We start from the raw sequence: 461,373 nt of genomic DNA, 5'->3' as shown, positions 1-461,373 counted from the left end.
GGATTGTTCCAGCAGGAAACTCTGATATTCGTCCTGCAAATCCGATGAAAGCACGTTACATTACAATCCATGAGACGGCAAATACGGCCGCTGGTGCTAATGCTGAAAATCATGCGAAATATTTGTATAAACAAGCAACAGAGGGGACGTTCCGAACAGCTTCATGGCATTTTACAGTAGACGATAAACAAATCTATCAGCACTTACCAACAAATGAAAACGGTTGGCATGCAGGAGATGGAGATGGATCAGGAAACAGGGAGTCTATCGGTATCGAGATTGCGGTTAACCAAGACGGTGATTACAATAAAGCGTTAGAAAATGCAAAACGACTTGCAGGTTATTTAATGAACAAAGAAGGAATTGGTGCAGATCATATTTACAAGCATCAACAATGGAGCGGGAAAAAATGTCCTGACATTTTAATTTCACGTGGTAATTGGGCTGGTTTCGTACAAGGAATTCAATGGTATGCAAATATAAATGCGCAGATTGATACGCCTTTACAAGATAAAAATGACTCATTTGATCCAAATGAAAATAATCCAGCTGAACCTAGCATGGAACTAGTGGTAAATGGTAGTGGCATCAATGTACGTAGTGATGCGGGTATTGAACATCGTGTTGTACGTAAAGCTTCAAACGGAGATCGTTACAAAGTATTAGCGGTTAAAAATGGTTGGTATAAAGTAGGTAATGGAGAATGGATTTTCTATGACCCAAGTTGGATTAAAATTAACTACAATGTACCAAAGGAAGAAGTACAAAAGCCTAAGGAAGAAGTACAAAAACCAAAAGATGATATTACAGGTGGCTGGTTTGAAGGGCATATTCGTAAATTAAACAGTCTAGGTATTATGCAAGGCGAAGGCAATGGTGTATTTGCGCCATATCGAAATGTAACGAGAGCGGAGTTTGCGAAATTAATCTCGAATGCTCTTAAACTACCAGAGGGAAATAAGTCATTTGTAGATATTAATGAGGCACATCCATCACTTCATGACGGTATTAAACGTTGTGCAAGTGCAGGAATTATTAATGGTCGTGGTGAAGGGATTTTTGATCCTAACTCACCAATTACTCGTGAAGAAGTATCTATTATGATTGACAAAGCATTACGATATAAAGGAATTACAGGTGAGTTAGTAGCATTACCATTTACAGATAAGCATTTAATAACATACAAAGAATCGGTTCAACGATTATACAGTCTAAAGGTAGTTAATGGTATTGGAAATAATGAGTTTGATCCTCGAGGCACAGCAACTCGTGGTCAGGCAGCTGCCTTTATTGTGAAGATGTTAGATTCAATGCAAAAATAAAATGAAACTTTAATCAGTGAGGGTCACTCGCGTTGCAATCGAGCAGTTTATTCACCGAATTTTGAAATGAGAGTTTTACTGCCCGCAAATAGCAGAAGAAATTGTATGTAGAAGCTGACATTGGTAGAAGTAAAAAATAAGAAGAATTTGAAAGGAGCTATCCAAAATAATAATTTGGAATAGCTCCTATTTAGTAGGAAGAACAAATTGTATTTCATAGATTGTAATGCAGAATGCCCTTCCAAGCCCCTCATAAGCCCCTACCAAGTAATAAATCACTCAGAAAAAACAAAAACAAACACAAAAACAACTACAAGAACAAAACAAGCACGAAAAAATGAAACCGGCGTTGTAGTAGTAAAAAAAATTGTAATTCGAATGCCAAAACCATTCCCGCATTCCTATTTTTATAATGAAGGATTAAAATCTTCTTATTTACTAGCAAAGAGTGGAGGGAAACATATGGCGGTATACCGTAATGTGCAGGTGAACTTTTGGCAAGATGAATTCATATTAGATTTAACGCCAGAGGAGCGTTATTTTTACATATATTTGTTAACTGGTACGAAAACGAAGCAATGTGGTATTTACATATTACCGAAGCGTGTGGCAGAGCTTGAAACAGGTTATAGTATGGAGACTGTTGAGAAGTTGCTAAACAGGTTTGTTGAGTATGGAAAGATTTTATATGATACGGAAACGAAAGAGGTATTCATAATAAACTGGTTACACTATAACCCTATTTCAAATACGAATGTGGAGAAGTGCATATTACGTGAGTTAAAGACTATAAAAAGTAATGAGTTCATACATATATTTTTACGTAAATGTCTTGAAAAAGAATACAAGATTCCATTATTATTGCAGCATTTTGGTATGCCAAAAGAAGAGGATAATAGTAGTTCACAAGTAGTTATTGAAGAGAAAGAAGAAGCGGAAGAGATAGAGGTGGAAACCATAGAAGAGGACGTTCCAAATAGTGAAGTTTATAAGTTTTATGAACAAAATATTAGTAGTTTATCCCCATATATTGTGAAGGAATTGAAGAATTGGATACAAAGACTTTCTGGAGAGAAAGTGTTAGAGGCACTTAAAATTGCGTTTGAAAATAATAAGAAAACGTTAGCTTATGTGAAGGGGATTTTGAGGAATTGGTGTAGCAAAAAGTTAAAGGATTTTAGTGGGGAGAAGTCTGTAATGGGAAGTTTAGAGAGAAGGAAATGTATGTTGAGTAGTGTATTTTAATTTACATTAATTTAATATAGAATGTACGTTCGTTTTTTGTGGGTTTTATGCTATACTACCATTAAATAAGGGTATTTTTATAATAGATAAAAAGATGCGGGGGGTACAAAGTTTGACTACTAGTACATCTGAGTTGTTTCAATATATTATTATGACAGAAGAACAGAAACAATTATCACAACGATATTTACAGACAAAAGAAGAAGAGATTTTAAAAAATATTCAACTAACGACAATTCGCGATCAAAAAAGAAGTGATTTTGCGGAGCGATTTATAAACGATTTTAGGAAAGTGCATAAACAAGATCCGGATTTTTTTCGATTATTTTACCATATACTCGAGGAGCAATTATTAAATGTTCTTGTAGTCCGTTTTGCGCATGTCAGTTTTTCTAAAATGAAGATTTATTTAGAAAAAAGTGCACTTCCTTTGGACAAACTTGTAGCAATCGCATGTAAATATTTATCCAGTATTTCAAGTTATGTAAATGAAGCAGATGTTTTTCTTAGAGAGTTAACAAAAGAGAATCCGAACTATATAGAGGGACAATTACATACTTTACCAACTAAGCAGCAAGTAACATTACTTCTCGTAATGTTTGATGTAGATTATGAAAAGTTTCGTACATATAGTTCTTTATTGAATGAGAGGTTAGGAGAACATACAGAATTTATATTGAAACTGCTAGGGGAAAAGGAAAAGGTTGAAGCGGTTAAACGGTATTTAAAAGGTGAAGATGATAGTGAAGTATTTATAGGTGGGAATTTACCGGAACATATTTGGCGGCTATTATTTTGTGTTCATAAACATTCGAATGTTGCGAGGCGATATATTGAAATATTGGCGAAGAAAAATGTTTGGGGTTTTATAAACTATGCAACACGTTATATGTGTCACACTCTTGGTCAGTCTCAAAACCACAAAAAAACTGGTAGTGTAAATAGAGAAACGTATGAAGAAATTCAAAGTTTTTGTACACAGTTTTGGATTTCTAAGGAAAGATTTTTTGCGCATCGTCTAAGGCAACATGATTTGAATAGTGAGGATTTTTGTAAGACGTATGAATATGAATTGCTATGCTTTATGTTGGAGGAAAATCCTGAATTTATTCAACAAACTATGCAATATGTAAGTAAAATGAATTATCTCATCATCGCACGAACGCTAGCCGAAAAAGGATATGAGCTAAATAGAGGGAAAATGCGAGAAGAATTTTTTGTTGCTGCTTTGCAAATTAAATTGTCTACATTGCGGGATACATATTGTGATTATTTACTAGGGAAGTTGTCACTTGAGGATATGAAGCAAATACTTAAAAATCCGAAATATAGAAATATGTATTGGGGTATGCCGGTGTTAGAGGTTGCGCTTCTTTGGGATATAGATGATGTAGCGAAAAGGGAAGCTGTACTTACACTACAGTTTGGAGATAATGATAGTGTTAATTTATACGAACTTCTTTACGAATGTTCTGTCAGAGGAGTAGAGCCGAAACAAGTATTAGAAGATCTGCTTTCGTATGGGTTAAGTAAGGAAAAACTTATCGCTTATGCAGTTGAAGAAGCTGCATGCTACAGTGAAGAGAGAAATAAGGCGAAGGAAGCGCTTGTTTGTGTAATTGTAAAAGAACAAGCATATATAATTGAACGGTTTGATGAGTATTCTGCTATGGCAAAAGCATATATTTTAGAAGAGTTAGCAAAGGATAACATGGTTAAAATGCGTCCGATTTTAATTAAAAGCTTAGGAGATTCATCTAAAAAAATGCGTGAGTCTGTAGTTAAACTGCTTTCAAAAGATGTAGAAGCTGCAGCAGATGTAGCAGTTGAACTTCATAATAAAAAGAAGATTGTTCGTGAAAATGTGATGAAAATACTAATAGAGTATAAGCTTGAAAAATATACGAAACTTGTACAGGAAGCTTTGCAAGAAAGTAAAAATGAATCTTTCGCAGGAAAATTCTCGTTTTTATTTCAAGCGGAGGAAGAAAAGATCGAAGAACTATGTGCACGTATTTTAACGGAACAAACAAGAAATTCACTTCTGCAATTGATTGGGGATGAGCCACAAATCAGTTTACGTGACTCTAATGAAATTGCTGATGCTGCAATTCCGTTAGCCTATTTACAACAGTATATTTCAGATGCTGTTATTGAGAAGAAAGAAACGGCAGAAGTAATTGGTAGAGCTTTAAATGAAGAGGACTTAAAAGAATATGTGCAAACAATATATTAAATATGGATTTCTCAAGACGCAGATGTGAAGAAGCGTGGAATTCTTTCGTTATACGGAATGTATAGTGACGACAAAATGGTCGACATACTTATAAAGCAAATTGATGAATGGGTGCTTCAAATGAGAGGAAAGATAGCAGCGGATGCCGTTCGTGCTTTAGGTTTGTCTTCATCTAAGCTTGCACTTATGTCTATTCATGCAATAGCATTTAAATATAAACATAAGCAAGTACGTAATGCAGCAAAAGAAGCGCTAAGTCTTGCTGCGAAAACACGTGGTATAACAGAGGAAGAGCTGGAAGATCAATTGGTGCCAGACCTTGGCTTTACTATACATGGTGAAAAGATAATTGATTTCGGGAATCGAAGTTTTACTGTCATTTTAACTACAGAGTCAAAAATTGAATTAGAGACAGAGGAAGGAAAACGTATGAAGTCACTTCCAAAGCCGAATGCAAAAGATGATGTAGAAAAGGCTGAAGAGGCTAAAAAAGAATTAGCCTCTTTAAAGAAGGAACTCCGAACTACTCTTTCAATGCAAAAACAACGATTAGAAGCGGCACTTTCGTTAAAGCGTTATTGGTCACATAATGCATGGAAGTCTGTATTTATGGATAATCCAATTATGAAGCAATTTTCTATTTCACTCATTTGGGGTGAGTATAAGGAAGGGAAGTTGCTGAACACATTCCGTTATGCAGAAGGTGGCGTGTTCTGTACAATTGACGGGAAGAGTTATGAACTTTCATTTGGCACTGTTATTGGTTTCGTTCATCCGTTAGAATTGTCTGGGGCGGAGAAGGAATTATGGAAAGAGCAATTAGAAAGTGCGGGAATTGTTCAGCCGTTCCTACAAATTGAGCGTCCAGTGTTTGTAGTAGAAGAGAATGATGAGAGTGCTATTGAGAGATTTGGTGGTATTTTACTAAATGGTCGTTCGTTATTCGGTAAGATGACGAAGCTTGGATGGATCCGTGGATCTGTTCAAGATGGCGGTGTGTATTATACATTTTACAAAGAAGATACTTGTAACGGATTAGGAGCGCAATTGTCATTTAGCGGAGCGCCGATTGGTTATGAAGATGAAGAAGATGTATGTGTATTTGACATTCAATTTTATAAAGCAGGTACGGTAAATCGTGGTTCATATGAATACGATGAAATTGATGATGAAAGACGCATTGTACCAAAAGAAGTAGATAAACGCTTCTTTAGTGAAATGTTATATGATGTGCAAGTAGCGACAGGTGCAAATCTTGGGCATAATGAAAGTTGGCGTAGCAAACGATAAGAAAGACCCCCTTCATTGGTAGGAAAATGAAGGGGGTTTTTTAATGTTTTTAAAAGGTTCATTCTCAAAAAGAAGCGAATAGTGTGAGAAAGGGGTGGTTATATGGAGGTAGTTATAAAGAAGAAACGAAAAAGGGGAAGAAGAATTTTTATTTGGGCTAGTAGTATCGTTCTCTTGTTAGTTATTTCCGCTGCGATTTTTTTGAATATATATACGCTGAAATCTATGCCAAAGATAGATGGAACGATAAAGCTAGAGGATTTACAACAGGCTGTTACGGTGAAGCGTGATAGTAAAGGTGTACCGCATATTAAATCGGAAAATGCACATGATTTATATTTTTCACAAGGATATGTGCAAGCGCAAGATCGTTTGTTTCAAATGGATTTAAGTAGAAGACAAGCTTCTGGTATGTTAAGTGAAGTTGTTGGGGAAGCAGCTGTTGACCGAGATAAATTGTTTCGAACACTCGGTTTACGGCGAGCTGCAGAAGCTTCAGTTAGTCAATATGATGGAGAAGCAAAATATGCCCTGCAGTCATTTGCTGATGGGGTGAACGCTTTTATACGTGAGGCAAAAGTGGAAAGGAAATTGCCGGTTGAGTTTACTATATTAGGTTATGAGCCTTCTGAATGGTCAATCGTGGATTCTTTAACAATTGGAAAGTATATGGCGTTTGACTTAGGAGGACATTGGCATGGACAGGCGTTTCGATATTGGGCGCTGAAAAACCTTCCGAAAGAGCAAGCAAATGAGCTATTTCCTAAATATCCGAAAGATGCTCCTAGATTGCTAGCTGAACTGAAAAATACAAATGTGGACGTAGCGCAAAGTTTTTCAAAAACGATAATTCCCCCGGAGTTTAACGGTAGTAATAACTGGGTTGTGAGCGGTGAGAAGAGTGCGTCAGGTAAGCCGATTTTAGCAGATGACCCTCATTTATCCCTTGCGACACCTTCTATATGGTATCAAACGAGACTTGAAATGAAAGATTTAAATGTGAGTGGCGTTATTTTCGCTGGAGTACCAGGTGTTATATTAGGCCACAATGACAAAATAGCGTGGGGCGTTACGAATACGGGGCCTGATGTGCAAGATTTATATATTGAGAAGAGAAATCTTAATAATGAAAATGAATTTCTGTATAACGATAAATGGGAGAAAGCTACGGTAGTTGATGAATCGATTAAAGTAAAAGGCGGGAAGACAATTCCTTATAACGTTACGATTACGAGGCATGGGCCAGTAATTTCAGAGTTTGCGGATAAGGGGAAGGAGAAAACGAAAACCGTCTTCTCTTTAAAGTGGACTGCTTTAGAACCGTCAGCTGAGCTAAAAGCTGTATTAAATATGAACAAAGCAAAAGACTGGACGGAGTTTGAAACCGCTCTTCAAGATTTCCATACACCAACGCAAAACTTTGTGTTTGCATCAAACGATGGCACGATTGCTTATAAAGCGAATGGAAATATACCAGTGCGTAAAAAAGGCGATGGTAGCTTGCCTGTTCCAGGATGGACAGATGAATATGAATGGGAAGGATATATTCCATTTGATCAGCTGCCGAAAGTTATAAATCCGAAAGAAGGTTTTATTTCAACTGCGAATAATAAAATTGTTGATGATGATTATCCGTACCATATTAGCAATACGTGGGCACAGCCATATAGGCAAATGCGTATTCAAGAATTTTTGCAAGAGAAGGAAAAGTATACGGTGAAAGATTTAGAAGAGTTACAGATGGATCAAAAGAATTTATACGGGAAAGAGTTTACTCCTATATTTTTAAAAGAGTTAAATAAAGCATCTTTAAATGAGGTAGAGAAAGAAGGTGTAAACCAATTAACAAAGTGGAATTTTTACGATAGTAAAGATGAAGCGGCACCATTAATATTCCATTTATTAATGAAAGAGATTTCAAATACGTTATTTTCAAAAGAAATACCGAAAGATGTAATGGAGTTATTTAAAGGGAAGTCACAAGTTGTGGATGAATTAATCCGGAAACAAGTAGCAGGAGAAAATAGTGCATGGTTTTCTAAGTACGGAGGTTTCACAAAAGTTGTGCATACCTCGTACGAGAATGTAATGAAGAAATTGCAGAAGGAATATGGACCGGATGTTGGGGCCTGGAAGTGGGGCGATTATCATCAACTCGCTTTTACACATCCAATTTCGAAATCATCTAGTATGTTAGCGTTACTCGCTTTTAATCGTGAGAAACCAGTTCCAATTGGCGGAAGTCAAGTTACCGTTCAAGCAGCGAGTTACGGCGATAACGGCATTGTAAATCACGGGGCTTCTTGGCGATTTGTTATTGATACGAAAGATATGTCAAACGGTTATCATATCGTAGGGCCAGGACAATCGGGACATTTTAGAAGCGATTGGTATCATGATCAAATAGATGATTGGGTAAGTGGAACGTATCATACGACTACATTGAATACGGAGGGAATAGAGGGGAAGGTGCTAAATTTAGAACCGAAGTGATAGGGTGTTTTTGTTTGTGGAGGGACTAGTAATAATCTTTTTGATAATGAAAGCTTATCATTTAGAACATAACCCAGTTCTTAAATAATTTTAACAGCCAGCCTACTATCATTTAATTTGATAGTAGGCTGTTTCCATCTTCGAAATACGCTGTAGCAACTTCTTCAGGATTACGATTATTTCCACATGCTGCAAGTGCTGTAACAAATAAAGCCATTACAACTATTAACATGATTATTTCAGTTTTGAGGGGAATTAGTTAACAAAGACCAGGTATTATTTGCAACAGAACGGTCCCTCTGTACCCCTTGTTTCGTCATTTTTCTAGGCCATCCAACTTGACAAATGTTTTTTTATCAAACTACAATGAAAATCATTATCAATAATATAGGGAGGATACTTTTGTCAATAAATGAAAAACAATATATTTATAGGTTAATAACCAGATCTTGTTAAGTCGTATGTACTATTTTTAGTTTAGCGTTGCCCAGAATGTACACCAATTAATCTCGCGAATTACAAGAAAACTATTATTGAAATGAGGCGTGCATTGTGAAGTTGGACGTGAATGAGTTAGCAGAGTATCTTGCCAATAATCCTTTCCGAGTAGAAGGAGTATATCGTTATGCTAAAAATCCAGGTGTACCTTGTGCTGAGTCTACAGATTCTTTCCCAGGATTTGTATTTCCACTTACAGGGAAGACGCAATTTCAATTTAATGGTACGCCGTATATCCTTTCCCCAGGAAAAGTTATACATGGGGGTGCAAAAATGACATTAGCCCATAAAATGCTTGGTGAAATAAACTGGGAATATATTCTTGTTTTATATCAGATAAGCAATTCAGAACGAGAAGACTCTGGCTTTACTCATCAGCATTTTGAATTATTAACAGGACAATCTCCTCGTCTTGTCGAATTACTTATGCGTCTTTGGGATGTGTATAATCAGCGTGGAGGCATTTCGATGCTTCAGACCGAAATGCTGTTTCGCGAAGCGTTGAATGAAGCTTTATTAAGTGTTGTCAATAGAGAAAACAACTATGAGTCGCATACTTTATTCGAACGAATATCTAGTTACGTTCGTAAATACTATTATAAAGATATTACAATACATATGCTTGCAGAACAAAATAATGTTAATCGAAATCGTCTTTCTTACGTGTTTAGAAAGCATGCAGGTATGGGGCCGGCAGAATATTTATTGAACTATCGTATAAAGATGGCTCAAAAAATGTTATGTACAAGTGGTGTGCCTGTACAACAAATTGCGCAGGCTGTTGGAATCGCAGACCCTTATTATTTTAGTAGAGTTTTCAAGAAGCGAGTTGGCATTTCGCCTACTAAATATCGCGAGAAGTTCATCAATAATCCATACTAATGTCAACAGGGGTCCATTCTTATTTGAAAATCACTGTTCTATACTTATGGAGAGTTAAAGGAAACATTGGATTGAAAGAACTTTCATTGAAATCACTCCTTTGTACTATCTGAATGAAAAGTTCTGGCCGGAGCATTTTCTTTTTAAGCGTAATGACGACTTTTTTACTTAGATTATTGTAATATAGTGGAAGTTAAAAATGAGGAGGGATTATTATCCATTACCAACCTATTAAACTAAATGACGAGTTATCTAAAATTAACGATTATTGGTATCCACGAGTGATTGGTGAAATGAATGATGATCAAATTCAGCTTTTTAAAGCTAATGGAGATTTTATATGGCATGAGCATCCTAATACGGATAAGCTATTTATTGTGCTTGAAGGGGAGATGTTCATCGATTTCCGTGATGGACAGGTGAAAATTTCTAAGGGCGAGATGTTTATTGTCCCGAGAGGCGTTGAGCATAAACCTTTCACTGAAAAGGAATCCCACATCATGTTGGTAGAGCCTAAAAGGGAAATGGATTGATAATCGTAAAAAGATAAAAAAGGAGCGGAAATCCGTTCCTTTTTTATTTATCTTACTATTTTTAGGAGCTTAGTATGAGTAAGATGTGAATAAAGAATGAATAGCATTTTTATCAATAAAAATTTATTGGATTTTTTGTGGAATATATATGAAACGTTGTATAAAATAATCAAGAAAGCCAAAAATTATAGGGGGAAAGTTGTGAAGAAAAATAAGAGTTTAATAAGTTTTTTAGGAGTGTTTATTATGTTGTTTTCTTTTTGTTTTCAAGGAAATGTACAGGCAGATGTAAATACTGTTCAATCTGGAAAAATCAAATCAGGAAACGTAACAGTATGGGAAGTTGGAAATGTAGCGAAAGTATTAGCGGATGTGGAGCGCTTAAATTTAAATACAGTAAATGTACCGATTCAAGTAGATATCCCAAATGTGACTTCTACTAACATGGTAATTAATCAAGTGCAAAAGCAACAAGCTATAATTTTAATTCAAGAATTATTAAAGCGTAATATTCAAGTTATAGTGGAACCGTTCCCGTATATTCAACAGGGGAATGTTGGAGAGACAGAATGGAACCCAAGTAACATTAATGATTTCTTCTGGAATTGGAAGACGGTTATTCTGCAAGATATTTTTAATTCCATTACAAGTAAATACAATGTGTATGGACTAAAGATTGCTTCTAATTTCGTGAATATGGAGTATGCAGAAGGATACTGGAGCGATACAATTGATTTTGTTCGTAATCAGTATAAAGGAAATGTTTTGTATCAAATGAACTGGTGGTTAACAGCAAGCTGGGACCCTTCTTATGAAGCGAAGTTTGAAGAGAAAATCAATCGCCCGTATTTAAAAAAGGTGGATATTGTTAGCATAGACAGTTGGTTTGAAGTTTCAGGAAAAAGAAATCCAACATATGAAGAAGTGAAGCAAAGTTTATTTGCGACAACAGTATATAATCGTGGGCAAAATGTTGTTCAGCAATTGGAACAATTACATAATGCAACAGGAAAGCCAGTTTACTTCGGTGGATTTAACGTTCCAGCACGTGAACTTGGATTACAAAATCCATGGAATCCAGATGTTTCAAATGTGTTTTCGAAGGATGTGCAATTAAATGGATGGCGTGCTTACCGCGATGTATTAGAACCGAAACCATATTTTAAAGGTTTTTCAATTTGGTTTATTGGCTCAAATGATAGTACACATGCGTATCAAATACATAGTAAAGAAGCAGAGGCAGTTATTAACGGGTGGTACCGAAAATAAATTTTATAAAATAGGTAAGTTTTAAAGTTTACTACATATATTTCTAGTGAAAGGCCTTTCACCATCTTATCACCTAGGGGGCAATCATAATGAAATTTTTGTCTTACCTTACAGTAATTTTGGTGATTCTTGGCGGTTTGAATTGGTTATTTGTAGCGTTAGATTACAATGTAGTTGAGAAATGGTTTGGTTCTATGCCGGCGCTTGTGGACACTATTTATTGGCTCATTGGTCTCTCTGCTATTTATCAAATTTTTGATCGGTTCTTTACGAACGATTAGCTATTATTCTTTCATTATTAGAGTGTTAAGTACGATTATGTACTTAACACTTTTTTATATGTCCATAAAAAAGTCTGCACTTGCAAGCGATTCCATCGCGTCTTGCGCCCTAATAATAGAAAACAAATTGACCACATATTATATTTTAGGTTATAATTCAGAAAGTTTAAAAAATAATCAAATGAGAAATAGGGAGGTTATGAGGGTAATGGAGAGAGTCTATAATTTTTCAGCAGGACCATCAATACTCCCTTTGCCAGTTTTAGAGAAAGTGCAAAAGGAGCTTTTAAATTATAACGGGACAGGCATGTCTATTATGGAAATGAGTCATCGATCTTCTTATTTTCAAAGTATTATAGAGGAAGCGAGTAACTTACTTCGTGAATTAATGAGCATCCCTGATGAGTATGAAGTTTTATTTTTACAAGGCGGTGCGTCATTACAATTCTCTATGATACCGTTGAACTTAATGAATACGTATAAAAAAGCTGGATACGTACTAACTGGCTCATGGTCTAAAAAGGCATTGCAAGAAGCCGAAAAAGTTGGGGAAGTACAAGTGATTGCTTCTTCCGAGCAAGAGAAGTTTACTACGATTCCTAAACTGGACGGTTTATTAAGTGATGAAAAACTAGATTATGTACATATTACAACGAATAATACAATTGAGGGGACAAAATATGTGGACATTCCACATGTAGAAAAAGTGCCGCTCGTTGCGGATATGTCCTCAAATATTTTATCAGAGCGATATGATGTTTCGAAGTTTGGTCTTATATATGCGGGGGCGCAAAAGAATTTAGGACCTGCGGGCTTAACGATTGCTATTATAAAAAGAGATTTAATTGGGGGAGCAGATCGCCCTTGTCCGACAATGTTAAATTATGAAACTTACAGTAAAAATAACTCCTTATATAATACACCGCCGTCCTTTAGTATTTACGTAACGAAACTTGTACTAGAGTGGTTGAAAGAGCAAGGCGGGGTATCTGCGATTGAAGAACAAAATAAAATGAAATCTTCACTTCTTTATAATTTCTTAGATGAATCAAAATTGTTTACTTCACCAGTTGATCCTACGTATCGATCACTTATGAACATTCCGTTTACAACACCGTCAGAAGAACTTAATAATGAGTTTTTACAAAAGGCGAAGGAACGCGGTTTCGTTACGCTAAAAGGGCATCGCTCAGTCGGCGGTATGCGTGCAAGTATTTACAATGCGATGCCAGTGGAAGGTGTAAAACAATTAGTAGATTATATGAAGGAATTTGAGCTTGAGAATAGATAGGGAGATGGGGATATGTTTCGTGTTCAAACGTTAAATCAAATTGCAGAAAAAGGTTTACAAGTTTTTACTGAAGAACGTTATGAAGTAGGGGATAAAATCAATCACCCAGATGGGATTTTGCTTCGTAGCTACTCTTTACATCAAGAAGAGTTTTCAAAAGACTTAAAGGCGATTGCAAGAGCTGGCGCTGGTGTAAATAATATTCCTGTCGAGCGATGTACAGAAAAAGGAATTGTAGTATTTAACACGCCGGGGGCAAATGCAAACGCTGTAAAGGAACTCATTATTGCCAGTCTTATTATGTCTTCACGTAACATTATTAATGGTGTAAGTTGGACGAAAAACTTAGAGGGTGAAGAAGTACCACAGCTTGTTGAATCAGGAAAAAAACAATTTGTTGGATCAGAAATTGCAGGGAAACGTCTAGGTGTTATCGGACTTGGCGCAATTGGTGCTTTAGTTGCGAACGATGCGTTAGCATTAGGGATGGATGTTATCGGATATGATCCTTATATTTCAGTTGAAACAGCTTGGCGTCTTTCTACACATGTGCAAAGAGCATTTAGCCTTGATGAAATTTTTGCAACGTGTGATTATATTACACTGCATATTCCTCTTACGAATCAAACGAAGGGGATTATTGGGGAACACGCTGTAGAGAAGATGAAAAGAGGGATGCGTCTATTTAATTTCTCTAGAGGAGAACTTGTAGATGAAAAGGTTCTTCAAAAAGCATTAGAAGAAGATATTATTACACATTACGTAACGGACTTCCCGAATGAAAATGTAATAAAGATGAAAAATGTAACAGCGACGCCTCACCTTGGTGCATCTACGTCTGAATCAGAAGAAAATTGTGCAGTAATGGCAGCACGTCAATTACGTGAATATTTAGAGACAGGAAATATTCGTAATTCAGTAAACTATCCAAACGTAGAGCTACCGTATATCGGAAAGAAACGAATTACAATTATGCATCAAAACGTTCCGAATATGGTAGGGCAAATTACAGGATGCTTAGCGGAACATCATATTAATATTGCCGATATGATTAATCGTAGTAAACATTCTTGGGCATACACAATGATTGATATCGATAACGGAATTGATGATATAATAAAAGAGAATATTGTAGAAAATATAAGCAAAATTACAGGTGTTGTAGCCGTTCGAATGATTGTGTAAAGGAGAGAGGAATGTGGCAAAAATACGACCGTTTCGGGCCATTCGTCCAGTAGAGGAAAAAGCGGCACAAGTGGCAGCTTTACCGTATGACGTATTAAATAGTGAAGAGGCAAGGGAAGTTGTAAAAGGGAATCCATATTCTTTCTTGCATGTTGATAAAGCAGAAATTGATTTAGATCCTGAACTGTCACCGTATGATGATCGCGTGTATGAAAAAGCGGGCGACAATTTAAAGCAATTTATACGAGAAGAAGTGTTCATACAAGATGAAGAGCCAGCGCTATATATTTATGAACTGACGATGCAAGGAAGAACGCAGTCAGGCCTTGTCGTTTGTACATCTATTGATGAGTATGAAGATGATACAATTAAAAAACATGAAAGAACACGTCATGAAAAAGAGCTAGATCGTATTCGCCACGTAGATGTGTGTGACGCAAATACAGGTCCGATTTTTTTAACGTACCGTACAAAAGATGAAGTAAAGCATTTAATTAGGAGCTGGAAAGAAGAACATACGCCAATTTATACATTTACAGCAGAAGACGGTGTTAAGCATGTTGTGTGGAAGATTGTAGATGAAGATGTAATTACGACTTTAGTAAACGCATTTGAAGATATTCCTAATCTTTATATTGCAGACGGGCATCACCGTTCTGCATCAGCTGCAAAAGTAGGACTTATGCGAAGAGAACAATATCCAAATTACACAGGAGAAGAGGAATTTAATTTCTTCTTATCGGTTCTATTCCCTCATGATGAATTATCGATTTGGGATTATAACCGAGTTGTGAAAGATTTAAATGGCTTATCAGAGGAACAGTTTTTAAATCAAATTACGCAGTACTTTTATGTAGAAGAAGCAACTGTTTCTCCGTATAAACCAAATGAGCCCAAATCATTTGGTATGTATGTAAATAAGAAGTGGTATAAGCTTACTGTGAAAGAGGAAACGTTTGATGCGAATGATCTTGTTAGAGGTTTAGATGTATCTATCCTGCAAGATCACTTATTAAGCCAAGTGCTTGAAATACATGATCCGCGATCTGATTCACGCATCGACTTTGTCGGAGGAATCCGTGGATTAGAAGAACTAGAACGTCTTGTAAATAGCGGTGAATATAAAGTGGCGTTTTCACTATATCCGACATCAATGGAAGCTTTATTAGCAATCGCAGACGCTGGAGAAGTTATGCCGCCAAAATCAACGTGGTTTGAACCGAAACTGCGTAGTGGGTTGTTTGTTCATTCTTTAAAGTAAATAGACTTCTTTAGTTAGAAAAACCGAAATGATTTTTAGTTTCGGTTTTTCATATTTTACAAGTGTTTTTGAGGAGGGGGATTAATGAAATTGCAAGTAGGCGCAAAAATCACCTTTGAACGAACTTTTACGAAAGAGGATGTTGCGTTATTTACAGAAGTATCGAAAGATGAAGGTGTTCATCATGTTAAACCAGATGAGCAGGGAAGATTTGTTGTACAAGGGCTGTTAACATCAACATTGCCTACAAAAATTGGCGGTGATTATAACGTACTAGCTCGCAAAATGGATTTTGAATTTTTACGTCCTGTTTTTAGCGGTGATACGATTCGTTGTGACGTAACTATTGAACAATTTGAGCCTGATGAAAAAAATCGTACAAAAATTATTGCGACGTTTATATGTAGGAATCAACTTGAAAAGGAAGTTATGAAGGGGAATTTTTCGGGGATTATTCTTTAATTAGTAAGAAAAGAAATGAATAGGTGGGGGCATGATGTCTCTAGGGCGTAGATTTTTAATTCCCCCATGAAGAAAATTTTATGCATTGCTGAATACTGATAATATACTCTGTTCATTTTTAACTTGAATAAACTCGTCAACAAAAAGGACATTCCTAGTATTACAAGAAATGTCCTTTCCACTAAATTATAAGGTATTTTGCTGAAATTCAAACTCTAAAATTAGTTTACTAGTTTGACCTGTAAACTGATAATTATAGGATCCTCTCAGGTTTTCTAAGTTACCGGTAGCTTTAATAATTGTTCCTGGGGAATCTAAATTTCCTTTATCAAATATTCCTTGCTCTAGAGCTGTAAATGTCCCTTGTTGCCCCTTATAAATCCCTTCAAAGTGTAAAAATCCAGAAATTTTAGCAGTAGCTAAGTGACCATCATTTATATTTGAGTCTAAATAATATAATAAGTATTCAACAAAAGCCTTTCCTTTTAATTCCCCATCAATATCATATTCGACATGAGCAATATTAATAGGGAAATCTTTTTTATTATCATCGATTGGTTTTTCATCCCACTTACTTACTGTAAATGTTACTTCCATACACGTAATCTCCCTCCAATTATATACTTTAAAAAGTACCAATTCACAGACATATCTCATAGGAGTGTTTTTATTCATTCCACGCCACTGTCCAAAATAGAGAAAGATCCATTTTCACAATTAATTTCTGCCATTGCACCGTAAGGTAAAATAAACTTCGGTTCAGTATGGCCAAAATTTAAATTATAAAGAATCGGCAAATCTTCTAAGTTATGTTCCTTCATAACCTGTAATATTTCCTGTTTATATTCTTCATAGTATTGTTCATCTTTCGGTTTACCAAAAATGATTCCTTTTGCTTTTTGCAGAATACCTTGTGCTGCATAATTTCGTAACCAATATTTTATATAACTTGGTTCTGGATGATCTTCAGAAGTTTCAAAGAAGAGAATACTATTCTCCCAATGTTTTTTCTCAGGCCAAAGTTCCGTTCCTTTTGCAAATTCCAATACTTCAATACAACCACCAATTAAGCGCCCCTGTACAGTGGTAGAGCCTTGAAGTAGCTCATATCCATTGTTTTGCTGCATCGTACGTCTTGTATCCTTATTTATTTCAATCCATTCTAAATGCTCACTTGTCCATTCATGAGCTGGTTGAATCTCTCCAATCGTTTCATTTGAAAAGAGAGTACGATTTACCATTTCAATTGTATATGGATCCATCTCTACATTTTCGGCAAAGTCGGTCAAAATTGCTGGACCGTATAAAGAGGAAAGCCCTGCTTTATGGCAAAATAAATGTGAAATAGTAACGTCAGAGTACCCCATAAAAATTTTCGGGTTTTCGCGTATCACATTAAAATCTATATAGGGAAGTAACCGGATGCTATCTTCACCGCCAATATTCGCGATAATTGCTTTCACGCGTGTATCTTTAAATGCTGTCATTATATCTTCCGCACGATCCTCTGGATTGTTATAAAGGTATTCGCTACCTTTTAAGCTATTTGGCATTGGGATAACCGTAAGACTAAAAACTTCTTCTAATCTTTTTACTCCTTGTTCATATCGCCATCTTATTTCAGAATCACCTGCACCGCCCCATGAAGGACTTACTGTTGCTACGATATCTCCTGGCTGTAATCTCTTTGGCTTTATTAACATATGAATCCCGCTCCTATATAATTTAATGAACTACGGTTATACAAACCGTAGAGTTGAAGAACATTGTACATGACATTAGTTTCTCCGCCTTCAATAAGTTCACCTGCTGTAATTTGAGAATTTAGTATTAGTGCTGAATATAGGAATAATCTACAAATATTTTTTGCTAAAATTTATATTTGAAAATCACAGTATGCATCATTGCATGAGGAAAACGGTTGTTATTTTTATAACCTGTAACTATAATGATTACAGGTTGGTCGATACCAATCAAAAAAATAAAATCATCATGAATGGAGATGTTACATATGGGTATGAAAAAAATAATTTTAGCAGGTGCTTTAGGGATCGCAGCATTATCAGGAACAAATGTACCAGGATTAGAACTAACAAAAGCGAGTGCAGCTTCTATTGAATCGAATTTCTCGACGTTAGAAGGACGAGTAGTAGAAGTAGATAACGGTGTGATTGTTGTAAAATCTAAGCAATATGAGGAACCTGTTAGTGTGTATATTGATTCACTTTCAAACGTGAAAGTAGGAGATGAAGTAAAAGCTACTGGATCTATGATGCGTAATTTTACAGAATACATGGTTGCAACTGCAGTTGAAAATACAACAAACAAGTTAGGTATGCACATGAAAGAAGATGGCTCACCTAATTATGTAATTGGAGAAGTATCAAAAGTAGGAACGATGGAAGATGAGGGAGACGGTGCTACTAAATATGTTGTAGTTGAGTATCCATCGCTAAATGGGAAGAAAGATATTATTGATGTTTTCTTAACAAAGGGACAAGTATTTAATGTGGGTGAGAAAGTGAAAATTGATATGAAGTATGTAGGGTGGGGCGGAAGTTCTATTAACTGGAACACAGTTGACCATATTGAAAAAGTTCATGAAGCAAAGACGAACGCTGAAAATAATGATGATGTATGGATTTGGTCTTAATAAGGCGAGTATAAGTCGTTATTTGCAATTTTCTCCAAACAATACATGTAAAAACTAAATGTATCATGCAGTACCCATCAAATTATTATGTGTATAACAATTTGATGGGTACTTTTTGTTTTGTGTTTTTTTGAGAATAACGGATTTCCAATAAGAATATGATGTTAACACTAGAGCGAAGGTGAAAAAATACAATATTGAAAGAGGTGTTTAAGGGTGGAACAAGATGAGGTTTATTTACGAGCTAAAAAAAGGGTAGAGAATTTAAAAGCTTTTTACATTCATTTAACGGTTTATATACTAGTGAACTTAATGCTTTTTATTATAAATATCAGTTCTGATTCAAGTAAATTATGGTTTTTATATCCACTTGCAGGCTGGGGGATAGGTATCGTTATACACGGTTTGACAACTTTTCCAGTTGGGATATTCGGGAAAGAGTGGGAAGAACGAAAGATTAAAGAATATATGGAGAAAGATAAGTGAATTTATTTCTGAAACGTATGAATATAAAATCCCATATGAATTTCTATGATCACACACTTGATGCGAAGTCTATTCTATAGCTTCGCTTATTTGCTTTGTATTTGAAGTTTGTGCGAGTGAGAGTGTTTATATTCATTTTTAGGCTGAATTGCATGTGAAATCAAAACTTTAGTTGTAGTACATAATAAATACAGTTATTTTACTTTCTTAATTACAAGTGGATATAGGATAAAGTTGATTTATCATCCTATATTAAAATAAAAATAAACCACTGTTCGATTTGAATATTCCACGATATAATGGTGAGAGTTTATGACAGAATAAATATTTACATAAGAAGTGAGGTACTGTATGAAAAAAAGAACGACAGACATTATTTTTATTATTATCGGTGCATTTCTTTTTGCATTAGGTGTCAATTTGTTTGTTATCCCGAATGAGTTTGGTGAGGGCGGGGTAACAGGTATCACGATTATTACGTACTATTTATTTGAATGGTCACCGGGTTTAGTTAACTTAATTTTAAATGCAATTTTGTTAATAGCCGGTTATAAATTTTTAAATAAGATCACAACAATTTATACGATTATCGCTGTAGTTACGAACTCACTATTTCTTCATTTAACAGAAGGTTGGACGATCGCTTCGGATGAAATGCTCGTAAATGCCATTTTCGGAGGTATATTTATTGGATGCGGGATTGGTCTTATTATTCGCGTTGGCGGAACAACTGCAGGTACTACCATCTTAGCAAGGATGACACATAAATATTTAGGATGGAGCGTTAGCTACGGTCTACTGTTCTTCGATTTAATCGTTGCGTTTTCATCGTATTTCATCATTGGTGCAGAAAAACTGATGATAACAATTATTATGTTATATGTAGCAACGAAAGTGATGGAGTTTGTAATTGAAGGTTTAAATCCGAAGAAAGCCATTACGATTATTTCTGATAATCCGAATGAAATAGCCGGGAAGGTAACTACCTTAATGGGCAGAGGGGTTACTGTGTACTCAGGTCATGGCTATTACACGAAAACTCCGAAGGAAATTCTTTATGTTGTTATTAATAAGCAAGAAGTAGTGAAGCTAAAACGGATTGTTCAAACTACAGATCCGGCTGCGTTCATCGCTATACACGATGTTCGTGATGTGTTTGGAGAAGGATTTGTTGATATTTCGAAGGCTTAGAAATTATTTTTGATTAAAATAATCTTAATACTAAAACGTGAGAATCTATTTTGAATAATCTTTTTTCAAAATAGATTCTTTTCTAATGGATCTATATTTATAATTAACCCCCATGCACTTTAAGCTCAATCTTTTACGTTCTAAAGAAAACTGCCGATAAAGCGCTCCAGTCTGTTCTTTAATTTTGAAATGTGAGAGTTGAATTACAATGGATTATATGTGATTGTTTAATCTACTCCCCATGAGTTTTGCCATTTGTTTCGCATCTGGATTTCCTTCATCGTACAATTTATCAATAATATTACTGTAATCTCTCTCATTCCGATTTTGACTTAATTTATATGCAGCCTGGATGTCTCCTACTTTAATTTTAAACCCAACTATCCCTTTCAGTTCATTTTCTAAGAGAGTGGGGGAAAGTTTATCCCATAATATTGGATTTTCACGATGTTCTTCATATTTTTTCAACATTGTTGTTAATTCATCTATTAATTCCTCTTTATCTAAAATACTTGCTTTACCATATATATGGACAGCTTGATAATTCCATGTTGGAACTTCTTCATGTTCATACCAAGAAGAAGAGATGTAAGAGTGTGGTCCTTGAAATATTACAAGAACATCTTCACAAGTTTCAAATGTTCTCCACTGAGGATTCCCATAAGCCATATGTCCAGTAATAAAATAGTCATCACCTTGTTTAGTTAATCCAAAGGGCAAATGAGTTGCGATTGGTTTCTCTTTTTTAGTTGTGACGATTGTTCCAAAAGAGTTTTTTTGAACAAAATCCCAAATTTCATCAACATTTGTGACTTTAAAATACTTTGGAATATACATAATAGCCCACCTTTCAAAAAAAGTTATATGAGTGTTTTAATCATTATAAGGTCAACTTGTTCGTCATCGCCCATATAAAAGGAATGAGAGCCAGCTTGTACAAAACCTAATTTCTTATAAAAAGCAATAGCATTTTCATTTTTCTCCCATACGCCTAGCCAAATATTCTTTTTATTATGTTCTATTGCAATTTCAATAGCATTATTTAGTAGATATTTACCAAGACCATGTTTTTGAAAGGAGCTCTTTATATAAATTCTCTCTACTTCAAGTGATTCATTTCCCATTTCTTCAGACTGAGCATCATCAATATTGACCTTTAAATATCCAGCAATTTCATCGTTAAAGTAGACAAAAAAGAATTGAGAAGAGATATTGGATAATTCTTTTTCTAATTGTTTTAAGTTAAATGCCTTTTCCAAATAGTGATTCATACTTTCGGGTGAATTCTGATGTTTAAAAGTCTCATTAAATGTTTCATAACTAATATCTTGAAGTCTGTGTATATCTTCAAGGGTGCACTTTTCTATATGTGTAGTCATTTGAATAGTTCGCTCCTTTATATAATCAATAATTTCTCTTATTTCCCTTTTTTACAAATTCCCAATCTTTTTCTATATTTTTTCTTACTCTTTGAAGAAGATTAGAAATAGTTTCCGCTTCTGTTTCCGAAAATCCCTCTAATGCAACAGCATTTGAATAATCGTTTTCTCTTTTAATAAAAGGATAGACATTTTTCCCTTTTTCTGTTGGGAAAAGTTTTTTGATTTTCTTGTTAGATTCATCTTCTTTCTTTTCGATAAATCCATTGATTTCAAGCTTTTTGATAGCACGGGCTGCGGTTGTACGATCTACTTTTATCATTTCAGATAGCTTTTCTTGAATGATTCCTGGGTTTTCACATATTCGCACAAGGTACAAATACTGACCTTTTGTAAGCTCATATTCCTTAAATTCTATATTACTAATAGAATCTAATGCTCTTGCAATCATGCCAATTTCACGAAGAATTTCTTTCATAATGAACTCCTTATCTTTTATTTTTATTGCAAATGCAACAATTTGAAGTTACATTTAATATAAAATATTTTTATTGTAAATGCAACAAAAATGACGATGAAGAGGTTGATTAAAATGAAGTATGTTTTTTATGTATTAGGAATTTTAATATTAACCCTTGGTATTTCTGTCACAATACAATCAGATTTTGGCACTTCACCTTTTGATGCACTTTTAGTAGGACTTTCTTTAAATGTGGGGCTTACTGTGGGAAGCTGGGAAATAGTAATAGCTTTATTATTAATATGTTGTAATTCGAAATTAAAAAGACAAAGACCAGAGGTACTAGGGTTGTTAACAGCATTCATAACGGGTATTGGTATTGATGTGTGGCTATTTTTATTACGCGATTTAATTACACCTGAAATATGGTACAGTAAAATGATTTATTTTGGAATCGGATTAGTTATTACAGGATTAGGAACTGCAATATATTTACAAACAAATTTTGCTCCCATTCCAATTGACCGATTAACTTTAATCATACAAGAATTAACTAGAACGAATATTTTTATAGCACGAACATTTATTTACCTTATATTCTTAATAATGGCAACGATTTTACATGGACCAATTGGTGTTGGAACTATATTAACTGTTTGTTTAGGTGGGTTATTACTGAATTTCTTTATGCCACTTACTAAAAAAGTAATAGATCACTTATTCGTACACCAGAGTACGTCATCAAGTTATAAGAAAAATAAAGCAGCTGACCATAATGATAACAAAAGTATCTTCTAAGGAATCCTTTTCTTTAAATTACTTATGCATTTGAAGACTGACTGTTTTTGAAACCTTCTTCAATCCACCAAGAACTTATAAATTCTGTTTTTCTTTTTCTTGCAAAAAATCTAATTGTTTCTTAATGTAAAGGTGTAGAAGGATGAACGAGAGAGGGTTTAATGAAGATGATACATATTTTATTAGCTGATGACGATAAACATATTAGAGAGTTGTTGCATTATCATTTACAAAAAGAGGGATTTCAAGTTTTTGAGGCGGAAGATGGAAAGGTAGCGCAAGACGTATTAGAGAAGGAAAATATTCATCTTGCGATCGTAGACATTATGATGCCATTTGTTGATGGCTATACGTTATGTGAAGAAATACGGAAGTATCATGATATTCCTGTTATTTTATTAACTGCGAAAGACCAGTTAGTGGATAAAGAAAAAGGCTTCATTTCTGGTACAGACGATTATATTGTGAAACCATTTGAACCAGCTGAAGTGATTTTCCGTATGAAAGCTTTATTACGTCGTTATCAAATGCTGAGTGCAGATATTATTACGTTGCACGGAACGACAATTGATCGAAAAGGTGTGGAAGTAAAGTGTAACGGTCAAACAATTTTGCTTCCTTTAAAGGAATTTGAGCTATTATCACAACTTGCTAGTTATCCTGGAAGAACATTTTCAAGAGAAGAGCTAATTGAATTAGTATGGGGAATGGATTTTGAAGGGGACGAACGAACGGTTGACGTTCATGTGAAGCGGCTGAGAGATCGTTTCTCAAAACGAACGGATGATTTTCAAATTACGACAGTGCGCGGCCTTGGGTATAAGTTGGAGTTGAAATAAGATGAAATCACTATATTCTAGATTTGTATTTATGACGGTCGGCATTATGCTACTTAGTAGTATTATCGGCTTTTTATTAACGAACGTATATTATCAAGTGAAGTTAAAACCGTATAACAGTGAAAAAATTTTAAAGTATGCTGAAGAAGTTAAATCGTTATATGAAAAGCAAAGTGAAGAAAATCAAGAGGCGTACTTACATTCTATCGCAAAGTTAGGGTATGAAATTTATATTGTCGATGATCAAAAGAATGGAAAGCGTATTGGCAATGCGTTTCGTAAGACGTCTATTAGCGATGCTACTGTTCATAAAGTATTGCAAGGAGAAACGTTTAATGGTGTTTCCACCTATCCAACTCGTCTCTTTATTACAGGGTTTTTCGATAATGAATTAATTAATAGCGTCGGTGTACCAGTGCAACACGGTGATAAACAGTACGCTTTATTTATTCGTCCTGACATTCAGAACCAATTTGGCGAAATGCGAATTTTCTTAGCGGTATTACTTGGGTTTATCGTACTATTAAGTATTATTTTTATAGCGATTGCAGCAGGTTATATCGTTCGCCCAATCCGTAAATTTACGAAGGCTACGCAAAAAATTGCGAGTGGGGAATATAAAATTGAATTAGACGTAAAACGAAAAGATGAAATAGGAACGTTATCTACAAGCTTTCAAAAGATGACGAAAAGTATTAAAGAACTAGATGAAATGAGACAAGAATTCGTTTCAAATGTTTCGCATGAATTTCAATCACCGCTTTCTTCCATACAAGGTTTTTCGAAGACATTGCAAACAGAAAAGATGAGCGTGGAAGAAAGAAACCATTACTTACAAATTATTGAGGGCGAAAGTAAGCGAATGTCTAGTTTATGTAAACAGTTACTTACGCTTGCTTCATTAGATAAGGAGGAAAAGGTTTTACAAATAAAAGACTTTTCCTTACAAAAACAAATTAAAGACGTCATTTTTATGCTTGAATGGAAATGGCGGGAAAAAGATATCGCCGTTGAATTTGATGTGCCGGACATTACAATTCAAGGTGATGAAAACTTACTTCATCAAGTATGGAGTAACATTTTCACGAATAGCATTAAGTTTTCAAACGATGGTGGAACGATTGAGTTTTTCGTGGAAGAGTTAGAGTCTAGCGTTATAATTTCTATATCAGACAACGGAATCGGTATGGAAAAAGAAGAAATGGATCGTATTTTTGACCGTTTTTACAAAGTAGATACAGCAAGGGCAAGAAACGTAGAAGGTAGCGGTTTAGGATTATCAATCGTGCAGAAGATTGTTGAACTGCATAAAGGGACCGTTTCGGTATATAGCACGAAAGGGGAAGGGACGACTGTTCGGGTGGAGCTTCCTAAATAGATAGAAGAGGCTGTTTGGGAACAGCCTCTTCTTTTTTTGTCGCTAGTATACGTGTAAAATGAAAAAATATGAGTCATTTTAATTGCATAATCGGATGAGTTTATGGAGTGGGATTAGGAGGAAGTTTATTTAAAAATGTAGAATCTCTACAGAGTTAGAGGGAGTGTATTAAAACTTGAACTGTGTAGGGAGGAAATTACTTTGAAACGAATTGACTTGTTATTAAACGTACTAGATTCAACATTCGACAAAGAGAGTTGGTATGCACCGTTTAAACATGCTATAGAAGGACTTACAGCTGAACAGGCTATGTGGAAACCAGCTGGAGAGACAACGAATACCATTTGGGAGAATGTTAATCATCTCACTTATTACAAAGAAAGACTTGCTGCAAACTTGGAAGGACGTGAATGGACACATAATCTTGACGGTAATGACACCTTTTATCTTACTAAGCAATCTAATAATGATACGGAATGGAAGGAAGTCGTTGAACGCTCTGAAAATGCTCAGCGTAATTTAAGACAGGTATTAAGTGCAATTTCTGAAAGAGAGCTTGAACAAAATTCACTTGAAGGTAAATTACTGGACATCATGCTTCATGATGCTTATCATACAGGCCAAATTATTCAATTAAGGAAAATGCAGGGGGCATGGCCATCAAAGCGTTAACAGAACCTTTTAGTTGGTGCTATTGTTGAATAAATTTTAGATATTCAAACGACTTTATTGTTATATTTTTAGTGAAGTATTTTACATCCAAAATGAAATAACTATATTTTTAACCCCGTCCCCAATTTAGAACGGGGTTATGTTTGGTTGCTATAAAGCCGCACCTTTCCCGCGTTCTTCCTTAAACCGAAGCCCAAAAGTATCCGCTGTAATTTCATCAGCTTTTGGAAAAGCCCGTAATTTCGGATGAAGTAGCCATACGAGGGAAATGAATAAAATCCCAATGCTAGCAAGCGCGAAAATGAGTTGGCTACTATATACATTCGCAGTGTATCCGCCAATTAAAGAGCCGAGTGGCATAGCAATTGTGCCCATGCTTCGTGTGACTGAATTGATACGCCCAAGATATTGGTTTGGAATTACAATTTGACCAATAGTCGCAAATAATATGTTGGTCGCACCAATTGGTATCCAAGCTAAGCCGAATAAAAAAATGGATAGCCATTGAAACGGTACAACCGTTGAGAGAAACCAAAAGAAAGCGCCAGTCGCAAAGCTAATAATGGAGACACGGCCAACATTATGTTTACCAACCCATGAACTGAATAGTGCTCCAATTAAACAACCGGCGGATATAGCGGCTAAAAAGAAACCATATAATTTTACACCGCCTAAAGAATCAGCGAAAGAAGGGAGTATTGCCATCGTCATACCGATTGAAAAATTAGCGACAACGGAACCAATTAAGAAGACGCCCATTAAGGAACGAAATACGATTGAAAACCCTTCTTTTAAATCAGTAAAATATTGTTTAGTTGAAAGTGTTGTGTCTGCTTCAGTTTGTTTTGGCATTTTTAATGAAAAGAACAAAAGGGCAGTAATCGCGAATGTAAAGGAGTCGATTACATATAAAGTAATGGCGCCAAATAGTGCTACTAATATTCCAGAAAGAGTCGTACAAATTAAATCAATGCCTTGATATGCAAATGAGAAGAGTGAATTTCCTTTTAATAATTGTGTTTTATGCAGTAGAAGTGGTAAAGCTTTTGATTGTGCGGGATAGGCGAATTGTTCGATAAAGGCTACGATGGGCATGATGATGAGTAGTAGTTGGATTGTTAGTAGGTCGAAGTAGTGTGTAATAGGAATGATTAAAATAAGAATGCATTGCAAAACTTGTGTGATGACGAGGGTGTTTTTTATTGACCATCTATCAACGAATGGACCAGTAAGAAATTGTAATGCAGAAGGTAATAACGTAAGGGAACCAGCCAATCCAGAATAAAAAGGATTACCACTTAATTTGTATACGAGCCACATCGCGGCTACATAATACAAACTATCTCCTATGTTTGTAAAAATTCTCCCTAAAAATAATAAGAGGAAATTCCGGTTTTTTAATATGTCCACTTTATCTACTCCTTTATAATAAATTTATTCGGTAAAATAAATTTGACCGTTTATGTAAAAAAAATCGTATTACGATTTTTCTTCTTTTTTAATAAATTGCTGCATTGTTCTCTCAGCGATTTGAAGTGCAGTAGTAGAAATATAATAAGGTTTACTATTCGGATCTTTATCTGCATCTTTTGTGATTTCGTTTAATTCAGCCATTAATTCATAAAACTTTTTTACCCACACTTGAAATTGTTCTGGCGTAGCATCAAATTCCCAGCAGGATGAAACGTAATTCCACTTAGCTGGATCTTCACTTGCATTTCGTAATGTAAAAGCTTCTTCTGGTGCAGCGAGAATTTGGCTTTTCGTTCTTTCTATCATTTGTAAAAAGATTTGGCGACCTGATTCGCTTAATATTTCTAAATGAGGTAATAGATCTGCAGCAGGGGTGAAGCCTTTCGCGACAGATTGATAAAACTTTTGAATAATCCCATTCTTTTCTTCTGTATAAACGATCTCTATAAGACCATTCTTTTCTAATTCTTTTAAATGATAATGAATTTTCGCCCTTGAAATGCCGAATTTCTCAGAGAGTAATTGTCCAGTATAAGGACGTTCGCATAGACGTATCATCATTTCGGCACGTAGTGGATCGCTTAATGCTTTTAGTTGGCTATAAGTAGTTAGTGTTAATACGGGCTTCAACATGATCAACTCCTTGAATTAAATTACTCGGTCAATATTATTTGACTGAATTGTATCAAGGATTCTATTTATTTTCAATACTTTCAGAAAATTTATTTTTTTACTCTGTAATCTTCTGTTCATATTCCGTTCATATTTCTTTTTTATGATTAGTGCATAGAAAGAAAGAGGAAGGAGCGAGCGAAATGTTTTTAGCTCTGCGTGAATTGAAACAATCAAAATTAAGATACGGATTAATCGGACTCATTATGGTGTTACTATCATTTTTAGTCCTTGTTATTTCAGGATTAGCAAATGGATTATCATATGATAATGCTTCATCGATTCAAAATATGGAGGCAAATAAGTTCGTTTTAGCAGATGATGCGGAAAATAAATTACTTCGTTCACAAATTAAGAAAGACGATGTAGATAACGTAGTAAATCAAGTGGGCGAGAAAGAGGCAGTTCCATTTCGGGTGAAAGTTTCAACGTATGAAAAGAAAGATAGTTCGAAAAAGGTTGATATCGCTATTTTCTCAAGTGAACGCGATACATTTTTAGAACCGAACATTGTAAAAGGTGAGAAGTTAGGTACAGCAAACAACGAAATGGTTGCTGATGAATCAATTAAAGAAAAAGGAATCGATATTGGGGATACAATTATCGATCCTGTTTCAAAGAAAGAATTTAAAATCGTCGGATTTACGAAAGATCAAATGTTTAGCCATACACCAGTCGTTTATGTAAATGAAGACGTATGGGGCGCTATTTCACAACCAAACCAAAAAGATTATAGTGCAATCGCACTTAACACAGATAAAGAAATTAAAAATGCTCACGTTATCGATAAAAAAGAAGTACTGCAAAGTATTCCAGGATTTAAAGAAGAGCAAGGAACGTTAACGATGATTATTGCGTTCTTACTTGTAATCGCTGCATTACTAATTGGTGTATTCTTCTACGTCATTACACTGCAAAAAACACAGCAACTAGGTGTATTAAAAGCAATTGGTACGAAGAACTCGTATTTAGCAAATAGCTTAGTCGTACAGGCGTTATTCTTATCAGTCGTTGCGATGGTAATTAGTATCGTTCTTGTACAAGGGTTAGAACAAATTTTACCAGCGGGTATGCCGTTCTTATTAACAACACCGATGATTGCACAATACGCAGCAATCTTTATCGTAATTAGTATTTTAGGAACACTTATTTCGTTATACCAAGTATTAAAAGTTGATGCATTAGAAGCAATTGGAGGCGGGATGTAATGACTTCATTATTAAAATTAGACAAAGTAAGTAAAGTGTACGGAGAAGGAAATACGGAAGTAACAGCCCTTCATCCGATGTCGCTTGATGTGAAAGCTGGAGAATTTATCGGAATCGTTGGTCCTTCTGGATCAGGGAAAAGTACATTATTATCAATCGCGGGTGCTTTATTATCACCGTCAAAAGGAGATATTTACATTCGTGAGCAAAATATTACACAGTTATCGGAAAAGGAAATGACAGACATTCGTTTGAAAAAAATCGGTTTCATCTTCCAGTTTGCAAACCTTGTTCCATATTTAAATGTGAAAGAACAATTGCTTTATATTGCAAAGCTAAAAAAGGAAAGTAAACAAGAATCCGAAAAGCGTGCAGATCATTTATTAGCGGCATTTGGATTAGGAGAAAGAAAAAATCATTATCCAAATCAACTATCTGGTGGGGAAAAACAAAGGGTAGCAATCGCTCGTGCGTTCATGAACAATCCGGATTTAATATTAGCGGATGAGCCAACGGCAAGCTTAGACTCAAAACGTGCGCGTGAAGTTGTAGAAATGATGAAACGTGAAGTGAAAGAGAGCCAAAAAGCAGCAATTATGATTACACATGATGAAAGAATGCTTGATGTATGTGATCGTATATTGACGCTGAGAGATGGACAGTTAATATAAAGAAAAAGGCCAACCGTACATGCGGTTGGCCTTTGTATAATTGTTTTTAATAAGTATAATGGCTTTATTTTGAGAATAAGGTTTTAATTTTATTGCGTGTTACTAATAAAATCCCGCCTAATACAGATAGCATTCCTAGAGCCATATTGTTTGATTGCTCGCTACCAGCGTTAGGAAGTTCTTTAGCGTTATTGTTTTTAGTACCATTATCTGCTTGCGTTTGTTTAGACTGTGATACTTCATTAATCTTGTTATCAACATTTTGCTTCGTTGTATGTAACTCAGCTAATTTGTCGTCAATTTTTTTCTCAGTATGCTTAAAGTCGTTGATTTTAATATCTAAGTCTTGTTTTTTCTTTGATAAATCATCTGAAACAGTTTGTTTCGATTGTTTAATTTCGTTAATTTTATTTAGTAAATCTTCTCTAGCCTTTTGTAATTCAGCTAGTTTGTTTTTTACATCTTGTTTAGCTAGTTCTAAGTTAGCGGAAAGACTGTCTAAATTGCCTTTAATTTTCTTAAGTTCCTCTAACGTGTTACCAGTATTCGGCTTGTTTTCTTTTAGTTCAGCGAGTTTGTCTTCAGCAGTTTGTTTCGCTTTCTTTAACTCAGCTAATTTTTCATCTACTTGTTTTTTAACTTCCTTAAGTTCATTAACCTTTTGATCAATGTTCTCTTTATGTTGCTTCATTTCATTCACTTTTTCATCGACAGTTTGTTTATGTTCTTTAATCTCATTCACTTTGTTATCGATATTTTGCTTATGTTCTTTTACTTCAGCAACTTTATCTTCTACTTGTTTTTTATGCTCTTTAATTTCAGCGATTTTATCTTCGGCGATTTGTTTGTCTTGCTGAAGTTTTGCATCTAGTTCTTGTTTATGCTGTTTAACTTCGTTAATTTTTTCATCAGCAACTTGTTTGCGTTCATGTAGTTCATTCACCTTTGTATCAACATTTTCCTTAACTTTGTTAAGTTCATTTAATGTTTGATCCACGTTTTCTTTGTGTTGCTGTAATTTCGCATCTAACTCTTGTTTATGTTGCTTAATTTCAGCTAATCGATCTCCCGTACTTTGCTGAGGAGTAGCATCATTTACTTCTGCATGAGCAGAGTTTGCGCCAGCAATCATTGCTAAAGCTAGTGTAGACGCAGCGATTGTTTGTTTTGTTTTCATATTTTTGTACCTCTTTTCTTTCATATGCATGAGCTATTTTGTGTAAAAATGAGCATATAGAAGTAGATTCTTCCATCATTATATACCATCTACGCCGTCTAGAGGAAGTATTTGCATAATAATCTATGATTATGTAATTTTTATAATCTCTTATTTCGGACAGGGGAGAACTCTTTAGCAAGATGGACAATTTTTAATATAGTAGAGTTTACATCCTTACTGTTACGAATAACAAACAAATAATCAGCCTCGTTTTCTATAGGATCTACCACATCATCGTGAAGTGATTCAGTTTGTTGTCGATCAAGTACTTCTTTGAAACTAGAATATCCACCTCTAAAAATATTCGTACTTCGCGTGCTTCTAGCCACTCTTTCGTAAAGTACATCATCTGGGATGTCAAAGTGAACTAATATGCGTACATATTCATTCTGTGGAAATAATTCGTTTAGTAAATAGAACCTTCCGTTTTTACTGCGATTGGAGTTACAAATAATAAGGTGTAAATTTGTATGTTCTTTCGCATAATCAACAATGAATTTTGAAAGACTGTGCTTTAGTGTATTTGATCCTTCTGTCGGCTGTAATTTTTCATAATGTGTGTTAATAAATTCAGCTTGGTTGTCTTGGTCCATAATAAAAGAATTAGGTAACTCTTTTTCTAGCTCTTTTGCAAATGTAGTTTTTCCACTGTGTGTTTTTCCTACTGTAATGATGACTAATCTTTTCATGACGCCCTCCATTTGTATTGTTATGAACTGGAATATTCGGTGTAGATCGAAATCTTCCTGCTAGAGATTACACAAATTGTTGGAGCGTAGTAGGCTGAAAACTTGACAAAAAAACTTATTTATGCTATAATTTACCAATATAAAAATAAGGTGTATAATAGGGTTCTCCTGGCCAGGGGAACCCTATTTTTGTTGTGAACATGAAGGAGAGTGTATGTGCGTGAAACAAGGTGAAGCAAGTGTAACGTCGTTAGTATCAGCTTTCGGAAGGGCGTATCATAGTGAATTTGATAATCCTAAAATCTTTGATGATTATGTAGCTAAAGATTTCATTTCACAAAAAGAACGTAACAATATTGAAACGAACATGGTTCAAGGGATTCACTTTTTCAATAAAGAAATTGCAGAGCAGTTTCAAGACAATCCAAAAGAAATATTAAAATGGATTACGCAAGTTCAGTTATCACCAACACCTTTAGCACGTGCCGCATATTGTGAAAGAGTATTACTACATGAAATTACATTAGGAGCGAAACAATACGTCATACTCGGTGCAGGCTTAGATACGTTCAGTTTTAGACACCGAGAATTAGAAAATAAAATAGAAATATTTGAAGTGGATCATCCTTCTACACAGGCGTTTAAGAGGGAAAGAATAAAAGAAGTAGAACTTGAAGTTCCAAATAACCTTCATTTTGTTTCAATGGATTTTACGAAAGGATTTTCCTATGAACAGTTACGCAATGAAGGATTTGAACATAAAAAGACTTTCTTTAGCCTTTTAGGTGTTACGTACTATTTAACGAAAGAGGAACTTGCTAGTTTAATAGAGTGCTTGTTTGAGATGGTTCCAGAAGGGAGTTCTATCGTTTTCGATTATCCCGCTGAAAACTTATTTACGGAAAAAGGGTTGTCTAACCGAGTTGAAAATATGGTAAAAATGGCAGCGGTAGGCGGAGAACCGATGAAGTCATGTTATTCTTATCGCGAAATGGAAGCATTGTTAGAGAATTCAGGTTTACTCATTTATGAGCACTTATCACCAGAGGATATAAATACATTATATTTTGCCGGAAGAAATGATTATTTGAAAGCTTTCGAGACGGTACATTATGTGCATGCGGTGAAGAGGTAGGAAATTAACAGGCATGGAGAGGAATCTCTGTGTCTTTCTTTATAAAAAAGGAAATGAGCTGTAGTGGTGGAAAATATAATTATAAATATATAATATCTATAAATTAATGTTTTGTAGAAACTAAAGGAAAGGGGAAATAGAAGATGTTGAAATTACAAGGGAAATACAATGAAGCAAAAGTGTTTACTACGAATGTAGAAAAAACTGCAGCAGGTCAAATTATTGATCTTTGTAACCAACAATTCGTAAAGGATAGCAAGATCCGTATTATGCCAGATACACATGCGGGTGCAGGTTGTACGATTGGGACAACAATGACAATTCAAGATAAGATTGTTCCTAATTTAGTCGGGGTTAACTAATCGGCTCAGACTTTAAACTACTCACTCAATTGACTGGGAACCCTAACGATAAAAGGCGAGGGCAATCAGCAGCCAGTGGTTATGGTGACATAATCGAATGGTTCAGAGACTTGTACCATGTTAGCAGACTAAGGTACAGAATTATTCCTCATCCATTTTGAATTGAAGAGGAATAATTAATACGGTGAGCCTACAGTAGAGACTGCATATCTCGATGACTGTAGAGAAGGTATAGTCCACTCTTTCAGGAAACTGAGAGGTAAGTACGATATTGGTTGTGGCATGGAAGTTGTTATGATTAATAAGAAAAAAGAGGAAATCAACTTCGATCACTTAGACGAAACGATACGTAAATTTGTCCCAAGTGGTTTTCGTATTCGAGATAAGGAACATAGATTTTCAAAAATGATTGATTTTGATAGTGTAAGAGCCCCGTTTACATTGCAACGTGCTCAAAAAAGTATTGGTACACTTGGCGGGGGCAATCATTTTGTCGAACTGAATGAGGATGATAAAGGAAATGTATACATTATCATTCATAGTGGTTCGCGTAATTTAGGGAAACAGGTAGCAGAGTATTATCAAAACTTTGCTTACGAGCAACTTATAAACGATAAATCTATTAAAGAAGAAATCATTGAACGTTTAACGAAAGAAGGTAGACAACAAGAAATACATGAAGCTTTACGTGAAATTAAGAAACCGGTGATTCGCAAAGAATTAGCTTATTTAGAAGGACAAGGATTTAAAGATTACATGAATGATATGAAAATTGCTCAAAAATATGCGGAGTTAAATCGTAAAGCAATGATTGATGAAATCGTCACTAAAATGGATTGGAAAGTAACAGATCAATTCACTACAATCCATAACTACATCGATATGGACAATATGATTCTAAGAAAAGGTGCTATTTCAGCTCAGAAAGATGAACGAGTAATCATTCCAATTAATATGAGAGACGGTTCTATCATTGCATTTGGTAAAGGAAATCCAGATTGGAACTTTTCTGGCCCTCATGGAGCAGGACGTATTATGAGCCGTAAGAAGGCGAAAGAAGTACTTAACTTAGAGGATTTTCAAAATACAATGACAGAGGTTTGGACTACATCTGTTGCAGAAAGTACTTTAGATGAAGCACCAATGGTATATAAGCCAATGGATGAAATTATTAAGAATACAAAAGAAACAATTGATATTAAACATATTATTAAGCCGATTTATAATTTTAAGGCGAACTAGAAGGGGAGTAACTTTTATTGTAATGAGGTATAGTGCTGGAAAGTATTAAGCATGGTGCTATTGGAAGTAGGGAAATTGTGAAGAATAATTTAAATGTTTATTTAGGTGTAAAAGCAGCTGTACGTATGTTTATCCTTTCAATTATTTTTCTATATTTCAACCCTTATAGCACTCAATTACTTGATAAAGAAGTATATATCACTGTATTGTTTATTTTTGTGCTTCCGTCTTTTATTGCAGGGCTTGTTAGGAAAACTGTGTTGCTGATGCTTTGTGGCGCGTGGTTAGTACCTGGGACTCTGTACTTTAGTATAGCTGCAATGCCAACGTTACGGAATTATTTTTAAGGGTTTATTTTATATCTATTGTTTGGGTGAAAAAGAGAATTGCTTAAAGAGAGTAGTTCTCTTTTTATTTTTTATTAAGCTATTGAAACGGAAATGAAAGGATGAGGGACGTAATGAAGAGGGGATTATCTAAATTAGCAGATATACTAGTCAACCATTCTACTAAAGTGCAACCTGGTGATCATGTGTTAATTCAAAGTGTTACGGAAATAGACCCTATAGTAGTTCGTGAAATTATTAAGTCAGTGGAAAAAGCAGGTGGATATGCACATGTATCAATGCGTGACGTTTCTGTTACGCGGCAATTAATTTTGTCTGGATCTGAAGAACAGTTTAAGTTATTTGCAGATTGGGAGTGTTACCGTTTAAGTAAGATGCAAGTATATATTAATCTCCGTAGTCCTAGAAATGCATACGAACTAGCAGATGTACCAGCAGAAAAAATGAAATTATATCAAAAGGTATTTGGAAAGGCTCATAGTGAAGCAGTGTATAAAACGAGATGGGTGACAACTCGAATTCCGAATGCGGCTTCAGCGCAAGAAGCGAATATGAGTACCGAGGCTTATGAGAAATTTTATTATGATGTTTGTACGTTAGATTACAAAAAAATGTCGAAAGCAATGGATCCGTTAAAAGAATTAATGGAAAAGACAAAACAAGTGAAAATCATTGGGAATGGTACTGATTTGAATTTTTCCATTGAAGGAATCGGTGTTTTAAAGGGAGATGGTACAGATAATATACCTGATGGCGAAATATATACAGCACCTGTCAAAAATTCAGTGAATGGGATAGTAGCGTTCAATACAGTATCTATTCAACAAGGTTATGCGTTTCAAAATATTAAGTTACATATTAAGGATGGGAAAATAATAGAGGCATATGCAAACGATACAGAGCGAATAAATCGAATTCTTGATACGGACGAGGGAGCAAGATATATCGGAGAGTTTGCACTGGCTTTTAACCCTTACATACTACATCCGATGAATAATACGTTATTTGATGAAAAAATAAATGGTAGTTATCATTTAGCAATTGGGGATTCGTTACAAGGTGCAGAAAACGGGAATCAATCAGCGATACATTGGGATTTAGTGAATATTCAAAGATCAGAGTATGGCGGGGGTGAAATTTGGTTTGATGATGTACTGATTAGAAAAGATGGGTGTTTTATTTTACCAGGGCTGTTAGGATTAAATGAAGAGAATTTAAAAAGGTAAAGTGCTTTTTGGAAGTTGTGTAAAGGAGATTAAAACCCTAGGACAGGGCAAGATAGGAGGAAGTTAAAATGAGAAAGAGTGAAATGTTTCAGGATTTTAATTTTAAGTTAGTGGTAATTGAAGCTTTATTAGATAAAGAGCCACTATTTCTAAAAGAATTGAAAGACTTAATAGAAAAGCATACGAATAATTTTGAATGGTATTCAGGAGTTGGGCCAATTGTTGAAATCAAAGCTTTTTTAGAAGCGTTAACTTTGGAAATAAGTGATTTGGAAAAGATTGAGTCCCTTTGCTTTGATGGTGGGAATGAAATTTATCATATTTTAAAGCCTGATTGGGACGGTGAAGACAGTTTATTTGATGTTATATCTGTTGAAGGATTTCAAAATCTAAAAAATTTAAAAACAGTGGAATATATTTCAATGTGTTACCCGAAAGTATTAGAACCATTAAAACAAGCTGGAATAGAAATTGAGGATTAATGAAGAGAATTTAAAATGGTAAAGTACTTTATTGAAATTGTGTAAAGGAAATTAAAACACAACATATTAAACGAAGTGATTTATCGTATAAATTTACATTCAGCTAATATTAGTAGGTTAATAGAAAAATTAGTGTTAATTGTTAAATGGGGCGTGTAAAAACGACAAAATCTCTTAAAAAACACTTAACTTTTAACTCCATCTATCTTTACAATCCCTCCCTATAATGTGAATTGGACAAGCACCTAAGAGAAAGCAGAACATGTCAGTTTGTACATTCTATTATTAGGGGGAGAATTTGTATGAAAAAGACAGTTGCTTCGTTAGCAGTTATGGCGGCATTATTACCGACGTTTTCAGTGCATGCGGAAGGGAAAGAGCAAGCCCGAAAATCAGCTACAACTTTTAATGTTATTAGTGATATTCAAGGTGATTTAGGGGATTTTGATCATGTGCTAAAAGATATGAACAAAGTGACGCCACTTTCTAGAGCGCTTATTATGAATGGGGATATAACGCCGACTGGACAACAGTCACAATATGATGATGTAAAGCGTGTGTTAAATAAAAATAAGCATCCAGAAAATGTATGGTCTACTGTTGGGAATCATGAGTTTTATGCTGGTAAATGGACAGCAGATGGGAAACTCTCTCAAAGTACATGGCCAAATGGTGTAAATGAGGAAACTTTATTTAACCGCTATCTGAAATTTAGTGGACAAGAAAAGGTATATCATAAAAAAGAATTAGATGGCTATCCACTTTTATTTTTAGGAACTGAAAAATATATGAAATACCACGATTCAAAAATGTGGGACGAAGTATATATGAGTGATGAGCAATTAGGTTGGTTAAAACAAAATTTAGAAGAGTACAGTCAAAAAGATAAAAATAAGCCAATCTTTATTTTCTCTCATCACGTTTTACCTGATACAGTATCTGGATCAAGACAATCACCATATTTACAAGATTATTTAAACGTGGATAAATTGTACGATATATTAAAAGACTATCCGCAGGTTGTTTTCTTCACGAGTCATACACATTGGGATTTAAACTTACCTGACTGGGCTGGTAAAAAGAAAATTACAGGCGGAGATGAAAAAGGTTTTACTGTTGTAAATACGGGCGGGATTGAAACAGGCTGGATGTCAGCAGGACCAAATGGAGGAGAGAAAACTGCTCCAGATGGCTATTCATTTAAACAAGGGTTACAAGTGAAAGCATATGGTAACGATGTAATTGTGACAGCTTACGATTACAAACGTGATAAGGATATAAAGAAGTTATTAATTAGTGATTCAAAAATTGCGCAGATGGCACCAAATGTAACGGCAGATGATCGTAAAAATATAATTGTCGGTGCAAATGAATATATGGAGTATTCTATAGAAGGAACGAATGAGTGGCATACGTATAGTCAAGCAAATCCTCCGAAATTTGATGGAGATAAAACTGTATACGTACGTAATAAAGGTGAAATGAATTTAGAGCCGGGATTAACGCAGTTACTTCGTTTTTCGGTAAATAAGTGATTGGAGGGAGTCTGCATTTGAATGTGTGGGCTCTTTTTTTGTTGATGAGAAAGGGGTTGCCTGTCTGTCGTTTTTTGTCGATAGATCGATATATTTGAAAAATCGTTGATATAAATTTCATGTACCGTAATTAAGTTAAAATCATTAATACGATTTTACTTATCAAAATGAAATTCTAATACATTTTTAACCGAGAAAGATGACTTCACCATTTTTACGTGTAATAATAGTAACGTTACATACATTGCGAAAGAAGTACAAAAGGAGCGTTACAATGAATTTAGCTAAATTCCCGAGAAAAAAATATACAGAATCATATACACCAATTGAAAAGTTAAACAATTTTTCTGAAGCACTTGGTGGCCCGACTATTTATTTTAAACGAGATGATTTACTTGGTTTAACAGCCGGTGGTAATAAGACGAGAAAGTTAGAATTTTTAGTTGCGGATGCACAGGAAAAGGGTGCAGATACGTTAATTACAGCTGGTGGTATTCAGTCAAATCATTGCCGCCTGACACTTGCTGCTGCGGTAAAAGAAAAAATGAAATGTATTCTTGTATTAGAGGAAGGGCTTGAGCCAGAAGAGAAGAGAGACTTTAACGGAAACTATTTCTTATATCACTTATTAGGTGCTGAAAACGTCATTGTTGTACCGAACGGAGCAGACCTGATGGAAGAGATGAATAAAGTAGCGAAAGAAGTAAGTGAAAAAGGTAGTGCACCATATGTAATTCCAGTTGGTGGATCAAACCCTACGGGCGCAATGGGATACGTTGCTTGTGCGCAAGAAATTATGGCGCAATCATTTGAGCAAGGAATTGATTTCAGTTCAGTTGTTTGTGTAAGTGGTAGCGGCGGTATGCATGCTGGTTTAATTACTGGTTTTTCTGGAACACAAAGCCATATTCCTGTAATCGGGATTAATGTAAGTAGAGGAAAAGCTGAGCAAGAAGAGAAAGTAGCAAAACTTGTAGATGAAACTTCAGCACACGTTGGTATTCCAAACTTTATCTCGCGCGACGCTGTTACGTGCTTTGATGAATATGTAGGACCAGGCTATGCGTTACCAACGCCGGAAATGGTAGAGGCAGTTCAGTTACTTGCGAAAACAGAAGGTATTTTACTTGATCCAGTGTATACAGGTAAGGCAGTAGCGGGATTAATCGACTTAATTAGAAAAGGTAAATTTAATAAGGAAGACAATATTTTATTCGTACATTCAGGTGGTTCACCAGCTTTATATGCGAATACTTCTTTATTTGCGTAAGTGTAAAAAGCATTGGGGATCCAATGCTTTTTTTGTTATATACTGGAATTACCGAGAGGTAGGAGGATGATATGAATTCAAATTTAAAATGGATTATATATACGGTACTTGGCATTTCTATTCTATTAATCTTATTTGTGGCTTATGGGGTGTATTCTTATTTTACATTTTAAAAGCGTAATGGAAGTGAACTATTATATACACTAAAGGCGGAGAGCGCTATGCAAATTAGAAATTTGTATTTAGTCTTCAGCGTGATTTGTTTATTTGTGGTAACCAGCTGTTCAAATAATATAGGAAATCATAATCAAACAATCGAAGTGAAAAAACATGCTGGTGATAATCATTATGAGGATTTGAAGGCAATTACAGACAAGAATAAAGTATTGCAAGTAAAGAAAATATTAAATGATACTAACTTTGAAAATAAAAAGGTGGAAATGTCTCGTTCAGCTGATTATCAGTTTGTTTTTCAGTTTAAAAATCCGAAAATAGAAGCGAAAGCTGTTTTATATCAAATGTGGATTAGTCCTAATAAGGATAAAGTAGAAATAATGGCGGGGGATAATCAGTACGCTCAATTAGCAGAGAAAGACGCAGCTGCTTTTATGAAGATTGTTACTGGTGAGAAGTTAGCTGAATAAAAGTATATGGTAGATTTTGCTCTCTAATTCCCCACTTATTTTTCGCTTTGAGGGATAATTAGTGAGAAATATCGAATGAGAAGTAATCGTGAAATAGTAAAGAATATATTCACTGCTAAAAGAAGAGTTGTTTAAAAAACTCTCCGCATCGTTATGTAATGTTAATAAGAAGAAGTAGAAGGTAGAAGTAAATCTAAATAAAACCCAAAAGGGATAAATAGGAAAATGTAGAATCTTTATATATAAGATGTTCTGAATTTTTAGATATAAGGTAGAGTGGAGGAAGAAAGATGATTCAATTTCCTATGGAAGATGCTGAACAATTTTTTAGATCCTATAGTATTGGTAGGTTTACAGTTAGTGAAGATGAAGGGAAATTAATTTTTAGTACAAACTTAAATGGTCATTCTAATTTATGGGCGATGGATTTACCCAATTTATCCCCTTATCCCTTAACATATTGTAATCAATCAAGCAATTTTATTAAAATGGATTCTTTAAATCGATTTATTTTAGCTGGATTTGATAAAGATGGGGATGAAAATTATCATATTTATGCATTAAAACCAGAGGGTGGTGGATTGCTTGAATTGATTCCAGCAGGAGAGACAGAAAAGGATTACTTTGTGCATTTAACAGAGGATGGGGAACGATTATACTATGTCACAAGTAAAGATAACCCAATGTTCTTAAACTCTCGTTGTTATAATATACGCACAAAAGAAGATACGCTGTTGTTAACTGGTGTGGAGACACCTACATATGTAGAGGCAGTAAGTCCGAATGAATCAAGTTACATTGTTTTAAAGTCATATAGTAATACGTATAATGTAGGATATGTAAAAAAAGGAGAAGAACTTATTTGTTTAGTACCTTCCAGTGAGAAAGAACATACTATAGGGTCCATTTCTTATATTGATGAAAATACAGTGATTTTCGTTACAAATTATGAAGAAGAGTTTTCCTATGTAGCTTCTTTTGATTTAAATAAACAGGAATTCAAACCAATCTGTAAAATAGAGAAGGAAGATATATCCGATATAAAATGGCATGCTGAAACAAAAAATGGCTACATTGTTTCGTCGAAAGGTGTTACAGATAGGTTATATAAATTTGTATGGGATAAAAAAGAGTTAATTCTATTGAATTCTCCGGTAGATACGATAAGTCAAATTGAAATTACAAAATCGGAAAATTTATATTTACTAGGTGAAAGTGCGACGAAAACAGCAAACATCTATTACAAGAAGAATAGAGATACAGAATGGGCAGCATTAACAAAAAACTATGTTATTGGTCTATCTGAATCTTCTTTTGTTGAACCGGATGTTATAACATATGCCTCTTTTGATGGGTTAAACATAGAAGCATTATTATTCCGGGCGAAAGGAGAAGTACAAAACGGATATACAATATTTTGGCCTCATGGTGGTCCACAAAGTGCTGAGACGAAAGATTTCAGAGCATTATTTCAATATTTATTAAGGCAGGGATATAATATTTTTGCGCCAAACTTTAGAGGTAGTACAAGATATGGTTCAACGTTTACAAAAATGATTGAAGGTGATTGGGGAGAAGCACCGCGTTTAGATTGTGTAGCAGGGATCGAATGGTTATTTGAACAGGGGATATCAACTCCTGATAAATTATTTGTTATGGGCGGTAGTTATGGAGGATATATGACCTTATTGCTTCACGGGCGTCATTCAGAGTATTTCCGTGCAGCCATTGACATTTTTGGACCTAGCAATTTATTTAGTTTTATCGAATCTATGCCTGAAAATTGGAAACCGCTCGCAGTTAATTTAATAGGTGATATTAATAATGATAAAGATAAGCTTATACAAGATTCACCAATTACTTACTTAAATCAAATGAATAAACCACTCCTTATCATCCAAGGGGCAAATGATCCACGAGTTGTAAAGGAAGAATCGGATCAAATTTTTCAAGCGTTGCAAGAACAAGGAGTAGATGTAGAATACCTAGTATTAGACGATGAAGGGCATGGATTTTCAAAAAAAGAAAATGAAATATATGTATATCGTCGCATAACAGAATTTTTAGCAAAGCATAAGTAAAAGAAATGGCATTTTACGGGTTATGATCATATCGCTATCAGGCTAAAAATGCAGAGAAATGACAATGAAATTATTGAATAAATAAGAATGAAACAACTTAATTGTTACGTAACAAAAACGCTATTCTTTCCCTAGAATCATAGGAAGAGATGGCGTTTTTGTTATGAACTTATCGATTTTTTATGAACTGGAATTGTTGTCTAAAGAGTTGCAACAGATTTTTTTATAAATTGAAAGACAAGGAGACGAACTTGGATGGAGTATTGGAAGCACACAATAAATATATTGAGGAGTACATGTTTGAAAACATTAAATCAATGGAAAATGAAATATTTTGTTGGAATGTCTGAGCTGCGGACCAATTCTATCACTTTAATTAACTAAAAGAAGAATTTCCCCATCCCGATTAGACTACTGATCATTCCTATTCCACTCATGGTGCCTTTTCCTGCTGTAAGTAAGTTTCCAAGCATTCCTAGCTGACCGTTACCTCCGTTATTTCCCCATCCCATTGGGGCCCACGGACTACCCCATCCTGGAGGGTTTCCAAAAACACCCGAGTTATTGGTATTGAAATGAAAAGGCTTGGCTGGCGGCGATAGTAAAGCTGCAAGATGACCTTGTGCGAACATCCCTGTATGATTGAATGGTTGCGCCCAGGGGAAGGGAGGTTTTTGAAAATTAAAACCTGCATGACCTGGTAGTGGAGTCCAATTATCGGGATGTCCTTGGGGCATCATCCCTGCATAATTGATTGGCTGCCCCCAAGAGAAGGGAGGAGGTTGGGGATTGAACCTCGTATAATTGGCTGATGAATCCCAACTAACTGGATAGACTCGGTAACTCCAATTCTCAGGAAGCTTCAAATCATTCATTACCTCAGATTTAGTTATTTCGGGCTGTGAATATAATGAAATTTGGTTAGTATATTGTTCCCCGTTTCCCTTTGAATTCAAATACCAATATTGGTCCATACGCTTATTCTCCTCACTTTAAAAATGTAATGTTAGACTTAGCCTATGTAATATTCCTTTTTATGGATGGTTACATAACTAGATCTACAAGCCTGTATTTAAAGGAATGGGTGCGTGGTCTTTTTGATTTTTCTCGCTGCCCGTAAAATACCCATTGATTTAAAGTTTCACTTTATTTTAGAAGGTGATTTTCAGTTGCTTATTTTGTGTATTTCAGCCTAATTTAAATTCCGTTAACAAACGTTTTTATAAAGGTTTCATCAACAAAAAGATTTTAAAATGGTATGTTGAGCAAGTGGAATTGCTAAAAAGAGAATATCCATTCGAAGAGTTTGGCAAAATACTGCAAGGGTAATGTTTTCTTGTGCAAATATGTAAACGATTTAAACGAATCAATGAAATTTATAATGAAGGGGCAATTAAATATATGAGTGAAACATTACATAAAAGAAAACCACCATATGTAATGCTTGTAATCCTTTTTATTGGGGCATTTGTTTCATTTCTAAATAACTCTCTTTTAAATGTAGCCTTGCCATCAATAATGAAAGATTTAAACATTCAAGATTATTCAACGATCCAGTGGCTTTCTACAGGGTATATGCTTGTAAGTGGTATATTAATTCCGGCATCAGCATTTTTAATAACGCGTTTTTCAAATAGGAGCCTATTTATTACATCTATGGTGATTTTTATTCTTGGTACTGCCTTAGCGGCTGTAGCACCGAACTTTGGTTTATTACTTACTGGTCGGATGGTTCAAGCGGCAGGCTCTTCAGTTATGGGACCTTTGTTAATGAATATTATGCTAGTAAGCTTTCCGAGAGAAAAAAGGGGAACAGCAATGGGGATTTTTGGACTAGTTATGATTACAGCTCCAGCAATTGGGCCGACACTATCAGGTTATATTGTAGAGTATTATGACTGGCGCTTGCTTTTTGAAATGATTTTACCGTTAGCAATCATTAGCTTACTGTTAGGGATTTGGAAATCTGAGAATGTCATGAAACAAAATAAAAATGCAAAACTTGATTATCTCTCATTACTATTATCTTCTGTCGGTTTTGGTGGTTTGTTATATGGATTCAGTTCTGCAAGCTCCGATGGCTGGACGAATAAAGTTGTCTTAACAGCCTTAATCATAGGCGCTATTGCCTTAATTGCTTTCATTATCCGTCAATTAAAAATGGATGAGCCGTTATTGGATTTACGTGTTTACAAGTACCCAATGTTTGCACTTGCGTCTGTAATTGCAATTGTCAACGCGGTGGCCATGTTTTCGGGTATGATTTTAACACCAGCTTATGTACAAAACGTCCGTGGTATTTCGCCGCTGAGCTCTGGGCTGATGATGCTTCCAGGTGCGGTTATAATGGGGATTATGTCACCAATTACAGGTAAACTATTTGATAAATATGGTCCTCGGATTCTTGGCATAGTGGGGCTTTCCATTACAGCTGTTTCAACTTATATGTTGGCAAGTCTGCAAATTGACTCTAGTCACACACATATTATTCTTATCTACACACTGCGGATGTTTGGGATGGCGATGGTTATGATGCCACTTATGACAAATGGTCTTAATCAATTACCAACTCGCTTAAATCCGCACGGTACAGCTGTTAATAATACGGCTCAACAAGTGTCCGGTTCGATTGGTACTGCTATTCTTGTTACGATTATGAACTCTGTAACAAAAACAAAAGCTGAAAGTTTAATGTCTCATATAGATCCAACAACCTTTACAGAAACTACGAAGGCAATAGTAACTCAGAAGGCTTTATTATCTGGAATTCAATATTCATTTTATGTAGCGCTTGGCATGAATGTTGTTGCACTACTATTAGTTTTTTTCGTTAAACGTGTAGATACAAGTGCGGAAGCTGTTGAGAAGTTAAATCGGTAGAGAAGAATAAAACGCTTGATAATGATTCCTACAAGTTTTTTACTGCTAAGGCGTCGGTATTTAAAGCTGGAAAAGAACTAAAAGAAGCAGAGAAATAATTATATAGTAAAAGAGGACCTGATGTTCATATCAGGTCCTCTTTCATTAGTAACACGGTATACTTGCTTATCGTATTGGTTTAACTAAACTACTGATTTTTCGAATACTACAATCTTAAGCTCATCAACTTTTCTATTTTGGGGTGTTTTAGAAGAAAATAAATCAAAATAATCGTTTTTATAAACAAATACAAGAGATGAGATCCGTTTGCAATTTCTCATAAATATTACAAGTCTAGATTATCTTTTAACACCAACATTAAAAGGCTCCAATTATATTTATTCGCTTCATTTTAATTTAGTATTTTTCTACAAGTTATAAATTTAATTGCCAAGCTTATACGCAATATCATAATCATGAATAGTTAGGGAAAAGATAAAATAAGGTAATCAATTACATATCTTTATCCCAGGCGATTAGTTGCTATTTCTTCTTTATTAAATGGGATATGTTATCCCGAATTAACGGGCAGTAAGACCCCCACCTCAAAATTTAGCGGAAGCAAAGAAGTTAGGTGGGGGACCAACTGCCCGTAAAAGCCCGATTGGTTCAACTAATAATCAGTGGGGGATGAACAAAACCCCCACTGATTAAAGTTTCACTTTATTTCATGCTTTTTTGAAAGGATGTTTTAAATGGAAAAAAAAGTATCTGCCATTCCTCAGCCGAAAACATATGGACCGCTGGGTAATCTCCCATTAATCGATAAAGATAAACCGACGCTATCCTTTATCAAGATAGCGGAAGAGTATGGTCCCATTTTTCAAATTCAAACTTTAAGTGATACCATCATTGTCGTTTCTGGACATGAATTGGTAGCAGAAGTTTGTGATGAAACACGGTTCGATAAAAGTATAGAGGGTGCTTTAGCAAAAGTTCGTGCCTTTGCTGGGGACGGATTATTTACTAGCGAGACTCACGAGCCTAACTGGAAAAAAGCTCATAATATTTTGATGCCTACATTTAGCCAACGGGCAATGAAAGATTACCATGCCATGATGGTCGATATTGCTGTACAACTCGTTCAAAAATGGGCACGACTTAATCCGAATGAAAACGTAGATGTTCCGGAGGATATGACTCGTCTTACGTTAGATACAATTGGTCTATGTGGTTTTAATTACCGATTCAATAGCTTTTATCGTGAGACCCCTCATCCTTTTATTACTAGCATGACCCGTGCTCTAGATGAAGCGATGCACCAATTACAGAGGCTGGATATAGAAGATAAACTCATGTGGAGAACGAAACGTCAATTTCAGCATGATATTCAATCTATGTTTTCTTTAGTAGATAATATTATTGCTGAACGTAAAAGTAATGGGAATCAGGAAGAAAATGATTTACTTTCCCGTATGTTAAATGTGCCAGATCCGGAAACTGGTGAAAAATTAGATGATGAAAATATTCGTTTCCAAATTATTACCTTTTTAATAGCTGGACATGAGACAACAAGTGGATTGTTATCTTTTGCAATTTACTTTTTATTAAAGAATCCGGATAAGTTGAAAAAAGCCTATGAAGAAGTAGACCGTGTTTTGACAGATCCTACTCCAACATACCAACAAGTTATGAAACTGAAGTATATACGGATGATTTTAAATGAATCGCTACGTCTATGGCCTACCGCTCCAGCATTCAGTCTCTATGCAAAAGAAGATACAGTGATTGGCGGGAAATACCCAATTAAGAAAGGAGAAGATCGTATTTCTGTTCTTATTCCACAGCTACATAGGGATAAAGATGCATGGGGAGACAATGTGGAAGAATTCCAACCTGAACGATTTGAAGAGCTGGATAAGGTTCCTCATCATGCTTATAAGCCATTTGGAAATGGCCAGAGAGCATGTATCGGTATGCAATTTGCACTTCATGAAGCCACTCTTGTAATGGGAATGCTTCTTCAACATTTTGAATTAATCGATTATCAAAACTATGAGCTGGATGTAAAACAAACATTAACGCTAAAGCCCGGTGATTTTAAGATTAGGATTCTACCCCGAAAACAAACTATTAGTCATCCTACTGTTCTTACACCTACAGAGGACAAGCTTAAAAACGATGAAATTAAGCAGCACGTTCAGAAGCCACCTTCTATTATTGGGGCCGATAATCTTTCACTTCTTGTTCTGTACGGCTCGGATACAGGTGTAGCAGAAGGTATTGCAAGAGAATTAGCAGATACAGCTAGTTTAGAAGGGGTTCAAACGGAAGTGGTAGCTCTTAACGATCGAATTGGAAGTTTGCCAAAAGAAGGAGCGGTACTTATTGTGACTTCTTCTTATAATGGAAAACCGCCAAGTAATGCAGGGCAGTTTGTGCAATGGTTGGAGGAACTAAAACCAGATGAGCTAAAAGGTGTTCAATACGCAGTTTTTGGTTGTGGAGATCATAATTGGGCTAGTACCTATCAACGGATTCCAAGATACATTGATGAGCAGATGGCTCAAAAAGGAGCAACAAGATTTTCTAAACGCGGAGAAGCAGATGCAAGTGGTGATTTCGAGGAACAGCTTGAGCAATGGAAACAAAACATGTGGTCTGATGCGATGAAGGCATTTGGATTGGAGCTCAACAAAAATATAGAAAAAGAGCGCAGTACTTTGAGTCTGCAATTTGTTAGTCGTCTTGGAGGATCTCCTCTTGCGCGAACATATGAAGCAGTTTATGCATCTATACTAGAAAATCGTGAACTCCAATCACCCAGCAGTGATAGAAGTACACGACATATCGAGGTATCTTTGCCAGAAGGCGCTACATATAAAGAAGGAGACCACCTTGGAGTGTTGCCAGTTAATAGCGAGAAAAATATCAACCGAATTTTAAAACGTTTTGGATTAAATGGGAAGGATCAAGTTATACTGAGTGCAAGTGGACGAAGTATAAATCACATACCTTTAGACAGTCCTGTTAGTTTATTGGACCTTCTTAGTTATAGTGTTGAAGTTCAAGAAGCTGCCACTCGAGCACAAATACGAGAAATGGTAACATTCACAGCATGTCCTCCTCATAAAAAAGAATTGGAAGCATTATTAGAAGAAGGAGTTTACCATGAACAAATACTAAAGAAACGGATTTCAATGTTGGACCTTCTTGAAAAGTATGAGGCTTGTGAAATCCGATTTGAACGCTTTTTAGAACTTCTTCCTGCGCTCAAACCGCGTTACTATTCTATTTCAAGCTCTCCACTCGTTGCACACAATCGTCTGAGCATTACGGTCGGTGTTGTTAATGCGCCTGCATGGAGTGGGGAAGGGACATATGAAGGAGTCGCTTCTAATTACTTAGCTCAGCGTCATAATAAAGATGAGATTATCTGTTTCATTCGAACGCCACAATCAAACTTTGAATTACCTAAAGATCCAGAAACACCAATTATTATGGTTGGGCCAGGTACTGGAATTGCACCATTCCGTGGATTCTTGCAAGCGCGTCGTGTTCAAAAGCAAAAAGGTATTAACTTAGGACAAGCGCATCTATATTTTGGTTGTCGTCATCCTGAAAAAGATTATCTCTATCGTACAGAATTAGAAAATGATGAAAGAGATGGATTAATCTCTTTACACACAGCTTTTTCTCGTCTAGAGGGACATCCAAAAACATATGTACAGCATTTAATAAAACAAGATAGAATCAATTTAATTTCGTTATTAGATAATGGAGCTCATCTTTATATATGTGGTGATGGAAGTAGAATGGCTCCGGATGTAGAAGATACCCTTTGTCAAGCATATCAAGAAATTCATGAAGTCAGTGAACAAGAAGCAAGAAATTGGTTGGATCGTGTGCAAGATGAAGGGCGATATGGAAAAGATGTTTGGGCTGGTATATGAATGTTTCTTAATTAGTTACGTATTAACTAATAAATTTCACTTTATTAGTATAGTGTATCTAGATGAATAATGATTAACCGGACTATTTAGTATCTACTAAATAAAAAACAGGACCTGATATTCATCTATCAGGTCCTGTTTCACATAGACATTATACATGGATATTTTCCACATATTATCAATGTTTGTAATGTAGTTAGCCTTGTGGGTCAGCAATAAAATCAGATATTATTTTTTCGATATCGAAAGGAGTAATCCCTTTATCCAAAGAAAAAATGCTTTCTGCTTCTTCGATTTCTTGAACGAGTTCACCTCTAGCTTCAATATGTAATCGGAACAAGTCATATAAATTCGGTTTAACTAAATTAGTTAAAGCCTTTCCAACTAGTATCATACCTTTTTGATTAGCCTCGATGGTATTATCATAAGTTAGATCTCTTGTAAGAGACAAATCTGTCCAAATCAATTTTCGTTCCTTTAAGTCTAAAATAACTGGAATAGAGATTTGGGTGTCGGCAGTAATATCCACTTTATCTTGAACAGTAGAAGGTTCAAATACTTCACCTGAACCAGGATATTGACGAACCATCCAACCAGTAAAGCATTCTGGTAAATCTTTATATGGTTGGTCTGTGTAAGAAAGCAAAGTCATAACTACATAGCGTCCACCATATTTCAGCACAGACGGAATATCGAAATCAATGAATTCAGATGCTCCCTTTGGTGCAGAAGTAATATCTCCGCTATGGTAGGCTTTGAAATTTTTTGAACGTAAGTTCGTGAAGGATACATGTTCTTTGTATTGCCAATCTTCGTCGTACATTGCAGCAGACAAATCAATGTCAACACGTCCTGTATGTTGTCCATTCACATAGCCTTCTTTCCACCATAGGAAAAAACGAATCGTATCTCCTTCTGGCAAATCTACTTTACTTCCTCGAGATAATGTGCGAAGCGCTTTGCTGGCTGAACGTTGAGAGAAGGGAACTAAGTGATTTTTTAACTGTTCATCCAAAAATACTTTTCCAAGACTTGGAAGTTCCGTGAAGCGATTTTTTAAAGTATCTTCACACATTTTTACAATCATTAAACAAATATCCTCTGAGATAAATGGAAGTGTATTTTCAATACCTATAGCTTTTGCTACATTTCCCTTTGGAAAAAAGGTACGAAATTCATTTTTATCATTTCGATGCTTAAAATGAGCCGTGAGTTGAAGTAATACAGGAGTAGAAACGTTTCCTATTATACTTAGAAAATCTTCGAGAATATTGAAAACATCTGTTGACTTATTACTACATAAACGGATTAAATGATCCAAGCGTCTGGCAAATTCCCCCGGGCGAGTTTTTAAAAGATTTTTCGCTGTCATGATATCACGATTCAACAAAGCTGCTTCTATTTTTCCATTAAATGTTTCAACTTTAATGTTGTTGCGAAGCATCTCAAATGCTCGGTGGGTTTTTGGGAAACGAGTATGATATTCTGCTGGATGAAGAATTTCACCTAAACGAATCCAACGTTTTTTGTATCGAATCATATCTTCGGTAATGTTTCCGCATTGCTCTAACAATCCTAAAAGGAAGCGTCTTTCTGCTCGGTTAAACTTCTTGAATCGAACGGAGGATGCTAAACTCACATCGCCTTCAGATAAAGCAACTGCAAGGCGAAGAACATCAGTTGCCGTTTTAAAATACTTTGCAGCAGCATCGGCTGATATTTTTCTGTTTATTAATAAAACCCCAATTATAAAAGACATATTTTCCTTATGAGGAATTACATTAGGTAGAAAACAGGAAACATCTTCAGTGTGTGTAATAGCCCATTCTACATCTGTCTTATCAGTTGAGGAAATAGAGCTGTTTGCACTAATCAATTGAGAAATCATTTGATTGAAATCTTCTTCACTTCCTAAGTCAATAACTTTCAAATCAACGCTATCTAAAAGAGGGAGTCGTTCTTCTACTTTTGATACAGGTAGGCGCAACGTCACATAATGAATAACGGCATTGATGTATAAATCAGCGTCACTTAAATCCATCATTTGTTGCGGAAAGTTGGGATACATAGGAGTAAACTGAATATGTGCACCAACCATTTCTTTTAAATGTTTTACCAACTCTGTGTAAAACGATGTGAATGCATCAACCGAAAGTGTTTGCAACTCTTCTATTAAAGGCTCGGAAAAAGTAAATCCTAAACTTTCCAAGTTTTTTAAAACAGTGGCTAAATACATGTTCGGTAGTTTATTTTCTTCTCTTTTTATAATTACTTTCAAACTTCTTCTTATGTAAATAGAATTTTTCATGAGAACGCCAGCTATTCACTCCTTATAAAAGAGGGGAATAGTCTGACTGTCCTCCTTTCAGTGGTAGATTTTTATTTTTACATGCATAAACACACTAATTGTAGAAAAATGCACTGAGGGTATAAAGCTATTTTTTAGTGAAAAATTAGGGGTATAACATTTAGTTGTTAAGTGGTAATTTGTTAATTAAGAAAAGAAAACCTCTACATCAATGGTTGATAAACTAAAGTTTATTCAAACCCAAAGAAGAAAGAGGTTTTATAGTCTAATTATTTTCATAGGAAATTGACAACTCTAAAAAAAATTGAAATTTCTACAAAGAAGGAAGAATTGTCATAGCCTATGTGTTTAGCAGGAAAGTAACATCCCTATTTCGCCAAAGAAGTTAGAAGGAAGGAACGTCATAGCCTGCTTTATTAGTATATTCTCTTGCGGAGAGCAATTCAAGTATACTGTCTGATTTTTTAAAGTTTTCCTAAATGGGAATTTTCATGTTTATCCCGTATTAAAGGAGGATTTTTATTTTTGATATATTATGGAATGGAGTTGAATGAGTATTATAAATACAAAAGGTGAAATTAAAAAAACAAAAAGAAAAGTATTACTAACTATACTTACTATGTTAGTAATTATAATTGGATTTGGATATTGGAAACTTTTTAGTTTGCAAGGTGTTCCAAAAGGGGAATTAATTCGAACAGTGAAATCTCCAGATGGAAAATATCTCATCAAGACTTATTTTCATAATGCAGGATCATTAAGTGCGGATGCTGTTAGGGGTGAATTAGTTAACCTTGATACAGATTCAGAGAAAAATATATATTGGAATTATCCAGATACCGATCCATATATTGAATGGGTAAATAAGAATATTGTTAGAATTGGAGATCAAACTTTAGATGTTTCGCAGAAAGAAACCTATGATTGGCGTGATGATGATAAGCACGTTAAAGAAATGCCTAAACAGTTTAGTAGATAAAACAAGAAAATTTAAATGTATTTAATCTTATTTGTTTAACTATAGATAGTATTATATGAGTGAAAGAGTCCATTTAAATCTTCTAAATGGACTCTTTTAGGTTTCTAGATACGACTACTGATAAAAATGGAACAAACTTGTTACTTAGGTTGTCTATTAAGTATACGTATAAAACAGGTGTTCATGATAGTTCAATCATTTTATGAAAAGTGAGATGCAAGAAGAGTGATATCCGATACACTCTTTAATTGTATCGATATGTATAACACCTAGAAAAACTATATATTCTTGAAAGAGGTTGAAAATATATGATAGTCTTAAACAAGTTTTTTAACATTTTACATTACAAAAAGATGGTACCTGTAGTATTTCTTTCGTGTGCAACGCTTATAGGCTGTTCCGATGGCAATACTCAGTCTGAATTACCTAAACAAACAAAACAAACGAAACAAACAAATCAAACCAAACAAGAAACTACTGGTAATGATTCTTTTGCTAAACTTGAAAAAGAATTTGATGCTAAACTCGGTATTTATGCATTGGACACTGATACGAATCAAACCGTTACGTATCAATCAGATAAACGGTTTGCATACGCATCTACCCACAAAGCTTTAGCTGTGGGAGTACTTTTACAAAAGAAATCAATAGAAGATCTAAATCAAAGAGTTTTGTATACTCGTGAAGATCTTGTTAATTACAATCCAATTACAGAAAAGTATGTTGATAGGGGTATGACTCTGAAAGAGCTTGCAGATGCTTCCCTTCGATATAGTGATAATACTGCCCAAAATCTTATTCTTAAACAATTAGGTGGACCTAGTGAATTCAAAAAATCACTGAGAGAAATAGGAGATACCGTTACAAATCCTGAACGTTTTGAACCAGAGTTAAACGAAGTGCATCCAGGAGACGTACATGATACTAGTACCCCAAAGGCATTAGCTACTAGTCTTCAGGCTTTTGCGCTAGGAGATGTACTTTCAACTGAGAAACGGGATTTATTAATAGATTGGATGAAAAGGAATACTACGGGAGACAACTTAATTCGTGCTGGAGTTCCAGGAGGATGGGAAGTAGCTGATAAGACTGGATCAGGATCTTATGGAACCAGAAATGATATCGCAATTATTTGGCCACCAAATAAAAAGCCAATTGTTCTTGCGATACTTTCTAATCATGATAAAGAGGATGCTAAATACGATGATAAGCTTATTGCAGAAGCAACCAAAATAGCGCTGGGTGTCTTAAAAGCTAAAAATAAATAATAATAGTATTAGTTATTGAAATTTTCTTGTTTTTTAGTCACAATACTGTGACGGTCTTTTTGTGTATTTTACAAAAGATCGTCTTAAGTAAAGAAAGAAGATAGAAACCATCTCTATTAAGTTTATTAACTAAGTAACAACAAATATATGCTTTATTGGATACTTATTGCATTTAATGTGGAGGAATAATATGGAGTCAAAAATTCTTATTGTTGATGATGATAAAGAGATTAGAAATCTTATCTCTGTATATCTGGAAAATGAAGGCCTAAAAACTCAAAAGGTAGAAGATGCTATACAAGCTTTACAACTGTTAGAAGAAAAGGAATTTGATTTGATTATTTTAGATATTATGATGCCGAATATGGATGGCATTGAAGCATGTATGAAAATTAGGGAAGATCGCAATATGCCTATCATTATGCTATCTGCAAAATCTGAGGATATAGACAAAATTCAGGGCCTAGCCTCTGGTGCAGACGATTATTTATCAAAACCGTTTAACCCACTAGAATTAATTGCTAGGGTAAAATCCCAATTAAGAAGGTTTAAAAAATACAATGCGTCCATAGAACATAATAAAAGTATTCTAGAAATTGGTGACTTAACCGTAAATACAGATACACGTCAAGTATGGGTAAGGGGAAAAGAAACAAGGTTAACTCCAAAAGAGTTTGCTATTCTCGAACTACTCGCCCGCAACAAAGGGATTGTCCTGAGTGTAGCAAAAATATATGAAGCAGTTTGGAAAGAGGTTTTTTATAAATCAGATAATACCGTCATGGTGCATATTACAAAAATAAGAGACAAAATTGAAGAAGATTCTAAACATCCCATTTATATTAAAACTGTTTGGGGAATTGGGTATAAAATATGAAGAATGTTAGTTTCAGAAATAAGATTATTATAAAACTTCTTGGTGCTGTTGCAATTAGTTTTTTTATTTCATTTGGTTTAACAATTCTCATTGTGCAATACGTCATAGATCCATTTTTTATAAAACACGAAGATTTTGGCATGTTTGAAGTGAGACTCGCAATGTTGTTCTTATTTACGTTCGCAATCTTAAACTTTATAGTAATCTTTTTGCTATTGGTTCGAAAGAAAATAGTATATTTGAAGCTCATTTCGGAAAATGTGAATGATATTGCAAATGGAAAACTGGGTTTAACAATTGGGATTAAGGGGAAGGACGAATTGACCCAACTTGCTCAAAATATCAACTATATGTCCAAGGAATTGGAGAATACATTTGAACAAGAAAGACAATTAGAACGTACAAAAAATGAACTTATCACCAATGTATCTCATGATTTACGCACACCTTTAACATCTATTATTGGCTATATAGATTTATTAAAAAGAGGGCAATACAACAGTAACATACAATTACAGGAATACCTTGAAACCACGTATTCAAAGTCACAGAGACTGAAATATTTAATTGATGAGCTGTTTGAGTATACTCGTTTATCAGGTATAGATGCTAAGTTAAACCTTAATGAAGTTGATTTATCAGGTTTGTTGGAACAAATAGTTGGAGAATACATACCTATATTTGAAAAGGAAAGTTTAATCGTTCAAAAATCAATTACGCAAGAAACAATACCTATCTTCATAGATGTAGAAAAAATGGTACGTGTTTATGAAAATCTTTTTATGAATGCGATAAAGTACAGCATGAAACCATCCGAATTATCTATATGTCTTGAACTAATAGGTAACAAGGCAATGTTGAAAGTATCAAATAAAGTCGAGAAACCGCCTGTTAGCGATCCAAATAAATTGTTTGAAAGGTTTTTCAGTGGGGACAAGGCAAGAAAAGATGACCAGGGAAATGGACTGGGACTTGCTATTTCAAAAAGAATTGTTGAACTTCATCATGGTAATATACATGCAGAATATAAAGATGGTTGGATGTCTTTTATTGTTGAACATTCAATTAGATAGAAAGCTTATGGAACTACAGGTTCCATAAGCTTTTTTTAAAACTTAAGAAATCTTAAGGATTTTACGGGGTGTTTCCTAATTTTCATAGTTTATCATGGGTGTATTCAAAGTGATGAGGTGAGCAAAGAAGATAAAAGGAAAGATTTCATTGTAGCTTAAGTGTGGAGGTAACATGTCTATTTTGTTAGTAGTAAACAAATTTAGTAGCTTATTGTAATGAAATAAAAAAATGTAGGAGGATATAAATGATAAAGCCAGTTGTAGATGTAAAAAACATTCAAAAATTGTACGGTAAAAAAGGTGAGAATCAATCAAACGCATTAAAAGGTGTATCATTCTCAATTCAAGAGGGAGAGTTTGTTGGTATTATGGGGCCTTCTGGTTCTGGTAAAACAACATTATTAAATGTAATTTCAACGTTAGATAAAGCGACAGGCGGCGTTGTTGAAATTGCAGGAACGGATATTACGAGGATGAAGCAGGGTGAACTTTCTGATTTTCGTTCACAAAAGTTAGGATTCATTTTCCAAGACTTTAACTTATTGGAGAATTTATCCATCTATGAAAATATCGCACTCTCACTTTCACTTCAAGGTGTTTCATCTCGTAATATTGGAAAGAAAGTAGAAAAAGTAGCTGATATGTTAGGCATTACAGCTATACTTCAAAAATATCCTTCTGAAGTATCTGGTGGACAAAAGCAACGTTCCGCAGCAGCACGTGCGTTAGTTCATGAACCAGCAATTATTTTGGGAGATGAGCCGACTGGAGCTCTAGATTCTAAAAATGCAACGAGTTTACTTAATGCCATGACAAGCTTAAATAAAGAGCAAGGTGTATCCATTATGATGGTTACGCATGATCCTTACAGCGCAAGTTACTGTCAACGTATTTTATTCATTCAAGATGGTGAGTTATATAAAGAAATTCATCGCGGTAGTACCCGTGAAGAATTCTATAAAGAAATTTTAGATGTGCTTGCAAACTTAGGCACACAAAAAGCGTAAGGAAGGAAGTTCAATCATGTTATTTAAGCTTTCTATGTCAGGCCTAAAAAGTAAGTTGCAAGATTACATTGTTTTACTTGTTGGTCTTATTGTCTCTATTTCAACTTTTTATATGTTTCAAACGCTAGCATCCAATAAAACGTTCCTTGAATCTAACTCTTCTATTAGGGATATTGTGGCTGTCTTTAAAATTGGTTCCGTTTTGTTAGCGATTATCACATTTTTCTATATTTTATATGCAAACTCTTTCTTATCAGCTCTTCGTCAAAAAGAATTTGGTATGTATATGATGTTAGGAGCAAAAAAGCATAAAGTTACCTTACTTATGTTCATTGAAACAATCATATTAGGTGCCACCTCTCTTTTGATTGGAATTACAATTGGTGTAGGACTTGCAGAAGGTATCGGTCAGCTATTAATGAAACAACTCGAGTTTGCTGGCGAAGGTTATAAAGCATTTTATCTGCCATCTATAGCTATTACTTGCATCTTTTTCTTTGCACTCTTTGTATTATCTGCAATTATGAATAGTATTAAATTATCTCGTATTTCTGTACTGCAACTTGTACATGCTGATGAACAAACAGAACGTGTTGCCATAAAAGGAAAAATGACAGTTGTAGTTGCATTCCTTGGTATTCTTTTATTGGGTATTGGTTATGCATCACTTATTTATATATCATATGCAAATTCGCTAATTGTTTTGGGATTAATGGCTGTTGGATTAATCTCAGCAACTGTTGGTACTTACCTTATATTTGGATCACTTCTTCCAGTTATGATTAACAAGCTAAAGAGTAATAAAAAACGTAGTGAAAAAGGCCTCAATGCTTTTACTTTTGCACAATTAAATTTCCGCATTAATAGTCTAACAAATGTGCTTGCAACAGTAGCAATTTTAGTGGCTCTTGGTGCTGGTGGAATTGCTTGTGGTATGGCATTTAAAAACAACATCCTAAAAATTACAGATCAAATACAAATTTACGATTCAGTCATTCATAATCCAACAGTGGAAGAAAAGACAATTTTGGGTAGTATCTTATTTCAAGAAAAACTTGAATATCATTACAAAGTTGATGATAAATATGTTTATTATCTTAAAGAAGATGTAGAGAAAAATCGCCCTTTCTTGCAAGGTATGAAAATAGAGAAAGCTTCAGAGGAAATACCAATTGGTGCATTTTCAATAAAACGGGCTGAAGGAGAGACAGACACAAAACAATGGATTCAGGTTTTCAGAACGATCCAGCCCAATTATTTATATCCTGATTATGAAATAAAAATTGTAGATTATAACATATACAATGGATTGAAGGGGAAAGAAAGTATTGTGTTTATGGGGAAAACAGATGATTTTGGATCATACATAAAAGAATGGAAAAAACTTGATGAATTACAGATAGCAAAATATAAAAATGTGAAAGCGGAAGAATTGGGTAGTAAGTATCAAACATATATTATGAGTCATGATTTTGCCAGCGGACTAATGTTTATGGGTTTCTTCGTTGGAATTGCATTTTTAGCAATGATGGCAAGCTGCTTAATGTTTAAAGTTCTGTCGGGAGCATCAAAAGATGTAACACGTTATCAAATGCTTCATAAAATTGGTGTTCGCCGAGAGTTATTAACAAAATCGATTTATAAAGAGTTATTCTTCATATTCTTATTCCCAGCAATTGTAGGGATTACTCATATATTAGTTGGTATGAACATGTTTAGCCCTCTTGTAATCGATCCGTACTCTCGCATTTGGTTACCACTTGTTATTTTTGTAGTAATTTACTCGATGTATTACTGGATTACTGTTCAATTATTTAAAGGAATTGTACTCCCTAAAAAAGATTAATGTAATGATGTTGTTTATCTCGCATTAACGGGCAGCACGATTGGTGAGGGCTCATAATCAGTGGGGGATGAACAAACCCCACTGATTAAAGTTTCACTTTATCTTCTACTGTACCTTGTAACTACATTTTACCTTGCTGTAGAGAAACAAAAAAACATTTTTCTTATTCAATAATTCCAATTTCTAGAGCCTTTTGAACAGCTTCTTCTTTGTTACGGACTCCCAGCTTTGTATAAGCTGTGGAAGCATAATTTCTGACCGTACCATTCGATAAATATAACCTTGATGCTATGGTAGTGTATCGAAGTCCCTTTGCTACTAGCTGCAATATTTCTATCTCCCTAGCTGTTAGCTCATAAGCGGTTGCTTTTGATTGTGGTGTCTCTTTTTGCTCATCAAATTTCTCAAATATTTTGTGAGACATTCCTTGATCAATCAGTGTCCCACCTTTGTGAATAAGTCGGATCGTATTAGCTAGCTCCAATGTTTCAATAGATTTGAGTAAAAAACCATCCGCACCGTTGCGAAGCGATTCCAACGCCTGTTCGGTATCCTGAAAAGTGGTAAAAATCAATATGCGGATATGTGGCCATTGTTGCTTAATCTTTTTGGTTGCTTCGACTCCATCCATGTGTTGCATATCTAAATCCATAAGTATAACATGAGGCTGAAGGCGCCCACACAAATCGATGGCTTCATTGCCATCCTCGGCCAAACCGACTACATTTAAATCTTCATATCTATCGAGTAGTGTCCTCAAACTTTCCCGAACAAACGGCTGGTCGTCTACAATTAACAAACGAATAAGTCCATCTTTTATTTCAGTTTGTCGCGGTATGGTACATGTAACAAGCATTCCTTCATCTGGCTTTGTATATACAGACAATTGACCTTGCAAATTCATTGCTCGTTCTTTCATTGCATTCAGACCGAAGCCTTCCTGCCATTCTACATTTCCTTTTCCATTATCTTGAACTTCTAATCTCGTATATTGTTGTTCAAACTGCAATGAAACTATAATTTCAGTTCCCTGACCATGACGTACTGCATTCGTAAGGGACTCTTGTAAGCAACGAATGAACGCTATCTTCGCTTGCCGAGACAATTCATATTCCTCTCCGTATGCCCGAAAACTTACATTAACCTGAGCGTGCTCCTGAAATTCGGCTCCAAGATTTTGGAGAGATTGAATTAAGGAAGGCGATTGACAAGGAGACTCCATTTGATGTAGGTAACCTCTCACGTCCTCGATGCTTTTACGTCCCATTTCAAGCAGAGAATCTAGCCTCTGTATACCCATTTCAGTAGCAAGTTCGGTGCGCAACGTTTCCATCCCCATAATAATAGAAGTATAAGCGTGACCAACTGTATCATGAAGCTCACTCGACAGTCTGTTTCGTTCTTCCGCCAGTGTAATGCGTTCAATCTGAGACATATATTGCTCAAGTACTGCGTTTTGTTTACGAATTGATTCATTTTGTTTATGATTGACGATTAATAAATGAAAAGCGAATCCCATTACATATGCGAATCCATAATAGGTGACCATAATCCAATAGCTATTACTTGGCGAGACCGCATAGAAAATTCCAGTTGTTATAAAAACCGTTATTGGAGCTGTCCAATAATAGGACAAATGCTTACTATTCGCAGCAATTAGAAACACTGATATAAGAAATGTGTTGTAAGCCCCTGGAAATAATGAGGTTAAATATATACATAGTCCACCATACAGCAGTATTTCTGTGAACAAATAATATTTATAATTGAATAGTAAGGCTACCCATGGAACAGAGAAGGCAATAATTTCCCAAAGAATAATAATCCAAAGTGGTAATGTTAAACCATCCTGAAAATTTAATGTAGCTAGAATGATAGACACACTAGCAAGTAGGCGTACCCCTAACATAATCCAATCATACCAAAACCAATACTTAACCATATCTAACAAGTCCTTTACCCCCTAAATAGCCTACCATTTTACTTCCTATATTATAATTTAATCCTTCCTGCCTTATTATACTTTTTAATTTAAAACTACGATACTACTCACAAACTGCAAACTTCTATTGATTTAGTTGCCGAATCATACTACGTGTATAGCCCCCAATTTTCTTTGTCAAACCATCGACTATTCTAATACTTATGGCGGTAAATACTATACCCATAAACATTACAAAGAGTGACTTGGCAAAAGTATCTATTTGTATAAATATAATATTCATATCGATGTATCGATACAGTAGTGGTGTCAACAGGAACATAAGTGGCATTACGTAAAAAATGATTGCACTAATGAGACTGAAAATGCCAATCGTAAATTTCTGCATTAGCCAATAGACAGCACACCAAGTGCGACGATCTGTTAGCACTAATTTCACCTGAGACCAGTTCGATGTATCCATTGTTATACTTCTATCGTAAGAGTCTGTTGAAATATCTGTATAAATTTTCGTCTGTATGCGCTCGAATTGGATAAAGGGTGTGGTAGTCTGTAGTACGCGTATAACTAGTGGAATCCCAACAACAGTAAATGAAAGGGTTAAACTAAATAGCAGAGCTATTAGGTAAAAACAAAAATAAAACAATCCTGTACCGAAAGTTAGCAATAAAAAATAACCATTCTGGATGAATCTTGATTTCATAAAGTTCATCGCTCCTATCTATGTAATAACCGAATCATACTGCTTTTTTTGTCATTCTCACTAGTGTAAAAGTGTCATATGACAGTTCTAAATGATGTTAAAAAGGGGAGAGCAGCTTACTTCTGGTTAAAAAAGATGCTTTTATCCCGCTATTTACTGGGCAGTAAGACTCCCACCTCAAAATTCAGCGTTAGGTGGGGGCGGGCTGCCGGTAAACGCACGATTGGTGAAGGCTAATAATCAGTGGGGGATGAACAAAAACCTGCTGATTAAAGTTTCACTTTATTAATCCTCACAAAACAATCCCGTTCTTACATCTGCAAGAACGGGATTGTTTTGTACTTTTATTTAATATGAGATGGACTTGTTTTTCGAATATGAAAAATAATATCAAATTGCTCAAACAATGAAGTATCAAAATACACCGAACTGTTCGGGAGGATTTGTCCCCCTATACTTAGTAATGGTCTTTTTGCTTTAACCCATTTTTCTGCTTGTCCTTTAAGGTGACGGTTATCCAATAAAAACATTTTATATGGCACTTTTCCGAGAGTATAATTGAAACTTTTTACATCTTGTGGAATAGTGTCGGTTGTAATCTTACCTCCAGTGGAAGGATCATATTCGCTGTATAAGGTAAAATTCCCCTCCGTAGTTGTACTACCAATTGTGACATAATTATTGTCTAAACGTTCCTTCAAAAACTGCCCCGCAACATAAGGGTATAATTTCTCATCGATAATTCCTTTAGCTATATGAATATTGTGTGCCCATACCATCGTTTTACCACCAAATGTCTCTTGTGCCCACATTGCATGATCGGCCAAGTATTGTTCATGTAGTTTTATTATACTTGGATAGTCGTTAGGAAGTAGCATTGTGGTAAATTTCTCTATTGCACTTGCCGTTGCTTTCGCCCAGATGTACTCGGATGGAATTATTTCTGTGTTGGCTTGCTCATTCTCATCTTTTAGTAATCGGGCTACTCTCTCAGCGTTTGCTTTAAACTTCTCTTTTCTTTCAGGAGCAAGTTTCATATATTCCTGTATACTTCCAGTAAAAGAAGACAATTCTTTATAATTTTCTTCTACTTCTGCCAGCAAATCTGGTCGATGCAGCCTTACATAATCAATTACTTTATTAAAGCTACCTTGGTCCAATGCCTTTAAGTCGAGCCCAATAAATTGGATCTTTTTTTTATTGGATGGATCAGCATTATAATCTTTCATCCACTCAATCATGGCTATAATTTCATCAGTAGGATATAACAATTTTAAAAATTCCCTAGGGTTTCCTTTTCCTGTTTGGATATATTCATTTAGTTTTAAGCCGTTTCCCCAATCTTCTTCCATTGCAAAATTCGTAAAACCCATTTCAGTAACCAAATATTTCACAAGGCGAAACTTCATAGTAAAAATTTCAGAGCTTCCATGAGTATTCTCTCCTAATCCTACATATTGCGCGTTCCCAATCATTTTCTTAAGTGGTTTTAAATCTTCAAATGGTTTTGACGGCTCTATCGTTTTTAATGGGTTAGCCTGTGATTGTATTGATTTAACTATATTTTTTTGGACTGATTGACCTGAATTTTCGACTGCTACAGTTTGAGCGTTTCCTACTTCCGCGCATCCTGTGACTAATAAAGCTGTACTAACCATTGCAATCATTCTTTTCTTATTCATTTTTGCCCACCTCAATTGAATTATTTTCAAAAGCAAGATTGATTCATGTACTTGCACGAATCAATTGCCTTAATTTAATTGTTATTTATTCCATATCATATTTTCTAGTTACATATTGTCATAAGATTAATTGACACAAGTCATAGGTTAATCATTACACTTTTGTACTATCGGCTATGACAGTTTATAAATAATAATTAAATTGTTGAATCGCAAGTAAGACTAGATTATGAATTTGGGAGGGATTTTAAAGATGAATGATCTGTATGTCAAAATATTTTTATTCTAAGTTGTAGCTGTTGAAATGACAGGAAGTAAATTTGATAAACAAATGAATAAAAGGGGAAGGGCGGATTACAATGTTATTACACGGAGAAGCATTCCACAATAAAGATAAAATCCATCGTGCTAAAATAGGACTTCAACTTTTTCTAAGTATCTTAACCATTACTTCTATTATTCTAAATGTAGTAGTAATGATTACTAAAAGTATGCCGCTTATTGTGGTATATATGTTTACCCCAGCATTTTCTTCTATTTTGACTCGCATAATATTGAAAGAAGGGTTTAAAGATGTATCTTTTAGTCTCGGTAACTTAAAGATATGGAAGGGGATTGGTTTTGCTCTGTTAATACCTATGATTATATGTGGAATTACTTATTCTATCGCCTGGTTGAGCGGAATTGCGAAGTTTCAGCCCCCGCAAGGTGGTATGCTAGAACCTATTTACAATATACTTGGATTTCAATATCTACCGATACCATTAAGTTTCATTTTTATAGTAGTACTGAGCGGAGTTTTAGGAAGTTTGCTTAACTTAATCCCAGTTATGGGGGAAGAAATGGGTTGGCGAGGTTATATGCTCACAAGGCTAATCGATGCAGAGTTTTCACGCCCGATCCTTATTAGCGGATTGATTTGGGCAACGTGGCATGTTCCAATTGTTATTGCTGGTCTATATGTAGAGGGAACATCCGCCCTACTTTCAGTACTTGGCATCTATTTTTGTATTGTGCCATTCAGTTATATTACAGCTTATTTACGACTTATCACAGGTAGCGTTTGGCCTTCGATTATCATTCATACTACTTGGAATGCCATTATTCAAGGACCTTTCGCACGTGCAAGTACAGGAGATCAAACTGAGATTTGGATTGGAGAATCTGGTTTGATAACCGCTATTATTATCTTGGCTACTGCAATAATTATGTCTCGAATCCGTAAATTTTACTAAATAGCATACGGATTTGTTTTAAATTTAATTAGTGTAATATTAAGATGTTGAAATAAGATGCTCCTAAAAATATTAGAAAAAATCTAGTTGAACGGACTCTTACTTAATCTTAGGCTGCTGGATATATGGAAGGCATCAAGCTAAGGGTTTAATTTATAAAAATAAACTTGATTGTCATAAAAAAATAATGTTTTTCATTTAAAGGCTATGAGATGAAATTTCATCATCTTCATCACATTAGACCTTCAGGAAATAAAAAGTTAAACGATTATACAAATACTCTAACTGAAAAAACGATAGTCCTTTTATCAAAAATGTAGAAGGACTATCGTTTATTTTTTTGACAAAATTAGGGATTGATGTTCATAAAAATGGATAATATAATTCGTATTTTACGTAAAGAGAAAAATTTTCCCCTAGAATATTAAGCTAAATCTCTTGGTGTGACGGTTAATTTAAGTTTCACTTTATGACTTGTAAAGGGCTGTTCAATGCATCGTACTATTAAAAAATCTAAATTTAATTATTAAATTGCGATAAAATGTGGTCGGAAATAATGAAATTTTAGGAAAAATAAGGTACACTAGTCTATGATTTTAGTTGAAAATCGTTTGACGTTAATGCATACGGGGGAAAGATTGATGAACAACAATACAACAAATGAATCAGTTGAAGAAATTGATCAAAAACGAGTAAGATCAAAAAAACGTTATACAAATTGGAAGTTTATCGCAGCGGGTATTGGTGTAATTGCACTTCTTATTGGGGGAATGAGTTATTATCAGGCAACTCACTTCAATTCGAATGTTACAATTAATGACACAAAAGTTGGTGGTCTGAGCGCTGATCAGGCAATACAAAAATTAAAGACATCTGGACTAGCAAACAAAGTCTATGTTGATCAACAACAAATTTTAGATGAAAAAGATACAAAAACGGAACTTACGGAAAAAGATTTGCCTCAAGTTAAGAAACTATTAAAAAGTCAGTGGACATTTTTCCCTTCCTCAAAGGGAGAAAATTATTCATTGCTACCAGAGAAGGCAGATCAGTATCGTAGTGAAACGATGAAAAAACTTGTAGAAGAAACGCTCATCTCAATGAATGAAAAGTTAAAAGCGCCTCAAGATGCTATGGCGAAGCTAGAACAAGGAAAAATTGTTATTTCGAAAAGTGTTGAAGGAAAACAGTATGACGTTACTAGTCTACTGAAAGATTACGATAAGCAAAAATATAAAAGCGAAATTCATCTGAAGTCTGCATACATAAAACCTATTAAAGAAGACGATCCGATTGTCAAAAAAGAGGAGAAAGCACTACAGAATCTTCTTGGGCAGTCTGTTGAGTATAAAGTGCAGAATGAAGTTTATCCTTTAAAAGCGAAAGATTTAATTCAAAATGCTTCTATGTCAAAGGATATGAAAGTTACAATTGACGCGAGCGACATTAAGAATAAAATTACTGAAATTAATAATGCCAAATCAACATTAAATAAAGATTTCTCATTTAAAACGCATTCTGGTTCAGTCATATCAGTAAAAGGGCAAGGCTACGGCTGGGCACTAGATGTTGAAAAAGAAACTAAACAAGTTCAACAAGCCTTTGAGAAAGGCGAAAAGTCGCTTTCTGCTTCTAACATTCACGGAAATGGTTGGGAGAAGGAAGGTATCGGTTATAAAACAACAGCGAATAATGGCATCGGAGACACGTATGCGGAAGTTTCAATTGCAGAGCAACAAATTTGGATTTATAAAGATGGGAAATTAGTCGTTACAACAAATGTAGTAACGGGTAAACATAGCACGGGTGAAGATACATCACCAGGTGTTTGGTACGTCCTATACAAACGAACACCATACACGCTAAGAGGTAGCGCAGTAGGGAAAGCTGATTATGCAGTTAAAGTAGATTACTGGGTTCCATTCACAAATAGCGGTCAAGGATTCCACGATGCCGGCTGGCGAAAAGACTGGGGAAATAATGCTTATTTAACAGGAGGATCAGGTGGGTGTGTGAACCTTCTTCCTAATGTTGCAAAAACTGTATATGATAGTTTGAACACGTATGATCCAGTAATTGTGTACTAAAAAATAACTACGTATCTAGAAATAAACAAAGTAGGAAATCTTACCTGATGGTATATGAAAAAACACCTCTTGCATTCGCATACTAAGTGTGCAAATGTAATGGAGGTGTTTTTGTTTGAATATAAAAGTGTATTGCTTATAAGAAACAAAGTAGAAAGAGATTAAGAATAAGTATTCAAATAATCAATAAAATTGACAATGAATATCATTTTCACTTAATATAGAATCGTCGCATTTAATTAGACATGAATTTTTTGTTAATATAATAGATTTCTATTAAGTTGTCATATTTACGAACTATCATTAAATATTTTAAGAATTTAAACGTAGGAAAGGGTAATATAAAATGAACTGGAAAAAAGGCGGGTTATGGGTTATTATTTTTTTCGTTGTAAAAGGCACGATTTCTACACTTTTAATCGTTACAGGTGCTAAATATTTTGATTTATCATTTATGCAACTTATCTTATTAATTCTGACCTTATTAGTGATTTCTCTAATAAGTCGAAAGTTACTGTATAGACATAAACAAAACAAAAAGCAAAAAGAGCTAAATATATAATGAAGCCCCAGAGACCATTGGATTTCTGGGGTTTTATTTTGATAGTTTTTTCGCATCCACATTAATTTAACAGAATAGGTTGTCCAAAATGATAAAATTGATGATGTTTAAAATGCTTCAGTTATTTTTACATAAGGATTGTAGAGAGCCTTTGAATCAATCTTTATTCTGAAGCGACAGACACGTATAAATTATGCTCTTTTTTCAATTGGTAGTTTAAATGTAAAAGTACTGCCTTCTCCTAATTCACTTTCAACTGTAATTTCTCCTCCGTGTAGTTCGACAATCCATTTTACCATCGACAATCCTAAACCTGTGTTTCCGATGTTTGAAGATGTGCGTGCTGCATCAACTCGATAGAAGCGGTCCCATATTTTAGTAATATGTTGCTCGCTGATGCCTATGCCATTATCGGAGACTTTACCTATTATGTTGGTTTCATCACGGAATAGTTGCATATTCACAGTTCCGCTCGCTTTACTATAAGCAATCGCATTCGTTAGTAAATTCATTAATAAACGCATCATCAATGTTTGATCTGCTTTAATAAATAGGTCTTCCTCTATATTAGTTGTTATATCAATCGAAGCTTCTTGAACCATTAATGAAAGCTCTTCTACAACGATTTCCGTTAATTCACTCATATTGATACATTCAAATTGAAAAGTATTATGGTTTCCTTGGTCAGCTCGTGCTAATAATAAGAGTTGTGAGATTAGAGCGGACATTTTACGTGATTGCTTTAAAATTACTTCTAACGATTCTTCCATTTCTTTCGGGTTATCCCTCTGCGATAAAGCGTATTCGCATTGTGAAATAATAACAGATGTTGGTGTTCTTAATTCATGAGATGCGTCAGATGTAAATTGTTTTTCACTTTCAAATGATGTCTCCAATCGCTCAAACATTTTGTCAAAGGTTTGTGCTAAATGATACATTTCGTCTTTCGGTGAACCTTGTAAATTAATTCTCTTCGAAAGGTCTTTACCATCACCAATTTTACTAGCTGAATCACTCATTTGTTGCACAGGTCGAAACGCCCTTTGCGTAATAAAATATCCTCCGAATGCCGCAATAAGAATAAGTAATGGGAATGAGATGATTGTTACCACGATAAGCGTATTCATCGTTGAGGATAATTGGTTCATAGTCATTATTCCACGAACCCAGACTTGCTCATCGCCGCCTGCATTATGGAGAAAATCATATACTATCCATTCTTTATTGCCGTCTTTAATGGTTTGTATTTCATCGGATTTAAGCGATATTTTTTTATTAAAGCTTGTTGGACTATGTCCTACCAACAGCTCACCTTGTTTACTATAAATACTAAGATTTACTCCATCTTCTAAGGTTTCAAAATCATCGTCAATCTTTAACTGCCCATGCTTATATTCGATATCTTCCATGCTTTCTTTTACTGTGCTCTTTAATTGATCTTTCATATTAAAAAGCAAAACTTTATCTGAAGAAGTTAAAATAAAAGCTAACACGAGTGCCATAATAATTACAATTAGCCCCGTATACCACAGGGTCACTCTCATTTTTATTGATAGTCTTTTCATGATTCTACTCGCAATACGTAACCAGTTCCGCGCACTGTATGAATTAACTTCGTTTCAAACTGGCTATCAATTTTTTTACGAAGATAGCGGACGTAAACATCAATAATATTCGATCCGCCTTCATAGTCGTAATTCCACACATGTTGCTCAATTTTATCTCGTGTCAGCACAACTTCTTTATTACGAATCATATATTCTAAAATAGCAAATTCTTTACTGGAAAGAGTGATAACTTGGTCTCCTCTTGTTACTTTATGCATATTGCAATCTACCACTAGGTCAGCGATTTCAAATACATTAGATGTATTTCCTGTTTTTCTTCGCATTAACACTCGAATTCTTGCTAACAGTTCATCAAAAGCAAACGGCTTTACTAAATAATCATCCGCACCTAAGTCGAGTCCTGTTACACGATCATCAATTGTATCTTTAGCTGTAAGAAGCAAGACAGGAGTTGCATTATTGTCCGCGCGTAATCTTTGTAATACGCGTAAACCATCTATTCCGGGAATCATAATGTCAAGGACAATCAAATCGTAGGTAGCCATGTTTATATAATCCAGGGCATCTTCTCCATTCCCACATGCATCGACACTATAATGTTCTGCATTTAATCGTTTCACCAATATATTTTGTAAGTCTTGTTCATCTTCGACAATAAGAACTCGCATTAACATTCTCCTTTTCTTCTTATTAATATGTATCACTATAATTCCAAAACATTAAAGAAAGATTAGAAACTAGTTAATTATATCATTTTATCCCGCATTAACGGGCAGTAAGACTACTCCCTCAAAATTCGGTGAATGCGAGGGAGTTAGGTAGGGATTAACTGCCTGTAAAAGCCTTCACTTTATTTTTTTGTACATTAATCTTCCTTTAATGTTTGTTCGGTAATATAAAGGCAAGGATAAGGTGCACATGTAAAGGGAGGAAAACAGAATGGGAAAATGGATGCTGATTGGAGCAATGTCCTGTTTATTGTTATCAGCTTGTTCTACTCAAGCTGATAACAATACAGAAGTACAACAACTGAAAGTGGAAAATGATAAATTGCAAAAAGAAGTCGCTCAACTACAACAAGAACCAAACAAAACACAAGCTGCTACAAATGATAAGAAGCAAATACAAGATTTCAAAAACGAAGTCACATCTATTGTAGAAAAGGCAAATAAAACAAAACCAGTTGGAGCAAAAGAAGAAAACTTAAATACGTACTTAGCAGCAAAAAAAGAAATTGACCAATTGGATGACAAGATAGATCTATCTGATAATCAGCTAGAAGCAGATTATCGCGCTGGAACGATAACTGTTGAACAATATCAAACGCAAGAAAAAGAACACGATATACTAGAAGATCAATTAGAGCAAGCAGAAAATGAACTTGAAGCAAGATTTGGAATAGATGATTAATCATTAAGGAGTGGATGAAAATGTTAAAACATAAAAAGAAAATAATTATAAGTGTAATTGCTATTTTAGTAAGTGGTATTGCTATTGTTGGTGGATATTATGGTATGGGTTACAATTATGCAAAAAAGAATGAAAACTACACAGAGAAACAAGTTCGTGAAATTTCTTTAGCTCATACAAATGGAGAAATTATTAATGTGAAAAAAGAATTCGAATTAGAAGATGACAACTTAGCACAATCAAAATTTGAATATGAAGTGGAAATCAAGACACCTGATAATCTGTTAAATATTTTAAAAGTTAGTGCTAGAACAGGTACAATAGAACTCAATAATGAAGATTAAATAAATATCGCGTATTTGAAAAAACTCCGAACAAAATTTGTTAGGAGTTTTTTCATGTTTATACTTTACTATTTTAAAATGTGGAAAATCTCCATACTTCTACAATCTATATAAATGACTCAAGCTTCGCATCTTTTGAATGCCCTGAAGTGCTAAACCTAAGCAAAATAATGAACTATCCTATGGAAGAAAGTTGAGGGAGCTAATCGCATATGTTTTATTGAAAGGATGTGATTGAATTATGGAACGGCCGAATTGGGGAATTGGAGGATTAGTATTCGTTGGCTGTATGTTTCTTGGTGGAGGAGTGGGATCTATGTTAGGTAATGCCCAAACTGGATGGCTAATAGGAATGGGCATTGGATTTCTTGGGATGGCTTTAACGAGACTGTTCAGAAAATAATGTAACTGAGATTCTTCTTCTGGTAAATAAGGAAATATGTAAGTAATTCATGGCATAAGAGTTCTATAAATTATAGTTAGAATCTTCTCTTTTGTATTTGTCTTTTCTAAATTTCTCCATACATAGATACGATTCTTAAGTCGGAGGATAGCACCTTAGGGTGTCTTTTTTATGCTTTTTAAAAATGTCTTACCATATAATAGCTGAGTTTTGCTTTCAGTCTCCGATGCCCATTAAACATAAAATGAAAATTCTGCACCATTTAAACTCTGCTAACAATTCATACGATCAAGAATAATTGAGTTAATAGCTTTCGGTAGATTGTCATCATTTTTTTATAATACATTAGATTCATTACCGTTTCAGACCTATGTATTCATTCATAACCTAACAGTAAAAGGGGGGATGATTAAAGGTATGGCGTTTAATGATGAATTAATTTGTCAACAGTTTGCAAGAATCATAGGTGGACAAGAAGGATTCGCCGGTGGGAAATGCGTGGCAACAATAAACAGGGATGAAATACGAGCAACAATCTTAGGAAAACGTTTTAGAGTAACAACTTCCTTTTCATTCGAATCACGAGACAATAAAACTGGACGGGCATTATGCCTAGGCCGAGTAGCACTCTTACAAAAAGAAGTCACTGAATTTGTGGCGACAATTATTAAACAAGGAATAATCGTTTCGTCTATACACAATGAGTGGTTATGTGATGATCCAAATTTGATTTACGTTAATATCGAAGACGTTGATGATCCACTAAATTTTGCAAGAAAAGTGAGAAGAGCGTTATGCATGTAATCAATTTCTTTAGTTAAACGAGTGATTATATTAAATTGAAAAGTTCAGCGTGTTGGATGGTTTTATAAAACGAAAGAGGGTGTTTCATATTTGGAATGCCTTTTCTTTATGTTTTCGTTGCTAATGTGGGTGGTTAACGGATTATATGCTGTTTATCTTGTAACAGCAAGAACTGGACGAGGTATCTTTAAAGGTGTTTGACTATTTGTCGATACCATATTTTATCAAATGTTATTAGAATATCATAAAACGACAGGGGAGAAATCGTCAGAGAGATACGTCAAATTAGTCATTCCTTCTATAATCTAAGGAGGCGATTTTGTTTTTGAAAAATAATAGGTAAATAATCATTTGACAATTAAAATAATCTACTTTAATATATGTGCCATAGCATATATATGTTGAAACAAATACATTCATTGTGAATGATTGACTGGTATGCTATATCCTTTTATATCTTAATTTATAGAGGTGATATATGAACTTACATGATTTAATAGGCTATCTTGTTCATCGTACTGATGTGAAAATGACCAATTATTTTACGAAGAAATTAAAGCCTTATGGAGTTACGCCAGAGCAGTGGGGGATCATTAGTGTTCTTTGTAGCCAAAGGAGCACTACTCAAAAAGAGTTGGCGGAAGCTATTGATAAAGATCAAACTACTGTTGTTAGAATGATACAGTCAATGGAGAGAAAAGGGATTGTAAGGAAGGCTTTGAATGACCAAGATAGGCGTTCACATAACCTTTTTTTAACTGAAAAAGGTGACGAATTAAAGAAAACAATCTTGCCTGTAGTGAAAGACGCTCACCATTTTGTTACGAGTAATTTGAGCGAGGAAGAAATTAAAGTATTACAATCGTTATTAAACAAATTGTATGATACACACTATTAATATTTGTTCCTTATTGATGCTATGCTATTCATAAGGAACAAACTTTGTTTTAGATATTATATATGCTACAGCATATAATTTCTGTTTGTTTGGACGAAGGGAAGATAACTTTATTTTGTATCATATTTGATTCAGGTTCACTTTTTTGCCTAGTACCAGTCAAATTTCCGTATTATATATGCTATAGCATGTAATTTTTAGCCCTTTAATATGGAAAAGGGTAATGTAAATGGAAGCGACTTCCATGCGGGTAATCTCAGGAAATAGGGTAAAGGTAGTGACTACTACCTGAACAATACTGATTTTTTATCAAATAATAAGAAAGGTGTGATTACTATTTTAATTTTCATCAATATTGTAAAAGTAGTGTTGTTTCTGTTCTTTTTAATGACAGGAACGAAAATTATATCCGGGAAAATGGCAGATGAGTTCAAACGATTTGGTTTACCTTCGTTTTTTAATTTCTTAACTGGAGCTTTTGAGATTGTAGGAGCGATTGGAATGTTGATAGGAATCTGGATTCCAACAGTAGCTTTATGGGCAGGATTGTTATTAGGCGGTACGATGCTTGCAGCCGCATTAACTCTAATTGTATTAGCGAGAGATCCTTTTAAGAAAGCAATACCTGCGCTTGTTTTGTTTGTCCTTAGTTTAGGGGTAAGTTTGTATCATATTTTTTTAACATAACTGAAAACTATTAAACTTTCACTTTATGCGTTCAAGTTACTATCGTTTTGTGATTATGTTACAAATAGGGGGATTCTCCAATTAGTGCTTGAATAATAATAGCAATACGAATTTAGACATTACGATCATTCGGATCATAATCAGTAAAAGAATGGCAAGAATTTTATATTAAAAATAGGAGTGAGTGAAAATGGCATATTTATTACAAGTTGATTTTCCGTTTGAAGGTCCTTTTGGTGAAGAAATGGAAAAAGGATTTTGGGATTTAGCAAATAGTATTAACGAAGAAGAAGGATTCCACTGGAAAATATGGACTGAGAATGAAGAAACAAAAGAAGCTGGAGGCATTTATGTATTTGAAGAAAAACAAGATGCTGAAAAATATGCGGAAATGCACAAGAGCAGACTTGAAGCAGCTGGTGTTAAAGATATTAGAGTAAGAATTTTTAACATCAATGAAAAGTTAACTAAGTTGAATCGTGGTTATATTAAATAATTCCGACAGTCGGAGCAAGCGTAAAAAGGAGGGGGATAATCCCCTCTTTTTTAATTCTTAAATTGATGGTGAGGGGGCTCGCATAAAAAACAATCAATTATAAAAGTGATTTTGAACGTAAGGAATTTGTAAGGAAGAGGTAAGAAAAAAGAGATTTTCATTGTGTAAGATGAAAATGTAAAGAAGAGTGAGAGGAGAAAAATACTATATATTTCTATAAAAAACAAATCAATTAATAAGACTTGTTTGGAGGAAAAGAGACATTACAAATTCAATGTCGTCCTTTTGCAGTGGGTTAAGAAGAAAGCTGTGTGATTAGTTCCAAACAGCAAATAACCATTTATACAATATGAATAGGGGAGAGGATTATTTTGATGAAAAAGCATAGTCAAATTACATGTACAGGCTTAGCTCTATTAATAATTGGAGGTTCCCTGTTTTATACACCTCTAACCTCAAGTGTAAAAGCGGAGTCCATTCAAAATGTATCTAACTCGTTACAAACAAGCACTCAAAGAGACCGTAATTCCGTCAAAGAGGCAATGCGGGATACATTGAAACTAGGATATCCAGGGATACTTGCTAAAACTTCTGAGGGTGGAAAAACATGGAGTTATGCGGCTGGTGTAGCTGATCTGAGTAACAAGAAAGCAATGAAAACAGATTTTCGTTTTCGGATTGGCAGCGTGACAAAGACGTTCACTGCAACAGTTATACTTCAATTAGCAGGAGAAAACCGCTTAAATCTAGACGATTCTATTGAAAAATGGATACCTGGTGTCATTCAAGGGAATGGATATGATGATAAACAGATTACTATCCGCCAATTATTGAACCACACAAGTGGTATCGCTAATTACACAAGGTCAAAGGATTTTAATATGATGGATACAAAAAAATCTTATACTGCTGAAGGATTAGTAAAGATGGGAATATCCATGCCTCCAGATTTTGCTCCAGGAAAGAGCTGGTCGTATTCAAATACAGGATATGTATTACTAGGAATTCTTATTGAAAAAGTAACTGGGAACAGCTATGCGGAAGAGATTGAAAATCGAATTATTGAACCACTTGAATTAGCGAATACATTCTTACCTGGAAATTCAAGCGTCATTCCAGGAACCAAGCATGCCCGTGGATATATCCAATTAGACGGAGCAAGTGAGCCGAAAGATGTTACTTATTATAACCCAAGTATGGGGAGCTCGGCCGGAGATATGATTTCTACAGCTGATGATTTAAACAAATTCTTTTCTTATTTACTTGGGGGCAAATTATTGAAAGAACAGCAACTAAAGCAAATGCTTACAACAGTCCCTACAGGAACAGATGAACTTGGCGATTCCGGGCTTGGAATTTTCAAAATGAAGCTTTCAAACGGTGAATCGATATGGGGGCATGGAGGAACCATTCCTGGCTTTTTAACTTTTGCTGGAGGCACACTTGGAGGCAAGCATACATTGGCAGTCAATTTGAACAGCCTTAAAGCTGATACTCCTGATCCTTTTAAAAATATTTTACTTGCTGAATTTAGCAAGTAGTCTAAAAGTAAAAACGGGTAAAATTTATCATAGTTTCATAGTTAAACAAATTAATGATGAAAACGATCCATTATTTAAGGAGGTATCCGTGATGAAAAATAAGCTAACTGGTGTGTTAGCCACTGCATTAGTGGTAACTATGATTCTACCAACAGGAGCGAAAGCATTTTCTGAAAGTAAGACTACTGTTGTAACTGGTGAAGAAGTAGCTAGTCAGGAACTGAAGAAGATTGCAGCAGAAAAGGCGGAGCTACTTACGAAGTCCCATGGGGCAGCTAGCGTGCAGTATGCACTAATTGATAATGGAAAACTTATTTTGTCGGGTCAGGCTGGCAAGAACGATATGGAAGGGGAAAAGCCGCTAACCAAAGATACTTTATACGGGATTGGTTCAGTTAGTAAAATGTATGCAACAGCGGCTGTAATGAAATTGGTCGATGAAGGAAAAGTCGATTTGGATGCTCCTGTTGTCCGCTATGTTCCTGATTTTAAGATGAAAGACGGTCGATACAAACGTATTACACCGCGTATGTTATTGAATCACTCCTCTGGATTGCAAGGTTCTACGTTAGGTAATGCATTTTTATTTAACGATAATGATACCTATGCCCATGATACTTTGTTACAGCAATTGTCAAATCAAAACTTGAAGGCGGATCCTGGTGCTTTCTCGGTATACTGTAACGATGGTTTTACGCTGGCCGAAATTTTGGTGGAAAGAGTTAGTGGTATGAGCTTTACTGAATTTCTACATCAAAACTTTACAGGGCCTTTAAAAATGAATCATACGAAAACGCCGCAGGACAAATGGAGGGATGAAAATCGGGCTGGACTATATTACCCGGCGTACCAAGGGCAACTTCCAATTGAATCGGTGAATGTTATTGGTACGGGAGGTATATCTTCCACGGCAGAAGATATGGTGCGATTCTCACAACTATTTATGGGACAGGGAAAAGGAATCCTCTCTGATAAGGTAGTTAAGGCAATGGAGCAAGAGGAATATAAAAAAGGAATGTGGCCGGGGGCTGGCGAGAATATTTTTAACTATGGTCTTGGCTGGGATAGTGTAAAACTATACCCATTTAGTGAGTATGGGATCAAAGCTTTGGCTAAGGGCGGTGATACGGCATTGCAACATGCTATATTAGTCGTGCTTCCGGAACAGAAAATAGCAGCGGCTGTATTGACATCTGATGGACGGAGCTCTACAAATCAGCTAATGGCAACTGAATTGCTGCTCGCTACGCTTAAAGAAAAAGGTACTATTAAGGAAATCAAGCCGAACAAATCCTTTGGTAAGCCGGTCAAAGTCAAAATGCCTCAAGGCGTAGCAAAGAAAGCAGGATTTTATGGCAATAGCGAAACTCATTTCAAAATTGAAATTACGAAGAACGGTGAACTATTCTTACCATCTAATTCAGAAGAAAAATATGTATATACTGCTGATGGAAGCTTTATTAATGAGGGGGGTACTTCCAAGCTCAACTTCGTAACCGAGAAGAATGGAAGAACTTATTTGAAGGAGAGCGCATATAAATCTCATCCAGGTTTAGGGCAAAGTGTGATGACCCACTATTTAGCTGAGAAACTAGAAGACAACGTGCTTTCGAAGAAAACCGCTGCTGCATGGGCAAAGAGGGAAGGTGTCAAGTATTATCGTGTAAACGAGAAATTTAGTTCTATTCAATATCTTGTTCAATCGAAACATCTTAGTACTCAAATTACTCGCAAGGAAGGCTCAGCAGGCTATTGGGATGGCAAAAAAATTACAGGTCCGAACACCGCGGTGCATCAGATCCAAGTACCCGTGATGAATGGTCGTGATACGACGGAAACGCATTTCTATACAGAAGGCGGCAATGAATATATGGAGATGGCTGGATTGTTATACGTAAGTGAATCTAATGTAAAACCAATTGATGTAGGCCAATCATCCAAAGTTACGTTGGATGCAAATGGGCATGCGAAATGGTTTACAATTCCACAAGCGGCAACAGACAAAAGGATGACCGTGACGCTGCCATCAAATGGTTCATTTGCGGTGTATGATGAGAAGGGAGTTTGCGTCAACTTCACCATTGTGAGTGGCAATAACAAGGTGGAACTTCCGAAGAATGGAACAATCGTATTCGCTGGGGCACCGAAATCGGAATTTGCAATCTCGGTGAACTAGCTATAATTTAAGATGATCTTAAACAAAACCAGTACGGTACAGAAAAGATGTATTACTGGTTTTGTTTGTATTTATGCATTCTCAATGAAAAAGCTTGAATAATATCACTCTCAAGCACTATAAAAACATCAAAACTAGAAAATTAGTATCTCTAGAAGATGTACAGTTTTTTGGGAGTTGAATAATTTTAACAGCGTAGAGAGATAAAATTTCTACTCTTTTTCTTCTTAATTGGGGTACGACCTCAATTAAGAAGGTTTCTTCAATTAATAGAAATGTATGTACATACACATTGTATTTTTATTCCATAACTTTTAAAATTTTGTTCACGATAGTTTGATATTGTAAAAAAAGAAAATATGTGGCACGACATCACTTTGTTTTTTATACAGCTTTGTAATTAAACTATAGTATTGTATTTTTTTTCATTATTGAAATTAGTAATAATAAAATGTATTATTGAAAAGCACAATTTATAATTCAAGTAATCAAGCATATGTACCCATAATAATTTGAACATTCAGAAATTATAATATTGTCTAAAAACGAGGTGAGATTCATAGAAACAGTACATATTAAGTGGTATGGCATGTATAGTATAAATGACTTTTATAATAGGGAAGAAGCTTCTAAGAAGGGGATATTTGCAATCTCTAGAGTATTTGCTAAGAATGTAACATTGCTCTATATAGGACAAACCAAAAGAAGCTTTATACAAAAGATAAGAGAACTTAATAAAGAGTGGACTTTTGATGAGAGCGAATTAAAGATTACATTAGGAATAATAGAATTTCCTAGTGGTGAAATTTACTCTGAAAAGAAGGTAAAAGAGATAAAATCTCTTTTGATTTTACGACATACCCCATTAGAAAACGAAACATCTTTATTATACTATAGAGGGAAATTTAATTTAAAAATTATAAATAAGGGAAGAAGAGGCTTAATTGTTAAAAAGCTTTCTACAGGAGATCTAATGTGGACGTAATTGGAATCACCTTTGAATAAAATTGAAGGTTTCTTAAGTGCAGAAGCTTATCAATTTTTAATGTATTAAACTATTTTGAATAACATATGTCAGATACTTGAAAAAACACAAATTATATTATGATATGAAATCCTGTATGGAAAGTGTAGTTTATTTCTATTGTTTAATAAAAATATTAAGAATTTTAGGGATAATACATAAAGAGTAGAGGAGAAAGTAAAAACGGAGGTTTGAAGAATGGGACAAGTAAGCAGATTTCAAGAAAAACAACAGAATCGTCGTCAAAAGGCAATTTTTAATATTGCATTTACTTTGGTATTAGTGACAGTTGGTATAGTGACATACCAGTTGTTTACCCCTTCTAATACATCAAAGAAAGCAATTGCTCAAGAAAAGAAAGTAACAAAGATAGAAGAGAAGAAAACTAAAGATAAAGAAACAGCAAAGATAGAAGAGAAGAAAACTGAAGATAAAGAAACAGCAAAGATAAAAGAGAAGAAAACTGAAGATAAAGAAACAGCAAAGATAGAAGAGAAGAAAACTGAAGATAAAGAAATAGCAAAGATAGAAGAGAAGAAAACTGAAGATAAAGAAGCAGCACAGTTAGAAGGGAAACAAAAATTAGAAAAATCGGTAAAAACGAACGGAACTGAAAATAAAGAGGAAGAAAAAACGGTATCTCAAGAAAAGGATCCTCAAACTAATCCTTCATGGAAGCCAATTGGTACAGAGCAAGGAGCAAAACCTGATATGAAATTTAAAGAAGGAACAGTAGATTGGAGTGAGATGAAAAAAGCAATCTCTTATGCTGTTGATGTTCCAGAGAGCCAATTGATTTTCGATTTTATTGGAAATAATGGTAATAATAAAGCCTACGGTAATGTACGAGATAAACAAAGTAATAAAAAATATAAGGTTAATATTGATTGGGTAGAGAATCAGGGGTGGAAACCAGCATCTGTACAAGTGGTAAAATAAATAGTAGAAATGTAATTATATGTTTAAAAGTTTACTCTTGTAAAACTCATAAAAGAGTTTGTTTCAATCAGGACTCTTTTGCTATGTTGACAGGATTAATTACTCAGGCTCAATTGTGAGATCCTGATGCAGACAAAGTTCGAAGTTTATTAAAATCTATCTAATTTAGTGCTTCGAAAGGTTCAAAATTGCATTTTTAAAGCATTAAATAATTAATGGTACCTTTTGAAATATTTTTGGTCTCATTTCATTAGAAACAATTCCGTCTATATAACTAAAAAATGTATTATGATATCTATTGAACATATGAATAGGATAACAATTACCTGCTGTTAGCAAGTTGCAGTTTATCTAATAAAAAGATCACTTGTTTCTAAGACAAGTGATCTTTTTATATACATTTCCTTTACTATTTTTAAAATTGAATAGATATTTCAATCTGTGTAATTACAATAGACTTGATTAAAATTAAAACTGCAACAAGGATAATACCGTCCATATTTGTAGTAAGAAATATATATATAATATCTTAATGCAAGGTTGGCCTATGTTCTATGAAGATACTAAAGAATTATAGGAAACATTGAGAAACGGGAATTATTTTTATTACAATATTTATGCATCTTTAGGCCTAAATAGCTGGGTATTAGCTAAGAAACTTGAGATATTAGACTCCTATTAAGTTAAAAATGACCTTAAGTGTACTTCCCATAAAGAAAATTGTGTAAATAAGCTGTCCATATGGGCAGCTTATTGTATTTTTTGGCTTAGCTTGTTTTTTTCGAAGTGCTGGCGGTTCCTCTACAAGTATTCTTGCATTTAAATTATTTTTAATATATTATATTTATATGGTTATATAAAGATTGATGTATACAAAAAAGACTCAAATCTATTAATAAGATTTAAGTCCTTTTCAAAGATAAAAAGATTGTACCGAAATGGAATACAACTTATACTTTTCTTTTTAATATGTATCTAGTAAAAATACATTTTTTATCAATAAAATTGTATTTTCAATATAAATGGAAGTTCATTTATATTCAATGATAGGAAATAGTGGGTCTAGAACATAGAGGAACAAAGAACCATACAGAGAAATCTGAAGAACCTGAAAGCTATTGTATGTAGTTTGTTCATCTCAAGTACAATAAAAGAGTCTTACCTCTGTAGGCAAGACTCCACTAGTATCGTTGTATAATATTTACATATCAACTAAAAAACAAAAACCATATAACACCAAGTAGCAGAATCCTAATATTCCTCCTACAGCTAATACTTGTTTAAACCAACTTTTAAATTTTATATTACTGTAAATACCTTGAACTTTTTCCATATTTCCTCCTATTAAGGAGAACCCTTAAAGACTCTCACTTCGTTATGGTACCATTAAAGAATGACTAATAGAGGTTAAATATTGTCAAAATGTATAAATATGCAATATTGCATACAGAAATGTATTGTTACAAATGTAAGCGTTTACTATAATAAAGGTATAAAGTTTAATTACATCCTAGTACTAACAAAAGAGGAGGAAATAATATGGAAATCGCAATGGCAGTTTTAAAATTTATAGGTGGAGCAATCCCATTAGTTCAAGAGCTTCTAAAAGCATTTATGTAAATTCACTATTTAGCAATTATTTATAAAAATTATCATTCGTATGAGTAAAGCCCCTTTAACAATATTAGGGGGCTTTTTAAATTTCTAAATATTTAAGGTTACGTCACATTAACATCAAGTTAAAAGTAAATTTTAAGAATAAATCTATAGAGGATATTTTATAGTGAATCAAGATCCTTTTACAAAGTTGTAGGCATTAAACTCCTACGGCTTTTATTATACTTTATTGAAGTAAAAAGTCTCTTCAGAAAATCTAAAAGGACCTTTTTAGATTTTTAAATACATGACCTACTGATAACTGGGGAGTGTAGAGAATATATATTTGATTTTTAAACAAATATGACAAATTACATGTGTAAGTTAGGTCGATCTTTATCGTAGATTAAAGGGACTTGAATAAAGTTCTTTTTTATTTGTAATCAAATCCCAGAGTGGCCCCTAACCTAATACCGGGAATCGTCTCCTATCCCCTTATACGCTAAGATATTTTTGGAAGTAAAAAACCAAACTTAGACCCCGAATTTGCTTTAACGTGAGGAGAGTCTAATGTCGACTGTCAGAAACGTGCGACAAAAGTCTTAAAAGAATTATTAAACACCTATCGAGGACAGAAAATAGTATTAGGCACTCATGGAGCTGTAATGACTTTGATGTTGTATGAGCTTAGCTTGATAGCGATGGGGTATCGCCAACAAGACTCGAATTTTGCACGCTAAGCAAAAAAACAATAAGCTGTCCATATGGACAGCTTATTTACATAATTCTTGTTATTGGAAGTCGTTTTGAAATTCTATATGTTTACTTTTTTCTTGTTCTTACGAATAAACCACAACATCACAGTTAAAAATAATAAAAAGCTCAGTAAAAAGAGCGGTATTTTTTGAATAAAGAAAAATCCTTTCCAAAAATCTAACCTAGTACTATCAGGAGAATCTGTTGCCATCCCACCTATAAAAAAAGACAACGGAATAGTAAGTATATTTATCCCTAAACCGATTATTACGAATGATAGATTTTTACTCCAGATTTTTGGTAATGCAGCCATAATAAATAAAACTAATGCAGTACCAATTATAAGAAACAGTACTCCAAAATAAAACGCAAAATATAAAATAATTCCCATAATCCCCCTCCAAGACTTTAATTGTACCATCAATAAGGGCAATTTTGGATGAATATGAAATTCGTATATAGTTAACACAACGCCCCATTATCGGTAGCAAATAATTTCATAGAATCCTTGTATGTACAGGGGTTCTTGTTTTTTGTCTATGTATCTCTTATATAGGATTTTATACATCATTGATATAGCGGGGATATGAGGGATCCTCGCTTTTCTTTTTTTTATAAAATTTTGTATGAAAACAGTTGAGTTATAATGCTTTATGCTGAAAAATAAAAACTTTTCTTTGAATTTGAAAAGAAGGTGTTACTTTGTCAAGTGTTGAAGAAAATGAGATAGCAACTTTTGCTACAGATAGTGTAGCGGATACAGAACACGAACTTCATCACATGAGGGTCATCCGAAATCGGTACTTGAGTTAATCGTCAGCTGAGATCTTTGGAATTGAATTGACGGGTAACTTTAACAAAATAAGGAGTACAATTAAACAGCCTAAAATATGCAAGTTTTTATGCGGAACTGCTTGCGTATTTTGGCTATTTTTGCATTCGTAAAAGATACTGCTATAAGTAAACAGCATTTTTGAATTGCAAAATATCCCCATGACATCAATAGTATAAGTACCAAAAAACGATAATAAAAACTGTATTCATCAGTTTCTACTCCTTATGTGGATCATAAAGTTATTATCCCGCTTATTGTGGGCTGACTAAAGTTTCACTCTATCTCTCCGTCTCAAAAAACTCAATCCACTCCCCATCAGGACCAGCGAAGAATATGTAACGTGTTCCATCTGGTAATGTTTCGATTTCTTCTCCTAGTAAAAAGGTTACGCCGTGTTTTTGTATTCTTTCAATTTCATCCTCTAATGAATCTACCTTAAAGCAAATGTGATGTACTTTTCCTTCTGCTGGCAAGGAAGAATTGTAGCCTTCAATGAGTTCGAGTATCGTTTCTTTCGATTCTTCCACACCTAAAAAAGCGAGTTTTAAATCTGGATTCGGGTGCCCCATACGTTTAAGGAGCTGTAAGCCGACTACTTCTTCATAAAATGAGATAGATGCTTCTAAGTTTGCAACCATAAGTCCTACGTGTTCAATTCTTCTAACTGGCATGTAGATTCCTTCTTTCTGAAAATTATATACAATATATTATTGAAAATTAAGAAAATAAGCAAGATAAAAACCTTACAAATTTTAGCGTGTTGTATGGTATAGTGAGAAAGTATGTTTGGGGAGAAGGAAGGAGATTATACGATGAATACAACTACTCAAACTCCTTCATTATCAGAAACGATGAAAGAGTGGCATTATGCATTAGCATATGAAATTAAACATTGGAAAACGATAGGTGGTAGTAAAATTTCTATCATGAACGGTCGTTTTTTATATACAGATTATGAGAATACAGTGTATGTATTTCAGCTTATTTCGGAAGTAAGCTTACCTGAAGGATCACCAATTCGAATTGAGTTCGATGGTGAGGAAGCGACAGGAGAAGTATTATCTGTACATGGATTAGAAATAGAATTGAAATTAAATGATTATATACAAGGTGAAATAAGAGAAGCGGTTTTATACAGTGAACCGTGGCAACTTTTAGAGCAACTGCAAGAGCGATTGAAAGAAGCACGTAAAGACAAGCTAAAACGTAATCGTATAAAGCGTCTTGTTGATGGGACGAGCAGTCCGAAACATATGGAGAAGATGAAAAATCCGAAAAATGAACTGGCATATCGCGCGTTTTACAATCCGACAACGTACGTATGGGGACCACCTGGAACAGGGAAGTCTTACAATTTATCACGTATTATTTCGGCTCATTATCAAAAAGGAAAATCGGTACTTGTGTTAGCTCATAGTAACGCGGCAGTAGACGTATTAATGAGTGAAGTAACGAAGCAAATTGAAAAGAAAAAGAAATGGACGCCTGGCGAAATTGTTCGTTACGGTTATAGTCAACATGAACATATACGAAATCATGAAACGTTACTTGCATCTAAGTTAGTTGAAACGACGAACGGATCTTGGGGTGAGGAAAGACTCTATTTAGAAGAGACACGACAAGATCTTCGTGAAAAAATCTTATCGTATAAAGCAACATCTGCTGATAAGAAGCGTATACAAGAGATTGAAAGTGATCTTCGAAAGCAAAAGGCTAAAATTAAAGAAGTAGAAAAAGAGTATATTGAAAATGCGAAAGTAATTGGTGCAACTTTATCGAAATGTGCCATTGATTCACTTATTTATGAGCGTACATTCGATTTAGTTGTCGTAGATGAAGTGAGTATGGCGTTCGTTCCGCAAATCGCATTAGCTGCTTCACTTGGAAAACGTATCGTTGTTTGCGGTGATTTTTTACAATTACCTCCAATTGCGATGGCAAACCATGAACTCGTTCGCAAATGGCTTGGGGAAGATATGTTTTACCACGCTGGGATTGTTGATTCTGTAAATAAATCAGAAGCGCATCCGAACCTATTTATGTTGCAGGAACAAAGACGTATGCATGCGGATATATCGAAGTTTACGAATTCATTTATTTATAAAAATAGAGTATACGATCATCCGTCTGTTTCAGAGCGTAAAGAACTTGCGCAATTGCAACCGTTCGCAAATGAAGCGAGTGTTTTATTTGATACGAGCCAAATGGGAGCTTTTTCGTTAAAAGATGCTGCTTCTGGTTCCCGTTTTAACATTATGTCTGGTTTAGTAGCGATGCAAATGATGTTAATCGGATTGTTAGACGGTATTCAATCAATTGGTGTTGTGACACCTTACAGGGCGCAGTCACGCTTTTTATCGACGTGTATTAGAGAAATGTTGCAGAGAACGAAATATCAACACATACCAGTTTTAGCGGCGACAGTTCATAAGTTCCAAGGTTCTGAAAGAGATATGATGATCTTTGATACGGTTGACAGTTATCCGCAAGAACGACCTGGCGTATTATTCTTTGACCATAAAAACCATCGCCTCGTCAATGTAGCAGTGACAAGAGCGAGAGGGAAGTTCATTCAATTATCAGATTGCCATTATATGCGTAAAAATCTTTCAAGAAAACAAGCGTTGTCACAATTAACAGCTCATATAGAACGTCACGGAGATGTGTATGATCGCACGACATCAAGACAATTGTGGGAACGAAAAATATCGAAACGTTTACGCTGGTTTATGGAAATGAATCTTGAAGAGCCGAAAGGGCTATTAAAAGATATTTTAGCCGCAAAACGAAAAATTATTATTTCACTTCCAAGTACAAAACAAGTGGATAAGCGAGTATGGCAAGCGTTAATGCGTACAAATGCACAGATAATAGTTTATAGTGATGGACCAGTTCCACTGAAAAATGTAAAGTTACAAAGACAAAATAAAGCATTCCCGTTTATCGTAATTGATGATGAAATCTTCTGGGCAGGCGCACCGCTCACATCTCAAATGATATTTGAAGGTAGCACGGAATTTCCGTACGTATGTGCAAGACTGCAAGCACCAGAAACAATTGGTGTATTAAAAGGATTTTTAGATATTCGGTAAATTCGGATAGGAATTCCTTGACTTTTACTTGGAATGAACTTAGAATAAAAAATAATTTAATATAATTTTATGAAAATTCTTATCACGAGAGGTGGAGGGACTGGCCCTATGATACCTCGGCAGCGGATTCGTTATGAATACTGTGCCAATTCCAGCAAGGTAACTTGAAAGATAAGAAAGAAGCTCATTTTGACTGTATATACAGAAGCCTCTTTCTATCTTTTAGAAAGAGGCTTTTTTACGTGAAAATAAAAGGAGGAAGAACAATGGGAGCGACAGGAGTAACGTCACAAAGAAAAACAATTGAAGAGAGTATCGAAAGAAATAAGGAAAAGTACATAGAAACAAGTCATGATATTCATGCGAATCCAGAGATTGGTAACCAAGAGTTTTATGCATCTAGAACGTTAAGTTTATTGCTAGGCAGTGCAGGATTTCAGTTGCAGCACAATATAGCTGGACATGAAACGGGATTTATCGCGCGAAAAAGCTCTGGAAAACAAGGACCAGCAATCGCATTTTTAGCGGAGTACGACGCTTTACCAGGACTAGGCCATGCGTGTGGTCACAATTTAATCGGCACAATTAGTGTTGCAGCAGCAATTGCATTATCAGAAACGCTTGAAGAAATTGGCGGGGAAGTTGTTGTGTTTGGTACGCCAGCAGAAGAAGGCGGGCCAAATGGTAGCGCGAAATCAAGTTATGTAAAGGCAGGTTTATTTAAAGACATTGATGCGGCGCTTATGATTCATCCGAGCGGAAAAACAGCGACAACGAGTCCTTCACTAGCAGTCGATCCACTTGATTTTCATTTTTACGGAAAAACAGCTCACGCTGCAGCTTCGCCAGAAGAAGGGATTAATGCATTAGATGCGGTTATTCAGCTCTATAACGGTATTAACGCACTTCGCCAACAACTTCCGTCAGACGTGAGAATTCATGGCGTCATTACAGAGGGCGGAAAAGCACCTAATATTATTCCTGACTATGCCGCAGCAAGATTCTTCATCCGCGCAGCAACGAGAAAAAGATGCGCGGAAGTAACAGGAAAAGTAAGAAACATTGCTGAGGGAGCAGCGTTAGCAACAGGTGCAAAAGTAAAAATTCATCAATTCCAAAATGAAATCGATGAATTACTCGTAACAAAAACATATAACGATATTGTAGCGGAAGAACTAGAACTATTAGGTGAAGATGTAAATGGTAAAGAAAGAGTAGGAATCGGTTCAACCGACGCAGGAAACGTAAGTCAAGTCGTACCGACAATTCATCCGTACATTAAAATCGGACCAGATGATTTAATTGCACATACGAATGAATTTAGAGAAGCAGCACGTTCAGAACTTGGAGATAAAGCATTAATTACATCGGCAAAAGCATTAGCAAATACGGCGTATCGATTAATTACGGAAGAAGGGTTGTTAGAGAAGGTGAAGGAGGAGTTTAGAGAGGCGCAGAGGAATCAAGGGTAAGGGGATTAAAGTGCTCTTTTCAAAGAGTAATCTAATTAATAAGTAGAGATACAAAAAGAACATTGAAATATCAATGTTCTTTTTTGTTTACTAGTCATTGATTTTGTTGGTTTTTCTCAAGAAAGAGAAACTTTTACTGTTAGTGAGGATAATACGTATCCCTTTATCAAAACGACAATTTCTCCTCAAATTCACTCTTTAATACTATTAAAGGAGATGACAAGCCAAATTGCATTAAGGAGTCTAAAAATGCAGCGAGGGAATCCATCGAATCGCTCATGACCTTCATCATATAATTAAATTCCCCACTAATTCGAAATAAATCTGTTACTTCAGGAGCTGCATTACAATACTGGATAAAATCAGAGCATTGGCTCGTTTTAAACATGATGAATGCTTGAATGTTTTTATTAATTTTTGCAGGCTCAAATTTCGTTCGATAAGCCGCTATCACTCCTTGATCTTCAAGCTTGTTAATACGTTCTTTTACAGCAGGTTGCGTCATGGATATAATTCGTCCTATTTCTGAAACAGAAATTCTCGCATTTTCATACAACAAGTTCATAATTTTATGATCGATTTCATCCAGTTTTACGGCGTTTTGCATTGTGTAGCCTCCTTTTTTGTTTTCTAAAGTAAATTACGAATTATAACTATAATATCATAAGCGAATGGACTAAATTACCTATAAATCTATATTTAAAATGATTGGTGTTTACATGAAAATATAAGTATAGGTTTTTATCAAACGGAAATTTAGGAAGGATGGAAAAAATGAAGAATCTTGATGGAAAAGTAGCGTTAGTAACAGGAGCGAGTCGCGGAATTGGCCGTGCGATTGCGATGAGATTGGCGAAAGATGGAGCATTAGTTGCGATTCACTACGGCCGAAATAAAACAGCTGCAGATGAAACAATTAGTGAGATTGAATCTAATGGAGGAAAAGCGTTCTTAATTGAAGCTGAACTCAATTCAATTGATGGTGTCAAAAAGCTAGTAAAACAGTTAAAGAATGAATTACAAATAAAAGTTGGTACATCAGAGATTGATATTTTAGTAAACAATGCAGGGATAGGTACACAAGGAACGATTGAAAATACGACAGAAGAAGTTTTTGATGAAATTATGTCTGTGAATATTAAAGCACCATTCTTTTTAATTCAGCAAACATTACCATTAATACGAGCAGAGGGCCGTGTGATTAACATTTCATCAGCTGAAGTACGACTTGGTTTTACAGGCTCAATTGCATACGGCTTAAGTAAAGGTGCATTAAATACGATGACACTGCCTCTAGCTAAACATCTTGGAGAAAGAGGTATAACAGTGAATACAATTATGCCTGGATATACGAAGACAGATATCAATGCAAAATTGCTAGATGATCCGGAAATACGAAATTTTGCTACGAATTCATCTGTGTTCGGACGAATAGGGCAAGTTGAAGATATTGCAGATGCAGTAGCATTCCTTGCTTCTTCTGATAGCCGCTGGGTAACGGGGCAGGTTTTAGATGTTTCTGGTGGGTTTTGTTTATAGGGGCACTACTCCATACCCATCAAGATAATCAAGTAAATTACTAGTTATGAAACGATCCTTGTTTCATAACTAGTAATTTATAGAAAGGTAGGGATGATAAAGAAGTCTATTAAAACGTGATTTTTTCGCTAGGCAATTTGAATAAGGGGGCTATTTTTCATTATTCGTAATCTAAAATAATCAAATTTTATTTTACAGTAACAATAAAATAAATTATTGACCGTGTGGTACAAAAAGGGGTATTCTATTAATGTTATCTTTAAAATGGGAGGGGGATACGATTGAATAAACGTGGCAGACCTCGAGAGTTTGATTATTCCTCAATTGTAGATGTTGCAATGAAAACATTTTGGTTAAGAGGATATGAAGGGTGTTCTACACAAGATTTATGCAGTGATACAGGACTTGGAAAAGGAAGTTTATACAATACTTTCGGTAGTAAACATGAACTGTATAAACAAGTATTAGAACGCTACCATGAAATTGGGATTAGGGAACAAAGGAAATTGTTACATACTTCAATTCCAGTTAAAGAACGATTAAGTAATTTTTTTGAATGGGCATTGAAAGAAGACTTTGAGAATATTGATCAAAAAGGATGTTTATTAATTAATGCCAGTATAGAACGTGCTAAAAACGATTTAATGGTACAAGAAATTTTCTCGAAGCATGTTGAACTTCTTAAACAAGCTATTGAAACAGTGATGGAGGAAGGATTGCAAACAGGTGAAATTTCAAAGAAGCAATCAGCTGAGGAATTAGCTAGTCTGCTTTTAAGCAGTTATTACGGATTCCGTGTTCTTAATGTATCGATGCAAAATCGGATGTTGTCTGAACAAGTTATCAAAGGAACAATAGAGTCTATTTGTGGCGCTTAGTGCGCTCTTTTTTCGCACTATTTTTGTACCGATCATTACAATAATGAATAAGGAGTGTTTTTATGCCATCGATTATTTATTTATTAGCTTTAGCAATCTTTTGTATGACTACATCAGAATTTATGGTTGCAGGTATGATGAATGAACTTGCTCTTGCATTCCAGGTTCCTGTATCATCTATTGGGTATTTAATTTCAGCTTATGCAGGAGCAATGGTAATAGGAGGCCCCATTTTAACTGCAATCCTCTTACGAATGCGCAGCAAACAAGCATTATTGTTTTTAATGTTCATATTTTTAATTGGTCAATCGCTCGGAGCTATCGCTTGGAACTATGATATTATGATGATTTCACGTATTATAACTGGTATTGCTTCAGCTTCAGCTTTTGGAGTTGCGATTTCCTTTTCTGCGACATTGGTTCACTCTGATTCAAGGGGAAAAGCTGCATCAATTGTACTTGCAGGTTTAATGTTCGCAACTGTATTAGGTTTACCTATAACGACCGTTATTTCGCAATATTTTGGCTGGCGTATTAGTTTTGGGGCTGTTTCTGTTCTTGTGCTAGTATCAGGGATTATGATTCAACGGTTGTTACCATCCTCTTCAAATAAAGAGCAATTAAATTGGAAAGACGAACTTCTGCGATTTAAGAATATTCATCTTTGGGCAGCGTATATAACAAGTATGTTCATTATTGGTGGTACGTTTGCAGCATTTAGTTATTTCACTCCTATCTTTACAAATGTTACAGGGTTTTCAAGTGCAAGTATTCCATATTTACTTGCTCTCTATGGTAGTGCGACGGTAATTGGGAATATAATAATTGGCAAGTTCGCTGATAAATTTACAATGAAAATACTTACGGGTGGATTAATTATATTAATCATAGCGTTGTCTTTATTTGCTTTAAGTGCAGAGAATAAATACATTGCAGTGATTTCTACGATTTTTATTGGTTTAACTGGTGTAGCATTGAATCCAGCTATGGTTGCGAGGGTGATGAAGACAGCTAGTAATGGCATAATGATAAATACCGTTCATAGTTCTTTTATTACGCTAGGTATTGTTATTGGTTCGTCACTAGGTGGTATTGGGATCAGTAAAGGATATGGTTTTGTATCTCCGCTATGGATTGGAGCTTGTTTAGCTATCCTTGGGGTAATTTCGTTATTCCCATATTTACATAAAGGAAAGGCAGATTAAGATGTTTAAAATTTCTTTATATGAGGTACCGCCACATCGCTATCAAGCTAAGCTTATGCAAAGTCCATTTTAGGCGAAATTGTTTCTTTTTCTAAAGGGCAAGTGTAGGTGATTGAAAGATTTGCATACGAAATAAACCTTAACGGGTTTCACTTTTTTGAATTAAGCGGCTTGATTATCAGACATGGTACAATTGTAAACGACACCTAATATATCAAAGACCGTTTTTTTCTCATATCGATAAGATTTCCGCCCGTTTTGCTGTAGGAGGTTGAACAGGAGAATGAGAATCTTTGATAATTCTTGGGTGTCTTTCTGTATGGCTTGATAAATAAGAAAAAAATAATCTCTAATCATATATATGGCCTTATATTCACTCAGCTCTCGTTTCTTTTTCATAAGAAGTAATTGACGCATTTGAAACATAGTAGAAGAACAGAGGAGAATGGCGATCAGTTGCCCATACAAATGGCATTCTAATCTTTCTCGTTTTATCTTTTTACAATGGTGAATATAAAAGAATGATTTCCATGTTTTAAATAAAATCTCGATTTGCCAACGTAAAGAGTACAAATCATGTACTTGTCCCATCGAGACAATATCTGTAGAGGCGTTTGTCATATATACATTGATACCACTAAGTCGTTTGATACGAGGAGAATACGTCATTCCTTTCTTTTTTTCTCGTATAGCTTGATCACGTAATCGTTTTTGTTGTTGTTCTTTTGTTAGCCGATGAACAATCACACGAGTTGGGACTTTATCAGTCATTCCTACATAAGCGTCGGATATTTCATATGTTTGTCCTGGTTGAAGAGAGCTCATTAAAACCTCCATATCTATCTGGATATACTCTGTACCTTTCTTGATTCTGCTATCTTGAAAATAATCAGGGTTAGGATTTTTTTGATAAATACGTGTATTCGATTTAATACGTGAGATAGAATAAGCTTTTTTATCTTGTATATGTTAAAGATGTTTCAAATAAAAGAATGGGGCATTTAATGTAGAAGCATTTGATAAAAAAATCGCATAAATGAATTCAAAAAATAGAAATACATTTAATAAAACATATATGGACTTTTCTTTAATATCATAGCTTCAGTTTAACGATAGATAATTACCATGTAATTAGCCGTGCTAAAAAATACATATGATATTTCTATCTCCAGAGTTATATAATAGTGAGCTGTTGTACGTTAATACCACGAAATTTCTTCAATTTCTTTTTTATACTCTTTTTCATCATCTTTGTTTAACTTTTTATTATTAATGTAAACATAGTGCCATTCATAATTTTGTTTTTCTAAATATACATAGAAAACTATTTGTACATGTTCTTTTTCACTATTATCATAACCTGTAAATTCAACTACATAATGTTTTCCTTCTTTTTTTATATACTTCCATTTCGAGTTAGTGGTAAAGGATTCTAATGTCTCTCCTTCTTCACTCCAACGTACAACATTTTTCACATTTGTTTGGGTTGGTAAATATGCTAACTTTATGTCCATAATGTAAAGAAATGATAATAAAAATAGATTGAGGCATAGCATAATTTCAATGTGAGTGCCACCTTTTGCTCGTAAATACAGGTCTTGTTGAGTTTGAGGTAAACTCTTCACTTTTCCTAGAATTTGTATAGCGTGCTTAAAATACCAACGATTACCGTTCCACCCTACAACAAAACAAAATTCTAAATATAAGACTATGTCTACCCACAATGGGATATCTATTAGATGGAAAATAATAAACCATGGAATTTGTAGTAGTCCTAAGAGAAAGAAAAGTTTATACATTTTTCGATATGCTATCCAAAATAACGTGAAGAAGAAGGCTATCCAATTCCAAGTATTTTCTTTTGCTGGATCTTTAACTTCTCCCCATTTAAAGTCATAATAAGATTTCTTATTTTGAACGATTTTAAGTAGTGCTGGAAATGATGTAGCTTCTCCATCTAAATTAGTTATTTTCATCAAAAATTCCTCTCAGTACTGTTTGCATATAATTAGAAAGTGAAGGTAAATCGACAGTTTCGTTTTTCATACTTCTTCAATATGTTATGTATTTTTATAAATTTAATTTTGGTATTTATCATTTTTCTCTAAAGTGTTTTGATGAAAATAATTCTTCATTCATCAGACCAAAGTTCACTCATCAAATATATGAAATTGCAAATTATGGAGTTATCTCATGAAGTGAGACAACATTTACAGATTATTTCTGAAATGAGTGAAATGATAAATAGGAACATAGATCTCATTTCACTCCAACGTAGACACTACGATATATTAATTGGAAAGAGGAGTGAAATAAGTGTCATAACGCAAAGATTACAAATCGATATTAATGATATGGATGAACATTTTAATTCTTATATAAAAGAGTACAAATGAGTGATTTTCAAATAGTAGGTTCTCCATCTGCCATTTTCTATGATGAAGAGTATATTCCGAACCACAATGATATTGAATTAAGAATTCCAATTATATATGATAACACTGGAAATGTATCGCGGGATTGGGAGATAAAAAGCTAGATCAGCATCAAATTGTTACTACCTTACATCATGGGAGTTATGACGATATAGGTTACGATTATATGGCACTAGAAGAATGGATCAAGAATAATAGATATTCTGATAGTTGCTCCACTATATGAAGTCTATTTAAAGGGTCCCGAATGTGATTGTCCAGTGGAGGATTATGCGACGCAAATTTGATATTCGGTTATTAAAAAATAACAACAATAATGATTTGACCTTGACAATATGTTAACGTTTATTCTATTTTCAAAAGTAATTTATCTTAATAAAATAGGTAGAATCTAATTATTTAGTTCACATTTTAATCCAAGGGGTACAAATTTGATGCGACGTGAAAAGGATTTGTTGAAACAATGGAAGGCGGATTTGCAAGCTATTCAAGAAGAGAAGAGACTGAAGAAGAAGAAGGCTAAGAAAAAGAATAAGAAATATAGCATTCCGGGTAATACAGTTGACTTCATGGATGGCAAGAATACTTATCGTAAAGAGAATGGGGTATGGAAACAAAGGAATAAATAAAGTGAGGATAAATGATTTTGATTAAGTGTATGGAAATTACTGTAGGTGCTGACATAATCTAGCTAGCGTCTTATTTGTTGTTAAGGAAAGATACTGAAGCAAAAACAGAGTTTGTTAACAAATACACTAAAATTGCGAAAACTAAATTTGAAAACAAATACTATAGTAAATATGAATGGACCATACAGCGGGATAGTAAATGAAGAGATTCAATTTCATAGTGATGGTACAAAAAGTGAAAATGAAAAAGTTATTTCTTATCTATGGAACTTTGGAGATGATACAACAAGTACAGGAGCAAATCCTACCCATGTATATGGAGAAAAAGGAACATACACTGTGGAACTAACAGTAAAAGATAGTAGGGGAAAAGAAAGCAAAGAACAAACAAAGTTACTGTAAAACAAGATCCGCAAACAGGTGAATCCCATGAAGAGGAGAAGGTACTCCCGTTTAATACGCTTGTAAAAGGAAATCTGATTACTCCTGATCAAACAGATGTTTATACGTTTAATGTTACAGATCCAAAAGAAGTAGATATTTCTGTGGTAAATGAACAAAATATTGGGATGACATGGGTACTTTATCATGAATCAGACATGCAAAATTATGTAGCTTGTGGTGAAAATGAAGGAAATGTTATAAAGGGGAAATTCACAGCGAAACCAGGTAAATATTATTTAAATGTATATAAATTCGATGATAAAAACGGTGAATATTCATTATTAGTAAAATGAATTTATTTCTAACATGTATAGAATGATTGTTTTAAGGAGGAGTCTGTTAGGATAGGCTCCTCCTACTTTTTATTTACATATTAGAACCATTAAGAATAGAAAAAAATCGTGTTTGAAAAAAGTTTAATTATTTCCTATCTGCATTACTATAATATCAGACTCTTTTCTTTAATAAGTCTAAAAGTTAATGTACAAAATTCAAGTGCTTATAAGGAATACTTAGCTAACTGTTCACCCCAAGATGATAATTCAGTTTCAATAAATCCTGCTTTTTTATATACAAATTTAGCTGTAAGGTTTTCAGGAGCATATCCAATCATTATTTTAGAAATGTTTGGGTTATTATTGCTTCTTATCTTATCAATTACCAGAGGTATAGCTTGTTTACCTATACCTTGCCCTTGAAATTTTTTATCAATCATAAGTCTATAAATCCAATAATTATTATCATCAGGATCTATCCCAAACATAGTAAATCCTATCATTTTTTCATCAAGATAAATACCGTTTGCATAGAAATTATCTAGAAATTGAACTTCTGCGATAGAATAAAGGTTGGATGCAATAAATGTTTGTTGTTCTTCTGTAACAGAAAGTGTAATTGCTTCTTCCCAATTACTTTTGTCAATAGCCTTTAAATAAATCTTATTCAATCTGAAACTCTCCTTCCAATATTGAAGAGGAAGCACATAGTTTATGGGCTAGTGATACGTTATCCTCTTGTTTTTTTGCCCAATCAAATAGAAATATTTTCTCATCGACAACGCCTCCTTAAAGTTACAATTCAAAAAACATTATTATAATCAATATCAATATCAATATAAATATATTTTATCCACTATAAATTATTTTCCTGTTGAAAAGATTCTATTTTTCTGTCTAATTTATCCAAGGTATATGATACCAAGTATCGGGAGAATCTCTTTGCAAACAATTATATTTCACTTTGAATAAAGAATAATGTTTTTTGTTTTGGAGAAGAATATGATTGTTAACTTGATAGCAGTGTGGCGGTACACTATTGTCATCAACCTATTATTCTATGATTTTTGTTTCTATTTACTTATATTTTCATTGTTACTGAACTCTACTTCATTAAAAGTTTGTTTATACCCCAGATTACCTCGTGTGAAAATAAGAATAAGTAAAGCGACAAATCCCAATCCTATCACTACAAATATATCCGTATTCTTTATAACAGGGTTGGTGGAATGAGTTTGTGCTAAACTAAACGTATTTATACTCGCATGAATTAGTATGACAATAAATAAATTACCGTGATTGCAGTTATAGCTCCAAGTAAGAATGATTGAGATCGGCAAACATAGTAAAATAAAAATTGGCAAATGGATATATAGGAGAGAAAGGTCAGAACCCGGGCCACCCTTTTGTGCAGCCGTTAAGAAATGTGGAAGATGCCAGAAAGTCCACAAAACACTAAGTAGTAAAGTAGCTTTTAACGGTCCAAATTTCGATTGTAATCGAGGCAGAGCGAAACCACGCCATCCGATTTCCTCGGGTAAAGGCCCACCGAGAAAGAAAATTGCTATAAAAGAGAAGAGATAGGTTATAAAAAATTCAAAATTAAGGTCACGGAAAGTAGGTATCTCTCCATTTACTATTACCATACCCAGAAACATTGCAGCGGGGATAACGATGAGGGTAAAAAAGTACCACTTCAAACCGACCTTAGTAGTTAGAATGCTGTTTCTAATTTTTTTCCATGACTCTTTGCCTTCAAGAATTCGGATCATGATACATGCTGCTAGCATAGGACCTACAAATGCATTGGCATAAAAGAAAAGATTAAACATTTTTGTTTTCGGGAAAATACCCCATTGTGACAAGATAAATGGAATTAATACAACCCACGAGAAAACATATGCCATAAAAAAAATGAAGTTAACGGATAGAATTCCAAATACCTTCTCAAACCTGTTGATGAATTTTTTGATTTTGTTAAATAATCCAACACAATCACCTCTTCATTTATATAAACCTGCATCCGTGCTAATTCTACATGTTTTGATAAAGAACCTTTTTGATGTAATAATGTTCACTAAAATTTATTTGGTTTGCCGGCTCCAAATAAGAGAAAAAAACTTGCAGAATATTTCTGTAAGGTTTTTTCTTTAAAAGTATGAGCTATCAGTACTAAAAACCTACAGTACCATATCTAATCTTGTTTCATTAGTTAATTCAATAGTATTAGTAACATCAGTTGGAGAGTTATTTTTAGTTTAGTTTGATTCCTTCTCCTTATCAGCACGGAACTTGTTTAGCATCTCCATAATAATCCATAAGGGGACACCTTTATCTCTTAATATTTTCCATAAATCCATTTCAGTAAATTTGACACTAGATTGTTTTTCTTCTTTTTCTGATGACCGAATATCAAATTTGATAGCTAAATCATTAGTAGCTTCTTTTCCCTGAGTAGAAGGGAAGCCTTGAGTATTTTTTTCTGTACCCACAGTTGAATATATTGTAGATTGATTTACATTATGTGCATGTAACCCAAATTCCATTTCTTGCATCTATTTTATATTAATTTAATATATAAATGTAATTGTTTTAAAGGTGCTTTGTAAAAATAGCTCATTTTTTCGTTTTGGGGGCATTTCTTTTTCTTAAGTTAATGGACATGTATGGTGACCTCTATTAGACGATAGTGAATGAACAATTTCGGGGTTCAGTTCAACTTTATTCAAAATAAGATTTTTTTGCAGTAAAATTAATGTTAGTGGAACTTTTTTAATCAAACTTTTTTAAAAATTAACATAAATACTTGCAATATTTAAATTAGTACTATATAGTTCTAGTTATGACAAAGATAAAATTAATGAATCAAAAACGTGTGATTGAAGTAGCTGCAACATTATTTTTAGAAAAAGGGTTTGCTTATACAAGTATGGATGAATTAGTACGTGTAAGCAAAGTTTCAAAGTCTAATGTGTATTATCACTTTTCTAATAAGGAAGTATTATTAGAAGGGGTCGTTGATTATTGGATTGAAATGTATCAATCTGCAATTGATGACATACTTTCTCAGAACCAATTTTTAGTTGAAGATCGTATCCAACTGTTTTTAAAGCAATTATCACAAGGAGTTCAGTCGAGAGAGTATAAGGGGAGCTGTCCATTTATTACTCTTTATATTCAAAGTCCTAAACAGGCCACGCAAATAAAAGAAAAAATAGGTCTTTTTTTTACAGGATTACAAAAGAAAGTTTCTCTATTACTTAAACAAGGGGTAGAGAATGGAGAATTTAGAAATACGATTAATATTGATGAGGTTGCATCACTTTTTATTACAAATCTTGAAGGAGCGTTATTTATTTCAGAAACATTGAAGGATGCAACTGTAATCACGAAAACAGCAGATTATTTTTTAAAATTGCTTCGATAAAAGAAGCATTTTTTTTACATCAAATTAGTACTGATTAGTACTAAAAAGGAGATCTTATATGAGAACACTATTTTTAATTGGTGGAACAGGCTTTATTGGAAAGCAATTAGTAAAAGAATTAGCCAAAGAGGATGTTAAAATTCTTCTTTTAGTGAGGTCGAAAAATAAAGCAACACGCCTTTTTCAAGAAAGAGGCATCTTAAAAAAGGAAGTTATGCACTTTATTGAAGGTGATTTGACGAAAATAGATTTAGGTCTAAGTGCTGAAGATAAGGAGAGGGTATTGAAAACGGATGTGATTATTCACGCAGGAGGCCCCATGGATATTCAAGCGACAAGTAAAGAGGCAGCTTCCGTATTTTTAAATGGCGCCAAATATATTAGTGAATTAGCTAAAAGTATTCATCAATTGAAGGGTTTGCAACAATTTATTCATGTTGTAGGTTATATGAGTCCTTTTGATGATAAAAATAGCAAGATTGCAATTGATGTGTTTAAAGAAGGAAACAATTATTTGAAAATAAAAAATCCATATGAGAGAACAAAATTTTTAGCAGATCTTTATATCCGTCAGCAGGCATCAGCAGTAGGTTATCCGCTTTCTGTAATTAATCCGCCAACTGTAGTCGGTAGTAGTAAAACAGGGAGTACAGAGCAGATAGCAGGATTAGGTTTGCTTGTGATGAGTATGCGAAGAGGGCTCATGCCAGTGATTCCTGGAGGTAAGGGATATAGGTTACCACTTATTTCAAACGATGAGCTTGTGAAGTTTATTGTGCAGGTTTTCAGATTGGAGCAACCGACTATTCAAACATATACACTTGTTGAAGACAAACAGCACGATCAGAACATTACTGAATTATTAAGTATTATGTCGGAAAGTATGAATATGAGGGCACCAAAAATCTCTGTCCCAATGCCACTTATGAAAGCAATTATGAATAGTGGAGGAAGTAAAATAACAAAAATTCCTTCTGATGGACTGAATTTTATTACAAAACGAAAATTTTCAAATGTTTCAGCGAAGAAAATTATGGGAGGAGATTGGTTTAAGGAGACGAATGTAATGAAATTTTTCCCTGCCGTAGTAGCTGATCTGGATTATCGAATGATGTATCAAAATGGCCAACATAATCAATTATTTAAACGAACATTATGCGATAACACTACCCTTTACCAATTACAAGGAGAGGGTAAACCGTTTATATTATTACATGGTTTATTGAGTGATGGAGAGGATTTATTTCCTTTAGCACAAGAGCTTCATGAAAAAACTGGTCAACCTGTATGGATCTTGGATCTTCCAGGTTTGGGACGCTCTCCTTTTAAACTGGAGAAAAATCTTCTAGATATCTATTTGAATGTAGTGAAAAAATTATTGGAGAAAGCTACGAATGGTGCACATCTAATTGGCCATTCATTCGGTGCGTTTATTCTTCTGGAAGCATTGGTACAAGAGTACATAGATAAGAAGTATTCAATCACTTTACTTCAGCCACCTGTTGTTAAAAAAAATGCTAAATTGTTAAATGTTCCTCAATTTATGAACAAATGGACATTAAAATTGGCAACTACTAATTTGATAGGGCGTTATTTATTAAGTAATGGTTTGTTTGAAAGTATCGAGAGTATCCCTGAACATTATATTGAAAAAATAAGAAACAGTTTTACTTCTCCTAGAATTTTAAATACTACGGTTCAGCTTAACAGTTTACTACTGAAAAACAATCAAGGTGATTTCAATGAAGTAACAAAGTATAACCTTCACATTATTTGGGGGGATTATGACAGAGGCTATTCTGCTCCATCGCATCTTGGTAAGGTTGATTTTGTTCCATATGGCCATCATTTTCCTCTTAGCCATCCGAGTGAAACGGCAACATTAGTAATAAAAAATAGTAATATTAGCAGATGAGAGTGTGGGATAAATAAAAAGTGTGTAGTAAGATCGTTGTGTCTTTGAAATAAAATCTTACTGTTTGGGGTCCCGCCACATAGCTATCAAGTTAATATTTTAAATTACCCCCATAACGAAAATTTTATATCACTACAACAGTCATTTATGAGAAGTTAGGCCATTTTATTTATTGCTATGCTGTTTTCTTGTGACACAGAGTACAATTATAGGCAACATCTAAAATATTAAAGACTTTCTTTTTTTCATAACAGTGGAACTTTCGCCGTTTTTCTGTAGGAGGATAAACAGGCGAAGCAGGATTACTTGAGTTGAAAGCTCTTGATACAATCCGATATAAGCTTCGTAAATTTCGTGGGTTTGTCCTGGTTATAGCTGGAATAAATTTGACAATTGTTACAGAAAAAAGAACTGACATTCTTACAAATCTGGAAAATTGATAATGGCTGTTTATGAAACTTTCAATATTTATAATTAAAGTTGGTGCTACTTCTTTATTGCATTAGATAGCAATGTAATTTATAATACGTTTAAATGATTAAATTATTAAACGGAAGGTAATGTTAGCGAAATGAACTGTAATGATAAAGTAATGCATATTTTAGAAAATTTAAGACCATGTTTCCAAGGGTTGGGAGATCCAACTCGTCAGCAAATTGTATCGCTTTTAATTGATAAAGATAGCTTGAATGTGACACAAATTGCGGAGCATATTCCCATGTCAAGACCTACTGTATCTCATCATTTGAAAATATTGAAACAATCAGGGTTACTTCGAGTTCAGAAAAAAGGCACTGAAATGTATTATTGTCTTGAATTTTATGAAACAATAAATCTTTTAAAAGAACTTGTTTCTTTAGTTGAAGATGAATGTAAGAATTAGGTACTCATTTATAGTTTAGGGACAGCTTTTGTCCCTTTTTTTAGCGACATTATGTTAAAAGGTTTAAGTTTTTAATCATTTAAACATATGATCTCACACTAATTAAAATGGAGGTTTCAGATGAATAAGAAAACAGTATTAATTGTTGGTGGGTATGGTGTTGTTGGTAGTCAAATTGCTCAAATTTTACATGATCGACATCCTGATTTGGAAATTAGATTAGGAGGAAGAACTTTAGGGAAAGCGTTACCTTTTGAATCAGATAGAGTAAAAATAGTCACTGTAGACAACACATTAGATGATCCGTTAAGAAATTTGGATGATAATTTCACATTAGTTGTTAATGCGGTTAATGACCCGCAAGATAGACTACTTCTATCTGCAGTTCAAAAAAAAATTCCATTGGTTGACATTACTCGTTGGACTGAACGTTTTAAGAGTTCTATTGATCGATTAAAAAATGTTGAGGTCCAATCCCCTGTTGTATTAGCTTCAGGGTGGATGGGAGGGACAGCAGCTCTTTTTGCTAAAATGTATTCAAAAGAACTTCAAGAGGTTACGGTTGATATCAACGCACTATATTCTCTTCAAGACAAAGCGGGACCAAATTCAACAGCATATATGGACCGGTTAACGATTCCATTTGAAGTCAAAGCTCGAGAGGGAATGCGACAGGCTTATCCAATGACTGATCCAATCAAAGTCCGCTTTCCCAACGGTTATATAACCAAATGTTATCGTTTGGATACTCCTGATCACGTAACCCTGCCAGAATCAATTCATGCTGTTTCGGCTAACTTCCGGATTGCTTTTGATAGTAAAATATCTACATATGGACTGGTTTCTCTGGTGAATACAGGAATTTGGAAACTGATCAGTGGAGAAAAATTTAATGACTTACGAAAAAATATTCTTTATAAACCCGGAAGTGGAAGTGCACATAACATAGTTATTCACCTTAAAGGTTATGATGCTAATGGTGTATTGCATAGACGATGTGTGAACATATCAGATCCGTTAGGACAGACACATCTTACTGCTTTAGGAGCAGCTGTCCAAGCAGAGAATATTTTACAAACATCTGATATTGTGGTTCCGGATGCTAAAATTTACTTTCCGGAAAATTTATTAGATTTGGGTATGAATGCATCTGTAATTTTAGATTTTTATAGGGAATATGGGGTTAATATTACGAAAGAAAATATATAAAAGGTATCGTTCTATTCGTGGTAGTACACATATGGCTATCAAGCAAAGAAGAGCAAATACCCCGAATAACTTAATGGCAGTTTAGTTTAATAAGAACCAATGGTAAAATGATGAGAATTAATTATGCTATGGGGCTGGTCAGTTGTAATTTTATAAAGGAGTTGTGAAAAGTTGAAATATCGCAAAGCAAATATCGATGATATTGATAAATTGGTCGAGTTAAGAAAAAAGCAATTAGTTGATTAGTTGATGAAGTTAAGATTTCAGGTATCTCACAAATATGGCTTGGGGCTTCAAAAATGGGTAGATCAGTGTATAAAAAGTTTGGTTTTATGGAAACTGATGAATTTCTAGAATTAGGGTGTTTGTGCCCATCCACCGAAAAAGGGGAATAAGATAAGATATTCCAATGTGGAAAAGTAACTCTAAAATCAACCTTTATTGTATATTTTGGAGTTACTTGACGTTTACTTTTCTACGGAAAGTTGACACTTTTATCCTATGCCTAAAGGCGGATTGAATTCCTGCATAGGCTTTCCAGTATCACTGAATTTGTAAAGAAAAGTTGTGAACAATTGAAAAAATAATGGTTGAAATAATGAAAGGTGAGAAGGAGTTTATTTCTAATAAGCGAAATATTATATTGTAATGTTTTATCCTAAATTATTTGTAAAGGTGGATACATAATGACAGTAAAGAAGCTTTATTTCCTCCCAGCAGGTCGTTGTATGTTGGATCATTCTTCAGTTAATGGTACACTTACACCGGGTAAACTACTAAACTTACCTGTTTGGTGCTATCTTTTGGACACAGAAGAGGGACTTATTTTAGTAGATACAGGTATGCCAGAAAGTGCTCTTAATAATGAGAATCTTTTTAAAGGTACATTTGTTGAAGGACAAGTTTTACCTAAAATGAATGAGAACGATAGGATCATAAATATTTTAAAGCGTGCCGGATATGAGCCAGATGATCTTCTTTATATCATTAGTTCTCACTTGCATTTTGATCATGCAGGAGGAAATGGCGTTTTTACAAATACACCAATTATTGTACAGCGTGCTGAATATGAGGTAGCACTCCACAGAGAGGAATATTTGAAAGAATGTATATTGCCGAATTTAAACTATAAAATCATTGAAGGGGATTATGAAGTAGTGCCAGGTGTGCAATTAATATATACACCGGGACATACGCCAGGGCATCAGTCATTATTAATTGAGACGGAAAAATCAGGTCCAGTGTTGCTAACTATTGATGCATCATATACGAAAGAAAACTTTGAAAATGAAGTACCGTTTGCTGGATTTGATTCGGATTTAGCTTTATCTTCAATAAAACGTTTAAAAGATGTTGTTAAGAAAGAAAATCCGATTATTTTCTTTGGACATGATATGGAGCAAGAAAAGGTCTGTAAAGTATTCCCAGATTATTTGTGATATAGCATATAAAAAGTCATGGGCTCGTTTGAGGTGCCCCCTGAAAGTTAGCTCATGACTTTTTGTTTTGGGTTGTTATAAAATTCTTAAGTTGATGGGCATGGGGTCCCGCCACATTGCTATCAAGCTAAGCTCATACAACATCAATTATAGTAGAGGCTGTTTCTTTTTGCTGAAGGCTATGCGTAGGAATTTTAAAGATTTGCATACAAAATAAACCCTAAAGGGTTTCCTTTTTTGAATTTAAGCCGCTTGATTATCAGACATAGTACAATTATAAACGATACCTAATATATCAAAGACTGTTTTTTTCTCGTATCGATGAGATTTTCGCCCATTTTGCTGTAGGAGGTTGAACAGGCGAATGAGAATCTTTGATAATTCTTGGGTGTCTTTTTGTATGGCTTGATAAATAAGAAGAAAATAATCTTTGATCATATATATGGCCTTATATTCACTCAGCTCTCGTTTCTTTTTCATAAGAAGTAATTGACGCATTTGAAACATAGTAGACGAACAGAGTAGAATGGCGATCAGTTGCCCATACAAATGGCATTCTAATCTTTCACGTTTTATCTTTTTACAATGGTGAATATGAAAGAATGACTTCCATGTTTTAAATAAAATCTCGATTTGCCAACGTAAAGAATACCAATCATGTACTTGTCCCATCGGGACAATATTTGTAGAGGCGTTTGTCATATATACATTGATACCACTAAGTCGTTTGCTACGAGGAGAATACTTCATTCCTTTCTTTTTTTCTCGTATAGCTTGATCACGTAATCGTTTTTTTTGTTGTTCATCTGTAAGTCGATGAACGATTACACGGGTTGGTACTTTATCGTTCATACCTACATAGGCATCGGATATTTCATATGTTTGTCCTGGTTGGAGAGAGCTCATTAATACCTCCATATCTAGCTGTATATACTCTGTACCTTTCTTTATTCTTCCATCCTGAAAATAATCAGGTTTGCAATTTTTTTGATAAATACGTGTATTAGATTTAATACGAGAGATATAGTAAGCCTTTTTATCTTGTATATGTTGAAGATCTTTTAAATGAAAATACCCTAAATCACGGATACATAAATCATTTGGTTCCACAGTTGGAACACACAGAGAACCATAGGTTCGATCATGCTGTTTACCGGGACCTGTATGAATATGTAGGAACTTTCCACTTAATAAATCATACTCAAGCTGAATCTTTACTCCCGCTGTATGGCTGCATCCTCCTGCACCTGGATAAACCGATGAAAATACATCCGGGAGTTGAAATGCAGTTGAATCTAAAATACGAATACGCTTGAAAACAGAAGTATATGGAGAAGAAAGTGGCATAGATGAGGTTAATTTATGGTTTAGTAGTTCAGCTAATACATGTTGTAAAAGTTGAACGGCCGCTTTATTAAATCGTTGATTCAGTCCCTCGGGACTGATGAGTACTTCTGTTGATGCTTCTAAACAGCTAGATAACTGAGTTAAAGAAGTTGTAGCGACATTTTGGCTCATCCATACGCATAAAGCGACTAAATCTTTTGCTTGGTATTTACTGGTCCGTTGTACAAAACCGACATCTCTAGCAAAATCTAGTAAGATATTTGGAGATAAAAATCTTTGAATCTCCTGAGCAAATAGTTGTAATTCATCAGATACAGAAATAGACATACAAAAACGCCATCCTTTCCTATGATTCTATAGAAAGAATAGCGTATTTTTAAATTTCGGGGGGATTTTTTTGCTAATTTAATATCGATGCAGCAGCCTCGTATAGAAGGACACTTTAAATGTTATTCTTATTTTTTAGTAACATATTTAATTCTTTAGCATCTTTTTTTGTATTTAAAAATGATATTAACCAAGAAAATGCATATATCAAAACTATACTCTCAAGAAAATCAGCAGTTGGGAATATTTCTATCCAATGGTTATATGTAGATATAAGAAAGACAACTATAATCATCATGAAAAAATGGATTACCAAGGCGAACAAATAGCTGATTCTTTCAATATCAAAAATGAATGTAAAAATGCCTGCACAAGCTGAGATTATAAGAACACTTATTATCTCAGCTTGTGTAATAGATATATTATTGTTTCTTGATAGCAAAACTATCATGTATATAAATGAACCAGTTCCTAAACCTGTATACAGTCGATTTTTTAGTTTCAATAAAGTCTTTCCCTTCTTTTTTTATGATTTTAAGATAAGTTTATTTAATTTTGATTGTATATAAAATGTGTAGAATATTCCTCCAAAAAATAACCCTACAGATAGTCCACTTATGGCAGAATAAATTATATTAAACGAAATATTATTATAAAATGATGAATAAATTCCTAAAGTTACATTTAAGACATATTTTACAAAGAAATTAATCAATATAATTATTAATGGAAGGTAACATTTCTTCCTGAAAGTAACCGTCTCTTGCTTGAAAAAAATTTGATATTTTGCATATAACAAATATCCAATCAAAATGCCTGGAAGAATGAAAATTGTATAACTTATTAAACAATATCCTAAGTAAGAAAATTTAGTGATAATTTTATCTAACCCCCATATCATAAAAATCATGGGAACAAGGAACATTTTAGATAAATTAATTGGTCTTTCTTGAGAAATAGCAATACCCCTTTTTATTAAAATGAATAATAATATCCATACCCATAATGGAGTTCTTATAAATACTTCTTTAATCATAGTATACATTGTATATCCTCCTTTGTTTTTATTAATATTTACATCAAAGGAGATATAAAGAAATACTTTTAAACATAAATGGTAAAAATCAATACATAAGTGGTTATTGGGAATGTTTTTTTAGCTGTTTTTTTAATGAAGAAACATATTTTCTTGACACAATTACTTTTTCTCTGTTTGAAAGCAATGCTTCCAAATTTCCGTTTGCTTTAGCGGAGAATTTGTTTAAAAAATGAATATTGATAATTATAGTTTTTGAAATTCTAATGAAGTTATATGGAAGTTCAGATTGTAATTTATATAAAGGACTTTTTATCTCAAATATATTTTCTTTTGTATAAACAAAAATTTTCCTTTCAAGATATTCCAAATAAATAACAGTTGAGCAAGAAATTTTTTCTTGTTCACCTTTGTGAGTAGAATTAACTATTAAATAGTTATCAGAACTATTCTCTAGTGTTGATACCATATCTAGAATAAAAGATGTTACTTTGTGAATGTAGAAGGTACAAGATTCTTCTTTAAGCTTTTCAATAATTTTAATGTTTGCTTTCATTTTCTACCATATTTCCCTTTCTTTAAAATAAATTTTAATGTTTGTTTGAAACAAAGTTTAATCTAAGTCAAAATAGTATTTTATATGAATATTATTAAAAAATCTATTAACATATTTCTTCGCATATTTTTTATAAACATCGTAACATTATTTTTACCCCTCCATAATTGCCATCAATTTGAGAAATGTATTCTTCTCAAAAATGAAAATCACCCTAAGATCCTATGGACAACTATGAAAGGATGAAATTTTCGTTTTGGGGATATTTCAGAAGTTTAGCTTGATAGCGATGGGGTACCGCCACATCGCTATCAAGCTAAGCTCATACAACGTCAATTATAGTAGAGAGTGTTTCTTTTTTCTAAAGGTTATGTGTAAGGAATTTGAAGATTTGCATACGAAATAAACCCTAACGGGTTTCATTTTTTTGAATTAAGCCGCTTGATTATCAGACATGGTACAATTGTAAACGACACCTAATATATCAAAGACTGTTTTCTTCTCATATCGATGAGATTTTCTCCCGTTTTGCTGTAGGAGGTTGAACAGGCGAATTAGAATCTTTGATAGCTCTTGGGTGTCTTTCTGTATAGCTTGGAAAAGAAGAAGAAAGTAATCTTTAATCATATATATGGCCTTATATTCACTCAGTTCTCGTTTCTTTTTCATAAGAAGTAATTGCCGCATTTGAAACATGGTAGAAGAACAGAGTAGAATGGCAATCAGTTTTCCATACAAATGGCATTCCAATCGTTCTCGTTTTATCTTTTTACAATGATGAATATGAAAGAATGATTTCCACGTTTTAAATAAAATCTCGATTTGCCAACGTAAAGAATACCAATCATGCACCTGCCCCATCGGGACAATATCTGTAGGGGTATTTGTCATATATACATTGATACCGCTAAGTCGTTTACTACGAGCAGAATACTTCATTCCTTTCTTTTTTTCTCTTACCGTTTGATCTTGTAATCGTTTTTGTTGTTGTTCTTTTGTTAGTCGATGAATAATCACACGAGTTGGGACTTTATCCGTCATTCCTACATAAGCGTTGGATATTTCATATGTTTGTCCTGGTTGAAGAGAGTTCATTACAACCTCCATATCTATTTGGATATACTCTGTACCTTTCTTGATTCTGCCATCTTGAAAATAATCAGGATTGGGATTTTTTTGATAAATACGTGTATTCGATTTGATACGAGAGATATAGTAAGCCTTTTGATCTTGTATATATTGAAGATCTTTCAAATGAAAATACCCTAAATCTCGGATACATAGATCATTCGCTGCCACAGTTGGGACACACAAAGAACCGTAGGTTCGATCATGTTGTTTACCTGGACCTGTATGAATATGAAGGAATTGTCCACTTAATAAATCATACTCAAGCTGTATCTTTACTCCCGCTGTATGGCTGCATTCTCCTGCACCTGGATAAACAAAAGAAAAAAGATCTGGAAGTTGAAATGCAGTTGAATCTAAAATACGAATACGCTTGAAAACAGAGGTGTATGGAGAAGAAATTCGCATAGATGAAGTTAGTTTTTTATTTAGAAGGTTAGTCAATATGTGTTGTAAAAATTGAACGGCTGATCTATTAAACCTTTGATTCAGTCCTTCCGGACTGATGAGTACTTCTGTTGATGCTTCTAAACAGCTAGATAACTGAGCTAAAGAGGTTGTAGCGATATTTTGACTCATCCATATACATAAAGCGACTAAATCTTTTGCTCGGTACTTACTGGTTCGTTGTACAAAGCCACCATCTCTAGCAAGATTTCGTAAGGCATTTGGAGATAGGGCACTTTGAATCTCTTGAGCAAATAGTTGTAATTCGTTAGACACAGAAACAGACATAAAAAACGCCATCCTTTCCTATGATTCTACAGAAAGAATAGCGTATTTTTTCATTATTTTATAGTAAAATAGGTCTCATGGTATGAATGTACAATTTAGATATTTGCCCAATGAACCATATGCTTTTAGAACTGAGAAAGACCTTGAAACAAATAAGTTATATATTTAAGACAGTAATGTTCCAAGCAGTATAGATGGGAACGTCAAGAACTTAAATGATTTAAGATTCACACTATATAAAAGTTCAAGTATACGACTAAGGAAAGAGTGCTTTGCAGTGTGCTGCATATTCAATAATTAACCTTACGTAGGGAGTGCTTATATGAAAAGCATGAAAAATGTAATATTGCTAGTAGTATGTTTCATATTTTTAAGTGGTTGTAATCAAGTTAATGAAGATGAGGTACAAAAATATATAAAAGAAAAACACGGAATCGATGTTGTTGTAACACATATGAGCCCTTTAAATGAAAATAATATGGGACATGCATACCATACTGTGCAAGTAAAGAATAATAAAAATATTCAATTTCGAGTAGAGGTAGATGGTCTCTTCTATTCATCCATAAAAAGTGATGAATACAAATATGGAAAAAAAACATATGAGGCATATCAGAAATTCCAACCAACTCTAGAAGAAATAAAAAAGTTAGGGTACGTGGAAACTAAAACTGATAACACTCTTCAATATTTGTCAGAGGATAGAAGGTCAGATGAAGGAAAACCAACTAATGAATTATTACTAACTTTGCAAATGAGTAACGAGATTGACTTTAGCCAATTTGAATCAGTAGAATTAGATCGTTTATATACTCTATTTCAACTCATCCAGAAAAATAATAAAAAGATAACAGAACTTGAAATTAAGGATTATAATGGAAAATCTTTAGGTGGACCTTTTAAAAATGTGCAAAAAATGATAACAAAAGAAGAGCTGTTATTAACAATGAAAAAAACGATGAACAATACGATAGACATTTATTTGGAAAATTGGATTAAAAATCATACAAAAATAGAAGAGAGATTAATTGCAATTCAAAACAATCGTTTTGAATTACAAGGTGTTACTTATGCGAATTTGGAATATATGGATGTTAGAGGATATAAGGTGAATTTAATTATTAATACCGGTAGTAATGAATTTGAAAATAATCCCCTTGTAATTAAAGATTTAATCAAGATAACCACAATCCTTAAAGAAGAACTATATAATAAAAAATTTCAGATATACTTACAAACTAAGAATGGAACAAGATATACACCTTGGTTATCATCAGAAGAAATTAAAAAAGCTATTAACATCGAAGAACTTGTAAAAGAGCGATATCCTAAGAATTAAATTTAAAGTACTGTTGCTGTTTGTTATTTGATGGGAAAGCATGATATTTCGATTTGTTCCGCCAGCTTGCAAATTAGGGTTCTGTTGTAAAGTTTATTAACAGGTAGAAAGTTAGAATAAGTATAGTCGGATCTGATTTAAGAGGAAGTACGACATCATCTTAAATTAGGGGCACAGACACATGCCCATCAACCCAAAGTTTTATTACACCCCCAGAACGAAATTTTTAGGATTTCTTGTAACGAAAAAGCTTATTTATCGTTTTGGGGGTGAACTGTTTTCTTAGGTTGATGGCAATGTGACTTTACCCCATCACCATCAAGCTAAGATTTTAAAGTACTCCCAAAATAAAATTGTTATTTCTCTACAGTTATTTATGTGAATTTAGCTCGTTTTTTCTTTTTTACTATTCTCCTTTTGCATTGAGCATAGACGTGTTCCCATGCTTTTCAAGATGACATTCTCCCCAAGTACATAAAGAGTCTAGTCTAGTATTTAGAGAACAGCCATACTCAGTTAAAGAATATTCTACTTTAGGAGGTACTTGGTCATATACTTTTCTTTGAATTACACCATCTTCTTCTAGCTCACGTAACTGTTGCGTGAGCATTTTTTGTGTAATACCAGGCATTAAACGTTTTAATTCACTCGTTCTTTTTTTGTCTTTTTTTAAATGACAAAGTATAACAACTTACCATTTCCCACCGATAACTTCTAAAGTTGCCTCCACAGGAATAATGTATTTTTTCATATAAAATCTCCTTACATAATTTTATTTTTGAGCTAAACTAGTTGAAATATACAATTGTTACTTATTAGTATCTATATCACTTTAAAGTACGTACTTTTTATTGTTTTAAACATGTTCCATAATAACATATGTAAGAGGCAAACGAGTAGTACGATACTAAAAAGTTACTATGATACTTTTTAGTGTCTATAATACTTTAAAGTGCGTACTTTTCATTATGTTAAATACACATCATAATAGCATGTGTAAGGAGCAATTGAGAAATACAGTATTAAAAAGTATCTATTCTATTTTTTATAACTGTCGTACTTTGAAGTGCATGCTTCTGTGACTGTTCAAACCTTTTATAGTGCTTTTGATCGGTCATGCCTTTTCACATTAATTTATATTCATTAATCATTTTTTAATATATTTTAGGAGGAGATTTTAAATGAAAGATTTATTAAAAGGTACACTTGGTTTTGGTACGGCACCACTAGGTAATATGTATCGTAATATTCCGGAAGAAGAAGCAATGGCAACAGTAGATGCAGCTTGGGAAAGTGGCGTTCGTTACTTTGATACAGCTCCATTTTATGGTGCAGGATTATCGGAGATTCGTCTTGGTGAGGCACTGTCAAAAAGAAATCGTGATGATTACTTCTTAAGTACAAAAGTAGGTCGAATTATTTCGGATGAACTGGAAGATCCAGCTGCACGTGATTTAGGAGAAAAAGGTGGATTATTCGAGTTTGGTCGTAAGAATAAAATCATCCCTGACTATAGCGCAGATGGAGCTCTTCGTTCTATTGAAGACAGTTTGAAACGTCTACAAACAGATCGTTTAGACTTTGTTTTTATTCATGATATAGCGCAAGATTTTTATGGTGATGAGTGGCTTACACATTTTGAAACTGCTAGAACAGGAGCATTCCGTGCGCTTACTCGTTTACGTGAAGAAGGCGTAATTAAGGGTTGGGGACTTGGAGTAAACCGAGTAGAACCAATTGAACTTATGCTGGACTTAGAAGAAGCGAAACCAGATGTATCTTTACTAGCTGGTCGTTATTCATTATTAGATCATGAGCGTGCACTGCAACGAGTAATGCCTGCAGCTGTAAAACACAATATGGATATTGTTGCTGGTGGCCCATATAGTTCAGGTGTTCTTGCTGGAGGTACTCACTTCGAATATCAAAAAGCATCACCAGAAATGATTGCAAAAGTTAATAAAATTAAAGGTATTGCAGATCGTCATGGAATTAGTGTTAAAGCTGCTGCTTTACAATTTGCATTAGCTAACCCAGCAGTTGCAGCTGTTATTCCTGGTGCAACTAAACCGGAACGAATTGCAGAAGATCAAGCTGCATTGAAAACAGTAATTCCAGCAGCATTCTGGGAAGAAATGCGCGAACAAAAATTAGTAGCACCTAACGCACCACTACCAACTAACGTTAAATAAAAAGGAGAGTAATGAAAATGGCAAGTACTATTACATCTATTGAAATTCCTGCTTCACCAGAACAAGTATGGCAATTAATTGGAGGTTTTGATGCACTTCCAGATTGGTTACCTTATATTCCAAGTAGTAAAGTAACTGAGGGCGGACGTGTACGTCATTTAGCTAATCCTGATGGCGATACAATCGTAGAGCGTTTAGAAGCATTTAATGAGAAAGAGCGCAATTACACATATTCAATTATGCAAGCGCCATTCCCTGTAACTAATTATTTATCTACAATCCATGTTAAAGAAGGGAAAGATGCTAACACATCATTAGTTGAATGGTCTGGTAGCTTCACTCCTGTAGAGGTTACTGATGAAGAGGCAATTAATCTATTCCATGGAATTTATAAAGATGGTCTAGAGGCATTGCAAAAAGCATATCTAGGTTAATTAGAGGATAGATTAAAAAATGGATTAAACATTTGAAAGGCTGCAGTATAACAACTGCAGTCTTTTTATGATTATGAGCGTTGATGTATGTCAGGGACTAAACTTTAACTGTAGAGGATTTTTGTAAAGTAATTTTGCTCATGAAACGAATACATCTGGATAAAAAGGCTATCAGGGATCACCATACATGCCCATCAACTTAAGAGTTCAGAATTACCCCAAAACGAAAAAATGAGATTTTTTGCTACAAGTTAGCACAAAATCTCGTTCTGGGGGCATTTACCTTTCTTAGCTTGATAGCGATGGGGTCCCGCCAACAAGACGCGAATTTTGCACGCTAAGCAAAAAAACAATAAGCTGTCTACATGGACAGCTTATTTACATTATTCTCGTTATTGGAAGTTATTTTTAACTTTTCCTGATTTGAAAGAGTCAATCTTTTTTTATATAATTTATCAATAATTATTCTTTTTTCTCCGGCTGATAGGAAAGAATAACGACACCTGAATTGGTCGTTATTGTTTCTATAAGTTTTAATGCTTTTGTATTACTCTGGTCTTTAAAGAGACGCTTTCCGCTCCCTACGATAACGGGATTGATTATAAAGTGATATTCATCAATGAGGTCATGTTGCATCAATGTTTGTATAAGTTCACCACTACCATAAATTAAAAGGTTCTGACCGGGCTGTTCCTTCAGTTTCGATATTTCTTCTACAATATTACCCTTGATAAGATTTGCATTCCATTCGGTTTTTTCCAAAGTTGTTGAAGCAACAAATTTAGGTATGCTGTTCATCTTATCAGCAAAACCCTCTTCATCAGTCATAGAAGGCCAGGCAGCTGCAAAACCTTGATAGGTTACTCGTCCTAGTAGAAGCGCTTCACTTTCAAACAGTAAATCGGATTGAAACTTTGCTACTTCTTCATTGAAGTATGGAGCAGTCCAAGCTGGTTCCTCCATGACACCATCTAGTGAGAGGTACATCGATACAATTATTTGTCCCATTTTGTTCTCCTTTAATTTTAAATTGAGATTTTTACATATTGGTAACACAATTATTAATTCTCCAGCTAGAGAAATTCTCCCTTTTTAATAGTTTCGACAAAATGTATTTATATATATTTCGGAATAATCTAATATATGTTAATAACTTTGAAATATTGTATAACTTCTAATTTTTATGCATTATTGATTAGCATTGCTTATTGTGCTAACGAATCAGGATAGTGTGGCGACTGACTAAATAGTTGCTTATCCTCAATTATTAGAAGGGAAGTTCTATTATTTCGCGAATTTATTAGACATAGACGAGTGCTATAATTTTCTATATCTACATAAAGAGGTGACTACGCATGAATCAAAGACCGTTAGAAGTAGAAAATGCCGGGAGCTCCGGCGAATATATCCGTTTGGTGCCGGACGGTAACATCATCGATATTCTGCTCGCCCAGGAAAAGCAAATGACCGAGCTCCTGGCATCGTTGACCGAAAGCCAGGCCGCATATCGGTATGCGGAAGGGAAATGGACGCTGAAAGAAGTCGTGGGCCACATTGCAGACGCGGAACGCGTCATGACCTACCGCCTGCTCCGGTTCGCAAGAGGGGACCAGACACCTCTGACTGGTTTCGATCAGGAATTGTTCATACCTCCTTTCGGAAGCTGGACAACCGCGCAATTGGCCGAAGACTACCGGGCCATACGGCAATCAACGATTACATTGCTGCGCGGGCTACCGGCGGAGGCGTGGACCCGCAAGGGCACAGCCAACAACCTAAGCATTACGGTGCGCGCCCTCGCGTATGGCATCGCAGGACACGAACTTCATCACATGGGGGTCATCCGAAATCGGTATTTGAGTTAATCGCCGGCTGAGGCCATTGGAATGGAACTAACACCTCTCATACAATCTTAGATAACGTTCTTATGGGGGTCCCGTCCCACAACCATCTTAGACTATTTTTGAAATTAAAAGCACGTTACTATTCTCTTATGTTAATGAGAAAGGGTGACGTGCTTTTTATGAATATGTACCAAAAACAAGAGTTATCTTTATTTGCGAAAGAGTTATATCGATTTTTCTCATTTTGGGGTATTTGTTTTTCTTAGATTGAGGGTGAGGGGGCACTACTCTATAATGATCAAATTAAAATTTAAAATAGTTATAGAGACTCCATTTCTCGGAAATATTGTAACTATTAAGTTGTAAAAAGAACCGTAGTTTTTCATTTTTGAAAAGGTTATGGTCTTTTTTAATTGTAACAAAGATATGATGCGAGGAAGTTTTTTAGATAAATCAAAAAAACTTGATTAATAAGTTGCATATAGAACTCATCTACGTATATACTATAAATATCAAAAAAAGTTGATGAAGGGAAGTGAACTACAGTGGCACAAAATTTTCAGCTCTATGAGAAAAAGTTTAAAGCGTTGGCGGATCAGAAACGTTTAGAAATCATGTATGAACTTTGCCAGCGAGGACAGACGTGTGTATGTGATTTAACAGAAGTTTTTGAAATGACGCAATCTAAATTATCATATCATTTAAAAATTTTATTAGATGCAGGTTTGATTGTAAAAGAAACAAAAGGTACGTGGAGTTATTATGATTTAAATGATGCGGAAGTGGATAATTTATTATCAGAAGAATTGTGCTGTATCTTTAGAAAAACAGGGAAAGGTAGTTGTTGTTAAAATTTTGTAATATTAATCAAAAAAACTTGATTAATGACATGTAAAGAGGAGGAATAAGGTATGAGATATGTTCACGTCGGTATAAACGTTACGGATTTAGAGAAGTCTATTGAATTTTATGAAAAAGTATTTGGTGTATTACCAGTTAAAGTGAAAACAGATTATGCAAAATTTTTATTAGAGACGCCAGGACTTAATTTCACGCTGAACGTGCGAGATGAAGTGAAGGGAAATCAAGTAAATCACTTTGGTTTCCAAGTGGATACAGCTGAAGAAATTACATTACATAAAGAACGATTAGAAAAAGAAGGTTTCTTTGCGCGTGATGAGATGGATACGACTTGTTGCTATGCAGTACAAGATAAGTTTTGGGTAACGGATCCCGATGGTAATGAGTGGGAGTTCTTTTATACAAAAGCAGATAGTGATGTTCATAAAATAGAAGATCCATCTTGTTGCACGACTTCAAATGAGATAGTTAAAAATTCTTGCTGTTAATAGGAGATGGAAAATAAAATGAAACGTTTATCTTTTCTAGACCGATATTTAACACTATGGATCTTTCTAGCGATGGCTGTTGGGATTGGTTTAGGGTTTGTGTTCCCTAGTGTAGTAGACGGACTGAATACATTACAGGTTGGAACGACGTCTATTCCGCTTGCTGTTGGATTAATTATAATGATGTATCCACCGTTAGCGAAAGTTCGCTATGAGGAAATGGGCCGAGTATTTAAAGATGTAAAAGTGTTAGTGCTATCTTTAGTACAAAATTGGATTATTGGTCCGGTACTTATGTTTGTGTTAGCAATTATTTTTCTTCCTGATAAACCAGAATACATGGTTGGTCTCATTATGATTGGGTTAGCACGTTGTATTGCAATGGTAATTGTTTGGAACGATCTTGCTGATGGGGATAAAGAGTATGCGGCAGGTTTAGTTGCTTTTAATTCGGTATTTCAAATGCTCTTTTTCTCAGTTTATGCATACGTATTTGTAACTGTAATTCCAGAATGGTTAGGGATTGAAGGTGCTATTGTCGATATTACAATGATAGAAGTAGCAAAATCAGTATTTATCTATTTGGGAATTCCTTTTATAGCAGGTATGTTGACACGCTTTGTACTAGTTAAGTTAAAAGGAAGACAGTGGTATGAAAAGGTGTTTATACCTAAAATTAGTCCACTTACATTACTTGCATTGCTATTTACGATCATCGTTATGTTCTCTTTAAAAGGAGAGATGATTGTTAGCGTGCCACTAGATGTGGTAAGAATAGCGATTCCGTTATTAATCTATTTTATTGTAATGTTTTTTGTTTCTTTCTTTATGGGAAGAAAAATTGGTGCAAACTATCCGGTAACAACAACGTTAGCATTTACAGCAGGTAGTAATAACTTTGAGTTAGCGATTGCTGTAGCGGTTGGTGTGTTTGGTATTCATTCGGGCGCAGCATTCGCTGCTGTTATCGGTCCTTTAGTTGAAGTACCTGTAATGATTGCACTTGTAAACGTCGCTTTTTGGTTTAAGCGTAAATATTTTAAAGATCAACTAATATAATTTAAAAACAAAGGCGGAAAACAACATGGAAAACAAAAAAACAATCTATTTCTTATGTACAGGAAATTCATGCCGAAGCCAAATGGCAGAAGCGTGGGGTAAACAATATTTAGGAGATAAGTGGAATATATATTCTGCAGGAATCGCGGCACACGGAGTAAATCCAAATGCTATTAAAGCAATGAACGAAGTAAATATCGACATAACAAATCAAACATCAGATATAATTGATGCAAACATTTTAAATAGTGCTGATTTAGTCGTTACACTTTGTAGTCATGCAGATGCTGTCTGTCCATCTACTCCGCCGCATGTGAATCGTGTTCACTGGGAATTTGATGATCCAGCAGGAAAAGAGTGGTCTGAATTTCAACGTGTTCGTGATGAAATCGGTGAACGTATAAAGCGATTTTCTGAAACAGGGGAATAAATAAAGGTAAGAGCCAATCTTCTATTGTGTTGGAGATTGGCTCTTTTTTATTATGTATTTCATTTACTTATCGCATCGCTTTAAAACCACTCTTAGGAGTAATACAGAATATTATGTGAAGATGGTAAAGTTTCATTTTATAAATTTTACTTTATTAAAAGTTGATTTGTTAGAAAGGATAATCATTTATTGCTATAATGAATGGATGCGTGGCAGGAAATAGATAGAAAGATACTGCTAGTAATTTATACTTCAAATGTAGGGAGATTGAACAGAGTTATGGGGAATGAAAAGGAAATTAGTTCCGCTAAATTAATATGGAAGATGACGCGCCCGCATACATTAACGGCGACGTTTTCTCCTGTAATTTTAGGGACAGTGGCATCACTTTATGTTGCCAAAATTGATTGGCTTTTATTTATTGCGATGATGCTTGCATGTTTAGCGCTGCAAATAGCAACGAACTTATTTAATGAGTACTATGATTTCAAACGTGGATTAGACACTGCTGAATCTGTTGGCATCGGTGGCGGAATTGTCCGTCATGGATTGAAGCCAAAAAATGTGTTAACAGTTGCGCTTTTATTATATGTCGTAGCAGCAATTATTGGAGTTTATATTTGTATGAATAGCAGCTGGTGGTTAGTCGTCATCGGTTTAATTGGAATGGCAGTTGGCTATTTATATACAGGCGGTCCATTACCAATTGCGTACACCCCGTTTGGAGAATTAGTTTCTGGGTTGTTAATGGGGACATGTTTTGTACTCATTGCTTTCTTTATTCAAACGAATACTGTAACGATTGAAAGTGTATTGATTTCCATTCCAATTGGAATTTTAGTAGGTGCAATCAATATGTCAAATAACATCCGAGATATCGAAGAAGATATTAAAGGTGGAAGAAAGACATTAGTAATCCTCCTTGGGAGAGAAAAAGCTGTGGTAACACTAGCGGTAGCCTTTTTCATTGCGTATTTATGGATTGCCGTAATTGTATTAATGGGTTATATAAGCCCTTGGGCATTAGTTATGTTCTTAGGTTTGCGAAAGCCAATTTCTGCGATTCGAAGTTTCCAAAAAGGGGCAAAGGATCCTGGATATATGCGCATCGCAATGAAATCAACAGCGATGACAAATACGATTTTCGGCTTCTTGTTGTCAGCAGGATTATTAATTAGTTATTTGTTTTAAATAACTTAACCCCAATTTCTCGATTTTAATATAGAGAAATTGGGGTTTTATTTTGAGTTTTTTACGTTATAAACTATTATCATTTGAAATGTATATACCAATAAATTGCAACTTCATCACTTGTCTTATCCAAACCTTTATAAACAAGAAAATCAAACCCACCAATTACAAATCCACATTTTTCATAAAATTTACATGCTGCAACATTATTATTTTGCGTTTCAAGCATGATACCTGGCATATTTCCTTCTTTTGCCCACTGCTTTGCTTGATCAACTAATTTTTTGCCAACTCCGATTGTACGATATTTTTTATCTACCGTTATATCCTCTATGTAAGCATAGTGGTTCCAATTCTTTTTCAATACCATTAATCCAATGATTTGGTTATGTAACAGAGCTATGTAAATGACTTGATTAGGTTTATTTATATATTCATTGTAAGCCAGTTCTTCATTATCATCTTGATTTTGTAAATAACTTTTTTCATAACTTGGAACGTCTTCTACTGTATATTCTATGCGTCTATTTCCTTTGGAAAGAGAAAGAATTAACCGAGCATTCACTATAAAACTGTCATCAATCTCTGGGAGATTATCTAAATCATTTGTTTCTAACTCTCTAATTACAAGGTTCATCGGAGTACCTCCACATAATAATATTTCTTCTAGTTCTTCATTTGGTTCAAATGAATTCCAATTACAAAATTATAATAGAATTTCAATAGTACGGCCATCTCTGTATTTTATCTTTATACCGGTATGCTATTATCTTGATGTGAAAATGTTATTTAGAAAGAGTAGTATTTTTTATTTTGGATGTATATCCAGTTTTCAAATTTAACTGTAGTAGAGAAACAAATATTTTTTTAAAGAGTGGATGTAATAGGCTATTCTTTAACTAATTTCGACATTATCTGCATTTTATCTTCACCTTCCTCTATTAATCTATTTATTGTAAATATCAGCTGAAGTTAATGTTTAGCTGCATAAATAATGAATATGAAAATGAGTAGGGAAAGGATCGAAACATAATGAAAGAATCACAAAATAAGAAAAAAACAAGTGTAGTAACTAAGGCAATACTATCTCTAGGAATTGTTTTAGCAACGACCTTTTTCACGTTCTTTTTAATAGGGAAATGGAACTCTATCCCAGCGAAAGGGGTAGCTAATGAAAGTATTAAGCTAGCTAATACGCAACAACAAGGAAAGAAAGAGGACACATCGCTGGCAAAACAGAAAAGAGCTGATGGAAAACCAGTAGGAAAGGTTGTTTATTTAACATTTGATGACGGTCCTAGCGAATTAACTGGCAAATTTTTAGATGTACTAAAAGAGCAACATGTTGCTTCGACATTTTTTATGCAAGGTAGCAATTTACAGAATACTGGTTTTCAGGAAAATGTAAAACGAGCAGTAAAAGAAGGACATTATATTGGTGCACATAGTATGACACATAATAGTGATAAGCTATACAAAAAAGGACAATTTGTAACGGAGATGAAAGAAACGTTAGCTCTTATTCATAATATTACAGGTACAACTCCTAAACTAGTCCGTCCCCCATACGGATCTGCACCAGGATTAAAGGGGCAGGACATTCGTAACAAAATTGTAGAAGCAGGAATAAAAGTTTGGGATTGGACGATAGATTCAAATGATTGGAAATTAAAAGGTAACCCACAGCAAATTATAGAAAATGTAAAGCGTACAACAACAGAAGATGTGGAAGTAGTTCTAATGCATGAAAAACCACAGACATTACAAGCGCTTCCGGAAATTATTAAATTTTATAAGGAAAAAGGATATGAATTCGGGGTATACAATGAAGCGGATCATTTTCAACTAAACTTCCAGAAAGATCAACGTCTATAGTATAAACATAATTATTTTAAAAAGGTGTTTTCCATTACTAAATCCATAACTAAGCCAAAAGTCGATTTCTTATTTTATAAAGAAATCGGCTTTTTCGTTTGTATATTACGTTACAAGAGTTTCCTTATTTTCTCCGGAATGTCCTTTTTAGAAATGTATGCAACAGAGTCTTTATAGTAAGAGTATTTTGTTTGGGATAGTAAAAAAACGTATATTACAATATGAAAATTCACTTTAATATTAAAGGATACATGACAACGATTCCTATAAATTCTTCTCAATAATTGAAAATAAAATCAATCCAGATTATTATATTGTTATTGTAATTATAAATGTAATTACATTTTATTGAAGGAGGATACAAAGATGAAAAACTCAAAAGGCTCTATTGAATCAGAGATAAGCAAAGCAATTACTCACTGGGAAAAGGACTACCTAGGACGCGGGTCTATATCCGTTAAGACAGATATATTAAGGGATATGATTATCGTAAATCTACAAGGTATTTTAACGCCGGCTGAATATACGGTTTGCGAAACAAAAGACGGTATGCTAACGATAAAGAAAAATCGTTCGGAGCTAGTTGAATCTGGAATTGAAGATTTGAAAGAGATTATACTAGAATTAACTGAAGAAAAAGTGAAAAGCTTTCATACGGATATAAGCTCCCGCACTGGTGAACGAGTAATGATTTTTAAATTGTTTAATAATCTTGAGGAAAAATTTTAAAAATTAAAACCATCGTAGGGTTAGTGGGAGATAATTAAGAAACCTAAAAGTTTTGCACTTTATTTAAATTTATTAACATAATAATAATTAAAAACTTGAAATTATTTACGTATACTGAATTTTAATTGGAATAACGTTCAAAAAAACTGATAAATAAATTGACAAACTGCTTAATATAGTTTATCTTATAATTGTTTTAAAAAATTAATAGATGCTTATTTTAACTGTTTGCTATAATTAAGGCTTTAGCATTTTTTTAATATGTAATATTGACTAAATGAAAAAGTTTCTTAATTGAAAGATAGCGCATAACATAAATTGATATATTGATTGCATAATCTAGGAGATCAGAGATATACTGTTATTTTTAATAGGAGTAATACATACATTACTATCCTCTATAAAATGGGAGCTCTTCAAAAAACTTTATTGAAGTTAGTTGAAGTGAAACCGACAATCTCCATAATTCAATGATGATATAAAATCATTGAATTATGGAAGTTGTCGGTTTTTTTTTATGGGAAAAAACGATGCACTAAAAAGAGTGAATGAAAATTGAAATCTAAAAAACTATCGTAATTAAAAGGAATTTTTATAGGCTATTTTCGCTTAGAAGGGAGTATTTAACATGTTAATTTCGCTGAGTTCATCAACACTGTTAACTTTATTTTTTATGGCGCTTAGTGCTTCTTGGCTAAGTGGATTATTGTTTTTACATGCAAGGGTACCTTTACGTTTTGTTCATATCCATATTGGTATCGCTGCTTTACCTTCATTGGTTTCTTTACTCGCACTTGTTAATAACAATGGAGATAGAGTTGTGGGGCCTTGGCATCTAGATACTTTAGCTTGGTTAATGGCTTTCTTTGTTCTTACAATTGGTTTAATCATTCAGCGTTTCTCTGTACGTTACTTAATGGGGGATCACTCATATCGAAAATACTTTGCACTTTTTACATTTACTACAGGTGTATCTTCGGTTGCATGGTTAAGTGATGATCTTCGTTTAATGCTCATTTGTTGGGGAGCAACGCTTATAGGATTGGTTCTACTCATAGGGCTAAATAAAGGTTGGAAAGTAGTTAGTGAAGCAACTAAAATCTCTGGCTATTTATTTACAATAAGTTGGATTGCCTTACTATCAGCTATCATTTGGCTTTTTCAAGTAACAGGACAGTGGCAGTTAACATCAGTTTTAACGAATGAAAATGTAGCGCTACATGGAACATTGGAGAGAACAGGAATTAACTTATTAATTATATTAGCTGTGATGATTCCAGCAGCACAATGGCCTTTTCAAAGATGGTTAATTGAGTCTGCTGTTGCTCCAACTCCTGTTTCTGCTATTATGCATGCGGGTTTAGTAAATGCTGGCGGTATCATGTTAACTAGATTTTCACCTCTTTTTCATGATGATATTGCACAAATAATTTTACTAATTTTCTCTAGTATTTCTGTCTTAATAGGTACAGGAATTAGTTTAGTCCAAGTTGATTATAAACGTCAGCTAGTAGGTTCAACTATTGCACAAATGGGATTTATGCTTATTCAATGTGCATTAGGCGCCTATTTAGCAGCTGTTATTCATTTAATTTTACATGGTTTGTTTAAAGCTACACTATTTTTACAAGCTGGTTCTTCAGTGCAACGTTTTGGGGTAGTGAATCAGTCTAATGAAAAGATGTCCAATTTGTGGAGTATAGTTGGACGTGTTTTAGGATTATTTATAGCAATTACTTTCTGGTTTATGACTTCTGGAGAGGGGTATCAACTAGTTAGTGCGTTAATCTTAGGATGGTCACTATACTTTTCATGGAAACAGCTTGTTGTTTTTGGAGAGGGAAGAATGGGACGAATTGCTGGCTTAATTGTTTTGATTGGATTTTCTCTCATTTACTTTACTGTTCATAATTCTCTTTATAAATGGTTGCATACTGATATTTATCAAAGTGTTCAACCTTCAGCTCCAGCCGTTATCTTTGTTATATGTATTTTACTATTTAGTAGTGTTATTAGTACTTTCGTTACTCGTCATCAATCTTCTGCTTTATTCGCTGTACTTTATCTTTGGTTAGTTCGAGTAGGTGAGGCGAGAAGAAAGTCAGTAGAAAGTCACCCAAGCTATCTGAAACATTATGTATCAAAGGGAGGTAATTCGTGATGAGCATACCGTCAATATTAAAGAAAGATACAAACATTGATATGCAAGAAAATAATATAAATGATTTCGTTGCATCTGCTAGCCGAGTTATTGCACCACTTTGGCCTATCTCGACGTTTGCAGCTCACCACCCTTGGATGGGACTTGAAAAGCAATCATTTGAACAAGTCGCAAATTGGTTAAAAGAAGCTCGTAATGTGGATATTTATCCTAGTGCTTCCATGATTCATTCGGCAAAAGCAAAAGGTGAGATTGAGGAATCATTTTTACAAATGAGTTTGTCTCGTTGGCTGGATTCACAATCTTTTCATATTCCGCGAGAGAAAGCAGAGCGATTTTGCCAAGCAGCTTTAAAGTTAGAAAAATTACCTTCTAGTCTATTATCATCGCCAGAAGTAAATAAATTGGCAGAAGAAATGAGTTATATAAATACAGCAAGTATGAAAGCGTCTGTTATGCAGCCAATAAGTTCGCTTATAGAGAATCAAAATAGTGAAAACCTATCTGATGTTCTTAATTATCATATCATTAAATGGTGTAAATTATATCTTGATGACTCCGGATCAAGTTGGACGATGCCAAATCGAGAGAAAGGTTTTTATCGTGCATGGCAACACCTTATTAAATTTGATCCAGCGCTCAGTAAAAATGAGCGTAAAGTTTTAAAAGATTGGCCACAAGATGCCGAAGTAGCTTTAGCGAGAGCATTATCTGAACTAGGAATTTCTGAATCTAACATACAATCTTACCTTGAAGGGCACTTGCTTTCTTTGCCTGGGTGGGCAGGAATGATACGATGGCGCTCACAACAATCAATTCAGGAACAGGAACTTCTCATAGAATATTTAGCAGTTCGAATTTCTATGGAGCTGGCTATTGCAAAACCTTATTTACTTTTAAAACATCAAAAGGTTGAGAAAAAAGTTTCGATTGTCCCACTTATAGCTTCTTGGATCTATTGGGGGAATATTTCAACACGGGAATGGTTACAAATGCCTGCTGCTGAACAAAGTGAATTATTAGTATTCGCTTATCGTTTTGATGAAAATATTCGCAGAAAACTTTGGCTGGAAGCTTGGGAACAAACGCATGCAGAGCAATTAAGGGAGAAGATTGCTTCTAAACAACGTGCAACCGATGATAAAAAGCGTGTATTAGCTCAATTGGCATTCTGTATTGATGTACGGTCAGAACCGTTTCGTCGCCACCTTGAAAAATTAGGTCCGTTTGAAACATTTGGAATAGCTGGTTTCTTTGGATTACCAATTGCAACTAGTGAACTAGGTAGTAATAACAACCATCCTTCTTTGCCAGTTATACTCAAACCGAAACATCAAATAAAAGAGCTCACAAATGAAAATGAACTTAAATCTTATGAGCAACGTAAGAGGGTAGGCAGTTCGGTACGTTATACATTTAAAACGATGAAACAGAACGTACTGACAAGTATGGCGCTACCTGAGTTAAGTGGTCCTTTACTTGGTCTACAGATGGTGACAAGAAGTTTTGTCCCAAGAGGAGTTGGTGGTTTCATTCGTAACCTTCGTAAAACTATGTTACAAAAACCTGATACAACATTCTCGCTTAATCATGTTCATGACACAAAGGGTGAGATACCTATCGGTTTTACTAAAGAAGAAAAAGTGAACTATGTGCGTCAAGCTTTAAAAATGGTGGGATTAACAGAAGGTTTCGCTCCTTTAGTTGTCATGTGCGGCCACAGTAGTCAAAGTACGAACAATCCTTATGCTGCAGCGCTTGAGTGTGGTGCGTGTGGCGGAGCAGCGGGAGGGTTTAATGCAAGAGTTTTCGCTACTTTATGTAATCTTCCAGAAGTGAGAGAGGCGTTGTCTGCTGAAGGTATTAAAATTCCTGAGGACACCATTTTTGCAGCAGCTGAACATAAAACAACAGTGGATGAATTGGAATGGATTTACGTCCCAGAACTTTCGGAAACTGCGCAAGAAGCATTTGATTGTATCGAGTCGATTATGCCGAATGTGAGCCAACATGCAAATAGAGAGCGTTTAACGCAATTACCAAATTTTAAAACGAAAATAAAAAATGCGAGTAAAGAGGCACATCGATTTGCAGAAGATTGGAGTGAAATACGTCCAGAATGGGGATTAGCTCGTAATGCATCTTTTATTATCGGGCAACGAGAATTAACTCAGGATTGTGACTTAGACGGTAGGGCTTTCCTCCATAATTATGATTGGAAACAGGATGAAAGTGGCGATATATTAGCTAACATTATTGCAGGACCAGGAACAGTAGCTCAGTGGATAAATCTACAATATTACGCTTCAACTGTAGCTCCTCATTATTATGGTAGTGGAAACAAAACAACCCAAACCGTAACGGCGGGTCTCGGTGTTATGCAGGGAAATGCAAGTGATTTGTTGCCGGGCTTACCTTGGCAATCCGTTATGCAGTCAGATAGTGAGACGTATCATTCACCACTTCGTTTACTAATTGTAATTCAAGCGCCTAGTCAATATATAGAACGTTTGCTAAATAATGATTTCACATTTCGAGAAAAAGTTCAAAATGGATGGGTTAGACTTGCAAGTGTTGATCCAGAGGGACGCTGGAAAAACTGGTAACAATCATGCAATGCATAATCAACTATTGTTACTAGCTTAAAAATTTCATAAATACAATAATGAAGAAGGAGTGCTCCATATGAATTCAAAGAATAAAAAAGTTTTATTGTTAACAGACATTGAACATGGAATAGAGCCTATTATCCAACAAGTAACTAACATTCAACAAGAAAACATATTGACTATACACAGCTACGATTCTGTAATTGTACATCCTTATGGAGATATAATGAGATCTATTATTATTGCTATTTATCAAGAAAATGTTGAAGAAATTATTGTTGTAGGAATAGAGGATAAAGAAAGTGATGTAGTTAATCTACAAATTCAACGTGATTCCATAAAAAATAACAGGGAACTAGATTATCTCTTTGAAAATTGCATGCCTGAATTTTCAAGTGGTAGCCTTGATGAATGGCTAAGTGGAAAAGAAAATGTTAGTGAAAATATTGAGAAGAGTATAGATATGATTTGTCATCATCCACTAGTACCGTCTGATGTTAAAGTTTATGGTTTCAAGATTGATAGAACAAGGGAAAAAGAAACGGTTGTTAAAGTTTCTGTTAATAAAGTAGTGAAACAAATGCATTCTTATGTGTAAGTTATCGATAGATAAGTAATTTTTATTTGGTAGATACTGTAATATGTTAAATATTTGGAGTTGTTTCCTTTAAAAAGAGTAAAAGAAATCTTCTATAAATGGAGATCTTTTGCTCTTTTTATAATAAAAATAAAAAATTATTTGACGTTTTTTCGAAAAATGTTCTTAAGACAAGGCTTTTAGTTTTATAAGAACCTTTATTCATGATAGCAAGATAATTTTGATAAGAAGTATATAGTAAGAATGATTTGGAGATACCGATGGGGATATAACTATTTTATTTAGGACGGTGCAATTAAAATGGATTTACAGAAAGGGAAATTATATTGGAACACGACTTTTTCTAATACACCTTCTTATCCTCGTTTGGACGAAGATATAAAATGTGACGTACTAATAATAGGAGCAGGAAGTTCGGGTGCTCAATCAGCATACTATTTGAGTGAATCAGATTTAAATATTGTTATCGTTGATAAAAGAAAGGTAGGACATGGAAGTAACCTTACAAATACAGCACTTATTCAATATTTAGGTGATAAGATGTTTTTTGAACTTGTAAATACATTTGGGGAAGAGTATGCAGTTAAGCATATGAAATTATGTGAACAAGCTATTAATGATATTGAATATGCTGATCAAAACTTGCCTTATTGCTCTGACTTTAAACGACGTGACAGCTTATATTATGCAAGTTATGAAGAGGATATAAAGAAATTAGAAAAGGAACTGTATTATTTACATAAGCATGATTTTAAAGCGGCTTGGTTATCAGAAAAACAAATTGGACAGAGATATCCATTTAAAAAACGTGCAGCTATTTATACGTATAATGATGGTGAAATAAATCCTTATAAATTTACACATAGTTTATTAGAACAAGCCTCTAATAAAGGAGTTCACATTTATGAAGATACAGAGATTGTTGGCAAAAAGTTAGAGAAAGAATGTGCTATCTTTTATACAAAGGAGGGCAATTCTATTACTGCCAATAAAGTAATTGTGGCTGCAGGATATGAAGGATTGGAATTTAAAAAGGAAAAGAACGCTACACTGATTAGCTCATATGCAATTGTTACTAATCCTGTGGAAGATTTATCTTCTTGGTATAAACGCACTCTCATTTGGGAAACTGCGAGACCATATATTTATATGAGAACTACTGCAGATAATAGGATTATTATAGGTGGATTAGATGAAGATACAAACATTGCTCAAGAAAGAGATTCAAAATTAATCCATAAAAAAGAGAAATTAGTGAATGAATTTAATAAGCTCTTTCCCAATATAACAGTTGAACCTGAATTTTATTTAAGTGCTTTTTATGGTGGTACTCATGATGGTTTACCTATAATTGGAATGTATGAAGAGTTTCCAAATTGTCACTTTATCTATGCGTATGGAGATAATGGATTAGTTTATAGTATGGTACTTTCTAAAATTGTTCGAGATATAATTATTAACGGTTCAAGTCCAGATTTGAATTTATATTTACAAACTAGACCAAAACTAAATGAGTAAACTGCATGTATACAAAATCATAGTAGTAAGGAGCTTATTTAGGGTTCCATTATAAAAAAACGCTATTTTAAATGTATTAGTTTCATGTGACTATTTGTTAAATCCATTCATTTTACTAAGTTCAGTTATTTGTATAATCCATTCTTTTTTTAGGTAGGGTAGAGTTGCTTGGATATGATGATATTCCCATTCTTCCTCAATGGTAGGGTAAAGATTAAATAAGTATTTTTCTTCATCATTTGTTACACTTGCTTTAGGATTTCCAGTAAGTTTAAAATAAATGTCGCACCATCCGCTATAGTTTGTTAACATGAATAAAAAATTAGGACATGTGAATTCGATGAGGTATATTTCTTTCTCTAATTGAATATCTGATAGTAATTCTCTTGCAGTCTCATAAGTAGGCTTCTTTTGGTAACCATTGCATGAATGCCATGCCCAAATGGGTAAATCTATAATAAAGTCAATACCTTTCTGTTTCATGTGTCTTACAATGTATTTATATGCTGTGCAATCTTCTTTACTAACAAAAATAGGATCGGCTATAAGCTTACCTTCATTCAAAAGTGTATTTATGGCATTTTGGTTTTGAAAAGTCCATAGGATTGTTGAATCAATAAATGTATTTAAGTTTGACTGTTTATCAAATTGTTTTCCCATATTTCTCTCCAGTTTCTTTTTATTTTGCAGAATTAAGAATAAATATGACTAATCGGACAATAAAAAAGACCTATGCTAGATACAATTGTAAATGCTTATTTAAAGTAACAGCAAGAAATAATCTTTGTATATAGAGTGTACAATACATGCAAAACAGGATTAAAGAAGATTTTAAATATAATATGAAATAGTACAAAATAAGAATTTGATATATCTTTTATAAAAAAACTGTTAATTGAAGTTTGTAATTATACATTATAGTTAGTATACTAACTATATAATTAGTGTGCTAACTATTTTGGAGGTTATATGAATAATTTAGGCTATTTATTACACAAGGTAAGTATAATGACAAAAACAGAATTATCAAATCAATTAAAAGAATATAAAATAACAGCTCAGCAATGGTCTGTGTTAAAGGATATATCTCTTTATCCAAATGGAACCACTCCGGCTATGATTGCTGAAAGGCTCTTAGCAGACCGTCCAACAGTAACCGGAATTATACAAAGATTATTGCAAAAAGAATGGATTCTTATAAAACATAATCCTAAAGATAAACGGTCACATTTAATATTTTTAACAGATGAAACTAAGGCATTAATACAGGAGATAGAAAATGTAAGCGATGAAGTTATAAAAAATGCTACAGCTAGTATTCCTAAAGAGGAAGTAGAAAATACAGTTCGAGTTTTGCAAGGTATGATTCAAAATTTACAAAAAAATAAAGGGTGATTACAATGATTTTAGTAACAGGTGCTACAGGGAATGTAGGAAAAGAGGTTGTAAAATGCCTAATAAAAAGAAATGCTACTTTCAAAGTCACAACGCGCAGTAGAGAAACCGAAGGAGTTTATTTTGATTTTGAAAACCCCTTATCTGTAAAGGCGGCTTTAAAAGGTGTTACTAAAGTCTTTCTAATAAGACCGCCACATCTAGCTGATGCAAAAAAGTATTTCCAGCCTGTTGTAGATGCCGCAAAAGAAATAGGTATAAAACACATTGTATTTTTATCTTTATTAGGTGTAGAAAAAAATCCGATAGTACCTCATGCTAAAATTGAAGCTATGATAAAGGCTTCTGGGATCCCTTACACATTCCTAAGACCGAGCTTTTTTATGCAAAATTTATTATCACAACATGGTGATGAATTAAGAAATGAAAAAATAATTGAAGTACCTGCTGGTAAAGGGGAAACAAGTTTTATAGATGTACGGGATATTGGAGAAGTTGCTGCTAAGATATTAACCGAAGAGGGACATGAATTTAAAGCTTATTCTTTAACGGGAAATGAGGCATTAACATACTATGAAGTTGCTGCTATTATTTCAAAAATAATAAATAAAGATATTACTTATACAAATCCAAGTATATTTAAATTTAGAAAAAGAATGATTCAAAAGGGACTTAACAGTGACTTTATTTGGGTTATGATTGGAATATATACAACTGCAAAATTAGGATTAGCTAAAAAAGTCACATCAGATTTATCGAATTTACTAGATAGAAGTCCAATAACTATAGAAACGTTTGTTTATGATTACAAAGAATTATTAATATAATAATGCAAAAGTAAAAGAGATGAGTATTCACATAAAGAATCTATTATGTTTTAAGAGTAAGAAAGGATAGCCATGCAAAATAAAATTATTGTTATGTTTCAAAAAGATTTTCGTTTATATGATAACCCAGCTCTATTTGAGGCTGTTCAGGCTGGTGAGGTTCTTCCTGTATATATACAAGATGAAACTTTTTCAATAGGAAGTGCGTCAAAGTGGTGGTTGCACCATGCTGTAATAGATGTAAAGAAGCAACTTGAGGCATTGGGCTCTACTTTAATAATTCGTAAAGGACGTACGGAGGAAGAAATACTTTCTCTCATAGAGCAATTAGATATAACGGCTGTATATTGGAATATTTGTTATGATCTGGACAGATTACAATCTAATCAAAAAATGAAAATGATGTTAGAGGATAAAGGTATTATCTGTAAAGAATTTAATTCGCATTTATTATTAGAACCGTGGGTTATTAAAAAGAAAGATAACACTGAATATAAGGTGTTTACGCCTTTTTACAATGCATTTCAAAAGCAGGTAATACCTAAACCTATTAGCAGAGTGCAGAGTATAAAGTGGGGAAACTCTTTACCAGCAAGCTTATCTGTTTCAGAATTACACTTGTTGCCGACTATACCGTGGACATCTCATATGGAAGTAATATGGGATCCGACAGAAGAAGGGGCATATAAAACATTCAAGAAATTTTTCTCTAGCAAATTAGTCTCTTATAGTGAAGGAAGAGATTTTCCAGATCAAAATGTCCATTCGATGTTGGCACCGTATCTTTCATTTGGTCAAATATCAGTAAAGCTAATGTTTCATTACTTAATAAATAAAAGTACCGAAAGACAATGTAGTCTTTTTGAAAAACAAGTTAATAGCTTTATACGTCAATTAATTTGGCGAGAGTTTTCTTATTATTTACTATATCATTATCCATTTACAGTATATAGACCTCTTAATAAGAGCTTTGAAAATTTCCCGTGGGATAAGGAAGAGGAGTTATTAAGAGTATGGCAAAAGGGGAAAACGGGTTATCCGTTTATTGATGCGGGAATGCGAGAACTATGGCAAACAGGTTTTATGCATAACCGGGCAAGAATGGCTGTAGCCTCTTTTCTTGTAAAGCATTTGTTAATTCCGTGGCAAGAAGGAGCAAAATGGTTTATGGATACACTACTAGATGCTGATATTGCAAATAATACAATGGGATGGCAATGGGTTGCTGGAAGCGGAGCAGATGCATCACCGTACTTTCGTATTTTTAACCCCATCACACAAGGAGAAAAGTTTGATAAAAATGGAGAGTATATAAGAAGATGGGTACCAGAACTAAGATATATCCCAAACAAATATATACATAAACCTTGGGAAGCACCTGAGCATATTTTACAAAAATCCAATATAAAACTTGGGGATACATATCCTTATCCGATTGTTGATCATAAGGCAGCACGAGAGAGAGCCCTTTGTGCATATAAAAGTATGAAAGAATTTGTATGAAATAGGTTAAACAATATGTATTTGGAATTTAAATATTAGAATTTTATTCATTACAAGGACATACTAATCATATAAAGTTTCTATAATCTTCTAGTAAAAAGGAGAATGTTTATGAAAAAATCTAGTATTATAGTATTTTTACTAACATATGGTTTGTTTTATGTTTCTAGTGTTTTATTCCCTATTGATCGTACTTGGTATGATGCGTTAGAAAAGCCGTCTTGGACACCTCCTGGTATGACAATCGGAATGATATGGGCTGTATTATTTGGACTTATTGCATTATCAGTTGCAATTATTTACAACAACTATGGATTCAAGCCAAAAACATTTTGGTTTTTATTCCTTTTAAATTATATATTCAATCAAGCGTTCAGCTACTTTCAATTTAGCCAAAAGAATTTGTTTTTAGCAACAGTAGATTGTTTACTAGTCGCTATTACTACGTTACTTCTCATTATGTTTTCTTCCAATTTATCTAAAGTATCGGCATGGTTGCTAATCCCATATTTTTTATGGGCTACATTTGCTACATATTTATCTTGGACAATTTATAGTATAAATTAAAGACGTAAATGAAAACTTGAGCACAATGAAAATGCTCGAGTTTTTATGTTTATTAATGATAATCTAAAGTATAGAATATACACATCTTAGGGAGGTCATATATGTGAAGAAATGGATAAAAATTGTTCTGTACTCTTTACTAGGTATTTTACTCATCGGAAGTATTACTTTTTTAACTTGGTCTCAGTTTACTTACAAACCAACGAAAGAGGCTTTGTCTTTAGTAGATGATAAAAAAGATGAAAATTATATAGTTTTTGGAGAGAAAGATGCAAAAATAGGAGTTATTTTTTATCAAGGAGCTAAAGTAGAAGCGGAGGCTTATAGTTACTTAGGAGAAGCACTTGCAAAAGATGGGCATTTTGTAGTAATGCCTAAGTTACCATTAAACTTAGCGATATTTGGAATAAATGAGGTAGATAGTGTAATTGAACAGTATCCTGAAGTTCAAAAATGGTATGTTGCTGGGCATTCAATGGGTGGAGCTATGATTTCTAGGTATGCCTTTCAACATGAAGAAAAGGTAGACGGGATTATTTTCTTAGGTTCGTATCCTGCAGATGACTTCTCTACTAAGTCGATTCCAATGTTATCAATTTACGGGGAAGTAGATGCTTTAGCAACTGTAGAAAAAATAGAGAACAATAAAAAGTTTATGTCAAAAAATACAACTATGCACATGATAAAAGGGGGCAATCATGCTCATTTTGGCATGTATGGTGAGCAAAAAGGTGATAATGCGAGTTTAATTACGCCAAAAGCACAACGAGATGAAACAGTGAAAGTAATTGAAGAATGGTTATTGAAACAATGATAACGAATTTAATAAATCTACCGAAAGAATTCTCTCAGCGGTAGATGGAAGAGAGAATAAAGAGCCAACTCGTATGAATTGGCTCTTTTATTTATTTGCTATCTCCAATTGTCCCCTTATTTTCTCCGGAATATCCTCTTTAGAAATAATATCGTAAGAATACACATACTTTCCCTTTACATGAATTTTTAAGTAAGTTTTTCTTATAAAATCATTAGGCGTGTTCGTTCCAACATTATATTCTTTTTCATTGCTTAATTCATCAACAGCTTTTAGTGAGTACATAGCTTTTCCTTTATGATGATAATCCGGAACACCATATCCTTTCGCAACGGCATATACATTTTTTTCTTCAGCAATCGGATTAAATCTGTCTAAATCCCCGCGTAATATGAAAGGTAGTAAGTATATAGGAAGGCCTATTCCTAATATGCAAATTACAAATTTTCTCATTATCGTTTCTCCTCTTGTTCATTTACATGCTTCAGTATAGAAAAAATTTCTTATGAATAAAGGGAGATTTTCTTAAGTTTTTCTTAAAAAGAGTTTAAAGGTTATTTTAACCAAACATTATGTTACTAGAGTATATAGAAGAGAAAAGAAAAAATATCACCAACATGTTAAACATGTATCTTTATAGGGTAGCGAGTATTGGGGAATTTACACAATTTAGACTCTGAAATTTTACGATTAGTAGTTGTTAGGGAAGAGAGAGGGTTTAGAGTTTCAGATGTGTGTCAGTTACAATTGAAAAGTTACATCAACAACAAAAAGGAATACATGAGTAAAAAAGACAGCAAGAAATGTATCTAATGTCTTAAAAGTGTAATTGTAGGAACTATTAGGATATTTTTCCTTAATATATGCATACTAAACATACTATAAAAGGTACATAGAAAGTGAGGGAATCATGGCTAAATTTTTGAGGCGTTTAAAATATAGAGACAACCCTAAGTCATGTTCAATGCGAAACAATACTCATTTTCAGGAAAAAAATATTGAAGACTCCCTCTTAGACGCTGATTTATCCAAAAACATAGCTCATATTCAGAATATATTTCGTCAAGCGCCTGATTTAGTAATTCGACAGTTTCAAATAACAGTAGGTGGATTAGAAGCAGCCTTAGTATACTTATCTGGATTAACAGATAAAGAATTGATTCAAAATCATGTTCTCAGTCCTTTGATGAATATTGATTTTGATACTAATAGAGAACTTCCAATTCCGTTAGGACAAATTAAGATTATTAATACATTAAGTCAGATTGAAAATGCTATTTTTGTGGGAGATAGTGTTTTATTAATTCACAGTCGAACAACAGCACATCAATTGGATACAAAAGGGTGGCCACAAAGAAGTGTTGAGGACGCACATAACGAAATAGCTCTAAAAGGAGCACATCAAGCTTTCATAGAAACTGGAAGTCAAAATATCGCAATGATTCGAAGATATATTCCTCATCGTGAATTAGCGATAAAAGAAATAATAATTGGTGTACGGAGCAAAACCAAAATTTCTATTTTATATTTGAAAGATGTAGCTTCTGAAGATGTGCTGAAGGAATTAGAAACACGAATTCAAAATATTACAATCGACGCTGTTGCTAGTAATGGCGAACTTATAGAATTCATTGAAGATCACCCTTACTCACCGTTTCCACAATTTATATTAACTGAAAGACCTGATTTGGCTGTATCTCACATTCTACAGGGTAGATTTGTAACTGTAATGGATCATTCACCTAATGTGTTAATTACTCCAACAAATTTTATTTCCTTTTTTCAAGGAGTCGATGACTACGGTACAAGGTGGTTAGTTGCTTCGTCTATTCGGTTGCTTCGTTTTGTCGCCTTTATGGTTGCTTTATTTCTGCCTGCGAGTTATGTTGCGTTTATTTCCTTTAATTTTGAAGTTATTCCTGTAGAGCTATATTTATCTATTGCTGAATCAAGAACGCGCGTACCCTTTTCTCCAGTTATGGAAGCGTTACTTATGGAAATAACATTGGAAACGATGAGAGAAGGGGCTTTACGGATACCTACTCCGATTGGTCAGACAGTTGGAATTGTAGGTGGTATTGTCATCGGCCAGGCGGCTGTTCAGGCGGGAATTGTAAGCAATATTATGATTATTGTTGTTGCTGTTACCGCCATCTCTTCTTTTGTTATCCCTAACTATGATATGGGAGCGGCAGTAAGACTTTTACGCTTTCCAATGATGCTAGCAGCTGCCTTATTTGGAATTGTAGGACTTGTTATCGGGTGGATGACTTTAATTGGGCATCTAAGTAGTCTTAAATCGCTAGGTACTTCTTACGGAACACCATTAGCACCCTTTCGTTTTGCAGATATGAAAGATGTTTTTGTACGCTTTCCTTTATGGACAATAAGAAGGCGTCCTAAGGGGAATGGAACCGATCAAACTATTCGACAAGGAAAGAATCGTAATAAAAGGTGAAATTATGAAAAAGTATGCCTATAATGAAATCACTCTTATGCAGTATATTATTTTAATTAATGGAGTGCAGGTGGGCACTGGCGTTTTATCGCTTCCACGTGTGCTTGCAGAAAAGGCTGGAACAGATGGATGGATAGCTATATTGATTGGTTGGATTTTCTCCACAATATCAGGTGTGTTTATAGTGAAAACAGCTGCAAGATATCCTCAGGATACGATTTATGATATTCTTATACGATTGTTTGGAAAAATAGTAGGGAAAGCATTCGTTGTTATTTACATGATGTACTTCGCTTTTTATTCTTGTATCGTTCTTATAAACGCTATGCTTTACCTTAAGGGATGGCTTCTCCCGAAAACGCCTGACTTTATCGTTATCTTTTTGTTTTCGATTCCTACCTATTTTGTTGCACGTAACGGTCCTAGTATTTTAGGACGATACGCCGAACTTTTTTTTATATGGCGCTTTGGATTCCGATATTTTTTTTAATCCCTCTTATAGGGAATGGAAGCTGGATGCCTTTCTTTCCGCTTTTAAAAGAAGGGTGGAAACCGATATTAACCGCTGTACCAAGCACTGTTTATGCTTATTTAGGGTTTGATATTGCTTTCTTTTTATATCCATTTTTACAAAAAAAACAGTATGCAGTCCATGGAATGGTTATAGCAAACACCTTAACGATGTTATTTTATTTATTTGCTACTATTGTTTGCTTTGCCTATTTTAGCCCTGATAGCATTACGCAATATAATCAACCGGTAATAAATTTACTGAAAGTAATTGAATTTCGTTTTTTAGAACGTTTTGACATGATTTTATTGGCTGTTTACTTAACCATTGTTTCCACATCATGGATCCCTGCCCTATACTGTTCTGTATTTTGTTCAAGCCAATTACTTGGAAAACAAGATCACAGCTCTCATGTAGTTGTTCTCTTATTGCTTATTATCGGATTCACATTTTGGACTCATCCTAGTTGGAATGAATCTGAAATTTGGCAACAGGTATTATCGAATACTGGATTAGGAGTAACATATATATTACCTATTATTTTATGGCTGTATTGCTGTCTATATGAGAAGTTTCGCCGGAGGAGAATACATTGAAAAGAAAAGTACTATGTTGTATTTTGTTATTGGTGTTCTTGATGACTGGATGCTTCGATCAAAGAAATGTTGAAGATGTTTCTCTTACTCTTATTCTTGGTATCGATTTAGATCCTAATGATAATTTATTAGTGTATATATCAAGCCCTGTTTTCAATAAAGAAGCAAAAATAAAAGAAGAAACTACTGGTGTGAAATCTGCTACGGTTCGAAAAGCAAGAGACAAATTTGATGCTACGGTTATGGCACTTACCGCCGGAAGTAAAACACAGGTTATTTTAGTTGGAAAAAGGCTACTGAAACAAAAAAACTGGGAAATTTACCTTGATCCATTTTACCGTGATCCCAAAAATACAGTTACCGCAAGGGTTGTCGCTGTAGATGGACCTGTTTCAGACGTCATCTTCTATAGTCCAAAAGATAAACCAAGGCTTCCTATATATTTAACAAAACTAGTTGATACCGCTTTTTTAAGAAATATCACGGTGAAAACAACACTTCAAGAATTATATGAACAAAGAGCAGACAAAGGGCTAACAGCAAATATTACTGAACTGAAAAAAAAGAATAAAATATGGGTGACAGGTACAGCCTTATTGGATGAAAAAGGAAAGTATAAATTAACACTGAAACCTGATGAAAACAAACTCTTACGCATTTTGCAACAAGGAACTGCAGGGGAGTTACCATTTACAGTTCCAATTAAGCTAAATTCAGATAGTCAAGATAAAGATTTGATAAGTTTTACTGCCTATGGTATTAAAGTAAAGACAAAGGCAAGATATGATGATCATTTTATATTTAATGTAGATGTAAAGATGAGAATCGGTATTACAGAACGACTTTTTTCGTTTAACACTAGAAAGGACGCAGCAAAATTACAAAAGGCGATTGAAACTAAGCTAGAAGCTGATTTCAAGCAATTAATACAAAAAATACAAACCGCCAAAATTGATCCTATTGGGCTTGGAGGATATGCAAGAACATACACATATCCGAAATGGAAAAAAATACAAAATAATTGGGGTAACGAATTAGCAAAAGGCGATGTAAACGTCAAGGTTAAGATTAAAATTGGTGGAATGGGTACGATTAAGTAACATGAATTCAACTGTGATTCGTACTAAGATTGCAAGTACTGTCTGTTTTAGAAGGAGAAATGCCTTTAATAATAGTGCAGCCACATCGCTATCTGGGCTTTTCCGTTATAGGTAACATTTTTCAATACGTAAATAAGAAGGTTCTAGTGTAAAAACTTCAGAGTAATTGCGCCAGAATCACTATTGGATCAGTTTAGATCCATAATAAAAAAAGATTCGATATTCTGAAGTTAAAAGTAAAAAATGAAATTATGAAAGGTAAATTTCAAATAATGCTAATGTTTTATAAAGACATTGTATACGAAGGGATGTACCATTTATGATTGACGAGAAAACAATACAAATTGTGCAGTCAACGGCTCCAGTATTAAAAGAACACAGTATAGAAAAGGAATTGATTCATTATGAATCATTTAGCCCATTTGCAATTTTAGGTGAGTAACTAATACCGGATAGGGTTATAGTCATAATAATGTAAGTAAATAGTTTTTTTGCGATACTTCAATAGTGAAGTATCGTTTTCTTTGTATAACTAAAGCCCAACTATGGATTCTGATGTAATGTTGAAAAAGGATCACAAGTAATGATTGGTCTGTTCTAATACTAAGTAACTATGATGAAATTGAATCTAAAAAGTATTATGCTAATAAAATAGCGAAAAAATTTTGGAAAAGCAAAAAATAATAGAGCTTAGATTTGCAATAATAAATGTTTTTTTCATTAGATAATTACTTTACCAATAATCGGGATGTTTGCGGATACATTTATTTTTGGGATACATAATTATATTTAGAGAATACCCAGTTACAGTATTTGAATTTTTAATAAGAAGGGATGCGAAGGAATGAACTCACAGAGACAAGGCTATGCAGGCTGGTGGCAAGGCGGACACGGTGGTTGGCCGGGTGGACACGGTGGTTGGCAAGGCGGTTGGCAAGGTGGACACGGTGGTTGGCAAGGTGGACACGGTGGTTGGCAAGGTGGACACGGTGGTTGGCCGGGCGGACACGGTGGTTGGCAAGGTGGACACGGTGGTTGGCAAGGTGGACACGGTGGTTGGCAAGGCGGACACGGTGGTTGGCAAGGCGGACATGGAGGCTGGCAAGGCGGACATGGTGGTTGGCAAGGTGGACATGGTGGTTGGCCGGGCGGACATGGTGGTTGGCAAGGCGGACATGGATATTAAAAAGATACTATAAAATCATTTTTTTATGCAAAGTTTGTATATTTAGTATCGTTGTATATTTTCATTTGTATAGTAAGGATATAGTGAAAACAGCAAAAAAATCCTGTGAAGTAAGGGTTCTATCCATAAAATTAAAGCAGTGGAAATGTCAAAAGAACAAAAGACACCGCTTTTTATTATTCAAGGAGAACGAGACTATCAAGTTCAATCAAAAATTGAAATTCCTCTTTGGAAAGAACAATTAAAAGAACGAGATAATGTAGATTATCGACTATATCCAAAGTTAAATCATTTCTTTACAGAGGGGGATGGGGGAATAAGTAAGCCAGATGAATATTATAGTCCTGCTAATATCCCTGAGTATGTTTTAAATGATATTGTTACTTGGATGCAAGGCAAATCGCAATTAAATTAGCAACCATATGTTTTAATAAAGACTTTCTTTCCGTAATCAAAATAGAAATATTTTTATTAGGTTATATGTTTTTTAAAAGCACTCTTTGAAAAGGAGTGCTTTTTTATTTTTCTATGATTTCTATAAAACAATGGGCTTGCCTTCCAAACAAATCGTTATTTGTAGCGCTTTATCAAAGCAAAGTTCTTGTGACATTTCTTTGATATTAAAAACATGAATAACCTATTGTGTGAAATTTTTTGAAAATTTAGGTTTAACATCTTTAAAATAGGTGTATTACATATTACATAACAACTAAATAAAAAATAAAAAATCTAAAGGAGGAAAGATACCATGCATACGAATGAAAGAAAAACGGTAGTTTATGAATATCAAAATGAACAGGAAGTAGTTATGAAAGTAAAAGAGCTAGAATTGCAAGGGGTTCGCCACGATGACATTTATGTTTTAGCACATGAAAAACATATAACAAAAAGGATTGCGGATGATACAAACACAAATACGATTGGAGTAAAAGAACAAGGATTGGGAACAAGTATTATCAACTTTTTCTCCAAAAAAGGGGACGAACTTCGAAATCAAATGGAAGAAATGGGGTTGTCGAAGGAGGAAGCTAACTTATATGAAGAAAAACTAGATCAAGGGAAGATTTTACTCCTAGTAACAGCTGAAGTACCAATGGCGAATGATAGGCAGCCGCAAAACTATCATTCTCTGTAATAGATTGCAACATCTGATAAATAGGTAAGGTAATTATTTTAGGTTGTAGCATTGAAGAAAATAAAAATAGAAAAGGATGAGAAAAATGAAACATACAATATTTAAATATACTGTGATTGGAATTACGACCGGAGTCATAGTCTCCCTATTAAAAAAAGAAAATCGGAAAGCTATACAAACAAAAGGAAAAAGCGTAAAAGAAAAACTACAAGAAGGAAACATAAAGGAAACATTGGAGAAGGTAACTGAGACAAGTAAACAATTTTCTGTAACTGCAGCTAATGTTGCAAAACAAACATTACCACAACTGCTTACAGCCACACCAGTTGTCATTTCTACCATTAAAGACTTAACAGAAAACGAAAATAATAAAAAGAAAACAGGTGAAAAGGATTACGAAATAAATGAAAATAGTAAGAACTTAGACGGGGGAAAAACGAAAAATGAAAAGAAATATGTGAAAGAAGGGAAAGAAGAGAGTGCCTAGATTTAACTCTAAAAATAGAAAGTGAGGAAAAAAGTATGAAATCTCTGTATGCAATTGATGTAGGAATTGGCTTTACCAAAAGGGCATATCGACAGGCTGTAGATTCTGAGATGACAATCAAGAGTGAAGCTTCCACACTAGCCCCTGTACCTAATCATGCTGAAAGTGAAGATTTAACAAAGGTAAGTTTTATAGACTTAGACTTTGCATACTACATGGGAAATGAAGCACATCAATCTGACGCTTCATTTCTTCCTCCATTTGACGATGAAATAGAAAATTATTATGAAAGCGAACGATTTAAACAACAAATATTTGGTTGCATTGCAAAGGATTATAAAGAAAATGTCGTGTTATCTCTAGTTGTTACCGGGCTTCCCATCACTTGTTTTGGTAGTCAGCATGAGCAATTACAACGTGCACTAAAAAAAGAAACTTCCGTGCAAATTGATGGGAAATTTATTCATATTACGGTGGAAAATGCTTTGATTCTTCAGCAACCGGTCGCTTTACATGCCTATTTCTTAAAAGAGGGAATCATTCAGGAACGAGATCGCATCTTAATTATTGATGGTGGATTTCGTACATTAGAAATGACAGATATGAAACAGAATCTCATTTTAAATCATTATGAGACGGAACTAGGATGTAGCAAGCCTTTGAAAAATATTAAGAATATCGTGCAGAATTATGAGGGTGAAAGTAATCAATTGCATATTAACGACATGCCAAACATATTAGAAAAAGGATATGAATGTCGAGAAGAAAATCATGAGACAAGTCAGGTTCATACTTTGATTCAAAAAGAGTTGGATGCACACTTCCAAGACGTCATACGTGTATTACAAGAACAATTTACGTTAGAACAGTATGATACTATTATTTGGACAGGAGGAATAGTAGAACTCCACAAAAAACGAATTGAAAAAATGCAAAGTGAAATTTCTTCTTTCCGTATGGTAGACGCTTCGAAAGAGGCTGCACTTCATGGATACTACATTATTGGGAGTCAAGTATTTGACGACATCACCAATCAATCTGCATATGAATCCAAATTATAATAACGACTGAAATGGAGTTCGTTGAATAGACGTGCCAAATTATGTAGCTTCTTTTCCACATATAATAAATTCTTTATAAGAAAAGATAAAAAGTGATTGTATAGAGGAAATGTTTAAAATTGAGAATAAAAATAAGTAATATATAGGGGGTCTTCCTTTTAAAAGAATAAGGCCTCCTATGTCATTTATTTTGTAATTTAGATGATCTAAAAACTTTTCCTCCAAGACATGAATACCTACATACAAATGTCATATTACGGTTATGATTCGATTAAACATAAAACTATTTAGAAAGGAAGAATAATATGGAATGCATAAAAATGACGAAATGGAGTTGGTATCATGTGAAAACTAGTGAGCTTGAAAAATTTTCTTCTATAATCCCTCGTGATGTAACATCTTATTTCGCTCAATTTGTAAAGAAAATAAGTTCTCCTTGTGAAAATGGATTATATGTTTATACGTTATCACCAAGTCAAACTTGTGTATATGGTTCGTTTTTATATGATCAAGATAAAAAGGACGCCAAAATTCAAAAATTTCTTCATTATTTCGTAGCTCATGGAATACTGATAACAGTTCAGGAAAAGGAGGAAGAGGATTTCCAAAAATTAATACATAATATCCCTATGGGTACAAAAAATTGTAATAGTTCTGCTGAAGGATTATGTGCTATCTTATCAATGTTTATATCTCACTATTTGCGAAAGGTTGACTACTTTGAAAACAATTTCAGAAATGTATTATGGGATTTTTATCATCATAATAACATAGCAGTTTTAGAAAGGATTTATCATATTCGTCATGAATTATTTATGAACACACATGTGTTTCGCTTAATACAAGAAGTGTTACAAGGCCTAAAAGAAGCTTGGTTAGAAAAACTAACAAACACCCTTTGTTATAAACAAACACACGTAAAATTAGAGCGTGGATTACAACTTGTTAAAGAGTACCAAGAAGAATTAGACACGATGATTCATTTACAAGAAGTTGTTTCTTCTCATCGTGGGAATGAAATTATGAAAGCTCTTACTGTATTAACTGCTGTGAGTACGCCTTTGACAGCCTTAGGAGCATTATGGGGTATGAATTTTAAATACATGCCTGAACTAGAATGGAAATATAGCTATTTAATCGCTCTCTTATTTATTATTTTCACAACAGCGGGTATGTATATGTATATGCGATTCAAAGGATGGACAGGTGACTTATTACGAGTAAAGAAAAAGAAATCTTTTTTTAAATCTAATTAATCCTGTTTATAAAAAATATGATAGATATATGGTTTGTAATATTTGTTAATTGAGATAGCACCATATCCCCATCAAGTTAAAGTTTTGATGTCCTCGCAATGATAAAAATGGTGAATATTTATATGAAAGATTAGAGCCCTCCTTCTTGTAGGAGGGCTCTAATCTTTGTTAAAAAAACTATATCATATACTTGGGGGGGCAGACTCATCATCTGAAATTTGTCCGAATTCAATTTAGAATATGGCAAAAGAGAACTTGTGATTAAAAACAAGTTCTCTTTAAAAGAAATAACGTAATTGAGATACTTATATATTAACAATTGTCTTCTTCTAATTCCATATGTCATATGTTGAGAAATAAATTATAAATGGATTGATAAAGCTAAAATGAATGATTGACATAATATTTTGACGATAATATAATGAATCTCGAATTCAAGATAACTTGTAAAGGATTGGTAATTATGAGCGTGATTAACGATGAGAGCTTATCTTTAAAGTTATTTGTTATATTATCTAGGGCAATACAGTCAATTACTAAGCGTATTGAAGAGGATATAAAAAGTTATGGACTTAATCCAACAGAATTTGCAGTGCTTGAGCTACTGTATAGTAAAGGCGATCAGCCTATACAAAAAATTGGAGACAAAATATTACTTGCAAGTAGTAGTATCACGTATGTAGTGGATAAGTTGGAAAAGAAGAGGTTCTTAATACGAAAACCATGTCCTAAAGACCGCCGTGTCACGTATGCGTCAATTACTTCAGAAGGTATTGAACTAATGGATATTATTTTTCCTCAGCATAAAGAGGCGATTCAGCAAATATTTGGTGGTTTGGACTATATTGAGAAAAAAATGATAATCGAAAAGTTGAAAAAATTAGGGTATTATGCACTAGAACTATAAATCTTTAGAAATATATCTCGAATTAGTAATGTCCTAATTAAATATAATTTAAATAAATAGGAGGAAAAATTAATAAATGGTAGTAAATTTATTATAATACAAAATGAATAAAGCTTGTAATTTCAATCGGTATAATATGAAATAAAGTTGTTATGTTAACGTATACATATCGTCCTTTAAATTATAAATCTTTCATAAAGCGGAGAGTGGGTATCAAGAATGGAATTACGTCATTTAGAGTATTTTATTCAAGTTTGTAATAATAATAGTTTCACTAAAGCTGCGGAAGTTCTAGGTATTTCACAGCCGACTTTAAGTCAACAAATACGAGTTTTAGAAGGTGAACTTGATACACCCTTGTTTCATCGAGTTGGAAGAGGTATCAAAATGACAGAAGCGGGTAAGCTGCTATTTGATAAAGGAAAATTTATCATGCAACAATTTGATGACGTTTATAATGAAATTTTTGAATTAAAGGGTGTAAAAAGAGGTGTGATTACTATAGGAGGTCTATTAGAGGATCTCACTTATTTAACACCTTATATTATGAAGTTTCAACAACATTATCCCAACATTGTAGTAAAGATTATAGAATCCGAAGTTGCTGTAAATCAAATCGTTGACAAAAATATTGATTTCGGGATTACACGTAGTGCTCAAATTCCAGACACATTAACAAACACCCTTTTGTATAGTGAAGAGCTCGTCCTTGTAATTCCAAAAAATCATCCTTTGAATGATAAATCATTTGTTTCTTTTCGAGAATTAGTGGGGCTCAGTAGAGTAATGGTTTCATGTAGTTGTCGTGAATCTATTAAGATATATTGTGAGAGTTTAGGGTTATCTTTATCTGAAGCAAATATAGAAACAAAATCTTCTATTTCTCTATTGAGCCTTGTATACAATGGACATGGGGTTGCCATAATACCTCTTTCACTGGTTAACTTTGTTAATAATGATACTTTGAGCATAGTTCGTATTACTGATCCAACACCAAGTCAAGATATTAATCTTATACACTTTGATGATAAATTTTTAAGTTTTGCAGCACGCATCTTTATGCAGAAGTTAAATGATTCTCAAAAAGTATCAGTGTAATAGAAATAATAATGATTCTAGTGTAACAATTGAAAAAATTAAAATCTATATTAAAGTCAAAGGACAGTGGGGTTATATGTGTGGTGTAGTCGATCAAAAAGGGGGATACCATTGACTTTTAATTAAGGAAAAAAGACAGAGTTTGCAAGGAGAGAAGGCTATCAAAAACAAGTTAAGTTAATCAATCAATTCTTTGGTCTTATCGCATAGTAACAGATTCCATGTAGGGATATACACTGCTATTTCTTTCTACATATCCTTATTGTAGAAAGAAAACCACCGGCATTATACCGGTGGTTTTGATTTAGAAAGCAAAGCAAGTACAACCAATCCCCCATTTAGTTCCATCTTTTCCTATTACGGTATGAGTGTGTTGATGGAGAGGGTTACTACAACTATGTAACTTGTTATCATGGGAATCGTGAGAAAGTATAGTGTTGGCTAGGTTAGCACCACCATAACCATAAACGCCCGTCGGTGACCAATCAGGTGATGCTGGCGGCAATTCAGGTGATAAGTTTTTAAATTCATCATTTCCATAAACAACCTGCCCACCCATAATGGTGAGTAATGATTCAAGGTCTTTGATTTCTTCTTCTGGCACAGTAAAGTAGTCAGCAGATAATACAGCAATATCAGCAAACTGACCTACTGCCAGGGTTCCCTTTTTACCTTCATCACCAGAGAACCACGCACTTCCTTTTGAATATAATTCCAGGGCTACTTTTCTATCAAGTTTATTTTTTTCATCGTATATGGAAAGCCCACCAATGGTTTTTCCGGCAACCATCCAGTAAAGAGCGACCCAAGGGTTATAGCTGGAAACCCTTGTTGCATCACTACCGGCGCCAACAGGTATACCAAGATCTAACATACGATAAATCGGAGGAGTATGCTTTGCAGCTTCCTTTCCGTATAAGTCAACAAAGTATTCACCTTGAAAAGCCATGCGGTCTTGGATGGCAATACCGCCATTTAAAGCCTTAACACGTTCCATACTACGATCTGAGATTGTTTCTGCATGATCAAACCACCAGCGTAGCCCATTAAAAGGAATTTCTCTGTTAACTTCCTCAAATACATTTAAGAAACGTGTGATTGACTCGTCATAAGTTGCATGTAAACGGAATGGCCAACGGTTTTCCACCAATAGAGAAATTACTTTCTTTAAGTCGGCTTCCATTACTGTAGCTAGTTCGGGCCGTGGCATTTGAAATTTTTCAAAATCGGCTGCCGAGAATACTAACATTTCTCCGGCACCATTCATTTTATACTTATCATTTCCTTGACCAGGAGAAACAATTTTTGCCCATGAAGCAAAGTCTTCATATTCATGATTAGGATTTTGCGTAAATAGATTATAAGCAATACGCAAAGTTAATTGTTCCTTCTCGGCTAAATGTTCAACAACTTTGTAGTCATCAGGGTAATTTTGGAAACCACCACCTGCGTCGATGGCGCTTGTAATACCTAATCTATTTAATTCACGCATAAAATGGCGAGTTGAGTTAATCTGGTCGTCAAGATTAAGTACTGGAGCTTTACCCAAACTTGAATAAAGAATAGAAGCGTTAGGGTTAGCAATTAAAAGGCCCGTTGGATTACCTCTTTTATCCCGCTGAATTAAACAGCCTGGAGGGTCTGGGGTATCTTTCGTGTATCCCAGTGCACGTAGCCCTGCACGATTTACAAGTGCTCTATCGTAAAGATGTAGCACAAAGACAGGCGTGTCTTCAGAAACAGCATTAATCTCTTCTAATGTTGGCATCCGTCTCTCTTTAAATTGAAATTCAGACCAACCTCCAACTACTCTTACCCACTGAGGAGCAGGTGTACGCCTTGCCTGTTCTTTGAGCATTTCTAGAGCAATAAAAAGTGATGGCACGCCTTCCCAACGTAATTCCATATTATAATGCAGACCACCACGAATAACGTGTATATGAGAGTCATTCAGGCCTGGAATAGCTCTCTTTCTTTTTAGGTCTATTTTTTTTGTTTTTTCCGTGGCACTATTAAGAATCTCATCTCCACCTACTGCAGTGACTAAACCATCAGTTATGGCGATAGCAGATACCTCAGGCTGAGAAGGGTCAAGGGTAGTAATTTTTCCGTTATATAAGATCATATCCGGTAAATTCATGTTCACACCTCGTCTACTTTCTATTATTTTGTAACCATGGATGAAATAATTTACCGAAAATTGGCATGACTACCCATGATAGCAAGGACACTATACATACAGAAACAAAAAAAGCTGACATAATAGGATTCATATGTTTTATAATAGGTCCTATCACTTTAGGAACTAACATGCTAAGAGGCCATACACCCAGAAGGGTAACGATAGACATTTTCCATTTTGGAGGTGGAACTGGCGTTTTCGGAGTAACAAACCAATAAGCCAAACTGCTTTCAGTTTTGTAAGTTGGATTAGTGGCTTGAAATTGCTCGGCCGTTTTTAACAAATCCCGGCGAACATCTGATTCTTGCCAAGCACGTAGATGCTCATACGTATCAAAGCGAAAAATAACAGTGTACTCTCTGGATTCGTTACTTGGGACTATTAGATTTACACCTAAATGTCCTGGGAATTTAGTAGCCGCAGCCTCAATTTCATGTCTCCATGTTTCAAACTGTTTTTCTCTACCTTCTTGAATTTCCCATGTAACAATCGTTGTTACTGGATTGCCAGCATCCATCGTGTTCCCTGTATAAGTCTCTTCGACAGCTACTCCTTCTTGTTTCATATTTTCCTGCTTGGAAGCGCGCCATGCACCATAGTATATGCGTATTCTACACCTTGACCATAAGCACCAGTGTGTTCCTTTACAATCTCCATTACAGCATCATAAGTGTCCTTGTGTGCCCAGTCACGTTGGTATTCAAGTAAAACTTGAATTGCTGTCACTGGAATTGCACCAGCTTGTTCTACACGACGCATAGCAGCGTTATGTGCTGTCAAACTAGTACCACCTGAAGCATCATCAACTGCATATACCTCATAGCCAGCTTTAATTGCTTCAAGCACAGGGAATGCAAGGCAAACTTCAGTCCAAAGTGCTGCAAATATTAATTTCTTTCTACCGGTTGCTTTAACTGCCTCAACAAATTTCGGATCTTCCCAAGAGTTCATTGAACTACGTTCTATAATTTCATGGTTTGAGAATATATCAAGAATTTGTGGCCAAAAATAACCAGAAAAGCTGCGTGTTTCAACTGTAGTAAGAATAGTAGGTACGTTAAAAGTTTTTGCTGATTTAGCAAGCAGCATAACGTTATTAATCAATGTTTGTCTATCAATACTTGCAACTCCAAAAGTCATTTGAGGTTGAAAATCAATTAAAATTAATGCACTGTTCTCCGGATTTAACAATTCTAAATTACTCATAATAAACAGCTCCTTTTTTAATTGTTTAAAATTAATATTATTGAAAAAATATATTTTCTGTTAATTAAACCTGTAATCGTAAAAATAAAATATTTGCTATACCTTTTAATTTAAAAGAGAGTGCTGATTTAATCAGCACTAAATGTATACTATCTAGTTTTTTGAAAGAAAAGCTATTATGCATTTTGTTTACTAAGATCTCGCTGCGCGCCCATATAGCTTCCAATTATATTTTGATAGCCTGGAAGATTGCTAGCAAGCAAATTGCCAAAACCTTCGACATCGTTGCGCCAATCGCGTTGTAATTCGCAAGCTACGCTAAACCAGTTCATAAGTTGCACACCACTATGTGCCATACGTGTATTGGCAGCATCTGCAACTTGTTTACTGAAAGTTCCTGAAGCATCAGTAACAGCAAATACTTCATATCCAGCTTTTATAGCGGAAAGTGCCGGGAAAGCAACACAAACGTCCGTAACTACGCCTGCGATGATAAGTTGTTTTTTTCCAGTTTCTTCGATTGCTTTTACAAAATCATCATTATCCCATGCGTTAATTTGTCCAGGTCGAGCTATTTTTGGTGCATGAGGAAAGAGATCAACCAATTCTTGCATTAAAGGCCCGTTGGGCCCGTTTTCAAAACTTGTTGTTAAAATAACTGGTAAATTAAAAAACTTAGCAGTATGAGCAAGAGCTAAAACATTGTTCTTGAATTCATCAACACCATAGTCACGTACTAGTCCGGACATAAGACCAGTTTGATGATCTACTAAAAGCACAACAGCATCATCTTTGTTAATACGAGAATAGAGATCAGTCATTATGTATTCCTCCTAAAAATTAAGTAATCGAAGAAAGTTTAAATAGTCGGATACTATCATAAGTTTCTTCGTTTATAACTAAGCTGACCAATAATATTGGTTATAGCAGCATTCACAGAACATGAAGTGCTATACAAATTTATAGTATTTGAAAACTGATTCGTTAATCAATTCTAAATTATCTATAATTCGTATAGGTCGTAACTATAGTTGTTTTCACTATAAAATAGATTGGTTTTACCTATACATCCTATAGATAGAACGATATTGATAGTCACCTATTTTTGTTATTACAATTGAATAGGAGTAATGTTCAGTAATTATTTTATGATGCAAAAGGTATTAGAGGGGGGATTGTTCCAAAAGGAGAAAATGAATGCATTGGAACAATAGAGTTTCATACTTAGAGTTCACAACATAAACGTGCATGAATAGATTGTGAGATTCATCCGGATTATTGAAGAAAAGGATACATATTAGAATACTTTTTGGAGGTAGAAGCATGGCTAAAATTACTGTGGGAACCGAAAATCAAGCACCAATTGAGATATATTATGAGGATCAGGGCACAGGAAAACCAGTTGTACTAATTCATGGTTGGCCGTTAAGCGGTCGATCTTGGGAATACCAAGTTCCAGCTCTTGTTGAGGCTGGATACAGAGTTATAACGTATGATCGTCGAGGGTTTGGAAAATCATCTCAGCCGTGGGAAGGGTATGAATATGATACCTTTACTTCTGATTTACATCAACTATTAGAACATTTAGAGCTTCAAAATGTCACACTTGTTGGTTTTTCTATGGGTGGAGGCGAGGTAGCCCGGTATATTAGTACGTATGGAACAGATCGTATTGAAAAGGCTGTTTTTGCTGGAGCGGTACCTCCATATTTATACAAATCAGAGGATCATCCTGAAGGGGCATTAGATGATGCTACAATTGAAGCATTCAAAAGTGGTGTGATAAATGACCGCCTCGCATTTCTTGATGAATTTACTAAGGGATTTTTCGCGGCTGGTAATCGAACAGATTTAGTTAGTGAGCCATTCCGTTTATATAATTGGGATATTGCAGCCAGTGCATCACCTAAAGGAACACTTGATTGTATTACCGCCTTTAGTAAGACAGATTTTAGAAAAGACTTGGAGAAGTTTAATATACCTACTCTTATTATTCACGGTGATTCAGATGCAACTGTACCATATGAATATAGTGGGAAATTAACACATGAAGCAATTCCTAATTCTAAAGTAGCCTTAATAAAAGGCGGTCCTCATGGGTTAAACGCAACTCATGCTAAAGAATTTAATGAAGCACTCCTATTATTTTTAAATGACTGATTACAACTATATAATTGTTAATTGATAAATTATAAACAAGTAAAAAATAAAGCTTTATAAAAGATGCTCTTGGATAAATCCAGGAGCATCTTTTTAAATGGTGATATTGAGATGTTAGGTTGATAAATCCCTATTAATTTTGGATTGAATACTCTTCTTAACAGCTAAAATATATTGATTAGAGTTTTTTAGATTTCTTAGAAGTATTGTTATATTACTAGCAAGATAATGTTTTGAATAATCCTCAAAACAAAGAAATGTACATTTTTTTGAGGAAGAAATATCTTGTCAGAAAACAATAAAATCTTATTAATTTTTATAATTGGTAGAATTTTTATGGAAATAATTCTCTTAATATATTAAAATAACATCGTATTATGTCAGATTTTAATTAGGGGAGAGAAATTTTATGTTGAAAAAAATCATTCCAGTTGCTTTAGCATTAAGTACAGTTACTTTTACTAGTGTATTTGCTGCGCCTTCAATCCAAGCGAGTACAGAACAAAACCGCTACATAGATGTACAAATGCTCGGTATTAACGATTTTCATGGGCAACTAGACACTGTAAAAAAAATTAACAATAAAGATGCAGGGGGAATTGAGTACTTAGGGGCTTATTTACGTGATCGTGAAAAACAAAATCCAAATACATTAAAGGTACATGCTGGAGATGTTGTTGGAGCAAGTACTCCTGTTTCAGCATTATTACAAGACGAACCTACAATTGAATTTCTAAATGATTTGAAATTCGATGTTGGAACGATAGGAAATCATGAATTTGATGAAGGTGTTGAGGAAATGCATCGTCTTATTTATGGTGGATACCATGAGAAAACAGGTAATTTTAAAGGAGCAAAATTCCCATATGTTGCTGCGAATTTCTATAATAAATCCACCGGTCGTTTATTTTTACCACCATTCACTATAAAAAAGGTACAAGGAGTTCCAGTTGGCTTTATTGGAGTCGTGACAACAGATGTTCCTAACCTTGTTATGCCTACTATGCTAAAGAATGTAGAAATTACAGATGAAGTTGAAGCTATTAACAAATCCGTAAAGCAATTAAAAAAACTAGGCGTTAAATCTATCGTTGTTCTTGCGCATAACGGAGGTATAACAGATGGGAACGGCGTAACAAATGGTGATATCGTCCGATTAGCAAATGAGACTGATCCGGAAGTCGATGTTATTTTTGGTGGGCATAGCCACACTTATGTAAATGGAACTGTTAATAATAAACTTGTCGTACAAGCAAATTCATATGGTATGGCTTTTGCTGATGTTGATGTAAAGATTGATCGTAAGACACAAGATATTGTTGAGAAAAAAGCAGAAATTGTTACAACTTACCATGAAGGCATGGAGCCTGATAAAAAAATAAAGAAGAAGATGGAGAAATATCAAGCAAAAATTGCACCTCTTGTTAATGAAGTTGTAGGTAAGTCTATTGCTCCACTAGATCGCAAACTCAATACGGCTGGTGAATCTACTCTGGGAAATTTGGTTGCTGATGCCCAGCGTGCAACAATGCAATCCCAAATCGCACTTATGAATCCTGGTGGTATTCGTAATGACTTAGATGCTGGTGATATTACATGGGGAGAGATATATGGTATTCAACCATTCGGAAATCAATTAATAAAAGTAAATTTAACAGGTCAAGACATTCGTGATATTTTAAATCAACAATGGCAAAAAGATATAACAAGAATGCTTCAAATTTCAGGGATCCAATACACTTGGGATGCGAACAAGCCTAATGGAGAAAAAGTAACAAGTATTCGCTTAACAAATGGAGAAGAAATTACTCCATCTAAAACTTACAGCGTCGTTGCTAACGCATTTCTAGCTTCAGGTGGAGATGGATTTGTATCCTTTAAAAACGGTAAAGATGCTGAAACAGGACCAACTGATTTTGAAGCATTAGTAGATTATATAAAAAAATCAAAAGAACCAATTCAGTCTATTATTGATGGAAGAATTCAAAAAATAAATTAGTCTTTTATTAATCTCAAAAACAACTAGATTATCTGTGCGCTATACTTTTTAGTGTACAGGTAATCTATTTTTTTGATTTGAAATAGTCTAACTGTGGCCAATGCGTATACTGTCTAGATACAGAGTGCCGAAAAAAATGAAGTGAACAAAAAATAACCCCTAAATTAACTCTATGATAAAGAGACTACAAACAATCAAAATTTGGAACTTCATATTAACCATATATTAACTACGTTAATAATACATACTGAAATTGAATACTTTAGATAACATCATTTATAACGAATATCTATACATTATGATGTTATGAAATGAGGAGTTTACACTACAATGGATTGAAGCTTATGTAGTTTTATATTCGTATAAGTGAATTAAGAATTTCTTAAGAACCTATTAAGAAATAAGTGAGCTTTAGGAACTAGAATAAATGTATCTGAACAGTAATAAGAAAATGAATGTTTTAAATGGAAGTTGGCAGAGTATGTCAAAAAGCTATAAGTAAATATTTCAGGAGGTTTTTTATGAAAAAGAAAATAATTATTGCAATTGTTGCTTCTGCTATAACAATGACTCATTTTGTAGGAAATACTTATGCAGATTCGAAAACAAAGGTTTCTGTTACAGCTCCCTACAATACAAATCAAATAGCAAAATGGTTAGAGGCACATGCAAAGCCTTTAAAAACAACTAATCCAACTGCACCTCTTAATGATTTGAAACCACTTAAGAATATGGTAGGTTCAGCTTCAATTGTAGGTCTAGGTGAAGCTACGCATGGGGCTCATGAAGTTTTTACGATGAAACACCGTATTGTTAATTATTTAGTATCTGAAAAGGGCTTTACCAATCTAGTTTTAGAAGAGGGATGGGACAGGGCCTTGGAACTTGATCGATATGTTCTTACTGGTAAGGGAAACCCAAGCCAACATCTAACACCTGTATTTAAGACGAAAGAAATGCTAGATTTACTTGATTGGATTCGGCAATATAATGCTAATCCAAAACATAAATCTAAAGTACGTATCATCGGGATGGACATTCAATCAGTAAACGAGAATGTTTATAATAATATAATAGAATATATTAAAGCGAACAATTCAAAACTATTGCCTAGAGTAGAAGAGCAGATAAAAGGTCTTATTCCTGTAACAAAGGATATGAATGCTTTTGAAAGCCTTACGAAAGAAGAAAAAGAAAAGTATATTTCAGATGCTAAACAAATTAGTGCTTTATTAGAAGAAAATAAAAGTTATTTAAATGGAAAATCTAAAGAGTTTGCATGGATAAAACAAAATGCTCGTATTATTGAACAGTTTACTACAATGTTAGCGTCACCTCCTGATAAACCATCGGATTTTTATTTGAAACATGATATTGCAATGTATGAAAATGCGAAGTGGACCGAAGAACATTTAGGAAAAACCATTGTATGGGGACATAATGGACACGTTTCGAAAACAAATATGCTTTCTTTTATATACCCTAAAGTAGCTGGGCAGCATTTAGCAGAATATTACGGAAAACGGTACGTATCTATTGGAACGTCAGTTTATGAAGGACAATACAATGTCAAGAATAGCAATGGTGAATTCGGCCCATACGGAACATTAAAATCGGATGATCCAAACAGTTATAACTACATTTTTGGACAGGTGAAAAAAGATCAATTTTTTATTGATTTACGTAAGGCGAACGGCGTGACAAAAACTTGGTTAAACGAACAACATCCAATTTTCGCTGGAATAACTACCGAAGGGCCTGATATACCAAAAACTATTGATATATCATTAGGTAAAGCGTTTGATATACTCGTTCAAATTCAAAAAGTGAGTCCATCTCAACTACATTAATAAATTTAGAATAATGTGCCTTAATGACAACTTGAGAAGTGTTTCATATAATACTATGAAATTTGTTTTATATAGTAAGAAGAATAATCGTATTAGAAAAAATCAGCAATTTAGCCTGTTAAGAGTAAAATGAATCTTCAATATGTAAAGCGCAAAAAACACTGAAGCGAAAAGCATCGGTGTTTTTTGCGCTTTCGGGCACAGATGCTACTTCAACCCTAGTGTACAAGTGATTTTGAATGTAAGGAATTTGTAAGGAATAGGTAAGAAAAAAGAGATTTTCATTGTGTAGGATAAAAATATAAGGAGGCGTGAAGGGGGGAACAATTACGGCCTACATATAAAACAAACAATCAGTAACAAGAGTGTTTTGTGAAAATAATGAGTACAATGATTGCAAATGCATTGTTGCCTTTTCATCATTTGGAGAATGGATAGCTGTGTGGTTCGTATATGACACTTCTATCAACTATCTATACAATTTTAATAGAAGAGAGGAATTCTTTATGAAAACACGCAGTAAAATTACATGTGCAAGTCTAGCACTTTTAATAGGTGGAAGTTCCCTGTTATACATAACACCAACATCAGTTGTAAAAGCAGAACCTACGCAAAATGTATCTAGTTCGTTACAAACAAGTACGCAAAGCGATCGTACTTCCGTTAAGAAAGCAATACGAGATGAACTGCAACTTGGATACCCGGGAATACTCGCTCAAATTTCTAAGGGTGGTAAAACTTGGAGTTATACCGCTGGGATAGCGGATCTGAGAACTAAGAAACCAATGAAAGCAGATTTTCGCTTTCGCATTGGCAGTGTGACGAAAACGTTCATTGCAACAGTTCTACTTCAATTATCTGGAGAGAACCGTTTGAATCTAGACGACTCCATTGAAAAATGGTTACCTGGCGTTATTCAAGGAAACGGATATGATGGTAACCAGATTACTATCCGTCAAATATTGAATCATACAAGTGGTATTGCTGATTATATAAATTCAAAAGACTTCGATATTATGGATACAAAAAAATCGTATACGGCTGAAGAATTCGTCAAAATGGGGATTTCTCTTCCCCCAGATTTTGCACCAGGAAAGGGTTGGTCTTATTCAAACACAGGTTACGTATTACTGGGGATTCTTATTGAAAAAGTAACTGGCAACAGTTATGCGGAAGAGGTTGAAAACCGAATTATTGAACCGCTTGATTTGTCAAATACATTTCTACCTGGTAATTCAAGTGTGATTCCAGGCACCAAGCATGCCCGTGGCTATTTGCAACTAGACGGAGCGAGTGAGCTAAAAGACGTTACTTATATTAACCCAGGTAGCTCGGATGGAGATATGATTTCTACTGCTGACGATTTAAACAAATTCTTCTCTTACTTACTAGGTGGTAAATTACTGAAGGAACAGCAGTTAAAACAAATGCTTACTACAGTTCCTACAAATAGAGAGGGAACCGGATATGGTCTTGGAATCCTTGAAATTAAGCTTCCGAATGGTGTCTCGGTATGGGGACACAGAGGTGGCGTTCTAGGGTTTTCCACTTTTGCTGGTGGAACACTTGGAGGCAAACATACATTGGCCGTCAATTCGAACAGTTTTAAGATTAATAATCCAGAGTCTTTTAAAAACGTTTTAATTGCTGAATTTAGCAAGTAGGCAAAAAGGAAAACTGGATACATTTATCATTTGTAATTTTAATCGGAATAGATTACCGATTAAAATTAGTATAGAGGGAATTAAGTATCTAGAAACAATCAATCCGATAATGAGAGATGGCTAAGTAAAAGGATTGGTTTATATATTGTATTCTCTCCAGCCGATTAAAGAAGTAACAGATATAATGAGTGATTATTATGTATATATTATTGTAGTCGTGTTTGTATCGTCACTGATTATAAATTTGTATAAGGTGCGAAGTCTAATTTAAGACTTCGCACCTTTGCTGTTTAACAGCTTTTATTACTAAGCTATTAATAATAGCAAAAAGGAGAATGTAACTAGTTATGCAGATGAATCTTGGCACAGGTGCTATAGGAGATTTTGCTGAAAATAAATTTAGAAGAATATATGAATTAGAGACATGAAAGCTGAAATGAATTTTAGTATTTTTTATGTTCATCAGTTACTTGAAATTCTAGCTGTTTTGTATACAGAGTTTTTCCAACCGTGATTGATAGCGCGTAAATATCATTCTTAATTATATGTAGTATGCATTGAGTGAGATTTTTTAGAACTAAATACAGTGTCATCTCCTAATGGTGAAAACAGTATTTGAATATTGTAGGGCTCTTAAGTGTTTTTAGATTTTTAAAGCCCGGTCATTTTAACCAAAATTTTCATAGAAATACCTTTTAAAAGAACGTAAGTTCGTATATAATAAGAACAAACGTTCTTCCGTTAGGAGTGATAACCTTGTATGATTATTCTCTTTTACCGAATCGTATTATTCTTTGTGTAGACCTTCGTAGCTTTTATGCAAGCGTATCATGTATTAAAAAAGGACTTGATCCAAGATATACAAAATTGGCTGTCGTAGGGGATGTGAATCAGAGCGGATCAATTGTATTAGCAGCAACACCGCCATTAAAAGCGTTAGGAATAAAGAAGATGACTCGTTTTTACGAAATACCGAAGCGACCAGATATTATTATTGTGAATCCAATTATGCATACGTATATGAAGTGTTCAACTTTCATAACGGGTTTGGCTTTGCAATATGTCGCACCGGAAGATTTTCATCAATATAGTATCGATGAATTTTTTATGGATATGACTGCAAGTATTCATTTGTTTGCCAGTAATCCGCGCGAATTCGCATTAAAGTTTAAGCGAGAAATATATGAACGTACAAGGATTGAAAGTACGATTGGTATTGGGCCGAATTTATTATTAAGTAAAGTAGCGATGGATGTGGAAGCGAAAAAGAATAGGGATGGAATAGCGCAGTGGACGTATGACGATATACCCGAGAAGTTATGGAGTATTAGACCGCTCAGTAAATTTTGGGGTATATCGTATAAAACAGAAATGAAATTGAATCGAAAAGGTATACATACCATTGGAGAATTAGCTCAGTATCCTTTGAAATATTTAAAGCAATCATTCGGTGTAATAGGAGAAGAATTACATCTACATAGTAACGGAATTGATTTTAGTAGAATAGCAGAAAAATATGTTCCAGCGACAACATCTATAGCGAAAAGCCAAATATTATTGCGTGATTATTCGGTAGAAGAGTTCATAGTTATTTTATTAGAGCATATAGAAGAAGTTTGTTATAGATTGAGACGAGAAAAGAAATGCGCGCAAACAATTCATTTTTCAGTTGGATATAGCAGGGAATACGGTGGGGGAATAAAAAAGGCACATACGTTAAATAGAGCAACAAACTTAACGATGGATATTTATAATGTTTGTACATATTTTTTATATGAGCGCCATACAGGAGAGCCGATTCGATCAGTAAGTGTTTCATTAACAAACCTTATTAATGAAGGGGAAGAGCAAATTTCGCTTTTCGATAACATTATACAAAGAGAAAAAGAAATACGATTAACGAAAGTTATGGACGAAATTCGAACACGATTTGGTAAGAACAGTATTTTACGTGGGATTTCTTACACAAGCGTCGCAACAGCAAGATATAGAAACACATTATTAGGAGGGCACAAATCGTGAAGAATGCTAATATGCCAAAAGGAAGAGGTATGGTAAAGTGGCAACCGTTTGCCAGTATGCCGGAGCAGTTCGCAGTTATTAAAGAAATGATAAAGGAGCAAACGAAAGCCTCGCGTCCAATTGTAACGCAAGATGCAAAAGAAATGATTGAAAATAAGCTATTAACTTCTTTTTTAGGTGAGGAAGAGGTTTTACTTACATATTATAAAGATGGTTATTTATATAAAAATTACATAACAGTAGTGGATATTAATCCATTAATGGAGACGATTACTTGTACGGATGCTTGTTGTAATAAGCGTACTTTTAAGTTTTTTGATGTAATTGAGATTGATTAAAGTATGTTTCTATGCAGCAGACGTATTTTTTTAGCCTACTGCATAGAAAGGTCAGTTATAGTATTATGCTTATACTAAAAATAAGATACTCTTTATTACCATTGACGATAGTTGCATTTCAGATGAAAGAATGTGGGGAAACACCCCCGTTAACAATAGAATTAGCATTAACAGCAGTTATAGGATTTCTTAAAATTATGAATATCAGTTGTTAGATGGTGCGATATTTATTTAGAAAAAGCCGTTTTAGATACTAATAGATATAAGTAAGACAAGACTTAATGACTAAAGAAAATAAGCATTTTACACTTCAATTATAATAGGGAGGATCATTGGTTTTCTTTTTGTATGTGAGTATATAAAGTGACCAAGTGATTCTCGTATTTCTCTTTTTAGAACATTCCATTGATTAATATGTGCTTTTTGTAATCTGTTGACAGTTTCTACAACTAATTGATTAATTTTATTTAAGAAATCTTCAGAGTCCCGAACATATACAAACCCACGAGAAATTGTATCAGGGCCAGAAATTATTTTCTCTTCTGTTTTACTCAAGGTTATAACTATTACAAGCATACCATCTTCAGAAAGTTGTTTGCGATCGCGCAATAAGGCGTTTCCAACATCTCCAATACCTAATCCATCTACATATATATTACCCGCAGTTATACGTCTTGTTTGAATAGCAGTTTGATTTTTAATATCAACAACATCTCCATTGCCGATAACATAAATATTATCTTTCTTGACACCAACAGACTCTGCCAATTGACGGTGATGATGTAACATTCTAAATTCACCGTGTATGGGAATGAAGTATTTAGGCTTCATTAAAGTAAGCATCAATTTTAATTCCTCTTGATATGCGTGTCCAGAAACGTGCATTCCTGTTGAACTTCCAGATCCATAAATAACATTTGCTCCTAATAGAAATAAGTTATCTATAATACGTGAAACATTACGCTCATTTCCTGGTATGGGGGATGCAGACAAAATGACTGTGTCACCTGGTAAAATATCAACTTGTCGATAGTTGCCACTAGACAATCGAGACAGGGCAGCCATAGGTTCACCTTGACTACCAGTGCAAAGTATAGCGACTTTTTCGGGTTCCATTTGATTAATCTCATTCGCTTCGATTAACATTCCTTCAGGTATATTCAAATAGCCTTGTTCTAAAGCGACAGAAACTACGTTCACCATACTTCTTCCGAGGAGGGCAAGCTTTCTATTTGTTTTTAAAGCGGCATCTACTATTTGCTGTACACGATTCACATTAGAAGCAAAGGTAGATATAATAACTTTTCTGTGAGCCTTTACAAAGGCTTCTTCAATTTTTTCGCCTACTAACCGTTCTGATGGAGTAAATCCAGAACGTTCGGCATTCGTACTTTCTGAGAGGAGAGCTAAAACCCCGTTACTTCCGATATTAGCCATTTTGTGAATGTCTGGATATTGATTGTTTATGGGAGTCAAATCAAATTTAAAATCACCTGTATGGACTACTGTACCTTCTGGTGTATGAAAAGCAATCCCGAGGCAATCGGGAATACTATGATTTGTTTTGAAAAAAGATAGGTTGATCTGTCCAAACTCAATTAAAGAATCAGAGTCAATAACAATTAACTGTGTCGAATCTTGAAGTTTATGTTCTTTTAATTTAATGCCGATTAAGCCTAAGGTTAATTTTGTTGCGTAAATTGGTACATTCAATTGTTTTAAAAAATACGGAATACCTCCAATGTGATCTTCGTGTCCATGTGTAACAATTAAACCTCGAATTTTATCTTTATTTTCTTGTAAATATGTAACATCAGGTATTATTAAATCTATGCCTAATAAACTCTCATCGGGAAACTTAGAACCACAATCAATGATTACAATGTCATCTGAATATTGTATGACATACATATTTTTACCAATTTCATTAACACCACCTAAAGCAAAAATAGATAGTTTATCATTTATTGTACTCAAATGAATATCCTCCTCTTAAAATCAAATTTACTTGAATCTATGTAAAGGTTTGTAACCAACTATTAATAAATAGTTGGTTACAATTATCTCAAAGACCCATATCTTTTAATCCAGGACTATGCTCATTTGGCATTTCAGGAAGTTCTGGTACAGGAAAACCTTTTGGCGGGTCAGTTACTGCTAATGTTCCTTTGTTTCTACTTGGTGATTCACCTTGGAATATTTCTCCGATTCTTGTTGGATCTAAGCTAAAATTAAATTGTGCGTTATGGAATCCCATGTCTACATACTTTCTGCACTCTGGATATTTATTAATATCATAGTTCGGCACAGGGAAGAGTTTCCCCCATTCAACACCCAATGTCTCTAAAGCTTTTGCGAAAGCATTTTGATGTGCATTATCACGTACAATTAAGAATGCAAGTGTTTCTCTAAACGTTTGATTGGAACTCATTTCATAAATTCTAGTTTTTTGAAGTACACCTGTAGATTCAAGTACTACGTTATCTAATAAATCGCTAATTAAATTCCCATGACTATATACCCAAGATCCATTCCATGGGTTGCCAGCTGCATCAACAGGCAATGAACTTTGAGCACCTACAATAAAGTGGTGAGGATTTGCATGTTTAACCGCTTCATCAAGTGGTGCGTTGTCAACACCAGCATTTCCTGGCGTAGGTTCACCAGATCCAGTTAATAGTTGATTAATTGTATGTTGTACAAGTTCTACATGGCTGATTTCCTCTAAAAAAACACCTCGAAGTAAATCACGATATTGCTTCTCTTTACCTCTAAAATTTGAGCTTTGGAAGAAGTATTGCATCATTGTACGCATTTCGCCATAATGCCCACCTAATATTTCTTGTAAAACTTTTGCGGCAGCTGGATCTGGCTTGTCCGGCTTGATAATATTAATCAGTTCTTCTTTATAATAAAACATGAAGTACACCTCTTTTAAGTTAGTTAACATTGTTATCGTGTCCGTTAGTTGGTTACTTAATACTGTAATTCATTTTTTTACCAATAAAGTATTACCTCAAAATAAAAAGTTTTTTGGAAATAACTATTTTCGATGTAAGATGAAAATGGGGGATAGATACTTAGCATTTAATAAAAAAAGATAAGATTACGAAATGTAATCTTATCTTTTCATTAAGAATCATGAATTGTAGCTTCAAGGCTTCAGAATGACTTTAATACAATCATCTTCACGATTATTAAAAATTTGATAACCGTAGCTCGCTTCTTCAAGGGGGATTTTGTGTGTAATAATCTCTTTTGGATCAAATTCTTTATTTGTTATTTTTTCAAATAGTTCCGGCATAAAATGAATGACAGGTGCTTGTCCCATTTTAAGATTAATATTTCTAACCCAAAATGCCCCGAGTGGAAAGGCGTTATAATTGCCACCATAAACGCCGGTCATTTGAACCGTTCCATATTTTCTTACGGCTTTCGTAGCGATTTGAATAGGACCGAGAGTTCCACCTTGTAATTTCAATTTTTGTTCCAGAAATTCTAGAGGCGATTTTTTTCCATCCATCCCCACACAATCAATAACTACATCAGCACCGCCATGTGTAATTTCCTTTAAATGTTCTCCCATATCAGGGAATTTTGTAAACTCAAATACCTCAACATTGTTAATCTTTTTTGCATAATTCATCCGATAATCTAAGTAATCCACTGCAATTACACGTTTAGCACCTTGCATCCAAGCGAATTTTTGTGTCATTAATCCAACAGGTCCACAACCAAGGACGATAACAGTATCACCTGGCTTAACGCCTGCGTTTATTACACTCCAATAGGCTGTTGGTAAAACATCTGATAAAAATAGTAGGGATTCATCTTCAAGTTCGCATGATTCCGGTATAACAAATGGAGTGAAATTACCAAATGGAACTTTTAAATATTCTGCTTGTCCTCCTGGATGATTACCAAATTTCTCTGTATAACCAAAGTATCCACCAGAATCGTAATGAGGGTTTGAGTTATCACATTGACTTTCCATTTCATGTTGGCAATAGAAACAATGTCCACAAGAAACGTTGAAGGGGATGACAACACGATCGCCTTTTTTCACTCTAGTGACATCTGGCCCGACTTCTTCAACGATTCCCATTGGTTCATGGCCGATAATGTATCCTTGAGGTAAGGGCATGTTGCCTTGATATAAATGTAAATCAGAACCACAAATAGCGGTTGAAGTAATTCTTACAATAATATCATCTTTTTTTTCTAATTTTGCATCATCCACTTGTTTAACCTGTACTTGGTTTGGTCCTTGATAGGTTACAGCTTTCATCTCATATCTCCTTTTGAATTATGTCTCAAAACATAATTTTATTTAATCTCTTGGTGAAATAGAAATCTTTCTTTTATTTACTGAAGGGAATTAGAAAGTATACATAGTGTTGTTATGAAAGTATGTTATATCAGTTATTCTTTCTTATATGTTTTGCCCTACTTTAAGAAAAAAATCAATTTTTATCCATAATACAATTACCATAAAAAGGATAATTGTTTTTTCATAATTTGTAGCATATTAACAACATCGGAGGTGAAACAATATGGCAAACAATAATAGTGGAAGTCGTAATGAATTATTAGTTCGAGGCGCTGAACAAGCTCTTGATCAAATGAAATATGAAATTGCACAAGAGTTTGGTGTACAACTTGGTGCAGATACAACAGCTCGTTCAAACGGATCTGTTGGTGGTGAAATTACAAAACGTTTAGTAGCAATGGCAGAACAACAACTTGGTGGTAGAGCTAACCGCTAAGTAAATTGGCATAAAATATAGCAAATATGTAAATCAATTTCTTTTGTGTATTCATAAAAATAAAAACCCTTATATTAAACAGATTCTCACTCAAAGATTATTGATAATCTTCTTTCATAATCTTTGAGTATTTAATTTGTAAACTACTTTCCTAAACAATAAACACGCAGTGTTGGAAAGGTGTTTTCCATGCATAGTAGAAAATCTTTTGCAGGAAAAAGCATACTTAAAAATTTGATTTCAATATTGAAATCAATATTTATTATCATATTTTCGAAAGGTAGGAATTTAAAAATGGGTATATTAAGTGGAAATCCTCAAAATGAACCTTTACATTACGGAGAAGTATTTGACATTTGGAGTTATCTTCTTGCTGCACAGGGTGCAATTGCCAGTCATCAAGTATTTATGAATCATACAGGTGACGAAGATTTGAAGAAGTTTTTAGAAAACTTAATTGAAAATGATATGAATTCGGAAATAGAAGAGTTAAAAACTCTTTTAAAGGTGAATGGCGTAGCTTTACCGCCTGCTCCTCCAGAACGACCAGTTGCATCTATCGAAGACATTCCTCCTGGAGCACGTATTAATGATGCTGAAATTGCTGCTGCTGTTTCTACAGGATTAGCAGCTGGACTTGTGACATGTAGTCAAGTAATGGGAAAATGTCTTCGAGAAGATGTAGGCATGTTATTTGGACAATTTCATATGAAAAAAGCACAGGCAGGTGTAACTCTGCTACGTTTAAGTAAGAAAAAGGGATGGGTAGTTCCACCTCCATTACATGTAAGAAATTCTGATCAAGCGTAATAAACAAAAATAAAAAAGTGGCGTTGGTCACTTTTTTATTTTTTAGATGTATCATCAAGCTTGGATCTATTTATTTTAGAAGAATCTATATATTCATCTGACATTTCCATAGCATATTTATCATGGCGAATATGATTGTGATTTTTTAAATTATCATCGTTATGCAGTACTAGCCTCTTCATATAAATGTGGAAGAAAACTTCTGTTCCACCAATAATTAAAGCAGCTATAAATGAAGAAACTCCAATATTACGAGTAGCATCTAAATCAGTAAACAAGGATATTAGTAACCAAATTCCAAAAAAGCTTAAGCCTAAATCTGCTATTGTAGCAATCATATTTCCGTATTTAGGTAAAATGAAGAGATCTCCAATTAAATAGGCAGCTCCTGTAAGGAAAAGAGAAATTAGTAATACTTTAGGAATTGAAATGCCTTTAAAGATACTAAGTATGATTAGTAATACTGCAGTTATCGCTGTATATTTAATTAATAAAGCAACAATATGTTTCATCATTTTCCTCCATTGTTTAAACGTATATGGAATAAAATATTTCATTAAAAACGGATTATGCTTTTATATAGCGTAACCCGTTTTAATCACCCTTTAATGGTAAGAAGTACAACCTGGGTAAGAAGCAGGCCTATACTATGGATAGTATTGGCGGAATATCGAGCTTTATTCACAAAGGGTAGTTCCATTCTTATAATAGAGAGGTTGCCTAAGTACAGTTTTTTTCATATTAAACTTAATATCTTTTGGTGTTTTGATTTTGTATCATATTCTGATTCAGTAATATAAAAATAAACAAAGTATTTTCGCGTTTAATGCATCTTTTTATCTATATATTTTCCGTAATCAGGTACAGCAATTTTATCAAATTCTTGAACGAGTGTTTTGAGGCTTGTTGATAGCAATTCACCTGACATTGGTATTCCATGTCCAGTAACAGTGACTAGAGGCTTTAATTTTTCTAATTTAATGACGGATTCTTTAGCAGCTTTCCAGTCTGTTGTTAAGTAACGAGGTGGACCGCTTATTTCCTGTTCTTGAGTTATTACTTTATACAGATACTCCTGTTTTACTGTAACAAAAGCGTCCCCAGCAATTAAAGTTCGGTCTTTTTCTCGGAATAATGAAATATGCCCTGGAGTATGTCCTGGTGTATGAATCCATCTAAACTCTGGCATATGGGGAACAGTTCCATCGGTAGGTAGCGCTTTTACATTATTTTCTAAGTCAATTGGTTCGTTTGGGAACAGAGGAGACATTTTCGCTACCATACCACCTTCAACTGTAGGGTCTGGTTCTGGATAGCTTTGTTGTCCAGTCAGGAACGGTATCTCCATTTGATGGGCATAGACCGGAACATCCCAATATTTGATGAGTTCAATTATTCCCCCAACATGATCAAAATGCCCGTGAGTTAAAATAATTGCTTTTGGGCGACTATTGGAACCAAATCGATCTTTAGCGATAGAGATAATTTCATTTGCACATTTAGGCATTCCAGCATCAACTAAAACAAAATCATTGGTCTTAGGATTTCCAACAAAGCATATATTGACGATTTGAATCGTGTAACAAAATAAATCACGTAATACTTCGATGCCGTGACCACTCTCAATTGAAGTTGCTGGAATAAACTTGTAATCACTTCCATAATTCATTTCATTGTCCAATTTTTCTCCCCCTTAATATATTTTAATACGACATTATAGTTCCCTAATCTTGAAAATTCATTTTGACGAATTTTAGAAAAGAATTAATATGGGATTAAAAAACAATAATTTAGTCCTAGAATTAAGAGGGATTCATATCAATTTATATAAAGTGCAAACAAAAATATTGCTTTTAAAGTCACAGATTCTACTATTTTTTGAGGCGAATTTATGGCTTAATAAAAGATTTATAAAGATATTACAATATGGATTTATATAAAAAATACATAACAAATGTCGATAGAAATCCATTATGTCTAATGATTGCTTTTCATAATCAAAGAATGTTTAAGTTTGGTGATGTAATTGAAGTGAATTAGAGGGGAAATAGAAGTGATAATCTCTTCCTAACTTAATTATATCATGTAATTTACGTTCGAAATAGACTGTTTCTTCTCATTTACTACTGTTACAATCAAGAACACATGAATAGTAAGGAGAGGTGCCAAATGAGTTCTTTCGTTCTCGATTTTCAGGAAATAGAAAAAACGCAGCTTTTTCTCGTTGGTGGAAAAGGATTGAATTTAGGGGAGTTATCCAATATTCAAGGGATACAAGTGCCAGAAGGATTTTGTGTTACAACGGTAGGGTATGAACAGGCCATCGGAAAAAATGGAGCGTTTCAAACTTTATTGAATCAATTAGCAATGCTAAAAATTGAGGAACGAGATCAAATTGGTGAAATTAGTAAGAAGATTAGAGAAGTCATTATGGCGGTGGAAATTCCAGTTGATGTAGTGGAATCAGTAGCTCATTATCTCTCGCACTTTGGCGATGAACATGCATATGCTGTGCGTTCGAGTGCTACTGCTGAAGATTTACCGTATGCCTCGTTTGCTGGTCAACAAGATACGTATTTAAATGTTATTGGAAAAGAAAACATTTTGCAGCATATTAAAAAATGCTGGGCTTCTTTATTTACAGATCGAGCGGTTATATACCGAATGCAAAACGGTTTTGATCATAATCAAGTTTCTATATGTGTTGTCGTTCAAAAAATGGTTTTCCCTGAGGCTTCAGGGATTTTATTTACTGCGGATCCGATTACTTCGAATAGGAAGGTGTTATCAATCGATGCCAGCTTTGGACTTGGCGAGGCGCTAGTATCTGGATTGGTTTCTGCCGATAATTATAAGGTAAAAGAAGACGAAATCGTCGAAAAGGTCATCGCAACGAAAAAATTAGCCATCTATGGACGAAAAGAAGGCGGAACAGTGACAAAGAAAATTGCTCCTAATCACCAAAAAGTTCAAACACTTACTGAACAACAGATTTTACAACTAGCACGCATCGGAAGACAAATCGAAGCTTATTTTGGTTGTCCGCAAGATATTGAATGGTGCTTAGTTGATGATGCAATTTATATAGTCCAAAGTAGGCCGATTACGACTTTATATCCAATTCCAGAAGTAAATGATGGGGAAAATCACGTGTATGTATCGGTTGGTCACCAGCAAATGATGACTGATCCTTTGAAGCCATTAGGAATGTCTTTATTTCAATTAACATCTTTCGGACCAAGGTTTCAAGCTGGGGGAAGGCTGTTTGTTGATGTTGCACAAAGATTGGCTTCACCTGCAAGTAGGGAGTTTTTATTAAATACAATAGGTGAGTCGGAGCCGCTTATTAAAGATGCATTAATGACTGTAATAGAGCGAGATAATTTTATCAAATTGTTACCGGATGATGAAAAAGAAAATAGTAAGAGAATGCCGCCTGCAGGCTCACAACCACAAATCGAAAATGATCCAGCAATCGTTACGGATTTAATAAAGAATAGTGAAGCATCGATCGAAGAGTTAAAACAAAACATTCAAATGAAATCAGGATCAGATGTACTTAGTTTTATTTTAGAAGATATCCAGCAATTAAAGAAAATATTATTTCATCCGCAAAGTATGGCTGTAATTATGGCAGGTATGAATGCTTTATCATGGATCAATGAAAAAATAGAACAATGGCTAGGGGAAAAGAATGCAGCAGATGTACTTTCACAATCTGTACAACATAATATTACGTCAGAAATGGGGCTAGCGTTATTGGATGTGGCAGATGTGATCCGGCCGTATCCGGAAGTCATTGCGTATTTACAGCATGTAGAAGATGACAGATTTTTAGATGAATTAATTCAGTTTAAAGGCGGGGAAAAAGTTCGGGATGCAATCGATGCCTTTCTAAATAAATATGGAATGAGATGCAGCGGAGAAATTGACATTACGAAAACTCGCTGGAGTGAACAGCCAGCTACAATTATACCGATGATTTTAAATCATATAAGGGACTTTGAATATGGTGCTAGTAAACGGAAGTTTGAAGAAGGGCTGCAGGAAGCTTTGAAAAAAGAAGCAGAGCTGTTAGAGCGATTGCAGCACTTGCCGGATGGGGAACAAAAAGTAGAAGAGACGAAGAGAATGATTCGTAACCTCCGCAATTCCATCGGTTATCGTGAATATCCGAAATACGGCATGATTCATCGTTATTTCATATATAAGCAGGCATTACTGAAAGAAGCAGAGAAACTTGTGAAAAATAATGTTCTGGATGAAATAGAAGATATATACTATCTAACTTTTGAAGAACTTCACGAAGTCGTCCGCACAAATAAACTAGATTACAAGATTATTCATAAACAAAAAAATGCGTACAAATTATATGAAAAACTAACACCTCCGCGTGTTATCACGTCTGATGGAGAAATCATTACAGGTAAGTACAAACGTGAAAATCTCCCGGCTGAAGCAATTGTAGGTTTGCCTGTTTCTTCTGGAGTGGTTGAGGGGAGAGCACGCGTTATTTTAAACATGGAAGACGCGAATTTGGAAGATGGAGATATATTAGTTACGGCATTTACTGATCCTGGCTGGACGCCTTTGTTTGTTTCTATAAAAGGGTTAGTCACTGAAGTCGGCGGGCTTATGACGCACGGAGCAGTGATTGCTCGTGAGTATGGCCTGCCAGCAGTTGTTGGAGTAGAGAACGCTACGAAATTAATAAAAGATGGGCAACGAATTCGGGTACATGGAACAGAAGGGTATATTGAAGTGCTGTAGTTGTATTTTAGATAAATAAAGAAATCGTCCACTAAATATAGTGGACGATTTCTTTATGATTTTAATAGTTTTATCAACTTTCATCAATATTTTCTGAAATATTGATGAATCAGAATGTATGTTCATCTAAAATAAAGGATTTTTTCAAAAATATTACAAATCAAGACAATGAATTGATTGTTATCTGAATTTTCTGTAATATATAAACGTTGTATCGTATTTAATATTAGGGAGGAATGGGGATGAAGAAAAAGCCTTTTAAAGTGCTGTCTACGTTTGCGGCGGCAGCTGTGCTTAGTTGCACATTTGGGTATGGGGGTCAATCTGTTTATGCGGCAACGCCGTCTAATGGAGGAACTTTAAGTCCGATTGATGAAAATTTAATTCAAGAGGAGCGTTTAGCAGATGCGCTCAAGAAACGCGGTGTAATTAATGAATCTACGTCGAAAGAAGACACATTAAAAGCTGTTGAAAAATACGTAGAGAAGAAAAAAGGAGAAAATGCGGGAAAAGAACCAGCAGCGGGGGATAGTGTTACGAGAGAAGCTGCTGACTTTTTGAAAAAAGTTAAAGATGCAAAAGCAGATGAGAAAGAAAAAGTAGATCAACCCGCTAGTGGTCTAGTAGTGGGACAAGAGCCGATTAAAGGGGGATTAAACGGCAAAGTACCAACTACTTCAGCGAAGCAAAAACAATATAACGGTGATGTTCGTAAAGATAAAGTTCTCGTATTGCTAGTAGAGTTTGCTGACTTTAAGCATAACGATATTGATCAAGTACCAGGTTATATGTATTCAAATGATTTTAATCCAGAACATTATCAAAAAATGTTATTTGGTAATGAGCCATTTACACTCTTTGACGGTTCAAAAGTACCAACATTTAAACAATATTATGAAGAGCAATCTGGTGGTAGTTATACAGTAGATGGCACAGTAACAAAGTGGTTGACAGTTCCTGGTAATGCGGCAGATTATGGCGCAGATGCAGGAGATGGCGGTCATGATAATATGGGACCAAAAGGACCTCGTGATTTTGTAAAAGAGGCATTAAATGCGGCTGTAGAAAGTGGTATTGATTTATCTGAATTTGACGAATACGATCAATATGACAATAATGGTGATGGCAATAAAAATGAACCAGATGGTCTGATTGATCACTTAATGGTCATTCACGCTGGAGTTGGGCAAGATGGGGGCGGTGGTAGACTAGGTGATGATGCAATTTGGTCACATCGTTGGCACCTTGGAACACCATATCCAATTGAAGGAACAAAAGCAAAAGTTGATAACTGGGGCGGTAAGATGGCAGCATACGACTACACAATTGAGCCAGAAGACGGAGCAGTTGGTGTATTCGCACATGAATTTGGTCATGATTTAGGTCTTCCAGATGAGTATGATACGAAGTACACAGGAGCAGGTGAGCCAATTAACTCCTGGTCTGTTATGAGTGGCGGTAGCTGGGCTGGTAAGATTGCAGGAACAACGCCACCGAGTTTCTCTCCGCAAAACAAAGAGTTCTTTCAAAAGAACATAGGTGGAAACTGGGCCAATATTGTAGAGGTTGACTATAATAAATTAAATCGTGGTATTGGCTATGCGACGTATTTAGATCAAAGTGTAACGAAATCAAATCGTCCTGGTCTGATTCGTGTTAACTTACCAGATAAAGAGGTGAAAGGTATTCAGCCTGCATTCGGTAAGAAGTACTACTATAGTACAAAAGGTGATAACCTTCATACAACATTAGAAACGCCAGTGTTTGATTTAACAAATGCAACAAATGCGAAGTTTGATTACAAATCAATGTATGAAATCGAAACGGATTATGACTTCCTTGAAGTACATGCAGTGAAAGAAGATGGTACAAAAACGTTAGTGGATCGAATTGGTGAAAAGAATGTAAAAAATGGTCTAGACACAACAGATGGTAAATGGGTAGATAAGTCTTATGACTTAAGCAAATTCAAAGGCCAAAAAGTAAAATTAGTATTTGAATATATTACAGATGGTGGTTTAGCACCGACTGGTTTTACTTTTGATAATGCTACATTAACTGTAAATGGAAATGTTGTGTTCTCTGATGATGCAGAAGGAGAAACGAAATTTAAATTAAATGGTTTCGTTGTATCAGACGGTTTTGATAAAAAGAAGCATAACTACTATTTAGAGTGGAGAAACTATGCTGGTGCTGATCAAGCGTTAAAATATAGCAGTGGTGTACCGTATAATACAGGTCTTCTAGTATGGTATGCAGACTCTAGCTTTACAGATAATTGGGTTGGTTTACATCCAGGTGAAGGTTTCTTAGGAGTTGTTGACTCTCACCCAGAGGCAATTGTTGGAACGCTAAACGGAAAACCAACTGTTAAAAATAGTACACGATTCCAAATCGCAGATGCTGCGTTCTCCCTTAACCAAACGCCAGCATGGAAAGTCGTATCTCCAACACGTGGAACATATGATTACAAAGGATTACCAGGTGTAACGAAGTTTGATGATTCTAAATTGTATATAAATGATTTAATCCCAGATGCAGGACGAAAATTACCGAAATTTGGATTGAGATTTGAAGTAGTTGGACAAGCAGATGATAATTCTGCAGGTGCAGTTCGTTTATATCGTTAATAATGTAGAAGCTGTTGAAGGGGAGTCCTTTCAACAGCTTTTTTTTACAGAAATATAAATTTCAAGTTATTAATAAAATAATAGAAATTACTAAGCAAGCTGGCTTATTTCTTTAAGCCAGCTGCATAAAAAGGTCCATGAACTGCAATAGTTGATAAAAAGCGAGCAATTTCCTCAGGTGTTTCTTTTTGTCCATTATTTAACCATTGCTGGATGACACCTATATGTGCAGATGCCATATAAGAAGTTAAGTATTCGCTTGGAACAAGTAAATTCTCCTTATTAATGAGAGGACCATTCGTATCTTCAAATAATGTTTTCCACATAAAGTCTTTCAGTTTTGTTTGGAAAGATAAATCGCCTTTCGGACTTAGTACAGCTTTCATAAAATCACTATTTTCATTTAGAAATTCAAGAATAGAAGTGATAAGTATAAATGGCATTGTTGGAGAAGGATTTGATCCAAGGTCAGCAATAACTTCCGGGAATTTCTGTTTAGCAATGTTAGAAAACTCGTACATAATGTCTTCTTGGCATTTTGTCATTAAATCAAATTTATCTTGATAGTGCGCATAAAAAGTACCGCGATTAATATTTGCTTTCGTTGTAATATCTTTTACTGTAATGGCGTCAAAACCTTTTACCTCAATTAATTCCACCAATGCATTTCGTATGGCAGTTTTCGTACGAATGACGCGTAAATCTAAATTACTATCGCGCAACGCATGTCCCTCCTTAATTTTACTCAACACATTTAGAAAATGTGTCTTATAACCGACACATTCACGATTTTTGATTATTGTATAAGGTTCAACTCGAACATATAATTCAAAATATAAATAAACAACACGTTGTTGATTATTATAAATCAAATTAAAGGAGGAGAAAAGAAGATGTTTAAAAATAAACTTTTATTGTTATCACCAGTTATTGCACTACTTGTTGTTTTTATTTTTTCATTAACGTTATTTCCAACTGTTCAACCGCAGTCGAAAAACTTGCCAATTGCAATTGTAAATGAGGATCAAGGTGTAGAAATTCCAAATCAACCGAAAATGAATATGGGGCAAACGATCGTTGATAACATGAAAAAAACAGCGAAATCAGAGGAAGAACCCGCAGTGAAGTGGGTAGAAGTAAAAAATAAAGAAGCCGTTCAAAAGGGATTAAACAATAAAGAGTATTACGCGGCATTAGTCATCCCGAAAGAATTTAGTGCAAAACAAGCATCGTTACGCACACCACAGCCATCTTCACCTGAGATAGAAATATATATTAATCAAGGAATGAATACGGCTGCATCAACTATGGCAGGACAAATATTAAATGGCGTGGTTGATAATATGAACAATACTGTTCGTACACAAATATTAGAAGGGTTGAAAACAAAAGGAGCTACTGTAACAACAGATCAAGCTGAGAAATTAGTAACACCTATTGTAAAGAACGTGAAAAATGTGAATGAGGTCGGCAAAAATAGTGCGAACGGTAATTCACCAATATCATTGTTCCAGCCGTTATGGATTGCAAGTTTAGCGAGCGCAGCGATTATTTTTATTGCGATTAGTAAAATACCGGTAAGTTCACGAAAAGAAAACTTTATATTGAAAGTAAAACAAATCGTAACAGGAGCTATTGCGGCACTTGTAATTGGATTTGGTCTTACATGGATTGCAGATGGGATGGTAGGATTAAATATTTCGAACTTCACGGATACAGCTCTATTCTTATCCATTACTTCTTTTAGTTTCTTCTTAATGATATCTGCGGTACTTTCATTAGTTGGGCTAAAAGGAATCGGTTTATTCGCTTTATTACTATTCTTCGGGGCGCCGTTATTATCATTAGCACCTGAGATGTTGTCTCCGTTTTATCAAGACTGGGTTTACTCATGGTTACCAATGAAATTTATGATTGAAGGCCTAAGAGAAATCTTCTTCTTCGGAAAAGGGTTAAGCTGGAATACACCTGTTACTGTACTCGTTTGGATTGGTATAGTAAGTATGATTACTATATTAGCAACTGCATTCAAACGTAGTGTAGTAAAAGGGCATAAAACAGAATTGAACGCTTAAAAAAAAGCCGTTTCACTAAATTAGTGAAACGGCTTTTTTGTGATGAAATCTAAAAGCTGAAGAATGAGTATCTGCTGTTGTCGCCTTAGAATTAAGTCGGAATCTCTAAAGATCGCGTACGTTCCAAACAATTTCACCACGTTCGTCATCCCACGTACTGTGATGCCGCTTAAATCCTATCTTTTCTAGTACCCGGAGGGAAGCGATATTCCAAGCGCCTACAGTCGACCAAAGTCTTTGGCGTCCAGTAGCAATCGCCGCGTCCAGCACAACAGATGCCGCCTCAGTCGCATAACCTTTACCATGAGCGCTGCGGAACAACTCGTATGCAATCTCTGGCTCTTCAAGTGTGGAACGTCCAATAATTAAGCCACAGTATCCGATGAAATCACCTTCATTGCGCCTTCGAATAGTGAGAAGGGAAATGCCATTTTCCTCTGTCTTCTTGCGCATCTCAATGAGCCGGTTACGAACGGAATCAACGGCTGGAATGTCCACACCACGTTCGCCAATTAATTTGCTCAGCCAAACGGAATCGGATTCCTCCCACATACTAAGCTCAAGTCTTTCGGTTTTCAGCTGGAAGGCCATAGGTTTAAATAAAGATGGCATAGTGGTACCTCCTAGTTATATGATTGGATTCATAATAGCTTCGCATCTCAACACCACATCTGGTTGGAAACCTGATTCATTCGCGAATTTATAGCAACAGCGTACAAAAAATAGTGATATTTTATCCGCTATTTGCCGTGTAGTAAAATCCCCACTGATTATAGTTTCACTTTATGAATAAGCAATTCCTTTGCAAAATAGACCCTTTTCTCAAACTTTACTTTCAATCTAAAGTCGTCCCGTTATATACACAGGCTCCTACCATTTCTAAATGCATAAAATGTTAAGCGAAAGTATGGAGGGATACGATGTATAATTCGAATTATTATGATTGGTATAGACAAAATGATAAGTTGATTAGTGATATTGAAAAAGCTATAAACGGAGAGTATAGCGCTATAAGCTGCTATGCAAAATTAGCGAATATGGCTCCAAATCAAGTAGAACAAAAACAAATTCTTGAAATTCGTAATGATGAAATAAAGCATTTCCAAAACTTTGTACAAATTTATACGAACTTAACTGGTAGGCAGCCAAAACCACAAATTACTGAAGACTGCCCAAATACGTATTTACAAGGATTAGAGTTCGCTATACAAGATGAACAAAAAACAGTAGATTTTTATTTGGAAATTTCAGATGAGACATCGGATGCACATTTGAAAGAGTTGCTACGGAGAATAGCTGCGGATGAACAAAATCATGCAGTATGGTTTTTATATTACTTCGTGAAGTCGAAGTGAGCATTAAGAATGAACGACTGATGTGGTGCATATATTAAAAAACATTTTAAAACGTAGCGCAACAATTGAATAAGATATGTAAATATAAGCAGAAGGAAACCGTTTCGCTAGTAGTGGAGCGGTTTTTTTATGATGTACATATGTATCGACAAAATATAGTAATTACATTTGATATATAATGTATGAAACGAAAATGAATAAGTTAGGAGCAAGCATATGAAAAGAGGGATTTTTGTAGATATTCCAAATGAATACAGCAATGTACTTTGGAAAGTGTTAAAGTCTATTGATATTGCTGTATTTGATTGGCGAGTGAGGAATGAAGAGTCCTATTTAATAGCACGTGGTGAATTGGATGAGGCATTATTTCCAGAAGAACCAAGTGTAGTGGAAGGGTTAGCGTTGAAAAAATTAGTTAAAGACAACGTATATTATCTTATTTTTGCAGATTTAAAAGCATATCCTAAAGGAGAAATAGCGATAGATATTGAAACATACGAAGAGTTTAAGGAAAGCAAGTGTGAGGTAGTTGTATTAGCGGTGGATGCTCAATACATACAAATTTATGCGAAAAACCAAGAAGAGATTGAAATGATGTATGAAAACGCAGTGAATCAAGGATTTTATGTAGAATATATTACAGATGAAAATGATGGAAGGACTCGTTTGTCAGTATGGTAGCAATTTGAAAGGGGAAAGGCAATATGGAGAGAAATATAAGTAAAGAATATGCAATTCGAATTGCTACTGAAAATGAAAGTGATAGTATTATCCTTTTATTAAAAGAGGTAGCACAATGGCTACAATATAAAGAAGTGGATCAGTGGCAGTATCTTTTAGGAGAGGAAGCTACGGCTGAAATACTAGAATGTATAAGAGAAAAATGTACATATGTTGTTCTGAAAGAAGCTGAAATAGTTGGTACGGTTACAGTTTCTCCTAAACAAAATGAATGGGATGAGCGTATTTTTGGTAAGGAGGAAGTTTCTAATTCTTTATACATTCATCGATTTGCGGTGAAACGGAAGTATAAGGGAAATGGAATAGGAGAGTGGATTTTACGGTGGGTAGAAGAGAATGTACAACATGACAAAGAGTATTTGAAGTTAGATTGCGTGGTGCATAATCGTACGTTGAATGATTTTTATAAGAAAAATGAGTTTGAATATGTTGGGAGTACGGATGGGCTTAGTAAGTTTCAAAAGAAAAGGAGAATGTGAATGCATCCAATTAACGTAAGTTTAGTTGAAAAGTTAATACAGGAACAGTTTCCTGAATGGGTCCATTTAGAAGTGAAACCTGTAAAGTTTAGTGGTCATGATAATAGAACATTTCATCTAGGGGATGAGATGAGTGTAAGATTGCCAAGTGACGCGGCATATGCACCGCAAGTAGAGAAAGAAAATAAGTGGTTACCACTATTAAGTAAGGGGCTTTCTTTATCGATTTCTACCCCACTTGCGAAAGGAAATCCGTCTGAAGCGTATCCATTGCCTTGGTCTATTAATAAGTGGATAGAGGGAGAAACAGTTACGAAACAAAACGTTCGGGATTTAAATGAATTTGCGGCGGACTTAGGATCTTTTTTAGTAGAATTGCAATCTATTAATGCGAGTAACGGACCTTTAGCTGGAACACATAATTTTTACAGGGGCGGACTTATATCTGTATATGATGAAGAGGCGAGAGTTGCTATTGAAAATAATAAGGATGTTTTTGACGAGGCATTATTAAAGCACCTTTGGAATTTAGCACTTAGTTCAACATGGCATCGTAAGCCAGTTTGGGTTCATGGAGATGTAGCGCCAGGGAATTTACTCGTTAAAGATGGAAAGCTTTGTGCTGTAATTGATTTTGGTATTTTAGGTGTAGGAGATCCTGCTTGTGATGCAGCGATGGCGTGGACGTTTTTTGATGAAAATAGTAGAAATGTATTTAAAGAAGTATTACGCATGGATGAAGAGACGTGGAATAGAGCGAGAGGATGGGCACTTTGGAAGGCGTTAATTACATATGATGCGAATAGGGATAGTAATGAAAAAGTAGCAGAAGAATCGTATCGTATCATTCAAGTGATTGTGGATGATTATGAGAGGTAATAGAAAAGCCTATTTTAAAATAGGCTTTTTCATATGATTAAATAGTAGAAATGGAAGGAATATAACATAATTATACAGAATATTTAGATAATAGGAGGTGTCGAATTTTGAGTGAAATTGAATTAAAGAGTAATGTAATTAAGACAGGGCGAGAGAAGGGGATTATTCTTCGGTTTATACTTGCTAGTCTCGTTGGAGTGTTTATGTTTTTCGTTCCTGTTACGATAAACGGTGCATCGTCTATTATGATTGATCATATCGTATCGTGGATTAGGGCTTCCGTTCCTGGCATAGTACCTTATTATGCATTATTTGTTATGGCAATTGGTGCGATTTATCCATTTTATACGAAGAAATGGAATGCATCTATCGTAGACATTTGTTTTTCTATTTTAAAAGTAGTTGGCGTTGTTTTTGGTATATTATATTGTTTAAAAGTAGGACCAGCTTGGTTCTTTGCGCCAGATGTTGGGCCGTTTTTGTATGAGAAGCTAGTCATATCAGTAAGTTTGCTCGTTCCAATTGGCTCGGCGTTTTTAGCGTTATTAGTCGGATATGGATTGCTTGAATTTATCGGTACATTTTGTCGTCCGATTATGAGGCCATTATGGAATACGCCGGGGAGATCGGCGATTGATGCAGTTGCGTCCTTCGTTGGAAGTTATTCGCTTGCCCTTCTTATTACGAACCGCGTGTATAAAGAAGGAAAGTATACGACAAAAGAAGCGGCGATTATCGCTACAGGATTTTCTACAGTATCCGCTACATTTATGATCATCATCGCAAAAACATTAGATATTATGCATTTATGGAATGTTTATTTTTGGACTACGCTTGTTGTAACATTCATCGTGACTGCTATCACCGTAAGAATCCCACCCCTTAGTAGAAAACCAGATACATATGTAACAGAAGAAGGGTTCCCAGAGCCTGTTTATAAAGAGAAAATGTTAGAACGTGCTTGGGAAGATGCGTTAGAAGTATCAAAATCTGCACCGAGCATTATGAAAAACATTGCAGTGAATTTAAAAGATGGATTTATTATGACGATGGGAATTTTACCATCTATTATGTCAGTAGGATTAATTGGTATCGTCTTAGCGAAGTTCACGCCAATATTTGATTGGATCAGTTATATTTTCTATCCATTTATATGGCTATTACAATTACCGGAAGCAGAATTAGCTGCTAAAGCCGCATCAGTTGGTATTGCAGAAATGTTTTTACCGTCATTATTAGTTGTAAGTGCACCACTTGTGACAAAGTTTGTCATTGCAGTTGTTTCCGTATCATCTATTTTGTTTTTCTCCGCTTCCATTCCTTGTATATTATCAACAGATATTCCGTTAAAAGTATCTGAACTTATTATTCTGTATGTGCAGAGAACGATTTTAACGTTACTTATTATTACGCCGATTGCTTATTTGTTGCTTTGAACTATAATGTAAGTTCTAAATATATGGCGTTTACTAAATTGTGTAAATGAATATTTATCGTAAAATCGTAGGTAGTGCAAAATTATAAGTACGATGCTTGAATAAAGGCATCGCACTTATAATTTTTAGATGTACTATATGTTTATGGTGTGAATTTATTTTTATTTATATATTAATAAAACGATGTTAATGGTATGTTATAGTAACAACAAAGGGGGCTTAAAAATGGAAATTATTCACGAAAGAGCAAAGTTGCGGTTAATGGATAATACTGATGTGGAAACTTTGTTTTCGATTGTAGAAGGAAATCGGGATATTTGGGCGTATTTAATCTCTAAAATGGATAGTGTGCAAGATATGCAACAATACGTTCAAAAAGCGATAAAGGGTTACGGAAGAGGTACTCAAATACCTTTCATAGTCGTAGATCAACAGTCGAATAAGATTGTAGGAAGTACACGTTTATATAATATTTCAGTAGAAGATAAGACAGTTGAGTTAGGGCAAACGTGGTATCATCCGAGTGTGCAACGTACGAGTATAAATACAGAGTGTAAGTATATGCTTCTTCAGTATGCTTTTGAAAAATTGCATATGCTGAGAGTGCAAATTAAGACGGATGCAAGAAATGAAAAAGCACAACGAGCAATTGAAAGGTTAGGCGCAGTAAAAGAGGGTGTGCTTCGAAATGAAAGAAAATTACCGAATGGTTATGTGAGAGATGCGGTGGTGTACAGTATTATCTCGAGTGAATGGCCAGGCGTAAAAGAACAATTGTTAGAAAAATTAGAGTTGTATAAAGAAAAGTTATAATTCGTGTTTTGAAAGGTATATTGTTCGTGAGATATGAAAAATATACCTTTTTTCTTACAAAATGCTACTTTATTTTAATTCCTTTTGTTTCATCGTTCCCTTCTGAGAAAAAATTCGTTACAATGTAGTTGTATGGTAATAAACTTATGAATTTAAAAAATGTAATGAAAACCGCAAATGAAAATGAATTGATAATCCTCAATTTTAAATGAAAACCCTTTTATACATAAATAACAAGTAAAGTTCCTTCTTTTAAATAAACTCAAACAAAACGATTTGATATAAATGTTTTTTATAGAAGTATGGATGATGTACGGAGGCAATTACAAATGAAAGAAAATAAGAAGAGTAAGAAAAGACGAATCTTTCAAGTATTTTTACTAATGATTTGTTCTGCTATTTTATATGTAAGTTATGCAGCTTACGATATTTGGAGTTATCGTTTTAAAGCAAATGATGACGTGAAAACGGATGCTGGTATCGTACTAGGCGCAGCTTCATGGAACGGAAAACCATCTCCTGTATTTAAAGAAAGAATTAATCATGCGATTTCTTTATATAGGAACGGAAATATTAAAAAGATTATTTTTACAGGTGGTACAAAGTTCGAGGCAGAACTTGAAGAAGCACGTACTGCAAGAGTATATGCAATGAAACAAGGTGTAAAAGAGGAAGATATTTTAATTGAAACTAAATCCCTTTTCACTGAAGAAAATTTAAAAAATGCGAAGCAAGTTGGAATAGAGAACGGTATACAAACATACACGATTGTAAGTGATCCACTTCATATGAAACGCGCAATGAGAATCGCAAAACATATTAATATTGAAGCGTATGCTTCACCAACGCCGACATCAGCATATAAAACGTTAGATACAGAAATACCATTCTTCTTTAAAGAATTATTCTCGTATATTGGATATGTAACCTCTTTGCCGTTAAAAGCATTGAAGGGGGACTAATATAAGAAAAGGATCTATCCTTAAATAGGAACTTTTCTTATTAGTCAAAAACATTGTATTTTTATCGGAATAGTGAAACAATAGAGAGGTAGCTTCATATAATCATAATGACAAAATGAACGGTTTATGAATCGAGCATAAAGGAGATTATAGTATGGCACTCTCATTTGTTGAAACAGAAGAACAGTCTTTAATTATTGAGAAAATAAATAAATTGATTCCGAAGTTCATGGAAAGGGAGCATCAGCTAAGTGAATTAGGATCATTTCCGTATGAAAATATAAATGATTTGAAAGATATTGGATATACGAAATTAACGTTACCGAAGGAATTTGGTGGTAGTGCGATTTCTTTATATGACTTCGTTTTATTTCAAGAGAAAATCGCGGAAGGCTGCGGAGCTACTGCATTATCGATTGGCTGGCATCTTGGCATTGTGAAGGAGCTAGCGGAAAATCACTCTTGGAATGATGAGATGTTCAAATGGTTTTGCGAAGAAGTACGTAATGGTGCGCTCTTTAACAGGGCAGCAACAGAACCGAAAACAGGGAGTCCGACGCGTGGCGGCAAACCAGAAACAATAGCGGTTCAACAAGGCGAGAATTGGGTTATAAATGGAAGAAAAACTTTTACAACGATGGCGCCAGTACTTGATTATTTTATTATTTCAGCAAGTATGGAAGGCCAAGAAGAAGTTGGTGAGTTTGTCATTCCAAGAAATACACTCGGTGTATCTATTGAAGAAACGTGGGATAGCGTTGCAATGAGAGGGACTGCTAGCCACGACCTTGTCTTACAAAATGTAGAGATAGAAAGCCGCTTTTTTACGGATGTGAAGGGCGGAAAAGTAAAACAAAAGGGTATTGGCTGGTTGCTACATATACCAGCATGTTATTTAGGAATTGCACAATCAGCAAGAAATTATGCAGTTCAATTTGCGGGATCATACAAGCCAAATAGTTTAAACCATTCTATTAGTTTATTACCGAATGTTAGAAAATTAGTTGGAGAATTAGAACTCGAGCTTATGCAAGCTCGCGTCTTTTTATATCAAATTGCGAAAAAATACGATGAGGCAGAAGATAAACTGTCACTGCAAGCAGAATTAGCGGCAGTGAAATACGCCGTAACAAATGCGGCGATATCCATAGTGGATAAATCAATGCGCATTGTAGGAGCAAAAAGTTTATCAGAAAAAAATCCGCTTCACCGTTATTATTTAAACGTTAGAGCAGGACTACACAATCCACCGATGGATGATGCAACACTATCTATGTTGGCGGATGCGGCGTTTCGGTCGTAGGTTTTTTAGCTTGAATTTTATTGTCTATGTACAATATAGTTGTTTTGAAAGCACGTGTTTGATTAGTAATCGAACGCGTGCTTTTTATGTGCAGGAACGTACCAAGTTGAGATGTAGGTTTTTAATATAAGTGGTTATCATGGTTTTGTGATTGTTTCTTGTTGAAAAATTCTTATCGCAATGCCAGTTTGGAACCTTTGTAAATAATTACTGAATTTAATCCCAAATCAATGGTCTTTCCAAATCAACCATTCGTAAATATTGTAAAAATTGACCTGCATGGACCGCATCATGATAGGCAATTCGTAATAGCATATCGCCTAAATATCGTTGATAGCCAACATCGCTTCGATCAATAAGGGTTGAATCTAGCTCGGCTATGCTTATTGATTGTACATGTTCTATGAAGTCAGTAAAGTATACTTGTGCCAATTCAATTTCTTTTTTTACACAAGTAATTGGCTCGTCATCATACGGGGTACGTATGTCGTTTATTGAACCGTTGTTTTTTATAATCATATGATAGTAAAAAGTTGAGCTCCATACGTGACGAATCATTTCACCAAAGGACATAGCCTCAGGATCAGGCTTCCAATTAAGAAAATTATCGGGAAGAGAATTCCATAATTTTTCTGAGCGCCTTCTCGTTTCTTTTAAATTTAATATACTAAGATCAATTGCATTCATAATACATTCTCCTTTACTATTAAACTTAAAATAATTGTATCAATTTAATAGTTAGGGTATCATCGAAATATGAATGTATATCCGAATATCTCATATATAGCTAAACTAATTGCTGAACCTACAAGAGCAATCATCTTAGATTGTCTAATGAATAATCAGGCACTACCTGCTAGTGAATTGGCTTATATGGCAAAAGTGTCACATCCAACAATTAGTTCGCATCTTTCTAAATTAGTAGAAGGGAATTTACTTACAGTTGAACAACATGGTAGACATCGTTACTATCGACTTGCTAATCAAGAAGTTGCAGAAGTGCTTGAAAAGTTAGGGACAATTGCACCAACAGTTCAAGTTCGCTCTTTAAAACAATCAAGCCAACTAAAACAAATTCGTTATGCTCGAACTTGTTATGATCATCTTGCAGGCAAACTCGGTGTAGAGATAACTGAAAAATTACTAGATAGGCAATTTATAATTTTAGAGGATGGAGAATACATTGTAACGGAACAAGGTAAGAAATGGTTTCTGAATTTTGGAATAAATGTTGATGAGGCAGATACAAAAAGTAGGGTATTTGCAAAACCTTGCCTTGATTGGAGTGAACGGCGTTACCATATTTCTGGTTGGTTAGGGTCTGCAATTGCAAAACTGCTTTTTGAACAGGGATGGATTACGAAAACGGATAAGAACCGAGCTGTCCATCTTACAAAGAAAGGTGTAAATTTATTGGAAGATCAATTAGGCATTGATATGAAAACTGAGGAAAGAAAAGCTTGAAATTAGAAAAGTCCGTCAAAATGAAGGGCTTTTTTCATTATGGTAGGAGTGTACATGAATAATAGGATGTTACCAATAATCGTTGCCAATAAAAAATCTTTCTTTTTATTCTTCTTTTTTAAGTTTTAAAGGAGAAAGCTAGGCTTCTTATTTTTACTAATGTTATAATAAGAAAAAAGCACGAAAAGAGGTCATCTCATGCTAGAGGTTATTGCAACATGTTTAGAAGATGTAAAACGAATTGAAAGCGCTGGCGGGAAGCGGATTGAATTAATTTCATCTTATACAGAAGGTGGTTTAACACCGAGTTATGCTTTTATAAAAAAAGCGGTAGAAGCGGTAAGTATACCAATTCATGTTATGATTCGTCCGCATGCGAAGTCTTTTACATATACGGAAGAAGAAATTGAAATGATGAAAGAAGATATTATAGTTGCGCAGAAGTTAGGAGCAGCTGGTGTAGTATTAGGCGTATTAAACGAACGAAATGAAGTGGATGAAGAGAAATTAGCGGACTTACTATCTGTTGTAGATGGAATAAATGTAACGTACCACCGTGCGATAGATGATATAGAAAATCCAGTAGAAGCAATGAACACTTTAAAGAAGTTTCATAAAGTGACTCACGTTCTAACTTCAGGTGGACAAGGAAATATAGTAGAGAATATTCCGGTGCTTACAGAAATGCAAAAGGTAAGCGATGGTCAAATTCAGCTTGTAGCTGGAGCTGGCGTGACGAAAGAAAATATAAAGCGATTGCTAGATGAAACTGGAATTTCGCAAGCTCATGTCGGTACAGCGGTAAGAGAAGGAAAATCATGTTTTTCTGAAATAGACCCTAATTTAGTACAAGAATTAGTTAAAATCATAAAATAAGTGCTTAAGAAAGAGGAGAAATGATGAAGGAAAATACGAAGAAAGAATTATTCTCTTGGGCTAAAACGATAGGTTTTACCCTTGTATTAATTGCTATTATTCGCGGTGTTTTATTTACACCTTCTTTAGTGCAAGGTGAATCAATGATGCCCACTTTAAAAAATAACGAACGAGTTCTAGTGAATAAGATTGGTTATAGTATAAGTGGATTAGATCGCTTTGATATTATCGTCTTCCACGGAAAAGAAGGATACGATTTAGTAAAACGAGTAATTGGTTTGCCAGGAGATACAGTTGAGTATAAAAATGATGTTTTATATGTAAACGGAAAAGCGATGGAAGAACCATATTTAAAAAAGTTTAAAGAAAAAGCAGTAGGCCGTGTATTAACTCCAGACTTTACGTTAGAACAAATCACTGGGAAAACGAAAGTGCCAGAAGGCCAAGTATTTGTTTTAGGGGATAATCGTGAAGTTTCTAAGGATGGTCGCATGTTTGGCTTTATTTCAGAAGATGAAATTGTCGGAAAAGGACAAGCTGTTTTCTGGCCGTTGGAACAAGTAAGAGCGTTATAAAGAAAAAGTATGGGAGAAATATTCTTCCGGTGGATTTAAATTACATTTTTTTGTAAAACCGAATGTTCAATTAAGAAAGACAGAGGTCATTTTGATTATTACTTTTCAAAATGGCCTCTGTTTATTTGAAGATAGTATTGCAAGGAGGGAATTTAAATGATAAAGAAAGAATCAGAAATTATCTTAAACAGGAAAGGAGCCAGGAAAGTAAACGAAATTCCTAAAGAGGTCTTACAATTACTACAGCAAGGGAAAGTAGAAAGTGTTAATCTAACAGAATGGCTAGCTATAAATCATATTGAACTACTTAAAAATGTCTTACCTTCAATAGGACTCAAGAATAGTTTGGAATGTATAGTAGCTGAATTAGAAAAACAGAACGTTGAAACAGGAATGAAAGTCATACGAATAACAGGGACTTTATTGGATGAAATTATACTCAAAGAGAATGATAGAAATAAGGAAGACGTACTGTTAAAATTATCTAATCATATTTCAGATAGTGTACGATGTTGGGCAGCGTTTATGAATAAAAAATCAAATGATACATTAAAAGATACATTAACATACATTCGACCTTTTGCGGCGGATCATCATTTTGGTGTTCGAGAAATTGCTTGGATGTCTATTAGAGAAGAACTTTCACAAAATATAGAAGAAAGTGTGGAATTGTTAGTAGAATGGGCAAAAAGTGAAGATGAGAATATTCGCAGGTTCTCTGTAGAATCTATTCGTCCTCGAGGTGTATGGAGTAAACATATTGAAATATTAAAACAAGAACCTGAAAAAGCACTTCCTATTCTTAATTTACTTAAATCAGATCCATCAAAATATGTACAAGATTCGGTTGGAAACTGGTTAAATGATGCAAGTAAAACTAAACCGGATTGGGTAATGAACCTGTGTAAAGAATGGGAAAAGGATGCTGACATAAAATCAACTAGTAGAATTATTAAAAAAGCTAAAAGAACGATTTTGAAAAATAAGTAATATACAACTAATAGACTCAGTAGTTGTACGAAGGGACATTCAATCATGTTAAAAAAGAATAATTTGAATAACTATGAGAAGAGCATGTATTGATCAATACATGCTCTTTATATTTACTTTTTTATTGCAGCTTTTATTCTAATAGGTTTGTAGCAATGTGAACGTTAGAAATTGAACCGTCGTGATTTCTAGGGTTAATTTTATATTCACTGTCAGGAAGCGAATCACTCCAATATAAATTACATTCACTAATAGTTCATTCTTCACGTGTTAAAGTTTTTTCAATCATCCAAGAGCCTTTCATTTTATATAAATCACATATTATTTTTTTTTTAATAGCGGACAAAATATATCGGATTATGTACGTGAAAAAAATATTGATAGAATTGAAAGAATATTTTATAATTTTAAATTATATGTTTGTTTCGAAAAACGGAATTTAAGTTCCGTAATTCGGAACGAAAGGGAGATAGAATGAGTATAAATAAAACGGCAGTTAAGACAATGGATATTTTAGAGTTGTTTTATGAGCATGAAGAGCTAAGTTTAACTGAGATGGTTCAGCTTACAAATATGCCGAAAACATCTGTTTATCGTTTAATTGGCTCGTTAGAAGAGATGGAGTTTTTACAAAAAAACGAAAAGGGGAAATATCGTTTAGGGATCGTATTTTTACGGTTCGGTCAACTTGTTTCACAACGATTATCAGTAAGGAATATAGCAATTCCTTATATGAAAGAACTTAGAGATAGTTTAGGACAGGCAGTTAATTTAATAATTCAAGATGGTAATGACGCAATTTATGTTGAAAAGATGGAAGGTGTTCAGCCAGTACGCGTGTATACGGCGGTTGGAAGAAGAGCACCGCTTTATGCTGGTGCATGTCCGAGAATTTTACTATCGTATTTTTCTGAGGAAGAGAAACGGAGATACATAGAGGAAGTGGATTTAAAACAGTTTGCAGATGGAACAATTGTGGATAAGGAACAATTGCTAGAAGTGTTGCAAATGGCAAAAAAGGAAGGCTACACAATTAGTTATTCTGAGTTAGAAAATCATACAGCCGCAATAGCAGCGCCCATTTACGCAAGTGATGGAACGGTTGTAGCAGGTATGAGTATTTCGGGATTAGCAATTGAGTACAGCGAAAGTAACATTTCATATTTTATCGCTAAGGTGAAAGAAACAGCACATCGCATTTCGAAAGAACTCGGCTTTTTGGCATAGAAAGAGGGAGTAGGATGAAATTTTCTGCGTTAGGGGATCAAGCAATTATTGTTACATTTGGTGAAGAAATTAAGATGGATATATATGAGAAAGTACAGCGGTTATTTCAAGCACTGCAGCAACATCCGTTTGCAGGAATGATTGAGTGCGTTCCGTCGTTTACTTCATTAGCTGTTTACTACAATGTATACGAAGTATGGAAGAGAAATAAGAGAAGTGAAAGGTCATATGATTACGTTCGCCAGTATATAAAGGAGCTGTGTGATTCTTATAAAGAAGAAGTAAAACAGGATGTGAAACATATTTCTATACCAGTGTGCTACGGGGGAGAATATGGACCTGATTTAGAAGAGGTTGCACATTATAAAGGTTTACAAGTAGAAGATGTGATTCGAATACATAGTGAAACTACATATTTTGTATATATGTTAGGTTTTACACCAGGGTTCCCGTATTTAGGAGGACTATCAAAAGAATTAGAAACACCTAGAAAAGAAATACCGCGGTTACAAATCTCACCTGGTTCGGTAGGAATCGGCGGAAATCAAACAGGTATTTATCCACTTGAAACACCGGGTGGATGGAATATTATTGGTCGAACACCAATCTCCTTATTTAATCCGGAAGAAGAAACACCAACCTTTATTCAAAGCGGTATGTATTTACGATTTATCCCAATAACGAAGGAAGAGTACGTATCACTTGAGGGGGCTAAAGAATGGATGTAGAGGTTTTGCATGCAGGAATGTTTACAACAGTCCAAGATTTAGGGCGATCTCATTATCAACAATACGGTGTACCAGTTGGCGGGACTATGGATCAAAGTGCACTTCGGATGATCAATATGTTAGTTGGTAATGAGGAGAATGAAGCGGGACTCGAAATGACGATTATGGGACCTAAATTGTTAATAAAGAAAACGACTTTACTTGCGATTGGCGGAGCAGATATGGAACCGTTATTGAATGGAGAACGTATCCCGTTATGGCGTCCCATTTTAGCGGAAGAAGGTAGTATGCTTTGTTTTGGAAAAGTGAAAAGTGGTTGCAGAGCGTATGTAACTTTTGCGGGTGGTATACATATTGAGCGTACAATGGGAAGCAAAAGTACGTACATACGTGCTGCGATTGGTGGTATAGAAGGAAGAATGCTGAAAAAGGGTGACTACTTCCAAATTGGTGCACAACCAGAAATGGCGAATCGTTTCATTCAAGACTTACAAAAAGATGAGTGTATAAAAACGAAGTGGGCAATTAGCAACAGCGTACTACCAAAGTATAAGAAACATCCTAAGCTTCGTGTCATAGCTGACTTTGAATATAATCAATTTACAGAAGAAAGTAGAAAGGCATTTTTTACGAAAGAGTATAAGGTATCTAATTATGCTGACCGTATGGGCTATAGGGTTGAGGGAGAAGTTTTAAATAGGATTGAAGAAAAAGAGATTTTATCGAGTCCTGTTACATTTGGAACCATTCAAGTTCCTAATGGTGGACAGCCGATTATATTAATGGCAGATAGGCAAACGACAGGTGGCTATCCGAGAATGGGAAATATCATTTCAGTAGATTTACCTCTTCTTGCCCAGCTAAAGCCGGGGGACTATGTTTCTTTTGAGAAAATTACGCTTGAAGAAGCGGAACAATTGTACATAGAACAAGAAGTAAATATGAATTTATTAAAGAAATTCATCGCTTTACGAAGCTGAAATTAGGAGGAATACATTATGACTACAATCGATTTAAACTGTGATTTAGGAGAAAGTTTTGGCGCTTATAAAATGGGGAATGATGATGAGATTCTTCCGTTCGTTTCCTCTATAAACGTTGCTTGCGGTTTTCATGCGGGTGATCCGTCTATTATGCGTCAAACTGTTGAAAAAGCTTTGGAGCATAACGTAGCAATAGGGGCGCATCCTGGATTTCCTGATTTAATTGGATTTGGTAGAAGAAACATGAATGTTTCAGCAAGTGAAGTATACGATTATGTTCTATATCAAACAGGCGCATTAGATGCATTTGTGAAAGCGGCAGGCGGGAAAATGCAGCATGTAAAGCCGCACGGTGCCTTATATAATATGGCGGCGTCTAATCCGGAAATTGCAGATGCAATTGCAAAGGCAATTTATCATATAAATCCAAGTCTATTACTTTATGGATTAGCAAATAGCGAGGCGTTTATACAGGCTGCAGAAAAATACAAAGTAACTCTTGTACAAGAGGCTTTTGCGGATCGTACATATAAGCAAGATGGTACATTAACGAGCCGTACAGAAGAAAATGCGCTTATAAAAGATGAAGACGAAGCGATAAAGCAAGTACTTCAAATGGTGAAAGAAGGCCATGTAAATGCGGTCAATGGAGAGAAAGTAGCAGTTCAGGCGCAAACAATTTGTTTACACGGTGATGGGGAAAAAGCAGTGCAATTTGCAGAAAGAATATACAGAACATTCAAACTTAATGGGATTTCTATTTGTGCACCGAAATAAAAAATGAGAGGAAGTGCTAGAAATGATTAAATTAATCGGAATACTACTTGTTGCAGTGGGCTTTTTATTTAGATTAAATACACTTTTAGTAGTTATGGTTGCAGGTATTGTTACAGGGATGGTTTCAGGGTTAAGTTTTTATGATGTGATCAGCATGTTCGGTAAATTTTTCATAGAAAATAGATATATGTCTATGCCAATTATATTAACTTTACCGGTAATCGGAATTTTAGAGCGTTACGGTTTAAAAGAAAGAGCAGAAGCACTTATAACGAAATCAAAAGGAGCAACAACTGGAAGAGTATTAATGTCATATTTTACGATAAGAGAATCATCAGCAGCACTAGGGCTTAATATTGGTGGGCATGCACAAACGGTAAGACCGCTCGTTGCACCGATGGCAGAAGGGGCCGCGCAAGGTAAATACGGTAAACTTCCTGAAAAATTAAGAGAAAAGATTAAAGCAAACGCAGCAGCTGCTGAAAATACAGCTTGGTTTTTCGGAGAAGATATTTTCATCGCAACTGGAGCTATTTTATTAATGAAAGGATTCTTCGATTCAGTAGGTATGCATGTCGGAGTATGGGATATGGCACTTTGGGGCATTCCAACTGCAATATCTGCACTTATTGTAAGCTGGATTAGATTTAGAAGGTTTGATAAATATATAGAGAAAACAATGAAGGCAGAAGGAAAAGAAGAGAAGGAGGCAATTTAATATGAACATCATCACAATGGATACAATCTATTATGTATTAGGGATAATCGTTGCTTTTATCGCTGTTCGTATCGCATTCGATCGTGAACATCCAAACAGATTCGGTTCTAGTTTATTTTGGGCATTGTTTGCAGTTACATTTTTATTCGGAAATGTAATTCCTTCGTTTTACGTTGGCTGTATAGTGCTCGCTATGGTCGTTTTAGCTTCACTAAATAAAGTAACAAAATCAGAGGAAAAAGAAGTTCCAGTACAAGAACGTGTGAAACATGCTGAGAAATTAAAAAATAAAATTTTTATGCCTGCACTATTAATTCCTATTTTTACAATTATCGGTACGTTGACGTTAGGGAAAATTAAATGGGGAAATGTCTCTCTTGTTGATCCAGATAAAGTAACATTAGTTGCATTAGCGCTTGGTGCATTACTCGCATTCGTTGCGGCGATGCGTATTACAAAATCAAAAATAACAACGCCTGTACAAGAAGGAAGCAGACTATTACAAGCTGTCGGCTGGGCTGTTATTTTGCCACAAATGTTAGCAGCACTTGGCGGTATATTCGCGAAGTCTGGCGTTGGACAAGTTGTTTCAGACTTAGTTGGACAAGTGCTACCGACAGAGTATCCGTTCGTTGCTGTTATGGCGTACTGTTTAGGCATGATGCTATTTACAGTCGTAATGGGAAATGCATTCGCAGCGTTTGCTGTTATTACTGGCGGAATTGGCTTACCTTTAATAGTTCAAATGCACGGCGGAAACCCAGCAATTATGGCAGCACTCGGTATGTTTGCTGGATATTGCGGAACGCTGCTTACACCAATGGCAGCAAACTTTAATATCGTACCTGCGATGCTTTTAGAGCTAAAGGATAAAAATGCGGTTATTAAAGCGCAAGTACCAATTGCTCTTTCAATTTTTATCATAAATATGTTTATTATGTACGGCCTTGTATATCGTTTCTAATTAGGAGGATAAAACTATGAAAACAGTATTATTAACAGGGTTTGATCCGTTTGGCGGAGAAAATATCAATCCAGCTTGGGAAGTAGCAAAAGGTTTGCATGAAAAAACAATTGGAGAATACAAGATAATAAGCAAACAAGTACCAACTGTATTTCATAAATCAATAAGCGTATTAAAAGAGTATATAGAAGAACTAGCGCCGGAAATTATTATATGTATCGGACAAGCTGGGGGCAGACCAGATATTACGATAGAACGTGTCGCAATTAATATTGATGATGCAAGAATTGCTGATAATGAAGGCAATCAGCCGGTAGATGTACCAGTTGTAGAAGAAGGAGTGATTGCATATTGGTCTACACTTCCGATGAAAGCAATTGTAAAAAAACTTCAAGAAGAAGGTATACCGGCTTCCGTTTCACAAACAGCAGGTACGTTCGTTTGTAATCATTTATTCTATGGTCTCATGCATGAACTAGAGAAACAGGATCAGAAAATAAAAGGCGGATTTGTTCATATACCGTTTTTACCAGAACAAGCGAGCAAGTATTCAGGTCAACCAAGTATGTCACTTTCTACTATTCGTAAAGGGATAGAATTGGCAATCGAAGTAACGACGACAGTTGAAGTAGATATTGTAGAGGTTGGGGGCGCAACGCATTAAGTAAAATGAATTGTACAACACCTCCTGTAAACAACTGGTATAATAAGAATAGGAAAATACATAGAGGTGATTTTTGTGCAACAATTTGAAGAAGTACGTTCAATTTTAGAAAAAGCGAAGAAAATTACAGTATTAACAGGCGCTGGTGCAAGTACGGAAAGTGGTATTCCAGATTTTCGTTCAGCAAATGGGTTGTATGCTGATGCGAATGTGGAGATGTATTTATCAAGAGGGTATTATAATCGAAGTCCGAAAGAGTTTTGGAAGCATTATAAAGAAATCTTTCAAATTAATACGTTCCATCAATATAAACCAAATCGTGGACATCGCTTTTTAGCTGCGCTAGAAGAACAAGGGAAAGATATTACGATTTTAACGCAAAATATTGACGGTTTACATCAATTAGGTGGCAGTAAGCATGTCATCGATTTACATGGAACACTTCAAACAGCACATTGTCCAAAATGTAAATCAGGCTATGATTTACAGTATATGATTGATCATGAAGTACCGCGTTGTGAGAAGTGTAATTTCATTTTAAATCCAGACGTTGTTTTATACGGAGATACATTGCCGCAATATCAAAATGCTATCAAACGTTTATATGAAACAGATGTGCTTATCGTTATGGGAACGTCACTAAAAGTACAGCCTGTCGCTTCATTCCCGCAAATTGCAAAGAGGGAAGTGGGAGCAACAACTATTTTAGTAAATGAAGAGTTAACAGGACAGGAATATAACTTTGAATTTGTTTTTCAAAATAAGATTGGTGAGTTTGTTGAAGGGTTATCGTCGGTTAAATAAGTTATTATTTTTATGAAAAACTGAGGTGTATAGAGAACACCTCAGTTTTTTGTTTGAATAAAATTCATGTTATGACGTATGAAGGGGAATGGTAATAAATAGGTTATAAAATTAAAAAACTGAAAATTAAATCTTTTATTTCTTTAGTAATTAATATAAAATTCTATATATATCATATAAATAAATTTGATACATAATGATTTTGCGTAGAAATGTTAATAGAATGAAGCGAGGGAGCGAAATGAGACAGAAAAAGGAGCAGAAAAAACAATCGAAAAAGAAAAAGACTCATATTCCATTTCGGTTAAATGTACTATTTTTTATTGTCTTTCTTTTATTTTCAGCTATTATAATTCAATTAGGTAAAGTACAAATCATTGATGGAGAAACGTATAGAAATGAAGTAAACAAAAAGGAAGATGTAACGGTAAGTACTCCCGTTCCTAGAGGGAAAATGTTTGATCGACAAGGTCACGTTATTGTAAATAATAAACCATTACGAACCGTTACATATACGAAAATGAGAGGAGTGGACTCGAAAGAAGTTTTACAAGTAGCAAGAGATTTAGCTAAGCTAATTGAAATGTCGCAAGAGGACATGGATAAGTTAACAGAGACAGATAAAAAAGATTTTTGGATGCAGTTAAATGAAAAGCGGGCAGCAGCGAAAGTAACGAAAGAAGATGAGAGTAAATTTAGAAAGCAAGAAATAGAAGGAAAAGAGTTAGATAAAAAAGTAGAAGAACTGCGCCGGGAAAGAATTACACAAGAAGAATTAAATGAGCTTTCAAAGGAAGATATAGAAGTATTAGTAATTAAAAGCAAAATGAATGCGGGATATAAAATGACGCCGCAAATCGTTAAAAAAGATGTAAGTGAAAATGAATATGCTGTCGTTAGTGAAAGGTTGGCAAGTTTACCGGGAGTGGATACAACAGTAGATTGGGAACGTGAATACCCAAATGATAAAATACTGCGCTCTATACTAGGTAGCGTTTCTAATGAAAATGAAGGGTTGCCAAGAGAACAATTAGATTATTATTTAGTTCGTGATTATAATCGAAACGACCGTATTGGTAAAAGTTACATCGAAAAACAATACGAAGATGCACTACATGGAACGAAAGAACAGTCTAAAAATATTATGGATAAAGCAGGGAAGATTGTTCGAACAGAAAAAGTGACTGAAGGAAAAAGTGGAAATAACTTGATGTTAACAGTCGATATGGATTTACAGAAAAGAGTAGAGGGAAGCCTTGAAAAGAATTTACGAGCCTTTCATGCTGCAGAGCCGATGATGGATCGTGCGTTCGTAGTAATGATGAATCCGAAAAACGGTCAAATTTTATCAATGGCAGGAAAGAAAATTGTAAATAAAGATGGCGGTATGCAAATAGAAGATTATGCATTAGGAACGATGACAAGTTCTTATGAGTTAGGGTCAACTGTAAAAGGGGCTACTTTATTAACTGGATATCAAACAGAAGCGATTAAGCCGTATACACACTTCTTTGATGCGCCAATGTATTTTAAAGGAAGTTCTAAGCCGAAGAAATCGTGGAAAGAATTTGGGGATATTGATGATTTAAGAGCTTTGCAAGTGTCATCGAACGTTTATATGTTTAATACAGCTTTAAAAATGGCAGGCATTAATTATGTTCCAAACAATCCATTAGATATTAAACAAGAAACATTTAATAAAATGCGCTACTATTTTAGACAATTTGGCCTAGGTGTGTCGACTGGTATTGACCTGCCAAATGAATCGATCGGTCAAATAGGTAGAACTGATAACATACCCGGATTTTTACTTGATTACGCGATTGGACAGTATGATACATATACGCCGCTTCAGCTTGCGCAATATATTTCAACCATTGCAAATGGCGGTTACCGAATGAAACCACAAATTGTACAAGAAGTTAGAGAGCAACCGAATAGACCAGAGGATGCAGGAAAAGTCGTTCGGTCGATTGAACCAGTTGTATTAAATAGAGTGGATATGGAAACTTCGTACATTAATCATGTAAAAGAAGGATTTAGAAGAGTTTTTCAAGAAGCTGACGGAACCGGAACCGGAACATTTAAAGGTCTACCATATAAACCAGCGGGAAAAACAGGAACAGCTGAGACAGTATATGGTGGAGAAAGTGATATTGGAAGAGATGAGAACAACAACCGAAAAAAATGTTATAATTTAACTCTTGCCGGTTATGCACCATATGATGCGGATCCTGAAGTAGCTTTTTCAGTTGTTGTACCATGGGTGAATGATGATAAATCAGGAATTAATTCTGCGATTGGTAAAGAGATTTTGGATGCGTATTTTGAATTAAAAACAAATAGATCAAATACAAATTCAATTCCAGTAGAACAACCGAACAAGGCACAGTAAAAATAGTATCACTGCATGGAAACATATTGTGCAGTGATATATTTTTTGAGTTAAAAAGCGCTTTATAAGGTGGGAATGGATATGAAAAAGGAGATTAAGAGAGGCTGGGGAAAGTACATACTATTTATATTGGTGATAGTCATAGGCTACCATTCTTTTACTTTATGTAAGGTGGAAGGGGAATCGATGCAGCCGACTTTATATGAAGAAGACTACGTATTTGTAAATAAAGCGGTAGTACGTCTTTCTAATTTACAACACGGAGAAATTGTCATTATAAAAGAAGAGGATGAATCGAAATATTATGTGAAACGTGTAATAGGGCTTCCTGGTGATGTAATTAACATAACGAATGGAAAGGTATATGTGAACGATAAAAAGCAAGAAGAACCATATACGAACAAAGATTTATTTAACAACACACAAGTGTTTTATAACTTTCAAAAGACAAAAATTCCACCAAATAAGTTATTTGTAATGGGAGATAACCGCGAAGTAAGTAGAGATAGTCGCAATGGCTTAGGATATATTAAAGAAGATAACATAATTGGCAAGGTGGAATTCGTATATTATCCTTTTTCAAAAATGAAAATGATAGAATAAGTGGGGGATGAGCAAAACCCCACTTATTAAAGTTTCACTTTATTTTCTTTAAAAAACCTTTTGGATTAAATGATATGAAAAATTTATGTTTAGACTCGTCGATTATGAAGTTATTGTTTTTAGTTAAAAACTCTTCCACAGCTTCCATTGGGCCAGGACCCCAATCGGGAAGAAGCGGATTTCCGTTAATGGAGGTATCTTCTACAATTATATAACTGCCAGTAGTGACGATAGATTTATATAGCAAGAGTTCTTTGGAAACATGCTCTTTACTATGATCAGAATCTAAAATAACTAAAATCACATCATCAGGTTTGCGCATACTTACTATTGTTTGGATGGCCTGCACAGAAACAGAAGATGCTATTAAATACGTAATCCGATTATGTGATGGCCGATTTGGCTGCGGAGTTATATCGATAGTAAGTACGTGACCTTTTCCAATTAAATCTAACATAGAAGCTAAATACAGTGCACTGCCACCGTGAAAAGTCCCGCATTCAATAATTAAATCGGGCTTTAATTCATAAATGATTTCTTGATACAAAAAGAGATCAGAGGGAAGTTTACAGATTGGAACTCCAAACCATTGTGTATCGTTTAACCACACGAGGCTGTCGTAATATTGTTTTAGAAATTCATTGCTTATAGTATCGATTTTAAATTCTCCTTTCTAAAAAGGATTCTCTCGTTTGACGTAAAGTGTTTACGCATGAAAGTTGTACTATATATTATGTAGTAAGGAATTGTAAGGCGAGTGTTTTTACTTGAAAATAAGCCAAATAACTCATGTGGAAAATGAAAGGAAATGATCGTATGTACAAATACACAATTTGCTTTATTAGAAAAAGCGATAAAATACTGCTATTAAATAGAAATAAAAAGCCGAATATGGGGATGTGGAATGGTGTTGGAGGAAAAATAGAAGAGAATGAAACGCCATACGAAGGAATAATTAGAGAAACGTTTGAGGAAACGGGCATAGAACTTTCAAGTGTAACGTATAAAGGGACTGTTGGTTTTAAAGGTAAAGGTGAGCCCCAGGCTAGTGAAGGAATGTATGTGTTCGTTGCTGATTTGCCAGATGGAATGCAAATGAATACACCATTACGTACGGCTGAAGGCTTATTAGAATGGAAAGAAATTGATTGGATATTAGATGGTGATAATAGAGGAGTAGTTAGCAATTTACCAAAATACTTACCCACAGTATTAACAGAAGAAAATAAGTTAAAACATATATTCACGTACGATAACCGGAATATTATTCATTACACAACTGCATGTTTGAAAGAAGATGATGCGAACAAGCGATATGAAAAACAACTTGTTTCTCAATAGAAGAGGAAAGTGAAAAATCACGTTTTTGCTCTCGTTATATATGCGAGGTGATTATAAGTTTCAGAAATACAATTCATTGGTCATAATTGTAATATGTATGATATAACTTTTCTTATGGTGAAAGAGTAGAGAACATACGTAAACGGAACAAAAAAGGAGGTGGCTTTGCCACCTCTTTTCCGTTAGTCACGAATCGCCTTAATCATAAATCGATGTTGCTTCACATCAAAATATCCTTTTTGCAAGATAATCTCATGTATACGATATAACTCCTCATAGTACCTTTCGACAGTGAAATCAGGAATTTGCCACGGAATTGCTTTTAAATAATAGACGATAGCGCCAATATCATAAAAGCGTTGGAAAGGGAATTCTTCTTTTGCTTCTAAGATAGTAAATCCGTTTTCCTGTAGTTCATTACATGCCGCTTCAAGCGACCAACTTGCAAATTCACTATTTAGTGGTGTGTCAAATTGGTCATTAAGTTCCGCGCAATCGAGACCGCCAACTTGTTGTGTAAGAAATGTTCCATTTGGAGAAAGGATTCTTTTTACTTCAGAAGCAGCATATGATTCATGTTGGTTTAGGATTAGATTAAACTGACCATCTTGAAATGGCAATGAAGTATCATCGTTCACCTCTACAACAGTAACCCCTAAAGGCTCTAATTTCTTTCGAGCAATTGGCACGTTTGGAGCGTAGCCCTCAGTAGCATAAATAGTTGACGGGAACGGTTGTAACATAGATAAAAACTCTCCGCCGCCAGTACCCATATCGAGCATTGATTCTGCATGCTGCATAAGCTGGAAAGCTGTACTGCCATATGACCACGATAAAGGCTCACTCTTCATTCGACCCGTTTCTGAAATGAAAGAAAAATCCCAACCGCTAAAATTTGTATTAGCACTTTCTAATAAAGTTAAAAATAATGGATCACGTTTCATAATTGTATCCTCCTATTTTGTAAGTAAATGATATGGTGAGAAAAGAAAAAAGGAGGACCTCTTATGAAAGGGGAACGGTTTTACGTTTCGTGTTCGAATAGATTCATATAAATTCGCTCCTTGTGAGAATAGTAATTTATATATTCGGGATAATCGAGTGGGAATCCTTTAAAATTATGGGAGAAGGTAGTTGTTTGATGAAAGATTGGATGGAGTGTACAGAAAAAGGGTGCACTCAAACTTTAGAAAAGGTATTTAGTAAACTTAAATTTCCGCCCAGCCCTTTTATGAGATATGTGATATTTCTCACTACTATTAAGTAACAATAAAGTCGTACTGTTTATAAAAGAAGTGACGTTTTTGTATCCCTTTGGATTTACTTATCTATGGGATAAGTAAAGAAGTAGACGTATAAACTGAATATAAAAACGTTTTAATTCTTTGGAAACATTCCATAATTTAGTATTGTTATATATGGAATAATTTATTTGTACGAAAAGAGGAATAAGATGTTTATACAAAAGTATAAGGGTTTGATGCTAGGGATAGTTGGTGCTGTATTAGGAGTAATATCCTTTGTTTATTTTAAAGATTTAGATTATATATAAGACGGGCCTTAAGTTATTATCTGTAACATTAATCATTATAGGTCGGGTTATTGCCTGTGATTCGACCCGTTTCAATAAAAAAGAGAATAATAACGTATAAGATTATTATTATATAAATTTAGCTTGTTGAGCATGGGGAATACTAATCTTACAAAATTGTAAGATTAGAAGTCACATAGTTAGATAGAAGTCATTAACTTATGAAAAAAACTCATCTATAATCCAGATATAAATCATTTACTAAAGGAGTATTCTAATGAAAAAAATTATAAGTTATACAGTTGTTATTGCTATTTTTATAGGAATAGGATTAGGAGTAAAACGTTATGTGCAAGGTCCAGGACAACCAGTCGATGGGATTCTAGTTAGTGGTACTGCAACTGACGTAGAAAAAGTTAAACAAGAGTTTAAAGATGACACTAAACAATCAATAGACTATAAGGTAAAGTACGTCACAACAACAAAAAGGATTCCATTATCAGAAGAAGATAAGAAACAAAATGATACAAATGAAGAATTTGAAATCAACACTACAGAATATGCAGTTATTAATAGTTCTACCGCGGTAAAATTATTTAATAAGGGACTTCTAAGAGCTAGAAAAAATCCAAATTTAGCATCTATTATTTCTGAGAGGGTGAAAGATAAAAATAAAGTATCTAGTGATCAGAATCTATTATTTTCTTATGCGGTTGATAATTCAACGGTTGCTAATTTTGAAAATAACCAGTTGAATTTGAACGGTAAGATGGTATCTGCCCAGTATGTTAAACAGCAAATTTGGATTGGGTATGTTCCAATGAACCTTGTTATTCTAAACGACCAAGACTATAATACAATTTCTGAATCAGAGTCAATAATGAAATTGATTCAATTTCAAAAACGTAATTTTGATTATAAAAACAAACAAGAAGTAGACAAAGTTTTACAACAGATTGATAAGCTCTCTTCGAATAATCAGAATAAAATAAACTTTGTAGAGGTACAAGACTAAATTAAAATGAAAATAAGGTGATATAAATGGAAATCGTAAGAATAGAAAATGTAGTCAAAAGTTATGGTGAAGGAAATAGTAGGGTAGATGCTTTGAAGGGCATAAATCTTTCTATACAGCAAGGGGAATTTGTTTCAATCGTAGGAGCTTCTGGCTCAGGTAAAAGTACATTGTTGCATATTTTGGGAGGATTGGACCGTCCGAGTTCAGGACAAGTATTTATTGGAGAGAACAATATTTATAATTATTCAGATAATGAACTTTCGATATTTAGAAGAAGAAAAGTTGGTTTTATATTTCAGTTCTTTAATTTAATTCCTGTATTGAATGTGCAAGAGAATATAGCTTTGCCCACTTTACTAGATAATGAACCTGTAGATAATCCTTATATGGACGAAATTATTGAAATTCTGGGACTTCATGAAAGACGAAATCATTTACCATCTGAATTATCAGGAGGTCAGCAACAACGGGTTTCGATTGGGAGGGCACTTATAAATCGCCCACATTTAATCTTAGCTGATGAACCTACAGGAAATCTGGATACTCAAAACACAAAAGAAGTCATGGATTTATTAAGATTGACAGCAAAAAAATATAATCAAACTATTGTATTGATTACTCACGATTTAAAAATTGCATCAACTTCTGACCGTATTATTACAATTGAAGATGGCCAAATCATTTCCGATCAGTGGCTATCCACGAATAAGCCTAAGACGGGAGGAAACTAATCTTGATTGGTAATTATAAACAATTAAGCAGGAGATACTTAAAGGGAAATAAGAAACGAACAATTTTAACTTTGATAGGAATCGTACTCTCTGTATCGTTAATTTCTACAATCGGCCTATTTATGAACGGTACTCAGATTTCTCAAATCGAGAATACGAAAAAGAGGCAAGGGTATTCTTTTCATGCCGTTGTATTAAATTACGATGAATCGATATTGAAAAAAATTAAATATAACCCGCAAATTGAATCATTTGGTTTAATGTCACAGGGAGAAACAGTCCAAGTTGGAGAGGCTGCTGTAAAAATGAATTTTGCTGATGATAACGCCTTGGAATTTTTAAAATACAGTATTATTAAGGGCAGATTGCCATCTAATGATCAAGAAGTTGCTGTTGATCCCTGGGTATTACCTTATATAAAAGAAAATATTCAAATAGGTGATTCATTCGAATTAAATGAAAAAAAATACAAATTGGTTGGTTTTCTAAGTGATAGTACATATACACAGGAAAATAAGGTGGGACGGTTACTAACCTATAAGAGTAAGTTTAGCGCTGGTGAAGGAAAAATATTAGTTGGAATTAGCTCAAAAGCAAACTTTAATGAGGTTTTAGAGGGACTCAAGACCATTTCCGGAGAAAATAATATTAATATAAGTAATGAATTAATTCAATTAGAGAAACCAGGTTACAATAATTCGATTATGGCTACGCTAATTATTACAATCAGCATTGTTGTGATAGCGACAATTGTTGTGATTTACAACGCTTTTCAAATCAGTGTCGTAGAACGAACGAGGCAGTTTGGCTTGTTGAGAAGCATTGGTGCAACACGAAAGCAAATTAGACAAATCGTTCTGAGAGAAGCTACTTTTCTGGCTGTTATCGCTATACCAATTGGAATTATATGTAGCCTAATAGCACTTGCCTCTCTGCAGTTCACTTTTTCACTTTTAATGGAAAATAGTAAAGCGGTCTCGATATTTTATGTTGATTGGAATATTTTACTGGTAAGTTCGATTATTACCTTGCTTTCTGTAATAGCGTCAAGTTTGTACCCAGCTTATTTTGCAGGGAAAATCTCCCCTTTGTTGGCAATTAGTAGCAGGTTGTCAATTAAAAAGGAACAAATCAAAAAACAAAAGAATTCCATGGTGAAAAAACCTTTATCTATTCCTTTGAGCATGGCTATGAAAAATGTTAAGCGAAATAAAAATCGCTATACCATTACAATCTTATCAATTATTATAAGTAGTGTGTTATTTATTACTTTCTCGTATTTAATGAGTGTTGCATTTGCATCTAAATCTTTTGATAAGTTATCTGTTAAATCGGATATTACAATTAAGATAGTGGATAATAATCCAGATCATTTAGCTGAAAGTGAACAAGTTTTGCATCAATTGAAATCACTTGAAAATATATCTAAAGTATACGAAAAAAAGCAGAATAGCTTTGAAACTAAATTAAAGGATGTAACTCAATCTTCCGCGACAGTAAAGGAAATAGAAAACACGATTGGAAAAAGCTATACCATTACAATCGTAAATAATTATCAAGAAAATAAAACAAAAAAAGAAGAAAAACTTACTTTACAAGTGCTTGCATATGGTTTCATCACAGTCATTTCTTTAATTAGTAGCGTTAATATCCTCAATACTATAACTATAAGTATCATGACTAGACGAAAAGAATTGGCCGCTTTGAAATCCATTGGTATGTCACAAAAGGATTTGAAAAAAATGATTACCTATGAAGCTTTGATTTACGGTTTTTCTGGAAGTTTACAAGGAATCTTTTTTGGCTGTATATTGTCTTATATTATATATTTAGCTATATCTGATATGTTGAAAATGACATGGACGATTCCCTATGAGGCTTGTATCATTACGTTTGTTTCAGCTTTAATAATTAGTTATTTATCAGTCTTAAATCCATTGAAAAAAATTCAACAAGATAATATTATTGATAATATCAGAGAACAATAATATTATAAGCCTGGCTAGATTATAGCCAGGCTATTGTAATTGGAGTATAAGCTAGGGGAAAAAAGGAGAGGGCATACTTGAATAAAAAAATATTACTAGTTGAAGATGATGAAGCTCTTGGCATAGCCATCGAATTTTCATTGAGAAATGAAGGTTATGAGGTGATTAGAGCGTCCAGTGTAAAAGAAGCTAAACACCAGTTTGTTCACAATACATTTGATTTGTCCATCCTTGATATCGGCCTACCAGATGGTAATGGTTATGACTTATGTTTGTATTTTAAAAAGAAAAACGAGAATTCGATTATTATTTTCTTAACTGCACTAGATGAAGAAGCAAATGTGGTAATGGGGCTGGATATAGGCGGTGATGATTATATAACCAAACCTTTTCGGGTTAGGGAACTCATGGCCAGAGTGAAAGTACAATTGCGTAAACAAGCGTCGCTAGAAACGCCATCTCAAATTTTAAGATCTGAGAATATAAGAATCGATACGAACCTAGTCAAGGTTTATAAAAATTGTGAAAGTATTACATTGACGAATTTAGAATACAAGCTGCTATTGAATTTCATGAAGAATTCTCACAAAGCATTAAAAAGAGATGAACTCCTACAACAAATAACAGAAGGAGAAAATGTTTTTTTTGATGAAAACACGTTATCTGTATACATAAAGCGTTTAAGAGCTAAAGTTGAAGACAATCCTCAAAAACCACAGTTTATCGTTACCGAAAGAGGATATGGTTATCGTTGGAGCAAGGACGTGATTGGGTGAGCAAGATAATGAAAAATACCGAGTTAAAAAGCTATATGACGATACTAGCCGTCCTTTTATCTATATTTGTGATTTACCAATTTATTATTCAACAATTATTTTATGATCATTTGAAAAGAGACTCTATTGCAACATGGGGGGAAATTACAGCTAGGTTGGTAGAGCAGAATCCAGAAAATGAAGCGGAAATTATGAAAGTCTTATCAAGTCATTCGTCTCACTCAAGTAAATATCAGGAAAAAGGGACAGAGATCCTAAAGCAATATGGATTATATGAAGACTTGGATTCAAAATTTTTTCCTCACTTAAATAATCTAATTATTAATCACAATCAATTTATGATGTGGGGATTGATTGCTTTTGGATTTTTACTTTTTGTTGCAAACTACATGCAACAAAAAATTATTTTCAATAAGATTAGCCAGCTTACTAGAGCTGCAAAAAAGATAATCGAGGGAGATTACTCGGTTGTCATCAATGAAAATAAAGAGGGGGATTTCGCGAAACTGGCGATTTCATTTCGTTCAATGAGGGATATCATTAGAAAAAATATGCATGATTTGCTTGAAGAGAAACGGTTTTTAGGAGAAATGTTGCAGGATATATCTCATCAGTTAAAAACGCCGCTTTCAACTATTTCTATCTATAATGAAATGTTGTTAAATGAGAAACTATCCCGAGAGCAACAAGCTCAATTACTACAAAATAATGATATTCAGATTTCTAGAATGAATGTCTTAATTCAGAATTTGTTAAAAGTAGCAAAAATTGATGCAAAAGCGATTTCGTTTGATAAAGAGCCAGGGAATTTAGTAGATACGACTGAGGAAGTACTAAATCGCTTGCAAAGCATGATAAGTGATAAAAATATTTTGATTGATTGGAATGCACCAAGAGAAATAGTCGTTATTCACGACAAATTATGGATGCAGGAAGCTTTGTTAAACCTGTTGAAGAATGCAATCGAACATTCTAAACCCGGTGGTAAAATAATGATTCAGGCCAAAAATTCTCCAATCTATACAGAACTAGTAATCCAAGACTTTGGAGAGGGAATTTCAGCTGAAGAATTACCTCATATTTTTGAACGATTCTATAAATCAAGTAGTTCTAAAAAGCACGGATCGACCGGAATTGGATTGGCACTTGTCAAAGCTATTATAGAGGCACATCACGCCTTAATTACAGTTGAAAGTGAAAAAAATACTTATACAAAATTTACAATTATTTTTATGAAATTTTAATAACAGTTTGGTATATATTTTAATCTTTTTAATATAAAGGGTTTTTTTTATGTTTAATAGATTGAAGTGTTTTCTTTTATCTGAGAAAGAAATAGTTGATACTGTGAAAAAATACAAGGAGGAAAAAATACACGTTTCCATAATAAAAGATTTTTTAGGGGATTTAATCTTAATAAGAACTTTTACATTTTTAATGTTTGTTCCAGTATCAACTTTTATTTTTTCAGTTATAATTTATGGAGCTGTTTTCTTTTTATCAGGCATTAAGATTACTGTTTGGGGCATCACTATAATGTTATTAGTTCCAATAACATTACTTTTCTATATGAATATAACTAATACATCAATTATTATTACTGATTTAGTGAGAAAATTTTTATTAACCATAAAATATCTAAATCCATTTTACTCAATCATAAATAAACCTTGGCTCTTTATTTTTGAATTATTAATTGGTTTTTTATATGTATTTCTGCTATCTTTATTTTCTATTTGGATAGTATTACATTCATTAGAAATAGATTTTTCTGAATTTAGTTCGGAGGACAATCGAAGTTTTCAATTTTCAATTATTATTTTACATACAGCAATTTATTTGTTTATAAGAGTTCATGGCCAGTATTGTAAGACAACTAAGCAAAAAATTAAAAAGCTGAAAATGAAGTTTTATTTATGGTTTTGTTCTATGATTGCAAGTATTGTATATATATTTGAATCACTCTTTAATTATATGAATGGAATCCAAGCAATTTATTTTATTTTTGTTTTAATGATTGCTTTAGAAAGAACAGTGACACATTATAAGAAATTTATAGATTTTTTAGAATGTGAAAATTTGTATGAAAAATATTTTTAGAGAGAAAAGTCTTTTGAAATATAAAAAGTTATACCTACTAAATACTGGACGAGTAAAAAAACGCTATTCTTTTTCTAGAATCATAGGAAAAGATAGCGTTTTTGTTTAATATACTCAAAAACAAAAATCTTTTGGTAAAGTACCATTTTTAATAACTGTTCTTAACCCATGTTTTATAATCCAAGGATTAATAGGATGCTGTTTATCACGTAATTGCTGTAACCATTGAAAAACGAGTTCTTTATCTTCTTTCGTAATATCGTTAATATGATTGGCTACAGATTTTTGAACATATTTAGAAGGGTCATTCATTAATGGTTCAAGAAGTTGTAAATTGTACTTAAAATCACCTTTTAGAGCTCCTATTTTTTTAGCCCAAGGAAGCCTTGGTCTTGTACCTTCAGAAACTAATCTCCTAATGTGGCTGTTTTCGTCATGAATCCACTGTTGTAATATGTTTAGTGTATCTTCATGGTATGTTTCAAGAAAGGGCCGAATGGCATATTCAGCAGTATTCCTTTTCGTTATTTCATACATTGCATTAAACGAGATTTTAAAATCGTTAAGCCCATATTTTTCAACGTATTTTGCAACAGGCATGTACATATATCCATTTGTAAATGTGCCTACTTCTGTTGTATTTTCTGGTCCTAATGTTTTCAGTAATATATGTATTGCGGCATTAAAATCTTTTTGTAAAGCATTGTGTAATTCATCTGCAATTACTTCAATACGCTGTTTTAACTCTAAATTTTCAACTTTACAAGCTACAGAATCTACAAAGATGCTTTTAGAGAAACAAGGATCGTGTTTACAAATAGAATCAGCTATTTTTTCTGCTAATTCTTCATTAAATAAAAATTTTAACGGAACATATTTACCCATTTTTTCACCTCGGTGGTCAAATGAAAACAATTTTTATTTTTTAATCGACAATCCATAAACCAAAGTCTCACTCGGAGTCGTAATACTAAAACCTGTCGTCTTATAATCAAGTTTCACCGTATCACCAGTGTAGTCTTTCGTGAATGAATCCATTTGTACGATAAGCTCTGCATCTTCATATACAACATCATCTGCGTTATATGTATCCCAAATTAAATCGACATCAACGAAAATACTACAAGAGTTCGTCATTGTTCCTCTAATGCGAACGATCTTTTTATCTTCAAGTTCTAATCTATGTATAGCTGCTTTCGCTTCATCAGTAATGCGAATGTTCATTGTATCCCAACCTTTATTTATATTTCCTTTATTATTGCAAAAACAGGAGCAATAGGGAAGTAAAGAGGTTTGCAACAAAAAACGAGCAAACAAATTTGTTTGCTCGTTTCACTTTATTTTAGTTCACATTTATCAAGTGGAATCACTTTTGTTTTTTTCGTAAATTTATAACCTAACCATAGTACTAAGAAGAGTGGTAAACCGATGTAAGAAACGAGTACACCGTTCCAATCAATTGCTTCACCCATAAATGCGCCGTAGTTTTGTCCTAAAATTACGATGATACAAAGTGTAAATGCGAAGATTGGACCGAATGGGAACCATTTTGCTCTATATGGTAAGTCATTTAAATCTTTTCCTTGTGCGATATATGCTTTACGGAAACGGTAATGACTAATTGCAATTCCAACCCATGCGATAAAACCAGACATTCCGGATGCGTTTAATAACCAAATGTATACAACACCATCACCGAATAAAGAAGCAATGAAAGCAATACTACCAACAATTGACGTTACGATTAACGCGTTAACAGGTACACCGCGGCTATCTAATTTACCAAGAAACTTTGGTGCTTTTCCTTGGCGTGCTAAATCCCAAAGCATACGAGTTGATGCATACATACCAGAGTTACCAGCAGATAGTACAGCAGTTAAAATAACAGCGTTCATAACAGAAGCAGCAAAGGCAACGCCCGCTTTTTCAAAAATAAGTGTAAACGGACTTACTGTAACATCACTTGCAGCAAGGCTTTCAGTTGTATAAGGAATTAATAAACCGATAACGAGAATCGCAAGGATATAGAATAAAAGAATACGCCAAAAGATTGAACGAATTGCTTTTGGGATATTACGTTCTGGATCAGACGTTTCACCAGCAGCTACTCCTAATAGTTCAGTACCTTGGAATGAGAAACCAGCTGCCATAAACACACCGATAATTGCCATGATACCGCCGTTAAATGGTGCATCTGCAACAGTGAAGTTTTTAAATCCAACCGTTTCACCGCCCATAATTCCAAAAATCATCATGAAACCAACAATTAAAAAGATAATAATCGTAACTACTTTAATAAGTGCGAACCAATATTCAGATTCACCAAACCCTTTAACAGATAAATAGTTTAAAAGGAAAATAATAGCTAAACATAATCCGCTCCAAATAAGAGAAGGGGTATCTGGGAACCAAAATTTCATAATTAATGTTACGGCTGCAAGTTCAGCAGCAATCGTAATTGCCCAGTTATACCAATAGTTCCATCCAAGTGCAAAGCCAAGTGATGGATCAACAAATTTTGTTGCATACGTGCTAAAAGATCCAGTAACAGGCATGTAAGCTGCAAGTTCAGCTAAGCTTGTCATTAAAAAATAAACCATAATTCCAATTGCGGCGTATGCAATTAATGCGCCACCAGGTCCAGCTGTATGGATGACACCACCGCTGGCAAGAAATAGTCCGGTACCAATTGTACCACCGAGAGAAATCATCGTAAGGTGACGAGATTTTAATCCGCGTTTTAATTCACCTTGTCCTTGTGTAGTTTGCGTTTTAGAGGTAGATTGATTTGTTGCGCTATTCATGTTCAACACTCCTTTTCTTGTAGGTTAGGAAGGAGCGGGGGAGAAAAATACAAAAAACCGCCAAAGGAATTTGGCGGAACGTTTCACAAATAACCACCCCATCATACCCTTCCGTTAAGATAGCACCCCACGTTTACACGGTAATTTTGTAAACGTGACAGTTCTGTTCCTTTCGGAGACAGCCCCAGCTCATATTTCCAGAGAAGAAATATAAACTTCGGCAACTTTTCCTTTCAAACGGAGTCAGCTGACATTCTCTGTGTCTCGTCCGTTTTACTATTAAAAGTCGCAACCTCTACCTCATCGGATTGATGAGGATTTATATATTGCTAAGATTTTTAATATATGGCAATTGTAATGACTTTCTGAATATATTGCAAGATATTTTGTTAGGAAAAGTCAAAAAATATCGGTTATTGTATAGGAAACGCTTGCAAAACTCCACCCGAACCTACTATTATGTAGCAATAAACAAAGAAAAAATTGTTATACAAATGTTTCGCAAAAAATATTGAAAAACCCTCTAAATTAAAAGAAAATTCAGAAAAATATAATTCGACATAACTATCAAAAGAGGATTATTCCTTAAATTCGTTTCAAAGAATAAGTATAAATTTAACGAATAGGATGAATATTCTTTTTGTTTTTAGTGAAATTGAGGTATTGTTTAATTGAAAAGGGGAAATCAATATGAAATTAGAAACAGAAAGGCTCTATATAGTGCCGTGTACAGAAGAGAGAATTCAAATTGCTAACGAGCAAGGATACAATAGCGGTCCGCATATTGTAGGGCATGTAAAGAATGTAAAACAAGATGTGGCTTTATTACCATGGGGGGCGTGGTATGTTCTTCGGAAAGAAGATGATAGCGTTTTAGGTGATATTGGATTTAAAGGTGGACCAAACGAGAATCAAACAGTGGAAATTGGCTATGGATTTATTGAGAAATATTGGAATATGGGCTATGCAACAGAAGCTGTAAGAGAACTAATCGATTGGGCTTTCAAAACAGGAGAGGTAGAAACAATAATTGCAGAGACACTTCTAGATAATTATAGTTCGATTCGTGTTTTAGAAAAGTTACATATGAAGAGAGTAAATGCTACAGAAACGATGATTAATTGGAAAATAGAAAAATAAAAAATACCGCTCTAAATTGGGCGGTATTTTTTATAGTTATGGTAGCATTTGCTTCTGATCATTTGGATACTCAGCGGTTGATGCGTTAGGACGATTGGAATGATTTCGAACAGCGATGAAAATAGAAATAATAACGACAAGACCAACTGCAACGTAAGAAAGTGAAATAATAGTTGGATCCACTTTAAATGTAGTAAGCAGTGTACGTATATTCGTAAAGATAATAAGACCGCCAACTAATACCCCAAGTAAATGTGCTGGAACGATACGAACTAACCATGCAGCAATTGGAGCTGCGACAATACCGCCAAGCATTAACGCAAATACCCAAACCCAGCTTACTTGTTCCCAACCAAGTGAGATGAAGAAGCCAATTGTTGCAGCGAGTGAAACAGGAAATTCACTCGTATCTACAGATCCAATAACTTTTCTAGCTTCATTTCCTCTTGCTAGAAGAACAGGCGTCGTAATCGGCCCCCAACCACCGCCACCAGTTGAATCAACGAATCCAGCGAATAAACCAAGCGGCACAAGTTGTTTTGCAGACATACGCTTATTTGAAGTGACAATTTGTTTTTGAATGATGAATCGTAATAAAATATAAACCCCTAAAGTAAATAAAAATACGGAAATGTACGGTTTGATTACATCGCCAGGCAAATTACTTAAAAAACATGCCCCAACAAATGCGCCGATTGCCCCAGGTAATGTAAGCCTGGAAACTGTATATTTATCAACGTTTCCAAATTTGATATGAGATGCGCCAGAAGCTGCAGTTGTAACGACTTCAGCTAAATGAACCGATGCGGAAGCTACAGCCGGTGCAATACCAAACATTAATAATAGTGAAGTAGACGTTACCCCATACGCCATTCCGAGTGCTCCATCGATCAATTGAGCGAAAAATCCAATAATAGCAAAGACAATTAATTTCTGCATAAATATTCCCCCTGTAATAATAAATGAAAAAGACACTTTTCCCGTATGAGAAAAGTGCCTTTGGTTTTTCCAATCAGCAATAATTAAATTTGTTTCATTATAATACATATTAATCGTATAAATCAACTAGGTTTTAAAGTTTTTGAATTGAATGAAAGAAAAATAAAATATACAATAAAAGGATGGAGAGAAAGGGGAGAAAGACATGTTACGATTTGATCATCTCGTTCACACAGTTCATGGTACACCGGAGGAAGCGGCAAAACAAATGCAGGAACTTGGATTTCATACCGCACTAGGCGGAGAGCATACGAATTGGGGTACTTGGAATAGTTTAAGTTATTTTGATTTATCATATATAGAATTTTTAGCAGTTCAACATGAAGAAAAAGCGAAAGAAGCAGAAAATCCATTAGTACAAGAAACAGTGGTGAAACTACAAAATGGAGAAGGAATGCTACAAATCGCAATCCGAACAGATGCAATTGAGGAGCTAGTAGTTAACTTTAAGAAGCACGGCTTACATACGATAGGGCCATTTGAAGGGAAACGCATGAGAAAAGATGGCCGGCTTTTAGAATGGAAAATGTTATTTGTTAAGCAAGAAGAGAACGGACTGAAATTACCTTTCTTTATACAGTGGAATGAAACGGACGAAGAAAGAAGAAACGATTTACGTAACATTGGAACGATTACGGAACATAAAAACAAAGTACAACAAATTGAAACGATCCATTATGCAGTGAAAAACGTTCGAGAAACGGTGCGGAAATGGAAAGAAGTAATGGGACTATCTACAAGCTCAGTTGTGAAAAATGAAAAATGGAATGCTGAGTGTCAAAGTGTAGTGTTTGGAGATATTCATGTACAGTTTTGTGAACCGATTGAAGAAGGGCTAGTGCTAGAACATTTGAATAAGAATGGCGAAAATCCATTTGCAGTAGAGTTTACAGGTGGAAATAAACGAGAGCATGAAGTGCTAGGTAGTTTGTACATATATTAATAGAGGTGAATGTTGTGGAAGAAATGCTTAGAGAGATAGAGAGAAAACTAGAATGGCCTCGTATTGCAAAGTGTACAGCTATTTCAAAAGGTTTTTCACATGAAGAGAAGTATAAAATTGAATTAAAGAATCAAGAAACTTATTTTGTAAAAATATGTGATGCTGTTCATTTTGAACGTAAACAAGAAGAATATACGTATATGCAACAATTAGAGTCATTACATATTCCAACACCCAAGTTAATTCATTTCATAATACTTGAGAAATTAAATAAATGTGTTCAAGTATTTGAATGGACCCGAGGTATAAATGGTGAAGAAGGTTTAACGAAGCTAACGGTGGAAGAACAGTATAATGCAGGAAGAAAAGCAGGGGAAGTATTAAAGAGAATTCACTCAATTGAAAGAGAAAGTGCAAGTAATAAATGGGAAACATCTAGATGGAATAAATACGAAAGATACATAGAGGCACTAGCAGATTACGAGGTGAATTTTCTGGATTTGAAGCCAGTATTAACCTTTGTAGAAAATCATAAAGATTTATTGAAAAATCGTCCAATAAGATTTTTACATGATGACTTCCATCCAGCAAATAGTATGATTCATAATAAGGAGTTTATCGTTATTGATTTTGGTGGATATGATTTTGGCGATCCAATACACGATTTTTATAACGTAGCGATTTTTACTACAAGAATAAGTAAATCATTTGCGGTTGGACAATTTCACGGTTATTGCGGAGGCGAACCATCGCTTCATTTTTGGAAACTGTATACATTGTACGCCGCGATGACATTCCCAGCGGATATAGTTTGGACGAATCGAAGTACGCCGCATTTAGTAGATGAGATGAAGGAAAGATTAAATGGAATTTTAGAAGATCATAATCATTTTTCATCTTATATTCCAAAATGGTATCAATCAAGTGAATTTAATAAATAAAGGAGTAATTTATATGGATAAAATAGCAGTAATTTCAGATATTCACGGTAATATTCAAGCATTAGAATCCGTGTTAAATGATATTAAATTAAGAGGAATCGAGCGCATTATTTGTCTTGGAGATTTAGTAGGAAAAGGACCTCATTCCAGTGAAGCAATTGAAATCATTCGTAAAGAATGTGAAGTAGTCGTAATGGGAAACTGGGATGATTTTATTACAAAGCCGACTGAATTTGAAGCATTAACATGGCATCAAAAACAATTATCGGAAGAACAAAACGACTATTTAAGAAGCTTACCATTTTCAATCGAGTTTTATATGAGTGGAAAACTCATTCGTATGTTCCACGCCTCACCAAGAAGTTTATATGAAAGAATTCAACCACACGCTTCAAGAGAAGAGCGTATTAGTATGTTCGAAAATAGTGATCTGACAGAAAATATAGAAGGAGAAAGAAAACCAGATGTCGTTTGTTACGGTGACGTTCACCAAGCGTTCGTTCAAAATTTCAGAGGGAAAACGTTATGTAATGCCGGTAGCGTAGGAAACCCACTTGAAATAACGCAAGCTTCCTATTTAATATTTGAAGGAACATATAATGAAAAAGAAGCGGCGAGCTTTTCTATTCAACTTGTACGAGTACCGTATGATATTGAATTAGCTATCAGATTAGCAGAAGAACTCGAAATGCCAGAAATTGAAGAGTATAAGCAAGAGTTACGGACGGCCTTATATCGGGGGGTTAAGGGGAAGTAAGCTAATAATATATCAACAATTTTTCAAATATATCTATCATAACTTAAAATATATCAACGATTCGACAAAGGATATCAATTTACCGTCAAATAGTGACATAGATTGTTACTTATAATTATATTATGTAAACTAATTATAAAGGAAGATATCATGAACCGAAAACAACGAATCAAAGAAATTGCAGATCATATTGTAAAGCTAAACTTAACCTATCCAACAAGAGTTGGAGTAAGTGGTATTACAGCATCAGGAAAAACAACATTTGCAAACGAATTAGCGGAAGAAATAAAAAAACGAGGATTACCAGTAACACGCGCAAGCATTGATGATTTTCATAATCCAAGAGTGATTCGCTATGCAAAAGGAAAAGAATCTGCAAGAGGGTATTATGAAGATGCACACGATTATACAGCTTTCAAAGAAAGATTATTAATGCCTTTAGGACCTAACGGGACTTTACAGTATGAAACGATTTCTCATAACTTAATAACGGATATGTCTGTACATAATGAGCCGCTATTGGCCACGCAAAATATGATATTAATAGTAGATGGAACGTTTCTATTGAAAAAAGACGTTGCGTATTTATTTGATTACAAAATCTTTGTAGATACAAATTTTGAGATTGCGAGAAAACGTGGTGCGAAGCGGGAAACTGAAGCTTTTGGAAGTTATGAAGAAGCAGAGAAGATGTTTTTGAACAGATATCATGCGGCCTGTAAGATGTATATAGATGAGCATAATCCGAAAGAACTTGCAGATGTTTTATTTGAAAATAGTAAATTTGATGATCCAGTAGTTCTATTTAAAAGACATTAATACAGTTTATATAGGGGGAATGAACATTTGTTTAGATGGTTTCAAAAAAATAATAAAGTGAATGAAGAGAAGGATGGACAATATTTAGAAATCAAAAATGAACAGATAAATGAACAGTTAAAACAAAAAATAATGGAACTAGAGAGTATAAGTGAAGACATTTGCAGTAAGTATCAAAAAATATATGAAGAACGTTTTGCGCAAAATGGTAAATTAAATTTGAAGCTGTCAATTAAAAGAGATATAGACGGTGATGAATTAGAAGAACTAACATCTAAGAATTGTTTAGAGTATGAATATAGATCAGAAATTAATTTTGAATATGATGCTTCAAAATCATGGGAAGTCTGTACTATTTCGCTTTGGTATTATTACCAAGGATATCGAAAAAGTAGTAGCATAGGAACACTTTATAGCGGAACGATTAATGAATTAGAAGAAGAAGTTAAAGCAACATTGGAAGAACTGTTACATAGTGAAGATAATTAATGATTCCATTTTATATTGCGTTAAGAATGGGTTTAATTTTATGATACTAATAGGGAATAATTTAGGAAGAGAAATTTAAAGGGGATAAAAAAATGACAGAAGTACTAGAACTAAAAGAAGAACTAATACAAATTAAAAATAATAATTATGCTGTACCAGAAGACGTAGATGCATATCCATATGCGCAGTGGATGCTAGATTATATCGGATCACCTGATGCTGAATTACGTGATGATTTAATTTATAGTACGCTTCACACATGGATTACAAATGATGTATTTAGACAAAAAGAGTTAAGAGGATTAATGTTACAAGCAATTAGTCCTGATTATTTATTTTATAAAATTGGTGAAAAGGGAACAGACTCTGTATTTAAACGTGCATTCTCCGTATTAATTCCACCACTTATTTTATCTGTTCATGAAAGAGAACCGTTGTTATCGGAAGAACAATTGTACAGTGTGGCAGAACAAGTGTTGGAATATGTATATTTAGAAGAAGATGTAAGGGGCTACGTAGAAGGAAAAGGCTGGGCACACTCTACTGCACATGCAGCAGATGCGCTCGATGCGTTAGCACGTACAATTCAAAATCGTGAGTTTTCATATGCGATTCTTGCGGCTGTTCGTCAGAAGGTTCGATTGAGTGATTACGTATATGTACACTTTGAGGATGAGAGATTAGTAAAGCCAATTATGTCGTTACATAACCAAAAGCTTTTAACTGAAGAAGAGTGGAGCAATTGGCTACATAGTATAGCAACTGTTGAGGACATCCGACATCCGCAGCATGCTATTTTAGTACAAAATATTAGATCGTTCTTAAGAAGTTTATATTTCAGAGTTTTAGAGACAGAGGGTAGTACAGCCTTTACAGATGATATATTGGAGACTTTGAAGGGTTTGCGTAGATATTAAAATAATCCATAATTAGAAACAAAGAATACATGTTCATTTTGAAAAATTTATTAGAAATTTATTTTTACATTGTACCCTTTTAGTATAGGCTGAAAGGGGTGTCAAATGAAAAAATTATTAAAGTCAGTGAAAATAATATTTTTAATATGTATTAGTATGATTTTCTTTGGAACAGGAGCTGTATTTATATATCATAACTATCAATTAAAAATGGAATCGGAATTAATGAACAATGAAGGCGAACTTGTTAATTTCGATAATAAAAAATTGAATGTTTATAATGAGGGGAGCGGGGAGGATACGTTTGTATTTATGGCCGGATCTGGAATTGCCGCTCCTGTTTATGAATTGAAAGGCTTATATAGTAAATTTTCGAAAGAAAACAAGATTTCTGTAATTGAGAGAGCTGGTTATGGATACAGTGATGTTTTTCAAGATGAGAGAGATATTGATACGATATTAGAACAAACAAGAGAAGCGCTTATTCGAAGTGGAAATAAACCACCATACATCTTAGTACCACACTCTCTATCGGGTATAGAGGCTATTTATTGGGCACAAAAATATCCGGGTGAAGTAAAAGGGATTATTGCATTAGATATTGGTTTACCTAAACAGTACGTAACTCATAAAATAGGCATGGTGGATTCATTAAAAATAAAAGGGATGAATATTTTAACGAAAATTGGTTTTCAGAGATTAGCTCCCTCTATTACTTATAATCCCCAGGTCATTAAGCAATCCTTTTTAAACGAACAAGAAAAAGAAATTTATAAAGCGCTTACATACAAAAGGGCTTTTAATGATGATATGAAGCAAGAACTTTTACAAAGCTATAATAACAGTAAAAAATCAAATTCCTTATCAATCCCAAAAGAAACACCTATTTTATTTATAGATGCAATTGCTAGGCAAAATAAAGATTCAAAGTATACAAAGCAAAAAAATAAAGATTATAGGGAGTTTGCTAGCGAGTTATTAAGAGCTGATGTGAAAATAATTGAAGGCACACATAGTATTTATTTATACGCTCCTGATGAAATATACAAATTTGCTATGAATTTTATTAATAATAAAGTAGTGAAGAACTAAGCTATTGCTATGATAGCAATGAAAGGTCTACATAATGAAAGCATATAACGTATTAATTGTTGAAGACGATTTAATTATAGGAGATTTATTACAAAAAATTTTGCAGCGCGAGAAGTATAATGTGCATTGGGAGAAAGAGGGAAGGAAAGTTCTTGGTGTAATTCATGAAATAGATTTAGTCATAATGGATGTTATGTTACCAGGCGAAGATGGTTATCAAATTACAAAAAAAATAAAAAATCTAGGGTTAAATATTCCGATTATATTTCTATCAGCTCGGAATGATATGGATAGTAAACTAAAAGGTTTGACTATTGGAGAAGAATACATGATAAAACCTTTTGACCCTAGAGAGTTGTTGTTAAGGATTCAAAAAATGTTAGATAATCAATATGGTACCTTCACGCAAATTAACCATTTATTTATAGATGCAGAATATAAAAGAGTTTTTATAAATGGTTTGCGTAATGAAGTTGCTTTTACAGCAATTGAACGTAAAATATTCTTCTATTTATATGAAAATAGAGATAGAATTTTATCGAAAGAACATTTCTATGATTACCTATGGCAACTCGAAGATAGAAATCAAAATATCATGAACGTACATATAAAGAAAATTAGGACCAAAATTGATGATAAAACAGGTGATATCATACAGAACATATATGGAGAAGGTTATAGACTAAATACCTACATAAAGAAATGAACTTAAAGAAAAAATATCAGTTACTACTATTCTCCGCTATTATTAGCGTACCACTGTTATTGTTGTCGATTAGTATCTTTGTATCAGTTATTTATAATGTTGTCTTTAAAACTAAAAATAAGAACATCCCTTTTCACGAATCCTATGCATATCCTACTATGTTAATCATATTTTTATTAACACTATTAGTATTAGCTTTTGTATTTTCAAAGTCGATTAACACTGTATTAAACAAAATTAATATATTAAATCAAACAATTCGAGATTTAGCTAGTGATAAAAAAATCCCTAATATAATAGATGTTAAAAGCGATGATGAAATGGGAGAACTGATTAAATCAGTAAACTTACTTATAGAAAGAACAACTTATCGAGAATTGGAACTACAGCAACAGGAACAAATAAAAAAGGAACTATTAAATAAATTACGGCATGATATTAATACACCCTTAACAGCGGTCAGATTACAATTATATTATTTAGAAGGTGAGTACAAGGAACAAGTACCAGTAATTGAATCACTTTATGATCAGATACAATATATAAGTGATTTAACTAACGAATTTAATATTCAATCTACAGAAATCTTAGAGAATACTTATATTGTGCATGATGAAGTGAATATACACAATTTAATAGAAAATATGATTAAAAAATGGAGCTATTTGTATAGCATTCATAAAATTGAATTAGTATATAATCCACAAGATAAAGAGTTGATATGGAATAGTAATGAGTTATGGATTCAAAGGCTATTTGATAATATTTTTCAAAATGTCCTTAAACATTCAGAAGCTAAAAAACTCAAAATCATTATAGATGAAGATGTTGTTTCTTTTAGAGATAATGGGATTGGGTTTGATATAAATAGTAAAGGAACGGGACTTGGTTTGAAAAATATTGAAGATATATCAAAGATGTTCGATATAAAATACACTTTACAATCAAATAGTGAGGGGACAATGTTTTCATTTGAAAATACTAAAGTTTAGAGCAAATTACATAAAATCAACATCTCCCAACCATACTAATAAAATGTGTTGGAGGTGAGTTTAATGGACAAAAAAGACTTTGAAAAAGTATATAATGATTATTTACATCAAGGGGAAGAGCAAGCTCAATTTGAAATAGCTCAGGAAGTTACTTCAGGAGCAGAACAAATTGTTGCTGTTCGTAAAAATGATGAAGGTGATTTGATTGCTTTTAAAACAAGTAGCGGGAGAGAGTTAGATTATATGACGGCTCTTAATGAAGCGAAATCAGGGAAGTTAGCTCATGTGGACGTATTTCATAAGTATGGCAGAGATATTATACGTAGTGAACCGGATGGAATAAAAGAAAATAACTTAGATAATTTACCTTCATTTTAAACGGGTAAACCTCAAGAAGAGAATGTTCATTACGATATTCTCTTCTTTGTTTTGCGAAGTTTTCCTAGCAAATAGACGATTCATTTTTAAAGTGCGATCATACTTTTAAAGAGCGCTCTAAATTTCTCTTTATCTTCTGCTGTAAATGGTTTCGGTCCCTTTGTACGTTTACCACTTTTTCGAACCATTGCACTTAAATATCGTGTTTGTAACAATTGTTCAATGTTATCATTCGTATACTTATAGCCTTTATGGTGTAGTACGATACAGCCTTTTGCTAAAGCGAGCGAAGCAAGACCGTAATCTTGTGTTACGATTAAATCTTCTTTTTTTGCTAACTGCATAATTCGGTAATCAGCAGCATCTGCTCCGGAATCAACATATATTGTTTCCACACCTTTCGGCTGCTCTGCATTAGAATAATGAGAAAAACTAGTAACGAGTGTAACAGGAATTTCCGCATTCGTAGCTTCAAAAATAATTACATCTTTTACAGGACAAGCATCTGCATCAACGTAAATTTTCATTTTTATCACTCCTATAACTAGGTTCGTGTTGATAATAATGGTAGATTTAGGTTTTGTCAAATGAGTAATATCTTCCTCAATTTAATACGTATGTATTTTTATAAAATAAACGGATATTTCGAACTAAATAACGAATGTACTATAGATTTTAATAAGTGGTTATATGTAGTGATGTGAAAATTTCTTAATACGAAAGTATTAGGAAGTTTTATTTGAATTTCATTCTGCGGATTGATTTTTAATAGTGTTTATTTGGATAAAATAGCAATAGAATATATATAAATAAAATGTATTTTAAATTAGAGGATCATTTCATGTTACTGCTCTATGCAATGGTTTCAAAAGATAAGTAAGTCTGAAATTAATCAGGAGGGCCGAATGAGGAGTTTTGATTTATCACAAACAACTATTAATATATCAAAAAATGATCTTATTTATAAAACGAATGATAATAAGTATTGGGTGTATGAAGTGATTTTTCAATCGCATGAAGGCATACCACCTCATAGCCATCCATTTGGAGAAGATTGTGCGGTTGTGTTGTCAGGTCATTTGGATTATTATATTTCAAATAAAATAATGATTCGTGCATCAAAAGGAGAGATTGTGTTTGGGTGGAAGAACCATATACATGGCTATAAAAATAATGAAACAGAACCCTTGCATCTATTAATTTTCGTTGCGCCGAATAAAATTGGGCTAGAATATTTACCTGATGATGATCCAAAAATTGTGCACGTACCGGAAGAAAAGCGAATAATGAAGCTTTCCGAATATCAAGTAGTACATTCCCCTTTTTCTTCTTTTGAAAGAATAAAAATAGATGGTGAATATTCAGAAGCATATAATGAGAATGGACTTATGGTGTTTATTGATATCGAAAATAAACAAATGTATATATTTGAGGGTGAGAATGTGGAGATAAAAACTTCAAATCCCATAGTATTTATTAAGTATACAGCTAGATTGTGAGAATGGAGAGTTGCTTTTCTGTATTTATAATAGATATGTAGTTAAGGATATTAAAGAGGAATATTTTACAGAAAATAGGGAATGAGTTTTATTATTTAACTTGTAGACAACGAAATAGAAATGACCATTTATTGAGGAGAGCGATATTTATATGCAGTTATATTTTTATAATGAAAACTTCAGAAATATAATAAATCAATATACATTGTCAGAAGAGCAGCTTTGTTATACAGGTTTACCTAAAAAGCTTGTAAAACTATCGAGTGAGGATTCAGATCGGCATTCAATTTTAGCTATGAAAGATAATGAGCTTGTAACGTTTTTTGTTTTACATAAAAATGACGGGGTTAAACCATATACAAATAATGAAAAATCTATTTTAATAAGAGCATTTTCAACAGATTTTCACCATCAAGGGAAAGGATATGCAAAACAAGCTTTAAAGATATTACCTGACTTTGTCCGAAATAACTTCTTAGGTATAAATGAAATTATTTTAGCAGTAAACGTTAAAAATGTAGCTGCACAATCTTTATATGAAAAATGTGGTTTTTGTGATAATGGGGTTAGAAGGATGGGGCGGAAAGGTGAATTAATCATAATGAGTTACAATTTATAAGAATCATTCTTAGAAGTAGGGAAGAAAGATAAAGAAAAACGAAAAATTTCGAAAAGAAAGCCCCTGTATCAATCATCAGGAGCTTTCTTATAATTTAATTTTGGAATGAAGCTTCTTTTCATTATTTTTTGTTTACTTATTATCTGGAGTTAATGAATAAAGAAGTTTTAAATGTATTAAAAAGTTATTTTATTTCCCACAAACCAAAATAGCCTCACGTAAACGAGAAATCCCTTCCTCAATTTGATCAATATTCACTTTTCCATAAGATAAACGAATATAACCATCTTTCGCGCCGAAAATACTCCCTGGCATAAAAGCAATTTCTTGTTTTAAACTTTGCATAATGAGTTGTTTTTCGTTTATAGGTTCTTTTAATTTCCCCCAAATGTATATACCACCAGTAGGGTTTGAAAAAGAGATTTTATCATGAAGTTGCTTGTTTAGGGCACGAACGATAACGTCTCTTTTTTCTGCTAGTTGTTTTCGTAACGGTACGATATGCGACTGAAATGGTACAGTTTCAAAAAATTGTTGCATAAGCCACTGTGGGAAAATGCTCATACCTAATTCCATTTGGTGCCTTGCGTCGGATAACCTTTCTACTACAGACTGCGGGGCAACGAGCCAACCAACTCGTAAGCCTGGTGCAATCATTTTTGATAAAGAATGTACATAAATGACAGTTCCATTTTCATCAATTGATTTCAAAGTAGGGCAAGGTTGTTTCTTTTCTAGCGTAAGTAAACTAGACGGATCATCTTCCACAATCGCAATTCGTAAGTCTGCACAAAGTGATAATAGTTTTTTTCTACGGTTTGGATGAAGCATCGTCCCCGTAGGGTTTTGGAAATTTGGATTTAAAAAAATCATTTTAATACGGTGTTTTCTATATAACTCCTGTACATCATCTGGGTTAATCCCATGTTCATCAACAGGTAATGGGAAAATACGAATACCTGCTGATTGGAATAGAGGCAGGGAATAACAGTGTGAAGGACTTTCGAAAGCAACAGCATCACCTGGATTTAATAAACATTGCACGATAAGGTGAAGTGCTTGCTGTGCGCCAGATGTAATCATAATGGATTGTTCAGTCGCCTCAACTTTTAAATATTCCTTCATATATTTTACGACCGCTTGTCTTAGCGGGAGATAGCCTTGCGGATGATCGTAACTTAATGAATGCGTTAACGGTTGTTCACGTAAAATCGCTTGTAGTTGATCGTGGGGATAAAGATTACAACCGAGCTCTCCGTTTGCAAAATCAATAATATTTTCATTTTGTTGTACTTCTGCCCGAATATGGCGAAGTAGTGGTAAGTTTGGTAAAAAAGTACCACCTTCTACGAAATTTCTCCAGTTCGGCGTTAATGTTGGAGAAACACCCCACATATGTGTACTCACTCGTGTTCCTTTACCAGTCGTACTCTCTACAATTCCCATAGCACGTAGTTCATTATAAGCAGTCGTTACTGTACTTCTGTTTACATTTAACTGCGTAGCTAATTTCCGTTCTGAAGGGAGGAAGCTTCCTGGAGGAAGTTCTCCATATGTAATACGTTTTTCAATAAAGTCAACAACTTGCTGATAAATAGGGATTTTACTGTCACTATCTAGTTTCCATTCCATAAAAAACGCCTCCGTATCTCTTATATACATCAAGTATAGCAAATTGGCTGGGTAAAAAAACAGCCAATTGGACGGTGTTATATCCAGCCAATTTTACTATGCTAAATAGGGAAGGGGAGATTCGGATGAAACGATGGCAAATGGAATGGCTCCTAGTATCAGTTGCATTAGTATGGGGAGCAAATTATACAATAGGAAAGTATGGAGTGGCATTTATGTCATCCATTCAATTTAATAGTTTACGATTTTTAGTAGCATCACCGGTATTATTACTTATCACTTTTATGATGGAACGCTCATTACGTATTGAAAGAAAAGATTGGTTACGATTAGTAGCAGTCGGTATCGTTGGTACAACAATGTATCAAACGATGTTTATGCTATCTGTGAAATATACTTCAGCAACAAACGCCTCATTATTAATTGCAATGTCACCTATTTTTACAGGGATATTAGCAGTATTGCACAAACAAGAACGTTTTTCGATGAAAGTACAAATTGGTTCAATAGTGGCCTTTGTTGGTGCAGCATTCGTTTTATTAACAGGGCATACAGGAGGAGCTACTTACGAATATGCGTGGCTCGGAAACATAATTGGATTAGTCGCAGCGATTGCGTGGGGATGGTACCCAATATTAGCGCAACCTCTTATAACAAAATATTCCGCAATGAGAGTCACATCTTGGTCAACTTTAATTGGAATTGTACCTCTCGTTGTATATTGTTTATTCAACGTAAATACATTAACGTGGCCAGTAGACATGCCAAGCTGGGGGTCTCTAGCATATTCAATCGTCTTCGCGACAATCTTCGGACTTGCAATGTGGTATGTCGGTATTAGTAAAATAGGCTCAACGAAAGTAATGGTTTATATGTATCTTGTACCATTGTTCGCAGTTATCTTCGCGGCAGTAACTATCGGAGAGCAAATCAACATGATGCAACTCGTTGGCGGACTTATAATCTTTATCGGTTTATATGTTGTAAAAAAGGGTGGAATTCAAAAGCCAGCTCTCAATTTGAAAAAAGTAAGTTAACAATAAAAAGGATCTCTTTCATATAGAAGGAGATCCTTTTGGTTTTTGTAATAAAAGCGCTTGTTCAACAGCCCATTTTTGATGATCATGAATGAGAAGCTCTACAGCAAGTAAAGGAGACATCCACCGCAAAACATGATCTTCCTCACAGTTTTCAGTTTGTGTCTGCACCATGTTCGCAATATAAAAGAACCCATCGTTTAAATAATAAGTATCTTCTTTTTCCGAATAAAAATATCGCATTGCATTACCGATATATTGATTAATTTCAATTACCCATCCTAATTCCTCTAGTAGTTCACGATGTAAGCATTCATCTTTTGTTTCGGTACCTTCCATACCGCCACCAGGTAAAAAATAACGGTCTTCTTTTTGGATAATAGCAATGTTTGAAGAAGTTGAGTTAAAAATAATTGCATAACAACTAGGCCGTAATACATATTGCTCAGTAGGCTTTTTATAACCAAAAATAAGTTTAGATATCATAAAACACGTCACCTCTCTATAAAATACACAAAAGGAATAATAAGGTAAAAATAGAATTGTATAAGTATAATCTTACGAGATTGGAGTGATAACAAAATGATAAATCGAAAGTGTTCACGCTGTAAAGAAATTACAGGTACATTGCACGGTGGTAAAAAAATTAAGGAAGAATTTCTATGTGAGGACTGTTTGCAAAAAGGAATTGCGAGTGGAGAAATCGAATTATCACAAGTGGAAGAAAAACAAACTTCGTATCTTTCTATAAAAATATTAAAAATAATGAGTGTGATTTATTTAATAGGATCTATTTTAATGGCTTTTTCAACTGGTCCATTTATACATAACCTGGGGTTTGATGAAATGTCCATTTCAGGATCAGAATTAGGTTTAATAAGTATTGTTATGCTAGGTTCTATATTTCAGTCAGTTCTCGTATTTTGCGGGATATGGGTATTCATCCTATTAGTAGAAACAGTCATTAAAATTTATGAAAAAATGAAGTGAGTGAGAGGGAGAAACATATGCGAGTAAGAAACATCCAAGGGGAAGATTATGTAAAGATTCATTCTGTTTTAAATGATTGGTGGGGCGGGAGAGACATGGCTGCCATGTTGCCAAAATTGTTCTTCATTCACTTTCAAGAAACGAGTTTTATTATTGAAGAAGAGGGAGAAACGTTAGGTTTCTTATGCGGTTTTTTTTCACAAACATATAAAGATGAAGCATACGTTCATTTTATCGGTGTGAATCCGAAGTATAGAAGAAGAGGAATTGCATCGACATTGTATTCTTATTTCTTTGATATCGCTCGTGCAAATAACCGTAAAGTTGTAAAAGCAATCACGTCACCAGTAAATAAAAAATCAATACAGTTTCATAGGGAGATTGGCTTTCAAATTGAGGCTGGGGATGATGAGATAGAGGGTGTATCGGTACATACAAATTATGATGGGAACGGCGGGAGTAGAGTGTTATTTTTGAAAAATGTGTAAAGAGAGGCTAACGTGTTGTTAGTCTTTTTGTGATGAGGAGATAAAAGTATGGAGAATAAACAAAGTAGAAATGAGTATGTAAGACGCATACATACAGTTCAAGATTATATAGAATCAAACATAGACAGTTTACTATCCATTGAAGAGCTAGCGGATATAGCAGGATTTTCAAAGTTTCATTTTCATCGAATTTTTAAAGGAATAGTAGACGAGCCGTTATCACGATATGTAAATCGATTGAAGTTAGAAAGGGCAACAAACCTTCTTACATATCGATTGGATATGACGATTACGGATATCGCTTACCATTTTGGTTTCACAGATTCAGCAGTTTTCTCCCGTACATTTAAAAATTATTACGGAGTAAGTCCGTCTCAATATCGAAATCACAATAGCAAGAATTGCAAAGACGTAAGGGGAATTCCTCAATACAATGAATGTAAGAAGGTTCGAGGAAATGTTGAAATTGTAACAGCGGACGATATAAACGTCGCATACATAAGACATATCGGTACATATGAAGAGTTAACGCTAGCTTTTCCAAACATGATAGAGAAATTATTTCATTACGCAGCAGAGGAAAACTATCATGTATTTGAGGATACGAAAGTATTAACCATTTACCACGATCATCATGAATTTACTGAGGACTATCATTTAAGAACAAGTCTATGTGTAACAATTTCAGATGAATCCACAGTAGAAACGAACGACGTTGGAATAATGGTAATACCTTCTGGAAAATATGCAGTAGGACATTTTGAAATATTCCAAGATGAATATAAAGGAGCATGGGATTTCTTATACGGTGAATGGCTGCCAAATAGCGGATATAAACCGAGAGACTCGTATCCTTTTGAAGTATATAGAAATGATCCAAAGCAGCATCCAAAGCAGCATCCAAAGCATAAACATTTAGTTGATATATATGTACCTATCGAACCTTTTTAATTATTGGTTAAAGGGGAAGGAATAATGAAAACTGCTGAAAAGTTAGATCAGATTATAAAAGAAGAATATGAAAATATGAATGGTATGTTAGTAGTGCAGAAAGGTAATGTTATTTTTGAAAAATATTATAACGGTTACGGTCCAGATGATGCATTTCACATAGCGTCAGTCACAAAAACGATAATCTCTGCGCTAATTGGGATATGTATAGATAAGGGCTATATAAAAAGCGTTGATCAAAGAGTAATAGAATTTTTCCCGGAATATAACGTTAATTCATCTGAAGTAACAGTAAGCCATCTTCTAACGATGACAGCTCCACATCCATTCGTAGACTGGCAGGAACCGTTAGAAGAACTATGTACACAACAAGATTGGATACAATATACGTTAAATAGGATAGGAAGCGGCGGAGAAATTGGATCTTTTAAATATTCATCTGCAGGAGCTCATATACTATCAGCGATCATAACGAACGCAACAGGAAAAAATGCGCGTGAATTTGCGAATGAATACTTATTTCAGCTACTGGGCATAAGAGAAATTCCAAACTATAATATGAAAGCATTTGGATTTGATGACTTATTCGGAAAAGATGTGAAAGGATGGGTTCACGACCCAAATGGTATTTCGACGGGCGGCTGGGGACTAACGTTAACGGTTAGAGATATGGCGAAGTTTGCACAGATTTATTTGAATGAAGGTATTCATAATGGAAAACAAATACTATCAAAATCATGGATAAAAGAATCGACAGAAATGAACCAAAATCAATATGGTTATTTATGGTGGTTACGAGAAGAAGAGGGTGTCTATTCGTATTGTGCAATGGGTGATGGTGGGAATATGATTTGTTGTATTCCGGAGAAGGATTTGGTTATAGTAATTGCTTCTGAAATTATGCCGAATGCACGGGATAGATGGGAATTGATTGTGAAATATATTCTTCCTTGTATACAGTCAAATCAATAATGATAGCAAAAAGATGGTGTGAATTGGAGTTTCATACCATCTTTTTGTTTTATGACGGAAAGTTCAGGGGAATGTAAGAATTGTGTTAATAAATGTAAATATTAAGTTTTATCGATATGTGATTATTTTTTTATGTATAATGAGGACAAGGCCTAAAAATACTTAAATATTTAAGTGAATATTTTAAAAAGGGAGATTAAGGATATATGAAAAGCTTACTTCAAAAAACTTTAGCTGTTACAGGATTAACTGCTTCTTTATTAGGTATGGTTTCTTCCGTTTCATTTGCTTCGATTAGTTGGGATAATAATGCAACGTGGACAGGAAGCGGAGCAAAAGCTAAGGCAACTGCCTATACTGCGAAAAAGAACGAACCTCATTTTTACAAGATGACTGTAAGAGCTAGCTTTGATGATGGGACTTCTAAAGAGTTAGCATTGTATGATGCTAAAATTTCAGATCGTATAAACGTTAGCGTTGCATCCAAAGGACCGGTGACCAGAGGTTATTCGGGTCATGAATGGATAATGGTAGGGGATAGTGCGTACACTTCTAAGGAAATGGTAATTAAATAAAAATCAACAAAACCGTGAAAAAGGATATATACTTTTTTCACGGTTTTTAAAATGAGGAGGATATATGAATCTAGTAATAAAAGAAATAGTGGTGAACAAAGCGATATTCATTATGTTATTTATTACGTTTGTATTGACAATATGGCCGATACTTATCGCAATGTCGACGAAAGATTATTATGATGAAAGATTTTATGATAGTAAAAATGGTTATTTTAATTATTACTATTCCGTTCAACTTACTAATATGGGGGAATTCAATTTCAAACAATTTCAGACGTTAGTAGAATCTGATTTTAAAAACGCTAGCGTTATTACAAATGATATTCGTACTACTATTCCAGGTATCGGCCGAGTAACAATGAATGGTCTCCTTAATAAAAATTGGTCTCCACCATTGCTAAAAGGTTCTCAGATAGAACAACATGAGGAAAATAGTGTAATAGTCGGGAAGAAAATTTATAAAAATACGGAAACAATAAAACTATTTAATAAGGAATATACAGTTAAAGGCGTATCTGGAGTAAGTACCGAATATGAGTATAATATGAAAATTTATGTCTCTCTAAATGACATGCCAGATGAAGTGAAACAAGTGATACAAAATGAAAAGACATTCCAAATGATCGTTCGTTCTAACGAAAACCCTAAAGAAGAGATAGAAACTTTCATACAGCATTTAAAGCAGAACAATACAGATATAAATGCCAAAGTGATTAGTGAAAAAGAGAACTATGAGAAGGAAAAAAACTCTAGTGAAGCCGTAGAAGAGTTACTCAGTTTTCCAAATAGGCTTTTATGTATAGCTTTAATTACCAGTATAATAGTCAGTTATTATTGGATTTATACGAAGAAAAAGAGTTTGTCGTTAAGGAAAGCTTTGGGAGCAAGTAATGTAAATCTTTTTATTTTTATATTTAGTCAATTGTTTTTATGTGCAATCGCTGCATCAGTCTGTGCAATATGCATTCAATGGATTTTTAAAACTTTGAGTGGAAATATTTTAGAGTTTACAAGTTATAGCATTAGTTTACAATCTACTCATATTGTAATGTGTGTATTTCTTTCACTTACTATAGCTTTTATCCTCTCTGTAATACCATTTGTATATGTGATTAAAAGTGAACCTGCTAAAGCATTAAAGGAGTAAACATGATGAGAATAAAAAGTGCGTTCCTAGCATTAAAAAAGAGATTTCTATTTTCGGTACTTCTTCTAATACAGATTACATTTGGATTAGCAACTATAACGAGTTCAATTAATGTATTTTATAATTTACACCATCTGAATGATAAATCCAGCTCGGTATTAAATGCGGATAAAACATATTTAGTTACTTTTGAAATGACGACAGATAAGTTACAAAGCAATAAATTTAATAAAGAGCAAATTCAAGAAGTTTATAAAACGTTTCAACAAAATAAAGATGTGATTTCGTATGGTACATACGAGACGAGAGTTATTGAAATAGAGTCAAGTAATAGACCATTTCAAAATAGTATGATTACTGATTTGAAACATAAAACGTTTCGCGATGACAGACCTACTATTACAACAATTTTTGTAGATGAAAATTACTATAAAATGTTACAGTTACCTTTAAAATCTGAAGAAGGTTTCTTGCATGAAGATTTTCAAAAAAATAGTGAAGAGAAAACAAAGGTTTTAATGGGTTCATACTTTAAGAAATATTTTCAAGTTGGAGATACAATTAATAATCAATATACAATTACAGGCTTTTTGCCGGAGAATAAATTTATCGTAAATAATAATACGACGAACGCATATTCGAAGTTGGATTACGTAATGATAATACCTATGTCATCTAATAGAGTTGAAAAATATGAAGCAATGTTTTTAAGACTACATCAAAGTACAGTTTTATATTTACGAAAAGATGCAGATGTAAAGAAACTAGAAGAATCAATTCAACTTAAAGGAAACGGCGGTACGTTTTATTTAAAAAATTTGGGTGATGAAATAAATGAAGATGTTACTTTTAACAGCTATTCTGAAATACCTCAATTGATAGTCGGAATCTTATTTATTTTATTCTCAATCGTCGGAATTGTAGTAACGACTATTATTTCTATCTTGATGAGAAAGCGGGAATTTGGTATAAAAATAGCTTTTGGCGAAAGTAAATTTGGAATGTTTATTCAAATTGTTCTAGAGAACATTATTGTAGCAATAGTTGGCTTAGGGATGTCACTAGTTTACTTTTCATGGAGATATGGGGTTCTATTACAAATGTCGAAGGATTTAAAGGAATCAACGGTATTAGACTTTAAATTGAATATGCCTATATTATTTTTAGTATTTCTATTCTTATTATTGATCATCGTTGTCTCAAATGTAATTGTCTTCTTATTTATTAGAAAGCTTGAACCAAAAACATTAATAGGTGGGATGGAATAATGAGTTTAATTGTATTGAAAGACATTAAGAAGGTGTATAGTAACAAGAACCATAACACGTTCGCGTTAAACGGTATAAACTTAACGATAAATAAGGGCGAAATTATAGCGATAATGGGTCGGTCAGGCTCAGGGAAAAGTACGCTATTAAATGTTATAGGGTTAATTGATTTGCCAAATGAGGGTGAATATACGTTAAATGAAAAAACATTAACTGAAATTAGAGCAAATAAAGTTCATAAAACAAGAAATGAAATGATCGGATTTATTTTTCAATACTTTGCATTGTTAAAAGAACATACTGTACTGGATAATGTAGCGCTACCACTCACATATAGAAAGCTAAAGCAACGGGAAAGAAAAAATAAGGCGAAGTTCTATTTAGAAAAAGTAGGTTTAAAAGAACATATGCATAAAACACCGGACGAGCTATCAGGTGGACAACAGCAGCGCGTCGCAATTGCTAGAGCGTTAGTAGGTGAACCAGAATTAATATTGGCTGATGAACCGACCGGAAATTTAGATAGAAAAACAGGAGAAGAAATTATGAATTTGCTATTACAACTGAATGAAGAAGGCCGAACGATTATTATTGTAACGCATGATATTGAAGTAGCGAATAAGTGTAATAGAATTATTGAGTTAGTTGATGGGGAAGTTGTGCGGAGTTAGTAATTCAATAATTATATCTAATTTAAGAATCCGTATTGATTAATTTTTCAAAATGGATTCTTTTTATTTGTAGGATTAAAGTAAAATAACAAATCCTCCCGTAACTTTTTATAACAGAAATTCGTTTAACAAAAGAAAGGATTTTTAATGATGAATGGGGGAGAACCATGAAAATTTTAATACTAGGTGGTACACGATTTTTGGGAAGAGCTGTTGTAGAAGAGGCTTTGAACAGAGGGCATGAAGTTACATTATTTAACCGCGGAACAAACAAAGAAATTTTTCCTGAAGTGGAGCAGCTTATCGGTGACAGAAATGGTGATGTATCAAGTTTAGAAAATCGAAAATGGGACGCGGTAGTCGACACGTGTGGATTTTCTCCGCATCACATTAGAAATGTCGGAGAAGTCTTACAAAATAATATAAAGCATTATATATTCATCTCAAGTCTCTCCGTATATAAAGATTGGATTCCGCATGATATTAAAGAAGATTATATATTACAACCCGAACTTACGGGTGATCAAATAAAGGCTGTAGAGAATGGTGAAGTTTCACCTTATGAGTATTATGGTGCACTGAAAGTATTATGTGAAAAAGAAGCAGAGAAGTATTGGCCGGGGCGTGTATTACACGTAAGAGCAGGACTTCTTTCAGGAATGTTCGATTATACAGATCGACTTCCATACTGGATCGGGCGTGTAGCAAAGGGTGGGAAAGTATTAGTACCAGGAAGAAAAATTCGTCCCGTGCAATTAGTTGATATAAAAGATGTCGCGAGATGGGGGCTAAATATGGCAGAACATAATAAAGCAGGAACATTTAATATAACAGGTCCGAATGATGAATTGACGATGGAAGAGCTATTAAATACGTGTAAAAAGGTTACGAATAGCGATGCTGAATTTGTTTGGGTAGACGAATCATTTATGAGTGAACATAATGTGCAGCCTTGGACAGAAATGCCTTTGTGGATTCCAGAAACTTTCCCATTAGATGGTGAGACGAAGCCGTGGAGAGGCGGGTTTTCTATTTGTATCGAAAGTGCGGTTAATGAAGGGCTTACTTTTAGAAGAATAGAAGAGACAGTTACAGATGTGTATGAGTGGATGGAGAGTACGGAAGAATGGGAATTAAAAGCAGGTATTTCAGGGGAAAGAGAAAAGGTGTTATTGGATAAGTGGTATGAAAGAAAGAGAGTTTAAATAAGAATCTTGTGAAAAAAGGACTCTGTTTATTGAATAAACAGAGTCCTAATATAAATCTACCACTCAATTGGTTCTTCTCCGTACATCTCCCATAGCTTAGGAAACATCTTTTTTAAACCTTCTTCATCGTCTTCATCCCAATCTAACTCGATATCAACTTCCTCAAACTCTTCATTTGTTAAGACGTGGTATAGTGTAAAGTATGTATCATCTTCATCCCCAGTCTTCTCCATGTAAACTTCTTGCCCGAAATATAGAGTAAGTTCTTCAATCTCTGGGACGTCATACTCACTCAAGTTTTCTAATACAGGAATTAATCGTTCTGGATTTTCAATACAAGCTTCGTATGTCTCTTTTCCTTGATATAATAACCATCCGCGGAAGTAATCGAAAGTATCATCTGAACAGCCACCCATAATAATATAGGCTGCTGCCCATAAACGGGAGGTATAGGAGTCTTTCAAAAGGCGATGCATATGCGTATCAAAAGCTACAATTTCATGTACTGTACGTTTAGCAAGGTGGGAAGTAAGCCATTCTATTTGTTCTTCTTGGTCCTCACCTTTCGTTTTTGCCCGATGAAGTAGTTCCCAAAATTCTTCTTCGGTTATCGTCTTTTCTTTTATGTAATCTTCCCCTTGAATAGGGTCTATATATCCTTTTTTACGTTTGGAAGCAACTAGTTTATTAGCTTCTTTCATACATTCTTCTTCTGTTTCAAACTCTTTCGCTTTCACACTGCCAGCTGTGCCAATTTTTCCGTAAAACACAACATAGTCTTTTTCTTTCACAACGATTTTCCAAAACTTATTTGATTTCTCAGTTTGCTGGATTAATAACGTTTCCATCCGTACCCCCATAATGTTTTCTAGTGTGCAATATGATTGTAACATATGTATATACACTTGTAATGATGAAAAATAATAGTTTAGAAAATTCGAAAATCATTGAATGAAGTGAATAAATTTAGTAACCTTATTTGTACAGTAATTACATAATTGTTTTGTAATAATTCGATATTTATATGAGGGGGCATTACGGATGGATCTTACGTTTAAAGTTGAGGAAACATGTTTTAATTACCGCGTTGGAGCAATTTGTAAACAGGATAATAAAATACTTATTCTTCAAAACAAAGGGGAAGATTATTGGTATGTACCAGGCGGAAGAGTGAAAATGCTAGAAAATAGTGAAGCTGCGTTAAAACGAGAACTTGCAGAAGAACTAGCTGTTCCTATGAAAGAGAAGAGATTAATATGGACAGTAGAAAATTTCTTTACACTTTCTGAGCGAAAGTTTCATGAGATTAGTTTTTATTATGAAGTAGAGCTACATGAATTACCTGCGAATGGAGCGGATCAATATATTTTGGAAGAAGAGGGTAGAACGTATTTGTTTAAGTGGGTGCCGGTAGAAGAGTTAGATGCATATAACTTACAGCCTGCATTTATAAAAGAGAAAGTAAAGGATATAGCAGTTCATACAGAACATATCGTTTTACAAAATTAAATGTATTCGGAGGGGAAAAGGGTGAAGGGGACTAAAAAAGAAATACATATAGATGATAAAGTAATTCGTTACACACATATCGAAAAAGGTTCTAGTAGGATTTGCTTTATGTTCTCAGGTTCAGGATACAATTACGATAAACCGTTATTTTATTATGCAACGATGTTAATGCTTGAACATAAAATAGATGTTATACATATTCATTATTCCTTTGATGGACAATTAATGAATAAACCAATGGAAGAAGTAACGAAAGTAATGATGGATGATATTCATCCTATAATGAAAGAAGTATTAAAAGATGAGCAATACAACGAGACTTTGTTTTTAGGGAAATCACTCGGAACAATTCCGATTGCAAATGATTTAATGAGGAGAGACGATTTTTTACAGTCAAAAATGATAGTACTTACACCTTTACTAACTTTTGAATCTATTTTTGAATCTATTTTACATAGTAGTCACGAAGGGCTTTTAGTTATTGGGGATAAAGATCACCATTATAATGCAAATCAAATTGATCAGTTATATAAAACGAATTTAACGATCGACGTTGTCAAAAATGCAAATCATTCTGTAAATGTTGGGGAATATGAAACAGAGAATTCAATTGAAGCGATAGCAAATATAATAGAAAAGCTTAAAGAAGTTGTTAGGAAAAAATAACTTATCAATACATGCAAAAAGAGGTGCGAATTGCACCTCTTTTACTTTTAATAAGCCTTCAACACATGAAGCAAATAATCTTTTCGGTTCAGCGGATTATAATCAACACGTTTTCGAGTAGGGAAGGGAGCCATAAGCTTTGTGAAACCAGCTGGCTTCGTTGTAAATATGCCTTCTCCTTCTGTAAATGAATGTAGTATTCGTTTGAAACTCTCTGTTTTCGCAACAGGTAATGATCCTGTTAACTGATAAGAATTGTAATGGAATATAGGCTCTGCAAAAGTTGCTGGAACGGCAGCGAGTTTATACATTGCAGTACTAATTGCGTGCTCCGGTACAGTTAATTCAAACTCATTTACTGGTTCATATACATATGTTTCAGCTTGCTTTAAAGCATCCATTAATACGATCGGTGTCAAATTTCTAAAGTCACTTGCTGTTGTAACAGGACTAGCATAACCAGTATGTGTTAACGTGACGATAATATCTGTAACTTCCCATCCATATAATCCTTGTTTTAACGTTTGAAATACCGTATCTTCAATCGCTTTATGGAATGCTAAAGGTAGTGATCCGAGTTCAACCCCTAAGTGATATGTTACGCCAGAGTTAAGTTCACCACGTTCAACTTTGAATCCGACTGTTGCGTAAAATGGATTCTCTTTTTCACCCATTACTTCAACAGAATTGCCTAAGCCAATTGGTTTCTCGATACATACAACTCGCGTATTTGAAAAAGTAACTTGCAAATTATATTTCTCATAAAGTGTTGTTTCAATTACTTCTCTTTGTACCTCACCGAAAAGGCGAATGTATAGTTCATTATGAACATCATCTTTCCACACTATAATAAGTGGATCTTCTTCACATAGCTCCATAAGTGCAGCGTATAAATCATGAATTCTTTCTTTTGATACTGCATCAATGGAAGCTTCCATTTGTGGTTCGGCAAAGTGAATATCTTTTATATAATCCGTACGTTCACCAATAATATCACCAATTTTTATATCATTCAGTCCCCACACTTTGCAAAATTCTCCGCTAGGAACGATAGTAGATTGAACAGCATTTCCGCTATGAAACATACACATTTTTTTAATCTTTTCTTTATGTGGTAGAGACTCATCGCGCTGTATATCAACATATTTTCTAACATGTAAGCTACCTGAAAAAACTCTTATATAAGCAACCTTTTCTCCAGAAGGTTCACGTTCAATTTTAAAAACAACACCGGATAATGGTTCCTCTTGTGCCGATGTAAGAGCTGGCATTAGGGCCGGAAGTTTGTCAAGTAGTTCTGTTACTCCTATACCTGTCATTGCTGAACCGAAAAAGATTGGATACACACTTGCTTGCTGTATTTGCTGTTCTAGTTTTTCTCTTAATAGTGCGTCCGGTATTATTTCGTTATTTACATATGACTCAAGTAATGATTCATTAAATGGTGCTAACAGTTCCATACAATCGTCATATGATTTATATTCAATGATCCGGGCTTCTTTCGCTCCTTCGTTTAGAACAGAGTAGAAGGGGAATGCTTCATTTGAAAGAACCTCTTTTATTTGTTTCATAACTTTTTCAGTGTTTGCTCCACTACGATCAATTTTATTAACGAATAAAATTGTCGGTATGTTTAGTTTCTGTAATGTTCGCATTAAAATTTTTGTTTGTGCTTGCACACCTTCAACGGCAGAGATAACTAAAATCGCACCGTCTAGAACGCGGAATGATCGCTCCACTTCAGCTATAAAATCAGCGTGTCCAGGTGTATCAATGACATTTATTTTTACATCATCAATAAAGAAAGAAACGACAGATGCTTTAATCGTAATTCCGCGTTGTCTTTCTAATTCCATTGAGTCAGTTTGTGTATTACCACTATCTACTCGGCCAATTTCTTTAATCACATTCGTTTCATAAAGAATACGCTCAGTCAAACTCGTCTTGCCAGCGTCTACGTGCGCGACAATCCCTATATTTATTGTTGTCATATATCAATATCCTCATTTCATTTTCCATTTTCATTTCCTCATTTCTATTTGTGTATTGCCGCATTATCAATCACTCTCCAGTTCTTTAAATTAGTATTATTATAGTGCAATTAACATTATTTGTAACGCTACAAAGCGCCTTAATTTGGAAAAAATAAAATGAAAACAAAATGCTTGCATTCTAAATCGATATAGATTATATTAATTGACATATCAACTATTGATACATCAAATGTTTTCATTTTGATTGTAAAGGAGGGGTAATTTGACAAGTTCATGCTCAAAAGAAGCGATTATTTTATATAAATTACACTTTCTAAATAAAGAAGTAAGTTCGAAATTTGAAGGGTGTACGGGTATGAGCCAGTCTCGATTAGAGCTTATACTTCAGTTATATGAAGTAGGTGAAATTAGTCAAAAAGCACTTCAGCAAGAAGTGAATATTGATAATGCTGCGATAACGAGGCATTTAAAGCAGCTTGAGGCCAATGAGATGATTGTAAGACGTAAAAATCCAGATGATAACAGAATTACGTTAGTTTCTCTTACTGAAGAGGGACGAAATAAAATTCAAGCGTTTCAAGAGGAAAAAGAACGTTTTGCAGCATCTGCATTTAAAGGATTAAGTGAAGAAGAACGCGACAATCTTTTAAATATGTTAAACCACATTCAAGAAAATATAAAAGAATTATAAAAAAGGGAGAATACAACTATGACTAACTCAGTAAAAACAAATGATTTTAACGAAATTTTAACAGGACGTCGTTCAATTCGTAAGTACGACCCTTCAGTGAAAATTAGCAAAGAAGAAATGACAGAAATTCTTACAGAAGCAACACTTGCACCATCTTCAGTAAACATGCAACCATGGAGATTCCTTGTGATTGAAAGTGACGAAGCAAAAGCAACACTTGCACCACTTGCGAAATTCAATCAATCTCAAGTAGAAACATCTTCAGCAATGATCGCTGTATTCGGTGACTTAAACAACTTTGATAACGCAGAAGAAATTTATGGTACAGCAGTAGAGCGCGGACTTATGCCAGCTGAAGTAAAAGAAGATCAAATGAAAAAACTTTCAGCTTATTTCTCAATGGTTACACCAGAAGTAATGAAAGACACAGTACTAATTGACGGTGGTCTTGTAGCAATGCAATTTATGTTAGCAGCTCGTGCTCACGGCTATGACACTTGTCCAATTGGTGGTTTTGAGAAAGATCAAATCGCAGAAGCTTTCGGACTAGATAAAGACCGTCACGTACCAGTTATGTTAATTTCAATCGGAAAAGCTGCTGACAGTGGTTACCAATCAGTACGTCTTCCAATTGAAAAAGTTGCAGAGTGGAAGTAATTTTAAAGAAATAAGTGGAATATGAAAGGGGAAACACCATGATTATTATTCACGCAATATTTCAAGTAGATCCAGCAAAACAACAAGCATTTTTAGAAGAAATTCAGCCACTCATTCACGGTTCAAGAGAAGAAAGTGGAAATGTATCTTATGACTTATATAAAGATACAGAAAAAGAAAGTGTTTATACGATGGTAGAAGTATGGAAAGATGAAGCAGCAGTTGCGAGCCATAATACGAGTGAACACTTCACATCTTTCGTTAGTAAAGCAGCACAATTTTTAACTGCTCCGCTTAATATAAAAGCTTATAATGGAGAGTTAGTAAAATAAGAAGGTAGAAAAAGATGACTTTAGCGTGTGGCTGAGGTCATCTTTTTTATTTCAATTTAAGGTTGAAATGGTTATATTAGTTAATTCTGTTACAATTTTTTAATCAACATTATTATTCTTCTTCTTCATGTATGTAATCACCTTTAAATAAGTGAAGTGAATTAAGTGTAAATTAATTCGTTTTACTTATACTTAATTTTGTGTTAATGTATATTTAATTTTTTAATGTATTTATCCTTGTTTTATTAAAATAGAAAGAAAAAGAAATGTATTAGAGTTAAAAGTTACACGGTCAGCATGTAAATAATAACTTATAATTTATTTTTAAATTTTTTAAGGGTGTGAACTATAATGAAATCGGTATTAAAAAGCATACTTATTTCCTTTGTTTTTTCAGCAGTAGGTATGTGTTGGTTGCTGTTCTTATTATTTCAAGGGGACGGTGATTGGTTATTATCTTGGATAGGCGTATTAATGTCATATTTATCTTTATATACTTTAATAGATTTATACTGTAAAAATACATACGATAAAAAATTAAATAAATGGCTTATAAAAACAGCGGTGACTAGCTTTAGTTTTGCAGTATTAGGAATCTCATTTTGCATCATACATGAGCTATTAACACCATGGAGTCTTAGTTTAATGGTGTGGTATTGGTTGCTAATGTTAGTATTATTTTTAACGACTATAATATCATTAATCAGTTTAGTATTTGTTAATCGTAAAAATCACAATTTCACCGTTGGATATAGAATGCTCATACTTCTAAATGTATTTCTTACATTAGGACCAGTATTATGGCCGTTATTACTTTCTATTATTGGAAATGGTATGAATGCTAGTGCAGGCTGGTAAAAAGGAATTTAGATTAGTTGTGTAAAGAATAGGATGAAAAGCTGATATAGAATTTTAAATGTTTATGAGAACATGTTTACATAAAAAGTGAAAACATGTTCTCTTTTTATTTGCATGCATAACTCTACCTCAGTTTACCCTATTTAAATTTAAACGTAAGTATTTTGTAAGGAATGAATAAGAAAAAAGAGAGGTTTATCGTATAGGATGAAAGTATAGCTCGAATCAATACGATATTAATAGAGGAGAGAAAGCCTTATGAAAACACGTAATCAAATTAAGTTGGCCAGTTTAGCAGTTTTATTAGCGGGTACTACTCTATTTACACCTGGTTTTACTGTGAAAGCAGAGTCTACTCAAAATATTTCTAATTCGTCACAAGAACCTAATCAAAAGAATCGGAATGGATGGAAACAAGTAATGCAGGAAACAATACAAATTGGGGCACCAGGGGTATTAGCTAAGACGTCTAATAAAGGGAAAGTTAATAGTTATACTGTTGGCGTGGCGGATTTAATTACAAAGAAACCGGTGAAATCGGATTTTCGCTTTCGGATTGGTAGTGTGACGAAAACTTTTACCGCCACGACTGTTCTTCAATTAGTAGGAGAAAATCGCGTACAACTTGACGATCCAATTGAAAAGTGGCTGCCGGGTCTCGTGCAAGGAAATGGGTATGATGGAAATCAAATTACGATACGACAACTTTTGAATCATACGAGTGGTATCGCTGAATATTTAAAGTCAAAAGACGCTGACGTAATGAATTCGAAAAAAACGTATACAGCAGAAGAAATAGTGAAAATAGGCCTTTCTCTGCCTCCAGATTTCTCGCCGGGCAAAGACTGGTTGTATTCAAACACAGGATATGTAATATTGGGAATGCTTATTGAAAAAATAACTGGTAATAGTTATGCGGAAGAAATTGAAAAGCGAATTATTGAACCTCTGGACTTGCCAAATACGTTTTTACCAGGGAATTCACCCGTCATCCCAGGAAAGAATCATGCTCGTGGATATGTGAAAATGGAAGAAACAGGCGAGTTGAAAGACATTACGTATTATAATCCGAGTTTAGCTAATGCAGCTGGAGATATGATTTCTAATGCGGATGATTTAAACAAATTTTTTTCATCTTTACTCGGTGGTAAGTTACTGAAGGAACGCGAGCTAAAAGAAATGCTTACTACAGTTCCTGTAGAAGGAAAAGGGGTTGGGGATGGATATGGTCTTGGAATCTATGAGACTAAACTTCCAAATGGTGTCTCAGTATGGGGGCACGGAGGATCAATTCCTGGGTTTATGACTTTTGCTGGTGGAGTAATTGGAGGCAAGCATACATTTGCTGTCAATGTTAATTCTTTAGGTCCGGTTGATATTCTTACACAGTTTGATAAAATGATGCAAGTTGAATTTAATAAATAGATGAAGAAAAAGCGAATAGGTTTCTGCAATAGCTGTAAATAAAAGAGATGCTTTTTAAATTTCACAAATAAGGACAGTATTAACATTCATAATATGGTATTAAGTATATGTAGAACATAAATATGATACAAGTGTATTTCAAAGTGCAATTCAATCTTATAGTTTAGTATAAAAAGGATGTCAGTTGTATGACATCCTTTTTGTTGTGAGACAAAGAGGTGTTGTTTGTTTTGAAAATTGTTATTTTTGAGAGTATTCCATATAATGAGAGGTATAGGGGCTATACAGGGGAGTTATGAATGGATAATACTTTAGTTTGTTAATTATTTTGTTTTAATAAAAAAGTAAATTGATTTGGAGTGAAATACATTGGGACAAAATCAGTTTAGATGGAGTAACAAGCAATTACGAGAACATGTAGAAATAATAGACGGTACAAGAAGTCCACACAAATTATTAAAGAATGCAACATACTTAAATTCCTATATACGTGAATGGATGCAAGCAAATATTTGGATTTATGATGACCGTATTATATATGTAGGAGAAAAGTTGCCAGAGCAACTATATAAATGTGAAGTCATTGATTGTGATGGAAAGTATGTCGTTCCCAGTTACATAGAACCGCATGCACATCCATATCAGTTGTATAACCCAGAGACGCTAGCAAATCATGCGATGCAATTTGGGACAACGACTTTTATTAGTGATAATTTAACTCTATTTTTCACATTAAAACGTGAAGAATCATTTCGTTTATTAGAGGAATTTAAAAAGATTCCAGCTACTATGTATTGGTGGTGCCGTTTTGATGGACAGACTGAATTGCAAAACGGGGAATCTTTGTTTAATAGTAAAGAAATAATAGAATGGCTGAAACAAGAAGCTGTTCTTCAAGGTGGGGAGTTAACAGCATGGCCAAAATTATTACATGGTGATGATGAAATGTTAACTTGGATGCAGGAAACGAAGCGATTGCAGAAGAAAGTAGAAGGCCATTTTCCAGGTGCATCTGAAACGACTTTAGCGAAGTTAAAACTGTTAGGTACAGATTGTGATCATGAAGCGATGACAGGGCAGGAAGCTTTCACTCGTCTTATGCAAGGTTACACCGTTTCTCTTAGAAATTCTTCCATTAGACCGGATTTAGAAGTTTTATTAAAAGAATTGTTGGAATTAGGCGTGAAACAGTTTGATAGATTTATACTTACTACAGACGGCTCACATCCTTCGTTTTATGAAAATGGAATGACAAACGTAATGATTTCTACCGCGATAAAACAAGGAGTGCCAGTAATAGATGCATACCATATGGCAAGTTATAATATTGCTCGCTATTATAATATGGAACATGTACATGGTTCGATTGCGACAGGTAGAATTGCTAATATCAATATTTTAGAAAGTAAAGAAAACCCAGTACCAATTAGTGTCCTTGCAAAGGGGAAATGGGTGAAGCGTGACGGTGTAAATACGCATGAAGCATTACATATAGACTGGAGTAAATATAAAGTAACTCCATTATCATTAGATTGGTCAATAGAAAAAGAGGATATGATTTTCTCTAATAAAACGGGGATACACTTATTAAATAACGTTATTACAAAACCATATACTAGTGAAATCAATATAGACTGTGATGAATTATCCACGGATCATGATGAATGCTTCCTCATGATGATTGCTCGTGATGGTACTTGGCGAGTAAATACAGTTGTAAAAGGTTTTGCGAAAGAATTAGGTGGTCTTGCTAGTTCTTATTCCGGCACAGGTGATATGATTCTCATTGGAAAAAGTAAAGAAGATATGCTTACAGCTTTTCGTAGAGTAAAAGAGCTCGGTGGTGGAATGGTCGTAGCAGAAAACAATGAAGTGTTACACGAAATAGCATTACCATTGCTCGGGATTATGTCTAATTTAAAAATGAGTGAATTAATACAGGAAGAGAAACAGATGGTGAAATTACTACAAGAGCGTGGCTACGCGTATGATGATCCAGCATTTACAATTTTATTCTTTTCTGCGACGCACTTGCCTTTTATACGAGTAACACCTATAGGATTATATGATGTAAAAAGTAGTAAGGTACTGGCTTCACCGGTGAATTTAATAAAGCAATATTAAAAGGAAAGGCCCTATAATAGTCTAAATTATAGGGCCTTTTACATTATTAGTATAAGAATATTGTAAGCCTCAAATGATATAGTATCTAAATCATTTGAGGTGATATGTAAATATGAAAAAAATATTTTACATTTTAAGCATATTTATTCTGTGTGTATCGATACAACACGTTGTACATTCCCAATCAGATGCACCAAGGTTATCTTCGGATTGTCTCGAAGAAAGAAAAGTTCGAGATGAAAAGTATGTGAAGAATATAATACAGGACATTAAATCCACATTTAATTTAAATATTGATGAACATAGTTTTTGGGAAGTAAGTAAAAGAGATCTGGAGGCTGCCCATTTGATGTATGGTGGAAAGGAAAATGATTCTTATTATAATTCGCTAACTAAAATTTATGATAGTGGTGGATTTAGCGAACAGCCCAGCTTATTTGTGAGGGCGCAAGAAGCATTTTTACTTTATAAAGAAAAAGATAATATCAATGTAATGAAACGCCTAAAACTAGACGTTGAAAAAGGGGAATGGCTCGTTATAAAAACGAAAAAGAAGAAAGGGAAAAAAGTGAAATTCAAGCCTTTGCAATGTGAAAAAGATTATATGAAAAAGAGAAATGAATAACAAAATACTTATTCATGCTGTTTTTATTCAACGATATTTTGCTGTTGATTTGAAATAGAAAAAGGTAAACGAACATATTAGCTTTATGGAATATGTTTGTTTACCTTTTTTTGAGAGATTTAAAAATTGGGGATGTTTTTAGTTGGAAATTATGTACTGGCTAATGAACTTATAACATTCAATGAATTTGTTCTTCATAAACATTAGATTTTGTGTCAAATGATTTATACATTGCCGAACCACCTATGTATATTTTATTCTACAGTATTTATAAAAGAATATTGGCCATGCATAAGAAATATGATTGGCACAGTTTTTGCTTGTATTAAATGTAAGGAAGGGAGATTGTATGTAAGGAATCTGTACTCGTAATAGTATAAAACAAGCTACTATTGCATTATTAATCATAGTTGTATTTATAGCGGAACTGTAAATACATACAAATAAGTAGGTTTTCGTTTTAAAAATTCTGAATTTTCTTTTAAATTATTAGGGGGCAATGGTATGGTTAAATATTCGAAAATTTCTAAGTGGATTCTTGGTGTTGGACTAGTGACAATAACATGTAATGGTTTGCAAATTCAAGCAGAGACAAAAGAGAAAAATCTGAAGAACGTATTACAAATGGAGCCGGTAGGAATACAGAAATCTGTTGATGAATTGGCGCACCCTTCAAAAGTACAAGAAAATGCATCTTTTACAAAACGGTTAAAATTAGCGGATTTTTCGCAGCGTCCACTAGCACCAAACGATAATATTAAACCGTTAGCTGAAGAAAAAAAGTATTCAATGGCTGAGTTAAATCAATTAAATAATAAACAATTAACTGATCTTCTTGTGACAATTAAATGGTATCAAATTCCAGAATTATTTCAGTTTAATAGTGATAGTCTTAAATTCTATCAAGATGATAGTCGAATGCAAGCAATTATTAATAAACTAGCAGAACAAGGACAAGCTTATACGAAAGATGATTCAAAAGGGATTGAAACATTAGTAGAAGCTCTACGTGCAGCATTTTATTTAGGTTTTTACCATGATGAATTAAGCAAACTAAATGAGCGTAGCTACCATGATAAATGTTTACCAGCTTTAAAAACAATTGCAAAAAATCCAAATTTCAAACTTGGTACATCAGAACAAAATAAAGTAATTGCATCATATGGAAAATTAATTGGAAATGCATCAGCAGATGTTGAAACGGTTTTATATGCAGGTGAAATTTTTAAACAATATAACGATAATCTTGCAACTTTCATTGAAGACCGAACAAAAGGAGACGCTATATATGAGTTGATGAAGGGAATTGACTTTGATATTCAGACGGATATGTACACGACTGGAAAAGAGCCTAAAGATACGATGTGGTTTCGAAATATTGATAACTTTATTAATGAAGTAAATCGTTTTGCACTACTTGGTACAGTAACAAATAAAAACGGATGGTTAATTAATAATGGAATTTACTATGCTGGCCGATTGGGCAAGCTTCATAGCACGCCGACAAAAGGACAACAAGTTGTTACAGATGCAATGCGAATTTATCCATATTTAGGAGAGCAATACTTTGTTGCGGCAGAACAAATTACTACAAATTATGGAGGAATAGATGCAAACGGAAAAACTGTAAATTTAGATCAAATTCGAGAAGAGGGTAAAAAGAAATATTTACCGAAAACGTATACGTTTGATGATGGAGCAATTGTCTTTAAAGCTGGGGATAAAGTTAGCGAAGAGAAAATTAAACGTCTATACTGGGCGGCAAAAGAAGTGCGTTCTCAATTTTATCGTGCAGTTGGTAGCGATAAACCACTTGAAAGTGGACATGCTGATGATGTGTTAACGATGGTTATTTATAATAGCCCAGATGAGTATCAATTTAATCGTCAACTGTACGGATATGAAACGAATAATGGTGGGATTTATATTGAAGGGACAGGGACTTTCTTTACATATGAACGTACACCAGAGCAAAGTATTTATAGTTTGGAAGAATTATTCCGCCATGAATTTACGCACTACTTACAGGGAAGGTACGAAGTTCAGGGATTATGGGGACAAGGAGAAATGTATCAAAATGAACGTTTAACATGGTTTGAAGAAGGAAACGCAGAGTTCTTTGCAGGTGCAACGCGATTAGATAGTGTAGTACCGCGAAAAAGTATAATTGGTGGGTTATCTAATGATCCTGCAAAACGTTATACAGCATCACAAACATTAAATGCGAAATATGGAACGTGGGATTTTTATAATTATTCGTTTGCGCTGCAATCATATATGTATAATAAGCGCCCTGAAATGTTCGATAAAGTGCATGATTTGATTCGCGCAAATGATGTTTCAAGTTACGATGCATACCGTGCTACATTAAGCAAAGATAATAAGTTAAATGAAGAATATCAATCTTATATGCAAATGCTTATTGATAATCGCGATAAGTATACAATTCCACAAGTATCAGATGAGTATTTAACTCAGCATGATCCAAAATCGCTTTCCGACATTACTTCAGATATTACAAATGAAGCGAAATTAAAAGATGTGAAAGTAACAAAGAATAAATCACAATTCTTTAATACATTTACACTACAGGGGACATATACAGGAAGTGCGGCTAAAGGAGAAGTTGAGGACTGGAAAGTGATGAATGAAGCAACAAATGATATGTTGAAACGTCTTTCAGGAAAAGAGTGGACTGGATATAAAACATTGACTGCTTATTTTGTAAATTACCGTGTAAATAATGCTGGGCAATATGAATATGATGTTGTGTTTAGCGGAGTGAATACGGAAGAAGGTACGGCTGTAGAAAAAGAACCAAATAATTCATTTGAAACAGCAAACCCACTATCTTTGAATATTTTGTTAAGAGGAACCTTGAGCGATCAAGATCAGGGGGATAAATTTGTTATTGATGTAAAGGATCAAAAAGATTTACAAATTTCTGTTACGAACGAACAAAATCTTGGACTGAACTGGGTATTATATTCTGAATCAGATCTAAATAATTATGTAGCTTATGCAACAAAACGTGATGGAAACAAATTGCTTGGAAATTATAATGCAAAGCCAGGGAAATATTACTTAAGTGTATATAAGTATGGTGGTGGAACAGGGAATTATACGGTACAAGTAAAATAGTTTACTATAATTTATTTTGAAAGGAAACTTATTGCATTTTTTAGCAAAATAAAGTATGTAATGTTAAAAATTAAACTATATCAATATATCCCTGTTCTAATTATAGAACAGGGATATATTGGCTTTATATTTTTAAATTAAATAATCTCATTGGATTTTGACAAGAAAATAATTAATATAGATTTGAATTCTCATTCGTAAAGAATACTTTAATCTTCTTAATGCTCTTTCATTTTTGTCTCAATGCTTGTTTTCAAATCAGTTGATACTTGATTGAAATACCCCAAAACGATCTCCCTAATATCATCGGATATAACTTTCAAATCACTAGCTAAGTTCTCAGCGAGATGTTCTTTTTCTATCGGTTCTAACTTCGTATAAAATTCACCAGCCTGCGTAAAGTCATTCTGTTTTGTTATAGAAGTTCTTTCAAGTTTACCTTCAACGTACCTTCCGTCACCGCTTGTAATTTGATTAGCGGGTGTCCAATCTTGCTGTTGGTTAATCGTTAATTTGCGAAATTCGGGACCAATTCTTCTTCTTTGTGAATCACTGTAAATGTTAGCGCGCCCTTGCAGCATTTTATCATCTGATAGTTCTGCACCATCCAGTAAATTAGAAGGGGAGAATGCGACTTTCTCTACTTGTTCCATAAAATTTTCAGGATTTTTATTTAATACCATTTTCCCGACTGGTATGAGAGGATACGCCTGTTCATCCCATACTTTTGTGTCATCTAAAGGATCATAAGATAGGTAAGCTTCATCTTTCGGATCCATGAGCTGGACGTATAAACCATACTCCACTGGTTTACCATTTTCAATAGCATCATATAAATCTTTCCCGCTATAATCAGGATTTTCAGCAGCTAGTTTAATTGCTTCTTTATTAGTAATGTACTGTACACCTTCAAATGGGTACCAATGATACTTTACATACTTTCGATTACCTTCCGCATTTCTCCATACATATGTATTAACACTATGTCCTGGAATGTGGCGAAGACTTTTGGCCGTACCATTATTAGAGTATAAACGGACAACAAAATGAATAGATTCAGGTGCTTTAGCGACAAAATTCCAAAATCTATTAGGGTCTATTAAGTTATTTTTAGGTGAAGGCAATAATGCTTGAATCGTTTCAGGGAAACGCATTGGGTCACGAACAGAAAAAACAGGAATGTGATTACATAAAAGGTCAAAAATTCCTTCTTTTGTATAAAATTTTGTAGAAAAACCGCGTACATTTCTAGCAGTATCCGGTGTTCCTTTCGTACTAACAGCTAACGAAAATCGCACCATAACAGGAACTTTCTCATTAGAATTTTGTAAAAAACTTAATTTAGTATGTTCAGACATCGAATATATCGTTTGAAAATAACCGAACGCACCAAATCCTTTTACATGAACAGGTCTTTCTAAAATTTTTTCATGAATAAATTCTTGTAATGACTCATGCAGTACACTATCTTGCTCTAGTACGGGTCCACGTGAACCAACTGTTTGAGAGTGAAGTTTAGCTTGTTCATTACGTTCGTCATTTTCATTAAAGTCTTTCCCTAGTATAGATTGCCCCTGTTTATCATAGTTTTCATCCATCGATATAGCCTCCAAATCTTTTTTGTCCATTGTTACTAAATATGATTCTATAGCCTTAATTATGTATGACACGCACAGTTCAAAGCAGTAACATACCGCTAGATGAAAAAAACACATATGTAGTGGACCTGTTGAAATAGAAGAAATTATGGAAAAATGAATATCGGGAAGAGAAAGCACACGTTTTACTAAAAATGTGGAAGAAAACCACTATTAAAATTTCAATCTTAAAACTTAATTTATAAACGATTATATAGAGAATGAACGTTAAAAAAGGGAAAATAACTAGGAGGAATTTAACATGTCGGATTGGTTTCAATTAGATAAAGAATATATGATGTCTACATATTGTCGTACAGAGGTTGCAATGGAAAGAGGAGAAGGGTGTAAACTGTATGATGTAGATGGTAAAGAGTATTTAGATTTATTTTCTGGCGTAGGAGTAAATGTATTAGGATACAATCATCCTAAAATTGTACAAATGACAATGGAGCAAGTTACGAAATCGTTGCATTTACCGTTTCATTTTTTAAACCCAGTTGCAATTGAGTATGCAAAGAAATTAGTAGATTGTACTTTAAAAAGCGGAAAAGTCTTTTTTACAAACTCTGGTACGGAAGCGACAGAAACGACATTAAAATTAATTGATAAATATAGATTTATTGCGAATGAAGAGCGTGATGGAGTAGTTGTGTTAAAAGATAGTTTTCACGGGAGGACGTTAGGGGCACTGCATTTTACGAGACAAGAAAAGGTATATCAAAATTTCCCTAAAACATCTATTCCTGTATATGAAGTAGAGCGCGAGAATATAGACCAATTAGAAGAAACCATTATTAAAGAAAATCCAATTGCAATTATGCTAGAGCCTGTTTTAGGTAGCGGGGGGATTTATCCTTTATCAAATGAATATTTACATGGTGTTCAAAATTTATGTGAAAAATATAATGTACTTCTTGTCGTTGATGAAGTTCAAAGTGGTATGGGTCGAACGGGAAAATTATTTGCTTATCAAAATTTTAATATCACACCGGACATTATTCAAATTGGTAAAGGAGCAGGAGGCGGGATACCGCTAGGAGGAATTATTGTAGGTGAAAGGTTATGTGATGTATTTTCACCAGGAGATCACGGGACAACATTTGCTCATTCATCAATGGGAACAGCTTTAGGTTTAACTGTATTAAATACATTACTTGATGATGGGTTAATGCAAGAAGCTTATAAAACGTCACTATATTTGAATGACAAACTGCAAGATATTCAGAAAGAAAATGCTTATTATATTCAGGAAGTACGTCATGCGGGGATGATGTTTGGGATAAGTGTGAATGACACGAAAGAAAATGTGAAGAAATTACAGATTGAGTTAATGAATAAAGGGATGTTAGTCGATGTAACACAAGGGAATATTATTCGATTACTTCCGCCGTATATTATTACGAAAGAGGAAATTGACGCATTCACTTATGAGTTTATTTCCTGTATTCATAACATAGCTGCTACAGCAAGTATTTAAAAAAATATAAAAAAATATAAAAAGCTGAAGAAGGCGCTATTTTAGCGGCTTCTTCAGCTTTTTAAAATAGTAAATTACTTAACCTAGAGAGCATCTCATTGGACAAATAATTAATTATGTGAAACAATAATAACAGATAAGGAGACGTTAATTTTCCTTAAGTGCTTCGAATTAATTTTATTCAATAAGAGAAGGTGTGCTTAAAGAAGTTAAATTAAAAAGGAGCTGTTTTATTATATGCAACAAAATAATGATTTAAATTTTGAACCTCAAGACGTTAATATTGTCAATCCTAAACAAGCCAGGAAAGCAGTAATTGCTACTGGTATAGGAAACGCAATGGAGTGGTTTGACTTCGGATTATACGCGTATTTAGCGGTTATCTTAAGTCAATTATTCTTCTCAGGTGTTGATAATAGTGGATTGCAACTTGTACTTACATTCGGTACATTTGCAGCAGCCTTTCTCGTTCGACCAATCGGAGGTGTATTCTTTGGTAGAATAGGAGATAAGTACGGCCGAAAAATCGTGTTAAGTACTACTATTATTTTAATGGCACTTTCTACATTATTCATCGCATTACTACCAACCTATGAACAAATTGGTGTATGGGCACCAATACTACTTTTAGTTGCCCGAATGATTCAAGGCTTCTCTACAGGCGGCGAATATTCAGGAGCAATGGTTTATATCGCAGAATCTTCTCCAGATAAAAAGCGTGGTATACTCGGTAGTGGTCTTGAAATTGGAACACTCTCAGGTTACATTGCTGCATCGGTAATTGTTACCATTTTGACGTTATTGTTAACAGATGAGCAAATGCTCAGCTGGGGATGGCGTATTCCGTTCTTAGTAGCTGCACCAATTGGCTTGGTCGGTTTATACTTACGCCGTCATCTAGATGAATCTCCAATCTTTGAAGAGATGGAAAAAGCACAAGAGGAATCTGAAGACAATGAACAATTTTCATTTATGGATATTATTAAATATCACAAAAAAGACTTCTTATTAAGCACAGTAATTGTCGCTTTCTTTAATATTACGAATTATATGATTCTTTCGTATATTCCTTCTTATCTAACTCAAGTACTTAAAGTCAAAGAAACAACGGGCTTATTAATTATTTCTATTACGATGGCACTTATGATTCCACTAGCACTATATTTTGGTAAATTAAGTGATAAAATTGGTAATAAACGCGTCGTGCAAATTGGTTTACTTGGTTTAACTGTATTTGCAATTCCAGCATTTTTACTAATAGGTAACGGACATATTGCAGCTATATTTGCAGGTATTTTCGTACTAGGTTTCTTCTTAAGTGTATATGAAGGAACATTACCTTCATTATTACCATCACTCTTTTTCACTGATGTACGTTATCGAGCACTTTCGATTTCATTTAATATTTCTGTATCGATATTCGGTGGAACAACACCGCTCGTATGTTCATACTTAGTTCATGCAACTGGTAACCCGCTTGCGCCAGCATTTTATTTGACGGGTGTAAGTATTATTGGATTAGTTGTATTTAGTGTATTATTTGTTACGACTTCAGGGCGTGCGCTAAAAGGTTCATATCCTACAGTAGAAACGAAAAAAGAAGCACACCTAATCGCTAAAGAAGACCCTGAAGAAACACTTTGGTGGCATGAAGAGTCATTAGAAATTGAAGCAGGGAAGAATGCTTCCATTTAAAAAGCAACGTAGAAGTATAAAAAGACTCCTATGAATATAGGAGTCTTTTTGTTACGTTATTTCTTTCGTTTCTTCAAACTTTTCTGATAGGCATAAAGCTTATGAATCTCTTCCTTAAATTCATGCAGAAGTACAATGCTTTTACCATTTGAATAACGCACCGTATTATAAGCATCTATAATAATATCACTTTGAATATTTACATCTTCTTCATCATTTATTCTTTCTAGCCAAGCCTCAACAGTTTCTCCCCGTTTTCTATTTAAAGGAGGGGTTAACTTACTCTCTAGCTTGAAAATTTCCTTCCGAATTTCGTTATGCGGCGGTTTATTTCGTTTAAAACGATTTTGGTTCGTTCCTTCTTTATTAGTAATGATAGTAGATTCGAAGGCAGGCATATTTGGTAAACTGAATTGTTTTCGTCTTTTTATTATTTTCCAAACAACGTAAATAGCAATGGTTGTACATACTATTATGGTAATGCTATTTATGAGTGTGGGGTCAAAAGCACGCTGTCCAAACACATCCTTAATTTGAGGATCCTTTAAATTCCCTTTATTCGACCAAAAATCATCAGTTTCTTTTAATTCAGCTGCTGAAAATAACGGATTGATAGCGTATCCGAATCCTAATGCAACTGTTTCTATGATATAGGAAAAAATAAGTCGAATGAAAGGAAACACTTGAACAAGTACTATACTCATTACACCAATCGTAATGATAGAAATGAAACGTAATAACTGTTGATTCCGATTTGCCCCAGTTAACCAAAATGTAATCATAATGTGTATAACTAATAGTAACAGCTTCCACAAAGGTGGAAAGGGCGCATAAAATATGGTTGAAATACTAAACCAAACAATACCGCCTAACGATTTTTGAACTGGATATCCTGGTCCGACTACATGTACGATAAAGAAGAAAAGCGGTAACATAATTGTGCCAAATAGAGAGAATGGGAGAAGGAAAGAACAACCAATTATTTGAGTAATGAACAGTATGACAAATCCTGTTGTTTTTTTCTTCATAAATTTATGAAGAAGAAATACGCCTACATAGCCTGTTGCTAAAAATATGGAAATAGCAACAAGGTCATCCCTTTCTGTTAATAATGAAAGGAGGAGAAGCAAAATAAAGTCATTAACGTGATAGAGCCAAGTTTTCAATCGATTCCACCATCCCTTCGCTATTAATGAGGAACGTTGGCTGCGAGAGAAGAGGGAGTTCATTTTTCTGTAAACCAATGTATATCATTGTAGACGAACGTTCTCTCTTTCTCATTACATAATGAAGGAATCCTTGTTTCGGCAGTAACGTACTATCATCTGAAACACGTGCTAATTCTTCTAAAGCTTTTGCATATTGTGTTTGCCCTTCATGTAACGATAAATGTAATGCACCACCTTCTGCTAATACACTAATAAATAATTCAAACGGTATGTGATGCTTCGTTGCATATTGGCAAATGTATGTTGCGAATGAAATTAAATCTTCAACATTATCTTTCCAACCAAATCCACGATCGGCAGCTAAAGAAAGACAAATCGTCCAACTATAATTTTTTACAGGTTCAAATTGCTTCGCTTGTAATTCTTGCATTTTAGCAGATGCCTTCCAATGAATAGAGCGGAAAGACTCACGCTCATATCGCTTTACACCGATAATAGATGTTTCATCATTGTAAAAAGAAAAATTAGTTCGATAAGAACCAGTTAGAAGTTGCTGAAGTTCTTGCAAACCTGCTACTTCTTTAGGAGAAGGATACACAATAATTTCAGTTTTTAACTTATCGAAAACAGGTAAGTGTACATTTAATAAATGAAAAGGATCTTTTAAAACGCATTCGAACTGTTCAATTTGAAACACACCACGTTTCGTTGCGGTTAATGTTAAATCCCATTTTTGCGCCGAATGTGCAGGTTGTGAAAATGGAAAAGAGAATAACGTTTTTGATATTCGTTCAATTCCTTGATCTTTATGCTGTATAAGAGACGAATCTAAATGAAAATAACAAACACCATTAACGAGAGGGATATGTGCACCGTTTTTCAAATGAATAAAAAACTTTCCAGATTCATCAGGGAAAAGCCGAGTTGTTTGTCTCTCGTTTATAACTTCAAATTTTTTCTCTATGTAAGCGACATATTTATAAATGAAAATCGCAAATAAATAATAGGAGAAAAAGAGAAACATTATAATTCGTTGCGGCATAAAAAACGTAAATAGTATAGCGCCTGGCACAGTTAGTTGAATAATATGGAGTTGAAAAAATAAAGGTACAGTTACAACACGCTGTCCATTCATACTTGCTCAATCTCCACAGGTACGTCAACTTCTTTTAAAATACTTTGCATTATATCATTTTTAGTCGTGCGCAGGGCACCTTCCATTGATAAGACAATACGGTGATTCCAAACAGAAGGAGTTAAAAATTGTATATCTTCAGGGGTGCAATATTCTCTCCCGCGTAAGAAGGCTAATGCTTGAACTGCGCGCACTAAAGAAAGTGTGGCACGTGGGCTTACACCGTTAGCGATGTAATCGTGATTTCGAGTAGCTTGTGCAAGTTTAATTATGTAATGTTCTAACGGTTCTGATATGAAAATTTCTTTTATTCGTTTCTGTGATTCTAATATATCTTCTAAAGAGATAACAGGTGTGACACGTTCTAGCGGTATATCATTACGAAAACGTCGCATCATTTGTAACTCATCTTCAGGAGTTGGATAACCGATTGAAATCGTCATTAAAAAGCGATCAAGCTGTGCATCTGGAAGAGGGAAAGTCCCTTGTGATTCAATTGGGTTTTGTGTTGCAATAACAAAGAACGGTTTTGGGAGAGGAGTAGACTGTTTTTCAAGCGTCACTTGTCGCTCTTCCATCGCTTCTAACAAACTAGATTGTGTTCTCGGCATTGCACGGTTAATTTCATCTGCTAGCAAAATGTTTGTCATAACGGGTCCAATTCTTAACTCAAATTCACTTGTTTTTGGGTTAAAGTATTCAATACCTGTTACATCACTTGGAAGTACATCAGGGGTAAATTGAACACGAGAAAAACTACCGCCAATACTTTTTGAAATGGTTTTCGCCAGTAACGTTTTCCCAGTACCAGGCACGTCTTCGAGTAGTACATGTCCATCAGCAAGCAGTGAAACAAGCAGTAGATCAATAACATTTTCTTTACCAACAAACACAGATCCTATGTTTTCTTTCAATTTATTTATCATATGTACCATTCCTTTCAGTATAAAAGAGCTAATATTTCTATATTTTAACAAATTATTCAGAAAATTAGTATGATTTTTTAATTCAAAGAAATAGATATTTAATTATTAAATTAAGCTTGCATATTTTGGAATATGATTATACAATATCGGTATACGATGTATCGTAAGTCGATATATCATAAGACGATGTATCGGAGGTAGTTATAATGAATGCAAAGGCGCAAAAATATATTCCGTTAACTGAGGCGACATACTACATATTATTGTCACTTGTAAAGCCAATGCATGGTTATGGAATTATGCAAATGGTAGAAGAGATGACAAATGGAGAAGTAAAACTCGGTCCTGGTACGTTATACGGGAATACGACGAAATTACTAAAAGAAAAATTAATTGTTGAAGTTGCCTCTACAGATAGAAAGAAGTGCTATGAGTTAACAACGTTTGGGAGAGAAGTGTTAGAGCTCGAGTATAACAGGTTACAGAGATCTGTAAGGAATGGGAATAGTATATTAGGGGAGTGAATGGAATATGGAGACAAAGAAGGTATTCAAACCTTTCGCGATATGGAGCTTGGAAAAAGAAGAAGCTTTTTTAAGAAAAATGCATCAAAAAGGATGGGCTTTACAAAAGTATAATGTAATGTATACGTTTAAGAAAACTGAACCGAAAGATGTAATATATAAAGCGGATTTTAGACTGGATTATAAAGATTCGAAAGAAAAACAACTAGAATATATTGATATATATGAAATGTGTGGCTGGAAACATGTAACGAGTTTTGCGAAATGGAATTATTTCTGTAAAGAAGTAGACGAGGAAAATGAGTTACCTGATATTTATTCAGACAAAGAAACGAAGATACAAAAACTTGTTGAATTGATACAGTTCGTTGCAATTATGTTTGTAACGTTAATTCCAGTGCTTTACTTATGTTTTCTTGGAGTATCAGAATCAGGATTATATAGAGGTATGGTAGGGTTTTTAGTTTGTATATATTCATATGCGTTTATTAATTTATTTAGAAAGCTTAAAAAATTGAAAAAGGAAATATTTTAACAAAGAGTGATATTCTTAGAGAAGATATATTGGGAAATCATCTTCTCTAATCTTTATATATATTTATTTTGTTCATTCTTTTTTACATAATAAAAGACTACCTTTTTAATTCATAGAATTAACAGTTACAAAGATAATACCAGTAACAATACCTAAAAAAATCATAAATGAAGAAGAAATAATTAATAATAAAGAATTAGCAATAAATATCACTTTATTAGATTTTTGATTTTTAAAATGGTAATAAAGTAAAAGACCACAAATAGTAGAAACAATCCATATTGTTAGACCGTAAGGAGTCGTTATTTTTTCAAAATCGAAGATCCAAAAGTAAAAGATGACTATGTGGCAAGTTACTAGTAGAAATGTTGATGGAAGCATTATCTTTTTATTTAAAATCATTTGTTATCCCCCCCTTATGTAAATATTACCAAAAGGGTGTGGATTTTAATATATAATAAGGAAGAAATACATCTTTAATTAACTTATTAAATGGAAAAATCCCTTATAGAAAAAATCTATTTCTAAAAGGGATAGTAATGACATTGTTAGAAAGACTGATTTTGAGCAGGTTTAATAAATTGTTCAGGGTTTTCAACAAGCCCACATACAGCGCATTGGACGCGGTATGTAGGTCCTTGATAGGCCATATGAAAAGCATTCATCGTTTCATTTGTGTATTCTTCTTCTACTTGACCAGTTTGTGGATTTAATTTGACTGGTTTTACTTGTTGTTCAAGAATATTAAAGCGAGTACGGTTCGTTTTACAGCTTGGACATAGCATTGGTTCCATATGTATACACCTCCATTTGTATCATTTCTTAAAATCTTTAATTTTATGCAAGCAAAAAACTTTCTCAATATAAATAGGTGTTTAATGTATTTAAAATTCAGAAAAAATAAAATATAATAAAAGTACGAACTGGTTATGTCCAAACCAAATCTCCTGTTTTATGCCAATAAGCTGGGGGGCCGAGAAATCGGCCTCATTTTTTTTGCTCATTACAACAAAGAACAAGGTTTTTATGAGACTTTTGTCGAAATTTTAGGGATAGATATAAAGGGGGATGTAAAATGGATTTGAAAATGAAGTACATCATTTTATATGTAGAAAAGTTTGAAGAATGTTTAAAATTCTATAAAGATATTTTACAGTTACCTATAAAAGCAGAGCACGGTACATATATTGAATTTAATACTGGAACTACCATTTTAGCGATGAATACGCGGCAAGATGTGAAAGAATTAACAGGACTACCGCTTACAGAAGGTGAATTACAGTCTTCTCATTTTGAATTAGGATTCGTTGTTGAGAATGTACAAAAAACGATTGAGCAATTTAGAGAACAAGGAATCAAGATTTTAGTTGAACCTATTGTAAAACCGTGGGGACAAACAATTGCTTACATTGCTGATCCAGATGGAAATTATATTGAAATTTGCAGTTCATTAGAATAGAGGGAGAAAGAGAGATGGGATTTCCAAAACTAGAAACAGAACGTTTACTCTTAAGAGAACTTACACTATTAGATGCAGAAACGATGTTCCAATATTTTTCGAAAGAATCAGTTATACGTTATTTCGGAATGGATTCTTTTGAAAATATTGAGCAAGCGAAAACAACGATTCAAACGTTTAACAATCGTTATGAAGAGGGCAGTGTATTTCGCTGGGGAATCGAGAAAAAAGGGACGGGCCAATTAATCGGAACGTGCGGATTTCATTTAATTAATAATATTCATAAACGAGCTGAAATTGGTTATGAATTAGATGATACATATTGGGGACAAGGATATGCATCGGAAGCATTACAAGCGATTTTAGCTTACGGATTTGAAATGCTGCAACTGATAAGAATCGCAGCGGTTGTATATGTAGAAAATAAAGCTTCTCAAAAGTTGTTAATAAAAGCAGGATTTCAAGAAGAAGGATTACTTCGAAAACATATGATTCAAAATGGAGTTGCTCATGATACCATTTTATATTCTTTATTAAAAGAAGAGTGGAAGAAGTAATGAGTACAAACGAACTTATAACGATTATGAAGAATCATAGGGAAAATAGATTCATTTTAGGTATAGATGGTTTAAGTCGTTCAGGAAAAACAACATTCGTAGCAAATTTAAAAGAAAATATGAAACAAGAAGGCATTCCGTTTCATATTTTCCATATTGATGATCATATAGTAGAGCGTAATCGACGCTATTATACAAACCATGAAGAATGGTATGAGTATTATTGTTTACAGTGGGATATTACATACTTGAGGCAGAAGTTTTTTCAGAAGTTACAACATGAGACAAAATTAACTTTGCCTTTTTATCAAGAGGAAACAGACTCATGTGAAATGAAAAAAGTGCAGATTCCTATTGTAGGCGTAATTGTTATTGAAGGAGTTTTTCTGCAGCGAAAAGAATGGAGAGATTTCTTTCATTATATGGTCTATTTGGACTGTCCAAGAGAGACAAGGTTTCTACGTGAGAGTGAGGAGACACAGAAAAACCTTTCAAAGTTTGAAAATAGGTATTGGAAAGCAGAGGATTATTACTTAGAAATGGAATCGCCGAGGAATAGGGCGGATTTAGTCATTAAATGATTTGAAGAAAACCTCAGCTTTTTGCTTGAAAAGTTGAGGTTATTCTATGTTATCGTAAATTATTTTGTAAGTATTGGGAAGGAAATTCGTATAACAATTTGAATTATATAGTTATAGATAAATCTATAGATGAAAAGATTTCAATAAAGCGAGTGATAACATGAGTATTTTCATTTTAGAAGATGATGTCATACAAGCGCAGCAAATGAAACAACTAGTTGAGGAGATTTGTGAGAAGTACATATTGCCTTTTGACTTTATCGAAGTAACTAGTAAAAGTGAAAACATAATTAATAACATTTCAAAGGTAACATATGTACCAATTTATTTTTTAGATATAGAGATAAAAAGAGAAGAGCGTAAAGGTTTACAAGTGGCGCAAGAAATACGAAAGTATGATACGCAAGGGATTATTGTGTTTGTAACGACACATTCTGAATTTGCACCTATTTCATATCAATATATGGTATCAGCTTTAACTTTTATTGATAAAGGGTTACCATACGAAGAGCGATATATGGTTTTGGAACAATGTTTACTTCAATATGAAGCACGTAATAAGCAGTTCATTCCATCCGATGATTTTATCGTTGAAAATAGTAATGCGACTGTGCGAGTTCCATTTCAAGAAGTTGAATATGTTATGACCGATGAACCGCATCGTCTAGCATTAGTGACGTTAGATCGAATCGTTTATTTTTACGGGACTTTAAAGGAAATTGAATTAATAGATGAACGTTTATTTCGTTGTCATCAATCATATATCGTGAATACGAAGCAAATGTCTTCTTACGATGTGAAGCAAAAAATGATAGTTTTAAAAAGCGGGAAGCGTATTCCAGTATCACGTCGTTTAGTGAGTAAAGTACGTAATATGTTAAAGGGTGAGATGTAATGTATATTTATGATTTATTTGCAATATTGCTTACTAGTATGAGCCATACATTTTTATACATTCAATTAATCCGGTACAACAGATTGTCAGTTAGAATGTTAATAGCTTTAAGTACGGTATTCATTATTCTACTTGCTATTGTCGTAACAGTAACAAGATACCCAGAGTTGAATAGTACCATTGTGTTATTTCTAATAAGTTTAGGGTTAATGCAACATGAATTGAAATTTAAGCATAATTTATATTTTGCACTAGTTAGTATGGTGATAATAACGTTAGTGAAAATGTTGCTTTTCGATTTAGGAATGAAAATCTTTATGTTAACGCCATTCAATTTATATTTATGGACAGGTAGTATGATTCATCATATTGTATCAATCCTTACTTTTATCGGTATTTTAGTAGCTCGTAAAAGAATACGAAAAATTGCTCAATATATAGTAGGTAGTCCGCTATACTATGTAACTTATATATTATTAATTATCGGATTCGTTATTGAACTAATTTTAACTAGGCCATCTACTGAGTTTTTAGCGCAATTAAATCAACAATACAGTGAAGTAAGTTATATTTCAGCGATTATTGTATTTTTATTATTAATAATCATTGTACTAATAAGCTCACACCTATCGAAAGAAAAATTACGAGAAGAGCATGAAAAACGTTTAGATAAGGAGTTATTAGATTATGTGGAGAAATTAGAGGATATGCATGATGAGCTTGCTAGTTTCCGTCATGATTATATGAATGTATTACTAGCGTTAGAAGAGGGAATACGTACAAAAAATGTGAAGGAAATTGAGCAAGTGTATTATGATGTTATAGCTCCTACATTAAAAACAATAAATGATCATGAACTTGATATTGCGAAATTATCTCGCATACATATTCCTGAAGTGAGAAGTGTATTAAGAGCGAAAGTTGGCACTGCCCAGCAACAAAACCTAAAAGTAATGCTTGATATACCGGAGAAAATTGAAAGTATTTCGATGACGATCATTTCATTTATTCGCATCATCTCGGTTTTAATAGACAATGCAATTGAAGAAGCAGTACATAGCGAGGAAAAGATATTGCAAATCGCATTCTTTGAAATGGATTCAGGGCAGTATTTTATTGTACGTAATAGTTCAAAGAGTGAAGTGATTAATTTGCAAAAAATTTATGAGAAAAACCATTCCAGTAAAGAAGGGGCGAGAGGATACGGGTTATTCTCGTTAAAAAGAATCATGAACAAAACAAATAACGCGACATTAGAAACAACTTATGTAAGTCCTTATTTCACCCAAACATTCATATTAAAAGAGATAAAATGACCATCTATGATGAAAATGAAACCGAATAAGAAATAACTACATACTTCCTTCACTTATTTTTATACACTTCAAGTAAGAGGTGAAGCGAGATGAATGGTCTTATTTTTACAACAATGATTAGCTTTGGTTTACCGCTTGTAGTACTTTTATATGCTTTTTGGAAGAAACGCTATTTTCCATATATGTTAGGTGTATTGGCTTTTGTTGTATCACAAATATTAATTCGCATACCAATACTGAATTATTTAAATGGAACTAGCACAGATTTTCAAATGTTTTCTGCTACGCAGCCTGTACTATTTGTACTTTTGCTTAGTTTATCAGCAGGTATTTTTGAAGAGATAGCTCGTTTTATCGCAATGCGCTATTTTATGAAACAACGAGATTGGCAATCTGGTTTTTTATTTGGAGCAGGGCATGGTGGTATTGAGGCAGTATTGATAGTTGGTATCCCGGTAATATCCTTATTATTGTCACAAACAGTCATCCAAAATGGTGATAGTTATTATTTCGGCGGTATTGAGCGTATCTTTGCGATGGTATTGCATATTGGGCTTTCTTTCATTGTATTGCAAGCTGTAGTCCAAAAGAAATTTCATTATGTTGTTTTCGCTATACTCATTCATGGAGCTGTAAATACATTAGCAGGTATTATACCACTATATGTACCAGGAACAAATGGGATCATTGCTGTAGAAGTTTCAATCGCAATTTCTGCTGTACTTGTTTTTAGCCATAGTTTCATATTAAAAAGAAGGGGTGTATTAAAATGAGAAGAATGTTACTTATTATTATAAGTGCTATCGCGGCGTTCGCGCTCGCAGCTTGTACCGGTAATAAAGTAGATGAAAGTACGTCAAAAAAATTTATTCCGAAGGCGGAAGAAATTGTATCATTATTAAATGAGGCAAAGTATAAAGAAGTGCATGAAAAATTTGATAGTAAAATGAAAGCTGAATTACCAGAAGAAAAAATGAAAGATCTTACACCTGTAATTGAGAAAGCTGGTACGTTCGAAAAAATTGAAAAACAATCGATTGAAGAAAAAAATGGTTTATATACAGTTATTCTTGTAGCGAAATATAGTAAAGAACAACGGACATTTATTATAACTTATAATGAAAAAGAAGAAATAGCAGGGTTATTTATTAAATAAAAAAACAGATACAGTGGAAGTTTCCACTGTATCTGTTTTTTTATTGTAACCAAATTATGGTTATTCATGCTAATATAAACTCATAGCTATATAGAAGGGGTGGGATTAGTATGAAAACAGAAATAGTTCCTAAAAAGAAGTACAGTATAATAAGCTATATATCTTTACTCATCGGCATTTTGTGTTTTCTATTCGTTTTTATAACGCCAACAAGGATAGCGAATGCAGGTAATATAGTTGGAGATTATATTACAATTGCTCTGACAGGTGTAGGTATTATGCTTTCTATAATAACAATGACGAAAAAAACAGAGAAGAAGGGGATTGCTATTCTTTCATTAATACTGTCCTCATCATTTTTTATATTTTGGATCATAGCAATTATCCTATTGTTTACTGGTCAAATTAGTTTTGCGCCGTAATGTGTAATAAAAAGAGTCCTTTTCGTATGATAACGGGTATAGTTACGGGAGTGAAAATATAAAATAACATACAAATTAGGGATGTAAATCACTTATGATTTAGCATCCCTTTTTTTATTGTTATTTCAGTGTTTAAGCGCTTTCATATAGTTAAATAGCGTTCTAAATAATAAGATAAATGGAAAATTTATGTTAAAATAATTATAGAGATTGTGAAAAAATGTTCTTAAACTAGCGTTCAGATTACTTTAAGAAGGTTTTTTCAAAGGAAATGGTAAATATCATATTTTGAAGGGGTGATTGTAGTGGATTAAGTGATTTTTTTAATCTTGGTTAAATACTTTGAAGATAGGGGTTTATAACTATGAATACAAAACTAATAATAGTAGAAGGGTTACCTGGATTTGGAAAATCAACCACTGCAAAGCTAATAAATGAAATTCTAAGCCAAAATAAAATTGAAGTTGAACTATTTTTAGAGGGAAATTTGAACCACCCAGCCGACTATGATGGTGTATCTTGTTTTAATAAATTTGAGTTCAATAGATTATTATCTAACAGTGGAGATTTTAAAGAAGTGCTCCTTAAGAAAGTTCTAAAAAAAGGAAGCAATTATTTATTACCATACAGAAAGATGAAAAATGAGTTTGGTGACCAGTTTTCGGACGAATTATTTAACATTATTTTAAAAAATGATATATACGAATTACCATTCGATAAAAATGTTGAATTAATTGCTGACAAATGGAATGACTTTGCTGAAATCGCTCTAGAAGACAATAAGGTTTATATCTTTGAATGTTGTTTCATACAAAATCCATTAACTATTGGGATGATTAAATATGGTGAACAAAAAGAAAAAATAATAAATTATGTAATGAAAGTTGCAAAAATCATAGAGAATTTAAACCCAATGTTATTGTATGTAGAACAAGATAATCTTGAATTTTCATTTAGGAAGGCGTTAAAAGAAAGAACTCCAGAATGGTCCACAGGAATTATCGACTATTACACTAACCAAGGCTATGGGAAAGAACATCACCATTCAGGTGTAGAAGGAGCGATAAAAGTTCTTGAAGCTAGAAGGAATTTAGAATTAGAAATATTCGATATGTTAAAAATGAAAAAAGAAACAATCAATAATACAAAATATGAAATTGACTCATATAGGTCAATGTTAAAAGATAAGTTAGCCATACAAATGGTGAAATAGCTTTTTACACTAACTGGTGCTTTAGTTGAAGAAGGAAATAAAAAACGCTCAGAATATTTTCTGAGCGTTTTAGTTTGTTATTTCTAATGTTTATTAGCATTTTTCTCTTCCTAAACTGAACCCATTACTCGTATGAAGGACTCTTTTTATTCGGTATCTTCAGGTTGATATTCTAAAATATCCCCCGGTTGGCATTCTAATGCTTTACATATTGCTTCTAAAGTTGAAAAACGGACTGCTTTTGCTTTTCCATTTTTCAAGATAGAAAGGTTAGCCATTGTAATTCCAACCTTCTCCGAAAGTTCTGTTACACTCATTTTTCTTTTTGCTAACATTACATCAATATTAATAATAATTGCCATATTATTCACCTCAGACCGTTAAATCATTTTCTGATTTTATATCTATAGCATCTTTTAATAGTCTTTGGAGAACGGCAGCAAAGACCGCGATTACCATTGAAGCAAAAATCATAATCATTCCGATAATAATAATGCCAGGGGCGTCATCTCTCTCTGCCACGAGATAGAAAAGTGGCATACCTAATACATATAATACACTAATTGCCAATGCACTGTACTTAATATTTTTTAAAGCTTTAACAGATAACTCAGAGAATGCGTTGTTTGTATCAATATAGTTTAAAAGCTTAAATGTTTGGTACAAAGCGAAGTAATAAGGTATTGCTGTTGCGTATAAGTTGATAAATACAAGGTATTTAATATATGCAATATCCGGATATAATTCTGCGGCGAAGTTTCCTATTTTAGGAACTAAAAAAATGCACATAGCAAGAACGGGGATTCCGATCAGAATCACAACGGTCTTTAAAAAGAGTGTGGATCCTTGTTTCATAAAAAGCACCTCATTTATTTAATATCTTATTAATTTAACATGAAATTTATTGTTTAACAATAAAATTTTATTTCTTTTAATCGAGGATTTATTGTTAAACAAGTAATTAATGAAATGAATGCTAAATCTTTTTTATAAGATAGATGACACATACCGATATTTAATTAATGAAAGAAATAGAAAGTAACTATTGTTAGCTTTATGAGAATTGGGAACTAATAAAACATATGTAGATTGTGGAATGAGAAAGGAAATAAGGTGTATTGAAATGAATGCAAAGTTTATGGAGGAACAATCATGTTGAATTATGGTGTGAAGATGAAAAAGTTACTATTAGTGGGAGCTATAATAGTAAGCGTATTAAGTACGGAAAGTATGATGAATTATCATGCGGCCAAAGCTAAGGTGAAAAAAGTAGAACACCAGCCTAAAAATATAATTATGATGGTTATGGACGGAACAAGTTCAACGGCGACAACATTGGCTCGCTGGTATAAAGGGGCACCGCTTACGTTAGATCAAATTGTAACAGGAGGTGTTCGTACATATTCTGCAGAATCAGCTATTACAGACTCAGCGCCAGCAGCAACAGCATTAGCAACTGGAAATAAATCGAATTCAGGATATGTAGGCGTACTACCTTCTATTGTAAATTCACCTAACTTAAAGCAAATAAAAGAAGAGGACAAGTTACGGCCGGTCGCAAACGTATTGGAAGGTGCAAAACGTACTGGTCGTGCAACTGGAATTGTTGCTACATCTGAAATTCAGCATGCTACTCCGGCGGGATTCTCGGCTCACCATGTCAATCGCAAGCAATTTGACGTAATTGCGAAGCAGCAAGTATATCAAAATATAGATGTCGTATTAGGCGGGGGAAAAGCGGCGCTGCTACCTATGAAAAGTAATGGAATCCGAAAAGATGGTGAAAATTTAGTAAAGGTGATTCAAGACAAAGGATACGATTTTGTTGAAACGAAAGATGCGTTATTGAACTCCAAATCTAATAAAATTTGGGGCTCTTTCTCAAATCATGCTCTTGCGTTTGATATAGATCGTATAGCAACAAATCCAGAACAACCAACACTTTCTCAAATGACAGAAAAAGCAATTCAAACATTATCAAAAGACAAAGATGGTTTCTTTTTATTCGTAGAAGGTAGTAAGCCTGATTGGGCAGCTCATGCTAATGATCCAATTGGGATGATTAGTGATGTATTGGCATTTGATGAAGCGGTAGCAAAGGCGTTACAATTTGCGAAGAAAGATGGGGATACGATGCTCATAGCTTTAACTGATCATGGTAACAGCGGTATCTCTATAGGGAATAGAAATACGACAAAAGGATACAATACTACACCGGTTTCTGCATACATTGATTCATTGAAAAAGGCGAAAATGACACTTGAAGGAACTATAAATAAACTGAAATCTGATTTATCAAATGTAGAAGATGTAGCTAAACTATACGGTTTGGATAATCTAACTCATGATGAAAAAGAAAAATTAAAAGCGGCAAAAAAGAAAATGGATGTAGGACGAATTCTTACTACATTATTGGCTAATCGTGCAAATATCGGCTTTACGACAGGAGGACATACAGGTGAGGATGTATTTTTACATTCTTATGGACCTCAAAAACCAGAAGGCTTAATCCAAAATACAGACATTGCGAAGACGATGGCGAAAGCGATGGGCTTTAACTTAGAAGAAGTAACGAATAAAATATTTTTAGAGAGTGAACAAGCCTTTAAGAAAATCGGTGCAACTGTAACAGCCGACAAAACCGAAGGAGCAAACCCGTTACTCGTAGTAAAACATAATAAAGTAGAAGCACAATTATTTGGTAACAAAAATATAATTCGTATCAATGGTAAAGGGTATGAATTAGGAAGTATTATTGTAGAGAGTAATGGAAAGTGCTATGTACCAGAAGAAGCAATTCAACTATTTGTAAAGCATTCTCGTTAAAAAATTGCCAACCAGTTAAGCTAACTGGTGGCAATTTTTTTGTGTTTATTCTAAATATAAGGGTTCGGATTGTTTTGGAAAGTTTTCCAGATGAGACTTGTATAAATGTGAAAGGGGAATTATATTTTTTTCTTACATTAAAAAATTTCGTTTTGTAGAATAGAGAATTTATACATATAGTAAAGTCTAATGTATTATCAATTAATATTTATGAAAAATATATTAATACTTTAGAATTTCTTTAATTTTCGTTATTTTTTATTTAATATTATTCGTTATATTTATAATATGTTTATTTCAATTTATCGTATTGTAGCGCAGTTTCATATAATTATAAAGCAATCATCAAAATAAAATCTTCACTAGAGTAAATTTATTATTTTTTTGCGTCTTTTGTATCCCGCTATTTGCCGGGCAGTAAGACCCCCACCTCAAAATTCAGCGAAAGCAAAGAAGTTAGGTGGGAATCGGGCTGCCTGTAAAAGCCCGATTGGTGAGGGCTGATTAAAGTTTCACTTTATTTACGAAAATTATTATGCAGCTAAGAAAACTGTAGTTCATTGAATTAGAGGTATATTAGAATTTAGTTGAAGAAAGAGAGAGGGAATAAAATGAATATAGTGCACTTACGTCCTAAACAGCGGTCTAAGTATCGCATTATGCTAGGGACGTGGTATTACTCTACAAAGAGATACATTCAGTGGTTAGTAGACGGAAAAACATATGCAAAAAGGCTTCAACAAGAAAAGCTACCTTGTACAGCAATTCAGCACCGAACGATATTACTTCGTAAGCTCAAAGATGTAGATATGTGGTATCAACAGAATAAGGTTGTTAATTTGAAAATTGCTGTTGAAAAACTAAATGGTATCGTCATTAGACCAGGAGAAACATTTTCTTACTGGCGTTTAATAGGTAAGCCTACGAGGAAAAAAGGGTATGTAGAAGGTATGGTATTACACTACGGATCTTTTAAAACAGGTATTGGAGGAGGTCTTTGTCAGCTTTCGAATTTAATATATTGGATGACTTTACATACACCACTGACAGTAACAGAACGATATCGTCATAGCTTTGATGTCTTTCCTGATTCTAGGCGAACTCAACCGTTTGGGAGTGGAGCGACTTGTTCCTATAACTATTTGGATTTACAAATTAAAAATGAAACGGACCAACCGTATCAACTTCACCTTTATATGACAGATGAATATTTAGTTGGTGAATGGAGAACAGTCTATCCGCAACTTTATCAATATGAAGTGTATGAGAAAGAACACTCAATTCAACCTGCATACTGGGGCGGTTATATACGACATAATGTGATTCAACGTAAAGTATATAATCAACAGAAACAGTTAATAGAAGATCAATATGTAACGGAGAATCACGCTATAATGATGTATGAACCACTATTAGCTTGTAATAATGAGAATAGTGAGTAATATGATAATCCATAGATTAAATAGTATAGAAAATATTTAATTCTTATTTTTATTAAAAAAATATAAATCTCAGATTTACTGGATTTTGATTGTAACTAAGAACATATAAAAGTTCACTGTTATTTATTGGAGAGCCTGTTTGTTTTTCTATCTTTTGTATTTCACTCTGCATAAAAAAATATTTCTCAACATTTTATTTGTTGAAAAAGATTGAATATTCGTATTATAACGAATATTATGTTGTTATCGGCAAAAAACGATAATTTGCAGACACTGGGGAGGAAATACATTGAAAAAGAAAAAGAAATTAAAACCATTAGCGGTATTAACAACAGCAGCGGTACTAAGTAGTACGTTTGCTTTTGGAGGTCACGCAGCGTATGCTGAGACACCAACATCATCTCTACCAATAGATGAGCACTTAATACCGGAGGAGCGTTTGGCAGAAGCGCTAAAACAACGGGGGGTAATTGATCAATCTGCATCACAAGCCGAGACGTCAAAAGCTGTCGAAAAATATGTTGAGAAAAAGAAAGGGGAAAACCCTGGGAAAGAAATCTTAACAGGAGATAGTCTTACACAAGAAGCTTCTGATTTTATGAAAAAAGTAAAAGATGCAAAAATGAAGGGAAATGAACAGGCACAGCAGCCTGAAGTAGGCCCAGTAGCTGGACAAGGTGCAGCATTAAATCCAGGGAAATTAAATGGAAAAGTACCTACTACATCAGCGAAGCAAGAAGAATACAATGGAGCTGTTCGAAAAGATAAAGTACTTGTTTTACTTGTAGAATTTAGCGATTTTAAGCATAACAATATTGATCAAGAGCCAGGATACATGTATTCTAAGGACTTTAATCGTGAACATTATCAAAAAATGTTATTTGGTGATGAACCATTCACTTTATTTGATGGATCGAAGATTAACACATTTAAGCAATATTATGAAGAACAATCTGGTGGTAGCTATACAGTTGATGGGACTGTAACAGAATGGCTTACTGTTCCAGGAAAAGCATCAGATTATGGTGCTGATGCGGGTACTGGGCATGATAACAAGGGGCCTTTAGGACCAAAAGATTTTGTGAAAGAAGCATTAAAAGCAGCAGTAGCAAAAGGAATCAATTTAGCAGACTATGACCAATTTGATCAATACGATCAAGATGGTGATGGAAATAAAAATGAGCCAGATGGCATTATTGATCATTTAATGGTTGTACATGCTGGCGTTGGTCAAGAAGCTGGCGGCGGTAAATTGAAAGATGATGCGATTTGGTCACATCGTTCAAAACTAGGTTCAAAACCATATGCAATTGATGGCACGAAATCTTCTGTTTCGAACTGGGGTGGAAAGATGGCTGCATATGATTATACAATCGAGCCTGAAGACGGAGCAGTTGGTGTGTTTGCGCATGAGTATGGTCATGATTTAGGTTTACCAGATGAATATGATACAAAGTACTCAGGACAAGGTGAACCTGTTGAGTCATGGTCTATTATGAGTGGTGGTAGCTGGGCTGGAAAAATTGCAGGAACAGAGCCAACGAGTTTCTCACCACAAAATAAAGAGTTTTTCCAAAAGAATATGAAGGGGAATTGGGCGAATATCCTTGAAGTAGATTATGACAAACTTAGCAAAGGCATCGGTGTTGCGACATATGTAGATCAAAGTACTACAAAATCTAAACGACCTGGAATCGTTCGTGTTAACTTGCCGGACAAAGATATAAAAAATATCGAATCGGCGTTTGGTAAGAAGTTCTATTATAGTACAAAAGGAAATGACATTCATACAACACTTGAGACACCAGTATTTGACTTAACAAATGCAAAGGATGCTAAGTTCGATTATAAGGCATTTTACGAACTTGAAGCGAAGTATGATTTCCTTGACGTATATGCGATTGCAGAAGATGGAACGAAGACACGCATTGATAGAATGGGCGAAAAAGATGTAAAAGGCGGCGCGGATACAACTGATGGTAAATGGGTTGATAAATCATACGATCTAAGCCAATTCAAAGGAAAAAAAGTAAAACTGCAATTTGAGTACTTAACAGATATTGCAGTAGCTTATAAAGGATTTGCGTTAGATAATGCAGCCTTAACTGTAGATGGAAAAGTTGTTTTCTCTGATGATGCGGAAGGTCAGCCAGCAATGACGTTAAAAGGCTTTACTGTGTCTAACGGATTTGAACAGAAAAAACATAATTACTATGTAGAGTGGAGAAATTACGCTGGTTCTGACACTGCGTTACAACATGCACGTGGACCAGTATTTAATACAGGAATGGTTGTATGGTATGCGGATCAAAGCTTTACAGATAACTGGGTAGGCGTTCATCCAGGTGAAGGGTTCTTAGGAGTAGTAGATTCTCATCCAGAGGCAATTGTAGGGACATTAAACGGACAACCTACTGTGAAGAGCAGTACGCGTTATCAAATTGCCGATGCGGCATTCTCATTTGATCAAACGCCAGCATGGAAAGTAAATTCACCAACTCGCGGTATTTTTGATTATAAAGGATTACCAGGAGTGGCGAAATTTGATGATTCTAAGCAATATATCAACAGCATCATTCCTGATGCAGGACGTAAGTTGCCGAAACTAGGACTGAAGTTTGAAGTAGTAGGCCAAGCTGAAGACAAGTCTGCAGGTGCGGTTTGGCTTCATCGATAAAATAAGGTAAAACGAAGAGGAGCTGCCACAAGTCGGTGAAACTGACTTATGACAGCTCTTTTCTTCTTGTGAAAAAACTCTCTGTTTTTTTATGTACTTATTGGAAAAATTCGAAGTTTCTTTGATACATAAAATGCTCCGTCTGTCCAATTATAGAAGCTATTTTGGACGTAAGAAATTTGTAAGTAATGAGTAAGAAAAAAGAGATTTTCATAGTATAAAATATTTATTATAGCTACTTTTAACACCTGATACTAATAGTGTGTTATAATATGAATTAGCAACAAAAAGGAAAGGAATTAGAACAATGACCTTAGAAAATACTAAAAATTTAAAAAAACAAGTTGCTCCTTTTGAAAAATCAACGATTAAAAAAAGTGTTTGGCAACTGATCAACACAATCGTGCCATTTATTATTTTATGGTACCTTGCTTATAAAAGTTTGTCAGTTTCTTATTGGTTAACATTAGTTCCAGCATTGTTAGCCGCTGGATTTATGACAAGGATTTTCATTATTTTTCATGATTGCACCCATTATTCGTTTTTTAAAAGTCGACGTGCAAATAGAATAGTTGGAACGTGTATGGGTGTTTTAACATTATTCCCATTTGATCAGTGGGGGCATGAGCATTCTATTCACCACGCTACGAGTGGTAATTTGGATAAAAGGGGTACAGGAGATATTTGGACGCTTACAGTAGATGAATATGTAGCAGCACCATTTAGACTCCGTTTAGCATATCGTTTATATCGCAATCCATTCGTTATGTTTGGATTAGGTCCGATTTATGTTTTCCTGCTTAAAAATAGATTTAACCGAAAAGGTGCTAGAAAAAAAGAACGTATGAACACTTATTTAACGAATATTTTAATCGTTGCTATTATAGGAATGCTTTGCTGGGCAATTGGATGGCAATCGTTTCTTTTAGTACATGGTTCTATATTTTTAATAGCAGGTTCAATAGGTATTTGGTTGTTTTACGTACAGCACACATTTGAGGATTCTTATTTTGAAGAGGATAAAGATTGGGAATATGTGAAAGCGGCAGTGGAAGGAAGTTCTTTTTATAAGCTTCCTAAAATTTTGCAATTCTTAACTGGTAATATTGGATTCCATCATGTTCACCATTTAAGCCCAAGAGTACCTAACTATAAACTAGAAGAGGCACACAATAATACGCTTCCGTTAAAAAATGTACCAACGATTACGCTTGCTACAAGCTTACAATCACTACGTTTCCGTCTTTGGGATGAGAAAAGTAACAATTTTGTTAGCTTTAAAGATGTCAAAAATATAATTAAAAATAATGTTTCTGTTCGAGTGAAATCTGAACTATAATTGCATCGTATATAAAACTCCCCTTAATCATTTTCGATTTAAGGGGAGTTTTTGTTTAAAGAGTAGATGCCAGATAAGAAGAAAATTTACATAATTCAAATTGTAATTGAAGCAGATTAGGAATTGCTCGTACGTAAGTACAAATATAAGATGACAATAAATACATTATGTTAACAAATGGAGTTATCATGAATTTTCCATTACGAAAACTGTTCATAAATCCGAAGAAAATTAATAGCAAAAGGGGAATCGTACAACATTATATCCAAAAATAAGAAAAGACTTGAACGAAAATTCCATTCATTTTTCTTGGTGTTCCGTATTCCATACACTTAAATAGGATGCATATTCTAGTTCATCTGGATTCTCATGTAACATAGAAATGAATTCTAATTTATTTCCATCACAATCTAGAAAGTATACACTTGCAGCAGGCATCCACCTTTGGACAATTGGCTCTTGATTTCCTTTTCCTTGACTTCCTATCACTGCTATTCCACGTTCCTCTAACCACGCTTTAGAAGTCATTAAAAACTCTAAATTTACACCAAAAGCAAAATGTCTCGGCTCAAAGTCTTCAATGTTATGTACTTCCCATAGTCCAAGCATTTGTTGTTTATTTTCTCCGACCCAAAAGAAAGCCACTCTTCTTTTGGAGAGTTTTCTTGCTAACGTTAATCCTAGCTTGTTTTGATAGAAATTTATTGCGTTTTCTAAATTTCTTACATGTAAATGAGTTTCGTATATGTTCTGTATTATTATGATCATTCCTTTCTTTATTGGTAACTACCAATTAAATAGTGAATGTAATTCTAAAGTTGAAACATGTATAAGCCTAGTAATGTACATCTATATCCGATATACCTATTTACTATTATATTGAAATTGGAATGTGATAAATCCCACTGAAGTAGTAAGTGTTTAAATGAACACTCTACTACTTTTGTAGGAGAGGGGATATATCTATTAAATTCAGATGAAATCATATTTAAATAATGAAAAACGCTATTCTTTTCGTAAGAATAGCGTTTTTTTATGTTTTTAAGTTGGTGGCCATAGGTAGAATTTGAAAAATGAGGATTTACAAAGCTAAGAAGTTTAACTCCAAAAAAAATCGATTTCCTGTGGAGTTAAAGGAATCGACTTTTTTATTTACCTTGATGTATTAACGCAGCTGTTAACTTAATAGTAAATAAGTAGAATCCACTATTTCTCCCAAAGTTCGATCAATCGGCCTTCAGGATCCTTAATCCAAATAAACTGTCCAAATTCACTGATTTCTTCTTTCTTCTCAAGAGGTACACCAATATTCTCAAGATGCTTTATAGTCTCGTTTAGATTATGTACTTCGAAATTTAACATCACTTGTTGTTCTTTTGGAAAATAATTGTCATTCTCTGTAAAGAAAGAAAAGATTGTCTCATTTCCTAACTGGGGTTTAATCACAGTTCCATTCCAATCTTCTATATCAAGTTTCAACACTTCACTGTACCATTTTTTTATAACTTCAAGATTCTTAGTTCTCCAAAATATTCCTCCAAAACCTTTTATCATCGTATCTAACTCCTGTCTGTCTTTAAATATATATTAAATATATCAAAACAAAACAGTAATAGTAAGCAGAATCATCAACTTATGAATAGTAAAAATAGTAATTGTTAGTATTATAGTATTTACTACATTAACACTTTCTACAACATCATTAGCAGAACTTGAAATTTCGGGAAAGGTATAGAAATGCTCATTTTTCAACCCAAAGTTCACCTGAGCAATCCAGAACTTAAAGTGTTATAAATAATTCTTTCAATAGTAGGGGGAAATGAGAGAAGGAACGATAAAAGACCACACATGAAGTGAAACGCCATGTGTGGTCTTTTATGTATCGTCAAATATTACGAAGTCTCGCTAATTTTAGTTTCACTATGAGTGTTAGTAGAATTTCTTTTCTTAACTTTAAAGTGATAGTAAGTGTAGCAAAAGATGATAAATGGGACAGTGCAATAGATTCCAAGTCGTTGTTCTGGGATAAAAATAAGACTGATTAATATAATGCCATACAATCCAAAACCAAGAATTGGTACGAGTGGATAAAGTGGCGTTTTAAATTTTAAGTCTTCTAATTTTCCGCCGTCTGCTAAATAATGTTTGCGGAAAAAGAATTGAGAAACACAAATTGACATCCAAACAATAATGGTAATGACTCCGGAAATTGAAATGAGCCACAAGTAAACAGTTTCAGCAGCTACTACGCTTGTCAAAAGAGAAAAAGCAGAAATAGCTATCGTCATGATTAAAGCGTTGAGAGGAATCCCACGTGATGATAATTTCTTTAAAAAGGCTGGAGCCATTTCGTTTTTTGATAAAGACCAAAGCATTCGAGTAGCAGCGTATAGTCCTGAGTTTGCAACAGAAAGAACAGCAGTAAGAATAACAAAGTTCATAATATCAGCTGCATATGGAATACCGATATTATCAAAAACAGCAACGAATGGGCTCTTTGTTAATCCAGCTTCTTCCCAAGGAATTAAAGCAACAAGAACAAAGATTGCTAAGACGAAGAAAAACATCGTGCGCCATATAATATTTCTAATAGAACGAGGTAAAGTTTTTGCTGGATCTTCACTTTCACCTGCTGCGATTCCGACAAGCTCTGTACCTTGGAAGGAATAATTGACTGTAACCATTGTTAAAAGAATAGCAGCAAGTCCATTTGGGAATAAACCACCATGATTTACGAAATTTGATAATAGCGGAGCGGGTTCGTCACCTTTTAAATCAATAAAACCGAACATAGCGGCGCCGCCAAGAATAATGAAAGCGATAATGGCAGATACTTTTATACTTGAAAACCAAAATTCTGTTTCTGCATAACTACGAGCAGATAATGCATTAATAGTGAAGATTGTAACGCCAAATATTAAACACCAAACCCAAACAGGAATATCAGGAAACCAGCGCTGCATTGTAATGCCGGCAGTTGTAAATTCAAGACCGGTCGTATTCGCCCAGCTTAACCAATACAACCATCCGATTGTAAAGCCAGTTGCAGGATTGATGAACTTAGTGGCATATTCTTGGAAAGAACCTGAAACAGGCATGGCTACAGCAAGTTCACCAAGACATAGCATAACGAAATACATTAATAATCCACCGGCCATAAAGGCAAGTACGGATCCGCCAGGTCCAGCTTGACTTATAATAAAGCCAGATCCGTTAAATAACCCCGTTCCAATCACACCACCGAGTGCAATCATGAATAAGTGTCTACTTTTCATCGTCCGTTTTAATTCATTGTTTGTATTGCTTACTTGCGCCATTGTTTTCCTCACTTTCATAGTTGATAGAATAAATTTTGATGTTTTTCCGTATTATGGAATGTATTCCGTGATGTGAAATCTTGTTATAATTTTCAGATAATTAAAAAGAAAAGTCAATAATTTTTTGTTTGCGTTTTCAATTCTTTGTTAGTGGTACGTTTTTTATTGTTAGAAAATTAAATAAATAGATTGATTTCATTTCGAATGTTTGCTAAATTGATAGTTAATTAAGCATACTAACATATTACGAGTAAAGTTGAGGCGAGTTATGGTACAGTCCATTGATCGAGCGATAAGTATTATTAAATTATTGAATTCTACAAATGAAAAAGAGTATTGGGCTATTTCTGATATAGCTGATGGAACACATCTCCCGGTTAGTACAGTACATAGATTACTTAACTCTTTAATGGAGCATGGGTTAGTTACACAAATTTCAGAGACAAAACAGTACAAAATTGGACCAATGTGGATGGAAATAGGGTTACGTCAATTGGAGAAGGTAGACTACAGATCTGTTGCAAGAGAAGTGATGAAACGTTTAGCTGCTGAAGTGGAGGAAAGTGTCTATTTAAATATTCCAAACGGAACACATTCTATTATCATTGAAAGAATTGATAGTCCTTTAAAAATTCGAGTTATCGATAATCTAGGGGAACAAATTCCACTTTCAATTGGTGCCGCAAATAAAACGATGCTTGCCAATATGAAAACGAATGAAATGGAACATATTGTAGAAAATTTACTTTCTTCATTACCAGAACAAAAGCAAATTCTTCTTAATCAAATAAAGCAAATAAAAAATGAAGGATATGCTGTCAGTTATGGTGAAAAAACAGAAGGGACAGCTTCAGTAGCTGCACCTATTATCGGATTTAATCATAAAGTAGTAGGAGCATTAAGTGTTGGGTTAATTAGTCATCGTATTAATGATGATCGATTATCTTTTCTTATTAGCAAGGTAAAACAAGCGGCTCATGAAATATCAATAAAAATCGGCAGTACATCAGAACTATAATTTTGATAGCTGTCGTCATTTTTTTATTCATATAATGGAATTAGTTTTCATAATGCGGAAAAATAGGGGGATTTATATGTCAAAGTGGCAATCAAAAGAACAATTGATTCAATTATTAAGCGGTCTTGTTGAAATTCCTAGTATTACCGGTTCAGAAGCTGAAGTAATATTGCCAGACTTTGTTGTGGAACAGTTATCTGATTTACAGTACTTCAAAGAAAACCCGCATCATTTACAAAAAAATCCGACAGGGGACGGACGATATTTTGTTACAGCACTAGTAAAGAAAAGCGATAGTACAAAAAATACTGTAATTCTAGTAAGTCACTTTGATGTTGTAGATGTACAAGATTACGGAGTGTGGAAAGAAGATGCATTTAATCCTAAAAAGTTAACATCTATGTTTTATTCTCATAAAGATGAACTTCCAGACCATGTACGTGAAGATATAGAACATGGAGAATGGCTGTTTGGTAGAGGGACAATGGATATGAAATGCGGCCTCGCATTACAAATGGCGATGATTGAACAAGCATGTGAAGGAAGATTCGATGGGAATGTTCTTTTATTGGCTGTACCAGATGAAGAAGTGAATTCTATAGGGATGAGGGCGGCTGTTCCGAGATTGTTAGATTTAGCAAGAGAGCATAACTTAGATTATAAAACGGTCTTAAACTCAGAGCCTATGTTTTCAAGACATCCTGGTGACCAAAATAAGTATATTTACACTGGCTCTATTGGTAAAGTGTTACCTGGTTTTCTTTGCTATGGAAAAGAGACACATGTAGGTGAACCTTTTGCAGGCTTAAATGGGAGTTATATGGCCTCATTAATAACAGCAGAATTAGAGTTAAACACAGACCTTTGTGACATTGTAGAAGGGGAAGCGAGTCCTCCGCCAACTAACTTACTTCAAAGGGACTTAAAAGAGGATTATTCTGTACAAATTCCGCATCGTGCAGTTACATTATTTAATTTGTTTTTATTAGAAAAATCAATGACAGATGTAGTTTCATTGTTACGTCAAAAAGTAACGAAAGTAGCAGAGAAAATAGAAGAGTCGTATGAAAAACATGCATATCGTTTTTCTAAATATAATCCATTTATACCACCTAATCTCAAAGTAAATGTATTAACTTATGAAGAGCTTATCACATATGCAATTGAGCAACATGGACAAGAAAAAATAAATCATATTCAATCTAATATTATAAAAAATAGAGAAGATAAAGATGATCGTGCGGTAACGATTGATTTAGTAGATAAATTAGCGATTTTATGTAAAGAAAAGGCACCGATGATTGTACTTTTCTTCGCTCCGCCGTACTATCCAGCTGTGAGTTCACGCAACAATCCTTTAATAAAAGAGGTAGTTGTAGAAATGGAAAAGTATGCACACTACAATCATAAGATTACATTTGAAAACCAAAATTATTTTGGGGGGATTTCAGATTTAAGCTATGTAGGCTTGCAGTATCCACTGGATTCAATGAGTTCGCTTGTAGACAATATGCCATTATGGGATAAAGGTTATTCAATTCCGCTTCAGGAATTAGAAGAGTTTGATGTTCCAGTATTAAATATGGGGCCGGTAGGAAAAGATGCACATCAATGGACAGAACGTCTAGATGTAAACTACGCATTTGAAACACTAATAGATATGTTACCGAAATGCATTGAAAAATTATTAGTTTCTAATAAAATTACACAATCATAGTAGGGAATAGGTAAGGGATAAAATAGAACCTTTAAAGAAGATTTGAATTAAATTATTTTAATATAATTAAAAAGCGGAACGGCCAAGCTCAATTTTATATGAGTTTGGCCGTTTATCATGTAGTGAATTTTTAATTAAAATTATGTGAATTCATAGCTAACGTAATCTCTTTTATAGTTTTATTTTTTAGTTTGACCAGATAGTTCAACAGACTTTTGCGTACAACGTTGCATAGCTGAAATAATTGCTGTTCGTAATCCTTTTTCCTCTAATGTTGCTACAGCTTCTATTGTCGTTCCACCAGGAGAACAAACCATATCTTTCAATTCACCTGGATGTATTCCTGTTTCTAGTACCATTTTTGCAGAGCCTAACACAGCTTGAGCAGCGAATTTATATGCTTGATTTCTTGGCATACCATCTAGTACAGCAGCATCTGCCATCGCTTCTATAATCATATATACATAAGCTGGTGAAGAACCACTTACGGATGTGACAACATCCATTAATTTTTCACTTACGATCTCTGTTTGACCAAAACTATTGAAAATGTTTAGTACATCTTCTAAATCTTTTTCTGTCACCATTTCATTCGGGCATAATGCAGACATTCCTTCTCCAACAAGAGCAGGAGTATTAGGCATTACCCTTACAACCTTTACTTTTTTATTAAATGCATTTTCAGTACTTTCAATACTTTTCCCAGCAGCGATCGTAACGATGATAGCATCGTTTTTGATTACTTCTTTTATTTCATTAATTATTGACGCGTATAGGTCTGGTTTGATTGATAAAATTAAAATATCAGCATTTTTAGCTACTTCATTGTTGTCGGTAGTTGTAGTTAGCCCATATTTTTCACTAGCATTTTTTAAATTAGCAGTGTTTAAATCTGAACAAATAATTTGATTTGAAGACACTATATTTTTGTTTATCATTCCGCCAATCATAGCCATTCCCATATTTCCGCAACCGATGAATCCAATTTGTTTATCCATAATAACTCAATCTTGCTCCTTTTATAATCAATTATATCGGTTTGATATTATTTTCTTAGAATAAGAATAACATCCCTGTGCAATATAAAGAAACATTCTAAGAGAATATATTCCTTTTTGCAACACTAAAAGATAAAAATTAATTATATTCGACATTATGTAAATATATACACTATAATTTAAGATTTTATGTTTATGAATATGAGTTAAACTTATATCATTTTGTATTTTCATTCAGTAGGGCGATAATTTCATACAAATAACTTGCGGCTCTATTTATTTTTAAAAATACCTCTTGACACCGAATCGAACTATATCGCATAATATAAAAAAATTAGATTGAAAATCGTTGAAGGGAATTAGTACATATGTCTTCTTGCGAAAGAGAGTGGAATTCACCGGCTGAAAGATTCCTCGTATAGAATATATCGAACCTATCCCTGAGTCTTAAATGAAAGTTTAGGCGTTCGCCTGCGTTATAGGCACCAAGTGGATATCTATGTATATCAATTAAGGTGGTACCGCGGAACAATGACCGTTTCGTCCTTTTTATTTTATTAAGGGCGAAGCGGTCATTTTTATTTTGCTCTTAAATACTTCAGTGCAGCATTGATGAGAATAGATATAGTTACAAAGTGAATGAAGTGTAATTTATAAAAAACTTTGATTTTAGACTTGGGGGATAAAAAAGTGAAAAAACAACGAGTTGTTGTAAAGATTGGGAGTAGTTCCTTGGCAGATAGTCACGGAGGCATCTCTACAGAACAGCTTTCAGATCACGTTGCCGCATTGGCTCGGTTGAAAGAAGATGGGCACGAGGTTGTGTTAATTACATCTGGAGCCGTCGCTGCAGGTTTTTCAGCGCTAGGATATCCTAGCAGACCTGTAACGATTAAAGGGAAACAGGCTGCAGCAGCTGTCGGACAAAGTTTGTTAATGCAGGCGTACACGGAGGAATTCCGTAAATATGGCATCGTTACTGCGCAACTTTTGTTGACGAGAAGTGATTTTTCTAGAAAAGAACAGTATAGTAATGCTTACGCTACGTTAGGAGAATTATTAAACCGTTCCGCTCTTCCAATTATTAATGAAAATGATTCCATCTCTTTAGAGGAGCTGACGTTCGGTGATAATGATATGCTGTCAGCTTTAGTAAGCGGGCTTGTTTCGGCGGATATGCTTATGATCTTTACGGATGTGAACGGGTTATATGACAAAAATCCTCAGAAAAATGCGGATGCAAAAAAATATTATTTTCTTCCTGAAGTTACGGAAGAAATTTCTTCTCTTGCAGGAGATGCTGGCTCAAAACTTGGGACTGGCGGTATGAAATCAAAAATCGATGCTGCAAAGACAGCACTCTCTCTTGGTGTGAGTGTATTTATCGGAACAGGACGTGGACAGGAAAAGTTTGTAGATGTTTTGAAGGGTAAGGGGGATGGAACGTATGTCGGTAATGCTCCTCAAAAAGAAATGAAGATGAACAAGCAATGGATTGCCTTGCATTCGCTTGTTAGCGGACAAATTGAAGTAGATGCTGGGGCGGCTACTGCCATCATTCAGCATGGTAAGAGTTTACTTCCAGCTGGTGTTACGAATGTATCAGGATTTTTCCAAGTGGGTGAAGTTGTAGAGGTTGTAACGCAACAAGGGCGCGTAATAGGAAAAGGACAATGCACATATAGTGCAGAGGAATTAAGAGATGTAAAAGGTATGCAAAGCCAAGATATTCAGTCAAGAGGCGAGAGACATAGTTATGAAGTCATCCATAGGGATCATTGGGTTTCACTTTAAAAAGGAGGAAATAAAAATGAATGAAGTGTTGGCAAAGGGGATAAAAGCAAAAGAGGTTGTTAGGGAACTTGTACTAAAATCTACAAATCAAAAAAACGAAGCACTTGCTGCAATTGCAAATCAATTAATAAGTGAAACAGCTTATATTTTAGAGGAAAACAAACGGGATATAGAAGAAGGTAAGGCAAAAGGGTTTTCTGATTCTCTCATTGATCGCCTTATGCTGAATGAACAGCGTATTGTTGATATGACAGAAGGGATTAAGCAGCTAATTGAATTACGTGATCCTGTAGGAGAATGTGTAAGTGCATGGGAAAGGCCAAATGGACTATCTATTCAGGAAATGCGCGTACCACTTGGTGTTGTTGGGATGATTTATGAGGCAAGACCGAATGTAACAGTGGATGCTGCTACAATTTGTTTGAAAACAGGAAACGCAGTCATATTACGTGGTAGTTCTTCTGCTATTCATTCTAATAAAGCGATCGTTGCCGTTATTCACAGGGCGCTCAAACAAACAAGCTTACCTCAAGAAAGCGTCCAGCTTATAGAAGATACAACGCGAGATAGCGCAAAGCAGTTGTTTACAATGAAGGATTATCTAGACGTTCTTATTCCAAGAGGTGGCAAACAATTAATCGATACTGTTGTGAGAGAAGCGTCTGTTCCAGTACTTGAAACAGGTGCGGGAAATTGTCATATTTTCATTGATGAAACAGCGGATAAACAAATGGCATTGGATATTATTGTGAATGCAAAAACGCAGCGTCCATCTGTATGTAATGCGATTGAAACGATTGTTCTTCATGAGAAGTGGGCAGAGAAATATGGTAGCGAGTTGTTTTCTTCTTTGAAGGGTAGAGGCGTGGAGCTACATGGTGATCAAAAAGCATTTGCAATGGATTCTTCAATTGTACTTGCTTCAGAAGAAGACTGGGGGACAGAATTTTTATCTCTTACACTAGCAGTGAAAGTGGTTTCCACTGTTGAAGAAGCGATTCATCATATAAATACGTATGGATCTATGCATTCTGAAGCAATTATTACTGAAAACGAGGAAAACGTCAGCAAGTTTTTTACTTCTGTAGATGCCGCGGCACTTTATCATAATGCATCGACTCGTTTTACAGATGGATCCGAATTTGGATTCGGAGCGGAAATTGGTATCAGTACACAAAAGTTACACGTAAGAGGACCAATGGGGCTTCCAGCATTAACTTCTACAAAATATGTGATTCGTGGAAATGGACAAATTCGAAAATAATAATAAAAGACACTCAATTGGCCTGAGTGTCTTTTATTATAAAAATTATTTACCATACAAATAGCCCAACGAGCATAGCACTTAATAAAGAAACAGCCATCCCGCTAACAAGAAGCTTCCAAACATTTTTACCGATGACTGATGATTTTTCTCCGCCAAATAATGAATTGTAAGTTCCGTAAATCATACCTACTGTACTAAAGTTAGCAAAAGAAGCTAGAAATGTCGTTGCAACCGCAACCGTATGCGGTTGTAGCGACTTTAAGTTTGATTTTAAATCCATCATTGCAACAAATTCATTCGTCGTTATTTTGATCCCCATTAATTCAGCTACGTACATAGCATCACTGCCTGATAAACCGAGTAAAAATGCAAAAGGACTAAAGATAATGGAGAAGATTTTTTGAATTGTTAACCCCGTTACAAAAAAGCCTAAAATCCCATTTAAACATGCTGTTAAAGCTACATATCCAATTACCATGGCTAAAATAACGATAACCATATTCATCCCGACTAACATACTGTTTGAAATAGTAGAAAAGAAATCCTTTTTTTCATGTTTGGAAGGTGTGTAAACAACGTCTTCTTCTTTCGAAACTTCCACAGGATTTAATACATTGGCTAAAATTAATGCGTTAATACAGTTTAATGGGATTGCACTGAAAATATATGTTGCTGGAACCATTGATAAATAAGCACCAAGAATGGATCCGCTAACGCTACTCATACTCATAATTCCAAAAGTTAATAATCGATTTTCTTTTAAAACAGATAATTGATCACGAACAACCGCAAGTGCTTCGGTGTTTCCTAAAAACATCATTTGAATCGAAAAGAAACTTTCTAACTTTGGTAAACGAGAAATCTTTGAAATAACTGCACCTACTTTATCAATAATCCAAGTTAAGATTCCAAAATAAGAAAGAATATCAAAGAACGTGATAACAAAAATGATAGGAAGTAACGCGCTAAAGAAGAAATCAATGTGTGGACTGTCCATAGCGGAAGGAAATGCAAATCGAATTCCTTCATTCGCACATGCCAGTAGCCAACTGAAAAATGACGCAATTTTATTAATGATAATACTGCCTAGCTTTGTGCCCAACATAAACCACGTAATAAAAAGCTCCAATATGATGAGGATTACAATTGGTCTCCATTTTATATGTTTTTTATTAGGCGAACATAAGAAAACGATTAATATGACAACGAAAATCCCTAACATATTTAATATGAAATGCATGTCAACCACTCCTTGAGCTTTATTATTTGTATATAAAAAAGCTCTTATTCTTCTTAATTTAGAATGAATGTGGTTTAATTTATATTTTTGTAAATTCTAAAAGAATAGAAGGTAAAATTCGATAAAAATAGAATTTAATACATAGCAAACAAGGAGGGGATAAAAATGGAGGTCTATCACATAAAGAGTAAAAAGAGGGAAACATACAACGTTCAGGTGAAATATTCGATACTTTTCGAATGTGCACTTGGCATTGCAGCAATTACTCATAAAAGGTTAATTGATACACTTGAAAAGACTGAAAGTGAATGGGAAGGAATTAGACAATCATTAACAAATGAGATGAGAGAACACTTACAGTTTGTAGAAGAACATAATACGTGGAAAGCATTGCTTCAGTTGTTGTATGAAGAGGATTTTCAAGATTTATCGCAGTTTAATTTTAAAATTGATTTACTTTCAGAAGAAGGTTTGAAGTATATATGTTTACCGTTTTTAGGAGAGAAGTACCAAGAAAAAAGAACTTTAGCGGCAAGTGGAAACGTAACTGCAATACATGAACTAATGGAACTGACACAAGAACATCAGTTTTTCTCTACGTATATTCGTTTTATATGTGATGTTGATGTCCAAGTGCTGAAATCTCATTTAATTGCTGTTATGACAGGTTGGTATGAGAGTGTAATTAAGAAAGAGGAAGAAGAAATACTTTCTATATTAAAACGAGATTATGAAGCAAAAAATGAAATGAATAAAAAGATGAAACCGGAAGAGTTTGTCGAGTGGGCAACTGGCGGAGTGAACTATATGCCAGAGCCAAGTGTTCATCACGTACTTCTTATTCCGCAAATGACGTACAGACCGTGGAATATTGAAGCAGATATTGAAGATACGAAAGTATTTCATTATCCAGTTGCGAATGAAAGCATTCATCCTGAAGATTCGTATGAACCGAATTATTTTTTAGTTCAAAAACATAAGGCTCTTGGGGATGAAGCGAGATTGCGAATTGTAAAAATGTTGTTTGAAAAAGAACGTACTTTACAGGAAATAACGGAAAGATTGCAGCTTGGTAAATCGACAGTACACCATCATTTGAAATTGTTACGTGCAGCGAAGTTAGTTGATATACATGACGGAAAATATGTATTAAGGAAGAAAGCAGTACAGTCGTTAGCAAAAGAATTAGAAGCGTTTTTGAATAGATAATATGCAACAAGAATGTACATAAAGGGAGGAATTTAAGAGAAAAGTTGGTGAGCTATAGTGAAGAGTGTATTGAAAAATCGTTCTTTCTTTTTTATGTGGATTGGTAGTGCAATCTCAGAATTAGGAGGGGCTTTCGGAACGTTATGTAATTCAATTCTAGTATATGAATTAACAGGATCGGAAATGGCTTTAAGTAGTATGTGGCTATTATATTTCATCCCATCACTCATATTGCAATTAATAAGTGGCCCATTTATTGATAAATGGAGCCGGAAGTGGATTATGATATTTTCACAATGGATACGAGCGTCTGTATTTTTATTACCTTTGGTGATGCTAGTTACAGGTAGTATAGAAGTTTGGCACATTTATGTTGTTCAAATTGTAGTGGGACTTATTACACCACTTTATACACCTGCAAGTCAAGCAATTACACCGAGCATTGTAGGGAAAGAACAACTTCAAGATGCAAATGCGTACATTGATGGAATGACTCGCCTTATGATGTTTCTTGCGCCAGTATTAGGCGGAGTAGTCATTCATTTGATTGGAACAGAACTTACATTATCTTTCGTATGTATTTGTCTATTTGTTAGTGGTGCTTTCTTATTTTATATAAAAGAAAATAGAACGTCGCAACCTATTCGGAAAACGTGGCTAGAACAATTTCTTCACGGTTTTACATATTTTTTCACAAAACCAATCATCGTTTGGCTCGGTATATTTCTTACTTTCGTGCAATTTGGAGTTGGGGTAACGATGGTCACAAATCTTCCTTATATAAAAGACGAGCTATCAGCGGGATATGCGGAATATGGTTATTTTATGGCCGGATTCCCACTTGGCTATGTAGTTGGATCTATACTAGTCGGAAAAGTAACATATAAAAGCCGGCGTATACTTATGCTCGGAGGATTGTTTATAGGGGGACTCACATACATTTCATTAGGATTCAATCATAGTATTATCATTGCAATAATAATTGAAGTAATAGCAGGGATTTGTATTGCATTTTTCAATGTTCATAACACGACAATATGCCAACAAACCGTCCCAAATAATATGATAGGACAAGTATTTTCAGTGCGTTTATTTTTTATACGATCCGCTATGCCATTAGGTGTGTTAGTAGGGGGAATATTGAGTGAAATGTGGGGAGTAAGAGCGCTATATGTAATCATCGGTGCAATTATATGTGTTACATCTTTAATAGGGATGTTACTTCCATATTTCAAATTTTTAGATGAGGCGATAGAAAAGAAATCAGCATAATTCAAAAAATTAAAACTTTACAATTGAAAATAATTATCATAATCAATTATAATAGAAGAATACTAGTATTCGTATAACAAAGAGGGAGTGGGATATATGTTTATCGAAACGAAAACATTTACAGTAAAAGAAGGTACATCAAATATAGTTGTAGAACGTTTCACTGGAGAAGGTATTATTGAAAAATTTGAAGGCTTCATCGATTTAAGTGTTCTTGTGAAAAAAGTAAGACGCGGCGACGAAGAAGTTGTCGTAATGATTCGCTGGGAATCTGAAGAAGCATGGAAAAACTGGGAAACAAGTGAAGAACACTTAGCTGGACATAGAGCAGGCCGTGGTAAACCAAAACCAGATCATATTATTAATGTGGATCATGCAGTTTATTATGTAAAATCATCGAAAGCGGCTTATCAGCAGTCGTAATATATAAGTAGAGGATACATGTTGTAAAAGCAAACATGTATCCTCTTTTTTTATTACTGGGGGGATGGGAATGATAGAAAATCTTTCATTCATTTAAAAAACGTTCTAGGCTATAGAAAAAAATATTAGACTTATAAAGCATAGTCTTAGATGGAACGCTTGAATATCTTGCCTTACATATTTAAGTGTTATGAAAATGAGTCTATATACCTTCTGTTTAAAAGGAGATGAGTACATGAAGCTGAATCATTTAAATTTATGTGTTGATGACTTATCAGAAGCGAGACATTTCTTTGAAACATTTTTTGATTTCCAATTTTTGGAACAAAAAGGGAAAGCACTTGTAGTTATGAGTGATGAGAGTGGATTTATACTTGTGCTAAGTGATCCAAAAGCATTTAAAGGGAATAAGGAAGTTACGTATCCGGAAGCTTTTCATATTGGTTTTTTAGTGGATACTTCAAATGAAGTTGATCAAGCGTATAATCGTTTAGTAGCAGGCGGCATTGAAATAGATAAGGAACCTTATTCGATGCGAGGTAGTAGTTATGGTTTTTATTTTACAGTATTTAATGGCTTATTAATTGAAGTGTCTTGTCTTGATTATAGAGAAGGTAAGAAAGTTTCAAAGCTTAATAGTAATCACCAAGAGTAATCATTTGAAGGTGTATATTTAGCCCCTTATCCAGTTTGGAAAGGGGCTTGTTTATTTTATTACCTTATTTATCTTACTATTTGTGGATTGATTAAAGTCTCACTTTATTTGTCTATCTGAATTTCAAATTCAAGCACAGCTTGATCTTTCCTAAACGGCATACTGAGTTCTTTAAATCGTAAGCTTATTCCAGACAAATTATCAGGAAGGACAGGAGATATAACGAATTGATGATTCATATGTCCATCGGTGCCGCCACCACCTTCTGACCAGCAATCGTATGTATCATCTATTGATAATTGGAAGAAACTATGAGGCTTATTTTCAATAAAATCTTCATCCGTGGAATCCCAATCGCTATATAAATAAACTACACTAGCATTTGCATATTGCCGAATAAAAGTTACAGTATACATGACGCCATTATGTTCATAAGTTTTAAAAACAGGTACATGTTTTTTGAAGCCAGTTGGTTCAACGCGAGGTTTAAATTCTTCTTCATCCATCATGGAAGAGAATAATGAGTTTAGATAGTCTGGATAGAATTCGTATTGCTTAGCCCATTTATAAATCGCTTCATTATGTGGAAAACCTGGGTCATCACCTGAAAGTTCTTTTCGTTCTTTTAATAGGGCGCAAATTTTTTCATCAATAGAGTATAAGCGTTCATCGTAATGATCGGTAGGACGTTCGAAAGTCATTCTTCGCATAATCATTCCTCCTTTACTTTATTTTAACAAAAAAGACAGACTAATAAATAGTCTGTCTTTTCACATTAATTCTTCACATCATCATAAAGTTCAAGTGCCTCTTTCACATTCAATCCATTTTTCACAATACCATGTATTGCTTGAATCATCGCAGCTGGGTGCTCGGATTGCCATATGTTCCGGCCCATGTCTACTCCGATAGCGCCTTCTTGCAATGCATTGTACGTAATGTTTAATGCGTCTTCAATTGAATCTAGTTTTGGGCCACCCGCGATGACGACTGGGGCAGGGCATGTGCTCGTTATTTTTTCGAATCCTTCGCAGTAATACGTTTTAATAATATCAGCACCCATTTCAACACATACGCGGGAAGCAAGTGCTAGAAAGCGAGCTTCACGTTTTTGTAATTCCTTTGCGACTGCGGTAATGCCGAGTACTGGTAGGCCGTAATCATGAGCTTCAGAAACTACATTTGCGAGATTTGTAACAGTTTGTGTTTCATAGTCTGATCCGACAAAAACAGAAACGCCAACGCCAATTGCGTTTTGCTTCACTGCTTCCTTCACAGGTGTAACAATTGTTTCATTCGCTAAATCTTTACCGACGACAGTAGCGCCGCCAGATACACGCATAACCATCGGTGTGCTGCAGTTTTCAGGAATGCAGGAGCTAAGTACACCGCGCGTTAAAAAGAGGGAGTCTGTATAAGGAAGTAAGTTTTTAACTGTTTCAAGTGGTTGTTCTAGTCCGTGAATTGGTCCTAAGAAATAACCGTGATCTATTGCTAACATAACCGCTCTACCATCAGGTAAAATTGTATTTAATCGATTTTTAAATCCCCAAGTCATTCCAAATCACTCCTTCGTTAATGTTGGATTTTCCGTTTGTACAGTATCTTTATTTGGTAAATGTGGTGACTTAATAAAAACAGCTTTAAAAGGTTTGTCAGAATGGTTAATCAGATAGTGAGATTCATGAGGACGAACTTGCAGGACATCACCTTGTTTAATTGGAACTCTTTCATTATTCACATAGAAATCTATTTCACCTTCTAACGCATAAAAAACTTCTTCACACGTTGTATGGTAATGATTTTGAAATTCTTGCCCAGGCTGAATGACAACAAGACCAAGATCAATATTCGGGCCTTGTATTAAATATTTCGGCCCGTTATCACCGAAGCGATAGGAGAAATCATTTTCATTCGCTTTTAACATACAGTTCACTCCTTTATGTAAATGAGTTACAGTGCACCAGGTGCAATCCACATATGTGTTGTAAGTCCTTTATCAGCTAAAGCGAGCTGACTGCTATACACGGTTTTCCATGTTTCATAGAATTCTTTGTATAGCTCGTGATTTTCAGTGATTGGTTCAAATGTATTTTCCCACTGTACAAATTGTTCGGCAGTCTCTTCCATAGATGAATATATGCCAGCGCCAACTCCAGCAGCAATTGCAGTTCCTAAAGCAGCTGCTTCTTTCACAACTGGTACTTTTACAGGAATGCCGAGTACGTCTGATAGAATTTGTGGCCATAGTTTCCCTTTAGCGGCACCGCCAGCAAAAACAACTTCAGAAGGGAATGTACCAGTAAGATTTTCAATTAGTTTTAAGTTTCCAAGTGTAACGAAGGCCGCATTTTCTTCAATAGCACGGAACATTTCCTTTTTTCCGCATTTGTCAGCGTCTAAACTTAAATTTAAGAATGAAGGTGCGGCATGACGCCAAGAAATGTAGTTCATAACGTTTGAAAAAGTAGGGATAATACCATATGAACCGACAGGTACGTCTTTCGCTTGTTCTTCTAATAATTCATAAGCGTCTACACCGAGTTTTTCAGCGAACTTTTTTTCTTCTTGGCAAAAAGCGTCTCGAAACCAACGCATAACGAGGCCAGGGAAAAAGGCAATCGTTTCATATTGCCAAAGGTTCGGAACGACGTGACAATTTACTCGAATTGTAGCATTTGAATCCGTTGTTGACTCTGTAATATTCACTTCCTGTTGCCAAAAGCTGCCGCCGCATATTAAAGTTTGATTTGGCTTTACGACTCCAGTCCCGAGTGCTGCCATTTGAGCATCACCGCCACCAGCGACGACAGGAATTCCTTCAAGTAAACCAGTTAGTGCTGCACACTCTTTTGTAACATTACCAATCACAGTGCCAGCTTCATTTACTTTTGGTGAAAATGGCAACGTTATACCACATTCTTTAGCGACTTCGTTATCCCAATTTCTATTTTGTAAATCAAAGATTCCGGACGTACAACCGTTGGAAGGATCGATTTGCAGTACGCCGCTTAATTTATACAAAATCCAATCATTTAACATCGAAAAGGATTGAATACTGTTGTAGACGTCTGGTTCATTTTTTTTAATCCAAAGTAGACGTGGTAAAGCACCCAATGAAAAAGTTTGCCCAGATTTTCTGTATAAATCTTCTTCAAGATGTGAGCGGATTTCTTTTAGCTCACTAACTTCAGCGGATGCACGGCCATCAACATTTGCACATGCCCATATTTCTTGCCCATTTTTATCATATAAAACAAAACCTTCTCGCATACTTGTAGCGCTAATAGCTTGAATAGAAGAGGGAAGTATATTACTTTTTTGCAGAACTTCTTTCGTACACTGTTGTACAAATTGCCAGTTTTCTTTTACATCAAAATTCATAGAACCGGGGTAACGAGGATCAGTTTTATGAACCCATTCTTTTTGGCTTACTGCAATTTGATTGCCATGTAAATCAAAGAGAACAGCTCGAATGCTTCCTGTACCAGCATCGAAAGCTAATAAAGTAGACATTAAGAATCACCTTCCTTTCTTAATAAGGAGAGCGCAGTTTCTTCATCAGTAATTAATGTATGAATAAATTTCCCTTTTAAAGCCCCATATATGGCATCTATCTTTTGAGTACCTCCAGCCACACCAATGACATGCTTCATACTGCGAAGAATCGTAAGTGGTGTGCCAATTAGACGATTATGATGCGAGAGCTCTAATAAATCACCATTCGTATTATAAAACTGTCCTAAAATATCGCCCGCCCCGTTTTGACTTCGAATATATGTCATTTCACGTAGCGTTAATTTTTCTTTTTTTACAATCGTAGCGTCTTGAGATAACCCGCCAATACCGACAACTGCCGTATGTGCAAGTGAAGCGACATGAAGCATATCTTTCACACTTGGTTCTGATAAAATACTTTGTGCCATTTCAGTAGAAGATGCTAGAAAAGGAGTAGGAATAATATGAAGATCACCTTGCATGTAGTGTAAATAGTTTTGTTTTCTTGGAAGATAGTGGTTTACTCCGCCTGTTAGCGTTACGAATGAAAGATTAATAGAACTTTCAAAATGAATGTTTTCTAGCATTTTACTTATTGTTTCACCCCAGCCGATGCCGAGTAAATCACCTTGTTGGAGATGAGTCTCTAAATATTGTGCAGCGGCTTTTCCTAGAGAAGTAGCATAATTGTCTATTGGAGTAGGGATAATAAAGGCATCTTTCAAGTGGAACTTTTTCATTAAGTCACGTTCAATGCTCAAGCAATGCAAACCGGTTCCTTTTACATGAAATGTAACGATACCTTCACTGCGTGCCTTATCTAATAACCGGACGACTTTATTTCTTGAAATATGAAGAAGTGAAGCAATCTCTTGTTGTGTTAATTGATCTTTATAATAGTACCAGGCTACTTTAGTTAATAAATTTTCTTCAAAGTTCAGCTGTGACATACTCTTCATCCCTTTCAACAATTGACCAATGCTTAAACATATGTGTCACATATTTTGTTTATTCCAGTTGAAACGATTAATAGTACATTGAAAAAAGTGTTCTAGATATGAAAAAAGGAATATACAATGCTACAAAACAAGTAGAACAAATAATCATTTTCTCAAAAAATGTTCTGGATAAAGGCAGGTGACATCATGTGGAGAATGTGCCCTTATTACAAGTGAAGAAAATGAGTAAGGCGTTTTCGAATCAACTTGTGCTAAAGGAAGTGAACTTACAAGTAGAGCATGGTGATATATACGCTTTAGTTGGTGGCAATGGCGCCGGGAAATCGACATTAATGAAAATATTAACGGGGTTATATTCGTATGATAGTGGAGAAATGTATGTGAAAGGAAAGAGACAGCAGTTTGTAAATCCAAAAGAAGCACACCAAGAAGGGATTTATTTAATACCACAAGAACCGCTCATTTTTCCGCATATGACCATTGAAGAAAATATATGTATCGGGTTAAAAGAAAAGAAAAAGAAACTAAAAGTACAGATTCAGCAATTGATTAGCAGCTTAGGATGGGATATTGACCTTAATAAACTAGGAGGAACATTATCGATTGCGCAACAACAGTTAGTAGAAATCGTTAGAGGATTAATACGAGAAGCCGAGATTCTTATTCTAGATGAGCCAACATCGACATTAACAACTCATGAAATTAAGAGTCTTTTTGTGTTGATGAAAAGTTTACAAGAAAAAGGAATTGGGATGATTTATATTACGCATCGCTTTCCAGAAATCTTTGAAATTGCCAACAAAGTAGCAATACTACGTGATGGAATGATTGTAAGCCAAGGTGATGTATGTGACTATACATATGACATGCTAATGGAGGGACTATTGCCAAAAGGATATAAACAGAAAGAGAAAATAGAAGTAGTTCAAGAGACAGCAAGGACGAAAAAAATATTAGAAGTGGTTGATATAAATGGTCACGCATTCGAAAATATATCATTCACTGTACATGCGGGTGAGGTTGTAGGTGTTGCTGGCATTATAGGATCTGGCAGAACGGAATTAGCGGAAGCGATATTCGGATTGAAAGCTATAAAATCAGGTTCTATTTTATTAGAAGGAAAATCAATTGATACATGTTCTTTGCATAAAAGACTAAGTGAAGGGCTCGTTTATGTGCCGGAAGATAGGGCGAGAAATGGAATTTTCTCAATTGCTTCTGTTAAAGAAAATATTACAGCAGCAAGTTTATATCAAAATAATCGCTTTTTTATAAATCAAGAAAAAGAAAGCGCTTTAGTGAAGTCATTTATAGAAAAGTTCCAAATTGTTGTATCAAGTATGAATGAAGAACTTACATCTTTATCGGGAGGTAATCAGCAAAAAGTCGTACTTGCGAAATATCTCGCGTGTAATCCAAAAATCATTATTCTTGATGAACCAACTCGCGGAATTGATGCAAAAGCGAGGCTTGAAGTGTATGAGACGATAGAAAAAATGAAAAGGGAAGGACTCGCCATATTATTAATTTCTTCAGATGTTGAGGAAATTGTCCAATTAGCTAACCGTGTATACGTCATGCGAAATGGTCAATTTGTTTCTCATTTGGAGAAAGAACAAATAAGTGTAGAAGAAGTTACACGTCTTGCATACGGAGGTGTAATGGAATGAAACGTATGTATAAAGTGCACGAAACGTCTATCATACTGTTACTACTAATTTATATAGCTATTGTCGGGATAATAAATCCTAATTTTGTTCAGTTTAACTCATTATCATTAATGATGAAATCAAGCGTTATTTTAGTCGTTCTAGCAATTGGCCAATCGTTCGTTTTATTTACGAAAAATATAGACGTATCAGTTGGCTCAATTATGGGATTAAGCGCGGCAGTTTGCGGGATGTTGTTAACGAACGGGTATAATGCATTCATGTCAATTCTTGCTGCGATAATGCTTGGTGCTATTATCGGTTTCATAAACGGGATTGGCGTTGCGAAGTTTCGGGTACCAGCCATTATTGTGACATTAGGGATGCTAGGAATTGTTAGAGGTGCAATGTTAATCTTCACAGGCGGGAAGTGGATTGAAGATATTCCAAACGATTTTAAGCAGCTGTCATCTATCATCATTCTTGGTTTACCTATAACTGTATGGTTCGTTTTTATTATTTTACTACTACTATACTTCTTTTTAAGAAAAGTGCCATTGGGAAGATACTTTTATGCGGTAGGTGATAATGAAGATGGCGCGAGGCTTATTGGTATACCTGTTAATAAAGTGAAGATATATGCGTTTATGATTTCAGGCATAAGCGCTGCGCTCGCTGGTTGCATATTTGTTATGAATATCGGGTTCGTCCCAAATCAAACAGGTACAGGATTAGAATTACAAGTAATCGCAGCCGCTGTACTAGGAGGAATTCATTTAAAAGGAGGAACAGGTTCTATATTTGGAGCCGCATTAGGAGCATTGTTTCTAGAAGTGATAAGCAGCTCACTCGTCTTTTTAAAAATACCAGCATTTTGGAATAATGCCATTTCAGGCTTTTTATTATTACTCATCATCATATTAGATAGTGTTATGAAAAAGTGGAAGGCAAAAAAGAGGGTGAATCTATGAAGTATTTATATAGATGGGAAGGGGTTCTAATTGTATTACTTCTTATAGAATTCATCCTTTTTAGTTTTATAAATAGTGATTTCTTAAATATTAGTAATCTCCTTTTTAGCACAAATGATTTCTTATTTATCGCAATTGCGGCGATACCAATGACTTTCGTTATTGTAACAGGAGGAATTGATGTATCGGTCGGATCAATAATGGGGCTCACTTCGATCTTGATTGGTGTACTTTGGATGAACGGAATACCTATTTTGTTTGCTGTCATAATCGCCCTAATAATTAGTTGTTTAGCAGGAGCTTTAAATGGACTCATTATAAAAATGACAGATGTAGAACCACTCGTCGTTACACTCGGAACGATGTTTTTATACGGAGGAATTGCACTCGTCATTTCAGGAGGAGCAGGTGCTTCTGGGTATGAAGGAATAAGCGGTTTACCTGACACATTTGTACAACTGGCAAACGGTAGTTTTATAGGAATACCGAATTTATTATGGCTACTGATCGTATTAACAGTTTTATATACTGTATTATTTCACCGAACTATATACGGGCGCCATGTAAAATTAACAGGTGCGAACGAAAATACAGCAAAATACACCGGGATTAAAACGAAAAAAGTAGTCATTATCGCTTACATACTTTCTGGGTTAGGAGGTGGATTAGGAGGTGCTTTCTTAACTGCATATTTCGGTTCTGCACGTGCTGATATAGGAAGTGAAACAATATTACCAATCATTACAGCAGTCGTATTAGGCGGGACACTTATTACAGGTGGAAAAGGAAGTATTTTCGGTACTGTACTTGCAAGTATTTTTATAGGCCTTATGCAATATGGCCTACAAATGACAGGCTTAACAAATGAACAATCAAATGTCGTAATAGGTATTATCCTTATTCTTTCAGTTATTATGAGACATTTCAAATTACATCAATTTTTAGCGGGGAAAAGACAGAGTTGGCATAAGGGGGAAATGTCATGAAGAGAAAACTGGGGATTGTATTGATTGTATGTATTTGTTTAATAGGTTTAATCGCTTGTTCCAGTCAAACGGCAGATAAGAAAAAAGCGGATGATGTGAAATTTGCATTTATCCCGAAATTAACTGGAGTTGGCTTCTTTACATCGGGCGGTGAAGGAGCAAAGGAGATGGGAGATAAGCTAGGCGTACAAGTGAAATATGATGGGCCGTCTGAAGCGAGTGTATCAGGGCAAGTAAAGTATATAAATAATTTTATTAACCAAAATTATGATGCACTTATGGTTTCCTCTACATCAGTTGATGGTTTATCGCAATCATTGCAACGTGCTAAGAAAAAAGGAATGACTGTCTTAACGTGGGATTCTGATGTGAATCCCAAAGACCGTTCTTTTTATATAAGTCAAGGGACACCAGACCAACTTGCTAACTTATTAATTGAAATGACTTCCAAGCAAATTGGAGATAAAGGGAAAGTAGCGTTCTTTTATTCTAGTCCAACAGTAACGGATCAAAACCAATGGGTAACGAAAGCGAAAGAAATTATTAAAAAGAAATATCCGAACTGGGAAATTGTAACGACGCAGTATGGTGAAAATAATGCACAAAAATCTTTATCCGTAGGGGAGAACATATTAAAAACGTATCCAGATATTAACGCAGTTATTTGTCCAGATGCAACGGCACTTCCGGCAATGGCACAAGCAGCTGAAAATTTAAAAATGGATAAAAAAGTAGTGGTAACTGGATTTTCTACACCGAACGTTATGCGTGATTATGTAAAACGAGGAACAGTACAACAATTCGGATTATGGGATGTCAAACAGCAAGGTGCGTTGGCAACTTATGTAGCAAATGAGATTGTTGTAAAAGGAAAGAAGTTAAAAGTAGGGGATAGCTTTGAAGTAAAAGGAATCGGAAAAGTGAAAGTAGAGCCAAACTCCATTCAAGGATATGATTATGAGGCAGAAGGAAACGGAATTATCGTATTGCCAGAACGAGTTGTATTTACGAAAGATAATATTGATAAGTATAATTTTTAGTAGACAAAAAAAACGTCCGAATATATCGGACGTTTTTTTTATTTCTTCATTAATTATGAACAGTTTCTTTTTCGTTTAATCCAAGTGTACGACCAGTCGAAGTGTGAAGATCTTGGAACAATCTTGGATTTTCAGTTAGTGAAATGCCATATGAAGGAATCATTTCTTTTATTTTTTCTTCCCATTCTACCATGCGGCTTGGGAAACATTTTTCTAATACTTCAAGCATGACGTGAACAGCAGTAGAAGCACCTGGTGATGCACCTAGTAATGCGGCGATTGAGCCGTCAGCTGCACTTACTACTTCTGTACCAAATTGAAGTGTTCCTTTACCGCCAGCATCAGTATCTTTAATTACTTGTACACGTTGTCCAGCAACTACAATATCCCAATCTTCACTTTTCGCGTTCGGAATGAATTCGCGTAATTCTTCCATACGTTTTTCGTGCGATAACATAACTTGCTGAATTAAGTATTTTGTAAGTCCCATTTCTTTTACACCAGCAGCTAACATCGTTAAGACGTTATTCGGTTTTACAGAACCGATTAAGTCAAGGTTTGAGCCAGTTTTTAAGAATTTAGGTGAGAAGCCTGCGAATGGTCCAAACAGTAAAGCTTTTTTATTGTCTATATATCTCGTATCTAGATGAGGTACAGACATTGGCGGAGCGCCAACTTTAGCTTTACCGTATACTTTCGCATGATGTTGCTCTACAACTTTTTGGTTTTTACATACCATAAATAGTCCACTTACCGGGAATCCTCCGATATGCTTTGATTCAGGGATACCCGTCTTTTGAAGTAGAGGTAGACTACCGCCACCACCGCCAATAAAGACGAATTTAGCAGTATGATGCTCAATTTTACCACTATTCATATCGTGTACTTTTACTTCCCACAAACCATTTTTCGTGCGCTTAATATTTTCGACACTATGCTTGTAGTTTAGCTCGACATTTTTTGTTTTTAAGTAATCAAACAACATACGTGTTAATGCACCGAAGTTAACATCTGTTCCAGAGTCAATCTTCGTTGCCGCCATCGGTTCATTAGATGTGCGGCCTTCCATAATGAGTGGAAGCCATTTTTTTAATGTTTCAGGAGCATCAGAAAATTCCATTCCTTGAAACAGTGGATTTTTTGAAAGCGCTTCAAAACGTTTTTTTAGAAACTCAACATTTCTTTCCCCTTGTACTAAACTCATATGAGGTAGTGGCATAATAAAATCTTGTGGATTACGAATTAATTTGCTCTTTACAAGATATGCCCAAAATTGTCTTGAAAGCTGGAATTGCTCATTCACTTTTACAGCCTTACTAATATCTATAGATCCGTTAGATTTTTCGGAAGTATAGTTCAGTTCGCATAGCGCAGAATGCCCTGTACCTGCATTATTCCATTCGTTAGAGCTTTCTTCCCCGGCACTTGCGAGTTTTTCAAAAACTTTAATTTCCCATTCTGGTGCTAATTCTTTTAGTAATGAGCCTAACGTTGCACTCATAATTCCTGCACCAATTAAGATAACGTCTGTTTTTTGCTGCATGTTGCTCATGATAATCTCTCCATCCCCTATATTGGCAAAAAAGTGTAGGTGTTTTCTATGTCTAAGCCGTAAAAGAGAAACACCGCCTAGGCCCCACCTAGGTGTATACCTTTTTTGTCTCAATTATATAACCATCTCATACTCTATTATAATAATTAATAGACTAAAATATCTAGTGTTATCTGATAATTTTAAACTATTTAACGTTTTATTCGCTAAAAATCTTATTTAACAAGCTCTTTTAAGGTGATAAATAGAAAAAAATTACAGTTTGAAATTATCTCGAAAAAGCTTACGTATCCTTAAGTGACTAAATCGAGTACCTTTTTATGGGATTATTCTTTCTGTAATGGTAAGATTATTCTGAAAAATAAAAAGGAGGGACTCTAATGTGTACAAAAGAACAAATTTCAAACTTATTTCGAAACTTTTCAATAAAGGAATGTAAAGGGTCAAGTGATTTATATGAATATTTATCAATGAAAATTGCTGAAGATGAGGAAGTACTTACACTATCGTCCTCTGCTCAGGTAGGTCAACCAGTCCCAAACTTACTATTAGGTGCAGTACATTATTTATTGTTAGCAGGGAAAGAACATCATTTAAAAACGTATTATAGTAGTTTAGTTGAAAATGCCGATACAAATTTAAATAAAGCTTTTGATCATTTTAAAGATTTCTGTAAAGAGTACCGAGAAGAAATCATTACATTGTTACAAACGAAACTCGTTCAAACGAATGAAGTAAGACGGTGTGCATACTTATACCCAAGTTTCTGCTACATATTTAACAAAGTGAAGAAGCCGTTAGCGTTAATTGAAATTGGGACAAGTTCTGGGTTGCAACTGTTCTGGGACCAATATAGTTATTCGTACGGGACGGATGAAATGTACGGAAATATAAATTCAAATGTGCATGTAACTTCTGAAATAAGAGGGGAGAATGTACCGCATTTTCTAAAAGAAAGCCCATCTGTCGTAGAAAGAATCGGACTGGACTTACATGTGAATGATTTACATAATGAGGAAGATTATTTATGGTTACGTGCTTTAATTTGGCCAGAACATAAAGAAAGGCTTGAGATGTTTGATCAAGCTGCATCTTTAGTGAAAAATGAATCTGTCCAATTCATAGAAGGAGACGGTGTAGAGCTATTATCATCTATTATTGAACAAATAAGTGAAGAAGCTGTTATTTGTATTTTCCATACACACGTCGCAAATCAAATACCAGAACAAGTAAAACATAAGTTAGAAAAACAAATACAAGAAATTGGCGCAAAACGTGATGTATTCCACCTTTATAACAACATGTGGGATCGTGACCTTCATATTGATTATTATATTAACGGAAACGAATATCGTGAAACGGTTGGAGAAACAGAAGGGCATGGGAGATGGTTTAGCTGGAAGATTGGAAATGAGACGCTTATTTAGATTAATATGGGTGCTCTCACTTGTAAAAGGTTCAAGCATTAACTAAATGACTAAGGAATAAATTTATTAGTACCATACAAAAAATGCTTGGGAGAAATCCTAAGCGTTTTTTGTATTACATTTAAACCCCATAATGGATCATGTACTTTTGTTCTGCTGTAGCTTGTTCAATTTTTGAAGCTAACTCATTCAGCTCATCAGAATTTATGAAGAACTTTGAAGATGTAACTGCTTCATAAAATATCTTCGGTTCTTCTTCGTGAAGACAGTTTATTTATCGATAAACTCATCGGGAGCCCAAGTGGCGATTTCATTCCCAGGTGCAGCGACTACAAGCCATTGCTCACATAGAACACCAGATTGCCAACATTCATAATAATCATGAAAACCATTTACAAAAATAATTTGTCAACTCTCTAATGTAATAATTAAATGAGGGCTTTCTAAGCCGAGTCGTATATCGGTAACTTTTTGTCTTCTTATCTTAAATATTCTTTCATATTCTTCTTCCTCAGAATAAACTTCAAATTCATCTTCATTTAATGGGTATCTTTTTTGAGGTTTATTAAATAAACACCATTTGGATTCGATATTGATATATAATTGTCCGTCATAATCAACTGAGTCGTGAAAGTTTGTGAAATGAATCTTTATAGCGGCTGGAGAAATACCAAATTGTAATCCATCAACTTGTGATCCGATGAATAGATTTTTCAACACTTTTTCAGCGTAAATTTTATCCTCTTGATTCATTCTTGAAATCCTCCTTTTCTTAAAAATATACCTTATATTTTTATTGTAATAAATAAATTTTCATGTAAAATGTACCTTTTGTGAAAAACGAGCGAATATAGTGTGAAAGATCACGAGAGGGGAACGAAACTTTGGATGAAGTACAATTAAAAGAATGGCTATATAAAAGAAAGTATGTTGCCCAAAAAAGAGTTTGAGAAAGTGTTACTTTGGATTGTTGAATAGATATTTAGCAAAAAAAGTAACTAATAATTATATTATGTAAACTTAGTATATAAAACACCCATTTAAAAAATGGATGTTTTATATTTTGATATATTAGGTGGAATATATAGTTTAAAAAAGCGGAATACTTTGCGGAAAGTTAAAGACATTTTTCGGATCATATTTTGCTTTTACTTCCATTAATCGGTCAAAGTTGCAACTGAAGTATGCATCTGGCCAATTTTTAATGGATAGGTCAGGAGTATTAACATAGACACCTTTTGTAAATGGAAGCATTGCCAAACGGAAGTCTTCAACCCATCGAATACTTCCGCCAGCACCTTCTGGTTGCTCCCAAGTAGCGAATATTGACATGTTTGATAGTGCTTTTCGGTAAAAATAAGCAGTCGCCTCATTTGGCACCTCAGCAACAGCACCGCCTAATCCGTGGAAAAATACAGAGGTAGTGGAAAAGGGAGGTAGATTATTAATAAAGTGATCGATAATGGATAGTCCTTCTTCTGGTAGTAGTTCATACACATATGGACCTACACTTTTAAATGGTAAAGGTGTTGCAGGTTGCTTCTCAGCTATTTTCGCTGCTGCTTCTGCCCATGGTATTTCTTCGATAGTTACTTGCAGTGGTGAACCGGCTTCTAGTAATGGCTGTAGTAGCGACTGCAATTCTTGTACAGAACCGAGAAATACACCTTGCATTAATAATGATGGTTCTAATCCTGCAGACATAAAAAGAGTAGTTGTAAGTCGTTTATTAGCGCAAGGTAGCGTATATTCTTGCCAAGAGGTTAATACAGGTTTTAAATCTGATATCCCCCAGCTTATTTCTGCAAATCCTACCGTATTAATTTTATGTGTTCGAAACTTAAACGAAGTACATATTCCAAAGTTACCACCGCCAGCACCGCGCGAAGCCCAATAGAGATCAGAGTTACACTTGGCGTTAGCGCGTATTATACAACCATTCGCGTCTACCATTTCTAATTCAAGTAAATGATCGAGAGTTAATCCAAACGGACGAGAGAGAATACTATGTCCGCCACCTAAAGTAACACCTGCAATCCCGGGAGTAGGACAAACACCACTCGGTACAACTAACCCTTCAGCTGCAAGTGTTTCAATTAAAGAAATATTTCTCCATCCTGTCCCAATAGTTACAGTTCCATTATTGTGATCTATTTCTAATTGTTTCATTTCACTTACATCAATTACAAGACCAGCATTACTAACGGATAATGCCTCATAATTATGACGTCCAGAGCGCATGCGTATAGGAACGTTATGTAGCCTTGACCAGCGAACGGCGTTTACTACATCCTGTGTATTTTGAGCAAAAACAATGATTAACGGAAATTTGTTGAAGAATGTATTGAATTCTTCACGCGCTGAATTATAATCAGGATCATTAGGTGTAACGATACGACCAGTAAGTTCAATTTTTTGATTATTCATTTCAGTCATCTCTCCTTGACGTGAAATATTTATAATGTGGAAATACAGAACATAAAGAAGAACTGACAATACTTTATAAGTAAATGAATAAAGGAAGAGGATTATTCCAATAAAGAAAAAGGCAGTGCTACATAAGTAGCACTGGCTTTTTGTAATTATATGTATGTGCTCAAAGTTTCCCCAGGTAATCCATCAATCTCACAAACTTTCTCCGATGTAAAACCTACGCTTAGTACAATTTTGCGAGAAGGGATATTATTTGGATCGATCATTGCTTTTAGTACGTTTACATCTGTTTGCCTCGCTATTAAAGCTAGTTGTTAATTTTTGATTATGTACGTACATACAATGTGTAATTAAGTGAATGATTAACATAGTAATTACAGAAAAGGGTGAATGAAGCGTATGAATCAATTTGAGCAAATGATGTACGTTGGTGTCATCATGTCTATTGTACTATCCGTAATGATTTTAGGGTCCTTATATTATAATCCTCGACTTTCATTAACTGATTATCCAAAAGATATTCAAAAAGTAGTTTTTCCAAAATCGATTCATGAAAAAAAGCAAACCATTTACTTTAATATTGTATACAATGCTATTCTTTTCGGTTGTCCTTTCGTTTCTACATATATATTACATAAGCATGAAAAATTAATGTATATGGATGCTTATTTACACACTTTTGGTATTTTAATGATTTTCAATTTAGTAGATTTACTTATAATTGATTGGCTAATTTTTTGCTGGATTACTCCAAGGTTTGTTGTGATTCCTAGTACGGCAGGTATGAAAGGATATAAAGATTATAAGTTTCATTTAAGAGGGGCTATAGTCGCTACTCAAATTTTAGCAATCGTAAGTTTATTTTTGGCGGGAATTGCAACAACTATTTAGTGTGAAGAAGGGCATGAAGCTTTTATAAAAGATAAGGAGATTTATAATATATAGAATTAGAAATAAGAATTTGTTAGTATTGAAGTGAGGAGTTTTAATAACAGTATATTAAGCCGTATTAATATACTGTTGCAAATGTTTTGATATTATGTAAAATTATACAATTTTACAGAGACATTTGATAAAATTCAAAAAAATATAATGGAGGCTAATATGAAAAAAGTAATTGGCGCAGCAACAGCAACTATTTTTGGATTGGGGGCGTTTACCACAACTGCTACCGCAGAAACAATCGTAACAGCAGATGTACTTAACGTACGTGAAAAACCGACTACAGAATCAAAAGTGGTCGAAAAAGTAAAGAATGGGCAAGAGTTAAAAGTCATCAATACCGAAGATGGCTGGTCAAAAATTGAATTGAACGGTAAAGAAGTGTTTGTAAGTTCGGAGTTTACAAAAGATGTGTATCATGTAACGGCGAATTTGTTAAATGTACGTACCGAAGCAAACACAGATTCAGAAATTCTTGGCAGACTAAAAAAAGATGATGTAATTGAATCAACGCATCAAGTAAAAGACGGATGGCTGCAATTTGAGTATAAAGGAAAAACTGCTTATGCAAACGTTTCTTTCCTATCAAGTACAGCACCAACTGAAAAGAAAACCGAAGAGAAAGCAAAGCAAGTAACGAAAGTACAAAAATCAGTTAAAGAAAAGAAAGAAGTAAAGACGCAGAAAGTAGCAAAAGTGAAAGAAACAACGAAAGCACCAGAAATAGTAAAGCCTAAAGAAGAGGCAAAAGTCAAAGAAGAAGTAAAAGTTAAAGAAGAACCGAAAGCGCAAGAAATGGTAAAGCCTAAAGAAGAGGCAAAAGTTAAAGAAGAACCGAAAGCACCAGAAATAGTAAAGCCTAAAGAAGAGGCAAAAGTTAAAGAAGAAGTAAAAGTTAAAGAAGAAGTAAAAGTTAAAGAAGAACCGAAAGTGCAAGAAATAGTAAAGCCTAAAGAAGAGGCGAAAGTATCAGAGAAAGTAAAAGTTAAAGAAGAACCGAAGGCGCAAGAAATAGTAAAGCCTAAAGAAGAGGCAAAAGTTAAAGAAGAAGAAAAAGTGCAAGAAATAGCAAAAGCAAAAGAAGAAGAAGCGCAAGAAATAGCAAAAGCTAAAGAAGAAGAAGCGCAAGAAATAGCAAAAGCTAAAGAAGAAAAAGCGCAAGAAATAGCAAAAGCTAAAGAAGAAAAAGCAAAAGAAATAGCAAAAGCAAAAGCAAAAGAAGAAGAGAAAGCAAGAGAAATAGCAAGAGCTAAAGAAGAAGAGAAAGCAAAAGAAATAGCAAAAGCAAAAGAAGAAGAGAAAGCAAGAGAAATAGCAAAAGAAGAAGAGAGAGCAAGAGAAATAGCAAAAGCTAAAGAAGAAGAAAAAGCAAGAGAAATAGCAAAAGCTAAGGAAGAAGAAAGAGCAAGAGAAATAGCAAAGGCTAAAGAAGAAGAGAGAGCGAAAGAAGTATCACAAAACAATATACAGTCTGCTAAACGTGAATTAACGGTAGTAGCGACAGCGTATACTGCTGATCCAAGTGAAAATGGTACATATGGTGGACGCGTTTTAACTGCGATGGGGCATGATTTAACTGCAAATCCGAATATGAGAATTATCGCAGTTGACCCGAAAGTAATCCCATTAGGATCTAAAGTATGGGTAGAAGGTTATGGAGAAGCTATCGCTGGTGATACTGGAAGCGCAATTAAAGGTAATCGTATTGATGTATTAATGGGGTCAAAAAGTAAAGCTATGAATTGGGGAAGAAAAACTGTTAAAGTAAAAATTTTATAGTAACTATAATGATCCAAATAGAAGTCAGTTCTCTTTATTGAGGCTGGCTTTTATTTTTTTAGTGGAAGTATAATAGGATTTTTAAATGACTTATTAATAAACCTGTAATAAAACATAAAAATTGTCTCATGTTTAGAAAAACTATTAAGAATGTGGTAAGGAAGTAGAACAGAAGGTTATTGAGAAGTAGAGAAGAATAGTATGTTGAAAACGAAGGGTTAACGTATAATGAAATATATAAATCGGATCAAATCGTTTACTAAACACTTTCACTCATAATAGTGTAATTAAGTTCAAAGGATAGGTGTATTTCATGAAAGAAGTAAGAGAATATATTGAAACAAAGAAACAAGGTGTATTGGAGTTGCAAATAAAAGAAACGGAAGAAAAGCTAGGTGTTGCTTTCCCAAATCAATATAGGGATCTTATTAAATTAGTTAATAATGCTGAAATAGGGGAATGGATACTATATCCGATTAAAGATAATAGAAATGTAACGAAAACTTGGGATGATATTGTTAGACAAAACATTGACATGAGAGATGAGTCTATACCAGAAAATCTTATCATAATTGGTGACGATGGTTCAGGGGATAAATTGTGCTTTAAAATAAATAATGGAAAAACGGATGATAAAATATATATTTGGTATCACGCGGATGACGAAATGGAAGAAATATCTCCGAGTTTAAAAGAATTTATTATGGAAACTATTCAGGAAGACGATGTTTTTTAGTCTTAATTATTATCATTTTGTGAATCATTCTTATAAAAGGCGAGGATAGAATATGACAATAGAATTATATGGCGCACATTGTAATGAGCGGAAAGGGTATAGAGTAATTGAAGGAAGAGGTTCATATAATCATTACTTTGGCGGTCAAGATTGTAATTTGCCAGTATGTAAGTTATGCGGTGAGAAGATGCATCAAATTCTCTGTTTTGATTTAAAAGATGGGAGACTTGCTGAACTTAAAAGTAATGAACTAAATATTTTACCATTCGTTTCATGCTTGAACTGCGCGATGGTGTGGGAACCGCAATATTTTCAGTTAAGTGATGGAGGTAAAACAGTTCAAATCATAAAGCAGCAAAATACAGAAGAATGGATAATGGAAGAGGAAGATAAGTTACCAGTTTCATTACCAAAAACAACGGTAAAGCTTATAAATATGAAAAATGAAGATATACCTACAGATGAAGATAGTTACTGGGAAGCTTTTGACTTGTTCGGTTCTGAATATGTATGTAGATTATTAGGGGCACCATTATATGCGGATCTTCCAGAGGATTTGGCGTGTCCAACTTGTTCTAAAGAGATGAAGTATGTTGCTACAATTACACAAGATATCGAGGAACGTGAACTTATTTCAGTAGTTGATTTCCAGTTTGGGGAAATGAATATCTATTTTTATTTATGTAAAGATTGTTCAATTATAAAAACGGAAACACAAAGTACATAACAAGACTAACATATTATATTAGTCTTGTTTTTGTATCGCAACATCGTTAAGAATCGCATCAAATATATCTTTTTGTGTAAAATTATCTGTAAAAATAGTTTCACTAGCAACTTCAATTGTATCGTGCGGATTATACCATTTTTGAAGGGAATATTCACCAAATTCATGTCGTTTGTCCCTTGTGTTATGTCGTCTAATGGTTTCCTCGAGTGATAAATCAAAGTAATATGTATATGCATTTCCATCAAAATAACGAATTAATTCTTTCAACATATCACCGTATCTACGATTGTTTAAAATACCTTCTAAAATAACAAACTTACATTTTCCTTTTCCGTACTTCGTAATTTCAAATAGTAGATCATGAGATAAGTTCCCCATCGTGTCGTGTACTCTTAACATATCTCTACGCACGACGTCTTGAGAGACTAAAAGTGTACCTTGTCCGAAATGTTCTTGTAGTTGCTTTGCAATCGTTGTTTTACCACTTGCGGAGTTTCCTCTAAGAATGATTAAAGTGGATGTAAGTATAGGTTTAGACATAATGTATTCCCCCAACGGTATTAATTATATAGAAAATTTTAACAAATAAAGTGAGGAAAGTGTATAATTAATATGATGAATATTTAAGGAGGGGATTAGATGGGGGATATATTAAAAAATGCACAACCTATATGGAAACGGACTTGGTTTCGTTATCTAGGGGCATTTTTTATTGTTCAGTTACTGTTTATTTTGTGTGAAATAACTGCGTGGGCACCAAACTTTAGGCCAGGCGGAGAGTTTTTTAATAGAATATTAAATTCTCAATTTTTCACTGAATGGTTCACACTCTATACAATCCCGCAATTTAACGTATTTACAGCATTTTTTGCGATTACATTACTACCATATGCATTAGTAGGTGCAATGAAAGATGTAACATCAAGAAAAAATATAAAGGAATAATAGAGGTATAATATGCTTTTTCAAAAAGAAGGTTTATTGATTAGATACGTAATGGAAAATGATGCAGCTATCATTTCTAAATGGTTAACGGACCCAGCAGTCCTGCGGTATTACGAAGGGCGAGATAATCCGCAATCTGTAGAAAAGGTGCTTGATCATTTTATGCATAATCCAAACAGTAATGAAAATAGATGTTTAATAGAATTTGATACCGTTCCGATTGGTTACATACAAATGTACCCAGTTGATTCAGAGTGGAAAGCGATATATGGCTATAAAGAATCACAAAATGTATGGGGAATGGATCAATTTATCGGTGAACCAGTCTATTGGGGAAAAGGAATTGGACAAAAACTCGTTCAGGCAGCAATTACATACATTATGGGTGAAATGGGAGCAGAAGCAATCGCAATGGATCCGAAAGTAAATAATGAACGAGCGATAAAGTGTTATGAAAAATGCGGATTTAAAAAAGTAAAGATTTTAAAGGAACATGAGCTGCATGAGGGGGAACTAGAAGATTGTTGGATGATGGAATACAAACAATTATAATGAATATGCAATGGCTTATATAAACGAAGGGAGCTGTGTGAAATGAAAAAAGCATTAATCGTAATTGATGTGCAAGCCGGTATGTATACAGCTGGAATGCCAGTACATAATGGGGGAAAGTTTTTACAAACATTGCAAGAGCTTATTGGGGAATGTCGTTCAAATGATATTCCAGTTATTTATGTCCAACATAACGGTCCTAAAGACCATCCGTTAGAAAAAGGTACGGATGGATGGCGAATCCATGCAACAATCGCTCCGCAAGAAGGGGATGATATTGTTGAAAAGACGACGCCAGATTCATTCCATAAGACAAACTTAAGCGAAGTGTTACAAGAGAAAGGAATTGAACACGTTATTCTTTCGGGAATGCAAACAGAGTATTGTGTAGATACGACAACGCGCAGAGCATGTAGTGAAGGATATAAAGTAACGTTAGTTAGTGATGCGCATAGTACATTTGATGCAGAAGTGTTACGTGCTGAAGATATTGTGAAACATCATAACGCAGTATTGGGAGCGTTTGCGGATGTTGTTGCATTAAAAGACTTGAAAGTGGCTGCCTCTAAATAAGAGGCAGTTTTTTTATTAGAAAAATAGCGTCAAATATTGTTGGTAAGTCGATATTTTGAAATAATCGTTTATATAATTTCACGTACCATAATAAAAATATACAAAAAAGGAGCACCACATAATTAAAAAGGGTGCTCCTGCATTAAAATGCTACTTTTTCTTGTCTTTATCCAATATATTTTGTTCTTCAGCAAACTCCGTACCATATGCAAAGCGGCGATTAATACGAATGTTATCATTGTTGTGCCTTGTATGAGAGTTAGAGAAGCGATGAACGATTACTTCAGATAAAGTGAAGACGATGGCAGAAAGGATACTGCCCCATGCAATTTGCATATAGTTGTCTAATAAAATATTACCGAAAATCCATACGCTTAAATATGTTAATAAGAAATCCGACATAATGGCACCAGTATTGCCAATTCGATTTAAAATAATTTTATCAACGAACATGTAGGATACGATTGTAACAAAGAGACTGAATGAAATAATTTGAACAAACGTTGCAGGGAAAAATAAAGCAAGCCCAATGCTAAATGCGATAATGCACGATATAAACTTGATAAGCACTACTGTGAAATCATTCAAAATTTACACCTCCGATTTATACATAGTTTTGCAATAAATTCTGGAGTTCATACATTGTAACGGATTTATTTACATAAAACTTTTTCATGTTCGGAATTTAGTCTAAATATTATAAAAATAACGAAAAAATGTTATAGTAAAATGAGAGTGTATGACATTTTTAGGTAAGGGGGAATCCAGGATGTGGATTACTTCAGAAGTAGAAATTCCAGATGAGTTAATTGATCACATTGAGCAAGGAAAGTTAGTGTTATTTGTTGGAGCGGGAGTTTCTATGAAAGGGAAATCAAACTTACCAAATTTTGATGATTTAGTTGATGAAATTGCAAAAACGTTATATGTCGAAAGGCGTGAAATAACAGAACCACATGATTATTATCTTGGTAAAATTGCGAAAACAAAAGATGTACATCAAGTCGCAAGAGATCTTGTTCATATAGAGAAATCAAAACCGAATCCATTACATTATGCAATTCCAAGGTTATTTCCTTTAGATACAGATATCCGCATTGTAACAACAAATTTTGATCAACATTTTACAACTGCAATTAAAGAAATAAATAGAGATATCAATGTTTATTACGCTCCAGCTTTACCGACTGGGAGAGCTTTTAAAGGTCTTGCTTATATACATGGTAATGTAGAACAGGAGAAAGAGGCTTTAATTTTAACAGACGGTGATTTTGGAAGGGCTTACTTAACGGAAGGGTGGGCGAGAAGATTTTTAGTCGATCTATTCTCAAATTACACCGTTTTATTCGTTGGATATAGTCATAATGACCCAGTAATGAAATATTTAGCAACTGGTTTACCACCAAGTACAAGACGATTTGCTTTCGTCGCACAAGGAGAAAATACGTACCACTGGGAACATTTGGGGATAAGACCGATTGTGTATCCGAATAAAGTGAATAATCATCAATCCCTCGTAAAAGCGGTAAAACGCTGGGCGGAATTAATGGGTGATAATTATATTACGAAAAGAATGCGTATTCGGGATATTGTAACGGTTCCCCCGTCAGTAGAACAGGAACAATTATCATACATAAAGCAATCAATTAAAAAAATTGAAACAGTTCGTTACTTTGTGGAATTTGCTCACGATTATGAATGGGTCGAATGGTTAGAAGCAGAAGGTAAATTACAAAATTTGTTTATGCTTACGCCAAACTATAATGAAGTAGATGAATTACTTGCAGAATGGTTAGTGGAACAATTTCTTTTTAGTCATCAGATAGAATTATTTCAATTAATTTATAAAAACTATTCTAAAATATCACCGTTATTATGGAGAACAATTTGTAACTACTTAAACGAAGCGAAGAGTAAGATGGACCCATTGTTGTTTGCCAGGTGGACACTCCTTTTATTAGAAACTGCTGAAAAAGATAGTAGCTCTATAGAAAAGATTTCTAAGTTACTGCAAAAATGTTCTTTTCCTGAGCATAAGGAAATTGCGTTATTGTTACTAACTTTTATTTTAGACGGAAAGCTGAAGTTGAAACGTGTAAGAAAATGGGGAAATGATACGCAAGAATCAATAGAACTCGAGGAATCGAGTCGCTTACCAGTATCTACATTTTCTCATGTGGAGCAAATTTGGAAAGAAAAGATGAGGCCATATATCGCCTATTATGCTGTTCCAATTATGATGATCGGATTAGAAAAATTGAGAATGTTGTCGTTAAGACAAATGGCACTGAAAAAGAGAAATAAGGAAGATGTAGAAAAAGAATTTCATCAAAATGATCTTGCATTTTTAATACAAATTGTAAAAGAGTGTCTAACTTATTTATGTGAAAATAATGAGAAAAAAGCGGATTATTATATTACAGAAATGATAGAAGCGAACAGTGTACTTCAAAAGCGAATTGCAATTGATGCGATGAATAAAAATATTTTTGTTCGTGTAGATGACAAAATGAAATGGTTGTTACAGGAAGGACTTCTTTTAGATTTCACTTATAAACACGAAGTATTCCAACTTTTAAAAAGTCATTATGCACATTGTTTAGAAAAAACAAAAGAAGAAGTCACTCGAACTGTAATAAAGCGTCTTACAGAAGAGAGGGTATTTGATGCATGTCTCGTATTAGACTTATTATTCAAGTGTGATTCAAATAGTCCATCTACGGCAAATGGGTATGAGTTAATGAAGCAAAAGCATCCTCATTTTCATTCTGAACGATACAGTGTACAAAAGAAAGAGGATACAGCGCAAAGTATTACTTGTAATGTAACAGCTGACGGATTATTGCAGCTGAAAGATGTTGAAATTATGAAGCAAGTTCGGCAATTTTCGCAAGACGGTGTTTTTGAACAACGCCATTTTTTAGAGATGTTATCAAAAGCATGTAAATTGAATACAGAGTGGAGTATTTCATTCGCATATCAATTAGTAGGAGTGCAAGAAATAAGTAATGAAGTATGGTTTGTTTGTATTAGAGAATGGCGAAATAACAGAGGATTGACAAATGATCAAATCCAAAAAATTATTCCGTTATTGCAGAAATTTGTTAGAAATACTGCTTTTCATTGGTTAATTAGTAGTTTTCTATATGAAATTAGTAATCGACTAGAAGAGTTAGAAGAGAATAGTATACGTGTTGTAAAACGCTTTGCTTTTTCAGTGTTTCCTCAAGTTATGAAGAGTGATACGGATTTTAAGCTTGGAAAACAAGATTTTTACAATGAATCAATTCAGCATCCTGTTGGAAAAATGACGGCTGTATTATTAAAGTTGTTATCATATGATCATTTATACGATCGTAATGTATATGAATATTTATTTTTATTTGAAGAACAAGTAAGAGTTAATTCAGTACGAACAAACTTTATGTTTGCTCGTTTAATAGCAGATATTACATTTCTATATCATATTGAAAAGCAATGGTGCCGAAAATATTTGTTACCATACTTAGATTTAAAAAAACAAAATGAAATTACGGAATATGCATGGGCTGGTTTATGTTACACGCAAATAAATTTACCTTTATTTACAGAAATGAAGCGTTTTATTAAGTATGCGATAGAACATTTGGAAGTATTACATCCGCATACGAGGGAAGCTTTCTTGAAGTGGCTTAGCTTTGTATTTATTAAATGTGTACTATATTGGGAGCAAAAAACAGATTGGTTATACCCTTTACTCATACTAGAAAATGAAGAAAATAAAATTAAATTTATGCAGTTTTTATGCTATTACGTCAAAACATTAAGTGTAAAAGAACAACAAAAATTTTGGACAGCTTGGCTCAGTGTATTTTTGCGAGAACGACCAAAAATGGGTGAGATAACAGCGAGAGAATATGTAATGCTTTTGCGTATTATTTTATACATGGATGAAATATTAGAAAAAGGATTATGTATTATGTCTCGTGCATTTTCAAGTGTAAATGGTAAATGTACAGGTGAGGAAATGAAGCAGTTATTGATTGAAATGCTTCATAAAAAAGAAAGTATGAAAGCGCATAAAGAAATGTTTGCAAATGTGTTTTTTATTTTACTACAAACATGTCAAGAAGCCGTTTTATTTGAAAAAGAAATCATACAAATAAAAGAATTATTAGTTCAGTATGAAGTAGAGGAATGTGTTTTGCATTTACTGGAAAACGAAATAATTCGCATAGGAATTGTAATGGGTGATTTACAAGAAGAACTATAGGACGAAAGTGGAAAATTAAAAAATATATAAAAAGTTGTTGACAGTGTTTTGAAAAGCGTTCTATAATACGAATCATACTTATTCAATTTCAAAAACATTTGAATAAACAAAGTGCAATGAAGAGATCACAGTAGTGGTTAGTCTTACTGTAACAGAGAGCTGGTGGTTGGTGTGAACCAGTACAGGGATAATCATGAATTACAGTCTTGGAGCATCTTTTTCGTAATAAAGATAGTTTGTCTTTATGAGGAAAAAGCGGTCAATTGATCGTTAACAGTGAAGAGAGGTAGACGGAAAGTTAGTCTACAACTAGGGTGGTACCGCGATAAATATCGTCCCTACTGATTTATTCAGTAGGGACTTTTTGTATTTTAGTGGTCCAACTTGAAAATAAAATAGTCATGCATTGAAAGGAAAAGCAGTAGTTGTTGTTTCCCTGTAACAGAGAGCTGGTGGTTGGTGCGAACCAGTACAAAAACAAGAGCGAATTACAGTCCTGGAGCATCTTTTTCGTAGTAAAGATAGTATTGTCTTTATGAAGGGAAAGACGGTCAGATGATCGTTAACAATGAAGAGAGGTAGACGAAAGAAGTCTACAACTAGGGTGGTACCGCGATAAATATCGTCCCTACTGATTGGATCAGTAGGGCTTTTTTGTACAAAAAAGTGGCTTTTTAACTAGTAGTTCATGTCTTTGTACGAATTATTAGTTTAAAATAAGAAGAGGTATCGATTCCACTATAAATTTGTATAATTAACCAGTTCAGAAAATAGAGAATCTTTTATTCTCTTACTATACTTTTAAAACATTAGAGGAGGATTTCCAAATGGCAAATCATGAATTAGATCAATTACGTAAACAGGTAGATGAAATTAACTTACAACTATTACACCTTTTAAACAAACGTGGTGAAATCGTTCAAAAAATTGGAGAGCAAAAGCAAGTACAAGGTACGAAACGCTTTGATCCAGTACGTGAGCGTGAAGTACTTGATATGATTGCAGAGCATAACGAAGGACCATTCGAAACATCAACAGTTCAACATATTTTCAAAACGATTTTCAAAGCAAGCTTAGAGTTACAAGAAGATGATAACCGTAAAGCGTTACTAGTATCACGTAAAAAGAAACAAGAAAATACAATCGTTGATGTAAAAGGTGAATTGATTGGAAACGGAACACAAACGTTCATCATGGGACCTTGTGCAGTAGAAAGCTTAGAGCAAGTTCGTCAAGTAGGGCAAGCGATGAAAGACCAAGGCTTAAAATTAATGCGAGGTGGTGCATTCAAACCGAGAACATCTCCATACGATTTCCAAGGTTTAGGAGTAGAAGGACTTCAAATTTTACGTCAAGTAGCAGACGAGTTCGACTTAGCGATTATTAGTGAAATTTTAAATCCGAACGATGTTGAAATGGCATTAGACTACGTTGATGTAATTCAAGTTGGCGCACGTAACATGCAAAACTTCGATTTATTACGAGCTGTAGGTAAAGTTAACAAACCAGTATTATTAAAACGTGGATTAGCAGCAACAATTGATGAGTTCATTAACGCAGCGGAATACATCATTGCGCAAGGTAACGATCAAATTATTCTTTGTGAGCGCGGTATCCGCACATACGAAAGAGCAACACGTAACACATTAGACATTTCTGCAGTACCAATTTTAAAGAAAGAAACACATTTACCAGTTATCGTTGATGTAACACATTCAACTGGACGCAGAGATTTATTATTACCAACAGCGAAAGCGGCACTTGCAATTGGCGCAGATGCAGTAATGGCTGAAGTTCATCCAGATCCAGCAGTTGCATTGTCAGATTCTGCACAACAAATGGACATTCCAGAATTCCATAGATTCATGGATGAGTTAAAAGGTTTCAAAAATAAATTATCTTAATTCCATATCATATATGCGTTGAAGAGGAAACAGTAGTGCTTATCTCACTGTTAAAGAGAGCTGATGGCTGGTGTGAATCAGTACAAAGGTAAGCATGAATTACAGCCTTGGAGCATCTTTCTCGACAACTTATGGAGGGGAAGACGGTCAAACGATCGTTAAAGAAGAAGAGAGGTAGACGACAGTTGTCTACAACTAGGGTGGTACCGCGATAAACATCGTCCCTACTGAGCGCTCAGTAGGGACTTTTTTGTACAAAAAAATAGTAAAGGGGCAAGAGAAATGAGATACATTACAGCTGGAGAATCACATGGACCGCAGTTAACAGTTATTTTAGAAGGTGTACCAGCAGGTTTGACACTTACGGCGGAACATATTAATAAAGAATTATTAAGAAGACAAAAAGGTCATGGACGCGGAAGACGCATGCAAATTGAAACAGATACAGTTGAAATTGTAAGTGGTGTTCGTCACGGGATGACACTTGGATCACCGATTACGTTAATCGTAAAAAATGATGATTTCAAACATTGGACGAAAGTAATGGGTGCTGAGCCAATTTCTGAAAAAGAAAGTAAAGACATGAAACGTACAATTACAAAACCACGTCCAGGACATGCGGATTTAAATGGAGCAATTAAATATGGTCATCGTGATATAAGAAACGTATTAGAGCGCTCATCTGCAAGAGAAACGACAGTTCGTGTAGCTGCTGGTGCAGTTGCAAAACAAATTTTAAGCGAATTAGGCGTAAAAATTGCAGGACATGTTCTTGAAATTGGTGGAGTAAAAGCAAAACATATTTCAAACTTACCGATTGAAGAAATTCAAACGATAACTGAAAACTCACCAGTTCGATGTTTAGATAAAGAAGTAGAGCAAGAAATGATGGATGCGATTGACAACGCAAAAAGTACCGGAGATTCAATCGGTGGTATTGTGGAAGTTATTGCAGAAGGTATGCCTATTGGCGTTGGTAGTTACGTTCATTACGATCGTAAATTAGATGCAAAACTTGCTGGTGCAATTATGAGTATAAATGCATTTAAAGGTGCTGAAATTGGCGTAGGTTTTGAAGCGGCAAGACAACCAGGAAGTAAAGTGCATGATGAAATTCTGTGGGATGAAGAAAAAGGATACACGAGAAAAACGAATAATGCCGGCGGTTTAGAAGGCGGTATGACAACAGGTATGCCAATTGTCGTAAGAGGCGTTATGAAGCCAATTCCTACATTATACAAACCGTTAGCAAGCGTTGATATTGATACGAAGGAAGCATTCCAAGCTAGTATTGAAAGATCTGATAGTTGCGCAGTACCAGCAGCGGGTGTAGTAGCTGAATCTGTTGTAGCATGGGAACTTGCAGATGCACTAGTCGAACAATTCGGAAAAGATCGTATGGAATTATTAAAACAAAACATTATGCAACACAATAACTACGCAAAAGAATTTTAATAAAAAGGTGGGTTTAACGTGCAAGTAAAAGATCAACTATCATCATTACAACCATATAAACCAGGTAAATCACCAGAACAAATGAAAGAAGTGTACGGAGATCATTCGTTTGTGAAATTAGCATCGAATGAAAATCCATTCGGTTGTTCACCGAGAGTTTTAGAAGAGTTGCAAAAATCTTGGTTGGAACATGCTTTATATCCTGACGGAGGTGCTACGACGCTCCGTCAAACAATCGCGGATAAGTTGCATGTGCAAATGGAACAAGTACTTTGTGGTAGTGGTTTAGATGAAATCATTCAAATAATAAGCCGCGCCGTATTACGAGCGGGAGATAACATTGTAACAGCAGGTGCAACATTCCCGCAATACCGTCATCATGCGATTATTGAAGGCTGTGAAGTGAAAGAAATTCCTTTAAATAATGGTGTATACGATTTAGACGAAATTTTGTCAGCGGTAAATAATAATACGAAAATCGTATGGATTTGTAATCCGAACAACCCGACGGGCACATATGTGAATGAGCAAAAATTAACTCAATTTATTGAAGGCATTAGTGAAAATACGTTAATTGTCATTGATGAAGCGTACTATGAATACGTAACAGCAAAAGATTTCCCTGAGACATTACCGCTTTTAGAAAAACATAAAAACATTCTTGTACTTAGAACGTTTTCTAAAGCATACGGATTAGCTTCTTTCCGCGTTGGATATGCGATCGGACAGGAAGAGCTAATTGAGAAATTAAATGTCGTACGTTTACCATTTAACGTATCTTCATTAGCGCAAAAAGCAGCTACGATTGCTTTTGGTGATAACGAGTTTATTGAAGAAATAGTTCACGTGAATACAGAAGGATTACAGCAATACGAGAGTTTCTGTAAGGAAAACGAAATACCATTTTATTCGTCACAAACTAATTTCATCTTCTTACCGGTAGAGAATGCTGGAGAGATTTATGAAGCTTGTGCACATGCAGGGTTTATTATTCGTCCATTCCCAAATGGTGTCCGTATTACAGTTGGAACAAGGGAGCAAAATGAAGGAGTGATTTCAGTGTTAAAACAACACTTTGAAAACAAAAAAAGTAAGTCTCGAGATGAGGCAAATGCGTAAAAAGGTAGTATTAATTGGAACAGGTTTAATAGGAGGCTCTCTCGCCTTAGCAATTAAGAAAGAGCACGATGTAACGATAACAGGGTACGATATATTTCAAGAGCAAGTAGAGCGTGCAAAAGAATTACATGTAGTAGATGAAGTAGCAGTTGATTTACAACATGCATGTGAAGAGGCACATTTAATTATTTTTGCTTCTCCAGTTGAAGAAACGAAGAAGCTATTACACAAACTTGCGTCATTCCGTTTACGAGAAGATGTTATAGTGACTGATGTTGGTAGTACAAAAGGGTCTATTATGAACGAAGCGGAAGCTTTATTTTCAAAGGAAGTTTCTTTCATTGGGGGACATCCGATGGCGGGTTCTCATAAAACGGGAGTTGAAAGCGCAAAGGCGCATTTATTTGAAAATGCATTTTACATTTTAACACCGATGAATCATATACCAAATGAACAAGTGGAAGACCTTAAAGTATGGTTAAAAGGAACAGGATCTCATTTTCTTGTTTTAAATACAGAAGAACATGATTATGTAACAGGGATTGTTAGTCATTTCCCGCATCTTATCGCAGCAGGTTTAGTAAAGCAAGTTGAGAAACATGCAGGAGATAATCCGCTCATTCATCAACTCGCTGCGGGAGGTTTCAAAGACATTACACGTATCGCATCTAGTAGTCCGAAAATGTGGAGTGATATTGTAAAGCAAAATCGAGAGCATTTAATGGTATTATTAAAAGAGTGGATCTCTGAAATGGAAGGTTTATATAAGACAGTTTCTACCGGAGATGCAGGCGAGATTCAAAACTATTTTGCAGATGCGAAAGAATACCGTGATTCTTTACCAGTAAGAAAGAGTGGTGCAATTCCTGCCTATCACGACTTATACGTTGATGTATTAGATAAGGTGGGGGCATTGGCTCATATTACGAGTATTTTAGCGCGCGAGGAAATTAGTATTACGAACTTGCAAATATTAGAAGCGCGTGAAGGACTGCTTGGGGTATTACGTATTAGTTTCCAAAGGGAAGAAGATCGTATGAAAGCAAAGCTAGCGCTTGGAGAAGAAGAATACCAAACTTATGAAACAATTTAAATGAGAAGGTGAAAAACGTGAAAGAAAGAACAATACAACCTGTTAATAACGGATTGAATGGCAATATTACAATCCCAGGTGATAAATCCATTTCACACCGTGCTGTTATGTTCGGTTCGATTGCAGAAGGGAAAACAACAATTAAAGGTTTCTTGCCCGGTGCAGACTGTTTAAGTACTATTTCATGTTTTAAAGAAATGGGAGTAGAAATTACGCAAAACGGTGATGAAGTTACTGTAGTTGGTAAAGGATTAGAAGGTTTACAAGAACCGAAAGCTGTATTAGATGTTGGTAATTCTGGTACAACAATTCGATTAATGTCAGGTATATTAGCTAACACACCATTTTTCTCTTGCGTACAAGGTGATGAGTCTATCGCAAAAAGACCGATGAAGCGTGTAACAAACCCATTAAAACAAATGGGTGCAAACATTGACGGCAGAGAAGAAGGAACATTTACACCGCTAACAATACGTGGCGGAGATTTAAAAGCAATTGAATATATTTCTCCTGTTGCAAGTGCACAAGTAAAGTCAGCTATTTTACTTGCAGGTCTTCGTGCAGAAGGTGTAACAGCTGTTACAGAACCACATATTTCACGCGACCATACGGAAAGAATGCTTGAAGCATTTGGTGTTAAAGTAACTCGCGAAGGGAAAACAGTGAAGCTGTCAGGTGGACAAAAATTAACAGCAACAGACATTCAAGTGCCAGGTGACGTATCATCAGCAGCATTTTTCTTAGTAGCAGGTGCAATCATCCCAAATAGTAAACTAGTATTACAAAATGTAGGAATGAATCCAACTCGTACAGGTATTATTGATGTTTTAGAGAAAATGGGTGCTACGTTCACTGTAGATCTAATTAACGAAGGGGCATCAGAACCAGCTGCAAATATTACAATTGAAACATCTTCATTAAAAGGAATTGAAATTGGCGGAGATATTATCCCTAGATTAATCGATGAGATTCCTGTAATCGCATTAGCGGCAACGCAAGCGGAAGGAATTACAGTAATTAAAGATGCACACGAATTAAAAGTAAAAGAAACAAATCGTATTGATACAGTCGTTGCTGAGTTAACGAAACTAGGAGCTCGCATAGAAGCAACTGATGACGGCATGATCATTTACGGAAAATCAGCTCTAAAAGGCAATACAGTAAATAGTTATGGTGATCATCGCATCGGAATGATGCTTGCGATTGCTGGCTGCCTGGCAGAAGGAAAAACAATTATTGAAGATGCAGAAGCAGTAGGTGTATCATATCCTACATTCTTTGATGAACTTCAAAAGTTAGCTAAATAATAAGGATGGAAAGCAGATACGTGATGTATCTGCTTTTTTTGTTAAAACGTCTTTCTAATTTCACTTACCGAACTATAATAGAAAGAATTGTGATACAATTCAAACAGGGAATGGAGGAGAATTATATGAATGTCATACAATTAAAAGAAGATAAGTCCAGAGAAGCATTACGTTTATCAGAATACGCTTTTCAATATAAAGTAGATGAGGAACGATTACAGCAGCAACTTACAAAGATGAAGGAAAGTCATGAAATATACGGCATTATGGAAGGGGAAGACTTAGCAGCAAAACTACATCTTATTCCGTTTCATATTTACATAGGTAAAGAAAAATTTAAAATGGGTGGCGTTGCAGGGGTAGCGACGTATCCTGAGTATAGAAGAAGTGGGTATGTAAAAGAGCTACTTCAACATTCACTTCAAATAATGAAAAAAGATGGCTATACAGTCTCTATGTTACATCCATTTGCGGTTTCATTTTACCGTAAATACGGCTGGGAACTTTGTGCGAATTTAGTCATATGTCATATGACTAAGAGCGATTTAGTGATGAAAAAACAAGTAAATGGCACTGTGAAACGTTTCAATAAAGAAAAGCATCCAGAAGAGGTCGAAAAGCTCTATGAAGTATTTGCAGAACGTTTTTCAGGTATGCTAGTTCGAGAGAAGAACTGGTGGTTACAAGCGGTTTATGATGATTTAACATTAGCGATTTACTATGATGAAAATAAAAAGGCAGCAGGTTACATGTTATACAAAATAGAAAACTATAAAATGACAGTAGAAGAATTTGTACCACTACATAATGAAGCACGAAATGGTCTGTGGAACTTTATTTGCCAGCATGATTCTATGATTAAAGAACTTGAAATGACAGTAAGTGAAAACGAACCGTTGTTATATTCATTGCAAGAGCCACGCGTGAAGACAGAAATAAAACCATATTTTATGGGAAGAATTGTAGATGTAGAGCAGTTCTTAAAACAATATGAGTTGAATTGGAACAATGTACAGCAAGAAGTGATCCTACACATTACAGACGCATTTGCTCCGTGGAATAACGTAACAGTGAGACTTGCAAATCATGAAATAACAATTGTAGAAGAAACAACGGAAAAAGGAATAAAACTGGATATAAATGCACTATCGGCAATAATGTTTGGTTATAAACGCCCATTAGAACTAAATGAACTTGAATTAATTAGTGGAAGTGACGAGGCAATACGGTCAATTGAGAATCTAGTACCAGTGCGTAAGCCATTTATTTATGATTTCTTTTAATTTATATGTATGAAGGTGGGCTATCCTAAGTGGAATTTCGGGATAGCTTCCTCTTATATTGTGAATTTCTTTCGGTAAGTCAATATATCATGAAAATCGCTGATATAATTAGAGTTGTGCCAATATATCCAGAAAGTCGTTCATATAATTTCATTCACAAATAGAGGATAAAAAATCACAGCTATACTTTGTCACGCACTTGACTTTTAATTCATGTAATTTATAATAAAAAAACGGAATGAATTTTCATTCCTGGAAATTGAGGTGGAAAAATGGCTAAAAACAAACAAGAGGATATTTTTGATGCTGCAATACAACTTTTTGCAGAACGAGGTTATGATGGTACAACAATTCCGATGATTGCTGAAAAAGCAAAAGTAGGCGCAGGTACGATCTACCGTTATTTTGAAAATAAAGAAGCGCTTGTTAATTCTTTATTTACGAAAAGTGTTTTACAACTATCAGAATTAATAAAAAATGATTTCCCGGTCGATGCAAATATTCGTGAACAGTTTAGCCATACATACAACCGTTTATTTGAATTTGCGAGACAAAATGCAGATGCTTTTCTTTTTACAAATTCTCACTGTGATAGTTATTTTCTAGATGAACATAGCAATGAAATATTCGAGGACTTCATGGGTTTCTTCATGAACTTGATTGAAGATGGAATCGAAAAAGGTTTGCTTCGTCCATTACCACCAATTGCTTTAATTATTATTGTATATCAACCAATTGAAAAATTAATTAAAGTAATGGAAACAGGGCAGTTAGAATATACAGATGAATTGGTAAAGGAATTGGAAGAAAGTTGTTGGAATGCTATTAGAATCATTTGATTCTATAGCGTTATAAGGATAGGAATGAACATTCATTCCGAGAGAGGTATGAAAAAGAATAACAGGAGATGATAACTCTTTATAACTAAAGGAATGAATATTCATTCCGATTCACCTAGTTTAATAAAGTTAATTAATAAATTAATAGAATGATAGGAATGAACGTTCATTCTGGAAAGTGTTTTCAAAAGATTAGGAATGAATATTCATTCCACATGTGAATTTTATAATGGGAGATGATTCAAATGAGCAAGTTAAAAAGTTGGAGAAGTTTATCTTTTCTATTATGGATAGTTATTACTATTACAATGGTCGTAACGATGCCTAATATGGATAAATTAGTGAAGGAAAAAGGGAAAATTACAATCCCTAATACAGAACAAAGCAGCATTGCTGACAAGATGATTAAAGAGATGGATAAAGAAGGGGTTGAAAAGTATGAAATTATAGCCGTTTTTAATAGTGGCAATAAGGCAGCTTTAACAGATGAACAAAAGAAGGAAATAACAAAAACGATCAACGCCCTGCAAAATGAAAAAGTGCAATTAGGAATTAAGGAAGTTGTTTCGCATTTAGATAATAAAGACTTGGAGAAACAATTAGTTTCTAAAGATAATACGACTATTTTAACGCAAATATCGATAGATAAAAAACATGGTGAAATATCAAGGGTTTCAAATAATCTGCATGAAAAGGTGCAAACGAAAGGAGTAAAAACGTATTTAACAGGAAGTGACTTAATAGCGGGTGATTTTCTTAAATCCTCTCAAGAGGGAGTGAAAAAGACAGAAGTTATTTCAATCATTTTCATTCTTGTAGTATTAATCCTCGTATTTCGTTCACCAGTTGTTCCGATTGTTTCTCTTCTTACAGTCGGTGTGTCGTATTTAGTTTCAATGGGGATTATTGCTCAGCTTGTAGATCAATTTAATTTCCCATTTTCAAACTTTACACAAGTGTTCGTAGTCGTCGTCCTCTTTGGAGTAGGAACAGATTATAATATTTTATTATATACGAGGTTTAAAGAAGAATTAAGTAAACAAGAAAATGCATTTTGGGCCACGAAAGAAACATTTAAATCGGCAGGTAAAACCGTATTATATAGCGGTATAGCGGTGCTAATTGGTTTTGCATCACTTGCGTTAGCAAATTTTAAATTATATCAATCTACTTCAGCGGTAGCAATTGGTGTTTTAGTATTACTACTCGTATTAACGACTTTAAATCCATTTTTCATGGTGCTTTTAGGAAAAGGAATGTTTTATCCAGTTAAAACATTTAAAGGTCATCAGGATAGTCGCTTATGGGGATTCTTTGCGAAAAACTCAGTAGTAAGGCCATTTGTCGCTTTAATCATCGTATTTGTAATATCGATTCCTTTCATATTAAAATACTCTAATACACTAAATTACAATGATTTATTTGAAGTAGATAATAAGTATGAATCAAAGATGGGTATTAACGTAATAGAGGATCATTTTCCGCCTGGTTTCTCTTCACCGAGTACATTAGTCATTCAATCTGATAAAAAGCTGGATGAAGGAACTTCTCTACAAATTTTAGACGAATTAACTGATAAAATTTTGAAAGTTAAAGGTGTATCAGAAGTATATGCACCAACACGTCCAACTGGTGAGAAGATAAAAGAATTATATTTAAATAAGCAAGCGGGAGAATTGAATACAGGATTAGGAGATGCCGATGGTGGCATAAAGGAAATTAATGATGGATTAACGGATGCGAAAAATAAAATGGGAAGTAATGATTCAAATAGTCTTGCGAATGTTCAAAAATTAATTGATGGAACGAACGAGGCGAAAAACGGGGTATCAGCATTAGGAACAGCTTTACATCAATTATCAAATGGCATAAACGACGGTGCACAAGGGGCACAGCAAATTGAGAGTGGCTTAGCTTCAGTAAACGAAAATATAAATGTTCTATCTAATGCAACGTCGCAGCTGCATGCTGGTTATGCACAGTTAGAAAAAGGTTTAAGCTCTTACGATCAATACTTCGGAAGTATTTCTCAAGCAATTGATGGTGCGAAAAAGGGATATGAACAAATTGAAATGTTAATGACCAATTTCGTTCAAACGAAACCAGAACTAGCGAATGATTCAAACATACAACAAACGATAGGGATTGCTAAAGAAGCTCAAAAACAATTAAATATACTTTCAAAAGAATTAAATCAATTAGCAACGCAGCATAAAGCAGCGATGAGTTCATTTAAAGAAGCGAATCAATCGTTACTGAAAGTGGATAACGGCTTAAAAGAAATGAACAATGGAATTAATAAGTTACAAAAGGGAGCAGCGGATCTTAAAAATGGATTAAATGAAGGTTCTGCAGGTTCAAAACAAATTGCGAATAAATCAGCTGAGTTACAATCTGGATTAACGAAAATAAACGATGGGCAAGGGCAACTTTTAACGGGCCTTAAAGACCTGCAGGAAAAGATGGGGCAATTACAATCTGGTTTATCTAAAAGTACAGAAGGGCTTGGAAAAGTAAGCAATGGCCTGCATGACGCGCAGAAATATTTAGGGGAGCTCAATGAATCGAAAAGCTCTGAGAAGTTTTATATTCCAAAAGAAGTGTTAGAGGGAGACGATTTCCAAAAAGCATTGAACACGTACATGTCACAAGATAGAAAGATTGCTAAAATGACCATCATTTTAGATGTAAATCCGTATTCAAAAGAAGCAATGCCGATTATTCAAGAAATCAATAAAACAATCGAGGGCACTGTAAAGGGAACGGAATTAAAGGATGCGAAAACAGCAATTGGCGGAACAACAGCTAGAAACGTTGATTTAAAAGAAGTAACGGGGCAAGATTTCTTACGTACAGCTACGATTATGTTAATTGGAATTGCGATTGTATTACTTGTAATTACACGTTCATTATTAAATACAATATTTATTATTGGCTCATTACTATTAGCGTACTTTGCATCGCTTGGTATAAGCGAACAAATTAGTGCACATGTATTACATGTAGAGTCATTAAGCTGGAATGTTCCATTCTTTAGCTTCATTATGATTGTCGCTTTAGGAGTGGATTATAGTATTTTCGTAATGATGCGCTATAACGAGGTAGAAGGGGATTCGGTAACGAAAATTATAACTGCATCTCGTCATATAGGAGGAGTTGTATTATCAGCGGCGCTAATTTTAGTAGGGACATTTGCAGCATTAATCCCTTCAGGTGTATTAACACTTATACAAGTAGCATCAGTTGTTGGCGTTGCACTATTACTATTAGCTTTAATCGTGATGCCGATATTGTTACCTGCTTTAATGGGATTAACGAGTAAATTGAAGAGTTATAAAGAAAAGATAATAAATACGAAATAAGTGAAGACTGTAGGGGATGATTTCTCTACAGTTTTTCTATATATAAAATTTCGAATGAAAAATGAATCCAATGTATTACAGAATGAGAAGTGAATGGTTATATGAGAAAGAGGTCGATGATATACATACAATAGCTAGGGGAATGGATAAAAACTATCCGATTTCATTATAGAAAGGTAATCAACCGTTGCTATTCATCCAGCTTCTACTATATAATAGCTATAGTCTACAATAATTGAGTCGTAATATGCGATTTTTTAAGACAATCGGTGAGAAAACGCTGAAATAAGCGGTATTAGTAGGAGGACACAAATGATTACAGTAAGTAACGTTAGTTTGCGTTTCGCGGATCGCAAATTATTTGAAGATGTTAACATAAAATTCACGCCAGGTAACTGCTACGGTTTAATCGGAGCAAACGGTGCTGGTAAATCAACATTTCTAAAGATTTTATCTGGAGAAATTGAACCATCAACAGGTGATATACATATTACGCCAGGTGAGCGCCTAGCAGTATTAAAACAGAACCACTTCGAATATGAAGAGTTCCCAGTATTAGAAACAGTAATTATGGGTCACACGCAACTTTACAAAGTAATGCAAGAGAAAAATGCTATTTACATGAAAGAAGACTTTAGTGATGAAGATGGAATGCGTGCTGCAGAACTTGAAGGTGAGTTCGCTGAGCTTAACGGTTGGGAAGCTGAGTCAGAAGCTGCAATCCTTCTAAAAGGTCTTGGTATTGGTGAAGATCTTCATGACAAAAAATTATCAGAATTGACTGGTGCAGAGAAAGTAAAAGTATTACTTGCTCAAGCATTATTCGGTAAACCTGATATTCTATTACTAGATGAGCCTACCAACCACTTGGACTTAAAAGCGATTCAATGGTTAGAAAACTTCTTAATGAACTTTGAAAATACAGTAATCGTTGTATCCCATGACCGTCACTTCTTAAATAAAGTATGTACGCACATGGCTGATCTTGATTTCGGTAAAATTCAACTTTATGTTGGTAACTATGACTTCTGGTATGAGTCAAGCCAATTAGCTTTAAAATTAACACAAGATGCTAATAAGAAAAAAGAAGAGAAAGTAAAAGAGTTACAAAACTTCATTGCACGCTTTAGCTCAAACGCATCTAAAGCGAAACAAGCAACTTCTCGTAAAAAATTATTAGATAAAATTACATTAGATGATATTAGACCATCATCACGTCGTTACCCATTCGTTGGCTTCACACCTGAGCGTGAAATAGGAAATGACTTATTAACTGTTGAAGGCCTTTCTAAAACAATTGATGGCGAAAAAGTGCTAGATAATGTGTACTTCACTTTAAATAAAGGTGATAAAGTTGCATTTATCGGTCGTAACGATATCGCGATGACAACATTATTTAAAATCCTTATGGGTGAAATGGAGCCAGATAGCGGTTCATTCAAATGGGGTGTTACAACATCTCAATCTTACTTCCCAAGAGATAACTCTAAGTACTTTGAGAACAGTGACTATAATTTAGTTGATTGGTTACGCCAATTCTCTCCACAAGATGAGTCAGAAAGCTTCTTACGTGGTTTCTTAGGCCGTATGTTATTCTCAGGTGAAGAAGTTAAGAAGAACGTTTCTGTATTATCTGGAGGCGAAAAAGTTCGTTGTATGTTATCTAAAATGATGTTAAGTGGTGCGAACGTAATCACACTTGACGATCCAACGAACCACTTAGACCTTGAGTCTATCACTGCATTAAACAACGGTTTAATTGCTTTCAAAGGTACAATGTTATTCACATCTCATGACCATCAGTTCGTACAAACAATTGCAAACCGCATTATCGAAGTAACACCAAACGGTGTAATCGATAAAGAGGCAACTTACGATGAGTACTTAGAAAATGAAGAACTTCAAAAACAAGTAGATGCAATGTACAAAGGTCAATAATATATCATGAAAAAACTCGCTCTTTTTAGAGCGAGTTTTTTTGTCGAGAAAACATAACACCACTGCTGGGGTAAATGAATAATTATTCAAATATAATATTAGTGAACATGAGGATTTTTCATGTATGGAAGAGATGTAATGACTTTAAGATTTAGTTGAAGCAGGGGAATGTAAGGTGAGCAATATAATTAAATAACATTATTTTGTCATGTGAAATATGTACCAAAATTGGAGATAGAATAGTTTGCGAATGAGTTTATAAAGGTATATAGTATGGGATGTCATAATTAGTGGATGAATCTTGGGAGCAAACAGGAAATGTTACAAATTTATTTTGTTAAATAGAAACCAAGGTCAAAATGTTTAAAAAGAAATAGTTGAATAAATACTAGCTTCAAATTATAATTACTAATATTCTTCATATAGTTAAATAAAGATAATCTATTTGAAGAAGAAAATTTGAATAGAGAGACAGACTTATAAAAAATAAGCCTTGGATGATTAAAAGAGGTGGAGAAATGAAACAGTTCTTATTAAAGAGCAAAAGTGTGTTAAGCAATCATTTTGGATTCTTTCTGTTTGCCGTTATTTTATTGTGGCTCAAAACGTATGCAGCCTATGTAACGGAATTTAATTTAGGAATTTCAAACACAATCCAAAAATTCTTGCTGTTTTTTAACCCGCTTAGTTCAGCAGTTCTATTTTTAGGACTTGCATTATTTGCAAAAGGGAAACGATCTTATATTTGGCTAATTGTCATCAACTTGTTATTGTCGATTCTTTTATACGCAAACGTAGTATACTATCGCTTTTTCAGTGACTTTATTACGTTCCCGACATTAACACAAACGAATAACTTTGGAGATTTAGGTGGTAGTATTCTTGCGTTGCTACATCTTTATGATCCACTATACTTCTTAGACACGATTATATTAATTGTGTTAGTCGCAACAAAATTTGCAAATCCAAAACCAATTCGTGTTGCGAAGCATAAATTATCTCTAGTATTTGTAGCAGGTATTTTATTATTCAGTGTTAACTTAGGTCTTGCAGAATCCGACCGTCCTGAATTATTAACAAGAACATTCGATAGAAATTATATTGTGAAATATTTAGGGGCATACAACTACACAATTTACGATGGTATTCAAAGTGCGAAAGCATCAACAGAACGAGCATTAGCTGATGGGGATAATATGACAGAAGTAAGAAATTATTTAACATCAACTTATGCAAGTCCAAATCCTGAGTATTTTGGTAAAGGAAAGGGAATGAACGTAATTTATATTCATTTAGAGTCATTCCAAAACTTCTTAATCGATTACAAATTAAATGGTCAAGAAGTTACACCGTTCTTAAACTCATTTACAAAAGATGCGAATACACTATACTTTGATAACTTCTTCCATCAAACAGGACAAGGGAAAACATCTGATGCGGAGTTTATGTTAGAGAATTCAATGTTTGGTTTACCGCAAGGTTCTGTCTTTACAACGAAATCTCATAATACGTATCAATCAGCACCAGCTATTTTAGGACAACAAGGATACACATCAGCAGTATTCCACGGTAACTACAAAACATTCTGGAACCGTGACGATATTTATAAATCATTTGGTTTTAATAAATTCTTTGATGCGTCATACTATGATATGAATGAAAAAGATGTAGTAAACTACGGATTAAAAGATAAACCGTTCTTTAATGAATCTATTCCGTTATTACAAACGTTGAAACAACCGTTCTATACGAAGTTTATTACGTTATCGAACCATTTCCCTTATCCAATCGATAAGGCAGAAGCAACGATTGAACCAGCGACAACAGGCGATTCATCAGTAGATACGTACTTCCAAACAGCACGCTATTTAGATGAATCTGTAAAAGGTTTCATCGATTACTTGAAACAATCTGGTTTATATGATAACTCAATTATCGTTATGTACGGAGACCATTACGGTATTTCAGATAATCATAACGCAGCAATGTCAAAAGTAATGGGTAAAGAAATGAACTCATTTGAAAATGCACAGTTACAACGTGTGCCTTTAATCGTTCGTGTACCAGGAGTGAAAGGTGGCGTACAACATCAATATGGCGGTGAAATTGACGTTCTTCCTACGTTATTACACTTACTAGGTACAGATACGAAAAACTATGTTCAATTCGGTTCAGATTTATTATCACCAGAGCATAAACAAGTCGTTGCGTTCCGTAACGGTAACTACGTAAGCCCAACTGTTACTGCACTAAACGGCAAATACTATGATACAACAACTGGAAAACCTGTAGAATTTACAGATGAAATAAAGAAAAATGAACAAATGGTTCAAAACTCACTAAAATACTCTGACCAAGTCGTAAATGGTGACTTATTACGATTCTACACACCGGAAGGATTCACTCCAGTAGATCGTTCGAAGTATAACTATAACAATCGTGATAAAAACAAAACGAAGGTAAAAACGACTCCGGAAGGGGAAGCTAAATAATAAAAGGCGCTATTCATATGAATAGCGCTTTTTATTTGTAAATATACCATCATTATTAGACAGAACTAGCTGTTGCTTTTTGTTTTGCTTTTCCGAAGAAAACTACACCGACGATGATAATAATGATAAATGCCCATTTAATGAAAGGGTTACTTTCGAAAAATCCAGCAAACCATTTCTCATCTACAATCATTTTTGCAGCAGTATAAGCTAAAACCGCTGCTCCAATCGTAATGATGACAGGAAAACGATCCACCCATTTTAAAATCAATGTACTGCCCCATACGACTACAGGAATAGAAACTAATAGACCAATGATTACTAAAGAAAAGTTACCATGGGCAGCTCCTGCAACAGCGAGTACATTATCAATGCCCATTAACGCATCAGCGATAATAATGGTTTTAATAGCAGACCAAAATCCTTCTTCGGCTTTAATATCATGATTTTTACCCTCAGCAATCAACTTGTAAGCGATCCATATAAGAAGTATACCGCCAATTAGGAGTAAACCAGGTATTTTTAATAACCAAACGACAACTAAGGTAGCGAGGGCTCTAATAGCGATTGCCCCGACAGTACCCCATATAATAACTTTTTTTTGTTGGTCTTTCGGTAATCTTCTTGCTGCTAATCCAATTACGATGGCATTATCTCCGGCTAACACTAAATCGATTACAATGATGGCAAGCAAGGCAGACAAATATTCAGATGAGAGAAACTCCATATACATATCACTCCTTATGGTTAATATGTGCTAAAGTGTTGATAATATAAAAAGGGTTGAAATTTTATATTCAATCCATAATTTCTTACTATATTTTGATAAATCTGTTTTAATTTCGTATAAGTCGCTTTTGCAATCTTTTTTGTTTTTCGATTCTTTTTCTTAATTTTCGATTCATCTTTTTAATACGGTTTTCTTTTCTACTATCCCAGTTATCACTTCTGATTTCATTAATAGATGTATCTTCCTTAGCGCGAAAACGCCTTACTTTTTTTACGAAGGAAAGGGGAATGTTGCCGATAACACCTTGTTTTTCTAACGAATCCTCTTTATCTAGACACCAATCAGGATGAGATAATAAATAATCGAAATCAAATATTATCTCGTATTTTTTATCCATATATGTATACCATTCATCTAAAGTACACTTATTTTTTGTATGTAAATATATTGATCCATCAGTCATAGCACAGCACCAATAGTCAAAATAGCTCCATAGTACCCATTCTTTCGGTACATCTAGTGTTAAAATTACCATTTTTGAATTTGTTCTACCCCAAGCTTTATGATTTCGATTTGGGTAATTATTTGCTTCCCAGACCCAAATAGGATAGTTACCTTCGTAATGAGGCAATCTTGTTTTAGCAACGCGCACCATCCAGTCATATGAATATAAATCGTCTGGATCGATGAATTCTTTATTACCTTCTAAATAACCAAGTTTCTTAAATTGTTTCCAAGCTTCTTCAGTTTGTACTGTATATACGATCATATGGCACCTACTTATTTAAACTAAATTTTAGTATAACATGTGATTTTGAATTTTTATTGATATTAGAGAAGGGGGAATTTGAGTCGAATATACGAAGAGTAATTCCCAAAACGACAAAAAGACTTGATTCCCAGCTAAAGGGAATCAAGTCTTTTCATTACATACGATTATCATGCCAGAAGTTTAATGGGAAATGTTCGTTCTCATTATATGCTTCTAATTCATATCCTTTTTCTTTCAGTCCTTTAATAATTCCAGGTACTGCTTTTACTGATTGTGGATGAATATCATGCATAAGGATAACTTCTGTTGGATTTGTAGCACCATGTAACACGTTCTCTACAATTTTAGCAGATGCAGCATCAACTTGCATTTTGTTGTATTTCCAGTCTAAAGAATCAATTGTCCAATCCCAAACTTTTAAGCCATTTTCTACAACTTTGTTGCGAAGAGCTTCGTTTAATCCTGGCATAGAGCCGTAAGATGGACGAGTTAATACTGGTGATTTACCTAAAACACCAGCGATTAAGCCTTGGTCTTCCTTCATTTCATCTACGTAATGACCTTCTGTGTAAAGTTTCTTGTAGTTATGAGTCATACTGTGCATCCCAACGTAGTGGCCTTCAGCATCTTCGCGTTTTACAAGATCAGGGAAAGCTTTTACGTTTGAACCAATTAGGAAGAATGTTGCTTTTGCATTTTCTTTCTTTAACATATCTAAAAGCTCAGCTGTGTATTTTCCAGGACCATCATCAAATGTTAAATAAGCGACTTTTCTAACTTGCCCGTTATAATGTTTAGGAGCTTCTTTCGGAGCAAGAGATGTTTGAATCTCACTTACAAGTTGAACAGATTTTGCTTCATCCTCTGTACTAGCTAGAGCAGTATGTACTGATCCCAAAGCCGCTTCGTATGTGAATAATACCCCCGCACAAACTAACATAGCCCTTTTTACTAAAGTTGTCATTCGAATTCCATTGTGCATAATTTTCCTTCTCTCTATAAAAGTTCTACTCTACTATATTAGCAATTATAGGTAGGGAAATGCAAAAAAACTTTTTTACAAGTGTAAAAAAGTTTACTCAAAAGTATGCAAGATTTTATATCAATTGCAGTTTTGAAAAATAGGATGAATTTAAACTTTATTATTTAAACTTTCAATCATCAAATTTAAATCTTCTAATAAGGATGCATGCGCTTTTTTAGGAGAACCTGTATCAAAGGGAGGCTGAGGGTCGTATTCTAACATGAGTTGAACTGCTTTGCTTTTTTCATCTCCAAATTCCCAAGCTATTAACTGAAGGGCCATATCAATACCTGCAGATACACCAGCAGCTGTTATAATTTTTTCATGGCGCACGAATCTCTCTTCAGTTGGAATAGCTCCGAGAGAACGAAGTAAGTTAAAACAGCTCCAATGACTAGTAGCATTAACACCATTTAGTAGACCAGTAGCACCTAAGATTAAGGAGCCCGTACATACAGTTGTAGTCCACTTTGTCGTTTTATGTATTTGGAGAATCCAATTAAGAGTTTCTTCATCCTTCATAAGTTGTGTAAAGTTTGGTGGACGACATCCGGGAATAATAAGAATATCTGCTAAAGTAATTTCATTAAAATTGTAATCAGCATGTAAATAGCCCATTTTCGAATCTAATTTTATTAATCCCTTCGTTTTAGCAACAAATTTTATGTTGTTGTTGCTTTCTGCAGCAAATACTTCGTATGGACCAATAGCATCTAATGCAGTAATTCCATCATAGAGCATAATAACGATTTCCATTAAAACCTCTCCTTTATTTGTTACGAATTGAATCTAGTAACGATAAGGAAGATAAAATTATTGAATATTCTTTTATCGTTACTTTAAATATACTATACCTCTAATGTGTATCGCTTAGTGCAACTATGTCAAAGGTGTGACGAAATCTATGAATAGGTTCATTTATTTTGAAAAGATGTATTCACTTATTTAATGGGTAAAAGTTTAATTTACTTGGAATTTCTATTAAAAACGATATGCAACTTTCACAGAAAGAAGAAATGAAAAATATAGTACTTAGGCTAAAGTCTTAAAACGAAAGGAGACTAATCATACTTTCGTATCATTTCATTTTCATTCCAATTATTGATTCGAATATTTTTGCTTTTTATTAAAATATTGGTAAAGAAACAATTACATGAAAAAAGGAGTGGGAATATGGATAATTATATTTGCACTACATGTGGAGTACAGTATCCCGAAAATGAAGAAGCACCTTCTCGCTGTAAAATTTGTAATGAGGAAAGACAATATGTTAATCCAATTGGGCAGTCATGGACAACATTAGAAACGATGCAAGATAGCAATTTATACAAAAACGAAATAATAAAAGAAGAAAGCGGTTTGTATAGCATTACTACTAAACCTAAATTTGCGATTGGACAAACAGCATTTTTAATACAAAGTAAAACTCTAAATGTTATGTGGGATTGCATTAGTTATTTAGATGATAAAACGATACAACGTATATATGATTTAGGTGGTATTCAAGCAATAGCACTTTCTCATCCACATTATTACTCTACACAAGTTAAATGGGCGGAAACATTCAATGTACCTATTTATATTCATGAAGATGATAAAGAGTGGGTGGTTCGTCCGAGTAAGCAAATTAAATTTTGGTCTGGGGAGCATCTGATATTATCGGAAGAACTTACATTGCATCGCTTAGGAGGCCATTTTAAGGGCGGAACTGTTATACATTGGAAAGACGGTAATGAAGGGAAAGGCATTTTGTTATCAGGTGATATTATACAAGTAGTTTCGGATCGAAAATGGGTAAGTTTTATGTATAGTTATCCCAATCTCATTCCATTACCAGCGAATAAAGTTAGAGATATGGCAGAGAAGGTAAAAGATATCCAATTTAGTCGACTATATAATGCATTTCATGGTGTGGTGGAAGATGCGAATAAAGCTGTACAAAGATCTGCTGATCGGTATATAAAGGCCCTGCAAGGAGAACTATTTCATACGTAATAGCTTGTAATTCATCTCTACATTTATATAACTAATTTTATATGAATTTTATACTAAAGTCCTATTGTTTATTAACTAATAGGTCTTTCAACTTAGGAAGTTCACACTAATGAGGGATGTTAAAGGGAATATATGTAACCTATACTAATTACTATAAAGCTTTGGAAAATGAAAAGGAGGAGATTTGCATGAAGAATTGGGTTCAATTTAGAATTGCAAGACCAACAGATAAATTTGAAGAAGTGATAAGTTTTTATGAAACAGGATTAGGTTTAAAACGTATAGGGGAATTTCACAATCATGAAGGATATGATGGGGTTATGTTTGGTTTACCAGATGAAGAGTATCATTTGGAGTTTACTACACATGTTAATGGAAGTCCATGTCCGGCACCGACAAAAGATAATTTACTAGTTTTTTATATGCCTAATAAAGATGAAATTGAAAAGATAGTGAATCGATTAAGTAATATGGGCTATCATGAGGTGGAACCAGAAAACCCGTATTGGATAGAGAAAGGAACCACAATAGAGGATCCAGATGGTTGGAGAATTGTGCTTATGAATGCATCTGAATAAGGAAACTATTTTCATATGAAATAGAGTGTAACAAAATGATTTAGACATAAATCCCTACAGTGTTTGTAGGGATTTTTATATAAGAAGATCTTATTGAGAGAGTTATTAAAATGTAGAAAGTATTTTGGCTGAGAACAAATGTAATAAACATAATTTATGAAGGAGGTATAAAAGTATGATAGTAAACTATTTTGAAGAGTTTTCTAAACATGTTGGAAATACACCTCTCATGAAATTAAAATGCGAAGAAACGAAGGACCTTTCTATCTATGCTAAATGTGAATGGCACAATCCTACAGGATCGATTAAGGATAGGGCAGCACTTGGAATGATTAATAAATATTTACAAGAAGCGGACAAAAAACAAAATATTTTAGAGTATAGTGGTGGAAGCTTAGCGAGGTCAATTGGGTGTATTTGTAATTATTTAGGGATTCAATGCATGTTAGTTTTAAGTTCTGGAACCGGTAAATCTCTATTAAATGAACTTGATCGTTATGGTGCTAACGTAATCTTAGTTGATAAATGTAAAGGGTTCTACGCAGTAATTGAGAAAACAGTAGAGATTAGTAAACAAAATCCAGAATTATACTTTTTATTCCAACATTATAATAATGCAAATCTAGTAAGTCATATAGAAGGTACAGGGCGAGAAATTATTGCACAAATGATTGGAAAACCAATACATGCATGGGTAGCATCTGCTGGTACTGGTGGAACTCTAATGGGAGTCTATACAGCAATAAAGAATTATACAAAAAATGTTGAACTACATTTAGTAATGCCTGCTGAATTGCCTTATGGTTCGGAACAACCACCAAATGATTTAAAGAAATATGCTGGATCAGGTGGGTTCGGCTTAGGAAGGAAACAACATTTCATAGAACAGGAAGAAAATTTGATAGAAAAACAATGGACTTATTCATATGAAGATACCCTGTATGAAATGGCACGTTTTTACAAAGATACTGGTATAAAAATAGGAACTTCTGCGGCAGCGAATTTATTAGCAGCTAAACAAATTGGGAAAGAAAAAGGTGCGAATTTTAATGTAGTTACAGTTTTTCCGGACGCAGGGTCAATAGAAGAGTGGTCAGATGTAAAAAATTTAGTTGAAAAAATAGGTGATTGAGAGGACCATTAAAAGTTCTTTCGTAGTTTATATCTTATTCTACGCAAAATTGATACCATCAAAAAACTGTATGTTTAACATGTACAGTTTTTTAATGGTGTAGCTGTGCAATGTTTAGAAATTTCACATACCGTATTTTAAAAATAAATATAGGAAAACCGAAAAGTAATGTAGAATATATCGTACATACATATATACAGTCAACATAAAAGATAAAGAGGTGGGTATATGTTACTTGAGGAAGTAATGCAGCAACTAGAGGAATATGGAACAGAACAAAATCGTAAAACGTATAAAAACCACGGAGCGAAAGAGCCACTATTCGGAGTTAGTTTTGCAAATTTAAAATTGTTAAAAAAGAAAATAAAAAAAGATCACGATTTAGCAGTTGAATTGTGGGAAACGAAAAATATGGACGCAATGATATTAGCAACTTATATTTTAGACCCGAAGAATATAACAGCAGAACAGCTTAATAGTTGGGTTCAGGATGTTGATTATTACTGTTTAATGGATGTTTTTATGACATCTATATGTACTTCGCCAATTGCAATAGAAAGAATGGAAGAGTGGACAAAGTCTAATGATGAATGGATTGGAAGAGCTGGCTGGTCTTTATTAGCAAATATATCGATTAAAAATAAAGCGTTACATGATGATTTCTTCTCTCCATACTTAGAAGAGATTAAAGAAAATATACATAATGAAAAAAATAGAAAAAAAGAAGCGATGAATAGTGCTTTAATCGCAATAGGAATTCGTAATGAAGACTTAGAGCGACAAGCGATTGAAATTGCACGTGAAATTGGAAAAGTAGAGGTTGATCACGGTGCAACATCATGTAAAACACCAGATGCAGAAAGCTATATAAAAAAAGCGAGAGAAAGAGCTCAAAAAAAGAAAGTGAAATAAGAAAAGAGGAACGGCTATGAAACCAATTGAAGCAGCACAAAGCATAATTACATCACAATTTCCGAATTGTGATGTAGCTTTACTCGGTGGAAGCGTTGCACGAGGAGAAGCGACGAAAACATCTGACCTTGATATTGTAATAGTTGACCAAAGTTTAACTTCTTGTTATAGAGAATCTTTCTATAGTAATGGATGGCCTGTTGAGGTGTTTGTTCATAATTTTACAACATATAAAACCTTTTTCAAAATGGATTGTGATCGAGGGAGACCGTCGTTACCACAATTAGTTTCAGAAGGGGTTGTATTAAAAGGGGAAAAGGAAATTGTTGAGAAATTAAAAAAAGAAGCGAATGATTTACTACATAAAGGACCAGCTAAATGGACCGAAGAAACGATTAAGCAGAAGCGATATTTTATTACGGATACTTTAGATGACTTTATTGGTGCAACAAAAAGAGAAGAAGAATTGTTTATCGCTAATTTATTAGCGGATTTAGTACATGAATATGTATTAAGAGTAAATGGTAGGTGGCTTGGGAGTTCAAAATGGTTTATTAGAGTGCTAAGAAGATATGATGAGCAATATGCAAACAAATTTGTAGCGGCTTTTGATCATTTTTATAAAACGGGAGAGAAAAATGAATGTACCATATGTTCAATTAAGAGAATTGACACTAGATGATGTAGAAGATCGCTATCAATGGTCGTTAGATAGCGATCTAACAAAGCATTTAGTCGTACCAGACCAATATCCTCCGTTCACTCGTGGAGATACGAGAATCTGGATTGAAGCTTGTATAAGCCGAAAAAATGGTTATGAACAAAGGGCGATCGTTACTGAGAAAGGTATACATATTGGATGGGTAGACCTTAAAAATTTTGATAAAACAAATAAAAATGCAGAACTAGGAATTGCGATTGGAAATAAAGACTATTGGGGTAAAGGATTTGGAATGGCAGCTCTAAACAGCATGTTACAAATAGGTTTTTCCCAGTTTGAATTGGAGAAAATTTGGTTACGTGTAGATGAAGATAATACACAAGCTAAAAAGAGTTATGAAAATGCCGGATTTGTATGCGAAGGGTTAATGAGAAATGATCGATTGAGACAGGGAAAGTTCATTCATCGCTATCGTTACAGTATATTAAAAGAAGAGTATGAATCAAAAAATAATAACCTATAAAAATATTATGTCAATTAAAAAGGGGAAGATAAAATGATTCGATTACTTACAAAAGCGGATGCAAAACAATATTGGGAGTTACGTTTACAAGCACTACAAGTAAATCCAGAAGCATTTGTAACGACTTATGAAGAAGCAGTACGTCAAGAAAAGCCTCTTGAACGCGTTGCTAGTAATCTTTCATCCAACAGTAGTTTTACATTTGGTGCTTTTAATAATGAAAATCGTTTAGTTGGGGTTGTTACTTTATTAACAGAAGAAAAGGACGCATATAAGCATAAAGGGCATATCGTTGCAATGTATGTAGATACTGAAAATCGAAGAAGTGGTCTTGCACGTGATTTAATACGTAAAGCAATTGAAAGGGCAAAAGAGATGAAGCTAGAGCAATTGAATTTAGGGGTTGTGTCAACGAACGAACCAGCCAAACGATTATATGAATCAATGGGATTTAAAACGTACGGAATTGAAAAAAGGGCTATAAAAATGAATGGTGTGTATAGTGATGATGAACATATGGTGTTGTTCTTTTAAGAGAGGAAGTTTTGTATGAAAAAGGGGAAAATGCGACTATAAGATGGGGAGTTTGGCATATAGCAGATCATAATCGGTATCATCAAGCACATATAAGTCGATTGAGGAAATTATATAGAGAATATAAACTACATATTCTTTAATTTTTGAATGAACAAACGCCCCTAAATAATAATTAAAGGAGGCGTTTATTTTTATTTGTGTGCTTTTCTTCCCAAGCTATCATTAAATTTTTATGATAACCTTTTGGTTTTTCAATAGAAAACCAGTAAATTGAATGTGCAATAGTTGGTAGCCATCTTTTATGGCGGATTCGTATATTTTCATGGTGAGTATAATGGGTCGAGATTAAGGTAGATTTTGACCCTTGAAAATTTTGGTATGTAATATCCTTGATTTCATACCAATACACTTTATTCCCATGCAAATCTACTACAATTCCTTCATCATCCCAATAGGAACCTATATCGTTTGCACGTGTTTTCCATAAGGTTAGGGCATACTTTAGTAGCCATAAGGAGAAAAATATTGAAATAATTCCTAGTAAATCAAATTCTTCCATTAAAGATAAAACACTTATTAGAAGGAAAACAACTCCGAAAGAAAGTACAAATAAAATAGATTGTATAGAGGCTCTGTATATTTTCAGTGTTATCACATCCATAGAAGTAACTTATTTTTAAAATTATTTCTGTTTAATGTTTTTATATTAAGTATAATAAATGAATGTATTATTATCTTTTTCATTGCAAGTGAATGGAAAGTGAAATGTAAGTTTGAATGTAGATTTTTCATCGCGTATACTAAAATATATGTTATAAAGATTAAAAATTAAATACAAGGGGTTTTACAATGAAAGCAATTGTTATAGGGATACTGGCATCATTTTTCTTTGCCTTTACCTTTGTTTTAAACCGGGCAATGGACTTAGAAGGTGGAAGCTGGATTTGGAGTGCATCATTACGGTATTATTTTATGGTTCCAATGCTATTACTTATTGTTATGTATAGAGGGAACTTAAAGCAACTCTTTCAATATATGAAAAACAATCCGAAAGAATGGTTAGTATGGAGTATCGTTGGATTTGGTCTCTTTTATGCACCGCTTAGTTTTGCTGGAGCGTTCGGACCAGGTTGGCTCGTTGCATCAACATGGCAAATTACAATCGTTGCAGGGATTTTGTTAACACCATTTTTTGCGGTGGATCCACTACATAAAAAACTTCCGATGAAGGAATTAGTTATGTCGGGCATTATTTTATTCGGTGTTGTTCTCATGCAAGTAGAACATGCTTCTTCATTAGGTATTCGTGAAACCGTTTTATGTGTAGTTCCTGTACTTATTGCAGCATTTGCGTATCCTCTTGGAAATCGAAAAATGATGCAAGTTTGTAAAGGGGAATTAGATGTATTTCAGCGAGTACTCGGTATGACATTAGCAAGTTTACCATTTTGGTTTTTATTATCTGGTTACGAAGTATCAACTGGCGGATTACCGTCAAGTAACCAAGTTTTTCAATGTTTTATTGTAGCAGTTAGTTCTGGGTTAATCGCGACAATATTATTTTTCTTTGCAACAGATCTTGTAAAAGATGATCCACAAAAACTAGCAACAGTGGAAGCGACGCAGTCTGGTGAAGTTTTATTTGCGCTAGTAGGAGAGCTGATATGGTTATCTGCACCAATTCCGTCATCTTTATCTTGGGTTGGTATGAGTCTCGTTATTATTGGAATGATACTTCATAGTTATGTGGCTGTCGTTGTAAAAAAAGAAGAAAAAATAACGGCGTAATGAGATTAGCTCTTTTTATTAAGAGTTAGTCTTTTTTCATAGAAAGGGATGAAAATATGAATTTACAGCGTGTTGAACAAATTGAAAAAGATTCAATATTAAATTTGCTACAATATGCCGTCGGTCCAAATGAAATAAGCTTAAAGAAGGCAGTAATATTTTATCAAAGTAATAAAGGGACTTTGTACAGATATGAAGAAAAAGCTTGTATAGGTATTGAAGTAATCGGAGTAACTAAAGCACGAGTATGTCATATAGCAGTGGCTTCAGATTATCGTCAAAAAGGAATTGCACTGCAAATGATTAAAGAAGTGGTAAGGATATATCAATTGACTTATATAGAAGCAGAGACAGACGATGGGGCGGTAGAATTTTATAAAAGAATTGGTTTTCAAGTTAAAGGTTTAGGAGAAAAATATATGGGAATCGAAAGATTTCATTGTTATTTGGAAAAATAGTATAAAAATATGCATATGGAGTATAGCTTGAAAAAATAAGATTTACATTTTTCTTCATTTAATAAAACTCTCGTTTATCATTCTCTACGATTTTAATAGAGTTTTGAGGCTTCAGTACACCCATATACATATTTTTGTAGTAATGAATATGATTAAGTTAAAAATTAAGAAAAATATGATAATATATTTATATAAAAGTTTAAATTTACGTGGCTAGTGAGGGAACCAATATGAAAATGAATGAAATAGTAGCAAGCACACAATTTCCAAATACAATCGAAACAATAACAAAAGATTTAAAAGCATTAGGAATCGAAAAAGGAATGACAATTATCGTTCATTCATCACTAAGTTCTATCGGATGGATATCTGGTGGTGCGGTTGCCGTAGTAGAAGCATTAATGAAAGTTGTTACGGAAGAAGGAACGATAATAATGCCAACGCAATCTTCGGATTTGTCCGATCCGAAACATTGGTCAAGACCACCTGTACCGGAAGACTGGTGGCAAATTATCCGAGATAACGTCCCTGCATTTGATTCACGTATAACCCCAACAAGGGGAATGGGTGAAATAGTTGAATGTTTTCGTACATATCCGAATGTAGTACGTAGTAATCATCCGTTAGGAAGTTTTGCTGCATGGGGAAAACATGCAGTAGAAATAACAATGAACCATTCATTATCAATGAGCTTTGGAGAAGAATCTCCATTAAGAAAAATATACGATTTAGACGGGTACGTATTATTAATTGGTGTTGGATATGATTCAAATACGTCTGTTCATTTATCCGAGGTGCGTACTGGTGCATGTGAGTTAATACAAGTAGGAGCACCTATTATAGAAAACGGTGAAAGAGTGTGGAAAGAGTTTGTTGAAATGGATTACGAATCTGAGAAGTTTGTAGAAATTGGTGTGGAGTTTGAGCGAAAAGGAACTGTAAAAAACGGAAAGATAGGGAATGCAACGTGTCGTCTAATGAAACAGCGTGATATAGTTGACTTTGGAACAGAATGGTTTCGTAAGAAAAATTAGTAAGGGATGGTTACAATGAAGGGGAAAAAGGTATTAATTACGAGCGGTGGTTGTCTAGAAAAATGGGATCAAGTACGTGGGCATACGAATATGGCTAAAGGTACAATCGGAAGGATAATCGCAGAAGAACTTATAGCTAAAGGGGCACATGTTATATATTTGCACGGTTATTTTGCGGAGAAACCTAGCGATGTACATAGAGGGTTAGAATTACATCCATTTGAAGGAATTGTTGATTTACAAGATAAAATGAAAAGTATCGTCACACATGAAAAGGTTGATGCAGTCATTATGGCAGCGGCTGGATCAGATTGGATTGTGGAGAAAATTTGTGATCAAGATGGTAATGTTCTTAATATGGACGGAAAAATTTCAAGTGATATAGCACCGATTATTCACTTTCAAAAGGCTCCAAAAGTATTAAAACAAATAAAAGAATGGGACCCAGAAACAGTACTTGTTGGTTTTAAACTTGAAAGTGATTTAAATGAAGAAGAACTGTTTGAAAGAGCGAAAAATAGAATGAAAGAAGCAAGGGCGAATGTAATGATTGCGAATTCACCACATTCTTTATATTCGCGCGGAGCTGTGCATTATGTAATTGGACAAGATGGTAAAGGGAAGTTTTGTAATGGGAAAGATGAAACAGCGAAAGAAATTGTCAAAAGCTTAGAGGTATTATGTAATCGTGTCACTGCTTTTTAAAATTAAGTTTTTAGATAAGAATGAATCCGCATAGTAATAAGTAAGCGAAACTTTAATTGGTGGGAATTTTACTTTTACACGAATGTGAAGCGTATATCAATCAAGAGCTATACACAGAATAATTGGTGAGGAGTGGATTCTATGGAACATTTATTAAAGCAAGCTATTAAACTTAGAAACGAAAAGAAATATGCGCAGTCTAAAGAGATGCTTATAGGATTAACAAACTTTACAAAGGATGCAGAAGTACTGTATCAGTGTGCGTGGATACATGATGTAATGGGGCTAGAAACAGAAGCAGTTCCGTATTATGAGCAGGCAATCGCAAATGGACTTGATGGCGAATCCCTTTGCGGTGCTTATATTGGTCTAGGAAGTACATATCGTTGTATAGGGGAATATGAAAAGGCAATTACAGTATTAGAAGCTGGGGTGAAAAAATTCCCAGAGAACGATCCGATGAAAGTATTTTTATCATTAGCAAAATATAACGTAAACGATCACGAGTCAGCGATGAAATTATTACTTGAAACTGTCGTGAAAGTAGAGGAAGTAAAAGAATTTGAACGTGCCATTTCATTTTATAAAGACCACTTAAATGAGGTTTTTAAATAAAGGAGTGAACGTATGAATGTTACACTATCGCAAAGGCGAAAAGGTATTTGGATTGGACTCGTCTCTTTAATTATGCTATCAAACTATTTATTGTATGCTCTTCCAATAGTACCAGCTGCGCCGAAAGAAGTTGTACTTGGGTCATTATTAGATTGCATGTTTGTCATTCCAATCATCACGTATTTCTTCATTATTCGAAAAAGGTACTCGTTAACGTATATAGTTCCTGTTGTAATAGCTGGTTATATTTTTGCAAGATTTATTATTCCAAGTGACTATTTACAAGATTTTTCATACGTTTCTTATATTATAGTTGCAGGAGAAATTGCTTTTGTATGTTTAGAGTTATTCCTTCTATATAAAATTGTTAGAAAGCTTCCTACCATAATAAAAAAATATAAAGAATATAAAAGTGAGTACTCTTCATTTTCTTATGCAATTGATGCTGCGTTTGACGCTACTATGAAAAGAAATAAATTAATAGATATCATTGTAACGGAGTGTAAGTTAATCTATTATGCATTTTTATCGTGGCGTGAAAAAGTACCAGAAGGTGAATACGTATACTCATATCACAAAAAGACTGGTGCAATAGGTGTATATATCATGATCATCCATGCGACATTAATAGAAAGTATTGGTTTTCATTATTTGCTACACCAGTGGAATCCAGTAATAGCATGGATTTTACTTATTTTAAATGTATACGCGATGATTTATTTTATAGCTGAAATACAAGCGATGCGTAAAAATCCACTTAACGTAACAGAAGAACAAGTAATCATTCAAATTGGATTAGGAAAGAAAATTGTTATACCATTTACACAAATTGATAATATTACGTTCTACAAGGGTGATGAATTGCTAACGGCAAAAGAAGGGAAACAGGTATTGGATGCAACTGTTATGGAGTTCATAAAAGAACCTGCTACTTTTGAAATAACATTAAAAGAGCCAGTGAAAGTACAGTTGTTATATGGATTTTCTAAAACAGTAAGTCGTGTGCACTTAAATGTTGATGAAGAACGAAAATTTTATGATGCGGTTAAGGAAAAGTTAAAACATGAGTAATAGTGCTGTTAGTTACATAAAAACAAATAAGCTTCCGTTAGAAGTGAAAAAATATGAAACATGGATAGTGAAAAACTCTTTCTAAATAAGAAGGAGTTTTTCTTGTGTACTTGTATAAATCATTATATAAAAAACTATATACTTCTTTATCGTTAGATAAGTGGATATAATTGAGGATAGAACTAGTATAAGGGGAAACAAAATAATGAATAAGTTACTTACATCGAAAAGTGAAATTATAGAAAGAAAAATCCGGTATAACTCAACAATAGTAGATCACAATTGTTTATTACTTGAAAAGCAATCACAAAGTATCGTTTTATTTCACGAGGTGCAGTATTCATTTACAATGACTGCAAAAGATACTAAGTTAACAATCCCAAAAGGAAGTTATACAATCGCATATTATTGGAAAGATCGTCCGTACAATTTATACGTATGGAGAGATATAAAAGGGAAGTATTTAGGTTCCTATTTTAATATCGTAAAAAATACACAAATAAAAGACGAAGTGGTTTCCTTCGAAGATTTAATCATCGATATTATGGTACTTCCTAATGGAGAATACTTCATATTAGATGAGGATGAATTACCAGAATCATTAGGGAATTTCGAAGGTGGTTATGTGAAGAAAGCTCTTTATGGACTGAAAGAAATCATTCAAAAAGAGCTTCCACAAATAGTTTTGGAGACAGCCAGGGTGCAGAAGAACTAAAATTTAATTACATAAATATTTTGAATGGAAATGAGTAGTCTCAAGTTATATGGTCTAACTTTTTTGATAAATCTAAGGTTAGTAGCATATTTCTTGAGATTACTTTTTTTTGGTAGAAATTTTGTTGCTTAGTTATTAAATGGATTTAAAATTTATGAAATAATATTGACTGAAGCAAGTTCAGTCGTTTATGATTGAATCAGATTCAGTCGTGGTGAAAACATTGTAGGAGATGACGTATGAAAAGAATATCAAAAGAACCAGATGTAAGACGCCAAGAGTTAATGGATATTGGTTTTGAACTATATATGAAAAATGGTATGAAAGGATTTGGCATAAAAGATGTTGTGAATCATGCAGGTGTAGCAACGGGTTTATTTTATTATTACTTCAAGTCTAAAGAGAATTTTGTTGATGAAGTTTTAAATGACTTTATTGTGAAAAATATGGAGTTAATTGAAGAAATACTTATTTCAAATGAACGGTCTGTCATACAAAAGATGAAAGATTCACTAGATATATTTTGGACATTTATTGAAAAGTTAGCACCCTATAAAAATGTGAGTTCGTTTCAGACGGAACAACATTTTCAACTGGAACAGAAATTATTCGCACGTATGCAACCGTTAATTAGACAAGTAATTGAAGAGGGAGTGAAAACAGGGATTTTTTATACTGATAACTCATTATTAGCTTCTGGGTTTATTCTATACGGTCTTAGCAGTATTGCTCATTCAGAAGTAAAGTTGAATCTAGATACAAAACAAGAAATGGTTAATTTAGTATTAACTACACTACGATACAATCAAAAGGAAGGAGAGAGTATATGAAGATTATTATCGATGGAAATAATATCTCACAAGAGCAACTTATAAAATGGAAAAGAGAACGGATAAAAAAAGTATTATATATATTAGGACATAAAGAGCCTGAAATAAATGATACAGACGTCATGATAAAACAGCTAACGGAAATAAAGTTGCGATATACATACAATGAAATGTACGAAAAGTTGAAATCAAAACTTAGATTAAGTGCAATAGGTATGCGTATCTGTACTCTTTTATCTGGCGATAGACGAAAATTTTCAAAAACTAGTATTTATTTAGACGGGATTACAGCAGAAGAAGCCATACATGGAATTGATAGTTTGATGCTTGAACAATCACGTGAAAATAACAAAGTGAATTTATCTGCTTGTCCTGATCACTATGTACTAAGGCCCTTTGGGGAAAATGAATTAGAGGTTATCGAAACTACTGGTAATTCTCCGTTTCCAGTTCAATTTTTCATTGTTTTTGGTGACGAAACTGAATTGAAAACACCGAGAGATAAATCTTATCAATACCAATCAACAGGTGTTGCACGTATGAAAGATGGTACTACTATTGGTGGAGTTCGACATCAATTTAAAGATACTGATACAGGGATAGAAGTAAGTCTAGTTGTTGAGTTCCCAGCCCTTTGTCCTAATAGTCTAATTAAATCCCATCAAATGCATTTAGCGTGTGAGTTTTCTTATTGGTTACAGTGGATTAAAGATCAGAAAAAATAGTAAGTAAACGATATCGTTTAAATAAACAAAAGTAAAATGTTCAAACAAATCATATGTATGTTTTAATAAAACCTAGTTGACTTATCGGAAATATTTGTATAATATGTACTTAATTCCATAACGTATTGCTGATTGGAGAAACCAAAGGCATTTTATCAACAGATAAAATGCCTTTGGTTTTTTTATTGCACAAATACTGAATCTGTTCATTTATATGAATCATTTTAAGGAGGGGAAGAAATGACTGTTTCAATTGATGGGGTATCAAAATATTTTTTGAAACAAACTGGTACGGTTCAAGTGCTAGAGAATATTAATTTTCAATTAGAGAAAGGGGATTTTGTTACAGTAATTGGTCCGAGTGGGTGCGGAAAAAGTACATTACTAAAAATTGTTGCAGGTCTAGATAATGATTTTGAAGGTGAAGTTATTATTGACGGGGAGCCTATCTTAAAAACGAGCAAGAAACAAGGTTTTATTTTTCAAGAGCATAGGCTTTTTCCATGGTTAACAGTTGAAGAAAATATAGCGGCAGATTTGTCGTTAAAAGATAAGTATGTGAAAGATAAGGTGAGAGAATGGGTTGAAATCGTTCGGTTAGATGGCTTTGAAAAATCGTATCCGAAAGAAATTTCAGGCGGGATGTCACAACGTGTTGCGATAGCGAGAGCGTTATTAAGAGATCCAAATGTATTATTACTTGATGAACCTTTTGGAGCGCTGGATGCTTTTACTCGAAGTCATTTACAAGAAGTATTGCTAAATATTTGGGAGCAGAAGAAAACAACAATGATATTCGTTACACATGATATAGACGAAGCGATATATCTTTCAAACCGAATCATCATTATGAGTGCAAAACCAGGGAAAATACATAAAGTGATTGAAAATAATTTGCCTTATCCACGAAATAAAACTTCTCAATCGTTCCAACAACTTCGAACGAAAGTATTACAGCAGTTTGAATATGGAGGGTTGATTCAAACAAGTATATAGGAAAAGGGTGATTTTATATGTATAAAAAATTTAAAGTTCTTTCTTTTGCTTTAGCTATATCAGTATGTTTATTAGGATGTGAAAAAAGTACAGCAAGTAGTAAGAAAGAAGATGTAACAATACAAATTGGTATACAGCAAGGGTTAAGCCCGCTATTACTAGCAAAGAAAAAGGGGTGGTTTGAAGAGGAGTTTAAAAAAGAAGGAGTTAAAGTGAAATGGACAGAGTTCCAAAGTGGACCTCCTTATTTTGAAGCAATCGCATCAAACCGATTAGACTTTGGTGAAGTAGGGAATTCTCCAGTCATTTCAGCGCAAGCAGCAGGTATTGGATTTACCGAAATCGCCAATACAAGTTATGCGAGAAAAGGAACTGGAATTCTCGTTCAAAAAGATAGCAAGATTGCGAGTGTAAAAGAGTTAAAAGGTAAAAAAATTGCGGTAGCAAAAGGAAGTAGTGCCTTTAATTTATTGTATCGAGCACTTGATAAAGAAGGGATTGATGCAAAAGAGGTAAATGTCATTCAATTACAACCAGATGAAGCGCAGCCTGCATTCGAATCAGGATCAGTAGATGCATGGGCGATTTGGGACCCTTTCATATCATTACATACGTTAAATAAAGGTGCGAAGGTGATTGCAGACGGTGAAACATTAAATGTCTCTTCACCAGAATTTTTAATTACGAGGACAAAATTTGCGAAAGAACATCCAGAATTAGTTGAGGAATTCCTCAAAGTTTATGAGAAAGCACGTGTATGGCAAGAGGCTAACTTAGATGAAGCAATAAAAGTGTACACTTCTGTAAAAAAGATAGATGCAGAGATTGTAAAAGAAGTGTTTAATCACGACAAACCAATTTTAGTTCCGGTAACGAAGGAAATAATAGCAGAACAACAAAAGACAGCGGATTTTCAATATAAGATCGGTTCTATAAAGAAAGAAATTAAGACGGAAAAAGTTGTAGATAATTCTTTCGTAGAAAAAGCATTGAAAGCGAAGTGAAAAGAGGTTTTGTAAAGTGGAAAATACGAAAGCTGTTATGAAACCAGCGAGTATAACGATTAAGAAAAATGGCATAAAGAAGGTACGAAAGTTAAATGTAAAAGTTTTAGTAAGGGCGATTACTATACCGGTTATTATATTAATAATTTGGCAGTTGGCTGGCGTATTCGGTCTTGTTTCTAAAACAGTTTTACCAACACCATTAGATATTTTTCTAGCTTTCCAAGAGCTTATTAAAACAGGAGAGTTATTCGGCCATTTAAGTATTAGTGTATTCAGGGCTGCGGCTGGTTTCTTTATTGGTGGGGGCTTAGGAATCATTTTAGGAACAATTGTTGGATTTTCAACGAGAAGTGAGCAATATTTAGACCCATCTGTGCAAATGTTAAGAACTGTACCTCATTTAGCTGTTGCACCGCTTTTCGTATTATGGTTCGGTTTTGGTGAAACATCGAAAGTGTTATTAATTGCAGATGGTGCATTTTTTCCTTTATACGTAAACGCATTTTTAGGTATTAGAGGTGTGGATTCAAAGTTATTTGATGTTGCGAGAGTGTTAGAGTTTAGCAAAAGAAAACTAATTACGAAACTAATTTTACCATCTGCATTGCCTAACCTTTTACTAGGAGCAAGGTTATCGTTAGGTGTTGCATGGGTGAGTTTAGTAGTAGCAGAACTTATGGGATCTACAGAAGGTATTGGTTATATGATTATGGATGCAAGGCAATTTTCAAATACAGATATCGTATTTGTCGGCATAATTATCTTTGCATTTGTTGGGAAGTTTTCTGACTCTCTAGTACGTTTACTAGAAGTGAAGTTTTTAAGATGGCGAGATAATTTTAAAGGTGAGACTGGGAATTAACATATAAATTATTAGGGGTAATTTATATAGAATTTGTTAGTATACGTTTCAAAATAAATAAGGGGTGTGTAAAGGTATGGAATTATTATGGTTTATTCCGGCTTATGGAGATGGTCGATATTTAGGAACGACAAAACGAGGAAGAGCAGCTGAATATGGTTATTATAAGCAAGTTGCTGCGGCAGCTGATTATTTAGGATATACGGGTGTTTTACTTCCAACTGGTCAAGGATGTGAAGACCCTTGGGTGTTAGCTTCAGCTCTTGCTGCTGAAACAGAAAAACTAAAATTTTTAGTAGCAGTGAGACCAGGACTAATGTCACCTACAGTTGCAGCGAGGATGGCATCTACATTTGATAGAATTTCAGATGGGAGACTACTTATTAATGTAGTAGCTGGAGGAGATCCAGTTGAACTACAAGGAGATGGATTATATCTTGAGCATGATGAAAGATATGAAGCAGCGGATGAATTTTTAAAGGTTTGGAAATCGACATTGCAAGGTGAAACGATCTCTTTAGAAGGAAAACATATTCAAGTTACAGATAGTAAAGTTGTATTCCCGCCAGTTCAAACACCATATCCTCCTATATATTTCGGAGGATCATCAGCTGCTGGAAAAGAAGTAGCAGCTGAACATAGTGATGTATATTTAACGTGGGGAGAGCCACCAGAGCAAGTGAAAGAGAAAATAGAAGAAGTAAGAAAACTTGCAGAAGAGAAGGGGCGTACAGTACGATTTGGCATTAGATTACACGTAATTGTAAGAGAAACAGAAGAAGAAGCGTGGGAAGAGGCAGAACGTTTAATTCAATATGTGGATAATGAAACAATTGAGCTTGCTCAAAAGACATTTGCAAGATATGATTCGGTTGGTCAAAAGAGGATGACACATTTAAATAAAGGTACGAGAGAGTCGTTAGAGATAAGCCCTAATTTATGGGCTGGAATCGGACTTGTAAGAGGTGGGGCAGGTACTGCACTTGTAGGCAATCCACATACAGTAGCAGAAAGGATAAAAGAATATGAATCGTTAGGAATTGATACGTTTGTTTTATCAGGATATCCGCATTTAGAAGAAGCGTATGAGGTCGCAGAATTGTTATTCCCATTATTGAAAGACGAGAAGAAAGAAGAAAATAAAATTGTTGGTGAAATGATTGCTGATGCATATGCATTAAAAAAATAGTGAGAAATAAAGTTTCACATATTTATTGCTTTATTTTGTTCACTGCCTGTTAATACGGGATAAAAAAACCGCAAGTTATTCGCTTGCGGGTTTTCATCGTAAATTATTAGAAAATATGGTAAAATTAAAGGGTAACTTAAGGTGCGGTTGGTTGTTCAATTATCACTTCTCCGAGTAGGAGGGGGGTGATAATACGTGAGTGAAATAGCGTTGCTACTGCAAGGTGGACTGTTTCTCGTTGCATTGTTAACGTTCGTCGTCGTTTTAATAGACAAGCTCAAAAAATAACAACCCACCTATGCTTATAGAATGTGGGTTGTTTTGTTTGTAAGAAACAAATAGGATAAATGAACAATCCAATCTGCTAAGTTACGTGGACTAGTGTGTAGCCGCACACTAGTCTTTTTTATTTATATACAATTTATAATTGGTTTATGTGATTGTATTGTTCTTTTCATACTCATTATAACACAGTGTCTTTTCATCAAGAAAGGAGACCGTATGTTCTGGTTCCTGTTATATAGTAGGTGCTTTTTCTTTAAACAGCCCATCCATATACTGTTTTAAACTTTGGACATAAAATTTCTGCGTATTCACATTATTTACACCGACAATCGGCGATGGGAGGTCAAATCTTTTTTCTGATAAATGAACGACAACATCAAAGATGTCAAACAAACGAATGAAGCAAAACAGGCCGTCTTTATCGCTAAGTAAAATAAAGTAATGATTTTCACTACTTGTATTTAGCGTATTCCATAAAGAACTTTTGCTTAAATCACGTACAATGCTTTTTTCTTTTAGTTCCACGAAATCTGCATTTGAGAGAATGGTAGAAATATCAATTGCATCTTGATCTTCAAAGTAGCCATCAACTGCTTGTACAGCGAATGTATAAGCCATTTTTAATACACTCATTTTATATTTACGGTTATCTAATAGTAATTCACGTTGAATAGAACTCGCTACTTTCGTTACACGTTCCTCTTTCCAAATTTCATTATGTAAGGAAATATCGTGCTTTTTACATAGTTTCATAATTAATGCATTAGAATAAAGAATCTCGTCGCTTACTTCGACAACATCAGTCTCAGCAGCCGCAAGTTCCTCACCGTGCTCATTCGTATAGAGTGGGGAATCAATTTGTCTTTTCATTTGTTCAATCTTAAATTGACTCAATTTATGCCTAATTAAAGGACGATCAATATTTGTTGTCATTTGTTCATGACAAGTATCACAAATTGAGTTTGTGAAATAATATCCACATAATATTTCTGGAATGACATATTGTTCACTAAGTTCTTTCGTATCTTTTCTGCAAATGATGCATTGTGTCATTTTTATCACCTTTACCTGCAAATTTGTATGTAATCTCATTGTAGTGTATTTATCGGTATTTTGGAATATTGTAAAGGAAAATATTATGTGAAATTCATGCTTATTTTGGTACAATGAATAGAAGTGCTAGTTTAAAGGAGGCCGTTTTTTTGAAATCAAAAGTGCACTTTTGGACATTAGAAGTGCTAATGGTTGTAGGAATCATATTTATTTGCACAAAAATATCATTTTTATTTCAACCGATTGGTATCTTCATATCAACATTGTTTTTCCCAATCTTAATCGCGCTTTTTTTATACTTCATATTTAATCCTGTATTAATCTTTTTGGAGAATAAAAAAGTACCTAGAAATTTAGCGATATTACTGTTATATCTTTTTATCATAACATTAACTGCGGTTGGCGTTGGAGTAGTTGTTCCTACGATTTCACAACAGCTAATGGACTTAGTAAAAAATATGCCAAGCTACATAAAAGAGGGGAAAGTATACATACAAGAATTATCACATCATAGGTTGTTTGAATGGTTATCTACACAAAACTACGTTTCCATTGAAACAATCGAAAAAAATGCGATTGAATACTTAAAAGATATACCAAATACAATTACGTCGAGTGCAACGGCTTTATTTGGTATTATCACGAACGTTGCATTAGTTGTATTTACTGTACCGTTCATTTTATTTTACATGTTTAAAGATGGACATGCCTTTCCGGGAAAAGCGGTAAGTTTATTACCTGAGTCTTACCGTGAAGAGGGGCTTCGTATCATTAAGGAAACGAACGAAACATTATCTGCATATATTCAAGGGCAAGCACTCGTTTGTATATTTGTAGGTGCGTTTACTTTTATCGGTTATTTAATTATCGATTTACCGTACGCTTTCGTTTTAGGAATTATTGCAGCATTTACAAACATCATTCCTAACTTAGGGCCATTTATTGGGGCAGCACCAGCTGTTATTGTAGGACTGTTCGTATCTCCGATGCAAGCCTTATACGTAATTATTATCGTAACAATTGTACAACAGTTTGAAAGTAATATTATTTCACCGCGTATTATGAGCTCGAAATTAAACATTCACCCATTAACAATTATTATCCTAATTTTAGGGGTAGGTAACTTTGCTGGAATCATCGGAATGATTTTAGCAGTACCAGTTTATGCAGTAACAAAAACTGTTGTTTCGAACTTAGTGAGATTGTTTAAGACAAAGAGAAGTAATCGGAAATAGTGAAACCTGAGAAAGATACACCGCTTTTTAAGTGGTGTATCTTTTGTTTATAAATAAATAATTAAAAGCGGGTTGATTTGATTTTATTATATATTTTTTATACATCAAATTCAGTGATAAACTTGTGTGATATAAGCTCTATAAAACTATGTGGAATCCCTCTGAACTATCCAAATCATTTCCTTACAGCGTGCTATCAACATCATAATCGACTCCTTTCAATCTATATAGTTAAACGATTAAAGGTGAGTGTAGTATTTGCTTCTACGATCTCGAATTTCATCAATAACTTGTTTATATTGTCTTTCTTGTTTTAATTCATTTTGAGATATTGTTTCTTTTTGAATTGTAATCGTTAAAAAGAAAAGGTGAAACTTCATATGTGAATTCCTCCTTTCGAATTGGAATTACAGATGACTACAGTAATGACTTTGTCTTTCTTTTACAGAATTCATAGCCTGATTAATTTGACGTTCATGAAGCATTTCAGACTCAGAAAATTTATTTTTTTGAATGGTAATGGTTAAAAAGAATACTTTAAATTTCATAAAATAATTGCCCCTTTATAAGTGATTTAGAAAAAACGAGTGTAATAAGAAATTACAGGTGACTACAGTAATGACTTTGTCTTTCTTTTACAGAATCCATAGCCTGATTAATTTGTCGCTCATGAAGCATTTCAGACTCGGAAAATTTATTTTTTTGAATGGTAATGGTTAAAAAGAATACTTTAAATTTCATAAAATAATTACTCCTTTATAAGTGATTTAGAAAAGACGAGTGTAATAAGAAGATTGGCGCTCTTTTACTTCGTCCATAATGTTTTGAATGTGTTGTTCACGTAAAATCTCTTTCTGTGAAAGCTTACGTTTTTGAATGGTGATTGTTAAAAAGAATGCTTTAAATTTCATGAATATATTACCCCTTTAAAATATATTTTTAATACATTTGAGTGTAGTATGAACTTTTAATGTCAGTTATTTTATCAGTCAGTTGTTTTAACTGTTGTTTACGATTGATTTCAGTTTCAGATAAAGTATGTTTTTGAAGTACAGTCGTAAAAAAGAAAATATGAAAATGAATTCCTCCTTTCGAAAAGGAATTACAGGTGATCACAGTAAAGTGCTTGGCGCTCCTTAACATCATTCATAGCTTTTTCAATTTGCTCATTATGAAGAATTTCATCTTTAGAAATTGTATTTCTTTGAATCGTAATACTTAAAAACAATACGCTAATAGTCATTGAATGTTGCTCCTTTCTTAGAAAAATAATGTAAGAGACTAAAAAATCGCGCAAAAAAACCACAGGAAGATACAGTTCTCCTATGGCTGGGCGTGAAAAAGCCACAGGAAAGTATACGACCTCCTGTGGCGAATTTATGAATTAAATGAAATAAAGTACGATTTTCAATTCTCCATTAGGGTGGTCGAATTCATATTTAATTGTCCAGAAAACACAGGTGCAGTTAACGCTAAAGTTAATGCATGTAATTGTAATTTCATCATTTCCTTCGACCTCCTTTTAGAATTTTTTTCTTACGTTAGTAAGTATATACAATTAATGGATAATTGTAAACATAAAAAATGAAAATTTTTAATTTTGATTAAAATGCGTATATTTAAAAAGGGATTTGAAAGTAAATATTGTAATTAACGAAATATCGATAAAAATGGGGGATGCTAAATGAAATATATGCATCATAACATGATCGTTATGCTAACAATTTTTTTATTCATTGCGGCTTGTTCTAACGGAGAAAGAATAAAAGATATATATGATGTTAGGTCAGATGATTTTAAGAAATATACTGGGACATACGTTGGTAATAATTCAGATGTGGTTGCAATTGTTAATCATTTACCCGGTGGTGGAACAGTTCAAAGTATAAGTTTAGAAAATGAAAATATAAAAGTGAACTATGGCACAAAAGAAAGTGGGGCTCTTACAGAAGAAATGATTGAGACGTATTGGTTTGATGAGAAGGATACGATGAAGAAGAATTTTTTCTTTAATGCTATATATTTAGTGATTTTAGTGCCAAATGCAAAAAGTTATGAGTTTCAGGTAGAGAATAAAAACTTTAAGATAACGAGGGAAGAAATGTTATCAATTTTGCATAGGATATTCGATGATTTTCCAAAAGAAAAAGATATATGGGATAAAAATAAAGTTATAAAGTTCTTTAACGGCAATGAAGAAAAAATTAAAATGCTTGTGGAAGATAAAGATTTTCGGAAATCTTTATTCGCTAAATATCAAGTGAACCAGTTGAAATAATGGAGGGGAGAAGATGGAGTTAGTATACAAAATTTCTTATCATAGAATGCAGGATCATTATTTACCTAAGTTAGTACAGGCAATTAAGCTCGTTAGTGAAGAAGATTTGTGGAAACAAGAGACCTCTGTTAATTCAATTGGTGGAATCGTACTACATATTTGTGAACATTTACAGAGAAATACAAGGCGTTATAAGGATCCAAATATAGTTTTTGAAAATGGAATTGAAGAATATTTTCCAGTGAAACAAATAAGCTCTGAAGCTTTGTTAAAAACTGTTGAAGAAATATTTGATGAGTGGGGCAAAGCATATATACAGGTCTGGGAAGAAAAAAGGCATATTGATCTTCAAAGTCTATTACATTTGGTTGAGCATACAAGCTATCATTTAGGGCAAGTAGTAGATCGTACAAAATGTATTGAGGGACAACAGTTTAATTTTTGTCAAAATGGTATAAATGAAAAGAATTTGAGAACAAGAGTTGAAACTTCGAATTTTTAGAAAGAGAGACATTCTTAATTGAATGACTCTCTTTTTTGTAAAAGAAATTTATGGAAAAAAATAATTCTATGTGATATGGTTAATTACATAAGTAATGAACCTATGAACCTAAGGTGGTGAAAATGTGAAGCCGACTCTAGAACAAAATAAATTAATATACATACAAATTGCAGAAACGATTGAATCTGATATTTTAAAAGACATATTGCTTGAAGAAGAACAAGTTCCATCGACAAATCAATTTGCGAAGATGTTACAAATAAATCCGGCTACCGCAGCTAAAGGGGTGAATGTATTAGTGGATGAGGGGATTTTATATAAAAAGAGAGGGATCGGGATGTTTGTTGCAAAAGGGGCAAAAGAAGTTGTACTAAAAAAAAGACAAAATACTTTTATGACTGAATATTTACCTAAAGTGTGGGAAGAAGCGAAAGTACTAGAAATATCAAAAGATGAATTGATGGATATGATTCAAAAGATTACGAAGGAGGGGAAAGAGGGATGATTGCACTTGAAACGAAAGATGTAACGAAAAAGTATAAAAAGAAAATAGCTGTAAATGAAGTAACGATTTCATTGGAAGAGAATAAAATATATGGTTTGCTTGGAAGGAACGGAGCAGGGAAAACGACTTTATTAAATTTACTAGCAGGACAAATTACTTCAAGTAGTGGAAGTGTATCAATATTTGGTGAAGATGTTTTTGAAAATAGTAAAGCGATGCAAAATATTTGTTTCGTTAGAGTAAAAGAAGAGTCTCATTTAAGTTATAGCGTAAAAGAAATTTTTAAGATATGTAACATGTTTTATAAAAATTGGGATCAGAAGTTTGCTGAAGAACTGGCGGGTAAATTTCAGCTTAATATAACAGAGAAATACCATAAACTATCTCATGGCATGCAAACAGTTGTAGGAATTATTAAAGGGTTAGCAAGCAGAGCGACAATTACTATTTTTGATGAACCAACTACAGGATTAGACGCAGCACATCGTGAGTTATTTTATAGTTTACTACTAGAAGATTACGGGGAGTATCCCAGAACAATTATATTATCAACACATCTGGTAGAAGAAGTAACCCATGTTATTGAAGAAGTAATTATCATAAAAGAAGGTGCACTTGTTGTTCAATCAACAGTGGAAGATTTATTGCAACAAGGTCATATTATTTCAGGGCAAAAAGGTAAAGTGGAGGAGTTCTTGATTAATAAAAAAGTTATAAATAAAGAAATTTATGGGAATAAAGGTATTGCTGTTATATGGGAAGGGCTTTCTAATGAAGATTGTTACTCTCTTGAAAAAGAAGGTTTAGTAATTGATAGAATTACATTACAAAAACTATTTATTCACATGACTGGTGGTGAAGTGGAATGACGATGTTAATGAAACAATTGAGGTTACATATAAATTTTCATTATAAAGCAATTTTAATATTTTGGATTGTAGCTTTATTAATAAAAGGAGCTTTATATGCTGCTCATTTAAATGAAGCGAAAGTTGGTTATTTACCCGAAATTATCAATAATCCTTCAATTGCAATTATGATTTTTATAGTAGGGAGTGTTTTCATTGTTCAAGATGATTTATTTCGTTTAGCAGTTTCATTTGGTATAACGAGAATACAATATTTTATCGGAGCGATTTGCTATATTGTGTTGCAATCCGCATTGTTTTCATTCCTTCAAATACTGTTTTTACAAGATATAAAATATAACTTAGTAAATGTTAACTTTGGAGAGCAATTAATACAACAGTTTATTTTACAATTTTTATTTTATGTTACGATAGCATGTTTCTTTCAAGTAGTAGTAATTTTTAAGCAAAGATTTCAATGGATTGGTCTCATGATTGGTGGGTCGCTTTTCCTTTCAACAAATAGTGTGCTGTATGGAGAAGTAGGGATAAAAGGATTGTTATTTACAAATGATGTATCTTTAATAGATATCCCTTATTTTATTGTTATTTCAATTGGATTAACAATTCTTTATATCATAACTAGTAGTATATTTATTCGTAAAGTATCATTTGAAAAAACAGTTTGAAATATTATTAGATTACTATAGAGAGAAGGATAACAAATGGGAGATACATCTCCACTCATTATAGTCTTTTTATGCATTGCACTACTAATATTTTGGCGTCGTTATCGCTCCATGCATAAGCCAATAAAGGGATCGGGAAAACGTATTTTATGGCCATTACTATTTTTAACACCAGGTATTGTATGGTTTTTAGGTCCCGTACATCCAGCTATATTACAAGTAATTATAGCGGTATTCATTGGTGTATTTTTTGCTGTGCCGCTTATAGTATTAACAAATTATGAACGAAGAGATGATGGGAATATTTATACGAAAAAAAGTGCAGCTTTTTTAATTACTTTTATTGCACTTGTCTTTTTGAGATACGGTTCAAGAAAATATATTGTTGACTTAGATCAGCAAACGATTGGTTTATTATTTTATGTTGTTGCAGTCTCGTATATTTTTCCTTGGAGAATTGCCTGTTATATAAAGTTTAGGAAAGTTTGGCGGGAAAATAATAATCATGCTATATGAAAACTTCTCATTTGAGAAGTTTTTTTATTTTTATAGGTAAGCAAAACAAGTTGTTGAAGGGCAGGCTATCATAGAATATGATACATATTATAATGAGGAAAAGTTGAGGGGATAAAAATGCGTACAATTTTACTTTTTCTAAACAACATGTTCATTAGCGAAATCGAGGACATTAGGCAAAAACATGATCCTTTATTTGGATTAATTCCACCGCATATTACAATTGTATTCCCATTTGAAAGTTCGATTTCAAATGATGAGCTGAAATTACATATTATAAATGTATCAAAACCGATACAGAATATAGAAATTGAATTTAAGAATCAAATTACAAGTGAAAGAGAATATTTGTTTTTACGAGTTGAAAAGGGGAAAGAACAAATAGAGGAACTACATAATATTCTATATACAGGACCTTTATTACAATTTTTGAAAGAAGACATTCCGTACATCCCGCATGTAACAGTCGGAAGAAAAGAAAGTGTCGCGTTAGCTGCTGAAGTAGTGAAGGAGATTCCTAGTTTTCATGGGAAGTTAAATTGTGTGATTGATAGAATAAGCGTGGAGCGAATTGGAGAGAACGGGGAATCAATTATTGAATTTGAAGTGCCATTTCTAAAAAGCTGACAAAAGTCAGCTTTTTATTTCGTAGCATGAAGTAATGCACCAATTGCACCGCTATTACCACCATCTTGTAAAAAGATGGGTGTTTTATTTTGATATTCGGTGTAGCTACTAATAATATGTTGAAGTTGTACGTTATTACATAAAGTCGAACCAATATAAATAATATGTTCAATGTTTTTTGTTTCAGCGAATTGAAGGCTTAATGCAGTAACGACTTCACCGACAAGTCCTTGTACAGTAGCTAGTATATCGGAGCTACTATTATTTGATTCTGTAATGGCTGCTTTTCCGAAGTTACTAGCAGTTAAGTTATTATCGATAGGGGAAAGAATACCACCATAAATATCTCCAACCGTAATATCTAGTTCTTTTCTAGATCCTACTTTTGTTAGAGGGATTACATCTTCAAAATGATCTATATTTGTTAACAATTTTGAAAGTCCCATAATAGTCCCACCGCCAACTCCGGTTCCACCAGCGCGAATATATTGTTCATTATAAACGTAATGGATAGAAGTACCTGTACCGATATTGGTTAAAATAAAATTGCGTATAGCATGTTTTTCTTCTTTTAATATGTATTGGACACCTGCAAGAGTAGCTTCAAATTCGTTTAGCTCTATTATTTTATATGAACCTGTAAGCAGTTGCTGTAATAGTTTCGATTTACCACCCGTAATACATATTTGTTTTATGCCATTGTTGCTTTTAATCCAATCTATTATTTTATGTTGTTCATGCGAATAAAATTTTTCAAAAGTTAATAGCCTTTTTTCGTTAAAATAAGCTATTTTCGTTAATGTGCCTCCAGCATCGATACCGATAGTACGTTCCATTTTCCTGCTCCTAACTACGTAATATGTTTTCCTATTTATTTTTAATTGGTTGAGAATAGATATTCCCAACTGATATAAGGAACAATTTAATCTGCTTGATATATTAATAGTTTTTCTATAGTTACAATAGGCTGGTCGTTTACAGTTGCAATACCTTTACCAAGAACAAAACCTCGGCGATTGCGCGTTAGTTCATAATGTAAATCAAGTTTATCACCGGGATATGCTTTTCCTTGGAATTCAACTCCATCTAAAGAGGAGAGGAATCCTAGTCCTTCAGAATCACTTGTATGTACAAATGCACTAAGCTGAGCAAGTGCTTCTACAATTAACATATGAGGCATATGTTTTTGACTATCGTTTATAAACCATTCGTTATTTGTAATAAGTTTATATCCTGTAACGAATTCATCTTGTTTTACATTTATTACTTTATCAATCATTAAAAATGGATAACGATGGGGAAGTGTGTCTTTAATATGCATATGAAAGTACCTCCAATTAATAATACCCCTGCTAAAGTTAAGCAGGGGAGTGGGAACTAATTTTTAACTAATTCATTTAATTTTTCAAGAGTGAAAATGCCGCTATTTCTAATGTTTTCAACAACTTGCTGCAACACTTCTTTATCTTGAACGAGTGCAATACGTACGAAGCCTTCTCCGTGAGGTCCAAATGCATGACCAGGTGTAACAACGACATTCGCACGATCCATTAATGCATAAGCGAAGTCTAGAGAAGTCCATCCTTGTGGAATTTCAGCCCAGACAAACATACTACCGGCTGGCTTTTCGACATTCCAACCAAATGTTCGGAATCCATCGACTAAAGTATCTCTCCGTTCTTGATAAATATCGCGGTTTTTCTCACAAAATGCCGCGCCATTTCTTAGTGCTGCAGATGCCGCTTTTTGAATTGGTAAAAATACACCGTAGTCGGTATTAGATTTAAATTGAGTAAGTGCACGAACAATTTCTTCGTTTCCAATCATATATCCAATACGGCTACCTGCTAAACTATAACTTTTTGACAAAGAATTGATTTCTACACCAACTTCTTTAGCACCATGTACAGAGAGGAAGCTAATTGGCTTATTACCATCGAAATAAAATTCAGCATAAGCAAAATCATGGACAACGATAATATTATGCTTTTTCGCGAATGCGATTACTTCTTTAAAGAAATCTTCATGAGCCATTGCTGGAACGGGATTCCCTGGGAAGTTTAAAATCATCATCTTCGCTTGATCGGCAATTTCTTCAGGGATGACTCCTAAGTCTGGTAAGAAATCATTCTCTTTCTTTAAAGGCATGTAGTAAGATGTTGCACCAGCCATTTGAATACCTGTTTCATAAGCTGTATATCCTGGATCAGGAACTAATATAATATCACCTGGATTTGCATAAACCATAGGTAAATGAACGAGCCCGTCTTGTGAACCCATTAATAATAAAACTTCTTTATCCGCATTTAATAAAACGTTATGAGTGTTGTTGTAATATTCAGTTACAGCTTCGTGAAATTCTTGAATACCTGATAATGTATACCCGTAGCTCTCTTTCTCACTCGCTGTATGTACCATTGTTTCTCTTACAAAATCAGCGGGCGGCATATCAGGATTTCCGATGCTCAAATCAATCATGTTATGACCTGCTGCAATTTTTTCTTTTTTATAGGCTCCTAATTCACTAAATATAGAAGATTGGAATGCTTTCATTCTAGTTGCTAACGTGTAAGTCATCAAAACCCCTCCTAAAACAGTGCTTTCATTCTGCGTTTTTAATTATTCTGAAAACACATGTTTATATTTTATCATTTTTTTATGAAAATTAAAATGATTGACAAATTTAGAGGAAGTATTAGCCTATTTTGAAAAGTATCGATGTAAATAGCGTAGATGTGTAAATTGAAATGTCTATTATAGGATTCATTTTATATAACTTAAGTTATTTTATAGTTTTTATTAAGTATTTGTGGAAGATTTCTAAAGTGAAATAACGCAGAAAATATTTTCTGCGTTTCCTCTGAAATGTAATCATTTCTTTTTATACGTGCATAATTTTTCAGCTGTCAAAAAGTATACATTTAATGTACCGTCGGCAACTTTTAAAGTTTGCTCTGATGTAAATGAATTACCATAATCAATGTGATATACATTAGAATTTTTGACAAATGAGCCTTTATATAAATCGTCTTTATTCTTTGTGGTTTGCATTTCTACTAAATTTTGCACAATTTCCTCTTTATTCTCTTTTTTGACAACTGTTTCAAATTTATAATATACAGGGCATTCACCATTTTTATTGTCCACGACTTCCCAAGAACCGTATATATCGTTATTGCTGCATCCACTAAGTAGGATGATTAGTATAGGAATTGTAAGTAGAACCTTTTTCATTTTGTGCTCCTTTCTTTTAAATTTGAATAAACGTGCGAATACGATAGGGATATTATAATAAATAAAGTTTAAATTTTTTTAAAGAATTATTTAATTTCATATAAAAATTTAGGAGAAATTAAATAAGCATGAATCTAGTGTAAAGTCAGATTCATGCTAGTACTATAGCCTATGTTATGTCTTTTTTGAGGATAAATAAAGAGGAAAGCAGAAGCACTATTCCATTTATTATATATACGCTTGCGATCATAAAGGCTAACGTACCTGCGCCAAATCCTGCTTTATCGAATATAGAAGCAAATGTTGCGATAGTCAAAAAGATAATGGGAGTCAGTAGTAAAAATATGAAACCTGCCACGATTCTTTTTTTAAAACTACGTCCAGATAAGGAAATGGCTAAAAAGTTTAGGATGCTAAACAGAGCAATTGCAAAGAGCAGGACAATAAATACTTCAATGCCATCAGACATTTTACCACTCCTTTTATAAAGAGTACTTTTTATAATCTATTCGAAATAAAAGAGGGATACTCCTTTAGGTAATTTCAATAAACGTAATAAATAGGCGTATTATAAAACAAAGAAGTATGGCTTCAATATTATATCCATACTTCTTTGTTTATTTTATAAATTCGCAGATTGCGAATGCTGTTTTTCATAATGTTTCTGCTTAGAAAGGGAAATAGAAATAATCAATAATGAAACGACTCCGAAGATGAGAACCATATATTGTAACCCAATTGTATCTAAGAAGAACCCTGTGCCAAGTAAGACGATTTGGAACATAACCCTTTCAAACATATTACGGAATGAGAAGAGGCGACCATGATAACTTTTTTCAACTTTCGTTTGGAAAATCGTCGACATAATAGGGAAGAAGCAGCCAACACTAAACCCAAACAAACCAAATGATGTAAGAGCCATCCATTTTATATCGCTAAAGAACAATGATAGGTGTGCAAAAGCAGTACAAACTGCGAAGAAATATAGTAATTTTTCAGGTTTGAAATGATCAGATAGACGTTTAATTACGAAGGCACCTAACATAAATGCGACACCTTCAATTGTATATATGAACCCTTTAATCGTAGGATCATGTTGCATTTCGCTAATGTTAATAACCATTAAATTAAACCCAGCTATAAATAATAGAGGGATAATACTTAATATAAGTGCTGTAAAAGCAATAGGAATTCCTTTTAAAATACGAAATACTTCCATAAAGCTATTATCTTTTGCAGCTTGTTTACTTGGTGTTGTTGATTTCTTATCTTCGAATTGTAGGAAGAAAGTCGAGAGGAATAATAAGGCGTATGCTGCCATTGAGAAGGCATACATGTACTGTAAACTCATCACAACTAAAAGAATTCCACCTAGTGAAGTACCTGCAATACGAGCGATTGTACCAACATTCATATGTACACCGTTCATTTGTAATAACTCATGCTCACTTACGATGAGTGGAATCACAGATTGTAATGCAGGGAAATAAAATGCTGCTGAAATTTGAAGAGCAACCATAAATGCAATCATAAATGCGATACTTTCAAATTGAATAGCGAAAAACATAAAAATAACACTTAAAACTCGACCAAACCCAGCGTAAAGAAGAACTTTTTTCTTCTCATACTGATCGATGACACGGCCAGCCATAGGTCCAACTAGAACACCGGCTAATAGTCCGATAAATAATATAACTGATTTCATGAAATCAGAAGGGACATATTTTTGCATAAATTCAAGGTTGCCAAGAATACCAAGCCATAATCCTAGACCTGCAATAAACTCCCCAATTAAAACAATCCAAACGTTTTTATTACGCCACATAACATAAAACCTCTCCATCTTTTAAAATGAAAAACTCGTATATAAAACCTCCTTATTTATGTATTATTTTCATACGAACTTTTTCAGAGTCAGAGTCTATATTACGTGTTTCATAAATGGATTTCAATCTTTTTGATTTGCCGAAAATTTGATTCGTTAATTGATGAAATAAGCAATTGAAATGTAAAAGACATATGGTTAAAATAGGGAAAATAAAAAAGCAAGAACGTATAACTACGTCTTGCTTTTCTCAAGTACAAAATTAAAAATTAATTTCACTTAGCAACATTTACGCTCTTGTCCAATAGCTAAAGCGCTAAAAGATAGTGGGCCAACAACTTCTGCGCTTGCACCACTAGTAAGGTTTTCTACAGTTAATGAATATTCGTGTGTTCCACTGCCAACGTTTTGATCTATAGCTTGAAATGTTTGTACATAAAATTGTTCAGAATCTGTAGATTCAATACCTACTTGTGCATTAAAAATTTCAATGTTATCACGGAAAATTCGGAATAAAACTTGTGAAGTCCCAGTTATACCTTCTACACCAATTGTAGCGATTAATTCTACTCGATTATTACGTGAATCTCTACTTGAAATTCTCAATTTCAAATTTGCTAAAATTGCTTTATTTGGAGAAGAAGGGATTGCAAAAGTTGTTTCACCAGTTTTACTTATAGGTTGAGTAGCTTGGTAATCAATGATATGAGTCATATTCGTCACCTCCTCATATACTAGAATATGAGGAGGTGACGAATTAGCTTGGACAAATACTAGATTATTTAATAGAGTCAACAACAATTGTTGAAAAGAAGCAATTTACATAAAAGCATTAAGAGTATATCACAATAAGATGATATTTTTCTTAATGCTTTTTGTAATTAAGCGGAATATTCTTCTTTACGTACTTCAAAAAATTCATTACGTCGTAAGTAATTATAGATTTTCTCTGAAACCTTTTCTTCTTCAGACACTAAGAAACGATGATCAAAAGCGTAGAACGATTGACCTTTAATTAATTTTACGTAATACATATTAAACGCCTCCTGACACTTGATTATTACTTGCTTCATATTATGATGGCCTATATGTCTGCTAAAAATACTTGGAGTTTCAAAGGGGGGAAGTAAAGGGATGAAAGAGCTTACAATTCTGTAAGGTTTATGTCACCTTTTTCGATAGTTTACATTCACCAATTTCTTCTATACTACAAATAAGTTACATAAAATAAGGGAGTAAAAAGATGGATGAAGTAATTGGAGAAGTTGTAGCAGGTATTTGTGAATTTGTAGTGGAAGTAACAGCAGATGCTATAGGAAGTTTAGTTTCCGGAAATGATGAGGAAAAAGAAACATTATAATAATTTGTAAAAGTATAAAGTTGATCAAATTATAAAGGCTGATTTCTAAAGGGAAGTCAGCTTTTTTATTTTTTACATTATATTAATCTGATTTGAATATTCATTTGTTATTATATTGAAGAGACCTATATAAGGAGGTGAATAAACAAATATGTCGAATTCGGGGGCTGATTTATCTGTTTCTCGTTTGATTGTGGCAAATGTAGAGGAAAAGGAATATCATTTTATTGTTCGTGAACATCCGATTGTAGGGAAATTTATATCGCTATTTGAAAATGGAAAAGAATATGGTTTACTAGATAAACAAATCGCTAATAAAGATAAATTTATTACATCGGAGCTTACTAAATTAGATTATTTTAACATAGATGTTTTATATCATACACCTGGATGGATATGGATTGGTATGGATCAATTTGGATTACATGCTCGTGAGGCTACTTATAACGAAGTAGATGTTATTATGAAGTTGAAAGAGGATTTATATTATATAGACGTATATGAAGAAATGAAAATGTAATAAATATTTAATCAGGTTAGGGGAGAAGTTCCCGTAGCCTTTTTTGTTTAATAGTAAAAGTAAAATTTATATTATGTTGATGATAGGACAGCACGATAAGAAGTGAGATGAAAAGAGGATTTGAAAATACATGAAGAGAATTGTAATAATTATATGAATCGTATATGTAAATTACAATAGAAAGAAGATGATAAAATGAGTAAAGAGGAGCTTGTGAAAAAACAGTTTGGCAGTAATGCAGATAAGTATGTGAATAGTAAAATACATGCTAAAGGACAGGACTTACAGCATGTAGTTCAACAAGTTGAATCTCGCCATAATAATCGTCTTCTTGATGTTGCTACTGGTGGCGGACATGTTGCGAATATGTTAGCACCTATGTTTGAAGAAGTAGTTGCACTTGATTTAACAGAACAAATGTTAGAAAAAGCAAAAAGTTTTATAAAGCAGAATGGTCATGAAAATGTATCTTTTGTAGCAGGAAACGCAGAGGATTTACCATTTGCAGATCATTTTTTTGATACAATTACATGCCGGATTGCAGCCCATCATTTTACGAATCCGGCTCAATTTATTTATGAAGTAAATCGTACGTTGGAGGATAATGGATTATTCATCTTAATAGATAATGTTTCGCCAGAAAATAATGAATATGATACATTTTATAATTTTATAGAAAAGAAGCGGGACCCAAGTCATGAACGAGCTCTAAAAAAGACAGAATGTCTTACTTTATTAGAAAAAAACGGTTTGCAAATGCAGTCATGTCTTACTTTTGATAAGAAGTTTGATTTTGACTGGTGGTGTAATATGATGGATGTCCCTGTACAAAAGCGTGAAAAATTAACAGAATGTATGATGAAAGCACCAAACGAAATGAAGGAATATTTTAATATTCAACTTAAAAATAATAAAGTAGATTCGTTCTATACTGAAATGGCTATGTTTATATGTAAAAAAAGTACAACATTAAAAAGATAAATGTGTTGCAGTCTTTCTGAAGTACGATATACTTAGTACAGAGAAACTGTGAATTGAGGAATAGTTATTATGATTCGTGTACGCATTGAAGGTACTGAGGAAGAAATGCTTGAATTTATGGGGAAAATGCCAGACATTCCTGGATTTGAAAAGACACATATGAGAGAGCCAAGAAAAGGAAATAACCCGAAATACGATTCAAGTAAAAATGTACTAGCATATTTGTCTTATAAAAAGATTGAAGTCGCCAATAAATAGGCGGCTTTTTTAGTTTGCGCTGTTTCACCGCCTTGTCTTTTTCACATAATAATAATAGTAGATTATGCTGAAGAGGGGTGAGAATAGTTAATAAGAAAATCATCTTTTTTGGAGACTTTGGTATTGATGACGCCGTAGCGTTAATTTATGCAAATAAAACATGTAAATTAGATATTCTAGGTATTGTTGCAGAGTACGGGAATGTATCACGAGATATCGTTACGGAAAATGTTTATTTTTTAGAAAGGTACTATGCTACACAAGTGAAAATTATTGAAGGTGCGAGTAGGCCGATGACAGCTGAAGAACCTTTGTTTTTCCCTGAAATCCATGGGGATCATGGTTTAGGTCCTATTATTCCACCTGAAATGAGAATTTGTAAACGAGAAAATTTTTGTGAATTAATCAAATTAATCGAACCTTGTCCAGAAGATATTATAATTGTGGCGACAGGAAGACTAACGACGCTTGCTACGTTATTTTTATTGTATCCAAATATAATGGATCGTATTTGTTCGTATTATATAATGGGCGGCGCTTTCCTATTTCCAGGTAATGTTACACCAGTATCTGAAGCGAATTTTTATGGTGATCCAATTGCAGCAAATATTGTTATGAAATATGCGAAAAACGCTACTATATACCCGTTAAATGTAACACAGGGTGCGCTTATTACGCCTGAAATGGCCAATATAATAGATAAACAAGGAACTGGACAGGCGAAACTCATTAAACCAATGATTGATTTTTATTATGAGAATTTTTATAAAAAAGAATATCCAGGTATTGGTGGAAGTCCCATACACGATTTACTACCGTTTGTCTCGTTTATAAACGATAGTATTTTCGAATATAAAAAATCGGCAGTGTGGATTAGTACGACAAATGATGTGACTAGGGGCCAAAGTGTAGCTGATTTTAGAAAAATAGCTGAACCAACAAGGTTTGATGATCGGCCGATTCAGAGAATTGCTGTTGGTTTTAACTATACTGCTTTTAAAGAAGAGTTTATGCGAACAATATTGAAGCCAGATTGTCCTTAATGTGTGTAATAACAAGTCGGATAAATCGTTAGTTCGAAAAATAGTTTATCGGTGTGTATTATTCTCAAAAATCTTATAGTTGAGCAGCATGAATAACTTATGAAAAATGTCACATAACTAATGATAAGCAATTGTTTCTAATTATATTTTGATTGGTTAAATATAAAGGAGGTTATTATATGATTTGGTCTTTAATCGTTGGTGGTTTATTAGGATGGTTTGCAAGCTTAATTACTGGAAGGGATGTACCAGGTGGTGTAATTGGTAATATTATTGCTGGTATTATCGGTTCTTGGATTGGTACGAAATTACTTGGTAGTTTCGGTCCTGTAATAGGCGGATTTGCAATCATTCCTGCTTTAATTGGTGCGGTTATTTTGATCTTCATTGTGAGTTTTTTACTACGAGCAATGCGGAAATGAATGTAGCAGGACTGTTTACATTTGTAAGCAGTCCTTTTTATATGTTATGCTAGTATTATACAATCAGGAGGTGTCAGCATTGAAATCATTTACAGTAAATTTCCATCAAGAAGATAATGCAAAAGCGACAACAGTACATAAATTAAGTGAAGAGGACTTCAATAAAGCAACTGAAAAAGGTACTCGTCATTTATTTGATTTAGACACAAACGTTGGCTTCTTCGTATTCTTTGATGCAGAAGATGCAGAAGGAAATGATCAATACTTAATGTTACAATATGAAGGAGATCATGAAGAACCAACTGCGTGTTATGGATTTGATTTAAAACTATACTATCAATTTTTAGCACTATACTTAAATGATCTGGAATACCAAGGTGAAACAGATGAGGAAGAGGAAGAATATGGTCCAATTCATCATTTAGCTCACTTACTTTATCATATTGTTGAAGACGGTAAGTCAATCGAAGTGTAATATACATATTTAAAGCTGTCCTTTTGGGGCAGCTTTTTTATATGACATTGAAATGGTGTACTTTGAGCTAAATAAAGTGAAGTTTTAATCAGTGGGGGGTTCATCCCCACTGATTATTAGCCCTACCAATCGGGCTTTTACGGGCAGCCCTTACCCCCATCTAACTTCTTTGCTTCGACGTGGGGATCTTACTGCCCGGCAAATAGCGGGATAAATTAATAATAGAAATTTATTTATTAAGTAGGATTATTTATTACTTTCATGTTAGTTTCGTAAAACACCTGTTATAATGATTGTAATTAAATTCATGGAGGCTAATTCTATGCTTGTAGATGTAAAAGCTTTTATTAAAGCTGCAGGTTTAACATGTATTTCATCATTAAGTGGAGATAATACATTTGCTTATAATTTTGAAACTGTAAAAAGCACTATCGCTACATTTTTTAAGAAACTAAGATTTACCGTTTAATTTCATTTCAACCAGTAGGAAAAGAGTAATCACTTCCTACTGGTTTTTTTCTGTTTCAAGGAGCTGTTGTGACGGCATATTTTCAGCTATAGATAGAGGATATTATCATTGAGAAGAGAAGGTTTAAATAAGGAGATGAATACAGTGATTAACAATATAATTCCAAGTTTTTTAAAATTATGGGAAAGTGACGATTTAGAATTAGAACTCCTTAATCGATACTTTACTTCGCATTCAGAGATATTTGAAGAATACTTTAAGTATCATTGTCCTAAAACGAAAGAACATCTTTCTAATGCCATTAAACAATATCCCGCAAAAATAGAAGATATTCGTATTATTGCAGAATCATTACCAATCATTATTCAAGAGGTAACAAATGAATATCGTAATAAATATAACTTTGATGTAAATATGAAATTCCATTTATTCGTTGGAGGATTTGGTTCAAATGCATTTGTAGAAAGGGAAATCATTGGAGACATATTTTTTGCGGCAGAAAAATTATCTCCAGATTTGAATCATCTTCGTGTTATTGCTGCTCACGAAATAGGTCATATATATCATAATGTTATGCTACAAAATACTGGAATGGATTGGACTAGGGCTGAATGGACCGATGCGTCGGTAAGTTTGTATCGTGAAGGTGTTGCAACTTATTTATCAAAAAAAATCGTTAAAGATTTAAATGAGTCTGTTTACTACTCATATAATAGTGACGGTGATCCATGGCTACAATATTATAAAGAAAATAAAGAAACGTTTTTTACAAGATTATGTTGAAGGATGGACAGATGAAAAAGAGAAAGAATGGTTCCGTTTATCAGGAGGTAGTTACTTCGGATATAACAGACTTGGTTACTTTTTAGGAACAGCTTTTGTAACATATTTTGTACAAGCCTTTGGAGAGAATGAAGCACTGACTTTTTGGAACAAACATAATTTGAAAAGTAGTGTAATGGGTTGGTTATCGAAATGAATAAGATGCAATAGGGGGGTAAAATGATGAAAGGGTATTTGAAAATAGTCATGTTGTTTTTGGCTTTAGCATGTATGTTTGCGCTAGCAGCATGTAATGGGACAGACGAAAAAAAGGAAACAAATCCAACCTTGGAAAATAATAAAAATGAACAAAGCAATTCTTCAGAAGAACAGAAAAATCCTGAAGCAAAACCAAGTAATGAAAAAACAACAAAACCATCACCTGAGCAAGATTCGAAAGATAGAACACTTAATCAAAAATCAATTAACCACGTTAAAGATTTGTTTGAACTAGCAAAAGAAGGAAAAGTACCTAATGTACCATTTGGAGCCCATACAGGGGATATTGAAGAAATTGAAAAAGCGTGGGGAAAAGCAAACAAAACCGAATATGCAGGGAATGGAATGTACGCAACTTTTACAAATAAAAATGTTGTTTTCGGATTTAATAAAGGGTCACAAGTTTTTGATGTACGCTCATATCATGCAGAACTAAAATCGATTACATTACAAGAAATTGAAAAAGCGTTAGGAAAACCATCTTCAGTTAAAGGGAATGGTGAAGATAAAATATATGTATACAAAGTAAATAACCAGTATGAGCTGAAATTTGTCATTCCAAAATCGACTGGTAAGGTAGATCATATTTCTGTATTTTCACCAGAGGATAGTATTAATAAAATGGCAGGATAAGAAATTAAGTGATTTCAAAAACACCTCACTTTATTGAAGTGAGGTGTTTTTAGTTGTAAATAAGGAACGTCTCCTGCCATATAAAACATACTTTCATATGCGAAATACTTCACTTTTGTTTTTTAATATTCATCCAATAAGAAATATTGATCTACTGAAAAAGTAGTAACCTATAAATTATGTGTAGGCTGGTTCATGATTTTTTTACGTTCTAAATTTTGAACAAACAGTGCTTGAACAATACCTCCAATTAATAAGAAACTAGCACAAATATAAAACAGCATACTTCCATTTAATTTACTTAATAAAACTGCACCAATAACAGGTCCACACGTTCGAGATATATCCCAGTGTATACCGTAAATTGAAAAATATAAACCACGTTTATCATGAGGTGCAATTTCTGAAACGAATCGCAATAAATGGTTTAAACCAATACTTTCTCCAATGACTAAAAAGAGTAAGGTGAAGAACAACGACAATATCGTCGTTGAATAACTAAAGCAAACTGCAGCTATCGTATAGCAGGCGTAAGAAATAAGGATGATTTTCGCCATAGAAAATCGTTCAGACCATTTTACGAGGAAGATTTGTAGAATGATTTCCAAAATGGCTTTGCATGTTGAAATAAATGCGAGTATGAATACGAGATTAGGAAATACATGTTCTGCAAAAATACGATAATTCGTCTCAGTTTGTGCATAAAAAAAGCTAATAGGAAGTGTAGAAAACATAAGACCGAATATGGCGTAATGTTTAAAAACAAATTGCTTTGGTGAACTTGCCTCAATTGTTTGTTTCGCCTTACTTATAGTCGGAACGGTTTCTGGGAGCTGGGTCCAAACAACAACGGCATATATCGTAAGGGTTACACTTTGCACGATAAATAAATATTCTGGGTGAGTATTATAAAAACTTGCACCGATTAAAGGGCCGATTACGGATCCAATTGCTCCCATCGTTTGTAGAAGAGCAAAAATTTCTGCTTGCTGCTCTTTTTTTGTTAAATCAGCAATTTGTGCACGTTGAGCCGGAATATATAAGGAACGGCCAATGCCATTAATGACATATAACAGTGCAAATATAAAAACGGATTGAGCGGAAACGAAACTACCGATTGCAACACTTTGTAGCAATAAGCCGAGTAACATAATCTTTTTCCGGCCATATTTATCAGTAATTCCTCCAGCAATAAGTGTAAATAAAATGTCTGAAAGTGGCTGTAATCCGAAAATCAGCATAGTTATTATTACATTGCCGTTTAACATTTTATTAACGTAAATAATCATAATGATAGCTAGCATAGATTCAGTCGTTCGAGTTAATAATTCACCACACAGTCTAATAAAAATAGGTTTATTGTAACGAAGTAAGAGATAATTCAATATTAATTCCTCCTTTCTATATTGAAATGATAAGATGAAAGAAGAATTGGAAAAAGGGTAGAAACAATAGGAAGTATTTTTCACCTTTTAGGGGGATTATGATGTTTATTTTAGATCAATATATTGAACTATGGATTGCTTATGGAAAAGGGAAAAAAGAGGGAGAACGATTGGAAGTAACAGTGCAAAATATATCTGAAACATTATTTTGTACAGAGCGTAATAGTAAATTAATTATAAAAAAATTAGATGAGTTAAATTGGATCAAGTGGTTTCCAGGTCGCGGCAGGGGAAATCGTTCTAAGTTAATATTTCAAAAGCACCCGATGTCTTTAATTTTAGATAGAGGAAAAGAAATAACGAAAAAAGGGGATGTGAAAAGCGGAAGCATATTTGTGGAACGCTATAGCTCACATTTTCCGTCAGTAAAGGGAGAATATCACTGCTGGGTAGATTCAATATTTGGTCATAAGATTGAAATGACATCTGAAGGGAGAAGAGATGTACTCCGGTTGCAAGTACAAATGAATTTAGATATCACATTAGATCCTGTATACGCTACAATGCGTTCAGAATGTCATATGGTAAAACATATATTCGACACACTCGTGTATGTAGACGGTAATACAAACATTATAGAGCCAAGACTTGCATTTCACTGGGAATATAATGACGCTGAAAAAATATGGACGTTTTATTTACGAAAAGGAGTTCACTTTCAAAATGGAAAACAACTTACTGCACATGATGTTATATACTCATTGAATCGATTTATGAAGCTGGAAAATAATGCACACGCATGGATGTTACAACACGTTGAAAGTATCCGTTCAGTGGATGACTACGTTGTCGAAATTCAATTACAAACGGAAAATAAAATGTTTTTACATATGATAAGTGCAGAACAGTGTTCTATCGTGAATGAAGATGAAGCAGGAGAGCTAATTGGAACAGGGTCTTTTCAATTATATAAAAGTAATGAAAATCTGTTCATTTTAGAAGGTCATCCTTTATATTTTCGTGAAAGACCTTTTTTAGATCGTGTTGAGTTGTGGAATGTAGAACAAGGTGTAAGTACATACGATGTTTTAGTAAAGGCGCAGTATAAAGATAAAGAAAAACATAATAAAGAATTGTCTCGGCTTGAGTCGAACGTGACATATATAACATGTAATCTTACGAAAGAAGGACCAATGCAAGATGAGTTATTTCGGAAAGCGTTATATAAAATCATTCATGGTTATACAATCGTTCAAGAACTCGGCGGAGAACGTGGAGAAGTGGCAAAGAAACTAATATTAGCAGGTGAAAGCATTGTAGAGATTGAGGAAGATGTAGAAAGTTTAATTAAAAGGAGTACTTATCATAATGAAGTGCTACAGCTCTACACATTTACAGGACGAGATCATGTTGAAGATGCACAATGGATACAAAAAGAGTGTGCGAAGTACGGGATTCGTGTAGAAAATAATTTTCTTGATATAGAAGAGCTATTGGAAGTAAGTACGATACAAAAGGCTGATATGATGCATGATAGTGCCACAATAAGCGAACGAATAGAAGATAGTCTATTATATATGTTTCTTACAAAAAATAGTTTTATTCATGGACAAAGCAACATGGACTTTTATGAAAAGTTGTCTATTTATTTTAAACAAGAAGAATTAGAGAAAAGAGTTACATTGTTACGCGATATTGAGGATACTTTGTTACGTCAAATTCATATTATTCCTTTGTATCGTAATAAACAAGAGGTAAGTACACATGAAAAAGTCCAAAATATAATGATTAATTCACAAGGTTGGATTGATTTTTATAATATTTGGTTTAAATCTTGATATATAAGGGCTTTTGCGCATTTTCATAAGATGTGTAAGAGCCTTTTTTGTATGTAGGAATAGGTTTGTTTTACACATTGTTACGCTACTTGTGATAAAAGTCTATTTACAGCGTAACAGTGTTATGTTACATTGTTATCAGGAAGGAGTGTTATACAGTTGAGTACAGATTTGATTTCAAAAAAAGATTTATTAGAACTAACTGGCATTTCATACGGACAGTTATATAGGTGGAAAAGAAAAAATTTAATACCGGAAGATTGGTTTGTACGAAAGTCAACATTCACGGGTCAAGAGACATTTTTTCCGAAAGAAAAGATATTAGAGCGTATTGATAAAATCCAAACGATGAAAGAGGATTTATCACTTGATGAACTAGCGAATATGTTTTCACCGAGTGTGAGAGAAATTCTTTTAACAAAGGAAGACATTTTACGTAAGGGGATTGCATCAGAACCAGTTTTACAATTTTTCATAGAACAAACGAATAAAACAGCAGAGTTTCAATTTGTAGATATTCTTTATGTGTACATGTTAGAAGAATTATTACAATCGGGAGATATTAGTTTAGAAGAAGGAAAAATGGTCTTGCAAGTTTTACGTGAAAATTATGAAGCAATTAAACATAAAACTTGTGATTTAATCATTGTACGAAAGTTAGGGATTTCTACATGTTTATTAGTTTCAAACGTGGAAGATTTAATTTTTGAAAAAGGCACTAAAATCGTTTTACGCGAAGCGATTATGAAATATACCGAAGCATTAAAAACGAAATTGTTGTAGTGGAGGAGAAAGTATGCGTACAGATAATTTGATTATAAATGGTTACGGTTCATCGAATGGTGGCGAGTTTCATAAAGTGCAATTAAACGGAAAAGGTACTGTGAATGGAAATGTTGAATGTGACCAATTTGAATGTAACGGTTACGGTGCCGTTACTGGAAATTTGAAAAGTAGCAATGCAAGAATTAGTGGATCAGGTAAAATCGACGGTACAGTTCATGCTGAAACGATGCGAATTGATGGAAAAGCAACAATTACGCAAGATGTGAAGGCAAACAGTTTGAAAATTGCAGGAAAAGGTACGGTAGGTGGAAATGTCACTGGTGAAGAATTTAAAGTCAATGGTCAAGCGACAATTGATGGTAATTGTGAAGTGGATACGTTTTCTTCAGAAGGACAATTTACAATTGGTGGATTACTAAGCGCTGATGAAATAAATATTAATATTCACGGTACATGTCGAGCGAAAGAAATTGGTGGTCAAACGATTAAAGTAAAACATAGACTAAGTACTTTTAGTAGGCTGTTTAAATCAGTATTTGGTATGCAATTAGAGGCTGAACTATTAGAAGGTGACAATATCGATATTGATTATGCTCACATAAGAACGGTAAGAGGAAATAATGTTACGGTAGGACCGAACTGTGAGATTGAACTGATCGAATATACGGGTGTTCTTACTGTTGATAAAAGCGCAAATGTAAAAGAAATGAAGCAGATTTAATGGAAGGGAGAAAATGATATGGAACATCAACATAGTCTTACTGTTAATGGTTCTGGTAGTTCAGCAGGCGGAGATTATAATAAAGTGAAGATTCGCGGTGAAGGAACGATTTCTAATGACATGAGCTGTAATGAATTTAAAACGTACGGCACGAGTGAAGTGTGCGGTAATATGAAAGTGAAAAGTTATGTCGTGTATGGAGATAGTGAAGTACAAGGAAATGTAGATGCGGAATATGTAAAAGTATACGGAAATACACAAATGCATAGTGATGCTCATATTGAAAAAATAAAAGTAAGAGGTATGATAGAAGTTAAGGGGAAATTAACTGGTGATTTCGTAGATGTGAAAGGCGCTTTAAATGTAAAAGGAGATATTGAAGTTGAAGAACTGTCACTAACTGGTGGCCTTGAAAGTGATGGATTACTTAATGCTGAAAATATTGAAATTTCACTTCGTTATGAAGGTAGCAAAGTAAGAGAAATTGGTGGTAAGAAGATTACCGTTCGTAAAAAAGCGAGATTTATTCCATTTACAAATCATGCTGGAAGCCTCCAAACGTCTATCATTGAAGGAGATGAGATTTATTTAGAGCATACGATTGCTGAAGTAGTAAGAGGAAATAATGTTACAATTGGTCCTGGATGTGAAATTAGTGTTGTAGAATATCATACTAGTTTTAATCAAAAAGGAAATGCAGTCGTAAAGGAACATAAACAAATATAAGTAGTACGAGGGAGAGCAAGGTTATGGTTGAAAAGAATAATAAGCTCGGCTTTGTTGTAGCGGGCTTATTGCTAGGTATTTTAATGGCATCAATGGATAATACCATTGTCGTAACAGCGATGGGAACAATCGTTGGTGATTTAGGAGGCCTTGAAAACTTTGTATGGGTCGTTTCTGCCTATATGGTCGCAGAAATGGCAGGTATGCCGATATTCGGAAAACTATCAGATATGTATGGTAGAAAGAGGTTCTTTATTTTCGGTTTAATCGTCTTTATGATTGGTTCGGCGCTTTGTGGTACTGCTGAAAATATTACACAGTTAGGGATTTATCGTGCCATTCAAGGTATTGGCGGCGGGGCATTAGTGCCGATCGCGTTTACTATCGTTTTTGATATTTTCCCTCCTGAAAAGCGCGGGAAAATGGGTGGTTTATTCGGAGCAGTATTTGGTTTATCGAGTATTTTTGGTCCGTTGCTTGGTGCGTATATTACAGATTACATAAGCTGGCACTGGGTATTTTATATTAACTTACCGCTTGGCGTTTTAGCACTTATTTTTATTACATTCTTTTATAAAGAGTCACGAGTTCATAGAAAGCAAAAAATTGATTGGTTTGGCGCAATTACTTTAGTTGGTGCAGTAGTTTCTTTAATGTTTGCGCTTGAACTGGGCGGACAAAAGTATGATTGGGATTCTAACTTTATTTTAAGTTTATTTGGTGGATTCGTTATTTTAATTATTGCATTCATTTTTATTGAACGTAAAGTAGAAGAACCGATCATTTCATTTGAGATGTTTAAACAACGTTTGTTCGGAATGAGTACAATTATTGCTTTATGTTACGGAGCTGCATTTATGTCAGCAACTGTATACATTCCATTATTCATTCAAGGTGTATACGGTGGCACTGCAACAAACTCAGGATTATTACTTTTACCAATGATGTTAGGCTCAGTCGTAACAGCGCAGTTAGGTGGTTTTTTAACGACAAAGCTTAGCTACCGAAACATTATGATCATTTCTGCGGTTATTATGCTAATTGGACTATTTTTATTAAGCACATTAACGCCAGAAACAAGTCGTGCATTATTAACAGTGTATATGATCATTATCGGATTTGGAGTCGGTTTCTCATTCTCTGTACTAAGTATGGGAGCTATTCACAACTTCGGTATGGAACAGCGCGGATCTGCGACTTCGACGAGTAATTTCATTCGTTCATTAGGTATGACACTTGGTATTACAATCTTCGGAATGATTCAAAGAACAGGTTTCCAAGATCAATTAGAAGAAGCATTTAAAGGTATGAGCGGGGGAATGAATACAAACACATTAGGGGATTCAAGAGCCATTTTATCAGAATCGGCAAGATCTCAAATCCCTCCGCAAATATTAGATAAGATTATTGATGCTCTTTCTAGTTCAATTGTTCAAACGTTCATGTGGGCATTGGTACCAGCTGGATTAGCATTCATATTCATTTTCTTTATGGGAAATGAGCGCATGGTAATTAAGAAACAACAAAAGAATAAAAAGAGCGAAACATCAAAAGCGTAATGAAAAAGCTCCTTTCCAATTGGAAAGGAGCTTTTTCGTATGTATGGTGTTAGATTAGCCTTCGATAATTTCGTATTCTTCGTCTGCAAGTAATAAAATTTGTGTTTTCTTACCTTTGTTTTGAACTTCGATTACATCGTATGTACCTAAGTCTCTTACTTTGCTTTGAGAAGCGTTAACCATAACTTCCATAGAATCAATTAAGATATCTTCTTCAATGTATGATTCAGGCAATGCCATATCTTCAGTTTCTAATACACATGCGTATAGATTTTGTAAGTTTTCAGCAGTTGGGTTTTGTTCCTCAACATCAATGATGTTTTTTACTGCTTCCATATTTTCTTCTTTTACTTGGTATACTTTAATTTTAGCCATTGTTTTAATCTCCTTTATAACGTAATCGTAGAGGCTACACTTCATTATAACGTTTTTTTCATGAAAGATGAAATTGTTATATGTATTTATAGTAAAAATTATGTGTTATTACTCATTATTGGTGTAATTCCCTTACTAATATTATGAATAGGTAACGATATTCCTATGTTAAAGTTATATTGTCCAAGCTTTTTTGTTTTCCTTTCATATATATGTATTAGCTATTCTATATAAAGAAGGGATGGAGTGTAAGTGGATTGTGAGCCGAAACGTGATTGTGGATGTTGCCAAAATAGTATATGTGAATTTTTACAAAGTCTAGAACCGTATACTAAAGTTGAAAGTATTGTAATAGCAGGAAACGAAATCATTGTATCCTATTTTCTTTCGTTTAATGTGATGAAAGGGATTGTATCATTTGTACAAGAAGACAGTGAGGTTATATTTGTAGATTGCTCAAAAATTGATGCAATCCGAATAGGAAAAGTTTGTAGTTGCAAATCGAAAGTTAAATATATTGAAGAGGACTTTAGCTTGCTAGGAAATGTGTGCCCGCAATGTTTAACAGAGGGGAGCACAATCTTTTTCGATTTTCATAATCCAGAATTAAATTTATCTTTACAAGCGAAAACAATTGATGCACCTATATGTACTGAATTTACAGATGAACTTGGGAATATAGTAAAGCAAGTTGCAATCGTAGGTGAAGCAATTGTTTCTAAGGATTTTGTTCAAGTACCTGAACTGTTAGATTTTCGATTAGTTTTATCGGATACTGCTGCGAACCCTTTGAAGTTTGGAATACTATTCATTAATTTTCCTGATATTACATTCATTATTCTTTTCGCATCTAGTGGATACTTAAACATTTCAAATTGTTTAAAAGTAGAGAGTGGAACTGGTAATATCGAAATAGAAGAGCTGAAAAAAATGATAAAGGATGACGATAACACGTACAAATCGGTTGTTAAATTGACTAAGGTATATAAGAACGGTGAGACGGAATCTTTTATTTCTAAGAAGGAGTTATAACGCATTTTTTGATAAATCCTCATACATTATGTTGAGGGTTTATACATACACGATGTATATTCTAAAGTTTAAAAAGTGAGATACTCTTTTTTTATTAGATGTTATAATAATTTTATATTTGTGAATAATTTATAATTATATAAAATTTTAGTTTAATAGGTGTTTGCTTATATGGTAAGTGGTTTATTGAAAAATTATATATATTGAATCTTAAATATTTAGAATACGATTGATTTTAAAGAAGGCGGGAATGTAAATGATATATGAAGCGAATATACGTACAAGAAAAAAACTAGTTTCTATGTTTGATGATTTCAATAACGTTGTTTTACTTTCTTATTTACAAGGACATATGGGTACTGCTTGGGTAAATGATCTTGAAAATCCAACAGTAGCACAAGTTACGGTAGGAATTTTCACATTTTACGCTGGAGACCCAAATGTGCAAGAAACAGAAGAGTTATTACGTAATATTCCAGAAAGAATTTTAGTTATCGTAAATAGTGAAGAGTGGAAACAACGCCTAGAAACATTCCATGAAAGAAAAATAGATAAGTTTTTACGTTATAAATTCAAACGAAATCCAGAAGTTTTTAATCGTTCAAAATTACAATCTTTTATATCAACACTTCCAAAAGGATATGAGTTAAAAAGAATAGATGAGCATATCGCAAATAGCCCTACATTACATAAGATCTCCGAAGATTTTACAAGTCAATTTCAGTCGGTAGAAGATTATATAAACCGTGGTATAGGTTATAGCATTTTATATAACGGAGAAGTTGTATGCGGTGCATCCTCGTATAGTATTTATAATGATGGAATTGAAATTGAAGTTGCGACTGATCACAATCATAGAAGAAAAGGTTTGGCAACTGTAGTTAGTGCAGCTCTTATATTGGATTGCTTAGAAAATGGAAAGTATCCAAACTGGGACGCAGCGAATACTACATCTGCTAACCTAGCAGAAAAGTTAGGATATGTTTTTGATAAAGCGTATGATACTTATTTTGTGGATAATAGATGAGTGAAGGAATTACATACTAAAAAATAAATGCGCCCTAGTACGTAAGTCTAGGGCGCATTTATTAGTTGGTAAATATCTTCATAACAATTTTAACACATTTCATCTTTTGAATGTTCGGAATTAAAGATATTTATGTGACTTTTTGAAAAAATAAAAGAGCAGCTAGCAAAAGCTTACTGCTCCTCTCCAAGGGAGAATGGAGAAATACAATCATGTTACCTATAGTATTGACGGAACATTAAGTTTTAATCAGCCATTTATAAAAGGAGAGATAAAATATCTTTAATTAATCCTTAGGTTCCGATTAGGAGTACTGATAGAAAAACGATTGAGAATATACTTTGTTATCCCGCATTAACGGGCAGTAAAACCCCCACTGATTAAAGTTTCGCTTTATTACATTTACAATTTAAATAGTAGAACGTGTTTTTCGTAGTTCTCCAAACACCAATTATATTTTTTTAGAATAATTGGATGGACTGCTTCTTTCGTAGTATCGACTTCAGTATAGCCATATTTCTTATAAAAGTTTTCTAATTCCTCAAAAGGAAGACAATATACATCTTGTATTTGTGATTTTCTCGCAGTTTCCACTAAAAATGAAACAAGCTCACCAGCTAATTGTAGCCCTCTAAATTGAGGCAGAATAAAAATTCCACCCATTTCTAAAGTATCTGCATCTATTTGGACTAATCGTCCAACACCTGCATACTCATTGTTATATGTAATAATTGCAACTTTATCTCTCTTTAAATCACTTCTTACAAATCCTATTGAGTCATATTGATTATTAACCCATTCTAAATCGTTAGATGTGGCCAATTGAATACTCATATACATCCTCCTTGGAAATACTAGCGCTCTCTTCATTATATAGAACATAACATACTATATCAAAAGAACCTTGAGATAGCACATTTGTTTAAGTTATTAGTTAAAAGTGTGGGATTGCTGGCATTGAAATGTAGGCTTCACCAAACATAGGATAATAATCTTGTGAATTTAGTGTTACATAGTCAAAATAAAAAATAGTTCATGTGTTCGATAACGCACGATTGTTTAAGTGTAGAGAAAATCATAGGGGTATTTTAATTAGTAGCTACTGTATTCATTGAAGCTATTAAGGAAATGTGGTAATCACCAGCCTTAGTGATACAAATCATATTAGGATTTAGTAAAAAAACTCTTCCTAAAAAAGAGGGAGATTAAAGATAAGAGCACTTCGAAAAGTGCCCTTCAGTAACGACTACTCATTCTAAAAAGAAAGGATGCAATATATCATATGAAGTTAAGTGTATTTAATTATGGGCCTTTTATATAAAAGTTTTATTTTGTTCTGAATAAAAAGGCGGTTGTTTCCGCAACCACCTTTCAGTAAAACAAAGCACTTTTTATGAAATAAATTATGGATGGTCCCTAAAAAAGGTTATAGGATATACCCACATTTTTATAACTAAAGTGACGAACTCAGGTTATAAGGAAGGAACAATTATATTGTATGAAATCTATTCTAGAGTAGTCACAAAGAAAGTTGTCTTCTTATTAGAAGGCAGCTTTTTTTATTAGAAAAAGAAGTAGAAGATTAAGTTACTTGTCCAAACAAATTTTAAAAAAATACATAAAATGCTATTAGTTAGTCAATATTTTAATATTGCTAATTTTTAAGATTAAAAGGGGTGATTTTATGTGTGAATGTGAAGTTTGTAGACGAAAGAAAAATCGGGATCCATTAAACCGGGAGTTTGAGCCGAAAAAACGAGTTCATGAGCCAAAAAAAGAGGATTGTGAGCCAAAAAAAGAGGATTGCGATCAAAAAAAAGAAGATTGCGAATCATTAAATTATTATTCGTTTAGTAAAAATGCAAATTTTTTAGAGGAAGCTATACAAACAGATGAAATCGATCAAATTTCTGAGGAATATATTGAAATAGTTGATTCAGCAGATGTACAAGTTACTACTACAGATACAAAAGCTGCGCTATCTATCCAAGCGGCATTACAAGCAGCTATCGTAGTTGTAGTAAGTATTTCTATAGCAGATAGTGAAAAGGCAGATAAAATAACACAAGAATTATTTCAAAAATCAGCTATTAAACAAATTAATAGACAAAAAACATTTATTAAAAATTCTAGAAACGTAACCGTAACAACTACTGATACAGATATTGCAGTGAATATTCAAATTCTCCTTCAAATTTTATTAGCTTTATTAGTTAAACTAAACATTTTATAAAGTGTCTATCCTATTGATATTTAGCTATAAGTTTTCACTCTAAGTAAATGTTTTTTGTTGTAATACGTGGTACAAGCTTGGACTTTTTATTAAGACTGAATTAATATTCAAGATTAATGGTAAAGCAAGTGTGGAAAACTACAAATAAAGATAAAATACATGATTTAACAGTAATGAAACTTATATTTATGTGAAGTGAAGGAAAGCTGTCTTCTTATTAGGAGTCAGCTTTTGATTTTATTAGCAAAAAGAAGTGAAAATAGAAGATTAAGTTACTTGTCCAAGCAATTTTTATTTAAATGCATATAATGCTGGTAGTTATTTGAAATTTTTATAGGAAACTGATAGGAGTGAACATTGTAAATGGATGATTTAAATAAATTTTCTTCCTTTAAGTTTGATAAGGATCAAAAGAATATAATTATAGACCTTTTACTCTCAGATATTTTTAATAGGCATGGGATCAATGAAGAAAAACTAAAAAATTTATCACCAGAAAAAAAGCAGCAAATTAAAAGTATTGTTTCTGAAATACAATCACAAGTTAATAATTATTTAGATTGAAAGGGGGTGAACGTATGGACAAAACATGTCATTCAGATGAAAATAAAAAGTGGAGTGCATTAGATTCCTCAAATCCTCATCCGTCTTTTAAAAATGCTAGCGTTTCAGAAGCAGCTGCGCAAGAAAGTAAAACGTACCAAATTTCTGAAGAATCTATTACAATTGTAGATTCAGCAGATGTAGAAGTTACTACTACAGATACAAAAGCTGCTTTATCTATTCAAGCAGCATTACAAGCAGCTATTGTGGTTATAATAAGTGTTTCTATAGCAGACAGTGAAAAAGCTGACCGTGTAGCACAAGAATTGTTTCAAAAATCATCTATTAAACAAATTAATAAACAAGAAACTGTTATTAGAAATTCTAGAAATGTTACAGTTACGACTACGGATACAGACATAGCAGTAAATGTTCAAATTCTTCTCCAAATTTTATTAGCTTTACTAGTAAAATTAAATATTTTATAAAATGTTTAACTTGTTTTTTATCTAGTGATTCTTACAGGTGAATATTTACTGTTTTAATTATAGTACAGGCTATAAATATTAATCATAACTGGACTAATATTTAACATCGTCAAAATAATAATGAGAGCAATGTGATGGAAAATAAAGTTTGGTTATTTTATGAAAATTTAAAAGCCATTTCCTTTATTGGATTTGGCTTTTAAATTTTAAACAGTATGAATTTGAAAAGATTATATTAAGATAAAGAATTAAAATATAATGATACAAAATACTTATAAAATTATTCGTGTTTTAGAAAAATAATAAGAAAAAGGTGTTTAAAATAGAATCATTTGCATTAACAGTTCAAGTTTTGAAGAATAGTGCATACAATATAAAGTGTTTTCCTTTCTTCATTTAAGTTTTACGTATATAATTTAAAAGTACTATTTTTATTTTATTATTTTATATTTATAACAGAATAGAGGTTTAAAAATGGGTGTTAAAATCATTACGGATAGTGCGGCGGATTTACCAGTAGAATTGCTGCAAGCATATGATATTGATTTAATTCCACTCCGTGTATATGATGAAGCAGAAACAGAGTATTTAGATGGAGTAACTTTAGAGTCAGTTACATTATTGCAAAAAATGAGAGAAGGCGCTGTTTATAGAACGTCATTGCCTTCACTTGAAACTTTCCAAGAAAAATTTGTTTCTTATGCAAAAGAAGGTAATCCTTGTATATATTTAGCCTTTTCATCTGAACTGTCTGGTACATATCAATCATCAGTTGTCATTAAAGAGGAAGTAAAAGAAACATATGCAGATTTAGATTTAGAAATTATTGATACGAAATGTGCTTCGCTTGGTCAAGGTCTTGTCGTTTTAGAAGCTGCTAAAATGGCAAAAGACGGCGCATCAAAAGAAGAGATTTTAAACCGTGTCGCTTTTCTAATGAACCATATGGAGCACATCTTCACTGTAGCTGACTTACAGTACCTTGTTAGAGGTGGACGTTTAAGTAAAGTAGCTGGTTTTATCGGTGGTTTATTAAACATTAAGCCAATCTTAAACGTGGAAGAAGGAAAACTTGTACCACTTGAAAAGGTGCGAGGGAAAAAGAAAGTATTAAGCCGTATTGTTGATATTATGGAAGAGCGTGGTAAAGACCTTAAAGATCAAACAATCGGTATGACTCACGGTGACGATTTAGAAACAGCCGAAGCATTAAAAGCATTAATTACGGAAAGATTTGGCTGTGAAGTATTTATCGTAAATACAATTGGTGCAGCAATCGGAGCACATACAGGACCTGGAGTTATAACGTTATTTTTCTTAAATGAAGTAGAATAAAGGATTGATCTTTTGATCAATCCTTTTTTATTTTTTAATCTGTGATAATCGGTCGATATGGTATTGATGAAGATAAAATCTTTGAAGTTTTCCTATATCAAATGCAATCTTGTAGAGGGAGTATTTTTTATATGTGGAATGATACTTAATGGTAGAAAAAAAGTATAAATAAGAATGTATTTATAGGAATCTGAATATTTAATGATATCGAAATTTTGTCATTTCATATATAATTGTGTAGGGGAAATATCTGTAACTATTTGTAAAAATAGGAGGCGGCTATAAAAATGCAAGAAATTGCTAGATGGGATTTAAATCGATTGTATTTGAATGAGGATATTCTAATTCTGATTTTGGAGTTGAAAGAGCAATATTTTGTAACAAAAGATGTAGAGGTTCTTTCAAAGCTTATACAAGCTATTGAAAAAGCAGAATACTATTTGTACTGTCAATCGGTTGAAGAAAGTGTTTCATCTGACCTTACTAATTTGACTGTGAAAGTGAAGGAACTAAAAAGTGAAGTACAGCAAGTAATAAAACATAATGAAGTGGAAACTTCAGATAATACTAAGTTAATAAAAGATGAACTTAATGCGTGGGAAAATATGTACATACAATTACGGGATAGGATAGAAATAGCGCACAATAACAAACAATTATCATTTGGACAAGCAAATAACATTGCAATGAATAGTGATAATGAAAAGGAAAGATTAGAAGTATTCGAGTTACTTACAAGTACTTTATATAAGGAAAAAGATATCTTTGCTACTGTATTAAATCAAATAGGGAGATTGCGTAATATAAAGAGTAATGAAATAGAAGATAGAGAGATTTTAACACAATCTTTTCATGCGAATGGCATTTCAGAAACTGTATTATTACAAATGTGGAATGTGACAGAAGAAAACCTTGATAAATTAGTAAGTGCTTTAAACGTGTATAAGAAAGGGAAAGCTTCGATTACATGGCATGAACTTATGACAGTAAAGGAAAGTAATGAGGTTACTATTCCTTTTTCAGTCGCAGTACAAAACGTTTATGATGCATGTAAGAATATTGATGAAGAATTAGCAGAATTTGCACGTAATGCGATAGAAAGTGGATGGATAGATGCTGAACCGAGAGAGAATAAACCACCAGGTGGGTTTTGTGCTCCATTTTTCAGTGAGAAAGAATCGAGAATCTCCATGCGTTATGATGGGAGTATAGATAGTGTAAGAGTGCTCGCTCATGAATTAGGACATGCTTGGCATTTTTATAATATGAGTTTTGAACAATCTACATCTTTTTTAGATGATTATTTGCCGATGAGTACGGCTGAATCAGCATCTATTTTCTTTGAAACGGTACTCTTAAATTATCTAATTGAAACAACGGATAGTAAAGATATGAAAAAGGCATTGCTTAGCTGGAAAATAAGAAATAGTTTTAATTATGTAATGGCAATACGAGCATCGTATCAGTTTGAAAAAACATTTTATGAAAAATGTAAAGAGGGTCCATTAAGTGCTGATGAAATTGAGAAATTATCTATAATGGCACAAAAAGAAGCATATGGAAATGCTTTAAGTGAATACCAGCCGTTTGTATGGATGAAATATATTCAATTTTATATAGCAGATGTTCCTTTTTACAATTATCCATACACATTTGGATATTTAGTAAGTTTTAGCTTATTAGAAATAGCTCAAGAAGGTAAAAGTACTTTTCATTCGAAATATAAAGAGTTTTTACGAGAAACAGGAAAGGCTCCAGTAGAGAAGCTTATGAAAAAACATTTTGAAATAGATATAAGAAATTATGAATTTTGGAATAAGGCTTTTATTCAAATTTCTAAAGACATTGATGAATATTTGCAGCTTATGTAAGGGGAGAGTATAGTGGATCAACAGTTTATAAAAGGTATACCTTTTTCAACTTTAGAATATGCAAAAGCTATAAGTTTATTAAAAGGTTGGGTACATGAACAACAAGAGAAACCAAGGTTTGTAGTAACTGCAAATCCTGAAATTGTTATGTCTGCAAAGGAAAATACGGAAAAATCAAAGCAGTTTAAAAAGATGTTACTATCTGCGGATTTAATAACAGCGGACGGGATTGGTGTCATAATTGGCTCGAAAATATTAAAAGGAACTTTGAAAGAACGTGTTACTGGGGCGGATTTAACTCACGATTTAATAAAATATTGTAACGACAATGAATATCGTGTCTTTCTTTTTGGAGCCGCTCCAGAAAGTAATAAAAAGGCATTAGAAAAATTAAATGAGCAGTTCCTAGGAGCACAGTTTAAAGGACAGCATGGATTTGTAAATGGTGAAGAAATAGAAAAAATAAAAATAAAAATTAAGCAATTCAAGCCGCATTTACTACTCGTAGGACTAGGTTCACCAAAACAAGAAGAGTTCATCTATGAAAACATACAAACATTAAACGTTCCGCTATCTATTGGTATCGGAGGCATGATTGATATAATATCTGGTACTGTAAAAAGAGCACCGAAAATGATGAGGGATACTGGAACTGAATGGCTGTATAGGTTACTCTCACAGCCGAAAAGATTGAAGAGGCAACTTGTACTTCCGAAATTTTTATTGTCGGTTATGTTAGAGAGCGTGAAAGGAATGCTAAGCTAAGATAGGATAAGTAAGATGATAGAGCCGTTATCTAATGAAAAAGCTACAATGATTTTTCAAGAGCTGAAAGTAGAATGTGAAACTTTATTTGAATTTAAAATTCGAAATGCAATACCTATTCACCGTGGTTGGCTAAATTTGAAGTGGAAACTCGAAACGGATGCAGGGGATTTTGTATTAAAGCAATATAATCAAGAACGGTACAAAATGTATAACTCAGACCTTTTAATACAAGCATTACAACAACAGCAAAGATTACATAATAATGGTGTAAGTTGTCCAAGGGTATTAATTTATAAAAATAATGTAATGCATATATCAAAAAGTGATGAAAGATTTATAGTATTAGAACATAAGGAAGGTAGCTTAGTTTCACCAGGAAAAGTGAATCAAAAGGAAATTCACTCTCTTGGTCAGACGATAGGTTATATGCATAACTTGTTAAATGATGGCTCTTTAATAAAAGGAGAAAATCCTAAATTTGTTCCACCTACTAAAGAGGCGAGATTGAAACATTGGGAAGAAAAAATGAGAGAAGTAGAGAAGCTAGGAAAAGAGCACATTCTCCCTTATATAAAATTACAGCAAGAAGCAACACAATTGGTAAATACAGAACAATTTCATAATAGCCAACGGGGATGGGTGCACCGTGATTTATGGGTAGATAATTTCTTGTTTCTTAATGATAAAGTATCAGCGATTCTTGATTTTGATCGCATGGATTACGATTATGTAGAGTTAGATATTGGCCGTGTAGTTATATCGTGCGCATTAAGTGACGGAGTATTAAATAAGAGTCTTGTTGCATCATTTTTAGAAGGGTACCGAAATGAAGTAGACTTTCCAGTAGGGAATATTGTTCGGGCAATTCAAATGCTTTGGTACATGGAGAGTACTTGGTGGATCCATGCCAATATGGATCAGCATAGTGTACCACCTTCACGCTTTGCAGATGAAATGAATTGGATAGCTGAAAATTATGGTGTATTACATAATATATTGGCCGACTTATAAATAAAGAGGAGACTACATACATGAACAGAATCGGCATTATTGGAGCAATGCAAATTGAAATAGATTTACTTTTAGAAAAACTAGTTATACAAGAGGAACAGACAATAGCGGGAATGCCTTTTTATATTGGAGAATTCATGGGAATAGAAGTAATTATTACACGTTCTGGTGTAGGGAAAGTAAATGCAGCTGCATGCGCGCAAACATTAATTCATAAATTTGATGTAGACTCTATCATTAATACGGGCGTTGCTGGCGGATTACATTCAGATGTAAAAGTCGGCGATATAGTTATTTCAACGAATGTTACTCATCATGATGTAAGTAAAACTCAAATGAAAAACTTATTTCCGTTCCAAGAGGAATTTATTGCAAGTAAGGAATTGGTAGAGTTAGCACGTAAAGCTTGTATTAGTAGTAGTTTACAGATTGCAGTTCATGAAGGAAGAATTGTCAGCGGTGAATGTTTTGTTGAAGATTCAAAGTTAAAGGCGAAATTAATAGAAGAATACGCACCTCATTGTACAGAAATGGAAGGGGCAGCAATTGGACATGTTGCCTATATAAATGATATACCGTTTCTCATTATAAGATGTATTTCTGACAGCGCAGATGATGAAGCTCAAATTTCTTATGATGACTTCGCGAAAACTGCTGCGAATTATTGCTCAGAAATTATTATTGAGATGCTTAAAAATATATCTGGTAAAACCATAGTCCAAAAGGAGAGATAGGAATGTTACAAGCATTAATTTTTGATATGGATGGTACGTTATTTCAAACAGATAAAATTTTAGAATTATCATTAGATGATACTTTTGATCACTTAAGATCATTACAATTATGGGATACAGTAACACCAATTGATAAATATAGAGAAATTATGGGTGTGCCGTTACCGAAAGTTTGGGAAGCTTTATTACCAGACCATTCTATTGAAATAAGAGAACAAACAGATGCATATTTTTTAGATAGACTTATTGAAAACATAAAAAGCGGAAAAGGCGCTTTATATCCAAATGTAAAAGAAATATTTACATATATAAAAGAAAATAATTGTTCCATTTACATTGCTAGTAATGGTTTGAAAGAATATTTACGAGCAATCGTAACTTATTATGCTTTAGACAAGTGGGTGATTGAAACGTTTAGTATTGAACAAATACAATCGCTAAATAAAGGTGACTTAGTTAAAAGTATTATGAACAAATATGATATAAAAGAGGCAGCGGTAGTTGGTGACCGGCTATCTGATATAAATGCAGCGAAAGACAACGGTTTACTTGCAATTGGGTGTAATTTTGATTTTGCGCAAGAAGATGAACTTGCTCAGGCTGATGTAGTAATAGATGATTTAATGGAGTTGAAGGGGATATTACCTGCTGTACAGAGGTAAATAAAGTGTGTGCGTTTTTTGCCAAGTCCTATATGTCTTAGTTTATGGAGGGAATATGATTAAAAATAATTTTAAAATTAGTAATATTCCTGCGGTTTTATGGGGAGATAAGAGTGATAAAATTTTTATTGCAGTACATGGAAATATGTCAAATAAGGAAGATACAATTATTCAAATATTAGCTGAAGAAGCCAAACAAAAAGGTTATCAAGTATTAAGCTTTGATTTACCTGAGCATGGAGAAAGAAAAGATGATAATACTCCTTGCCAAGTACAGATTTGTGTTAGTGAATTATCTATAATTATGAATTATGCAAAAGAACATTGGAAAGAAATAAACGTGTTTGCATGTAGTATGGGAGCGTATTTTAGCCTTTTAGCTTATCAAAATGATGTGGTAGAAAAGGCATTATTTTTATCACCAGTAGTTAATATGGAACGAATTATCGAAAATATGATGAAATGGTTTAATGTAACACCAGAGCTTTTGCAAAAAGAAATGATTATAGAGACACCTATTGGTCAAAAGTTATATTGGGATTATTTATGCTATGTAAAAGAACATCCTATTAATATATGGAATATAGATACATATATTATGTACGGAGCCAAGGATGAACTGTGCGAATTTGAAACTATTAACTATTTTACAAAAAAACATCGTTGTGAATTAGAAGTTATGGAGACGGGTGAACATTACTTTCATACTGAAGAACAGTTAAAGATATTTGAACAGTGGTTACACAAACATATCGATTAACAAATTACAATTTATTTTGAACCTGTTAGAGAAGAATGAGAAATATATAAACTTATAGTATATTTGAGAGAATTTATAAATGGTGAATGTATACACTTAAACAAACACATGCTTTAATTCGATAAGAATTAAACAACTTTAAAGAGCCTTATCACACACTAGATTGTAGCAAGGCTCTTATATTTTCATAATAAAATTAATCAACTGTATTATCGGTTTAGATATGAAGTGAAGAATACGCACGCTATGAATTAAATAAAGTAACAACCATAAAAATGCTCAGAATAAATGATTCTCGAGCATTTTATATATTTTCGTACTTAGGGGGAATGGACTTGAAAGATATACATATTCAACAAATAGAAAATTTAATGGGATATGAATTCAGTCATCTCGTTCAAGACAGTGAAGAAGAAGGTTTTAATTTCCTAATAAGGCTAATAAGTGAATATAAAAACGAAATAAATACATTCAATAAAACTGGAGAATGTTTATATGGTATTTTTCAAGGTGATATGTTAATTGGAGTTGGAGGTTTAAATGAGGATCCGTACACAAAAGACAATAAGATTGGGCGGTTAAGGAGATTTTATATTTCAAAGGATTATCGGCGTTTAGGGTTAGGGAACTTATTATTAAACCAACTATTATGTCATGCGGAAAAGTATTTTGAAGTGATTGTATTACATGCTGACACGAAGGAAGGAGATGCGTTCTATACTGCAAATGGATTTGTAAAAGAGGGGTTATATAAGGGATCTAGTCACTACAAAGTATTATCGAGGTAGCTACCAAAAGAATAGACGGACAGGTATTTTAGTTGGTAAATCGATATATCTTAAAAATCGCTGATATATGAAGTTGCGATCCTTATATTAAAAACAACTTTTATAATTTCATTTACTAAATTGTTATTATAAAAAAGAGCACCTTAGCTTTTAAAATTTAGCTTATAAGGTGACTCCTTTTCAGTCAATTACGTTTTAACGTTCATTTGTTTCAATAATAATCCTGGTTTACCTTTTACATAATAAAAATGCGGATTATTTTCATCATCATAAAGCATAATATAAGGCTTTTCATTTAGTGGGAGCAGTATAAGTACTTCGTCTATTGTAGTGTGTAACCATTGATTAGTAATAGAAACCGGCTTAGATAATGGGATTTTTATCATATAGCCATCTTTTGGAACGACATTTAAGTTTTTAAATGTACCAGTAATTGCTTTAGCGTATTGAACTGCTTCTTTTTGGACTATTGGATCTAAAGATTGTTTTTGAATGACCATTTCTTTTTGACAATCAAACACTTCAATTTGTTGATTTGTATTTGCTAATGCATTTGTTGATAATAGAAATAAAAGAAGAGAAATGACCCCGATTTTTTTTATCATAATACAACACCTCACCATTACTATCCCCTCAAAAGCTTTAAATATTTTTCTGTCACATTCATGTAACAAAGATGTTGTATGATACAATTGGTTTTTGTTTAAAAGCAATGGAGGAAAAAATATGAAAGTTTTAATTGCAGATGACGAACAAGATATGTTAAGAATTTTAAAAGCTTATTTTGAAAAAGAAGGCTTCGAAGTTTTATTAGCGAAAGACGGAGAGGAAGCACTTCAAATGTTTTATGATGAAAAAATTGATTTAGCAATTTTGGATTGGATGATGCCGAAACATAGTGGTATTACTGTCTGTCAGGAAATAAAAAAGAATTCAAGCGTGAAAGTATTAATGCTTACGGCGAAAAGTGAAAGCGAAGATGAATTAGCTGCGCTTCAAAGCGGGGCAGATGAGTACGTGAAAAAACCATTTCATCCAGGAGTACTAATTACGCGAGCGAAAAAGCTTATTCAGCATGATGATATTATTCAAGTACAAGATGTAAAGATAAATTTCGCCAAAAATAAAGTATATAAAAATGATATAGAGTTAGAAATTACAAAAACAGAGCTCGAATTAATAAAATGCTTTTTAAATCATAAAGGAACGATTTTAACTCGTAAAAAATTGCTAGATATTGTATGGGGATTTGACTATTTTGGAGAAGAGAGAACGGTTGATACACATGTAAGAAGGCTGCGTAAAAAAATTGGAGAAAATATTATTAAGACGCATCGCGGGCTGGGCTATAGTTTGGAGGAACAAAGTGAATAAACTTGGGAAAAAGTTATTTTTAAGTATTTCTGCAACTGTTATTCTCATCTTTATGATTTCATTATTATTCATTAACAACCTCTTACCGAACTATAATATTTATAAAACACGTGAAAACTTAAATAAATTTACAACACAGATACAAAATACAACAGTGGAAAATATAGAGGATGTTATTCATACAATTGAAAGTGAAAATAACGTTACAATTGCGTATACGCCAATTAATCAGTCAGAAGATGCTATGAACGAAGCGTTACGCATGCAACTTACGAAAAAGAAAGTAACTTTAAATAAGCTTTGGATTACGAAAGACGAAGTTATGAAAGTGAAGACGGAAGGGCAATCGAATAAACTGTACGATCAAGGAAAGGTAAAAGCGAGTTTTTTTGCTAAATATATTGCGAAAGATGATACGATAATTTTAATTGGGACTTCCATTGCGAATTCAAATGAAATTATAAATACGTTAAATACATTTTACTTATACATCGTATGTTTCTCGCTCCTTCTTATTATTTTACTTGTGTGGATACTTTCAAAAATAATAACGACGCCACTTAAGGAGCTAAGTGATGTGGCTCAGGATATTTCACATTTGCAGTTTAAAAGAACGAAAGTGAAAACGAATGATGAAATAGGAGAGTTGGCCAATAGTATTAATATCATGAGTGAAAAACTACATGAGGCACATCAAGACTTAACTGATCGTAATGAACATTTAAAACGATTTATGGGTGATGTAACGCATGAATTAAAGACACCGATCGCATTAGTAAAAGCATACTCTATGGGGATTAAAGATGGATTAGATGATGGGACTTATGTAGATACAATTATTAAACAAACAGATCAAATATCAAACTTAATTGAAGAACTATTACGATTTTCTAAACTAGAAAGAGATATTTTACAAAAAGAAGAATTCCCCATTGAACCACTGGTCCAGAGTATATTAGATAAGCATCAGATTGACCTGGATTCGAAAGCAATTGACTTACAAGTAAACTGTAATACGGGTGATACAATCGTTTATGCAGATTTAAATAAAATGAGAATGGTATTTCAAAATTTAATTTCTAATGCAATAAAATATACAGCAAATCAAAGCATAATAATTACTTTAGAAGATAGAAATAAAAGTATATATTTTCAAATAAAAAATGGCATTCATACGGATAAAATTAAAGATATCGAGAAAATTTGGGAGCCTTTTTACGTACTAGAATCTTCTCGTAGTAAAGAAAAATCAGGTACAGGATTAGGACTAGCGATAGTGAAAAGTATTTTAGAAAGACATGGTTTTGAATATGGAGTTTCCTCTATAAATGGAGAAATTCAATTTTATATAAATGTGAAAAAGGACTAATGAAAATTTAGTCCTTTTTGCAGCTTTAGAGGTTAGCGATACAGGATGAATCACCATAATTTTCAAAATTGATGTATTAAATGGAGAATTAGCAAATGTTCTACTTTCATTAAATTCACGTGAAGTTCACAGGGAAACGTTATATTTACATAGTTACATTTGAATTTAATGAAGTGAGGTATTCGGATTTGAAAAGAAAGAAATTAGTAATTGGTAGCATTTTAATGGGGATGACGTTATCTTTATCTGCATGTGGTTCATCAGATAATATTGTAACTACAAAATCAGGAAGCATTTCAGAAAGTGATTTTAACAAAAAATTAAAAGAAAACTATGGTAAACAGAATTTATCTGAAATGGTAGTAGAGAAAGTATTAAATGATAAATATAAAGTTACGGATGAAGAGGTAACGAAACAACTGAAAGAATTAAAAGACAAGATGGGCGATAATTTTAATACATATATGGAATCTAATGGTGTGAAAAATGAAGATCAGTTGAAAGAGAAATTAAAGCTTACTTTCGCTTTTGAAAAAGCTATTAAAGCAACCGTAACGGAAAAAGATATTAAAGATCACTATAAGCCAAAGCTTCAAGTTAGCCATATTTTAGTGAAAGATGAAAAGACAGCAAAAGAAATTAAAGAAAAATTAAATAGTGGCGAAGATTTCGCGGCATTGGCTAAACAATATTCAGAGGATCCAGGTTCTAAAGAAAAAGGTGGAGAACTATCTGAATTTGGACCAGGTATGATGGTGAAAGAATTTGAGGATGCTGCATATAAGTTAGAAGTTGGTCAATTGAGTGAACCTGTTAAATCTTCTTTCGGATATCATATTATTAAGTTAACGGATAAAAAAGAGCTTAAACCGTATGAGGAAGAGAAAGAGAATATTCGTAAAGAATTAGAACAGCAACGTATACAAGATCCTCAATTCCATCAACAAGTTACTAGAGATCTGCTTAAAAATGCAGATATAAAGGTATCTGATAAAGACTTGAAAGATACCTTTAAAGAGTTAGAAAAATAATAAATGGAATGTAAGACAATCGATAGAAATATCGGTTGTCTTTTTCTCTATTTTTCCGGCTATTTGCCGGGCAGTAAGACCCCAAAACTCAAAATTCAGCGGAAGCAAAGAAGTTAGGTGTGGGCTCCGCTACCCGTAAACGCCCGATTGGTGAGGGCTCACTTTATATAGAAGCTGGGAGTGGGAAAATACTTTCACACCTGTATTGAATTTTACTTAATAAGAAATCTTTGAGTTTCTCAACTATTATATAAAAATAAAACTGAATTTTCAGTTATTTTGTTATATAGTAAAAGAGAACGAATAAGGGGAGGGAACATTTTGAGTAAAAAGAAAATGGCAATTACACTGTCAGCAATGCTATCTGCAACAATTATACCTAGCTTTACTATGGATGTGCATGCAGAGAAGAAAGAAGAGACTAAAAATACGAAAATTGAATTAGAAAATGGGATGACAAAGCCGATTTATTCTCTCGATGAAGCCATTATCGAAAATTTATATGTAGAGACAGAAGTTGATAGTGATCGCGACGGTAAGAAAGACAGAGTATCGATAAAAGTTATGCGTCCAAAGACAGATTCGAATGTGAAGGTTCCTGTTATTTATGAAATGAGTCCATATCGATCAGGATTAAAAGATGTTCCTGTATATAATGTAGATGAAGAATTGTATGCGTATGAAGGAAAACCGTATGGAGCGGTTAATCTTGGTTCGTATGGGAACTATTACGTGCCAAGAGGTTATGCAGTTATTCTAGGCGAAAGTATCGGTACTGGAAAATCAGATGGATGCCCTACAACTGGAGATGAACAAGAAATACTCGGTACAAAGTCTGTTATTGATTGGGTAAACGGTCGCGCGAAAGCATTTACAGAACAAGGTGAGGAAGTTCAGGCAAATTGGTCTACAGGAAATGTAGGTATGACTGGAGTTTCTTATAATGGTACACTACCAAATGCTGTTGCGACTACTGGAGTTGAAGGTTTAAAAACAATTATTCCAATCGCAGCAATTAGTAGTTGGTATGATTATTATCGTGCAAATGGTGCAGTAATTGCGCCAGGCGGATATCAAGGAGAAGATACAGATAATATGGCAGAAGCAGTACTGACAAGGGAAAATCCTGAAGTTTGCGGACAAGTTATAAAAGAGTTAACGGCTGGACAAGACCGAAAAACAGGTAATTATAATGATTTTTGGGATAAACGTAACTATGTAAAAGATACTAAAAATGTAAAAGCGAGTGTATTTGTTGTTCATGGTTTAAACGATTGGAATGTTAAAACGAAACAGTTCGCACAATGGTGGGATGCTCTTGGAGAAAATCATGTACCTCGTAAAATGTGGCTACATCAAGGTGGACACGGTGGGACATCAAGTAATAACTGGCAGCAAACACAAAATAAATGGTTAGATTATTGGTTGTATGGAATTGAAAATGGAATTATGGATGAACCAATGGTTGATGTGCAAAGAGAAAATAAATCGTGGCAAAAGATAAAAAATTGGCCAGATCCAGCGGCTGTACCTTCAAAAATCCGTATGTATTTAAGTAATAAATCAGTCAATTTGCCACTAAGTATGGGATCGGTTAATAAAGCTTTCTCATTCGTAGATGATGCACAAATCAAATCAAATCAATTAGTAGCAAACCCAGAATTAGAAGTAGCCAATCGATTAGTATATACAATGCCTGTACTGCAAAAAGATACAGGCATAAGTGGTACACCAAAGATTTCAATTACAGGAAATATTGATCGATCTGTATCAAATTTAACAGCATTACTTGTTGACTATGGAGGAGCGAAGCCGGAAATCGTAACGAGGGGCTGGATGGATCCACAAAACTTAAATAATATAGAAGATTCAACAGCGATTCAACCGGGCAAAGATTATACATTTACATGGGACATGCAGCCAGATGATTATGTCTTTAAAGCTGGACATCAAATAGGGGTCGTTTTAATTGCTAGCGACTATGATTATACAATTAGACCGAAAGCGGGCACGAAACTTACAGTGAAATTAAGTGAAGTGACATTGCCGATTGTGAAATAAATATTTTTTCCAAAGAGCTTACTAAAGTAAGCTTTTTGTTTTATAGTCTGAATTTTTAATTTTATATTTCAAATTGGAAGGTTATGTAATACAATATCATTATATTCTATGGAAAGTGAGTGATATATTATGACAGTCAGCTCTTTCGAAAGCGCATTAAAATTAGAGGTACGAGAAGATTAGTTGAATTGGAATCTTCCGTACGTAAAAACGGAGGAGAAAATAAATGTTTAGTTTTTATAGTACACTTTGTACGGAACTGTATGATTACACAAAACCAGTCGGTTATTCTTTAAATGGTGATATTGAGTATTACAAAGAACGTTTAAAAGATTGTAGAGGTAGAATTCTCGAAGCTGCAGTAGGTTCAGGGCGTGTCATCATTCCGCTTCTAGAGGCTGGTTTTAAAGTGGATGGGATAGATTATTCACCTGAAATGCTTGATTCTTGCCGTAAGCGGTGTAAAGAGAGAGGCTTACATCCTAATTTATATGAAGGAAGCTTGCAACAATTTTCACTTCCGCATAAATATGAGGCAATTATCATTCCTACTGGATCTTTTTGTTTAATTGAAAATCGTGTGGATTCTATAAACGCATTGAAATGTTTTTATGAACATCTTAATCCAGGCGGACGATTAATCGTAGATATTATGCTTCCGCATGACTGGAAGACTGGGGAAATTCATACATCGACTTTTTCTTTGCCGAGTGGAGACGGAATCACATTAGAAAATAAATCAATTGAAATAGATTGGCTGAACCAAGTTACTGTATCATATTTGAAATATGAAAAGTGGAGTAAAGGACAGCTAGTACAAACAGAGTTACAACGTTTTGCGCTGCGCTGGTATGGAATAGTAGAGTTTAAACTCCTTTTAGAAAGTATAGGTTTCTCTAACATTACTTGCTCTGCTGAATATGTTTATGAAAAAGAACCGTCAAATGCAAATCAAATGATTACTTTTGAAGCTCTGCGAAACGAAAAATAGAGAACTATCTATGGAAACAAGGCAGTCAATACAAAAACGACTGTCTTGTTTCCATTGTCCAAGCATTCTCCTACTAACTACATATACTATTTATGTTAAAATCGGTCACTATTTTAAACAGGACTGCTATTTTAATATATATAACTATTCAGGGAAGAGGGGAGAATAAATTTGGAAAACGAAGAACAAGGTAGAATTGAAAATCAAGTGTATTCAAATCGTGTAGTAAGATCAGAATTTGATGCGAATTGGGAAACTTGTATATCAAAGAGTGGTTATGTAATTTATATAGCAACAAGTAATAATGCTGAAGTAATAGTACTTCTTGCAGATGGTTCAAGTAAATTATTAATTTTCGAAAAAGGTGGTAAAGTAGTAGTAGGTGGCGGTGGAACAAGTCATTACAGTAAGCCACATATTGCAAGAAATATTTAAGGTAAAACATGTTAATTGAGAAGAAGCTGGAAGACGGTTAGTCATTCATATTTAGAGAATGACTAACCGTTTTTAAATGTAGTTTTTGAAGAATTATATAACCAATATAAAAAGCATTTCCTATTTCGGGAAATGCTTTTTATATGTTATAGTATAATAGTGTTTTAAAACAATGTTATTTTAATATATTTCAAATTTTGTTATGTATTATTTTTATATTAAATTAGCACCTAAAGTATTTTTTTATATAAGGAGTAGTAATTAGAGAAATGAAAAATATAGACTTTATACTAGAAAGTGATGAGGCATTAAAACCGTCTGAACGATTAGTACTATTATTATTAGAGAAGCATAGAATGTTATATACGAACGATCTATTGGCATTATCGAATTTATCATATAAAACATTAACAGATTCATTAACGGCGCTTGTTTTAAAATCGTATGTGTTAAAGGAAACAGGTAAGGGAAGAAGACAGAATTGCTATAGATTAGTATGATAAGGCAGCTGTTTTAGAGATTTTTACATATGTTTTTTAATCGTAAGGCGAAAATGTGTTTTTGGTTTTCAAACGAAAAACTTACTATAAAAGGGACTAAGATAGTAGTATTTCATTTTTGTAAGTGTAATTATTTCGTTATTGAAAATACTAAAATAAAATAAACCGCATAAAACAGAAATAAAAAAACAATCCATTTTAAAAATGGATTGTTTTTTTATTGGAATAATATTATTTGATATGTTGAAAGCATGAATAGCAGAATAAACATTACCTGTTATAGTTCATGTAACTGAACGAATATGATGAAAACTATGTGTATAGTTTTTTTAATTGCTTTTTTCAGTAACTCTAATGAAATCATAGTCTTTATTGTTTAAAGGTATTATTTTTAACATTATTGCTATTCAACATTTAGTACAAAAGTGTTTTATAATATTATTATGTAAACTTAAGTTTTTAAAAGGAAAATGTAATAATTAATAGAACATGTAGAAGGGGATGCTTAAATATTTTGAAGGATAGGAGATTATTATGGAGCATTTACAATCAATAGCACAAGCTGTTTTAAGTGGTCATAAGGAAAAAGTAGTGGAGTTTATAAAGGCGAGTCCAAGTATTGTTAACGAATGTAGTGAAGATGGATGGACACCACTTCATTTAGCAGCTTATTTTGGACAGAAAGAAATAGCGAGTTTTCTTTTAGAAAGCGGTGCAGATATACATAGTAGAGCGAAAAACGAAAATGAAAATACGCCTTTGCAAGCAGCAATTGCGAATAAGCAAAGTGAACTTGTTGCTTTCTTAATTGAAAAAGGATCAGATGTAAATATTATGCAAAGTGGTGGCTGGACAGGACTTCACGAAGCGGCATTATTAGGAAATGAAGAAATAATTATGTTACTCCTTAAAAATGGAGCTAATAAGATGATAAAGAAATATGATGGGAAAACAGCGTATGATATTGCATTAGAAAAAGGATATGATCATCTATTACATCATTTGAAACAGGAAGTGAACTTATGATGAATAAATGGAGTGTTGGTATATTTTTATTTAATGAAGTAGAAGTGTTAGACTTTGCAGGGCCATTTGAAGTTTTTTCTGTAACTGAGGTGAATGAAGAAAAACCATTTACTGTTTATACCGTTAGCGAGAATGGGGAAATGATTACAGCAAGGAACGGATTGAAGGTACAGCCAGATTATAGTATTGAAAATTTACCACCAGTGGATATTTTAATAATTCCGGGTGGGCTAGGTGCTAGAGAATATGAAATAAAAAATGAAATAGTAATAAAATGGATTCGCCAACAAATGAAAGAAGTAAAGCTGATGACTTCAGTTTGTACAGGAGCGCTATTACTGGCGAAAGCAGGTTTACTGGAAGGTTTAAAAGCAACAACACATTGGGCTAGTATTGAAAAGTTTAAAAATGAGTTTCAAAATGTTGAAGTTATAGAAAATGTAAATTTTGTAGATGAAGGACATATTATAACATCTGCCGGAATTTCAGCTGGAATTAATATGGCATTTCATATTGTGAAAAACTTGTTAGGTATGCATGTTGCGGAGGACACAGCGAAGCGAATGGAGTATGATATTAGTTTGCCAAATTAAAAAGCCCGGATTGGGCTTTTTATATTGAATGAATATAGTTAAGCTCTTCATCACTCAAAATAGGGCGAACAGATGCATTTGCATTTTCTTGTGCTTGCATTCCGGTTTTGGCACCAGGAATTACAACACTTACTGCCGGATGAGAGAGTACATAGCGAAGTGCAAGTTGCCCTAGGGTCTGATTTTTATTTGAGAGCAATCGAAGTTTTTCTACGGTTTGTAAGTCTTCTTGAAACCAAGTTTCATTTGGCCATTCTTTGCGTAAATCTCCATCTGGAAAAATTGTTTTATTTGTGAATTTTCCAGTTAAAATACCCATTTTTAATGGACCACGAATAACAGCTCCTAGATTTTTCTCTTGTAAGAATGGTAATATATCTTTTTCTGGTTTTCGATTTAATATATTGTAATCAAGTTGTACGATATCAATTTCGTTGTTGTTATTGAAATGATGAATGTATTGTAAATCATGAGTCGAAACACCGACTGCCCTTACTTTTCCATCACGTTTTAATATGTCAAATGCACGTAGAAATGCTTCTGTTTCTCTACGATTATGCCACCAAATATGACAAAAATAAAGATCAATATAATCTGTTTGAAGACGTTGTAAACTTGTTTCAAATACGGCGATGATTTTTTCGGGAGTATCATATACAGGAACTCCATTAGGGTCGTAGTGGTGTCCGATTAAACCACCTTTCGTTGATAGGATAATATCATTACGATGTCCTTTAATCGCGGTAGCCACCAACTTTTCACTATGTCCTAAACCATACACATCTGCAGTATCAATAAAATTCACACCACACTCAATTGCTTTTTTTATAGCAGTTATAGATTGTATATCGTTAACAGGTCCCCATTCATCACCACCGATTGCCCATGCCCCAAAACCTATTTCAGAAACAGTTATTCCAGTTTTACCTAATGTGCGGTAATGCATATTTCCCCTCCTTGTAAGCATGTTATAACATGGATATGTGGGGAAGGAATTTTGTGTGTAAAAAAACTCTTCTACAATAGTAGAAAAAGAATTACAGAAACTACTATTTTATAGCAGCATGTATAAAAAAAAACGGTGTAAATGTAGAAATGTCGTCGAATGCTATCTTTAATTGGTTAATTTATGGGATATTTTTGTGAAGGAGTTTATTTTATAAGAATAGAATTTAGTTTAGTAAGAAAACGTGCCGATGGTAGTGAAAAATATGGGTTAGGGGGATTTGAATGAGGAAACTCAAACGAGTAAATGTTCCTAATATACCAGAACAATCATCACAACCTAGTGACAAGCGTAAGATAAATAAAAAGAAGTTAAGGCGTCTTATTTTAATGGTCCTTTTTATTGCGGCAACTACTCTGTACGTTCAATATATTTTAACGAAACAACAAGAAGTAATTGATAAAAAGAAAGATACGATTACGGATCAAAAGAAACAATTAGTATCTTTAAAGAAAGATAAAGGTTCTTTAAAGACTAACATAGAAAATTTAACAGACGATGAAGAAGAAATTTTGAAGTTTGCGAGAAAAGAGTATCAATTTTCTAAGTCAAATGAAACTATATTTGTGATGCCAAAGTAATAAAAAAACAGTTAGCCATTGAACTGCACCTCCAATTGTTAGACACCGTCTAACAATTGGAGGTGCAGTTTTTTATGTATGAATGTCATGGTACAAGGAACAATCACATATTGTAAAAATGAAGAGTTTAAGGTATTTGCATAAATATGGAATATGCACTAAAATAAATGTTGTTAAAATTCTGTCAATTATATTATAATACAAGGTAAGCGGATACATTTTTTAATCAACGTTGAGTTCCTCGCTCATACGACTATTAAGAAACCCGTTATCCTCGTATAAGAAAGGAAGATAGCTGTGTACGCTTCAAATACAATTTATATCGTAGGGGATGCGAAAGCACCTCAAAATAATCCCATTACTGAAAAGTTTAAAAGCTATTTCGTAGCATTTGTACTTGTTAAGGATACAGGGGAAATTGTAGATGCAGACTGCTCAGCGACAATTGCATTAACATCTCGATTTGTTAAATATTTATTTCTACATAAAAATATAAATGACCCGGCGTTAGTAATGGAAGTAAAGAACCGATATTTCGGCTCTTCTCAAAAAGCGTTACTTGTAGCGCTAAAAGATGCACAGAAAAAATATAATCAGATTGCTGCTTTGTCTACTCAATCATAGACAAAATCCAGCCGTAAGAATCATTCTTATGGCTGGATTTTTTTATTTCACATTATCGTTCTACATCAAAAGTAAACGAAAACAAAGTAGAGAGATAGGAGAGTAAATGCTCAATAGGTTTACCTAATAATTCGTGGGTATAAATCTCCGGTGGATTAAGATTTCACTTCATTGGAGAACGAAAGGATGAACAAAATGAAAATTACAGATGTAAAAGTAAATCGTAGACGTATAAAACTTCATACACCGTTTAAAACCGCCCTTCGTACTGTAACAGAAATTGAAAGTATAGATGTTTATATTCATACAGACGAAGGAGTGATTGGTAAGGGGGCTGCAGCCGCAACGCCAGTTATTACGGGTGATTTCACCAGTGGAATGGAAGAAGCGATTTTAGGACCGATGCGTTCATGTTTAATTGGTCAAGATATCATTCAGTTTCAGCAGTTACTACAGCGCATTCAAATGAGTTGTATTGGAAATTCAAGTGCGAAAGCAGCGGTAGATATCGCTCTATATGATGTATATTGCCAATATCAAAATGTGCCGTTATATGCATTGTTAGGCGGGAAGAAAGAAATTTATACCGATATTACAGTGAGTGTGGATGAGCCTGTATTAATGGCAAAAGAAGCGAAGAAACATATAGAAAAAGGATTTCAAACATTAAAGATTAAAGTGGGTAAAGAGGCGCATTTAGATTTGGAACGTATTGAGGCAATTCGAAATGTGGTACCAAGAAATACGACATTACGTTTAGATGCGAATCAAGGTTGGAGTCCAAAAGAAGCGATCTCTATCATTCAAGAGATGGAAAATCGTAATTTAAATATAGAATTTATTGAACAACCAGTACACGCGAAAGATTGGGATGGGTTAAAGTATGTCAAAGATCGTGTGCAAACGCCAATTATGGCCGATGAAAGTATATTTTCAGCAAGTGATGCATTAAAGCTCGTTCAAGGAAGATACGCAGACTTAATTAATATTAAATTAATGAAATGTGGTGGCATACGTGAAGCATGGCGTATTGCAGATATCGCAGAAACGGCTGGTGTGAAGTGTATGGTGGGAAGCATGATGGAATCTTCACTTTCCGTTAGCGCTGTTGCACATTTAGCGGCAGCACATCCTAATATACATTATTTTGATCTTGATGCACCGCTTTGGTTAATGGAAGAGCCAGAAGGAATGACTTATTCTGGATCAAAGGTAAACCTTCAATCAACAGTGAATAGTAAGTCTTAGGAGAAGAGACTAGTAAACTATTTTTTTAAGGGGGATATATATGAAAAAAGCAGGAACTGCATTTTTAACAACTTTATTTATATTTTCATCGTTTACATCGGCAAATGCTGAAGAAAAGAAGGATAATAAAGCATTTATAGATGTATCTGCTGCAACGTTATGGACAGCACCTGATTCATTAAGGTCAATCGATACACCGAGTGCAACAAATCCAGTGGATCTTTGGAAATGGACGAAATCAATGACACTTGACGAGAAACTATGGTTAACAAATGCAAATAAATTAGAAACACAAGCGTTACTCGGTCAAGAAGTAACTGTTATTGATAAGAAAGGCGAGTGGGTGAAGGTATTAGTGCATGGACAGCCAACACCACGAAATGAAGAAGGTTATCCGGGCTGGATGCCTGAAAAGCAATTAACATATAATCAAGAATTTGCAGATAAAACAAATGAACCTTTTGTGTTAATAACAAAGCCAACAGCGATTTTATATATAAATCCTTCTGAAAAACATAAATCACTTGAAGTCAGTTATAATACAAGACTGCCGCTATTAAGTGAAGACACAATTTCATACCGTGTATTGTTGCCAAATGGTCAGAAAGCATGGCTACGAAAAAATGATGGAACAGTTTACCGTTCTCAAACTGATATTCCAAAACCGACAGCTGATGATTTAATTAACACAGGGAAAATGTTTTTAGGTTTACCGTATATATGGGCTGGTACAAGTGGTTTTGGATTTGATTGCTCTGGCTTCACGCATACGATCTATAAATCGCACGGCATTACAATTCCGCGAGATTCTGGACCGCAATCAAGAGCAGGAATTGCAGTTAATAAAGAAAACTTACAAAAGGGAGATTTAATCTTCTTTGCACATGATCAAGGGAAAGGTAGTGTCCATCACGTTGCAATGTATATTGGTGATGGCAATATGATTCACTCACCAAGAGCTGAAAGGTCGGTAGAGATTATACCGCTAAATACACCAGGATATATAGAAGAATACGCTGGTGCACGTCGTTACTTACCTTAAAAATAGAGGGGGTTTTCAAATGAAAAAAATTGTTCGTTACTCATTAGTTAGTACTCTATTAGCTTCTTCATTTTTAGTTGGCTGCGCAAAAGAAAAAACTGCAACAAAGCCGAAAGATGAGAAGAAAGTATTACAGTTACTAGAAACGGGTGAAATTCCGTCGTTAAATTCAGGGAAAGTAACAGATGCGGTCTCGTTTAACGTTTTGAATAACGTAATGGAAGGACTGTTCCGACTATCGAAAAATGATGAAGTAATTGAAGCCGGCGCACAAAAATATGAAGTGAGTAAAGATGGAAAGACATATACATTCCAGTTGCGTGATGCGAAATGGTCTAATGGAGATCCAGTAACCGCTCATGATTACGTATACGCTTGGAAGCAATTGATTAATCCAGATACAGCTTCTCAATATGCATACATTGCGTACGATGTAAAAAATGCTGAGAAGATAAATAAAAAACAACTAGGTCTAGATGAATTAGGGGTAAAAGCGAAGGATGATAAAACGTTCGTCGTAGAGCTAGAACATCCTGTACCGTATTTTACGAAATTATTAATTTTACCATCCTTCTATCCAATTAACGAAAAATATGCGAAAGAGCAAGGTGAAAAATACGGATTAGAGGCAAATAAAGCGGTATATAATGGACCGTTTACATTATCAGAGTGGAAGCACGAAGCTAGCTTTACAATGAAGAAAAACGATAAGTATTGGGATAAAAAAGAAGTGAAGTTAGATGAAGTAAACTATCAAATTGTAAAAGAAATTTCAACTGCGGTAAATTTATATGAAACAGATAAAGTTGATAGAGCTGTTATTTCTACAGAATTCGTGGATAAATATAAAAATAATAAAGAGCTAAAACAATATACAGATCCAGTTATGTACTTCTTCCGATTTAATGAAAATGTACCGATTCTTAAAAATAAAAATGCACGTCTTGCGCTAAGTACAGTTTTTGATAAGAAAGGACTTGCGGATTCATTTTTAAATGATGGTTCGGTTGCTGCAAACTATTACGTACCAAAAGGATTTTTAAAGGGACCAGATAAAAAAGATTTTAGAAGTACGGCAGGTGAGTTTAATAAAACTGATGTAAAAAAAGCGAAAGAATATTGGGAAAAGGCAAAGCAAGAAACAGGTACAGATGAAGTGACGTTAGAACTATTAAATTATGACTTAGAAAACTTTAAAAAAGTTGGAGAGTACATTAAAGAGCAGCTTGAGAAAAACTTACCAGGCTTAAAAGTGAATGTGAAATTACAGCCACATACGCAAAAATTAGCACTTGAGAAGAAAAAAGAATATGAAATGTCGTTATCACGCTGGTTACCGGATTATCCAGATCCAATGACTTACTTAGAAGTATTCCTTTCTGGAAGTAGCGTCAATAATACAGAATATGCAAACCCAGAATATGATGCGTTAATTAAGAAGATTAAAACAGAATTAGGTAATGATGAAAAGGCTCGCTGGAAAGCAATGCAAGAAGCTGAAAAAATGCTACTGGATGATGCAGTAATTGCACCGGTATTCCAGCGCGGATTATCTTACTTACAAAAACCATATGTGAAAGATTTATATGTACATCAATTTGGTCCAGCTACAAGTTTAAAATGGGCAGATGTACAAAAATAAAAGAATGGGGAAACAGACTTCACGTATGTGATAGTCTGTTTTTTTGTACAGTTCCGAATGAAATATAGACATTTCATATGTTTTTTTACGACTTAAAAATAAAATTATTACTAAAATTCCAGTGTGAAATTTATGTAGAATCTTGTATAATTAACGTGTTTCTATGGAAACATTTTCTTGCGCTATTTATATAGGGCTTAATAGAACAAGGAAGGAAATACATACATGTATATAATAGACAAATAGAATGGAACATGTATAGAGAAAAAGGAGAGAAAAGATGGCGTGTCAAAAACAAGGGTTACAATTTAATAACGATAGAAAGAGGGACAGAAGATGAAAATGAAGCATGCTTTTGGTCCTATAATTTTAGCGTGTGTGCTTTTTTTCATTATCATTCTAATCCCATCAAAAAGTTTAGTATCGCTTATTAGTGATAAGAAGGTAGAAGATGCGGCAACTTCTTTACAAAAAGAGAAATTACAAAGTGTTTTCTTGCAGCAAAAAATGTTAGAGAATTCACAGTATTTACCGATGTACGGTTCATCAGAATTTTTACGAATGGATGCATATCATCCGTCTAATTATTTCAAAGTAAATCCAGCTGGTTTTACACCGTTTTTAATTGGAACTGGCGGTACACAAAGCTTAGCTCATATTTTAAATATGACATCTACTATGGATGAATTAGAAGGTAAAAAAGTAGTCTTTGTTCTTTCACCACAATGGTTTACAAAGACTGGTGTTTCACAAGGGGATTTCACTAATAATTTCTCCAAACAACAAGCATATCATTTTATTTTTAATGATGAGATAAATCCAGAAATGAAGAAGCAAATCGCGAAACGGCTATTAGATTATAAAGTTGTTCAAGAAGATGATATATTAAAAAATTCATTAGAAGGTATTGTATATAATGATACGAAACATAACATAAAAGCAGGTTTAGTTAAACCACTTGCTTATATGCATCGAAATATTTTAGATCATAGAGATTTATTTAACTCTTTATTTAAAATCGAACCGATGAAAGAGAAAACAAATAGCGGACTTCGTTCAATTTCTTGGGAAGACGCACGTAAACACGCAGAACAAGAAGGGAAAACAGAGTCTACTACAAATACATTTGGAATTGAAAATCCGTATTATCATAAGAATAATCTGAAGAAAAAACTAAAAGGTTTAAAAAACTTTAGAGCAAATGAAACATATGATGAATCACCAGAATACGATGATTTACAAATTATTTTAGATTTATTTAAAGAGAAAAATGTCAAACCACTCTTTATTTCTGTACCTGTAAATGGACCTTGGTATGATTATACTGGCTTCCCGAAAGAACGCCGTGAAGTGTATTATAATAAAGTTCGAGAACAGGTTGAGAAAGCAGGATATCCAGTAGTTGATTTCTCTGGTCATGAATATGATAAGTATTTCTTAAAAGATACGATTCATTTAGGCTGGAAAGGTTGGATTTATTTTGATGAAGCAGTGCAGAAATTTAATTCTGAGAAATAAAGTATAGAAATCGGAATGGCTATGAGCCATTCCGATTTTTTTAGTATAGAGGATTTTGGTGAGGACAATTTGGGAATGCATGTATATCTTGAATCTGTCTATAATCATAATGTTTCATTGCAAACTGGGCTTGATAAAGGTATTCATACACATATAATTGACCATCATGCGCTGAACATAATACACCAGAAGTTCCTTGCCCATTTATGAAGGAAATACCGATAGGGCGTCCGATTAAGTATGGTATTTTTTGCTGCCAATGCATAGGGGAATCACTCCTTTTTGAGATAATATACGAAAGAAATGATTAAATGGTTGCTTATCCATGTAAATGTAGATGGAAAGGTGTTATATAATTCCTGAAGATTAATTCATATATAAATAAAAAACCGCTATAATTCCGAATGAATTTATAGCGGTTTTTATTATATTCTTAAGCGAGATTTTTACGCTTTTTTGTCCATTTTTTTATAACGAAGTATAAAAGTATAAGTACGACGCCACCAATTGCGAATGATTTCACATACGGACCAGCAATATCATTTATATTCTCCCAATTTTCACCTAGTTTTTCACCTAAATAAATGAAAATAATAGACCAAGGGATAATCGCAAGTGCTGTTAATGTAGTGAAACGTAGTAAAGGCATTTTTGTAATACCAGCAGGAATTGAAATCGCATGACGTACTACTGGAATGAAGCGTGCTGTAAAAATGACGCCAGTTCCGTAACGATTAAACCAATCTTCTGCAGCATCTATTTGTTTTTTATGTATGAAAATATATTTTCCATAACGTTCTAATATAGGTCGTCCGCCGTATCGTCCAAGCCAATAAATAAAGATTTGGGCAATAACACCGCCAATTGTACCGAATACAACTGCGCCTATAAATGAGATACTTCCATTGAATACTAAGTATCCTGCATAAGCAAGGACAATTTCACTTGGGATGATCTCAATCATAAGTCCAAGCATAATGCCCCAATAACCTAATCCTTCAAAAAACGTTAATACTGAATGAATAAAACTACTTAACATTGTTGCACCTTCTAGTTTATGAATTTTTGAGTATAAGAACCTTTTATTTAATTACCTAAAAGGTTCACTATATGTAGATTATACCTTATTTACATAGGGGATTGCTATTTCAATTCTTTTATGTCTCTCATAAGTATTATAGTAATGGATATAAGCCGCGTTTTCATGAAGGGTTAATGAAAAGATTATTAAAAATTTCTCATAAAAAAATAGAAGCATTTCTGCTCCTATTTTTTAAGGCTTCACATCTAAGTTCTGTAAAAATAAAGTTGCTGTTACGTAACGCTTTGCTAACATTTGTACATAAGCGGTATGTACAGAAAGGGTCGCAATAATAATAGCGTTACGAATTGCTTCGCGTTGTTCGTTATTAATTTGATCGAACTTGCTTGCGATTTTATCAGCTTTTTCTTTTACAATGTTTTCAATTGTATGAACGGTATCTGTTGCATTTAATTGTAAGCAATTCCCTTGATTGAGTTCTTCAAATAGAGAAGAGTATGCTACATATAAATGAACAGGATTGATTAAATCATCACTTCGATCGGCTGGGTCATTTACAATAAGGCGTAATAGCTTACGAATGGATTCAAAATCAAGTGCTGTTTTTAAATCTTCGACAATAAATAGTAAGGCTGCTTGTTCAATTGAATATTTTTTCCCTTTTTGAGGAGAGCCAATCATTTCTTTTATATCTCGTTTCACCCAGTTTTGCATAGCAGTTACAGAGAAACTTGTGTTTTCAATCTGATTGCCAAGCGCAACTATTTCATTTAAAGAAAAACCGACATCAGTATCGTCAATTTTAATCAGCTTTTCAAAAATAGGTGAAAGTGCGGTAGTAATAAAAGCTGTAACGCTTTGTCCGCTTTCAATATCTTTTTTATGTGACTTTGCCCAAGCTTCCTGTAAAATACCGAGAGGCTTTTTCGTATTCCATCCTCTTAGTGATAGAAGAAGGGTAGCCATTTCGTTTCGTGTGAGATGAAATGTTTCCATCTTTTCACCTCCAAAATAATAAAAAGTTCTTATGAACTTATAATATGTTTTGTTTCATTTAAAGTCAATTCTGTTTTGCTTAATTTTTCCTTTGTCACCAAACTGTCGGAAGTAAATAATACTTGCATATTTCGACAAAAGTTCATATAATAAGTTCATAAGAACCTTTAAAATGTTCTTAAAAATAAATCTATCATTCTGAATTTACTAGAAAGATAGATTTCACATATATCTATATAAAAGGAGAATGGATATAATATGTTGAAAAAACTTGTAGCAGTAATGACAGCATTTATGGTTATCTTTGGGGCTAGCAGCTTTATGTTCGTAGATCATGCGGCAGCGAAAAGTTACAAATCTGGTAAAAAATCATTTACACCAAGTTCAGGTCAAAAGTCAAAAGTTGATTTAAACAAAAAAGACTCAAATGTAAATTCTCAAAAAACGACTCCAGATTCAAAAACGAAAGCAACAAACACAGCACCAAAAAGTAATAAAGGAAGCTTTATGAAAGGTTTATTACTAGGTGGTCTTGGTGGTTTACTAATGGGTAGCTTATTTGCAAATATGGGAGCTCTTGGTTCTGTATTAGCGTTTATGGTAAATATGTTAGTAATGGCTGGTATCGTAATGTTAGCAGTTCGTGCATTTAAATACTTCAAAGACCAACGTAAAAAGAAGGCAGATGAAGTAGCATGGAAACAATAAAAATTTCTGAACAAGAATTAATAAATGCGCTTTGCGTATATATAGCTGAAAAAAGACAAGTGGGTCCAGAAGAAGTGTTAGTTGAACTCATGTATGACGATGACTACGGTTTCTCTGCGGAAGTAGAGGTAAATGGTCGCCAGCAAATTTTAATTCAAGCAAACTTAATCGAAGCATTACGCTTATTGCTTGACAGAGAATATAATGTCAATTCATTCGCAGCGAGATTACAGCTTGAATTAGATGATGAAGAAGGTATTTACGCATTAGCGAAATTTAATAACTCGGATGAGTAGAGAAAAGAGCTGTTGAGAATAATCTCAGCAGCTCTTTTTAGTATGTGCATATGTAGAAGAATAATCACGCCAAATTTCATTCATCTTTCGTCTACCGATATCTACCATCGGATTAAACTGAATTGCAGCTTTCTGACGAACAGAGTGAACGTTTTGCATGGCGTGATATAATTGTTGGTCGACTATATCATGTTTTTCACCTGCATATTTAGCAATTGATAGACCTGCAACTATTCCTTGCGCCATCGCAATTTTTCCGCTTTCAATGCCTGTAATATTGCCAGCTACAAATAAACCAGGAAGAGGGGTTTCCATTGTTTCGGAATGGAGAGGAACGTGTCCACCTAATTCTGAAATGTAATGGAAGGGACAACCAGCTACAGCTGCAAGTTCGGCAAGTGGGTATAATCCCCCAGCAATACAAACAAAATCTGCTTCATATATTTTCTCTGATCCATTAATAACATTTCCTTTAGAGTCAATATTAGCAATACGTACACCTTCAACTTGATCTGTTCCGATAATTTCAAGAGCTGCTTTCCGAAGGTGAAGTGGCGTTCCGTTTATTTTCATTCCGCTGTTTGGATAGAATGTTAATCCAGCTTTTCGAATCCAATCATATTTCATAAAGTGGCTACCTATTCGTAAAATAGCAGAAGGAGCGAGATGTGCTGCATTTAAAAGAGAGTTTAAAACTTCTTCAGGTTCACCAGCTTTTTGACTTAACTCGCTTTTTTCAGGGAGTACAATGTGATCTACTTTAATTCCCGCTAATTGCAATTCACTTAAAATGGCGAAAGACAAAATGTTAGCACCAATAATGATTCCTTTTTTTCCAACTTGCACGCGATGAACATTTGTCATAACTTGAGCTGCTCCAATTGACATCACTCCTGGAAGTGTCCAGCCTGGAAGGGGAATAGAATATTCCGCAGCACCAGTAGCAAGTAGTACGAACGGTGCTTCTAACGTACCGATATTAGTATGTACAAACCAATTGTTTTCATCTTTATCTAAATTATAGACCGAAACACCGCACCTGATATGTACTGAAAGTGATTCTGCTTCTTCATGAAGTCGCTTCGATTCTTCTATTCCGTTCCACCATTCCCCAGTAGGCTCTTGATGCAACTGCCCTAACAATCTCCCGCCCGGCTTCATAAATTCATCAATAACGAGCACTTTTAGTCCGAAACGAGCACAAGAGATAGAAGCAGATAATCCCGCTGGCCCTGCACCGATAATAATTACATCACTCATCGTTTTTTCACCATCTCTCTCACGATATTCGGATGCTGTTTCCCGCTTTCAACAACCATGTTTTCTTCTACAACAGTTAAGCATGCGCGTACATTTGTTTGATTATTTACTGTCACGCGGCATTCGGAACAGTGCCCGATATTACAATAAATACCTCGCGGTGTCCCGCTATCTTCATGAACTCTTAATGTCCGTATTTCATTTGCTAACAGGGCAGCAGCTATCGTTTCATGTTCATATGCTTCGTATTGATGACCGTTAAATTGAAAAGTAATACGCTCACTACTTTGTAAAGTACCTAAAATAGGGTGATGTGTAATTCTACTCATTTACTTTCACCTACCGATCCAAAAGTAACTGCACGTATTGGTGGTTGATATTTTAACGGTAGTTCATTAAGAGTTACGTCAGGATTCGCATTTTCAATCATTCGATCTATCATTATTCTGCATGTACGACCACCGCAAAATCCCATGCCAGCACGTGTCCTTAGTTTTAATTCTCTTGCCGAGCAGTTATATTCAGCAATTGTCGATTGAAGTTGTCCGTATGTAACCTCTTCACAACGACAAACAATTAAGTTGTTTTTATTGGTCATGTGTATTCCTCCTCTAGTTCGGTTTGCACAAATTATATATGCAAAAATCATGCCAATATAGAGGAAGGAGAGAGAGCTACCTGTAAACGCCTAATCGGTGCATACTGCTTCTTTATTGAAGTCCAAGTTTTTTTAAACGGTTATATAAAGTAGCCCTTGTTACGCCAAGTTGTTTTGCACATTCTAATTTATTCCCATTTAAAATTCGTAAAGCCCTTTCAATAACTTTTTTCTCATGCTCATCCATCTCTTCTTGTAAAGAAAGGATTGTATTATTGTTGCTGAGTAATAGGGAATGAGCTGTATGGTTGTCTAAAGTTTCAGTCGTATGAAATGGTAAATATTCTTGTTTTATAATTCCGTCTGTCGCGAATACCACAAGTCGTTCAACAACGTTTCGAAGTTCTCGAATATTACCTGGCCAATTGTAATGAAGCAGTTCATGCATAATGCTTGAAGGTAGGTCACGAATTGGTCGGTTATAGTTGATCGAAAAATCGTTTAAGAATGAGTATGTGAGTTCGATAATATCCTCTCGTCTTTCACGCAGCGGTGGAATATGCAGGCTAACTACATTTAAACGATAATATAAATCTTCTCGGAAAGTTCCTTTTCTCATTTCTTCTTGTAAATCCCGATTTGTAGCAGCGATAATGCGGAAATCAATATTAATTTCTTTTTCTCCGCCAACTCGGTAATACTTTCGTTCTTGTAGTACACGTAACAGTTTTACTTGCATATCGAGCGGCATTTCGCCAATCTCATCGAGGAATAAAGTACCGCCTTGTGCGAGTTCAATTTTCCCTTTTTTCCCTTTACTATTAGCTCCAGAAAACGCCCCACGCTCGTAACCGAATAATTCACTTTCAAATAACGCTTCTGGAATTGCCCCGCAGTTAATCGAAATAAAAGGCGCCTTCGCTGCTTCACTTGCTTCATGAATTGCTTTCGCAAATACTTCTTTTCCAACTCCGCTTTCCCCAAGTATTAAAACAGTTGATTTCACCGAACAAACTTTTCTAGCTAATTGTATCGTTCTTTGTATAACAGGACTTTTTCCATTCATCGCAAGGAAAGGATCAGATTCATCTTTATACTTTGCCACTTCTTGTTCTAAACGGTGCATTTCATGTGACATATTAAATAGTTTTTCATTTAAAGCGACTTGATTTGTAACATCTGTTTCTGAAACGACTGCTCCTATAATTTCATCATTACAATAAACTGGATTTGAATTAATTAATACGAATAAATCGGGACGAGGCTGATGGAACTGAGCGACTATGCTTTTTCCATCATGTAAAGATTGTAAAATTTCCAAGTCTTTATAATCAAAAAAACGAGTAATCGGTTGCCCAATAATTTCATTATGGTTGACTGAAAATATTTTTTCAGCACCATCTGTCCAAGTTCGAACGCATTCTTTACTATCAATGACTGTAACAGAAGAGTCAGTTGTTAGTATTACGGTGTCATAAAATGCCTGTAGTTCATTGTAGGACTTATAAAGAAATGGAATCATTTGCTGAGAAGTTATACAGCATATCGGCTCATCGTTTTCATTAAGGATGATAACAGCTAATTCATAAGAAAAAGCGTCAATTAGTGCAATGAATGAGTCATCTACATAAATAATGGCGCAATTATATTCTTCTGTAGTAGAAGGGAGATAATAAAACCTTTCGTTTACTTGCTTAATGTGATTAAGGCTACATGTATGATCGATTAAAATACTTTCCAAAAACTCTTGTATAGTCGGAAATGAAAATGCCATAATATCCTCCCGTTATGTATAAAAATTTTGACAGTGATAAAAAAATAATACACCTATTTACTATAAATTTGAATTATTTTTACAAATAAAAATATTATTTATGGAAATTGTATATGTGCAGAATTGGCACGTCAATTGCATAAAAGAAAGTGAGAGGTTTAGGGAAAGGAGGAGTATATTGTGAGGCACTGCGACGTTTTAATTATAGGTGGTGGAATAATAGGGTGTTCTATCGCTTATTACACTTCAAAATACGGAAGAGACGTAACAATCATTGAAAAAGGAGAATTTGTCAGCGGGACGTCTTCACGGTGTGATGGGAATATTTTGGCTATTGATAAAGACCCAGGGTTTGATAGTCAAATGTCTTTAGTAAGTCAAAAATTAGTAACTGATTTAAGTGAAGAATTAGAGCATTCATTTGAATATAGGGCACCAGGAAGTATTCTCGTATGTGAGTCAGACGAAGAGATGGAGGCTGCACAGCAATGGGTAAATCGGCAAAAAAAAGCTGGATTACCGTTTCGAATGCTTGATAGGCAAGATATAAGAGAAGAGTCGCCTTTTTTTGCTGATGATTTATTAGGCGGTTTAGAATGTGCGACGGATTCAACTGTGAATCCATATCTCCTTGCTTTCTCGCTTCTGTCAGAGGCACAAAAGTTTGGCGCAAAAGCCTTTAAGCAGACCGAAGTAAAGAGTATGAAAATAGAGACGAATGGTTCATTTGTTGTAGAAACTACGAATGGTACTTTTACAGCAAAACAAGTTGTAAATGCAGCCGGTGTGTGGGCTCCTAAGATTGGTCAGATGTTAAATGTAAATATACCAATTGAACCGAGAAAAGGGCATATTATAGTAGCATCAAGGCAACAACATGTAGGATGCCGTAAAGTAATGGAATTCGGTTATTTAATTTCTAAATTTGGCGGAAAAAGAAAAGTAGATGCTTTAACTGAAAAATACGGGGTTGCGCTCGTATTTGAGCCTACTGAAAGTCAAAATTTCTTAATTGGAAGTAGTCGTGAATTTGTAGGGTTTCATACAAGAATAAACAATGAAGTCATTAAATGTATCGCAAATAGAGCGATTCGCTTTTATCCGAAAATGGCAGATATGATGGTAATTCGTTCTTACGCTGGTTTACGTCCGTGGACAGAAGATCATTTACCGATTATTTCACGAGTGGAACATATTCCGAATTATTTCATTGCCGCTGGACATGAAGGGGATGGGATTAGTCTTGCAGCAGTTACTGGGAAAGTAATTGAAGAGTTATTAAATGAAAAAGAGACAATTATTCCTATTGAACCACTTCGTTTGAGTCGTTTTACAGAAAGGGTGTTAAACGGATGAGGTCACAAAGAGTCTTTACGACTATTGATACACATACGGGCGGGAATCCAACGAGGACATTAATTAGCGGACTTCCAAAGTTGATTGGAGAGACGATGGCAGAGAAGATGTTACATATGAAAAAGGAATATGATTGGATTCGAAAATTGTTAATGAATGAACCGCGTGGTCATGATGTAATGTCAGGGGCATTATTAACAGACCCATGTCATCCTGAGGCTGATATAGGTGTTATATACATAGAGACAGGTGGATACTTACCGATGTGCGGTCACGATACAATCGGTGTATGTACAGCTTTAGTTGAATCAGGTTTAATTCCAGTAGTTGAACCGATTACTTCTTTAAAACTAGATACCCCGGCTGGCTTAGTGGAAGTAGATATTGCTGTTCAAGATGGAAAAGCAAAAGAGGTATCTTTCTGTAACATACCAGCTTTTTTATTGAAAAATATTACTGTACACGTCAAAGACATTGGAACTGTAGAGGTTGATATTGCGTATGGAGGGAATTTTTATGCCATTATTGATGCGAAGTCAGTAGGCCTAGAATTAGTACCAGAAAATGCATCTACAATCATTGATAAGGCGATTCATATAAGAAACAAAATTAATGAGAAGTTTGAAATCATTCATCCAGAGTATTCGTTTATTAGAGGATTAACACATGTTGAATTTTATACAGATGCTACTCATGAATGTGCGCATGTGAAAAATACAGTTGTTGTACCACCAGGCGGAATAGATCGATCCCCATGCGGTACAGGAACATCTGCGAAGCTAGCTGTATTATACGCTCAGAAAGAAATCAAAATTGGTGAAGAGTTCATTCATGAGAGTATCGTTGGTTCTTTATTTAAAGGATATGTCGTGAATACGACACATGTTGAAAATATTGAAGCTGTCATAACGAAAATTACGGGATCAGCTTGGCTTATGGGTATGCATAAATTTTTTTACAATGAAATGGATCCACTCAAAGAAGGATTTTTGCTAATTCCGCCGATGGAACATGAAACGGAGGATATAAAATGAACATTCAAAAAATGTATACAGCAGTAGACGTACATGTAAATGGCGAGGCATTTCGTGTAATGAAAGACGTACCATGCAAATACTACTACAGTTTGGAGCAATTAAATGAACAATTTTCAGGTGAATTAGCAGAAGAGATGAAGCTTTTATTAAATGAACCACGTGGTTTTATCGGTTTGAATGGGTGTATTGTCGTTCCATCTATCCATAATGAAGTGGATGCAGCTGTATTATTTTTTAATCATGAAGGTTCGATTCCGCTTCATTATGGGGGCATTGTTGCGGTAATAACGATGTTACTCGAAAGTGGGTATTTAAAAAAGAGAGAGTCCAATCAATACAAAATTGAAACGTTATCTGGAATATTTTTAGTTCATGCGTATGTAGAGAATGATGAAGTTATATCTGTTTCGTTTGAAAGCAAACTTTGCTATTTGATTGAGGAAAATTTACAGGTTGGTAATGTAAGTTATTCTCTCATACAAGCAGATAAAGTATATGCAGTTGTAGAAAAAGGTGCGTATTCGCCAGAAATTCGTGTTGAAAACATTTCAGAATTGAAAAGATGGGGAGAAGCTACACTGCAGGCTATACAAAAACAGTCGCTAATAAAAAGGCTTATTTTAGTAGATCCTTCGCAAAAAGAAAAGAACCATATAAAGTCGATTACATTTCATGAAGATAACTTTATCGTACGTTCGCCAGGTTTTGTTTCTACTATCGTTTCCTATGTTCATGCATTATTTAAAAATGATTATATGGCGGATAAACCTTTTAAAAATGAAAGTATATTTAATAGTTTTATAACTGTGGAAAAAGTGAAGAAGGAGGAACTAGGATACATTTTCCGTTTTGAAAGTAGAGGATTTATTACAGGGATGCAGACGTTTCTATTAGACCCTACGGATCCGTTTCCGGCAGGATTCTTATTAAAATAAAATGTGATAGGGAGAGATAAATATGCAAAAAATTAAAGGGGCATTTCCAGTATTAATAACACCGATGGATGAATTTCAGGAAATTAATTGGGATGGGGTAAAACAAAATGTAAATTACTTTATCGAACAAAAGGTTGCAGGTATTATCATTAATGGAAGTACAGGAGAGTTTGTAAGTTTATCAAAAGAAGAACGATTTAAAATGGTAGAAACTGTGTTGAAAGAAATTGATGGCCGTATTCCAGTCATTGTTGGAACTGCAGCAGAGACCACAAAAGAAACAATTGAATATACGAAACATGCAGAAGCGCACGGAGCGGATTGTGCATTAATTATAAACTCTTACTATTGTAAACCGAAGGAAGAGGAGATTTATTTTCATTTTAAAGAAATCTCAAACTCTGTAAATATACCAATTATGCTATACAATAACCCATTTACTTCTGGTGTCGATATGAGTACAGAGCTAATGCTCCGTATTGGAAAAGAGTGTGAAAATGTTACACATATTAAAGAATCTAGCGGAGATATTCAAAAAGCGAGAGATTTAGTAAGACAAAGTGAAGGGGCTTTCCAAGTCTTCTGTGGTTCTGAAGATTTAGTTATGGAATCATATTTAGTTGGTGCTTCGGGATGGGTTTCAGTAGCAGGAAATATCGTTCCCGGTCTCGTTACAAAAATGTATGAGCATTTTCAAAATGGTGAATTAGAAAAGGCGTGGGAAATAAACGATGCTATTTTACCACTTTGCGAGTTTCTTGAAGGATCAGGGAAATATGTTCAAATCGTTAAACGTTCCATGGAATTACATGGGCAAGCGGGAGGACCTTCTCGCTATCCAAGACTAGAATTAACTGTTGACGAAGATCAAAAGCTTCAAACGATTTTATCAAATATTGCAGCTCATGCAGCTGTTTAAATAAGGAGGAGAACATAATGTTAAAGACAAATATTGAGCTGAAACCAAAAGTGGAAGCGTTTTTAAATGAAGAAATTAAAATGTTTATTAATGGCGAATTTGTTTCTGCTATTGGCGGAAAGACGTTTGAAACATACAATCCAGCAACAGAAGATGTTCTAGCAGTCGTATGTGAAGCGCAAGAAGAGGATATTGATGCTGCAGTAAAAGCAGCAAGATCTGCATTTAAATCTGGTCCGTGGGCAGAAATGACTACTGCTGAAAGAGCGCATCTTATTTATAAGTTAGCAGATTTAATTGAAGAACATAGAGAAGAATTAGCGCAACTAGAAGCTTTAGATAATGGAAAGCCATATCAAGTAGCACTTGATGATGATATTTCAGCGACTGTAGAAAATTATCGTTATTACGCAGGATGGGCTACAAAAATTATTGGGCAAACAATCCCAATTTCAAAAGATTACTTAAATTACACGAGACATGAACCTGTAGGTGTTGTAGGTCAGATTATTCCGTGGAACTTTCCGCTCGTTATGTCTTCTTGGAAAATGGGAGCTGCACTGGCGACAGGTTGTACGATCGTATTAAAACCAGCAGAGCAAACACCTTTATCCTTACTATATACAGCAAAACTCTTTAAAGAGGCTGGATTTCCAAACGGTGTTGTAAACTTTGTACCAGGCTTTGGTCCTGAAGCAGGAGCAGCAATTGTAAATCATCATGACATTGATAAAGTTGCTTTTACAGGATCTACTGTTACAGGAAAGTATATTATGCGTCAGTCTGCAGAAATGATTAAGCATGTAACGTTAGAGCTTGGCGGCAAATCACCAAATATCATTTTAGAAGATGCGGACTTGGAAGAAGCAATTAATGGTGCATTCCAAGGTATTATGTATAATCACGGTCAAAATTGTAGCGCAGGATCACGTGTATTTGTTCATCGTAAACATTATGAAACTGTAGTAGATGCACTTGTGAAAATGGCGAACAACGTAAAACTTGGAGCAGGTATGGAGAAAGGAACGGAAATGGGTCCACTCGTATCTAAGAAACAACAAGAGCGTGTGTTACATTACATTGAGCAAGGGAAGAAAGAAGGTGCTACAGTGGCGGCTGGTGGCGAACGTGCGCTTGAAAAAGGTTATTTCGTTAAACCAACTGTATTCACAGATGTTACAGACGATATGACAATCGTTAAGGAAGAAATATTTGGACCAGTTGTTGTTGTACTTCCATTTGATTCGACAGAAGAAGTAATTGAACGAGCGAACAACTCATCTTATGGCCTTGCTGCGGGTGTATGGACGCAAAATATCAAAACGGGTCATCAAGTGGCAAATAAATTAAAAGCAGGAACAGTGTGGATTAATGATTATAACTTAGAAAATGCAGCTGCACCATTTGGTGGATACAAACAATCTGGTATTGGCCGCGAATTAGGTTCATATGCGCTTGATAATTATACAGAAGTGAAAAGTGTTTGGGTAAATATAAAGTAATAGGGTGTTTTACTGACAAAAATTGAGGGATGAAATAATGAAAGATGCGGACAACTAGAAAGTTTGATAATAGTTGTCCGTTTTCTTATATACAAAATTGCTTTTCCAAAGAATGATAAGGGGGATTTGGATGGAGAATTTAGTAGAATGGTTAGTAGGGCAAGTGTGGAGTATCGGTTTAGTTGTTTTTGCATTAGGGGCAGGCGTATATTTCACGATTGCAACACGTTTTTTGCAAATTCGTTATTTTAAAGAGATGATTAAACTATTATTTGAAGGAAAGAGTTCCGAGACGGGAATATCATCTTTTCAGGCATTTTGTTTAGCCTTATCAGGAAGAGTTGGAATTGGTAATATCGCAGGGGTAGCGACAGCGATCGCTTTCGGCGGGCCTGGAGCTGTATTTTGGATGTGGGTAATGGCTTTGTTAGGGGCAGCGAGTGCGTTTGTTGAATCAACATTATCTCAAGTATACAAAAGTAAAGTAGGGAATGAATATCGCGGCGGTACTCCATATTTCATTGAGAAAGGTTTAAAAATGAAATGGTTTGCAGTCATTGTAGCGGTAGTTGTAACACTTTCATATGGCATGTTATTACCAGGTATTCAATCTAGTAGTATCGCAGTTGGATTCGAAAACTCTAATGGTATTAACAAATATATAACTGGTATATTTTTAGTCGTGTTACTAGCAGCAATTATTTTTGGTGGTGTAAAGAGAATTGCTGGCGTTTCTCAAATGCTTATTCCATTTATGGCAATTGGTTATGTAATTGTTACATGTATCATATTAATTGCGAATGTAACGGAGATTCCAAGTATGTTTGCTTTAATTTTCTCTAGCGCATTTGGTGTAAATGAAATGTTTGGTGGAATTGTTGGTGCAGCTATTGCATGGGGTGTAAAACGCGCTGTATTTTCAAACGTTGCTGGTGTCGGAGAAGCGACGTATAGTTCGGCTGCTGCTGAAGTATCGCATCCTGCAAAACAAGGATTAGTTCAAGCATTTTCCGTATATATCGATACAATTGTCGTATGTACAGCGACAGCTCTTATGATATTAATTACAGGTATGTATAATGTTATACCTGAAGGGAAAAGCGCTATTGTAAAAAACATAGGAAATGTGGAAGCAGGTCCAATTTATACGCAACAAGCAGTTGAAACTGTGATGACAGGGTTTGGTCCAATATTTATTTCAATTGCAATTTTCTTTTTTGCATTTACAACGTTACTCGCTTATTACTATATCGCTGAAACGACACTTACTTATTTAGATCGTCAATTGAAGTATGGCTGGTTAAAACCAGTTTTAAAATTTGGATTTTTAATTATGGTTTACATCGGTAGTGTTGAATCAGCGTCGCTTTTATGGAATCTCGGAGATTTAGGAATCGGTAGTATGGCATGGTTAAACTTAATCGCGATTCTATTATTAAGTAAAATCGCATTAAAAGTGTTAAAAGACTATGAAACGCAGAAAAAAGAAGGGAAAGATCCAGTATTTAATCCTAAAAATGTGGGGATTGAAGGATTAACATTTTGGGAGGAAAGAAGTAAAGAGGTTGACAGAAAAAGTTCTAGAGAAAAAGTTATTGTAGATGATAATTTAAAATTATAACGTAAATTAACTGAAAATTCTCAATTTAAAAGAAGGTATATTGCCTCCATTTCACCGCATACTACAATAGGTATGGATAATATGACTGGAGGGAATAAGATGGAACATGAGCAACATAGTTCGATAAATGATATTCTACATCATTATAAAGAAGGTATAGGTAGTTTTACAAATCAAATTCCTGAAATCGCTGAGACATATAATGCGTTCACGCAAGCTTGTTTTCAAGAGGGTGCTTTAACAAAAAGAGAAAAACAACTTATTGCATTAGGAATTAGTTTAGCAACGCAAGATGAGTATTGTACAATTTATCATACAAAAGGTTGTCTTGATCAAGGATGTTCGGATAAAGAGATTCTGGAAGCATGTGGTGTTTCAGCAGCATTTGCTGGCGGAGCTGCGATGAGTCAAGCGGTAACTTTAGTGCAAGAGTGTTTAACAGAACTGAAAAATCAAAAGCATTGAATAAAAAACGTTTTAAACTTTATGTTTAAAACGTTTTTTATGTGAAATTAAATTTGAGTATAAAAATTATCTAGGATGGGTTCAATTTTTATCGTTTTCAATTTGTATTCAATTTAATATTCTATATCTTCATAAATAGATTTTCCTACATCAGGAAGAACTGTGTATATACTCTTACCGATTAAAGCTTCTAATTCTTTCTTAATCGCATAAAACCCTTTCCAATGTAAAGATGTATGAGATGTTGTACCATGACGCAAACCAACGGAAATTAATCTTCTTTCCAGCGTAGTAAAGCCATCTGCGTCAGCAAGAGCGTCACAAAGAGTAATTACTTTATTATATAAGTCGTAGTTACTATGTTCATTCAATATTGCAACTAACCGGCTTTTCATATGGTGAGGAACGAGACTCCACTCCGCTGCGATATCTATATGTTCATTTTTGCATGGGAATGAGTGTGTCACACAAATAACAGCGTTTCCTGTATACCCTAAATCATTCATATACATATAACCATCATAGGAATGAATGACCGATTTGGTAAAACCTTTGTATCTTCCGATATCATGCAAAAGGGCAGCATTATATGCTATGTCAGCATCTAGCTTGTACCCTTTTTTTATAAGTTCTATAATTATGTTTTCAGTTGCTTGAGCAACATGTAGTGAATGTTCAAACCAAGGGCCCGGGTTTTGTTCATATGCCCATTCGAGTAATTCTTTTGCGTACGTTCTATCTAATATATATTTCATATCGTTATCCTTTCAAAAAAAATCATATCTTAATATAAATTTATCTTATTATTTCATTATTCCTTCTTTAAAAATTGTTACAATGAAACAAAAGGGGGAAAAGTAATGCGAAATTTAGTAATTGAAGAAATTAAGAAACTAGAAAATGATATGGAAGAACTTTCGAAACTTTTGAAAATGGTTGTAAATGATGGGGCATCAATTGGTTTTTTGCCTCCACTGGAACAAAAAGACGCAACAAAGTATTGGCAAACAGTATTAGCGCCAGAAGTGATATTGTATGTGGCTAAAATAAACAACGAAGTAGCAGGGAGTATTCAATTACAATTAGTTACAAAGCCTAACGGAATTCATAGAGCCGAGATTTGTAAATTAATGACTCATCCAAACTTTAGACGTAACGGTATTGGACGATCGCTTATGCAAAAAGCAGAGGAACGAGCAAAGCAAGAAAACAGGTCTCTTTTAGTATTAGATACTAGAGAAGGAGATCCTTCCAATAAATTGTATAAATCACTAGACTACCAAGAAGTTGGAACAATACCAGGGTATGCAATTTCTCCGAATGGAAAGTTAGATGCTACGGTTCTTTATTATAAATGCATATAAATTGTGATTAAAAGGTTATCATACTGAATAATAAGAAACTATTTTAACACCGTCTATATTTTTCTGGCGGTGTTAAATAAATTTATTGATATAATCCATTTACCGCACTAAATGAATTTGAGAAAGTTTTTAGAGGGTTCTTTTAGTAATGATTCTCGTCTTATAATAAATGTAGAGAAGATGACTAGGCAACTATAGTTATTTTCGCTTTATTAATGGAAGGGGATGAAAGAATGAAAAAGAATAGTTTACAAAAGATGAAGAAAGTTATTTTAAGTGGTGGCGTATTACTTACGGGATTATTAACATTTGGATTTTCAGAAAAGGCTTCAGCTCATGGATATGTAGAATCACCAGCGAGCCGATCTTATTTATGTAAGCAAGGGGTAAATGTAAATTGTGGACCGATTCAATATGAACCACAAAGTGTAGAAGGGATAGGTGGATTTCCGCAACTAGGACCTTCTGATGGACAAATTGCAGGGGCTGGTCATTTTCCCGCTTTAGATGTTCAAACTGTAGATAGGTGGAAGAAAGTTACGTTAAATGGCGGAACGAATACATTCAAGTGGAAACTAACGGCTCCTCATAGTACAAAAGAGTGGAAATATTATATTACGAAAAAAGGTTGGAATCCAAATAAACCTTTAACGCGATCAGATTTAGATTTAGTGCCATTCTATGTGAAAAATGACGGTGGAGCTAGACCAGGGACAACAGTAACGCACGAAGCAAATGTACCAACTGACCGTAGTGGATACCATCTTATTTTAGCTGTTTGGGAAATTGCAGACACTGGAAATGCGTTTTATCAAGTTATAGATGTAAACCTTGTGAATAATGGCTTAGCTTCAAATTTCGCTTTTAACAACGTAGTGCAAACTCCTACACTATTTTAATTGAAACATATATTTCGATCATCTAATTCATTTTAGATGATTTTTTTTATGAAAATGATGAAAAATATAGAAGAAAGTGCAATTATTTATAAAAAAATATGCTTTAAATATTGTCATATTTGCTTCTTTAAGATATCCTTTTCATGAAGAGGTGGAAAACATGGAAAAAGTACTAGTTTTCGGGCATAAAAACCCAGATACAGATGCAATTTGTTCTGCAATTGCTTATGCAGAATTGAAAAAAGAATTAGGAATGAATGCTGAGCCTGTACGTTTAGGCGAAATCAGCGGTGAAACTCAATTTGCGTTAGACTATTTTAAAGTAGAAGGACCGCGTTTTGTTGAGACAGTAGCAAGCGAAGTGGACAACGTTATTTTAGTTGACCATAACGAGCGTCAACAAAGTGCTAACGATATCGAATCAGTTCGTGTGTTAGAAGTTATTGACCATCACCGTATTGCTAACTTTGAAACAAGCGATCCTATATACTATCGTTGTGAGCCAGTTGGATGTACAGCTACAATCTTAAACAAAATGTACAAAGAAAATGGCGTTACAATTCGTAAAGAAGTTGCAGGTTTAATGTTATCTGCAATTATTTCAGATTCTTTACTATTCAAATCTCCAACTTGCACAGAACAAGACGTAGCAGCTGCTCGTGAATTAGCGGAAATCGCTGGTGTAGATGCTGATAGCTACGGCTTAGAAATGTTAAAAGCTGGTGCTGACTTAAGCGGAAAAACAATGGAGCAATTAATCTCTCTTGACGCTAAAGAATTCCAAATGGGTAATGCGAAAGTTGAAATCGCACAAGTAAACGCTGTTGATACAAACGACGTTCTTGTACACCAAGCGGAACTTGAAAAAGTAATCTCTGCAGTAGTAGAAGAGAAAGGTTTAGACCTATTCTTATTCGTTGTAACTGATATCTTAACTAACGATTCTGTCGGTCTTGCGATCGGTAAAGCAGCAAACGTTGTTGAGAAAGCATACAACGTATCACTAGAAAACAACACAGCTACTTTAAAAGGTGTTGTATCTCGTAAAAAACAAATCGTACCAGTATTAACAGAAGCATTCCAAGCTTAATTTTATTGAGTACACAAAAACAGCAAGGACAAGTAGTCAGATTGGCTACTTGTCCTTTTTTATCTCTAAAAAACAGAAAATTAAAAACGGGAGGATTGTGTATGTTGAATGATTTGGAGAGTAAATTACAGTCACTTTTAGAGCGAAATATTACGTCGGTTTCAGAATTAGAGAGCTGGCTTTCGGAGGAGCTGCGTTTAAACGCAGAAATAGAAGAAGAGTTAACGATCAATTTAATCGCTATGTATAGAGATACAAAAGATAGTAATATACGTGATATACATATGTATAACCAAAATGAAATTCAGCCACTTTTAAAAAGATACAATGCAAAATTTGACCAGAAATTTAGAGATTGTCCGTTTTCTGATTTATTAGATGAGCAGAAATATGGATTTATGAAAAAAGCAAGATTTGTGAAGAGTGAAATGTTTAATGAAAAGAACATAGCGCTTTCCGTTAAAGAGCAAGAACTTATTACGAAATATAGAGAAATAATGTCTAACATATCTATTAATTGGGAAGGCGAGCAAAAGACGTATGCATACGTAAAAGCAAGGATAGATAACCCAAATAGAGCTATTCGTGAAAAAGCTTGGTACGCTTTATGCGAAGCAAGAAGTATAGTAAAAATAGAAATAGATTGTATTATGAAGGAACTCGTACAATTGCGGAATCAGATGGCTTTAAATGCAGGGTTTAATAATTATAGTGAGTATGCCTTTAAACAAAAAAATAGAGATTACAGTATTGAAGATTGTTATAAGTTTCATGAGTCGATAGAAAAGTGTGTTGTACCAATTTGGAAACAGTTGGGAAGTCTTTTTAAAAAGAATCTTGATGTAAAAACGTATCGTCCTTGGGATCTTGCTCCTTGTAATTTGCAAAAATCTTCATTTGAAAATTACATTGATTTATTGGATGGGGTTGAAGAAATGTTTCGGAAGACAGATTCATGTTTTCATGAGGAATTTACTCATATAAGGGAAGCGGGATTAATTGACGTACAAGAACGGAAAAATAAAGCATCAGGAGCTGCTTGCTTTACCTTACCTCATAGTAAAGACGTTTTTATTTATTCTAATTTTAGTCCTTCATTTTATGCAATTCATGCATTAATACATGAATTGGGGCATGCATTACATTTTTATAAACAATTTAACAATGAAAGTAGTATGCAGGAAAGATACCTTCGTGAAGAGGTGGCGGAACTTTATTCCCTTAGCCTGGAGTTATTATTAATGGATAAGCTTACTATTTTTTATACGCAAGAGGATGATTATAAAGAAGTACAGCGAGTTCAATTATATCGTACTTTATCGTTATTAATATCGTCAGTTTCAGGAGATGTATTCCAGCACTGGCTTTATACAAATCCAAATCATTCACCAGAAGAGCGAGATGAGAAATATATTGAACTATGTAAAAGGTATCAATATTCATCAGTTGATATTGCAGGAGTAGAGAATGAAATTGGTTCTAGTTGGTTCGAGTCATTTCACTTTGTTCAGTTTCCTTTTTATAAAATTGAATATGCAATTGCACAAATAGGAGCGATTCAATTGTTTCAAATTTATCAAGAGAATCCGGAACAAGCGATTACTTTCTTTAAAGAGGGAGCGAGTTCAGATTGGAATTTATCTATACAGGAAATATATATAAATACAGGTGTTGCGTTTGACTTTTCGGAAGAAAGGATACAAAGTACTGCAAGGGCTATTTTAGATTTGATTAACGAATTAAAATAAGGATAGCGTTAGCTATCCTTACAATTGTTTATTCGTAAGATTTTTTCTTGTTTATATAAAATGTGATTATCGCAGTAATGAAGAAAATAGGTATCGCATACACTTGCCCAACAAATAACTTCCAGCCGACATAATTGTAGCCTTCAGATGCTGGGATGATAACGGAAATAACGCAAACGATAAAATAGACTAATAGTGCAGGGATAATATTTTTCATTTTTACGAACCTCCTTTTTAATTTTTATTCGTACATCATAATATTACAATTTATTTTTATTATTTTGAAGAAAAAAAGAAAAATTTTTATGGTATTATAATATTTGCATTGAGAGTGATCTATAGTACTTATATGGTAAAATGTGTAATTAAAACTTTCAGAATTATTATATAGTATTTCGAGAGAAAAATGTACAAAATAATGGATTTTATTTATTGAAGTAAAGGGAGTAGAAATATATATGAAAAGGCTATGTATAATTCCATGTGGAAAAAAGAAAATTTGGGATAAGCATTCAAACTACGGACCGATGGAAGCAAAAGATGTATATATTAGTCCGTTCGGAAAAGCATGTCAGGCGTACGCATCCATGTTTTTCGAAAACTGGGTTATATTATCAGCGAAACATGGATTTTTAAGGCCAAATGATATTGTATTAAAAAACTATGATCTTGCATTTGATTCAAAAAGCGATGAGGTAATAAGTATAGAGAAATTACAAAAACAGATGGTAGATAAAAGTTTACTACAGTTTGACGAAATCGTCTTACTAGCAGGGAAGAAGCATAAAAAAGTAGTGACAAAGTTATATCCAGAAGAAATGATTACATATCCGCTAGAGGGGTGTAAAGGAATTGGGTATATGTTGCAGAGGTTAAAAGAGGCAGTGAAGGAGGAGGCGGAAATATAGGTATAGTTTCGGTCACCATGATCTTAAACTTTATTTAGGGAACTTAAAAGTAAAATAGAGTTTTTAAGCATCGCCAAAAAGGTGATGCTTTTTTGTTCGTGTTACCATTCAAGTTAATACAATTTAGAGAATAAAGAATCCGATTTGTGAAGTGACATCTCTTTTTTAATCGAAAACGAATTGCCTTCACTTTTAGAAAATGTATGACGTATTGGTGCAGTTAAGATTGTAAGTGGGAATAGCAATGAGACAAGTTTTGAATAGGATATTAAGAAAGGAGATGTTGATGAATAATGGCCAGATATAGTTTGCACGGAGGACACAATAGTATTGTTCAAGGTGCTAATTTTGGGAATCGGAGAGAACACGTTCTGGATAGGCAAGTTAAAGATGCTGTGGCGGCTAAGTTAAGAGCCTTGGGACACACGGTTTATGACGATACAGACGAGGTAGGGACAACTCAATCACAAAATTTAAATAATATTATTCGTAAAAGCAATTCCCATGCTGTGGATTTAGTTATTTCTTTTCATCTTAATGCGAGCAATGGAAATGGACAGGGTGTTGAGGTTCTGTATTATGATCAGAAAGACTTGGCGGCTAAAATCTCAGTTCAACTAGCAAAAGATATTGGATGGCGTGATCGAGGTGCGAAACAGCGTACAGATTTAGCGGTATTAAATGGGACGAAAGCACCTGTTATTCTTATAGAATTAGGATTTATTGACAATGAATCCGACATGGCAAAATGGAATGTTGATAAAATCGCTAATTCTATTGTATTTGCTCTTACAGGACAAACTGGAGGAGGTGCAGTGGATTTGCTCAAAGTAAAAACTGGCGGTGTAGCATTTAGTAATTTACAAGCTTTGGCTCAAGCGATGGTTGATGCGGGTATTGATGGACAAATTGTCGTTCAGAAAGATGGCATTGGTTATGCTATAACGAATGGTTACCCGGCTGGAAATATCGATAAATTTACAGCTTGGTTAGATTCACGTAAGTGGTACTATGAGTATGTGAGATAAGACTAATTATTATATAATCTTCTAACTCTACTTATGATATGGAGAAAATAGACTAATATACAAGCCTTTGTATACTTTCAAACATAGAATATGATGAATTCTATTTAGGAGGAAGTATATTCATGAGGAATACTTGTCATTGTGGGCATTCCCGAAATTGTAATAAATTTTGGGATGATTTAATGTTTGGGAGATGTAGATGTAAATGCAGAAATTTTCACGAATGTTGTTGCAAAGAGAAACCGAAATGTGAGTGTGAAAAATGTCATTGTAAAACAAAACCGAAATGCCATTGTAGGGATGAAGAGGAAGGGGATTAATAATAAAAAAGAGTACGATACGTACTCTTTTTTGGGGGGGAATTATAATCCATCTTGAACAGATTTCTTTACAATTACCCATGTGTCTTTCTTTTTAACCGTTATAGCTACATTAGTTCCATTAGATTCCTTATAAAAGATATATCCATTGTTTGAGTTTACATATGTTACTGGTTCGCCTATGCAATCTCGCGAGCAGGATTTGTTGACCAGTTCAATTAGGGATAGTTCGCTTGGATCGGTTTTGCTTGCTTCTATAACAGCATCAAGGCTTGTTTTTCGATAACCTTGCAAGTTTATATGAAAAAGCTGCTCTATTTCTCCTGTAATACTAGTATTCATTACTTCTACTGAATTCTTTTTTTCTTGAAGGAATCCGTTTTCATAAAGTAATTTTGTATATCCAATCCATGCTATTAATACTAGCATGAAAAACATACCCGTCAGTTTAAGTATTCGAAGTCGTTTGCTTATAATTGTTTCTGAGTATTTCATTCAGTCTAATCCTCCAATGTTTTTAATTTAAAATATGCTTGGATACGTATTTTTAGAAGAGGATGAGGGTGAATGAGTTTTCAATAAAAAAGAAAACATCTAGAGTTAGATGCTTTCTTTTTTGTATTTTTCGCTATCTGTTAGTTACATGTTTCATAAGTGGTCTTATTTCTTTAACCGGTGGTTTCTTATCATAGGCATCAACGTAAGAAAAGTAGTAGTTTAAGTTTCTTAGAAGACCTTTTCCTATTTTTGCACTTAAGAAAGGAAATACTTGTCCGGTATAATCATCGAGAGATTTACAGTAATATTTTTCGTCTAAATATATGCTGTATTTACATGTTAGTTCTACTAAAGAATTACCTTCATCATCAAATACTTCTTTAGAATCAATAATATCTATTAGTGCAAATTTTTCATTTAGGTAAACTTTCTTTTTTTTCTCGTGTTTATTTGTGAGTATAAAAACGAGACCAATGGCGTTAATCAAACTATTTCCTCCTATAAAAAACGGATATTAATAAAATATATCGATATAAGCTAAATGTAAAGAGGAGAGGTGAAATATCCAGTATTAATGAGTAGTAACCTACTCTGATTAAAGTTTCACTTTATTGAAATACTTGCGGGAATTGTTTTACGATTGCGTTTGTTATCATGTCGGCCATTTCTAATGCTTCTTTTTCAATTTTATCGTAAAGTTTTACTCCTGCTTCATAATCTTTGTTTAGGAAGGCAAGTGCTTCTGCTTTCGTTAGTGCTAAATGTTCATAAAACATTTTTCTAAATTCTTCTTTATCTATATATGGGTTGATACTGTTAAGAAATTGAGTAATTTCATCACCATTAGCGTACCATTTTTTCTCTATAGCGGCCGCTGCATTTTGATTACCAGCTTTTGCGGCTTTAACAAGATCCGCTGCAATTACTAAGTGATCTTTAATTAATGCACTATATTTTTTCACTGCATCCTCACCGTAAAATGGTTCAAGTGATAGACCCATATGTGTTGCGTTTTGTAGAAGCCGTCCAACAGTAACGTTAACATCTGGTAAATTAAATACAATACTTATAATAGCCAATCTCGTCCAAGCGACGTGTTGTTCCCATAAAGAACGCATATACCCTTTTAAAAAATTCTCGTTTTTACTAATTCGGTAGTTACGTACGGATAAATCATAGTTTACATAAGGATTATGGTAGGGGGAGTAATACGATTGCCAATAAGAATACATAAATAGTAACACTCCTTTGAACATGTATAACTCAAAGTATGATAAATATTTATTTTTAGTTACGTGTCCTAGATTATTTTTAGGGAATTTAAAATGGAGAAATTCAACGAATGATGTTGTGGTATATATGAATAAAATGAATATAAAGTAAAAGAGGGTCTGCAAGGGAAGTTGCAGACCCTCAAAAGGGTATTGCCGAGATGTCGGACTCGACTACGTAATGTTATCATAAAATTCTTTTGAAAAAACCTGGTAAATGTGTCCAAATGAAATTGGTACCGTCATAAAGTCAAAGGGACCTGCTTCCCGCTGCAGGCCCCATTAACTAGATAATGTCGATGAGCAAAAACTCATCTGGAGTACTTTTATAGTAACAAGTAAAATGTGTTTTGTGTATTGAGAAAGAAGAATTGCATAATTATATGTGAACAATTTAAATCCCAACAATTTATGATTATCATTAATTGTTGGGATTTAAATATAGTTATAAAATGGAGAAAAGACTTGGAAGTGGGATTGAATTGCACAGAAGTATGTAATCATGAAAAAGACCTGCTAATATAAGCAGGTCAACTTAAGGGGTTTATCCAACAGATTATTATATATGGTAACAACTGAATTGTAGTAAGTCTATACGTTTAATATTGAGAAAACTTCTGTGAATGATACATTTTTTGCGCATATATTAACGTCTAAAAAGTTGAGAAAGAAAATGTAAAAGCTTTTTATAAGAGAATAATGGCTGGTACTTATAGTATGATTCATATTTCCACGCATCATTATTAGAGAATTGGAGTTGTGTTGTTTTCTTTTTTGTTGTGATGGAACTCATATTACGATGTTTCATATAGAAACCTCCTGAATTTATATGTATACGATTAGTAGTATTTAAGAAAGGGAAATAAAATGAATATTTAAATTGAAACTCTTTCTTCATGTGTACTGGATTTACGTTATAAATGTTGTAAAACATATAAAACACGGATGCTAATTCATATTAAATATAGAATAATGAAAAAACAATAAGCATTTATTCATCCCTTTCAAGTCGTATAAGTGATTGATATAATAGAAGTAGATGAAAGATAAAGAAAAGCAGGTGACTCTTTTTTGTTTACTAAAGCACAAGAACTTTTAGCGTCCTACTTTGGTTATTCTTCGTTTCGAAGAGGACAAGATGAAACAATTAAAAATGTACTAGATGGGAAAGATACAGTTTGTATTATGCCAACAGGTGGCGGTAAGTCGATTTGTTATCAAATTCCGGCATTAGTATTTGAAGGAACGACGTTGGTTATATCCCCTTTAATATCACTTATGAAGGATCAAGTAGATACATTGGTACAGAATGGCATTTCAGCTACATATATTAATAGTTCTATTTCTATTGCTGAAGCCAATCAGCGAATTCAATTAGCGAAACAAGGACATTACAAGTTACTTTATGTGGCGCCTGAGCGTCTTGATTCGATGGAGTTTGTTGACCAACTTATCGATATGAAAATCCCTATGATTGCGATTGATGAAGCACACTGTATTTCACAGTGGGGACATGATTTCCGTCCAAGTTATTTACATATACATCGCATTTTAGATTATCTTCCAGAAAAACCGCTCGTATTAGCATTAACAGCAACAGCAACACCGCAAGTACGTGAAGATATTTGTAACACACTTGAAATTAATCAAGAAAATACAATTATGACAACGTTTGAGCGAGAGAACTTATCGTTTTCTGTCATTAAAGGACAAGATCGAAATGCATATTTGGCGGATTATATTCGTCAAAATCAAAAGGAATCTGGGATTATATATGCAGCTACTAGAAAAGTAGTCGATCAGTTATATGAAGATTTAATGAAGGCAGGAGTTTCTGTATCAAAATATCATGCTGGTATGAGTGATAGTGATCGAAATGAGCAACAAGAACTCTTTTTACGAGATGAAGTAAGTGTAATGGTAGCAACATCTGCATTCGGGATGGGTATTGATAAATCGAATATTCGTTACGTAATTCATTATCAGCTTCCAAAAAATATGGAAAGTTACTATCAAGAAGCGGGACGTGCTGGTCGTGATGGATTAGATAGTACATGTATATTGTTATATTCTTCTCAAGATGTACAAGTACAGCGGTTTTTAATTGATCAATCAACTGGAGAATCACGTTTTTCAAATGAACTTGAAAAATTGCAAAATATGACCGATTACTGTCATACTGAACAATGTTTACAATCATTCATTTTGCAATACTTTGGAGAAGAACCGAAAGAAGATTGTGGACGCTGTGGTAATTGTACAGACAATCGCGAGAGCATCGATGTGACAAGGGAATCACAAATGGTTTTATCATGCATGATTAGAACGAACCAACGCTTTGGAAAGCAAATGATAGCGCAAGTATTAACGGGGTCGAAAAATAAGAAAGTTATTGAATTTAATTTTCATACTTTACCAACGTATGGGCTTTTATCGAACCGTAGTGTAAAAGAGGTCAGTGAGTTTATTGAGTTTTTAATTTCAGATGAGTTAATTGCAGTTGAACATGGCACTTATCCGACGTTAAAAGTAACAGAAAAAGGGAAAGAAGTATTACTTGGTAAAGAGAATGTTTTACGAAAAGAACGAGTAGAGACAAGACAAATTGTTCAAGACCATCCTTTATTTGAAGTGCTTCGTGAAGTACGTAAAGAAATTGCACAAGGAGAAGGTGTACCTCCGTTCGTTATTTTCTCTGACCAAACATTGAAAGATATGTGCGTGAAAATGCCGCAAAGTGATTCCGAATTGTTGACGGTAAAAGGTATCGGAGAACACAAACTTGTGAAATATGGCTCGCACTTCTTACAAGCAGTTCAGCATTTTATTGAAGAAAATCCAAATTATGCTGAAACGATTAAGACAGAAGTAGTTTCAGAGCGTAAAAAGTCAGGAAAAGCGTCCGCAAATTCTCATTTAGAAACGTATGAAATGTATAAACAAGGTATTGATTTGAATGAGATTGCAAAAGAACGCAACTTATCAAGACAAACAATCGAAAACCATTTAATTCGCTGCTACGAGGATGGAATGGAAGTAGAGTGGCAAAGTTTTGTTCCATCAGAGTATGAATCTCTTATTGAAACTGCCGTTCAAAATGCAGAGGGTGGTCTGAAATCTATTAAAGAACAGCTTCCGAATGAAGTGAGTTACTTTATGATTCGTGCTTATTTACAAATAAGAAAGTAGAGACATATAAAGGGGATAAGAATTTATGTATCATGTTTTCGTTTATGGCACGTTAAGAAGAGGACAAACGAATGCTCATTATATGATAGGTGCAACATGCATTGCAGACAGAGCTTGGACATATGGAAAATTATTTGATACGAACGAAGGATATCCGGCCATGACTTATTCGATTGAAGAAAAGGTGTATGGAGAAGTTTATGTAGTAAATGATGAGATATTGTATAAGTTAGATGAACTAGAAGAATATACAGGTAATGCGGAGACTGATTTATATGATCGAATCACGCAAACAGTATATGTTGCTGATAGGGAAATTGAGGCATATGTGTATATCGCTCAAGATAAAAAGATGATATTGAAAGTTATTGATTCTGGTGACTGGATGGAGTATCAAAAAGAAAAATAAGAGTAGCTAAAGAGTAGATAGTGGAATAATCCATTATCTATTTTTTATACTTTCACTTTCAAAATTCTTATTATTTTGATAAATTGTAAGTGTAGGGAAATCAAAAGGAGGATTTTTCATGGGGATTAGAAATTTAGTTTCTCACCTGTAACAGAAAAATAATTTGCAGGAGGAGAATAATAATGAACGAATTAAATGTAAAAGAATTTTATAAAAAACAATTTGAACTAATGAGCTATGATATAAATAATGAAAATTGGTTACAGGAAGTTGCTAAAGAAGTGCAAGAACAAGTTGGATATCCAATTCAGACGATGTTAGAACTAGGAGCTGGAAATGGCGGATTTGCAAGGGCGATGTCTAATTTGAATGTAAAAATGACTACTGTTGAGCTTGTACCGGAGTTAGCTATGTTTGCAAAAGAACATTCTACTAATGACATTGAGGTTCATTGCGCCGATTTTTATAAAATTAACTTTAAAGAAAAGTTTGATGTTGTTATTTATTTAGACGGATTTGGTGTAGGAACAGATGAGGAACAATTATTTTTATTAAAGCGTATAAATAACTGGTTGAAAGATGATGGATGTGCACTTATTGATATTTATCAACCGTTATATTGGGAAAAAGCCAATGGACAAGAAATGCCGATAGGTTCTGCAATACGAAAGTATGAATATGATAGTGAAAATGCAAGAATGCTAGACCATTGGTGGGAAATAGATTCTTCAAATGATATCGTGACACAATCTTTACGCTGCTATGCTGTAGATGAGATTAGTAATTTATGTGCCGAGGCTCATTTAAGTATAGTTGGGATTTTCCCAGGAGGAGCGTATGATTTTGAAGCTGGGAAATATAAAGAGCAATCATCTTTAAATGAATGTTTATCATATCGAGTAAAAGTGAAAAAGAGTAGGGATTAAATCCTTACTCTTTTTACTTTTATTGTGTGAATAAATGTCGTTCTCTTTTTATTCTTATAGTTCTTAGTACGATTCCAATTCCGAGAAATAAAACAGTAGCAGCGACCCCGCTAATAGGATTTAACCAAAAATCACTACTGTTTGTAAGAGTAATAATCCCTGTTATTGTGACTAAAACAGTAGGAACAGCATCCTCGATCGCATGCATGATAACGCATGGCCAGACGGATTTTGTAAGTCTATATATTTCAACATACATAATTGACCAACAAACCATAAGGATACAGCCAGATAAAAGCATATTTAATCTTGAGATAGATTCAAAATATTCATTTGGCAAAAAGACTATATAATATGCAGCATGCCAAAGTGCCCAAATTAAACCAGAAATAATATAAATGTACCAATCGTTTAGATTTAGTTCAATCAACTTTGGAGTTAAATAACCACGCCAAGAAAACTCTTCAAAAATATTTTTAATAAAGTTACCAATAGTAGACATGACTATGAGTGACAATAACGTGGATATATCAAAACTAGAAATATGAGCTACTCCAAAAATGAGCGATATGCTTATCGTTATTACTGTAACGAATGGATAAATAAGTAGTGCAGTGAAATACCATATAAAGTTTCCTTTCAAATTTGGCTTGATGCCAAAATCATTCCAATCTCGGCTAATAACTCTAAGTAAAATGCTTACGAGGAAAGGTAATATTAGCCATAACCCCATACCTAAAGTATTTCCTTCAGGTTGATTTGTTAGAAGAGAATCTAGAAATACCCCAATCCATCCACTGGCCAAAACAGTTAATACAAAAATAAGTAAATATAACTTTAGTGATTTCTTTTTCGCGACATTCATTTGAAGAGCCTCCTTTACTTTTGTTTATCCTACTATTTATGGGCAGTAAAACGCCCATTGATTAAAGTCTTTAATTTTTACAATGTTTTTTAATAGATAAATTAAATAGGAGACAAATAGAAAGTAGTATCTTTTGCATGCATCACTATACTATATGTGTATTTGTGTGATTTAGATGTTGCGTATTCTTTTTAAATTAGAAAGATGAAAAGTAAGTTTTTTCGGAAAATTTAAATGGAAACTATTGACTTTATGATTGGATTTTTAATACAATGATACTTCGACTGAAAAATTAGAACGGACAGGAGGGAATCGGCGAAATGAGCAACATATTTGAAGATGAGTTACAAAAAATGAAGGATACTTTACATACGATGGATGAGCAATTGGATAAGCTTGAAAAAATCCCAGTTTATTATGGTGAAGATTTTAAAGAGCAAATTCTTGAAAGTATGAGGGAGTCTAATAGACAAAACTTACGTATTGGTGTGCAAGAGCCGTACTTTGGAAGGTTAGATTTTCAGGAAGATGGAAAAGAAGAAGTTATGCCGATTTATATCGGAAAAGTAGGAGTTTCGGATATGGACACGATGAAGCCAATCATTATCGATTGGCGGGCACCTGTCGCAAGTATGTTTTATTCATTTACCGGTGGAGACGAATTAGCATTTTATCAATCACCAGATGGATTAGTAGAAGGTGATGTGTATTTAAAACGAAACATTTCCATTCGAAAAAGAGAACTTGAACGTGTTGTTGATACATATGTAAAAGGAAATGAAGATGTATCGCATGCCGATGATTTTCTTCTATATCGATTAGGTGAGAATAAAGATAATAAGCTAAAGGATATTGTTTCAACGATTCAATCGGAACAAAATGATATTATTCGAGCGGAAAGAAATTTACCATTACTTATTCAAGGGGTTGCAGGGAGCGGAAAGACAACAATTGCTTTACATCGCCTTGCTTTTTTAATTTATGAATATCGTGAACAACTAGAAGCAGAAAGAATGATCGTATTTGCGCCGAATAGTCTGTTTTTAGACTATATTTCGAGTGTACTTCCTGAATTAGGTGTAGGGAATATTAATCAAACAACGTTTCCGGATTGGGCATTACGTACGTTAGATGATTCAGTGAAACTAAAGCAGACAGAAGAAAAATTGAAAGAAGCATTTTCAATTAATCGTGATGAAAAGAAGGTAATGCTAGGTAAATTAAAGGGTACGTTGGAATTTAAGACGTTTATTGAAGAGAGAATGATCCAATTTGAAAATGAGTTAGTTCCGACAAAAGATTTTGAGGCGTGGGATAGAGCGATTATTCCAGTAGAAGATATTAAAAAATGGATGCAAGTTGAATATAAACATTATCCTTTACAGAAAAGAAGAGAACGATTAGTAGGACGAATGAAGCGCTGGATTGAAATTGAGCTTAAAAAATTCGGGGAAACAAACGAGAAAAAATTACTTAAAAAAGAAGCGACTAAGAGACTGAACGCATATATGAAGTTTTGGCCGAAAATGAGTGCTCTTTCACTGTATAGTTCAATAGTAAAAAGTAAAGAAATACTTGAGGTATTACCTGAAGAACTTGTTAAAGAAACAGAAAAGAGTTGTCGTAAAAAAGAAGTGTATGTAGAAGATTTACCAGCTTTAATATACATACATCATCGTATAACAGGGATTGAAATCGGGCAGAAGTTTCATCACGTTGTTATTGATGAAGCGCAAGATTTTTCGCCTTTCCAAGTTTATGTATTAAAAGAAATTACATTAGGTAATTCTTTCACTATATTAGGTGATTTATCGCAAGCGATTTATGATTACCAAGGAATTGAAGATTGGAATGCTTTTAAGGAAGTATTCCAAGAAACCGGTTATTATGAATTGACAAGAAGTTATCGTTCTACAAAAGAAATTATTGAATTTGCAAATGAAATAATTAAAAATGCAGAAATCCCAGTAGGACTCGCAACACCAGTCTTCCGCAGTGGAGAAGATGTGAAAGTAATTCATGCAGAAAATCAATTTACTGAAATTGTGAAGACGGTAAAACATTTGCAAAATGCAGATGTGAAAACAATTGCGGTAATCGGAAGAACAGAAGATGAATGCCGTGATATATATGTGAAATTAACAAATGCAGGATTAACGGTCAACGTAATTGAAGCAAACCAAAGTAAATATGAAGGTGGTATATCAGTAGTACCTATCTATTTAGCGAAAGGTTTAGAATTTGATGCGGTGCTTTTAATTGATGTGGATGAAGAACATTACAAAAACACAAAACATGATGCAAAATTACTATATGTCGGATGTACGAGATCACTTCATGACTTATGGATTTTCCATAGTGGGGAAGCGTCACCTTTAATTAAAGGATTAAAATAAAGTGGAACTATAATCAGTGGGGAGTTTTACTGCAAGCTAATGTGGGATAAATATAAAAAGAGGATTTTCTAGTACAGTATGAAGATCCTCTTTTTTATATTAAAATGGTAGACGAATTAATGACTTGAGCTGTTGTTTAAATGATATACGATGCTTTTTTCTAATTCCTTAGTTTGTTCTTTTTCCCATGTACGAACAGCATCTACTGGAGTTTGTGTATGTTTTAACCAATCTAGAATAAGGTGTAGTTGTTCTTGTATTTGACCAATGTTTTGCTCCTTTATGTTCTTATTCTGAATTCTATTAGTTAATTGAAGTATATAGGGAAGTTTTTCTATACATTCGCTTAAATTTCCGCAATAACCTGAAGGGAATTCATGTGTACCAAATTTTAAAGTATTGATGTAATTAGAAACTAGGTATATCATGGCTTTATGTTCGGTATCACCACCTAATTCAATCGCTTTTCGAAGGGATTTTTCTAAATCGTCTTCTTTATTGCTAGAGTCCATATAAATTCCTATCCATCTAAAAGGTCTTGAATCAATCGGGTTGTTTTCTGTCCATCTATATAGAATGTCAATTAGAAAACTATTTAGTGAGAAAGTTAAGCCCTCATCTTTTTCGTTTAATGCATCTAAAATAGTAAACAGCGAAATAGCAAACTCTTCTTAATCTTTTGATTCCCATGTTTTTGCATTTGAAATAAATGTCTCCAAATGTTTATAAGCTAATTTTCGAAGTCCCGCTTCGCGATGCTGACAGTAACAAATAAAATCATGCCAATGCTCATTTGTATTCATATGTATAATAATAGTTTGTAATGTAGTGAGAGGTTTATCCATTATAAGTCCCCAATCTATTAAGAACGTGTTGAAAATTTAGTGTTATTATATCATTACATAAATTAAAAAGGGAGAGTTACTATGATTACAAAAGTAATTACGAAAAGTAATTGGGAAATCGCAAAAATAATTGGAAAAATTAATGAAGATTCCCTTATAGAAGAGGGATTTATTCATTGTTCATTAGTAGATCAAGCTTTAAGAGTTGCAGAAAAATATTTCAAGCATGAAGAAGATGTTTTATTACTTACAATTGATCCAGCCCTATTAAAAGCAGAAGTAAAATATGAACTTGCTTCAAACGGTCAAGAATATCCGCATGTTTACGGAGTAATTAATGTTGAGGCGATTGTAGAGGTTGTTCCATTTTCTAAAGAAAAAGGGGAATTTATATTACTTAAATCAGTTCGACTTTAGTAATAGGCGATGGAGTTCGCTATAATCGCTATATATAGCTAATGAATCCTATTGATAAACGAGATTTTTTGTTTATCAGTAGGATTTTTAATTTTATTCGAACAGACTTAAAAAGAGCACATTTGAATTGTGCTCTTTAAGAGAAAAGTGAATTAGGGTTTTTACTTCTAGATAATGTATGAGTAATTCATCATAATGTGACGATGAATCACAAAAGAGCAGTTAGAGTGGGAAGAATTTAAGATGGATTTTATTGGTCACGGGATCCAATCGATTGGTAATGAAGCAGTTCTAACAGGACTCATTATAGACTTTGAAGATGAAACGTAAAAAAAATATTGTATTTATCTGAATATTGAGGGAATATAAAAGTTTTATTTATCTAATTTTTAGAAAACATAGACTATAATATTAATAAATGGTATAATTTCCTTGTTATTGGAATTAAAATGAAAATATTAGAAGAAAAAGGATTGGGTTGGTTTTAATGGGGTATTCTGATCACAAAGAAACAAAGGCGATATTAAAGTTATGGTTTATTTATATACCACTTGCATTTGGAGAGTTTGTCTTTTCGAATATCATAGGTTATTTAAAAAAATAAAGATTTTGCATTTGAAAAACAATTAACCTAATTTAATTGTTTTTTATTTTACTTTAATAAACCAAATAAAAATAGAGATTTTGAACAAGATGAAGTTTATGAAGGAAATAACGTTGATTAGGTGCTGAAAACAGTGTGAAATCAACAGTGCCTAAAGAATAAAACAGGAATCATTCAACAATGGTAATTTTCCATTTTATTAGCTTCCTATAGTGATATGTTATGGTCACATCATATGTGTACGATACTTGTAACTTAATATAGCATTACTGGAATTTCAAAATTAGTAGTTAAGGTTGCTACCTTTTAGAGTGTTATAGATATATATAACTTAGCTAAAAAAGCACAAATCATATAATTTGCGCTTTTCATTATCTGTTTTTGGTAAAAAAAGCACAGTTTTTGTCACACTAATACTGTACGATACATAGTATAAAACACATACTGTATGACATATAGTAATGGAAATGAGGTGAGTGAATGGATACTTTATTAAACTCGTTAATTACTGAGTTAAGAAGAGGGACATTAACGTTAGCTGTTTTAAGTCAATTAAGAACGCCGCAGTACGGATATTCACTTGTCCAGTTATTGGAGCAATCAGGGATTACAATTGATCAAAGTACTTTATATCCGCTACTTCGCCGATTAGAAAAGCAGGAGTTAGTGACGAGTAGTTGGGATAAAACAGAGAGTAGACCTCGTAAGTATTATGTTTTAAGTGAATATGGATTAGAGATATTTTTGCAGTTAAAAAAGGAATGGATAAAGGATTCGAAAGAACTTTATAACTTATTAAAGGAGGAGGAAGAGAATGAATTTAATTGATCTCTATATCCAGGAAGTTGCGAAGAGATTACCTGAAAAAAATCGTGAAGATATTACACTTGAACTAAGGTCAACTATAGAGGATATGTTACCTGAAGATTATAATGAAGAAGATGTAAAGAGCGTTCTCGAAAAATTGGGGAGTCCGGTTTCATTGGCTAATGGTTATTTGGATAGACCGATGCATTTAATTGGACCACGTTATTTTGATGTATATACGACATTGTTAAAAATGATTATACCAATCGCAGCAATCATTGCACTCATATCAATGGTTGCAGAAAATTTTATAGGCTATAGTGGTGATCAAGCAGTATTAAATGTTATTTTACAATTGATAGGTAAAGGTATTGGGGAAATTTTTGAAGTGGGTCTTCATGTATTTTTCTGGTTGACACTTGTGTTTGTTATTTTAGAAAGAACAGATAAAGACAAAGGTATTCAGCCGTTGACGACAAGTTTTAAAAAATGGACACCAGATGATTTGAAAAACATCTCGTATATCCCAAAGAAAAAAGCAATCTCGAAGTCTGAAGTTTTTGGAGGTTTAATGTGGACAGCAGTTTGGGCTACACTCTACTTTTATGCGAATCATCTTGTTGGCGTATATCATGGTACGGCAAATGGACTGAAGTTTGTCTCGCCAACTTTTAATCAAGATGTTTTACTGCAGTACTGGCCAATCGTTGTAATTATGATCGTTTTTGAAATAGGTATATCCCTTTATAAATTAGTGCAAGGAAAATGGACGCAAAGATTGGCGATTGGAAATGCTATTCTTCAAGTAGCTGGGACGATAGTATTCATTGTAATTGTAGTAAATCCACATTTATTTAACGCAGGATTTATTACGTATTTGGCAAATGCATTTACTATTTCCCCAGAGGAGTTTAAAACGTGGCTCATTGGGGGAGGAATTTTCTTATATATGTTATCTGCTGCAATAAATATATTTGATGGTTTCCGAAAAGCTAGTATTCGTATGTAGATAAAAATCGGAAATTTCAATAAAATAAAACTATTAAAAAGATAGTTAAATAAGATGAACATTATGAAAGGAAGAAAATAATGATAAGGGAAGCTACGAAAAGAGATTTAGCATACATTTTAGATATTTATAACGATGCGATACTTTATACAACAGCTGTATATGCGTATAAACCTGTAACTCTTGAAAATAGAGTAGATTGGTATGAACAAAAAAAGGCTGAAGGGTATCCCATTTTCGTATATGAATTAGATAATAAAGTAGTAGGATTTGCGACATTCGGCCCATTTAGAGCGTGGCCTGCTTATAAATATTCAGTTGAACATTCTGTGTATGTAGATAAGGCATATAGAAAAAATGGCATTGGGTCTTCATTAATGAAAGAATTAATCAGAATTGCGAAGGAAAGAGAGTATATGACCTTAATTGCTGGAATTGATGCAGAGAATGAGAAAAGTATTGCCTTGCATCAAAACTATGGATTTGTTCATACAGGGACAATAAAAAAAGCTGGTTATAAGTTTAATAAATGGCTAGATTTAGCTTTTTATCAGCTGGAGCTTAACGGTCCTGAAAATCCTATAGAAGAATAAATATTTTTCGGTAGCAAGAAAAAATTCATGCTACCTTTTTATTATTTTAATAGCTAATGAAAAGTTTTTTTACATTCAATGTTGAAATATTAGAAGTTAATATAACGATATAAAAAGAGGGATGGAAATGGAAACTGTTATAAATAAAATAAAAGAGGTACAATCTAATTATGTGGGAATGGCAATTTATTCTACAAAAGATAATCGGATAGTTGCTTCATATAATAATGAATTAAATATTCCGTTAGCATCAGCAGCAAAATTAGTCATTGGATTTGTAGTAACGCAAATGGTGAAGGAAAATAAACATAATTGGAATGATATACTTCATCACATTAAATTTAATCCGCATGAAGATAGTGCGCAGTTATATCCGCATTTACAAGGAAGAACTTCTTTAACACTTAGTCAAGCGGTAGAGGTAATGATTGCTTGTCATGATAGTTGCGTTGCACAGTCAGTTGTAATGCACTGTGGTGGATGGGATGCTGTGAAAATGTACGCACAAACGTACTTTTCAAAAATTTATATACAAGAGAATGCTAGAGATGAGAAAAATGTTGGAGAATTAAGTGAAGTTCTTGCCCTTTTCATACAAACCTTTCAAGGTTATAAATCAGAACCAGAATTATGGGAACCAATTATTAGCGGCATGGTAAGACAGCAAGGAGAGTATGAAGAAATCCCATATTATCATTTAGCTCATATGACAGGTGGATTACTCACAGCTACAATAAATATTGGTATTATAGGAATGTTTAACGAATTTCCGCTTCTTTATGTGATGGGGGGAAAAGATTTACCGAATCGACGTGAAAATAAAGAGGTAGATGAAGCTTTTGCAGCAGTTTTAAAGTACATATACAAAGAATATAGTGAAAGCATGCTAGGAGTGAGCGATTGAAAAGAAACTTAAAGACTTCAACAATCATTATTTTAATTTTAACGATTATTGCTCTTGAAGTTGGAATCGCACTATATGATCACAATTTGTCATTAGATACAATTTACTTTGCAGCGATCCTTATTTGTATTGTATTGCTTTTTGGCACACGTGTTTCTGGAGAGAAAGAAAGTACATCGAAACGAGGAAGAAGAAAAACAGCTCTTATATTTTGGCCATCTATTTTATTGTCTATCGTTTGTTTTGCGGTTATAAGTTACATAAGGGTAGGATATGTCTCTGTACCAGGTATAATTGGCTTTTCATGCTTTGTTACATATGGTGGATTCGTATGTATTAGTATTTTAAAGAGAAAAAATAAAATGTAGATTACTAAGCTGAAAGGAAGCAATATAAATGAAACATATAAAGAACGGTACACGCACTGAAGGAGAATATATTAAAAATAAAGTTATTCAATATAATATGTCCATCTTAACAGATGAGGCAAGACAGACGATGGAAGAAGTACGCCTCGTAGTAAAAAATGAAGAAGGAAAAATTTTTGGGGGCGTAACAGGTACGATGTATTTTTATCACCTTCATATCGACTTTTTATGGGTTGATGAATCAGTTCGTCATGACGGTTATGGCAGCCAACTTTTACATGAAATTGAAGGTATTGCGAAGGAAAAAGGGTGTAGATTAATATTGCTAGATTCATTTAGTTTTCAAGCACCAGAATTTTATAAAAAGCACGGTTACAGGGAGTATGGTATTGTTGAAGATCACCCGAAAGGTCATAGTCAGCACTTTTTTGAAAAGAGATTATAATAATATTATGTATACTGTTTGATGGGAGAAAGAATATGTACACGTATAAATTGCAACAAGAACAACCAATCTGTGCAGAAAAAATAAAAAAACTTTATGATTCTGTCGGTTGGTGGCCAGAAAGAAAAGAAGTCGATATTGAAAAAATATTAAAGAATAGCATAGCCATTGGAGTATGGGAAGAAAATGAATTAGTTGGATTTGCTAGAGTCCTTTCTGATGGTGTTTTTCGAGCATACATTGAAGATGTTGTCGTACATGAGAGTGTAAGAAATAAAGGTATTGGAGAGAAGATGCTAACAATATTACTTCGAGAAATATCTCATATTGATATTGTTAGTCTATTTTGCGGAGAGAAGCTAATAAAGTTTTATGGTGAGCAACAATTTCAAACAACGAAGCAAATTGTGATGCATCGTAATCAAACAGGGAAAGAATAAGAGGTGCCAATTAAAATGAATGCAACAAGAGCGTACTGTTTATCGAAAAGAAAAGCGACAGAAGATTCTCCAGATGGTTGGAGTGCAACATGTATGAGGCTTAATAATAAAATATTTGCGATAGTAAATCATGAAGAAGGTGAAAAAGCTGCGATTACATTGAAGTGTGATCCAGAAGTCGCATTAAGAATAAGAGAAGATTATCCAGAAACAATTATTCCAGGCTATCATATGAATAAAAAACATTGGAATACCGTTTATATTCATAAGGGTATAGAACAGGAGCAAATAAATAAAATGATTGATTGGTCGTATGATTTAGTACTACAATCATTTTCAAAGAAAAAGCAGCAGGAGTTAATGAATTAAAATGCATTAGGAGTGTGTGTAATGAAAGATTCGATTAAAGATACGTATGATAAATTAGCGAGTACATATAAAGAAAATCTAGATTTCGCAAATCCATATAACAGTTATTATGAAAGACCGGCGATGATGGAGCTTATTTCAAAGGAACTAGAAGGAAAAAAGATACTAGATGCTGGATGTGCAGCTGGATGGTATACTTCTCAATTCATAGGAAGAGGAGCAAATGTTACAGCAATTGACGTAAGTCCTGAAATGGTAAAAGCAGCAAAAGAAAATATAGGAGAAGAAGCAACGTTCCTTTGTCATGATCTGCAAGAAACATTGCCATTTGAAAATAATACGTATGATGTGATTGTAAGTTCGTTAACTCTTCATTACTTAGAAAATTGGAATCAAGTATTTCAAGAATTTCGTCGCGTATTGAAGCCGGGTGGAGAACTTATATATTCTATCCATCATCCTTTTATGGATTTCACAAAGTTTCCATGTGAAAGTTATTTTGAAAAACAGCTATTAATAGATACTTGGGTTAAACCGAACATTACAATTGAAGTCGAATTTTTCAGAAGGTCACTACAAGACATAATAAATGAAACTACAAATTATTTTGTATTAGAAGAGATAGTGGAACCGAAGGCAGTTGAAAAGATGAAAGAAGTAGACGAAAAATCATATTATTATTTAAATATGAATCCACATTTTCTTATCATAAAAGCAATTAATAAATAGCTAGTAAAATAACTTTGTTTTACTAGCTATTTACAGTTTTACATTACATATTAGGAGACTTTAAAATGAATACGAAACGAAATAGAGTATTATATGCACTATTTACTATAGTTGTTATTATTTTAGGTCTTAGCTCAAGAAAGTTTTCTTTTGCACTACCACATCTATTAAATAATTACTTAGGCGATGCTTTATGGGCATTAATGATTTTCACTGGCTTTGGATTTTTGTTTCCTAAAACAGAGACGAAGAAGTTGGCTTTTATTAGTTTAATGTTTTGCTACGGGATTGAAGTGAGCCAATTGTATCATGCGAAGTGGATAGATAGCATTCGTGCAACGACTTTAGGCGGACTCGTGTTGGGATACGGTTTTTTGTGGAGTGATTTAGTGGCTTATACAATTGGTGTTGGAGTGGGAATACTTTGTGAGTTTATGTTACGGAGGAAATAATCGATTTTAAAAAGGAGCCCTTTATGAAAAAAATAATATTAATTGGTTCTGGTGGTTCAGGAAAATCTACATTAGCAAGGCAGTTAGGGAATAAATTAAATATTAAGGTGCATCATCTTGATGCATTATTTTGGAAACCGAATTGGGAAGGTGTTCCGAGAGAAGAACAAATAACAGTTCAAAATAACTTAATTAAAGATGAGAAATGGATTATTGATGGGAATTATGGCGGGACGATGGATATAAGACTGAATGCAGCTGATACAATTATCTTCCTTGATATTCATAGAACAATTTGTGTTTATAGGGCTTTTAAAAGAATTGTAAAATACCGAAATAAAACAAGACCAGATATGGGCGCGGGATGTGAAGAAAGATTTGATTTGCAATTTTTTAAATGGATATGGGAATATCCTAATGCTAAACGACCTACAATTTTAAAAGGGTTAGAGCAATTTCCCGAAGAGAAAAAGGTTATTGTTTTAAAATCTCCAAATGAGGTTCGGAAATTTTTAGAGCACATATAATAATAGAATGTAACAAAACAATTCTTTGTAGATCTTACCGATTAGTTTAATAAAACTAATCGTTTTTTATTATGAAAAATTTAACGCATTTTGAAAATTGTATTTTGTAATGAGTATATGACTATAAGTTCATATAAAATGAACGTTTGGAGGAATAGAAAATGACTAACGATTTAATTCAACTAATCGATTCATTAATGGTCAATATTCCAGCTGGAGAGGTAGTATTAAGAGATGATCGAATAAAAAAAGAATGGCTAGTACAAATTCAACCATTTCTTCTTGCAAAGTATGCTGTAACAACGGAACTATATGATGCTATTACAAATAGTACATTAAATAATTTTGAAAATAATCATAAACCAGTTGTAAATATTTCATGGAAAGATGCCATTGCGTTTTGTAATGTACTTTCAAAAAAAGCGGGATTAAAAGAATATTATTCTATTAGTGATGGTGGTCAAATTGTTAGATGTAAGTTAGATTCAAATGGCTACCGATTGCCATCTGAGGCAGAGTGGCAATATGCATGTAAAGCAGGTACAACCGGATATACATACGGGAAACTTCATGATATAGCATGGTATAATGAAAATTCAAATGGACATATTCATGACGTTGGCCAAAAGGAACCGAATGCATGGGGACTCTATGATATGTTAGGGAACGTTTGGGAATGGTGCTATGATTTGTATGATGAAAAAGTATACGGAACATACCGCATTTTTCGTGGAGGTAGTTGGGCTGAAGCAGCGAGAGGTTGCGGCGCTACTTGTCGTCGTCGAAGCCATCCTACATTTCATATAGATGATCTCGGTTTTAGACTCGCTAGGTCAATTTAGTAGGAACATGATACGAACAGCTAGGAAAAGAGTATGGAGAGAATCCGTACTCTTGCCAACATAGAAATGATTTAACGTAAGGAGTGTTTATTATGGCGCGTGTTTTATTTATTAATGCTGGATCAGAAGGACATATAAATCCAACTTTACAAGTTGTAGATGAATTGATTTCTCGTGGTGAAGAGGTCGTTTATTTTTCAATAGAAGCTTTCAGGGAGCGGATTGAGAAGACAGGTGCTACTGTACGAACGATTGATGATCAAAAATTTATAAAAGCGTTTCTATCTGGAGGCAGAAATTATTTGCAGGAAAGAATAAATGGCCTTCTACATACAGCGGATATTGTAATACCTAGCGTTCTAGAACAAATTGAAGGTGAACATTTTGATTACATAATTCATGATTCTATGTTTGGCTGTGGGCACTTAATTGCTCAAATTCTTAAATTGCCATCCATAAATTCATGTACATCTTTTGCGCAGGATGAAAAATCTTTTGAGCAAATGTTAGGTCATCTGTCAAAAAATATCCCAGTAGAAATTCATGATAAAATACAGAATGATTTTCAAAACTTAACGAAGGGAATTGCTGAAAAATATGGTGTTGAAATAAAATCATCGTATGAAGTTTTCTGTAATCCTGCACCCCTTACTATTGTGTATACAATTAAGGAGTTCCAGCCTTTTGGTGATACGTTTGATGAAACATATAAATTTGTAGGACCATCTATCTCTGCACAAATGAAAAACAGAGACGTTTATTTTACTTCAATTGAAGAAAAAAGTCCGATTTATATTTCATTAGGTACTGTTTTTAATGAAGCGATTGACTTTTATAAACTGTGTATGAAGGCCTTTGAGAATAGTGAGCATACAATTGTTATGTCTATTGGTAATAAAACAAAAATAAGTGATTTAGGCGAAATCCCTAAAAACTTCATTGTGAAAAACTATGTACCCCAAACTGAGCTGCTTACATATACGAAACTATTTATTACACACGGCGGGATGAACAGTGCGCATGAAGGACTGTATAACGGGGTTCCGCTCGTTGTAATACCGCAAAGTGCAGATCAGCCAGTAGTCGCAAAGCAAGTGGAGAGTCTTGGAGCAGGAGTAAAATTACAAATGCAAGGATTAACTGTGGATCAACTAAGTGAAAGTGTAGAAATAGTATTAAATAATCGTTCATTTAAAGAAGTTGCTTTGAATTTGAAGGAATCTTTCCAAAAATCAGGTGGATATAAGGAAGCTGTTGATGAAATTTTTATATTTGTAGGTCAGTGAAAAAAATGAAATTATACATTAGAAAAGCATCTAAATAGGATGCTTTTTATTTAACTTTATAATTCTTATTTTTAATATCTAGTATGGTTAAAAATAAGGCACTGAGAGATATAAGTATAAGAATAAAAGTTAACCAGTTAAATGTATTGTTAATTATGAAGTAAAGATGATAGATAAATATATTCAAATTGTATTTTAAAATGTTAGGACTTAGTTTTACATGTTAGTAATAATTTCACTGTTTCTGCACAACTTCTGCACATACTCAGGTAATTTCTATGTCATGATATATTCATAAAGTGAAATATTTCACAAGAAAAATATAATTTCACTGCGGTGTATGTATAATTAACACATACATCGGTACAAGTTTGTCTCTTGTTATTCTTTTACATCAAAGCCCACATTCCACTACAAAGTATAACAAGAAGGAGACATGAACATGAATAATCGATTTTTAAAACAACTACAAAATATGAAAATGAACAAAAAAAGTTTAGGAGCTGTAGTATTAACAGCTGGAATTATTAGTACGACACTTATTCCTCAAAATGCTTATGCGCACGGTTTTGTTGAAAAGCCTAGTAGCCGATCCGCTTTATGTAGTCCAACTTATGGTGCGCTAAATGTAAACTGTGGAAGTGTTATGTATGAACCACAAAGTTTAGAAGCTTCAAAAGGGTTCCCACAAGGTGGTCCAGTAGATGGACAAATTGCTTCAGCAGGCGGAAAATTTGGTGGTATTTTAGATCAACAAACAGCAAATCGTTGGTTTAAAAATACAATCACTGGTGGGGAAAATACATTTACTTGGAAGTATACTGCGCCTCACTTAACGAGTAAGTGGCATTACTATATTACTAAAAAAGGATGGAATCCAAATAAATCGCTAACAAGAGCAGATTTCGAACCAATTGGAACTGTACAACATGATGGTTCTGCAGCTTCAAATAATTTAACTCATAAAATCAATGTACCTACTGATCGTAGTGGATATCATGTGATTTTAGCAGTATGGGATGTAGCTGATACAGCAAATGCATTCTATAATGTAATTGATGTTAATCTTATTAATGATGTGAAACCAGACATAGAAGCGCCAAGTATTCCAAATGGACTTCAGACGCAAAAAGTAACAGCGAATAGTGTAGAACTAACATGGAACGCTTCTACGGATAATGTAGGGGTAAAAGGATATCAAATCTTCCGTAACGGAGAGATGATTGATACAGTAATAGGCACTCATTTTATTGATAAGAAATTACAACCAAGCACAGAATACTCTTATACTGTAAAAGCAATTGACGCAGCTGGCAATGTATCGAAGGAAAGTACAGCGCTTACAGTAAAAACAACAGTTGAGATTCCTGATACAGAAGCACCAACACAACCAAAAGGATTACATAGTATGGGAACGACAGCGTCAAGTGTGGATTTAATGTGGAGTCCATCTGACGATAATATTGGTGTAGACCATTACGATATTTATAGAGAAACAGAAGGATCAATGAAAAAGATTGCAACATCCAATACAACTTCTTATATGGATAAAAATCTGCTCGCTAATACTACTTATAAATATGTAGTAAAAGCTGTTGATGTAGCTGGAAATGAATCCGTACAGAGTGATATATTCACAATTACTACAAAAACCGAAAGCGCTTCATATGAAGCGTGGGATGCAAAAAAAGCATATAAAAAGGGAGATAGAGTTCTACACGAAGGAAAAGTATATGAAGCAGTCCAGAGTTATCAAGGAAATGGTGATCCGAACTGGATTTATGCATTATCATTATGGAAAACAGTGTAAGCTTTACCTAGATATGAACTAAGAGATGATGGGCTTTGATTTCAAAAGAGAATCTTGAGAATTCACTTTTCTATTAATAATAAAGGGTAGTGTATGAATACATAAGATTCATACACTACCCTTTTTATTATGATAACATTTTCGTCATAAGTATATGCGGAATGCCATCTTCCATAAATATATCAGAAGAAGTTTCATAACCTAATTTTTTATAAAATCCTTCAGCTTGTGTTTGCCCGTGTAGTTTCACTTTTGTAGCTTGTTCGTTACGAGCAAGTTCTTCTAACGTTTGAATGATGACTTTACCTAATCCGTATGTACGATAATCTTTTAAAATACAAATACGTTCTAATTTTCCGACACCATCAACAAATCGTATACGCCCTGTGCCTACAGGAAGCTCATTATAATAAACTAAAATATGTTTACATTGCTCTCCGATTTCATCGAATGTATCAAATTCCTCTGCAAGAGGGACACCTTGTTCTTTTACAAATACTTCTTTTCGAATATGAAAGGCAGTTTCTAAATCAGCAAGTTCTGTTATAAGTTTGGATTGCAAAATGTTCAGTCCTTTCTAGTGTAATCAGCTTGTGTTTTCATAGTATATCATAATAAAGCGCTATTAAGAGAAGAACATACTAAAAAGCCAACTTTAAAAAGTTAGCTTTTATTACAATTCCTTTATCCCATTTTTAGCGCCGATAATTACTTTACTCGTCATACTTATAAACAACCCTGTTTCAACTACACCAGTAATCATTTTTAATTGAGTGTGTAAATGGGCAGGACTAGAAATATAATTAGGGAATATACAATCGATAATCATGTTATTGTTATCGGTTATATAGGTTTCATTATTTTTCAAACGTAATGTTGTTTGACACCCTAAAGACTGAATTTTATTTTCGGTTTGTTTCCATGAAAAAGGGATGATTTCAATAGGTAATGGAAAAGTACCTAAATGTGTTACAAGTTTCGATTCATCAGCAATGATAATTAGTTCTTTAGAGGAAGAGGCAACGATTTTTTCACGAAGTAATGCACCGCCACCGCCTTTTATAAGTTGTAAATTTGAATCAATTTCATCCGCTCCATCAATTGTAAGATCAAGACTTTGTACGTCGTTTAACGAAATTAGGGGGATATTTAGTTGCTGTGCTAATGCTTCAGTTTCCTTTGATGTCGGTACAGCTTGAAATGATAATCCTTCTTTTACACGCTCACCTAATTTTTGTATTGTCCAATATACAGTAGAACCTGTACCAAGCCCAATCTTCATGCCATCATTTACAAAGTTAGCGGCATATTCGCCAGCGAGCTGTTTTAAATTCATCGCTTTACTCCGCCGGACGCGGTCCAGCATCAAGACCTGAATTTTCAACTGTAAGTACCGGACGAACGACTATATCTTTATGTACACGCATTTGACAAGATAATCGTAAATGATCTTCAATCCCTTTTTCCGTCATTGCATGTTTCTCATTCGCACTCGCTTCACAGAAATCACCTGCTAGTATTTCTACTCTACAAGTTGTGCAACGTGCATTCCCGCCACAACGATGAAGAATGTTGACACCGCTATCTTCAATTGCTAATACTAACTTCGTTCCTTCTTTTACATCAAATGTTCCCGCACCTTCAATTGTTAATTTTGGCAAATTTGTTCCTCCTCACGTAAAATTGTACATAACATATTTATGACCGCGAATTATTGAACATAAACATTATTTTTTTATATCCCCGTAACTTTTTTTTATGTTGAATCGTTTATTAAGTAAGCGCTGAAAAGGAGTGGTTATTTTGTGCACAAAAGTAACTCATGTTTTAAAGAACCGTATCGATATGAATCATTCAAATATAAACTTTTTAATTGAACAATATGGAGAGTTAAAAAGATATTGTACTTTTTTAACGAAAAACAAATGGGATGGGGAAGATCTCGCCCAAGAAACAGTGTGTAAAGTGCTTCAAAAATATAGAAATAAAGATATTTGTATGACACTCGTCTATAAAATAGCAAGAAATCGTTGGTTAGATCAGATGAAGTCTAAGTCTGTTCATGAAAAAATAAGAGAACAAATCACTTTTGAAGAACCACATGAGAACATTGCAGATTTGCATGAAATGGTAGGGAAAGTATTGTCTTCATTAAATGTACAGCAATCCGCAATTTTATTATTAAAAGATGTTTTTCAATATAGTATCGCTGATATTGCTAAAGTGTGTTCTGTATCAGAAGGTGCAGTGAAAGCTTCTTTATTTCGGAGTAGAAATAGGCTGAAAACTGTAAGTGAAGAAGGGGTCGAGATAGTCGAATTCACAGATGATATGGAAGTTGTAGTAACGTCTATTCGAGAAGAGAGACCGGAATTATTAACGAAACTGCTTCCGTCAATAGATTTTACTAAGTTACCATCTAAACAGCCAGTCTTATTATTTAATGTGAAACAACCTTCTTCCTACAGTTGTATGCTTTGCGCAGCATAACAAGTATTGGAGGGATTTAAAATGAATGCAATTCCATATGTAGTAGAACAAACAAAATTAGGAGAACGTTCCTATGATATATATTCAAGGTTATTAAAAGACCGCATTATTATTATCGGTTCAGAAATTAATGATCAAGTAGCGAGTAGTGTCGTAGCTCAATTATTATTTTTAGAAGCAGAAGATGCAGAGAAAGATATATTCTTATACATCAATAGCCCCGGCGGTTCAACGACAGCAGGTTTTGCAATATTAGATACGATGAATTTAATTAAACCAGATGTGCAAACGCTGTGCATGGGCTTTGCGGCATCATTTGGTGCATTGCTATTATTATCTGGAGCAAAAGGAAAACGGTTTGCGCTCCCTAACAGTGAAATTATGATTCATCAGCCGCTTGGTGGTGCACAAGGGCAAGCAACAGAAATTGAAATAACTGCGAAAAGAATATTAAAGTTAAAGCATGATATTAATAAAATGATTGCAGAAAAAACAGGCCAACCGATTGAAAGAGTAGCACATGATACAGAAAGAGATTATTTTATGACTGCAGAAGAAGCGAAGGAATATGGGATTGTAGACGATGTTGTTACGAAAAAATAAGATGAAAAAGGCTAGAGGACATATTAATTCTCTAGCCTTTTTATTAATCCTTTACCCATTCATCAACTAATGCTTGATTTTTTTTAATCCATTTTCGCGCAGCTTCTTCAGGATCTTTTGTTTTATTTAACATGACCATTAACGTACCGAGCTGTTCATCGTTCATTTTCCATTTATCAAAGTATTTTATAACATCTGGGTGATCTTTTTCGAAACCTTTACGAACGGAGTAATAAATGTCATCTTTTTCACCATATACTTTCTTAGGGTCTTTTAAATATTTCAAGTCAAATTCTGAAAAACCCCAATGCGGATTCCAAAGCGTAACAGCGATTGGTTTCTTTTTTGTATATGCTTTCTTTAGTTCACTCATCATCGCAGCTTCAGAGGATTGGACAAGTTTTAGTTTTATATCATATTCTTTCATTGCTTTATTCGTTAAATTCATAAGACTACTACCGGGTTCGATACCGACAATTTTATTATCTAGTTCATCTTTATGAGCATTTAAATCTTCGATACTGTTTATGTTTTTCATATAAGAAGGGACGACTAAACCTAGTCCAGTACCTTCGTACCATTTTGATTTTAAGACAATATCATCTTTATAACGATCGTTTAGCGGTTTATCTGTAACTGGTAGCCATACTTCTAAATTCGCATCAACATCGCCACGAGCAACACCAGTCCAAATTGCGGCTTTTTCTAAATACATAAGCTCAACTTTGTAGCCTTTTTCTTCTAATAAAACTTTCCACATGTTTGCAGTTGCAATATTTTCTTTCCAACTTGTTACACCAAGTTTAATTTTTCCTTTCGAATTTGCATTTGTTGCATTACATGAAGTGAAAATCATAGTAATAAATAATGCAAGGCATATAAACCAAATTTTCTTTCGCATCGAAAACCTCCTAAGTAACGTTTGCCTTATAAAATAAATGTATAAGTAAGCATTCTTATTATGAACGGAAACGAGAATTTTAAAGAAATCTTATGAATGTCATTTTTATGTAATATTTCTTTGTAAAATCGCAACACTATGTGAATAGATGGGTAGAAAAGGAGTAGTGACATGGATAATACAAAGGTGCGTGTTGAAAACGTAACAAAAGTATTCGGGAAACATCCGCAAAGAGCCCTTTCCTTATTAAAAGAAGGAAAAAGTAAATCGGAAATTTTAAAAGAGACAGGAATGAACGTTGGGGTGAAAAAAGCAACGTTTGAAGTATACTCTGGAGAAATTTTCGTTATTATGGGTTTGTCTGGTAGCGGGAAATCTACACTAGTTCGTATGTTAAATCAATTGATTAAACCAACTGCAGGTCATATATACATAGATGGTGAAGACATCGCAACGATGGGAAAAGAAGAGTTACGGAGAGTAAGAAGAACGAAAATGAGTATGGTATTTCAGAAATTCGCTCTATTTCCGCATCGTACAGTTATACAAAATGTTGCATATGGTTTAGAAATACAAGGAGTTCCAGTTGAAGAGCGAGAGAAAAAAGCGTTAGAATCGCTACAGTTAGTAGGACTCGATCATCATAAAGATAATTATCCAAGTCAACTTAGTGGCGGTATGCAGCAGCGCGTTGGAATCGCCAGGGCACTAACGAATAATCCAGATGTATTACTAATGGACGAGTCATTCAGTGCATTAGATCCACTTATTCGAAAAGAAATGCAAGATGAATTGTTAGAGTTGCAAGATAAAATGGAAAAAACGATTATATTTATTACGCATGATTTAGATGAAGCGCTTCGAATTGGAGATCGTATCGCATTAATGAAAGATGGAGAAATCGTTCAAATTGGAACGCCAGAAGAAATTATGATGAGCCCCGCTAATGAATTTGTAGAAAAGTTTGTTGCGGACGTGAATTTAGGAAAAGTAATTACGGCGGAGTCTATTTTAAAACGACCAGAAACTTTATTAATTGATCGTGGACCTCGTGTAGCCCTTCAAATTATGAGGAATGCTGGTGTTTCAACTGTATATGTTGTAAACAAAAAGTATGAATTTTTAGGTATATTAACTGCGGATGATGCGAGTAAGGCAGTACAAAAACAGTGGCCGATTGCTGATTTATTACTTAATGATATTCCGCATGTGTATTTAGATACTTTACTGGAAGAGACGTATGCAAAAATGGCGGAGATGAAATATCCGTTACCAGTAATCGATGAGAAGAAAAGGCTAAGAGGAATTATTAAACGTGAAAGTGTCATTCAAGCTCTTGCAGGAAACATTGAGGAAGAGGTGAAAGACGATGAATAGTATACCGCGTATTCCATTAGGGGAATGGGTCGACTCATTTGTTGCAAGTTTATATGAGCACTTTGAAGGCTTATTCCGAGGATTCTCTTATATTATTGGTGGATTCGTTGATTTACTCACTAATTTTTTAACAATAATACCTGCTATATTGATGATTATTATCTTATGTTTCCTCATTTGGTACACAACGAGAAAACCATCTTTAGTCATTTTTACGCTTATTGGATTATTATTTATTTTGAATATTAACTACTGGGCACAAACGATGCAAACATTGGCACTCGTACTTACGTCAGTTATTATTTCAATTATTGTCGGAATTCCAATTGGTATATTAGCATCTCAAAATGAACGTTTCTCAAAATTTTTAAAACCAACATTAGATTTTATGCAAACAATGCCTGCATTCGTATACCTTATTCCAGCGATCACATTTTTCGGAGTAGGTGTAGTACCTGGAATTATTGCATCAGTAATCTTTGCAATGCCACCGACAATTCGTTTTACTGACTTAGGAATTAGACAAGTTCCAGAAGATTTAATTGAAGCAGCGAATGCATTTGGATCCACTGCATCACAAAAACTATTTAAAGTACAATTACCACTTGCTACCGGAACGATTATGGCTGGTGTGAACCAAAGTATTATGCTTTCGTTATCGATGGTTGTAACAGCGTCACTTGTAGGAGCTCCTGGACTTGGAGTTGATGTATATCGCTCGGTAACACAAGTTAATATCGGAATGGGATTTGAAGCTGGATTAGCTATCGTAGTAATCGCAATTATATTAGACCGAATTACACAAGGGTTCCATACGAAAAGAAAATAATGACCAAAAAACACACTTTTATACTACAAAGTGTGTTTTTTATTGCATCCAGTTTACATACGAACGATAACAGAACCTCCAGCTGGTGCACAAACTTGGTTTTGCTGTTGTTCCATGGATTTAATTAATTGATTATTTTCTTCGATTAATGAGATTAATTTAGCTAACTGACTTTCAAGGTTAGCGATGCGCTGCATCATATATTGTGAATCATGATGCAATGTATTCCTTACAGGATGGGGGGAATACACATACTGTTGATTTATATTTGGATTCCAATGAGGATGCATTTGAATCGTTCCTCCTTCAATAAATTACGGATCTTTCTTATAGTAAATGCCTATAAATATTTAATGGTTACTTGAAATTTTTTCATTATAAAAGGAGTATGTACAGAAAATGGAAAATATTATATATGAAGTTAAAGTGCATTATTTGAAAAGATTCAAGCGAGATAATGCGTATATTAATACATTTAAGTGAATGCATGTTGTTTAGGGAGAAATAATGGGAGGAGATGCAATTTTGGCTAAAAATAAAAAAAGAAATGATGCTTTGGTAATAGGTGTCGGTATAGGGGTTGTAATCGGTGTATTTCAAGGGCACTTTACAAATAATTTAGTAATCGGAATTGTGATTGGGATTATAATTGGGATTTTGTTTTTGAAGAAATAATGAGGTGTAAATTCATTTCAAAAATTGTTGCATCAAAAGAATGAAAATTCGGAATACGAAACCTGTTTTTCCTTTTTTTGTGCTATTATATATGAAAAGGAAGGTGATGGATATGTCAACAAACAATCAAATAGAACAAAACTGTTTCATTTGCGAAAAACATAAAGGAAATATTATAGTTCCAGGTGGAGCTATTTACGAAGATGAACTCGTTTACGTTGGACATGTCTACTGGGATAGTGAAGCAACATACTTAGGTTATGTAATGATAGATATAAAAAGACATGTACCTGGCCTTGCTGAACTAACAGATGAAGAAGCGAAAGCGTTCGGACTTATAACAAGTAGAGTAAGTAAAGCGCTAAAAGAAAGCGAAGGTGCAGAGCATATTTACACTTTTGTTTCAGGAAATGGTGTACCACATATGCATATGCACATTATTCCACGTTATCCCAATACACCAAAAGAATTTTGGTCACCAACCGAAGTAGCGAAATGGACTGGTGCACCATATGGTGATGAAGAAAAAATAAAAAAACTATGCGAAAGAATACGTAAGTATATGGTAAATGAGTATGCATAAAACAAATAATACACAATATTCATGGGTTGGAAATATAGAAATGTGTTTAGGAGAAATTTCAGTTAAGCAATATGGTGATATTGTACTTGGTAAATATGGCGGGAATATAAGTGCTGGAGCGAAAAAGAATGAAGATGGTGCATTAGTTTGGTCAAATGGTGAATGGGAATTTGCAGCTATATTAGATGGACATAATAGTGCAGAAAGTGTTGATTTAGTAGTAAATACAATCGAAAAAGAATATGAAAATATAAGAGTAATTTTGAATGAACCAATTGATACAGTATTTCAGTATGTTGAAAATCATATACTTACAATTTTTCAGTCATCTTCATTTAAGGAAAAGTGCAAAAGAATACAAGGTGAAACAGCTTGCTTACTATGTGTAAGAAAAGAAAATTATATATGGTGGCTTTCTATTGGTGATTGTTTAGTGTATGTATTTCATGAAGAGTTACATAAGTTAGGACAATATGCATTAAATCAACGTCATTTTTACGAATGGATTGGAAATGTAAACACATTTGATTTACCTGTTCCTTGTTATTCATCAGGTATTCGTGAATTACGTACTGGAAAGAACCGAATTGTAATGGTGACAGATGGAGTATTAGAATGCGGGGAACGCCGATTTGAAACGCCAGTAAATCTGTATAATAATATGAATAGAAATAATAAAAAACTTGAAGAAAGTGTTCATCATGTATTAGAGCACGTTCATCATCAATTCGGACGCGATAGTGCGACTATAATTAGTTGGGACGTTGAAAATAAAGAGAGTGCTACGTATCCGAGTAATCAGCCGGAGAAAAGGTAAAGGAGGAGGCCTTTCTGTTTCTTTTGAAACTAATTGTCTTATTGTTATGGATTATAATTTTATTCTTTTTAGAAAAAATTGTGAGGAAGAAGTTAAATATACCGAGACAAACTGGATGGAATAGTAAATATGTCAGCCAATCACATAAATGGGGGCAATGGATTATCATTATTTCTTATGTAGTACTTATGATGATAGGTTCAATTTTGAATCCAATATACATGACTTATATACCAATTTTCTTTTTTATGACGTTGTACATTTTTCAAGGATATATGCAGTGGAAATATGATAGGAAAGCAAAAGAATATATTATTTCGTTTGGAATTGTTCCGTTACTAATAATTACAGGTTTTATTTTGAATGTATTCTATAATACGTATTGGTGATGAATGGTCATACAAATAAAGGGTGAGAAAATGATAAGACCACGTTTACGTGCTGAAATAATGATTGTAAACGACGAACATTCAAAAGTACTTGTACAATGTGATGAGAATGAATCATTTTACCGTTTTCCAGGTGGCTCTATTGAATTTGGTGAAACGTCAAAAGAAGCAATGATTCGAGAGTTAATAGAAGAATACGATTTGAAAGTTGATGTTCAAGAGTTAGCAATTGTAAATGAACACATTTTTGAGTGGGGCAACGAAAATGGTCATCATTGTACATTGATACATTGGGGGACTGTTGAAAAAATCATTACAAATGAAATAAGGCATAAAGAGCATGAGGATATTATATTAATTTGGAAAAGTCTAGAGGAATTACAGGAGAAGCCGACATATCCTGAAGGCATCATAAGTTATTTAGAAGGGGATAACCGTAATATAGTCCAATTTATTTCAAGTAATTAAATGAAATAATAGGAGGGGTGAAAATGGGAGCTTCTACTTTTTGGATTATAACTATTGTTTTTTGTATAGCTGTCTACTTTCTCGATAAGTTTTTAAGAAAAAAATTTAATATGCCCAAGGGTGGTTTTTGGGGATATAAGAAACATGTAAATAGTTTACATAAAAAATTGGAAATAGGACTACTTTTTATTTATTTAATAACTAGCTTTATATTTATCTTTAAATTTGAAAGTGTTAATATCGCTTATGTCATTTTTTCTTATTTAGGTGGGACGTTAATCTTAAGAGCATTGATGGAATGGAAGTATGATAAAGAATCGAAAGAATATATATTTTCGGTAATTGGGGTATTCACGTTTATTTTTATGACTTCGATACTATTTTACTTCTTTCCACCTGCTGTATAATAAAAATTTGATAGTACAAATAATGAAATAACTAATAAACAAGAAACCATTTACTACTAAATGGTTTCTTGTTTATTTAAGCATTTATTTTAGTTAATATAGATGTAATGAAATCAGTTTTATCCTCTGCATACTTATGTTTATCAGTAGGATTAGCTTGTGAAAGTTGAATCTTTAACTGTTCATACTGCATGCGTGCAGTTTTATTGTCTATTAAGTAATCACGAAATTGTAATTGTTCTATTAAATATGTATTCCCTTGTTCATACATATGAATTTGATGAGTTCTTGGTTCACCTTTATTAAAATAGTATCTTTCGGGTAATACTTCTTTTCTATATTTATAGTTTAGTAGTTCTAACTTTTTAATACAATGTATACCGTCCGTATAATTTTCTAATTCAATTGCTATATCAATAATTGGCTTTGCACTTAAATATGGAATAGAAGTACTACCAATATGGTGTATCGCTAAAATATGTTCGCCAATTTGTTCCTCAATGATTTGTTTCTCTTTCATAAACTCAATTTCCCATTCTTCAGTCCACGGCACTAAAAACACTTCCCCATACGGTAAACCTAACATTTAATTAGCACCTCTTTCAAAATAGTTTTCAAAAAGTTTATTACATCTTCTTAAAGCTTCTCAAAACAAGGTATTCCCACAATCTCCAAGGAAGAATCTTCTTCGTAAAGATCATAAATTTTACACCTTTTCCAATAGGATATCGTAAAGTAGTACGCTTTTTTTCAGTAATTTCAACGATTTTATTAGCAACATCTATCGGATTACCAAATGTATCACTACCGCTATTAATATGTTTTTGTATTTTATCCATATATTCTTTGTAAGGAGATGTTGTATCAGATTGGTTTTTAGCTAGTTGTTTACCAACCTCCCATATATTTGTGTTGTAAGAACCAGGTTCAATTAAAGCGACATCTATTCCGAAAGGTTTTAATTCTAAGCGAAGCGATTCACTCCAGCCTTCTAATGCATATTTTGAAGATACATAAGGAGATAAACCAGGAAATCCAACTTGGCCGCTAATGCTGCTTATATTAATGATTTTTCCGCTTCTTTGTTCTCTCATATATGGTAAAACAAGCTGAGTGATTGATATAGCTCCAAAAAGGTTCGTTTCAAATTGCTTTCGATATTCGTCTACTGGGATTTCTTCTACAAAGCCCCCATTTGCATATCCTGCATTATTTATAAGGAGATCTATTCTATTAATTTCTTTTAAAAACAATTGGAAATTATGTATAGAATTTTGATCTGTTACATCTAATTGTTGAACTTTTATATTGTGCTGTAAGTTAAGTTGAGTAACTTGGGATAGTATGGTTCCTTGTTTTTCAAGGTTTCGCATTGTAGCGATAACTAAATAATTTTTTTTTGCGAGTTCGAGTGTAGTTAATAGTCCAAATCCACTTGAGGCTCCAGTAATTATTGCGATTTTTTTATTCATTTTTCGCCAGCTTTCTTTTTCTTTTATCATAACGAGTTATGATAAGAAAATCTATTATTCTTACATTCATTATGAAATGAATTTGTATGTAAAAAAGGAGATTATAGGGAATCAGCGTATATAGAGTAGTGTATATTAATATGATAATGAAATGAGGGAAGAAAAATGGTCCATGTAAAAGCTGTATTAGCAGATCAGCTATTAGCGAATGCAAATGATCCCAGTTGGTATATGCCATTTTCAGATGCAGTTAAGGATTTATCTGAGAGGGAAGCTTTCTGGAAACCGAATGAAGAGAGTAATAGTATAGCTGAAATCGTACAACATTTACTGTATTGGAACTCTACGTGGCAAACTAGGTATAAAGAATCAAATGTGAATGCAGTACCCGCTATAGGAGATAATAACAAAAGTTTTATGCTCTCAGATAATCAAACTTTCGATGAATTACGGGAAAAACTACTAGAAAAACTGTTACAATGGCAAAATCTCATAAATGAAGAAAAGGTTGAAAGTGATGTAGTGGGATTTCCTGTTTCTGCAAAGTGGTGGGAAGTGCTAGCGAATGTAACAACTCATAATGCATATCATATTGGTCAAATTATTTACATCCGAAAATTACAGAAGAGCTTTGATAATGAATAAAGTAACAATTCTCTTATTAAGGGAACAAAAGTGGACAAAACGAGACAAACGTCTCATTTTGTCCACTTTTTTATTGTTTAAAGATAGAGAAAACCTATTAAAACAAGGATTCGAAATTGGCACAATACTTGCAATATAAAAGACGAACAAGAAAATAGGAGGGCTGGACATGTTAAAAACAACTGAAAGTAAAGGGAATGAAATTACGAAAGAACAAGCTCGTTGGATGTACGAAAAAATGTTAGAAATTCGTAAGTTTGAAGATAAGGTGCATGAATTGTTCGCGCAAGGCGTTTTGCCAGGTTTCGTTCATTTATACGCAGGTGAAGAAGCGGTAGCAGTTGGTGTATGTGCCCACTTAACGGATAGTGACAGTATTACAAGTACACATAGAGGTCATGGACATTGTATCGCAAAAGGTTGTGATTTAAATGGTATGATGGCTGAACTTTTCGGGAAAGCGACAGGATTATGTAAAGGAAAAGGCGGTTCCATGCATATTGCCGATTTAGATAAAGGAATGCTAGGTGCGAATGGCATTGTAGGCGGCGGTTTCCCACTTGCTTGCGGTTCAGCATTAACAGCTAAATATAAAGGAACAAAAGATGTAAGTGTTTGCTTCTTCGGTG

General features: G+C 34.0%; 454 protein-coding genes, 19 pseudogenes, 3 riboswitches and 4 other annotated features (2 of these 480 only partly in view). Of the genes and pseudogenes, 343 read left to right on the top strand and 130 right to left on the bottom strand.

Going from position 1 to position 461,373, the window contains the following annotated elements; translation table 11 throughout:
- The 12 genes and pseudogenes from QCI81_RS03265 to QCI81_RS03210 form a co-directional block, all read left to right on the top strand.
- Nucleotides 1-1,322, top strand: partial view of an S-layer homology domain-containing protein gene (locus QCI81_RS03265; protein ID WP_071731951.1) — the 3' portion only. The gene continues 478 nt to the left of window position 1, outside the view; 1,322 of the gene's 1,800 nt are visible here — the last part of the coding sequence; its start codon lies beyond the left edge, outside the window; it ends in the stop codon at nt 1,320-1,322.
- 462 nt (nt 1,323-1,784) lie between these two features.
- Complete coding sequence (locus tag QCI81_RS03260; protein WP_071731900.1) at nt 1,785-2,567, top strand: DnaD domain-containing protein; 783 nt, start codon at nt 1,785-1,787, stop codon at nt 2,565-2,567.
- A 112-nt stretch (nt 2,568-2,679) separates the two neighbouring features.
- A pseudogene (locus QCI81_RS03255) lies at nt 2,680-6,093 on the top strand (DUF4132 domain-containing protein).
- Between the two features lie 102 nt (nt 6,094-6,195).
- The gene (locus QCI81_RS03250; RefSeq protein ID WP_353810609.1) at nt 6,196-8,586 is read left to right on the top strand and encodes a penicillin acylase family protein; all 2,391 of its coding nucleotides are present in this window, start codon (nt 6,196-6,198) and stop codon (nt 8,584-8,586) included.
- Nucleotides 8,587-9,138: 552 nt separating this feature from the next.
- The gene (locus QCI81_RS03245; protein WP_071731903.1) at nt 9,139-9,966 is read left to right on the top strand and encodes a helix-turn-helix transcriptional regulator; all 828 of its coding nucleotides are present in this window, start codon (nt 9,139-9,141) and stop codon (nt 9,964-9,966) included.
- A gap of 293 nt (nt 9,967-10,259) precedes the next feature.
- Nucleotides 10,260-10,499, top strand: coding sequence for a cupin domain-containing protein (locus QCI81_RS03240; protein ID WP_000997182.1), 240 nt, complete (start codon nt 10,260-10,262; stop codon nt 10,497-10,499).
- A 201-nt stretch (nt 10,500-10,700) separates the two neighbouring features.
- Nucleotides 10,701-11,768 carry a glycoside hydrolase family 113 gene (locus QCI81_RS03235; protein ID WP_071731904.1) on the top strand — a complete coding sequence of 356 codons (1,068 nt, stop codon included), beginning with the start codon at nt 10,701-10,703 and terminating at the stop codon, nt 11,766-11,768.
- Between the two features lie 89 nt (nt 11,769-11,857).
- Nucleotides 11,858-12,049, top strand: coding sequence for a DUF378 domain-containing protein (locus tag QCI81_RS03230; protein ID WP_000670804.1), 192 nt, complete (start codon nt 11,858-11,860; stop codon nt 12,047-12,049).
- A 208-nt stretch (nt 12,050-12,257) separates the two neighbouring features.
- Nucleotides 12,258-13,340 carry a 3-phosphoserine/phosphohydroxythreonine transaminase gene (gene serC, locus QCI81_RS03225; protein ID WP_071731905.1) on the top strand — a complete coding sequence of 361 codons (1,083 nt, stop codon included), beginning with the start codon at nt 12,258-12,260 and terminating at the stop codon, nt 13,338-13,340.
- A 12-nt stretch (nt 13,341-13,352) separates the two neighbouring features.
- Nucleotides 13,353-14,525, top strand: a complete 1,173-nt coding sequence (locus QCI81_RS03220; RefSeq protein WP_000490222.1) for a 3-phosphoglycerate dehydrogenase family protein — start codon at nt 13,353-13,355, stop codon at nt 14,523-14,525.
- Nucleotides 14,526-14,538: 13 nt separating this feature from the next.
- Nucleotides 14,539-15,786 carry a DUF1015 domain-containing protein gene (locus QCI81_RS03215; RefSeq protein WP_071731906.1) on the top strand — a complete coding sequence of 416 codons (1,248 nt, stop codon included), beginning with the start codon at nt 14,539-14,541 and terminating at the stop codon, nt 15,784-15,786.
- Between the two features lie 84 nt (nt 15,787-15,870).
- Nucleotides 15,871-16,248, top strand: coding sequence for a MaoC family dehydratase (locus QCI81_RS03210; protein ID WP_071731907.1), 378 nt, complete (start codon nt 15,871-15,873; stop codon nt 16,246-16,248).
- Between the two features lie 186 nt (nt 16,249-16,434).
- Here QCI81_RS03210 and QCI81_RS03205 read toward each other — a convergent pair whose 3' ends face one another.
- On the bottom strand, nt 16,435-16,845 hold the full coding sequence (locus tag QCI81_RS03205) for a DUF3224 domain-containing protein (RefSeq protein ID WP_000454093.1): 411 nt from the start codon (nt 16,843-16,845) through the stop codon (nt 16,435-16,437).
- A gap of 74 nt (nt 16,846-16,919) precedes the next feature.
- Entirely contained in the window at nt 16,920-17,951 is a 1,032-nt protein-coding gene (locus QCI81_RS03200) for a S66 family peptidase (protein WP_071731908.1), read from the bottom strand.
- 308 nt (nt 17,952-18,259) lie between these two features.
- Here QCI81_RS03200 and QCI81_RS03195 point away from each other — a divergent pair, with 308 nt between their 5' ends.
- The 3 genes from QCI81_RS03195 (at nt 18,260) to QCI81_RS03185 (ending at nt 20,578) form a co-directional block, all read left to right on the top strand.
- Nucleotides 18,260-18,901, top strand: coding sequence for an ATP F0F1 synthase subunit alpha (locus QCI81_RS03195; protein WP_071731909.1), 642 nt, complete (start codon nt 18,260-18,262; stop codon nt 18,899-18,901).
- A 216-nt stretch (nt 18,902-19,117) separates the two neighbouring features.
- Nucleotides 19,118-19,387, top strand: coding sequence for a 2TM domain-containing protein (locus QCI81_RS03190; protein ID WP_000434263.1), 270 nt, complete (start codon nt 19,118-19,120; stop codon nt 19,385-19,387).
- 351 nt (nt 19,388-19,738) lie between these two features.
- Nucleotides 19,739-20,578, top strand: a complete 840-nt coding sequence (locus QCI81_RS03185; RefSeq protein ID WP_071731910.1) for a YitT family protein — start codon at nt 19,739-19,741, stop codon at nt 20,576-20,578.
- A 213-nt stretch (nt 20,579-20,791) separates the two neighbouring features.
- Here the strand turns inward: QCI81_RS03185 and paiB are convergent, their stop codons facing one another.
- The 3 genes from paiB to QCI81_RS03170 are packed head-to-tail and all read right to left on the bottom strand — an operon-like array spanning nt 20,792 to nt 22,435.
- Nucleotides 20,792-21,415 (bottom strand): protease synthase/sporulation negative transcriptional regulator PaiB, encoded by a 624-nt coding sequence (paiB, locus tag QCI81_RS03180; protein WP_053563996.1) that lies wholly within the window; start codon nt 21,413-21,415, stop codon nt 20,792-20,794.
- Nucleotides 21,416-21,438: 23 nt separating this feature from the next.
- The gene (gene paiA / locus QCI81_RS03175; RefSeq protein WP_000207056.1) at nt 21,439-21,957 is read right to left on the bottom strand and encodes a spermidine/spermine N(1)-acetyltransferase; all 519 of its coding nucleotides are present in this window, start codon (nt 21,955-21,957) and stop codon (nt 21,439-21,441) included.
- A gap of 25 nt (nt 21,958-21,982) precedes the next feature.
- Nucleotides 21,983-22,435: a MarR family winged helix-turn-helix transcriptional regulator gene (locus tag QCI81_RS03170; RefSeq protein WP_053563997.1), complete on the bottom strand. Its 453-nt coding sequence runs from the start codon at nt 22,433-22,435 to the stop codon at nt 21,983-21,985.
- A gap of 114 nt (nt 22,436-22,549) precedes the next feature.
- On the opposite strand from QCI81_RS03170, the gene QCI81_RS03165 reads away from it, so the two are divergent.
- The 4 genes from QCI81_RS03165 (at nt 22,550) to QCI81_RS03150 (ending at nt 26,104) form a co-directional block, all read left to right on the top strand.
- Complete coding sequence (locus tag QCI81_RS03165; protein ID WP_053563998.1) at nt 22,550-23,215, top strand: YczE/YyaS/YitT family protein; 666 nt, start codon at nt 22,550-22,552, stop codon at nt 23,213-23,215.
- A gap of 161 nt (nt 23,216-23,376) precedes the next feature.
- Nucleotides 23,377-24,054 (top strand): response regulator transcription factor, encoded by a 678-nt coding sequence (locus QCI81_RS03160; RefSeq protein ID WP_000781973.1) that lies wholly within the window; start codon nt 23,377-23,379, stop codon nt 24,052-24,054.
- A 1-nt stretch (nt 24,055) separates the two neighbouring features.
- Nucleotides 24,056-25,432: a sensor histidine kinase gene (locus QCI81_RS03155; RefSeq protein WP_071731911.1), complete on the top strand. Its 1,377-nt coding sequence runs from the start codon at nt 24,056-24,058 to the stop codon at nt 25,430-25,432.
- Between the two features lie 201 nt (nt 25,433-25,633).
- The gene (locus QCI81_RS03150; protein WP_000821001.1) at nt 25,634-26,104 is read left to right on the top strand and encodes a DinB family protein; all 471 of its coding nucleotides are present in this window, start codon (nt 25,634-25,636) and stop codon (nt 26,102-26,104) included.
- 150 nt (nt 26,105-26,254) lie between these two features.
- On the opposite strand, the gene QCI81_RS03145 is transcribed toward QCI81_RS03150, so the two are convergent.
- Together QCI81_RS03145 and QCI81_RS03140 are read right to left on the bottom strand one after the other, a co-directional pair.
- Entirely contained in the window at nt 26,255-27,514 is a 1,260-nt protein-coding gene (locus tag QCI81_RS03145; RefSeq protein ID WP_071731912.1) for an MFS transporter, read from the bottom strand.
- A 69-nt stretch (nt 27,515-27,583) separates the two neighbouring features.
- Nucleotides 27,584-28,207: an ArsR/SmtB family transcription factor gene (locus QCI81_RS03140; RefSeq protein ID WP_071731952.1), complete on the bottom strand. Its 624-nt coding sequence runs from the start codon at nt 28,205-28,207 to the stop codon at nt 27,584-27,586.
- 185 nt (nt 28,208-28,392) lie between these two features.
- Between QCI81_RS03140 and QCI81_RS03135 the strand changes: the two genes are divergently transcribed.
- Both QCI81_RS03135 and QCI81_RS03130 read left to right on the top strand, forming a co-directional pair.
- The gene (locus QCI81_RS03135; protein WP_071731913.1) at nt 28,393-29,457 is read left to right on the top strand and encodes an ABC transporter permease; all 1,065 of its coding nucleotides are present in this window, start codon (nt 28,393-28,395) and stop codon (nt 29,455-29,457) included.
- Complete coding sequence (locus QCI81_RS03130) at nt 29,457-30,128, top strand: ABC transporter ATP-binding protein (RefSeq protein ID WP_000202612.1); 672 nt, start codon at nt 29,457-29,459, stop codon at nt 30,126-30,128. The genes QCI81_RS03135 and QCI81_RS03130 overlap by 1 nt, the downstream gene beginning before the upstream one ends.
- A gap of 64 nt (nt 30,129-30,192) precedes the next feature.
- Here the strand turns inward: QCI81_RS03130 and QCI81_RS03125 are convergent, their stop codons facing one another.
- Both QCI81_RS03125 and QCI81_RS03120 read right to left on the bottom strand, forming a co-directional pair.
- The gene (locus QCI81_RS03125) at nt 30,193-31,305 is read right to left on the bottom strand and encodes an LPXTG cell wall anchor domain-containing protein (protein WP_071731914.1); all 1,113 of its coding nucleotides are present in this window, start codon (nt 31,303-31,305) and stop codon (nt 30,193-30,195) included.
- 140 nt (nt 31,306-31,445) lie between these two features.
- Complete coding sequence (locus QCI81_RS03120; protein ID WP_071731915.1) at nt 31,446-32,036, bottom strand: ATP-binding protein; 591 nt, start codon at nt 32,034-32,036, stop codon at nt 31,446-31,448.
- A gap of 214 nt (nt 32,037-32,250) precedes the next feature.
- Here QCI81_RS03120 and QCI81_RS03115 point away from each other — a divergent pair, with 214 nt between their 5' ends.
- The 10 genes and pseudogenes from QCI81_RS03115 (at nt 32,251) to QCI81_RS03070 (ending at nt 42,360) form a co-directional block, all read left to right on the top strand.
- Complete coding sequence (locus QCI81_RS03115) at nt 32,251-33,171, top strand: class I SAM-dependent methyltransferase (RefSeq protein ID WP_081366429.1); 921 nt, start codon at nt 32,251-32,253, stop codon at nt 33,169-33,171.
- 143 nt (nt 33,172-33,314) lie between these two features.
- Nucleotides 33,315-33,530: pseudogene (locus tag QCI81_RS03110) on the top strand (RtcB family protein); the annotation flags it as partial.
- A 285-nt stretch (nt 33,531-33,815) separates the two neighbouring features.
- Complete coding sequence (locus tag QCI81_RS03105; RefSeq protein WP_071731917.1) at nt 33,816-34,775, top strand: RtcB family protein; 960 nt, start codon at nt 33,816-33,818, stop codon at nt 34,773-34,775.
- Between the two features lie 32 nt (nt 34,776-34,807).
- Nucleotides 34,808-35,122 (top strand): hypothetical protein, encoded by a 315-nt coding sequence (locus QCI81_RS03100; protein WP_000893997.1) that lies wholly within the window; start codon nt 34,808-34,810, stop codon nt 35,120-35,122.
- 113 nt (nt 35,123-35,235) lie between these two features.
- Nucleotides 35,236-36,348 (top strand): aminopeptidase, encoded by a 1,113-nt coding sequence (locus QCI81_RS03095; protein ID WP_071731918.1) that lies wholly within the window; start codon nt 35,236-35,238, stop codon nt 36,346-36,348.
- 68 nt (nt 36,349-36,416) lie between these two features.
- Complete coding sequence (locus QCI81_RS03090) at nt 36,417-36,830, top strand: DUF6892 domain-containing protein (RefSeq protein ID WP_001231958.1); 414 nt, start codon at nt 36,417-36,419, stop codon at nt 36,828-36,830.
- Between the two features lie 302 nt (nt 36,831-37,132).
- On the top strand, nt 37,133-38,365 hold the full coding sequence (locus QCI81_RS03085) for a DUF4073 domain-containing protein (protein ID WP_353810608.1): 1,233 nt from the start codon (nt 37,133-37,135) through the stop codon (nt 38,363-38,365).
- Nucleotides 38,366-38,639: 274 nt separating this feature from the next.
- The gene (gene cuyA / locus QCI81_RS03080) at nt 38,640-39,635 is read left to right on the top strand and encodes a D-cysteate sulfo-lyase (protein ID WP_071731920.1); all 996 of its coding nucleotides are present in this window, start codon (nt 38,640-38,642) and stop codon (nt 39,633-39,635) included.
- A gap of 221 nt (nt 39,636-39,856) precedes the next feature.
- Nucleotides 39,857-40,279, top strand: a complete 423-nt coding sequence (locus QCI81_RS03075) for a YhfM domain-containing protein (RefSeq protein ID WP_353810607.1) — start codon at nt 39,857-39,859, stop codon at nt 40,277-40,279.
- 290 nt (nt 40,280-40,569) lie between these two features.
- Nucleotides 40,570-42,360, top strand: a complete 1,791-nt coding sequence (locus QCI81_RS03070; RefSeq protein WP_071731922.1) for a S9 family peptidase — start codon at nt 40,570-40,572, stop codon at nt 42,358-42,360.
- A 380-nt stretch (nt 42,361-42,740) separates the two neighbouring features.
- On the opposite strand, the gene QCI81_RS03065 is transcribed toward QCI81_RS03070, so the two are convergent.
- Nucleotides 42,741-43,334 (bottom strand): hypothetical protein, encoded by a 594-nt coding sequence (locus QCI81_RS03065; protein ID WP_000373136.1) that lies wholly within the window; start codon nt 43,332-43,334, stop codon nt 42,741-42,743.
- A gap of 427 nt (nt 43,335-43,761) precedes the next feature.
- Here QCI81_RS03065 and QCI81_RS03060 point away from each other — a divergent pair, with 427 nt between their 5' ends.
- Together QCI81_RS03060 and cypD are read left to right on the top strand one after the other, a co-directional pair.
- The gene (locus tag QCI81_RS03060; protein WP_071731923.1) at nt 43,762-45,240 is read left to right on the top strand and encodes a DHA2 family efflux MFS transporter permease subunit; all 1,479 of its coding nucleotides are present in this window, start codon (nt 43,762-43,764) and stop codon (nt 45,238-45,240) included.
- Between the two features lie 734 nt (nt 45,241-45,974).
- Nucleotides 45,975-49,172: a bifunctional P-450/NADPH--P450 reductase gene (gene cypD, locus QCI81_RS03055; protein ID WP_071731924.1), complete on the top strand. Its 3,198-nt coding sequence runs from the start codon at nt 45,975-45,977 to the stop codon at nt 49,170-49,172.
- A gap of 196 nt (nt 49,173-49,368) precedes the next feature.
- Here cypD and QCI81_RS03050 read toward each other — a convergent pair whose 3' ends face one another.
- Nucleotides 49,369-51,480 (bottom strand): TerD family protein, encoded by a 2,112-nt coding sequence (locus tag QCI81_RS03050; RefSeq protein WP_071731925.1) that lies wholly within the window; start codon nt 51,478-51,480, stop codon nt 49,369-49,371.
- A 550-nt stretch (nt 51,481-52,030) separates the two neighbouring features.
- On the opposite strand from QCI81_RS03050, the gene QCI81_RS03045 reads away from it, so the two are divergent.
- The 6 genes from QCI81_RS03045 to QCI81_RS03020 all read left to right on the top strand — a co-directional run bounded on the left by QCI81_RS03045 (nt 52,031) and on the right by QCI81_RS03020 (nt 58,530).
- Nucleotides 52,031-52,459, top strand: a complete 429-nt coding sequence (locus QCI81_RS03045) for a DUF5412 domain-containing protein (protein WP_000022543.1) — start codon at nt 52,031-52,033, stop codon at nt 52,457-52,459.
- A 308-nt stretch (nt 52,460-52,767) separates the two neighbouring features.
- On the top strand, nt 52,768-53,727 hold the full coding sequence (gene bla, locus QCI81_RS03040; protein ID WP_071731926.1) for a class A beta-lactamase: 960 nt from the start codon (nt 52,768-52,770) through the stop codon (nt 53,725-53,727).
- A 190-nt stretch (nt 53,728-53,917) separates the two neighbouring features.
- The gene (locus tag QCI81_RS03035) at nt 53,918-54,604 is read left to right on the top strand and encodes a response regulator transcription factor (protein ID WP_071731927.1); all 687 of its coding nucleotides are present in this window, start codon (nt 53,918-53,920) and stop codon (nt 54,602-54,604) included.
- Nucleotides 54,601-55,677, top strand: coding sequence for a HAMP domain-containing sensor histidine kinase (locus QCI81_RS03030; protein WP_071731928.1), 1,077 nt, complete (start codon nt 54,601-54,603; stop codon nt 55,675-55,677). Before QCI81_RS03035 ends, QCI81_RS03030 begins: the two co-directional genes overlap by 4 nt.
- A 245-nt stretch (nt 55,678-55,922) precedes the next feature.
- Nucleotides 55,923-56,684 carry an ABC transporter ATP-binding protein gene (locus tag QCI81_RS03025; protein WP_071731929.1) on the top strand — a complete coding sequence of 254 codons (762 nt, stop codon included), beginning with the start codon at nt 55,923-55,925 and terminating at the stop codon, nt 56,682-56,684.
- Between the two features lie 16 nt (nt 56,685-56,700).
- On the top strand, nt 56,701-58,530 hold the full coding sequence (locus QCI81_RS03020) for an FtsX-like permease family protein (RefSeq protein WP_071731930.1): 1,830 nt from the start codon (nt 56,701-56,703) through the stop codon (nt 58,528-58,530).
- Between the two features lie 163 nt (nt 58,531-58,693).
- Here QCI81_RS03020 and QCI81_RS03015 read toward each other — a convergent pair whose 3' ends face one another.
- From QCI81_RS03015 to QCI81_RS03005, 3 genes are all read right to left on the bottom strand, one after another.
- Nucleotides 58,694-60,481: a helix-turn-helix transcriptional regulator gene (locus QCI81_RS03015; RefSeq protein WP_053564014.1), complete on the bottom strand. Its 1,788-nt coding sequence runs from the start codon at nt 60,479-60,481 to the stop codon at nt 58,694-58,696.
- Between the two features lie 115 nt (nt 60,482-60,596).
- Nucleotides 60,597-61,175, bottom strand: coding sequence for a sensor domain-containing protein (locus QCI81_RS03010; RefSeq protein ID WP_071731931.1), 579 nt, complete (start codon nt 61,173-61,175; stop codon nt 60,597-60,599).
- 344 nt (nt 61,176-61,519) lie between these two features.
- A complete protein-coding gene (locus QCI81_RS03005; RefSeq protein ID WP_001036229.1) occupies nt 61,520-62,857 on the bottom strand; it encodes an erythromycin esterase family protein in 1,338 nt (445 codons plus the stop codon).
- A gap of 359 nt (nt 62,858-63,216) precedes the next feature.
- Here QCI81_RS03005 and QCI81_RS03000 point away from each other — a divergent pair, with 359 nt between their 5' ends.
- From QCI81_RS03000 to QCI81_RS02990, 3 genes are all read left to right on the top strand, one after another.
- Nucleotides 63,217-64,092: a CPBP family glutamic-type intramembrane protease gene (locus QCI81_RS03000; RefSeq protein WP_353810606.1), complete on the top strand. Its 876-nt coding sequence runs from the start codon at nt 63,217-63,219 to the stop codon at nt 64,090-64,092.
- A gap of 641 nt (nt 64,093-64,733) precedes the next feature.
- Entirely contained in the window at nt 64,734-66,179 is a 1,446-nt protein-coding gene (locus QCI81_RS02995) for a L,D-transpeptidase family protein (protein ID WP_053564017.1), read from the top strand.
- Between the two features lie 346 nt (nt 66,180-66,525).
- Nucleotides 66,526-66,741: a hypothetical protein gene (locus tag QCI81_RS02990; RefSeq protein ID WP_001104104.1), complete on the top strand. Its 216-nt coding sequence runs from the start codon at nt 66,526-66,528 to the stop codon at nt 66,739-66,741.
- Nucleotides 66,742-66,932: 191 nt separating this feature from the next.
- Here the strand turns inward: QCI81_RS02990 and QCI81_RS02985 are convergent, their stop codons facing one another.
- Both QCI81_RS02985 and QCI81_RS02980 read right to left on the bottom strand, forming a co-directional pair.
- Nucleotides 66,933-68,306 (bottom strand): sensor histidine kinase, encoded by a 1,374-nt coding sequence (locus QCI81_RS02985; protein WP_071731933.1) that lies wholly within the window; start codon nt 68,304-68,306, stop codon nt 66,933-66,935.
- Entirely contained in the window at nt 68,303-68,977 is a 675-nt protein-coding gene (locus tag QCI81_RS02980) for a response regulator transcription factor (protein WP_001264528.1), read from the bottom strand. The genes QCI81_RS02985 and QCI81_RS02980 overlap by 4 nt, the downstream gene beginning before the upstream one ends.
- Before the next feature lie 271 nt (nt 68,978-69,248).
- Between QCI81_RS02980 and QCI81_RS02975 the strand changes: the two genes are divergently transcribed.
- The 11 genes from QCI81_RS02975 (at nt 69,249) to QCI81_RS02925 (ending at nt 79,031) form a co-directional block, all read left to right on the top strand.
- Nucleotides 69,249-69,719, top strand: a complete 471-nt coding sequence (locus QCI81_RS02975) for a hypothetical protein (RefSeq protein ID WP_071731934.1) — start codon at nt 69,249-69,251, stop codon at nt 69,717-69,719.
- A 20-nt stretch (nt 69,720-69,739) separates the two neighbouring features.
- Nucleotides 69,740-70,063, top strand: a complete 324-nt coding sequence (locus QCI81_RS02970; protein ID WP_000912131.1) for a PepSY domain-containing protein — start codon at nt 69,740-69,742, stop codon at nt 70,061-70,063.
- A 241-nt stretch (nt 70,064-70,304) separates the two neighbouring features.
- Nucleotides 70,305-70,466, top strand: coding sequence for a hypothetical protein (locus QCI81_RS02965; protein ID WP_000441009.1), 162 nt, complete (start codon nt 70,305-70,307; stop codon nt 70,464-70,466).
- A gap of 405 nt (nt 70,467-70,871) precedes the next feature.
- Nucleotides 70,872-71,270, top strand: coding sequence for a DUF1259 domain-containing protein (locus QCI81_RS02960; protein WP_000589728.1), 399 nt, complete (start codon nt 70,872-70,874; stop codon nt 71,268-71,270).
- A 478-nt stretch (nt 71,271-71,748) separates the two neighbouring features.
- Complete coding sequence (locus QCI81_RS02955) at nt 71,749-72,168, top strand: MarR family winged helix-turn-helix transcriptional regulator (RefSeq protein WP_001048566.1); 420 nt, start codon at nt 71,749-71,751, stop codon at nt 72,166-72,168.
- A 330-nt stretch (nt 72,169-72,498) separates the two neighbouring features.
- Entirely contained in the window at nt 72,499-72,855 is a 357-nt protein-coding gene (locus QCI81_RS02950) for a DoxX family protein (RefSeq protein ID WP_071731953.1), read from the top strand.
- Nucleotides 72,856-73,045: 190 nt separating this feature from the next.
- On the top strand, nt 73,046-73,351 hold the full coding sequence (locus tag QCI81_RS02945) for a monooxygenase (RefSeq protein WP_023522446.1): 306 nt from the start codon (nt 73,046-73,048) through the stop codon (nt 73,349-73,351).
- 374 nt (nt 73,352-73,725) lie between these two features.
- The gene (locus tag QCI81_RS02940; protein ID WP_071731935.1) at nt 73,726-74,892 is read left to right on the top strand and encodes a serine hydrolase domain-containing protein; all 1,167 of its coding nucleotides are present in this window, start codon (nt 73,726-73,728) and stop codon (nt 74,890-74,892) included.
- A gap of 91 nt (nt 74,893-74,983) precedes the next feature.
- On the top strand, nt 74,984-77,068 hold the full coding sequence (locus QCI81_RS02935; protein ID WP_353810605.1) for a serine hydrolase domain-containing protein: 2,085 nt from the start codon (nt 74,984-74,986) through the stop codon (nt 77,066-77,068).
- A gap of 550 nt (nt 77,069-77,618) precedes the next feature.
- Complete coding sequence (locus tag QCI81_RS02930) at nt 77,619-78,053, top strand: hypothetical protein (RefSeq protein ID WP_015055158.1); 435 nt, start codon at nt 77,619-77,621, stop codon at nt 78,051-78,053.
- 237 nt (nt 78,054-78,290) lie between these two features.
- Nucleotides 78,291-79,031: a YrrS family protein gene (locus tag QCI81_RS02925; RefSeq protein ID WP_000532023.1), complete on the top strand. Its 741-nt coding sequence runs from the start codon at nt 78,291-78,293 to the stop codon at nt 79,029-79,031.
- Between the two features lie 1,201 nt (nt 79,032-80,232).
- On the opposite strand, the gene QCI81_RS02920 is transcribed toward QCI81_RS02925, so the two are convergent.
- Nucleotides 80,233-80,364 carry a hypothetical protein gene (locus tag QCI81_RS02920; protein ID WP_000416933.1) on the bottom strand — a complete coding sequence of 44 codons (132 nt, stop codon included), beginning with the start codon at nt 80,362-80,364 and terminating at the stop codon, nt 80,233-80,235.
- Between the two features lie 99 nt (nt 80,365-80,463).
- Here QCI81_RS02920 and QCI81_RS02915 point away from each other — a divergent pair.
- Both QCI81_RS02915 and QCI81_RS02910 read left to right on the top strand, forming a co-directional pair.
- Nucleotides 80,464-80,651 (top strand): annotated as a pseudogene (locus QCI81_RS02915) (hypothetical protein).
- A gap of 497 nt (nt 80,652-81,148) precedes the next feature.
- Nucleotides 81,149-81,307: pseudogene (locus tag QCI81_RS02910) on the top strand (histidine phosphatase family protein); the annotation flags it as partial.
- A 134-nt stretch (nt 81,308-81,441) separates the two neighbouring features.
- On the opposite strand, the gene QCI81_RS02905 reads toward QCI81_RS02910, so the two are convergent.
- Together QCI81_RS02905 and QCI81_RS02900 are read right to left on the bottom strand one after the other, a co-directional pair.
- Nucleotides 81,442-81,774 (bottom strand): hypothetical protein, encoded by a 333-nt coding sequence (locus QCI81_RS02905; protein WP_071731937.1) that lies wholly within the window; start codon nt 81,772-81,774, stop codon nt 81,442-81,444.
- A gap of 722 nt (nt 81,775-82,496) precedes the next feature.
- Nucleotides 82,497-82,889: a VOC family protein gene (locus QCI81_RS02900; RefSeq protein ID WP_001145268.1), complete on the bottom strand. Its 393-nt coding sequence runs from the start codon at nt 82,887-82,889 to the stop codon at nt 82,497-82,499.
- A 111-nt stretch (nt 82,890-83,000) separates the two neighbouring features.
- On the opposite strand from QCI81_RS02900, the gene QCI81_RS02895 reads away from it, so the two are divergent.
- Entirely contained in the window at nt 83,001-85,310 is a 2,310-nt protein-coding gene (locus QCI81_RS02895; protein ID WP_071731938.1) for an AAA domain-containing protein, read from the top strand.
- Between the two features lie 76 nt (nt 85,311-85,386).
- Nucleotides 85,387-85,488, top strand: a riboswitch (SAM riboswitch).
- Between the two features lie 88 nt (nt 85,489-85,576).
- Nucleotides 85,577-86,782: a M20 family metallopeptidase gene (locus QCI81_RS02890; protein WP_071731939.1), complete on the top strand. Its 1,206-nt coding sequence runs from the start codon at nt 85,577-85,579 to the stop codon at nt 86,780-86,782.
- A 166-nt stretch (nt 86,783-86,948) separates the two neighbouring features.
- Here QCI81_RS02890 and QCI81_RS02885 read toward each other — a convergent pair whose 3' ends face one another.
- Nucleotides 86,949-87,389, bottom strand: coding sequence for an Lrp/AsnC family transcriptional regulator (locus QCI81_RS02885; RefSeq protein ID WP_001178563.1), 441 nt, complete (start codon nt 87,387-87,389; stop codon nt 86,949-86,951).
- A gap of 167 nt (nt 87,390-87,556) precedes the next feature.
- Between QCI81_RS02885 and QCI81_RS02880 the strand changes: the two genes are divergently transcribed.
- The 3 genes from QCI81_RS02880 (at nt 87,557) to QCI81_RS02870 (ending at nt 90,404) form a co-directional block, all read left to right on the top strand.
- Nucleotides 87,557-88,321 (top strand): SDR family oxidoreductase, encoded by a 765-nt coding sequence (locus tag QCI81_RS02880; protein WP_053564029.1) that lies wholly within the window; start codon nt 87,557-87,559, stop codon nt 88,319-88,321.
- A 281-nt stretch (nt 88,322-88,602) separates the two neighbouring features.
- Nucleotides 88,603-89,199, top strand: coding sequence for a TetR/AcrR family transcriptional regulator (locus QCI81_RS02875; protein ID WP_053564030.1), 597 nt, complete (start codon nt 88,603-88,605; stop codon nt 89,197-89,199).
- A gap of 62 nt (nt 89,200-89,261) precedes the next feature.
- Entirely contained in the window at nt 89,262-90,404 is a 1,143-nt protein-coding gene (locus tag QCI81_RS02870; protein ID WP_001139228.1) for an MFS transporter, read from the top strand.
- 162 nt (nt 90,405-90,566) lie between these two features.
- On the opposite strand, the pseudogene QCI81_RS02865 reads toward QCI81_RS02870, so the two are convergent.
- A pseudogene (locus QCI81_RS02865) lies at nt 90,567-91,373 on the bottom strand (IS4 family transposase); the annotation flags it as partial.
- Between the two features lie 230 nt (nt 91,374-91,603).
- The gene (locus QCI81_RS02860; protein ID WP_071731940.1) at nt 91,604-92,380 is read right to left on the bottom strand and encodes a DUF2628 domain-containing protein; all 777 of its coding nucleotides are present in this window, start codon (nt 92,378-92,380) and stop codon (nt 91,604-91,606) included.
- 141 nt (nt 92,381-92,521) lie between these two features.
- Here QCI81_RS02860 and QCI81_RS02855 point away from each other — a divergent pair.
- The 3 genes and pseudogenes from QCI81_RS02855 to QCI81_RS02845 form a co-directional block, all read left to right on the top strand.
- Nucleotides 92,522-93,126, top strand: a pseudogene (locus QCI81_RS02855) (GyrI-like domain-containing protein); the annotation flags it as partial.
- A 147-nt stretch (nt 93,127-93,273) separates the two neighbouring features.
- Nucleotides 93,274-93,468 (top strand): hypothetical protein, encoded by a 195-nt coding sequence (locus tag QCI81_RS02850; RefSeq protein WP_023522421.1) that lies wholly within the window; start codon nt 93,274-93,276, stop codon nt 93,466-93,468.
- Nucleotides 93,469-93,618: 150 nt separating this feature from the next.
- A pseudogene (locus QCI81_RS02845) lies at nt 93,619-94,205 on the top strand (PKD domain-containing protein); the annotation flags it as partial.
- A gap of 206 nt (nt 94,206-94,411) precedes the next feature.
- Here the strand turns inward: QCI81_RS02845 and QCI81_RS02840 are convergent.
- From QCI81_RS02840 to QCI81_RS02830, 3 genes and pseudogenes are all read right to left on the bottom strand, one after another.
- Entirely contained in the window at nt 94,412-94,858 is a 447-nt protein-coding gene (locus tag QCI81_RS02840) for a GNAT family N-acetyltransferase (protein ID WP_053564032.1), read from the bottom strand.
- 402 nt (nt 94,859-95,260) lie between these two features.
- Nucleotides 95,261-96,210: pseudogene (locus QCI81_RS02835) on the bottom strand (CPBP family intramembrane glutamic endopeptidase).
- 157 nt (nt 96,211-96,367) lie between these two features.
- Nucleotides 96,368-96,733 (bottom strand): annotated as a pseudogene (locus tag QCI81_RS02830) (DUF3914 domain-containing protein).
- 314 nt (nt 96,734-97,047) lie between these two features.
- Between QCI81_RS02830 and QCI81_RS02825 the strand changes: the two are divergent.
- From QCI81_RS02825 to aiiA, 6 genes and pseudogenes are all read left to right on the top strand, one after another.
- Nucleotides 97,048-97,614, top strand: a complete 567-nt coding sequence (locus tag QCI81_RS02825) for a TetR/AcrR family transcriptional regulator (protein WP_043924681.1) — start codon at nt 97,048-97,050, stop codon at nt 97,612-97,614.
- A 58-nt stretch (nt 97,615-97,672) separates the two neighbouring features.
- Nucleotides 97,673-99,529: an alpha/beta fold hydrolase gene (locus QCI81_RS02820; RefSeq protein ID WP_071731942.1), complete on the top strand. Its 1,857-nt coding sequence runs from the start codon at nt 97,673-97,675 to the stop codon at nt 99,527-99,529.
- Nucleotides 99,530-100,100: 571 nt separating this feature from the next.
- On the top strand, nt 100,101-100,412 hold the full coding sequence (locus tag QCI81_RS02815; RefSeq protein ID WP_050845349.1) for an ArsR/SmtB family transcription factor: 312 nt from the start codon (nt 100,101-100,103) through the stop codon (nt 100,410-100,412).
- Nucleotides 100,413-100,532: 120 nt separating this feature from the next.
- Nucleotides 100,533-101,621 carry a saccharopine dehydrogenase family protein gene (locus QCI81_RS02810; protein ID WP_071731943.1) on the top strand — a complete coding sequence of 363 codons (1,089 nt, stop codon included), beginning with the start codon at nt 100,533-100,535 and terminating at the stop codon, nt 101,619-101,621.
- Nucleotides 101,622-101,863: 242 nt separating this feature from the next.
- Nucleotides 101,864-102,016, top strand: a pseudogene (locus QCI81_RS27150) (GNAT family N-acetyltransferase); the annotation flags it as partial.
- A 291-nt stretch (nt 102,017-102,307) separates the two neighbouring features.
- Nucleotides 102,308-103,060, top strand: coding sequence for a quorum-quenching N-acyl homoserine lactonase AiiA (aiiA, locus tag QCI81_RS02805; protein ID WP_071731944.1), 753 nt, complete (start codon nt 102,308-102,310; stop codon nt 103,058-103,060).
- A gap of 243 nt (nt 103,061-103,303) precedes the next feature.
- On the opposite strand, the gene QCI81_RS02800 is transcribed toward aiiA, so the two are convergent.
- From QCI81_RS02800 to QCI81_RS02780, 5 genes are all read right to left on the bottom strand, one after another.
- Entirely contained in the window at nt 103,304-104,734 is a 1,431-nt protein-coding gene (locus QCI81_RS02800) for an IS4 family transposase (RefSeq protein WP_071731945.1), read from the bottom strand.
- A gap of 115 nt (nt 104,735-104,849) precedes the next feature.
- Nucleotides 104,850-105,239, bottom strand: a complete 390-nt coding sequence (locus QCI81_RS02795) for a DUF3021 domain-containing protein (protein WP_000769224.1) — start codon at nt 105,237-105,239, stop codon at nt 104,850-104,852.
- Between the two features lie 21 nt (nt 105,240-105,260).
- Entirely contained in the window at nt 105,261-105,779 is a 519-nt protein-coding gene (locus QCI81_RS02790) for a hypothetical protein (RefSeq protein ID WP_071731946.1), read from the bottom strand.
- Between the two features lie 94 nt (nt 105,780-105,873).
- Complete coding sequence (locus tag QCI81_RS02785; RefSeq protein ID WP_000646583.1) at nt 105,874-106,326, bottom strand: LytTR family DNA-binding domain-containing protein; 453 nt, start codon at nt 106,324-106,326, stop codon at nt 105,874-105,876.
- A 432-nt stretch (nt 106,327-106,758) separates the two neighbouring features.
- Nucleotides 106,759-108,189 (bottom strand): IS4 family transposase, encoded by a 1,431-nt coding sequence (locus QCI81_RS02780; RefSeq protein WP_071731947.1) that lies wholly within the window; start codon nt 108,187-108,189, stop codon nt 106,759-106,761.
- 322 nt (nt 108,190-108,511) lie between these two features.
- On the opposite strand from QCI81_RS02780, the gene QCI81_RS02775 reads away from it, so the two are divergent.
- Nucleotides 108,512-109,528, top strand: a complete 1,017-nt coding sequence (locus QCI81_RS02775) for a hypothetical protein (protein ID WP_071731948.1) — start codon at nt 108,512-108,514, stop codon at nt 109,526-109,528.
- A 406-nt stretch (nt 109,529-109,934) separates the two neighbouring features.
- Here the strand turns inward: QCI81_RS02775 and QCI81_RS02770 are convergent.
- Nucleotides 109,935-110,279, bottom strand: a pseudogene (locus QCI81_RS02770) (winged helix-turn-helix transcriptional regulator).
- A gap of 430 nt (nt 110,280-110,709) precedes the next feature.
- Between QCI81_RS02770 and QCI81_RS02765 the strand changes: the two are divergent.
- The gene (locus QCI81_RS02765; RefSeq protein ID WP_071724345.1) at nt 110,710-111,720 is read left to right on the top strand and encodes an aldo/keto reductase; all 1,011 of its coding nucleotides are present in this window, start codon (nt 110,710-110,712) and stop codon (nt 111,718-111,720) included.
- 17 nt (nt 111,721-111,737) lie between these two features.
- Entirely contained in the window at nt 111,738-112,154 is a 417-nt protein-coding gene (locus QCI81_RS02760; protein WP_071724346.1) for an SRPBCC family protein, read from the top strand.
- 462 nt (nt 112,155-112,616) lie between these two features.
- On the opposite strand, the gene QCI81_RS02755 is transcribed toward QCI81_RS02760, so the two are convergent.
- A complete protein-coding gene (locus QCI81_RS02755) occupies nt 112,617-113,162 on the bottom strand; it encodes a dihydrofolate reductase family protein (protein ID WP_071731949.1) in 546 nt (181 codons plus the stop codon).
- A 347-nt stretch (nt 113,163-113,509) separates the two neighbouring features.
- Between QCI81_RS02755 and QCI81_RS02750 the strand changes: the two genes are divergently transcribed.
- The 6 genes from QCI81_RS02750 to menA all read left to right on the top strand — a co-directional run bounded on the left by QCI81_RS02750 (nt 113,510) and on the right by menA (nt 118,027).
- Nucleotides 113,510-114,019: a DinB family protein gene (locus tag QCI81_RS02750; protein WP_088859592.1), complete on the top strand. Its 510-nt coding sequence runs from the start codon at nt 113,510-113,512 to the stop codon at nt 114,017-114,019.
- Between the two features lie 524 nt (nt 114,020-114,543).
- Nucleotides 114,544-114,849 (top strand): arsenical resistance operon transcriptional regulator ArsR, encoded by a 306-nt coding sequence (gene arsR / locus QCI81_RS02745; protein ID WP_071731954.1) that lies wholly within the window; start codon nt 114,544-114,546, stop codon nt 114,847-114,849.
- 60 nt (nt 114,850-114,909) lie between these two features.
- Nucleotides 114,910-115,347 (top strand): ArsI/CadI family heavy metal resistance metalloenzyme, encoded by a 438-nt coding sequence (locus QCI81_RS02740; protein ID WP_071731955.1) that lies wholly within the window; start codon nt 114,910-114,912, stop codon nt 115,345-115,347.
- A gap of 18 nt (nt 115,348-115,365) precedes the next feature.
- A complete protein-coding gene (arsB, locus tag QCI81_RS02735; protein ID WP_071731956.1) occupies nt 115,366-116,406 on the top strand; it encodes an ACR3 family arsenite efflux transporter in 1,041 nt (346 codons plus the stop codon).
- Nucleotides 116,407-116,431: 25 nt separating this feature from the next.
- A complete protein-coding gene (gene arsC, locus QCI81_RS02730) occupies nt 116,432-116,836 on the top strand; it encodes an arsenate reductase (thioredoxin) (protein WP_071731957.1) in 405 nt (134 codons plus the stop codon).
- A gap of 279 nt (nt 116,837-117,115) precedes the next feature.
- The gene (menA, locus tag QCI81_RS02725; RefSeq protein ID WP_071731958.1) at nt 117,116-118,027 is read left to right on the top strand and encodes a 1,4-dihydroxy-2-naphthoate polyprenyltransferase; all 912 of its coding nucleotides are present in this window, start codon (nt 117,116-117,118) and stop codon (nt 118,025-118,027) included.
- Nucleotides 118,028-118,106: 79 nt separating this feature from the next.
- Here menA and satA read toward each other — a convergent pair whose 3' ends face one another.
- The gene (gene satA / locus QCI81_RS02720; protein ID WP_071731959.1) at nt 118,107-118,664 is read right to left on the bottom strand and encodes a streptothricin N-acetyltransferase SatA; all 558 of its coding nucleotides are present in this window, start codon (nt 118,662-118,664) and stop codon (nt 118,107-118,109) included.
- Between the two features lie 395 nt (nt 118,665-119,059).
- Here satA and QCI81_RS02715 point away from each other — a divergent pair, with 395 nt between their 5' ends.
- The 6 genes from QCI81_RS02715 to QCI81_RS02690 all read left to right on the top strand — a co-directional run bounded on the left by QCI81_RS02715 (nt 119,060) and on the right by QCI81_RS02690 (nt 127,517).
- Complete coding sequence (locus QCI81_RS02715) at nt 119,060-119,902, top strand: polysaccharide deacetylase family protein (protein ID WP_071731960.1); 843 nt, start codon at nt 119,060-119,062, stop codon at nt 119,900-119,902.
- Between the two features lie 366 nt (nt 119,903-120,268).
- Nucleotides 120,269-120,631: a Na-translocating system protein MpsC family protein gene (locus tag QCI81_RS02710; RefSeq protein ID WP_053564042.1), complete on the top strand. Its 363-nt coding sequence runs from the start codon at nt 120,269-120,271 to the stop codon at nt 120,629-120,631.
- Nucleotides 120,632-121,259: 628 nt separating this feature from the next.
- Entirely contained in the window at nt 121,260-122,792 is a 1,533-nt protein-coding gene (locus tag QCI81_RS02705; RefSeq protein ID WP_071731961.1) for an NADH dehydrogenase subunit 5, read from the top strand.
- Nucleotides 122,792-125,398, top strand: a complete 2,607-nt coding sequence (locus QCI81_RS02700) for a DUF2309 domain-containing protein (RefSeq protein WP_071731962.1) — start codon at nt 122,792-122,794, stop codon at nt 125,396-125,398. Before QCI81_RS02705 ends, QCI81_RS02700 begins: the two co-directional genes overlap by 1 nt.
- 79 nt (nt 125,399-125,477) lie before the next feature.
- Nucleotides 125,478-125,999 (top strand): carbonic anhydrase, encoded by a 522-nt coding sequence (locus tag QCI81_RS02695; RefSeq protein ID WP_071731963.1) that lies wholly within the window; start codon nt 125,478-125,480, stop codon nt 125,997-125,999.
- Between the two features lie 300 nt (nt 126,000-126,299).
- Nucleotides 126,300-127,517, top strand: a complete 1,218-nt coding sequence (locus QCI81_RS02690) for an NAD(P)/FAD-dependent oxidoreductase (protein ID WP_000365631.1) — start codon at nt 126,300-126,302, stop codon at nt 127,515-127,517.
- A gap of 90 nt (nt 127,518-127,607) precedes the next feature.
- Here the strand turns inward: QCI81_RS02690 and QCI81_RS02685 are convergent, their stop codons facing one another.
- Nucleotides 127,608-128,177, bottom strand: coding sequence for a DUF3841 domain-containing protein (locus QCI81_RS02685; RefSeq protein WP_071731964.1), 570 nt, complete (start codon nt 128,175-128,177; stop codon nt 127,608-127,610).
- 309 nt (nt 128,178-128,486) lie between these two features.
- Here QCI81_RS02685 and QCI81_RS02680 point away from each other — a divergent pair, with 309 nt between their 5' ends.
- From QCI81_RS02680 to QCI81_RS02660, 5 genes are all read left to right on the top strand, one after another.
- Entirely contained in the window at nt 128,487-128,912 is a 426-nt protein-coding gene (locus tag QCI81_RS02680; RefSeq protein ID WP_071731965.1) for a MarR family winged helix-turn-helix transcriptional regulator, read from the top strand.
- Nucleotides 128,913-128,917: 5 nt separating this feature from the next.
- Complete coding sequence (locus QCI81_RS02675) at nt 128,918-129,739, top strand: SDR family oxidoreductase (protein ID WP_071731966.1); 822 nt, start codon at nt 128,918-128,920, stop codon at nt 129,737-129,739.
- Nucleotides 129,740-129,811: 72 nt separating this feature from the next.
- Entirely contained in the window at nt 129,812-131,242 is a 1,431-nt protein-coding gene (locus QCI81_RS02670; protein WP_071731967.1) for a cryptochrome/photolyase family protein, read from the top strand.
- Nucleotides 131,243-131,353: 111 nt separating this feature from the next.
- The gene (locus tag QCI81_RS02665) at nt 131,354-131,809 is read left to right on the top strand and encodes a TspO/MBR family protein (RefSeq protein WP_000749744.1); all 456 of its coding nucleotides are present in this window, start codon (nt 131,354-131,356) and stop codon (nt 131,807-131,809) included.
- A gap of 103 nt (nt 131,810-131,912) precedes the next feature.
- The gene (locus QCI81_RS02660) at nt 131,913-132,623 is read left to right on the top strand and encodes an alpha/beta hydrolase (RefSeq protein ID WP_071731968.1); all 711 of its coding nucleotides are present in this window, start codon (nt 131,913-131,915) and stop codon (nt 132,621-132,623) included.
- An 87-nt stretch (nt 132,624-132,710) separates the two neighbouring features.
- On the opposite strand, the gene QCI81_RS02655 is transcribed toward QCI81_RS02660, so the two are convergent.
- On the bottom strand, nt 132,711-133,076 hold the full coding sequence (locus QCI81_RS02655) for a YxeA family protein (protein ID WP_071731969.1): 366 nt from the start codon (nt 133,074-133,076) through the stop codon (nt 132,711-132,713).
- 457 nt (nt 133,077-133,533) lie between these two features.
- Here QCI81_RS02655 and QCI81_RS02650 point away from each other — a divergent pair, with 457 nt between their 5' ends.
- From QCI81_RS02650 to QCI81_RS02595, 12 genes and pseudogenes are all read left to right on the top strand, one after another.
- Nucleotides 133,534-135,081: a spore germination protein gene (locus QCI81_RS02650; RefSeq protein ID WP_071731970.1), complete on the top strand. Its 1,548-nt coding sequence runs from the start codon at nt 133,534-133,536 to the stop codon at nt 135,079-135,081.
- A 4-nt stretch (nt 135,082-135,085) separates the two neighbouring features.
- Nucleotides 135,086-136,188, top strand: a pseudogene (locus QCI81_RS02645) (GerAB/ArcD/ProY family transporter).
- Nucleotides 136,185-137,288: a Ger(x)C family spore germination protein gene (locus QCI81_RS02640; protein ID WP_069355881.1), complete on the top strand. Its 1,104-nt coding sequence runs from the start codon at nt 136,185-136,187 to the stop codon at nt 137,286-137,288. Before QCI81_RS02645 ends, QCI81_RS02640 begins: the two are co-directional and overlap by 4 nt.
- 319 nt (nt 137,289-137,607) lie before the next feature.
- Nucleotides 137,608-137,730, top strand: a complete 123-nt coding sequence (locus tag QCI81_RS02635) for a flavoprotein (RefSeq protein WP_000564622.1) — start codon at nt 137,608-137,610, stop codon at nt 137,728-137,730.
- A gap of 402 nt (nt 137,731-138,132) precedes the next feature.
- Nucleotides 138,133-138,474 (top strand): hypothetical protein, encoded by a 342-nt coding sequence (locus QCI81_RS02630; protein ID WP_109737581.1) that lies wholly within the window; start codon nt 138,133-138,135, stop codon nt 138,472-138,474.
- A gap of 118 nt (nt 138,475-138,592) precedes the next feature.
- Nucleotides 138,593-138,889 (top strand): annotated as a pseudogene (locus QCI81_RS02625) (alpha/beta hydrolase); the annotation flags it as partial.
- A gap of 333 nt (nt 138,890-139,222) precedes the next feature.
- Nucleotides 139,223-139,609: a YflT domain-containing protein gene (locus QCI81_RS02620; RefSeq protein ID WP_000557321.1), complete on the top strand. Its 387-nt coding sequence runs from the start codon at nt 139,223-139,225 to the stop codon at nt 139,607-139,609.
- An 85-nt stretch (nt 139,610-139,694) separates the two neighbouring features.
- Entirely contained in the window at nt 139,695-140,096 is a 402-nt protein-coding gene (locus QCI81_RS02615) for a peptidase U61 (protein ID WP_071731972.1), read from the top strand.
- Between the two features lie 35 nt (nt 140,097-140,131).
- Nucleotides 140,132-141,157: a ParM/StbA family protein gene (locus QCI81_RS02610; protein ID WP_071731973.1), complete on the top strand. Its 1,026-nt coding sequence runs from the start codon at nt 140,132-140,134 to the stop codon at nt 141,155-141,157.
- Nucleotides 141,158-141,462: 305 nt separating this feature from the next.
- Nucleotides 141,463-142,413, top strand: coding sequence for a magnesium transporter CorA family protein (locus QCI81_RS02605; RefSeq protein ID WP_071731974.1), 951 nt, complete (start codon nt 141,463-141,465; stop codon nt 142,411-142,413).
- A gap of 463 nt (nt 142,414-142,876) precedes the next feature.
- On the top strand, nt 142,877-143,320 hold the full coding sequence (locus QCI81_RS02600; RefSeq protein ID WP_016122794.1) for a MarR family winged helix-turn-helix transcriptional regulator: 444 nt from the start codon (nt 142,877-142,879) through the stop codon (nt 143,318-143,320).
- Nucleotides 143,321-143,539: 219 nt separating this feature from the next.
- Nucleotides 143,540-144,418, top strand: a complete 879-nt coding sequence (locus tag QCI81_RS02595; protein ID WP_000423186.1) for a LysR family transcriptional regulator — start codon at nt 143,540-143,542, stop codon at nt 144,416-144,418.
- 304 nt (nt 144,419-144,722) lie between these two features.
- Here the strand turns inward: QCI81_RS02595 and QCI81_RS02590 are convergent, their stop codons facing one another.
- The 4 genes from QCI81_RS02590 to ycaC form a co-directional block, all read right to left on the bottom strand.
- Entirely contained in the window at nt 144,723-146,558 is a 1,836-nt protein-coding gene (locus QCI81_RS02590; RefSeq protein ID WP_023522384.1) for an amidohydrolase, read from the bottom strand.
- A gap of 13 nt (nt 146,559-146,571) precedes the next feature.
- Nucleotides 146,572-147,165 (bottom strand): antibiotic biosynthesis monooxygenase, encoded by a 594-nt coding sequence (locus QCI81_RS02585; protein ID WP_000806856.1) that lies wholly within the window; start codon nt 147,163-147,165, stop codon nt 146,572-146,574.
- Entirely contained in the window at nt 147,162-147,806 is a 645-nt protein-coding gene (locus QCI81_RS02580; protein ID WP_071731975.1) for a hydrolase, read from the bottom strand. Before QCI81_RS02580 ends, QCI81_RS02585 begins: the two co-directional genes overlap by 4 nt.
- Before the next feature lie 176 nt (nt 147,807-147,982).
- The gene (ycaC, locus tag QCI81_RS02575; RefSeq protein ID WP_081366436.1) at nt 147,983-148,627 is read right to left on the bottom strand and encodes an isochorismate family cysteine hydrolase YcaC; all 645 of its coding nucleotides are present in this window, start codon (nt 148,625-148,627) and stop codon (nt 147,983-147,985) included.
- A 502-nt stretch (nt 148,628-149,129) separates the two neighbouring features.
- Between ycaC and QCI81_RS02570 the strand changes: the two genes are divergently transcribed.
- The 6 genes from QCI81_RS02570 to QCI81_RS02545 all read left to right on the top strand — a co-directional run bounded on the left by QCI81_RS02570 (nt 149,130) and on the right by QCI81_RS02545 (nt 157,839).
- Nucleotides 149,130-149,966 (top strand): bromoperoxidase, encoded by an 837-nt coding sequence (locus QCI81_RS02570; protein WP_071731977.1) that lies wholly within the window; start codon nt 149,130-149,132, stop codon nt 149,964-149,966.
- 409 nt (nt 149,967-150,375) lie between these two features.
- On the top strand, nt 150,376-151,965 hold the full coding sequence (locus QCI81_RS02565) for a bifunctional metallophosphatase/5'-nucleotidase (RefSeq protein ID WP_000913775.1): 1,590 nt from the start codon (nt 150,376-150,378) through the stop codon (nt 151,963-151,965).
- Nucleotides 151,966-152,486: 521 nt separating this feature from the next.
- Complete coding sequence (locus QCI81_RS02560; RefSeq protein WP_000726839.1) at nt 152,487-153,815, top strand: erythromycin esterase family protein; 1,329 nt, start codon at nt 152,487-152,489, stop codon at nt 153,813-153,815.
- A gap of 506 nt (nt 153,816-154,321) precedes the next feature.
- Nucleotides 154,322-155,479: a serine hydrolase domain-containing protein gene (locus tag QCI81_RS02555; protein WP_071731978.1), complete on the top strand. Its 1,158-nt coding sequence runs from the start codon at nt 154,322-154,324 to the stop codon at nt 155,477-155,479.
- 756 nt (nt 155,480-156,235) lie between these two features.
- On the top strand, nt 156,236-157,501 hold the full coding sequence (locus QCI81_RS02550; RefSeq protein WP_071731979.1) for a Y-family DNA polymerase: 1,266 nt from the start codon (nt 156,236-156,238) through the stop codon (nt 157,499-157,501).
- Complete coding sequence (locus QCI81_RS02545; protein ID WP_053564081.1) at nt 157,498-157,839, top strand: YolD-like family protein; 342 nt, start codon at nt 157,498-157,500, stop codon at nt 157,837-157,839. The genes QCI81_RS02550 and QCI81_RS02545 overlap by 4 nt, the downstream gene beginning before the upstream one ends.
- A 303-nt stretch (nt 157,840-158,142) precedes the next feature.
- On the opposite strand, the gene QCI81_RS02540 is transcribed toward QCI81_RS02545, so the two are convergent.
- From QCI81_RS02540 to QCI81_RS02530, 3 genes are all read right to left on the bottom strand, one after another.
- A complete protein-coding gene (locus QCI81_RS02540; protein WP_053564082.1) occupies nt 158,143-159,816 on the bottom strand; it encodes a ribonuclease J in 1,674 nt (557 codons plus the stop codon).
- 88 nt (nt 159,817-159,904) lie between these two features.
- Nucleotides 159,905-160,759: a manganese catalase family protein gene (locus tag QCI81_RS02535; protein ID WP_000500355.1), complete on the bottom strand. Its 855-nt coding sequence runs from the start codon at nt 160,757-160,759 to the stop codon at nt 159,905-159,907.
- Between the two features lie 234 nt (nt 160,760-160,993).
- Nucleotides 160,994-162,127: a zinc-dependent alcohol dehydrogenase gene (locus QCI81_RS02530; protein WP_071731980.1), complete on the bottom strand. Its 1,134-nt coding sequence runs from the start codon at nt 162,125-162,127 to the stop codon at nt 160,994-160,996.
- 265 nt (nt 162,128-162,392) lie between these two features.
- On the opposite strand from QCI81_RS02530, the gene sasP reads away from it, so the two are divergent.
- Together sasP and QCI81_RS02520 are read left to right on the top strand one after the other, a co-directional pair.
- Nucleotides 162,393-162,605 carry a small acid-soluble spore protein, SasP family gene (gene sasP / locus QCI81_RS02525; protein WP_000002841.1) on the top strand — a complete coding sequence of 71 codons (213 nt, stop codon included), beginning with the start codon at nt 162,393-162,395 and terminating at the stop codon, nt 162,603-162,605.
- A 294-nt stretch (nt 162,606-162,899) separates the two neighbouring features.
- Nucleotides 162,900-163,415, top strand: coding sequence for a DUF3231 family protein (locus tag QCI81_RS02520; protein WP_071732056.1), 516 nt, complete (start codon nt 162,900-162,902; stop codon nt 163,413-163,415).
- A gap of 35 nt (nt 163,416-163,450) precedes the next feature.
- Here QCI81_RS02520 and QCI81_RS02515 read toward each other — a convergent pair whose 3' ends face one another.
- Together QCI81_RS02515 and QCI81_RS02510 are read right to left on the bottom strand one after the other, a co-directional pair.
- Entirely contained in the window at nt 163,451-163,927 is a 477-nt protein-coding gene (locus QCI81_RS02515) for a YndM family protein (protein WP_069355872.1), read from the bottom strand.
- Nucleotides 163,928-164,238: 311 nt separating this feature from the next.
- Nucleotides 164,239-165,096, bottom strand: a complete 858-nt coding sequence (locus QCI81_RS02510) for an MBL fold metallo-hydrolase (protein WP_071731981.1) — start codon at nt 165,094-165,096, stop codon at nt 164,239-164,241.
- Between the two features lie 488 nt (nt 165,097-165,584).
- Between QCI81_RS02510 and ppsA the strand changes: the two genes are divergently transcribed.
- Nucleotides 165,585-168,185, top strand: coding sequence for a phosphoenolpyruvate synthase (gene ppsA / locus QCI81_RS02505; RefSeq protein WP_071731982.1), 2,601 nt, complete (start codon nt 165,585-165,587; stop codon nt 168,183-168,185).
- Nucleotides 168,186-168,427: 242 nt separating this feature from the next.
- On the top strand, nt 168,428-170,815 hold the full coding sequence (locus QCI81_RS02500; protein WP_071731983.1) for an immune inhibitor A domain-containing protein: 2,388 nt from the start codon (nt 168,428-168,430) through the stop codon (nt 170,813-170,815).
- A gap of 104 nt (nt 170,816-170,919) precedes the next feature.
- Here the strand turns inward: QCI81_RS02500 and QCI81_RS02495 are convergent, their stop codons facing one another.
- Nucleotides 170,920-171,537 (bottom strand): TetR/AcrR family transcriptional regulator, encoded by a 618-nt coding sequence (locus tag QCI81_RS02495; protein ID WP_071731984.1) that lies wholly within the window; start codon nt 171,535-171,537, stop codon nt 170,920-170,922.
- A gap of 132 nt (nt 171,538-171,669) precedes the next feature.
- On the opposite strand from QCI81_RS02495, the gene QCI81_RS02490 reads away from it, so the two are divergent.
- Nucleotides 171,670-172,890, top strand: coding sequence for a YhgE/Pip domain-containing protein (locus QCI81_RS02490; RefSeq protein ID WP_142419402.1), 1,221 nt, complete (start codon nt 171,670-171,672; stop codon nt 172,888-172,890).
- Between the two features lie 105 nt (nt 172,891-172,995).
- Here the strand turns inward: QCI81_RS02490 and QCI81_RS02485 are convergent, their stop codons facing one another.
- Nucleotides 172,996-173,502, bottom strand: coding sequence for a GNAT family N-acetyltransferase (locus QCI81_RS02485; protein ID WP_001139521.1), 507 nt, complete (start codon nt 173,500-173,502; stop codon nt 172,996-172,998).
- A gap of 308 nt (nt 173,503-173,810) precedes the next feature.
- On the opposite strand from QCI81_RS02485, the gene QCI81_RS02480 reads away from it, so the two are divergent.
- From QCI81_RS02480 to QCI81_RS02445, 8 genes are all read left to right on the top strand, one after another.
- Nucleotides 173,811-174,245, top strand: a complete 435-nt coding sequence (locus tag QCI81_RS02480; RefSeq protein ID WP_000282835.1) for a ferritin-like domain-containing protein — start codon at nt 173,811-173,813, stop codon at nt 174,243-174,245.
- A gap of 216 nt (nt 174,246-174,461) precedes the next feature.
- Nucleotides 174,462-174,926, top strand: coding sequence for a DUF2691 family protein (locus tag QCI81_RS02475; RefSeq protein ID WP_071731986.1), 465 nt, complete (start codon nt 174,462-174,464; stop codon nt 174,924-174,926).
- Between the two features lie 23 nt (nt 174,927-174,949).
- Nucleotides 174,950-175,465 carry a GNAT family N-acetyltransferase gene (locus QCI81_RS02470; protein WP_016081071.1) on the top strand — a complete coding sequence of 172 codons (516 nt, stop codon included), beginning with the start codon at nt 174,950-174,952 and terminating at the stop codon, nt 175,463-175,465.
- Complete coding sequence (locus QCI81_RS02465) at nt 175,466-176,344, top strand: aminoglycoside phosphotransferase family protein (protein ID WP_071731988.1); 879 nt, start codon at nt 175,466-175,468, stop codon at nt 176,342-176,344. It begins immediately after the preceding gene.
- A gap of 107 nt (nt 176,345-176,451) precedes the next feature.
- Nucleotides 176,452-177,780, top strand: a complete 1,329-nt coding sequence (locus QCI81_RS02460) for a YjiH family protein (RefSeq protein WP_071731989.1) — start codon at nt 176,452-176,454, stop codon at nt 177,778-177,780.
- 225 nt (nt 177,781-178,005) lie between these two features.
- Entirely contained in the window at nt 178,006-178,593 is a 588-nt protein-coding gene (locus QCI81_RS02455; protein ID WP_000402585.1) for a GNAT family N-acetyltransferase, read from the top strand.
- Nucleotides 178,594-178,922: 329 nt separating this feature from the next.
- Nucleotides 178,923-179,555, top strand: a complete 633-nt coding sequence (locus QCI81_RS02450) for a YdcF family protein (protein WP_000662218.1) — start codon at nt 178,923-178,925, stop codon at nt 179,553-179,555.
- Nucleotides 179,556-179,709: 154 nt separating this feature from the next.
- Entirely contained in the window at nt 179,710-180,858 is a 1,149-nt protein-coding gene (locus QCI81_RS02445; RefSeq protein WP_071731990.1) for an acyl-CoA dehydrogenase family protein, read from the top strand.
- Nucleotides 180,859-181,074: 216 nt separating this feature from the next.
- On the opposite strand, the gene QCI81_RS02440 is transcribed toward QCI81_RS02445, so the two are convergent.
- Nucleotides 181,075-181,545: a DinB family protein gene (locus QCI81_RS02440; protein WP_071731991.1), complete on the bottom strand. Its 471-nt coding sequence runs from the start codon at nt 181,543-181,545 to the stop codon at nt 181,075-181,077.
- 69 nt (nt 181,546-181,614) lie between these two features.
- On the opposite strand from QCI81_RS02440, the gene QCI81_RS02435 reads away from it, so the two are divergent.
- The 14 genes from QCI81_RS02435 to lepB (QCI81_RS02370) all read left to right on the top strand — a co-directional run bounded on the left by QCI81_RS02435 (nt 181,615) and on the right by lepB (QCI81_RS02370) (nt 194,626).
- A complete protein-coding gene (locus QCI81_RS02435; RefSeq protein ID WP_071731992.1) occupies nt 181,615-182,322 on the top strand; it encodes an ArsR/SmtB family transcription factor in 708 nt (235 codons plus the stop codon).
- A gap of 198 nt (nt 182,323-182,520) precedes the next feature.
- Nucleotides 182,521-183,198, top strand: a complete 678-nt coding sequence (locus QCI81_RS02430) for a copper homeostasis protein CutC (RefSeq protein ID WP_000895109.1) — start codon at nt 182,521-182,523, stop codon at nt 183,196-183,198.
- Between the two features lie 23 nt (nt 183,199-183,221).
- The gene (gene lepB, locus QCI81_RS02425; protein ID WP_000662498.1) at nt 183,222-183,773 is read left to right on the top strand and encodes a signal peptidase I; all 552 of its coding nucleotides are present in this window, start codon (nt 183,222-183,224) and stop codon (nt 183,771-183,773) included.
- Nucleotides 183,774-183,929: 156 nt separating this feature from the next.
- Nucleotides 183,930-184,763 (top strand): DNA alkylation repair protein, encoded by an 834-nt coding sequence (locus QCI81_RS02420; protein WP_069355860.1) that lies wholly within the window; start codon nt 183,930-183,932, stop codon nt 184,761-184,763.
- A gap of 474 nt (nt 184,764-185,237) precedes the next feature.
- A complete protein-coding gene (locus tag QCI81_RS02415; RefSeq protein ID WP_071731993.1) occupies nt 185,238-185,990 on the top strand; it encodes an IclR family transcriptional regulator in 753 nt (250 codons plus the stop codon).
- 14 nt (nt 185,991-186,004) lie between these two features.
- Nucleotides 186,005-186,718, top strand: a complete 714-nt coding sequence (gene pxpB / locus QCI81_RS02410; protein ID WP_071731994.1) for a 5-oxoprolinase subunit PxpB — start codon at nt 186,005-186,007, stop codon at nt 186,716-186,718.
- Nucleotides 186,709-187,698 (top strand): 5-oxoprolinase subunit C family protein, encoded by a 990-nt coding sequence (locus QCI81_RS02405; protein WP_000382243.1) that lies wholly within the window; start codon nt 186,709-186,711, stop codon nt 187,696-187,698. Before pxpB ends, QCI81_RS02405 begins: the two co-directional genes overlap by 10 nt.
- An 18-nt stretch (nt 187,699-187,716) precedes the next feature.
- Nucleotides 187,717-188,478 carry a 5-oxoprolinase subunit PxpA gene (gene pxpA / locus QCI81_RS02400; RefSeq protein WP_071731995.1) on the top strand — a complete coding sequence of 254 codons (762 nt, stop codon included), beginning with the start codon at nt 187,717-187,719 and terminating at the stop codon, nt 188,476-188,478.
- 22 nt (nt 188,479-188,500) lie between these two features.
- Nucleotides 188,501-189,196: a DUF969 domain-containing protein gene (locus QCI81_RS02395; protein ID WP_000593392.1), complete on the top strand. Its 696-nt coding sequence runs from the start codon at nt 188,501-188,503 to the stop codon at nt 189,194-189,196.
- A gap of 1 nt (nt 189,197) precedes the next feature.
- Nucleotides 189,198-190,160, top strand: a complete 963-nt coding sequence (locus QCI81_RS02390; protein WP_001021658.1) for a DUF979 domain-containing protein — start codon at nt 189,198-189,200, stop codon at nt 190,158-190,160.
- Nucleotides 190,161-190,176: 16 nt separating this feature from the next.
- Nucleotides 190,177-190,824: a pyroglutamyl-peptidase I gene (pcp, locus tag QCI81_RS02385; RefSeq protein WP_071731996.1), complete on the top strand. Its 648-nt coding sequence runs from the start codon at nt 190,177-190,179 to the stop codon at nt 190,822-190,824.
- Between the two features lie 75 nt (nt 190,825-190,899).
- Complete coding sequence (locus tag QCI81_RS02380) at nt 190,900-191,628, top strand: NAD-dependent protein deacylase (protein WP_071731997.1); 729 nt, start codon at nt 190,900-190,902, stop codon at nt 191,626-191,628.
- A gap of 241 nt (nt 191,629-191,869) precedes the next feature.
- On the top strand, nt 191,870-194,023 hold the full coding sequence (locus QCI81_RS02375; protein WP_023522349.1) for a peptidoglycan D,D-transpeptidase FtsI family protein: 2,154 nt from the start codon (nt 191,870-191,872) through the stop codon (nt 194,021-194,023).
- Between the two features lie 81 nt (nt 194,024-194,104).
- Entirely contained in the window at nt 194,105-194,626 is a 522-nt protein-coding gene (gene lepB, locus QCI81_RS02370) for a signal peptidase I (RefSeq protein ID WP_053564103.1), read from the top strand.
- 34 nt (nt 194,627-194,660) lie between these two features.
- Here the strand turns inward: lepB (QCI81_RS02370) and QCI81_RS02365 are convergent, their stop codons facing one another.
- The gene (locus QCI81_RS02365) at nt 194,661-195,284 is read right to left on the bottom strand and encodes a cephalosporin hydroxylase family protein (protein WP_276565324.1); all 624 of its coding nucleotides are present in this window, start codon (nt 195,282-195,284) and stop codon (nt 194,661-194,663) included.
- 158 nt (nt 195,285-195,442) lie between these two features.
- On the opposite strand from QCI81_RS02365, the gene QCI81_RS02360 reads away from it, so the two are divergent.
- Nucleotides 195,443-195,967 (top strand): NUDIX hydrolase, encoded by a 525-nt coding sequence (locus QCI81_RS02360; protein WP_053565492.1) that lies wholly within the window; start codon nt 195,443-195,445, stop codon nt 195,965-195,967.
- A gap of 182 nt (nt 195,968-196,149) precedes the next feature.
- Here the strand turns inward: QCI81_RS02360 and QCI81_RS02355 are convergent, their stop codons facing one another.
- On the bottom strand, nt 196,150-196,911 hold the full coding sequence (locus QCI81_RS02355) for a class I SAM-dependent methyltransferase (RefSeq protein ID WP_071731999.1): 762 nt from the start codon (nt 196,909-196,911) through the stop codon (nt 196,150-196,152).
- Nucleotides 196,912-197,775: 864 nt separating this feature from the next.
- Between QCI81_RS02355 and QCI81_RS02345 the strand changes: the two genes are divergently transcribed.
- From QCI81_RS02345 to QCI81_RS02320, 6 genes are all read left to right on the top strand, one after another.
- Entirely contained in the window at nt 197,776-198,513 is a 738-nt protein-coding gene (locus tag QCI81_RS02345) for a lipoprotein BA_5634 family protein (protein WP_053564105.1), read from the top strand.
- Nucleotides 198,514-198,539: 26 nt separating this feature from the next.
- On the top strand, nt 198,540-199,247 hold the full coding sequence (locus QCI81_RS02340; protein WP_000407086.1) for an ABC transporter ATP-binding protein: 708 nt from the start codon (nt 198,540-198,542) through the stop codon (nt 199,245-199,247).
- A 2-nt stretch (nt 199,248-199,249) separates the two neighbouring features.
- Nucleotides 199,250-201,235 (top strand): ABC transporter permease, encoded by a 1,986-nt coding sequence (locus QCI81_RS02335; RefSeq protein WP_071732000.1) that lies wholly within the window; start codon nt 199,250-199,252, stop codon nt 201,233-201,235.
- 77 nt (nt 201,236-201,312) lie between these two features.
- A complete protein-coding gene (locus QCI81_RS02330; protein ID WP_001035094.1) occupies nt 201,313-202,011 on the top strand; it encodes a response regulator transcription factor in 699 nt (232 codons plus the stop codon).
- An 8-nt stretch (nt 202,012-202,019) separates the two neighbouring features.
- On the top strand, nt 202,020-203,255 hold the full coding sequence (locus QCI81_RS02325) for a HAMP domain-containing sensor histidine kinase (protein ID WP_071732001.1): 1,236 nt from the start codon (nt 202,020-202,022) through the stop codon (nt 203,253-203,255).
- Between the two features lie 49 nt (nt 203,256-203,304).
- A complete protein-coding gene (locus QCI81_RS02320) occupies nt 203,305-204,111 on the top strand; it encodes a hypothetical protein (protein ID WP_000483294.1) in 807 nt (268 codons plus the stop codon).
- Between the two features lie 114 nt (nt 204,112-204,225).
- On the opposite strand, the gene QCI81_RS02315 is transcribed toward QCI81_RS02320, so the two are convergent.
- From QCI81_RS02315 to QCI81_RS02305, 3 genes are all read right to left on the bottom strand, one after another.
- Nucleotides 204,226-204,996, bottom strand: a complete 771-nt coding sequence (locus QCI81_RS02315) for a DNA alkylation repair protein (protein WP_000521691.1) — start codon at nt 204,994-204,996, stop codon at nt 204,226-204,228.
- Nucleotides 204,997-205,029: 33 nt separating this feature from the next.
- A complete protein-coding gene (locus QCI81_RS02310; RefSeq protein ID WP_001026167.1) occupies nt 205,030-205,335 on the bottom strand; it encodes an iron-sulfur cluster biosynthesis family protein in 306 nt (101 codons plus the stop codon).
- A 113-nt stretch (nt 205,336-205,448) separates the two neighbouring features.
- A complete protein-coding gene (locus QCI81_RS02305; RefSeq protein WP_001083396.1) occupies nt 205,449-206,915 on the bottom strand; it encodes an amino acid permease in 1,467 nt (488 codons plus the stop codon).
- Between the two features lie 112 nt (nt 206,916-207,027).
- Nucleotides 207,028-207,221, bottom strand: a riboswitch (Lysine riboswitch).
- 384 nt (nt 207,222-207,605) lie between these two features.
- Between QCI81_RS02305 and QCI81_RS02300 the strand changes: the two genes are divergently transcribed.
- The gene (locus QCI81_RS02300; RefSeq protein WP_071732002.1) at nt 207,606-208,055 is read left to right on the top strand and encodes a GNAT family N-acetyltransferase; all 450 of its coding nucleotides are present in this window, start codon (nt 207,606-207,608) and stop codon (nt 208,053-208,055) included.
- Between the two features lie 36 nt (nt 208,056-208,091).
- On the opposite strand, the gene QCI81_RS02295 is transcribed toward QCI81_RS02300, so the two are convergent.
- The gene (locus QCI81_RS02295) at nt 208,092-208,994 is read right to left on the bottom strand and encodes a sulfite exporter TauE/SafE family protein (RefSeq protein WP_001170743.1); all 903 of its coding nucleotides are present in this window, start codon (nt 208,992-208,994) and stop codon (nt 208,092-208,094) included.
- A 205-nt stretch (nt 208,995-209,199) separates the two neighbouring features.
- Between QCI81_RS02295 and QCI81_RS02290 the strand changes: the two genes are divergently transcribed.
- The 10 genes from QCI81_RS02290 to QCI81_RS02245 all read left to right on the top strand — a co-directional run bounded on the left by QCI81_RS02290 (nt 209,200) and on the right by QCI81_RS02245 (nt 217,088).
- Nucleotides 209,200-209,997 (top strand): VOC family protein, encoded by a 798-nt coding sequence (locus QCI81_RS02290; RefSeq protein ID WP_071732003.1) that lies wholly within the window; start codon nt 209,200-209,202, stop codon nt 209,995-209,997.
- Nucleotides 209,998-210,011: 14 nt separating this feature from the next.
- On the top strand, nt 210,012-210,938 hold the full coding sequence (locus QCI81_RS02285; protein ID WP_043937004.1) for an aminoglycoside phosphotransferase family protein: 927 nt from the start codon (nt 210,012-210,014) through the stop codon (nt 210,936-210,938).
- A gap of 13 nt (nt 210,939-210,951) precedes the next feature.
- The gene (locus QCI81_RS02280) at nt 210,952-211,695 is read left to right on the top strand and encodes a metallophosphoesterase family protein (protein WP_071732004.1); all 744 of its coding nucleotides are present in this window, start codon (nt 210,952-210,954) and stop codon (nt 211,693-211,695) included.
- Nucleotides 211,696-211,845: 150 nt separating this feature from the next.
- Entirely contained in the window at nt 211,846-212,514 is a 669-nt protein-coding gene (locus QCI81_RS02275) for a nucleoside/nucleotide kinase family protein (protein WP_001080565.1), read from the top strand.
- Nucleotides 212,515-212,541: 27 nt separating this feature from the next.
- Nucleotides 212,542-213,003: a hypothetical protein gene (locus tag QCI81_RS02270; protein WP_000490271.1), complete on the top strand. Its 462-nt coding sequence runs from the start codon at nt 212,542-212,544 to the stop codon at nt 213,001-213,003.
- 92 nt (nt 213,004-213,095) lie between these two features.
- Nucleotides 213,096-213,920 carry a DUF2785 domain-containing protein gene (locus QCI81_RS02265; RefSeq protein WP_071732005.1) on the top strand — a complete coding sequence of 275 codons (825 nt, stop codon included), beginning with the start codon at nt 213,096-213,098 and terminating at the stop codon, nt 213,918-213,920.
- 105 nt (nt 213,921-214,025) lie between these two features.
- Complete coding sequence (locus tag QCI81_RS02260; RefSeq protein ID WP_000734906.1) at nt 214,026-215,012, top strand: alpha/beta hydrolase; 987 nt, start codon at nt 214,026-214,028, stop codon at nt 215,010-215,012.
- Nucleotides 215,013-215,046: 34 nt separating this feature from the next.
- Entirely contained in the window at nt 215,047-215,718 is a 672-nt protein-coding gene (locus QCI81_RS02255; protein ID WP_000649346.1) for a response regulator transcription factor, read from the top strand.
- Nucleotides 215,715-216,710 (top strand): sensor histidine kinase, encoded by a 996-nt coding sequence (locus QCI81_RS02250; RefSeq protein WP_001049590.1) that lies wholly within the window; start codon nt 215,715-215,717, stop codon nt 216,708-216,710. Before QCI81_RS02255 ends, QCI81_RS02250 begins: the two co-directional genes overlap by 4 nt.
- A 63-nt stretch (nt 216,711-216,773) precedes the next feature.
- Nucleotides 216,774-217,088 (top strand): DUF3892 domain-containing protein, encoded by a 315-nt coding sequence (locus tag QCI81_RS02245; protein WP_000358161.1) that lies wholly within the window; start codon nt 216,774-216,776, stop codon nt 217,086-217,088.
- Nucleotides 217,089-217,174: 86 nt separating this feature from the next.
- Here the strand turns inward: QCI81_RS02245 and QCI81_RS02240 are convergent, their stop codons facing one another.
- A complete protein-coding gene (locus QCI81_RS02240; protein ID WP_000708761.1) occupies nt 217,175-217,615 on the bottom strand; it encodes a YaiI/YqxD family protein in 441 nt (146 codons plus the stop codon).
- Nucleotides 217,616-217,993: 378 nt separating this feature from the next.
- Here QCI81_RS02240 and QCI81_RS02235 point away from each other — a divergent pair, with 378 nt between their 5' ends.
- Together QCI81_RS02235 and QCI81_RS02230 are read left to right on the top strand one after the other, a co-directional pair.
- Complete coding sequence (locus QCI81_RS02235) at nt 217,994-218,587, top strand: cupin domain-containing protein (RefSeq protein WP_001255984.1); 594 nt, start codon at nt 217,994-217,996, stop codon at nt 218,585-218,587.
- Between the two features lie 151 nt (nt 218,588-218,738).
- Nucleotides 218,739-219,206: a GNAT family N-acetyltransferase gene (locus QCI81_RS02230; protein WP_001177778.1), complete on the top strand. Its 468-nt coding sequence runs from the start codon at nt 218,739-218,741 to the stop codon at nt 219,204-219,206.
- 189 nt (nt 219,207-219,395) lie between these two features.
- Here the strand turns inward: QCI81_RS02230 and pdxR are convergent, their stop codons facing one another.
- Entirely contained in the window at nt 219,396-220,838 is a 1,443-nt protein-coding gene (gene pdxR / locus QCI81_RS02225; protein WP_071732006.1) for a MocR-like pyridoxine biosynthesis transcription factor PdxR, read from the bottom strand.
- A gap of 125 nt (nt 220,839-220,963) precedes the next feature.
- Between pdxR and QCI81_RS02220 the strand changes: the two genes are divergently transcribed.
- Nucleotides 220,964-221,875 (top strand): DMT family transporter, encoded by a 912-nt coding sequence (locus QCI81_RS02220; protein ID WP_053564117.1) that lies wholly within the window; start codon nt 220,964-220,966, stop codon nt 221,873-221,875.
- An 18-nt stretch (nt 221,876-221,893) separates the two neighbouring features.
- Here the strand turns inward: QCI81_RS02220 and QCI81_RS02215 are convergent, their stop codons facing one another.
- Nucleotides 221,894-222,361, bottom strand: coding sequence for an NUDIX hydrolase (locus tag QCI81_RS02215; protein ID WP_071732007.1), 468 nt, complete (start codon nt 222,359-222,361; stop codon nt 221,894-221,896).
- Between the two features lie 96 nt (nt 222,362-222,457).
- Between QCI81_RS02215 and QCI81_RS02210 the strand changes: the two genes are divergently transcribed.
- From QCI81_RS02210 to QCI81_RS02170, 9 genes are all read left to right on the top strand, one after another.
- On the top strand, nt 222,458-222,865 hold the full coding sequence (locus QCI81_RS02210) for a DUF3980 domain-containing protein (RefSeq protein WP_000610492.1): 408 nt from the start codon (nt 222,458-222,460) through the stop codon (nt 222,863-222,865).
- Between the two features lie 17 nt (nt 222,866-222,882).
- On the top strand, nt 222,883-223,353 hold the full coding sequence (locus tag QCI81_RS02205; protein WP_069355841.1) for a GNAT family N-acetyltransferase: 471 nt from the start codon (nt 222,883-222,885) through the stop codon (nt 223,351-223,353).
- 48 nt (nt 223,354-223,401) lie between these two features.
- Nucleotides 223,402-224,304: an AraC family transcriptional regulator gene (locus QCI81_RS02200; protein WP_071732008.1), complete on the top strand. Its 903-nt coding sequence runs from the start codon at nt 223,402-223,404 to the stop codon at nt 224,302-224,304.
- A gap of 24 nt (nt 224,305-224,328) precedes the next feature.
- Nucleotides 224,329-225,276, top strand: coding sequence for a serine hydrolase domain-containing protein (locus QCI81_RS02195; RefSeq protein ID WP_071732009.1), 948 nt, complete (start codon nt 224,329-224,331; stop codon nt 225,274-225,276).
- Between the two features lie 206 nt (nt 225,277-225,482).
- Nucleotides 225,483-225,851 (top strand): hypothetical protein, encoded by a 369-nt coding sequence (locus QCI81_RS02190; protein ID WP_023522327.1) that lies wholly within the window; start codon nt 225,483-225,485, stop codon nt 225,849-225,851.
- 64 nt (nt 225,852-225,915) lie between these two features.
- On the top strand, nt 225,916-227,001 hold the full coding sequence (locus QCI81_RS02185; protein ID WP_071732010.1) for an FtsX-like permease family protein: 1,086 nt from the start codon (nt 225,916-225,918) through the stop codon (nt 226,999-227,001).
- Between the two features lie 2 nt (nt 227,002-227,003).
- Nucleotides 227,004-228,269 (top strand): ABC transporter permease, encoded by a 1,266-nt coding sequence (locus tag QCI81_RS02180; RefSeq protein WP_053564122.1) that lies wholly within the window; start codon nt 227,004-227,006, stop codon nt 228,267-228,269.
- On the top strand, nt 228,269-228,940 hold the full coding sequence (locus QCI81_RS02175; RefSeq protein WP_043936994.1) for an ABC transporter ATP-binding protein: 672 nt from the start codon (nt 228,269-228,271) through the stop codon (nt 228,938-228,940). Before QCI81_RS02180 ends, QCI81_RS02175 begins: the two co-directional genes overlap by 1 nt.
- A 167-nt stretch (nt 228,941-229,107) precedes the next feature.
- Nucleotides 229,108-230,145, top strand: a complete 1,038-nt coding sequence (locus tag QCI81_RS02170; RefSeq protein ID WP_071732012.1) for an SDR family oxidoreductase — start codon at nt 229,108-229,110, stop codon at nt 230,143-230,145.
- A 59-nt stretch (nt 230,146-230,204) separates the two neighbouring features.
- Here QCI81_RS02170 and QCI81_RS02165 read toward each other — a convergent pair whose 3' ends face one another.
- On the bottom strand, nt 230,205-230,996 hold the full coding sequence (locus tag QCI81_RS02165; RefSeq protein ID WP_071732013.1) for a DUF4240 domain-containing protein: 792 nt from the start codon (nt 230,994-230,996) through the stop codon (nt 230,205-230,207).
- Between the two features lie 193 nt (nt 230,997-231,189).
- Between QCI81_RS02165 and QCI81_RS02160 the strand changes: the two genes are divergently transcribed.
- Nucleotides 231,190-231,657 carry an NUDIX hydrolase gene (locus QCI81_RS02160; RefSeq protein WP_053564126.1) on the top strand — a complete coding sequence of 156 codons (468 nt, stop codon included), beginning with the start codon at nt 231,190-231,192 and terminating at the stop codon, nt 231,655-231,657.
- Nucleotides 231,658-232,323: an alpha/beta hydrolase gene (locus QCI81_RS02155; protein WP_146632317.1), complete on the top strand. Its 666-nt coding sequence runs from the start codon at nt 231,658-231,660 to the stop codon at nt 232,321-232,323.
- Between the two features lie 47 nt (nt 232,324-232,370).
- Here the strand turns inward: QCI81_RS02155 and QCI81_RS02150 are convergent, their stop codons facing one another.
- Nucleotides 232,371-234,314, bottom strand: coding sequence for a GTP-binding protein (locus QCI81_RS02150; RefSeq protein WP_353810603.1), 1,944 nt, complete (start codon nt 234,312-234,314; stop codon nt 232,371-232,373).
- Nucleotides 234,315-234,579: 265 nt separating this feature from the next.
- Here QCI81_RS02150 and QCI81_RS02145 point away from each other — a divergent pair, with 265 nt between their 5' ends.
- The 8 genes from QCI81_RS02145 to colA all read left to right on the top strand — a co-directional run bounded on the left by QCI81_RS02145 (nt 234,580) and on the right by colA (nt 244,170).
- Complete coding sequence (locus QCI81_RS02145; protein WP_000204172.1) at nt 234,580-235,008, top strand: MarR family winged helix-turn-helix transcriptional regulator; 429 nt, start codon at nt 234,580-234,582, stop codon at nt 235,006-235,008.
- 18 nt (nt 235,009-235,026) lie between these two features.
- The gene (locus tag QCI81_RS02140) at nt 235,027-235,665 is read left to right on the top strand and encodes a nitroreductase family protein (RefSeq protein WP_000185375.1); all 639 of its coding nucleotides are present in this window, start codon (nt 235,027-235,029) and stop codon (nt 235,663-235,665) included.
- 38 nt (nt 235,666-235,703) lie between these two features.
- Nucleotides 235,704-235,997: a putative quinol monooxygenase gene (locus QCI81_RS02135; protein WP_000583805.1), complete on the top strand. Its 294-nt coding sequence runs from the start codon at nt 235,704-235,706 to the stop codon at nt 235,995-235,997.
- A 351-nt stretch (nt 235,998-236,348) separates the two neighbouring features.
- A complete protein-coding gene (locus QCI81_RS02130) occupies nt 236,349-236,855 on the top strand; it encodes a DUF3902 family protein (protein WP_000843829.1) in 507 nt (168 codons plus the stop codon).
- A gap of 258 nt (nt 236,856-237,113) precedes the next feature.
- Nucleotides 237,114-238,280 carry a serine hydrolase domain-containing protein gene (locus QCI81_RS02125; protein ID WP_071732018.1) on the top strand — a complete coding sequence of 389 codons (1,167 nt, stop codon included), beginning with the start codon at nt 237,114-237,116 and terminating at the stop codon, nt 238,278-238,280.
- Between the two features lie 369 nt (nt 238,281-238,649).
- Entirely contained in the window at nt 238,650-240,404 is a 1,755-nt protein-coding gene (locus QCI81_RS02120; RefSeq protein ID WP_353810602.1) for an adenine deaminase C-terminal domain-containing protein, read from the top strand.
- Nucleotides 240,405-240,516: 112 nt separating this feature from the next.
- Nucleotides 240,517-241,029, top strand: a complete 513-nt coding sequence (locus QCI81_RS02115; RefSeq protein WP_000719367.1) for a hypothetical protein — start codon at nt 240,517-240,519, stop codon at nt 241,027-241,029.
- A 504-nt stretch (nt 241,030-241,533) separates the two neighbouring features.
- Entirely contained in the window at nt 241,534-244,170 is a 2,637-nt protein-coding gene (gene colA, locus QCI81_RS02110; RefSeq protein ID WP_071732020.1) for a collagenase ColA, read from the top strand.
- Nucleotides 244,171-244,388: 218 nt separating this feature from the next.
- Here the strand turns inward: colA and QCI81_RS02105 are convergent, their stop codons facing one another.
- The gene (locus QCI81_RS02105) at nt 244,389-245,768 is read right to left on the bottom strand and encodes a catalase (RefSeq protein WP_071732021.1); all 1,380 of its coding nucleotides are present in this window, start codon (nt 245,766-245,768) and stop codon (nt 244,389-244,391) included.
- 301 nt (nt 245,769-246,069) lie between these two features.
- On the opposite strand from QCI81_RS02105, the gene QCI81_RS02100 reads away from it, so the two are divergent.
- Together QCI81_RS02100 and QCI81_RS02095 are read left to right on the top strand one after the other, a co-directional pair.
- Entirely contained in the window at nt 246,070-247,287 is a 1,218-nt protein-coding gene (locus QCI81_RS02100; RefSeq protein WP_071732022.1) for an aspartate aminotransferase family protein, read from the top strand.
- A 237-nt stretch (nt 247,288-247,524) separates the two neighbouring features.
- Nucleotides 247,525-248,982 (top strand): MFS transporter, encoded by a 1,458-nt coding sequence (locus tag QCI81_RS02095; RefSeq protein ID WP_001186932.1) that lies wholly within the window; start codon nt 247,525-247,527, stop codon nt 248,980-248,982.
- Nucleotides 248,983-249,038: 56 nt separating this feature from the next.
- On the opposite strand, the gene QCI81_RS02090 is transcribed toward QCI81_RS02095, so the two are convergent.
- The 3 genes from QCI81_RS02090 to QCI81_RS02080 are packed head-to-tail and all read right to left on the bottom strand — an operon-like array spanning nt 249,039 to nt 252,212.
- The gene (locus QCI81_RS02090; RefSeq protein WP_071732023.1) at nt 249,039-250,148 is read right to left on the bottom strand and encodes a DUF4018 domain-containing protein; all 1,110 of its coding nucleotides are present in this window, start codon (nt 250,146-250,148) and stop codon (nt 249,039-249,041) included.
- Nucleotides 250,123-251,286 carry a DUF58 domain-containing protein gene (locus tag QCI81_RS02085; RefSeq protein ID WP_071732024.1) on the bottom strand — a complete coding sequence of 388 codons (1,164 nt, stop codon included), beginning with the start codon at nt 251,284-251,286 and terminating at the stop codon, nt 250,123-250,125. The genes QCI81_RS02090 and QCI81_RS02085 overlap by 26 nt, the downstream gene beginning before the upstream one ends.
- Entirely contained in the window at nt 251,283-252,212 is a 930-nt protein-coding gene (locus tag QCI81_RS02080) for an AAA family ATPase (RefSeq protein ID WP_069355829.1), read from the bottom strand. The genes QCI81_RS02085 and QCI81_RS02080 overlap by 4 nt, the downstream gene beginning before the upstream one ends.
- A gap of 206 nt (nt 252,213-252,418) precedes the next feature.
- Here QCI81_RS02080 and QCI81_RS02075 point away from each other — a divergent pair, with 206 nt between their 5' ends.
- Nucleotides 252,419-252,736 (top strand): PadR family transcriptional regulator, encoded by a 318-nt coding sequence (locus tag QCI81_RS02075; protein WP_000991893.1) that lies wholly within the window; start codon nt 252,419-252,421, stop codon nt 252,734-252,736.
- A 79-nt stretch (nt 252,737-252,815) separates the two neighbouring features.
- Nucleotides 252,816-253,271, top strand: a complete 456-nt coding sequence (locus QCI81_RS02070; RefSeq protein ID WP_015406491.1) for a DUF2812 domain-containing protein — start codon at nt 252,816-252,818, stop codon at nt 253,269-253,271.
- Between the two features lie 105 nt (nt 253,272-253,376).
- Here the strand turns inward: QCI81_RS02070 and QCI81_RS02065 are convergent, their stop codons facing one another.
- A complete protein-coding gene (locus tag QCI81_RS02065; protein WP_071732025.1) occupies nt 253,377-253,673 on the bottom strand; it encodes a hypothetical protein in 297 nt (98 codons plus the stop codon).
- A 146-nt stretch (nt 253,674-253,819) separates the two neighbouring features.
- Entirely contained in the window at nt 253,820-254,065 is a 246-nt protein-coding gene (locus QCI81_RS02060; protein ID WP_000433609.1) for a hypothetical protein, read from the bottom strand.
- Nucleotides 254,066-254,200: 135 nt separating this feature from the next.
- On the opposite strand from QCI81_RS02060, the gene QCI81_RS02055 reads away from it, so the two are divergent.
- From QCI81_RS02055 to QCI81_RS02010, 10 genes are all read left to right on the top strand, one after another.
- Nucleotides 254,201-254,356 (top strand): hypothetical protein, encoded by a 156-nt coding sequence (locus tag QCI81_RS02055; protein WP_000042833.1) that lies wholly within the window; start codon nt 254,201-254,203, stop codon nt 254,354-254,356.
- On the top strand, nt 254,347-254,730 hold the full coding sequence (locus QCI81_RS02050) for a VOC family protein (protein ID WP_000364502.1): 384 nt from the start codon (nt 254,347-254,349) through the stop codon (nt 254,728-254,730). Before QCI81_RS02055 ends, QCI81_RS02050 begins: the two co-directional genes overlap by 10 nt.
- 14 nt (nt 254,731-254,744) lie before the next feature.
- Entirely contained in the window at nt 254,745-255,287 is a 543-nt protein-coding gene (locus QCI81_RS02045; RefSeq protein ID WP_000506654.1) for a GNAT family N-acetyltransferase, read from the top strand.
- Nucleotides 255,287-255,868, top strand: coding sequence for a kinase (locus QCI81_RS02040; RefSeq protein ID WP_071732026.1), 582 nt, complete (start codon nt 255,287-255,289; stop codon nt 255,866-255,868). The genes QCI81_RS02045 and QCI81_RS02040 overlap by 1 nt, the downstream gene beginning before the upstream one ends.
- A 160-nt stretch (nt 255,869-256,028) precedes the next feature.
- On the top strand, nt 256,029-256,763 hold the full coding sequence (locus QCI81_RS02035) for a LytR/AlgR family response regulator transcription factor (RefSeq protein WP_071732027.1): 735 nt from the start codon (nt 256,029-256,031) through the stop codon (nt 256,761-256,763).
- Complete coding sequence (locus tag QCI81_RS02030) at nt 256,763-258,079, top strand: GHKL domain-containing protein (protein ID WP_071732028.1); 1,317 nt, start codon at nt 256,763-256,765, stop codon at nt 258,077-258,079. Before QCI81_RS02035 ends, QCI81_RS02030 begins: the two co-directional genes overlap by 1 nt.
- 89 nt (nt 258,080-258,168) lie before the next feature.
- A complete protein-coding gene (locus tag QCI81_RS02025) occupies nt 258,169-258,852 on the top strand; it encodes a YhfC family glutamic-type intramembrane protease (RefSeq protein WP_071732029.1) in 684 nt (227 codons plus the stop codon).
- Complete coding sequence (locus QCI81_RS02020) at nt 258,849-259,235, top strand: DUF3887 domain-containing protein (RefSeq protein WP_029442652.1); 387 nt, start codon at nt 258,849-258,851, stop codon at nt 259,233-259,235. The genes QCI81_RS02025 and QCI81_RS02020 overlap by 4 nt, the downstream gene beginning before the upstream one ends.
- Before the next feature lie 110 nt (nt 259,236-259,345).
- Complete coding sequence (locus tag QCI81_RS02015) at nt 259,346-259,657, top strand: hypothetical protein (protein ID WP_000845548.1); 312 nt, start codon at nt 259,346-259,348, stop codon at nt 259,655-259,657.
- Between the two features lie 364 nt (nt 259,658-260,021).
- Nucleotides 260,022-260,870, top strand: a complete 849-nt coding sequence (locus QCI81_RS02010) for a P-loop NTPase family protein (protein WP_071732031.1) — start codon at nt 260,022-260,024, stop codon at nt 260,868-260,870.
- Between the two features lie 146 nt (nt 260,871-261,016).
- Here QCI81_RS02010 and QCI81_RS02005 read toward each other — a convergent pair whose 3' ends face one another.
- Nucleotides 261,017-261,232 (bottom strand): helix-turn-helix domain-containing protein, encoded by a 216-nt coding sequence (locus tag QCI81_RS02005; RefSeq protein ID WP_000974619.1) that lies wholly within the window; start codon nt 261,230-261,232, stop codon nt 261,017-261,019.
- A 10-nt stretch (nt 261,233-261,242) separates the two neighbouring features.
- Nucleotides 261,243-261,725, bottom strand: coding sequence for a DUF2975 domain-containing protein (locus QCI81_RS02000; protein ID WP_053564140.1), 483 nt, complete (start codon nt 261,723-261,725; stop codon nt 261,243-261,245).
- A 297-nt stretch (nt 261,726-262,022) separates the two neighbouring features.
- Here QCI81_RS02000 and QCI81_RS01995 point away from each other — a divergent pair, with 297 nt between their 5' ends.
- The 4 genes from QCI81_RS01995 (at nt 262,023) to desA (ending at nt 269,154) form a co-directional block, all read left to right on the top strand.
- Nucleotides 262,023-263,696, top strand: a complete 1,674-nt coding sequence (locus tag QCI81_RS01995; RefSeq protein WP_071732032.1) for an alkaline phosphatase — start codon at nt 262,023-262,025, stop codon at nt 263,694-263,696.
- Between the two features lie 611 nt (nt 263,697-264,307).
- On the top strand, nt 264,308-265,138 hold the full coding sequence (locus tag QCI81_RS01990) for a VanW family protein (protein ID WP_043936937.1): 831 nt from the start codon (nt 264,308-264,310) through the stop codon (nt 265,136-265,138).
- A 289-nt stretch (nt 265,139-265,427) separates the two neighbouring features.
- The gene (locus QCI81_RS01985; protein ID WP_151527158.1) at nt 265,428-267,815 is read left to right on the top strand and encodes an immune inhibitor A domain-containing protein; all 2,388 of its coding nucleotides are present in this window, start codon (nt 265,428-265,430) and stop codon (nt 267,813-267,815) included.
- Between the two features lie 307 nt (nt 267,816-268,122).
- Nucleotides 268,123-269,154, top strand: a complete 1,032-nt coding sequence (gene desA, locus QCI81_RS01980; RefSeq protein ID WP_000171496.1) for a Delta(5) desaturase DesA — start codon at nt 268,123-268,125, stop codon at nt 269,152-269,154.
- A 300-nt stretch (nt 269,155-269,454) separates the two neighbouring features.
- Here the strand turns inward: desA and QCI81_RS01975 are convergent, their stop codons facing one another.
- The 3 genes from QCI81_RS01975 to QCI81_RS01965 form a co-directional block, all read right to left on the bottom strand.
- Complete coding sequence (locus QCI81_RS01975) at nt 269,455-269,913, bottom strand: VOC family protein (RefSeq protein ID WP_071732057.1); 459 nt, start codon at nt 269,911-269,913, stop codon at nt 269,455-269,457.
- Between the two features lie 447 nt (nt 269,914-270,360).
- The gene (locus QCI81_RS01970; protein ID WP_000589591.1) at nt 270,361-270,708 is read right to left on the bottom strand and encodes a VOC family protein; all 348 of its coding nucleotides are present in this window, start codon (nt 270,706-270,708) and stop codon (nt 270,361-270,363) included.
- Between the two features lie 338 nt (nt 270,709-271,046).
- On the bottom strand, nt 271,047-272,471 hold the full coding sequence (locus QCI81_RS01965) for an amino acid permease (RefSeq protein WP_000079995.1): 1,425 nt from the start codon (nt 272,469-272,471) through the stop codon (nt 271,047-271,049).
- Nucleotides 272,472-272,739: 268 nt separating this feature from the next.
- Here QCI81_RS01965 and QCI81_RS01960 point away from each other — a divergent pair, with 268 nt between their 5' ends.
- Both QCI81_RS01960 and QCI81_RS01955 read left to right on the top strand, forming a co-directional pair.
- On the top strand, nt 272,740-273,489 hold the full coding sequence (locus tag QCI81_RS01960; RefSeq protein ID WP_000250751.1) for an IclR family transcriptional regulator: 750 nt from the start codon (nt 272,740-272,742) through the stop codon (nt 273,487-273,489).
- Nucleotides 273,490-273,541: 52 nt separating this feature from the next.
- Nucleotides 273,542-275,206, top strand: coding sequence for a M20/M25/M40 family metallo-hydrolase (locus tag QCI81_RS01955; protein WP_003274521.1), 1,665 nt, complete (start codon nt 273,542-273,544; stop codon nt 275,204-275,206).
- A 179-nt stretch (nt 275,207-275,385) separates the two neighbouring features.
- Here the strand turns inward: QCI81_RS01955 and proC are convergent, their stop codons facing one another.
- Complete coding sequence (gene proC / locus QCI81_RS01950) at nt 275,386-276,204, bottom strand: pyrroline-5-carboxylate reductase (protein WP_000360725.1); 819 nt, start codon at nt 276,202-276,204, stop codon at nt 275,386-275,388.
- Nucleotides 276,205-276,544: 340 nt separating this feature from the next.
- Nucleotides 276,545-276,755, top strand: a binding site (T-box leader).
- 139 nt (nt 276,756-276,894) lie between these two features.
- Here proC and proB point away from each other — a divergent pair.
- Both proB and QCI81_RS01940 read left to right on the top strand, forming a co-directional pair.
- Entirely contained in the window at nt 276,895-277,998 is a 1,104-nt protein-coding gene (proB, locus tag QCI81_RS01945; protein WP_071732034.1) for a glutamate 5-kinase, read from the top strand.
- Nucleotides 277,999-278,014: 16 nt separating this feature from the next.
- Nucleotides 278,015-279,262 carry a glutamate-5-semialdehyde dehydrogenase gene (locus QCI81_RS01940; RefSeq protein ID WP_071732035.1) on the top strand — a complete coding sequence of 416 codons (1,248 nt, stop codon included), beginning with the start codon at nt 278,015-278,017 and terminating at the stop codon, nt 279,260-279,262.
- A 49-nt stretch (nt 279,263-279,311) separates the two neighbouring features.
- On the opposite strand, the gene QCI81_RS01935 is transcribed toward QCI81_RS01940, so the two are convergent.
- The gene (locus QCI81_RS01935; protein ID WP_000545482.1) at nt 279,312-280,505 is read right to left on the bottom strand and encodes a NupC/NupG family nucleoside CNT transporter; all 1,194 of its coding nucleotides are present in this window, start codon (nt 280,503-280,505) and stop codon (nt 279,312-279,314) included.
- A 165-nt stretch (nt 280,506-280,670) separates the two neighbouring features.
- Between QCI81_RS01935 and QCI81_RS01930 the strand changes: the two genes are divergently transcribed.
- The 4 genes from QCI81_RS01930 to QCI81_RS01915 all read left to right on the top strand — a co-directional run bounded on the left by QCI81_RS01930 (nt 280,671) and on the right by QCI81_RS01915 (nt 284,064).
- On the top strand, nt 280,671-281,714 hold the full coding sequence (locus QCI81_RS01930) for an ArsR/SmtB family transcription factor (RefSeq protein ID WP_071732036.1): 1,044 nt from the start codon (nt 280,671-280,673) through the stop codon (nt 281,712-281,714).
- A gap of 57 nt (nt 281,715-281,771) precedes the next feature.
- Nucleotides 281,772-282,986 carry an MFS transporter gene (locus tag QCI81_RS01925; protein WP_071732037.1) on the top strand — a complete coding sequence of 405 codons (1,215 nt, stop codon included), beginning with the start codon at nt 281,772-281,774 and terminating at the stop codon, nt 282,984-282,986.
- A 96-nt stretch (nt 282,987-283,082) separates the two neighbouring features.
- A complete protein-coding gene (hmoA, locus tag QCI81_RS01920; RefSeq protein ID WP_000469496.1) occupies nt 283,083-283,409 on the top strand; it encodes a heme-degrading monooxygenase HmoA in 327 nt (108 codons plus the stop codon).
- 235 nt (nt 283,410-283,644) lie between these two features.
- The gene (locus tag QCI81_RS01915) at nt 283,645-284,064 is read left to right on the top strand and encodes a VOC family protein (RefSeq protein ID WP_000773084.1); all 420 of its coding nucleotides are present in this window, start codon (nt 283,645-283,647) and stop codon (nt 284,062-284,064) included.
- Between the two features lie 104 nt (nt 284,065-284,168).
- On the opposite strand, the gene QCI81_RS01910 is transcribed toward QCI81_RS01915, so the two are convergent.
- The 5 genes from QCI81_RS01910 to QCI81_RS01890 form a co-directional block, all read right to left on the bottom strand.
- Complete coding sequence (locus QCI81_RS01910; RefSeq protein WP_071732038.1) at nt 284,169-284,774, bottom strand: hypothetical protein; 606 nt, start codon at nt 284,772-284,774, stop codon at nt 284,169-284,171.
- A 65-nt stretch (nt 284,775-284,839) separates the two neighbouring features.
- Complete coding sequence (gene lsrF / locus QCI81_RS01905) at nt 284,840-285,622, bottom strand: 3-hydroxy-5-phosphonooxypentane-2,4-dione thiolase (RefSeq protein ID WP_000219782.1); 783 nt, start codon at nt 285,620-285,622, stop codon at nt 284,840-284,842.
- A gap of 6 nt (nt 285,623-285,628) precedes the next feature.
- Nucleotides 285,629-285,991, bottom strand: coding sequence for a cupin domain-containing protein (locus tag QCI81_RS01900; RefSeq protein ID WP_000909986.1), 363 nt, complete (start codon nt 285,989-285,991; stop codon nt 285,629-285,631).
- Between the two features lie 26 nt (nt 285,992-286,017).
- Nucleotides 286,018-287,580, bottom strand: a complete 1,563-nt coding sequence (gene lsrK, locus QCI81_RS01895; protein ID WP_071732039.1) for an autoinducer-2 kinase — start codon at nt 287,578-287,580, stop codon at nt 286,018-286,020.
- Nucleotides 287,580-288,530 (bottom strand): sugar-binding transcriptional regulator, encoded by a 951-nt coding sequence (locus QCI81_RS01890; protein WP_141241028.1) that lies wholly within the window; start codon nt 288,528-288,530, stop codon nt 287,580-287,582. The genes lsrK and QCI81_RS01890 overlap by 1 nt, the downstream gene beginning before the upstream one ends.
- Nucleotides 288,531-288,709: 179 nt before the next feature.
- Here QCI81_RS01890 and QCI81_RS01885 point away from each other — a divergent pair, with 179 nt between their 5' ends.
- The 4 genes from QCI81_RS01885 to lsrB are packed head-to-tail and all read left to right on the top strand — an operon-like array spanning nt 288,710 to nt 293,167.
- The gene (locus tag QCI81_RS01885) at nt 288,710-290,191 is read left to right on the top strand and encodes a sugar ABC transporter ATP-binding protein (protein ID WP_071732041.1); all 1,482 of its coding nucleotides are present in this window, start codon (nt 288,710-288,712) and stop codon (nt 290,189-290,191) included.
- Nucleotides 290,188-291,141 carry an ABC transporter permease subunit gene (locus tag QCI81_RS01880; RefSeq protein WP_353810601.1) on the top strand — a complete coding sequence of 318 codons (954 nt, stop codon included), beginning with the start codon at nt 290,188-290,190 and terminating at the stop codon, nt 291,139-291,141. Before QCI81_RS01885 ends, QCI81_RS01880 begins: the two co-directional genes overlap by 4 nt.
- Entirely contained in the window at nt 291,138-292,127 is a 990-nt protein-coding gene (locus QCI81_RS01875) for an ABC transporter permease (protein ID WP_071732043.1), read from the top strand. Before QCI81_RS01880 ends, QCI81_RS01875 begins: the two co-directional genes overlap by 4 nt.
- On the top strand, nt 292,124-293,167 hold the full coding sequence (lsrB, locus tag QCI81_RS01870; RefSeq protein ID WP_000823652.1) for an autoinducer 2 ABC transporter substrate-binding protein LsrB: 1,044 nt from the start codon (nt 292,124-292,126) through the stop codon (nt 293,165-293,167). Before QCI81_RS01875 ends, lsrB begins: the two co-directional genes overlap by 4 nt.
- Before the next feature lie 49 nt (nt 293,168-293,216).
- Here lsrB and QCI81_RS01865 read toward each other — a convergent pair whose 3' ends face one another.
- The gene (locus QCI81_RS01865; protein WP_071732044.1) at nt 293,217-294,719 is read right to left on the bottom strand and encodes a malate:quinone oxidoreductase; all 1,503 of its coding nucleotides are present in this window, start codon (nt 294,717-294,719) and stop codon (nt 293,217-293,219) included.
- Between the two features lie 380 nt (nt 294,720-295,099).
- On the opposite strand from QCI81_RS01865, the gene QCI81_RS01860 reads away from it, so the two are divergent.
- Nucleotides 295,100-296,146 carry a DUF2332 domain-containing protein gene (locus QCI81_RS01860; protein WP_071732045.1) on the top strand — a complete coding sequence of 349 codons (1,047 nt, stop codon included), beginning with the start codon at nt 295,100-295,102 and terminating at the stop codon, nt 296,144-296,146.
- Between the two features lie 121 nt (nt 296,147-296,267).
- Here QCI81_RS01860 and QCI81_RS01855 read toward each other — a convergent pair.
- From QCI81_RS01855 to QCI81_RS01840, 4 genes and pseudogenes are all read right to left on the bottom strand, one after another.
- Nucleotides 296,268-296,396 (bottom strand): annotated as a pseudogene (locus tag QCI81_RS01855) (short-chain dehydrogenase); the annotation flags it as partial.
- Nucleotides 296,397-296,416: 20 nt separating this feature from the next.
- Nucleotides 296,417-296,899 (bottom strand): annotated as a pseudogene (locus tag QCI81_RS01850) (hypothetical protein).
- A gap of 336 nt (nt 296,900-297,235) precedes the next feature.
- The gene (locus QCI81_RS01845) at nt 297,236-298,573 is read right to left on the bottom strand and encodes an FAD-binding oxidoreductase (protein ID WP_071732046.1); all 1,338 of its coding nucleotides are present in this window, start codon (nt 298,571-298,573) and stop codon (nt 297,236-297,238) included.
- A 155-nt stretch (nt 298,574-298,728) separates the two neighbouring features.
- Nucleotides 298,729-298,893: pseudogene (locus tag QCI81_RS01840) on the bottom strand (GNAT family N-acetyltransferase); the annotation flags it as partial.
- 85 nt (nt 298,894-298,978) lie between these two features.
- On the opposite strand from QCI81_RS01840, the gene QCI81_RS01835 reads away from it, so the two are divergent.
- From QCI81_RS01835 to QCI81_RS01820, 4 genes are all read left to right on the top strand, one after another.
- Nucleotides 298,979-299,470, top strand: a complete 492-nt coding sequence (locus QCI81_RS01835) for a hypothetical protein (RefSeq protein WP_001071236.1) — start codon at nt 298,979-298,981, stop codon at nt 299,468-299,470.
- Nucleotides 299,471-299,683: 213 nt separating this feature from the next.
- Nucleotides 299,684-301,300, top strand: coding sequence for a cell wall-binding protein EntB (gene entB / locus QCI81_RS01830; protein WP_353810600.1), 1,617 nt, complete (start codon nt 299,684-299,686; stop codon nt 301,298-301,300).
- Between the two features lie 313 nt (nt 301,301-301,613).
- A complete protein-coding gene (locus QCI81_RS01825; protein ID WP_071732048.1) occupies nt 301,614-302,036 on the top strand; it encodes an SMI1/KNR4 family protein in 423 nt (140 codons plus the stop codon).
- 52 nt (nt 302,037-302,088) lie between these two features.
- The gene (locus tag QCI81_RS01820; protein WP_071732049.1) at nt 302,089-302,763 is read left to right on the top strand and encodes a hypothetical protein; all 675 of its coding nucleotides are present in this window, start codon (nt 302,089-302,091) and stop codon (nt 302,761-302,763) included.
- Nucleotides 302,764-302,781: 18 nt separating this feature from the next.
- Here QCI81_RS01820 and QCI81_RS01815 read toward each other — a convergent pair whose 3' ends face one another.
- Nucleotides 302,782-303,306 carry a kinase gene (locus QCI81_RS01815; RefSeq protein WP_069355812.1) on the bottom strand — a complete coding sequence of 175 codons (525 nt, stop codon included), beginning with the start codon at nt 303,304-303,306 and terminating at the stop codon, nt 302,782-302,784.
- Nucleotides 303,307-303,405: 99 nt separating this feature from the next.
- Between QCI81_RS01815 and QCI81_RS01810 the strand changes: the two genes are divergently transcribed.
- From QCI81_RS01810 to QCI81_RS01800, 3 genes are read left to right on the top strand one after another with little or no spacing between them, the layout of a single operon-like run.
- Nucleotides 303,406-303,711, top strand: a complete 306-nt coding sequence (locus QCI81_RS01810; protein WP_000502339.1) for a YfzA family protein — start codon at nt 303,406-303,408, stop codon at nt 303,709-303,711.
- A 12-nt stretch (nt 303,712-303,723) separates the two neighbouring features.
- Nucleotides 303,724-304,263, top strand: a complete 540-nt coding sequence (locus QCI81_RS01805) for a GNAT family N-acetyltransferase (RefSeq protein WP_000898784.1) — start codon at nt 303,724-303,726, stop codon at nt 304,261-304,263.
- Nucleotides 304,264-304,305: 42 nt separating this feature from the next.
- Complete coding sequence (locus QCI81_RS01800; protein ID WP_053564161.1) at nt 304,306-304,836, top strand: cysteine hydrolase family protein; 531 nt, start codon at nt 304,306-304,308, stop codon at nt 304,834-304,836.
- A gap of 150 nt (nt 304,837-304,986) precedes the next feature.
- Here the strand turns inward: QCI81_RS01800 and QCI81_RS01795 are convergent, their stop codons facing one another.
- Nucleotides 304,987-305,424, bottom strand: a complete 438-nt coding sequence (locus tag QCI81_RS01795) for a YndM family protein (RefSeq protein ID WP_000997702.1) — start codon at nt 305,422-305,424, stop codon at nt 304,987-304,989.
- Nucleotides 305,425-305,605: 181 nt separating this feature from the next.
- On the opposite strand from QCI81_RS01795, the gene QCI81_RS01790 reads away from it, so the two are divergent.
- From QCI81_RS01790 to ltaS, 11 genes are all read left to right on the top strand, one after another.
- On the top strand, nt 305,606-309,088 hold the full coding sequence (locus QCI81_RS01790) for a DUF4020 domain-containing protein (protein ID WP_353810599.1): 3,483 nt from the start codon (nt 305,606-305,608) through the stop codon (nt 309,086-309,088).
- Nucleotides 309,089-309,195: 107 nt separating this feature from the next.
- Nucleotides 309,196-309,431, top strand: a binding site (T-box leader).
- Nucleotides 309,432-309,485: 54 nt separating this feature from the next.
- Nucleotides 309,486-309,721, top strand: a binding site (T-box leader).
- A gap of 194 nt (nt 309,722-309,915) precedes the next feature.
- Nucleotides 309,916-310,992, top strand: coding sequence for a bifunctional 3-deoxy-7-phosphoheptulonate synthase/chorismate mutase (locus QCI81_RS01785; RefSeq protein WP_001273575.1), 1,077 nt, complete (start codon nt 309,916-309,918; stop codon nt 310,990-310,992).
- A 9-nt stretch (nt 310,993-311,001) separates the two neighbouring features.
- Nucleotides 311,002-311,221: a binding site (T-box leader), on the top strand.
- A gap of 53 nt (nt 311,222-311,274) precedes the next feature.
- Nucleotides 311,275-312,447, top strand: coding sequence for a chorismate synthase (aroC, locus tag QCI81_RS01780; RefSeq protein ID WP_071732051.1), 1,173 nt, complete (start codon nt 311,275-311,277; stop codon nt 312,445-312,447).
- 18 nt (nt 312,448-312,465) lie between these two features.
- Nucleotides 312,466-313,566, top strand: a complete 1,101-nt coding sequence (hisC, locus tag QCI81_RS01775; RefSeq protein WP_071732052.1) for a histidinol-phosphate transaminase — start codon at nt 312,466-312,468, stop codon at nt 313,564-313,566.
- Complete coding sequence (tyrA, locus tag QCI81_RS01770) at nt 313,559-314,659, top strand: prephenate dehydrogenase (RefSeq protein ID WP_071732053.1); 1,101 nt, start codon at nt 313,559-313,561, stop codon at nt 314,657-314,659. The genes hisC and tyrA overlap by 8 nt, the downstream gene beginning before the upstream one ends.
- A 17-nt stretch (nt 314,660-314,676) precedes the next feature.
- Complete coding sequence (gene aroA / locus QCI81_RS01765; RefSeq protein ID WP_000664630.1) at nt 314,677-315,966, top strand: 3-phosphoshikimate 1-carboxyvinyltransferase; 1,290 nt, start codon at nt 314,677-314,679, stop codon at nt 315,964-315,966.
- Between the two features lie 125 nt (nt 315,967-316,091).
- Nucleotides 316,092-317,249: a GNAT family N-acetyltransferase gene (locus QCI81_RS01760; protein ID WP_071732054.1), complete on the top strand. Its 1,158-nt coding sequence runs from the start codon at nt 316,092-316,094 to the stop codon at nt 317,247-317,249.
- A gap of 272 nt (nt 317,250-317,521) precedes the next feature.
- Nucleotides 317,522-318,088, top strand: coding sequence for a TetR/AcrR family transcriptional regulator (locus QCI81_RS01755; protein ID WP_001107290.1), 567 nt, complete (start codon nt 317,522-317,524; stop codon nt 318,086-318,088).
- A gap of 245 nt (nt 318,089-318,333) precedes the next feature.
- Nucleotides 318,334-321,450, top strand: coding sequence for an MMPL family transporter (locus QCI81_RS01750; protein WP_071732055.1), 3,117 nt, complete (start codon nt 318,334-318,336; stop codon nt 321,448-321,450).
- A gap of 312 nt (nt 321,451-321,762) precedes the next feature.
- Nucleotides 321,763-323,388, top strand: coding sequence for an ABC-F family ATP-binding cassette domain-containing protein (locus QCI81_RS01745; protein WP_000633860.1), 1,626 nt, complete (start codon nt 321,763-321,765; stop codon nt 323,386-323,388).
- Between the two features lie 518 nt (nt 323,389-323,906).
- Entirely contained in the window at nt 323,907-325,880 is a 1,974-nt protein-coding gene (gene ltaS / locus QCI81_RS01740) for a lipoteichoic acid synthase (protein ID WP_029442622.1), read from the top strand.
- A gap of 55 nt (nt 325,881-325,935) precedes the next feature.
- Here the strand turns inward: ltaS and QCI81_RS01735 are convergent, their stop codons facing one another.
- The 4 genes from QCI81_RS01735 to QCI81_RS01720 form a co-directional block, all read right to left on the bottom strand.
- Nucleotides 325,936-326,607: a TerC family protein gene (locus QCI81_RS01735; protein ID WP_000395169.1), complete on the bottom strand. Its 672-nt coding sequence runs from the start codon at nt 326,605-326,607 to the stop codon at nt 325,936-325,938.
- A gap of 109 nt (nt 326,608-326,716) precedes the next feature.
- A complete protein-coding gene (locus tag QCI81_RS01730; RefSeq protein WP_000637700.1) occupies nt 326,717-327,379 on the bottom strand; it encodes a DUF3841 domain-containing protein in 663 nt (220 codons plus the stop codon).
- Between the two features lie 157 nt (nt 327,380-327,536).
- Nucleotides 327,537-328,364, bottom strand: a complete 828-nt coding sequence (locus tag QCI81_RS01725; RefSeq protein ID WP_000551449.1) for a peptidoglycan-N-acetylglucosamine deacetylase — start codon at nt 328,362-328,364, stop codon at nt 327,537-327,539.
- A gap of 150 nt (nt 328,365-328,514) precedes the next feature.
- Nucleotides 328,515-329,162: a DJ-1/PfpI family protein gene (locus tag QCI81_RS01720; RefSeq protein WP_071732058.1), complete on the bottom strand. Its 648-nt coding sequence runs from the start codon at nt 329,160-329,162 to the stop codon at nt 328,515-328,517.
- A gap of 417 nt (nt 329,163-329,579) precedes the next feature.
- Between QCI81_RS01720 and QCI81_RS01715 the strand changes: the two genes are divergently transcribed.
- From QCI81_RS01715 to QCI81_RS01680, 8 genes and pseudogenes are all read left to right on the top strand, one after another.
- A complete protein-coding gene (locus QCI81_RS01715; RefSeq protein WP_071732059.1) occupies nt 329,580-330,401 on the top strand; it encodes an MBL fold metallo-hydrolase in 822 nt (273 codons plus the stop codon).
- A gap of 188 nt (nt 330,402-330,589) precedes the next feature.
- A complete protein-coding gene (locus tag QCI81_RS01710) occupies nt 330,590-330,979 on the top strand; it encodes a VOC family protein (RefSeq protein WP_000800670.1) in 390 nt (129 codons plus the stop codon).
- A 175-nt stretch (nt 330,980-331,154) separates the two neighbouring features.
- Nucleotides 331,155-332,111, top strand: a complete 957-nt coding sequence (locus QCI81_RS01705; protein ID WP_000636848.1) for a PLP-dependent cysteine synthase family protein — start codon at nt 331,155-331,157, stop codon at nt 332,109-332,111.
- A gap of 228 nt (nt 332,112-332,339) precedes the next feature.
- Nucleotides 332,340-333,023, top strand: a complete 684-nt coding sequence (locus QCI81_RS01700; RefSeq protein WP_063547642.1) for a DNA alkylation repair protein — start codon at nt 332,340-332,342, stop codon at nt 333,021-333,023.
- A 16-nt stretch (nt 333,024-333,039) separates the two neighbouring features.
- Entirely contained in the window at nt 333,040-333,705 is a 666-nt protein-coding gene (locus tag QCI81_RS01695; RefSeq protein ID WP_353810598.1) for a nucleotidyltransferase domain-containing protein, read from the top strand.
- Nucleotides 333,662-334,207: a GNAT family N-acetyltransferase gene (locus QCI81_RS01690; RefSeq protein WP_071732061.1), complete on the top strand. Its 546-nt coding sequence runs from the start codon at nt 333,662-333,664 to the stop codon at nt 334,205-334,207. The genes QCI81_RS01695 and QCI81_RS01690 overlap by 44 nt, the downstream gene beginning before the upstream one ends.
- 33 nt (nt 334,208-334,240) lie before the next feature.
- The gene (locus tag QCI81_RS01685; protein ID WP_071732062.1) at nt 334,241-334,741 is read left to right on the top strand and encodes a GNAT family N-acetyltransferase; all 501 of its coding nucleotides are present in this window, start codon (nt 334,241-334,243) and stop codon (nt 334,739-334,741) included.
- A pseudogene (locus QCI81_RS01680) lies at nt 334,738-334,884 on the top strand (DinB family protein); the annotation flags it as partial. The gene QCI81_RS01685 and the pseudogene QCI81_RS01680, both read left to right, overlap by 4 nt.
- Before the next feature lie 32 nt (nt 334,885-334,916).
- Here the strand turns inward: QCI81_RS01680 and QCI81_RS01675 are convergent.
- Nucleotides 334,917-335,405 carry a hypothetical protein gene (locus QCI81_RS01675; protein WP_071732063.1) on the bottom strand — a complete coding sequence of 163 codons (489 nt, stop codon included), beginning with the start codon at nt 335,403-335,405 and terminating at the stop codon, nt 334,917-334,919.
- 188 nt (nt 335,406-335,593) lie between these two features.
- Between QCI81_RS01675 and QCI81_RS01670 the strand changes: the two genes are divergently transcribed.
- The 14 genes from QCI81_RS01670 (at nt 335,594) to QCI81_RS01605 (ending at nt 347,027) form a co-directional block, all read left to right on the top strand.
- Nucleotides 335,594-336,532, top strand: coding sequence for a DMT family transporter (locus QCI81_RS01670; protein ID WP_000644593.1), 939 nt, complete (start codon nt 335,594-335,596; stop codon nt 336,530-336,532).
- Nucleotides 336,533-336,588: 56 nt separating this feature from the next.
- Nucleotides 336,589-336,990 carry a GNAT family N-acetyltransferase gene (locus QCI81_RS01665; protein WP_071732064.1) on the top strand — a complete coding sequence of 134 codons (402 nt, stop codon included), beginning with the start codon at nt 336,589-336,591 and terminating at the stop codon, nt 336,988-336,990.
- A 230-nt stretch (nt 336,991-337,220) separates the two neighbouring features.
- Nucleotides 337,221-338,024 (top strand): AAC(3) family N-acetyltransferase, encoded by an 804-nt coding sequence (locus tag QCI81_RS01660; RefSeq protein ID WP_000783341.1) that lies wholly within the window; start codon nt 337,221-337,223, stop codon nt 338,022-338,024.
- A 15-nt stretch (nt 338,025-338,039) separates the two neighbouring features.
- The gene (locus QCI81_RS01655; RefSeq protein ID WP_071732065.1) at nt 338,040-338,729 is read left to right on the top strand and encodes a phosphopantothenoylcysteine decarboxylase domain-containing protein; all 690 of its coding nucleotides are present in this window, start codon (nt 338,040-338,042) and stop codon (nt 338,727-338,729) included.
- A gap of 141 nt (nt 338,730-338,870) precedes the next feature.
- On the top strand, nt 338,871-339,344 hold the full coding sequence (locus tag QCI81_RS01650) for a tetratricopeptide repeat protein (protein ID WP_000400637.1): 474 nt from the start codon (nt 338,871-338,873) through the stop codon (nt 339,342-339,344).
- Between the two features lie 12 nt (nt 339,345-339,356).
- Nucleotides 339,357-340,415 carry a hypothetical protein gene (locus tag QCI81_RS01645; RefSeq protein WP_071732066.1) on the top strand — a complete coding sequence of 353 codons (1,059 nt, stop codon included), beginning with the start codon at nt 339,357-339,359 and terminating at the stop codon, nt 340,413-340,415.
- A gap of 205 nt (nt 340,416-340,620) precedes the next feature.
- Nucleotides 340,621-341,130 carry a ribonuclease FAU-1 family protein gene (locus tag QCI81_RS01640; RefSeq protein WP_001037889.1) on the top strand — a complete coding sequence of 170 codons (510 nt, stop codon included), beginning with the start codon at nt 340,621-340,623 and terminating at the stop codon, nt 341,128-341,130.
- Nucleotides 341,131-341,369: 239 nt separating this feature from the next.
- Nucleotides 341,370-341,960: a TetR/AcrR family transcriptional regulator gene (locus tag QCI81_RS01635; protein WP_071732067.1), complete on the top strand. Its 591-nt coding sequence runs from the start codon at nt 341,370-341,372 to the stop codon at nt 341,958-341,960.
- A complete protein-coding gene (locus QCI81_RS01630) occupies nt 341,957-342,685 on the top strand; it encodes a hypothetical protein (protein ID WP_071732068.1) in 729 nt (242 codons plus the stop codon). The genes QCI81_RS01635 and QCI81_RS01630 overlap by 4 nt, the downstream gene beginning before the upstream one ends.
- A 240-nt stretch (nt 342,686-342,925) precedes the next feature.
- Nucleotides 342,926-343,681: an ABC transporter ATP-binding protein gene (locus tag QCI81_RS01625; protein WP_000218578.1), complete on the top strand. Its 756-nt coding sequence runs from the start codon at nt 342,926-342,928 to the stop codon at nt 343,679-343,681.
- Between the two features lie 17 nt (nt 343,682-343,698).
- A complete protein-coding gene (locus QCI81_RS01620) occupies nt 343,699-344,685 on the top strand; it encodes an aliphatic sulfonate ABC transporter substrate-binding protein (protein ID WP_071732069.1) in 987 nt (328 codons plus the stop codon).
- A gap of 16 nt (nt 344,686-344,701) precedes the next feature.
- A complete protein-coding gene (locus QCI81_RS01615; RefSeq protein WP_000432135.1) occupies nt 344,702-345,550 on the top strand; it encodes an ABC transporter permease in 849 nt (282 codons plus the stop codon).
- A 76-nt stretch (nt 345,551-345,626) separates the two neighbouring features.
- The gene (gene ssuD / locus QCI81_RS01610) at nt 345,627-346,739 is read left to right on the top strand and encodes an FMNH2-dependent alkanesulfonate monooxygenase (RefSeq protein ID WP_043938042.1); all 1,113 of its coding nucleotides are present in this window, start codon (nt 345,627-345,629) and stop codon (nt 346,737-346,739) included.
- A gap of 195 nt (nt 346,740-346,934) precedes the next feature.
- Nucleotides 346,935-347,027 carry a putative holin-like toxin gene (locus tag QCI81_RS01605; protein ID WP_001289320.1) on the top strand — a complete coding sequence of 31 codons (93 nt, stop codon included), beginning with the start codon at nt 346,935-346,937 and terminating at the stop codon, nt 347,025-347,027.
- A 228-nt stretch (nt 347,028-347,255) separates the two neighbouring features.
- On the opposite strand, the gene QCI81_RS01600 is transcribed toward QCI81_RS01605, so the two are convergent.
- Nucleotides 347,256-348,077 (bottom strand): HNH endonuclease, encoded by an 822-nt coding sequence (locus QCI81_RS01600; RefSeq protein WP_000189714.1) that lies wholly within the window; start codon nt 348,075-348,077, stop codon nt 347,256-347,258.
- Between the two features lie 149 nt (nt 348,078-348,226).
- Here QCI81_RS01600 and QCI81_RS01595 point away from each other — a divergent pair, with 149 nt between their 5' ends.
- Nucleotides 348,227-349,312, top strand: a complete 1,086-nt coding sequence (locus QCI81_RS01595; protein WP_000837894.1) for an AI-2E family transporter — start codon at nt 348,227-348,229, stop codon at nt 349,310-349,312.
- A gap of 239 nt (nt 349,313-349,551) precedes the next feature.
- Here the strand turns inward: QCI81_RS01595 and QCI81_RS01590 are convergent, their stop codons facing one another.
- From QCI81_RS01590 to QCI81_RS01565, 6 genes are read right to left on the bottom strand one after another with little or no spacing between them, the layout of a single operon-like run.
- Nucleotides 349,552-349,692 carry a YrzI family small protein gene (locus QCI81_RS01590; protein WP_000668497.1) on the bottom strand — a complete coding sequence of 47 codons (141 nt, stop codon included), beginning with the start codon at nt 349,690-349,692 and terminating at the stop codon, nt 349,552-349,554.
- 27 nt (nt 349,693-349,719) lie between these two features.
- Nucleotides 349,720-349,860: a YrzI family small protein gene (locus QCI81_RS01585; protein WP_000669806.1), complete on the bottom strand. Its 141-nt coding sequence runs from the start codon at nt 349,858-349,860 to the stop codon at nt 349,720-349,722.
- A gap of 52 nt (nt 349,861-349,912) precedes the next feature.
- A complete protein-coding gene (locus QCI81_RS01580) occupies nt 349,913-350,053 on the bottom strand; it encodes a YrzI family small protein (protein ID WP_000669805.1) in 141 nt (46 codons plus the stop codon).
- Nucleotides 350,054-350,079: 26 nt separating this feature from the next.
- On the bottom strand, nt 350,080-350,223 hold the full coding sequence (locus QCI81_RS01575) for a YrzI family small protein (RefSeq protein WP_000668963.1): 144 nt from the start codon (nt 350,221-350,223) through the stop codon (nt 350,080-350,082).
- A gap of 28 nt (nt 350,224-350,251) precedes the next feature.
- Nucleotides 350,252-350,395, bottom strand: coding sequence for a YrzI family small protein (locus QCI81_RS01570; protein ID WP_071732193.1), 144 nt, complete (start codon nt 350,393-350,395; stop codon nt 350,252-350,254).
- 19 nt (nt 350,396-350,414) lie between these two features.
- A complete protein-coding gene (locus QCI81_RS01565) occupies nt 350,415-350,555 on the bottom strand; it encodes a YrzI family small protein (RefSeq protein WP_000156193.1) in 141 nt (46 codons plus the stop codon).
- Nucleotides 350,556-350,996: 441 nt separating this feature from the next.
- Between QCI81_RS01565 and QCI81_RS01560 the strand changes: the two genes are divergently transcribed.
- The 7 genes from QCI81_RS01560 to QCI81_RS01530 all read left to right on the top strand — a co-directional run bounded on the left by QCI81_RS01560 (nt 350,997) and on the right by QCI81_RS01530 (nt 355,277).
- Nucleotides 350,997-351,590, top strand: a complete 594-nt coding sequence (locus QCI81_RS01560) for a DUF4825 domain-containing protein (protein ID WP_071732070.1) — start codon at nt 350,997-350,999, stop codon at nt 351,588-351,590.
- A gap of 13 nt (nt 351,591-351,603) precedes the next feature.
- Nucleotides 351,604-352,092, top strand: a complete 489-nt coding sequence (locus QCI81_RS01555; RefSeq protein WP_071732071.1) for a DinB family protein — start codon at nt 351,604-351,606, stop codon at nt 352,090-352,092.
- Between the two features lie 124 nt (nt 352,093-352,216).
- Nucleotides 352,217-352,597 (top strand): GntR family transcriptional regulator, encoded by a 381-nt coding sequence (locus tag QCI81_RS01550; RefSeq protein ID WP_000805185.1) that lies wholly within the window; start codon nt 352,217-352,219, stop codon nt 352,595-352,597.
- Entirely contained in the window at nt 352,594-353,466 is an 873-nt protein-coding gene (locus QCI81_RS01545) for an ABC transporter ATP-binding protein (protein WP_000560923.1), read from the top strand. The genes QCI81_RS01550 and QCI81_RS01545 overlap by 4 nt, the downstream gene beginning before the upstream one ends.
- A complete protein-coding gene (locus QCI81_RS01540; RefSeq protein WP_071732072.1) occupies nt 353,463-354,134 on the top strand; it encodes a DUF4052 domain-containing protein in 672 nt (223 codons plus the stop codon). The genes QCI81_RS01545 and QCI81_RS01540 overlap by 4 nt, the downstream gene beginning before the upstream one ends.
- 36 nt (nt 354,135-354,170) lie before the next feature.
- On the top strand, nt 354,171-354,650 hold the full coding sequence (locus QCI81_RS01535) for a CcdC family protein (RefSeq protein ID WP_071732073.1): 480 nt from the start codon (nt 354,171-354,173) through the stop codon (nt 354,648-354,650).
- 117 nt (nt 354,651-354,767) lie between these two features.
- Nucleotides 354,768-355,277, top strand: coding sequence for a 2'-5' RNA ligase family protein (locus tag QCI81_RS01530; protein WP_001259198.1), 510 nt, complete (start codon nt 354,768-354,770; stop codon nt 355,275-355,277).
- Between the two features lie 14 nt (nt 355,278-355,291).
- Here the strand turns inward: QCI81_RS01530 and coaW are convergent, their stop codons facing one another.
- The 8 genes from coaW to QCI81_RS01490 form a co-directional block, all read right to left on the bottom strand.
- Nucleotides 355,292-356,113: a type II pantothenate kinase gene (gene coaW / locus QCI81_RS01525; RefSeq protein ID WP_063547606.1), complete on the bottom strand. Its 822-nt coding sequence runs from the start codon at nt 356,111-356,113 to the stop codon at nt 355,292-355,294.
- An 86-nt stretch (nt 356,114-356,199) separates the two neighbouring features.
- Nucleotides 356,200-356,598: a 3-hydroxyacyl-ACP dehydratase FabZ family protein gene (locus QCI81_RS01520; RefSeq protein WP_071732074.1), complete on the bottom strand. Its 399-nt coding sequence runs from the start codon at nt 356,596-356,598 to the stop codon at nt 356,200-356,202.
- A 56-nt stretch (nt 356,599-356,654) separates the two neighbouring features.
- Nucleotides 356,655-357,854, bottom strand: coding sequence for an LL-diaminopimelate aminotransferase (locus tag QCI81_RS01515; protein ID WP_071732075.1), 1,200 nt, complete (start codon nt 357,852-357,854; stop codon nt 356,655-356,657).
- A gap of 294 nt (nt 357,855-358,148) precedes the next feature.
- Nucleotides 358,149-358,511, bottom strand: coding sequence for a hypothetical protein (locus QCI81_RS01510; RefSeq protein WP_000757024.1), 363 nt, complete (start codon nt 358,509-358,511; stop codon nt 358,149-358,151).
- 169 nt (nt 358,512-358,680) lie between these two features.
- A complete protein-coding gene (locus tag QCI81_RS01505; protein WP_071732076.1) occupies nt 358,681-358,980 on the bottom strand; it encodes a hypothetical protein in 300 nt (99 codons plus the stop codon).
- Nucleotides 358,981-359,133: 153 nt separating this feature from the next.
- On the bottom strand, nt 359,134-360,336 hold the full coding sequence (locus tag QCI81_RS01500) for an MFS transporter (RefSeq protein ID WP_000269265.1): 1,203 nt from the start codon (nt 360,334-360,336) through the stop codon (nt 359,134-359,136).
- 279 nt (nt 360,337-360,615) lie between these two features.
- Nucleotides 360,616-361,050 carry an exosporium protein ExsC gene (gene exsC / locus QCI81_RS01495; protein ID WP_000148807.1) on the bottom strand — a complete coding sequence of 145 codons (435 nt, stop codon included), beginning with the start codon at nt 361,048-361,050 and terminating at the stop codon, nt 360,616-360,618.
- 167 nt (nt 361,051-361,217) lie between these two features.
- On the bottom strand, nt 361,218-361,370 hold the full coding sequence (locus tag QCI81_RS01490; RefSeq protein WP_000291907.1) for a YqbF domain-containing protein: 153 nt from the start codon (nt 361,368-361,370) through the stop codon (nt 361,218-361,220).
- 477 nt (nt 361,371-361,847) lie between these two features.
- Here QCI81_RS01490 and QCI81_RS01485 point away from each other — a divergent pair, with 477 nt between their 5' ends.
- From QCI81_RS01485 to QCI81_RS01445, 9 genes and pseudogenes are all read left to right on the top strand, one after another.
- Nucleotides 361,848-362,216, top strand: coding sequence for a hypothetical protein (locus QCI81_RS01485; RefSeq protein WP_000071473.1), 369 nt, complete (start codon nt 361,848-361,850; stop codon nt 362,214-362,216).
- A 195-nt stretch (nt 362,217-362,411) separates the two neighbouring features.
- Nucleotides 362,412-363,197 carry a class I SAM-dependent methyltransferase gene (locus QCI81_RS01480; RefSeq protein ID WP_353810597.1) on the top strand — a complete coding sequence of 262 codons (786 nt, stop codon included), beginning with the start codon at nt 362,412-362,414 and terminating at the stop codon, nt 363,195-363,197.
- Between the two features lie 69 nt (nt 363,198-363,266).
- Nucleotides 363,267-363,455 (top strand): DUF3970 family protein, encoded by a 189-nt coding sequence (locus QCI81_RS01475; RefSeq protein WP_000621885.1) that lies wholly within the window; start codon nt 363,267-363,269, stop codon nt 363,453-363,455.
- 77 nt (nt 363,456-363,532) lie between these two features.
- The gene (locus QCI81_RS01470; protein WP_071732078.1) at nt 363,533-364,498 is read left to right on the top strand and encodes a nucleoside hydrolase; all 966 of its coding nucleotides are present in this window, start codon (nt 363,533-363,535) and stop codon (nt 364,496-364,498) included.
- A 179-nt stretch (nt 364,499-364,677) separates the two neighbouring features.
- Nucleotides 364,678-364,920, top strand: a complete 243-nt coding sequence (locus QCI81_RS01465; protein ID WP_000638310.1) for a GlsB/YeaQ/YmgE family stress response membrane protein — start codon at nt 364,678-364,680, stop codon at nt 364,918-364,920.
- 79 nt (nt 364,921-364,999) lie between these two features.
- Nucleotides 365,000-365,395: a hypothetical protein gene (locus QCI81_RS01460; protein WP_000834885.1), complete on the top strand. Its 396-nt coding sequence runs from the start codon at nt 365,000-365,002 to the stop codon at nt 365,393-365,395.
- A gap of 322 nt (nt 365,396-365,717) precedes the next feature.
- Nucleotides 365,718-365,864, top strand: a complete 147-nt coding sequence (locus QCI81_RS01455) for a hypothetical protein (RefSeq protein ID WP_000959551.1) — start codon at nt 365,718-365,720, stop codon at nt 365,862-365,864.
- A 135-nt stretch (nt 365,865-365,999) separates the two neighbouring features.
- Nucleotides 366,000-366,843: pseudogene (locus tag QCI81_RS01450) on the top strand (aminopeptidase).
- 23 nt (nt 366,844-366,866) lie between these two features.
- Nucleotides 366,867-367,538: a YjgB family protein gene (locus QCI81_RS01445; RefSeq protein ID WP_071732079.1), complete on the top strand. Its 672-nt coding sequence runs from the start codon at nt 366,867-366,869 to the stop codon at nt 367,536-367,538.
- A 170-nt stretch (nt 367,539-367,708) separates the two neighbouring features.
- Here the strand turns inward: QCI81_RS01445 and QCI81_RS01440 are convergent, their stop codons facing one another.
- Nucleotides 367,709-368,923: an MDR family MFS transporter gene (locus QCI81_RS01440; RefSeq protein ID WP_071732080.1), complete on the bottom strand. Its 1,215-nt coding sequence runs from the start codon at nt 368,921-368,923 to the stop codon at nt 367,709-367,711.
- Between the two features lie 101 nt (nt 368,924-369,024).
- Between QCI81_RS01440 and QCI81_RS01435 the strand changes: the two genes are divergently transcribed.
- From QCI81_RS01435 to QCI81_RS01415, 5 genes are all read left to right on the top strand, one after another.
- Complete coding sequence (locus QCI81_RS01435; RefSeq protein WP_353810596.1) at nt 369,025-370,761, top strand: ABC transporter substrate-binding protein; 1,737 nt, start codon at nt 369,025-369,027, stop codon at nt 370,759-370,761.
- A gap of 159 nt (nt 370,762-370,920) precedes the next feature.
- Nucleotides 370,921-371,544, top strand: coding sequence for a YhbD family protein (locus QCI81_RS01430; RefSeq protein ID WP_000102246.1), 624 nt, complete (start codon nt 370,921-370,923; stop codon nt 371,542-371,544).
- A 13-nt stretch (nt 371,545-371,557) separates the two neighbouring features.
- Complete coding sequence (locus QCI81_RS01425; protein ID WP_001258371.1) at nt 371,558-372,268, top strand: bactofilin family protein; 711 nt, start codon at nt 371,558-371,560, stop codon at nt 372,266-372,268.
- An 18-nt stretch (nt 372,269-372,286) separates the two neighbouring features.
- A complete protein-coding gene (locus tag QCI81_RS01420) occupies nt 372,287-372,994 on the top strand; it encodes a polymer-forming cytoskeletal protein (protein WP_000401031.1) in 708 nt (235 codons plus the stop codon).
- A gap of 23 nt (nt 372,995-373,017) precedes the next feature.
- The gene (locus QCI81_RS01415) at nt 373,018-374,553 is read left to right on the top strand and encodes an MDR family MFS transporter (protein WP_071732082.1); all 1,536 of its coding nucleotides are present in this window, start codon (nt 373,018-373,020) and stop codon (nt 374,551-374,553) included.
- Nucleotides 374,554-374,607: 54 nt separating this feature from the next.
- Here QCI81_RS01415 and QCI81_RS01410 read toward each other — a convergent pair whose 3' ends face one another.
- Nucleotides 374,608-374,928, bottom strand: coding sequence for a hypothetical protein (locus QCI81_RS01410; protein ID WP_071732083.1), 321 nt, complete (start codon nt 374,926-374,928; stop codon nt 374,608-374,610).
- A gap of 252 nt (nt 374,929-375,180) precedes the next feature.
- Between QCI81_RS01410 and QCI81_RS01405 the strand changes: the two genes are divergently transcribed.
- Nucleotides 375,181-375,960, top strand: a complete 780-nt coding sequence (locus QCI81_RS01405) for a BC_2878 family exosporium-associated protein (RefSeq protein ID WP_071732084.1) — start codon at nt 375,181-375,183, stop codon at nt 375,958-375,960.
- Nucleotides 375,961-376,216: 256 nt separating this feature from the next.
- Complete coding sequence (locus QCI81_RS01400; RefSeq protein ID WP_000638744.1) at nt 376,217-376,987, top strand: GNAT family N-acetyltransferase; 771 nt, start codon at nt 376,217-376,219, stop codon at nt 376,985-376,987.
- 402 nt (nt 376,988-377,389) lie between these two features.
- Here QCI81_RS01400 and QCI81_RS01395 read toward each other — a convergent pair whose 3' ends face one another.
- Nucleotides 377,390-377,821, bottom strand: a complete 432-nt coding sequence (locus tag QCI81_RS01395; protein ID WP_000027161.1) for a GNAT family N-acetyltransferase — start codon at nt 377,819-377,821, stop codon at nt 377,390-377,392.
- An 850-nt stretch (nt 377,822-378,671) separates the two neighbouring features.
- On the opposite strand from QCI81_RS01395, the gene QCI81_RS01390 reads away from it, so the two are divergent.
- The 11 genes from QCI81_RS01390 to QCI81_RS01340 all read left to right on the top strand — a co-directional run bounded on the left by QCI81_RS01390 (nt 378,672) and on the right by QCI81_RS01340 (nt 388,180).
- On the top strand, nt 378,672-379,220 hold the full coding sequence (locus tag QCI81_RS01390) for a spore coat protein (protein ID WP_353810595.1): 549 nt from the start codon (nt 378,672-378,674) through the stop codon (nt 379,218-379,220).
- 363 nt (nt 379,221-379,583) lie between these two features.
- The gene (locus tag QCI81_RS01385; RefSeq protein ID WP_000342253.1) at nt 379,584-379,784 is read left to right on the top strand and encodes a spore coat protein W; all 201 of its coding nucleotides are present in this window, start codon (nt 379,584-379,586) and stop codon (nt 379,782-379,784) included.
- 14 nt (nt 379,785-379,798) lie between these two features.
- Entirely contained in the window at nt 379,799-380,251 is a 453-nt protein-coding gene (locus QCI81_RS01380) for a spore coat protein (RefSeq protein WP_000361677.1), read from the top strand.
- Nucleotides 380,252-380,725: 474 nt separating this feature from the next.
- Nucleotides 380,726-381,586 (top strand): DegV family protein, encoded by an 861-nt coding sequence (locus QCI81_RS01375; protein ID WP_071732085.1) that lies wholly within the window; start codon nt 380,726-380,728, stop codon nt 381,584-381,586.
- A gap of 287 nt (nt 381,587-381,873) precedes the next feature.
- Nucleotides 381,874-383,457 (top strand): M3 family metallopeptidase, encoded by a 1,584-nt coding sequence (locus QCI81_RS01370; protein WP_353810594.1) that lies wholly within the window; start codon nt 381,874-381,876, stop codon nt 383,455-383,457.
- Nucleotides 383,458-383,469: 12 nt separating this feature from the next.
- Entirely contained in the window at nt 383,470-384,222 is a 753-nt protein-coding gene (locus tag QCI81_RS01365; protein WP_353810593.1) for a WecB/TagA/CpsF family glycosyltransferase, read from the top strand.
- 15 nt (nt 384,223-384,237) lie between these two features.
- A complete protein-coding gene (locus tag QCI81_RS01360) occupies nt 384,238-385,236 on the top strand; it encodes a phosphotransferase (protein ID WP_071732088.1) in 999 nt (332 codons plus the stop codon).
- 20 nt (nt 385,237-385,256) lie between these two features.
- On the top strand, nt 385,257-385,970 hold the full coding sequence (locus tag QCI81_RS01355; RefSeq protein ID WP_071732089.1) for a 5'-methylthioadenosine/adenosylhomocysteine nucleosidase: 714 nt from the start codon (nt 385,257-385,259) through the stop codon (nt 385,968-385,970).
- A 2-nt stretch (nt 385,971-385,972) separates the two neighbouring features.
- Nucleotides 385,973-386,632, top strand: a complete 660-nt coding sequence (locus tag QCI81_RS01350; RefSeq protein WP_000938413.1) for an HAD family hydrolase — start codon at nt 385,973-385,975, stop codon at nt 386,630-386,632.
- A gap of 55 nt (nt 386,633-386,687) precedes the next feature.
- Entirely contained in the window at nt 386,688-387,392 is a 705-nt protein-coding gene (locus QCI81_RS01345) for an alpha/beta hydrolase (RefSeq protein WP_023522219.1), read from the top strand.
- Between the two features lie 335 nt (nt 387,393-387,727).
- Nucleotides 387,728-388,180, top strand: a complete 453-nt coding sequence (locus QCI81_RS01340; RefSeq protein WP_071732090.1) for a GNAT family N-acetyltransferase — start codon at nt 387,728-387,730, stop codon at nt 388,178-388,180.
- A gap of 188 nt (nt 388,181-388,368) precedes the next feature.
- Here the strand turns inward: QCI81_RS01340 and QCI81_RS01335 are convergent, their stop codons facing one another.
- A complete protein-coding gene (locus tag QCI81_RS01335; RefSeq protein ID WP_071732091.1) occupies nt 388,369-388,785 on the bottom strand; it encodes a hypothetical protein in 417 nt (138 codons plus the stop codon).
- A 121-nt stretch (nt 388,786-388,906) separates the two neighbouring features.
- Here QCI81_RS01335 and QCI81_RS01330 point away from each other — a divergent pair, with 121 nt between their 5' ends.
- The 9 genes from QCI81_RS01330 (at nt 388,907) to QCI81_RS01290 (ending at nt 397,560) form a co-directional block, all read left to right on the top strand.
- Nucleotides 388,907-389,554, top strand: a complete 648-nt coding sequence (locus tag QCI81_RS01330) for a response regulator transcription factor (protein ID WP_000865984.1) — start codon at nt 388,907-388,909, stop codon at nt 389,552-389,554.
- On the top strand, nt 389,547-390,923 hold the full coding sequence (locus QCI81_RS01325) for a sensor histidine kinase (protein WP_001037238.1): 1,377 nt from the start codon (nt 389,547-389,549) through the stop codon (nt 390,921-390,923). Before QCI81_RS01330 ends, QCI81_RS01325 begins: the two co-directional genes overlap by 8 nt.
- Nucleotides 390,924-391,111: 188 nt before the next feature.
- Nucleotides 391,112-391,954, top strand: a complete 843-nt coding sequence (locus QCI81_RS01320) for a peptidylprolyl isomerase PrsA (RefSeq protein ID WP_001987511.1) — start codon at nt 391,112-391,114, stop codon at nt 391,952-391,954.
- A gap of 321 nt (nt 391,955-392,275) precedes the next feature.
- Nucleotides 392,276-394,015, top strand: a complete 1,740-nt coding sequence (locus QCI81_RS01315) for a Xaa-Pro dipeptidyl-peptidase (RefSeq protein ID WP_071732092.1) — start codon at nt 392,276-392,278, stop codon at nt 394,013-394,015.
- 226 nt (nt 394,016-394,241) lie between these two features.
- Nucleotides 394,242-395,006, top strand: coding sequence for a class I SAM-dependent methyltransferase (locus QCI81_RS01310; RefSeq protein WP_000490914.1), 765 nt, complete (start codon nt 394,242-394,244; stop codon nt 395,004-395,006).
- A 171-nt stretch (nt 395,007-395,177) separates the two neighbouring features.
- A complete protein-coding gene (locus QCI81_RS01305; RefSeq protein ID WP_000426646.1) occupies nt 395,178-395,441 on the top strand; it encodes a hypothetical protein in 264 nt (87 codons plus the stop codon).
- 269 nt (nt 395,442-395,710) lie between these two features.
- Nucleotides 395,711-395,941: a hypothetical protein gene (locus QCI81_RS01300; RefSeq protein ID WP_000789031.1), complete on the top strand. Its 231-nt coding sequence runs from the start codon at nt 395,711-395,713 to the stop codon at nt 395,939-395,941.
- 534 nt (nt 395,942-396,475) lie between these two features.
- Nucleotides 396,476-396,967, top strand: coding sequence for an ankyrin repeat domain-containing protein (locus tag QCI81_RS01295; protein ID WP_000400688.1), 492 nt, complete (start codon nt 396,476-396,478; stop codon nt 396,965-396,967).
- Nucleotides 396,964-397,560 (top strand): DJ-1/PfpI family protein, encoded by a 597-nt coding sequence (locus QCI81_RS01290; RefSeq protein ID WP_071732093.1) that lies wholly within the window; start codon nt 396,964-396,966, stop codon nt 397,558-397,560. The genes QCI81_RS01295 and QCI81_RS01290 overlap by 4 nt, the downstream gene beginning before the upstream one ends.
- 19 nt (nt 397,561-397,579) lie before the next feature.
- Here QCI81_RS01290 and QCI81_RS01285 read toward each other — a convergent pair whose 3' ends face one another.
- A complete protein-coding gene (locus QCI81_RS01285) occupies nt 397,580-398,506 on the bottom strand; it encodes an aldo/keto reductase (RefSeq protein WP_071732094.1) in 927 nt (308 codons plus the stop codon).
- Between the two features lie 284 nt (nt 398,507-398,790).
- Here QCI81_RS01285 and QCI81_RS01280 point away from each other — a divergent pair, with 284 nt between their 5' ends.
- The 6 genes from QCI81_RS01280 (at nt 398,791) to dltD (ending at nt 405,221) form a co-directional block, all read left to right on the top strand.
- Entirely contained in the window at nt 398,791-399,147 is a 357-nt protein-coding gene (locus QCI81_RS01280; RefSeq protein WP_001228739.1) for an FtsB family cell division protein, read from the top strand.
- 297 nt (nt 399,148-399,444) lie between these two features.
- Nucleotides 399,445-399,771, top strand: a complete 327-nt coding sequence (locus QCI81_RS01275) for a DUF3870 domain-containing protein (RefSeq protein ID WP_071732095.1) — start codon at nt 399,445-399,447, stop codon at nt 399,769-399,771.
- Between the two features lie 186 nt (nt 399,772-399,957).
- Complete coding sequence (locus tag QCI81_RS01270; protein ID WP_001038451.1) at nt 399,958-401,019, top strand: dipeptide epimerase; 1,062 nt, start codon at nt 399,958-399,960, stop codon at nt 401,017-401,019.
- A 40-nt stretch (nt 401,020-401,059) separates the two neighbouring features.
- Nucleotides 401,060-402,061 (top strand): C40 family peptidase, encoded by a 1,002-nt coding sequence (locus QCI81_RS01265; protein ID WP_071732096.1) that lies wholly within the window; start codon nt 401,060-401,062, stop codon nt 402,059-402,061.
- A gap of 19 nt (nt 402,062-402,080) precedes the next feature.
- Nucleotides 402,081-403,703: a peptide ABC transporter substrate-binding protein gene (locus QCI81_RS01260; protein WP_071732097.1), complete on the top strand. Its 1,623-nt coding sequence runs from the start codon at nt 402,081-402,083 to the stop codon at nt 403,701-403,703.
- Between the two features lie 336 nt (nt 403,704-404,039).
- On the top strand, nt 404,040-405,221 hold the full coding sequence (gene dltD, locus QCI81_RS01255) for a D-alanyl-lipoteichoic acid biosynthesis protein DltD (RefSeq protein ID WP_071732098.1): 1,182 nt from the start codon (nt 404,040-404,042) through the stop codon (nt 405,219-405,221).
- A gap of 40 nt (nt 405,222-405,261) precedes the next feature.
- Here the strand turns inward: dltD and QCI81_RS01250 are convergent, their stop codons facing one another.
- From QCI81_RS01250 to QCI81_RS01240, 3 genes are all read right to left on the bottom strand, one after another.
- Entirely contained in the window at nt 405,262-405,486 is a 225-nt protein-coding gene (locus tag QCI81_RS01250; protein ID WP_000558689.1) for a hypothetical protein, read from the bottom strand.
- A 168-nt stretch (nt 405,487-405,654) separates the two neighbouring features.
- Nucleotides 405,655-406,260: an undecaprenyl phosphate transporter UptA gene (gene uptA, locus QCI81_RS01245; protein WP_000952913.1), complete on the bottom strand. Its 606-nt coding sequence runs from the start codon at nt 406,258-406,260 to the stop codon at nt 405,655-405,657.
- A 234-nt stretch (nt 406,261-406,494) separates the two neighbouring features.
- Complete coding sequence (locus QCI81_RS01240; RefSeq protein ID WP_000447231.1) at nt 406,495-407,259, bottom strand: DUF1836 domain-containing protein; 765 nt, start codon at nt 407,257-407,259, stop codon at nt 406,495-406,497.
- A gap of 258 nt (nt 407,260-407,517) precedes the next feature.
- On the opposite strand from QCI81_RS01240, the gene QCI81_RS01235 reads away from it, so the two are divergent.
- Together QCI81_RS01235 and QCI81_RS01230 are read left to right on the top strand one after the other, a co-directional pair.
- Nucleotides 407,518-407,967 (top strand): hypothetical protein, encoded by a 450-nt coding sequence (locus QCI81_RS01235; protein WP_000914478.1) that lies wholly within the window; start codon nt 407,518-407,520, stop codon nt 407,965-407,967.
- On the top strand, nt 407,955-408,263 hold the full coding sequence (locus QCI81_RS01230) for a YxcD family protein (RefSeq protein ID WP_000447759.1): 309 nt from the start codon (nt 407,955-407,957) through the stop codon (nt 408,261-408,263). The genes QCI81_RS01235 and QCI81_RS01230 overlap by 13 nt, the downstream gene beginning before the upstream one ends.
- 24 nt (nt 408,264-408,287) lie before the next feature.
- Here the strand turns inward: QCI81_RS01230 and QCI81_RS01225 are convergent, their stop codons facing one another.
- The 4 genes from QCI81_RS01225 to QCI81_RS01210 all read right to left on the bottom strand — a co-directional run bounded on the left by QCI81_RS01225 (nt 408,288) and on the right by QCI81_RS01210 (nt 411,895).
- The gene (locus QCI81_RS01225) at nt 408,288-409,523 is read right to left on the bottom strand and encodes an NAD(P)/FAD-dependent oxidoreductase (protein WP_071732099.1); all 1,236 of its coding nucleotides are present in this window, start codon (nt 409,521-409,523) and stop codon (nt 408,288-408,290) included.
- Entirely contained in the window at nt 409,520-409,852 is a 333-nt protein-coding gene (locus QCI81_RS01220; RefSeq protein WP_000087063.1) for a (2Fe-2S)-binding protein, read from the bottom strand. Before QCI81_RS01220 ends, QCI81_RS01225 begins: the two co-directional genes overlap by 4 nt.
- Nucleotides 409,849-410,121, bottom strand: coding sequence for a (2Fe-2S)-binding protein (locus tag QCI81_RS01215; RefSeq protein WP_000182619.1), 273 nt, complete (start codon nt 410,119-410,121; stop codon nt 409,849-409,851). The genes QCI81_RS01220 and QCI81_RS01215 overlap by 4 nt, the downstream gene beginning before the upstream one ends.
- A 112-nt stretch (nt 410,122-410,233) precedes the next feature.
- On the bottom strand, nt 410,234-411,895 hold the full coding sequence (locus tag QCI81_RS01210) for a sigma-54 interaction domain-containing protein (RefSeq protein WP_071732100.1): 1,662 nt from the start codon (nt 411,893-411,895) through the stop codon (nt 410,234-410,236).
- Between the two features lie 180 nt (nt 411,896-412,075).
- Between QCI81_RS01210 and QCI81_RS01205 the strand changes: the two genes are divergently transcribed.
- The 7 genes from QCI81_RS01205 to QCI81_RS01175 all read left to right on the top strand — a co-directional run bounded on the left by QCI81_RS01205 (nt 412,076) and on the right by QCI81_RS01175 (nt 419,730).
- Nucleotides 412,076-413,251: an NAD(P)/FAD-dependent oxidoreductase gene (locus tag QCI81_RS01205; protein WP_063547553.1), complete on the top strand. Its 1,176-nt coding sequence runs from the start codon at nt 412,076-412,078 to the stop codon at nt 413,249-413,251.
- A complete protein-coding gene (locus QCI81_RS01200) occupies nt 413,248-414,285 on the top strand; it encodes a proline racemase family protein (protein ID WP_071732101.1) in 1,038 nt (345 codons plus the stop codon). Before QCI81_RS01205 ends, QCI81_RS01200 begins: the two co-directional genes overlap by 4 nt.
- Nucleotides 414,282-415,223, top strand: coding sequence for a proline racemase family protein (locus QCI81_RS01195; protein ID WP_001025560.1), 942 nt, complete (start codon nt 414,282-414,284; stop codon nt 415,221-415,223). The genes QCI81_RS01200 and QCI81_RS01195 overlap by 4 nt, the downstream gene beginning before the upstream one ends.
- Nucleotides 415,224-415,245: 22 nt before the next feature.
- Entirely contained in the window at nt 415,246-416,142 is an 897-nt protein-coding gene (gene dapA, locus QCI81_RS01190; protein WP_353810592.1) for a 4-hydroxy-tetrahydrodipicolinate synthase, read from the top strand.
- A gap of 17 nt (nt 416,143-416,159) precedes the next feature.
- Nucleotides 416,160-417,644, top strand: coding sequence for an aldehyde dehydrogenase family protein (locus QCI81_RS01185; protein ID WP_000920978.1), 1,485 nt, complete (start codon nt 416,160-416,162; stop codon nt 417,642-417,644).
- Between the two features lie 130 nt (nt 417,645-417,774).
- Nucleotides 417,775-419,265 carry an alanine/glycine:cation symporter family protein gene (locus QCI81_RS01180; protein WP_071732102.1) on the top strand — a complete coding sequence of 497 codons (1,491 nt, stop codon included), beginning with the start codon at nt 417,775-417,777 and terminating at the stop codon, nt 419,263-419,265.
- Between the two features lie 72 nt (nt 419,266-419,337).
- On the top strand, nt 419,338-419,730 hold the full coding sequence (locus QCI81_RS01175) for a carboxymuconolactone decarboxylase family protein (RefSeq protein WP_001999958.1): 393 nt from the start codon (nt 419,338-419,340) through the stop codon (nt 419,728-419,730).
- 113 nt (nt 419,731-419,843) lie between these two features.
- Here the strand turns inward: QCI81_RS01175 and QCI81_RS01170 are convergent, their stop codons facing one another.
- Nucleotides 419,844-420,485, bottom strand: a complete 642-nt coding sequence (locus tag QCI81_RS01170; protein ID WP_098680266.1) for an HD domain-containing protein — start codon at nt 420,483-420,485, stop codon at nt 419,844-419,846.
- A 105-nt stretch (nt 420,486-420,590) separates the two neighbouring features.
- Between QCI81_RS01170 and QCI81_RS01165 the strand changes: the two genes are divergently transcribed.
- From QCI81_RS01165 to QCI81_RS01150, 4 genes are all read left to right on the top strand, one after another.
- A complete protein-coding gene (locus tag QCI81_RS01165) occupies nt 420,591-421,094 on the top strand; it encodes a GNAT family N-acetyltransferase (RefSeq protein ID WP_023522191.1) in 504 nt (167 codons plus the stop codon).
- Between the two features lie 233 nt (nt 421,095-421,327).
- Entirely contained in the window at nt 421,328-421,993 is a 666-nt protein-coding gene (locus QCI81_RS01160) for a lytic polysaccharide monooxygenase (protein ID WP_016081274.1), read from the top strand.
- Nucleotides 421,994-422,153: 160 nt separating this feature from the next.
- Nucleotides 422,154-423,083, top strand: coding sequence for a manganese-dependent inorganic pyrophosphatase (ppaC, locus tag QCI81_RS01155; RefSeq protein WP_000416871.1), 930 nt, complete (start codon nt 422,154-422,156; stop codon nt 423,081-423,083).
- A gap of 101 nt (nt 423,084-423,184) precedes the next feature.
- Nucleotides 423,185-424,831: a M3 family oligoendopeptidase gene (locus tag QCI81_RS01150; RefSeq protein ID WP_071732104.1), complete on the top strand. Its 1,647-nt coding sequence runs from the start codon at nt 423,185-423,187 to the stop codon at nt 424,829-424,831.
- A 28-nt stretch (nt 424,832-424,859) separates the two neighbouring features.
- Here QCI81_RS01150 and QCI81_RS01145 read toward each other — a convergent pair whose 3' ends face one another.
- Nucleotides 424,860-425,048 (bottom strand): DUF4017 family protein, encoded by a 189-nt coding sequence (locus tag QCI81_RS01145; protein ID WP_000789485.1) that lies wholly within the window; start codon nt 425,046-425,048, stop codon nt 424,860-424,862.
- Nucleotides 425,049-425,289: 241 nt separating this feature from the next.
- Here QCI81_RS01145 and QCI81_RS01140 point away from each other — a divergent pair, with 241 nt between their 5' ends.
- From QCI81_RS01140 to QCI81_RS01130, 3 genes are all read left to right on the top strand, one after another.
- Nucleotides 425,290-425,739 carry a DUF6884 domain-containing protein gene (locus tag QCI81_RS01140; RefSeq protein ID WP_000824876.1) on the top strand — a complete coding sequence of 150 codons (450 nt, stop codon included), beginning with the start codon at nt 425,290-425,292 and terminating at the stop codon, nt 425,737-425,739.
- Between the two features lie 293 nt (nt 425,740-426,032).
- Nucleotides 426,033-426,767, top strand: a complete 735-nt coding sequence (locus QCI81_RS01135) for an N-acetylmuramoyl-L-alanine amidase (protein WP_071732105.1) — start codon at nt 426,033-426,035, stop codon at nt 426,765-426,767.
- Between the two features lie 186 nt (nt 426,768-426,953).
- A complete protein-coding gene (locus QCI81_RS01130) occupies nt 426,954-427,145 on the top strand; it encodes a hypothetical protein (protein ID WP_071732106.1) in 192 nt (63 codons plus the stop codon).
- Here the strand turns inward: QCI81_RS01130 and QCI81_RS01125 are convergent.
- The 4 genes from QCI81_RS01125 to QCI81_RS01110 all read right to left on the bottom strand — a co-directional run bounded on the left by QCI81_RS01125 (nt 427,130) and on the right by QCI81_RS01110 (nt 429,664).
- Nucleotides 427,130-427,582: a hypothetical protein gene (locus QCI81_RS01125; RefSeq protein ID WP_000877567.1), complete on the bottom strand. Its 453-nt coding sequence runs from the start codon at nt 427,580-427,582 to the stop codon at nt 427,130-427,132. The genes QCI81_RS01130 and QCI81_RS01125 overlap by 16 nt on opposite strands.
- Nucleotides 427,583-427,715: 133 nt before the next feature.
- Nucleotides 427,716-428,072 (bottom strand): hypothetical protein, encoded by a 357-nt coding sequence (locus tag QCI81_RS01120; RefSeq protein ID WP_023522187.1) that lies wholly within the window; start codon nt 428,070-428,072, stop codon nt 427,716-427,718.
- A gap of 121 nt (nt 428,073-428,193) precedes the next feature.
- Nucleotides 428,194-428,817, bottom strand: coding sequence for an acetylglutamate kinase (locus QCI81_RS01115; RefSeq protein WP_065228971.1), 624 nt, complete (start codon nt 428,815-428,817; stop codon nt 428,194-428,196).
- A 685-nt stretch (nt 428,818-429,502) separates the two neighbouring features.
- On the bottom strand, nt 429,503-429,664 hold the full coding sequence (locus tag QCI81_RS01110; RefSeq protein ID WP_000682745.1) for a hypothetical protein: 162 nt from the start codon (nt 429,662-429,664) through the stop codon (nt 429,503-429,505).
- Between the two features lie 263 nt (nt 429,665-429,927).
- Here QCI81_RS01110 and recQ point away from each other — a divergent pair, with 263 nt between their 5' ends.
- The 3 genes from recQ (at nt 429,928) to QCI81_RS01095 (ending at nt 433,380) form a co-directional block, all read left to right on the top strand.
- Complete coding sequence (recQ, locus tag QCI81_RS01105) at nt 429,928-432,045, top strand: DNA helicase RecQ (protein WP_000494276.1); 2,118 nt, start codon at nt 429,928-429,930, stop codon at nt 432,043-432,045.
- A gap of 25 nt (nt 432,046-432,070) precedes the next feature.
- Nucleotides 432,071-432,454 (top strand): gamma-glutamylcyclotransferase family protein, encoded by a 384-nt coding sequence (locus QCI81_RS01100; RefSeq protein WP_071732107.1) that lies wholly within the window; start codon nt 432,071-432,073, stop codon nt 432,452-432,454.
- A 182-nt stretch (nt 432,455-432,636) separates the two neighbouring features.
- Complete coding sequence (locus tag QCI81_RS01095) at nt 432,637-433,380, top strand: class I SAM-dependent methyltransferase (RefSeq protein WP_001004314.1); 744 nt, start codon at nt 432,637-432,639, stop codon at nt 433,378-433,380.
- A gap of 19 nt (nt 433,381-433,399) precedes the next feature.
- Here the strand turns inward: QCI81_RS01095 and QCI81_RS01090 are convergent, their stop codons facing one another.
- Nucleotides 433,400-434,245, bottom strand: a complete 846-nt coding sequence (locus QCI81_RS01090) for a CPBP family glutamic-type intramembrane protease (RefSeq protein ID WP_071732108.1) — start codon at nt 434,243-434,245, stop codon at nt 433,400-433,402.
- Nucleotides 434,246-434,565: 320 nt separating this feature from the next.
- Here QCI81_RS01090 and QCI81_RS01085 point away from each other — a divergent pair, with 320 nt between their 5' ends.
- Nucleotides 434,566-436,641, top strand: coding sequence for a HelD family protein (locus QCI81_RS01085; protein WP_071732109.1), 2,076 nt, complete (start codon nt 434,566-434,568; stop codon nt 436,639-436,641).
- A gap of 116 nt (nt 436,642-436,757) precedes the next feature.
- Here QCI81_RS01085 and QCI81_RS01080 read toward each other — a convergent pair.
- Nucleotides 436,758-437,486: pseudogene (locus QCI81_RS01080) on the bottom strand (hypothetical protein).
- 81 nt (nt 437,487-437,567) lie between these two features.
- On the opposite strand from QCI81_RS01080, the gene QCI81_RS01075 reads away from it, so the two are divergent.
- The 15 genes from QCI81_RS01075 (at nt 437,568) to QCI81_RS01005 (ending at nt 449,088) form a co-directional block, all read left to right on the top strand.
- On the top strand, nt 437,568-437,903 hold the full coding sequence (locus tag QCI81_RS01075; protein WP_000629080.1) for a DUF952 domain-containing protein: 336 nt from the start codon (nt 437,568-437,570) through the stop codon (nt 437,901-437,903).
- Nucleotides 437,900-437,961: riboswitch (Fluoride riboswitch) on the top strand. (Overlaps the previous gene by 4 nt.)
- A 1,026-nt stretch (nt 437,962-438,987) precedes the next feature.
- Entirely contained in the window at nt 438,988-439,335 is a 348-nt protein-coding gene (locus QCI81_RS01070; protein WP_000380295.1) for a PadR family transcriptional regulator, read from the top strand.
- Nucleotides 439,322-440,323: an HAAS signaling domain-containing protein gene (locus tag QCI81_RS01065; RefSeq protein ID WP_071732110.1), complete on the top strand. Its 1,002-nt coding sequence runs from the start codon at nt 439,322-439,324 to the stop codon at nt 440,321-440,323. Before QCI81_RS01070 ends, QCI81_RS01065 begins: the two co-directional genes overlap by 14 nt.
- A gap of 80 nt (nt 440,324-440,403) precedes the next feature.
- Nucleotides 440,404-440,916: a GNAT family N-acetyltransferase gene (locus QCI81_RS01060; RefSeq protein ID WP_071732111.1), complete on the top strand. Its 513-nt coding sequence runs from the start codon at nt 440,404-440,406 to the stop codon at nt 440,914-440,916.
- A gap of 127 nt (nt 440,917-441,043) precedes the next feature.
- The gene (locus tag QCI81_RS01055) at nt 441,044-441,820 is read left to right on the top strand and encodes a serine hydrolase (protein ID WP_060852056.1); all 777 of its coding nucleotides are present in this window, start codon (nt 441,044-441,046) and stop codon (nt 441,818-441,820) included.
- A complete protein-coding gene (locus QCI81_RS01050; RefSeq protein WP_017673276.1) occupies nt 441,817-442,188 on the top strand; it encodes a hypothetical protein in 372 nt (123 codons plus the stop codon). Before QCI81_RS01055 ends, QCI81_RS01050 begins: the two co-directional genes overlap by 4 nt.
- A gap of 28 nt (nt 442,189-442,216) precedes the next feature.
- A complete protein-coding gene (locus tag QCI81_RS01045; protein ID WP_000680536.1) occupies nt 442,217-442,633 on the top strand; it encodes a GNAT family N-acetyltransferase in 417 nt (138 codons plus the stop codon).
- A gap of 35 nt (nt 442,634-442,668) precedes the next feature.
- Nucleotides 442,669-443,073 (top strand): GNAT family N-acetyltransferase, encoded by a 405-nt coding sequence (locus tag QCI81_RS01040; RefSeq protein ID WP_071732113.1) that lies wholly within the window; start codon nt 442,669-442,671, stop codon nt 443,071-443,073.
- Nucleotides 443,074-443,088: 15 nt separating this feature from the next.
- Entirely contained in the window at nt 443,089-443,442 is a 354-nt protein-coding gene (locus QCI81_RS01035) for an MmcQ/YjbR family DNA-binding protein (RefSeq protein WP_000994624.1), read from the top strand.
- A gap of 21 nt (nt 443,443-443,463) precedes the next feature.
- Entirely contained in the window at nt 443,464-444,171 is a 708-nt protein-coding gene (locus QCI81_RS01030) for a class I SAM-dependent methyltransferase (RefSeq protein WP_071732114.1), read from the top strand.
- 65 nt (nt 444,172-444,236) lie between these two features.
- The gene (locus QCI81_RS01025) at nt 444,237-444,623 is read left to right on the top strand and encodes a ribosomal maturation YjgA family protein (RefSeq protein WP_065483986.1); all 387 of its coding nucleotides are present in this window, start codon (nt 444,237-444,239) and stop codon (nt 444,621-444,623) included.
- A gap of 23 nt (nt 444,624-444,646) precedes the next feature.
- Nucleotides 444,647-445,150: a DNA topology modulation protein gene (locus QCI81_RS01020; protein ID WP_071732115.1), complete on the top strand. Its 504-nt coding sequence runs from the start codon at nt 444,647-444,649 to the stop codon at nt 445,148-445,150.
- A 161-nt stretch (nt 445,151-445,311) separates the two neighbouring features.
- Nucleotides 445,312-445,992 (top strand): formylglycine-generating enzyme family protein, encoded by a 681-nt coding sequence (locus QCI81_RS01015; RefSeq protein ID WP_071732116.1) that lies wholly within the window; start codon nt 445,312-445,314, stop codon nt 445,990-445,992.
- Nucleotides 445,993-446,084: 92 nt separating this feature from the next.
- Complete coding sequence (locus tag QCI81_RS01010) at nt 446,085-447,278, top strand: macrolide family glycosyltransferase (protein ID WP_071732117.1); 1,194 nt, start codon at nt 446,085-446,087, stop codon at nt 447,276-447,278.
- A 442-nt stretch (nt 447,279-447,720) separates the two neighbouring features.
- On the top strand, nt 447,721-449,088 hold the full coding sequence (locus QCI81_RS01005; protein ID WP_071732118.1) for a lytic polysaccharide monooxygenase: 1,368 nt from the start codon (nt 447,721-447,723) through the stop codon (nt 449,086-449,088).
- A gap of 127 nt (nt 449,089-449,215) precedes the next feature.
- On the opposite strand, the gene QCI81_RS01000 is transcribed toward QCI81_RS01005, so the two are convergent.
- The 3 genes from QCI81_RS01000 to QCI81_RS00990 form a co-directional block, all read right to left on the bottom strand.
- Nucleotides 449,216-449,650, bottom strand: coding sequence for a GNAT family N-acetyltransferase (locus QCI81_RS01000; protein ID WP_071732119.1), 435 nt, complete (start codon nt 449,648-449,650; stop codon nt 449,216-449,218).
- A 111-nt stretch (nt 449,651-449,761) separates the two neighbouring features.
- Entirely contained in the window at nt 449,762-450,424 is a 663-nt protein-coding gene (rpiA, locus tag QCI81_RS00995) for a ribose 5-phosphate isomerase A (RefSeq protein ID WP_078993750.1), read from the bottom strand.
- Nucleotides 450,425-450,428: 4 nt separating this feature from the next.
- Nucleotides 450,429-450,749 (bottom strand): 2Fe-2S iron-sulfur cluster-binding protein, encoded by a 321-nt coding sequence (locus QCI81_RS00990; RefSeq protein ID WP_001125388.1) that lies wholly within the window; start codon nt 450,747-450,749, stop codon nt 450,429-450,431.
- A 142-nt stretch (nt 450,750-450,891) separates the two neighbouring features.
- On the opposite strand from QCI81_RS00990, the gene QCI81_RS00985 reads away from it, so the two are divergent.
- Entirely contained in the window at nt 450,892-451,578 is a 687-nt protein-coding gene (locus tag QCI81_RS00985; RefSeq protein WP_000337521.1) for an RNA polymerase subunit sigma-70, read from the top strand.
- 21 nt (nt 451,579-451,599) lie between these two features.
- Entirely contained in the window at nt 451,600-452,181 is a 582-nt protein-coding gene (gene clpP, locus QCI81_RS00980) for an ATP-dependent Clp endopeptidase proteolytic subunit ClpP (protein ID WP_000991612.1), read from the top strand.
- A gap of 43 nt (nt 452,182-452,224) precedes the next feature.
- On the opposite strand, the gene QCI81_RS00975 is transcribed toward clpP, so the two are convergent.
- Nucleotides 452,225-453,082 carry a glycine betaine ABC transporter substrate-binding protein gene (locus tag QCI81_RS00975; RefSeq protein ID WP_001227615.1) on the bottom strand — a complete coding sequence of 286 codons (858 nt, stop codon included), beginning with the start codon at nt 453,080-453,082 and terminating at the stop codon, nt 452,225-452,227.
- Between the two features lie 171 nt (nt 453,083-453,253).
- Between QCI81_RS00975 and QCI81_RS00970 the strand changes: the two genes are divergently transcribed.
- Together QCI81_RS00970 and QCI81_RS00965 are read left to right on the top strand one after the other, a co-directional pair.
- The gene (locus tag QCI81_RS00970) at nt 453,254-454,459 is read left to right on the top strand and encodes a quaternary amine ABC transporter ATP-binding protein (RefSeq protein WP_000370606.1); all 1,206 of its coding nucleotides are present in this window, start codon (nt 453,254-453,256) and stop codon (nt 454,457-454,459) included.
- The gene (locus tag QCI81_RS00965; RefSeq protein ID WP_016081306.1) at nt 454,452-455,288 is read left to right on the top strand and encodes an ABC transporter permease; all 837 of its coding nucleotides are present in this window, start codon (nt 454,452-454,454) and stop codon (nt 455,286-455,288) included. Before QCI81_RS00970 ends, QCI81_RS00965 begins: the two co-directional genes overlap by 8 nt.
- Nucleotides 455,289-455,341: 53 nt before the next feature.
- Here QCI81_RS00965 and QCI81_RS00960 read toward each other — a convergent pair whose 3' ends face one another.
- Complete coding sequence (locus QCI81_RS00960; protein WP_071732121.1) at nt 455,342-455,578, bottom strand: hypothetical protein; 237 nt, start codon at nt 455,576-455,578, stop codon at nt 455,342-455,344.
- Between the two features lie 217 nt (nt 455,579-455,795).
- On the opposite strand from QCI81_RS00960, the gene QCI81_RS00955 reads away from it, so the two are divergent.
- From QCI81_RS00955 to QCI81_RS00930, 6 genes are all read left to right on the top strand, one after another.
- Nucleotides 455,796-455,963, top strand: coding sequence for a glycine zipper domain-containing protein (locus tag QCI81_RS00955; protein ID WP_071732122.1), 168 nt, complete (start codon nt 455,796-455,798; stop codon nt 455,961-455,963).
- Between the two features lie 91 nt (nt 455,964-456,054).
- Complete coding sequence (locus tag QCI81_RS00950) at nt 456,055-456,546, top strand: HIT family protein (protein WP_176510580.1); 492 nt, start codon at nt 456,055-456,057, stop codon at nt 456,544-456,546.
- On the top strand, nt 456,539-457,363 hold the full coding sequence (locus QCI81_RS00945; RefSeq protein WP_353810939.1) for a PP2C family serine/threonine-protein phosphatase: 825 nt from the start codon (nt 456,539-456,541) through the stop codon (nt 457,361-457,363). Before QCI81_RS00950 ends, QCI81_RS00945 begins: the two co-directional genes overlap by 8 nt.
- A 23-nt stretch (nt 457,364-457,386) precedes the next feature.
- The gene (locus QCI81_RS00940; RefSeq protein ID WP_000767735.1) at nt 457,387-457,752 is read left to right on the top strand and encodes a DUF4181 domain-containing protein; all 366 of its coding nucleotides are present in this window, start codon (nt 457,387-457,389) and stop codon (nt 457,750-457,752) included.
- Between the two features lie 30 nt (nt 457,753-457,782).
- Nucleotides 457,783-458,220 (top strand): NUDIX domain-containing protein, encoded by a 438-nt coding sequence (locus QCI81_RS00935; protein WP_071732123.1) that lies wholly within the window; start codon nt 457,783-457,785, stop codon nt 458,218-458,220.
- 23 nt (nt 458,221-458,243) lie between these two features.
- Nucleotides 458,244-458,627, top strand: coding sequence for a DUF4181 domain-containing protein (locus QCI81_RS00930; protein WP_069355735.1), 384 nt, complete (start codon nt 458,244-458,246; stop codon nt 458,625-458,627).
- Nucleotides 458,628-458,703: 76 nt separating this feature from the next.
- Here the strand turns inward: QCI81_RS00930 and QCI81_RS00925 are convergent, their stop codons facing one another.
- Nucleotides 458,704-459,213, bottom strand: coding sequence for a GrpB family protein (locus tag QCI81_RS00925; RefSeq protein WP_071732124.1), 510 nt, complete (start codon nt 459,211-459,213; stop codon nt 458,704-458,706).
- A 40-nt stretch (nt 459,214-459,253) separates the two neighbouring features.
- Nucleotides 459,254-460,099 (bottom strand): oxidoreductase, encoded by an 846-nt coding sequence (locus QCI81_RS00920; protein ID WP_222592262.1) that lies wholly within the window; start codon nt 460,097-460,099, stop codon nt 459,254-459,256.
- A gap of 165 nt (nt 460,100-460,264) precedes the next feature.
- Here QCI81_RS00920 and QCI81_RS00915 point away from each other — a divergent pair, with 165 nt between their 5' ends.
- The 3 genes in view from QCI81_RS00915 to acoA are tightly spaced (at most 30 nt apart) and all read left to right on the top strand, a layout consistent with a single transcriptional unit that may run on beyond the window.
- Complete coding sequence (locus tag QCI81_RS00915) at nt 460,265-460,744, top strand: DinB family protein (RefSeq protein WP_000233778.1); 480 nt, start codon at nt 460,265-460,267, stop codon at nt 460,742-460,744.
- Nucleotides 460,737-460,883, top strand: coding sequence for a hypothetical protein (locus tag QCI81_RS00910; protein WP_001045412.1), 147 nt, complete (start codon nt 460,737-460,739; stop codon nt 460,881-460,883). Before QCI81_RS00915 ends, QCI81_RS00910 begins: the two co-directional genes overlap by 8 nt.
- 30 nt (nt 460,884-460,913) lie before the next feature.
- On the top strand, nt 460,914-461,373 hold the 5' end (the start) of the coding sequence (gene acoA / locus QCI81_RS00905) for an acetoin:2,6-dichlorophenolindophenol oxidoreductase subunit alpha (RefSeq protein ID WP_000921277.1). It continues 539 nt past the right edge of the window; 460 of the gene's 999 nt are visible here — the first part of the coding sequence; the start codon lies at nt 460,914-460,916; the stop codon falls past the right edge of the window.

This window comes from Bacillus cereus group sp. MG20 (genome assembly GCF_040459885.1).
Lineage (GTDB): Bacteria > Bacillota > Bacilli > Bacillales > Bacillaceae_G > Bacillus_A > Bacillus_A cereus.
This window is presented reverse-complemented; position numbering and strand designations above follow the sequence as displayed.

Bases quoted from the DNA above. Each gene is read 5' to 3' on its own strand.
- QCI81_RS03260 (WP_071731900.1), top strand. From the start codon at position 1,785: ATGGCGGTATACCGTAATGTGCAGGTGAACTTTTGGCAAGATGAATTC.
- QCI81_RS03250 (WP_353810609.1), top strand. From the start codon at position 6,196: ATGGAGGTAGTTATAAAGAAGAAACGAAAAAGGGGAAGAAGAATTTTT.
- QCI81_RS03240 (WP_000997182.1), top strand. From the start codon at position 10,260: ATGAATGATGATCAAATTCAGCTTTTTAAAGCTAATGGAGATTTTATA.
- QCI81_RS03230 (WP_000670804.1), top strand. From the start codon at position 11,858: ATGAAATTTTTGTCTTACCTTACAGTAATTTTGGTGATTCTTGGCGGT.
- serC (WP_071731905.1), top strand. From the start codon at position 12,258: ATGGAGAGAGTCTATAATTTTTCAGCAGGACCATCAATACTCCCTTTG.
- QCI81_RS03220 (WP_000490222.1), top strand. From the start codon at position 13,353: ATGTTTCGTGTTCAAACGTTAAATCAAATTGCAGAAAAAGGTTTACAA.
- QCI81_RS03210 (WP_071731907.1), top strand. From the start codon at position 15,871: ATGAAATTGCAAGTAGGCGCAAAAATCACCTTTGAACGAACTTTTACG.
- QCI81_RS03205 (WP_000454093.1), bottom strand. From the start codon at position 16,845: ATGGAAGTAACATTTACAGTAAGTAAGTGGGATGAAAAACCAATCGAT.
- QCI81_RS03200 (WP_071731908.1), bottom strand. From the start codon at position 17,951: ATGTTAATAAAGCCAAAGAGATTACAGCCAGGAGATATCGTAGCAACA.
- QCI81_RS03195 (WP_071731909.1), top strand. From the start codon at position 18,260: ATGGGTATGAAAAAAATAATTTTAGCAGGTGCTTTAGGGATCGCAGCA.
- QCI81_RS03185 (WP_071731910.1), top strand. From the start codon at position 19,739: ATGAAAAAAAGAACGACAGACATTATTTTTATTATTATCGGTGCATTT.
- paiB (WP_053563996.1), bottom strand. From the start codon at position 21,415: ATGTATATTCCAAAGTATTTTAAAGTCACAAATGTTGATGAAATTTGG.
- paiA (WP_000207056.1), bottom strand. From the start codon at position 21,957: ATGACTACACATATAGAAAAGTGCACCCTTGAAGATATACACAGACTT.
- QCI81_RS03170 (WP_053563997.1), bottom strand. From the start codon at position 22,435: ATGAAAGAAATTCTTCGTGAAATTGGCATGATTGCAAGAGCATTAGAT.
- QCI81_RS03165 (WP_053563998.1), top strand. From the start codon at position 22,550: ATGAAGTATGTTTTTTATGTATTAGGAATTTTAATATTAACCCTTGGT.
- QCI81_RS03160 (WP_000781973.1), top strand. From the start codon at position 23,377: ATGAAGATGATACATATTTTATTAGCTGATGACGATAAACATATTAGA.
- QCI81_RS03155 (WP_071731911.1), top strand. From the start codon at position 24,056: ATGAAATCACTATATTCTAGATTTGTATTTATGACGGTCGGCATTATG.
- QCI81_RS03135 (WP_071731913.1), top strand. From the start codon at position 28,393: ATGTTTTTAGCTCTGCGTGAATTGAAACAATCAAAATTAAGATACGGA.
- QCI81_RS03130 (WP_000202612.1), top strand. From the start codon at position 29,457: ATGACTTCATTATTAAAATTAGACAAAGTAAGTAAAGTGTACGGAGAA.
- QCI81_RS03125 (WP_071731914.1), bottom strand. From the start codon at position 31,305: ATGAAAACAAAACAAACAATCGCTGCGTCTACACTAGCTTTAGCAATG.
- QCI81_RS03120 (WP_071731915.1), bottom strand. From the start codon at position 32,036: ATGAAAAGATTAGTCATCATTACAGTAGGAAAAACACACAGTGGAAAA.
- QCI81_RS03115 (WP_081366429.1), top strand. From the start codon at position 32,251: ATGTGCGTGAAACAAGGTGAAGCAAGTGTAACGTCGTTAGTATCAGCT.
- QCI81_RS03105 (WP_071731917.1), top strand. From the start codon at position 33,816: ATGGAAGTTGTTATGATTAATAAGAAAAAAGAGGAAATCAACTTCGAT.
- QCI81_RS03095 (WP_071731918.1), top strand. From the start codon at position 35,236: ATGAAGAGGGGATTATCTAAATTAGCAGATATACTAGTCAACCATTCT.
- QCI81_RS03090 (WP_001231958.1), top strand. From the start codon at position 36,417: ATGAGAAAGAGTGAAATGTTTCAGGATTTTAATTTTAAGTTAGTGGTA.
- QCI81_RS03085 (WP_353810608.1), top strand. From the start codon at position 37,133: ATGAAAAAGACAGTTGCTTCGTTAGCAGTTATGGCGGCATTATTACCG.
- cuyA (WP_071731920.1), top strand. From the start codon at position 38,640: ATGAATTTAGCTAAATTCCCGAGAAAAAAATATACAGAATCATATACA.
- QCI81_RS03075 (WP_353810607.1), top strand. From the start codon at position 39,857: ATGCAAATTAGAAATTTGTATTTAGTCTTCAGCGTGATTTGTTTATTT.
- QCI81_RS03070 (WP_071731922.1), top strand. From the start codon at position 40,570: ATGATTCAATTTCCTATGGAAGATGCTGAACAATTTTTTAGATCCTAT.
- QCI81_RS03065 (WP_000373136.1), bottom strand. From the start codon at position 43,334: ATGGACCAATATTGGTATTTGAATTCAAAGGGAAACGGGGAACAATAT.
- QCI81_RS03060 (WP_071731923.1), top strand. From the start codon at position 43,762: ATGAGTGAAACATTACATAAAAGAAAACCACCATATGTAATGCTTGTA.
- cypD (WP_071731924.1), top strand. From the start codon at position 45,975: ATGGAAAAAAAAGTATCTGCCATTCCTCAGCCGAAAACATATGGACCG.
- QCI81_RS03050 (WP_071731925.1), bottom strand. From the start codon at position 51,480: ATGAAAAATTCTATTTACATAAGAAGAAGTTTGAAAGTAATTATAAAA.
- QCI81_RS03045 (WP_000022543.1), top strand. From the start codon at position 52,031: ATGAGTATTATAAATACAAAAGGTGAAATTAAAAAAACAAAAAGAAAA.
- bla (WP_071731926.1), top strand. From the start codon at position 52,768: ATGATAGTCTTAAACAAGTTTTTTAACATTTTACATTACAAAAAGATG.
- QCI81_RS03035 (WP_071731927.1), top strand. From the start codon at position 53,918: ATGGAGTCAAAAATTCTTATTGTTGATGATGATAAAGAGATTAGAAAT.
- QCI81_RS03030 (WP_071731928.1), top strand. From the start codon at position 54,601: ATGAAGAATGTTAGTTTCAGAAATAAGATTATTATAAAACTTCTTGGT.
- QCI81_RS03025 (WP_071731929.1), top strand. From the start codon at position 55,923: ATGATAAAGCCAGTTGTAGATGTAAAAAACATTCAAAAATTGTACGGT.
- QCI81_RS03020 (WP_071731930.1), top strand. From the start codon at position 56,701: ATGTTATTTAAGCTTTCTATGTCAGGCCTAAAAAGTAAGTTGCAAGAT.
- QCI81_RS03010 (WP_071731931.1), bottom strand. From the start codon at position 61,175: ATGAAATCAAGATTCATCCAGAATGGTTATTTTTTATTGCTAACTTTC.
- QCI81_RS03005 (WP_001036229.1), bottom strand. From the start codon at position 62,857: ATGAATAAGAAAAGAATGATTGCAATGGTTAGTACAGCTTTATTAGTC.
- QCI81_RS03000 (WP_353810606.1), top strand. From the start codon at position 63,217: ATGTTATTACACGGAGAAGCATTCCACAATAAAGATAAAATCCATCGT.
- QCI81_RS02995 (WP_053564017.1), top strand. From the start codon at position 64,734: ATGAACAACAATACAACAAATGAATCAGTTGAAGAAATTGATCAAAAA.
- QCI81_RS02990 (WP_001104104.1), top strand. From the start codon at position 66,526: ATGAACTGGAAAAAAGGCGGGTTATGGGTTATTATTTTTTTCGTTGTA.
- QCI81_RS02985 (WP_071731933.1), bottom strand. From the start codon at position 68,306: ATGAAAAGACTATCAATAAAAATGAGAGTGACCCTGTGGTATACGGGG.
- QCI81_RS02980 (WP_001264528.1), bottom strand. From the start codon at position 68,977: ATGCGAGTTCTTATTGTCGAAGATGAACAAGACTTACAAAATATATTG.
- QCI81_RS02975 (WP_071731934.1), top strand. From the start codon at position 69,249: ATGGGAAAATGGATGCTGATTGGAGCAATGTCCTGTTTATTGTTATCA.
- QCI81_RS02970 (WP_000912131.1), top strand. From the start codon at position 69,740: ATGTTAAAACATAAAAAGAAAATAATTATAAGTGTAATTGCTATTTTA.
- QCI81_RS02965 (WP_000441009.1), top strand. From the start codon at position 70,305: ATGGAACGGCCGAATTGGGGAATTGGAGGATTAGTATTCGTTGGCTGT.
- QCI81_RS02960 (WP_000589728.1), top strand. From the start codon at position 70,872: ATGATTAAAGGTATGGCGTTTAATGATGAATTAATTTGTCAACAGTTT.
- QCI81_RS02955 (WP_001048566.1), top strand. From the start codon at position 71,749: ATGAACTTACATGATTTAATAGGCTATCTTGTTCATCGTACTGATGTG.
- QCI81_RS02945 (WP_023522446.1), top strand. From the start codon at position 73,046: ATGGCATATTTATTACAAGTTGATTTTCCGTTTGAAGGTCCTTTTGGT.
- QCI81_RS02940 (WP_071731935.1), top strand. From the start codon at position 73,726: ATGAAAAAGCATAGTCAAATTACATGTACAGGCTTAGCTCTATTAATA.
- QCI81_RS02935 (WP_353810605.1), top strand. From the start codon at position 74,984: ATGAAAAATAAGCTAACTGGTGTGTTAGCCACTGCATTAGTGGTAACT.
- QCI81_RS02925 (WP_000532023.1), top strand. From the start codon at position 78,291: ATGGGACAAGTAAGCAGATTTCAAGAAAAACAACAGAATCGTCGTCAA.
- QCI81_RS02920 (WP_000416933.1), bottom strand. From the start codon at position 80,364: ATGGAAAAAGTTCAAGGTATTTACAGTAATATAAAATTTAAAAGTTGG.
- QCI81_RS02905 (WP_071731937.1), bottom strand. From the start codon at position 81,774: ATGGGAATTATTTTATATTTTGCGTTTTATTTTGGAGTACTGTTTCTT.
- QCI81_RS02900 (WP_001145268.1), bottom strand. From the start codon at position 82,889: ATGCCAGTTAGAAGAATTGAACACGTAGGACTTATGGTTGCAAACTTA.
- QCI81_RS02895 (WP_071731938.1), top strand. From the start codon at position 83,001: ATGTTTGGGGAGAAGGAAGGAGATTATACGATGAATACAACTACTCAA.
- QCI81_RS02890 (WP_071731939.1), top strand. From the start codon at position 85,577: ATGGGAGCGACAGGAGTAACGTCACAAAGAAAAACAATTGAAGAGAGT.
- QCI81_RS02885 (WP_001178563.1), bottom strand. From the start codon at position 87,389: ATGCAAAACGCCGTAAAACTGGATGAAATCGATCATAAAATTATGAAC.
- QCI81_RS02880 (WP_053564029.1), top strand. From the start codon at position 87,557: ATGAAGAATCTTGATGGAAAAGTAGCGTTAGTAACAGGAGCGAGTCGC.
- QCI81_RS02870 (WP_001139228.1), top strand. From the start codon at position 89,262: ATGCCATCGATTATTTATTTATTAGCTTTAGCAATCTTTTGTATGACT.
- QCI81_RS02860 (WP_071731940.1), bottom strand. From the start codon at position 92,380: ATGAAAATAACTAATTTAGATGGAGAAGCTACATCATTTCCAGCACTA.
- QCI81_RS02850 (WP_023522421.1), top strand. From the start codon at position 93,274: ATGCGACGTGAAAAGGATTTGTTGAAACAATGGAAGGCGGATTTGCAA.
- QCI81_RS02825 (WP_043924681.1), top strand. From the start codon at position 97,048: ATGAATCAAAAACGTGTGATTGAAGTAGCTGCAACATTATTTTTAGAA.
- QCI81_RS02820 (WP_071731942.1), top strand. From the start codon at position 97,673: ATGAGAACACTATTTTTAATTGGTGGAACAGGCTTTATTGGAAAGCAA.
- QCI81_RS02815 (WP_050845349.1), top strand. From the start codon at position 100,101: ATGAACTGTAATGATAAAGTAATGCATATTTTAGAAAATTTAAGACCA.
- QCI81_RS02810 (WP_071731943.1), top strand. From the start codon at position 100,533: ATGAATAAGAAAACAGTATTAATTGTTGGTGGGTATGGTGTTGTTGGT.
- aiiA (WP_071731944.1), top strand. From the start codon at position 102,308: ATGACAGTAAAGAAGCTTTATTTCCTCCCAGCAGGTCGTTGTATGTTG.
- QCI81_RS02800 (WP_071731945.1), bottom strand. From the start codon at position 104,734: ATGTCTATTTCTGTATCTGATGAATTACAACTATTTGCTCAGGAGATT.
- QCI81_RS02790 (WP_071731946.1), bottom strand. From the start codon at position 105,779: ATGTATACTATGATTAAAGAAGTATTTATAAGAACTCCATTATGGGTA.
- QCI81_RS02785 (WP_000646583.1), bottom strand. From the start codon at position 106,326: ATGAAAGCAAACATTAAAATTATTGAAAAGCTTAAAGAAGAATCTTGT.
- QCI81_RS02780 (WP_071731947.1), bottom strand. From the start codon at position 108,189: ATGTCTGTTTCTGTGTCTAACGAATTACAACTATTTGCTCAAGAGATT.
- QCI81_RS02775 (WP_071731948.1), top strand. From the start codon at position 108,512: ATGAAAAGCATGAAAAATGTAATATTGCTAGTAGTATGTTTCATATTT.
- QCI81_RS02765 (WP_071724345.1), top strand. From the start codon at position 110,710: ATGAAAGATTTATTAAAAGGTACACTTGGTTTTGGTACGGCACCACTA.
- QCI81_RS02760 (WP_071724346.1), top strand. From the start codon at position 111,738: ATGGCAAGTACTATTACATCTATTGAAATTCCTGCTTCACCAGAACAA.
- QCI81_RS02755 (WP_071731949.1), bottom strand. From the start codon at position 113,162: ATGGGACAAATAATTGTATCGATGTACCTCTCACTAGATGGTGTCATG.
- QCI81_RS02750 (WP_088859592.1), top strand. From the start codon at position 113,510: ATGAATCAAAGACCGTTAGAAGTAGAAAATGCCGGGAGCTCCGGCGAA.
- QCI81_RS02740 (WP_071731955.1), top strand. From the start codon at position 114,910: ATGAGATATGTTCACGTCGGTATAAACGTTACGGATTTAGAGAAGTCT.
- arsB (WP_071731956.1), top strand. From the start codon at position 115,366: ATGAAACGTTTATCTTTTCTAGACCGATATTTAACACTATGGATCTTT.
- arsC (WP_071731957.1), top strand. From the start codon at position 116,432: ATGGAAAACAAAAAAACAATCTATTTCTTATGTACAGGAAATTCATGC.
- menA (WP_071731958.1), top strand. From the start codon at position 117,116: ATGGGGAATGAAAAGGAAATTAGTTCCGCTAAATTAATATGGAAGATG.
- satA (WP_071731959.1), bottom strand. From the start codon at position 118,664: ATGAACCTTGTAATTAGAGAGTTAGAAACAAATGATTTAGATAATCTC.
- QCI81_RS02715 (WP_071731960.1), top strand. From the start codon at position 119,060: ATGAAAGAATCACAAAATAAGAAAAAAACAAGTGTAGTAACTAAGGCA.
- QCI81_RS02710 (WP_053564042.1), top strand. From the start codon at position 120,269: ATGAAAAACTCAAAAGGCTCTATTGAATCAGAGATAAGCAAAGCAATT.
- QCI81_RS02705 (WP_071731961.1), top strand. From the start codon at position 121,260: ATGTTAATTTCGCTGAGTTCATCAACACTGTTAACTTTATTTTTTATG.
- QCI81_RS02700 (WP_071731962.1), top strand. From the start codon at position 122,792: ATGAGCATACCGTCAATATTAAAGAAAGATACAAACATTGATATGCAA.
- QCI81_RS02695 (WP_071731963.1), top strand. From the start codon at position 125,478: ATGAATTCAAAGAATAAAAAAGTTTTATTGTTAACAGACATTGAACAT.
- QCI81_RS02690 (WP_000365631.1), top strand. From the start codon at position 126,300: ATGGATTTACAGAAAGGGAAATTATATTGGAACACGACTTTTTCTAAT.
- QCI81_RS02685 (WP_071731964.1), bottom strand. From the start codon at position 128,177: ATGGGAAAACAATTTGATAAACAGTCAAACTTAAATACATTTATTGAT.
- QCI81_RS02680 (WP_071731965.1), top strand. From the start codon at position 128,487: ATGAATAATTTAGGCTATTTATTACACAAGGTAAGTATAATGACAAAA.
- QCI81_RS02675 (WP_071731966.1), top strand. From the start codon at position 128,918: ATGATTTTAGTAACAGGTGCTACAGGGAATGTAGGAAAAGAGGTTGTA.
- QCI81_RS02670 (WP_071731967.1), top strand. From the start codon at position 129,812: ATGCAAAATAAAATTATTGTTATGTTTCAAAAAGATTTTCGTTTATAT.
- QCI81_RS02665 (WP_000749744.1), top strand. From the start codon at position 131,354: ATGAAAAAATCTAGTATTATAGTATTTTTACTAACATATGGTTTGTTT.
- QCI81_RS02655 (WP_071731969.1), bottom strand. From the start codon at position 133,076: ATGAGAAAATTTGTAATTTGCATATTAGGAATAGGCCTTCCTATATAC.
- QCI81_RS02650 (WP_071731970.1), top strand. From the start codon at position 133,534: ATGGCTAAATTTTTGAGGCGTTTAAAATATAGAGACAACCCTAAGTCA.
- QCI81_RS02635 (WP_000564622.1), top strand. From the start codon at position 137,608: ATGATTGACGAGAAAACAATACAAATTGTGCAGTCAACGGCTCCAGTA.
- QCI81_RS02630 (WP_109737581.1), top strand. From the start codon at position 138,133: ATGAACTCACAGAGACAAGGCTATGCAGGCTGGTGGCAAGGCGGACAC.
- QCI81_RS02620 (WP_000557321.1), top strand. From the start codon at position 139,223: ATGCATACGAATGAAAGAAAAACGGTAGTTTATGAATATCAAAATGAA.
- QCI81_RS02615 (WP_071731972.1), top strand. From the start codon at position 139,695: ATGAAACATACAATATTTAAATATACTGTGATTGGAATTACGACCGGA.
- QCI81_RS02610 (WP_071731973.1), top strand. From the start codon at position 140,132: ATGAAATCTCTGTATGCAATTGATGTAGGAATTGGCTTTACCAAAAGG.
- QCI81_RS02605 (WP_071731974.1), top strand. From the start codon at position 141,463: ATGGAATGCATAAAAATGACGAAATGGAGTTGGTATCATGTGAAAACT.
- QCI81_RS02600 (WP_016122794.1), top strand. From the start codon at position 142,877: ATGAGCGTGATTAACGATGAGAGCTTATCTTTAAAGTTATTTGTTATA.
- QCI81_RS02595 (WP_000423186.1), top strand. From the start codon at position 143,540: ATGGAATTACGTCATTTAGAGTATTTTATTCAAGTTTGTAATAATAAT.
- QCI81_RS02590 (WP_023522384.1), bottom strand. From the start codon at position 146,558: ATGAATTTACCGGATATGATCTTATATAACGGAAAAATTACTACCCTT.
- QCI81_RS02585 (WP_000806856.1), bottom strand. From the start codon at position 147,165: ATGAAACAAGAAGGAGTAGCTGTCGAAGAGACTTATACAGGGAACACG.
- QCI81_RS02580 (WP_071731975.1), bottom strand. From the start codon at position 147,806: ATGAGTAATTTAGAATTGTTAAATCCGGAGAACAGTGCATTAATTTTA.
- ycaC (WP_081366436.1), bottom strand. From the start codon at position 148,627: ATGACTGATCTCTATTCTCGTATTAACAAAGATGATGCTGTTGTGCTT.
- QCI81_RS02570 (WP_071731977.1), top strand. From the start codon at position 149,130: ATGGCTAAAATTACTGTGGGAACCGAAAATCAAGCACCAATTGAGATA.
- QCI81_RS02565 (WP_000913775.1), top strand. From the start codon at position 150,376: ATGTTGAAAAAAATCATTCCAGTTGCTTTAGCATTAAGTACAGTTACT.
- QCI81_RS02560 (WP_000726839.1), top strand. From the start codon at position 152,487: ATGAAAAAGAAAATAATTATTGCAATTGTTGCTTCTGCTATAACAATG.
- QCI81_RS02555 (WP_071731978.1), top strand. From the start codon at position 154,322: ATGAAAACACGCAGTAAAATTACATGTGCAAGTCTAGCACTTTTAATA.
- QCI81_RS02535 (WP_000500355.1), bottom strand. From the start codon at position 160,759: ATGTTTTATTATAAAGAAGAACTGATTAATATTATCAAGCCGGACAAG.
- QCI81_RS02530 (WP_071731980.1), bottom strand. From the start codon at position 162,127: ATGAAAGCTGTAACCTATCAAGGACCAAACCAAGTACAGGTTAAACAA.
- sasP (WP_000002841.1), top strand. From the start codon at position 162,393: ATGGCAAACAATAATAGTGGAAGTCGTAATGAATTATTAGTTCGAGGC.
- QCI81_RS02520 (WP_071732056.1), top strand. From the start codon at position 162,900: ATGGGTATATTAAGTGGAAATCCTCAAAATGAACCTTTACATTACGGA.
- QCI81_RS02515 (WP_069355872.1), bottom strand. From the start codon at position 163,927: ATGAAACATATTGTTGCTTTATTAATTAAATATACAGCGATAACTGCA.
- ppsA (WP_071731982.1), top strand. From the start codon at position 165,585: ATGAGTTCTTTCGTTCTCGATTTTCAGGAAATAGAAAAAACGCAGCTT.
- QCI81_RS02500 (WP_071731983.1), top strand. From the start codon at position 168,428: ATGAAGAAAAAGCCTTTTAAAGTGCTGTCTACGTTTGCGGCGGCAGCT.
- QCI81_RS02485 (WP_001139521.1), bottom strand. From the start codon at position 173,502: ATGCCATCTTTATTTAAACCTATGGCCTTCCAGCTGAAAACCGAAAGA.
- QCI81_RS02480 (WP_000282835.1), top strand. From the start codon at position 173,811: ATGTATAATTCGAATTATTATGATTGGTATAGACAAAATGATAAGTTG.
- QCI81_RS02475 (WP_071731986.1), top strand. From the start codon at position 174,462: ATGAAAAGAGGGATTTTTGTAGATATTCCAAATGAATACAGCAATGTA.
- QCI81_RS02470 (WP_016081071.1), top strand. From the start codon at position 174,950: ATGGAGAGAAATATAAGTAAAGAATATGCAATTCGAATTGCTACTGAA.
- QCI81_RS02465 (WP_071731988.1), top strand. From the start codon at position 175,466: ATGCATCCAATTAACGTAAGTTTAGTTGAAAAGTTAATACAGGAACAG.
- QCI81_RS02455 (WP_000402585.1), top strand. From the start codon at position 178,006: ATGGAAATTATTCACGAAAGAGCAAAGTTGCGGTTAATGGATAATACT.
- QCI81_RS02450 (WP_000662218.1), top strand. From the start codon at position 178,923: ATGAAAGAAAATAAGAAGAGTAAGAAAAGACGAATCTTTCAAGTATTT.
- QCI81_RS02445 (WP_071731990.1), top strand. From the start codon at position 179,710: ATGGCACTCTCATTTGTTGAAACAGAAGAACAGTCTTTAATTATTGAG.
- QCI81_RS02440 (WP_071731991.1), bottom strand. From the start codon at position 181,545: ATGAATGCAATTGATCTTAGTATATTAAATTTAAAAGAAACGAGAAGG.
- QCI81_RS02435 (WP_071731992.1), top strand. From the start codon at position 181,615: ATGAATGTATATCCGAATATCTCATATATAGCTAAACTAATTGCTGAA.
- QCI81_RS02430 (WP_000895109.1), top strand. From the start codon at position 182,521: ATGCTAGAGGTTATTGCAACATGTTTAGAAGATGTAAAACGAATTGAA.
- lepB (WP_000662498.1), top strand. From the start codon at position 183,222: ATGAAGGAAAATACGAAGAAAGAATTATTCTCTTGGGCTAAAACGATA.
- QCI81_RS02420 (WP_069355860.1), top strand. From the start codon at position 183,930: ATGATAAAGAAAGAATCAGAAATTATCTTAAACAGGAAAGGAGCCAGG.
- QCI81_RS02415 (WP_071731993.1), top strand. From the start codon at position 185,238: ATGAGTATAAATAAAACGGCAGTTAAGACAATGGATATTTTAGAGTTG.
- pxpB (WP_071731994.1), top strand. From the start codon at position 186,005: ATGAAATTTTCTGCGTTAGGGGATCAAGCAATTATTGTTACATTTGGT.
- QCI81_RS02405 (WP_000382243.1), top strand. From the start codon at position 186,709: ATGGATGTAGAGGTTTTGCATGCAGGAATGTTTACAACAGTCCAAGAT.
- pxpA (WP_071731995.1), top strand. From the start codon at position 187,717: ATGACTACAATCGATTTAAACTGTGATTTAGGAGAAAGTTTTGGCGCT.
- QCI81_RS02395 (WP_000593392.1), top strand. From the start codon at position 188,501: ATGATTAAATTAATCGGAATACTACTTGTTGCAGTGGGCTTTTTATTT.
- QCI81_RS02390 (WP_001021658.1), top strand. From the start codon at position 189,198: ATGAACATCATCACAATGGATACAATCTATTATGTATTAGGGATAATC.
- pcp (WP_071731996.1), top strand. From the start codon at position 190,177: ATGAAAACAGTATTATTAACAGGGTTTGATCCGTTTGGCGGAGAAAAT.
- QCI81_RS02375 (WP_023522349.1), top strand. From the start codon at position 191,870: ATGAGACAGAAAAAGGAGCAGAAAAAACAATCGAAAAAGAAAAAGACT.
- lepB (WP_053564103.1), top strand. From the start codon at position 194,105: ATGAAAAAGGAGATTAAGAGAGGCTGGGGAAAGTACATACTATTTATA.
- QCI81_RS02360 (WP_053565492.1), top strand. From the start codon at position 195,443: ATGTACAAATACACAATTTGCTTTATTAGAAAAAGCGATAAAATACTG.
- QCI81_RS02355 (WP_071731999.1), bottom strand. From the start codon at position 196,911: ATGAAACGTGATCCATTATTTTTAACTTTATTAGAAAGTGCTAATACA.
- QCI81_RS02345 (WP_053564105.1), top strand. From the start codon at position 197,776: ATGAAAAAAATTATAAGTTATACAGTTGTTATTGCTATTTTTATAGGA.
- QCI81_RS02340 (WP_000407086.1), top strand. From the start codon at position 198,540: ATGGAAATCGTAAGAATAGAAAATGTAGTCAAAAGTTATGGTGAAGGA.
- QCI81_RS02325 (WP_071732001.1), top strand. From the start codon at position 202,020: ATGAAAAATACCGAGTTAAAAAGCTATATGACGATACTAGCCGTCCTT.
- QCI81_RS02320 (WP_000483294.1), top strand. From the start codon at position 203,305: ATGTTTAATAGATTGAAGTGTTTTCTTTTATCTGAGAAAGAAATAGTT.
- QCI81_RS02315 (WP_000521691.1), bottom strand. From the start codon at position 204,996: ATGGGTAAATATGTTCCGTTAAAATTTTTATTTAATGAAGAATTAGCA.
- QCI81_RS02310 (WP_001026167.1), bottom strand. From the start codon at position 205,335: ATGAACATTCGCATTACTGATGAAGCGAAAGCAGCTATACATAGATTA.
- QCI81_RS02305 (WP_001083396.1), bottom strand. From the start codon at position 206,915: ATGAATAGCGCAACAAATCAATCTACCTCTAAAACGCAAACTACACAA.
- QCI81_RS02300 (WP_071732002.1), top strand. From the start codon at position 207,606: ATGAAATTAGAAACAGAAAGGCTCTATATAGTGCCGTGTACAGAAGAG.
- QCI81_RS02295 (WP_001170743.1), bottom strand. From the start codon at position 208,994: ATGCAGAAATTAATTGTCTTTGCTATTATTGGATTTTTCGCTCAATTG.
- QCI81_RS02290 (WP_071732003.1), top strand. From the start codon at position 209,200: ATGTTACGATTTGATCATCTCGTTCACACAGTTCATGGTACACCGGAG.
- QCI81_RS02280 (WP_071732004.1), top strand. From the start codon at position 210,952: ATGGATAAAATAGCAGTAATTTCAGATATTCACGGTAATATTCAAGCA.
- QCI81_RS02275 (WP_001080565.1), top strand. From the start codon at position 211,846: ATGAACCGAAAACAACGAATCAAAGAAATTGCAGATCATATTGTAAAG.
- QCI81_RS02265 (WP_071732005.1), top strand. From the start codon at position 213,096: ATGACAGAAGTACTAGAACTAAAAGAAGAACTAATACAAATTAAAAAT.
- QCI81_RS02260 (WP_000734906.1), top strand. From the start codon at position 214,026: ATGAAAAAATTATTAAAGTCAGTGAAAATAATATTTTTAATATGTATT.
- QCI81_RS02255 (WP_000649346.1), top strand. From the start codon at position 215,047: ATGAAAGCATATAACGTATTAATTGTTGAAGACGATTTAATTATAGGA.
- QCI81_RS02250 (WP_001049590.1), top strand. From the start codon at position 215,715: ATGAACTTAAAGAAAAAATATCAGTTACTACTATTCTCCGCTATTATT.
- QCI81_RS02245 (WP_000358161.1), top strand. From the start codon at position 216,774: ATGGACAAAAAAGACTTTGAAAAAGTATATAATGATTATTTACATCAA.
- QCI81_RS02240 (WP_000708761.1), bottom strand. From the start codon at position 217,615: ATGAAAATTTACGTTGATGCAGATGCTTGTCCTGTAAAAGATGTAATT.
- QCI81_RS02235 (WP_001255984.1), top strand. From the start codon at position 217,994: ATGAGGAGTTTTGATTTATCACAAACAACTATTAATATATCAAAAAAT.
- QCI81_RS02230 (WP_001177778.1), top strand. From the start codon at position 218,739: ATGCAGTTATATTTTTATAATGAAAACTTCAGAAATATAATAAATCAA.
- pdxR (WP_071732006.1), bottom strand. From the start codon at position 220,838: ATGGAATGGAAACTAGATAGTGACAGTAAAATCCCTATTTATCAGCAA.
- QCI81_RS02220 (WP_053564117.1), top strand. From the start codon at position 220,964: ATGAAACGATGGCAAATGGAATGGCTCCTAGTATCAGTTGCATTAGTA.
- QCI81_RS02215 (WP_071732007.1), bottom strand. From the start codon at position 222,361: ATGATATCTAAACTTATTTTTGGTTATAAAAAGCCTACTGAGCAATAT.
- QCI81_RS02210 (WP_000610492.1), top strand. From the start codon at position 222,458: ATGATAAATCGAAAGTGTTCACGCTGTAAAGAAATTACAGGTACATTG.
- QCI81_RS02205 (WP_069355841.1), top strand. From the start codon at position 222,883: ATGCGAGTAAGAAACATCCAAGGGGAAGATTATGTAAAGATTCATTCT.
- QCI81_RS02200 (WP_071732008.1), top strand. From the start codon at position 223,402: ATGGAGAATAAACAAAGTAGAAATGAGTATGTAAGACGCATACATACA.
- QCI81_RS02195 (WP_071732009.1), top strand. From the start codon at position 224,329: ATGAAAACTGCTGAAAAGTTAGATCAGATTATAAAAGAAGAATATGAA.
- QCI81_RS02190 (WP_023522327.1), top strand. From the start codon at position 225,483: ATGAAAAGCTTACTTCAAAAAACTTTAGCTGTTACAGGATTAACTGCT.
- QCI81_RS02185 (WP_071732010.1), top strand. From the start codon at position 225,916: ATGAATCTAGTAATAAAAGAAATAGTGGTGAACAAAGCGATATTCATT.
- QCI81_RS02180 (WP_053564122.1), top strand. From the start codon at position 227,004: ATGATGAGAATAAAAAGTGCGTTCCTAGCATTAAAAAAGAGATTTCTA.
- QCI81_RS02175 (WP_043936994.1), top strand. From the start codon at position 228,269: ATGAGTTTAATTGTATTGAAAGACATTAAGAAGGTGTATAGTAACAAG.
- QCI81_RS02170 (WP_071732012.1), top strand. From the start codon at position 229,108: ATGAAAATTTTAATACTAGGTGGTACACGATTTTTGGGAAGAGCTGTT.
- QCI81_RS02165 (WP_071732013.1), bottom strand. From the start codon at position 230,996: ATGGAAACGTTATTAATCCAGCAAACTGAGAAATCAAATAAGTTTTGG.
- QCI81_RS02160 (WP_053564126.1), top strand. From the start codon at position 231,190: ATGGATCTTACGTTTAAAGTTGAGGAAACATGTTTTAATTACCGCGTT.
- QCI81_RS02155 (WP_146632317.1), top strand. From the start codon at position 231,658: ATGTATTCGGAGGGGAAAAGGGTGAAGGGGACTAAAAAAGAAATACAT.
- QCI81_RS02150 (WP_353810603.1), bottom strand. From the start codon at position 234,314: ATGACAACAATAAATATAGGGATTGTCGCGCACGTAGACGCTGGCAAG.
- QCI81_RS02140 (WP_000185375.1), top strand. From the start codon at position 235,027: ATGACTAACTCAGTAAAAACAAATGATTTTAACGAAATTTTAACAGGA.
- QCI81_RS02135 (WP_000583805.1), top strand. From the start codon at position 235,704: ATGATTATTATTCACGCAATATTTCAAGTAGATCCAGCAAAACAACAA.
- QCI81_RS02130 (WP_000843829.1), top strand. From the start codon at position 236,349: ATGAAATCGGTATTAAAAAGCATACTTATTTCCTTTGTTTTTTCAGCA.
- QCI81_RS02125 (WP_071732018.1), top strand. From the start codon at position 237,114: ATGAAAACACGTAATCAAATTAAGTTGGCCAGTTTAGCAGTTTTATTA.
- QCI81_RS02115 (WP_000719367.1), top strand. From the start codon at position 240,517: ATGAAAAAAATATTTTACATTTTAAGCATATTTATTCTGTGTGTATCG.
- colA (WP_071732020.1), top strand. From the start codon at position 241,534: ATGGTTAAATATTCGAAAATTTCTAAGTGGATTCTTGGTGTTGGACTA.
- QCI81_RS02105 (WP_071732021.1), bottom strand. From the start codon at position 245,768: ATGGATGAAAACTATGATAAACAGGGGCAATCTATACTAGGGAAAGAC.
- QCI81_RS02100 (WP_071732022.1), top strand. From the start codon at position 246,070: ATGTCGGATTGGTTTCAATTAGATAAAGAATATATGATGTCTACATAT.
- QCI81_RS02095 (WP_001186932.1), top strand. From the start codon at position 247,525: ATGCAACAAAATAATGATTTAAATTTTGAACCTCAAGACGTTAATATT.
- QCI81_RS02085 (WP_071732024.1), bottom strand. From the start codon at position 251,286: ATGAATGGACAGCGTGTTGTAACTGTACCTTTATTTTTTCAACTCCAT.
- QCI81_RS02080 (WP_069355829.1), bottom strand. From the start codon at position 252,212: ATGATAAATAAATTGAAAGAAAACATAGGATCTGTGTTTGTTGGTAAA.
- QCI81_RS02075 (WP_000991893.1), top strand. From the start codon at position 252,419: ATGAATGCAAAGGCGCAAAAATATATTCCGTTAACTGAGGCGACATAC.
- QCI81_RS02070 (WP_015406491.1), top strand. From the start codon at position 252,816: ATGCATCAAAAAGGATGGGCTTTACAAAAGTATAATGTAATGTATACG.
- QCI81_RS02065 (WP_071732025.1), bottom strand. From the start codon at position 253,673: ATGATTTTAAATAAAAAGATAATGCTTCCATCAACATTTCTACTAGTA.
- QCI81_RS02060 (WP_000433609.1), bottom strand. From the start codon at position 254,065: ATGGAACCAATGCTATGTCCAAGCTGTAAAACGAACCGTACTCGCTTT.
- QCI81_RS02055 (WP_000042833.1), top strand. From the start codon at position 254,201: ATGTCCAAACCAAATCTCCTGTTTTATGCCAATAAGCTGGGGGGCCGA.
- QCI81_RS02050 (WP_000364502.1), top strand. From the start codon at position 254,347: ATGGATTTGAAAATGAAGTACATCATTTTATATGTAGAAAAGTTTGAA.
- QCI81_RS02045 (WP_000506654.1), top strand. From the start codon at position 254,745: ATGGGATTTCCAAAACTAGAAACAGAACGTTTACTCTTAAGAGAACTT.
- QCI81_RS02040 (WP_071732026.1), top strand. From the start codon at position 255,287: ATGAGTACAAACGAACTTATAACGATTATGAAGAATCATAGGGAAAAT.
- QCI81_RS02035 (WP_071732027.1), top strand. From the start codon at position 256,029: ATGAGTATTTTCATTTTAGAAGATGATGTCATACAAGCGCAGCAAATG.
- QCI81_RS02030 (WP_071732028.1), top strand. From the start codon at position 256,763: ATGTATATTTATGATTTATTTGCAATATTGCTTACTAGTATGAGCCAT.
- QCI81_RS02025 (WP_071732029.1), top strand. From the start codon at position 258,169: ATGAATGGTCTTATTTTTACAACAATGATTAGCTTTGGTTTACCGCTT.
- QCI81_RS02020 (WP_029442652.1), top strand. From the start codon at position 258,849: ATGAGAAGAATGTTACTTATTATTATAAGTGCTATCGCGGCGTTCGCG.
- QCI81_RS02015 (WP_000845548.1), top strand. From the start codon at position 259,346: ATGAAAACAGAAATAGTTCCTAAAAAGAAGTACAGTATAATAAGCTAT.
- QCI81_RS02010 (WP_071732031.1), top strand. From the start codon at position 260,022: ATGAATACAAAACTAATAATAGTAGAAGGGTTACCTGGATTTGGAAAA.
- QCI81_RS02005 (WP_000974619.1), bottom strand. From the start codon at position 261,232: ATGGCAATTATTATTAATATTGATGTAATGTTAGCAAAAAGAAAAATG.
- QCI81_RS02000 (WP_053564140.1), bottom strand. From the start codon at position 261,725: ATGAAACAAGGATCCACACTCTTTTTAAAGACCGTTGTGATTCTGATC.
- QCI81_RS01995 (WP_071732032.1), top strand. From the start codon at position 262,023: ATGTTGAATTATGGTGTGAAGATGAAAAAGTTACTATTAGTGGGAGCT.
- QCI81_RS01990 (WP_043936937.1), top strand. From the start codon at position 264,308: ATGAATATAGTGCACTTACGTCCTAAACAGCGGTCTAAGTATCGCATT.
- desA (WP_000171496.1), top strand. From the start codon at position 268,123: ATGACCTTAGAAAATACTAAAAATTTAAAAAAACAAGTTGCTCCTTTT.
- QCI81_RS01970 (WP_000589591.1), bottom strand. From the start codon at position 270,708: ATGATAAAAGGTTTTGGAGGAATATTTTGGAGAACTAAGAATCTTGAA.
- QCI81_RS01965 (WP_000079995.1), bottom strand. From the start codon at position 272,471: ATGGCGCAAGTAAGCAATACAAACAATGAATTAAAACGGACGATGAAA.
- QCI81_RS01960 (WP_000250751.1), top strand. From the start codon at position 272,740: ATGGTACAGTCCATTGATCGAGCGATAAGTATTATTAAATTATTGAAT.
- QCI81_RS01955 (WP_003274521.1), top strand. From the start codon at position 273,542: ATGCGGAAAAATAGGGGGATTTATATGTCAAAGTGGCAATCAAAAGAA.
- proC (WP_000360725.1), bottom strand. From the start codon at position 276,204: ATGGATAAACAAATTGGATTCATCGGTTGCGGAAATATGGGAATGGCT.
- QCI81_RS01940 (WP_071732035.1), top strand. From the start codon at position 278,015: ATGAATGAAGTGTTGGCAAAGGGGATAAAAGCAAAAGAGGTTGTTAGG.
- QCI81_RS01935 (WP_000545482.1), bottom strand. From the start codon at position 280,505: ATGCATTTCATATTAAATATGTTAGGGATTTTCGTTGTCATATTAATC.
- QCI81_RS01930 (WP_071732036.1), top strand. From the start codon at position 280,671: ATGGAGGTCTATCACATAAAGAGTAAAAAGAGGGAAACATACAACGTT.
- hmoA (WP_000469496.1), top strand. From the start codon at position 283,083: ATGTTTATCGAAACGAAAACATTTACAGTAAAAGAAGGTACATCAAAT.
- QCI81_RS01915 (WP_000773084.1), top strand. From the start codon at position 283,645: ATGAAGCTGAATCATTTAAATTTATGTGTTGATGACTTATCAGAAGCG.
- QCI81_RS01910 (WP_071732038.1), bottom strand. From the start codon at position 284,774: ATGCGAAGAATGACTTTCGAACGTCCTACCGATCATTACGATGAACGC.
- lsrF (WP_000219782.1), bottom strand. From the start codon at position 285,622: ATGACTTGGGGATTTAAAAATCGATTAAATACAATTTTACCTGATGGT.
- QCI81_RS01900 (WP_000909986.1), bottom strand. From the start codon at position 285,991: ATGTTAAAAGCGAATGAAAATGATTTCTCCTATCGCTTCGGTGATAAC.
- lsrK (WP_071732039.1), bottom strand. From the start codon at position 287,580: ATGTCTACTTTATTAGCTTTCGATGCTGGTACAGGAAGCATTCGAGCT.
- QCI81_RS01880 (WP_353810601.1), top strand. From the start codon at position 290,188: ATGAAACGTATGTATAAAGTGCACGAAACGTCTATCATACTGTTACTA.
- QCI81_RS01875 (WP_071732043.1), top strand. From the start codon at position 291,138: ATGAAGTATTTATATAGATGGGAAGGGGTTCTAATTGTATTACTTCTT.
- lsrB (WP_000823652.1), top strand. From the start codon at position 292,124: ATGAAGAGAAAACTGGGGATTGTATTGATTGTATGTATTTGTTTAATA.
- QCI81_RS01865 (WP_071732044.1), bottom strand. From the start codon at position 294,719: ATGAGCAACATGCAGCAAAAAACAGACGTTATCTTAATTGGTGCAGGA.
- QCI81_RS01860 (WP_071732045.1), top strand. From the start codon at position 295,100: ATGTGTACAAAAGAACAAATTTCAAACTTATTTCGAAACTTTTCAATA.
- QCI81_RS01845 (WP_071732046.1), bottom strand. From the start codon at position 298,573: ATGAATAATCAAAAAATTGAACTTACTGGTCGTATCGTTACACCTAAT.
- QCI81_RS01835 (WP_001071236.1), top strand. From the start codon at position 298,979: ATGAATCAATTTGAGCAAATGATGTACGTTGGTGTCATCATGTCTATT.
- entB (WP_353810600.1), top strand. From the start codon at position 299,684: ATGAAAAAAGTAATTGGCGCAGCAACAGCAACTATTTTTGGATTGGGG.
- QCI81_RS01825 (WP_071732048.1), top strand. From the start codon at position 301,614: ATGAAAGAAGTAAGAGAATATATTGAAACAAAGAAACAAGGTGTATTG.
- QCI81_RS01820 (WP_071732049.1), top strand. From the start codon at position 302,089: ATGACAATAGAATTATATGGCGCACATTGTAATGAGCGGAAAGGGTAT.
- QCI81_RS01815 (WP_069355812.1), bottom strand. From the start codon at position 303,306: ATGTCTAAACCTATACTTACATCCACTTTAATCATTCTTAGAGGAAAC.
- QCI81_RS01810 (WP_000502339.1), top strand. From the start codon at position 303,406: ATGGGGGATATATTAAAAAATGCACAACCTATATGGAAACGGACTTGG.
- QCI81_RS01805 (WP_000898784.1), top strand. From the start codon at position 303,724: ATGCTTTTTCAAAAAGAAGGTTTATTGATTAGATACGTAATGGAAAAT.
- QCI81_RS01800 (WP_053564161.1), top strand. From the start codon at position 304,306: ATGAAAAAAGCATTAATCGTAATTGATGTGCAAGCCGGTATGTATACA.
- QCI81_RS01790 (WP_353810599.1), top strand. From the start codon at position 305,606: ATGTGGATTACTTCAGAAGTAGAAATTCCAGATGAGTTAATTGATCAC.
- QCI81_RS01785 (WP_001273575.1), top strand. From the start codon at position 309,916: ATGGCAAATCATGAATTAGATCAATTACGTAAACAGGTAGATGAAATT.
- aroC (WP_071732051.1), top strand. From the start codon at position 311,275: ATGAGATACATTACAGCTGGAGAATCACATGGACCGCAGTTAACAGTT.
- tyrA (WP_071732053.1), top strand. From the start codon at position 313,559: ATGCGTAAAAAGGTAGTATTAATTGGAACAGGTTTAATAGGAGGCTCT.
- QCI81_RS01760 (WP_071732054.1), top strand. From the start codon at position 316,092: ATGAATGTCATACAATTAAAAGAAGATAAGTCCAGAGAAGCATTACGT.
- QCI81_RS01755 (WP_001107290.1), top strand. From the start codon at position 317,522: ATGGCTAAAAACAAACAAGAGGATATTTTTGATGCTGCAATACAACTT.
- QCI81_RS01750 (WP_071732055.1), top strand. From the start codon at position 318,334: ATGAGCAAGTTAAAAAGTTGGAGAAGTTTATCTTTTCTATTATGGATA.
- QCI81_RS01745 (WP_000633860.1), top strand. From the start codon at position 321,763: ATGATTACAGTAAGTAACGTTAGTTTGCGTTTCGCGGATCGCAAATTA.
- ltaS (WP_029442622.1), top strand. From the start codon at position 323,907: ATGAAACAGTTCTTATTAAAGAGCAAAAGTGTGTTAAGCAATCATTTT.
- QCI81_RS01735 (WP_000395169.1), bottom strand. From the start codon at position 326,607: ATGGAGTTTCTCTCATCTGAATATTTGTCTGCCTTGCTTGCCATCATT.
- QCI81_RS01730 (WP_000637700.1), bottom strand. From the start codon at position 327,379: ATGATCGTATATACAGTACAAACTGAAGAAGCTTGGAAACAATTTAAG.
- QCI81_RS01725 (WP_000551449.1), bottom strand. From the start codon at position 328,364: ATGCACAATGGAATTCGAATGACAACTTTAGTAAAAAGGGCTATGTTA.
- QCI81_RS01720 (WP_071732058.1), bottom strand. From the start codon at position 329,162: ATGGAAATCGTTATTATGCTCTATGATGGAATTACTGCATTAGATGCT.
- QCI81_RS01715 (WP_071732059.1), top strand. From the start codon at position 329,580: ATGGATAATTATATTTGCACTACATGTGGAGTACAGTATCCCGAAAAT.
- QCI81_RS01710 (WP_000800670.1), top strand. From the start codon at position 330,590: ATGAAGAATTGGGTTCAATTTAGAATTGCAAGACCAACAGATAAATTT.
- QCI81_RS01705 (WP_000636848.1), top strand. From the start codon at position 331,155: ATGATAGTAAACTATTTTGAAGAGTTTTCTAAACATGTTGGAAATACA.
- QCI81_RS01700 (WP_063547642.1), top strand. From the start codon at position 332,340: ATGTTACTTGAGGAAGTAATGCAGCAACTAGAGGAATATGGAACAGAA.
- QCI81_RS01695 (WP_353810598.1), top strand. From the start codon at position 333,040: ATGAAACCAATTGAAGCAGCACAAAGCATAATTACATCACAATTTCCG.
- QCI81_RS01690 (WP_071732061.1), top strand. From the start codon at position 333,662: ATGAATGTACCATATGTTCAATTAAGAGAATTGACACTAGATGATGTA.
- QCI81_RS01685 (WP_071732062.1), top strand. From the start codon at position 334,241: ATGATTCGATTACTTACAAAAGCGGATGCAAAACAATATTGGGAGTTA.
- QCI81_RS01675 (WP_071732063.1), bottom strand. From the start codon at position 335,405: ATGGATGTGATAACACTGAAAATATACAGAGCCTCTATACAATCTATT.
- QCI81_RS01670 (WP_000644593.1), top strand. From the start codon at position 335,594: ATGAAAGCAATTGTTATAGGGATACTGGCATCATTTTTCTTTGCCTTT.
- QCI81_RS01665 (WP_071732064.1), top strand. From the start codon at position 336,589: ATGAATTTACAGCGTGTTGAACAAATTGAAAAAGATTCAATATTAAAT.
- QCI81_RS01660 (WP_000783341.1), top strand. From the start codon at position 337,221: ATGAAAATGAATGAAATAGTAGCAAGCACACAATTTCCAAATACAATC.
- QCI81_RS01655 (WP_071732065.1), top strand. From the start codon at position 338,040: ATGAAGGGGAAAAAGGTATTAATTACGAGCGGTGGTTGTCTAGAAAAA.
- QCI81_RS01650 (WP_000400637.1), top strand. From the start codon at position 338,871: ATGGAACATTTATTAAAGCAAGCTATTAAACTTAGAAACGAAAAGAAA.
- QCI81_RS01645 (WP_071732066.1), top strand. From the start codon at position 339,357: ATGAATGTTACACTATCGCAAAGGCGAAAAGGTATTTGGATTGGACTC.
- QCI81_RS01640 (WP_001037889.1), top strand. From the start codon at position 340,621: ATGAATAAGTTACTTACATCGAAAAGTGAAATTATAGAAAGAAAAATC.
- QCI81_RS01635 (WP_071732067.1), top strand. From the start codon at position 341,370: ATGAAAAGAATATCAAAAGAACCAGATGTAAGACGCCAAGAGTTAATG.
- QCI81_RS01630 (WP_071732068.1), top strand. From the start codon at position 341,957: ATGAAGATTATTATCGATGGAAATAATATCTCACAAGAGCAACTTATA.
- QCI81_RS01625 (WP_000218578.1), top strand. From the start codon at position 342,926: ATGACTGTTTCAATTGATGGGGTATCAAAATATTTTTTGAAACAAACT.
- QCI81_RS01620 (WP_071732069.1), top strand. From the start codon at position 343,699: ATGTATAAAAAATTTAAAGTTCTTTCTTTTGCTTTAGCTATATCAGTA.
- ssuD (WP_043938042.1), top strand. From the start codon at position 345,627: ATGGAATTATTATGGTTTATTCCGGCTTATGGAGATGGTCGATATTTA.
- QCI81_RS01600 (WP_000189714.1), bottom strand. From the start codon at position 348,077: ATGACACAATGCATCATTTGCAGAAAAGATACGAAAGAACTTAGTGAA.
- QCI81_RS01590 (WP_000668497.1), bottom strand. From the start codon at position 349,692: ATGAAGTTTCACCTTTTCTTTTTAACGATTACAATTCAAAAAGAAACA.
- QCI81_RS01585 (WP_000669806.1), bottom strand. From the start codon at position 349,860: ATGAAATTTAAAGTATTCTTTTTAACCATTACCATTCAAAAAAATAAA.
- QCI81_RS01580 (WP_000669805.1), bottom strand. From the start codon at position 350,053: ATGAAATTTAAAGTATTCTTTTTAACCATTACCATTCAAAAAAATAAA.
- QCI81_RS01575 (WP_000668963.1), bottom strand. From the start codon at position 350,223: ATGAAATTTAAAGCATTCTTTTTAACAATCACCATTCAAAAACGTAAG.
- QCI81_RS01565 (WP_000156193.1), bottom strand. From the start codon at position 350,555: ATGACTATTAGCGTATTGTTTTTAAGTATTACGATTCAAAGAAATACA.
- QCI81_RS01560 (WP_071732070.1), top strand. From the start codon at position 350,997: ATGAAATATATGCATCATAACATGATCGTTATGCTAACAATTTTTTTA.
- QCI81_RS01555 (WP_071732071.1), top strand. From the start codon at position 351,604: ATGGAGTTAGTATACAAAATTTCTTATCATAGAATGCAGGATCATTAT.
- QCI81_RS01545 (WP_000560923.1), top strand. From the start codon at position 352,594: ATGATTGCACTTGAAACGAAAGATGTAACGAAAAAGTATAAAAAGAAA.
- QCI81_RS01540 (WP_071732072.1), top strand. From the start codon at position 353,463: ATGACGATGTTAATGAAACAATTGAGGTTACATATAAATTTTCATTAT.
- QCI81_RS01535 (WP_071732073.1), top strand. From the start codon at position 354,171: ATGGGAGATACATCTCCACTCATTATAGTCTTTTTATGCATTGCACTA.
- QCI81_RS01530 (WP_001259198.1), top strand. From the start codon at position 354,768: ATGCGTACAATTTTACTTTTTCTAAACAACATGTTCATTAGCGAAATC.
- coaW (WP_063547606.1), bottom strand. From the start codon at position 356,113: ATGGAACGTACTATCGGTATCGATGCTGGAGGCACATTAACGAAAATA.
- QCI81_RS01520 (WP_071732074.1), bottom strand. From the start codon at position 356,598: ATGCATATTAAAGACACACTTCCCCATCGTTATCCATTTTTAATGATT.
- QCI81_RS01515 (WP_071732075.1), bottom strand. From the start codon at position 357,854: ATGACTTACACGTTAGCAACTAGAATGAAAGCATTCCAATCTTCTATA.
- QCI81_RS01510 (WP_000757024.1), bottom strand. From the start codon at position 358,511: ATGAAAAAGGTTCTACTTACAATTCCTATACTAATCATCCTACTTAGT.
- QCI81_RS01505 (WP_071732076.1), bottom strand. From the start codon at position 358,980: ATGTCTGATGGCATTGAAGTATTTATTGTCCTGCTCTTTGCAATTGCT.
- QCI81_RS01500 (WP_000269265.1), bottom strand. From the start codon at position 360,336: ATGTGGCGTAATAAAAACGTTTGGATTGTTTTAATTGGGGAGTTTATT.
- exsC (WP_000148807.1), bottom strand. From the start codon at position 361,050: ATGACTCATATCATTGATTACCAAGCTACTCAACCTATAAGTAAAACT.
- QCI81_RS01490 (WP_000291907.1), bottom strand. From the start codon at position 361,370: ATGTATTACGTAAAATTAATTAAAGGTCAATCGTTCTACGCTTTTGAT.
- QCI81_RS01485 (WP_000071473.1), top strand. From the start codon at position 361,848: ATGTCGAATTCGGGGGCTGATTTATCTGTTTCTCGTTTGATTGTGGCA.
- QCI81_RS01480 (WP_353810597.1), top strand. From the start codon at position 362,412: ATGAGTAAAGAGGAGCTTGTGAAAAAACAGTTTGGCAGTAATGCAGAT.
- QCI81_RS01475 (WP_000621885.1), top strand. From the start codon at position 363,267: ATGATTCGTGTACGCATTGAAGGTACTGAGGAAGAAATGCTTGAATTT.
- QCI81_RS01465 (WP_000638310.1), top strand. From the start codon at position 364,678: ATGATTTGGTCTTTAATCGTTGGTGGTTTATTAGGATGGTTTGCAAGC.
- QCI81_RS01455 (WP_000959551.1), top strand. From the start codon at position 365,718: ATGCTTGTAGATGTAAAAGCTTTTATTAAAGCTGCAGGTTTAACATGT.
- QCI81_RS01445 (WP_071732079.1), top strand. From the start codon at position 366,867: ATGATGAAAGGGTATTTGAAAATAGTCATGTTGTTTTTGGCTTTAGCA.
- QCI81_RS01435 (WP_353810596.1), top strand. From the start codon at position 369,025: ATGTTTATTTTAGATCAATATATTGAACTATGGATTGCTTATGGAAAA.
- QCI81_RS01425 (WP_001258371.1), top strand. From the start codon at position 371,558: ATGCGTACAGATAATTTGATTATAAATGGTTACGGTTCATCGAATGGT.
- QCI81_RS01420 (WP_000401031.1), top strand. From the start codon at position 372,287: ATGGAACATCAACATAGTCTTACTGTTAATGGTTCTGGTAGTTCAGCA.
- QCI81_RS01415 (WP_071732082.1), top strand. From the start codon at position 373,018: ATGGTTGAAAAGAATAATAAGCTCGGCTTTGTTGTAGCGGGCTTATTG.
- QCI81_RS01410 (WP_071732083.1), bottom strand. From the start codon at position 374,928: ATGGCTAAAATTAAAGTATACCAAGTAAAAGAAGAAAATATGGAAGCA.
- QCI81_RS01400 (WP_000638744.1), top strand. From the start codon at position 376,217: ATGATATATGAAGCGAATATACGTACAAGAAAAAAACTAGTTTCTATG.
- QCI81_RS01395 (WP_000027161.1), bottom strand. From the start codon at position 377,821: ATGAGTATTCAATTGGCCACATCTAACGATTTAGAATGGGTTAATAAT.
- QCI81_RS01390 (WP_353810595.1), top strand. From the start codon at position 378,672: ATGTGTGAATGTGAAGTTTGTAGACGAAAGAAAAATCGGGATCCATTA.
- QCI81_RS01385 (WP_000342253.1), top strand. From the start codon at position 379,584: ATGGATGATTTAAATAAATTTTCTTCCTTTAAGTTTGATAAGGATCAA.
- QCI81_RS01380 (WP_000361677.1), top strand. From the start codon at position 379,799: ATGGACAAAACATGTCATTCAGATGAAAATAAAAAGTGGAGTGCATTA.
- QCI81_RS01375 (WP_071732085.1), top strand. From the start codon at position 380,726: ATGGGTGTTAAAATCATTACGGATAGTGCGGCGGATTTACCAGTAGAA.
- QCI81_RS01370 (WP_353810594.1), top strand. From the start codon at position 381,874: ATGCAAGAAATTGCTAGATGGGATTTAAATCGATTGTATTTGAATGAG.
- QCI81_RS01360 (WP_071732088.1), top strand. From the start codon at position 384,238: ATGATAGAGCCGTTATCTAATGAAAAAGCTACAATGATTTTTCAAGAG.
- QCI81_RS01355 (WP_071732089.1), top strand. From the start codon at position 385,257: ATGAACAGAATCGGCATTATTGGAGCAATGCAAATTGAAATAGATTTA.
- QCI81_RS01350 (WP_000938413.1), top strand. From the start codon at position 385,973: ATGTTACAAGCATTAATTTTTGATATGGATGGTACGTTATTTCAAACA.
- QCI81_RS01345 (WP_023522219.1), top strand. From the start codon at position 386,688: ATGATTAAAAATAATTTTAAAATTAGTAATATTCCTGCGGTTTTATGG.
- QCI81_RS01335 (WP_071732091.1), bottom strand. From the start codon at position 388,785: ATGATAAAAAAAATCGGGGTCATTTCTCTTCTTTTATTTCTATTATCA.
- QCI81_RS01330 (WP_000865984.1), top strand. From the start codon at position 388,907: ATGAAAGTTTTAATTGCAGATGACGAACAAGATATGTTAAGAATTTTA.
- QCI81_RS01310 (WP_000490914.1), top strand. From the start codon at position 394,242: ATGTTTAGTTTTTATAGTACACTTTGTACGGAACTGTATGATTACACA.
- QCI81_RS01300 (WP_000789031.1), top strand. From the start codon at position 395,711: ATGAAAAATATAGACTTTATACTAGAAAGTGATGAGGCATTAAAACCG.
- QCI81_RS01295 (WP_000400688.1), top strand. From the start codon at position 396,476: ATGGAGCATTTACAATCAATAGCACAAGCTGTTTTAAGTGGTCATAAG.
- QCI81_RS01290 (WP_071732093.1), top strand. From the start codon at position 396,964: ATGATGAATAAATGGAGTGTTGGTATATTTTTATTTAATGAAGTAGAA.
- QCI81_RS01285 (WP_071732094.1), bottom strand. From the start codon at position 398,506: ATGCATTACCGCACATTAGGTAAAACTGGAATAACTGTTTCTGAAATA.
- QCI81_RS01280 (WP_001228739.1), top strand. From the start codon at position 398,791: ATGAGGAAACTCAAACGAGTAAATGTTCCTAATATACCAGAACAATCA.
- QCI81_RS01270 (WP_001038451.1), top strand. From the start codon at position 399,958: ATGAACAAAATGAAAATTACAGATGTAAAAGTAAATCGTAGACGTATA.
- QCI81_RS01265 (WP_071732096.1), top strand. From the start codon at position 401,060: ATGAAAAAAGCAGGAACTGCATTTTTAACAACTTTATTTATATTTTCA.
- QCI81_RS01260 (WP_071732097.1), top strand. From the start codon at position 402,081: ATGAAAAAAATTGTTCGTTACTCATTAGTTAGTACTCTATTAGCTTCT.
- dltD (WP_071732098.1), top strand. From the start codon at position 404,040: ATGAAAATGAAGCATGCTTTTGGTCCTATAATTTTAGCGTGTGTGCTT.
- QCI81_RS01250 (WP_000558689.1), bottom strand. From the start codon at position 405,486: ATGCATTGGCAGCAAAAAATACCATACTTAATCGGACGCCCTATCGGT.
- uptA (WP_000952913.1), bottom strand. From the start codon at position 406,260: ATGTTAAGTAGTTTTATTCATTCAGTATTAACGTTTTTTGAAGGATTA.
- QCI81_RS01240 (WP_000447231.1), bottom strand. From the start codon at position 407,259: ATGGAAACATTTCATCTCACACGAAACGAAATGGCTACCCTTCTTCTA.
- QCI81_RS01235 (WP_000914478.1), top strand. From the start codon at position 407,518: ATGTTGAAAAAACTTGTAGCAGTAATGACAGCATTTATGGTTATCTTT.
- QCI81_RS01230 (WP_000447759.1), top strand. From the start codon at position 407,955: ATGGAAACAATAAAAATTTCTGAACAAGAATTAATAAATGCGCTTTGC.
- QCI81_RS01225 (WP_071732099.1), bottom strand. From the start codon at position 409,523: ATGAGTGATGTAATTATTATCGGTGCAGGGCCAGCGGGATTATCTGCT.
- QCI81_RS01220 (WP_000087063.1), bottom strand. From the start codon at position 409,852: ATGAGTAGAATTACACATCACCCTATTTTAGGTACTTTACAAAGTAGT.
- QCI81_RS01215 (WP_000182619.1), bottom strand. From the start codon at position 410,121: ATGACCAATAAAAACAACTTAATTGTTTGTCGTTGTGAAGAGGTTACA.
- QCI81_RS01210 (WP_071732100.1), bottom strand. From the start codon at position 411,895: ATGGCATTTTCATTTCCGACTATACAAGAGTTTTTGGAAAGTATTTTA.
- QCI81_RS01200 (WP_071732101.1), top strand. From the start codon at position 413,248: ATGAGGTCACAAAGAGTCTTTACGACTATTGATACACATACGGGCGGG.
- QCI81_RS01195 (WP_001025560.1), top strand. From the start codon at position 414,282: ATGAACATTCAAAAAATGTATACAGCAGTAGACGTACATGTAAATGGC.
- dapA (WP_353810592.1), top strand. From the start codon at position 415,246: ATGCAAAAAATTAAAGGGGCATTTCCAGTATTAATAACACCGATGGAT.
- QCI81_RS01185 (WP_000920978.1), top strand. From the start codon at position 416,160: ATGTTAAAGACAAATATTGAGCTGAAACCAAAAGTGGAAGCGTTTTTA.
- QCI81_RS01180 (WP_071732102.1), top strand. From the start codon at position 417,775: ATGGAGAATTTAGTAGAATGGTTAGTAGGGCAAGTGTGGAGTATCGGT.
- QCI81_RS01175 (WP_001999958.1), top strand. From the start codon at position 419,338: ATGGATAATATGACTGGAGGGAATAAGATGGAACATGAGCAACATAGT.
- QCI81_RS01170 (WP_098680266.1), bottom strand. From the start codon at position 420,485: ATGAAATATATATTAGATAGAACGTACGCAAAAGAATTACTCGAATGG.
- QCI81_RS01165 (WP_023522191.1), top strand. From the start codon at position 420,591: ATGCGAAATTTAGTAATTGAAGAAATTAAGAAACTAGAAAATGATATG.
- QCI81_RS01160 (WP_016081274.1), top strand. From the start codon at position 421,328: ATGAAAAAGAATAGTTTACAAAAGATGAAGAAAGTTATTTTAAGTGGT.
- ppaC (WP_000416871.1), top strand. From the start codon at position 422,154: ATGGAAAAAGTACTAGTTTTCGGGCATAAAAACCCAGATACAGATGCA.
- QCI81_RS01150 (WP_071732104.1), top strand. From the start codon at position 423,185: ATGTTGAATGATTTGGAGAGTAAATTACAGTCACTTTTAGAGCGAAAT.
- QCI81_RS01145 (WP_000789485.1), bottom strand. From the start codon at position 425,048: ATGAAAAATATTATCCCTGCACTATTAGTCTATTTTATCGTTTGCGTT.
- QCI81_RS01140 (WP_000824876.1), top strand. From the start codon at position 425,290: ATGAAAAGGCTATGTATAATTCCATGTGGAAAAAAGAAAATTTGGGAT.
- QCI81_RS01135 (WP_071732105.1), top strand. From the start codon at position 426,033: ATGGCCAGATATAGTTTGCACGGAGGACACAATAGTATTGTTCAAGGT.
- QCI81_RS01125 (WP_000877567.1), bottom strand. From the start codon at position 427,582: ATGAAATACTCAGAAACAATTATAAGCAAACGACTTCGAATACTTAAA.
- QCI81_RS01115 (WP_065228971.1), bottom strand. From the start codon at position 428,817: ATGTATTCTTATTGGCAATCGTATTACTCCCCCTACCATAATCCTTAT.
- QCI81_RS01110 (WP_000682745.1), bottom strand. From the start codon at position 429,664: ATGAAACATCGTAATATGAGTTCCATCACAACAAAAAAGAAAACAACA.
- QCI81_RS01100 (WP_071732107.1), top strand. From the start codon at position 432,071: ATGTATCATGTTTTCGTTTATGGCACGTTAAGAAGAGGACAAACGAAT.
- QCI81_RS01095 (WP_001004314.1), top strand. From the start codon at position 432,637: ATGAACGAATTAAATGTAAAAGAATTTTATAAAAAACAATTTGAACTA.
- QCI81_RS01090 (WP_071732108.1), bottom strand. From the start codon at position 434,245: ATGAATGTCGCGAAAAAGAAATCACTAAAGTTATATTTACTTATTTTT.
- QCI81_RS01085 (WP_071732109.1), top strand. From the start codon at position 434,566: ATGAGCAACATATTTGAAGATGAGTTACAAAAAATGAAGGATACTTTA.
- QCI81_RS01075 (WP_000629080.1), top strand. From the start codon at position 437,568: ATGATTACAAAAGTAATTACGAAAAGTAATTGGGAAATCGCAAAAATA.
- QCI81_RS01070 (WP_000380295.1), top strand. From the start codon at position 438,988: ATGGATACTTTATTAAACTCGTTAATTACTGAGTTAAGAAGAGGGACA.
- QCI81_RS01065 (WP_071732110.1), top strand. From the start codon at position 439,322: ATGAATTTAATTGATCTCTATATCCAGGAAGTTGCGAAGAGATTACCT.
- QCI81_RS01060 (WP_071732111.1), top strand. From the start codon at position 440,404: ATGATAAGGGAAGCTACGAAAAGAGATTTAGCATACATTTTAGATATT.
- QCI81_RS01055 (WP_060852056.1), top strand. From the start codon at position 441,044: ATGGAAACTGTTATAAATAAAATAAAAGAGGTACAATCTAATTATGTG.
- QCI81_RS01045 (WP_000680536.1), top strand. From the start codon at position 442,217: ATGAAACATATAAAGAACGGTACACGCACTGAAGGAGAATATATTAAA.
- QCI81_RS01040 (WP_071732113.1), top strand. From the start codon at position 442,669: ATGTACACGTATAAATTGCAACAAGAACAACCAATCTGTGCAGAAAAA.
- QCI81_RS01035 (WP_000994624.1), top strand. From the start codon at position 443,089: ATGAATGCAACAAGAGCGTACTGTTTATCGAAAAGAAAAGCGACAGAA.
- QCI81_RS01030 (WP_071732114.1), top strand. From the start codon at position 443,464: ATGAAAGATTCGATTAAAGATACGTATGATAAATTAGCGAGTACATAT.
- QCI81_RS01025 (WP_065483986.1), top strand. From the start codon at position 444,237: ATGAATACGAAACGAAATAGAGTATTATATGCACTATTTACTATAGTT.
- QCI81_RS01020 (WP_071732115.1), top strand. From the start codon at position 444,647: ATGAAAAAAATAATATTAATTGGTTCTGGTGGTTCAGGAAAATCTACA.
- QCI81_RS01015 (WP_071732116.1), top strand. From the start codon at position 445,312: ATGACTAACGATTTAATTCAACTAATCGATTCATTAATGGTCAATATT.
- QCI81_RS01010 (WP_071732117.1), top strand. From the start codon at position 446,085: ATGGCGCGTGTTTTATTTATTAATGCTGGATCAGAAGGACATATAAAT.
- QCI81_RS01005 (WP_071732118.1), top strand. From the start codon at position 447,721: ATGAATAATCGATTTTTAAAACAACTACAAAATATGAAAATGAACAAA.
- rpiA (WP_078993750.1), bottom strand. From the start codon at position 450,424: ATGAATTTAAAACAGCTCGCTGGCGAATATGCCGCTAACTTTGTAAAT.
- clpP (WP_000991612.1), top strand. From the start codon at position 451,600: ATGAATGCAATTCCATATGTAGTAGAACAAACAAAATTAGGAGAACGT.
- QCI81_RS00975 (WP_001227615.1), bottom strand. From the start codon at position 453,082: ATGCGAAAGAAAATTTGGTTTATATGCCTTGCATTATTTATTACTATG.
- QCI81_RS00970 (WP_000370606.1), top strand. From the start codon at position 453,254: ATGGATAATACAAAGGTGCGTGTTGAAAACGTAACAAAAGTATTCGGG.
- QCI81_RS00965 (WP_016081306.1), top strand. From the start codon at position 454,452: ATGAATAGTATACCGCGTATTCCATTAGGGGAATGGGTCGACTCATTT.
- QCI81_RS00960 (WP_071732121.1), bottom strand. From the start codon at position 455,578: ATGCATCCTCATTGGAATCCAAATATAAATCAACAGTATGTGTATTCC.
- QCI81_RS00955 (WP_071732122.1), top strand. From the start codon at position 455,796: ATGGGAGGAGATGCAATTTTGGCTAAAAATAAAAAAAGAAATGATGCT.
- QCI81_RS00950 (WP_176510580.1), top strand. From the start codon at position 456,055: ATGAAAAGGAAGGTGATGGATATGTCAACAAACAATCAAATAGAACAA.
- QCI81_RS00945 (WP_353810939.1), top strand. From the start codon at position 456,539: ATGCATAAAACAAATAATACACAATATTCATGGGTTGGAAATATAGAA.
- QCI81_RS00935 (WP_071732123.1), top strand. From the start codon at position 457,783: ATGATAAGACCACGTTTACGTGCTGAAATAATGATTGTAAACGACGAA.
- QCI81_RS00930 (WP_069355735.1), top strand. From the start codon at position 458,244: ATGGGAGCTTCTACTTTTTGGATTATAACTATTGTTTTTTGTATAGCT.
- QCI81_RS00925 (WP_071732124.1), bottom strand. From the start codon at position 459,213: ATGTTAGGTTTACCGTATGGGGAAGTGTTTTTAGTGCCGTGGACTGAA.
- QCI81_RS00920 (WP_222592262.1), bottom strand. From the start codon at position 460,099: ATGAATAAAAAAATCGCAATAATTACTGGAGCCTCAAGTGGATTTGGA.
- QCI81_RS00915 (WP_000233778.1), top strand. From the start codon at position 460,265: ATGGTCCATGTAAAAGCTGTATTAGCAGATCAGCTATTAGCGAATGCA.
- QCI81_RS00910 (WP_001045412.1), top strand. From the start codon at position 460,737: ATGAATAAAGTAACAATTCTCTTATTAAGGGAACAAAAGTGGACAAAA.